This is a genomic window from Mesorhizobium sp. PL10 (assembly GCF_053714315.1).
In genome coordinates, this window is the sequence record NZ_JBSKBR010000002.1 from 1 (window position 1) to 456,804 (window position 456,804).

At 63.2% G+C, this 456,804-nt stretch carries 410 protein-coding genes, 2 tRNA genes, 2 pseudogenes and 1 riboswitch (1 of these 415 only partly in view); of the genes and pseudogenes, 197 read left to right on the forward strand and 217 right to left on the reverse strand.

Annotated features, from left to right (window positions below; translation table 11 throughout):
• Window positions 1–1,903: Ig-like domain-containing protein (locus tag ACWGTO_RS03695; protein WP_454573514.1), on the reverse strand; the 1,903-nt coding region annotated here is incomplete at its 3' end.
• A 322-nt stretch (window positions 1,904–2,225) separates the two neighbouring features.
• Here ACWGTO_RS03695 and ACWGTO_RS03700 point away from each other — a divergent pair.
• Window positions 2,226–3,170, forward strand: a complete 945-nt coding sequence (locus ACWGTO_RS03700; RefSeq protein ID WP_454573515.1) for a transglutaminase-like cysteine peptidase — start codon at window positions 2,226–2,228, stop codon at window positions 3,168–3,170.
• Window positions 3,171–3,299: 129 nt separating this feature from the next.
• Here the strand turns inward: ACWGTO_RS03700 and ACWGTO_RS03705 are convergent, their stop codons facing one another.
• The 5 genes from ACWGTO_RS03705 to ACWGTO_RS03725 form a co-directional block, all read right to left on the reverse strand.
• Window positions 3,300–3,941: a ribbon-helix-helix domain-containing protein gene (locus ACWGTO_RS03705; RefSeq protein ID WP_454573516.1), complete on the reverse strand. Its 642-nt coding sequence runs from the start codon at window positions 3,939–3,941 to the stop codon at window positions 3,300–3,302.
• The gene (locus ACWGTO_RS03710; RefSeq protein ID WP_454573517.1) at window positions 3,931–5,220 is read right to left on the reverse strand and encodes an HlyD family type I secretion periplasmic adaptor subunit; all 1,290 of its coding nucleotides are present in this window, start codon (window positions 5,218–5,220) and stop codon (window positions 3,931–3,933) included. Before ACWGTO_RS03710 ends, ACWGTO_RS03705 begins: the two co-directional genes overlap by 11 nt.
• Before the next feature lie 46 nt (window positions 5,221–5,266).
• A complete protein-coding gene (locus ACWGTO_RS03715) occupies window positions 5,267–7,399 on the reverse strand; it encodes a type I secretion system permease/ATPase (protein WP_454573518.1) in 2,133 nt (710 codons plus the stop codon).
• A gap of 37 nt (window positions 7,400–7,436) precedes the next feature.
• Window positions 7,437–8,885 (reverse strand): TolC family protein, encoded by a 1,449-nt coding sequence (locus tag ACWGTO_RS03720; RefSeq protein ID WP_454573519.1) that lies wholly within the window; start codon window positions 8,883–8,885, stop codon window positions 7,437–7,439.
• Window positions 8,886–9,148: 263 nt separating this feature from the next.
• The gene (locus ACWGTO_RS03725; RefSeq protein WP_454573520.1) at window positions 9,149–11,374 is read right to left on the reverse strand and encodes a mechanosensitive ion channel family protein; all 2,226 of its coding nucleotides are present in this window, start codon (window positions 11,372–11,374) and stop codon (window positions 9,149–9,151) included.
• 608 nt (window positions 11,375–11,982) lie between these two features.
• On the opposite strand from ACWGTO_RS03725, the gene ACWGTO_RS03730 reads away from it, so the two are divergent.
• A complete protein-coding gene (locus ACWGTO_RS03730) occupies window positions 11,983–13,110 on the forward strand; it encodes a serine hydrolase domain-containing protein (protein ID WP_454573521.1) in 1,128 nt (375 codons plus the stop codon).
• A 44-nt stretch (window positions 13,111–13,154) separates the two neighbouring features.
• On the opposite strand, the gene doeB is transcribed toward ACWGTO_RS03730, so the two are convergent.
• From doeB to ehuR, 10 genes are all read right to left on the reverse strand, one after another.
• Window positions 13,155–14,156 carry a N(2)-acetyl-L-2,4-diaminobutanoate deacetylase DoeB gene (gene doeB, locus ACWGTO_RS03735; protein ID WP_454573959.1) on the reverse strand — a complete coding sequence of 334 codons (1,002 nt, stop codon included), beginning with the start codon at window positions 14,154–14,156 and terminating at the stop codon, window positions 13,155–13,157.
• A 5-nt stretch (window positions 14,157–14,161) separates the two neighbouring features.
• On the reverse strand, window positions 14,162–15,340 hold the full coding sequence (gene doeA, locus ACWGTO_RS03740) for an ectoine hydrolase DoeA (protein WP_454573522.1): 1,179 nt from the start codon (window positions 15,338–15,340) through the stop codon (window positions 14,162–14,164).
• A gap of 38 nt (window positions 15,341–15,378) precedes the next feature.
• Window positions 15,379–16,371, reverse strand: coding sequence for a cyclodeaminase (locus ACWGTO_RS03745; protein ID WP_454573523.1), 993 nt, complete (start codon window positions 16,369–16,371; stop codon window positions 15,379–15,381).
• Complete coding sequence (gene eutB, locus ACWGTO_RS03750) at window positions 16,368–17,354, reverse strand: hydroxyectoine utilization dehydratase EutB (protein WP_454573524.1); 987 nt, start codon at window positions 17,352–17,354, stop codon at window positions 16,368–16,370. The genes ACWGTO_RS03745 and eutB overlap by 4 nt, the downstream gene beginning before the upstream one ends.
• 5 nt (window positions 17,355–17,359) lie before the next feature.
• Window positions 17,360–18,139: an ectoine utilization protein EutA gene (gene eutA, locus ACWGTO_RS03755; RefSeq protein ID WP_454573525.1), complete on the reverse strand. Its 780-nt coding sequence runs from the start codon at window positions 18,137–18,139 to the stop codon at window positions 17,360–17,362.
• Window positions 18,140–18,146: 7 nt separating this feature from the next.
• On the reverse strand, window positions 18,147–18,806 hold the full coding sequence (ehuD, locus tag ACWGTO_RS03760) for an ectoine/hydroxyectoine ABC transporter permease subunit EhuD (protein ID WP_454573526.1): 660 nt from the start codon (window positions 18,804–18,806) through the stop codon (window positions 18,147–18,149).
• A 34-nt stretch (window positions 18,807–18,840) separates the two neighbouring features.
• On the reverse strand, window positions 18,841–19,500 hold the full coding sequence (ehuC, locus tag ACWGTO_RS03765; protein WP_454573527.1) for an ectoine/hydroxyectoine ABC transporter permease subunit EhuC: 660 nt from the start codon (window positions 19,498–19,500) through the stop codon (window positions 18,841–18,843).
• Between the two features lie 204 nt (window positions 19,501–19,704).
• On the reverse strand, window positions 19,705–20,556 hold the full coding sequence (ehuB, locus tag ACWGTO_RS03770; protein ID WP_454573528.1) for an ectoine/hydroxyectoine ABC transporter substrate-binding protein EhuB: 852 nt from the start codon (window positions 20,554–20,556) through the stop codon (window positions 19,705–19,707).
• A 64-nt stretch (window positions 20,557–20,620) separates the two neighbouring features.
• Window positions 20,621–21,406, reverse strand: coding sequence for an ectoine/hydroxyectoine ABC transporter ATP-binding protein EhuA (ehuA, locus tag ACWGTO_RS03775; protein WP_454573529.1), 786 nt, complete (start codon window positions 21,404–21,406; stop codon window positions 20,621–20,623).
• Between the two features lie 123 nt (window positions 21,407–21,529).
• Window positions 21,530–22,915, reverse strand: a complete 1,386-nt coding sequence (ehuR, locus tag ACWGTO_RS03780) for a MocR-like ectoine utilization transcription factor EhuR (RefSeq protein ID WP_454573530.1) — start codon at window positions 22,913–22,915, stop codon at window positions 21,530–21,532.
• A gap of 81 nt (window positions 22,916–22,996) precedes the next feature.
• On the opposite strand from ehuR, the gene ACWGTO_RS03785 reads away from it, so the two are divergent.
• The 4 genes from ACWGTO_RS03785 (at window position 22,997) to ACWGTO_RS03800 (ending at window position 27,773) form a co-directional block, all read left to right on the forward strand.
• A complete protein-coding gene (locus tag ACWGTO_RS03785) occupies window positions 22,997–23,488 on the forward strand; it encodes an Lrp/AsnC family transcriptional regulator (RefSeq protein WP_454573531.1) in 492 nt (163 codons plus the stop codon).
• Window positions 23,489–23,617: 129 nt separating this feature from the next.
• Complete coding sequence (locus tag ACWGTO_RS03790; RefSeq protein WP_454573532.1) at window positions 23,618–25,111, forward strand: NAD-dependent succinate-semialdehyde dehydrogenase; 1,494 nt, start codon at window positions 23,618–23,620, stop codon at window positions 25,109–25,111.
• Between the two features lie 174 nt (window positions 25,112–25,285).
• Complete coding sequence (locus ACWGTO_RS03795; RefSeq protein ID WP_454573533.1) at window positions 25,286–26,665, forward strand: aminotransferase; 1,380 nt, start codon at window positions 25,286–25,288, stop codon at window positions 26,663–26,665.
• Window positions 26,666–26,672: 7 nt separating this feature from the next.
• Window positions 26,673–27,773: an alcohol dehydrogenase family protein gene (locus ACWGTO_RS03800; protein WP_454573534.1), complete on the forward strand. Its 1,101-nt coding sequence runs from the start codon at window positions 26,673–26,675 to the stop codon at window positions 27,771–27,773.
• A 259-nt stretch (window positions 27,774–28,032) separates the two neighbouring features.
• Here ACWGTO_RS03800 and ACWGTO_RS03805 read toward each other — a convergent pair whose 3' ends face one another.
• Window positions 28,033–32,604: a putative Ig domain-containing protein gene (locus ACWGTO_RS03805; protein WP_454573535.1), complete on the reverse strand. Its 4,572-nt coding sequence runs from the start codon at window positions 32,602–32,604 to the stop codon at window positions 28,033–28,035.
• A gap of 473 nt (window positions 32,605–33,077) precedes the next feature.
• Here ACWGTO_RS03805 and ACWGTO_RS03810 point away from each other — a divergent pair, with 473 nt between their 5' ends.
• The 4 genes from ACWGTO_RS03810 to ACWGTO_RS03825 all read left to right on the forward strand — a co-directional run bounded on the left by ACWGTO_RS03810 (window position 33,078) and on the right by ACWGTO_RS03825 (window position 35,323).
• Window positions 33,078–33,608 carry a phage tail protein gene (locus ACWGTO_RS03810; RefSeq protein ID WP_454573536.1) on the forward strand — a complete coding sequence of 177 codons (531 nt, stop codon included), beginning with the start codon at window positions 33,078–33,080 and terminating at the stop codon, window positions 33,606–33,608.
• A 75-nt stretch (window positions 33,609–33,683) separates the two neighbouring features.
• Window positions 33,684–34,214, forward strand: a complete 531-nt coding sequence (locus tag ACWGTO_RS03815) for a phage tail protein (RefSeq protein WP_454573537.1) — start codon at window positions 33,684–33,686, stop codon at window positions 34,212–34,214.
• A 36-nt stretch (window positions 34,215–34,250) separates the two neighbouring features.
• A complete protein-coding gene (locus ACWGTO_RS03820) occupies window positions 34,251–34,784 on the forward strand; it encodes a phage tail protein (RefSeq protein WP_454573538.1) in 534 nt (177 codons plus the stop codon).
• Complete coding sequence (locus tag ACWGTO_RS03825) at window positions 34,784–35,323, forward strand: GNAT family N-acetyltransferase (RefSeq protein ID WP_454573539.1); 540 nt, start codon at window positions 34,784–34,786, stop codon at window positions 35,321–35,323. Before ACWGTO_RS03820 ends, ACWGTO_RS03825 begins: the two co-directional genes overlap by 1 nt.
• 42 nt (window positions 35,324–35,365) lie before the next feature.
• Here ACWGTO_RS03825 and ACWGTO_RS03830 read toward each other — a convergent pair whose 3' ends face one another.
• Both ACWGTO_RS03830 and ACWGTO_RS03835 read right to left on the reverse strand, forming a co-directional pair.
• Entirely contained in the window at window positions 35,366–35,659 is a 294-nt protein-coding gene (locus ACWGTO_RS03830; protein ID WP_454573540.1) for a DUF6916 family protein, read from the reverse strand.
• A 290-nt stretch (window positions 35,660–35,949) separates the two neighbouring features.
• Entirely contained in the window at window positions 35,950–37,467 is a 1,518-nt protein-coding gene (locus tag ACWGTO_RS03835; RefSeq protein WP_454573541.1) for a winged helix-turn-helix domain-containing tetratricopeptide repeat protein, read from the reverse strand.
• Window positions 37,468–37,588: 121 nt separating this feature from the next.
• Between ACWGTO_RS03835 and ACWGTO_RS03840 the strand changes: the two genes are divergently transcribed.
• Together ACWGTO_RS03840 and ACWGTO_RS03845 are read left to right on the forward strand one after the other, a co-directional pair.
• A complete protein-coding gene (locus tag ACWGTO_RS03840; RefSeq protein WP_454573542.1) occupies window positions 37,589–37,819 on the forward strand; it encodes a DUF1127 domain-containing protein in 231 nt (76 codons plus the stop codon).
• Between the two features lie 97 nt (window positions 37,820–37,916).
• Entirely contained in the window at window positions 37,917–39,092 is a 1,176-nt protein-coding gene (locus tag ACWGTO_RS03845) for an MFS transporter (protein WP_454573543.1), read from the forward strand.
• A gap of 45 nt (window positions 39,093–39,137) precedes the next feature.
• On the opposite strand, the gene ACWGTO_RS03850 is transcribed toward ACWGTO_RS03845, so the two are convergent.
• From ACWGTO_RS03850 to ACWGTO_RS03895, 10 genes are all read right to left on the reverse strand, one after another.
• Window positions 39,138–40,352 (reverse strand): NAD(P)/FAD-dependent oxidoreductase, encoded by a 1,215-nt coding sequence (locus ACWGTO_RS03850; RefSeq protein WP_454573544.1) that lies wholly within the window; start codon window positions 40,350–40,352, stop codon window positions 39,138–39,140.
• Window positions 40,353–40,444: 92 nt separating this feature from the next.
• Complete coding sequence (locus ACWGTO_RS03855) at window positions 40,445–40,609, reverse strand: DUF3309 family protein (protein ID WP_023667887.1); 165 nt, start codon at window positions 40,607–40,609, stop codon at window positions 40,445–40,447.
• Window positions 40,610–40,870: 261 nt separating this feature from the next.
• Complete coding sequence (locus tag ACWGTO_RS03860; protein WP_454573545.1) at window positions 40,871–42,763, reverse strand: ABC transporter ATP-binding protein; 1,893 nt, start codon at window positions 42,761–42,763, stop codon at window positions 40,871–40,873.
• On the reverse strand, window positions 42,763–44,613 hold the full coding sequence (locus ACWGTO_RS03865; RefSeq protein ID WP_454573546.1) for an ABC transporter ATP-binding protein: 1,851 nt from the start codon (window positions 44,611–44,613) through the stop codon (window positions 42,763–42,765). Before ACWGTO_RS03865 ends, ACWGTO_RS03860 begins: the two co-directional genes overlap by 1 nt.
• Window positions 44,614–44,764: 151 nt before the next feature.
• Window positions 44,765–45,538 (reverse strand): SDR family NAD(P)-dependent oxidoreductase, encoded by a 774-nt coding sequence (locus ACWGTO_RS03870; protein ID WP_454573547.1) that lies wholly within the window; start codon window positions 45,536–45,538, stop codon window positions 44,765–44,767.
• A gap of 110 nt (window positions 45,539–45,648) precedes the next feature.
• Entirely contained in the window at window positions 45,649–46,983 is a 1,335-nt protein-coding gene (locus tag ACWGTO_RS03875) for a dihydroorotase (protein ID WP_454573548.1), read from the reverse strand.
• A gap of 14 nt (window positions 46,984–46,997) precedes the next feature.
• Window positions 46,998–47,921 (reverse strand): polysaccharide deacetylase family protein, encoded by a 924-nt coding sequence (locus ACWGTO_RS03880; protein ID WP_454573549.1) that lies wholly within the window; start codon window positions 47,919–47,921, stop codon window positions 46,998–47,000.
• An 11-nt stretch (window positions 47,922–47,932) separates the two neighbouring features.
• The gene (locus ACWGTO_RS03885; RefSeq protein WP_454573550.1) at window positions 47,933–48,949 is read right to left on the reverse strand and encodes an NAD-dependent epimerase/dehydratase family protein; all 1,017 of its coding nucleotides are present in this window, start codon (window positions 48,947–48,949) and stop codon (window positions 47,933–47,935) included.
• Between the two features lie 30 nt (window positions 48,950–48,979).
• Window positions 48,980–49,738, reverse strand: coding sequence for an SDR family NAD(P)-dependent oxidoreductase (locus ACWGTO_RS03890; RefSeq protein WP_454573551.1), 759 nt, complete (start codon window positions 49,736–49,738; stop codon window positions 48,980–48,982).
• Window positions 49,738–50,985, reverse strand: a complete 1,248-nt coding sequence (locus ACWGTO_RS03895; protein WP_454573552.1) for an MFS transporter — start codon at window positions 50,983–50,985, stop codon at window positions 49,738–49,740. Before ACWGTO_RS03895 ends, ACWGTO_RS03890 begins: the two co-directional genes overlap by 1 nt.
• 225 nt (window positions 50,986–51,210) lie before the next feature.
• Between ACWGTO_RS03895 and ACWGTO_RS03900 the strand changes: the two genes are divergently transcribed.
• The 7 genes from ACWGTO_RS03900 to ACWGTO_RS03930 are packed head-to-tail and all read left to right on the forward strand — an operon-like array spanning window position 51,211 to window position 58,328.
• Window positions 51,211–51,561: a RidA family protein gene (locus ACWGTO_RS03900; RefSeq protein WP_140678226.1), complete on the forward strand. Its 351-nt coding sequence runs from the start codon at window positions 51,211–51,213 to the stop codon at window positions 51,559–51,561.
• 24 nt (window positions 51,562–51,585) lie between these two features.
• A complete protein-coding gene (hydA, locus tag ACWGTO_RS03905) occupies window positions 51,586–53,016 on the forward strand; it encodes a dihydropyrimidinase (protein WP_454573553.1) in 1,431 nt (476 codons plus the stop codon).
• Window positions 53,001–53,927, forward strand: a complete 927-nt coding sequence (locus tag ACWGTO_RS03910; RefSeq protein WP_454573554.1) for a nitrilase-related carbon-nitrogen hydrolase — start codon at window positions 53,001–53,003, stop codon at window positions 53,925–53,927. Before hydA ends, ACWGTO_RS03910 begins: the two co-directional genes overlap by 16 nt.
• The gene (locus ACWGTO_RS03915; RefSeq protein ID WP_454573555.1) at window positions 53,920–55,248 is read left to right on the forward strand and encodes a Coenzyme F420 hydrogenase/dehydrogenase, beta subunit C-terminal domain; all 1,329 of its coding nucleotides are present in this window, start codon (window positions 53,920–53,922) and stop codon (window positions 55,246–55,248) included. Before ACWGTO_RS03910 ends, ACWGTO_RS03915 begins: the two co-directional genes overlap by 8 nt.
• The gene (locus ACWGTO_RS03920; RefSeq protein WP_454573556.1) at window positions 55,245–56,408 is read left to right on the forward strand and encodes an NAD(P)/FAD-dependent oxidoreductase; all 1,164 of its coding nucleotides are present in this window, start codon (window positions 55,245–55,247) and stop codon (window positions 56,406–56,408) included. The genes ACWGTO_RS03915 and ACWGTO_RS03920 overlap by 4 nt, the downstream gene beginning before the upstream one ends.
• Window positions 56,401–57,666, forward strand: coding sequence for a hydantoinase/carbamoylase family amidase (locus tag ACWGTO_RS03925; RefSeq protein ID WP_454573557.1), 1,266 nt, complete (start codon window positions 56,401–56,403; stop codon window positions 57,664–57,666). The genes ACWGTO_RS03920 and ACWGTO_RS03925 overlap by 8 nt, the downstream gene beginning before the upstream one ends.
• Complete coding sequence (locus tag ACWGTO_RS03930; protein WP_454573558.1) at window positions 57,663–58,328, forward strand: cysteine hydrolase family protein; 666 nt, start codon at window positions 57,663–57,665, stop codon at window positions 58,326–58,328. Before ACWGTO_RS03925 ends, ACWGTO_RS03930 begins: the two co-directional genes overlap by 4 nt.
• On the opposite strand, the gene ACWGTO_RS03935 is transcribed toward ACWGTO_RS03930, so the two are convergent.
• From ACWGTO_RS03935 to ACWGTO_RS03955, 5 genes are all read right to left on the reverse strand, one after another.
• Window positions 58,313–59,803 (reverse strand): N-acyl-D-amino-acid deacylase family protein, encoded by a 1,491-nt coding sequence (locus tag ACWGTO_RS03935; RefSeq protein ID WP_454573559.1) that lies wholly within the window; start codon window positions 59,801–59,803, stop codon window positions 58,313–58,315. The two genes, ACWGTO_RS03930 and ACWGTO_RS03935, sit on opposite strands and share 16 nt — an antisense overlap.
• Window positions 59,804–59,808: 5 nt before the next feature.
• A complete protein-coding gene (locus tag ACWGTO_RS03940) occupies window positions 59,809–61,350 on the reverse strand; it encodes a trimethylamine methyltransferase family protein (protein WP_454573560.1) in 1,542 nt (513 codons plus the stop codon).
• A 20-nt stretch (window positions 61,351–61,370) separates the two neighbouring features.
• Window positions 61,371–62,339 carry a D-2-hydroxyacid dehydrogenase gene (locus tag ACWGTO_RS03945; RefSeq protein ID WP_454573561.1) on the reverse strand — a complete coding sequence of 323 codons (969 nt, stop codon included), beginning with the start codon at window positions 62,337–62,339 and terminating at the stop codon, window positions 61,371–61,373.
• A gap of 9 nt (window positions 62,340–62,348) precedes the next feature.
• The gene (locus ACWGTO_RS03950) at window positions 62,349–63,257 is read right to left on the reverse strand and encodes a dihydrodipicolinate synthase family protein (RefSeq protein ID WP_454573562.1); all 909 of its coding nucleotides are present in this window, start codon (window positions 63,255–63,257) and stop codon (window positions 62,349–62,351) included.
• A gap of 86 nt (window positions 63,258–63,343) precedes the next feature.
• On the reverse strand, window positions 63,344–64,762 hold the full coding sequence (locus ACWGTO_RS03955) for an MmgE/PrpD family protein (protein ID WP_454573563.1): 1,419 nt from the start codon (window positions 64,760–64,762) through the stop codon (window positions 63,344–63,346).
• 167 nt (window positions 64,763–64,929) lie between these two features.
• Here ACWGTO_RS03955 and ACWGTO_RS03960 point away from each other — a divergent pair, with 167 nt between their 5' ends.
• The 3 genes from ACWGTO_RS03960 (at window position 64,930) to ACWGTO_RS03970 (ending at window position 70,215) form a co-directional block, all read left to right on the forward strand.
• Window positions 64,930–65,817: a LysR substrate-binding domain-containing protein gene (locus ACWGTO_RS03960; protein ID WP_454573564.1), complete on the forward strand. Its 888-nt coding sequence runs from the start codon at window positions 64,930–64,932 to the stop codon at window positions 65,815–65,817.
• A 195-nt stretch (window positions 65,818–66,012) separates the two neighbouring features.
• The gene (locus tag ACWGTO_RS03965; protein ID WP_454573565.1) at window positions 66,013–67,671 is read left to right on the forward strand and encodes an ABC transporter substrate-binding protein; all 1,659 of its coding nucleotides are present in this window, start codon (window positions 66,013–66,015) and stop codon (window positions 67,669–67,671) included.
• Window positions 67,672–67,794: 123 nt separating this feature from the next.
• Window positions 67,795–70,215, forward strand: a complete 2,421-nt coding sequence (locus ACWGTO_RS03970) for a GcvT family protein (protein WP_454573566.1) — start codon at window positions 67,795–67,797, stop codon at window positions 70,213–70,215.
• 26 nt (window positions 70,216–70,241) lie between these two features.
• Here ACWGTO_RS03970 and ACWGTO_RS03975 read toward each other — a convergent pair whose 3' ends face one another.
• Both ACWGTO_RS03975 and ACWGTO_RS03980 read right to left on the reverse strand, forming a co-directional pair.
• Window positions 70,242–71,147: an allantoinase PuuE gene (locus ACWGTO_RS03975; protein ID WP_454573567.1), complete on the reverse strand. Its 906-nt coding sequence runs from the start codon at window positions 71,145–71,147 to the stop codon at window positions 70,242–70,244.
• A 20-nt stretch (window positions 71,148–71,167) separates the two neighbouring features.
• On the reverse strand, window positions 71,168–72,244 hold the full coding sequence (locus ACWGTO_RS03980; RefSeq protein WP_454573568.1) for a pyridoxal phosphate-dependent aminotransferase: 1,077 nt from the start codon (window positions 72,242–72,244) through the stop codon (window positions 71,168–71,170).
• Window positions 72,245–72,259: 15 nt separating this feature from the next.
• Between ACWGTO_RS03980 and ACWGTO_RS03985 the strand changes: the two genes are divergently transcribed.
• Both ACWGTO_RS03985 and ACWGTO_RS03990 read left to right on the forward strand, forming a co-directional pair.
• Entirely contained in the window at window positions 72,260–72,421 is a 162-nt protein-coding gene (locus tag ACWGTO_RS03985) for a hypothetical protein (RefSeq protein WP_454573569.1), read from the forward strand.
• A gap of 48 nt (window positions 72,422–72,469) precedes the next feature.
• Window positions 72,470–73,417 (forward strand): LysR family transcriptional regulator, encoded by a 948-nt coding sequence (locus tag ACWGTO_RS03990; protein WP_454573570.1) that lies wholly within the window; start codon window positions 72,470–72,472, stop codon window positions 73,415–73,417.
• Here ACWGTO_RS03990 and ACWGTO_RS03995 read toward each other — a convergent pair.
• The 3 genes from ACWGTO_RS03995 to ACWGTO_RS04005 all read right to left on the reverse strand — a co-directional run bounded on the left by ACWGTO_RS03995 (window position 73,368) and on the right by ACWGTO_RS04005 (window position 75,542).
• The gene (locus ACWGTO_RS03995; protein WP_454573571.1) at window positions 73,368–74,105 is read right to left on the reverse strand and encodes an SDR family oxidoreductase; all 738 of its coding nucleotides are present in this window, start codon (window positions 74,103–74,105) and stop codon (window positions 73,368–73,370) included. The two genes, ACWGTO_RS03990 and ACWGTO_RS03995, sit on opposite strands and share 50 nt — an antisense overlap.
• A 153-nt stretch (window positions 74,106–74,258) precedes the next feature.
• A complete protein-coding gene (locus ACWGTO_RS04000; protein ID WP_454573572.1) occupies window positions 74,259–74,867 on the reverse strand; it encodes an NAD(P)-dependent oxidoreductase in 609 nt (202 codons plus the stop codon).
• 36 nt (window positions 74,868–74,903) lie between these two features.
• Window positions 74,904–75,542, reverse strand: coding sequence for a DsbA family protein (locus ACWGTO_RS04005; protein ID WP_454573573.1), 639 nt, complete (start codon window positions 75,540–75,542; stop codon window positions 74,904–74,906).
• A 102-nt stretch (window positions 75,543–75,644) separates the two neighbouring features.
• On the opposite strand from ACWGTO_RS04005, the gene ACWGTO_RS04010 reads away from it, so the two are divergent.
• From ACWGTO_RS04010 to ACWGTO_RS04020, 3 genes are all read left to right on the forward strand, one after another.
• On the forward strand, window positions 75,645–76,562 hold the full coding sequence (locus ACWGTO_RS04010) for a LysR family transcriptional regulator (protein WP_454573574.1): 918 nt from the start codon (window positions 75,645–75,647) through the stop codon (window positions 76,560–76,562).
• Between the two features lie 90 nt (window positions 76,563–76,652).
• On the forward strand, window positions 76,653–76,928 hold the full coding sequence (locus tag ACWGTO_RS04015; RefSeq protein ID WP_454573575.1) for a hypothetical protein: 276 nt from the start codon (window positions 76,653–76,655) through the stop codon (window positions 76,926–76,928).
• A gap of 65 nt (window positions 76,929–76,993) precedes the next feature.
• Window positions 76,994–77,332, forward strand: coding sequence for a hypothetical protein (locus ACWGTO_RS04020; protein WP_454573576.1), 339 nt, complete (start codon window positions 76,994–76,996; stop codon window positions 77,330–77,332).
• 63 nt (window positions 77,333–77,395) lie between these two features.
• Here the strand turns inward: ACWGTO_RS04020 and ACWGTO_RS04025 are convergent, their stop codons facing one another.
• The 9 genes from ACWGTO_RS04025 to ACWGTO_RS04065 all read right to left on the reverse strand — a co-directional run bounded on the left by ACWGTO_RS04025 (window position 77,396) and on the right by ACWGTO_RS04065 (window position 86,229).
• On the reverse strand, window positions 77,396–78,418 hold the full coding sequence (locus ACWGTO_RS04025; RefSeq protein WP_454573577.1) for an ROK family protein: 1,023 nt from the start codon (window positions 78,416–78,418) through the stop codon (window positions 77,396–77,398).
• On the reverse strand, window positions 78,418–79,143 hold the full coding sequence (locus ACWGTO_RS04030) for a ribulose-phosphate 3-epimerase (RefSeq protein ID WP_454573578.1): 726 nt from the start codon (window positions 79,141–79,143) through the stop codon (window positions 78,418–78,420). Before ACWGTO_RS04030 ends, ACWGTO_RS04025 begins: the two co-directional genes overlap by 1 nt.
• A gap of 4 nt (window positions 79,144–79,147) precedes the next feature.
• Complete coding sequence (locus ACWGTO_RS04035; protein ID WP_454573579.1) at window positions 79,148–79,969, reverse strand: sugar phosphate isomerase/epimerase family protein; 822 nt, start codon at window positions 79,967–79,969, stop codon at window positions 79,148–79,150.
• Between the two features lie 34 nt (window positions 79,970–80,003).
• Complete coding sequence (locus tag ACWGTO_RS04040) at window positions 80,004–80,846, reverse strand: carbohydrate ABC transporter permease (RefSeq protein WP_454573580.1); 843 nt, start codon at window positions 80,844–80,846, stop codon at window positions 80,004–80,006.
• Window positions 80,847–80,851: 5 nt separating this feature from the next.
• Complete coding sequence (locus ACWGTO_RS04045; protein ID WP_454573960.1) at window positions 80,852–81,748, reverse strand: carbohydrate ABC transporter permease; 897 nt, start codon at window positions 81,746–81,748, stop codon at window positions 80,852–80,854.
• A 138-nt stretch (window positions 81,749–81,886) separates the two neighbouring features.
• Window positions 81,887–83,134 (reverse strand): ABC transporter substrate-binding protein, encoded by a 1,248-nt coding sequence (locus ACWGTO_RS04050; RefSeq protein ID WP_454573581.1) that lies wholly within the window; start codon window positions 83,132–83,134, stop codon window positions 81,887–81,889.
• Window positions 83,135–83,242: 108 nt separating this feature from the next.
• On the reverse strand, window positions 83,243–84,388 hold the full coding sequence (locus tag ACWGTO_RS04055) for an ABC transporter ATP-binding protein (RefSeq protein ID WP_454573582.1): 1,146 nt from the start codon (window positions 84,386–84,388) through the stop codon (window positions 83,243–83,245).
• Window positions 84,389–84,474: 86 nt separating this feature from the next.
• Window positions 84,475–85,425, reverse strand: coding sequence for a PfkB family carbohydrate kinase (locus tag ACWGTO_RS04060; protein ID WP_454573583.1), 951 nt, complete (start codon window positions 85,423–85,425; stop codon window positions 84,475–84,477).
• 3 nt (window positions 85,426–85,428) lie between these two features.
• A complete protein-coding gene (locus ACWGTO_RS04065; RefSeq protein WP_454573584.1) occupies window positions 85,429–86,229 on the reverse strand; it encodes an aldolase in 801 nt (266 codons plus the stop codon).
• A 162-nt stretch (window positions 86,230–86,391) separates the two neighbouring features.
• Here ACWGTO_RS04065 and ACWGTO_RS04070 point away from each other — a divergent pair, with 162 nt between their 5' ends.
• A complete protein-coding gene (locus ACWGTO_RS04070; protein WP_454573961.1) occupies window positions 86,392–87,153 on the forward strand; it encodes a DeoR/GlpR family DNA-binding transcription regulator in 762 nt (253 codons plus the stop codon).
• Window positions 87,154–87,415: 262 nt separating this feature from the next.
• Window positions 87,416–88,564, forward strand: coding sequence for a Gfo/Idh/MocA family protein (locus tag ACWGTO_RS04075; protein WP_454573585.1), 1,149 nt, complete (start codon window positions 87,416–87,418; stop codon window positions 88,562–88,564).
• A gap of 9 nt (window positions 88,565–88,573) precedes the next feature.
• On the opposite strand, the gene ACWGTO_RS04080 is transcribed toward ACWGTO_RS04075, so the two are convergent.
• Window positions 88,574–89,614 carry a LacI family DNA-binding transcriptional regulator gene (locus ACWGTO_RS04080; RefSeq protein ID WP_454573586.1) on the reverse strand — a complete coding sequence of 347 codons (1,041 nt, stop codon included), beginning with the start codon at window positions 89,612–89,614 and terminating at the stop codon, window positions 88,574–88,576.
• Window positions 89,615–89,838: 224 nt separating this feature from the next.
• Between ACWGTO_RS04080 and ACWGTO_RS04085 the strand changes: the two genes are divergently transcribed.
• Window positions 89,839–91,224 (forward strand): FAD-binding oxidoreductase, encoded by a 1,386-nt coding sequence (locus ACWGTO_RS04085; RefSeq protein WP_454573587.1) that lies wholly within the window; start codon window positions 89,839–89,841, stop codon window positions 91,222–91,224.
• Window positions 91,225–91,291: 67 nt separating this feature from the next.
• On the opposite strand, the gene ACWGTO_RS04090 is transcribed toward ACWGTO_RS04085, so the two are convergent.
• On the reverse strand, window positions 91,292–91,951 hold the full coding sequence (locus tag ACWGTO_RS04090) for a YjbE family putative metal transport protein (protein ID WP_454573588.1): 660 nt from the start codon (window positions 91,949–91,951) through the stop codon (window positions 91,292–91,294).
• A 245-nt stretch (window positions 91,952–92,196) separates the two neighbouring features.
• On the opposite strand from ACWGTO_RS04090, the gene ACWGTO_RS04095 reads away from it, so the two are divergent.
• Window positions 92,197–92,844: a ThuA domain-containing protein gene (locus ACWGTO_RS04095; protein ID WP_454573589.1), complete on the forward strand. Its 648-nt coding sequence runs from the start codon at window positions 92,197–92,199 to the stop codon at window positions 92,842–92,844.
• 155 nt (window positions 92,845–92,999) lie between these two features.
• Here ACWGTO_RS04095 and ACWGTO_RS04100 read toward each other — a convergent pair whose 3' ends face one another.
• Window positions 93,000–94,331: an HlyD family type I secretion periplasmic adaptor subunit gene (locus ACWGTO_RS04100; RefSeq protein WP_454573590.1), complete on the reverse strand. Its 1,332-nt coding sequence runs from the start codon at window positions 94,329–94,331 to the stop codon at window positions 93,000–93,002.
• Between the two features lie 13 nt (window positions 94,332–94,344).
• A complete protein-coding gene (locus ACWGTO_RS04105; protein WP_454573591.1) occupies window positions 94,345–96,168 on the reverse strand; it encodes a type I secretion system permease/ATPase in 1,824 nt (607 codons plus the stop codon).
• Window positions 96,169–97,325: 1,157 nt separating this feature from the next.
• On the opposite strand from ACWGTO_RS04105, the gene ACWGTO_RS04110 reads away from it, so the two are divergent.
• On the forward strand, window positions 97,326–99,407 hold the full coding sequence (locus ACWGTO_RS04110) for a DUF5801 repeats-in-toxin domain-containing protein (RefSeq protein ID WP_454573592.1): 2,082 nt from the start codon (window positions 97,326–97,328) through the stop codon (window positions 99,405–99,407).
• Between the two features lie 353 nt (window positions 99,408–99,760).
• On the opposite strand, the gene ACWGTO_RS04115 is transcribed toward ACWGTO_RS04110, so the two are convergent.
• A complete protein-coding gene (locus ACWGTO_RS04115) occupies window positions 99,761–100,366 on the reverse strand; it encodes a LuxR C-terminal-related transcriptional regulator (protein ID WP_454573593.1) in 606 nt (201 codons plus the stop codon).
• A gap of 389 nt (window positions 100,367–100,755) precedes the next feature.
• Between ACWGTO_RS04115 and ACWGTO_RS04120 the strand changes: the two genes are divergently transcribed.
• Window positions 100,756–101,022 (forward strand): hypothetical protein, encoded by a 267-nt coding sequence (locus tag ACWGTO_RS04120; RefSeq protein WP_454573594.1) that lies wholly within the window; start codon window positions 100,756–100,758, stop codon window positions 101,020–101,022.
• 21 nt (window positions 101,023–101,043) lie between these two features.
• Here ACWGTO_RS04120 and ACWGTO_RS04125 read toward each other — a convergent pair whose 3' ends face one another.
• The gene (locus ACWGTO_RS04125; protein WP_454573595.1) at window positions 101,044–101,607 is read right to left on the reverse strand and encodes a DUF6931 family protein; all 564 of its coding nucleotides are present in this window, start codon (window positions 101,605–101,607) and stop codon (window positions 101,044–101,046) included.
• Window positions 101,608–101,875: 268 nt separating this feature from the next.
• Between ACWGTO_RS04125 and ACWGTO_RS04130 the strand changes: the two genes are divergently transcribed.
• The gene (locus tag ACWGTO_RS04130; protein WP_454573596.1) at window positions 101,876–102,412 is read left to right on the forward strand and encodes an OmpA family protein; all 537 of its coding nucleotides are present in this window, start codon (window positions 101,876–101,878) and stop codon (window positions 102,410–102,412) included.
• A 92-nt stretch (window positions 102,413–102,504) separates the two neighbouring features.
• Here the strand turns inward: ACWGTO_RS04130 and ACWGTO_RS04135 are convergent, their stop codons facing one another.
• From ACWGTO_RS04135 to tagH (ACWGTO_RS04170), 8 genes are all read right to left on the reverse strand, one after another.
• Entirely contained in the window at window positions 102,505–104,118 is a 1,614-nt protein-coding gene (locus ACWGTO_RS04135; protein ID WP_454573597.1) for a caspase family protein, read from the reverse strand.
• A gap of 274 nt (window positions 104,119–104,392) precedes the next feature.
• Entirely contained in the window at window positions 104,393–106,792 is a 2,400-nt protein-coding gene (locus ACWGTO_RS04140) for a M23 family metallopeptidase (RefSeq protein ID WP_454573598.1), read from the reverse strand.
• On the reverse strand, window positions 106,789–107,250 hold the full coding sequence (locus tag ACWGTO_RS04145; RefSeq protein WP_454573599.1) for a DUF1036 domain-containing protein: 462 nt from the start codon (window positions 107,248–107,250) through the stop codon (window positions 106,789–106,791). Before ACWGTO_RS04145 ends, ACWGTO_RS04140 begins: the two co-directional genes overlap by 4 nt.
• A gap of 11 nt (window positions 107,251–107,261) precedes the next feature.
• On the reverse strand, window positions 107,262–109,679 hold the full coding sequence (locus tag ACWGTO_RS04150; RefSeq protein WP_454573600.1) for a protein kinase domain-containing protein: 2,418 nt from the start codon (window positions 109,677–109,679) through the stop codon (window positions 107,262–107,264).
• Window positions 109,676–110,434: a PP2C family protein-serine/threonine phosphatase gene (locus tag ACWGTO_RS04155; protein ID WP_454573601.1), complete on the reverse strand. Its 759-nt coding sequence runs from the start codon at window positions 110,432–110,434 to the stop codon at window positions 109,676–109,678. Before ACWGTO_RS04155 ends, ACWGTO_RS04150 begins: the two co-directional genes overlap by 4 nt.
• Window positions 110,435–110,591: 157 nt before the next feature.
• Entirely contained in the window at window positions 110,592–114,113 is a 3,522-nt protein-coding gene (gene tssM, locus ACWGTO_RS04160) for a type VI secretion system membrane subunit TssM (RefSeq protein ID WP_454573602.1), read from the reverse strand.
• Window positions 114,110–115,636, reverse strand: coding sequence for a type VI secretion system protein TssL, long form (gene tssL / locus ACWGTO_RS04165; protein WP_454573603.1), 1,527 nt, complete (start codon window positions 115,634–115,636; stop codon window positions 114,110–114,112). Before tssL ends, tssM (ACWGTO_RS04160) begins: the two co-directional genes overlap by 4 nt.
• Window positions 115,637–115,874: 238 nt before the next feature.
• The gene (gene tagH / locus ACWGTO_RS04170) at window positions 115,875–116,900 is read right to left on the reverse strand and encodes a type VI secretion system-associated FHA domain protein TagH (RefSeq protein WP_454573604.1); all 1,026 of its coding nucleotides are present in this window, start codon (window positions 116,898–116,900) and stop codon (window positions 115,875–115,877) included.
• Window positions 116,901–117,273: 373 nt separating this feature from the next.
• Here tagH (ACWGTO_RS04170) and ACWGTO_RS04175 point away from each other — a divergent pair, with 373 nt between their 5' ends.
• From ACWGTO_RS04175 to ACWGTO_RS04185, 3 genes are read left to right on the forward strand one after another with little or no spacing between them, the layout of a single operon-like run.
• On the forward strand, window positions 117,274–119,607 hold the full coding sequence (locus ACWGTO_RS04175) for a type VI secretion system Vgr family protein (protein ID WP_454573605.1): 2,334 nt from the start codon (window positions 117,274–117,276) through the stop codon (window positions 119,605–119,607).
• 7 nt (window positions 119,608–119,614) lie between these two features.
• On the forward strand, window positions 119,615–120,040 hold the full coding sequence (locus ACWGTO_RS04180) for a DUF6484 domain-containing protein (RefSeq protein WP_454573962.1): 426 nt from the start codon (window positions 119,615–119,617) through the stop codon (window positions 120,038–120,040).
• A 9-nt stretch (window positions 120,041–120,049) separates the two neighbouring features.
• On the forward strand, window positions 120,050–121,213 hold the full coding sequence (locus ACWGTO_RS04185; RefSeq protein ID WP_454573606.1) for a hypothetical protein: 1,164 nt from the start codon (window positions 120,050–120,052) through the stop codon (window positions 121,211–121,213).
• 52 nt (window positions 121,214–121,265) lie between these two features.
• On the opposite strand, the gene ACWGTO_RS04190 is transcribed toward ACWGTO_RS04185, so the two are convergent.
• The 18 genes from ACWGTO_RS04190 to tssA all read right to left on the reverse strand — a co-directional run bounded on the left by ACWGTO_RS04190 (window position 121,266) and on the right by tssA (window position 141,258).
• Window positions 121,266–122,201 (reverse strand): hypothetical protein, encoded by a 936-nt coding sequence (locus ACWGTO_RS04190; RefSeq protein ID WP_454573607.1) that lies wholly within the window; start codon window positions 122,199–122,201, stop codon window positions 121,266–121,268.
• Window positions 122,202–122,305: 104 nt separating this feature from the next.
• A complete protein-coding gene (locus tag ACWGTO_RS04195; RefSeq protein WP_454573608.1) occupies window positions 122,306–123,394 on the reverse strand; it encodes a DUF2169 family type VI secretion system accessory protein in 1,089 nt (362 codons plus the stop codon).
• Window positions 123,395–123,397: 3 nt separating this feature from the next.
• Window positions 123,398–123,886: a hypothetical protein gene (locus ACWGTO_RS04200; RefSeq protein ID WP_454573609.1), complete on the reverse strand. Its 489-nt coding sequence runs from the start codon at window positions 123,884–123,886 to the stop codon at window positions 123,398–123,400.
• A 1-nt stretch (window position 123,887) separates the two neighbouring features.
• The gene (locus tag ACWGTO_RS04205) at window positions 123,888–124,301 is read right to left on the reverse strand and encodes a hypothetical protein (protein WP_454573610.1); all 414 of its coding nucleotides are present in this window, start codon (window positions 124,299–124,301) and stop codon (window positions 123,888–123,890) included.
• Window positions 124,302–124,312: 11 nt separating this feature from the next.
• Window positions 124,313–125,170 (reverse strand): DUF4150 domain-containing protein, encoded by an 858-nt coding sequence (locus ACWGTO_RS04210; RefSeq protein ID WP_454573611.1) that lies wholly within the window; start codon window positions 125,168–125,170, stop codon window positions 124,313–124,315.
• Between the two features lie 2 nt (window positions 125,171–125,172).
• Window positions 125,173–125,712 carry a type VI secretion system-associated protein TagF gene (tagF, locus tag ACWGTO_RS04215; protein WP_454573612.1) on the reverse strand — a complete coding sequence of 180 codons (540 nt, stop codon included), beginning with the start codon at window positions 125,710–125,712 and terminating at the stop codon, window positions 125,173–125,175.
• Window positions 125,694–129,233, reverse strand: a complete 3,540-nt coding sequence (gene tssM, locus ACWGTO_RS04220) for a type VI secretion system membrane subunit TssM (RefSeq protein WP_454573613.1) — start codon at window positions 129,231–129,233, stop codon at window positions 125,694–125,696. The genes tagF and tssM (ACWGTO_RS04220) overlap by 19 nt, the downstream gene beginning before the upstream one ends.
• A gap of 1 nt (window position 129,234) precedes the next feature.
• The gene (icmH, locus tag ACWGTO_RS04225) at window positions 129,235–130,566 is read right to left on the reverse strand and encodes a type IVB secretion system protein IcmH/DotU (protein ID WP_454573614.1); all 1,332 of its coding nucleotides are present in this window, start codon (window positions 130,564–130,566) and stop codon (window positions 129,235–129,237) included.
• 4 nt (window positions 130,567–130,570) lie between these two features.
• Window positions 130,571–131,905, reverse strand: coding sequence for a type VI secretion system baseplate subunit TssK (tssK, locus tag ACWGTO_RS04230; protein ID WP_454573615.1), 1,335 nt, complete (start codon window positions 131,903–131,905; stop codon window positions 130,571–130,573).
• 58 nt (window positions 131,906–131,963) lie between these two features.
• Window positions 131,964–132,416 (reverse strand): type VI secretion system lipoprotein TssJ, encoded by a 453-nt coding sequence (tssJ, locus tag ACWGTO_RS04235; RefSeq protein ID WP_454573616.1) that lies wholly within the window; start codon window positions 132,414–132,416, stop codon window positions 131,964–131,966.
• Between the two features lie 3 nt (window positions 132,417–132,419).
• On the reverse strand, window positions 132,420–133,904 hold the full coding sequence (tagH, locus tag ACWGTO_RS04240; protein WP_454573617.1) for a type VI secretion system-associated FHA domain protein TagH: 1,485 nt from the start codon (window positions 133,902–133,904) through the stop codon (window positions 132,420–132,422).
• Window positions 133,901–134,944 (reverse strand): type VI secretion system baseplate subunit TssG, encoded by a 1,044-nt coding sequence (gene tssG / locus ACWGTO_RS04245; protein ID WP_454573618.1) that lies wholly within the window; start codon window positions 134,942–134,944, stop codon window positions 133,901–133,903. Before tssG ends, tagH (ACWGTO_RS04240) begins: the two co-directional genes overlap by 4 nt.
• Window positions 134,908–136,782, reverse strand: a complete 1,875-nt coding sequence (gene tssF, locus ACWGTO_RS04250) for a type VI secretion system baseplate subunit TssF (RefSeq protein WP_454573619.1) — start codon at window positions 136,780–136,782, stop codon at window positions 134,908–134,910. Before tssF ends, tssG begins: the two co-directional genes overlap by 37 nt.
• A 1-nt stretch (window position 136,783) precedes the next feature.
• A complete protein-coding gene (gene tssE / locus ACWGTO_RS04255) occupies window positions 136,784–137,539 on the reverse strand; it encodes a type VI secretion system baseplate subunit TssE (protein WP_454573963.1) in 756 nt (251 codons plus the stop codon).
• On the reverse strand, window positions 137,526–137,975 hold the full coding sequence (locus ACWGTO_RS04260) for an Hcp family type VI secretion system effector (protein ID WP_023673716.1): 450 nt from the start codon (window positions 137,973–137,975) through the stop codon (window positions 137,526–137,528). The genes tssE and ACWGTO_RS04260 overlap by 14 nt, the downstream gene beginning before the upstream one ends.
• Before the next feature lie 49 nt (window positions 137,976–138,024).
• Window positions 138,025–139,533 carry a type VI secretion system contractile sheath large subunit gene (tssC, locus tag ACWGTO_RS04265; protein WP_454573620.1) on the reverse strand — a complete coding sequence of 503 codons (1,509 nt, stop codon included), beginning with the start codon at window positions 139,531–139,533 and terminating at the stop codon, window positions 138,025–138,027.
• Window positions 139,534–139,536: 3 nt separating this feature from the next.
• Window positions 139,537–140,076 (reverse strand): type VI secretion system contractile sheath small subunit, encoded by a 540-nt coding sequence (gene tssB / locus ACWGTO_RS04270; RefSeq protein ID WP_454573621.1) that lies wholly within the window; start codon window positions 140,074–140,076, stop codon window positions 139,537–139,539.
• Window positions 140,077–140,082: 6 nt separating this feature from the next.
• Window positions 140,083–141,258: a type VI secretion system protein TssA gene (gene tssA / locus ACWGTO_RS04275; RefSeq protein ID WP_454573622.1), complete on the reverse strand. Its 1,176-nt coding sequence runs from the start codon at window positions 141,256–141,258 to the stop codon at window positions 140,083–140,085.
• Window positions 141,259–141,583: 325 nt separating this feature from the next.
• Between tssA and tssH the strand changes: the two genes are divergently transcribed.
• Window positions 141,584–144,397, forward strand: coding sequence for a type VI secretion system ATPase TssH (tssH, locus tag ACWGTO_RS04280; RefSeq protein WP_454573964.1), 2,814 nt, complete (start codon window positions 141,584–141,586; stop codon window positions 144,395–144,397).
• Between the two features lie 16 nt (window positions 144,398–144,413).
• On the opposite strand, the gene ACWGTO_RS04285 is transcribed toward tssH, so the two are convergent.
• The 6 genes from ACWGTO_RS04285 to ACWGTO_RS04310 form a co-directional block, all read right to left on the reverse strand.
• Window positions 144,414–145,646 (reverse strand): VWA domain-containing protein, encoded by a 1,233-nt coding sequence (locus tag ACWGTO_RS04285; protein WP_454573623.1) that lies wholly within the window; start codon window positions 145,644–145,646, stop codon window positions 144,414–144,416.
• A gap of 2 nt (window positions 145,647–145,648) precedes the next feature.
• A complete protein-coding gene (locus ACWGTO_RS04290; protein WP_454573624.1) occupies window positions 145,649–147,898 on the reverse strand; it encodes a DUF5682 family protein in 2,250 nt (749 codons plus the stop codon).
• Window positions 147,899–147,902: 4 nt separating this feature from the next.
• Window positions 147,903–148,982, reverse strand: a complete 1,080-nt coding sequence (locus tag ACWGTO_RS04295; protein ID WP_454573625.1) for an ATP-binding protein — start codon at window positions 148,980–148,982, stop codon at window positions 147,903–147,905.
• A gap of 19 nt (window positions 148,983–149,001) precedes the next feature.
• On the reverse strand, window positions 149,002–150,429 hold the full coding sequence (locus tag ACWGTO_RS04300) for a DUF5691 domain-containing protein (protein ID WP_454573626.1): 1,428 nt from the start codon (window positions 150,427–150,429) through the stop codon (window positions 149,002–149,004).
• Window positions 150,426–151,838, reverse strand: coding sequence for an SWIM zinc finger family protein (locus ACWGTO_RS04305; RefSeq protein ID WP_454573627.1), 1,413 nt, complete (start codon window positions 151,836–151,838; stop codon window positions 150,426–150,428). Before ACWGTO_RS04305 ends, ACWGTO_RS04300 begins: the two co-directional genes overlap by 4 nt.
• A gap of 95 nt (window positions 151,839–151,933) precedes the next feature.
• On the reverse strand, window positions 151,934–152,473 hold the full coding sequence (locus tag ACWGTO_RS04310) for an Lrp/AsnC family transcriptional regulator (protein WP_454573628.1): 540 nt from the start codon (window positions 152,471–152,473) through the stop codon (window positions 151,934–151,936).
• A gap of 48 nt (window positions 152,474–152,521) precedes the next feature.
• On the opposite strand from ACWGTO_RS04310, the gene ACWGTO_RS04315 reads away from it, so the two are divergent.
• Together ACWGTO_RS04315 and ACWGTO_RS04320 are read left to right on the forward strand one after the other, a co-directional pair.
• Window positions 152,522–153,685 carry an MFS transporter gene (locus ACWGTO_RS04315; protein WP_454573629.1) on the forward strand — a complete coding sequence of 388 codons (1,164 nt, stop codon included), beginning with the start codon at window positions 152,522–152,524 and terminating at the stop codon, window positions 153,683–153,685.
• An 89-nt stretch (window positions 153,686–153,774) separates the two neighbouring features.
• On the forward strand, window positions 153,775–154,200 hold the full coding sequence (locus tag ACWGTO_RS04320; RefSeq protein WP_454573630.1) for a GNAT family N-acetyltransferase: 426 nt from the start codon (window positions 153,775–153,777) through the stop codon (window positions 154,198–154,200).
• On the opposite strand, the gene ACWGTO_RS04325 is transcribed toward ACWGTO_RS04320, so the two are convergent.
• Entirely contained in the window at window positions 154,201–155,316 is a 1,116-nt protein-coding gene (locus tag ACWGTO_RS04325; protein ID WP_454573631.1) for an anhydro-N-acetylmuramic acid kinase, read from the reverse strand. It abuts the gene before it with no gap.
• 241 nt (window positions 155,317–155,557) lie between these two features.
• On the opposite strand from ACWGTO_RS04325, the gene ACWGTO_RS04330 reads away from it, so the two are divergent.
• The 9 genes and pseudogenes from ACWGTO_RS04330 (at window position 155,558) to ACWGTO_RS04370 (ending at window position 164,663) form a co-directional block, all read left to right on the forward strand.
• The gene (locus ACWGTO_RS04330) at window positions 155,558–156,241 is read left to right on the forward strand and encodes an SDR family NAD(P)-dependent oxidoreductase (RefSeq protein WP_454573632.1); all 684 of its coding nucleotides are present in this window, start codon (window positions 155,558–155,560) and stop codon (window positions 156,239–156,241) included.
• Window positions 156,242–156,450: 209 nt separating this feature from the next.
• A pseudogene (locus ACWGTO_RS04335) lies at window positions 156,451–156,603 on the forward strand (ABC transporter permease); the annotation flags it as partial.
• A gap of 145 nt (window positions 156,604–156,748) precedes the next feature.
• The gene (locus ACWGTO_RS04340; protein WP_454573633.1) at window positions 156,749–157,765 is read left to right on the forward strand and encodes an isopenicillin N synthase family dioxygenase; all 1,017 of its coding nucleotides are present in this window, start codon (window positions 156,749–156,751) and stop codon (window positions 157,763–157,765) included.
• Between the two features lie 306 nt (window positions 157,766–158,071).
• Window positions 158,072–159,121: a substrate-binding domain-containing protein gene (locus ACWGTO_RS04345; protein WP_454573634.1), complete on the forward strand. Its 1,050-nt coding sequence runs from the start codon at window positions 158,072–158,074 to the stop codon at window positions 159,119–159,121.
• Between the two features lie 84 nt (window positions 159,122–159,205).
• Complete coding sequence (locus tag ACWGTO_RS04350) at window positions 159,206–160,477, forward strand: ABC transporter substrate-binding protein (RefSeq protein WP_454573635.1); 1,272 nt, start codon at window positions 159,206–159,208, stop codon at window positions 160,475–160,477.
• 73 nt (window positions 160,478–160,550) lie between these two features.
• Window positions 160,551–161,396 (forward strand): carbohydrate ABC transporter permease, encoded by an 846-nt coding sequence (locus ACWGTO_RS04355; RefSeq protein WP_454573636.1) that lies wholly within the window; start codon window positions 160,551–160,553, stop codon window positions 161,394–161,396.
• Window positions 161,393–162,238, forward strand: a complete 846-nt coding sequence (locus ACWGTO_RS04360; protein WP_454573637.1) for a carbohydrate ABC transporter permease — start codon at window positions 161,393–161,395, stop codon at window positions 162,236–162,238. The genes ACWGTO_RS04355 and ACWGTO_RS04360 overlap by 4 nt, the downstream gene beginning before the upstream one ends.
• A 21-nt stretch (window positions 162,239–162,259) precedes the next feature.
• Window positions 162,260–163,300 (forward strand): ABC transporter ATP-binding protein, encoded by a 1,041-nt coding sequence (locus tag ACWGTO_RS04365; protein ID WP_454573638.1) that lies wholly within the window; start codon window positions 162,260–162,262, stop codon window positions 163,298–163,300.
• A gap of 22 nt (window positions 163,301–163,322) precedes the next feature.
• Entirely contained in the window at window positions 163,323–164,663 is a 1,341-nt protein-coding gene (locus ACWGTO_RS04370) for an amylo-alpha-1,6-glucosidase (RefSeq protein WP_454573639.1), read from the forward strand.
• Window positions 164,664–164,788: 125 nt separating this feature from the next.
• Here ACWGTO_RS04370 and fba read toward each other — a convergent pair whose 3' ends face one another.
• The 4 genes from fba to mtnK all read right to left on the reverse strand — a co-directional run bounded on the left by fba (window position 164,789) and on the right by mtnK (window position 169,155).
• The gene (gene fba / locus ACWGTO_RS04375; RefSeq protein WP_023729260.1) at window positions 164,789–165,853 is read right to left on the reverse strand and encodes a class II fructose-bisphosphate aldolase; all 1,065 of its coding nucleotides are present in this window, start codon (window positions 165,851–165,853) and stop codon (window positions 164,789–164,791) included.
• A 158-nt stretch (window positions 165,854–166,011) separates the two neighbouring features.
• Window positions 166,012–166,485: a 6,7-dimethyl-8-ribityllumazine synthase gene (locus ACWGTO_RS04380; RefSeq protein WP_454573640.1), complete on the reverse strand. Its 474-nt coding sequence runs from the start codon at window positions 166,483–166,485 to the stop codon at window positions 166,012–166,014.
• A gap of 77 nt (window positions 166,486–166,562) precedes the next feature.
• Window positions 166,563–166,707, reverse strand: a riboswitch (FMN riboswitch).
• 82 nt (window positions 166,708–166,789) lie between these two features.
• Window positions 166,790–167,884 carry an S-methyl-5-thioribose-1-phosphate isomerase gene (gene mtnA / locus ACWGTO_RS04385; RefSeq protein ID WP_454573641.1) on the reverse strand — a complete coding sequence of 365 codons (1,095 nt, stop codon included), beginning with the start codon at window positions 167,882–167,884 and terminating at the stop codon, window positions 166,790–166,792.
• The gene (gene mtnK, locus ACWGTO_RS04390) at window positions 167,881–169,155 is read right to left on the reverse strand and encodes an S-methyl-5-thioribose kinase (protein WP_454573642.1); all 1,275 of its coding nucleotides are present in this window, start codon (window positions 169,153–169,155) and stop codon (window positions 167,881–167,883) included. The genes mtnA and mtnK overlap by 4 nt, the downstream gene beginning before the upstream one ends.
• Window positions 169,156–169,292: 137 nt before the next feature.
• Here mtnK and ACWGTO_RS04395 point away from each other — a divergent pair, with 137 nt between their 5' ends.
• The 3 genes from ACWGTO_RS04395 (at window position 169,293) to ACWGTO_RS04405 (ending at window position 172,976) form a co-directional block, all read left to right on the forward strand.
• Window positions 169,293–170,804: a sugar ABC transporter ATP-binding protein gene (locus ACWGTO_RS04395; RefSeq protein WP_454573643.1), complete on the forward strand. Its 1,512-nt coding sequence runs from the start codon at window positions 169,293–169,295 to the stop codon at window positions 170,802–170,804.
• A gap of 80 nt (window positions 170,805–170,884) precedes the next feature.
• Window positions 170,885–171,880 carry an ABC transporter permease gene (locus ACWGTO_RS04400; protein WP_454573644.1) on the forward strand — a complete coding sequence of 332 codons (996 nt, stop codon included), beginning with the start codon at window positions 170,885–170,887 and terminating at the stop codon, window positions 171,878–171,880.
• Between the two features lie 46 nt (window positions 171,881–171,926).
• Window positions 171,927–172,976, forward strand: coding sequence for a substrate-binding domain-containing protein (locus ACWGTO_RS04405; RefSeq protein ID WP_454573645.1), 1,050 nt, complete (start codon window positions 171,927–171,929; stop codon window positions 172,974–172,976).
• A 132-nt stretch (window positions 172,977–173,108) separates the two neighbouring features.
• Here the strand turns inward: ACWGTO_RS04405 and ACWGTO_RS04410 are convergent, their stop codons facing one another.
• From ACWGTO_RS04410 to ACWGTO_RS04430, 5 genes are all read right to left on the reverse strand, one after another.
• Window positions 173,109–173,336 (reverse strand): type II toxin-antitoxin system RelE/ParE family toxin, encoded by a 228-nt coding sequence (locus tag ACWGTO_RS04410; RefSeq protein WP_454573646.1) that lies wholly within the window; start codon window positions 173,334–173,336, stop codon window positions 173,109–173,111.
• Window positions 173,329–173,604: a ribbon-helix-helix domain-containing protein gene (locus ACWGTO_RS04415; protein WP_454573647.1), complete on the reverse strand. Its 276-nt coding sequence runs from the start codon at window positions 173,602–173,604 to the stop codon at window positions 173,329–173,331. The genes ACWGTO_RS04410 and ACWGTO_RS04415 overlap by 8 nt, the downstream gene beginning before the upstream one ends.
• 73 nt (window positions 173,605–173,677) lie before the next feature.
• A complete protein-coding gene (locus ACWGTO_RS04420) occupies window positions 173,678–174,748 on the reverse strand; it encodes a D-alanine--D-alanine ligase family protein (RefSeq protein WP_454573648.1) in 1,071 nt (356 codons plus the stop codon).
• Window positions 174,749–174,965: 217 nt separating this feature from the next.
• Window positions 174,966–177,020 carry a bifunctional aldolase/short-chain dehydrogenase gene (locus ACWGTO_RS04425; RefSeq protein ID WP_454573649.1) on the reverse strand — a complete coding sequence of 685 codons (2,055 nt, stop codon included), beginning with the start codon at window positions 177,018–177,020 and terminating at the stop codon, window positions 174,966–174,968.
• A 96-nt stretch (window positions 177,021–177,116) separates the two neighbouring features.
• Window positions 177,117–178,094: a sugar-binding transcriptional regulator gene (locus tag ACWGTO_RS04430; RefSeq protein ID WP_454573650.1), complete on the reverse strand. Its 978-nt coding sequence runs from the start codon at window positions 178,092–178,094 to the stop codon at window positions 177,117–177,119.
• A gap of 187 nt (window positions 178,095–178,281) precedes the next feature.
• Between ACWGTO_RS04430 and ACWGTO_RS04435 the strand changes: the two genes are divergently transcribed.
• From ACWGTO_RS04435 to ACWGTO_RS04460, 6 genes are all read left to right on the forward strand, one after another.
• Window positions 178,282–179,922, forward strand: coding sequence for an acyl-CoA synthetase (locus tag ACWGTO_RS04435; protein WP_454573651.1), 1,641 nt, complete (start codon window positions 178,282–178,284; stop codon window positions 179,920–179,922).
• A gap of 406 nt (window positions 179,923–180,328) precedes the next feature.
• Window positions 180,329–180,934 (forward strand): TetR family transcriptional regulator, encoded by a 606-nt coding sequence (locus ACWGTO_RS04440; RefSeq protein ID WP_454573652.1) that lies wholly within the window; start codon window positions 180,329–180,331, stop codon window positions 180,932–180,934.
• A gap of 48 nt (window positions 180,935–180,982) precedes the next feature.
• Entirely contained in the window at window positions 180,983–182,119 is a 1,137-nt protein-coding gene (locus ACWGTO_RS04445) for an efflux RND transporter periplasmic adaptor subunit (protein WP_454573653.1), read from the forward strand.
• 251 nt (window positions 182,120–182,370) lie between these two features.
• Window positions 182,371–185,511, forward strand: a complete 3,141-nt coding sequence (locus tag ACWGTO_RS04450; protein ID WP_454573654.1) for an efflux RND transporter permease subunit — start codon at window positions 182,371–182,373, stop codon at window positions 185,509–185,511.
• A 117-nt stretch (window positions 185,512–185,628) separates the two neighbouring features.
• Window positions 185,629–187,122, forward strand: coding sequence for an aldehyde dehydrogenase family protein (locus tag ACWGTO_RS04455; protein ID WP_454573655.1), 1,494 nt, complete (start codon window positions 185,629–185,631; stop codon window positions 187,120–187,122).
• Window positions 187,123–187,250: 128 nt separating this feature from the next.
• Window positions 187,251–188,606 (forward strand): LLM class flavin-dependent oxidoreductase, encoded by a 1,356-nt coding sequence (locus ACWGTO_RS04460; RefSeq protein WP_454573656.1) that lies wholly within the window; start codon window positions 187,251–187,253, stop codon window positions 188,604–188,606.
• Between the two features lie 66 nt (window positions 188,607–188,672).
• Here ACWGTO_RS04460 and ACWGTO_RS04465 read toward each other — a convergent pair whose 3' ends face one another.
• The 16 genes from ACWGTO_RS04465 to ACWGTO_RS04540 form a co-directional block, all read right to left on the reverse strand.
• A complete protein-coding gene (locus ACWGTO_RS04465) occupies window positions 188,673–190,382 on the reverse strand; it encodes an APC family permease (RefSeq protein WP_454573657.1) in 1,710 nt (569 codons plus the stop codon).
• A gap of 251 nt (window positions 190,383–190,633) precedes the next feature.
• Entirely contained in the window at window positions 190,634–193,003 is a 2,370-nt protein-coding gene (locus ACWGTO_RS04470; RefSeq protein WP_454573658.1) for a DUF1989 domain-containing protein, read from the reverse strand.
• A gap of 141 nt (window positions 193,004–193,144) precedes the next feature.
• A complete protein-coding gene (locus ACWGTO_RS04475) occupies window positions 193,145–193,768 on the reverse strand; it encodes a sarcosine oxidase subunit gamma (RefSeq protein WP_454573659.1) in 624 nt (207 codons plus the stop codon).
• The gene (locus tag ACWGTO_RS04480) at window positions 193,761–196,742 is read right to left on the reverse strand and encodes a sarcosine oxidase subunit alpha (RefSeq protein WP_454573660.1); all 2,982 of its coding nucleotides are present in this window, start codon (window positions 196,740–196,742) and stop codon (window positions 193,761–193,763) included. Before ACWGTO_RS04480 ends, ACWGTO_RS04475 begins: the two co-directional genes overlap by 8 nt.
• Window positions 196,742–197,017, reverse strand: coding sequence for a sarcosine oxidase subunit delta (locus ACWGTO_RS04485; RefSeq protein WP_454573661.1), 276 nt, complete (start codon window positions 197,015–197,017; stop codon window positions 196,742–196,744). Before ACWGTO_RS04485 ends, ACWGTO_RS04480 begins: the two co-directional genes overlap by 1 nt.
• A gap of 10 nt (window positions 197,018–197,027) precedes the next feature.
• Complete coding sequence (locus ACWGTO_RS04490; RefSeq protein WP_454573662.1) at window positions 197,028–198,281, reverse strand: sarcosine oxidase subunit beta family protein; 1,254 nt, start codon at window positions 198,279–198,281, stop codon at window positions 197,028–197,030.
• Window positions 198,282–198,317: 36 nt separating this feature from the next.
• Window positions 198,318–199,625 carry a type III glutamate--ammonia ligase gene (glnT, locus tag ACWGTO_RS04495; RefSeq protein ID WP_454573663.1) on the reverse strand — a complete coding sequence of 436 codons (1,308 nt, stop codon included), beginning with the start codon at window positions 199,623–199,625 and terminating at the stop codon, window positions 198,318–198,320.
• 36 nt (window positions 199,626–199,661) lie between these two features.
• A complete protein-coding gene (locus ACWGTO_RS04500) occupies window positions 199,662–200,990 on the reverse strand; it encodes an FMN-binding glutamate synthase family protein (protein ID WP_454573664.1) in 1,329 nt (442 codons plus the stop codon).
• A gap of 6 nt (window positions 200,991–200,996) precedes the next feature.
• Window positions 200,997–201,725 carry a GltB/FmdC/FwdC-like GXGXG domain-containing protein gene (locus ACWGTO_RS04505; RefSeq protein WP_454573665.1) on the reverse strand — a complete coding sequence of 243 codons (729 nt, stop codon included), beginning with the start codon at window positions 201,723–201,725 and terminating at the stop codon, window positions 200,997–200,999.
• Window positions 201,726–201,729: 4 nt separating this feature from the next.
• Entirely contained in the window at window positions 201,730–202,626 is an 897-nt protein-coding gene (locus tag ACWGTO_RS04510; protein ID WP_454573666.1) for a class II glutamine amidotransferase, read from the reverse strand.
• An 85-nt stretch (window positions 202,627–202,711) separates the two neighbouring features.
• A complete protein-coding gene (locus ACWGTO_RS04515; protein WP_454573965.1) occupies window positions 202,712–203,035 on the reverse strand; it encodes a hypothetical protein in 324 nt (107 codons plus the stop codon).
• Window positions 203,035–203,724, reverse strand: coding sequence for a hypothetical protein (locus tag ACWGTO_RS04520; RefSeq protein ID WP_454573667.1), 690 nt, complete (start codon window positions 203,722–203,724; stop codon window positions 203,035–203,037). The genes ACWGTO_RS04515 and ACWGTO_RS04520 overlap by 1 nt, the downstream gene beginning before the upstream one ends.
• A gap of 42 nt (window positions 203,725–203,766) precedes the next feature.
• The gene (locus tag ACWGTO_RS04525; protein ID WP_454573668.1) at window positions 203,767–205,173 is read right to left on the reverse strand and encodes an APC family permease; all 1,407 of its coding nucleotides are present in this window, start codon (window positions 205,171–205,173) and stop codon (window positions 203,767–203,769) included.
• A gap of 14 nt (window positions 205,174–205,187) precedes the next feature.
• On the reverse strand, window positions 205,188–205,349 hold the full coding sequence (locus tag ACWGTO_RS04530; RefSeq protein WP_454573669.1) for a hypothetical protein: 162 nt from the start codon (window positions 205,347–205,349) through the stop codon (window positions 205,188–205,190).
• A 28-nt stretch (window positions 205,350–205,377) separates the two neighbouring features.
• The gene (locus ACWGTO_RS04535; RefSeq protein ID WP_454573670.1) at window positions 205,378–205,755 is read right to left on the reverse strand and encodes a hypothetical protein; all 378 of its coding nucleotides are present in this window, start codon (window positions 205,753–205,755) and stop codon (window positions 205,378–205,380) included.
• Window positions 205,756–205,764: 9 nt separating this feature from the next.
• The gene (locus tag ACWGTO_RS04540; protein WP_454573671.1) at window positions 205,765–206,052 is read right to left on the reverse strand and encodes a hypothetical protein; all 288 of its coding nucleotides are present in this window, start codon (window positions 206,050–206,052) and stop codon (window positions 205,765–205,767) included.
• 287 nt (window positions 206,053–206,339) lie between these two features.
• On the opposite strand from ACWGTO_RS04540, the gene ACWGTO_RS04545 reads away from it, so the two are divergent.
• The 4 genes from ACWGTO_RS04545 (at window position 206,340) to ACWGTO_RS04560 (ending at window position 210,225) form a co-directional block, all read left to right on the forward strand.
• Complete coding sequence (locus ACWGTO_RS04545) at window positions 206,340–207,473, forward strand: aminomethyltransferase family protein (protein ID WP_454573672.1); 1,134 nt, start codon at window positions 206,340–206,342, stop codon at window positions 207,471–207,473.
• A 40-nt stretch (window positions 207,474–207,513) separates the two neighbouring features.
• Window positions 207,514–208,110 (forward strand): dimethylamine monooxygenase subunit DmmA family protein, encoded by a 597-nt coding sequence (locus tag ACWGTO_RS04550; protein ID WP_454573673.1) that lies wholly within the window; start codon window positions 207,514–207,516, stop codon window positions 208,108–208,110.
• Window positions 208,107–209,072, forward strand: a complete 966-nt coding sequence (locus ACWGTO_RS04555; protein WP_454573674.1) for a PDR/VanB family oxidoreductase — start codon at window positions 208,107–208,109, stop codon at window positions 209,070–209,072. The genes ACWGTO_RS04550 and ACWGTO_RS04555 overlap by 4 nt, the downstream gene beginning before the upstream one ends.
• A 112-nt stretch (window positions 209,073–209,184) precedes the next feature.
• Window positions 209,185–210,225 carry a heme-dependent oxidative N-demethylase family protein gene (locus tag ACWGTO_RS04560; protein WP_454573675.1) on the forward strand — a complete coding sequence of 347 codons (1,041 nt, stop codon included), beginning with the start codon at window positions 209,185–209,187 and terminating at the stop codon, window positions 210,223–210,225.
• Between the two features lie 151 nt (window positions 210,226–210,376).
• On the opposite strand, the gene ACWGTO_RS04565 is transcribed toward ACWGTO_RS04560, so the two are convergent.
• A complete protein-coding gene (locus ACWGTO_RS04565; protein WP_454573676.1) occupies window positions 210,377–211,093 on the reverse strand; it encodes a helix-turn-helix domain-containing protein in 717 nt (238 codons plus the stop codon).
• Between the two features lie 233 nt (window positions 211,094–211,326).
• On the opposite strand from ACWGTO_RS04565, the gene ACWGTO_RS04570 reads away from it, so the two are divergent.
• Window positions 211,327–212,685: an NAD(P)-binding domain-containing protein gene (locus tag ACWGTO_RS04570; RefSeq protein WP_454573677.1), complete on the forward strand. Its 1,359-nt coding sequence runs from the start codon at window positions 211,327–211,329 to the stop codon at window positions 212,683–212,685.
• Here the strand turns inward: ACWGTO_RS04570 and ACWGTO_RS04575 are convergent.
• The 9 genes from ACWGTO_RS04575 to ACWGTO_RS04615 form a co-directional block, all read right to left on the reverse strand.
• Window positions 212,652–212,915: a hypothetical protein gene (locus ACWGTO_RS04575; RefSeq protein ID WP_454573678.1), complete on the reverse strand. Its 264-nt coding sequence runs from the start codon at window positions 212,913–212,915 to the stop codon at window positions 212,652–212,654. The two genes, ACWGTO_RS04570 and ACWGTO_RS04575, sit on opposite strands and share 34 nt — an antisense overlap.
• Before the next feature lie 7 nt (window positions 212,916–212,922).
• On the reverse strand, window positions 212,923–214,902 hold the full coding sequence (locus tag ACWGTO_RS04580; protein ID WP_454573679.1) for an ABC transporter permease: 1,980 nt from the start codon (window positions 214,900–214,902) through the stop codon (window positions 212,923–212,925).
• The gene (locus ACWGTO_RS04585) at window positions 214,899–215,978 is read right to left on the reverse strand and encodes a quaternary amine ABC transporter ATP-binding protein (RefSeq protein ID WP_454573680.1); all 1,080 of its coding nucleotides are present in this window, start codon (window positions 215,976–215,978) and stop codon (window positions 214,899–214,901) included. Before ACWGTO_RS04585 ends, ACWGTO_RS04580 begins: the two co-directional genes overlap by 4 nt.
• Before the next feature lie 72 nt (window positions 215,979–216,050).
• On the reverse strand, window positions 216,051–217,025 hold the full coding sequence (locus ACWGTO_RS04590) for an ABC transporter substrate-binding protein (RefSeq protein WP_454573681.1): 975 nt from the start codon (window positions 217,023–217,025) through the stop codon (window positions 216,051–216,053).
• A gap of 419 nt (window positions 217,026–217,444) precedes the next feature.
• Window positions 217,445–218,230 carry an SDR family oxidoreductase gene (locus ACWGTO_RS04595; RefSeq protein ID WP_454573682.1) on the reverse strand — a complete coding sequence of 262 codons (786 nt, stop codon included), beginning with the start codon at window positions 218,228–218,230 and terminating at the stop codon, window positions 217,445–217,447.
• An 11-nt stretch (window positions 218,231–218,241) separates the two neighbouring features.
• Window positions 218,242–219,006 carry an SDR family oxidoreductase gene (locus tag ACWGTO_RS04600; protein ID WP_454573683.1) on the reverse strand — a complete coding sequence of 255 codons (765 nt, stop codon included), beginning with the start codon at window positions 219,004–219,006 and terminating at the stop codon, window positions 218,242–218,244.
• Window positions 219,007–219,115: 109 nt separating this feature from the next.
• Window positions 219,116–220,624 carry a sugar ABC transporter ATP-binding protein gene (locus tag ACWGTO_RS04605; RefSeq protein WP_454573684.1) on the reverse strand — a complete coding sequence of 503 codons (1,509 nt, stop codon included), beginning with the start codon at window positions 220,622–220,624 and terminating at the stop codon, window positions 219,116–219,118.
• A gap of 29 nt (window positions 220,625–220,653) precedes the next feature.
• Window positions 220,654–221,592 (reverse strand): substrate-binding domain-containing protein, encoded by a 939-nt coding sequence (locus ACWGTO_RS04610; RefSeq protein ID WP_454573685.1) that lies wholly within the window; start codon window positions 221,590–221,592, stop codon window positions 220,654–220,656.
• Between the two features lie 135 nt (window positions 221,593–221,727).
• Entirely contained in the window at window positions 221,728–222,711 is a 984-nt protein-coding gene (locus tag ACWGTO_RS04615; RefSeq protein ID WP_454573966.1) for an ABC transporter permease, read from the reverse strand.
• A 287-nt stretch (window positions 222,712–222,998) separates the two neighbouring features.
• On the opposite strand from ACWGTO_RS04615, the gene ACWGTO_RS04620 reads away from it, so the two are divergent.
• Window positions 222,999–223,961 (forward strand): sugar-binding transcriptional regulator, encoded by a 963-nt coding sequence (locus tag ACWGTO_RS04620; protein WP_454573686.1) that lies wholly within the window; start codon window positions 222,999–223,001, stop codon window positions 223,959–223,961.
• Window positions 223,962–223,975: 14 nt separating this feature from the next.
• On the opposite strand, the gene ACWGTO_RS04625 is transcribed toward ACWGTO_RS04620, so the two are convergent.
• The 5 genes from ACWGTO_RS04625 to ACWGTO_RS04645 form a co-directional block, all read right to left on the reverse strand.
• The gene (locus ACWGTO_RS04625) at window positions 223,976–224,581 is read right to left on the reverse strand and encodes a hypothetical protein (protein ID WP_454573687.1); all 606 of its coding nucleotides are present in this window, start codon (window positions 224,579–224,581) and stop codon (window positions 223,976–223,978) included.
• Between the two features lie 66 nt (window positions 224,582–224,647).
• Entirely contained in the window at window positions 224,648–226,135 is a 1,488-nt protein-coding gene (locus ACWGTO_RS04630) for a xylulokinase (protein WP_454573688.1), read from the reverse strand.
• Window positions 226,136–226,152: 17 nt separating this feature from the next.
• Window positions 226,153–227,475 (reverse strand): NAD(P)H-dependent oxidoreductase, encoded by a 1,323-nt coding sequence (locus ACWGTO_RS04635; protein WP_454573689.1) that lies wholly within the window; start codon window positions 227,473–227,475, stop codon window positions 226,153–226,155.
• A 157-nt stretch (window positions 227,476–227,632) separates the two neighbouring features.
• Window positions 227,633–228,517, reverse strand: a complete 885-nt coding sequence (locus ACWGTO_RS04640) for a DUF427 domain-containing protein (RefSeq protein ID WP_454573690.1) — start codon at window positions 228,515–228,517, stop codon at window positions 227,633–227,635.
• A gap of 79 nt (window positions 228,518–228,596) precedes the next feature.
• A complete protein-coding gene (locus ACWGTO_RS04645; RefSeq protein WP_454573691.1) occupies window positions 228,597–230,252 on the reverse strand; it encodes an ABC transporter substrate-binding protein in 1,656 nt (551 codons plus the stop codon).
• Window positions 230,253–230,367: 115 nt separating this feature from the next.
• On the opposite strand from ACWGTO_RS04645, the gene ACWGTO_RS04650 reads away from it, so the two are divergent.
• On the forward strand, window positions 230,368–231,276 hold the full coding sequence (locus ACWGTO_RS04650; RefSeq protein WP_454573692.1) for a LysR family transcriptional regulator: 909 nt from the start codon (window positions 230,368–230,370) through the stop codon (window positions 231,274–231,276).
• A gap of 7 nt (window positions 231,277–231,283) precedes the next feature.
• Here the strand turns inward: ACWGTO_RS04650 and ACWGTO_RS04655 are convergent, their stop codons facing one another.
• The 8 genes from ACWGTO_RS04655 to ACWGTO_RS04690 form a co-directional block, all read right to left on the reverse strand.
• Window positions 231,284–233,302 carry a dipeptide ABC transporter ATP-binding protein gene (locus ACWGTO_RS04655; protein WP_454573693.1) on the reverse strand — a complete coding sequence of 673 codons (2,019 nt, stop codon included), beginning with the start codon at window positions 233,300–233,302 and terminating at the stop codon, window positions 231,284–231,286.
• Window positions 233,295–234,170 carry an ABC transporter permease gene (locus ACWGTO_RS04660; RefSeq protein WP_454573694.1) on the reverse strand — a complete coding sequence of 292 codons (876 nt, stop codon included), beginning with the start codon at window positions 234,168–234,170 and terminating at the stop codon, window positions 233,295–233,297. Before ACWGTO_RS04660 ends, ACWGTO_RS04655 begins: the two co-directional genes overlap by 8 nt.
• Window positions 234,167–235,120 carry an ABC transporter permease gene (locus tag ACWGTO_RS04665; protein ID WP_454573967.1) on the reverse strand — a complete coding sequence of 318 codons (954 nt, stop codon included), beginning with the start codon at window positions 235,118–235,120 and terminating at the stop codon, window positions 234,167–234,169. The genes ACWGTO_RS04660 and ACWGTO_RS04665 overlap by 4 nt, the downstream gene beginning before the upstream one ends.
• Before the next feature lie 69 nt (window positions 235,121–235,189).
• Window positions 235,190–236,854 (reverse strand): ABC transporter substrate-binding protein, encoded by a 1,665-nt coding sequence (locus ACWGTO_RS04670; RefSeq protein ID WP_454573695.1) that lies wholly within the window; start codon window positions 236,852–236,854, stop codon window positions 235,190–235,192.
• A 311-nt stretch (window positions 236,855–237,165) separates the two neighbouring features.
• Window positions 237,166–238,350 carry a mandelate racemase/muconate lactonizing enzyme family protein gene (locus ACWGTO_RS04675; protein WP_454573696.1) on the reverse strand — a complete coding sequence of 395 codons (1,185 nt, stop codon included), beginning with the start codon at window positions 238,348–238,350 and terminating at the stop codon, window positions 237,166–237,168.
• Between the two features lies 1 nt (window position 238,351).
• Window positions 238,352–239,455 (reverse strand): mandelate racemase/muconate lactonizing enzyme family protein, encoded by a 1,104-nt coding sequence (locus tag ACWGTO_RS04680; protein WP_454573697.1) that lies wholly within the window; start codon window positions 239,453–239,455, stop codon window positions 238,352–238,354.
• Window positions 239,456–239,490: 35 nt separating this feature from the next.
• Entirely contained in the window at window positions 239,491–240,183 is a 693-nt protein-coding gene (locus tag ACWGTO_RS04685) for a GntR family transcriptional regulator (RefSeq protein WP_454573698.1), read from the reverse strand.
• Window positions 240,184–240,290: 107 nt separating this feature from the next.
• Window positions 240,291–241,079, reverse strand: a complete 789-nt coding sequence (locus tag ACWGTO_RS04690) for a HalD/BesD family halogenase (protein WP_454573699.1) — start codon at window positions 241,077–241,079, stop codon at window positions 240,291–240,293.
• Window positions 241,080–241,180: 101 nt separating this feature from the next.
• Here ACWGTO_RS04690 and ACWGTO_RS04695 point away from each other — a divergent pair, with 101 nt between their 5' ends.
• Window positions 241,181–242,083: a LysR substrate-binding domain-containing protein gene (locus ACWGTO_RS04695; protein WP_454573700.1), complete on the forward strand. Its 903-nt coding sequence runs from the start codon at window positions 241,181–241,183 to the stop codon at window positions 242,081–242,083.
• A 59-nt stretch (window positions 242,084–242,142) separates the two neighbouring features.
• Here ACWGTO_RS04695 and ACWGTO_RS04700 read toward each other — a convergent pair whose 3' ends face one another.
• From ACWGTO_RS04700 to ACWGTO_RS04710, 3 genes are read right to left on the reverse strand one after another with little or no spacing between them, the layout of a single operon-like run.
• Window positions 242,143–243,297, reverse strand: a complete 1,155-nt coding sequence (locus ACWGTO_RS04700) for an efflux RND transporter periplasmic adaptor subunit (protein ID WP_454573701.1) — start codon at window positions 243,295–243,297, stop codon at window positions 242,143–242,145.
• A 14-nt stretch (window positions 243,298–243,311) separates the two neighbouring features.
• Window positions 243,312–246,521, reverse strand: coding sequence for an efflux RND transporter permease subunit (locus ACWGTO_RS04705; protein ID WP_454573702.1), 3,210 nt, complete (start codon window positions 246,519–246,521; stop codon window positions 243,312–243,314).
• On the reverse strand, window positions 246,506–246,748 hold the full coding sequence (locus ACWGTO_RS04710; RefSeq protein ID WP_454573703.1) for a hypothetical protein: 243 nt from the start codon (window positions 246,746–246,748) through the stop codon (window positions 246,506–246,508). The genes ACWGTO_RS04705 and ACWGTO_RS04710 overlap by 16 nt, the downstream gene beginning before the upstream one ends.
• A 242-nt stretch (window positions 246,749–246,990) precedes the next feature.
• Between ACWGTO_RS04710 and ACWGTO_RS04715 the strand changes: the two genes are divergently transcribed.
• On the forward strand, window positions 246,991–247,572 hold the full coding sequence (locus ACWGTO_RS04715; RefSeq protein ID WP_454573704.1) for a TetR/AcrR family transcriptional regulator: 582 nt from the start codon (window positions 246,991–246,993) through the stop codon (window positions 247,570–247,572).
• Between the two features lie 362 nt (window positions 247,573–247,934).
• Here ACWGTO_RS04715 and ACWGTO_RS04720 read toward each other — a convergent pair whose 3' ends face one another.
• From ACWGTO_RS04720 to ACWGTO_RS04745, 6 genes are all read right to left on the reverse strand, one after another.
• A complete protein-coding gene (locus ACWGTO_RS04720; RefSeq protein ID WP_454573968.1) occupies window positions 247,935–248,957 on the reverse strand; it encodes a LacI family DNA-binding transcriptional regulator in 1,023 nt (340 codons plus the stop codon).
• A gap of 137 nt (window positions 248,958–249,094) precedes the next feature.
• Window positions 249,095–249,889, reverse strand: a complete 795-nt coding sequence (locus tag ACWGTO_RS04725) for an ATP-binding cassette domain-containing protein (protein ID WP_112565680.1) — start codon at window positions 249,887–249,889, stop codon at window positions 249,095–249,097.
• Window positions 249,890–249,894: 5 nt separating this feature from the next.
• On the reverse strand, window positions 249,895–250,881 hold the full coding sequence (locus tag ACWGTO_RS04730; protein WP_454573705.1) for an ABC transporter permease: 987 nt from the start codon (window positions 250,879–250,881) through the stop codon (window positions 249,895–249,897).
• A 117-nt stretch (window positions 250,882–250,998) separates the two neighbouring features.
• Window positions 250,999–251,931, reverse strand: a complete 933-nt coding sequence (locus tag ACWGTO_RS04735; protein WP_112565674.1) for a substrate-binding domain-containing protein — start codon at window positions 251,929–251,931, stop codon at window positions 250,999–251,001.
• A gap of 234 nt (window positions 251,932–252,165) precedes the next feature.
• Complete coding sequence (locus ACWGTO_RS04740) at window positions 252,166–252,306, reverse strand: hypothetical protein (RefSeq protein WP_454573706.1); 141 nt, start codon at window positions 252,304–252,306, stop codon at window positions 252,166–252,168.
• A 14-nt stretch (window positions 252,307–252,320) separates the two neighbouring features.
• Complete coding sequence (locus ACWGTO_RS04745; RefSeq protein WP_454573707.1) at window positions 252,321–253,478, reverse strand: fumarylacetoacetate hydrolase family protein; 1,158 nt, start codon at window positions 253,476–253,478, stop codon at window positions 252,321–252,323.
• A gap of 178 nt (window positions 253,479–253,656) precedes the next feature.
• Between ACWGTO_RS04745 and ACWGTO_RS04750 the strand changes: the two genes are divergently transcribed.
• From ACWGTO_RS04750 to ACWGTO_RS04775, 6 genes are all read left to right on the forward strand, one after another.
• On the forward strand, window positions 253,657–254,940 hold the full coding sequence (locus ACWGTO_RS04750) for an NAD(P)/FAD-dependent oxidoreductase (RefSeq protein WP_454573708.1): 1,284 nt from the start codon (window positions 253,657–253,659) through the stop codon (window positions 254,938–254,940).
• A gap of 96 nt (window positions 254,941–255,036) precedes the next feature.
• Window positions 255,037–255,924 (forward strand): ABC transporter permease, encoded by an 888-nt coding sequence (locus tag ACWGTO_RS04755; protein WP_454573709.1) that lies wholly within the window; start codon window positions 255,037–255,039, stop codon window positions 255,922–255,924.
• Window positions 255,921–256,745: an ABC transporter permease gene (locus tag ACWGTO_RS04760; protein ID WP_454573710.1), complete on the forward strand. Its 825-nt coding sequence runs from the start codon at window positions 255,921–255,923 to the stop codon at window positions 256,743–256,745. Before ACWGTO_RS04755 ends, ACWGTO_RS04760 begins: the two co-directional genes overlap by 4 nt.
• A 25-nt stretch (window positions 256,746–256,770) precedes the next feature.
• A complete protein-coding gene (locus tag ACWGTO_RS04765; RefSeq protein ID WP_454573711.1) occupies window positions 256,771–257,859 on the forward strand; it encodes an ABC transporter substrate-binding protein in 1,089 nt (362 codons plus the stop codon).
• Window positions 257,860–258,032: 173 nt separating this feature from the next.
• Window positions 258,033–258,641: a cupin domain-containing protein gene (locus ACWGTO_RS04770; protein ID WP_454573712.1), complete on the forward strand. Its 609-nt coding sequence runs from the start codon at window positions 258,033–258,035 to the stop codon at window positions 258,639–258,641.
• Window positions 258,631–259,710, forward strand: a complete 1,080-nt coding sequence (locus ACWGTO_RS04775) for an ABC transporter ATP-binding protein (RefSeq protein ID WP_454573713.1) — start codon at window positions 258,631–258,633, stop codon at window positions 259,708–259,710. Before ACWGTO_RS04770 ends, ACWGTO_RS04775 begins: the two co-directional genes overlap by 11 nt.
• A 458-nt stretch (window positions 259,711–260,168) precedes the next feature.
• Here ACWGTO_RS04775 and ACWGTO_RS04780 read toward each other — a convergent pair whose 3' ends face one another.
• On the reverse strand, window positions 260,169–260,873 hold the full coding sequence (locus ACWGTO_RS04780; protein ID WP_454573714.1) for an SOS response-associated peptidase: 705 nt from the start codon (window positions 260,871–260,873) through the stop codon (window positions 260,169–260,171).
• Window positions 260,874–261,060: 187 nt separating this feature from the next.
• On the opposite strand from ACWGTO_RS04780, the gene ACWGTO_RS04785 reads away from it, so the two are divergent.
• A complete protein-coding gene (locus ACWGTO_RS04785; RefSeq protein ID WP_454573715.1) occupies window positions 261,061–261,414 on the forward strand; it encodes a SnoaL-like domain-containing protein in 354 nt (117 codons plus the stop codon).
• 89 nt (window positions 261,415–261,503) lie between these two features.
• Here ACWGTO_RS04785 and ACWGTO_RS04790 read toward each other — a convergent pair whose 3' ends face one another.
• From ACWGTO_RS04790 to ACWGTO_RS04800, 3 genes are read right to left on the reverse strand one after another with little or no spacing between them, the layout of a single operon-like run.
• Entirely contained in the window at window positions 261,504–261,983 is a 480-nt protein-coding gene (locus tag ACWGTO_RS04790; protein WP_454573716.1) for an SRPBCC family protein, read from the reverse strand.
• On the reverse strand, window positions 261,980–262,336 hold the full coding sequence (locus tag ACWGTO_RS04795) for an ArsR/SmtB family transcription factor (RefSeq protein ID WP_454573969.1): 357 nt from the start codon (window positions 262,334–262,336) through the stop codon (window positions 261,980–261,982). The genes ACWGTO_RS04790 and ACWGTO_RS04795 overlap by 4 nt, the downstream gene beginning before the upstream one ends.
• Entirely contained in the window at window positions 262,336–262,905 is a 570-nt protein-coding gene (locus ACWGTO_RS04800; RefSeq protein WP_454573717.1) for a dihydrofolate reductase family protein, read from the reverse strand. The genes ACWGTO_RS04795 and ACWGTO_RS04800 overlap by 1 nt, the downstream gene beginning before the upstream one ends.
• A gap of 156 nt (window positions 262,906–263,061) precedes the next feature.
• On the opposite strand from ACWGTO_RS04800, the gene ACWGTO_RS04805 reads away from it, so the two are divergent.
• Complete coding sequence (locus ACWGTO_RS04805; protein WP_454573718.1) at window positions 263,062–263,409, forward strand: ArsC family reductase; 348 nt, start codon at window positions 263,062–263,064, stop codon at window positions 263,407–263,409.
• 235 nt (window positions 263,410–263,644) lie between these two features.
• Here the strand turns inward: ACWGTO_RS04805 and ACWGTO_RS04810 are convergent, their stop codons facing one another.
• The 3 genes from ACWGTO_RS04810 to ACWGTO_RS04820 all read right to left on the reverse strand — a co-directional run bounded on the left by ACWGTO_RS04810 (window position 263,645) and on the right by ACWGTO_RS04820 (window position 266,280).
• A complete protein-coding gene (locus ACWGTO_RS04810) occupies window positions 263,645–263,998 on the reverse strand; it encodes a DUF488 domain-containing protein (RefSeq protein WP_454573719.1) in 354 nt (117 codons plus the stop codon).
• A gap of 24 nt (window positions 263,999–264,022) precedes the next feature.
• On the reverse strand, window positions 264,023–265,279 hold the full coding sequence (locus tag ACWGTO_RS04815; protein WP_454573720.1) for an aminopeptidase: 1,257 nt from the start codon (window positions 265,277–265,279) through the stop codon (window positions 264,023–264,025).
• A gap of 86 nt (window positions 265,280–265,365) precedes the next feature.
• Window positions 265,366–266,280, reverse strand: a complete 915-nt coding sequence (locus ACWGTO_RS04820) for a LysR substrate-binding domain-containing protein (protein ID WP_454573721.1) — start codon at window positions 266,278–266,280, stop codon at window positions 265,366–265,368.
• A 94-nt stretch (window positions 266,281–266,374) separates the two neighbouring features.
• On the opposite strand from ACWGTO_RS04820, the gene ACWGTO_RS04825 reads away from it, so the two are divergent.
• The 3 genes from ACWGTO_RS04825 to sbmA all read left to right on the forward strand — a co-directional run bounded on the left by ACWGTO_RS04825 (window position 266,375) and on the right by sbmA (window position 269,220).
• On the forward strand, window positions 266,375–266,578 hold the full coding sequence (locus ACWGTO_RS04825; protein ID WP_454573722.1) for a hypothetical protein: 204 nt from the start codon (window positions 266,375–266,377) through the stop codon (window positions 266,576–266,578).
• 91 nt (window positions 266,579–266,669) lie between these two features.
• Complete coding sequence (locus ACWGTO_RS04830; RefSeq protein WP_454573723.1) at window positions 266,670–267,827, forward strand: YbfB/YjiJ family MFS transporter; 1,158 nt, start codon at window positions 266,670–266,672, stop codon at window positions 267,825–267,827.
• Between the two features lie 121 nt (window positions 267,828–267,948).
• Window positions 267,949–269,220 carry a peptide antibiotic transporter SbmA gene (gene sbmA, locus ACWGTO_RS04835; protein WP_454573724.1) on the forward strand — a complete coding sequence of 424 codons (1,272 nt, stop codon included), beginning with the start codon at window positions 267,949–267,951 and terminating at the stop codon, window positions 269,218–269,220.
• Between the two features lie 15 nt (window positions 269,221–269,235).
• Here the strand turns inward: sbmA and ACWGTO_RS04840 are convergent, their stop codons facing one another.
• Complete coding sequence (locus tag ACWGTO_RS04840; RefSeq protein ID WP_454573725.1) at window positions 269,236–270,240, reverse strand: polysaccharide deacetylase family protein; 1,005 nt, start codon at window positions 270,238–270,240, stop codon at window positions 269,236–269,238.
• 293 nt (window positions 270,241–270,533) lie between these two features.
• Between ACWGTO_RS04840 and ACWGTO_RS04845 the strand changes: the two genes are divergently transcribed.
• Window positions 270,534–271,196 (forward strand): tetratricopeptide repeat protein, encoded by a 663-nt coding sequence (locus ACWGTO_RS04845; protein ID WP_454573726.1) that lies wholly within the window; start codon window positions 270,534–270,536, stop codon window positions 271,194–271,196.
• 55 nt (window positions 271,197–271,251) lie between these two features.
• Entirely contained in the window at window positions 271,252–272,682 is a 1,431-nt protein-coding gene (gene der, locus ACWGTO_RS04850; protein ID WP_454573727.1) for a ribosome biogenesis GTPase Der, read from the forward strand.
• 256 nt (window positions 272,683–272,938) lie between these two features.
• Here der and ACWGTO_RS04855 read toward each other — a convergent pair whose 3' ends face one another.
• Window positions 272,939–273,853 carry a LysR substrate-binding domain-containing protein gene (locus ACWGTO_RS04855; protein WP_454573728.1) on the reverse strand — a complete coding sequence of 305 codons (915 nt, stop codon included), beginning with the start codon at window positions 273,851–273,853 and terminating at the stop codon, window positions 272,939–272,941.
• 116 nt (window positions 273,854–273,969) lie between these two features.
• Between ACWGTO_RS04855 and ACWGTO_RS04860 the strand changes: the two genes are divergently transcribed.
• The 7 genes from ACWGTO_RS04860 (at window position 273,970) to ACWGTO_RS04890 (ending at window position 279,574) form a co-directional block, all read left to right on the forward strand.
• Window positions 273,970–275,271: an MFS transporter gene (locus ACWGTO_RS04860; protein WP_454573729.1), complete on the forward strand. Its 1,302-nt coding sequence runs from the start codon at window positions 273,970–273,972 to the stop codon at window positions 275,269–275,271.
• Between the two features lie 136 nt (window positions 275,272–275,407).
• The gene (locus ACWGTO_RS04865; protein ID WP_454573730.1) at window positions 275,408–276,592 is read left to right on the forward strand and encodes a cell wall hydrolase; all 1,185 of its coding nucleotides are present in this window, start codon (window positions 275,408–275,410) and stop codon (window positions 276,590–276,592) included.
• Window positions 276,593–276,856: 264 nt separating this feature from the next.
• The gene (locus tag ACWGTO_RS04870) at window positions 276,857–277,249 is read left to right on the forward strand and encodes an AtpZ/AtpI family protein (RefSeq protein WP_454573731.1); all 393 of its coding nucleotides are present in this window, start codon (window positions 276,857–276,859) and stop codon (window positions 277,247–277,249) included.
• A gap of 63 nt (window positions 277,250–277,312) precedes the next feature.
• A complete protein-coding gene (locus tag ACWGTO_RS04875) occupies window positions 277,313–278,071 on the forward strand; it encodes a F0F1 ATP synthase subunit A (protein ID WP_454573732.1) in 759 nt (252 codons plus the stop codon).
• An 83-nt stretch (window positions 278,072–278,154) separates the two neighbouring features.
• On the forward strand, window positions 278,155–278,379 hold the full coding sequence (locus ACWGTO_RS04880) for a F0F1 ATP synthase subunit C (RefSeq protein ID WP_006206606.1): 225 nt from the start codon (window positions 278,155–278,157) through the stop codon (window positions 278,377–278,379).
• Between the two features lie 93 nt (window positions 278,380–278,472).
• Window positions 278,473–279,072 (forward strand): F0F1 ATP synthase subunit B, encoded by a 600-nt coding sequence (locus tag ACWGTO_RS04885; RefSeq protein ID WP_454573733.1) that lies wholly within the window; start codon window positions 278,473–278,475, stop codon window positions 279,070–279,072.
• A 10-nt stretch (window positions 279,073–279,082) separates the two neighbouring features.
• Complete coding sequence (locus ACWGTO_RS04890) at window positions 279,083–279,574, forward strand: F0F1 ATP synthase subunit B (protein WP_454573734.1); 492 nt, start codon at window positions 279,083–279,085, stop codon at window positions 279,572–279,574.
• A gap of 137 nt (window positions 279,575–279,711) precedes the next feature.
• Here the strand turns inward: ACWGTO_RS04890 and ACWGTO_RS04895 are convergent, their stop codons facing one another.
• Together ACWGTO_RS04895 and ACWGTO_RS04900 are read right to left on the reverse strand one after the other, a co-directional pair.
• Entirely contained in the window at window positions 279,712–280,407 is a 696-nt protein-coding gene (locus tag ACWGTO_RS04895; RefSeq protein WP_454573735.1) for a ribonuclease HII, read from the reverse strand.
• Between the two features lie 155 nt (window positions 280,408–280,562).
• Window positions 280,563–281,717: a PA0069 family radical SAM protein gene (locus ACWGTO_RS04900; RefSeq protein WP_454573736.1), complete on the reverse strand. Its 1,155-nt coding sequence runs from the start codon at window positions 281,715–281,717 to the stop codon at window positions 280,563–280,565.
• Window positions 281,718–281,866: 149 nt separating this feature from the next.
• Here ACWGTO_RS04900 and ACWGTO_RS04905 point away from each other — a divergent pair, with 149 nt between their 5' ends.
• Window positions 281,867–282,370, forward strand: coding sequence for a glycosyltransferase (locus tag ACWGTO_RS04905; RefSeq protein ID WP_454573970.1), 504 nt, complete (start codon window positions 281,867–281,869; stop codon window positions 282,368–282,370).
• Between the two features lie 192 nt (window positions 282,371–282,562).
• Window positions 282,563–283,537 (forward strand): hypothetical protein, encoded by a 975-nt coding sequence (locus ACWGTO_RS04910; protein ID WP_454573737.1) that lies wholly within the window; start codon window positions 282,563–282,565, stop codon window positions 283,535–283,537.
• Here the strand turns inward: ACWGTO_RS04910 and ACWGTO_RS04915 are convergent.
• From ACWGTO_RS04915 to ACWGTO_RS04945, 7 genes are all read right to left on the reverse strand, one after another.
• Window positions 283,527–283,955, reverse strand: a complete 429-nt coding sequence (locus ACWGTO_RS04915; protein ID WP_454573738.1) for a GFA family protein — start codon at window positions 283,953–283,955, stop codon at window positions 283,527–283,529. The genes ACWGTO_RS04910 and ACWGTO_RS04915 overlap by 11 nt on opposite strands.
• Window positions 283,956–284,080: 125 nt before the next feature.
• Entirely contained in the window at window positions 284,081–284,635 is a 555-nt protein-coding gene (gene moaB, locus ACWGTO_RS04920) for a molybdenum cofactor biosynthesis protein B (RefSeq protein WP_454573739.1), read from the reverse strand.
• A complete protein-coding gene (locus ACWGTO_RS04925) occupies window positions 284,622–285,512 on the reverse strand; it encodes a 4-(cytidine 5'-diphospho)-2-C-methyl-D-erythritol kinase (protein ID WP_454573740.1) in 891 nt (296 codons plus the stop codon). The genes moaB and ACWGTO_RS04925 overlap by 14 nt, the downstream gene beginning before the upstream one ends.
• A gap of 26 nt (window positions 285,513–285,538) precedes the next feature.
• Window positions 285,539–285,724 (reverse strand): hypothetical protein, encoded by a 186-nt coding sequence (locus ACWGTO_RS04930; RefSeq protein WP_454573741.1) that lies wholly within the window; start codon window positions 285,722–285,724, stop codon window positions 285,539–285,541.
• Between the two features lie 83 nt (window positions 285,725–285,807).
• The gene (locus ACWGTO_RS04935; RefSeq protein ID WP_454573742.1) at window positions 285,808–286,665 is read right to left on the reverse strand and encodes a S49 family peptidase; all 858 of its coding nucleotides are present in this window, start codon (window positions 286,663–286,665) and stop codon (window positions 285,808–285,810) included.
• A gap of 122 nt (window positions 286,666–286,787) precedes the next feature.
• Entirely contained in the window at window positions 286,788–287,585 is a 798-nt protein-coding gene (locus ACWGTO_RS04940) for a tRNA1(Val) (adenine(37)-N6)-methyltransferase (protein ID WP_454573743.1), read from the reverse strand.
• Window positions 287,585–287,809, reverse strand: a complete 225-nt coding sequence (locus ACWGTO_RS04945) for a putative signal transducing protein (RefSeq protein ID WP_454573744.1) — start codon at window positions 287,807–287,809, stop codon at window positions 287,585–287,587. Before ACWGTO_RS04945 ends, ACWGTO_RS04940 begins: the two co-directional genes overlap by 1 nt.
• Before the next feature lie 197 nt (window positions 287,810–288,006).
• Here ACWGTO_RS04945 and ACWGTO_RS04950 point away from each other — a divergent pair, with 197 nt between their 5' ends.
• The 5 genes from ACWGTO_RS04950 to ACWGTO_RS04970 all read left to right on the forward strand — a co-directional run bounded on the left by ACWGTO_RS04950 (window position 288,007) and on the right by ACWGTO_RS04970 (window position 293,125).
• Entirely contained in the window at window positions 288,007–289,023 is a 1,017-nt protein-coding gene (locus ACWGTO_RS04950) for a polyprenyl synthetase family protein (RefSeq protein WP_454573971.1), read from the forward strand.
• A 76-nt stretch (window positions 289,024–289,099) separates the two neighbouring features.
• Window positions 289,100–289,768, forward strand: a complete 669-nt coding sequence (locus ACWGTO_RS04955) for a GntR family transcriptional regulator (RefSeq protein ID WP_454573745.1) — start codon at window positions 289,100–289,102, stop codon at window positions 289,766–289,768.
• Window positions 289,769–290,137: 369 nt separating this feature from the next.
• A complete protein-coding gene (locus ACWGTO_RS04960) occupies window positions 290,138–290,737 on the forward strand; it encodes a biotin transporter BioY (protein WP_454573746.1) in 600 nt (199 codons plus the stop codon).
• Between the two features lie 6 nt (window positions 290,738–290,743).
• Window positions 290,744–291,160 (forward strand): DUF1284 domain-containing protein, encoded by a 417-nt coding sequence (locus ACWGTO_RS04965; protein ID WP_454573747.1) that lies wholly within the window; start codon window positions 290,744–290,746, stop codon window positions 291,158–291,160.
• 192 nt (window positions 291,161–291,352) lie between these two features.
• Window positions 291,353–293,125: a tetratricopeptide repeat protein gene (locus tag ACWGTO_RS04970; RefSeq protein WP_454573748.1), complete on the forward strand. Its 1,773-nt coding sequence runs from the start codon at window positions 291,353–291,355 to the stop codon at window positions 293,123–293,125.
• Between the two features lie 60 nt (window positions 293,126–293,185).
• Here the strand turns inward: ACWGTO_RS04970 and ACWGTO_RS04975 are convergent, their stop codons facing one another.
• On the reverse strand, window positions 293,186–293,647 hold the full coding sequence (locus tag ACWGTO_RS04975) for an N-acetyltransferase family protein (RefSeq protein ID WP_454573749.1): 462 nt from the start codon (window positions 293,645–293,647) through the stop codon (window positions 293,186–293,188).
• Between the two features lie 192 nt (window positions 293,648–293,839).
• Here ACWGTO_RS04975 and ACWGTO_RS04980 point away from each other — a divergent pair, with 192 nt between their 5' ends.
• Entirely contained in the window at window positions 293,840–294,760 is a 921-nt protein-coding gene (locus tag ACWGTO_RS04980) for a glycine--tRNA ligase subunit alpha (protein WP_454573972.1), read from the forward strand.
• A gap of 82 nt (window positions 294,761–294,842) precedes the next feature.
• The gene (locus ACWGTO_RS04985) at window positions 294,843–295,529 is read left to right on the forward strand and encodes a DUF4328 domain-containing protein (RefSeq protein ID WP_454573750.1); all 687 of its coding nucleotides are present in this window, start codon (window positions 294,843–294,845) and stop codon (window positions 295,527–295,529) included.
• On the opposite strand, the gene ACWGTO_RS04990 is transcribed toward ACWGTO_RS04985, so the two are convergent.
• Window positions 295,526–295,696 (reverse strand): hypothetical protein, encoded by a 171-nt coding sequence (locus ACWGTO_RS04990; protein ID WP_454573751.1) that lies wholly within the window; start codon window positions 295,694–295,696, stop codon window positions 295,526–295,528. The genes ACWGTO_RS04985 and ACWGTO_RS04990 overlap by 4 nt on opposite strands.
• A gap of 194 nt (window positions 295,697–295,890) precedes the next feature.
• On the opposite strand from ACWGTO_RS04990, the gene glyS reads away from it, so the two are divergent.
• On the forward strand, window positions 295,891–298,332 hold the full coding sequence (glyS, locus tag ACWGTO_RS04995) for a glycine--tRNA ligase subunit beta (protein ID WP_454573752.1): 2,442 nt from the start codon (window positions 295,891–295,893) through the stop codon (window positions 298,330–298,332).
• Between the two features lie 120 nt (window positions 298,333–298,452).
• On the forward strand, window positions 298,453–298,806 hold the full coding sequence (locus ACWGTO_RS05000) for an ATPase (protein ID WP_454573753.1): 354 nt from the start codon (window positions 298,453–298,455) through the stop codon (window positions 298,804–298,806).
• 120 nt (window positions 298,807–298,926) lie between these two features.
• Here ACWGTO_RS05000 and ACWGTO_RS05005 read toward each other — a convergent pair whose 3' ends face one another.
• On the reverse strand, window positions 298,927–299,319 hold the full coding sequence (locus ACWGTO_RS05005) for a hypothetical protein (protein WP_454573754.1): 393 nt from the start codon (window positions 299,317–299,319) through the stop codon (window positions 298,927–298,929).
• A gap of 120 nt (window positions 299,320–299,439) precedes the next feature.
• Entirely contained in the window at window positions 299,440–299,910 is a 471-nt protein-coding gene (locus ACWGTO_RS05010; RefSeq protein ID WP_454573755.1) for a hypothetical protein, read from the reverse strand.
• Window positions 299,911–300,084: 174 nt separating this feature from the next.
• Between ACWGTO_RS05010 and ACWGTO_RS05015 the strand changes: the two genes are divergently transcribed.
• From ACWGTO_RS05015 to ACWGTO_RS05025, 3 genes are all read left to right on the forward strand, one after another.
• A complete protein-coding gene (locus ACWGTO_RS05015; RefSeq protein ID WP_454573756.1) occupies window positions 300,085–301,050 on the forward strand; it encodes an L-threonylcarbamoyladenylate synthase in 966 nt (321 codons plus the stop codon).
• A gap of 18 nt (window positions 301,051–301,068) precedes the next feature.
• Window positions 301,069–302,499 (forward strand): FAD-binding oxidoreductase, encoded by a 1,431-nt coding sequence (locus tag ACWGTO_RS05020; RefSeq protein WP_454573757.1) that lies wholly within the window; start codon window positions 301,069–301,071, stop codon window positions 302,497–302,499.
• Window positions 302,500–302,685: 186 nt separating this feature from the next.
• The gene (locus ACWGTO_RS05025) at window positions 302,686–303,252 is read left to right on the forward strand and encodes a DUF6101 family protein (RefSeq protein ID WP_454573758.1); all 567 of its coding nucleotides are present in this window, start codon (window positions 302,686–302,688) and stop codon (window positions 303,250–303,252) included.
• Window positions 303,253–303,420: 168 nt separating this feature from the next.
• On the opposite strand, the gene ubiA is transcribed toward ACWGTO_RS05025, so the two are convergent.
• Both ubiA and ACWGTO_RS05035 read right to left on the reverse strand, forming a co-directional pair.
• A complete protein-coding gene (ubiA, locus tag ACWGTO_RS05030) occupies window positions 303,421–304,404 on the reverse strand; it encodes a 4-hydroxybenzoate octaprenyltransferase (protein WP_454573973.1) in 984 nt (327 codons plus the stop codon).
• A gap of 51 nt (window positions 304,405–304,455) precedes the next feature.
• Complete coding sequence (locus ACWGTO_RS05035; protein WP_454573759.1) at window positions 304,456–305,367, reverse strand: LysR family transcriptional regulator; 912 nt, start codon at window positions 305,365–305,367, stop codon at window positions 304,456–304,458.
• 104 nt (window positions 305,368–305,471) lie between these two features.
• Between ACWGTO_RS05035 and ACWGTO_RS05040 the strand changes: the two genes are divergently transcribed.
• Both ACWGTO_RS05040 and purD read left to right on the forward strand, forming a co-directional pair.
• A complete protein-coding gene (locus ACWGTO_RS05040; RefSeq protein ID WP_454573760.1) occupies window positions 305,472–306,266 on the forward strand; it encodes a phytanoyl-CoA dioxygenase family protein in 795 nt (264 codons plus the stop codon).
• A 151-nt stretch (window positions 306,267–306,417) separates the two neighbouring features.
• A complete protein-coding gene (gene purD, locus ACWGTO_RS05045; RefSeq protein ID WP_454573761.1) occupies window positions 306,418–307,704 on the forward strand; it encodes a phosphoribosylamine--glycine ligase in 1,287 nt (428 codons plus the stop codon).
• Between the two features lie 58 nt (window positions 307,705–307,762).
• Here the strand turns inward: purD and ACWGTO_RS05050 are convergent, their stop codons facing one another.
• Together ACWGTO_RS05050 and ACWGTO_RS05055 are read right to left on the reverse strand one after the other, a co-directional pair.
• Window positions 307,763–308,875, reverse strand: a complete 1,113-nt coding sequence (locus tag ACWGTO_RS05050) for a glycoside hydrolase family 25 protein (RefSeq protein WP_454573974.1) — start codon at window positions 308,873–308,875, stop codon at window positions 307,763–307,765.
• A gap of 110 nt (window positions 308,876–308,985) precedes the next feature.
• Window positions 308,986–309,219: a hypothetical protein gene (locus ACWGTO_RS05055; RefSeq protein ID WP_454573762.1), complete on the reverse strand. Its 234-nt coding sequence runs from the start codon at window positions 309,217–309,219 to the stop codon at window positions 308,986–308,988.
• Between the two features lie 193 nt (window positions 309,220–309,412).
• On the opposite strand from ACWGTO_RS05055, the gene ACWGTO_RS05060 reads away from it, so the two are divergent.
• The 6 genes from ACWGTO_RS05060 to ACWGTO_RS05085 all read left to right on the forward strand — a co-directional run bounded on the left by ACWGTO_RS05060 (window position 309,413) and on the right by ACWGTO_RS05085 (window position 315,234).
• A complete protein-coding gene (locus ACWGTO_RS05060; protein WP_454573763.1) occupies window positions 309,413–311,182 on the forward strand; it encodes an acyl-CoA dehydrogenase in 1,770 nt (589 codons plus the stop codon).
• A gap of 33 nt (window positions 311,183–311,215) precedes the next feature.
• Window positions 311,216–311,971 (forward strand): crotonase/enoyl-CoA hydratase family protein, encoded by a 756-nt coding sequence (locus tag ACWGTO_RS05065; protein ID WP_454573764.1) that lies wholly within the window; start codon window positions 311,216–311,218, stop codon window positions 311,969–311,971.
• Between the two features lie 207 nt (window positions 311,972–312,178).
• Window positions 312,179–313,504, forward strand: coding sequence for a hypothetical protein (locus ACWGTO_RS05070; protein ID WP_454573765.1), 1,326 nt, complete (start codon window positions 312,179–312,181; stop codon window positions 313,502–313,504).
• On the forward strand, window positions 313,497–314,081 hold the full coding sequence (locus tag ACWGTO_RS05075) for a hypothetical protein (protein ID WP_454573766.1): 585 nt from the start codon (window positions 313,497–313,499) through the stop codon (window positions 314,079–314,081). Before ACWGTO_RS05070 ends, ACWGTO_RS05075 begins: the two co-directional genes overlap by 8 nt.
• On the forward strand, window positions 314,081–314,674 hold the full coding sequence (locus ACWGTO_RS05080; RefSeq protein ID WP_454573975.1) for a hypothetical protein: 594 nt from the start codon (window positions 314,081–314,083) through the stop codon (window positions 314,672–314,674). The genes ACWGTO_RS05075 and ACWGTO_RS05080 overlap by 1 nt, the downstream gene beginning before the upstream one ends.
• Window positions 314,671–315,234 carry a hypothetical protein gene (locus ACWGTO_RS05085; RefSeq protein WP_454573767.1) on the forward strand — a complete coding sequence of 188 codons (564 nt, stop codon included), beginning with the start codon at window positions 314,671–314,673 and terminating at the stop codon, window positions 315,232–315,234. Before ACWGTO_RS05080 ends, ACWGTO_RS05085 begins: the two co-directional genes overlap by 4 nt.
• A gap of 23 nt (window positions 315,235–315,257) precedes the next feature.
• On the opposite strand, the gene pdxH is transcribed toward ACWGTO_RS05085, so the two are convergent.
• Window positions 315,258–315,875, reverse strand: coding sequence for a pyridoxamine 5'-phosphate oxidase (pdxH, locus tag ACWGTO_RS05090; RefSeq protein ID WP_454573768.1), 618 nt, complete (start codon window positions 315,873–315,875; stop codon window positions 315,258–315,260).
• 40 nt (window positions 315,876–315,915) lie between these two features.
• Here pdxH and ACWGTO_RS05095 point away from each other — a divergent pair, with 40 nt between their 5' ends.
• Window positions 315,916–316,377 (forward strand): RT0821/Lpp0805 family surface protein, encoded by a 462-nt coding sequence (locus tag ACWGTO_RS05095; RefSeq protein ID WP_454573769.1) that lies wholly within the window; start codon window positions 315,916–315,918, stop codon window positions 316,375–316,377.
• A gap of 76 nt (window positions 316,378–316,453) precedes the next feature.
• Here ACWGTO_RS05095 and ACWGTO_RS05100 read toward each other — a convergent pair whose 3' ends face one another.
• Window positions 316,454–317,866, reverse strand: coding sequence for a M20 family metallopeptidase (locus ACWGTO_RS05100; protein ID WP_454573770.1), 1,413 nt, complete (start codon window positions 317,864–317,866; stop codon window positions 316,454–316,456).
• A gap of 227 nt (window positions 317,867–318,093) precedes the next feature.
• Here ACWGTO_RS05100 and ACWGTO_RS05105 point away from each other — a divergent pair, with 227 nt between their 5' ends.
• Window positions 318,094–319,023, forward strand: coding sequence for a DnaJ C-terminal domain-containing protein (locus ACWGTO_RS05105; RefSeq protein ID WP_454573771.1), 930 nt, complete (start codon window positions 318,094–318,096; stop codon window positions 319,021–319,023).
• 117 nt (window positions 319,024–319,140) lie between these two features.
• Here the strand turns inward: ACWGTO_RS05105 and ACWGTO_RS05110 are convergent, their stop codons facing one another.
• Window positions 319,141–319,776 (reverse strand): TetR/AcrR family transcriptional regulator, encoded by a 636-nt coding sequence (locus tag ACWGTO_RS05110; RefSeq protein WP_454573772.1) that lies wholly within the window; start codon window positions 319,774–319,776, stop codon window positions 319,141–319,143.
• A gap of 187 nt (window positions 319,777–319,963) precedes the next feature.
• Here ACWGTO_RS05110 and mddA point away from each other — a divergent pair, with 187 nt between their 5' ends.
• The 3 genes from mddA (at window position 319,964) to ACWGTO_RS05125 (ending at window position 322,376) form a co-directional block, all read left to right on the forward strand.
• Complete coding sequence (mddA, locus tag ACWGTO_RS05115) at window positions 319,964–320,698, forward strand: methanethiol S-methyltransferase (protein ID WP_454573773.1); 735 nt, start codon at window positions 319,964–319,966, stop codon at window positions 320,696–320,698.
• A gap of 225 nt (window positions 320,699–320,923) precedes the next feature.
• Window positions 320,924–321,742: an enoyl-ACP reductase FabI gene (gene fabI / locus ACWGTO_RS05120; RefSeq protein ID WP_454573774.1), complete on the forward strand. Its 819-nt coding sequence runs from the start codon at window positions 320,924–320,926 to the stop codon at window positions 321,740–321,742.
• Window positions 321,743–321,788: 46 nt separating this feature from the next.
• On the forward strand, window positions 321,789–322,376 hold the full coding sequence (locus tag ACWGTO_RS05125; RefSeq protein ID WP_454573775.1) for a histidine phosphatase family protein: 588 nt from the start codon (window positions 321,789–321,791) through the stop codon (window positions 322,374–322,376).
• 112 nt (window positions 322,377–322,488) lie between these two features.
• On the opposite strand, the gene ACWGTO_RS05130 is transcribed toward ACWGTO_RS05125, so the two are convergent.
• Window positions 322,489–322,743, reverse strand: coding sequence for a DUF1344 domain-containing protein (locus ACWGTO_RS05130; RefSeq protein WP_023747552.1), 255 nt, complete (start codon window positions 322,741–322,743; stop codon window positions 322,489–322,491).
• A gap of 184 nt (window positions 322,744–322,927) precedes the next feature.
• Here ACWGTO_RS05130 and aroC point away from each other — a divergent pair, with 184 nt between their 5' ends.
• Together aroC and ribB are read left to right on the forward strand one after the other, a co-directional pair.
• Window positions 322,928–324,034: a chorismate synthase gene (gene aroC, locus ACWGTO_RS05135; protein WP_454573776.1), complete on the forward strand. Its 1,107-nt coding sequence runs from the start codon at window positions 322,928–322,930 to the stop codon at window positions 324,032–324,034.
• Window positions 324,035–324,152: 118 nt separating this feature from the next.
• Window positions 324,153–325,253: a 3,4-dihydroxy-2-butanone-4-phosphate synthase gene (gene ribB / locus ACWGTO_RS05140; RefSeq protein ID WP_454573777.1), complete on the forward strand. Its 1,101-nt coding sequence runs from the start codon at window positions 324,153–324,155 to the stop codon at window positions 325,251–325,253.
• A gap of 185 nt (window positions 325,254–325,438) precedes the next feature.
• Here ribB and ACWGTO_RS05145 read toward each other — a convergent pair whose 3' ends face one another.
• Window positions 325,439–326,662, reverse strand: a complete 1,224-nt coding sequence (locus ACWGTO_RS05145; RefSeq protein ID WP_454573778.1) for an MFS transporter — start codon at window positions 326,660–326,662, stop codon at window positions 325,439–325,441.
• Between the two features lie 120 nt (window positions 326,663–326,782).
• On the opposite strand from ACWGTO_RS05145, the gene ACWGTO_RS05150 reads away from it, so the two are divergent.
• The 8 genes from ACWGTO_RS05150 to ACWGTO_RS05185 all read left to right on the forward strand — a co-directional run bounded on the left by ACWGTO_RS05150 (window position 326,783) and on the right by ACWGTO_RS05185 (window position 333,426).
• Window positions 326,783–327,391, forward strand: a complete 609-nt coding sequence (locus ACWGTO_RS05150; protein WP_454573779.1) for a TetR/AcrR family transcriptional regulator — start codon at window positions 326,783–326,785, stop codon at window positions 327,389–327,391.
• Window positions 327,392–327,483: 92 nt separating this feature from the next.
• Window positions 327,484–328,461, forward strand: a complete 978-nt coding sequence (locus ACWGTO_RS05155; RefSeq protein WP_454573780.1) for a hypothetical protein — start codon at window positions 327,484–327,486, stop codon at window positions 328,459–328,461.
• Window positions 328,462–328,532: 71 nt separating this feature from the next.
• The gene (locus ACWGTO_RS05160) at window positions 328,533–329,459 is read left to right on the forward strand and encodes a histone deacetylase family protein (RefSeq protein ID WP_454573781.1); all 927 of its coding nucleotides are present in this window, start codon (window positions 328,533–328,535) and stop codon (window positions 329,457–329,459) included.
• A gap of 3 nt (window positions 329,460–329,462) precedes the next feature.
• Window positions 329,463–329,714: an exodeoxyribonuclease VII small subunit gene (locus ACWGTO_RS05165; protein ID WP_142866766.1), complete on the forward strand. Its 252-nt coding sequence runs from the start codon at window positions 329,463–329,465 to the stop codon at window positions 329,712–329,714.
• 44 nt (window positions 329,715–329,758) lie between these two features.
• Entirely contained in the window at window positions 329,759–330,025 is a 267-nt protein-coding gene (locus ACWGTO_RS05170; protein ID WP_112563862.1) for a DUF2277 domain-containing protein, read from the forward strand.
• 10 nt (window positions 330,026–330,035) lie between these two features.
• On the forward strand, window positions 330,036–330,956 hold the full coding sequence (locus tag ACWGTO_RS05175) for a pirin family protein (RefSeq protein WP_454573782.1): 921 nt from the start codon (window positions 330,036–330,038) through the stop codon (window positions 330,954–330,956).
• A gap of 109 nt (window positions 330,957–331,065) precedes the next feature.
• Window positions 331,066–332,979, forward strand: coding sequence for a 1-deoxy-D-xylulose-5-phosphate synthase (gene dxs, locus ACWGTO_RS05180; protein ID WP_454573783.1), 1,914 nt, complete (start codon window positions 331,066–331,068; stop codon window positions 332,977–332,979).
• Between the two features lie 162 nt (window positions 332,980–333,141).
• A complete protein-coding gene (locus ACWGTO_RS05185; protein WP_454573784.1) occupies window positions 333,142–333,426 on the forward strand; it encodes a hypothetical protein in 285 nt (94 codons plus the stop codon).
• Window positions 333,427–333,523: 97 nt separating this feature from the next.
• Here ACWGTO_RS05185 and ACWGTO_RS05190 read toward each other — a convergent pair whose 3' ends face one another.
• Window positions 333,524–333,925 (reverse strand): GFA family protein, encoded by a 402-nt coding sequence (locus ACWGTO_RS05190; protein WP_454573785.1) that lies wholly within the window; start codon window positions 333,923–333,925, stop codon window positions 333,524–333,526.
• Window positions 333,926–334,065: 140 nt separating this feature from the next.
• On the opposite strand from ACWGTO_RS05190, the gene ACWGTO_RS05195 reads away from it, so the two are divergent.
• Both ACWGTO_RS05195 and ACWGTO_RS05200 read left to right on the forward strand, forming a co-directional pair.
• Entirely contained in the window at window positions 334,066–334,830 is a 765-nt protein-coding gene (locus ACWGTO_RS05195; RefSeq protein WP_454573786.1) for a TlyA family RNA methyltransferase, read from the forward strand.
• Window positions 334,827–336,062, forward strand: coding sequence for a class I SAM-dependent RNA methyltransferase (locus ACWGTO_RS05200; RefSeq protein ID WP_454573787.1), 1,236 nt, complete (start codon window positions 334,827–334,829; stop codon window positions 336,060–336,062). The genes ACWGTO_RS05195 and ACWGTO_RS05200 overlap by 4 nt, the downstream gene beginning before the upstream one ends.
• An 8-nt stretch (window positions 336,063–336,070) precedes the next feature.
• On the opposite strand, the gene ACWGTO_RS05205 is transcribed toward ACWGTO_RS05200, so the two are convergent.
• From ACWGTO_RS05205 to ACWGTO_RS05225, 5 genes are all read right to left on the reverse strand, one after another.
• Window positions 336,071–336,460, reverse strand: a complete 390-nt coding sequence (locus tag ACWGTO_RS05205; protein WP_454573788.1) for a type II toxin-antitoxin system VapC family toxin — start codon at window positions 336,458–336,460, stop codon at window positions 336,071–336,073.
• The gene (locus ACWGTO_RS05210) at window positions 336,447–336,722 is read right to left on the reverse strand and encodes an AbrB/MazE/SpoVT family DNA-binding domain-containing protein (RefSeq protein ID WP_454573789.1); all 276 of its coding nucleotides are present in this window, start codon (window positions 336,720–336,722) and stop codon (window positions 336,447–336,449) included. Before ACWGTO_RS05210 ends, ACWGTO_RS05205 begins: the two co-directional genes overlap by 14 nt.
• Window positions 336,723–336,860: 138 nt before the next feature.
• On the reverse strand, window positions 336,861–338,273 hold the full coding sequence (gene tldD, locus ACWGTO_RS05215; RefSeq protein WP_454573790.1) for a metalloprotease TldD: 1,413 nt from the start codon (window positions 338,271–338,273) through the stop codon (window positions 336,861–336,863).
• A gap of 105 nt (window positions 338,274–338,378) precedes the next feature.
• Complete coding sequence (locus ACWGTO_RS05220; RefSeq protein WP_454573791.1) at window positions 338,379–338,846, reverse strand: YbjN domain-containing protein; 468 nt, start codon at window positions 338,844–338,846, stop codon at window positions 338,379–338,381.
• A gap of 74 nt (window positions 338,847–338,920) precedes the next feature.
• Window positions 338,921–339,487, reverse strand: coding sequence for an invasion associated locus B family protein (locus tag ACWGTO_RS05225; protein WP_454573792.1), 567 nt, complete (start codon window positions 339,485–339,487; stop codon window positions 338,921–338,923).
• 363 nt (window positions 339,488–339,850) lie between these two features.
• Between ACWGTO_RS05225 and coxB the strand changes: the two genes are divergently transcribed.
• The 14 genes and pseudogenes from coxB (at window position 339,851) to ACWGTO_RS05295 (ending at window position 350,485) form a co-directional block, all read left to right on the forward strand.
• Window positions 339,851–340,747, forward strand: a complete 897-nt coding sequence (gene coxB / locus ACWGTO_RS05230; protein ID WP_454573793.1) for a cytochrome c oxidase subunit II — start codon at window positions 339,851–339,853, stop codon at window positions 340,745–340,747.
• A gap of 38 nt (window positions 340,748–340,785) precedes the next feature.
• Window positions 340,786–342,438 carry a cytochrome c oxidase subunit I gene (gene ctaD / locus ACWGTO_RS05235; RefSeq protein WP_454573794.1) on the forward strand — a complete coding sequence of 551 codons (1,653 nt, stop codon included), beginning with the start codon at window positions 340,786–340,788 and terminating at the stop codon, window positions 342,436–342,438.
• A 70-nt stretch (window positions 342,439–342,508) separates the two neighbouring features.
• Window positions 342,509–343,453, forward strand: a complete 945-nt coding sequence (locus tag ACWGTO_RS05240; protein ID WP_454573795.1) for a heme o synthase — start codon at window positions 342,509–342,511, stop codon at window positions 343,451–343,453.
• A 2-nt stretch (window positions 343,454–343,455) separates the two neighbouring features.
• Window positions 343,456–343,611, forward strand: coding sequence for a hypothetical protein (locus ACWGTO_RS05245; RefSeq protein ID WP_454573983.1), 156 nt, complete (start codon window positions 343,456–343,458; stop codon window positions 343,609–343,611).
• A gap of 8 nt (window positions 343,612–343,619) precedes the next feature.
• On the forward strand, window positions 343,620–344,246 hold the full coding sequence (locus tag ACWGTO_RS05250; RefSeq protein WP_454573796.1) for a cytochrome c oxidase assembly protein: 627 nt from the start codon (window positions 343,620–343,622) through the stop codon (window positions 344,244–344,246).
• Between the two features lies 1 nt (window position 344,247).
• Window positions 344,248–345,129 carry a cytochrome c oxidase subunit 3 gene (locus tag ACWGTO_RS05255; protein ID WP_454573797.1) on the forward strand — a complete coding sequence of 294 codons (882 nt, stop codon included), beginning with the start codon at window positions 344,248–344,250 and terminating at the stop codon, window positions 345,127–345,129.
• Between the two features lie 81 nt (window positions 345,130–345,210).
• Window positions 345,211–345,360 (forward strand): annotated as a pseudogene (locus ACWGTO_RS05260) (L,D-transpeptidase family protein); the annotation flags it as partial.
• 22 nt (window positions 345,361–345,382) lie between these two features.
• On the forward strand, window positions 345,383–345,769 hold the full coding sequence (locus ACWGTO_RS05265) for a DUF983 domain-containing protein (protein WP_112563894.1): 387 nt from the start codon (window positions 345,383–345,385) through the stop codon (window positions 345,767–345,769).
• On the forward strand, window positions 345,766–346,521 hold the full coding sequence (locus ACWGTO_RS05270) for an SURF1 family protein (protein ID WP_454573798.1): 756 nt from the start codon (window positions 345,766–345,768) through the stop codon (window positions 346,519–346,521). The genes ACWGTO_RS05265 and ACWGTO_RS05270 overlap by 4 nt, the downstream gene beginning before the upstream one ends.
• 67 nt (window positions 346,522–346,588) lie before the next feature.
• Window positions 346,589–347,599, forward strand: coding sequence for a 4-hydroxy-3-methylbut-2-enyl diphosphate reductase (gene ispH, locus ACWGTO_RS05275; RefSeq protein ID WP_454573799.1), 1,011 nt, complete (start codon window positions 346,589–346,591; stop codon window positions 347,597–347,599).
• A gap of 7 nt (window positions 347,600–347,606) precedes the next feature.
• On the forward strand, window positions 347,607–348,569 hold the full coding sequence (locus ACWGTO_RS05280; protein WP_454573800.1) for a homoserine kinase: 963 nt from the start codon (window positions 347,607–347,609) through the stop codon (window positions 348,567–348,569).
• On the forward strand, window positions 348,566–349,111 hold the full coding sequence (gene rnhA / locus ACWGTO_RS05285) for a ribonuclease HI (protein ID WP_454573801.1): 546 nt from the start codon (window positions 348,566–348,568) through the stop codon (window positions 349,109–349,111). Before ACWGTO_RS05280 ends, rnhA begins: the two co-directional genes overlap by 4 nt.
• A gap of 31 nt (window positions 349,112–349,142) precedes the next feature.
• Window positions 349,143–349,730: a histidine phosphatase family protein gene (locus ACWGTO_RS05290; protein ID WP_454573802.1), complete on the forward strand. Its 588-nt coding sequence runs from the start codon at window positions 349,143–349,145 to the stop codon at window positions 349,728–349,730.
• 95 nt (window positions 349,731–349,825) lie between these two features.
• Window positions 349,826–350,485 carry a hypothetical protein gene (locus ACWGTO_RS05295; protein ID WP_454573803.1) on the forward strand — a complete coding sequence of 220 codons (660 nt, stop codon included), beginning with the start codon at window positions 349,826–349,828 and terminating at the stop codon, window positions 350,483–350,485.
• Between the two features lie 9 nt (window positions 350,486–350,494).
• Here the strand turns inward: ACWGTO_RS05295 and ACWGTO_RS05300 are convergent, their stop codons facing one another.
• From ACWGTO_RS05300 to ACWGTO_RS05310, 3 genes are all read right to left on the reverse strand, one after another.
• Window positions 350,495–350,974, reverse strand: coding sequence for a DUF2938 domain-containing protein (locus tag ACWGTO_RS05300; protein ID WP_454573804.1), 480 nt, complete (start codon window positions 350,972–350,974; stop codon window positions 350,495–350,497).
• A gap of 84 nt (window positions 350,975–351,058) precedes the next feature.
• Window positions 351,059–351,535: a peroxiredoxin gene (locus ACWGTO_RS05305; RefSeq protein ID WP_436258883.1), complete on the reverse strand. Its 477-nt coding sequence runs from the start codon at window positions 351,533–351,535 to the stop codon at window positions 351,059–351,061.
• Window positions 351,536–351,644: 109 nt separating this feature from the next.
• Window positions 351,645–352,451 carry a protein-disulfide reductase DsbD domain-containing protein gene (locus ACWGTO_RS05310; RefSeq protein WP_454573805.1) on the reverse strand — a complete coding sequence of 269 codons (807 nt, stop codon included), beginning with the start codon at window positions 352,449–352,451 and terminating at the stop codon, window positions 351,645–351,647.
• Window positions 352,452–352,665: 214 nt separating this feature from the next.
• Between ACWGTO_RS05310 and ACWGTO_RS05315 the strand changes: the two genes are divergently transcribed.
• Window positions 352,666–353,274, forward strand: coding sequence for a YqgE/AlgH family protein (locus tag ACWGTO_RS05315; protein WP_454573806.1), 609 nt, complete (start codon window positions 352,666–352,668; stop codon window positions 353,272–353,274).
• 31 nt (window positions 353,275–353,305) lie between these two features.
• On the opposite strand, the gene ACWGTO_RS05320 is transcribed toward ACWGTO_RS05315, so the two are convergent.
• The 4 genes from ACWGTO_RS05320 to thrC are packed head-to-tail and all read right to left on the reverse strand — an operon-like array spanning window position 353,306 to window position 359,522.
• Window positions 353,306–356,194: an EAL domain-containing protein gene (locus ACWGTO_RS05320; protein WP_454573807.1), complete on the reverse strand. Its 2,889-nt coding sequence runs from the start codon at window positions 356,192–356,194 to the stop codon at window positions 353,306–353,308.
• 3 nt (window positions 356,195–356,197) lie between these two features.
• Window positions 356,198–356,797, reverse strand: a complete 600-nt coding sequence (locus ACWGTO_RS05325) for a GNAT family N-acetyltransferase (RefSeq protein WP_454573808.1) — start codon at window positions 356,795–356,797, stop codon at window positions 356,198–356,200.
• A 20-nt stretch (window positions 356,798–356,817) separates the two neighbouring features.
• Window positions 356,818–358,110, reverse strand: a complete 1,293-nt coding sequence (locus ACWGTO_RS05330; RefSeq protein ID WP_454573809.1) for a M16 family metallopeptidase — start codon at window positions 358,108–358,110, stop codon at window positions 356,818–356,820.
• Window positions 358,111–358,124: 14 nt separating this feature from the next.
• Window positions 358,125–359,522, reverse strand: a complete 1,398-nt coding sequence (gene thrC / locus ACWGTO_RS05335) for a threonine synthase (protein ID WP_454573810.1) — start codon at window positions 359,520–359,522, stop codon at window positions 358,125–358,127.
• A gap of 122 nt (window positions 359,523–359,644) precedes the next feature.
• Here thrC and ACWGTO_RS05340 point away from each other — a divergent pair, with 122 nt between their 5' ends.
• The 7 genes from ACWGTO_RS05340 (at window position 359,645) to ACWGTO_RS05370 (ending at window position 362,936) form a co-directional block, all read left to right on the forward strand.
• On the forward strand, window positions 359,645–360,370 hold the full coding sequence (locus ACWGTO_RS05340; RefSeq protein WP_454573811.1) for a hypothetical protein: 726 nt from the start codon (window positions 359,645–359,647) through the stop codon (window positions 360,368–360,370).
• 193 nt (window positions 360,371–360,563) lie between these two features.
• The gene (locus tag ACWGTO_RS05345) at window positions 360,564–360,887 is read left to right on the forward strand and encodes an ArsR/SmtB family transcription factor (RefSeq protein WP_454573812.1); all 324 of its coding nucleotides are present in this window, start codon (window positions 360,564–360,566) and stop codon (window positions 360,885–360,887) included.
• A complete protein-coding gene (locus tag ACWGTO_RS05350; protein WP_454573813.1) occupies window positions 360,884–361,309 on the forward strand; it encodes an SRPBCC family protein in 426 nt (141 codons plus the stop codon). Before ACWGTO_RS05345 ends, ACWGTO_RS05350 begins: the two co-directional genes overlap by 4 nt.
• A 66-nt stretch (window positions 361,310–361,375) precedes the next feature.
• Complete coding sequence (locus tag ACWGTO_RS05355) at window positions 361,376–361,768, forward strand: VOC family protein (protein ID WP_454573814.1); 393 nt, start codon at window positions 361,376–361,378, stop codon at window positions 361,766–361,768.
• A 26-nt stretch (window positions 361,769–361,794) separates the two neighbouring features.
• Complete coding sequence (locus ACWGTO_RS05360; protein WP_454573815.1) at window positions 361,795–362,016, forward strand: hypothetical protein; 222 nt, start codon at window positions 361,795–361,797, stop codon at window positions 362,014–362,016.
• A gap of 14 nt (window positions 362,017–362,030) precedes the next feature.
• Complete coding sequence (locus ACWGTO_RS05365) at window positions 362,031–362,486, forward strand: DUF1801 domain-containing protein (protein WP_454573816.1); 456 nt, start codon at window positions 362,031–362,033, stop codon at window positions 362,484–362,486.
• 12 nt (window positions 362,487–362,498) lie between these two features.
• Window positions 362,499–362,936 carry a DUF1801 domain-containing protein gene (locus ACWGTO_RS05370; RefSeq protein ID WP_454573817.1) on the forward strand — a complete coding sequence of 146 codons (438 nt, stop codon included), beginning with the start codon at window positions 362,499–362,501 and terminating at the stop codon, window positions 362,934–362,936.
• A gap of 6 nt (window positions 362,937–362,942) precedes the next feature.
• Here the strand turns inward: ACWGTO_RS05370 and ACWGTO_RS05375 are convergent, their stop codons facing one another.
• A complete protein-coding gene (locus ACWGTO_RS05375; protein ID WP_454573818.1) occupies window positions 362,943–363,629 on the reverse strand; it encodes an HAD family hydrolase in 687 nt (228 codons plus the stop codon).
• A 189-nt stretch (window positions 363,630–363,818) separates the two neighbouring features.
• On the opposite strand from ACWGTO_RS05375, the gene ACWGTO_RS05380 reads away from it, so the two are divergent.
• On the forward strand, window positions 363,819–364,952 hold the full coding sequence (locus ACWGTO_RS05380) for a DNA methyltransferase (RefSeq protein ID WP_454573819.1): 1,134 nt from the start codon (window positions 363,819–363,821) through the stop codon (window positions 364,950–364,952).
• Window positions 364,953–364,972: 20 nt separating this feature from the next.
• Here the strand turns inward: ACWGTO_RS05380 and ACWGTO_RS05385 are convergent, their stop codons facing one another.
• Both ACWGTO_RS05385 and mutY read right to left on the reverse strand, forming a co-directional pair.
• Window positions 364,973–365,584 carry an HAD family hydrolase gene (locus ACWGTO_RS05385; RefSeq protein ID WP_454573820.1) on the reverse strand — a complete coding sequence of 204 codons (612 nt, stop codon included), beginning with the start codon at window positions 365,582–365,584 and terminating at the stop codon, window positions 364,973–364,975.
• 2 nt (window positions 365,585–365,586) lie between these two features.
• Window positions 365,587–366,720: an A/G-specific adenine glycosylase gene (gene mutY / locus ACWGTO_RS05390; protein ID WP_454573821.1), complete on the reverse strand. Its 1,134-nt coding sequence runs from the start codon at window positions 366,718–366,720 to the stop codon at window positions 365,587–365,589.
• Between the two features lie 65 nt (window positions 366,721–366,785).
• On the opposite strand from mutY, the gene ACWGTO_RS05395 reads away from it, so the two are divergent.
• The 6 genes from ACWGTO_RS05395 (at window position 366,786) to ACWGTO_RS05420 (ending at window position 374,625) form a co-directional block, all read left to right on the forward strand.
• A complete protein-coding gene (locus ACWGTO_RS05395; RefSeq protein WP_454573822.1) occupies window positions 366,786–367,292 on the forward strand; it encodes a DUF721 domain-containing protein in 507 nt (168 codons plus the stop codon).
• Between the two features lie 156 nt (window positions 367,293–367,448).
• Window positions 367,449–368,180, forward strand: coding sequence for a DsbA family protein (locus tag ACWGTO_RS05400; RefSeq protein ID WP_454573823.1), 732 nt, complete (start codon window positions 367,449–367,451; stop codon window positions 368,178–368,180).
• Window positions 368,181–368,246: 66 nt separating this feature from the next.
• Window positions 368,247–371,705 (forward strand): chromosome segregation protein SMC, encoded by a 3,459-nt coding sequence (gene smc / locus ACWGTO_RS05405; protein ID WP_454573824.1) that lies wholly within the window; start codon window positions 368,247–368,249, stop codon window positions 371,703–371,705.
• Window positions 371,706–371,813: 108 nt separating this feature from the next.
• A complete protein-coding gene (locus tag ACWGTO_RS05410; RefSeq protein WP_454573825.1) occupies window positions 371,814–372,785 on the forward strand; it encodes an NAD-dependent epimerase/dehydratase family protein in 972 nt (323 codons plus the stop codon).
• 991 nt (window positions 372,786–373,776) lie between these two features.
• Window positions 373,777–374,007, forward strand: a complete 231-nt coding sequence (locus ACWGTO_RS05415) for a hypothetical protein (protein WP_454573826.1) — start codon at window positions 373,777–373,779, stop codon at window positions 374,005–374,007.
• A gap of 327 nt (window positions 374,008–374,334) precedes the next feature.
• Entirely contained in the window at window positions 374,335–374,625 is a 291-nt protein-coding gene (locus tag ACWGTO_RS05420) for a hypothetical protein (protein WP_454573827.1), read from the forward strand.
• Between the two features lie 117 nt (window positions 374,626–374,742).
• Here ACWGTO_RS05420 and ACWGTO_RS05425 read toward each other — a convergent pair.
• Window positions 374,743–374,817, reverse strand: a tRNA-Gln gene (locus tag ACWGTO_RS05425).
• 104 nt (window positions 374,818–374,921) lie between these two features.
• Window positions 374,922–375,266 carry a VOC family protein gene (locus ACWGTO_RS05430; protein ID WP_454573828.1) on the reverse strand — a complete coding sequence of 115 codons (345 nt, stop codon included), beginning with the start codon at window positions 375,264–375,266 and terminating at the stop codon, window positions 374,922–374,924.
• 242 nt (window positions 375,267–375,508) lie between these two features.
• Here ACWGTO_RS05430 and ppdK point away from each other — a divergent pair, with 242 nt between their 5' ends.
• From ppdK to ACWGTO_RS05445, 3 genes are all read left to right on the forward strand, one after another.
• Window positions 375,509–378,214 (forward strand): pyruvate, phosphate dikinase, encoded by a 2,706-nt coding sequence (gene ppdK, locus ACWGTO_RS05435; RefSeq protein ID WP_454573829.1) that lies wholly within the window; start codon window positions 375,509–375,511, stop codon window positions 378,212–378,214.
• 175 nt (window positions 378,215–378,389) lie between these two features.
• Window positions 378,390–379,493 carry a glycosyltransferase family 9 protein gene (locus ACWGTO_RS05440; RefSeq protein WP_454573830.1) on the forward strand — a complete coding sequence of 368 codons (1,104 nt, stop codon included), beginning with the start codon at window positions 378,390–378,392 and terminating at the stop codon, window positions 379,491–379,493.
• Between the two features lie 90 nt (window positions 379,494–379,583).
• Window positions 379,584–380,354, forward strand: coding sequence for a polysaccharide deacetylase family protein (locus ACWGTO_RS05445; protein ID WP_454573831.1), 771 nt, complete (start codon window positions 379,584–379,586; stop codon window positions 380,352–380,354).
• 159 nt (window positions 380,355–380,513) lie between these two features.
• Here the strand turns inward: ACWGTO_RS05445 and ACWGTO_RS05450 are convergent, their stop codons facing one another.
• Both ACWGTO_RS05450 and ACWGTO_RS05455 read right to left on the reverse strand, forming a co-directional pair.
• On the reverse strand, window positions 380,514–380,903 hold the full coding sequence (locus tag ACWGTO_RS05450) for a DUF427 domain-containing protein (RefSeq protein ID WP_454573832.1): 390 nt from the start codon (window positions 380,901–380,903) through the stop codon (window positions 380,514–380,516).
• Window positions 380,904–381,046: 143 nt separating this feature from the next.
• Window positions 381,047–381,463 carry a hypothetical protein gene (locus ACWGTO_RS05455; protein WP_454573833.1) on the reverse strand — a complete coding sequence of 139 codons (417 nt, stop codon included), beginning with the start codon at window positions 381,461–381,463 and terminating at the stop codon, window positions 381,047–381,049.
• Between the two features lie 209 nt (window positions 381,464–381,672).
• On the opposite strand from ACWGTO_RS05455, the gene ACWGTO_RS05460 reads away from it, so the two are divergent.
• Both ACWGTO_RS05460 and ACWGTO_RS05465 read left to right on the forward strand, forming a co-directional pair.
• On the forward strand, window positions 381,673–383,301 hold the full coding sequence (locus ACWGTO_RS05460) for a fatty-acid--CoA ligase (protein WP_454573834.1): 1,629 nt from the start codon (window positions 381,673–381,675) through the stop codon (window positions 383,299–383,301).
• 106 nt (window positions 383,302–383,407) lie between these two features.
• Window positions 383,408–384,190 carry a DUF1499 domain-containing protein gene (locus ACWGTO_RS05465; protein ID WP_454573976.1) on the forward strand — a complete coding sequence of 261 codons (783 nt, stop codon included), beginning with the start codon at window positions 383,408–383,410 and terminating at the stop codon, window positions 384,188–384,190.
• A gap of 2 nt (window positions 384,191–384,192) precedes the next feature.
• On the opposite strand, the gene ACWGTO_RS05470 is transcribed toward ACWGTO_RS05465, so the two are convergent.
• Window positions 384,193–385,101: an MBL fold metallo-hydrolase gene (locus ACWGTO_RS05470; protein ID WP_454573835.1), complete on the reverse strand. Its 909-nt coding sequence runs from the start codon at window positions 385,099–385,101 to the stop codon at window positions 384,193–384,195.
• Between the two features lie 115 nt (window positions 385,102–385,216).
• Between ACWGTO_RS05470 and ACWGTO_RS05475 the strand changes: the two genes are divergently transcribed.
• From ACWGTO_RS05475 to ACWGTO_RS05510, 8 genes are all read left to right on the forward strand, one after another.
• Window positions 385,217–385,810 (forward strand): biotin transporter BioY, encoded by a 594-nt coding sequence (locus ACWGTO_RS05475; RefSeq protein ID WP_454573836.1) that lies wholly within the window; start codon window positions 385,217–385,219, stop codon window positions 385,808–385,810.
• 294 nt (window positions 385,811–386,104) lie between these two features.
• Window positions 386,105–386,986, forward strand: coding sequence for a glucose-1-phosphate thymidylyltransferase RfbA (rfbA, locus tag ACWGTO_RS05480; protein WP_454573837.1), 882 nt, complete (start codon window positions 386,105–386,107; stop codon window positions 386,984–386,986).
• 1 nt (window position 386,987) lies between these two features.
• Entirely contained in the window at window positions 386,988–387,539 is a 552-nt protein-coding gene (gene rfbC / locus ACWGTO_RS05485) for a dTDP-4-dehydrorhamnose 3,5-epimerase (protein WP_454573838.1), read from the forward strand.
• A gap of 25 nt (window positions 387,540–387,564) precedes the next feature.
• Window positions 387,565–388,659: a dTDP-glucose 4,6-dehydratase gene (gene rfbB / locus ACWGTO_RS05490; RefSeq protein ID WP_454573839.1), complete on the forward strand. Its 1,095-nt coding sequence runs from the start codon at window positions 387,565–387,567 to the stop codon at window positions 388,657–388,659.
• Entirely contained in the window at window positions 388,656–389,564 is a 909-nt protein-coding gene (gene rfbD, locus ACWGTO_RS05495; protein WP_454573840.1) for a dTDP-4-dehydrorhamnose reductase, read from the forward strand. Before rfbB ends, rfbD begins: the two co-directional genes overlap by 4 nt.
• Window positions 389,565–389,589: 25 nt before the next feature.
• On the forward strand, window positions 389,590–390,717 hold the full coding sequence (locus ACWGTO_RS05500) for a DegT/DnrJ/EryC1/StrS family aminotransferase (protein ID WP_454573841.1): 1,128 nt from the start codon (window positions 389,590–389,592) through the stop codon (window positions 390,715–390,717).
• A complete protein-coding gene (locus tag ACWGTO_RS05505; RefSeq protein ID WP_454573842.1) occupies window positions 390,714–391,217 on the forward strand; it encodes a GNAT family N-acetyltransferase in 504 nt (167 codons plus the stop codon). The genes ACWGTO_RS05500 and ACWGTO_RS05505 overlap by 4 nt, the downstream gene beginning before the upstream one ends.
• Window positions 391,218–391,271: 54 nt before the next feature.
• Window positions 391,272–392,432 carry a glycosyltransferase gene (locus tag ACWGTO_RS05510; RefSeq protein ID WP_454573843.1) on the forward strand — a complete coding sequence of 387 codons (1,161 nt, stop codon included), beginning with the start codon at window positions 391,272–391,274 and terminating at the stop codon, window positions 392,430–392,432.
• On the opposite strand, the gene ACWGTO_RS05515 is transcribed toward ACWGTO_RS05510, so the two are convergent.
• Window positions 392,429–392,593, reverse strand: a complete 165-nt coding sequence (locus ACWGTO_RS05515) for a hypothetical protein (RefSeq protein WP_454573844.1) — start codon at window positions 392,591–392,593, stop codon at window positions 392,429–392,431. The genes ACWGTO_RS05510 and ACWGTO_RS05515 overlap by 4 nt on opposite strands.
• A gap of 41 nt (window positions 392,594–392,634) precedes the next feature.
• On the opposite strand from ACWGTO_RS05515, the gene ACWGTO_RS05520 reads away from it, so the two are divergent.
• The 3 genes from ACWGTO_RS05520 (at window position 392,635) to ACWGTO_RS05530 (ending at window position 397,971) form a co-directional block, all read left to right on the forward strand.
• Window positions 392,635–393,450 carry an ABC transporter permease gene (locus tag ACWGTO_RS05520; RefSeq protein WP_454573845.1) on the forward strand — a complete coding sequence of 272 codons (816 nt, stop codon included), beginning with the start codon at window positions 392,635–392,637 and terminating at the stop codon, window positions 393,448–393,450.
• Window positions 393,447–394,187: an ABC transporter ATP-binding protein gene (locus ACWGTO_RS05525; protein ID WP_454573846.1), complete on the forward strand. Its 741-nt coding sequence runs from the start codon at window positions 393,447–393,449 to the stop codon at window positions 394,185–394,187. The genes ACWGTO_RS05520 and ACWGTO_RS05525 overlap by 4 nt, the downstream gene beginning before the upstream one ends.
• Before the next feature lie 67 nt (window positions 394,188–394,254).
• Window positions 394,255–397,971, forward strand: coding sequence for a glycosyltransferase (locus tag ACWGTO_RS05530; protein WP_454573847.1), 3,717 nt, complete (start codon window positions 394,255–394,257; stop codon window positions 397,969–397,971).
• 181 nt (window positions 397,972–398,152) lie between these two features.
• Here ACWGTO_RS05530 and ACWGTO_RS05535 read toward each other — a convergent pair whose 3' ends face one another.
• From ACWGTO_RS05535 to ACWGTO_RS05545, 3 genes are all read right to left on the reverse strand, one after another.
• Window positions 398,153–398,776, reverse strand: coding sequence for a class I SAM-dependent methyltransferase (locus ACWGTO_RS05535; RefSeq protein WP_454573848.1), 624 nt, complete (start codon window positions 398,774–398,776; stop codon window positions 398,153–398,155).
• A gap of 101 nt (window positions 398,777–398,877) precedes the next feature.
• Entirely contained in the window at window positions 398,878–399,585 is a 708-nt protein-coding gene (locus ACWGTO_RS05540; RefSeq protein WP_454573849.1) for an ABC transporter ATP-binding protein, read from the reverse strand.
• A 9-nt stretch (window positions 399,586–399,594) separates the two neighbouring features.
• On the reverse strand, window positions 399,595–400,386 hold the full coding sequence (locus ACWGTO_RS05545) for an ABC transporter permease (protein ID WP_454573850.1): 792 nt from the start codon (window positions 400,384–400,386) through the stop codon (window positions 399,595–399,597).
• A gap of 395 nt (window positions 400,387–400,781) precedes the next feature.
• On the opposite strand from ACWGTO_RS05545, the gene ACWGTO_RS05550 reads away from it, so the two are divergent.
• The 3 genes from ACWGTO_RS05550 to ACWGTO_RS05560 all read left to right on the forward strand — a co-directional run bounded on the left by ACWGTO_RS05550 (window position 400,782) and on the right by ACWGTO_RS05560 (window position 404,398).
• A complete protein-coding gene (locus tag ACWGTO_RS05550; RefSeq protein ID WP_454573851.1) occupies window positions 400,782–402,770 on the forward strand; it encodes an SDR family NAD(P)-dependent oxidoreductase in 1,989 nt (662 codons plus the stop codon).
• Window positions 402,771–402,908: 138 nt separating this feature from the next.
• Window positions 402,909–403,841 carry a glycosyltransferase family 2 protein gene (locus ACWGTO_RS05555; protein WP_454573852.1) on the forward strand — a complete coding sequence of 311 codons (933 nt, stop codon included), beginning with the start codon at window positions 402,909–402,911 and terminating at the stop codon, window positions 403,839–403,841.
• Between the two features lie 17 nt (window positions 403,842–403,858).
• Window positions 403,859–404,398 (forward strand): sugar transferase, encoded by a 540-nt coding sequence (locus tag ACWGTO_RS05560; protein WP_454573853.1) that lies wholly within the window; start codon window positions 403,859–403,861, stop codon window positions 404,396–404,398.
• On the opposite strand, the gene ACWGTO_RS05565 is transcribed toward ACWGTO_RS05560, so the two are convergent.
• Window positions 404,386–405,321: an NAD-dependent epimerase/dehydratase family protein gene (locus ACWGTO_RS05565; protein WP_454573854.1), complete on the reverse strand. Its 936-nt coding sequence runs from the start codon at window positions 405,319–405,321 to the stop codon at window positions 404,386–404,388. The genes ACWGTO_RS05560 and ACWGTO_RS05565 overlap by 13 nt on opposite strands.
• Window positions 405,318–406,598 carry an O-antigen ligase family protein gene (locus tag ACWGTO_RS05570; RefSeq protein ID WP_454573855.1) on the reverse strand — a complete coding sequence of 427 codons (1,281 nt, stop codon included), beginning with the start codon at window positions 406,596–406,598 and terminating at the stop codon, window positions 405,318–405,320. The genes ACWGTO_RS05565 and ACWGTO_RS05570 overlap by 4 nt, the downstream gene beginning before the upstream one ends.
• Before the next feature lie 473 nt (window positions 406,599–407,071).
• On the opposite strand from ACWGTO_RS05570, the gene cysD reads away from it, so the two are divergent.
• From cysD to cysQ, 3 genes are read left to right on the forward strand one after another with little or no spacing between them, the layout of a single operon-like run.
• The gene (gene cysD, locus ACWGTO_RS05575; protein WP_454573856.1) at window positions 407,072–407,977 is read left to right on the forward strand and encodes a sulfate adenylyltransferase subunit CysD; all 906 of its coding nucleotides are present in this window, start codon (window positions 407,072–407,074) and stop codon (window positions 407,975–407,977) included.
• Between the two features lie 2 nt (window positions 407,978–407,979).
• Complete coding sequence (gene cysN, locus ACWGTO_RS05580) at window positions 407,980–409,917, forward strand: sulfate adenylyltransferase subunit CysN (RefSeq protein WP_454573857.1); 1,938 nt, start codon at window positions 407,980–407,982, stop codon at window positions 409,915–409,917.
• A gap of 10 nt (window positions 409,918–409,927) precedes the next feature.
• A complete protein-coding gene (gene cysQ, locus ACWGTO_RS05585; protein WP_454573977.1) occupies window positions 409,928–410,716 on the forward strand; it encodes a 3'(2'),5'-bisphosphate nucleotidase CysQ in 789 nt (262 codons plus the stop codon).
• A 208-nt stretch (window positions 410,717–410,924) separates the two neighbouring features.
• On the opposite strand, the gene ACWGTO_RS05590 is transcribed toward cysQ, so the two are convergent.
• The 4 genes from ACWGTO_RS05590 to ACWGTO_RS05605 all read right to left on the reverse strand — a co-directional run bounded on the left by ACWGTO_RS05590 (window position 410,925) and on the right by ACWGTO_RS05605 (window position 414,956).
• Window positions 410,925–412,067: a DegT/DnrJ/EryC1/StrS family aminotransferase gene (locus ACWGTO_RS05590; protein WP_454573858.1), complete on the reverse strand. Its 1,143-nt coding sequence runs from the start codon at window positions 412,065–412,067 to the stop codon at window positions 410,925–410,927.
• Between the two features lie 295 nt (window positions 412,068–412,362).
• Window positions 412,363–413,286, reverse strand: a complete 924-nt coding sequence (locus tag ACWGTO_RS05595) for a carbohydrate kinase family protein (protein ID WP_454573859.1) — start codon at window positions 413,284–413,286, stop codon at window positions 412,363–412,365.
• On the reverse strand, window positions 413,283–413,729 hold the full coding sequence (locus ACWGTO_RS05600) for an RbsD/FucU family protein (protein WP_454573860.1): 447 nt from the start codon (window positions 413,727–413,729) through the stop codon (window positions 413,283–413,285). The genes ACWGTO_RS05595 and ACWGTO_RS05600 overlap by 4 nt, the downstream gene beginning before the upstream one ends.
• Entirely contained in the window at window positions 413,730–414,956 is a 1,227-nt protein-coding gene (locus ACWGTO_RS05605) for an ROK family transcriptional regulator (protein ID WP_454573861.1), read from the reverse strand.
• Window positions 414,957–415,164: 208 nt separating this feature from the next.
• Between ACWGTO_RS05605 and ACWGTO_RS05610 the strand changes: the two genes are divergently transcribed.
• From ACWGTO_RS05610 to ACWGTO_RS05675, 14 genes are all read left to right on the forward strand, one after another.
• Entirely contained in the window at window positions 415,165–416,181 is a 1,017-nt protein-coding gene (locus ACWGTO_RS05610) for a substrate-binding domain-containing protein (RefSeq protein ID WP_454573862.1), read from the forward strand.
• 94 nt (window positions 416,182–416,275) lie between these two features.
• On the forward strand, window positions 416,276–417,394 hold the full coding sequence (locus ACWGTO_RS05615) for an ABC transporter permease (RefSeq protein WP_454573863.1): 1,119 nt from the start codon (window positions 416,276–416,278) through the stop codon (window positions 417,392–417,394).
• Window positions 417,370–418,173 carry an ATP-binding cassette domain-containing protein gene (locus ACWGTO_RS05620; protein ID WP_454573864.1) on the forward strand — a complete coding sequence of 268 codons (804 nt, stop codon included), beginning with the start codon at window positions 417,370–417,372 and terminating at the stop codon, window positions 418,171–418,173. Before ACWGTO_RS05615 ends, ACWGTO_RS05620 begins: the two co-directional genes overlap by 25 nt.
• A 141-nt stretch (window positions 418,174–418,314) precedes the next feature.
• Window positions 418,315–420,777 (forward strand): glycogen/starch/alpha-glucan phosphorylase, encoded by a 2,463-nt coding sequence (locus tag ACWGTO_RS05625; protein ID WP_454573865.1) that lies wholly within the window; start codon window positions 418,315–418,317, stop codon window positions 420,775–420,777.
• A gap of 120 nt (window positions 420,778–420,897) precedes the next feature.
• Complete coding sequence (gene glgB, locus ACWGTO_RS05630) at window positions 420,898–423,111, forward strand: 1,4-alpha-glucan branching protein GlgB (protein ID WP_454573866.1); 2,214 nt, start codon at window positions 420,898–420,900, stop codon at window positions 423,109–423,111.
• An 84-nt stretch (window positions 423,112–423,195) separates the two neighbouring features.
• Window positions 423,196–424,461: a glucose-1-phosphate adenylyltransferase gene (gene glgC, locus ACWGTO_RS05635; RefSeq protein ID WP_112564064.1), complete on the forward strand. Its 1,266-nt coding sequence runs from the start codon at window positions 423,196–423,198 to the stop codon at window positions 424,459–424,461.
• Between the two features lie 78 nt (window positions 424,462–424,539).
• The gene (glgA, locus tag ACWGTO_RS05640; RefSeq protein WP_454573867.1) at window positions 424,540–425,985 is read left to right on the forward strand and encodes a glycogen synthase GlgA; all 1,446 of its coding nucleotides are present in this window, start codon (window positions 424,540–424,542) and stop codon (window positions 425,983–425,985) included.
• A 3-nt stretch (window positions 425,986–425,988) separates the two neighbouring features.
• Entirely contained in the window at window positions 425,989–427,617 is a 1,629-nt protein-coding gene (locus tag ACWGTO_RS05645; protein WP_454573868.1) for an alpha-D-glucose phosphate-specific phosphoglucomutase, read from the forward strand.
• Window positions 427,618–427,852: 235 nt separating this feature from the next.
• Window positions 427,853–429,853, forward strand: a complete 2,001-nt coding sequence (glgX, locus tag ACWGTO_RS05650; protein ID WP_454573869.1) for a glycogen debranching protein GlgX — start codon at window positions 427,853–427,855, stop codon at window positions 429,851–429,853.
• Window positions 429,853–431,487: a beta-galactosidase BglA gene (bglA, locus tag ACWGTO_RS05655; RefSeq protein ID WP_454573870.1), complete on the forward strand. Its 1,635-nt coding sequence runs from the start codon at window positions 429,853–429,855 to the stop codon at window positions 431,485–431,487. Before glgX ends, bglA begins: the two co-directional genes overlap by 1 nt.
• A 280-nt stretch (window positions 431,488–431,767) precedes the next feature.
• Window positions 431,768–433,360 carry a peptide ABC transporter substrate-binding protein gene (locus tag ACWGTO_RS05660; RefSeq protein WP_454573871.1) on the forward strand — a complete coding sequence of 531 codons (1,593 nt, stop codon included), beginning with the start codon at window positions 431,768–431,770 and terminating at the stop codon, window positions 433,358–433,360.
• Between the two features lie 174 nt (window positions 433,361–433,534).
• Window positions 433,535–434,458 carry an ABC transporter permease subunit gene (locus ACWGTO_RS05665; RefSeq protein WP_454573872.1) on the forward strand — a complete coding sequence of 308 codons (924 nt, stop codon included), beginning with the start codon at window positions 433,535–433,537 and terminating at the stop codon, window positions 434,456–434,458.
• A gap of 24 nt (window positions 434,459–434,482) precedes the next feature.
• Window positions 434,483–435,610, forward strand: a complete 1,128-nt coding sequence (locus tag ACWGTO_RS05670; protein WP_454573873.1) for an ABC transporter permease — start codon at window positions 434,483–434,485, stop codon at window positions 435,608–435,610.
• A gap of 17 nt (window positions 435,611–435,627) precedes the next feature.
• Entirely contained in the window at window positions 435,628–437,247 is a 1,620-nt protein-coding gene (locus tag ACWGTO_RS05675) for an ABC transporter ATP-binding protein (protein WP_454573874.1), read from the forward strand.
• Between the two features lie 42 nt (window positions 437,248–437,289).
• Here ACWGTO_RS05675 and ACWGTO_RS05680 read toward each other — a convergent pair whose 3' ends face one another.
• Both ACWGTO_RS05680 and ACWGTO_RS05685 read right to left on the reverse strand, forming a co-directional pair.
• Window positions 437,290–437,634 carry a hypothetical protein gene (locus ACWGTO_RS05680; RefSeq protein WP_454573875.1) on the reverse strand — a complete coding sequence of 115 codons (345 nt, stop codon included), beginning with the start codon at window positions 437,632–437,634 and terminating at the stop codon, window positions 437,290–437,292.
• A gap of 176 nt (window positions 437,635–437,810) precedes the next feature.
• A tRNA-Pro gene (locus tag ACWGTO_RS05685) sits at window positions 437,811–437,887 on the reverse strand.
• A 200-nt stretch (window positions 437,888–438,087) separates the two neighbouring features.
• On the opposite strand from ACWGTO_RS05685, the gene ACWGTO_RS05690 reads away from it, so the two are divergent.
• Window positions 438,088–439,608: a phosphomannomutase/phosphoglucomutase gene (locus ACWGTO_RS05690; protein WP_454573876.1), complete on the forward strand. Its 1,521-nt coding sequence runs from the start codon at window positions 438,088–438,090 to the stop codon at window positions 439,606–439,608.
• 11 nt (window positions 439,609–439,619) lie between these two features.
• Entirely contained in the window at window positions 439,620–441,854 is a 2,235-nt protein-coding gene (locus ACWGTO_RS05695) for a mannose-1-phosphate guanylyltransferase/mannose-6-phosphate isomerase (protein WP_454573877.1), read from the forward strand.
• Window positions 441,855–441,858: 4 nt separating this feature from the next.
• Here the strand turns inward: ACWGTO_RS05695 and betB are convergent, their stop codons facing one another.
• The 5 genes from betB to betI all read right to left on the reverse strand — a co-directional run bounded on the left by betB (window position 441,859) and on the right by betI (window position 448,139).
• Window positions 441,859–443,322 carry a betaine-aldehyde dehydrogenase gene (betB, locus tag ACWGTO_RS05700; protein ID WP_454573878.1) on the reverse strand — a complete coding sequence of 488 codons (1,464 nt, stop codon included), beginning with the start codon at window positions 443,320–443,322 and terminating at the stop codon, window positions 441,859–441,861.
• Between the two features lie 63 nt (window positions 443,323–443,385).
• Window positions 443,386–445,038 carry a choline dehydrogenase gene (gene betA / locus ACWGTO_RS05705; protein ID WP_454573879.1) on the reverse strand — a complete coding sequence of 551 codons (1,653 nt, stop codon included), beginning with the start codon at window positions 445,036–445,038 and terminating at the stop codon, window positions 443,386–443,388.
• Window positions 445,031–446,032 carry a threonine/serine dehydratase gene (locus ACWGTO_RS05710; RefSeq protein ID WP_454573880.1) on the reverse strand — a complete coding sequence of 334 codons (1,002 nt, stop codon included), beginning with the start codon at window positions 446,030–446,032 and terminating at the stop codon, window positions 445,031–445,033. Before ACWGTO_RS05710 ends, betA begins: the two co-directional genes overlap by 8 nt.
• Window positions 446,029–447,558: a choline-sulfatase gene (betC, locus tag ACWGTO_RS05715; protein ID WP_454573881.1), complete on the reverse strand. Its 1,530-nt coding sequence runs from the start codon at window positions 447,556–447,558 to the stop codon at window positions 446,029–446,031. The genes ACWGTO_RS05710 and betC overlap by 4 nt, the downstream gene beginning before the upstream one ends.
• Window positions 447,555–448,139: a choline-binding transcriptional repressor BetI gene (gene betI / locus ACWGTO_RS05720; RefSeq protein WP_454573882.1), complete on the reverse strand. Its 585-nt coding sequence runs from the start codon at window positions 448,137–448,139 to the stop codon at window positions 447,555–447,557. The genes betC and betI overlap by 4 nt, the downstream gene beginning before the upstream one ends.
• 201 nt (window positions 448,140–448,340) lie before the next feature.
• Here betI and ACWGTO_RS05725 point away from each other — a divergent pair, with 201 nt between their 5' ends.
• Together ACWGTO_RS05725 and ACWGTO_RS05730 are read left to right on the forward strand one after the other, a co-directional pair.
• Window positions 448,341–449,507, forward strand: coding sequence for an acetyl-CoA acetyltransferase (locus tag ACWGTO_RS05725; RefSeq protein ID WP_454573883.1), 1,167 nt, complete (start codon window positions 448,341–448,343; stop codon window positions 449,505–449,507).
• 26 nt (window positions 449,508–449,533) lie between these two features.
• On the forward strand, window positions 449,534–450,538 hold the full coding sequence (locus tag ACWGTO_RS05730) for an asparaginase (RefSeq protein ID WP_454573884.1): 1,005 nt from the start codon (window positions 449,534–449,536) through the stop codon (window positions 450,536–450,538).
• Here ACWGTO_RS05730 and ACWGTO_RS05735 read toward each other — a convergent pair.
• Window positions 450,531–451,886, reverse strand: coding sequence for a TIGR03808 family TAT-translocated repetitive protein (locus ACWGTO_RS05735; protein WP_454573885.1), 1,356 nt, complete (start codon window positions 451,884–451,886; stop codon window positions 450,531–450,533). The genes ACWGTO_RS05730 and ACWGTO_RS05735 overlap by 8 nt on opposite strands.
• Window positions 451,887–452,024: 138 nt before the next feature.
• Here ACWGTO_RS05735 and greA point away from each other — a divergent pair, with 138 nt between their 5' ends.
• Window positions 452,025–452,498, forward strand: coding sequence for a transcription elongation factor GreA (gene greA / locus ACWGTO_RS05740; protein ID WP_454573886.1), 474 nt, complete (start codon window positions 452,025–452,027; stop codon window positions 452,496–452,498).
• A 16-nt stretch (window positions 452,499–452,514) separates the two neighbouring features.
• Here greA and ACWGTO_RS05745 read toward each other — a convergent pair whose 3' ends face one another.
• Genes ACWGTO_RS05745 through ACWGTO_RS05755 form a run of 3 tightly spaced genes read right to left on the reverse strand, consistent with a single transcriptional unit; the run spans window position 452,515 to window position 456,363 of the window.
• Window positions 452,515–452,757, reverse strand: coding sequence for an AbrB/MazE/SpoVT family DNA-binding domain-containing protein (locus tag ACWGTO_RS05745; RefSeq protein ID WP_454573887.1), 243 nt, complete (start codon window positions 452,755–452,757; stop codon window positions 452,515–452,517).
• A 46-nt stretch (window positions 452,758–452,803) separates the two neighbouring features.
• Window positions 452,804–454,924 (reverse strand): methylmalonyl-CoA mutase, encoded by a 2,121-nt coding sequence (gene scpA / locus ACWGTO_RS05750; protein ID WP_454573888.1) that lies wholly within the window; start codon window positions 454,922–454,924, stop codon window positions 452,804–452,806.
• On the reverse strand, window positions 454,921–456,363 hold the full coding sequence (locus ACWGTO_RS05755; RefSeq protein ID WP_454573889.1) for a methylmalonyl-CoA mutase subunit beta: 1,443 nt from the start codon (window positions 456,361–456,363) through the stop codon (window positions 454,921–454,923). The genes scpA and ACWGTO_RS05755 overlap by 4 nt, the downstream gene beginning before the upstream one ends.
• 332 nt (window positions 456,364–456,695) lie before the next feature.
• On the opposite strand from ACWGTO_RS05755, the gene ACWGTO_RS05760 reads away from it, so the two are divergent.
• A protein-coding gene (locus ACWGTO_RS05760) for a helicase HerA-like C-terminal domain-containing protein (RefSeq protein ID WP_454573890.1) crosses the window boundary here: on the forward strand, window positions 456,696–456,804 show its 5' end (the start). Its footprint extends 1,436 nt past the window's final position; 109 of the gene's 1,545 nt are visible here — the first part of the coding sequence; its start codon is at window positions 456,696–456,698; the stop codon falls past the right edge of the window.

Below are 456,804 nucleotides of genomic sequence, written 5' to 3' on the forward strand. Positions count from 1 at the left end.
CGAACGAGCCCGAAGGCACCGCGTCGGTGTCGGCGATCGCCGTCGGCACGTCGTCGGTGATGTTGATGGTCAGCGTCTTGTCGTTGTGATCGCCGTCCTGGTCGGTGACGACGACTGCGAAGTCGTCATGGGTGGTGTTGCCGGCGGTGTTGGTGGTCAGCGTATAGGAGTAGCCGACCGAGCCGGCGGCGATGCTGGTGATGGTCAGCGTGCCGAAGGCGCCGGCAAAGACCTGGCCGACCGAGGCCACCGCGACGCCGCCGATGGTCACCGTCGCCGGACCGTCCGGCGCCGTATAGGTGATCGAACCCGCTGTCGTCTCGGAGGTGTTGGAGTTGTTGTTGGGCAGGCCGTCAGCGCTCTCGCCGGAGCCGGCCGGCAGGCCGGCATGCGGCGGCAGGCCGACTTCCGAGACCAGCGCGCCCGCAGCACCTGCCGCCGGAACCGTGGTCGTGACACCGCTGTCGCCGATCGAGATGGTCAGCGTGGTGTGCGAGGTGTCGCCGTCGCCGTCCTTTAGGGTGTAGGTGAAGACATCGTTGACGCCGCCGGGCGAGCCGGCATCGCGAACGTAGCTGTAGGTGCCGTCGGCGGCCAGCGTCAGCTTGCCGTAGAGGCCCTGGACCTGGACGCCGAGCGAGCCGGTGGCGTCGGTATTGGTGTCGCCGGCGGCAACACCAACCACGGCAGCGCCATCGGCGCCCTGGGTATCGGCGCCTGCGGCATTGCCGTCACTGCCCACACCGGTGATCACATTGCCGGCGACCGAGGCGAACGAGCCCGAAGGCACCGCGTCGGTGTCGGCGATCGCCGTCGGCACGTCGTCGGTGATCTGGACGGACAGCGTGCCCGGAAGGGACACGTCTCCGTCGGTGTCGGTAACCGTCACCGTCATGTCGTCGAAGATGGAATCTGTTCCCGCGTCGGGGTGAGTCGCACTATGGACGAGCGTATAGCTGTAGCTCACCTGGCCTGTGGTCGGGTTGTAGCCGTTGACGGTCAGCGTGTTGCCGAGCGGCGTGATGATGTCGATCGGCGTCGATACGCTGTTGGCAAGGGCAGCGCCCGAAATCACCTGGCCGGCGATGGTCAGCGAGCCGACACCGTCGGGGGAGGAAATGGTGAAGGTGCCGGTGTTGATCTCAGACTGGTCGGTGTTGGGCGAAGAATCCTGCGCCTCGCCCGAGCCTTCCGAGCCGGAGCTTGCCGGCAGGCCCTTTTCATTGACGATGGTATCGCCGCCACCGACGGAAGGCGTAAGGTCCATGATCGACGGTGTGGAATCCGGCCGCAGGCTCGGAAACAGCTCGCGATTATCCGGCTGGCCGAACGCCAAAGCCGTGGGCGGCAACAGCGCCGAAAGTCCAAACCCGTCGCCGATGCCGCCGGGGGGGACTGAAAAGTCTGCGCCCGCACTTGGGTTCGGACCGCCCGGACCGGCCGATATGGAACCATCGGCACCGAAGGCGACATCGACATGGCTTGCTTCAAGCGCTGCCAGCAAGGCAACACGCGGCACCTCGACGTCACCGATGATGAAGGTCGGCACGTTGAGCGCGCCATCCTTGATCACGATCACCGAGCCATCAGCCTGTTCGAGTACGAGGTTGTGGCCGTCGACCTTGATGTTGTCGATCGAGACGTTGGCCGGAAGCTTTACCACGTTGCTGGCGTCGGCCACGTATTCGTGGGGCGCAGCTGTCGCCGGTGCCTTCGCCTCCGCAGGTGCATCTTGTTTGACGGGCGCGCCGCTGCCGACATCGACCGGTACGGGCTCGGCGGGTGCTGCCTGAGCGGCCTGCGCTACCTGCGTTCCCGCCTGCGATGGCGAGCCGTCATGGTCAGCGGGAGAGTGCTGGTTCCAAGAATTCGAGACGGTGTCCAATTCGTTATTGTTCGTCATAACCAAACCCCTTCGGTATTTCCCGGAAAGAGACAGTGACGGCCTCTGCTTTGCAACTATCCCACAACCGATTTCATATATTCCGATATGCCTGTCTCGGCATTTTTTATACGTGGTAAATCCCAAACATATAACCTGATATACGTTGGTTGAACCATTGTCCGTTTGATATCCCTCCGTTGGGATGATCTGGTAGACAAAAGTATAAATTTGAATAAAATTTTACGCAAAATAGATGTTCCGGTTTTTCCGAAATTTATCTACCTTCCTTTCCAGTAATTTGAGACAAGATGGGTAGCGTCCACAGTCAAAGGTGGGCGTTATGAAAAAAGAAAAATCTACCCTGGCGATAACCGGGCTCAAGCTGCTCCTGCTGGCAATGGGCATCGCAAGCCTGCCGCATCCATCCTCCGCAAGCGCCGTTGCCGAGAACAACCGCGCTGTCGCTGGAATGCTGGCGAGGGTCGAAGCCCCGCCCAGTCTCGGCGGCGTTTCACTGGCTCGGCCGCAACCCTGGCAGCCCGTTTCAGCCTACAGGGTCGGCATGGTCCTCGGCAGCTATGGTCCTGTTACCGTTGATGAAAAGCGCGGTCCTTCGATCGTGCGGGACGACGCAGGGATCGACCCGATCCAGACGGCGGCGATCATTCCCGGCGTGTTCGGTTCGGTTGCCCTGTCGATGCGCAATTTCCCGGTCTCGGCGCGCTGGGCGCCTGTGTACAGGGCAATTGTCGAGTGCACCGCGGGCAGTGCATGCGAGCGCAAGAACAGCACCTTTGCCGGGATCGTCGAGGCAGCCCGGGACAAGCGCTTTATCGACAAGCTGTCCTTCGTCAACTCAAGTATAAATCGCGCCATCGCCTACAAGAAGGACAGCGTGGTTTACGGCAAGCTCGACTACTGGGCCAAGCCTTCGGAAATCCTCGAGCGGCGGGCAGGGGACTGCGAGGATTTTGCCATCCTCAAGATGGCCGCGCTGCTGCATGCGGGCATCCCGGCTCAGAGCATGTCGCTGGTTGTCTTGCAGGATCGCAAGCGCGGATTCTTTCATGCCGTGCTGTCGGTCAGCACCGGCAGCGGCGTCTTCATTCTCGACAGCCTGAGCAATGTCGTTTCGCGCGACAGCGATCTGCCGAGCTACGTGCCGCTGTATTCGTTCAGCACCGACCGCGCATGGATCCATGGTGCGAAGACCGGCTCTGCGCAAATAGCCGATATCAAGGGCGGCCTTTCAACGGTCGCGCCGGGCGAAGGTCTGCAGCAGTAAGTATGCCGTCACGGTGTCTTCGGCGCCCTAAAGCGCGTCGCGTGAAAACGGATTCACACGACGCTCTCTAGGTCATTGCTTGATGTATGTCGTTCTCGCAAAACCGAGGTCACTTTTGCTCGACATGCATTAGCCGCCGAAGACGAACGCCATCAGCAGTTCCGGCTCGAGCACCGGCGCGCGCGCCGCGTTCAGTTGACCCCGGTAGCGACGGTCACCGGCGCCGATGACGAAACCGGTGGCGACCGGCGTCTCGCCATTGGCCTCGAGCCTGGCGAATATGTCGGCGACATTGAGGTCCAGCGCCAGCTTGAGGTCGTGGCGCGCGTCCTCGTTCGGCGCCGCCGGCAATTGACGACGCACCAGTTGCTGGAACTGCGCATTGAACGTCAGGATCTTCTTCGACGAGGACAGGGCAAAGGCCGGCGAGGGGCAGGCGACCAGAATGGCGTTGATGGTCTTGATCGACGCCAGCCTCTGCAAGGTGAGGTTCTGGTCGGCTAGTCCACGCATGCAGGCCACTCGGATTGCCGATGTCAGGTTTCCGGTGTTGGCGTGGCTCTCGGCGATCTCTTCGATCAGCATGCCGATCGTGCATTTCCGACTTTCTGCCATTTGCTTCAGCGAGGTCCAGAACGCCCTCTCCAGACGAATGCCGCGGCGCGTTCCGCCACGCGCCACAACCCGAAACTCCAGCCCGAAATCCTCTGCCGCCAGCGGTGGCAGCAGCCGGTCGCGATCGGCAGGAGGAGAGATCGCGCTACCGCTCACTCATCGCCTCCTCGCGCGCCTTGTTGATCGGCTTCATCAGGTAGGTGAGGATCGTCTTGCGTCCGGTCTTGATGTCGACCGAACAGATCATGCCGGGGATGATCGAATAGGTCTTGCCGTCGCGTGTCAGCGTCGATTTGTCGGTGGCGACGCGAACCTGATAATAGGGTTCGCCGGTCTTCTGGTCGACCAGGCTGTCGGCGGTGATGTTCGAGACCTTGCCTTCGATGCCGCCGAAGATCGAGAAGTCATAGGCGGTCACCTTGATCAGTGCATCCTGCCCCGGCCGGATGAAGGCGACGTCTCGCGGTGAAACCCGCGCTTCGACCAGCAGGGTCTCTGAGGTCGGCACGATTCCCGCAACGACTGCGCCGGGCTGGACGAAGGCGCCGACCGTGTTGATGTCGAGCGTGTTGACGATACCGTCGACAGGCGAGCGGATGTCGGTGCGCGCCACCTTGTCGGTGGCACCGCGTATCGTCTCATCCACCACCGATAGGTCAGCCAGTGCCTGCGTGAGATCGCTGAGCGCTTCCTGTTGCAGCTGCAGGCCGAGTTCATCGACCTGAAGCTGGGCTTCCGTGATGGCCGACTTGGCTTTCTTGATGGTTTCTCCGGCGAGTGCCAGCTGGCCATTGAGCTCGGTCTGCTCGCGCTCGACGCGCAGCTGCTCGGTTCGCGCCATCAGGCCCTTCTTGACCATCGCTTCGACCAGCTTCGCCTCCTGGTCGCTGACGACCAGATTCTTGGTGAGGCGATCGGCATTGGCGTTGGCTTCGTCCAGTTCCTTTTCGCGCTGATCGAGTCGCGACTTGAGAACCGAGAGCTTGACTTCGAAGTTGTCGCGGCGCGCGATGAGCAGCTTCTGTTCGTTGTCGCAGATTTCCGGCGCCGCCTTCTGGATCTCCGACGGGCAGGGAAACGCGCCCTCGAGAGTGCCGGTCTGTTCGAACTTGAGCCGCGCAATGCGCGTCTGCAGCGCCCGCGCCTTGGCCTGCTGTTCGCCTAGGCTGGAGGTGTTGAAGGTGTTGTCGAGACGAATGATGAGGTCGTTCTTCTTGACGATCTGCCCGATCGTCACCGCGATTTCCTGAACGACGCCAGGCTCGCTGGCCTGGATGATCTGGGTCTTCGACGCCGGTATGATCTTGCCGTCGCCGCGTGCGATTTCATCGACCTCGGCAAAGGACGCCCAGGCGACCGAACTCGCAAAAAGCGCTCCGATGATGAATATCGACACCGACGCAAAAAACGGCGGGCGGTCTTCCCTGGCAAGCATTGTCCATGCCCTAACGTATTAAATGCACTCAACAAGTCTGTTTCTATCAGGCGCTCGTTCTCTGCAGCGCCTGTATCACTTGGTCTTTCGGTCCATCGGCAACGATCTTGCCCTGCTCGATGACAATCAGGCGGTCGGCCAACTCGAGCATGCTGAAGCGGTGCGTCGAAACGATCAGCGTCGTGCTGCGATCGAAGGCCACCTTGAGCTGCTTGATCAGCTGGCGCTCGGAAGCCAGATCCATCGAGCCGGACGGCTCGTCCAGGAAGACGATTTTCGGTTTGGTCAGCAACAGGCGGGCAATTGCCATAGTCTGCCTCTGGCCGCCCGAGAGATTGGTGCCGCGCTCGCCGACATTCATGTCGTAGCCGCGCGGATGGCGGGAGACGAAATCGTCGACGCCGGCAGCCTTGGCCGCTTCGACGATCTGTTCATCGGTCGCCTCCGGACACGCCATCAGGAGATTTTCCTTGATGGTGCCTGAAAACAGATCGTTGGCCTGCGCGACGATACCGACTGCGGCGCGAACCTCCGACGGGTGGTATTGGCGGATGTCGATCCCGTCCACCAGCAGCTCGCCGGTGGTCGGCAGGAAGAGCCTGCCGATCAGCCGCCCCATGGTCGTCTTTCCCGAGCCTATGCGGCCGATGATGCCGATCCGCTCACCGGGCTTCACCGAGAAATTCACGCCGGTCAGAACTTCGTTTTCGGAACCCGGATAGACAAAGCCGACATTCCTGAACGCCATCGCGCCGTTGCGAATGGGGCGGTTGACGAAACCAACCGTGTCCGGCCGATCCTCCGGCTGCGCCATGATCGAGTTGACGATCCGCAAGGAGAGCATTGCCTGACGAAGTCTGGACAAGGTGATGGCGATCTGCCCAAGCGGAGCCACCGCCCGGCCCGCCAGCATGACGGTGCCGATGATGGCGCCGGTGGAGACATGCCCTTCCGAAAAGGCATAGGCGCCGGCCACGATCAAGGCGACGGTCACCATCTGCTGGATGGCCTGCGTGATGTTGCCGGCGGCAGCCGAAAGCTGCTTTATCTTCTCGGACGTGTTGGATGCGTTCTTGGAATGCTCTGCCCATTTTCGCAGAAGGTATGCCTCTGCCCGCAGCGACTTGATCGTCTCCAGCGTGGAGATGGATTCGACCAGCAGAGCCTGGCGTTGCGAAGCCTCGTTCATGGAAGCGGCAACGCGCTTGCCGATACGCCGTTGCGTGATCAGCCCGACGATCACGGAGGCGACAAAGGCAATGGCCGGTATGATGACCAGCCAGCCGCCTATCGCATAGATGACAAGAAGAAAGACGAAGACGAATGCCGTGTCGATGAAGACGCTGATGGTGTTCGACGTGAAAAACTCGCGTACGAACTCGTACTGCGTCACCCGATTTGCATATTCGCCGGTTGAGCCGGGCCGTGCCGACAAGGACGAGTTCAGCACCTTCTCGAACAGCATATAGGAGATGCGAAGATCGGCCTTGCGCCCGGCATAGTCGATCAGCGACGCTCTGGCGGTCTTCAAGAGCAGGTCGAACAGAATGACCGCGCCGATCCCGATCGACAGCACCCAAAGCGTCGATATCGCCTTGTTTGGCAAGATCCTGTCGTAGACATTCATGGTGAAGATCGGTGAGGCAAGAGCCAGCAGATTGATGAATACCGCTGACAGGATGACCTTCGAATAGGTGCGCCAGAATGGCCCCATCGTTCCGGTCAACCAATGTCGCCGCTCAATCCTGGCCGCCGAACCGACGCTCATCCCCTCGACCGCGTTGGCATAGGTAATCGAGAAGGAAACCCCGCCGCTTATGTAGCTTCCGGCAAGTTCGGATTTGCTGATGGTTGTGCGACCGTCCTCCTGGGGAGCGGTCGTAAATCCATCGTCCTCTGTCTCGGCAAGCAGCGCAACCGGCAATTGGCTGACGCGAAACAGGATGGCGGGGAGGTCGATGCGTCCGCGAAGAAAATCGCGATGGCTGAACTCCGTGATTTCAAGACCGACGCGTTCGGCAAGATGCCGAATGGCGTCGATATCGATTCGGGTATCCGACAGCGGCACGCCGGCAAACAGCACGGTCTCGGCACTCGGCCTGCCCAGGTAGCCGGCAACAGCCGAAAAGCAGGCCTTGAAGGCCTCCTTCGGGGACAGGATTTTAGGTTGTGGGTTCACGATCCGCCCGCAGGACTGTCGTTAGACCTTGGCCTTACTACTTTTTCCTTACCGGCGCGAGGATGTCGAAAGGCAGATCGTTCTTCTGCTCCGACGGCGTGCGTGCATAGGTTTCGGTGTCGGCCGTTTCCGGCGCGTTGAACTCGGCCTTGGCGTAGGCGGTTGCCTGTTTGGCCGGTTGAAGGTCCATGGTCTTCAGCAATTGTCCGGTTGCCGCCAGCAGTCGGTACTGGGCGAAAAGCGACGCGTAGGACGCGGTGTCAGCAAGCGTTGCTGTGTTGAACCGCGTGTTCTGCGCGTCAAGCACGTCGAGCAGCGAGCGTTGTCCGACCTTGAACTGCTCGCGATAGGACGCCACCAATTTTTCGTTGGCGGCAGCCTGAAGCTTCAGCGTCTTGGCCAGGTCGGCCTGCCGGAAGCGTCGATCCCATGACGTGCGGACGGCTTCCTCGATCTCGCGCAGGACCTGGTGCAGGACAAGGCGCTGCTCGCTGGTGCGGCGAACCTGTTCTTGTTCGTTAGCCTTGTCGATGCCGCCGCGATAAAGGTTCCAGCGCAGCACGACCCTTGCCTGAAGGTCGCTCGTGTCGCCATCACTGCCATCGATGTCGGATCCTGCCCGGGCGACGCCTTCGGCGGTAATCGAGGGCCCGAATTTTGCCCGTGCGGCATCCACGAGGGAAGCCGCGGCGTCGATATCGCTGTTGGCCATATGCACGCGCGGATTGTTCTGTCGTGCCAGCCCGATTGCTTCATCAAGCGATCTCGGCAGCGCGGCGGACACATCGCCCGGCCTCGAGGCACTGGTCAGCGGCTTTCCGACAGTCTTGAAGAACCGGATCTTTGCTGCCTCGAGTTCCTCGGTGGCTTCCTGCATACGGGCCTTGGCGGCGAACAGCCGCTCCTCGGCCTGCTGCCGATCGGCCTCGTTCAGTGCGCCGCCGGCAATGCCTTGCCGGATGTCGCCGAGAATTCCCTGATGGAATCCGAGGTTTTTCTTTGCTTCGACAACGATCGAGGCCTGCAACATGGCTTCGAGGTAATCCTGGACAACCGAGAGCCCGATGAATTCGGACCGTTCCAGAACCCGGAACGACGCGCCGTCGACGCGCGAGGCCTGGCGGTTCAGTTCGGCGCGCCTTGCACCGCTGTCGTAGAGCGTCTGCGTAACCGTGAGGTCGGTTTCAGCTGGATAGAGCGTGTCGTTCTCGATGGAAAGCGAGCGCCTGTCCGGATTGTCGAGGCGGCGAGCCCCCGCTGACGCTTCCAGGTCAACGCTGGGAAGATAAAGCCCCTTCGCCTGGCGCAGTTCGAATTCGATTGCTTCACGATTCTCGATTGCTTGGCCAATCTCGGGATTGGACTCCACCGCGACCGCCATCGCCTCCTTGAGAGTGAGCGCGTGAGCGTTTCCGCAGCTCAATATGGCAACCGTTGTCAGCAGGCCAAGGCGCTTGCCTATGGCCGACATAGTTGTCGAATTCATTTTGACCACCCCAACATTCCCCCTGCACCTTATTCCAAGCGCTGCAACCCAAGCATGATTGTCTACAGATTTACAATTTAGCGGTCACTAAAACCGTGGGCTCAAGTCACAAAGTTTACGAAATGTAGCAAAAATAGCACAAAGACGCCTGGCTGCACTCTGATTGGGCGCCGACCACATATGTGTGTTTCCACGGCCTGCGACCCTCGAGTTGACGACGTCCAGGCGGAAAGCCGCGCCATTGGCGGGGTGTCATAGCTCTCCTACTCCGTTGTGCTCGCTTTTTTTCTGCGTCGATTAGTATGCGACTGCGCGACGGCCATTTGCAACTCGGGTGTGATCTCCAATGGTGCATTTTCTGCTCCATGTGGGTCCTGCAGCCCCTGGACGTGGACGGTCGGAAATGGCAGCTCGATGCCCTGTTCCTTGAAGACCTGGCGCAGGCGCACATAGAATTTGCGTTTCATGCCGAAAGCGCCTCCGGGTCTGGTCATGGCCTTGACCCTCAAGACGATGCCGTACTCGCCGAACTCCTGTACGCCCTGCATCTTGATCGGGTCGAGCACCCAGTTTTTGAACTCGGGATCTTCAGCCAGTTCGAGGCCGATTCGCTTGATCAGCTTGCGGGCGAAGTCGATATCGGTGTCATAGCCGACGGTGATGTTGAACTTGTCGATAACCCAGTCACGGCTCTGGTTCTGGACTGCCCCGAGTTCACCGAACGGTATCGTGAACAGCGGACCACGATGGTGGCGCAGCTTCACCGAGCGCAGCGAAAAGCTTTCCACTGTACCCTTGTAGCTGCCTGATGAAATGTATTCGCCGACACGAAAAGCATCGTCTAACAGATAAAACACGCCCGAGATGACGTCCTTGACGATGGTTTGTGCGCCAAAACCCACGGCGACGCCGACGACGCCGGCGCCGGCGATCAGCGGGCCGATCTGGATACCGATCGAGGCGAGCATCATCAGCACCGCCATCACGACGATCACCGCGAGCAGGATGTTCTGGATGATCGGCAAAAGCGTGCGCAACCGCGCCTGCTGCGGGTCGAGGGTCGGGACTTCCTCGTCGCCCATTGCCGCCTGCGGCATCTCGATGCCCAGCTTTCGTTCGATCAAGGCCTTGATGATCGACCAGCCGAAATCGGCGGCAAGCGCGATGACCACGACATTGATCAAGCCGCGCAATATCAGCGTGGTGATCGTATCGCCGTCCCGCATGGATTGCATGTCCAGGCCCAGGACACGCGCGAGAAAGTAAGCCGCCGCCAGAATAAAAATCATCCGGATTCCGCGGTCGATGGCTGCGATCGTCACCGCCGGGATCGTTGGCCGGCCAGCTTCTTCCGAACCCGGCCGCAGGATGAAGTTAACCCCGCGCTCGGTCAGAACGATTGCCATGGGCAGGAAGAATGCGGTGAAGGTGAACCAGAACAAGGTGTAAAGGCCGGCTATGCGCTGCAGGAACAGAGCGACGAAATAGGCAGTCAACAGCCATGTCGTTGCCGTGTGGCCACTTTGGCGGGCGCCGTCCCGTTGGATTCTTGGCCGACGCCAGACGGCAATCAGCACGAGCGACAGCAGCAGGAAATCGGCGACCACGGACAGGACCGTCATTCCGTCCTGATCGATGCCTAGACCCGGCAAGAGGATAAAGGCGGCGAAGACGAAGGCGAAAAACCCGACAATCCGGGGTAGCCAATAGGCCCAATGGTCAGCAGTCTCGTTGGTGATCGGCAGGGCACGAACCTCGGCGGCGTGCTCGACCTCCATAAAGGAGGGGACGAGCATGGCCATGACGTACAGGCGCACACCCCAGGTAAAGACCGCGGCAATCAGAAATGTCAGCACAATCTCGCGGATCAACCCCGGCCACTCGAACAGCATGAATGCGCCGGCGCTGCCCAGCGCGAACGAGACGATCATCATGCTGGAATATAGCGTGCGACCGCCAATCTTCTTGGCCCGCCCGACGGGCGTATCCTTCGGCTGTGCGATGATCCAAAGACGAAATGGACGGGTGAGCTTGTACGTTGCCCAGGTGAGCGCCAGGCCAGCGGCGATGAAGATCGCGACCAGCACCAATATGCTGGCAGGCCCCTTGTTGGACATATCGTCCATGGTATTGGCCCGGACGCGCGCAAACTGGCCCGGCAGCGAGGGCAAGGTTCGCACGATCTTTTCAATATGATGTTTGATCCGATCGAGCGTCGAGGAGGCCATCGTGTTCATCTGGCCTGGCACAGCCGCGGTGTCGCCCGACGTGTCGGCCGGCGGAGCGCCCGCCCCGGCAGGTGTCTTCGTTGACCCGCTATCCTGATTTCGTTGTTCGGCCACCCAGGCCTTCACCGACGGATCGTCGAGAAGCTCGAACAACTGATTGACCCTTTCAGGTGGGGCGGCCGCCGGCGTTTGTGCATATGCCTGAGCAGCCGACAAAAGGGCGATCCCAAAGACGAGCAGCCTGGCAATCAGGACAAACATCGCAGCCAGGTCTCCGAGACGTCGTGCCGGGCGCGCCAGAGTCTTGGCTCCCAATCGTCGATTCATGAGTGGCATCGTGCGGTAACCTTCCGGTCAAATCGGCGAGCAAAGACAGCTAGGTTCGTCGTTGCACCTACCTTGGACAAGCCGATGTTGTGGTGCAAGTCTCATCGCTCCTGGGTAGTCCGTTGGGCAGGGCATCGAGATTGCCTGCTATTTCGACAGAAGGCCTACGTCTGTCTCTTATGGCGGAAGAAATTTCCAGTTCGCCAATTAAGGATATCTTATATCTACAAGGATGCACAATATCCTTAATGCGAAATTGACGGTGTCGGAATGGAAGGGCGTCTACGACATCCTCACAAAGGATGGCTGCACCGTCAGCGTCGTCCAGAATCCGCCCGTATCTCTCAAGGAAGACGCGCTCGTCACCCGCCGTGCGATCGATGCCATGGGTGGCAAGGTCGTGTTGGTAGGCACGCCACTGCCCTCGGGACTGACTGCGGCACCATGTCTCTGTGCCGGTTGCCAGAGCTTGGTTGCCAATCCATGGGCAGCCACTGAAACTGCGTCGCGTCGACGATCTCCTACCGAATGAGAATTCGCGCATGAACATAGATGGTACCTGCGATCCGCGCTTTGCAGGCGTGCGCGAGGCGTTTGGCAGGTCTTTCGACCAAGGACTCGAGCTTGGCGGCGGCGTGTCGGTCGTGGTCCATGGCAGGACCGTCGTTGATCTATGGGGCGGCCACGCCGATGCCGCGCGCAACCGCGCGTGGCGGCAAGACACGCTGGTCAATGTCTGGTCCTGCACCAAGGGCGTTGTGGCCTTGGCCATCGCCATGTTGGTGGAGCGCGGCAAGCTCGATTATGCCACCCCAGTTGCGCATTATTGGCCGGAATTCGCGGCAGGCGGCAAGGAGCGCATCACGCTCGATCAGGTGATGTCGCATCAGGCCGGGCTGAACGGTCTCGCCGTGCCGATGGACGAGGCAGGGCTGTTGGCGTGGACGCCCTTTGTCGACGCGCTTGCCGCAATGTCGCCCCTGTGGGAGCCCGGCAGCCGCTGTGTCTATCATGCTCTCACTTATGGCCACCTCGCTGGCGAAGTGCTGCGACGTGTCGACGGGCGAAGCGTGGGCCGCTTCATCGCGGAAGAGATCGCCGGCCCGCTCGGCGCCGATTTTCATGTCGGTCTGCCGGCCAGTGAGGACCCCAGGGTCGCCGAGATGATTGAAGGTTCAAAAACTTCGGACTGGGTCGAGTTTGTCCGCGCCTCGCCCTTTCCCCACGCATCGAATAATCCGGCACCCCGGGCAACGGCGCCCAACGATCGCGCCTGGCGCGCCGCCGAGGTGCCGGGCGGCAATGGCCAGTCGACTGCCCACACACTGGCCCGTATCTACGGTATGATGGCGGCCGGCGGCGTGTGGGAGGGCAAGCCTCTGATCGGCCCTGCCGCAGTCGAAGAAGCAGCAAGACCTCGCATTCGCGGCATGGACGACAGCTTCGCGTTGCCGACAGCCTTCGCCGCCGGCTATCAGATGGAGGATCCCACCTACGCCGGGCGCGCGTCGCCGCAAACGTTCGGACACAGCGGCTGGGGCGGCGCCATCGGCTTTGCCGATCCCACCGCCGGTGTAGGGTTCGGCTATGTCACCAATCGTATGCTCGGTTTCGACGACCTCGATCCACGCCGCAAGGCCGTGATCGACGCCGTCTACGACGCGCTCTGATACAAGCACACACGCTGGTCATTTGATTTAGCTCACTCCGAACATCACGAGACCAGAGCGCCAATCACCGCGGCACAGTCACCGGCTTTGACCAGGCCGGGGAAATGACGCGCCGCCAGCATGCCGGACATTTTCGCTTTGATTTCCTGAGGAGCGATGCCGGTGCGGCCGGTGGAATGGATGCGCGCCAGCACCGCGCCTTCCGTGACTGGCTCGCCAAGATCGACCATGGTTTCGATCATGCCGTCATCCTCGGCGAAGGAGAAGCAATCGCCTGACGGCATGTCGAGCCACTGGGTTCGAGTCTTCTCGACCGCCCCAGCAACGATGCCGGCATGACGCAGGACATTGCTGATACCGCGCCGCGCAATCCGCACGGTTTGCGCGCGCGAGGTGCCGCCGCCGCCAAGCTCGGTGCTGACGAAGACCTTGCCCATTTCCTCAGCCGCCGTGTCGTACATGCCGACCGAGTCGATCTCGATCATGCGCATCGAGAACGGTGCGGAGAACGCCGCGACCGCGTCGAAGGCTTTCTGCTCCTGTGCCTTGTCGGGCAAAGTGTGCGCGGCGCAGAACGGCACGAAATCCAGCGTCCTGCCGCCGGAGTGGAAGTCGAAGACGAGGTCGGCACGCGGAAGCAATTCGCGCTGGAAATAGTCTGCGATCTTTTCCGTCACCGTGCCGTCCGGCCTGCCAGGGAAAGCGCGGTTCATGTTGCCCTTGTCGATCGGCGACGTCCGGGTACCGGCGCGGAAGGCCGGATAGTTCATCGCCGGCACGATGATCACCGTGCCGCTGACCCGTTTGGGATCGAGTGTGCGGGCGAGATCGTAAAGTGCCAGCGGCCCCTCATACTCGTCGCCATGGTTGCCGCCCGTGAGCAAGGCAGTCTGCCCACTGCCGTTGCGGATGACGCAGATCGGGATCATCACCGAACCCCAGGCCGAGTCGTCGCGGCTGTAGGGCAGGCGCAGGAAACCGTGCTGCACGCCGTCCTGGTCGAAATCGACAGTTGGCGCGATCGGCGATGGGCGGAGACTGGAAATCGTTTTCAATTCTTCACCACCAGCTTGCGCGGCACGTTGGCCAGGCACTCTACACCGGTTTCGGTGATCAGGATGGATTCTGTGATCTCCAGTCCCATCGTCTCCAGCCACAGGCCGGTCATGAAATGGAAGGTCATGCCGGGCTTGAGCTCTGTGCGGTCGCCGGGGCGCAGGCTCATGGTGCGCTCGCCCCAATCCGGCGGATAGGACAGGCCGATCGGATAGCCGGTGCGGTTATCCTTGACGATGCCGTATTTTTTCAAGACAGCGAAGAAGGCGTTGGCAATGTCCTCGCAGGTGTTGCCGGGTTTCGCCGCCGCAAGCCCCGCCTCCATGCCTTCCAGCGTCGCCTTCTCGGCATCGAGGAACTCCTGTGTCGGCTTGCCCAGAAAGACGGTGCGCGACAGCGGGCAATGGTAGCGGTTGTAGCAGCCGGCGATCTCGAAGAAGGTGCCTTCGCCCGACTTCATCGGCTGGTCGTCCCAGGTCAAATGCGGTGCCGAAGCGTCGGCGCCCGACGGCAGCAGCGGCACGATCGCCGGATAGTCGCCGCCGATCCCGTCGACGCCGCGCGTGCCGGCATCGTAGATCTCGGCGACCAGATCGCATTTGCGCATGCCGACTTCGATCTTGTCGACGATGCGCCGGTGCATGGCTTCGACGATGCGAGCTGCCTTGCGCATATAATCGATCTCGATCGGGCTCTTCACGGCGCGCTGCCAGTTGACCAGCGCGGTGGCGTCGACGAAGCGGGAATTGGGCAGATGCTTCTGCAGCCCGGCGAACGCCGCCGCTGAGAACCAGTAATTGTCCATCTCGACGCCGATGGTCAGCTTGCTCCAGCCGCGATCACTGAGCACGCTGGCCAGGAAATCCATGGGGTGGCGCTCGGTCGACTGCACGTAGTGGTCGGCATAGCCGACGATGTTGTCATGCGCGAGATAGGCGGTGCGCTTGGCGCCGTTGGCGTCCTGGCCACGGCCGTACCAGACCGGCTCGCCCGATGGCGGCACGATGACCGCCTGGTGCACATAGAACGACCAGCCATCATAGCCGGTCAGCCAGGCCATGTTGGACGGATCGCTGACGATCAGCAGATCGACGCCATTCACCTCCATGGATTGCCGTGTCTTGGCGAGGCGGTCCGCAAATTCGGCGCGCGAGAATTTCAGGTTTGGTTGCATTGTTCTTGGTCCTCGTTTGTTGGGCCTCGCGGCCGGTATCAGCTTTCGAAAGTGGTCCCGGACCCTGCCGCCCGCGCGCGGTCGCGGGCGAGCGTGGCGATCGCCGTGTCCTGCACGCCGGTGCCGGTGAGGTCGGCGATGGTGATGTCGCTTGCTGAGCGCCTTCCGTGCTTTTCACCGGCAATAATCTGGCCGAGCTCGGTGACCTCCATATCGGCGCCCATAACGCCCGAAGCGATGGCGTGATGCAGTTCGCCGAGACGCCGTGTCTGCTTCGCGCTGTCGGCGACGTAGAGATCTGCCATGCGCAGGATGGCGGGCGCGATCTCGTTCTTGTGCTCTGCGTCCGAACCCATCGCAGTAATGTGCTGGCCAGCCGAAACGAAGCCGGCCTTGATCAGTGGCTCGGTCGAAGGCGTGGTGGTGACGATGATGTCCGCGCCGCCAACGGCCGTTGCCGCGTCCGGTTCGGCACGCACGAGAATGCCAAGTTTCTCGCGCAGCGCGCCTGCTGTCGCCTCTGCCTTGACCGCATCGCGGGCCCAGATGCGCGCTTCGGCGATCGGCCGCACCAGCATGAGCGCTTCGAGCTGCAGCCCGGCTTGCACGCCGGCGCCGAATATTGCTGCAACAGACGAATCCGGCCGCGATAGATGCTTCGCGGCTACCGCCCCGGCGGCGGCCGTGCGGACATCGGTGAGGTAGCCATTGTCGAGCAGCAGCGCCTCGACCACACCGGTCTTTGCCGAAAGCAGCACCATCATGCCGCCGCCGCTCGGCAGGCCGAGCGTTGGATTGTCGAAGAAGCCAGAGCTTATCTTGACGGCGAAACCGTCTATCCCGGGCACATAAGCGGACTTCACGTCAACCTCGCCGCGATGCTCGGGAATGTCGAGCCGCAGGATCGGTGGCATCGCCACCGGCAAAGTGGCCAAAGCGCGGAAGGCGTTCTCGACGCAGGCGACGGCGTCGAGATCGAGGGGCACGATCTTGCGTAGCTCACTCTCCGTGAGGATCGTCATCCGGCTCATGCAGCACGCTCCGCGGCTACCGCACCGCAAACGATCTTGCGGTGCGTGTTCATGTCAATGTTTCGTCCGGACAGCAGTACGACCACCGGGCCGTTCGCCTTGACCTTGCCGGCAAGCAGTGCGCCGATGCCGACGGCGCCGGCGCCTTCGACGATCTCGCGCTCGTGCTCATAGGCATCGCGGATGCCGGCAGCGATCTCGTCCTCGCTAAGCAGGACCACATCGTCCAGCAGCTCGCGGCACATGGCGAAGGTCAGCCGGTTGTCGAGGCCGATGCCACCGCCGAGCGAATCCGCCAGCGTCGGTAACTCCTCGACCTCGACCGGCCTGCCTGCCTCAAGGCTTGCCTTCATCGCCGCGCCGCGCGCCATCGAAACACCGATGACTTTTGTCTGAGGGTTGATGCCCTTGACGGCGGCGGCGATGCCCGAGGCCAGCCCGCCGCCGGAGAGCTGCACCAGAACAAGAGCTGCATCCGGAACCTGCTCGACCATCTCCAACCCGAGCGTGCCTTGCCCGGCAATGATGGCGGGATGGTCGAAGGGCGGTAGCATGACCAACTCTTCTTGCGCCACCAGTCGCTCGACCTCCTGCTGCGCCTCATCCTGGCTGTTGCCGACGATGCGGATGTCCGCGCCAAGCCGGCGGATTTCGTCGAGCTTGTTGCCCGGCACCAGCCGCGACATGCAGATCACCGCGCGCATGCCTTCGAGCTTTGCGGCATAGGCCAGCGCGCGGCCATGATTGCCCGTCGACGCCGAGACGACGCCGTGCGCCTTCTCCTCAGCGCTCAGCGAAGCGACGGCGTTCGAGGCGCCGCGCAGCTTGAAGCTGCCGGTGATCTGGCGATGTTCGAGTTTGAGGTGGACGGGAGCGTCGAGTTGCTCCGAGAGCCTATGGGACAAGACTGTTGGCGTGCGCTCGATCTTGCCGGCAATGCGCTCATGCGCGGCACGAATATCGCTGAGGGTAACTGTCGTCATGATCGTCAATCGCGCGGCAATGGCAGCGTCATAAGGCGGCCGAATTCGGGGAGGGATGTCTCGTCGCCACACAGCCGCAAACAGTTCCAGGCGCTGGCCTGATTGCTGCTCACCACCGGGCGGCCGATCGCCTCCTCCATGCCGGTGATTGCGAGCGCACCGCGCAACGCCGTGCAGGACACGAAGAGCGCCTCGGCCTCAGCATGCATAGCCTCGCGTGCGAGTTCGACAATCGCTGTCGGCGCAATGCGCGCCATCTCGCGGTCGTCTTCGAAGCCGAGGCAAGTGAAGCTGACAATATCGAAGCCGCGCGCCGCAAAGTATGCCGCCATCGGTCTGGAGGTTTCAACGGTGTAAGGGGTTAGGATGCTGATCTTCTTCGCGCCCAGCGCCTTCAGCCCGCGCACGCCGGCCATCGGCGGCGTGACGACGGGAACGCCTGATTTGGCAGACTGGATCGCGGCCTCGATTTCGGCATCGCCGATCACCACCGAGGCCGAGGTGCAGGAATAGCAGATGGCGTCGAGCGTCTCGTCGGGCAGGATCAATGCCGCACCCGCCGCCAGCTCCGGCTGCATCTTGCGAAGGTTCTCGGGCGTCGTCGGGTTCTTGTAGGGAATGCGCGCGACATAGACGCCGAGCCGCTCGCTCGCCACCATGCGGCGGAAATCCGGTTCGCTGGTGTGGTCGGTGGCAAGGATGATCAGGCCGACGCGCTTTTCCAGCGGACGCTCGTCGAGTGCCGGCCTTGTCGGCATCTGCCTGATTTCGGGCAACGGTTTCATCTCAGGGTTACCTTTCGATCTTGCCGTAGCGATGTTCCAGCCAGCGCAGCAGCACGACGGAAAAGAGGCTGATGACGAGGAAGAAAGCGCCGACCAGCGTGATCGGCTCGATGTAGCGATAGTAGGTGTTGGCAACGCTCTTGGCCTGGTTCATCAGCTCCAGCACGGTGATCGCCGATAGCAACGGCGTCTCCTTGAACATGGCAATGAAATAATTGGCCAGCGCCGGGATCATCGGCGGGATGGCCTGCGGAATGATGATGTTGGTCCAGGTCTGCGTGGCGCTCAGATTGCACGCCTTGGCAGCTTCCCACTGACCGCGCGGCACGTTGTCGATGCCGGCGCGGTAGACTTCCGCCGTGTAGGTGCCGTAGTGCAGGCCGAGCCCGATGACGCCGGCGACCAGCGGCGGCAGCAGAATGCCGAAATCGGGCAGCACGTAGAAAATGAAATAGAGCTGCACCAGAAGCGGCGTGCCGCGGATGAATTCAGCAAGGAAGCCGACGGTGCGCGACAGCACCTTGTTGGGCGAGCGCCGCGCCAATGCAATGCCCAGCCCGACGATGGCGGCCAGCACGGAGCCAAGCAGCGTCGCCAGGATGGTGATCTTCACGCCCTGGATCAGCGTCGGCATGATTTCCCAGACGAAGTTCCAGTCCCATTCCATCAGAGGGCCCAATTCATTAGAAGGGCATTGGCCATCAGACACGCACCCCATCGAGGCCGCGCGCCATACGGCGTTCCAGCGAACGCACGCCCCAGGAAATGATCAGCGCCAGCGCGAAATAGATGATCAGGATGGCGGTGAAGGGCACCAGCGTGTTGCCGGTCTGCGAGCGCACGACCTGCGCCTGAAAGGTGAGATCGGCGAGCGAGATCAGCGACACCACGGACGTGGCCTTGAGCAGCTCGATGGCATTGTTGCCGAAGGTCGGCAGCATGATCAGCAGCGCCTGCGGCAGGATGACGTGACGCATGCCTTGCCAGCGGCCGAGGTTAAGCGCGATGCAGGCTTCGTATTGTTCGCGCCCGACCGACTGGATGGCGCCGCGAACCACTTCGGCCGCATAGGCGCCGACATTGAGGCCCAGCGCCAGTACGCCGGCCTGCAGCGGCGTCATCTCGAGGCCGATCAACGGCAACACGAAATAGGCGACGAACAACTGCACGAAGATCGAGGTGCCGCGGAAGAATTCGATATAGGCGGTGGCCAGCCAGCGCAGCGCAAAGAAGCGCGACACGCGCCCCATGCCGGCGAGAAAGGCCATGATGAGCGCGAGCACCGACCCCATCAGCGTCAGCTCGATGGTGACAAGCGCTCCCTGCAATATCAGGCCGAGATAGCCGGACCACTGGGTCATCTGGGTTCCAACATTGACTGTCTAGGTTCTTCTCCCGTTGCACGGAGAGAAGATGCCGGTTCACCCTCCGTAGCTGCAGCGTGGCTGCTGCGGAGGATGGGCAGGCAGATGAGGGGCAGTGCTAGCTTCTCCAAACTTGGCGCCGCCCCTCATCCGTCACTTCGTGACACCTTCTCCCCGTAAACGGGGAGAAGGAAGATGCTCTCACTTTGCCGAGCAGAGCTTGTCTCTGGTCGTCGACATCGCGGCCGCCGCCGAGAAACCGTAGGGTTCGATGATCTTGGCGAACTCGCCGGATTTCTTCATCTTGGCGAGTTCGACATCGAAGGCGTCGCGCAACGCTTCGTCGCCCTTCTTGAAGGCGGCGCCGTCGCAATAGACCGGCGCACCCTGCACTGGCGCAATGACTTCGAGGTTCGGATCGTTGGCCTTCTTGACAAGGTCGTTGATCGACAGGACGGGTAGCGAATAGGCGTCGATACGTCCGTCCTGCAGCATCTTCAGGCCGCTTTGGCCGTCGGGCACGACAATGACGCGCTCGCGCGGTACGCCGGCGTTGAGCGCCAGCTTCTCTTCGGTGCCGCCGCCGGGCGCGCCGATCGTGGCTGACGTGTCCTTGGCGACGTCCTCGTAGCTCTTGAAGCCCTTCGGATTGCCCTTCTTGACCAGCATCGCCTCGGCGTCGCACAGCACCGGTTCGGAATAGACGACCGCCGCGCAGCGCTCCGGTTTCATGAACAGACCGGCGGTGACGACGTCGAACCGGCCGGCCTGCAGGCCGGGGATCATCGCGCCATACTCCGAAATCGACGCAACGATGTCGCCAACGCCGAGACGCTTGAAGATCTCGCGGGCCACGTCCGGCGCCGCGCCCGAAACCTTGCCGTCGGCGGCGACCGCCGTATAGGGCGGCTCGTTGGCTATGGCGACGCGCGCAAAGCCCTGCGCCTTCAATTGCTCAAGCTTGCTGTCGTCAGCCGAACCGGTGCTTGAGGCGGCCAGCACCGCTGTCAGTGCGAGGCCGGCGACGCCAGCCAGAATGCCAAGTTTCTTCATTGTTCCCAACTCCTTGTTTCTTGTCTTGGTTTTGTCTGAGGCGGTCTTCCGCCCCGCAAAGCGGTCAGACACGATGTCCGGCCGCGATGATCTTCTTCAGGAAGCCTTGCGTGCGCTCCTGCTTGGGATGGCGGAAAATCTCATCGGGCTTGCCCTCCTCGACGATCCTGCCGCGGTCGAAAAACAGCACACGGTCGGCGAAGTCGTGAGCGAAGCCCATCTCGTGGGTGACGAGCAGCATGGTCATGTCGGTCTCGGCGGCGAGCTTGCGCATGACGTTGAGCACCTCTTCGACCAGCTCCGGATCGAGCGCCGAGGTCACCTCGTCGAACAGCATGATCTTTGGCGACAGCGCCAGCGCGCGCGCGATCGCCACGCGCTGCTTCTGGCCACCGGACAATTGCGCCGGCATCGACTTCGCCTTGTCGGCCATGCCGACCATGTCGAGCAGTTCCATCGCTCGCTTCTCGGCAGCGGCGCGCGGCGTGCCCTTGGTCAGCATCGGCGCCAGGGTGACATTGTCCATGACGCATTTGTGCGGAAACAGATTGAACAGCTGGAAGACCATGCCGATCTTCTGGCGCATCTTGGTCAGATGCCGCTCGTCGGCGGGCAGCAGCTGTCCGTTGCGCTCCATGTGGTAGAGCTGCTCGCCATCGATCTGGATATGACCGCCATCGATCTTTTCCAGCGTCATCAGAATGCGCAGGATCGTCGTCTTGCCGGAGCCGGACGGGCCGATCAGCGCCAGCTTCTCGCCGGGCATGACCTGCATCGACAGGCCGTCGAGCACTTTGAACGAGCCAAAGCTCTTCGAAATGGCGTCGACCTTGATGATGGGTGCGGACAAATGAATTTCCCCTGCTGGAGAAGCCTGTGCCCTTAACGATGCGGAACGCGTCAAATCATGTCAATCTGGAAAATAAAATCATGACAATATTTCCGCATTGCATGATTTCAGGGCAATTTCAGCTCAGATTGCGAGCAGCAGATGCTCCGGATCGCCAAGCAACAGCTTGGTGACAACGCCGAGGCCGGCGCGCAGTTCCCCCTCGGTGGTCGAGCCCAGCGAAATGCGTACTGCCGGATGCCAGGGTGCGTCGGAAATGCGGAAGGAGGTGCCGGGCGCGATTGCCACGCCTTGCAAGCGGGCCTGGGCGACAAAACTTTCCTCGGCGCGGTCGGCGGGCAGCTGCAGCCAGACATGCAGCCCGTCGCGCCGGCCGCGATAGTCGACGCCGGCCAACACTTCGGCAGCGATGTCCTGGCGGCGCCGCAACGCCGCGCGCTGCCAGCGCACGAGCTCCATCGCAGTGCCGTCGGCTACCCATTTGGTGGCGATCTCGGCCACCAGCGGCGTCGCCATCCAGTTCGACACCAGATGCCGGTTGGCAACGGCGGCAACGTAGCGGTCGGGCGCGGCGAGATAGCCGATGCGCAGGCCAGGCACGGTGATCTTGGTGAAGGAGGTGACGTAGAGCGTACGCTCCGGCGCGAAAGCCGCGACCGGCGGCGGCCGGTCCTCGACCAGGGGTCCCAGCACATCGTTCTCGATGATGGCGATGTCATGCTTGCGCGCGACCGCGGCGATCTCTTCGCGCCGACGTGCGTCCATCAGCGTCGCCGTCGGGTTGATCACCGAAGGTTGCACGAACACCGCGCGAATGTCGGTAAGCTGGCAGGCCTCGTCGAGCGCTTCCGGTATCAGGCCGTTGCCGTCGATCGGCAGGCCTTCGAGGTTGAAGCCGAGATAGCGCGCCAGTGGCACCAGCGTGTGGTGGCCAATTGCTTCGGTGGCGACGGTTGAGCCGGGCGGCGCGACGCTCATCAGTGCCACCGTCATCCCGGCGGTGGCGCCGTTGGTCAGACTGATATTCTGCGCCGAGACATCCAGCCCGCACAGTTTCAGCCAGTCCACCGCCACCGCACGGTGGCGCGGAAACACCATGTTGGGCCGGAACGAAAGCGCCGAACTTGACGGCAGGTTTTCGGCGAGCCAACCCAAGGCCTGCTTCAGCCGCTCCAGATGCATCGGCTCGCAGACCGGCTTCAGGATGGAGAGGTCGATGACTTCGCCGAGGCGCTCCGGCAGATAGGGCGGTTCCGGTTCGCGGCGCTGCGTCTGTACAAAGCTGCCGCGGCCGATCTCGCCGGAAATCAGGCCCCGCCGGATCAGTTCCTCATAGGCGCGGCTGACCGTCTGCACAGACAGTTTCAGGTCGTCGGCCAGCCTTCGATGCGTCGGCAGTCGGGCGCCATTGGCCAGCCGCCCGTCATGGATGGCGCGCGCGAACTGGTCGGCCAGCGACTGATAGGCTGGCCGGCGGAGGAGCGCGGGATCGGGTTGCCATAATGTCATGACTTATTAGGATCGAAATCAGTGCAATTGACAATCGAAATAATGCGCCATCATGGTGATGCCGACAAAAAGTGGACGCCGATGACATCAGCGAAACTCGACGCGATCGACCTGAAAATCCTCGACGCCATCCAGCGCGACGGGCGCATCACCAAGCTGGCGCTGGCCGAACAGGTGGGCCTGTCGCCGACGCCGTGCTGGATGCGGCTGCGCAAGCTGGAGAAGGCCGGCATCGTCTCGGGCTATCACGCCAGGATCGCCATGCGCGTCGTGGCGCCTGTCGCCACCGTGCTGATGGAGGTGACGCTGGCCAGCCACCGTCAGGCCGATTTTGACCGCTTCGAATGCGTCATCCGCGATATTCCCGAGATCGTCGCCTGCTGGTCGGTAGGCGGCGGCGTCGACTATGTGCTGAAGGTGATGGCGCGCGACATCGACGCCTATCAGCGGCTGGTCGATGGCTTGCTCGAGCGTGAGATCGGCATCGACCGCTACTTCACCTACATCGTCACCAAGACGGTGAAGGAGGAGATCGTTCTCCCCATCGCCGACCTCGTGCCGGCATCGTCGTGAGGTCGGAGAGATTGTCTGCCGGAACGGCACAATGGAGAGACTCTCTCTCCTTCAAGGCATGCAAACAGTCTCTCTGTCTGCTTCTGGCCGATAGTCTTCCCGCATCGTCCGAACCGGGAGGCTTCGACCATGTCCGCTCATTTTGCCCGCTCGCATCGCCACGAAGCGCTTGATCGCCTCGCCGACCGCCGACTGCTGCGCGAACTCGCCTATGTCGACGGCCATTGGACGGCGAGCGAAGCGGCGGAAAGCTTTGAAGTTACCGATCCGGCCACCGGCGCGACTGTCGCCTTTGTCGCGGCGCTCGACGCGCACCAGACGACAAAGGCGATCGATGCCGCCTCGCGCGCCTTTCCGGCATGGCGCTCGCTGCTGCCGCAGGAGCGGTCCAAAATCCTGCGAAAATGGTTCGAACTGATCACTGCGGCGAAGGATGACCTTGCTCTGTTGATGACACTGGAACAGGGCAAGCCGCTGCGGGAGTCGCTCGGCGAGATCGACTATGCCGCCTCCTTCGTCGAGTGGTATGCCGAGGAAGCAAAACGCCTCAATGCCGAGAGCGTCACCAGCCATCTGCCGAATGCGGAAATGATGGTGAGGCGCGAGCCGCTCGGCGTCGTCGGCGTCGTCACGCCGTGGAATTTCCCCTCGGCCATGCTGACCCGCAAGGCGGCCGCAGCCCTTGCCGCTGGCTGCACCATCGTCGCCCATCCGTCGTCGGAGACGCCGCTATCGGCGCTGGCGCTGGCGGAACTTGGCGAGCGCGCTGGCCTGCCCGCCGGTGTCTTCAATGTCATCACCGGCAAGGCTGCTGTGATCGTCGGGCGCATGTGCGAGGATGCACGGGTTCGTGCCATGAGCTTCACCGGCTCGACTGAGGTCGGCAGGCTGATCGCCGCGCAAAGTGCGCCGACGATGAAGCGGCTGGTGATGGAGCTTGGCGGCCACGCGCCGCTGATCGTCTTTGCCGATGCCGACCTTGACAAGGCCGTTGATATCGCCATCGACGCGAAGTTCGCCACCTCCGGCCAGGACTGCCTCGCCGCCAACCGCATCTATGTCCAGCGCCCGATCTACGACCGCTTCTGCGCCGCCTTTGCCAGGCACATTGAGGCGCTGCGAACCGGCAATGGGCTTGCCGACAAGATCGACATCGGACCGCTGATGCATGAGCGCGCCGTCACCAAGGTCGAGGAACAGGTCGCCAATGCCATCGCTCATGGCGCGCGCTGCCTCACCGGTGGCAAGCGGCATCAGGCCGGGCCGCTGTTCTACCAGCCGACGTTGCTGGCCGATGTCACTGACGAAGCGCTGATCATGTGCGAGGAAACCTTTGGGCCGGTCGCCGCCGTCACGCCTTTCGACAGCGAGGACGAGGTCATCGCCCGCGCCAACGCCACCGAATACGGCCTCGTCGCCTATGTCGTCACCGAGAACGGAGCCCGCCAACAGCGCCTTGGCCGCGCGCTCGACTACGGCATGGTTGCCGTCAACCGTGTCAGGATCACCGGCGCGCCGATCCCGTTCGGCGGCGTCAAGCAATCCGGCATCGGCCGCGAAGGTTCGCGCCACGGGCTCGAAGCATTCACCGATTTGAAGTACCTCTGCCTGCACGTCGCATAAGATGTGCCGATATTCAGGTGATGCAGGCCTGCAAATGCCAGGCTTCTGCGCTTCCGGTGCTCACGTACTTGAGTACGCTCCGCTCCGGTTCTCGAAACCTGACATTTTCGGCTCGGCCTGACCTGAATCTCAACACATCTTAAGTCGCGTTCGCTTTCCTCAAGGAGTCAAAAAATGCTCGACCAGTCCAACGAACTCAACGCCTGGGATCGCGACCACTTCTTCCATCCCTCGACCCATATGGGCACTCACGCACGCGGTGAATCGCCGACGCGCATCATGGCCGGTGGTGAGGGAGTCACCGTGTGGGACAACAATGGCAAGAAGAGCATCGATGCCTTTGCCGGGCTCTATTGCGTCAATGTCGGCTATGGCCGCCAGAAGATCGCCGACGCCATCGCCACCCAGGCGAGGAACCTTGCCTACTACCACGCCTATGTCGGCCACGGCACCGAGGCGTCGATCACGCTCGCCAAGATGATCATCGACCGCGCGCCGAAAGGCATGTCGAGGGTCTATTTCGGTCTCTCGGGTTCGGATGCCAACGAAACCAACATCAAGCTGATCTGGTACTACAACAACGTGCTGGGACGGCCGGAAAAGAAGAAGATCATCTCACGCTGGCGCGGCTATCATGGCTCAGGCGTGATGACAGGATCACTGACCGGGCTCGATCTCTTCCACAACGCCTTCGATCTGCCGCGCGCGCCCGTGCTGCACACCGAGGCGCCGTACTATTTCCGCCGTGCCGACCGCTCGATGAGCGAGGAGCAGTTCTCGCAGCACTGCGCCGACAAGCTCGAGGAAATGATCCTGGCCGAAGGTCCCGAAACCGTCGCCGCCTTCATCGGCGAACCGATCCTCGGCACGGGCGGCATCGTGCCGCCGCCCGCCGGCTATTGGGAAAAGATGCAAGGCGTGCTGAAGAGGTATGATGTGCTGCTGGTCGCCGACGAGGTGGTGACGGGTTTCGGCCGTCTCGGCACCATGTTCGGCTCCAACCACTACGGCATCAAGCCCGACCTGATCACCATCGCCAAGGGCCTGACCTCGGCCTATGCGCCGCTGTCAGGCGTCATCGTCGCCGACAAGGTCTGGCAGGTGCTGGTGCAGGGTTCCGACAGGCTGGGATCGCTCGGTCACGGCTGGACCTATGCCGCGCACCCGATCTGCGTTGCCGCCGGTGTCGCCAATCTCGAACTGATCGACGAGATGGATCTTGTGAGAAATGCCGGCGAAACCGGTGCCTATTTCCGCGCCGAACTCGCCAAGGCTGTCGGCGGCCACAAGCACGTCGGCGACGTGCGCGGCGACGGCATGCTGGCAGCAGTCGAGTTCGTTGCCGATAAGGACGACCGCGTCTTCTTCGATCCCGCACAGAAGATCGGGCCGCAGGCGGCGACAGCGCTCGCCGCGAGCGGTGTCATCGGCCGCGCCATGCCGCAGGGCGACATACTCGGCTTCGCGCCGCCGCTCTGCCTGACGCGCGAGGAAGCAGACATCGTCGTTTCGAAGACCGCCGATGCGGTCAACAGCGTGTTTGCCAATCTGTGAATCGACGATGAATGCCATGACCAAGACCCTTCCCGCGACCATGGCCGCTGTGCTGCTCACCGGGCATGGCGGACCGGAAAAACTTGTCTACCGCACCGATGTAAGAGTGCCTGTGCCTGCTTCGGGTGAAGTGCTGATACGGGTCAGCGCTTGCGGGATGAACAACACCGATGTCTGGGTGCGACAGGGCGCCTATGGCACGGAGGAAGATTCTGCCGCGGTGTCGACCTGGCGGCGGCAAGGCAACACGCTTGTTTTCCCGCGCATCCAGGGCACCGACACTGTGGGCGCCATCGCTGTCGTGGGCGAAGGCGTTTCGCCGGACCGTATCGGCGAGCGGGTGATGGTCGACTTCTCCATCTACAACCGCGACGACGATTCACTCGCCGACATCGACTATATGGGCCATGGCCGCGACGGCGGCTATGCGGAGTACCAGGCGGTTCCGGCCGAGAATGCGCATGTCGTCGACACCGATATGAGCGATGTCGAACTTGCCACCTTCTGCTGCGCCTACCTCACCGGCGAACAGATGCTGGAGCGCGCCGGGCTGAAAGCCGGCGAGCGCGTGCTTGTCACCGGCGCCTCGGGCGGCGTCGGCTCAGGCATCGTGCAACTTGCGAGGGCGCGCGGTGCCATTCCTTATGCGATCGTCGGCAAGGGCAAGGAGCAGGCGGTGCGCGACATCGGCGCCGAGGCCGTCATTACCCGTGGCGTCGCCGACCTTCCGGCCGCTGTGAATGAAGCGACCGGCGGCCAACCAATCGATGTGGTCGCCGATCTCGTCGGCGGCGCGATCTTCAACGACCTGTTGCGCATCCTTCGGCCGGAAGGCCGCTACACCACCGCCGGCGCCATCGCCGGCCCGGTCGTGCAACTCGATCTACGGACCATGTATCTCAAGCAGTTGCAGCTGCACGGCTCCAGCCAGGGCACGCGTGCCGATTTTCGCCGCATCGTTGGATATATCGAGGCGAAGAAAATCCGGCCGCTGGTCGGCGGTGTCTACAAACTGTCCGATTTCCACAAGGCGCAGGCCGATTTCGTGGCCAAGGATTTCGTCGGCAAGCTGGTGGTCGTGCCGGACCCGATGTGGACCAATAGCTGACCCGGCAGGACGAGCTTTCGTGCGGGTAGGAAAATCATCGTGAGCTGTCGGGTGTTGTCGATCCGGCCCCGTCCTTGGGTTGCACCTTGTCGTAGCCGCCGGTGGACGTGATCGCCGGGTGTTCTCGCCCGCATGCACCATCGGCCGTGGGATGCGCCGCCGTTTTTCACAACGCCGGTTCCAAAAAAAGCGAAACCCTCGCGGTTGTCAGGCAGCGAGGGGTGAAAAACAGGATGCGCGATACTGTGTCAGGCGAGGATCAGAACGTCTTGCCCAGGTTGACCAGGAAGCCGTTGTCGGTATCGCCATCGCTGCCGAACAGACCGCGATATTCCAGCCGCATGTTGAAGTCCTGCACCGTCTGCACATTCACCCCGAGGCCGAGCATGAAGCGGTCCTTGCCGAGCCCGTCGATCGAGGTGTGATAGATCGGCCCGCCGAACATGTCGGCGTAGTTCATGGTGATCGCGCTGTCGCCCTGGAAGTCGTGCTGGTATTCCAGCCTCACCTGCGGCGAAACCACGCCGAAGTCGGCGGCGAACTTGTAGGCGAGCGTCAGGCCGAGATTGCCCGTGGTAGTACTGATGTCCTGCTCGCCATAGTGCAGGGCCGAGGAGGGATCGCCACTTTCGGTGAAGGCATCCAGCGTCGCCTTCGCTACGTCGAGACGTGCGTAGGGCGAAATTTGCCATTCCTGGATCTCGAACTTCTTGCCGGCGGACACGGAGGCGAACCACTGGCCGCCGTCGCGCTCGCCGGTGACGAAGCCGCCGCCCGATGTCAGATAGCGCCTGGAGTCGAACGACAGCCACTGATAGCCCACCAGTCCGTCGATGAAGTAATCCTGGCCGGGATGATAGCTGGCATAGAGCCCTGCCGTGTAGGCCTTGCCTCTGCTGCGGCTGCCATTGTCACCGATGTCACTGACATCGTGGCCGTAACCCAAGCCAAGACCGATCGCGAAGGCGCGGTTGAAGCGATAGTCGACGCCGGCGCTGAGGCCCGTGGTCTCGAACTTGTAGCCGTCGTCGCCGTCACGTTCGCCGATGTTGATCGCGCCGCCGGTCCAGATCGTCACCTTGCTGTGGCCAAAGCTGCCGGTGCCGAAGCTTCCAGGCGTGCCCGACGTGGTGGTGTCGTCGAGGGACGATTTGAACGGCCAGTTCTTGTTGTCGGACGCCTTGCTGCGGCCGCAATCCGGTCCTTTTGCCATTTGTTCGGCTTCGTTGCAGGGGCTGTCGAAGGAAAGCACGATGCCCTGGACGAAGGCCAGGCCGTCCGTGGGTTCCTGGCCGTTGTCGCTGTCATGCAGGCCTTCCATGCGCTGCTGGAAGTTGCCGATCTGCGAGGCGGCAAAACGGCGCGTCGCGGCGGTCTCGGCGTTGAGGATGCCCATCACCTCGCTGTCCAGCGTCGGATCGGGACGCTCCACCACTTCGATAGTGATGGCTGTAACGGCGGATGTCGCATAGGCATTGCTCAAGGTGAAGGTCACCGTGGCCGTGCCCTGGTAGGTTGCCGTCGGCGTGAACGTCATCTGGAAACCGTTCAGCGTCGTCGTGCCGGACGAAGGCGGCGGCACGGAAACCAGGGTCGCAGTGGTAAACGGTCCGCCGACCGCATCCTTGGTCAGGTCGACGACCACAGCCTTGCCGGACGATGTCGTGACGTTTTGCGCGACAGCGACAGGCACAGGCCTGACGTTGATCGTGACGGTGGCAGGCGCCGAGGTTCCGCCCGGTCCTGTTGCCGTGTACTGCAGCGTGTCCGATCCGTTGAAGGACGCTCCGGGTGTGTAGATGATGTCGGTGCCGCTGACCGTCGCGGTGCCGTGCGCCGGCGCGGTGGCGATCGCCACCGAGGTGATGGTCCCGCTATCATTGTCCGTGACGTGGATGGTCACGGCCTGCCCTTCAAGCGTTTCAGCCGTCTCAGGGTTGGCAACCGGCGGGTTGTTTCCGATCACCAGCGTGTAATTTGCCGTGCCGGTGAAACCGAAACTGTCGGTCGCCGTGGCGGTGATGGCGAACGAGCCGAACTCTGCCGGCGTGCCCGAAAGCACGCCCGCTGAGGACAGCGTTATTCCAGCTGGCGGCGTGCCGGTCAGCGCGTAGGTGTAAGGGCCGGTGCCGCCGTTGGCCGTCAGCGTCTGGCTGTAGGCAACGCCGTATTGGCCTGCAGGCAGAGTGGCCGGCGCCAGCGTGATGGTCGGCGCTGTGATAATCAGTGTATAGGGCCGGGACCCGGTGGCCGCAGTACCTGTCGTGCTGTCGGTCGCCGTCACGGTGAAGGAGAAGGAGCCGGCAACGGTCGGCGTGCCTGCGAGCGTATCTCCCGTGAGCGTTATGCCTGCCGGAAGCGTACCCGAGGTTACTGCAAAGCTGTAAGGGCTGGTGCCGCCGCTCGCCGACAGCGTCTGGCTGTAGGCCGTTCCGGCCACACCGCCCGAAAGGCTGGCGGGTAACACCGTCAGGCCGGGCACCAGGACCTGCAGACTATAGCTCTGGATGCCCGTCTGGCCGTTCGCATCTTGCGCCTGCACCGTGATCGGAAATGTGCCGGACTGCGTAGGCGTCCCCGAAAGAACGCCCGCTGTGGTGAGCGCCATGCCATTTGGCAGCGGACCGGCGGACAGCGAGAAGCTGTAGGGGCCAACGCCGCCGGATGCGACAAGAGAAACGGGTGTGTAGGCAGCCCCCGCGGTCGCATCCGCCAGCGAAGCCGGCGTGATTGCGATGGTCGGTGCTCCGACCTGCAGAACATAGTTTTGCGTTCTGGCGAACGGCGCGCCGGTGCCGGTGCTGCTATCGGTTGCCTGGACCGAAAAGGTGAACAGGCCAGTTACGGTGGGTGTTCCCGAGAGCAGCCCGGTCGCAGGATCAAGCGCGAGGCCCGCTGGAAGCGCGCCGGCGCTGACGATGTAGGCGTAGGGGGCCGTGCCACCGGATGCCGAGAATTGCTGGCTGTAGGCCGCGCCATAGGCGGCGCTAAGCGTTCCCGCCGCCGGCGTCATGGAAAGCGTTGGCGCAGCGACAGTAAGCGTGAAGGGCTGCGCAATCGCGAAGGGGCCATTTCCGGTGCTGCTGTCATTACCCGTAACGTTGAGGGTGAAGCTGCCCGCTTCTGTCGGCGTTCCGGAAACGGTCACGCTGTTAGCCGTTGTCCCCGTCTGGGTTAGACCCGCCGGCAAGCCGCTCACCGACAGCGTGTAAGGCGCAGCACCGCCGGATGCGGTGAAGGTCTGCGTGTAGGCAGCGCCAATTGGCGTGGTCAAAGCCCCGGATGCCGCGACGACGATCGTCGGGTTGCCGACCGTGATGGTAACCGTCGCCGGTGCGGACGTACCGGCCGAATTCGTCGCTGTGTAGGTGAACGAGTCCGGGCCGGCGTAGCCGGGGAGAGGCTGGTAGGTCATCGATGTACCGCTGGCGATTGCGGTGCCCTGGGTCGGCCCGCTTGCGATGGCGACCGAAGTCGGCACGCCGCCGGTGACGTTGAGCGTGATCGGATTTGCGCCGCTGTTGTAGGCCACGGTGGCCGACACTGCGTTGGCAACCGGCGGAATGTTGACGACGTTGAGCGTGTAGGCGGTGGGCGCACTCGAATAGGGTCCCGTGCCCGTACTGCTGTCGGTTGCGGTTACCGAGAAGTTGAAACTACCGGCCGCGCTTGGCGTGCCGGAAAGGTTGCCAGAAGCCGACAGCGCCAGGCCCGGCGGCAGGGCTCCGCTTGTCACTGCATATGTGTAGGGCGACGTGCCTCCGGTCGCCGGATTGAGCGCCGCCGAATAGGCCGCGCCAAGCGTGCCATCTGCCAATGTGGTCGCCGGCAAGCTGATGGTCGGCACGGCAATCGTCAGCGTATAAGCCCGTGTGCCGCTGAATGGTCCGGGCGAGGTGCTGCTATCGGTTGCCTGGACGGTGAAATTGAACAGGCCGCCGGCGGTTGGCGTGCCCGAAAGCGCGCCTGTTGTCCCGTTCAACGTCAGCCCCGCTGGAAGCGATCCCGCGCTGATCGTGAATGTATAGGGGCCTGTGCCGCCGCTGCCGGTCATGGTCGCGCCGCTGTACGCGACCCCGACTGTACCGCCCGGCACGGTGGTGGGGTCGACGACGATGGTCGGAGCCGCATTGATGACGACAGTTATGTCCTGGGTGACGAACCAGACACCGCCGGTCGAGATCGTCGTGCTGTCCTGCGACTTGACCTTGAATGTGACCGTGCCCTGAGCGCTCGGCGTTCCGGAAATCAGGCCGCTGGAAGACAAACTCAATCCAGCCGGCAGGGGGCCAATCTCGACGCTGTAGGTATAGGGGGCGGTGCCGCCGCTGGTGCTGAGCTGCTGGCTGTATGCAAAGCCCACCGCACCTGCGGGCGGATTGGTCGGCGAAACGACCAGTGTGGGTCCGGGGACAATGAAGCTGTAGCTTTTGTCGGTCGTCAAAGGCGTGCCGGCGGTGGAATCCACCACATGCACAGTGTAATTATATGGGCCAGAGCCCGTCGGCGTGCCGGAAATCCTGCCGTTGGACGCAAGGCTAAGCCCTGGCGGCAAGGCGCCGCCGCCCGACGTATAGGTATAGGGCGCCACGCCACCGCTGGAGGAAAGTGTCTGGTCGTAGAAAACGCCGATTGCCGGCGTCGGCAGGTTTGCGGGGCTGACGGTGATTGGCGAGGTGGCAGGCTGGACTGTAATATTGACCGTGACGACACCGGCGGAGGCATCTTCAAAGGTGAAGCTGTCCGACAGGGCGCCGTCGCCATTGTTGACATAAGTCAGGAGCCCGGCGGACGGGTTGTCGATGGTGACATGGCCGTGTGCGGGCTGCACCACTCGGTCCTGCGGGTTTGTTCCGAAAGCATCGCATGACGATGCGTCGATCTGGTGAGAACCGCCGGATGCCACGGTAAACGTTATCGGGGCGGGGCAGCCTAAGGATGGCGCGGCCTGTGCCTCGGACGGCGCCAAGGCAGCCATGCCAGCAAACGCAAGCATGGCAACCCACAGGAGGAACCTGCTGGCAAGCGCGTCCGAGCGCCCGGCGCAATACTTTACAGTCCGATCCAATGCATGCCCCCGTGCCGCCAATCGATACGCTTTAGTGTCGAAGCGAAAAATATCGGTCGATCAAATCTTTAGCTGACGCAGAATCCGAGTGCGATCATCCCCATCGGATTCGAAGACAAAGTAAATCATACAGTCTTCACCATGTCTACCATGTAGAAAAACTCCCCTTGCAGAATCCATGGTTTATGAGCAATGATGAATTCAAAGAACTTTCCGAACTATATTAGGGGGAGCTAATGGCCGAATATTTCCTCGGGCAGATCATGATGACGGGGTTCGGATTCCCGCAAAAGGGCTTCGCCTTTTGCAATGGCTCGATAATCGCCATCGCTCAGAACCAGGCGCTGTTTTCGCTGCTCGGCACCACCTACGGCGGCAATGGCACAACGACTTTCGCGCTGCCCAACCTGCAAAGCCGCACCCCGGTCGGCTTTGGCCCATCCGCCGACCCGAACTGGAACCCGTCAGCCTATCAGTGGGGTGAAACGGGCGGCCTCGAAAACGTCACGCTGCTGTCTCAGCAGCTGCCGGCCCACAACCATGTGGGCAACGCAACCACCGCAGCGGGCGCGGCGCGCAATCCCAGCGGTGCGCTCTATGGCACCACCACAAATGCCATCTATGCCGCACCGAATGGCCGCGTGGTTCCGCTGGCGGCTCCGACCGTCACCTATGTCGGCGGCAACCAGCCACACCCGAACATACAGCCCTACGAGACCATCAACTACAACATCGCGATGACCGGGATATTCCCATCACGCAGTTGACGCCTGCGATCCATCGCCAGATCACTGCAGACCAAACGACTGCCCGCTAAGTTACCGCCCGGAGGAGATCCATCGATGACCACGCCCTTTGTCGGAGAGATCCGCATGTTCGGTTTTTCGCGCGTGCCGAACGGTTGGTTCGCCTGCGACGGGGGCCTGTACCCCATCTCGCAATATGAGGTGCTGTATACACTCATCGGCACCACCTATGGCGGCGATGGCCAGTCCACCTTCGCCGTGCCCAGTCTCGCCGGTCGTGTGCCCATCCATCAGGGCACCGGGTCTGGCCTTTCGAGCTATGTCCTGGGCCAGGTGGCCGGCAGCGAGAACGTTACCCTGCTCCCCCAGCAGATGCCACAGCACAATCATTCGATGACCGCGACCACGTCGAGCGCCGATGGCAAAGCGGTCAACACGACGGTCGAACTTGGTGCCATTTCGAACGACACCATGTATGTGACCGATATTGCCGGAGCCACGCCTTATATCACCGCCCCACAATCGACGCAGAGTATCGGCGGGACCTCGCCGCACGACAACACAATGCCGACGCTGACCGTGCAGTTCTGCATTGCCTGGGCGGGAATTTTCCCATCGCAGGGCTGAACCCGGTTCACCATCCAGATCGCAAGGACATTCCAAATGACTGAGCCCTTCCTCGGTGAGATACAGGTCTTCGGCTTCGGCTTCGCCCCGCGTGGGTGGGCGTCCTGCAACGGCGCCGTTGTTCCGATCCAGCAATATTCGGCGCTATTCTCGTTGCTTGGCACCAATTACGGCGGCAATGGCACAACCACCTTTCAGCTGCCCAATTTTACCAACCGCGCCGGCTGCAACCAGGGCACAGGCCCCGGGCTTTCAAGCCGGACTATCGGCGAGACGTTTGGCGCAAACGGCGAGACGCTGACGGTGGCCGAAATGCCAGCGCATATGCATCAATTCACAATATACAACCAGCCGGATCTGGCCAAGAAAACGGGGTCGCCCTCTGCCGGCTACTCATTGGGCCCGCCGGGAAGCACCAGTCCTTTTGTTGCCGACGCGCAGGCGAACACGCAATTTCTGCCCACCATGCTCGGCATTACCGGGGGCAGTCAGCAGCACGAGAATCGTCAGCCTTACCTCGCGCTGAATTACAGTATAGCGATGTCGGGGGTCTATCCGTCCTTCGGTTGATGGTCTCGGTCGAATCAGAAGCGTTGCCGGCATTTCCTGCCGCCGAGAGCTCCCGGCTGAGCTTTCCCCGTGGCGCGTCCCGCAACGCGACGCTCGCCGACATTCCATTTCTGCGCCAGCTCTACTGGTCATTCCGCATGGAGGAAATGGAACCCGTGCCGTGGCCGCATGAGATGAAGCGGGCCTTCATCGACGGGCAATTCAACCTCCAGCACCGCCACTATGTCAGCGTATTTTCAAACGCCGATTTCCTGATACTGCAGGACAAGCGCAAGCCGATCGGACGGCTCTATGTCGATACACGTGCCAAGCGCTGGCATATCATCGACATCGGTTTTCTGCCGGAGTGGCGCAATCGCGGCCGGGGACTTGCCATGCTGAAGGCGGTTCAACGCCAGGCACAAACCTCCGGGGCATCAGGCGTGTTCCTGCATGTCGAGCGGCGCAACATCCGTGCGCAAGCTCTCTACCGCCGCCTTGAGTTTCAAGAAGTCGAGGCCAGCGATACCCATATCGGGATGCAGTGGTCTGCGGCCTGACCGGCCTTGCTCGTCCGGTCGTTCCGCGACCGGGCTGCACTCTCAATTGAAGATCGCCTGATAGACGATGCCTTCCTTGTCCCTGGCGACAGGGACCAGGAATATTTCCAGATTGCCCAGTGTCACGTTTTTCAGCTTGTAAAGCTTTTGCGGCAGCACGACCTGTGAGCCGCTCCGGAACATCAGGGAAAAGGGCGATCGCCGCATTCCGGGAAATCCGCTTTCCGGCAGCGGCCGCGCCTCCGACAGCGTCATGGACAGGGAACTCTCGCCCATGTCGACGTCGAACGCACTGCCGACACATCCCGCGAAATGCTCCAGCGTCACAAATCCCATGAGGCCTCCACTTCCTACTCCTTGCGCCGCTCAGGCACCATCCCTGGTCCGGCCATGGACGGCGTGCCGATCGGGTCGATTGATACCGTGTTTTGGCACGGCATGAAAGTTCTTGCGAGCCTTTCCTCTTCAGCAAGACTTGGTCTTTCGCTCCAACCACTGTTGGCTGACTGCACGCGAAAGCAACATCGGTCGAGCGGCCTCGCGACTTGCAAACATTGGCCAGGATTGAGCCGACCGTGCTGGCATCGTACGGGCGCTGCGTCATCGATCGAGCGCGGACCGGTCCGTCACTCCGGAAGGCCGGCCTTGCGGAAGCCATCGACGAAATGTTCGAGCGTGGCAGTGTCGCGGAATGGCTCGGTTTCGACCCAGTGGCGGGTGGTGAAATGCGGGTTGGCGACAAGGAACAGGTCGACCTCGGCGCGCGCCGCGCCGAGGTCGCCGAGCTGGGCAAGGCTTGCCGCCAGGAAGCGGCGCGAGCTTGTCCGATACGTCTCCTCCCGGCGCAGCGTCTCGACGGCGCCTTCATAGTCGCGCGCCGCATATTGCGCCTGGCCGAGCGTCAGATAGTACCAGCTTGCCGGAAACGGATTCAGCCGGAACGCCTTGCGGATGTATTCGAGGCCTTCTTCGACGCGGCCGGCCAGCACCGCGATGTCGGACAATGTCGCCCAGGCATCGGCCTCGTTCGGGTCGAGTTCGAACGCCTTGGCAAATTCCGCGTCCGACTCTTCGAAACTGCGCTCATAGGCAAGCAGATTGCCCAGCACCCAGCGACAGCCGGCATCGTTGGGATCGATCGCCACGGCCTTGCGCGCCAGCTCCAGAGCAAGGCCCCGGGCAGGTTCAATGGGCTCGCCCCAATGCACCCATCCCATCCAGTGGTTCATGGCAAGCCAACGATAGGCCTCGGCATAGTCCGGATCGAGCGCAACCGCACGCGTCAGCAACAGATGCGCCTCGCGCGCCGACTGCGGCGAATCGTCGATCAGCTTTCGCGCCCGCACGACAAGATCGTAAGCCTCGAAATTCCTCGGCCGGTTGCGCGGCGGCGGCGCGCGCAGCCGGCCAAGCAGCGCCTCAACGATCTTGGCCGTCACCTCGTCCTGGACGGCAAAGATATCTTCCAGGCCGCGATCGAAGCGGTCCGCCCACAGATGCTCGCCGCTCAGCGCGTCGACCAGCTGGGCGTTGATGCGCACGCGCCCGGCGGCACGTCTGGCGCTGCCCTCCAGCAAATAGCGCACGCCAAGTTCCCTGGCCATCTCGCGCACATCCACCGCCTTGCCCTTGTAGGCAAAGGTCGAGTTGCGCGCGATGACGAACAGGCCGCCGATCCGCGACAGGTCGGTGATCAGGTCTTCGGTCAACCCGTCGGCGAAGGCTTCCTGCTCGGGGTCGTTGCTGAAATTGGCGAAGGGCAGCACGGCTATCGACGGCTTGGCGGGCAGCGGCAAAGCCTGTCGATTGGCATCGCCGAGTTGTTCGATCGCGCCGGTGAAGCGGTAGCCGACGCGCGGAATCGTCGATATCCACTCACCGCCGTTCGCAGCCGGACCCAGCAGCTTGCGCAATTGCGCGATCTGGACGGTGAGGTTGCCTTCCTCGACGGCCGTGCCTGGCCATGCCGCGTCCATCAACTCGGCCTTGGCGAGGATCTCGCCGGGCCGGGCGACGAGCGCCGCCAGCAGTTGCAGTCCGCGGTGGCCGGCGGCGACGGGGACATCGTCCCGAAGGAGCGTTCCCGCACCCGGATCAAGCACGAAGGGACCAAAGGCAAAGCGCGATCCTTGCATAGCGCGCATCTATAACCGGTTTGGAACTTTTGAGAACTATTTGGCTGCGCTTAATTACGGCGCCGTCCGCATGCTGCACAGTTCAGCCTCCTACCGAGGGCTCTTGCTCTCAAACCGAATGGAGGTTGCCATGAACGATACCCTTGCTTCTGCTTCGGCAGCCTGGCCGGAACAATCAGCGGCGTCATCGCGCCGGAGTCCGACGAGCCCGCGCGGCATGATTGCGGCCTGGCGTGAACGGATACACTTTCGCTGGGACCTGAAGCAGATGGCGGAGACCAATCCGCATCTGATCGACGATATCGGCCTGACCAGACGCCAGGTCGAGGCCGAGATCGTCAAGCGCTTTTGGGAAGTGTAAGGCCGCAGATGAAACCGGTTCGCCAATTTCAGCGTGCCATGGCGCTTCGCCGGTATTTGCACTTGCCGGAATGTACCGATCTTGCTTCGAAAGCTGCATGAGCGCCGAATACGCGACGTCAGCCCGCGAGAACCGCATCCCATGGGCCGCGATGGCCGGTATCATCGCGACCGTGACGGTTTTCGCCGTGGCGCAGGGGCTGACCTATCCGCTGCTCAGCTTCATCCTGGAACGGCAGGGGACAACACCGGGCCTGATCGGCCTCTCCGCCGCGATGACGCCACTGGGTTTCATCGTATCGTCGCTCTTCACGCCGGCGCTGGTCCGGCGCGTGGGGGCGGCGCGCTTTGCGGTCCTGTGTTCCATTCTGGCGGCAACCGCGCTGATCGCGATTGCCTGGACGCAGGACGTCTGGGCCTGGACGCCGCTGCGCTTCCTGCTCGGCTTCTTTGCCAATCCGCTTTACGTGATCAGCGAAACCTGGCTGGTTTCGATCACGCCCGCCGCACGCCGGGGCCGCATCATGGGCCTTTATTCCTCGATTGTTTCGGCCGGCTTCGGCCTCGGCCCGCTGTCGCTCGGCCTGGTCGGCACGCAGGGGTGGCCGCCCTTCATTATCGGCAGCGCGGCCTTCCTGGTCTGCGGCCTGATCGTGCTTGCCGTCTCGCAGCGGCTGCCCGACATGCCGCGTGACGGCGAGGCGGTTTCGGTCGGCGGCTTCTTCGCCCTGGCGCCGCTGCTTTTGTTCGCCGTCTTCACGGCTGCCGCCTTCGAGCAGGTTCTGCTGTCCCTGTTCGCGGTCTATGGCGCCGCACTCGGCAGCGCGGAACAGCGCATCGCTTCGCTCATCACCTGTTTCATCGCCGGCAATGCCGTTCTGCAGATTGTGCTCGGGCGCGCCGCAGAACGGTTCGGCTCGAAGCGGATGATGCTGTTTTGTGTCCTGCTTTGCCTTGCCGGTTGCCTGCTGTTGCCGTTGCTCTTCGACACGTGGCTGATCTGGCCGCTCTTCTTCATCTGGGGCGGAGTCTCGTTCGGGATCTACACGCTGTCTCTGATCCAGCTAGGCGAGCGTTTCACCGGTCAAACCTTGATCGCAGGGAATGCAGCCTTCGCCTTCGTGTGGGGCATAGGCGGCATCGTCGGCTCGCCGGTGGCGGGACTGGCAATGCAGCTGACCGGACATCAGGGGCTGCCATCCTCGCTTGGCCTGCTGTGCTGTGTGCTTGTGGTGTTTCTGATGGCGCAGAGACGCACAAATCTGCCGACCTGACGAGAGCGATTCCAGGGTGGCAGCTCGGCGAACGGAGGCCCTCGATCAGGATCGGCTGAATGAAAACAGCTTCGCATCGGAGTCTTCGATGCCGCCGATCGCCGAGGCAACGATCTCCGAAGCGACCTGCGAGAAGGTGATGCCGTTGCCGCCATAACCCATCACGGCATGGATGCGTGGATGCCGGGGCAGGGCGCCGATATAGGGCATGCCTGTGATGGTCGTTCCGAATGAACCGGTCCAGGCAAATTCGGGCCTCACGTCGAGTCGTGGCAGCAGGCGATGCAGTTTCTTCGCCAGACGTTTCGCCTTGTCGGCGATCAGCGCGTCGCGACGTGCCTCGTCGGTGAACTCCTCGTCCTCGCCGCCGCAGATGACGCGGCCGTCTTCTGTTGCGCGCAGATATAGATATGGCTCCGACGCCTCCCAGATCAGCGCTGCGTCCGGCCAGATGTTTTTCGGTTGCGGGGCCGTGGCGATCGCCCAGGTCGAGACGACGCTGTGCGCGGTCTTCGGGATGATATCAGTCAGTTCATAGCCGGTGGCCAGCACCAGATGCCGCGCGGTGATCGTCGGACCGAGGCTGGTGGCGACGACGACCTGGTCGCTTCTGTCCTCGATCGCCGTCGCCTGCACCGGCGCATAGAAGCGCGCCTTGCGCTGCAAGGTTTTCAGCAGCAGGCCAGCCGTCAGCTTGCGCGGGTCGAGCGCCAGATTGCCGTGGCTGAGGATGGCGCCGGCGCGATCGATACCAAACTCGTCGGCGAGCTCCTTGCGGGTCAGGTAACTTGCGCCGATGCCGACCTGCCGGCGTGCCTCTGCCTCATCGCGCAGTGCAGAGGGGTCGAGCGCATCGCCGGCCAGATAAAGCGAGGACGATGGTGTCAGGCGACAGTCGATGCCCAGTTCGGCGATCCGTCCGCCAAGGTTGGATACCGCCAGGCGCGACCGCCGCCATACCTGTCCGGCATCGGCCTTCCCGACCATGGCCGAAAGTTTCGTCAGTGGCTGGTCGAGCTCGAACTGCACCAGGGCGGTGGTTGCCGAGGTCGACCCGAGCAGCGGACCACGACGGTCGATGCAGATGACCGAATGACCGCAGGCGGTCAGTGTTTCGGCGGCCATGGCGCCGCTGATCCCCATGCCGACGATCAGCACGTCGGTCTTGACATCGCGCTTAAGTTTTTCCGTAGGCACCGATGGTGCCCGATAGGCAAACCAGACCGGCCGGCCGCTGCGCAGGTCGAGTTTGCGTGCCACCAATATCTCCAGACGCCGGCACTGTTCAGCTGCCAACCAATGTCTTCAAACGGAGAGCGGCCGCCGAGGTCCGGCGGCCGCTGGCAGCGGCACTATATGCGCCCAAGAACAACCAGAATGATGACGATGATCAGCACCAGCCCGAGGCCGCCGCCGCCATAGTAACCGGTGCCATAAAAGGGTCCGCCGCCGAGGCCGCTGAAGCCGCCGAGCAACGCGATGATCAGGATGATAATAAGAATGGTACCCAGGCCCATTTGCAGTCTCCTTGCGTTGCCGCGCCATTCACACCGCGCGGCTCGAAGACAGAAACTCGCGGCAGGCCATCCTGTTCCAATGACTTGCAACCCTTGCGCGCCAAGGGCAAGCGCAGCCGGCGTGATTACGGTCTCTGTTTGACGGCTAAGAAAAGCAGGAACCCTGCCTGCTGGCCCCGGAGGGACTCGGCGTTTGATAGAATCGCTGACCCGCTATGCGCCGCTTCCCGCGAGTTTCCGTTGGGCTCAACAGGCCACCCTTCACGTCGCCTTGCCGACGGGTGCGCCTGTCGTCATCTCATCCTCGGAGATGTCGTCGAACGAAGCGTAGTTCATGTTGTAGAGGCGGGCGTAGAGGCCTTGCCTCGCCATAAGCTGGTCATGGTTGCCGCTTTCGACGATCTCGCCATTCTGCAGCACGATGATGCGGTCGGCGCCGCGTATGGTCGCCAGCCGGTGGGCGATCACCAGCCCCGTGCGGCCTTCGAGCAGCGTCACCAGCGCCTTCTGGATCAGCATCTCGGTGTAGGAATCGATGCTGGCCGTAGCCTCGTCGAGCACCAGAATCTTGGCATCCGCCACCAGTGCACGGGCAAAACTGATCAGCTGGCGCTGGCCGAGCGACAAGTTGCCGCCGCGCTGTTCGAGTTCGGTGTCGTAGCCGTCGGGCAGGTATTCGACGAACTCATGCGCGCCGACGGCCTGCGCCGCGCGCACCACCTCGTCACGGCTTGCCGATGTCTTGTGGTAGCGGATGTTTTCCAGCACCGTTCCTGAAAACAGGAACGGTTCCTGCAGCACCATCGCGACCTGGTCGCCGAGCGAATCCTGCGTGACGTCGCGCACATCGTGGCCGCCCACCAGCACCTCGCCCGACCAGACATCGTAGAAGCGGTGCACCAGCGCCATGCAGCTCGACTTGCCGGACCCGGTCGGCCCGACCAGCGCGACGGTCTCGCCGGGATTGACGCGAAACGAGATGTCCTTCAGCACCGGCTGGCCCTTGCGGTAGCCGAAGGTGACGTTCCTGAATTCGACCGAACCGTCCATGTCGCGCGACAGAGCGACTGCGCCTGGTTTATCGCTGACATCGACCGGCACGTCGAGCACTTCGGAGATGCGCTGGCCCGAGGCCATGGCGCGCTGCATGACTGAATACTGCATGGTGAGCGAGCGGATCGGGTCGAAGAAGCGCTGGATGTAGAACAGGAACGCCACCATGACGCCGATGTCGAGGCCGTGCGACAGCACCATCGAACCCCCGACGACAATCACCGTCGCCATGGCGATGCCGGTCAGCGTGTCGACGATCGGCACCATCACCTGCGCATATCTGGCCGAGGTCAGGTGCGTCCTCAAATTGGCCAGCACCTTCTCGTCATAGAGCTCGAAATTGACGTGCTGGCGCTCCAGGCTCTGCACCGTGCGCACGCCATGGATGCCTTCGGCGAGCGCGCCGTTGGCGATCGAGTTGGTCTCGTGCGCGGCCATGAAGGCGACCTTGGCGCGCGGCAGCCAGAACAGGCGCACGATGAACAGCGCCGGCATGGTCGACAGCGTCAAAAGCCCGAGCCGGAAATCAAGCCAGAGCAGGACGGTGACGATACCGAACAACAGCACGATATCGCCCACCGACATCACCGACGTCTCGAGGAATTCCTGCATCGAATTGACGTCGCCCTGCAGGCGCGACATCAGCCGTCCGACTTCGGTCTTATCCATGAAGCTCAAGGAGACCCGCTGCAAATGGCTGAACATGGCGCGGCGCAGGTCGGACAGCACGTTTTCGGCGACCTTGCCGACGACGCTCTCCTGCACGTAGGAGGCGCCGTAGTTGATCAGGATGATCGCGGCGAAAGCGCCGATCGCCCAGTTCATCACGGAGCGGTCGGCCTTGCCTGCGGCCATGCCATGGTCGATGGCGTAGCGAATGACCAGCGGGATCGCCAGCTGCGTCAGCGTGAACACCAGCACCGCGGCAACCGAGATGAAGAGCCGACCCTGATACGGCTTCACGAAGCTCCAGATGCGACGCACGATACGCGGATCGTAGGCCTTGCCGAAAACCTCCTCGTCGTCGCGATGCGAGCCAACGACGGCCTTGGTCGGCCGGCCGCTTTTGTCGTCCTTTTCGTCGTCATCCTGCTTGGACATCAGGCGGCTCCTTCGAGCCGGTCTTCATCCGGCCGCAGCTGCAAATCGTAGAGCGCGCGGTAGCGCCCTTTGAGTGCCAGCAGCTCTTCATGCGTGCCACGTTCGACGATACGTCCGCCTTCCACGAACAGGATCTGGTCGGCATGCATCAGCGAGCTCAGCCGATGCGAGATGATCAGGGTCACGCGGTCCTTGGTGAAGCGTTTCATGGCGGTGCGGATACGCTGCTCCGTCCCGGCGTCGACGGCCGCGGTGGAATCGTCGAAGACCAGCACCGAAGGCCGCAGCATCAGGGTGCGGGCAATGGTCAGACGCTGCCGCTGGCCTCCCGAAAGCGAGGCGCCGCGCTCCCCGACCACCGTTTTGTAGTCGGCCGGAAGCCCGATAATGTAGTTGTGCAGCTGGGCATATTCGGCGGCCTGCCCGATGCGGGTCTCGCGCGCCCAGGGATTGCCATAGGCGATGTTGTTTTCGATCGAGGTTGTGAACAGGAATGCGTCCTGCTGCACGACGCCGACCGCCTTGCGCAGCGACTGCAGCGTGACCGCGCGGATGTCCTGGCCGTCAATAGTGATCGCGCCCGACGTCACGTCATAAAAGCGCGGGATGAGATGCGCGATAGTCGACTTGCCGCTTCCCGGCGGGCCGACAATGCCGACGGTCTCGCCGGATCTGGCCTCGAAGGAGATGCCCGACAGCGCCGGCCGGCCGCCCGTGCCTGCGTAGCGGAAGCCGACATTGTCGAAGCGCAGCACACCTTCGCTGACCACGAGATCCTTGGCGCCCGGTGCGTCCTCGATGTCGAGCTCGGCGTCGAGCAGTTCGAACAGCCTTGTGCCGCACGTCGAGGCGCGGGCGAACGAGTTGACCATCAGGCCAAGCTGGCGCACCGGCATCTGCAGGATGGTCATGAAGGTCAGGAACTGGGCCAGGGTACCGACGCTGATCTCGCCCGCCATCACTTTCTGGCCGCCGAACCACAGCACCAGCCCCATGGAGGCGAGGAACGAAAAGTTCATGGCGCTGGTGTTGGCGACGCGGATGTCGACGCGCTGATTGGCGAGCTGCAGCGCCGATAGCTTGGCGCGGTCGAATTTTTCCAGCTCATGCCGCTGCGCTGCGAAGGCGCGCACGACCCGGATGCCACCGAGATTTTCGTCCATCACCCGGCTCAGCACCGACAGCCGCTCCTGCAGCGTCAGCCAGGTGCTGCGCAGCCTGAGCTGCGTGACCGAGGACCGCCAGGCGACGAACGGTACGAAGCTCAGGCTGAGCAGTCCAAGTTCAAGATCGGTGCTGATCAGGAGATAGGATCCGACGCCGATCAGCACGCCGAGCAGCACCACGCGCAATATGCCGGTGGAAAAGAACATGCGCACGCCGTCGAGGTCGAGCAGGCCGAGAGTGATCAGGTCGCCGGTATGCACCCTGTCGTGGAAGGAGAAGCTCAGGCGCTGGATCTTCTCGTAGAAGGCGAGGCGCAGTTCATAGCCGGTGCGGTGGCCGACAGCCTCGCCGTAATAGTTCTGCGCCATGGTGAAGAGGCCGCGCAGGACGCTGACGACGAGCAGCGTGATCGCCGTCGTCCACAGCGCCTGCTCGGCAGCCGCGCCGCCACCTGCGGCCATCACGCCTTGCGCCTGATCGATGGCGCGTCCGAGCAGGCGCGGGATGAACAGCTGCAGCGTCGCGGCGATGAAGGTCGAGACGATGGTGATCGCCACCTGCCAGGGATGGCGCAGCGTCATGCGCACGATGCGCAGCAGCGTGCTGAGGCCCTTGCCCCAGGACGCCTCCGCCACATGGGCAAACGATTTGCCGCGCTTCGCCGCGCCGCTGGTTGCGTCCATTGCCAAGGAAAATACCCAATCCGGTCCGGACATTAGCCCAGACGAATGAAAGCAGACTCAGTTTCAGATGCCGAGATGGTACGCCTCCATTTGGGCCGTTCAAGGGCCAATGGTGCCATCGCACTGTACCTGAACGGCGGCGCAATTCCTGTCACCCCGCCATCCAGCCGCCATCTACCATCAGATTGATGCCGGTGACGTAGCTTGCCATGTCGCTGGCAAGGAACAGCGCGGCGCCTGCCACGTCGTTCGGCGTGCCGAGCCGCGGCCAGGGGGTGCGGCTGTGCGAATAGGCGAGCGCGTCGGGATCGTTGGCAACGCCCGGCTTGCCGGTGATGATCTTGCCGGGTGCAATCGCGTTGCAGACAATCAGGTCCTCGGCATGATCGACGGCGATCTGCCGCGTCATCTGTACGATGCCGCCCTTGCTCACCGAATAGGGAAAGTCGCCCGGGCAGGCGACCATGCCGTGCTGCGAGGAAATGTTGATGATACGGCCGCGAATCTCGCTCACTGGCGACTGGGTCAGCATCTGCATGACGGCGCGCTTCGAGCAGTGGAAGAAGCCGGTCAGATTGACGCCGATGACGCGGTTCCATTGCTCCGGCGTGGTCTCGATCAGATTGGTGCTGGTGTAGATGGCGGCATTGTTGACCATCACATCGAGCCGTCCAAAACGCGCGGCCGTCGCGCCGACCAGCGCGTCGACCGCAGCCCAGTCCGCAATGTCAGTCGTGACATGCATCGCCGTGCCGCCGGAAGATTCGATAAGGGCTGCCGTGCTGTCGCCACCCTCGATCGGCAATTCGCCCGTGTCGGCGACGATGACGGCGGCGCCTTCCGCCGCGAATTTGAGCGCGATCGCACGGCCAATGCCGGAACTTCCGCCGGTGACGATCGCAACCTTGTTCTCGAGCAGGGGCATTTCGTCTCCTTTGAGCAATTCCATGAAAAGTATGAGCGGTTTTCTGTCCGGAATTGCGTAAAAACAAAGAGATAGGGCGGTTCGCCGTTTCCCTGCAACGGTGAACCGGTCTAGTGTTCCCGGCGCGCGACCTTGCCTTGCCCCGCACCGATCAGCGCCTGATCGCGCACGATTTCTCGCCCGCGCAGGAACACATTGGTCAGCCGGGCCTTCACGCTCCAGCCGTCGAACGGCGTGTAAGCCGCGCGGGAAACCTGCTCGGCGTCGGAGATGGAGCTGGATACGTGCGGATCGACGATCAGCAGGTCGGCGTCGTAGCCGGTGGCGATGCGTCCCTTGCGCTTGCCGAGCCCGAAACGCTCGGCCGGATTGCGCGCGCACATCCGCACCACATCGGCATGAGTGATCAGTCCCTCGTCCACCAGTTTCAGCATTACCTGAAGCAGCGTCTGCAGCCCCGGCATGCCCCCGGGTATATCGGCGAAGGCGGCGTATGCGGCGGCCTTCTCGGCCGGCGCGTGTGGCGCGTGATCGGTCGCGACGATGTCGATCAGCCCACCCTTCAGCGCAGCGCGCAAGGCTTCGACATCCTGCCGCGACCGTAACGGTGGCGAACCCTTCAGTCGGGCGCCTTGGGTCTCGTAATCGTCGGCGGTGAAGAACAAATTCTGCGGAGTCGTCTCGACGCTGGCGTCCGCCCGGTCGCGCAACCGGCTCCACGCTTCGACGCCCGGCCCCGAATTGATCTGCCGGATATGGACGCGCGCGCCTGTCGCGGCGGCGGCAAGCACGGCGCGCGCAACGCCGCCGGCTTCGGCAAGCGGTGGCCGGCTGTCGAGAAAGGCTGCGATGGTCCCTGTCTTGTTGCGCTCATTGGCGCCGGTCAGCATCGATTGATCGCCCGGCGAAATGCCTACCAGCGTATCGGCATGGCCAAAATGTCTGAGCGCCTCGGCAACCGCGTCGAAATTGCGAAACAGGAAGGTCTCCGGCACGTCGGCGGTAAACAATTCGAACGACACCGGTGCGAGGTCGAGCAGCTCGTGGATCGGCGACAGATCGCGGTTGACCACGGCCTGGAAACCAACATCGACATGGAGCCGGCCTGCCGCCATCGCCATCTTGTCGGTCAGCTCCTCGGCGCTGGCTGTCCACGGCTCGTCGGTCGGCATGTCGAGCACCGTCGTCACGCCGCCAAGGGCGGCGGCATGCGTGCCTGAGGAAAAATCCTCCTTGTGCGTCAGCCCCGGCTCGCGCAGATGCGCGTGCGCGTCGACCAGGCCGGGCAGCAGCAGGCAGTCCGAAGCGTCGATGACGGTCGCTGCTTCCGCTGCACCGCCGGGCGTGATCAGCGCTGCGATGCGTCCGCCGGCAATGCCGACATCGCGCCGCTCCTGCCTGTCGGCATTGACGATTGTCGCGCCCCTGATCAGCGTCTCGAACATGCCGCCCCGCTCCGTCAGGCGCGCTGCTCGAAGCCAGCATGGTTCTCCAGCCAGAAGCGGGCGATATCCTCGCGCCGCATGAAGGCAGCAGCCGGTTGTCTCTTAACGTGCTCGATCACTTCGCGCAGCCCCGAGGCACGGTTGGGCTGGCCCATCCAGCGCGCATGGATGCCAATCGTCAGCATGCGGCCACCGGTCTCGTCGGCTTCGTCGAGCATGTAGTCGATGGCCGAGCGGCAATCCTCGGCGAAGTCGCGCGGATTGCTGTAGCCCGGCGCGACGAGGTAGCGGCTGTCGTTGAGCGCCTTGGAATAGGGCACGACCAGGATCTCGGTCCCCTGGTGGTCGAGGAAATACGGCAGGTCGTCATTGCAGGGGTCGGAGTGGTAGAGGAAGCCGCCTTCGCGCACCAAGAGGTCGCGCGTGTTGACGCTCGGCAGCGAACGGCAGTTCCAGCCCAGCGGACGCCTGCCCATCAGCCTCTCGTAGAGCGCAATCGCCTCGTGCAGCTTGCGCTCTTCCTCGCTGCGTTCCATCGTCGTGTAATCGACCCAGCGCAAGCCATGGCCGAGCAGATCGTGCCCGCGCGCGTTTATCCATTCAGCGACCGCCGGGTTGCGCTCCAGCGCGACGGCGCAGGCGGAGACGGTAATCGGGATGTCGTAGCGGTCGAACAGCCGCGCCAGCCGCCAGACACCGGCCCTGCTGCCATATTCGAAATGGGTCTCGGTGCCGAGGTCGCGCACTGGCGGGCTCGTGGCGAGATTGTACTCGCCCCAATTGTCGTTGCGGCCGTCCTCGAGCCAGGAATATTCCGAGCCTTCCTCGTAGTTCAGCACGAGGTTGATGGCGAGCTTGACGCCGCCCGGCCAGGTCATGAAGGGCGGGTTCGAGCCATAGCCGACGAAGTCGCGCGGTTGCTGGAATTCGGTCGGCATCGCTCTGCTCCTCAGCTTTCGTTGGCGGCAATCCAGTCGATGTAATCATGGAAGGCCTGCTTCGCCGGCGTCGGCCGCCAGTCCGTATCGCGCTCGATGCGGGCAAGGTCGTACTCGCCCCACATGCCCGTCTTCAGGGCTGCGTTCATGACTATGTTCGCCGTCTCTTGCGGGCGGACCTCGCTCATCAGGCCGGGGAAACGTTCGGCGGCCCAGCCGATGAAGTCGCCGACGGTCTGCGTGCCGCCGCTGCCGATATTGTAGTGGCGGTAGCGCAAGATCTTGGCATCGAGCAGCGCCATGATTGCCTTGGCGACATCGCTCGACAGCACATAGTCGCCGAGCGGCTCAAGACTGTTCGGCCGTATCGTCTCGTTGCTGAGCGCCATATGCGCGACTCGGTTCGGCAGATGGCGCACATTGCGGCTGCCGGTGACGCGGTCCATCGGCCCATAAACCGAGGACAGACGCACCGAGATGGCCGACAGGCCGAAGAGGTCAGCATAGCGGTTGGTGACCATTTCGGCGGCGAATTTCGAAATGCCGTAAAGCGTCAGCGGCGCGACATAGCCATCCTCGGGCAGCGGCTCGCCGCTCCAGTCCGGCCCGTTATGGCGATAGACCGAGCCGGAGCTGACATAGACGAAACGCTTGATGCCGGGGCGGCCCCGCGCCCATTCCAGCATGCGCACCGTGCCCATCAGATTGACATCAACGATGGCAGCCGGATCGTTGGCCTCGGGCGGTTGTGTCGGGTCGCTCGGGCGCGAATTCGGTGTCACCGTCGCGCCATGGACGATTGCCGTGATGCCATGCGCGTCGAGCGCTGCCGCCCATTGTTTGGGATCCAGTATGTCGGCGGTGAGCACGGTAAGGCGGTCGCGCACCGGCGCGAAGAATTTCTCCGCGATGGCGTCGAGGCCGGAGCGGTCGAGGATCACGGCGCGGGCTTGCGGGTCGCGGGTGAGCCATTCATGGGCCACCACGCTCATGACAAAGCCGGTGCCGCCGGTGACGAGAAGCGTCATGGGATCTCCTGTAGACTCGACCTGTAGAATTCAGCGCGTCGCATAGCCGCCATCCACAAGCAGGTCGGAGCCGGTGACGAAGGACGCATCCCGCGAAAGCAGGAAGACAGCCGCTGCGGCGATCTCCTCCGGTTCGGCGATCCGGCCGAGCAGATGCGCAGGCCCGAGTGTGGCATTGGCGGCCTCGAAATCCGCGAAGCGGCGCAGCAGCCGCGTCGTCGCCACCGCACCCGGCGACAGGCTGTTGACGCGGACCTTGTCGGCGGCGTGGTCGACAGCCATTGCCTTGGCGAGATGGATCAGCCCGGCCTTGGCGGCGCAGTAGGCGACCGCCTTTGTGGTGGCGACGCGACCGAACTGCGAGCCGATGAAGACAACCGAGCCGCCGCCGCTTGCCGCGATCAGCGGCACTGCGTACTTGCTCATCAGGAACGCGCCGGTCAGGCCGACATCGAGTTCGCGCCGCCACGCGCTCTCGTCGAGGTCGACCACAGTGGCGCTGGTCGAAGGGGCGGCGGCATTGTGCACCAGCCCGTCCAGCCGCCCGTATTTTTGTCGCGCGAATTCGACGGCGGCCCGGGCGGAACCACTATCCGTCACGTCGCATTGGCAGGCGGCAGCCGAAGGACCGAGCGTATCGGCAAGCTGCGCTGCCGGCTCGAGATCGTAGTCGGCGCACACAACTTTTGCGCCCTCGGCGCTGCATCGGCCGGCAATCGCCGCGCCGATGCCGCTGGCGGCGCCCGCGATCAGGATGACGCTGTCTTGCAGGCGGCTCATGGCGGTCATTAAACCCGCTCCTCGACGGTTTGCACGATCTTCGCCGCGACCGGCCGGCGCAGGAGATTGTAGCTGGCGGCAAGCGTCACCAGCACCGCGCCGCCGCCAAGCAGCAGGAACATCGCTGGTGCGCCCATATGCGCCATCAATCCGGCGGAAACGCCCGGAGTCGCGACATTGCCGATCGAATAGAGCAAAAGCAGCGTGCCGGAGGCGCCGACCATGTGCCGGCTGTGCAATTGCGATGCGCCGAACGCCATCGCCACCGGATAGATTGTCAGTGCCGTGGCGCCGTAGAGGAAGAACAGCACGAACAGCAGCGGCTCGGAAAAATTGCCAAGCCATGCGATTGCCGCGCAAAGCGCGACCGACAGCAGGCCTTGCGCCAGCAGGATGAGTCGCCTTTCAAAACGGTCCGACAGCCAGCCGACGGGCGTCTGCGCCAGCATGCCGGCAATGCTGATCGTGGTCACGAGCCCGACCGTCGCCCCCGCCGTCAGCCCGATCTGGGTGCCGTAGATCGGAGTCAGCACGAAGATGTTCATGTTGGTGATGCCCCCTTGGAAGATGGCGACCACCGTCACCGGCGCCAGGCGGAACAGCGCCAGCGGGCCGAGGCGTTTGACAGGTCCGCTCGCATGGTCCGGCTCGGCAGGAGAGGCAGGCAGGGCCGGCCAGCGACCGCCAATGAATTTGGAAACCAGTGCCAGCAGCACCATCGCCGTCGCCACCGGGAACAGATGCGGCGATTGCGGCCCAACCAGCGCGACGAGGATCTGGCCGAGCAGTACCGCGATCGCCGTGGTCAGCATGTAGAGCGAGAACAGCACGCCGCGATTGTGCTGCTCGGCATAGAGGTTGATCCAGCTCTCGCAGACCACGAAGAGCGAAGCCATCGACATGCCGCCAAGCAGGCGAAAGCAGATCCAGCTCGGCACGAAATCGGTGAACACGAAACCCATGGCCGCCAACAGCGCCAGCACCAGGACCGCCACGAAGGTGCGCTCGTGGCCGTAATGGGCGACGGCCGGGCGCGTGACCAGACAGCCGACAAAAAAGCCGACGGGATAGGCGGTAAGCACGATCTGGACGACATCGGGCGAAATGCCGGGCTTGCCGAGGTGAAGCGAAACGGCGGTGGTCAGCATGGCGCTGCCGACGCAGGCGAGGCAGATACCGGTCATGATCGGCAGCAGAGCGCGCGAGCGCTCCGCGTTTTGCCACAGCCGCATCGCGGATTGGGCGATCGACCTCATGGCTGCTCCCCTGGCGGCGCCGACGACGACGCCACCCTGAGCGAGAAGCTACACCGGGCAGCATTTGCTGCAAACGAAGATAGATACGGCTATGGCTTTGATTTTTTTGGCCATGCCGGAGACGGAAAGCAGCGTCCAGGCCGCCGGCGGGGCTTTACAGCGGTTTTGTGCCGTCCATACCATAGGCAAGTCGCCGACATCCGCCGACACCCCAGGAGGAGTTCCATGACGATCGAACGTCTTGAAAACGGCCAACGTTTCTGCCGGGTGCTGCGCTACAACGGCACCGTCTATGTCGCCGGCCTGACGGCGGACGACCTCTCCGGCGATACCACCTCGCAGACGAAGCAGATCCTCGCCAAGATCGATGCGCTTCTGGCCAAGGCCGGCAGCGACAAGTCGAAACTGCTCAGCGCCCAGATCTGGCTCCGGGACATCGCCGATTTCGAGATGATGAACACGGCCTGGGATGCCTGGATCGACCGCGGCGCCATGCCGGTGCGCGCAACGGTCGAGGCGCGGCTTGCCGGCGACCAGTATCGCGTCGAGATCATGGTGACGGCGGCTGTCGGCTGAGGCCGATTGGGGTGGGCGAACGAAATGCATGAGGTAGTCATCAAAGGCGGACGCGTCGCGCTCGACGACGGCTGGGCCGACTGCGACATCGGCATCGATGACGGCCGCATCTCAGCCATCGGCAATGGCCTGTCAGGCAAATCGCTGATCGACGCAGCCAAGCGCTGGGTCATGCCCGGCGGCATCGATGCCCATTGCCATCTCGACCAGCCGGTTTGGGGTGGCGCAGGCAATGCCGACGATTTCGAGTCCGGCACCATTTCGGCGGCCTTCGGCGGAACGACCTGCATCGTCCCATTCGGCATGCCGGGTCCTGATATGTCGACGGTCGGTGCCATCGACCGCGCGCTCGATCGCGCGGCGGGCCGCGCGGTGATCGACTACGGACTGCATGCCGTGGTGACCATGGGCACCGGCGCCGATGTCGAGCAGCAGCTCGCCGAGTTGGCCGGCCGCGGCATCGCCTCGGTCAAACTGTTCATGACCTATCAGGGCTTTGCCGTAGACGACGACCTCTTCTTCAAGGTGCTCGATGCCGCCCACACGCTCGGCTGGATTGTCATGGTCCATGCCGAGAACGACGCAGCGATAAGGCGCACGCGCCAGCGGTTGATCGACCTCGGCCGCACCGACATCCGCTACCACGTCGTCGCCCACAGCGAGACCATGGAACGCGAGGCGACGCACCGCGCGCTCGCCTTCGCCGAAATGACAGGCGCGCGCATGACCATCGTCCATGTCTCGTCCTGGCAGTCGGCAGAGGAGGTGGCGCGGGCGCGCGTGCGAGGCGTCGACGCGATTGCCGAGACCTGCCCGCAATATCTCTTCATCGGCGGCGCCGATCTCGATCGCCCCGTGCTCGATGCGGCGCGCTTCGTCTTTTCACCGCCGCCACGTTCGCCGCGCAGCCATGAGCACCTGTGGCGGGCGCTGATCGATGGCGGTATCGATCTCTGGTCTTCCGACCATTCGCCCTACTACTTCGCCGACAAGATCGGCAGATCGCGGACGCCCGATTTCACCACGACGCTGAGCGGCATTCCCGGCATCGAGACCCGTCTGCCGCTGCTGTTCTCGGAAGGTCTGTTGACCGGCCGGCTGACGCTCGACCGCTACCTCGATCTGACATCGCGCAATGCCGCGGCCATCTACGGCTTCGCCGATCGCAAAGGCAGCATAGCGGTCGGTCTCGATGCGGACCTGGCGCTGTGGGATCCCGAAGCCACCTGGACGCTCGGACACGCAGCCTTGCATTCCCGCGTCGACTTCACGCCGTACGAGGGCAGGAGCGTGACGGGCAAGCCGACCACCGTTCTGGTCCGCGGCGTGCCGGTGATCGCCGACGGCGTGCTCAAGGCACAGCCCGGCTTCGGACAATTCGTGGATCGCACCGCAGCCGATCCGGCCCGCTCGGGAAAACCAGTCGAGGAGACGACGCCATGGCTCGATGCCTGACCATAGCGGTCTGCCAGACCGGGCCGATCCAGCGCAGCGCCACGCGCGCCGAGACGGTCGATCGCCTAGTTCATCTTCTGGAGCAATCGGCCGCGGCCGGGGCGGAGATCGCCGTCTTCCCGGAAATGGCACTGACCACCTTCTTCCCGCGCTGGCGCATCGACGGTCAGGCGGAGATCGACGCCTTCTTTGAACAGTCGATGCCCGGCCCGGAAACGGAGCGCCTCTACGATGCCGCCGCGCGTCTGAAAATCGGCTTCGCACTCGGTTATTGCGAACTCGCGCGGGAAGACGGCCGCACGCGCCACTTCAACACCATGGACCTTGTCGGTCCGGATGGGCGCTTCATCGGCCGCTACCGCAAGATGCATGTGCCGGGCTCGGCCGAGCCGGAGGAAGGCACCACCACGCATCTCGAGCGGCGCTATTTCGAACCGGGCAATCTCGGTTTCCCGGTCTTCGACTATGACGGCATCCGCGTCGGCATGGCGATCTGCAACGATCGCCGCTGGCCGGAGACCTACCGCATGCTGTGCCTCAACGGCGCGGAGGTGGCGGTGCTCGGCTACAACACGCCGCTGCTGCTCGACGAGGCGCCGGCGCTGGCGCATCTGAGAATGTTCCACAACCATCTGCCGATGCAGGCCGGCGCCTACCAGAACACGCTGTGGGTGGCCGCGGCCGCCAAGGCCGGGCTCGAAGATGGCCAGGCGCTGATCGGCGGCTCCTGCATCATCGCGCCGACCGGCGAGATCGTGGCACAGGCGATTTCGCTCGGCGACGAAGTCATCGTCTATCGCGCCGACCTCGACCTCATCGCCACCTGCCGGAAGGTGAATTTCGACTTCGCGCTCTATCGGCGTCCCGATCAATATCGCCTGATCAGCGAGCCCGCCGGTTCGCATGTCTGACTTGGGCCCCGACCGATCCCCCGAATGCCTGGAGCCGCAACTGGCCGTCCCGTTGTCGCTCGGCGAGATCGTCGGGAACGGGCTATGCATCGGCTGCGGGCTCTGCCGGTCGCTGGCCGGTCCGGCTGAGATTGATATGATCATGACGCCGGAGGGGCGTCTCCGGCCAGTCGCCCGCGCGGCACTGAGCCATTCGACCCTGACTCGCATCAACGCCGTCTGCCCGGGAACCCGGATCGCCGGACCGCCACCGTCGCAGACGGACACCGCCGCGCTGACGGACACCGTGTGGGGGCCGGCCCATCGGTTGGCCCTTGGCTATGCCGGCGATCCGGCGGTGCGGTTTCAGGCATCGAGCGGCGGCGTGCTCACGGCGCTTGGCCAGTTCCTGCTGACGTCCGGCCGCGTCAACTTCGTCCTTCACGTCTCGGCCTCGCGGACCGCGCCGATGCGCAGTGAGCGGCGGCTGAGCTTCGATGCTGCCTCGGTTCTCGAAGGCGCCGGCTCGCGCTACGGCCCGGTGGCGCCTTTGGAGGATTTTAGCGACATCCTTGCGCGCGGCGAGCCTTTCGCCCTGATCGCCAAGCCTTGCGACATCACCGCCGTGCGCAATCTGGCGCGACATGATTCGCGCGTCGATGAGTTGATGGGCTATGCACTCAGCTTTGCTTGCGGCGGCGCTTCGGACCTGTCGAAATCGGAACAGGTGCTGCAGCGCTTCGGCCTCAGCGAGGATGAGCTCGCGCTGTTCCGCTACCGCGGCTACGGCAATCCCGGCCTCAATCGGATCGAGACCAAGGATGGCCGCGCCTTCCAGCTCACCTACCGCCAGCTTTGGGAAGACGAGAACAAATGGATGATCCAGCCGCGCTGCAAGATCTGTCCCGACGCCATCGGCCAGGTCGCCGATGTCGTCGCTACCGACGCCTGGCTGAATGGCGGGCCGGCGGTCGATGACGAAGCGCTCAACGGCATCATCGTGCGCACAAAGCGCGGCCTGGAACTGTTCGATGCAGCGGTTGCGGCCGGCGCTCTGGCGATAAAGCGCGAGACCAGTTTTGCCGAGCTTGGCGAATTGCAATCGCACCAGACGCGCAAGCGCCGCGCGGTGTGGGCCAGGCTGAAAGGCATCGAGATCGCGGGCAAGCCGGTGCCGGTCGTGACCGATCTTGCCCTGAAGGATTGCGCCCGGCAGAACACGCTGGCCGACAATCTCGCTGAGGGCCGCGGCGCCCGCGACCGCGCCAAACGCGGGCGGCTGGGTGAACCGCGTCCGGTGCCGCGCTGCGAAGCCGTGATGGCGGAGGATGGATTTCCATGAGTGTCGCTGAAGAAACCGATGTGATCGTCATAGGCGGCGGCATGGCCGGCGCCGGCGCAGCCTTCGAGATCAGCCGGTCAGCCAAAGTGGTGCTGCTCGAGCGCGAAAGCCATTGCGGCTACCACACCACCGGACGCTCGGCGGCAAGCTTCACCGAAAACTACGGCAATGGCGTCATCCGCCGCATCGTCCTGGCCAGCCGGTCTTTCCTGACCGACCCGCCGGCCGGCTTTTCCGACTATCCACTGCTCAGCAAGCGCGGCATGATCACGATCGCGCGGGAAGATCAACTCGACCTCTTGCGCCAGGATCTTGAGGCCGCGCAGGCGCTGGTTCCGTCCATCGTCGCCATGACCCCTGCCGAGGCGATCCAGCGCGTGCCGGTGCTGCGCGCCGACTATCTTGCCGGTGCCTATATCGAGCCGCACTCGATGGACATCGACGTCAACGGCCTGCACCAGGGTTTTTTGCGCGGCGCTCGTGCGCGCGGTGCCAGGATCGTCACCAATGCCGGCGTCAACGCCATCGGCCGCCGGAGCGGTCAATGGCGGGTCGAAACCCCGGCCGGAACATTCCTTGCGCCACGCCTCGTCAACGCAGCCGGCGCGTGGGGCGATGAGATCGCTACTATGGCCGGCGTCCACCCGGTCGGCCTGCAGCCGAAGCGCCGCACCGCCTTCAACATTCCCGCGCCCGCCGGCGTCGACATAACGGACTGGCCGCTGGTCCACGATGTCGGCGCCGAATTCTACTTCAAGCCGGATGCCGGGCAGCTGTTCGTCTCGCCGGCCGATGCGACGCTGTCGGTGCCGATGGATGCCTATGCCGAGGACATCGATGTCGCCATCGGCGCCGAACGTCTCGAAAGGGCCACCACGATCGAGGTGCAGCGCGTGTCACGCTCCTGGGCAGGTCTCAGGACCTTTGTCGTCGATGGTTCGCCTGTCGTTGGCCCCGATGACGAGGTGCCGGACTTCATCTGGCTGGTCGGGCAGGGCGGTTACGGCATCAAGACCTCGCCCGCTCTGTCCCGCGTCTGCGCCAGCCTGATCGCCGGCGGTGGCCTGCCGGACGATGTCGCCAGGCAAGGCGTGTCGCTGGCGAACCTCACCCCGCATCGGTTGCGGACCGCTGAGCAGGCTTCCGCGCGTCATGACTGATCTGACGGGCGGCGGCAGGCTGGCGGGGCGTCTGCTGGAGAAGCTGGCGCAAGCCACCACCGATGCGCCGGGCATCACGCGCATCGCCTACGGACCCGGCGAGCGGTTTGCCCACGGTCTGGTGCGCGAGGAAGCGGAAAGGCTCGGCGCGGTTGCGCGCGTCGATGCGGCTGGCAACCTCTATCTGACGCTGAAAGGCCGCGACCCGGCTCTGCCGGCAATCGTCATCGGCTCGCATCTCGACAGCGTGCCGCATGGCGGCAATTTTGATGGCGCCGCCGGTGTCGTGGCCGGGCTTGCAGTGATGGCCGAAATGGTCGGGCAAGGCATGCCGCGGGACCTGATCGTACTGGTAACGCGCGCTGAGGAAGCGGTGTGGTTTCCGCTGTCCTATCCCGGCAGCCAGGCCGCACTCGGCCTGCTGGAGCCGGCGGCGCTGGAAGCAAAACGGTCGGACAGCGGACGCACCCTTGCCGATCACATGCGCGAGGAAGGCTTCGGCCCCGATGCCGTCAGGCGCGGCGTGTCGGGCATCGATGCCGACCGCATCGCCGCTTTTGTCGAAGTCCATATCGAGCAAGGACCGCGCCTGGTCGCCGCCGGCGTGCCGGTAGGCATCGTCACCGGCATTGCCGGCGGCTTCCGCTATGTCGATGCCAAATGCTTCGGCGCCTATGCCCATTCCGGCGCCGAGCCACGCTTTGCCCGGCACGACAGCGTGCTCGGTTTCGCCGATCTGGTCGCCGGCCTCGAAGCCGAATGGGACGCGCTTGAGCGCGACGGCCACGAAGCGACCATCACCTTCGGTCGTGTGCAGTCTGATCCAAGCCAGCATGGCGGCAGCCGCGTGCTTGGCGAACTCGGTTTCACCCTCGATGTGCGCAGCGCCGACGCCGCTGTTCTGGAGCGGATCGAGGCGCGTCTGCACGCGCTCTTCGCGGAGGTTGGCGCGAAACGCGGGGTCACCTTCGAAGCCGGTCCGTACTTTACCTGGGAGCCCGCCACCATGTCGCCGGCGCTGATCGCAAGGCTGGATCGCGCTGCCGCCGATTTGCAAATGCCGGCACCGCATGTGCCAAGCGGGGCGGGGCACGATGCCGCCACCTTTGCCGGCGCCGATATTCCGACCGCCATGCTGTTCGTACGCAACGAGAATGGCAGCCACAATCCGCATGAGGCGATGGAGATCGCCGACCTCGACCAGGTGATCCGACTGCTCCTGCGTTTCGTCACCGACTTCGACAAGGACCAGCCATGAACCTCGCTGCAACGGCCTTACTTGTCATAGACTTGCAGAACGAATATCGGCCCGGCGCCGCCTGGCCGGTCGTCGGCTACGACACGGTGCTCGCCAACGCCGCCCGTCTGATCGAAGCCGCCCGCGCCGCAAGAGTCCCCGTCATCCACGCGCAGGCTTGGGTGAAGCCGGAGGAACGCGGCGGCTATGCCAGGCAGGAAGAAATCCTCACCGAGGAATTTCGCTCCGCTGTTGCGGGCAGCGAAGGCGCCGACATCTGCACCGAAGTCGCGGCGCTGTCTGGCGACATCGTCATCCCCAAGCACTGGCCGAGCGCCTTTCGCCGCACCGACCTTTCGCAGAGGCTTGCCGATCTCAAAATCGAAAACCTTGTTGTCACCGGCGTGCTCACCGACAGCTGCGTCACTGAAAGCGTGTTCGACGCGGTCTATCAGGGTTTTCGCGTCTGGCTGGTCAAGGAGGCCTGCGGCAGCATGAGCGAAGCCATGCACCGCACCGGCATGCTCGACATGGCCAACCGCCTCTATGGCGGCGGCATACTGCGCATGCCTGAGGCGTTGAAGGCGCTCGCCGGCCAGAGTTTTGACGGCTGGCGCTGCACACGACCGGTGGAATTCGCCTACACGCTGGAAACCGTCGACCGGCTCTACGAAGCGCTGTGATCGACGCCGCAGCCGCAGGCACTTTTAACGATCTTCTTTGAAGCGCTGGGTTTGAGCACCGCACCCGGCAGCGCTCCAGTCGCCTTGCCGCCACTCCACACACTGATGCCATTGACGAACACATGTTCGATGCCGACGGCGGCTTGGCGCGGCCTTTCGAAAGTCGCGGTGTCGATGATCGTCTGCGGGTCGAACACTGTCAGATCGGCGAAATTGCCGACCGTCAACATGCCGCGCTGCTCAATGCCGAATTCACGCGCCGGCAGACCCGTCATGCGATGCACCGCCTGTTCCAGGCTGAACAGGCCGACATCCCTGGCATAGTGGCCGAGCACGCGCGGAAACGTCCCCCACAGGCGCGGATGCGGGTGGGTGTCGTGCGGCAGCCCGTCCGAACCGATCATGGTGCGTGGATGCGCGATGATGGTGCGGACATCGTTCTCGTCGAGCTGGAAATAGACTGCGCCGGCCGGCAGCAGGCGCTCGCCGGCCTCACGTTCGCTGCACTTCCATTCGCGGGCGATATCGGCAATCTCGCGATTGGCCATTTCTGGATGCGGCGTCGACCAGGTGATGAGGACCTTCAGCCCGGTGTCGCAGCGCTCCAGCCGCAGCACGGTCGAGCTCGCCGCATAGGGATATACATCCATGCCGATGTCCATCGTCTCGCGCGCTTGGTCGATCCGTTGAAGGGAAGGGCCGCTCTTGCCGAAATTTGCGCGCCCCGTGCACTGGTGATGCGAGATGAACAGCTTGCCGCCGGCATGGCCGGCAATGTCGATGGCCTCCTCGATCGCCTCGTCCATCGTCTCGAAATAGTTGCGCGTATGGGTGACGTACGGCCCGCCGAGGCTTGCCGCCGTCGCCGCCAGCGCCTTCACTTCCTCGGTTGAGGATTTCACAGCCGGCGGATAGTCGAGCCCGGTGCTGAGACCGAACGCGCCCTCGGCCATTGCTTCGACGACTGCTTCTTGCATCGCCGCCGTTTCCGCCGCGTTGGCCGGACGGTCGGTCACCGGCATGCAGCGCTGGCGCAAGGTGGTGTGGCCGACGAGCAAAGCCGCGTTGGTGGCGATACCGCGCTGCTTCAGCTCCGCGACGTAATCGGCAAAGCGGTTGAAACGAAAATTCTCCTGGCCGCCGACCAGCGTGAACGGCGGCGGCGGTGCGCGGTCGAGCAGTAGCGGCGCCAGGCTGGTGCCGCAATTGCCGGCGATCACCGTGGTCACGCCCTGGCTGACCTTCGGTACCATGCCATCGGGCGCAAGCAGTGCGCCGTCATCATGGGTGTGCACGTCGATGAAGCCCGGCGCGACGATCTTGCCAGCAGCGTCGATCTCTTGTGCACCACGTGCGTCGCCGAGGTCGCCTATGGCGGCGATTCTGTCGCAGTCGATGGCGAGATCGGCCGCGAAGCGATCGGAACCGTCGCCTGAAATCAGCGTCGCGTTACGGATGACGAGATCGTATGGCATGGCTGTCAGCCGTCCGGATTGGCGGCGATCTCCTCGCGGCGGCGCGCGACATAGGCGTCGAGCTCCTCGCGGACCGCAGGATCCATCACCGGCTCCTCATAGTCATGCAGCGCCTGCTGCCAGAGCTCGGTGGCGCGCTCCAGCGCATCCTTGCCGCCGGCTTCCTCCCAGGCGCCGTGGTTCTGCCAGTTCGACAGCATCGGCTGGTAGAAGGCGGTGGTGTAGCGCGACATTGTGTGTTCGGCGCCGAAGAAATGGCCGCCGGCCGGCACCGACTTGATGGCTTCGAATCCGAGATCGTCTTCCTGGAACGGCAGCGGCCGCAGGAACTCCATCATGTTCTGCAGGATCTCGACGTCGAGCACGAGCTTTTCGTAGGACGCCGTCAGCCCGCCTTCGAGCCAGCCCGCCGCGTGATAGATCAGATTGGCGCCGCCGAGCACCGCGCCCCATGTCGCCATCTCCGTCTCGTAGGCCGCCTGCAGATCGACGACGTTCGAGGCGTTCGCGTTGGAGGTGCGGTAGGGCAGATTGTAGCGCCGCGCCAATTGTCCGGCGATGATGTTGGCCTTGGCATTCTCCGGTGTGCCGAAGGCCGGCGCGCCCGACTTCATATCGACATTGGAGGTGAACGCACCGTACATCACAGGCGTGCCTGGATTGACCAGCTGCGTCAGCACCACGCCGAACAACGCTTCGGCGTTTTGCTGGCAAAGGGCCGCTGCCAGCGTCACCGGCGTCATCGCGCCCATCAGGGTGAAGGGGGTGACCGTCACCGGCTGGCCGTGCTCGGCCATCGCAATCAGGCCTTCGGCCATGGCATCGTCGAACAGGCGTGGCGAGTTGATCGAGATGATCGTCGTCACACCGGGCGAAGCCCGCATCTCCTCGAGGCTGATGCCGCGCGCAATGGCCATCATGTTGATGCCGTCCATCGCCCGGGCGCGGCCGATCGCCGTGCAGTGGAAGGAGAGATCGCTCAGCGTCAGATTGGCATAATAGGTGTCGAGATGGCGCGCATTGGCCGGCAATTCCATCGGCGCCACCACCTGGTTGCCGATGATGTGGATGGCGTTGAAGTGGTGCGCCAGCCGGATGAAGTTCTGGTAGTCGGGCAAATTGCCCTGCCGGCGACCATTGATGCGGTCATGGACATTGGGCGGACCGGCGACCAGGCCGAACACCAACGATCTGCCGCCGAGATGCACCTGCTTTTCGGGATTACGGCTGGTCAGCGTGAAGGAGGACGGTACCGCGCGCAACGCTTCGGTGACCAGGCTTTCGTCGATCCTGATGGTCTTTTCCTCGCGGTCGACGATGGCGCCGGCGGCGGCAAACAGATCCATCACCTTTTCGCTCATCACGCGGATGCCGAGCTCCGACAGGATGCGCATCGAGGTGTCGTGCAGCTGCTGCATCCGATCCTCGTCCAGCAATTGCATCGGTGGATAGGGGTTTTCGACATGCTGCCATGGCAGTTGCGCGATGCCGCCGCCGCTTCGCCCGAGCTTCGATCGGCGGCCACCGCCGCGCCTGTCCTGGTTCATCTCTATCGTCCCCTCCCGGGTTAGTAGCCGCGTTCCGGATTGACTGTGTTTTCCAGTTGTTGGCCGCTGCGGTAACGCTTCAGATTGTCGGCGAACATGCGCACCGATTTGACGTCCCAGCCCTCGTAGACGGCTGCGCAATGCGGCGTGATGGCGACGTTGTCGTAACCCCACAAAGGATGGTCCGCAGGCAGCGGTTCGGCTGTGAAGACATCGAGCGCAGCGCCCTTGATCCGCTTGCCGTCGAGGGCTTCGAGCAGTGCTGCTTCCTCGGTCACTCCACCGCGCGAAATATCGATCAGCACGGCGGACGGTTTCATCGCGGCGAAGGCTGCCTTGCCGAGCAGGCCACTCGTGCTGGCCAGCAGCGGTACGCAGCAGACGATGAAGTCGGCGCGACCGAGCAGGGCAAGCAAGGCATCCGGGTCGTGCACCTCGTCGAGGCTGGGCATCGGCTTTGGCCGGGCGCGGATACCGAGTGTTTCCATGCCCATCGCCTTGGCGCGCCCGGCGACTGCCGTGCCTGTTTTGCCAAGGCCGATGACGAGGATCGTCTTGCCTTCGATCGGCTCGACGCGGCCACCGCCCCACTGGCGCGCCAGCTGGCGGCGCTCAAAACCGCGCAGGTCGAGCGAGAAGGACAGCATGGCGCCCAGCGCATATTCCGCCAGCATGCCGGCGGCGACGCCGGCCGAATTGGTCACCGTGACGCGCGCCGGATCCCAGCGTCCGAGATGATCGGTTCCCGAACCGCCGACCGATACCCACTTTACCGTGGCGCTCGCGACAAGAGCTTGGCGCGGAAAGCGTGGCGTGCCGTCGAAGCGGACGGTGTAGACCACCTCGGCTGAAGTCTGCTCGATCAGGGCCGGCAAGGCCGCATAGGTATCGCAGGCGTGGACGGGGAGATCCGGATGCGTCTCCCCAAGCACCGCCATCGCTGCGGCCGGCCGGTCGGTGTGCAGGATGACGGTAGGGCGAGCCGACATTCTTGCGCCTCAGTTGCGTCCAATATGATCGGCCAGAGGGCCGAGCGCCGTGAGCAGCGCCTTGCCGCTTTCCAGCGTTGCATTCTCGTGCGGTGCGCGCAGGTTCAGCCAGCGCTGGTCGCCGGAGCGCACCGCCAGCACCGCCTTCATCGCCGGGATCAGGCCGGCATCCTGAATGATTTTGCGGAATGCCTTGATCGCCGCATCCGCTTCGCTGACGTCCTTGCCTGCTATGGTTGCGTCGTAAAGCGCCCGGATGGCGGCGGCGTTGAGATTGACGGTCGCCGAGATGCAGCCCGCCGCGCCACTGGCCAGCCCCTTGGTGAGCTGTGCCTCCGAGCTTGGGAACACCGCGACATCTGGTGCGGCGGCAATCACCGCCGCCGTGTTGTTCCAGTCGCCGGCGCTGTCCTTGTAGGCGACCACCGTTTCCGGAAACGCCGCGCTCAGCCGCGCGGTCAGAGCCGGGCTGACCGGCACGCCGGAGTTCTGCGGGATGTGGTAGAGGATCATCTTCAGAGCCGGACTGGCCACCCGCTCTATCAGCTCGCTGTAGTAGCGCGCCTGGCCGTTGTCGCCGGCCGCGGTGTAGAAGAACGACGGCAGCACCATCACCCCGGCGCAGCCGAGGCCGACCGCATGCTTCGACAATTCGACCGTTTCGGGCAATGCGGTGACGCCAGTGCCGGGCATCATCCGGGCAGGCGAAATGCCTGATGCAACCAGCCATTCCAGCGCCTGCATGCGTTCGCCCAGCGAGAGCGACAGCGCCTCACCCGTGGTGCCGAAGGGCGACAGGAAATGCGCGCCTTGGTCCAGCACCCATTTGGCGTGTGAGATCCAGAGATCGCGGGCGATGCGGCCATCGTTCTCGAACGGCGTCAGGATCGGGGCGATGGTTCCTTGCGGGCGGGTCATGTAGGTCTTTCTATCGATGAGGGAAGTTCGTCATCGCAGGTATGGAGCATACCCACCCCGCGATCTGCCAGAGGCGGCATGTCAGTCTACCACGCCGGCCGCTGGAGGATCTTGCTGATCACCGGAGGATCGTAGAGCAGGGTGCAGAGATCGGAAAAGCGGCTGTCCGGGTCGGTCAGCGACAGGATGGCGTCGCGGATGGCCATAGCGCGGCCTCGTCCGAGCACGGGTGTCGCGAACTCCAGATATTTGGCTTCGATCTCATTTGGCGTCAGCGGCGCTTCGGGTCCGCCACGTGCGTGGACGTCGCCCGAAGTCAGCACCCGGCCGTCGGTGGTGGTGATGGCGACATCGGCCCAGCGGCCTGCCGGAAAGCGGGCGCTGTGGCGCTCCTGCTTCGACACGCTGATGCGGCCGAGCAACTCGGCAACGGCGGCGTCCTCAAGCCCGGCGCCGGAAATGTGCTCCAGCCCGATGCGGCCATGCAGGATGAAGGTCGCGACGGCAAAGCGCAGGCTGTACTGAGCCTTCGACGTCGTGTCCGGCATGCCGTCGAACAGCGTCGCGGCATGGTGGAAACTGTTGACCTGCACATGGCCGATATCGGCCGGCGTCAGGTGATGCGAAAGCACCAGTCCGCGCGTCGCGTCGATCGCTGCATGCGCCCAGCGGCAGATCGGGTACGGCTTCACATATTGGTGCAGCGCCTGCCAGAAGCTGCCGAGATCCTGCCAATGCATTGCGACTTCAGGTGCCTCGACGGTGATGGCCGGTGCGCCGGTGAAGCCGCGTTCGGCGAGCGCCGCCGCCGACAGGCCGGTCAGCGCGCCGATGCCCGACCCGTCATGCAGCATCGTCGGCGTGGCGATCTCGCGCATCATCTGACTGCGCGGGCCGTGATACTCGGCAATACCCAGCGCCTCGCGCAACTGCCCGTCGCTCAGCCGGCGCAGACGCGCCGCCACGGCGGCGACGCCCAGCGCATTCCATGCGCCTGACGTATGGTAGTCCGACACCGTCGCATGCAGTGCGATGCCGGCGCGTCCGGCGACCTCGTAGCCGACGACCAGGGCTGCCAGTGCGTCAGGGCCGCTAAGCTCCGGAAGCTGTTCGGCCAGCGCCGCCAGCGCCGGCACCACCACCACGCCGATATGGCCCTTGGTCGGGCTGTAGCCGTCGTGACCGTCGAGATTGTCGATCTGTGTTGCCGCCGCATAAGCCGCACCCGCCACTGAGGCGCGGCGGCCGTCGAAGAGCATGCGTGCGGAATGCTTCGGGTCGTTCGAATTGTAGAGCAGGGTGGCCGTATCACGGGCGATGCGTCCGGCCTCCATCGGCCCCGCGGCAATCGCAATTCCAATCGTGTCGAGCAAGAGGTAGCGGGCCTGTTCCAGCACCGCCTGAGGGAAGACCGATGCCGGCCGGCGTAAGACGAAGTCGGCCAGGCGAACGGCAGTTTCAGCGCTCGCATCCGGCCCTTCACGGCGATGGGGCGACACAGCCACTTCTTCACTCCCTCTGTCGTCACGACATCATTAATTTGGGTCCATCGTGCTTTCACGCAATTAGTTCAGCGGCTTTGGCCAAAAATATCTATGCCATGTCGCTTGCGTGCAATTGAACGCCGGCGCCTCCATGGTCTACCTATTCTGGCACAGCGCAGGAGCCGGAGATGAAGCCACCCCCGCCTTTGAACTATATCAGATCGTTCGAGAGCTCGGCCCGGCATCTGAGTTTCACCATGGCCGCCAAGGAGCTTGGCTACACGCAGGCCGCGGTCAGCACCCATGTCCGCTCGCTCGAACATTACATCGGCCGGCAATTGTTCATCCGCTATCCGCGCAGCCTCAAGCTGACCGAGATGGGCGAAGCGTTCCTGCCGACTCTGCGCCAGGCGCTCGACCAGATCGACCAGGCGACGGAGGCGATCGTGACCTCCTCGCGCAACCGCACCGTGGTCGTCTCCTGTCCGATGAGCCTGGCGGAGAACTGGTTGGCCGGCTGCATGGCCGCCTTCCGCAAGAAGCATCCCGAAATCGAGATCGTACTGCATGGCACGATCTGGGAGGACCTCAGCGAACAGATCGCCGACATCACCATTTCGACGCGGCGCTTCGACGATCGCCCGCCCGCAGGCATCCCGCTCTGGAATGACGAGCTGGTGCTTCTGTGCGCCCCGTCGCTGCTCGAAGGCGGGTACGCCGTCAAGGTACCGGAGGATATCCTCAAGGTGGACCGGATCTTCGTGCACGGCCGTCAGGAATACTGGCAGGTCGTTGCCACCGCACTTGGCGTCGACATGCAGGATTACGACAAGGGCCTGTCGACCAACGCTTCCAACATCGCGCTCGAACTCGCCGCCATGGGTGCCGGCCTCGTCGCCACCCAGCGCTCGCTCGCCCACGCCTATCTCAGGCGCGGACTGCTCGTAGAACCGTTTGCGGTCCGGCCGCCAAGCCCTTGGAATTACTACCTGACCGAGACCCATATCTCCAAGGGCAACATCGCTCGCACGGTGCGCGAATGGATCATGGCGAGGGCGCAGGAAGACAGCGCCTGACGAGTATTCGCCTGCGCTTCCCTGCCTCCGCACAAAAAATTTTGACACGCCAATGGCATTGTTTTTTTAGGTCTAGCAGGCCGAATTTCAGCGGTTTGTGAGGGCTCAAGCCCTTCCGGGATTTTTGCATCGCCTCTAACATTCCCCGCGTAATGGGGAATGAACGGGCGGAAAGCCCAAACCGGAGAAGCAACAATGGCACTTTTCAGGAGCAACGGTGACCGCGTCCCGGCGGTCATCGAAAGCTACGCAGATGAAGTCAGAAGCGGCAGGATGGACCGCCGCGAATTCCTTGCCATGGCGAGCGCGATGGGCGCCTCGACGGCGTTTGCCTATGCAATGGCCGGCCTCCCCGCGCCGGCCGAAGCTGCTGCAATGGAGCCCGGCAAGAAGGGCGGTATCCTCAAGATGCAGATGATCATCAAGGACATGAAGGATCCGCGCACATGGGATTGGTCGGAAATGGCCAATGTGCTGCGCCAGTGCAACGACTACATGATCCGCTATACCCAGGACTTCACCTTCGAGGGCCATCTCATCGAAAGCTGGGAGGTCAGCGACGACGCCACCGAATACACGCTGCATGTGCGCAAGGGCGTGAAGTGGTCGAACGGCGACGAGCTTAATGCCGACGACATCGTCTTCAACATCGAGCGCTGGTGCGACAAGGCGGCCGAGGGCAATTCGATGGCCGGCCGCATGGCCACGCTGATCGATCCTGCCACCAAAAAGGCAATCGCCGGCGCCATCACCAAGGTCGACGATCACACGGTGAAGCTGAAATGCGGCCAGTCCGACGTCACCATCATTCCCGGCTTCGCCGACTATCCCGCCATCATCGTCCACCGCGACTTCGACAAGAACGGCGCCGACATGACCAAGACGCCCGGCACCGGCCCGTATGAACTGATCTCCTACAAGGTCGGCGACTCGGCGTCGGTGCGGCGCCGCAAGGACTTCACCTGGTTTGGCGGCGAAACCTATCTCGATGGTGTCGACTGGACCGACTACGGCACCGACGCTTCAAACCCGGCCATCGCCAGCGCCTTCGAAGCCGGCGAGATCGACTGCAACTATCAGACCGTTGGCGGCACGGTGGACCTCTATCACGGCATGGGTCTGGTCAAGGAATCCGTCGTCACCGCCGGAACGATCGTGCTGCGCACCAACGTGACCAACAAACCCTATGACGACAAAAGGGTGCGCAACGCCATCCAGCTTGCGGTCGACAATGAGACGGTGCTGAAGCTTGGCTATAGTGGTCTCGGCCAGGTCGCCGAAAACCACCATGTCTGCTCGATTCATCCGGAATATTACGAACTGCCAAAAGTATCGCGCGACCTGGCGAAGGCCAAGGCGCTGATGACCGAGGCCGGCCAGATGGATCATGAATTCGAACTCATCTCCTACGATTCGGACTATGTGAAGGACCCGGCCGACGTCGTTGCCGCGCAAATGCGCGAGGCCGGCTTCAAGGTGAAGCGGACGATCATTCCGGGAACGTCGTTCTGGAACGACTGGACCAAATATCCGTGGTCGACCACCGAATGGGGCATGCGTCCGCTCGGCGTACAGGTGCTGGCGCTCGCCTATCGCAGCGGCGAAGCCTGGAATGAGTCGGCCTATGCCAATCCGGAGTTCGACAAGAAGCTCAATGCTGCACTCGCCATCGCCGATACGGCCAAGCGCAAGGAGTTGATGAAGGATGTCGAGCTCATCCTGCAGGACTCTGGCGTGCTGGTTCAGGCATTCTGGCGCTCGCTCTACCGTCATCACGCCACCTATGTGAAAAACCTCAAGATGCATCAGACGTTCGAGCTGCAACTCGAGAAGGTCTGGCTCGATAAGGCCTGAACCGTAAGCATCCAGGGGGCGGCCAGATCGCCCCTTGGAGTTTCGCCACGGCGACGAGACCGAATTCATCGACCAGAAGCACACAACAAGACACGTCGCCGAGCAAAGGGAAGAAACTTCGATATGCGCACCCATGCACAAGCCGTTGTCATCGGCGGCGGCCTGATCGGCTGCTCGATCCTTTATCACCTGGCCAAGCATGGCTGGTCCGATGTCGTCCTGCTCGAGCGCGACGAGCTGACCTCCGGCTCGACCTGGCACGCGGCCGCCAACATCCATGGCCTGCATGACTCGACCAACATCAGCCGCCTGCAGCACTACACCATGGCGCTCTACAAGGAACTGGAGACCGAGACCGGCCAGGGGTGCGGCATCTTCCAGCCGGGCTCGCTCTATCTGGCCCAGACGGATGCGCGCGAACACCAGCTGCGGCTGCAGGAAGCCAAGGCGCGGCGCTATAAGATGAACTTTTACGAAGTCGGCCGCGACGAGGCGGAGCGGCTGCATCCGCTGGTCGATTTCGACGGCATACGCTGCATCATGTACGAGCCTGAAGGCGGCAATGTCGATCCGTCCGGCGTCACCGCCGCCTATGCCGCCGGCGCGCGCCAGCGCGGCGCCGAGATCCATCGCTTCACCCCGGTTGTCGCCACCGAAGCGCAGCCTGACGGCAGCTGGATCGTGCGCACGCCCAAGGGCGAGATCCGCACGCAATGGGTGGTCAACGCCGCCGGCCTGTGGGGCCGCGAGGTCGCCGCCATGGCCGGCCTGCAATTGCCCCTGATCCCGACCGAGCATCAGTACTTCGTCACCGAGACCATCCCTGAAATCGCTGCCATGGGCCGCCGGCTGCCTTCGGTAGCCGACCGCGACGGCGAATATTATCTGCGCCAGGAAGGGCTCGGCCTGCTCATCGGCGCCTATGAGCGCAACATGAAATTCTGGGCCGAGGACGGCACGCCGCTCGACTTCGGCCACGAACTGTTTCCCGACGATCTCGACCGCATCGAGGACAATATGATGCGCGCCATTGCGCGTGTGCCGGCGGTCGGCAAAGCGGGCGTCAAGCGCGTCATCAACGGCCCGATGATCTGGTCGCCCGACAGCGCCGTGCTGTTTGGCCCGGCGCCGGAATTGCGGAACTATTTCTGCTGCAACGGCATCATCCCCGGCTTCTCGCAATCCGGCGGCATGGGCAAGCTGGCGGCCGAGTGGATGATCGAAGGCGAACCGTCGCTCGACATGTTCGCCTGGGACATGGCGCGCTTCGGCCATTGGGCCGGCAAAGCCTTCACCAAGGCCCGCGTGCAGGACCAGTACAGCCACCGATTCAAGATCCATTTCCCCAATGAGGAGCGCGCTGCCGGGCGCCCGGTCCGCACCCGCCCTGCCTACGAGATGCAGAAGCAGATGGGCGCGGTCTTCGGTCTCAACTTCGGCTGGGAGCATCCGCTGTGGTTCGCCGCCGAGGGCGAGCCGCGCGAGGAGACGAACGGCTTCACCAGGCAGAACTGGTGGGGCCCGGTCGGCCGTGAGGCTCGCATGCTGCGCGAGCATGCGGGCATCATCGACGTCTCGAACTTCGCCAAATACGAGGTCAAAGGGCCGGGCGCCGAGGCCTGGCTGAATTCGCTGTTCGCCAACCGCATACCGGCCGAAATCGGCCGCTCCTGTCTGACGCCACTGATCGGCAAGCGCGGCGGCATCGCCGGCGACTTTACCGTGACGAAACTTGGCCAAGACGAGTTCATGGTGTTCGGCTCCGGCATGGCCGAGCGTTTCCATCAACGGTTCTTCAAGGCCGTTCCTTTGCCCGAAGGCACGACATTCCGCTCGCGTACGGAGGAAATGGCAGGCTTTAACGTCGCCGGTCCGAAGTCGCGCGAGTTGCTGCAGCGGCTGACCAATGCCGACCTGTCGACTGAGACATTTCCGTTCATGCGCTCGCGCCGGATCACGGTTGGCGGCGTCGATGTGGTGGCATTGCGCGTCTCCTTTACCGGCGATCTCGGCTGGGAGCTCTATTGCCCCGCCGCCAACCAGATCGAACTCTACAGCGCGCTGCTCAAGGCTGGCTCAGAGGTCGGCGCCGGCCCGGTCGGCTCGCGCGCGCTGATGTCGCTGCGCGTCGAAAAAGGCTATGGCAGCTGGAGTCGCGAATACTCGCCCGAATACTGGCCGCAGGAGGTCAAGTTCGATCGCCTGGTCAAGATGGACAAGGGCGACTTCCTCAACCGCGACGCCTATGCGGCAATCGCCGACAAGCCGGCGCGCGATCAACTGATCATGCTGTCGATATCAGCCAACGATGCCGACGCCACCGGCGGCGAGCCGATCTTCCTGCCCGACGGCACGCCGATCGGCCAGGTCTCGTCAGGCGCCTACGGTTACTTCGTCGAGCAGTCGCTGGCGCTCGGCTATGTCAAGGCGGGCTCCGCCAAGGCAGGCGACAAGGTGTCGGTGGCGATCCTCGGCAGGCCGCACGACGCAGTGTTGCTGAGCGAACCGCCCTTCGACCCCGAAGGCAAGCGGCTGCGGGCGTAAGCAGGCGATTAGACCGGAGCGACGGCTCAGCCGCCGAAGCGGTCGAGCCAGTGTTGCGCGAGGTCCGATCGGCGGCAGATCCAGATGTCGGGATTGGCTTTGATCTTGTCGAGGAAGCGGGCGAGCCCGATCATGCGGCCGGGCCGTGCGGCCAGCCGGCAGTGCAGCGACACCGTCATCATGCGCGGTGTCGTCCGGCCCTCGGCCAATAGCCAGTCCACCCCGTCGCTGACATAGTCGAAGAACTGGCTGCCGGTCTCCAGGCCCGAGCCGCGCGAAAAACGGCTGTCATTGTTGTCGAACGAATGCGGCACCACCAGATGCCGCTTGCCATCGACGTCGACGAAATAGGGCAGGTCGTCATTGTAGTCGTCGCAGTCGAACAGGAAGCCGCCATGCTCCACCACCAGCCGCCTTGTGTTGAGGCTGGGCCTGCCGGTGTACCAGCCGAGCGGGTGGATACCGGTGATCTGCTTCACCGTGTCGACGGTCATGGCGATGTGCTTGCGTTCCTCCTCCTCGCTCAGCGGCGCATAGTCGATCCAGCGCCAGCCATGGCAGACGATGTCGCTGCCGAGCTCCGCAATCGCCTTGCCGGCGGCCGGGTTGAGTTCCAGCGCCCTTCCGACGACGTAGAAAGTCGGAACGATGCCCTTGTCCTTGAACAGCGAGGCGAGCCGCCAGACGCCGACGCGCGAGCCATATTCGTAGAGCGATTCCATGTTGCGGTTGCGCAAGCCGGGTACCGCTGGAGATACGGCAAGATCCGACAGGATCGTCTCGGAAACACGGTCGCCCTCGTCGATGCTGTATTCAGCGCCTTCCTCGTAGTTGACGACGATGTTGAGCGCCAGCTTGGCGCCACCGGGCCACGCTGCGGCAGGCGGGTTTTCGCCATAGCCGATGAAGTCACGGGCCGGCAGATATGCCATCGTTTAGATCTCCTCGAATCTCATCGCAAAGTGCCGCCGCGCAGGTCGGTCAGAATGCGCAGCACCCGGTCCATCATGTCCTGCGGGCCGACCGTTGCGCGCAGGCAATCGGTCAGGCCGTAGCCGCCGAGGCTGCGCACGATGATGCCGGCGCCGCGCAAGGCGGCGTCTGCAGCCGCCGCTGTGGCCGTGTCGGCGAAGCGGATCAGCACAAAATTCGTCCGGCTTTCGGGAACGCCGTAGCCGGCTGCTCTCAGATCCTGCGCAAAGCGGTCGCGGATCGCGGCCGTGCGCCCCACTGTCTCGCGCATATAGGCCTGGTCGTCGATTGCCGCGACAGCCATTGCGAGGCTTGGCGTGGTGACCTGGTTGGAGTTCTGCAGCTTGCGGATTTCGGCCGCGACATCAGGCGGAAACAATCCCCAGCCGACCCGCGCGCCGGCCAGCCCATAGGCTTTGGAAAGGCTGCGCAACACGACGGTATCGCCGCGCGCGACCAGCGCAAAGACGGGCTGCGGATCCTGGTCGTCGAACTCGCCATAGGCCTGGTCGATCACCAACAGCACGTCGCCGCGCAAGGCGGCGCGCAGGCGCAGCAGTTCGGAATTGCGGATGCAGGTGCCGGTCGGATTGCCGGGATTGCAGACGAAGACGATCCGCGTCGCCGGCGTGACGGCGGCGAGAATGCTGTCGACGGACACGACGAAGTCGCGCTCCGCCGCCTTCACGTAGGCAGCACCAACACGCGAGGCGGCGGAGGCCGCGAAATTATAGGAATAGGCGGTGGCGAGCACTTCGTCGCCTGGGCCGGCAAATGCCGCGATGGTGCAGCTGATCAGGTCCATCGAACCGGCGCCGCACAGGATCAGCCCGCGTTCGACGCCATAAGCTTGCGCGATCGTTTCGCGCAGCCTGGTCCAATCCGGATCGGGATAGAGATGGCTGCGCGCGATCGCGTCCTGGCCAGCGGCGATCGCGTTGGGGCTTGGCGGGAAGGCGCTCTCGTTCTGGGCAAGCGTCGGCCGGTCATTGCCGCCGAAGTTCGCCAGCGCGAAGGCCGACATCGCCTCGATATGGGCGGCGGCCTTCAGCGGCATATCAGAACAATCCTGATGACGCTCATTTCCCCCGAACTGCCTCCGTCGGACCGGCTTTCGAGCAAGCTACAAGCCGCCGGCCTGTTCACAAGCAAAAACTCGCCGCGCAATGGCCGCGAAATTCTGGCCCTTCGCTTCCATGGCATCGAATGGAATCGGCTTCGCGGTTGCAAATGAATCAACCAGGACCGAAATATCGGGACTGAGACCAGATCTGGAAACGGTATGCATCCAAGATTGCTCAAGACGTTCCTCGCCGTGGCGCGGCACCGCAACATCACCCGCGCAGCGCGGGAGGCTCATCTGGCGCAGTCGAGCGTCAGCGACCAGATCCAGTCGCTGGAAAGCGAACTCGGCGTTGCCGTCTTCATCCGCTCGCGCAACGGCCTCGATCTGACGGCGGCCGGCGACGCGCTGAAACCCTATGCCGACGAGATTCTGCAACTGGCGGACGAGGCGCGAATTGCTGTCGAGGCAATGACGGGAACGACCGCCGCGACGGTGACGGTCGGCGCGCTGGAGACGATCGCCGCGGTGAAACTTCCGCAATGGCTGGCGGCCTTTCAGGGCGATCATCCGGAGATCCGTCTGCGGCTGAAAATCGCCGGCAGCGATGCTCTGCTGCGGCAGCTCGAAGAGGGCGAGATCGACGTGGCCTTCTGTTTCGACAAAGGTGGGATGGAAAGCGGCGGGCTTGACGAACGTCTGGTCAGGCGAACGATATCGGCCGAGCCGCTGGTCCTTGTCGCGTCCGCCGAGAATGCGGCCGCAGCGACGCAAGGCGACTTGGCCGCGCTCGCCGCGATGCGTTTCGTTGTGACGGAAACCGGATGCGTCTACCGGCATCTGTTCGACACCGCGTTTGCCGAGACAGCAGCGCCAAAACTTGCCGCCGAAGTCGGCAGCATCGGCGCCATTGCAGGCCTCGTGGCGAGCGGTGCCGGCATGGGCCTGGTGCCGCGGCTTGCGGTCGCCGATGCGCTCGATCGCGGCGAGATCGTTGAACTGCCGTGGCCGGGTTCGGTCCGTACAGCGTCGCTGGCCATGATCTGGCGCCGCCGCCGGGTGCAGCAGCCGGCGCTGAAACTGCTGCTGGCGGCCGCCGCCGAGACTTTCGCGCCGGTCAGATCAGCCGGTGACCGCCCTCGACATGCAGAACCGTTCCTGTCGTAAAGCCGTTGCCCATCAGAAAGGTGATGGCGTCGGCAATGTCGTCCGGTTGTCCGACACGTCCGACCGGCAGCCGCCTGGCCATTGCATCAAGCGTCTCGTCCTTCTTGTCGCCGGCAACGAAGTGCCAGATCGGCGTGTCGACCCAGCCTGGCGAGACGGCGTTGACGCGGATCGGCGCCAGTTCCACCGCCAGCGCCCGCACCAGCCCTTCCAGCGCTGCATTGACAGCGGCGACGACCGAGCCGCGCGCCGCCGGCCGATAGGCGGCAATGCCGGAGGTGAAGGTGATGGAACCGTTGGTCGAAAGCTGCGGCGCGCCATGCTTGGCCAGCAGCAGCGGCCCGTAGAATTTGCTTCCGACAACCCGCTGCGCCGCCTTCAGGTCGACCGAAGGCAGCAATTCATAGACGCCTTCGATGTCGGCCGCGGTGCTGACGATGTGATCGATGCGGCCCACCTGCCTGAACAAATGCGCGACCTGATCCTCATGCGCAATATCGACCGCTGCCACCGTCACTGCCTCCGGTTGCAGCAACGCCTCGCGGGCGCGCTCCAGCCGGTCGGCGTTGCGCCCGACGATGATGATTTCCGCACCGGCTGTGAGGCAGCGTCGTGCCAGCGCCAGGCCCATCCCGGATCCGCCACCGACGATGACGATTTTTGATTTCGCGATTTCCATGTCTGCCATGTTTTCCGTTCCTGAACTCACTGGCTGTGACCTCGCAGACCGACGCGAAAAGCGGAAACGGAAGAAAACGATAGCGCCATCGGAAGCTCCGATGGCGCTATCGTCGATGGGACGCGAGCCACTCCGTCGAGTGGCTCCTATGCACCAGTGCGATCAGTAGCCGACCGTGAAGCGCTGGCGGATATGCGCCGGCGTTTCGATCTCGTCGGCCATCACGATGGCATAGTCCTCGAAGGAAATGCTGCTGCCCTTGTCTGACGTAAGCAGCGCGTCCTTGCCGATGCGGTATTTGCCGGTGCGCTCGCCGGCAACGAACAGCGCCGACGGCGACAGCAAGGTCCAGTCGAGATCGTTGACCGTACGCAGCGTGTCGAGGAAGTCGGCACCCTTCTGCGCCTCGGCCTTGTAGATATCAGGGAATGTCGGTGTATCGACCAGGCGCTTGCCCGGCGCGACTTCCAGGCTGCCGGCGCCGCCGACGACGAGGTAGCGCTTTACGCCGGAAGCACGCACCGCCGCGATCAGCGTGTCGGGGTCGCTGTCGAGGAAATGCACCGAGGAGATCACCGCGTCATGGCCCTTGATCAAGGCGGCAAGGCCGTCTTTGTCGAAGACGTCACCCTTCTTGGCGATTACGCCCGGAAGAGCCGCGATCTTCTCCGGGTTGCGGGCAATGGCGGTAATGGCGTAGCCGCGGTTGGAGAGTTCCTTCAGCAGGCGTGAGCCGACCTGGCCGGACGCGCCGATGAGTGCGATTTTCATGGGGATTTTCCTTTCGTTGGGGAGGATGTTTTCAGGTCACGCCGCCTGGATATGGGCGACGAGATTGTCGTAGCTGCCGAACAGCGCATTGGCGTCGATCAGGCGGGGCGCCGAAGGGCCGACCACCGCGAGCGCCGGCACGCCATTGGCGTTGAGCCGCTGGAACAGCGACCGGCCGCGCCCTAAAAGATCGCGATACGCCGTCATCAATGCGTCGGTCGGCGCCTTCAGCAGCGCGGCTGCATCGCTCATCCCGGCATCGGTCAGCACCGTGGCGACGCCTTCGACCGTGACGATATCGCGGCCATCGACGTAGCGGGCGCGCTGGATCGCCTTGAGCGCGGCCAGCCGCCGGCGCGGCTCATCGAGACCTGCCGCAACAATGCCGAGCGTGGCGGCGCTGGAATCGAGCAAGGTGCCGCTGACATTGAGCACTTTGTCGAGATAGGCCTGGGTGAAACGCTGTCCGCTCAGCCTCTCGATGCGTTGATCGTTCGACCAGGCGTGGGCGGCAAGGCCTGCATCCAGCGGCCGTGCGCCCGTGCCGGAAAACAGCCCGGTCGGCACAAGCTCGAGTGCAATACCGCTGTCGGACAGCCTGTCCAGCATCGGCGTGGCGCCATAGCACCAGCCGCAGAGCGGATCGAAAAGATAGGTCACGGTTGCGTCGGTCATGGCAAGCCTCATTGGTTGCCGGATAAATGGCAGTCCGGTAGCTTGCGAAAAATACCGATCAATCATACAAACTGTATGATCTGATCAGACAATGAGATGCTTGTGACCGAGCTTCTGAACCTCAACCGGCTCGTCTACTTCACCACCGTGGTCGAGACAGGCTCGTTCACGGCGGCCGCCGACCGGCTCGATGTCGCCAAGGCTGTGGTCAGTCATCAGGTCGGCAAGCTTGAGCAGGAGCTTGGCGCGACGCTGCTGCGGCGCACGACAAGGCGTGTTGCGCCGACGGAGGAGGGGCGCCTGTTCTACGACCGGGCGGCCATCATCCTGCGCGAGGCCGAAGCCGCCTATGGCGACATCTCGCAGAGCGCCTTGAAGCCAACCGGGATGCTGCGGCTGACGGCGCCGCTGGACTATGGCGAGAAGGTCGTGGCGCCGACCATCGCCGCCTATCTCAAAAAATACCCGAAAATGCGGGTCGAGACGATTTTCGACGACGCCGTCAGCAATCTGGTCGACGAGCAGATCGACCTCGGCATCCGCGTCGGCTGGCTGGCCGATTCCAGCAATCTGGCGCGGCGGCTGGGAAACCTGCAGCAATTCGTCGTCGCCAGCCCGGAGCTCGCCGCCAGACTGCCGAAGGACGCCAGCCCCAGGCTGGCAAAGTCGTTGCCCTGGGTAGGGAATGCACAATTGCGCGGCGTCGGCCAGTGGCTGTTTTCGAAGGGCCAAGAAACGGTGCTGGCCGAACTCAATCCAGTGGTCAGCTGCGACAAGACACCGGGCGTGCTGTCCTGCGTGCTGGCCGGCATCGGGCTCGGCATCTTCCCCGACTACAGCGTTGCCGACGACATAGCGCGGGGCCGGCTTGTGCGGGTGTTCGCGGGTTGGAGCCTGCCGTCCGGCGGCATTCATGCCGTCTTTCCGCCGGCGCGCTTCAGACCGGCCAAGGTGCGCGCCTTTGTCGACCTGCTGGTGGCGGCTGAAAGGCGGCGCGCGCAAAGCGTCGTTGCGGACTGATTTCGATGCTGGTCTGGGCGATCAGGGAACCTTTGTTCGGCCGGTGCTTTTGGATATGCTGCGATTTTGAACCGTCAGAAGGGTATGCCGATGACCACCAAGATGTTCGCGACCTGCGCGCTCGTTCTCGCTGTGGGCTGCAGCCTGGCCACAACGGCCATCGCCAAGGAAAAGCATCGTCATCGTCAGCCGGAGCCAGAACGCTACGTTCCCGCCCATCGCGACCTCCTCTACGCCCTGTTCGGCGGCCCGCGCTACTATGACAAAATGCTGATCACCACGGCGGCCGGCGCCTGCTCCTATGACCGGATCGGCCCGGACGCGAATGCGTTGAACAAGATCAACGACCACCATTGCGGGAAGTAGGCGCGACGACGGCGGTGTCTTCGGTCTTTGGCCTGCAACGCTAGTTGGCCTGGTGGGTTATTTCGATGACGTTCGCCGATCAACACTGGTCTTCGTCCGAAAAGAAGGTCGCCCGCAGCGCCTATGATGCGGCACTGAAGGTGGCGCTCGACAAGACGATGGCCGATCTGAAAAGCAAGGTCGGCACAGCGACGACGCCGTCCGAGATGTGGGAAGTCGAAGACTTTTTGCGGCAACAGCGACGCAAGCTCGACCAGCTCTTCGACTATCGCTACTCCCAGCTTATAGAGGTCTTCGCCAGTCTCATCAGGCAAGGTTATCTCGAAGAGAATCTCCTTGTGGGCTTGTCGGAAGACAAGCGGCAGATGATCCGAAAGTACTCTGCCTGGAGCGCAGAAGAGTAGGCATCCAGCCCACCGGAGCGCAAAGCGCCACCATAGGATTTGCGCGCGCCGCGCAGTTTGAGCTCAGCTATGGCTTGCCTCCCTGGCATCGGCGGTCGCGCCGCTGTCGTCCTGCGCCATCGCCAGTGGCAAACCGGGTTCGCCTTCCCACAGGATCAGGCTGGCGGCGCCGATCAGCCCTGCGCGGTCGCCAAGCTCGGCCTGCACGATCGGCACGTCGCGGTAGGCCGGCATCGCCCGCTGCTGGACGACCGCCGCGATCGATGGCGCCAGCAGATCGAAACCGTTGGACAAACCGCCGCCCATCACGATCAGATCGGGCGAATAGAGGTGCAAAAGATTGGTGAAACCTATGCCCAGCCATTTGGCTTCCGCCTCGATCAGGTCGAGAGCGTCGGCGTCGGCGGCCCGCGAGGCGTCGACGACATGCCTGGCAGAGACGTCGCCGTCATTCGACAGGCGCCGCAGCAGCGAGCCGTCGCCCGGCGCGGTCAGCCGCGTGGCGCGGCGTCCGAGCGCGGTTCCCGAAGCCACGGCCTCGAAGCAGCCGATGGCGCCGCAAAAGCAGCGGTCGCCTTCACCGGTGATGGTCATGTGGCCGATCTCGGCCGCCAGTCCGCGCCTGCCGTGATAGATGTGGCCGTCTGCGACGACGCCGCCGCCAATACCGGTCGACACGGTGACGAACACCAGCGATCCGCTGCCGCGTCCGGCACCGAAGCGCCATTCGCCGAGCGCTGCCGCATTGGCGTCGTTCTCCAGCCGCACCGGCAGGCCGAAATGCTGCCCCAATATCTCGATCAGCGGCACGTCGTGCCAGCCGGCCAGCGTCGGCGGCGCAATCACGATCCCCGCCTTTGGGTCGAGCGGGCCGGGCGCGCCGACGCCGATGCCGGCAATTTCGGCCTGCGGCTGCTGCGCCATGAGATCGCCGGCGAGCGCGATGATCTGGCCGATCACCGCCTCGGATCCCGCGCCGGCAAGCGTCGGCGCCGAGGCATGAGCTACAATACGGCCATCGCTTTCGACCAGCGCGCCGCGCAGCGCCGTGCCGCCGAGATCAAAGGCGAGCGCAAGCTTGCTCATCAGGCGGCAACCTCCAGCCCGCCCAACCAGGCCATGCGCTGGGCAAGGTCGGGGTCGCCGAAGGCGAGCGATCCCAGCACCACGGTTTCCGCACCGGCGGCGCGCAGCAGCGGCACGGTCTCGTGGCGGATGCCACCATCGGCGGCAAGCACGATGTCGGCTTCACGGCCGGCTTTGCGCATCAGCGCGCGCGCCTCGATCAGGCGTGGGCACGCCTGCTCCGACAGGCTCTGGCCCTTGACGCCGATCGAGGTGCCGAGCAGCGTCACGAACGCCACCTTCGGCAGAAAGGGCGCGACAGCCGCGACCGGCGTTTCCAGCCGCAGGACCACGCCGGCTTCGGCGCCGAGTTCATGCGCCAGCCGCACGGCGCGCAGACCGGCTTCGCCATTTTCGGCATGGACGCTGATCAGATCGGCGCCGGCCTCGATGAACTGCCGCGTCTGTGCCTCGACGATCTCGGCCTCGACCATCAGATGCACATGAATGGGCTTCGCGGTCAGCTTTGCGATGCGCACCACCAGATCCGGAAAGAACAGGAAGCCAGGAGTGAAGCGGGCGTCGGCGACATCGATATGGTGCATGTCGGCATGGGCTTCGATGCGTTTGAGGTCGCGCTCCATATTGGCGAGGTCAGCCGACCACAGCGAGAACTCGCCGATCAGCCGGTTGCGCGGCAAGGCGGCGATTGCGGCAGGGCCGGACAGGGATTTGCTCGTTGTCATCGTCTCAGGCTCCGTAGCCGCGCATGGTCTGGCGGTTGGTCTTGACTCCTTTGGCCGGATCGGCGGCCGCGGTCTCGGATTCCTCCTCCAGCACCAGCCAGCCGTTGAAGTTGGGTGCGGCGCTGGCGATCTCGATTACCTTCGCCGTATCGCAGACGCCCTTGCCGAGCATCGCCCATGTGCCGCTGGCATCGACATCCTTCAGGTGCACATAGCGGATGCGGTCACGATAGGTGGTGAGCGTGTCGGCCATGTCCTGACCGCCGCGCAAGATGTGGCCGGTATCAGGCACCCAGCCGGCCAGCGACGCGTCGATCAGGCCAAAGATGCGGTCATAGTCGGCGCGATCGAACAGCAGCGTGTTGTGATGCGAGCTCGGATGCACGGCGACCTGGACACCTGCCTTGCGGCCGATCTCGCCGGCTCTGTTGTAGACCTCGGCGGAGATGGCGAACTTGTCGTCGCGCGGGCCGTCCGAGACGACGGTGGCCGAGCCCATCGACACCAGCGCCCCGGGAAAGGCGGCGGCGAAATCGATCCAGCGTTTCGCTGTCTCGAGGTCGGCGCCGATCTGATCCTGCAGCGTAAACCCGCTCTTCGAGCCGAAGGCGAAGGACACCAGCGTCAGCCCGGATGATTTCAGCGCGACGGCGAACTCGGCCGGCTTGCCGGCATAGCGGCCGATCATCGTGTCGGTGATCTCGATGCCGGCGTAGCCGCCATCGGCGATCGCCTTCAACAGATCGTCGGGACCGCCGGCAAAACGGTCTCCGAGCATTTCCCAGGTAAAGGTCTGGCAACCGACTTTCAGGTCTTTCACGATCATCCTTTCATTCCTTGATACTGCTCCGTGGAACATCCTACTTGACCGAGCCCGCGGTCATGCCGGCGAGGAAGAACCTCTGGGCAACGAGGTAGATAACCAAGAGCGGTAGCGAGCCGAGCACGCTCATCGCCATCATCTGGTTCCATTCGAAGGCGTGCTGCCCCATCAACAGCTGGATGCCGATTGGGACGGTTCGCATGGACGTCGACTTCGTCAGCGTCAGCGCAAAAAGAAACTCGTTCCAGCACAACAGGAATGTGTAGACCGACGTCGCCACGATGCCAGGCAGTGAAATCGGGACGATCACCCGCCAAAGCGCTGTCCAACTGGTGCCGCCGTCGACCGCCACCGCTTCATCGAGATCGCGGGGCAAGGTGTTCAGATATCCCGTCATCAGCAGGATCGCGTAGGGCAGCGTAAACACCAGGTAAGTCAGGATCAGTGCGACATAGGTGTCGAAGATGCCATAGGAGACGACAAGGCCGAAGAAGGGGATCAGAAGCGTGATCGGCGGTATCGTCTGCGTGCTGATGATGAGCGTGTTCAGGCTGCCCTTGCCGCGGAAATTGAAGCGGCTGAAGCCATAGGCCGCCAGCAAGGCGATCAGCACCGTCAGCACGGTCACCACTCCCGCCACGAAGTAGCTGTTGAAGAAGAAGCGCAGCTTTACCGGATCGCCGAAGATGGCGGCATAAGCCTCCAGCGTGAAGGCCTTCGGCAGGATGGTTGGCGGCAGGGCAAAGATTTCGGTGTTCGATTTGAACGAGCTGCTCAGCATCCAGTAGATCGGGAAGGCCGCGAAGAACAGCCCTGCCGCAAGAGCGACATGCAGCGCGACGGTGATCAGCTTGTCCTTGCCAGAGTTTCGTTTCCTCATGGTGACTACCGAGCCTTCTGATGACGAATGTAGAAAAGTGTCAGGGCGAGAGTGAGCAGCAGGATGACCACAGCGCTCGCCGACGCCTGCGACAGGTTGTAGCTCGAAAATGCCAGCTTGTAGGTGTAGGTGCTCAGGACCTCGGTCGAGTAGATCGGGCCGCCGCCGGTCGTTATCCAGATCAATGGAAAGACCTGCATCGTCCAGATGAAGTCGAGCAGCGAGATGCTGATAATGATCGGCATCAACTGCGGGATGGTGATGAAGATCAGCTTCTGGTAGGCCTTCGCCCCGTCGATGTCGGCGGCCTCGTAGAAATCCTTGGGAATGCCCTGCAGGCCTGCGAGCAGGCTGACCATGAAAAGCGGGTAGCCCGCCCAGATATTGGCGAAGGTGACGGCGTGCAGCGCGGTCTCGGGCGAGGAAAACCACTCGACCTTGGAGCCAATAATGCCCACCTGCATGAGAATGCTATTGACGACACCGTTCGGCTCAAGCAGGAGGCGCCAGATCACGGCGATGATCACCGCCGTGAACAGCCAGGGCAGTATGTAGAGCACGCGCAAAATGTTGCGCAGCGTCGGATTGATGCGGTCGCTGTTCAGCATGAGTGCGAAGACCATGCCAATGGTCATATGGAAAACGACACTCATGCATGTGAAGTAGAGCGTGTGCCACAGCGAGGCCCAGAACACCGGATCGTCGAAGATGGCCTGGTAGTGTTTCAGCCCGGCAAAGGATGGGTCACGACGCAGAACCGCGCTGTTCTGGAACGAGTAGCCAATCACCGTCACCATGGGCAGCAACATCAGAAGGCCGATGATGACGAGCGAGGGCGACAAATAGAGATAGGGTGCGATCGCTCGTTTCAGTCTATGGTGGGAGCGCTTCTGCCGGGTCATGTTGCCAACCATGGATACGCCTTCAAGAGAAGGTGAGCTTCAAAAACAGGGCCATCTCAAATTGCCATCCGTTGTTGCCGGGTGGCCTGCCCGAAGTCAGGCCACCCGGCCGAAGATAGCAAACGGTAAACAGGCCGATCAGAATTTCGCCATCCAGCCCTTTTGCGCGACAGCGGCCGCCTCCTCCGGCGTTTGCTCACCCGCAAGCATCTTTTGAGCCTGCACGTCGAACTGGGTCATCAGGTCTTCAGCCACCGGCAGGCCCGTGAACTCGTTGGCGAGATAGCCGGTCTTGAAGATTTCGAAAGCCTTGCCGAAAGCCTTGTCCGACGTCACGAAGTCGGGCTTGGCGTTGACGTTGCCCGGGAAGGCGTTTGCGAGTGATACGAGCTTGGCGTTCACCTTTTCACTCATCAGATACTGGACGAGCTTCCAGGCCTCTTCCTGATGTTTCGAGGCGGCAGAGATGCCGATGCCCCAGGAAGCATAGGGAAGACCCCGCTTGCCGGTATAGTTTTCCACGACCGGGACCGGGATGAGGTCAAAGTTCAGCTTGGGATTGCGTTTGCGGATGAGGTTCACATGCGCGAGCGAGTCGATCATCATCCCGACGCGATCGTTGACGAATTCCTCGACCTTTTCCTGTTCGGTCTTGGTGGCGATGCCGGGCGAGATGGTGCCGGCGTCGTTGAGCGATTTGACGAAGGTCAACATATCCACCACCGGCTTGCCCTCGAGGTCGGGCTTGCCGTTCGCCATCATCGACTGACCCGAAGCCCAGACCCACGACATCATGTCGTTCTGGACACCGGATGGCGTCTGCAGCGACAGGGGCAGCACCCAGCCATACTGGTTCTTGTCGGCGTGCGTCATCTTCTTGGCGGCTTCGAGGAACTCCGCGCGGGTCGACGGCAGCTTGGTCACGCCGGCCTGGGCAGCGAGGTCCAAATTCACGAAGACCGGATAGACGAACGAAGCCACGGGAAACATCACCGCCTTGCCGTCCACCTTGATGATATCGGCGACTTGGGCTTTATCGAACTTGCCCGCATCCATCATCGGGTTCATGTCGGCGAGCGCACCCTGCGCATTCAGATTGTTCACCCACGCGCCGTCGAGACCGACGACATCGCTGAGCGTCCCCGTTGCAGCGCCAACCGAGATCTGGTCTCGCGTGGTCGCGTAAGGGCCGCTGACCAGCGTCACCTTGATTCCGGGGTTTGCGGCCTCGAAGTCATCCATGATTGCCCTGAGCGAGCCGGCCGGCAATTCTGGCTCCCACCATTGCGTGAATTCCAGCGTCGTGTCCGCCATGGCGCCGGTTGCGCCAAGCAACCATGCGGCCGCTGCAATTTTCAGCATCGTGGGCTTTATACGAAACGTCATGTTCTCCTCCTTCTTTAGGACCGGCCGCACAATGCGGACGATCGTCTGGTTTATTCAGTTTTCTTACGCAGGCGCCTCACCCTCGCCTGAGGGTCTTGCCGCGGGTCTTCAGATCGCCAGATGCGTCTCGGGATCGAAGAAATGGAGCTTGGTATCATCCAGGGCCAACCGGATTTCCGAGCCGGAGTGGACGGTGCTGATGGGTTCGAATCTCGCCACCGCGTTAGACGCCAGGCCGAAATCCTGCGCCGCGTCCGGGTCGCCGGAGTCCACCCGGACCGCGTCGATGTTCAGATGGACGATGTGTTCGGACCCGAGTTCTTCGATCGAGGTTACCTTTGCCGGTATCGTCTGATACTTGCGGCCGGACTCGAGGCTGCTGTCATAGAGATGCTCCGGTCTGATCCCGTATGCGACCTTGCGCCCTGCATATGACCTCAAGCCCGGCCTGCGCACGAAGGCGGCATCCTGAAGCCGGATGGCGAAGGCGTCGGAGATCAGTTCGTCGCCCGTCAGTGTCGCCTCAAAAAGGTTCATCGAAGGAGACCCGATGAACCCGGCAACGAAAGCGTTCACCGGCGACGCGTAGAGCTTCTTGGGCGTGTCGACCTGCTGCAGCACGCCGCCTTTCAACACCGCGACCCTGTCCCCCATCGTCATCGCTTCGATTTGGTCGTGGGTCACATATATGGTCGTGACACCGAGCTGCTTTTGCAGGCTGGTGATTTCGGCGCGCATTTGAACGCGTAGTTTCGCATCCAGGTTGGAAAGGGGTTCGTCCATGAGAAAGGCGGCCGGCTCGCGCACCATGGCGCGGCCCATGGCAACCCGTTGACGCTGTCCGCCTGAAAGGTTTGCGGGTTTGCTGTCCAGCAAAGACGTCAGCTGAAGGGTTTTGGCGATCTCGTCCACGCGCTTCTTGCGCTCGGCTTTCGGCTTGCCTGCCAGCCGCATCGAAAAGGCGATATTTTCGAAGACCGTCATATGCGGGTAGAGCGCGTAGCTTTGGAAGACCATCGCGATGTCGCGGTCCTTGGGCGGCATGTCGACGACGTCGATTCCGCCGATCCGAAGGCTGCCGCTGGAAATGTCCTCCAATCCCGCGATCATTCGCAACGCGGTGGATTTACCGCAGCCGGACGGCCCGACGAGAATCAAGAACTCACCGTCCTCGACCGATAGGTTCAATTGGTCGATTGCGCGAAAATTGTTCCCGTAGGTCTTGCATATATTCTCAAGAATGACTTCTGCCATCTTCCTCCCTCCACAAGTCTAAGCCACTGTTTGTTCTGATTATTCTCGGCTGCGTTCACTTGCGATATTTCCTCGGATAGTTCAGGCTATGTTCCGGTATCGAGTTGCGCATATTTCAGCTCGACAGCCGACGGAGCGTTCGCCGATGCCAGGAGTTCGGTGACCTGGTCGTCGGTCGGAAGCGCCTCGCGCCCGCCCCGTCCCGTTATCGAAAGAGCCGCGGCCCCGGCCGCGAATGCCACCCGGCCTGCGGTGTCGGCTCCGCGCGTCAACGCATGGGCATAGGCGCCATGAAAGCAGTCACCGGCGCCGGTCGAGTCGACGACGGCTACCCGGTGCGGAGGCAGGTGCCAGAGCCCTGTCTCGTCGCGTCCGCGATAATAGACACCCCTGCCGCCGTCCGTCAGAACCACGGCGGACCGCGACGGCAACCACAATGCATCGAGTATCTCGGCCGGCGATCGGCGGCCCGTGGCGGTCCGCGCAAAGCCGAGGGGAAGAATGAGATGGTCGCAGAGCGAGATCAGTCTTTCGGTGGCTGGGCCGCTGCTCCATTCGACGTCGCCGAGGATCGCGAGCCCGAGATCGCGAGCCCGAGCCACGACATCCAGCGACCGGATCGCGTAGCTATCGACGATCAGGACTGTCGCGCGACTGAGGATATCGTCCGGAAAGTCCGGAGCGGTGCCCAGCATCGCATCGTCGTCATACGCGATGAACCGTTCCCCGTCCGAGCCGACGGTGATCCGCGAGCGCACCGGGCGCGCATCGGCGTGGCGCGGCGCGAACGCGGTTTCAACGCCGCTCGCAACGAGATCGCACAGCACGGCGTCGTCGGCGGCGCTGCCCAGCCATCCGACGAAGCCGGCGCTTCCGCCGAGCCGCACGACGGCGGCCAGCGCCGTCGCCACATTTCCCCCGAAAGCACGGGCACTTTGCAGAACCTTCCCCTTGCCCGCCGACAACGGCTGATCGACATAGACGATGTCGTCGATCGCGATAGCTCCGAAGCCGAGGATTGAAGGGACGGTGGGCATCGTTCAGGCACCCGCCTTCGCCAGCGCGTCCTGCGCCGAAAGGCCGTCATGGATGACGCCTCGAAAGGCAAGCGCCGCCTTCTCCGGATCGCCATGCCCCCAGAGATTGCGGCCCACCACGGCGCCGCGCGCGCCGGCACGGATGGCGTCCGCCGTTTGCTGAAGCGCGCCGAGCAGCGTGTCGGTCTTCGGACCACCGGCGATCACGACCGGCACCGGGCAGGTTCGAACGGTCTCACGGAACGACTCGAAATCGCCCGTGTAGCCGATCTTGATCACGTCGACGCCGGACTCGTAGCCGACGCGCGCCGCATAGGCGATCTCGTCGGGGGTGAAGACGATTTTTGCTCCGTCGGTGAAATCGCGAGGGTAGATATGCGCCACCACCGGCATGCCGTAGCGGGCCGCCGCATTCACGGAATCGGTCAGCCAGCGTATGTACTTACCCTCGGTCGCGCCGCGCACCGGAATGGCCACCGCCAGCGCATCGGCCCCCGCGCGTACCGCATCCTCGGGCGTTGCAATCAACTCACTGATGCGATCGTCCGGGGTGAAGCAGCCCGCCTGGATCACCAGGGAAGCCTTGCCTGCATATTGCGGCCACAGATGGCGCGCGGTGCCGGGCTGGATGCTGACATAGTCGGGTTTGCCAACCATGACGCGCGCAAGCGCGCCCGGCAGGTCGGCAAGGCCGCCTTTTCGCACGTCGCCATAGCCGACGAAGTGGTCGACCGCACCGCCAAAAAGGTTCCCCGATGGATGTGAGAAGAGGCGCGCAAGGCGCACCTTGGTTCCGAGGCTCATGACTGCAAAATTCTCCAATCGATTGGTTTCGAAATCTAAAACCCAGTGTTTGCGAAAGAAACCACAAAAGCAATCTTTCGAAAGCTTTCGAATTTGCGTATTTTTGGTAGAGTGAGCCGAGGCCAGGGCGATCGCCTGGCGCATGGAGGCAAGGACAGGGCAATGTTGTCAGAGCAGAGACGCCAATCGATCCTGGGCGAGGTGCAACGCAGCGGACAGGTTCGCATCAAGGACCTGTCGGACGATTTTGGCGTGTCGGAAGTCACGGTGCGCTCCGACCTCGAGATACTGGATCGCAAGGGACTGCTGACCAAGACCCGCGGAGGCGCGGTGACCCGGACCACGGATTCGACCACGGCCGCATTCGCCCGGCGGATGCAAACCAACCTCGATGCAAAGAAACGCATCGCCCGGGCAGCGGTAGAGCTGTTCGAGGACAACCAATCGGTCATCTTCGACGGCGGCTCGACCTTGATGCAGCTTGCCATGCAGTTACCGCCGCTCAGCAATGTCGTGGTCGCGGCCACGGCGATGAATATCGTCCAGCACCTGATGCATCGGCCCGGGCTCGACGTTCACATGATCGGTGGCCGGGTCTATCCAGACACGGTGAGCACGCTGATCACCGATGCCGACACGGCTCTCGGCGGCTTGGTCGCGCATCAGGTCTTTGTCGGCGCGCATGCGATAGACTTCTCGCTCGATGTGGTCGACGTGAACGAAGACATGGCGCGAACGAAGCGAAACCTCGTTCGCATGGCCCGGCGCGTTGTCCTTCTTGCGGATTCGAGCAAATGGGGCATCAGCGGGACCTCCAAGGCATTTTCGCTGTCGGGGGTCGATGTGGTGGTCACCGACGATGGCCTGCCCGGTCCAATACGCACCCAGCTTGATACGATCGGGGCCAAGGTGATCTATGCCTGAACCTGTCGCGGCCCCTGACCGCGACGGCAAAATCCAATGCACGCATGACCCACGAGCCCGGAACCGGCGGTCGGCCGTTTTTTCATGTCAGACATTGCTCCTCCCAGGTTAGCAGCCTCCCGACACGCCAGCGTTACCACATGCTCTATAAAAATTTTACGCGCGTCAATATTTAAAATGCTCTATACGGATTTCAGGGGTGGACCGCTGCGGTGGGTATGATCTCCGCAACATGCTATTGGCTTTGGAGGAAGAGCTGGAAATGCACGCAAAATCAAAGACAAGGCTCGGTATCGGCGTCATCGGCTGCGGCAACATCTCGATGACCTATCTGCGCAATGCAGCGCTCTTCGGGGGCGTCGAGTTGCGCGCCTGCGCCGACATTTCGGCCGATATGGCTGAACTCCGCGCCAGCGAATATGGCATCCGCGCGCTCGGCGTCGACGCGCTTCTCGCCGACCCCGACATCGAACTCGTGCTGAACCTGACCATTCCGGCGGCGCATTTCGACATTTCGTTTGCAGCGCTTTCGGCGGGCAAGCACGTCTTCACCGAAAAGCCGCTGGCGACATCAGCCGCGGATGGCAGGCGTCTTGTCGCCGAGGCGGCGCAGCGCGGGCTGCTGATCGGCTCGGCGCCGGACACGTTCTTGGGTGCTGCCGGCCGGCGGGCGCGGCGGCTGATGGATGACGGCGCCATTGGTAAACCAGTTACCGGCACCGCCTTCATGATGGGACGCGGCATGGAACACTGGCATCCCAATCCGCAATTCTATTATCAGCCGGGCGGCGGTCCGGTGTTCGACATGGGTCCCTATTACCTGACCATGCTGGTCAATCTGCTCGGGCCGGTCGATCGCGTCATGGCGATGGCGGCGCGCGGCCAGGAGGAGAGGCTGATCACTGCCGACGGTCCGTTCAAGAACACCACGTTCAAGGTCGGTACGCCCACCAACATATTGTCGCTGCTCGAATTCCGGTCCGGCGCCACCGTCACCTTCGGCGCCTCGTGGGATGTCTTCAGACACTCCAACCATCCGATCGAACTGCACGGTACCGAAGGTTCGCTCAGGCTGCCCGATCCCGACACGTTCGGCGGCACCGTCTCGCTGTCGGCCGGAGGCGCCGACTGGGCCGATTTCGCCAGCGAGGGCGAACTCTACGGCGCCCGCAATTGGCCCTATGCCGCGCCCGACCGCGCCAACTACCGCATGCTCGGCGTCGCCGAAATGTCGCGCGGGCTGAGCACCGGACGAAAGCCACGCGCCTCGGGCGAACTGGCATTGCACGTGCTGGAGATCATGGAGGCGATCCTGGCTTCGGGCGAAAGCCGCGGCTCGGTAGCCGTCAACGGCACGGTCGACCAGCCGCCGCTGCTTGGCGAGGAGGAAGCGGCAAGCCTGCTTGCCTGAAGGACATGTTCAAGCTGACTGGCGCATCACCAGGGCGGCGTCGAGGCTGACCTTCGGCGCGACGCTCGCTGTGTCCTCATTGAGCAAAGCGAGCAGCGTCTCGACGCTGCGCCCCGCCATGGCGGCAAAATCCTGCGCGATGGTGGTCAGAGCGGGGCAGGTGTAGCGGCTCAGCGGATGGTCGTCATGGGCGGCGACGCGCAGGTCGCAGTCCGCCTTGCGGCCGACCTTCTTGCCCTGCGCGAAGGCTGCCGCCATCACGCCGAAGGCCAGGCGGTCGTTGGCGCACAATATGGTCTTGCCGGGCAGACCCACGGTCTTGCCCGGCAGGCCGCCAGCCCCAAGCATCTGTTCCATCTGCTCGTAGCCGATGCGCTCGAAATCCCATGTGTAGTCGCTTGTGTTGCCGATCACCACCGGCTCCTGGCCCAGCCGCTGCATGGCGCCGACATAGCTGTTCAGCCGCTCTTGCGAATTGTGGTTGACGTGCGGGATATCGAAATAGACCGGCGCGTCGCCGGAGCGGCAGAGATAGTCGACGATGGTCGAGACACTCTGGGCGTTGTTGTTGCCGACGAAGGGTGCGCCGCCTTCGAGATAGGTGTCGAAATAGACGATCGGCATTGTCTGCGTCAGCTTCTCCAGCGCGCGGCGGTCCGAGCGCAAGCCAAGCGGCGCGATCAGCGCGCCTGAGACTTTCAGCGACAGGATGGTGCGCGTCGCCTCGACTTCGAGCTCGCACGAACCGTGTGAGGAAATGACGATCGGCCAGTAGCCCTCGTCGCGCAGCCTGAGCTCGATGCGGCTAACCATTTCGGAATAAAAGGGATCGGCCACCGTCGGCACGAGGATGCCGATGCTGCGGGTGCGCTTGCGATTGAGGTTGCGGGCAAACAGATTGGGCTGGTAATCGGACGAGCGTAGCGCCTCCTCGATGCGCTTGCGCGTTGCCGGCTTGACGCTGGTCGGGTCGTCGAAATATTTCGACAGCGTCGGCCTGGAGACGCCGCAGGAGCGGGCGAAGTCCTCCATCGTCTTGTGCTTCGTCATTCGATCCCTCGTCTGGCATGCGCCAGAACCTTGGTCACTCCCGCTGCCCCCGGTCCCGTAGCCGGTGCGGCGCCACGCAACCTTCAAGACGAAATTTACAGGAAACGTCTGTGGTTTCAACGCGCAATGACAAATTATACCGTGCGTAAATTTATTCAATTGACGCGAAAATTGTCCCGCATCAAAGTCTCGACCGCAGCGAGCAAGCCAAACTTCCAGGAACCATGACACAACAGATCAATAAGCTTCTTTCCCAGCTTTATCAGCGGCTCGACGCCGCCGCTGTTGTCACCGGCGATGCGGTCGATCCGCGCTATGGCGACGATCTCTCCGGCAAGGGCGGAGGCCGGCCCGAATTGGTCTTGCGTCCGCGCAGTGCCGCCGAGGTGGCCGAAATCCTCCGCGTTTGCAGCGGCCTTGGCCAGAAGCTGGTCGTCCATGGCGGCCGCACCGGGCTGGCCGGCGCCGCGCGCGTGCAGCCGGGCGAAGCGGTTCTGTCGCTGGAGCGCATGACCGCAGTCGAAGCGCCTGACCGCGCGGCGGCAACCATCATCGCAGAGGCTGGCGTGCCGCTGCAGATGGTGCAGGAAGCAGCCGATGCGGCCGGCCTGATGTTCGGCGTCGACATCGGCGCGCGCGGCACGGCAACGGTCGGGGGCAACATCGCCACCAATGCCGGTGGCATCCGCGTGCTGCGCTACGGCATGTACCGCGCCCAGGTTCTGGGACTGGAGGCGGTGCTTGCCGACGGCTCGATCCTGACCTCGCTGCGCGGCTTGGCCAAGAACAATTCGGGATACGATCTCAACCAGCTGTTCATTGGCAGCGAAGGCACGCTGGGCGTCGTCACGCGCGCCTGCCTGCGCCTGCATCCGAAGCCCGCCACCGAGGTCGTCGCTTTCTGCGCGCTTGGTTCGCTGGACGCGGCTATCGCGCTGCTCGGGCTGCTCAAGCAGCGGCTCGGCCCCTTGCTCTCGGCCTATGAGGTGAACTTTTCGCCGCTCTACGGCGCCATGATAGCCGGCATGGCCGCGCCGGCGCCGCTGCCTGCCGGCGCGCCGGTTTATGTTCTGACCGAGATCCAGGGCAACCAAGCCGAGCTGGACGGCGAGCGTTTCGCTTCGGTGCTAATGCAGGCCGTCGAGGACGGCATCGTCGATGACGTGGTCGTCTCGCAGTCGCCGCGCGAATTCCGTGCGCTCTGGGACGTGCGCGAAGAGGCCAACCGCTTCCTGTTTGCGATCGAGGGCCTGATCGGCGTCGACATCTCCATTCCGTTGGCGACGATGGCGGCTTTCCTGCGCGACGCCGAAGCGGCGATCCGCGCCAAGGATGGCAGCGCCGAGATCTACGTCTTCGGCCATCTCGGCGACGGCAATCTGCACTATCAGGTCGACACCAGGGAACCGGCCGCCGCCTATGAGATCATCTATCGCGGCGTGGCCGCATGCGGCGGCTCTGTCTCGGCCGAACACGGCATCGGCCTCGACAAGAAGAAATGGCTGGGCCTGGTGCGCAGCGACGCCGAAATATCGGCCATGCGCCGCCTCAAGGCGGCGTTCGATCCGCACAACATCCTCAACCCCGGGCGGATTTTCGACATCGCTTGAATGCTACGGGGCATGTTTTGCCGCAATTCCGGACGGAAAACCGCTGCACACTTTTCCTGGAATTGCTTTAGCTCGCGGCTGGCGAAAGCAGCGCGTGGTAGTCGACGGTTCTCAGCTGCTCGACGCCGTCCAGCGTCATGTTGCCGGCGACATAGACGATGATCGCCAGGCCGAGCCAGCCGATCCAGCGGTATCTGGCAAGCAGCGCCGCCACCAGCGTCGAGGCGACAGCCATCAGCACCACCGACAGGATGAGGCCGAACACCAGCGCATTCATGTCATGGGCGGCAGCGCCCGCAACCGCCAGCACATTGTCCAGCGACATCGAGACGTCGGCGACGACGATCTGCAGGATCGCCGTGCGCAATGCCTTGGCCGGCCGCACCGCCGCAAGCGCTGACCCGGCAAGGTCGGCGTCGGCCTGGTCGGTGTCCTCACTGTCACCGGCCGAGCGCAATTCCCAAAACATGTTCCAGCACACCCAGAACAAGAGCAGGCCGCCGAACAGCATGATCCCGGGGATTTCCAGGAGCTGAACGGCGATCACGGCAAAGACGACGCGGATCACCGCCGCGGCGGCAATGCCGGCGATGATCGCCTTCTGGCGCAAAGCCTTTGCCAGGCCCGCGGCCGCCATGCCGATCACCACCACATTGTCGCCCGACAGGACGAGGTTGATGGTGATGACTTCCAGATAGGCGGCGACAGTTGTCTGATCGAAGCTCATGGGGCAGGCTCTCCGGAGAGGTGTTCCGGTCGGTCGTGGCGGATCGGGCGGACATCTACCCGGCCGCAAAGACAGATTTGAGTGCAGTCCTGCATCGAAACAAGACGCCAGGCGCGGCCAATCGTTCCTCGTCCACCGGATTCATCCCCAATCGTTCGGCTTGCCGGCAACAAATGGCCCCTGGAAAGGGAAGACAAAAGCGTTCCGCTTGCCTATCAATGGCGCCGACCGAAGGAGAGACTGATATGGGCAAGACGGCACTGATTTTCTGGGGCGGCTGGGAAGGCCACACGCCGGCGCGCAGCGCCTCAGTCGTCAGCGATATATTGACCGGGCATGGCTTTGACGTGCGGATAGAGCAGGGCACCTCCGCGCTCGCCGATCCGCAGCTGTCGACCGTCGATCTGATCGTCCCAATGATCACCATGGCGACGATCGAAAAGCCGGAGCTGCAGAACCTCGTCGCCGCCGTCAGCGGTGGATCCGGCCTTGCTGGGTTTCACGGCACCATGGGCGACAGCTTCCGCAACGAGCCGAACTATCAGTTCATGACCGGCGGCCAATGGGTCGCCCATCCCGGCGACATCATCGACTACCGTGTCGACATCACCAGCGATGATCCGATCGTGCGGGGCATCGACGGTTTCGCCTACCGTTCCGAGCAGTATTACATGCATGTCGACCCGAGCAACGAGGTGCTGGCGACGACGACGTTCTCCGGCGATCATCTCGACTTCATCGACGGCGTCGTCATGCCCGTGGTCTGGAAGCGCCGATACGGCAAGGGCCGCGTCTTCTTCAGCTCGCTCGGCCACACGGCGGATGAGTTTTCCGTGCCGCAAATGCGAACCATCTTCGAGCGCGGCGCGTTGTGGGCCAGCCGAGCGGCCTGATCCTGGGCTTGTCGTCAAGCTGAGCGCAGTGGGACGGATTGCTTCGGGTCCGCGCATGGCGGCGGACTTGTGGCCTGGGTGGCGACGCAGATCGGGGAACTGGTCGGGCGGCGGTCCTTGTCCGGTCAGACAAAGAAGTCTTGGACGGCCTGCGGCTATTTTTCCCGCATCGCTCGACGGAAGTTCTGCGTGATCGGCTCGGCGAGGTAAGAAAGTACGGTGCGAGCACCCGTCCGGATCATCGCCTCGCTCGACATGCCGGGCAGCAGCTTGCGGCCCTCCAGCTTTGCGAGTTCGCCCTTGTTGATCAACACGGTCGCGGCGAAATACGGTGCCCCGCTGCGTTCCTCCACCATGCGGTCTGCCGACACGTTCTCCACGACGCCGTCGAGTGGCGGTAGATTGTAGCGGCCGAAGACCGGGAAGCTGACGCGCACGGGCTGTCCGGCGGCGATCGTCTCGACATCCTCCGGTTTGACCATGGCCTCGACCACGAGTTGCTGTTCGAGCGGCACGACTGTCATCAATGTCTCGCCGGGTTTCACGACACCGCCCGCCGTGTGGACCTTCAGATCCATGACGATGCCGTCAACGGGTGCGACGACATCGGTACGGGTAAGCACGTCCTTGGCGGCCCGCTCCTCCTGCCTGAGGTCGAACAACTCCGCCTCGACCTTGCTGACCTGCTCGACGGCCTCGTTCAGCCGCACAGTGCTGAGGTTCAGGATCTGCATGTCAATCTCGGCCATGGCGCTTCTGGCACGGGCGATCGCCGCGACGTTGGTGGCGCGCTCCCCTTCGATCTCCTGCTGTTGTCGTCTGAGCAACAGGTTACGCTCGCGGGTTGTCAGCCCCTTCTTGAGCAGACTCTCAAGGTCCTTGGTCTCACGCTCGATCGCCTCGATCTGCGTGTCCTCGGTGACGATCAGCTGCTCCAGTCCCGTCGTCTCCTCCTCGGTCTGGTGACGGCGCTGGCCGAGAATTTCCCGCTCGTCCTTCAGATTGTGGTGCTTCGCCGCGAACACGTCGCGCTGTGCGGCTACCGCGTCCCTCACGGCAGTGGCGGGGTTTGCCAGCAACGCCGGATCAAACGCGATCTCGGCCTTGCCATCACGCTCGGCCCTCAGACGCGCAGCCAGCGCCTCACGCGTTGCTATCCGGTTCTGGATCAGGTCGAGCTGCGCCCTTGCCTGTGTGTTGTCGAGTCGGACGAGGACCTTGCCCGCCTTGACGATATCGCCGTTGCCGGCGTTCAACTCCGCGATGATGCCGCCCTCGAGGTGCTGGATGAGCTTGCGGTCGCCGGCGACCTTGACAACGCCCGGTGCCACCGCGGCGCTGTCCAACGGCGCCAGCGCCGCCCAGCCCCCGGCCACGCCGAAGAACAGGAACATGATCGCGAACCCGGTGGACGTCACGCCCGCAAGGCGCAGAGGTACCGGTTCCAGCCGGGAGGGTGGCGGGAGGGGTAATGGCACGACGTTCATATCGGTTCCCGTTTCATGCCTGGTTCGCCACTATGGCCGTGCCCAACGGACGCGACGTACGTTTTGAAGAGGGAGCTGGATCGTTGCTGACGCCGATTACGGCGGTGGAGATCTCTGGCGTCGGACTTGCCGGTATCTGATTTACCTGGCGGACGCGCGCGGCGAGTTCGTTGAAGACATAGTCACGCGAACCGTAGAGGTCTTGCTGGCCCCGGTTGAGAACCAATATCTTGTCGACCTTCTCGATCATGTTCGCCCGGTGCGCGATCAGGATAATGGTCGTGCCCGCCGCCTTGACTGTGCCGAGGGCTGCGATCAATGCCTCCTCACCATCGCGGTCGAGGTTGGAATTCGGCTCGTCCAGGATCATGAGTGCCGGGTCGCCGTAGAGCGCTCGCGCCAACCCGATGCGTTGGCGTTGCCCGCCTGACAGCACCGCGCCGGATTCGCCGATCTCGGTGGCGTAACCCTTCGGCAGCCCTTTGATGAGTTCGTGAACGCCCGCCAGCTGCGCGGCCTTGACCACGTTGTTGAAGACCGCCGGGTTGAGTGTCGCGAAGCGGCAGATGTTTTCGGAGACGGTACCGGCGAAGAGTTCGATGTCCTGCGGCAAATAGCCGACATGGTGGCCACGGTCCTCCGCCGCCCATTGGGCAACGTCCATGCCGTCCAGCAGCGCACGCCCCGCGGATGGACGCCAGGCACCGGCCAGTATTCGCGCCAGGCTCGTCTTGCCGGCCCCGCTGGGGCCGATCAACGCCATTGCTTCACCGGGCCTGAGCTGGAAGCTGATCCCTTTCAGGATAGGCTCGCCACCCTGGCGGCCAAGCACAAGGTTCTCGGCCTCGAACCTGCCTTTCGGTCGTGGCAGTGGCAGAACCGGTGCGGCCTCCAAATGTTGTCCGGCGACTGCGGTGAGACGGCGGTAGGCGGCACGCGCTCCCACCGTCACCTTCCATGTGCCGATCGCTTGCTCGACCGGGGCCAATGCGCGACCCATCAGGATCGAGGCGGCGATCATGATGCCGGGGGAAGCCTCGTTCCGAAGAACCAGATAGGCGCCAAGACCCAGTATAGCCATCTGCAGGGCCAGCCGGTGACAACGCGCGATGGCCGCGATGACGCCGCCACGGTTGGCGGCAAGAACTTGTCCTTTGTTTGCCTCGTCCTGCTGCGCCTTCCAGCCCTCCATCAGTGGCTTCAACATGCCCATCGCCTGTACGACCTCGGCGTTGCGGATTGCCGCCTCGGCCTGCACATATGCCTGCGACTGTGCGCTTGCGGCCTCGGTCAACGGCTTGCGTGTGATGTATTCGTTGAGCAACGCCAACGCGAACAGGACGATTCCGCCGCACAGCGCCAGCCAGCCAAGCCAGGGATGCATTAAAAATATGGCGGCGAAAAACAGCGGTGCCCAAGGCGCGTCGAGGATTGGAAAGATGCTCGGGCTGGTGAAGAAATTGCGTACCTGATCCAGGTCGCGCAGCGGCCGGGCGTTGGCATGACCGGGCGCCGAGGCGGCGTATTCTACCGATGCAGTCAGGAGAACTGGTCCCAACCGCGCGTTCATCCACGATCCGACCTTGGCCAGAAGACGCCCGCGGACCACTTCCAGCCCCGCCATTGCCGCGAGTGCCCCAGCCGCCATCAGCGACAGCATAACCAGCGTCTCCAGACTGTGGCTGGACAACACGCGGTGGTAGACCTGGAGCATATAAAACGCCCCGGTCAGCATCAGCACGTTGATGCCGCCGCTGAACCAGATAAGCGGCTGGATGGCGCGTCTGGCCTCTTTCATCACCACCTGCAGGGCAGGGAGCTGTTGTTTGGCTTTCATCACTATTTCTCTGTACGGGATGACATCTCGCGCAACGGATTGTCGATGATGATGTTTTGAGCTGCTATGGTGAGTGCCATCGAGTCCCTCCCCTTTTTTTGGAACGCATCAAAAGGGGTTGCCCTCCCCAGATGCCCTATGCCCTACCCGAGTGCATCCGCTGGCGCGCTGACGCGCTGAACTGCGGCCTTTGATCCTCGATTGTGTCGCCGCCGAAGAGGACGCGTCCATTCCCGGTTTGATAGTATTGAGGTCAATGTCCGCACCTGATCGAACGATATATATCTTTCGATAGATCAGGCCGCGCAGGTGCTGCGGCGGGTATCACGGCCGATGCCATCACGCGGCTCTCCGGCCCGTTGCCGGGCTCATGTCGATCCCGGTTGAAAGTGCTGGTGTCAGAGGAGGCCCGTTCCTGGAGGTCGAGGCCTTTGCCATGCGCCACCCAGGCCAGGTCCGCCCGGCTGCCGAGATGCAGCTTCTCGTAGACGTGATGCAGGTGCAACGTCGTCGATCTGGTCAACCGGCTCAAGACCGAGCGTCGCGCCGGCAAGGAGGTCCGCATCGCCGACCCGCCTGGGCTTCGTCGTCCTCGATGAATTCGGATCGTCTCACGCATCAGTGTGCGACATCATCGAGACTGGCAACGAGTCCGGGCGCTTCAAGAACCGCGCCTGATCAACCCAACATGGCCAAGCTCATCCGCGCTCGCCGGGCTGCGCAACCCGATCACCTCCACCCGGCGAGTCAAAAATTGGACGCCGATCGGGGGTCAGTTTTGCAAGGCGTTTGACACGTATGGTTTGCTCCGATGCGAGCATGCACTACGGCGTTTCTCCGCCAAGTCAGTATTCCCAGTTATATTGACGACAGCGGCCCTATCGAAACGATATATATCGTTCGATATAGGTCATAATACTATCAGACGGAAAGTTGACTTGCCATCCTCAGGCTGCGTCAAATGGCTCCCTCGGCAGTTTGGGGTTTGTTAGCATTTCAAGTCATGGCGGATGGGCAATCGTGGTTTTCTACGCTTCCGGAACTTGCGTACGTTAAGGCGTGCTTTGTTCCGGCCCTCGAAATCCACCATTTCCGGCGCGGCCTGACCTAATTCCAACTCACCCTGGAACAGCTCAATCACAATTGGGAGGCAGGTTATGGCTACTATTAAAGCAAGTCTCGTTCTCGACGAAGAGATCGGGGTACAGACCGTCACCGACGATAATGATATCCTCCTCGCCGGCGCGCTGATCACCAAACTCGAAGGTCTCGGCGTGGCTGATATCAGTGGCGGTACCGACGCCACGACAGGCTTCCCGCAGGTGGCCGTCAACAGCGCCCTCCTTGACACAACCGGAGCGACCGATCTGGGGCTGTCGATCCCCGATGACGGCACGCCGAGCGGCCTCTCTACCGTCGACGGTGTGGCAATCTTCCTCTACAACGAGGGCGGCATCATTTATGGGCGCGAGGCCGACGCGAATGGTGACCCTGACCCCGCGGGCGACCTGGCGTTCGCGGTCGCGCTCGACGACAGCGACCTGTCCTCGGCGCAAATTTACCTCGTTCAATACGAACCGCTGGGGCACGGCAATGCTGACGCGACAGACGACGGGGACATCCTGTCTTTTGCCGAAGGCAAGATCACACTGGATGTAACGACCACCGAACTCGTTACGACGTTTCAGCCACTCGACTTCGCGTCGATCCCGTCAGGTAGCCCGCAGGAGACACTCACGGTTGCGACAGCCGATCCCACTGATAACCACAGCGCCAAGTTTGATGGACTTATCTTCCCGGCAGGTGCAGTCACTGATCCGACGCTCATCCCCAAGAACCCCGGAACCAATGATGATCTGAATCCTGACGCCGTCGGCTTCGGTGTGAAGGGCGGCCAAGCCTCTCAGATGAATCAAAATGAGGGCTTCTTCGTTCAAGACGCGGCCTGGACCTCAGGGGATGCGAACGAGATCGGCGGCATCAAGTTCGACATCCAGGGCATAGGCGGCGTGAAGAGCGTTAACATTGAGTGGTGGACTGTCGATGATGGAGTAGTGGTTGCAACCGGCACCGACAAAGTAAACTTACCTTCTGGCGGCGCCGTCTTCGAGAATTACACCATCGAGTCGGCGGACAGCGTCGATCAAATCTACGTTCGATTCACCTACGACACGAAGGTAAGCACCTCCGGCGTGCGCGTTGAGAACCTCGAAGTCGCGTTCCCGTCAACGAGCGAGGTGACGGTGGTCAACCACGAGGACCTCGGGACGCACCTCGTGTTCGAGGACGCCGGGCCGACGTTCACAGGCTTCGTCGCTGGTGACACCACGCCGTTCCAGGTCGGATTGGCCGACGGCCAACAGGACACAGGGACGTTCACCCTTACTCCCGGAGCCGACGGCTCACACATCACCATCACCGACTGGACCGATCTCGGTGGCGCTGACATCACGGAGCTTCTCACCAACAACGGAACCACGCTGACGTACCACGACGTGGCCACCGATACGGACCTCTACCAACTGAACGTGACGGATACGGGGTACACCTTCGACGTGCTGTTCACACCCCATGGTGAGCAGTCTGACCTCAACTTCAATGCGGTCAAGTCGGGCGGTCCCCAAGAGACCTTGACGGTACCCACGGTGGACAACACCGGCAGCATCGTCTTTGACGGTCTGATCTTCAACGCTACGCCCGCAGCGGACGCGACCGAGGCAGCCTTTGCGTCGTTCAACACTGCTCCACTCGGAGGCCCGACTGTAGCGGCTGACGACCTTAACCCCGATGCAGTTGGATTCGGAGTGAAAGGCGGTCAGGCGTCGCAGATCAATAACAACGAGGGCTTCACCTTCCATACTGCGGACGATTCTGACATCAACAATCTAACCTTTGCGGTTGCAGGAATTGGAAACATCAACACCATCTCGGTAGAATCGTGGCTTTACGACGATGCAGGCAATCTGATCGTTCACAATGTCGACAATGTTACCGGCTTGCGGTCGGGCAACCAGACCGTGACCATCAACGACGATGGTGGTCAAGCCTTCGACACGGCCTACGTTCAGTTCCACGTCGCAGGTGCCAACTCGGGTGTTCGCATCCTCGACTTCTCGACGAGCATCGAGGGTCCGGTTGACGATCAGGCGTTCGCCTTCGAGCTGACAAACACCGACCTCGACGGGGATGCTGCTACGCAAATACTGAACATCGCCGCAAGCCAGGACTACATCGTTTAATGGCGTCCTCGTAGCCCCTTCAAAAGCTACAACGCCTGGCGATCCGGTCCCCCTCGTGGGGACCGGTCATTCAAGACAGCAGGGCCTGGACTAAAACCAGGCGACGCGCAAAGTGGCGGCTTGCAATGTCCACTTATGATGCTGTGGACGGCTCTCCTACAACCGTCCAGCCTGTTTGGCTGAATCGTCGTCTGTACTGCCGGCGAGGTTTCCCTCCCAGAAGAGGCGCGTCCATTCCCGGTTCGATAGTATTGAGGTCAATGCGCTGGGGCGGGCATCACGGCCGATGCCATCACGCGGCTTTCCGGCCCCCGTTGCCGGCTTCATGTCGATGCCGGTTGAAAGTGCTGGTGTCAGAGGAGGCCCGTTCCCGCATGGTCGAGGCCATTGCCATGCGCCGCCCAGGCCAGTTCCGCCCGGCTGCCGAGGTGCAGCTTCTCATAGACGTGATGCAGATGCATCTTCACCGTGCCTTCGGATACGTGCAGCCGCTGCGCGATGGTCTTGTTGCGCAGCCCGCGCGAGACGAGATCGGCGATCTCGGTCTCACGCCCGGTCAGCCTGGACATCGGCTGGGGCTGCGATTGGGGCATCAGCAGTTGTTCGACGATCTTGTTGTCGATCCACTTCTTGCCTGCCGCCACCGCGCTCACGCATTCGACGAGATTGCGGTTACTGATGCCGTCCAGCAGCAGACCGTCGCTGTCGAGCGCCTGTATTTCCTTGATGTCGAGCCGGCCGCTTGGCTGCACGATGAAGATGACGCCGGGAGCGTTGTTGCAGGCCTTCAGGCGAGAGGAAAGACCGGTCGTCTGCGGATCGGCGATATCCAGGCCGACGATGACAATATCGGGCCGATGGCGCTCTATATGAGGGAGAACATCGAGAGGGCGGCGGCACTGGGCGACAACATCGTGTCCAGCCTTCCGCAGAACCCACTCCAGACCGGCGAGATACACCCCCGCGGGTCCGCGACCACCAAGACCGACATGTGAACCCCACCCGTAAAAAACGCAACGCACTTTGTTTTAATATGTCAAGAAATCAGAGCCTTGGGCAATTGTCAAGAAGTTGCTAATATACTAATATAACCAAGGCTATAAAAGAAACTCGCGGGCGTTCTTTTCGCGTCAAAGGGGCACCACCGAGACGCTTGCGAGTGCGCAAGGTGATCTGATTTTTTCGCCTGTCCGTCCGCCAGCGATCACAGGTTTTTGAGGGATCCTCTCCTCCGGGCAGACGGGCGGAGCTCTCGCAAAGCCAAATCATATGTTCTATGCTCGCTGGCATCACTGCATTCGACCGCCGTGATTGGAACTGAGGTCTGTTGTCCTGAGGCGGGGCATCCATGTTCGAAGTCGGCGGATTTTTTCGGCTACAAATGTCGATCTCAAGCGGCCGGCGCATCGTCGGCGTCCTTGCTCTGGCCGCCGCGTTGTTCGGGCTGTTGCTGCTCGCACCGGAACGGGCGAATGCGCAGGCGAACTGGACGCTTGACCCGGCAAACTCGACCCTCACCTATCAATCGGTGAAGAAGAACACCATTGTCGAAACCAAAAAGATCAGGAACCTCTCGGGCACGCTCGGCAAATGGGCGCAAAACGGCTGCAAGTGAAACCGCTGCAAATGAGAGCAATCAGGCTTTGCGCAGCGCTTCGGTTTCGGCAAGATGGATGCCCATTTCGACAAAGGCGGTGAGCACCGAGAACCGATCCGCCACCGCAACCCGCGCCAGTCCGGCCAGAATGCCGGCGTTGACGGCGTGGGCCGCGGGCAGCGGCCGCAGCCTCGACCCGTTGGTCTGATCGGCCGCGCCATTGACATGCCGTTGCACCGCCAGCGCGATCCAGCCGGCCGGTGTGTGCTGCTGCGCCATCGCTGCACCGGCGACAGCGGCCCGGCGGCTTGCATTGCTGGGTTCGCCGACCCAGTCCTGTACCAGCGCCAGAGTTTCGAGATCCTGCTCTTCGAGCAGTTCGGTCAGATGCCCCAGGCACTCATGGCCCCACCAGATCGCTGCCCGGTCGGGCAGGAGATAGGCACAAAAGGTGATCGCTTCCTCGGGGATGCGCCCGGCCATCAGCCGGCGGCAGAACTCGAGCGAGGGCTGGTCGGTGGGAACAGCCGTCATGTCCCGGGCAACGGCGCTGTTTGCGGCGAAGAGATCGCGTGCGGTCTGGAATCGAAGCCCATTGACCATCGCTGCTGTTGTCCTCCCCCAAGAGCAGCTATCACTCAACTCGCCTGCGAGCCGCGGGTCAAGCCTGTCGACCGCCACATGTCCATGACGTTGTTCACAGACAAGCGCGCTGCGCTTTGGTATATTCCACAGTCAGACCCACGACTCCGAAAAAAGGCGAAGCCGGCTTTCTGAGAGAGGGATGCAGGGTCAAACGGAAACTGGAGCCTGGCCGTCTTGGCGGATCGGGCTTTGGTGACATCGGACGCTCAGAGCAGGAGTAACCGTTATGCAGCGGGGCATTTCAGTCTTGGCGTTGGCGGCCGTGCTTTTTTCGACGCACGCTTATGCCGACCCACTTCAGAAATCGGAAGACATTGTGAAGTTTTTTGCCGGCGCGATCGATCACGGCGCGGCGCGCGGGATTTGCGTCGGCACCGAGGATGAGTGCAAGAGCAAGACCGGCCAGAAAGATAAGCCACCGGAGAAGACCGGCCTCGATATGCTGATCAATTTCAGCCTGGATTCCTCCGAGCTCGATGCCAAGGCGCGCAGCGAACTCGACGAGTTCGCCAAGGCGCTGAAGGATGACCGGCTGAGCAAGCTGTCCTTTGTCGTCGAAGGCTATACCGATGCGTCCGGCTCGGCGAACTACAATGAGGGCCTGTCGCAGCGCAGAGCGCAATCGGTGACAGCTTTCCTGGAATCCAACGGCATCGAATCCACCCGCATCACGGCGGTCGGGCTGGGCGAGGCCAATCCGCGCAATTCTGACCCCTACGACCCCGTCAATCGCCGGGTCGAGATGCGGATCAAGGCGCAGTAGCTTCGCTGTCTGCGTCCTTCGACAGCACACCTCCCTCTAACGGCAACACCGCGCGCCCAACGGACACGCGGCGTTGTTGCTGTTTGATGTGATCAGTTCTTGAGGACGCCGCCGACCGCTACGCCGGTGCCGAAAATCAGCGCCTTGGTCAGGAAATCATTGTTGTCCTGCGGCGGCGGGCCTTCCTCGCGCACGACCTCGCGGTTGCGCCTTTTCTGCACGAACTGCTGTTGCCGGCGTGGTTTCTGGGCGTACTGCTTCTTGCGCGGCTTCTCCGCCACCGGCTTCAGCGTGCGTGCCTTCTGCACCACCTGTTTTTTGTTCAAGCCGGCCTGGTCGGCCTCATGTTTGGCGCGCACGGCCTCCATCATCGGATCGGTCTGGACCTCCAGGAACGCCAGCTGCTCTCGCGTCAGGAAAGTGGTCGGCGGCAGCCCATTCTCCTCTTGCCAGTCGCCGATCGCTTGCCGGGTCTTGGCGCCGATGTTGCCGTCGACGCGGCCTAGCTCATTGCCCAGCGCTTCGACGCGCAATTGCAGGTCGATGCGGCCCTGGCGATCGAGACCGATCGCGTTCTCCGTCGCCTCGGTGCCGAGCACCTTCTTCATGTCGTCCGAAATGCCGACCGAGGTGCGCACGGCAGAGCCGGGGTTCGCTTCGGCAGCATCAAGCGCTGCGACTTCCCGTTCCTGGGCCTTCGGATCCTTCAATGCGTCAATGTTGAGCCGCGCCACCGTGGCGAAGCGGCCACTCGGGAACTGTTCGAGATAGGCTTCGTAGAATGGCGCGGTGTTGCGCTTGGAAGCCTCGTCCCACAGGCGCTGCTCTACCTCCCACGCAGGCGGTTCGCTGGCGACGGGGGCAGGGGCGGGCGCCGCCGTGGCGTTCGCGGCGTCGGCGGCAGGCTTTGCCTCCGGCGCGGCTTGCACTGCGGCTTTGCCGAGGAAGACCTCGCGGCCCAGCGATGCGTTGTGCCATGGCCGCTGGCGGCCTTGGGTGGTCTCGGCCACTTCGCCGCGCACCCGGGTCAGCGCGCTCTGGATCTCGACGCCGGGTTCGGTCAGGTGCCTGGCGAGCGCCGTCGAGTAGGGGCTGTCGACGCCGTTGCCGTCAAAGGCGATGGCGCCCGGATCGGTGGCATAGGCAATCAGGATGCCGCCGGTTCCGACGCCTTCCGATTTCGGATCGATCGGCGCCAGACCGGTGCCCAGCGCGGTGGAGCGGCTCTTGGGCATCGCGGCGGCTAGCGTCCTTGCCAGCGGATTGTCGCGGCAGGCATCGAGGATGATGACGCCGACCGCCGGGTCGGGTGGCAACGCGGCCATGAAGTCGTCGATCTGGACGGTACGGGTCTTGAGATAGGCCGGCGATGTCAACTCGGCGTCGACCGGGATCAAGAAGTTCTTGCCGTCCACCTGCATGCCGTGGCCGGCATAGAAAATCACGGCGAGGTCAGCGTCATAGGACTGCTCGGTGAATTTGCTGATCAGGCCGTGCATGCCGGCATTGTCTTGGTCGACGCCCTCGATCACCTCGAAGCCGGCATTGCGCAGCGTCGATGCGATGAGGCGCGCATCATTGGCCGGGTTGGGCAACTCGACGGCATGGACGTATTTGCTGTTGCCGATGACCAGCGCGACGCGTTTGGCGCCAGGCGCCCCGGCATCCGGCGCTGCAGCCTGGACGGCGCCAAGCGCGGTCAGCATTAACAGAAAAAATCCGCTCAAAAGGACGGCAAACGCTTTCATAGGATCAGCCCTCCGCCCCAATGGGGCGCGTTATTGATGTCTGTGCATGCTTAATTCCAACAGCGACTGTGTCGCTTCTGCCAAAATGGCTCCTGGGCGTATGTGATCCCAGCCACAGTTTTGGTTCACAACAGACCCAAAAAACCTTTCCAAATATCCGCCAATATACCATTTGCCGGCCTCAAAACCAATCGGCCTGGCGAAAACCAGGCGGCCACCCGCTGAACTACGGCTAGCCAGGCTCAAGGCTGTTCTGGAGCGAGCCGACCAGTGCCGTGATGGCCTGCTTGTATTTTTCGAACTCCGGCGATGTCTGGCGAACTTCCGTCGTCGTCTGCTGGCCTGCGTCGGTCGTCGCCGGCGTGGGCAACTTGCGGCCCATTTTCCGTTCAGCCCAGTCGACGACGTAGCTGGCGGTCTTGCCGGTGAGGAAAGGGTTGGCCTGGATGACGGCCGAGCCGAGCACCGCGCTCAATTGCGCCGATCCCGGCGCCGCCAGCACCTGATGGGCGCCTTCCATGCCGAGGAAATGGCAGAGATAGAGCCGTCCGGCGGTGATCTGGTGGCCGCGCGCCTTGAGATAGGCCTCGCCCTCGCGCGCCAGATTGCGCACCATCTCGCGCGAGATGGTGGCGTCGTAGCGCAGCGCCAAAAGGTCGGCGGTCGACAGCGAGCGCGCCAGTTCGGGACGATACGTGTTCATCATCCGGATCCAGGTCTTGGATATGAACTGGCCGGCGCCGGTTGCCGACGACAGGGGGTTCTTCGCCCGCGCGCTGCCGCCCGATTCGACATGAACGATACGGTCGGTCAGCGTTTCGACGGCGGGATCGCTGGACGTGGCGGCGATGGTTGCGGTCACGGTGCCCAGAGGATCGATTGCCTCGCCGCTCTGATAGAGTTCGAAATGCAGGTGCGGCCCGGTCGATAGACCGGTGGTGCCGATATAGCCGATGATGTCGCCGGCCTTCACCTTGGTGCCGACGCCGCTGGCAATGGCGAATTTCGACATATGCGCATACCGCGTCTCGCGGCCGCCGGCATGCGCTATCTTCACCACATTGCCATAGCCGCCGCCGTCGCCCTGAAAGATGATCTCGCCATCGAATGCGGCGGCGATCGGCGTGCCGACAGGTGCTGCCCAGTCGACGCCCTTGTGGATGCGGACCACGCCCAGGATCGGATGCTTGCGCGGCCCGAAGGTCGACGTCATGACGCCGCTGACCGGCGTCACCATGCCGTTGGCCACTGTCAGCGAGCGCACCTGGTCGTCGCCCGAGACGCAGGAAAACTGGCCGTCGCTCTGCTGGAAAACGAAACAGTCGAGGCTCTTTTGCGCGCCTTGCACGCCGACATAGAGCACCCGCCCGTCGGTCTCGTTCTTGCCGCGCGGCGTTTGCGAATAGATCAGCACAAGGCGCTGGTCCTCGCTGGCAAAGGCGTCCAGGTCCTGTCCGCGCGACAGATACATGATGGCTTCGCCGATGATGCCGCTCGGCACATTGTTGCGCGCCGCGGTCGAATAGATCGCGTCGAGCAGGCGGTATTGCCGTTTCTGCGTGCCTTCGGTCTCGGCGCCCGAATAATTGAACAGGTCCTCGCGCACCCAGGGGTCCACACCCGACACGAAGGCACCGGCCGCATTGCGTGTCAGCGTGCCGACAAAGACAGTCTTGGCGTAGATCGAGACCTGCATCAGCGACATCGTCGTGGTCTCGCGCGTCGGCCTGAAGCCACGCATCGCCACGACGTAACCGGGCTGCAGGCTGTCCTTGTCGAACAGCGCCTTCAGCGCTTCGCCGGCAAGTTTTGCGTCCTCGGCGGAAAAATGCGCATCGAGCGCAACGCTGTCCAGGCTGCGATCGTTCAGGATTTTCACGAACGTGTCCTCGGTCGCCTCGAAGCGCTGGTATTCCGAGGTGACGACGGCAACGCTGGTGTTGTTCTCGACCGCTGTCTTCTGAAAGGTGGGAAGTGCCGCTTCGCCCTCATCGATGGTCTCGCCCCAGCCGGCCTCCGGGTCATCAGCTGCCGCCGAGGCACCGGGAGCGGCCTGCGAATCAGGAGCCGGGCCGGGAGCCGCCGGAGCTTCGTCCGCGCCGGGCGAGGGTTGAAGATCGTTCTGCAGATCATTCTGCGGATCGTTGGGTTCGGCGGGTGGCGCCGCCGCGGTCTTCCGCTGTGCCTGGAAGAAGGCGAAATCCTCCTGCGTCGACGGGATCGTCGTCATGAATTTTTCGCTGGCGCTGAGCATCACGTCGGACAGGACTTCGATCTCAGGCGAGATGCCTGCCTGGTCGAGCTCCGCCGGGCGCGGCATCGCGCGGCCCTTGGTTGCAGCGCCGGCTTCGGGCGCCAGCGTGATCCACATCGGGTCGCCGGCAAGATCGATGATGGCGGGCACATAGACCGATGCGTCGGCCGGCACGTCGTCTGAGCCTTCGACGGCGTGCAGCTCCTCGTCTTCGTCGCCAAACGACCAATAGTCGGCGGTGAGATAGAAACCGGTGGCGATCGCGGCAAGGACGATTGTCGCCAGGCCAGCAGCCAGCCCGAGCCAAAGCCTGCGCCTGCGCAGCGCGGCCCGCGCCTGCTTCTTTGCCTTGAAGCTGGTGTCGATGCTGTGCGTCACGGCGCGCTTCCGGTCAGGAAGAAGGTCCAGCGCACCTGTTCCTGCGTGTCGACTTCGAGAAACTTCGCGGCGATATGGCCGCGTTGCCAGCATTCGGTGATGCCGCGGATCGAGAACCGCCGCCGTTCGATGCACATCTCGGTGGAGCCTGCCAGGATGGCGTGGCCAAAGACATCCGTGGCGTAGATATAGATGTAGCGGTTGGTCAGCTCCTCTCGGATGACGTTGACGCATTGATTGGCGCCGATGGTCCACCAGCCATCGGTCTGGTCGGCATCGTCGACCTTCTGGCCGACGGCGAGATTGACGACGTCGAGCGTCTGGTTGCAGACGGTGAATTCGGCGCGCGCTTGCCCGGTGGAAAGAAGCGCCAGCAAGAGCGTCATAAGCGCAATAGCGGCAAGCTTCGCGCGCGCATTCAGGGCAAGCAGGACGGGATCACGGCGACGGCGTTGCATCGGCGTCCGTGCTACCCGCCGAGGCGGAAATATTTGGCGGTCGCCGAAAATGCCGAGGTTCTGGCGCCGATCTCGTCGAGGATCCTGGGCAACAGCACCGAGGCCGGCGTCGGCGTCGAAAAATCCGCCGCCTTGATGTTGTCGGGACCGGTGATCACCATGATAATCTGCGGCAGCGCCTTGCCTGCCGCCTTGTCGGCGGCGCCGAGCGCGATCGGGATGCTGAAAGTCGCCTTGTCGGCTTGTGCGACAACCCGGTCGTCGAGGTTGAAGGCGATGCCCCTGTGGTCGATCAGGATCACACTCGACACCAGCCCGCCATGCGTCACCAGCGTGCCGTCGATCGGCGAACCGTCCGGCACCGATGTCTGGTCGAGCACCAGCTGCGGTCTGTCGGCCGTGCTTGCCCCCATGAAACGCAGGAAGTCGGTGATCCCGCATTGAGGCGGCTGGATGAGGCGGACGCTGATGTCGGGCTCGACATGGAACTTGGCCTGGAATTTCCCAAGCAACTGTTCGAACGGCGGAACCGACGTGCTGAAGCCCTCGATCGCGACGCCCTTGTCGGTGGCCGATGTCACCGTCGCATAAAAACAGTCACCACCATTGAAGCCTCGTACCCAGGTGACCCGCTCCGCGGCCGCATCCGTGGTCGGCGGCACCTCCGGTTTGGGCACATTCATGGCAATGTCGGGCTCTGCCGGCTTGTCGGCCTGCTCACCGCTGGCAATATCGGGCTGGCTTGGCTTGTTGGGCTCCACGATTGGTTCCGGCGCCTGTGCGGTCGGCTCAGGCTCAGGCGCTTGCGCCTTGGGCTCGGGCGCCGTGGGCTCGGGCGCTTGAGCGGTGGGTTCCGGCGTCGGTGCTAGGGGTTTGGGTGCCTCAGCCGTTGCTTCAGGTATTTGCGTGGTCGGCTCCGGCGCTGTCGCCTTGGGCTCTACCGGCGGGCTGACAGGCTCGGCGTTCTTCGCGGCATCGGGCTGTGACGGGCCGGATGGCGGTTGCAGCGCAACGGTCTTGTCGGTTGGTTCGGCTGGCTGCGGGGCTGCAGTGCTGGACGCGACTGGTGGCGTCGGCTGCGGCTGGACCGGCGCTTTGGCTTGATCTTCAGCAGGAGTCTCTGCTGGTTGCGGCTTTGGCTCTTCAGCCGGCGCAGTGTCCGGAGCGGGCTTGTCGGCGACGATCGGCTTTGTCAGTTCGGGTTGGAGCGGCGGTGTCTTGCCGGTATCGGTGACGGGAGGCTGGTCTCCGAATCCCACGATACCGGATGCATAGAGTCCTCCCAGCGATGCCACGACAACCGCCGCTAGCGCCGCGATCGGCAGGCTTCGGCCTGCAGCAGCCTTCGGCGGGGCGGTTGCTCGCCTGGGCGTTTCAGCAGCCGGTTTCGGTTGCGACAGATGCGCCGGGCGCACGTGCGGCACGAAGGCTGGCTCTGCCCTGCCGCTTGCGGGGGCCGCGCTGGGTCCTTGAGTCTGCGAACCCTCGATCTTCGAGACCGGCGCGGCGGTCTGCCCGGTTCGCGGCAGGCCCGGCCGGGGCGCAAGCGAGGCCGGTGGCAAGGTCGCGTCGCTGTCGTCGCGCGTCAACCGGGCGATTTCGGCCATGCTGGCCGGTCGATCATTCGGGTCGGGTTGCAGCATCGCTTCGACGATGTCCCTGAAATCGGCATCGATGCCGGAGAGATCAGGCACGGTCCGCCGTTTTTCGACGATCTCGTATTGCGAGCCGCCCATGTCGATCGGCTTGCCGAGCAGCGCCGCCGCCAGAACCAGCCCCAGGCTGTAGATGTCGGACTGCTCGCTGACCTCGCCGCCATAGAGCCCGAGCTGTTCTGGGGAGACATAGTTGTATTTTCCGGCGAACTTGCCGCCGATCAGCGTCTCGCCGCCCACTGCCGCCGATCGCGCAATGCCGAAATCGATGATCTTGGCGCGCTCGACCCGGCCGCCCGGCAGGATGATGTTGTCTGGCGAGAGGTCGCGGTGGATGGCGCCGGCCTGGTGCACCGCGCTCAGGCCCGACGCCAGCCGGTGGCACAGTTTGCGCACATCCTGCGTCGCCATCGCGCCGCCGCGCATGACGTCGTACAGCGATTGGCCGTCGACGAATTCCATCGCCAGATAGGGCCGCCCTATGCCGGGGTCGATGGTGAAGACGTGATAGCGCACGACAGCGTCATGCGACAGATGGTTGAGGATCGAGGCTTCCTTGCGAAACAGCGACAGGATCGTCTGGTCCCGGGCGAATTCCGGCAGCACGATCTTGATCGCGACGTGATCTCCGGTCTGGATGTTGTGGCCGCGATAGACTTCGCCCATGCCGCCCGACGCGATGCGTTCGTCGAGCTCGTAGATGCCGCTGAGCTGCGTGCCGACGCTGGTATCCGCCATATTGGGCAAGATGCGGGTCTTGTCGTCGGAGCTCATTGGTCGTGGCCTCCTGCACGCGACAGGCCATTGCCCTTGTCTCCGATCTTGACCAGCACGATGGTGACGTTGTCGGTACCGCCGCGCTCAAGCACCATGGACAGCAGCTTTTCGCAGGCAGCCTGTGGTGCTGCCGAGAGCGCCGCGGCCGCAATCTCGGCATCGCTGACATGCGCCGTCAGCCCGTCCGTGCTGAGGATGAAAATGTCGCCGGCAAGGGTCTCTCCCTGCTGGAAGTCGATGGCGATCTCGTCGTTGACGCCGATGGCGCGTGTGATGACGTTGCGCCGCGGCCAGTTCTCGGCTTCGGCGGCGCTGATCGCGCCGCTGTCGAGGAGTTCCTGGACCTCCGTGTGGTCGCGCGAAATCTGCGAAATCGCGGCGTCGCGCACGAGATAGACGCGGCTGTCGCCCGACCACAGGCAGGCGAACCTGCCGTCCATGGCCAGCAGTGCCGCAACGGTGGAACCGATTGTCACGCCGCGCGAGCGCGAAATCCGGCGGATCTCGGCGTGGGCCCGGTTCAGCCGGTCCTCGAAACGCGCGCGCAGATCCGGTGCCGAACTGGCGATGCCGATCGTTGCCAGATGCTCGACGATGCTTGCCGAGGCCACCTCTCCGGCCTCATGCCCACCCATGCCGTCGGCAACCACCCAGAGGCCGATCTGCGGCTCGACCAGATAGCTGTCTTCGTTGTGGTCGCGTACGCAGCCCTTGTGGCTCACGCCGTAGCTCTCAAAGGCGGCACCGCTCACTTGCCTACCCTCCGCAACGCCTTGGCTGACGTGCCTCGCCAGTCTGCCACAGGCCCATCCATTAGAGTATCGAAATCTAAGCCGCTGATGGCGGACGGTGGGGTGCCGCGGCTGTCTCTACGCCCCGCAATCGCCGATCCCGCCATGCAATTCCCCATCAGAAAGCCTTCGGACAGCTGAAGGCGGAAAGTGCCGGCAGCGTGAATGGGTTGCCGTCCTCCCCGGTCTTGATCGTGTAGGCGACATCGCGCCCGCCGATGACGAAACGCGCTTCGAGACTGTCGCCATTGGCGGTGACCTGTCCCTTGTCCAGCAATCGTTTCAACGCCCAGGGGCCGTCGAATTTGATTGCGGACTCGCGCCCCGGCAGCTCCGGCGTCAGGCTGAGACTGGCCGAGCCGGTCTTGCCCGGCCACGGGATCAGGCCCGGCGTGTTGCCGGCCTGGGTTGCCTGCAGCACCTGGCCATCGATGTTGAGCAGCGCCATGTCGGCATCGCCATGCAACGACAGCGGCGTGAAGGTAATGTTGATCGACGGTACTGGGCCACCAAGCGGAAAGAAGGCGGCGCGGATTTGCGCCGCAAGCTGGAAGTTCCTGAGCGTCGATTTCGCCAGATTGCGGCCGAACTTGGTATCCTGCTTCCAGTCCCAGTCCTGGCCGCTCATGTCGACCAGCGACGCCAGGTTCTGCGCGAAGAACCGGTCCAGGACACCGCCCGGAGAAAACAATCTGGCAAAATCCGCCATGGCGACATCGTCGGTGCCGGCGGGGGCGAATGGAAAGCGTCCGGCAATCACCTCTTCACACGGACGTCCGACTGTCTCTTCCAGCATTTCGTTGAGATGCGTGGTCGATGTTTCGGCGACGGTGCCCTCGAAATCATCCGCCGCCGCACTCACCATCCTGGCCAGCGCCTTCGGCAGCCGCGAGGCATTGGCGCGCAGCGTCGAGATCTGCAGCTGCAGATTGGCGTTGGCCTGGTCCGTCTGCGCGGGGACATCGGCCGCCAGCCGCACGCTTTGATAGATTTCGCGGAAATTCTGGGTCAGGGCATCGAGCGGCCGTTGGCCGGGCGCACCGGTCACCAAAGCTTGGAAAGACCGGAACTGGGCTTCGATATTGGCGCCGGGATCCTGGCTCTGCGTGCTCACAAATGCGGTCCCGGCCCGGCTCTGCGACTTGCGCGCCGCGAGCTCGATGCCGATGCGGGCGAGGCCCTTGGCCCGCGCGGCGGCTTCCTGGTCGCTGTCCTGGGAAGGCGCGGCCGGATTGCGCTCTTGCGTCAAAGCTGTTTCGCGCGCGATCGCCTCGAACAGCTGCATCAGCGGCGAGGTCGGCGAACCGGCTGCGGACAGCGCCAGATATTGCGGCTTGTCGGCGGCCATTGCCTTGAACTTCAACCTGTCGAGCACCTCGTTCCACGCCCCGGCAAAACCCTTGCCATAGCGATCGAGAAGCTCGGGGCCGAGCTTGAGCAAGTCCTGGTCGAAACCGCCTTGCTCGCCGCCGCTGCCGATCACCCACTGGTCATCGACCAGCGCCTGCGCCACCTTGGCCAGCTGCGCCAGATAGAAGTCGAAGCCGGCATGTGTGTAGAGACCGGGGACGCGAAGGCCGGCGAGATCGTTTCCGTCATTACGTTCGAACAGCACCGGCGCCTCCGGGCCGGCTTGTGAGGTCACCGAAAAGTCGCTCAGTTCCGCCGCATAGGTGGCCGACTGGATGAGCGCGGTGGCACGGTCGGCCAGCGTCATGCGGCCGAGCGAGCGCTGGGCGGATTCGACCAGCGAACGGTTGAGCTCGAACGAGGGGTCCTGGTCGTCGTCGAGCGCCAGCATGGCGCGCAGATGCTTCTCCAGTTGCGCCCGCCCGTCACGATTGTGCGCGCCGGGGTAGCGGTTCTGTTCCCAGTCCCGCTTCAGCCAGGTTACGACCAGCTCGTCATCCACTTTCGGCGCCTTGCCGCCCAGCATCAGGTAGATCTTCAACGGCTCATACAGCGCCATCGGATCGGCCATCCTGGCCTCGATCGTGCGTTCGAGCTGGAACAGCAGGCGCGAGCGGAACATCCGCTCCAGCCCCTGCCGGTAGGCAGTCTCCGAGGCGGACAGGATACGCTCACGCTGGCTGAGGCCGAACGTCGCCTTGGCCGGCGTCGGCTGGTCTTTCGCGTCATAGCCGGCCGGCAGGCTGCGCAGCGCATCGAGCGCGCCGATGACGGTTTCGAGGTCCGCATCGGAGATCGTCGTGTTTGCGAGCAGCGGCGCGGCTGTCTGGCGATATTGGCCGGCTGCCTGGCTGGTGGCCGCAATCAGCGATCTGTTGGCAGCGAAGCTCATGCCGAGGACGCCAAGTCCGGCCGCCGCTATGGCTACGATCGTCGCCAGGCCGGCATAGCGGACGATCGTAGCCCGCCTGTCGGCCGCCTTGTCATAGGACACCCAACCGGACTCCGCGAAGATGACGCGGCTCAACAGATCGTGCAGGAAGAAGCTTTTGCCGGTGCCGGAAAGATGCGCCTGGGCTTGTCTGCCGAAACTGCGGCCGATGCTGCCGAGCAGCTGGTCGATCGGCGTGCCTTCTTGCGTGCCTGAGGAAAAATACAGGCCGCGCAAGGGTGCGTTCAGCTGCTTGCGCGCCGGCTCGAAGACGCCATCGAGGAAATGCACGATCCGGCTCTTCAGCGCGCCGAGCTGCGCGGCGAAGCCGAAAATGGCGATACGGGCGACGGGGTCGGTCTCAGCCTGCAGGCGTTCGCTCATCTCCTCGCTCAGGCGCTTCACCAGCGCGTCGAACTCGGCCGGGGCCTCGCCGACCATGTTCAGGCCGCGCTCGGCGGTCTGAAAGGTTGCGCCCCAGACCTGGCGCCGGCGTGCTTCATCGAAACCGCCGAAAGTCTCCATAAATCCCGAGACCAGGTCGGCTTTGGTGAACAGCACATAGACCGGAAAGCGGACCTTCAGGACCGCATGGATTTCCTGCAGGCGACTGCGAATCTCGGCAACATGGGCGGCCTGCTCGCCGTCCGCCATCAGGTCGGCAAGGCTGATCGCCAGGATGACTCCATTGATCGGCTGCCGCGTCCGATGCCGCTTGAGCAGCGACAGGAAGGCGAGCCAGCTTTTGCTGTCGGTCCCAGCATGCGAGTCCTGCGTGGTGTAGCGCCCGGCCGTATCGATCAGCACCGCCTCGTCAGTGAACCACCAGTCGCAGTTGCGCGTGCCGCCAACGCCTGCCACCGGCTGCGCCTGGCCCGACCCGGCAAGCGGAAAGTTCAACCCGGAATTGACCAGTGCGGTGGTCTTGCCGGCACCCGGCGGGCCGATGACGATGTACCAGGGCACTTCGTAGAGGAAGTTGCGCCTGCCGCTCGACTGCCTGAGCGTGGCAACCGCTTCGGTCATGCGGGCTTCCAGCAGCTTTGCGTCGCTGCCGTCATCCTCTGCGCTGGCCATGGCGGCTTCCAGCGCTTTCTGCGCCTTGCGCCTTCGCCAGAGCCTGACTGCATAAATGACCACTGCCGTTCCAACGACAAAGCCGACGATCACTGCGCGCAGCCAGACGGGGTCGAGAGGCCGGCCGCCGTCGAAGCGGATCAAGGGGCCGGCGAACCAGACCGCGGCGGCAAAGCCGGCGAGCGCGAGCGTGCTGAAGATGCGCAGCAGCCAGCCGGTCACAGCGTCTCCTCCCGCGGGATCATTACATCGACACGGCGGTTTTTGGCGCGGCCCTCCGGTGTTGCATTGTCGGCGATCGGCTCGTCCTCGCCCTTGCCCTCGACCTTTGTCCGCGACGGATCGCTGAAATGCGCCGCGATCATCTTTTCGACCGATTGCGCCCGGGCAACGGAGAGGTCGAAATTCGACTTGAAGGCACTGGTCTTCTTCGGCTTGACGTTGTCGGTGTGGCCGACGATCCGGATCGGCCCGCGCTCGGCATTGAGAGCGGCCGCGATGCTGATGGCAACCGGTTCGAATTCGACTTTGACGTCGGCCTGACCGGACTGGAACAGCAAGGCATTGCTGATTTCCACGACAATGAAATCGCCCTTGGTGCCGACGCTGACGCCGCCAGCTTCGATCTCCTTGCCCAGGGCGGCGCGGATGCGATCGACCTGCGCAATCGTCGTCGGTGCTGCGACGACTTTCACCTCGTCGGTCAGCGGCACGAAGGCGGCACGCTCGATGGTGACCGGCGTCGCCGGATTGAGCGCCAGCAATTCGCCGGCAACGGCCTCGCCGTCATTGGTGATGAGAACGCGCAGCGTGAAAAAGGCTGCTGTCAAAACCGCCGCCGTCGCTGCGGCGATGGCCCAGAGTGGAATTCGCCTGGAGCCTTGCGCTGACGTCAGCGACAGGCCTCGCCAGCGCGGCGAGATGTCGTCGTCACCGGGGACGCGGAAATAGGCCAGCGTCTCGTAGACGTCGCGGCGGACACGCTCCAGGCCCTCGCGCGCCTGGCCGCGATACTGGCCTTCGAAGCCGAGCGACATGCAGACATGCATCAGTTCGATGAGGTTGCGGTGCGGCTCGGGCGTCGCCAGCACCGTGTTCAGCGCCTGGAAGAAGCCGGCGCCGGTGGGTTTGACCTGGAAGAAGCGCGACAGCATGGCGTGTTGCGCCCATCCATCCCGGCTGGAGCCGGGCAGGTTGGCGATGATGTCGTCGGCGGCTTCGCAAAGCACATAGCTGGCGATGCGCGCATCCTCTTCCGAGGTATCGGTCCGGGCGATCTTGCGGTCGAAATCCTCGATCAGTCCGGCGACATGCCCCGCCAGCGGCTCCGTCTGTCTTTCGACGGCCACCAGCCGCAGGTGCCCAAGCAGCATCAGCAGGGGCGCCGCGGCGGCGACGATCGGGTTAGCCGTTCCATAGTCGATGCCGTCGCTGGCGCCGAGCAGCGCATCCCACGGCGTTTTCCCCACCGCTGCGGCCGGAAACGACGGATCGGCAGATGCCTCAGTGAAAGGCGCGCCTTGATAGATCACGGTCCCCGTGACGTCGGCCTGCGCTGGCGGCTGGCGGCCGGCGTTGGGATCGAAAACCGTCGGCTCCGGAATGCCGGCAGGGGCAATCACGGTGCTGTCGGGCGCCGGCGCATCGCGGGCGAGAACCGTCTTTTGCTTGCGGCCGGGATTGGGGCGGCTTGGGCGGATGACGGTCTTGCCGGCCGGATCGAAAGGATCGTCCTTCGAGCTCATCGCCGGTCCCTGCCTCTACGCGCGCGTCACGCGACGCACGGCGCCATGTCCGCGCGAACGCGGACCACAGGACGCTGTCTCGCCGTGACATGACATCTGCCGCAGACCCCCGAGGTCGACCAACCGTACCCGCGTGCTCAATTGTCGTATGTGATCGTAGTCTCAGAAGGTTCCGATTGAAACCCGGCGCAATTTTGGTCGCCAGCCGGTGCCCGCATCGGCCTCGTGGCAGGCGAGGTCAGCTCTTGCCTACCGGTTTCTGTTTGGCGGCCTTGGCATAGGCTTCGCTGAAATAGGTGAGGAATATGTCGAGGAGGCCGTTCTCGTGCGCCTCCTCCTTGGCCCGCCACGTTGCGACCAGCGCGTCCCAGGCGCGCGTCTTCTTCGAGGCAAAGGAGGACGGCGGCAGTTTCTTGGCGATCGCCTCGGGTGACAGATCATCGAGCAACCGCGCCAGAGCCGCCTGCATGGCGGCGAAGGTGGCGAATTCATGCGTCTTGAGGTCGTGGAAGGCGTCTTCGATGCTGTGTCTGGCATCGAGATAGCCGGCCCTGCGGCGGGCAAACATGATGTCGAGGATTTCGTCTGTCCCGGGCACGAATTTCAGCGGATTGTTGTCGGCGGCGTTGATCATCGTTCGATCGCTGGTCTTGGCCAGGACCTTCGCGGCGGCGCGCGCCTTCAACAGCAGCACCAGTTCGTCAACGACGATCCGCAATACGGCGCCGATTTCGCCGGCCACCTCATGCGGCTGGCGCAGCAGGAGCACTTCCGGCGGAATGCCGGCGCCAGCGGCAATCGCGCGCAGGATCTCGTCGGCCTGCTGTGGCCGGCTGGAGCCCGATGCGGGTGGCGCGGTCGGAGACCGTGGCGATGCGACATGGTCCGGAAAGGATCCGGCAACGGGCATCTGCCGTTGCGTCGAACCATGGCCACCGAAGGCCGCGTTCCCGTCATCGATCGAAACCGCCACGGTATAGCGACCGATCCGGAGCCGGTCACCTTGCGCGAGCCGGTGCGGGCCGCTCAACCGCTGGCTCGACCCATTGACGAAAGTGCCGTTGCGCGAGACGTCGTAGAGAAAAAACGCGCCGCCTTGGTAGCGGATCTCGCAGTGCCGGCCGGAGATGAATTTGTCCGGGTCGGGCAAGGTCCAGGCGCAGTTCTCGCGCCCGATTTCGAATCCGCGGTCGCGCGATGCGTAGCCGGGCGGCAGCCCTGCGGGCAGGACATCGACATTGCTGATCTGCAGACTGATGAACATGCGATATGCCTGTCGACCGCTGGCGTTCCCATTGATCCGATGCGCCACAGTCTAGCAGCTTGCGGGCACAGCGGGAGAGCGGCGTTTCACACTGGCGACAGCGGCGCAAACAGGACCTGACAGTCGCTCGTCCTCTTTGGTCTGCCACAGAACATGTGGTAGGCTCAACACGGCCTGGGGTGGCAAGTTGCGAAATGTCCCTGAACGTGAGGTCGTTAACACAAGAAGGGCTTCGAACCTGCCACACTAGAGCCTGTTCCATCCCGACAGGTCGGGATGGGGCTCTACTTCCTTGTTTGAGCATGATCGTTTCCGAAAACCGGACCCACTTTTCGGGATCATGCTCCGGCCGCGTCCAGGAGGGGCACGACCCATGCCGAGTGAACAACGCGCCGCACTTGTGCAGACGCCGGTCGGCGCCGAGCTGTTGACCTTCACGCATCTCGTCGGCCGCGACGAGATCAGCCGCTGTCTTGCCTACACGGTGGGGTTTGTCAGCACCAATGCGGATATCGATCCGCTGAAGATGCTGGGCGGCGTCGTTTCGATCGAAGGCGAGTCCGATCCCAAGCGCTGGTTCAGCGGCCTTGTCGCCGAGTTTCGTCTCACCCGCATCGAGGATCGGTTGGCCTATTACGAGGCGGTCGTCAGGCCGTGGCTGTGGTTCCTCGGCAATACCACCGACTGCCGCATCTTCCAGGACAAGACCGCCGTCGAGATCGTCGAGGAGATATTCTCCAAATATGGCGGCATCGCCAAGTTCGAGAAGCGCCTGCAGGGCTCCTATCCGCCGCGCGAATATTGCGTGCAGTACGATGAGAGCGACCTCGATTTCGTGCAGCGGCTGCTCGAGCACGAAGGCATAATGTACTTCTTCGAGCACGCCGAGGGCGAGCACAAACTGATCCTGGCCGACGCCATGAGCAAGCTGAAGCCGGCGCCGGGCTATGAGACCGTGCTCTATCAGTTCGAAGGACAGGGCTCACGCCGCGACGTCGAATACATCACCGAATGGATTCCAGGCAGTGCGGTGCGCCCCGGCGCCTATGCCCACACCGACTACGATTTCGAGAAGCCCGCCGCTGACCTGATGGCGAAGTCGGCGCAGCCCTTCGGCCACAAGCAGGCCGCAGGCGAGAACTACCGCCACCCCGGCGCCCATCTGGAAGTCGGCCGCGGCGACAGCCTGGCGGCGATCAGGCGCGAGGAGATCCAGGCGCCACACATGCGCATCGCCGCCGTCGGCACGGTGCGCGGTCTTTTCTCCGGCTGTACGTTCAAGCTCGACGGCTTTCCCCGCAAGGATCAGAACAAGGAATATATGGTGGTCAGCGCCGAATACCGGCTGTTCGATCCGGGCTATCGCGCCGGCGTCAACACCGACGGGGAGAATTTCAAGGTGGTGCTTGGCCTCGCGCCGACCTCGGTGCCTTATCGGCCGCCGAGGATTACGCACCGCCCGATCATGCGCGGGCCGCAGACGGCGACCGTGGTCGGCCCCTCCGGCGAGGAAATCTTCACCGACAAATATGCCCGGGTGAAAGTGCAGTTCCACTGGGACCGCCTCGGCAAGAAGGACCAGAAGAGCTCCTGCTTCGTGCGCGTGTCGCAGACCTGGGCCGGCAGCGGCTGGGGCTTCATCCAGATCCCGCGCATCGGCCAGGAAGTGATCGTCGATTTCATCGAAGGCAATCCGGATCTGCCGATCATCACCGGCCGGGTCTACAACGCCTCGCAGATGCCGCCCTACGGGCTGCCCGGCAACGCCACGCAGTCGGGCTGGAAATCCAATTCGTCGAAGGGCGGCGGCGGCTACAACGAGCTGATGTTCGAGGACAAGACCGGCTCGGAGCTCGTCAATTTCCAGGCGCAGAAGGATCACCACCTTCTGATCAAGCACGACCGGAACAAGACGGTACAGCACGACCAGTCCGACCGCATCGACCACGACGCCAAGCACTCCGTCGGCCACAACCTCGATGAGGACGTCGGCAACAACAAGACGGTCAAGGTCGGCGTCGACCAGACCACAAATATCGGCAACAACGACACCGAGACGGTGGGGACGAACCGCTCACTGACGGTCGGGTCGAACGAGACGATCGGCATCGGCTCGAACTCCACGGAGACGATCGGTGCCAATCACACGCAGACCGTGGCGATCGTCCAGACGATCACGGTGGGCGCGGCTCGGATCGATTCGGTCGGGGCCGCTGAGACCAGGACTGTGGGCGCGATACAGACCAACACCATCGGTGCTTCGCGCTCGGTCACGGTCGGCGCGGCGCAGAGCCACGACATAGGGGCGGCCGACAGCTGGAACATTGCGGCAGCCCAGACTGTTAATGTCGGCGCGGATCAGAGCTTCACTGTCGGCGGCGCTCAGGCATCGCAGATCGGCAAAGCCAGATCGGCGAAAATTGGCGCCGATGACGCGACCGAGATTGATGGCGGGCACATGCTCAAGGTCGGCAAGGGCAGCGGCATCGACATCACGGAAGACAGCTCGATCAAGGTCGGCAAGAACCTGGTGATAGAGGCGGGTGACTCGATCACGCTCAAATGCGGGTCAGCCTCGATCATCCTGAAAAAGGATGGCACCATCGTTGCCGACGGCAAGGATATTTCGCTCCTGGGCAGCGGCAAGATCACCGTCAAGGCCGATGGCGACGTGGTCGTCAAGGGAAGCACGATCAACAACAACTGAGGACGTCATCATGGAAGTGCTGGAGCGTATCGACGGCGTCGTGATCGGCCTGCTGATCGGTTTCGAAGGTGGGGCGCCACTGGTTGTTTTCGTCGGCAACCCGCGCCAGACCGCGATTGCGGCGCGCAGCCTGACGGAGCTGGACGTTTCGGCGATCGGGTCCGAGCTCGCCTTGCTCTTCGAGGGCGGCGACCCGACGCGACCGCTGGTGGTCGGGCGTATCGTCGATCCGGCGCCCCGCAGCAGGAGCCTTGAAGTCATTCGTGACGGCGAGCGTGTCGTCATCACCGGCGATGAGCGCATAGAACTGCGCTGCGGCCTGGCATCGATCATTCTGGAGAAGAATGGCCGCGTCACCATTCGTGGTACCCAGTTGACCAGCCAGGCCAGCGGCACCAACCGCATACGCGGCGGGGCCGTGCATCTCAACTGAGGCGTACCGATGCACCGCATCGCGACCATCGCGGCCATCGTGGACCAGCATGCCGAGGACGCGGCGTTCCTTTGGCTGCGCCGTCGTCAGGAGATCGACGGTCCAATCCTCGACGAGACCGATATCGGCCGCATCGACCAGCGGCTCGAAGCCAACCTCGAAGGGCTCATGGCAGCCGGCAACGCCGGCTGGGCGGCTGCCCAGGCGCTCTTCACCGACTACGCCAAACCGGGTGAACTCTTCGTGCTCGGCACCCTGGCGATGCGTTGGAGCGATGCCAAGCTGGTGACCTCCGCGATCGACGCCAGCGCAAGCTTGGGTGAAGCCGGCATATCGAGCCTGTCTGGTGCGATCGCGCGCACGCCGCGCGAAAATCTTCGGCCGTTCGTGGCGCAGTGGCTGGACACGCGCGACGCGCGGCTTCGCTGCCTAGGGCTGTCTGCGCTGTGGCATCATCGTGTCGATCCGGGACCGCGCCTGCTTGATCTTGCCAGCCATTCCGACGCGAGCGTCCGCTGGCGCGCCGTCCGGCTCGCCGGCGCGCTAAGGCGGCGCGACCTCCTTCCAGCGGTCTTGGCTGGCCTTGATGGCGAGACCGCGAAAGAACGTCTTGCGGCGGCCTTCGCTGCTTGCCTGCTTGGCGAGGCCCGGTCCGCGCATCCGGTAATCGACAAGATCGTGTTGACGCAGCCAGACCAGGCGAAGGCTGCCATCGAACTGCGCCTGCTGACGACGCCGCCGAAGCCCAGCAAGACCTGGCTGCAATCGCACCTTGAACAACCCGTATCGCGCGTGGCCGCCACCGCATCAATCGGCCTCTTCGGCGATCGCGCGGTCATGCCGTGGCTGATCGAGAAGATGCGCGATCCTGAACTGGCATCGGCAGCGGGTGCCGCGCTTCGCGATCTCTTCGAAGTGGATTTTGGCGACACCGATCTTTTTGTTGCCGATCCTGCTGTTCTTGGCAAGGATTTTGCCCATCTCGAAGACAGCTCGCTGCCGGCGGCCGATCGCGTCGAACCATGGTGGGATCAAGGGCGTGGCGGACGCGATCACCGTCCTTTCAGGTCCATGCGCCGGTTACGGCTCGACGCTCTGCGCGCGGCAATCGCTACACCCGACGCGCCGCTGACAGATTGGCGCGGCACGCGCCGATTTCCCGCCTGGATGTGACTTCGAAAGCATCGACCCAAGTGGTAACCGGTCGAGTTGAGTGTTCGCAACTCTATCGCTGGGTCATGCGGGCCACTATCGCTGCCGCCCGCAGGCCGTTCTCGGAGGCGAGTTCGCAGGCAACCGTCGGGCCTGGCGCGTAGTCTTTGAGAAAACTGTCGGCGGCCAGCATAAGGGCGAGTGCTCCACCGGCGGCTCCGACATCGCCGATCGTCATGGCCGGATAGGCGGTAGGCAGCCTTTCGCGACGTGTGCGATAGAAGCGCGGCCGTGCAATCAGTTGCTCCAGGCCGCTGTAACGCTCGCCATTGCTGTTGCTGATGACGAAATCGATTTCGGGCTCGGAGGGCCCAGATCCGGCTACCGCATCGCGCAGGGCGCCGAGCAGGGCGCGGCCTTGGCTGTAGCGATCCGACAGGACACTGTCCTTTTCTTGGGCCACGCCGACGCCATGGATGGCGGCATGGACATGCGATTTGCCTTCCGGGCTGCGGGTCAGCCGGACGAAGGCTGCCGCTTCGCCCGGAACAAGGCCTTGTGCGTTGTCCTCCCCCTTGAGGCGCCCAGCCTGTCCCAGTCGAGCCAGATCCGTGTCGTTGACGAGGCTGTCGACACCGCCGAGCAGAACTTGCTTGACGCCTTGCTGTTCCATGATTTCCAACGCGCGTTCAAGCAAGCCAATGCTTGCGGCCGCGCCGCCGTCGGTTGCTCGCGAAGCTGCATGAAACTCCTTGCCGGTGGCCTTGATAACCGCGGCGAGGAACTCTGGTGGCGCAATATCCTGATAGGCTGGGTGTTTGCGAAAGCTTTCGGGTGGGGTGAGCAGGATAGCGGTCGCTTCCGAGGTGCATGTACCGGTGCGAAGCGCTTCGTTTGCGGCGCGTGCGGCCATGTTGACCAGCCACTCGCCGTCTGTACGTCGTAACTGATGATGCGTGGGAATCCGCGCGACGATCTGAACAGCGCCGAACGGTTCGGCCAGGGTCATTTCCTCGAAAGCCGAAAGACTTGCCCGGATTGCGGCAAGTGTCTGCCGGGCATTGAGCCCGGCAGCGGTAACCGCGCCACCACCCGCGACATAAAGCGGCCGTTTCATGGCTGCCAAACCGGCTGGCCGCGCAGCGTGCCGTCGCCGCCAAGCGGGTTCACGTAGGCTTTGCGTTTGCGCAACGCGCTCAGCAGCACCGGTGAGACGTGACCGAAAACAATCTCGCGCAGGGCAGGGGCATTGCGCTTGGTGACAAGGGAAAGGCGCGCCTTCAGCGATACGCGCCAGAGATCCGGTTCGATGATCACGGTATCGGCGTGAAAAACGTGTTCCTCGACGCGGTCGTCATAGACCAATCGTATCGGCGCCACGATGCGCGGCAGCCGGAAGTCCCACCGTCCGGTCGGAGTGAGGCCAACCAGCGAAACGTCTTCACGGCCACTGGAGTGCGGCAAGTGCTGATCGGGTGGGGCACAAAGATTGTACCGCGGGTCGAAATCCGCCGGCGGCAAAGGCCATTGCGTGTCAATCCATGCTTGGTCGTAGGTTCCGGCGTAGCCGATGCGTGGCTGCCAACCGCGACCGAGCGCGCCAAATCCGGCTGGCTTCGGTCGGTCGGAAGGACTGAGGAAAGGTTCTCCCGGATAGGTGACATTGGGCGCCTGCGTGTTGACCGCCGGATCGGCCGACCGGGCATGGTGGAACCCCACACCGACCGGATTGCGCAGCTCCATCTTCCCGTCCGGCGTGGTGCCGCCATAGGCTCGTTCGTAAACGATCGGCATGGCTCTGAACGGATGCGGGGCGCTGTAGCTGCCGGCGTCGTAGATGCGGTCGCCGACAACATTCAGCACTTTGCGAACGCTGCCGATGCTCAGGCCGATTTGCATTTCGCGGACCGGCTTGCCGTTCGGCGCATGCGCCGTGCCGTTGACGATAACTTCGGCCGCAGGCTTCTTCGGCACTATATCGGCCTCGTAGCGATTGGAGGACAGAGCGGGATCGCCAAAAGGTACATCGCCAAGCGCCACAGGCAGCTGCTCATCGGCGGGCTTCAGTTCGGCATTTTGACCAGGTGCTTCGAAGCTCGCTGAAAACATCGCCACCAACACCTCCTGGCCCTCGGCATTCACCTGCACGTGGGTGGCGGCGGCGAAAGGTGTACGGTTCTCGAGCCAGACGTTAAAGGCCATGGTTCAGCACCACTCACCCATCTCATCGATCCCGATCGGCCAGTAGGGCATGCACGCGATCAGCCTGACGAGATCGGTCTCGCCCGCCTCGATCAGCCATTTGAGGAGCAGTTTTTCGGGTGGAACCGCCTTGTTGCTGCCGACCGATTTGTTGATGCGGTCGCATTCCATCCAATAGCCGCGAACGGCCCAGACCACATGGGGGTTGGATGCGGGACCTGCGAGGCGCTCGTCGAAAGCTTCGGCAATCGCCTTCTTCTGACTGAGGCCAAGGTCTTTCTGGGTCTCGATCGTATCTTCCCACCAGGCTTCCGCGATATCGTAGGCCAGCTTCAGATCGTTGACGTAGTTTGCAAACACTTGCCCGTGCTCCGGCGAAGCCTGTTCCAGAGAGATGTCGGCGAAAGACACGGCCTGACTGCGCACATCACCCGGCTGTGCAAGCAACCTGTCTATACCGTCCTCGGTGCTGAAAAGGGTGATCAGTGCCATGTCACACAGGGTCCTCATCCGGGGTCAGGCCGACCGGCACGTAACAGATGCCGTCGACAAGCTCGTAGATATCGGGCGCCAGATCTTCGATGTCGTAGATCAGCAGTTCGGCATGGTCGCCAATGTCGACCCCCTCCTCGTCGTCGTCCTCGCCCCACATCTCCTCGGTAATGTCGTCGTCTTCATCGTCCTCTTCCTCGAGGATCGCCTCATCGTTCAGCGCCTCGATTTCGAAGTAGTATTTGCGGAAGATGGCAAGCGTGCGCGGGTGCCCGGAAATACCGGTTGGCCACCGGGTGAGCATGGTTTGCTCGCCTCTCAGGGCACACATACGTTTCCACCACGCGCGGAGTTCGGGTGCGATAGCGCGCAACTCTGCCACGTAGCGGGTCTGAACATCGTCGAGTGCAGCCATTTCTAGTCCCTCTATGCGAAGTGCGAAGCATTCATGCGCTTGGAAAACGCCCTGGCTTTTGAGCCCTGGCTTCGCTGGTGGCTGGTGCAGTGCGGCTTGACCGTTGACGGTTTGGAGAAATGCTTCTTGAACTCCGCCGCACCCATGTGGCATCCGCCCATTCTCCAGGCAACCACCAGCGGCGGCTGGTGGTCATGGATCATGTAGTGCCCCTTGGTTTTCTGCCTGTTGATCTTGGCCTTGAGCTTGTCGATCCTGGTCTGGAGCTTCGCGCCGTTTTTAAGCCGCTTGCGCATGTTTGCCAGGTCGCGCTGGCATTCCCAGCAGGCCTTGCCGTTTACCTTCTTGGCCTGTTTCGACTTCCGGCTCGGGCGATGCTTGCGGCCATTGTATTTGCGCGCGCATTTCCTCAAGCGGTCCCCCTTTGGGAGGCTCTTGAAGAAATTCACCAACGCCGAACTGTCGATGCAGTTGGGCGGGTCGCTCATCTCGTTCTGGCCCATGGGGTCGCCGTGGCGATCGACGCCCTTGCCCTCCACCTTCACGGTGAACGACCACAGCTTGAACGCACCCTTGCCCTTGATCTTGTGGGTTACAACTCCCGCGCCGAGGCCCTGGGTAGCCGGCTCGTCGCCAGTGCTGGTGGCGACTTCCGAAGAACTCTCCAGCGCGGTGGGATTGCCCTGGATCTTGACGCTCTTGCTGCCCTTGGTGAGATCGCTCGCCGAAAGCATGTTGACATACGGAACCGGCACCGGGACGCCGGGTGGAGTAGGCGGTGACAGGCACACGTCGCCTGGCGCGATGCCCTTCCCATTGCTACCCTGGTGAAAGAAGCCCATGCCATCGGCATAAACGCTGTTGCCCATGGTCAGCGCGCCCCGACTTCAGTCCGCGCCGCGCGCATGGCCGGCAGGGCGTTGGCCGCAAGATCGTGGATGTCGGTGAATCTGAACTCCCTTACCTCCCAATCGTCACTCCAGAACGCGATCCTCTGCGTGTCGTCACCTGCGACAGGTGCCTCCAGTTCCTCAAGATAATCGGCCAGCCGCGTTTGCGAGGAATGTTCCTCCACACAGCGCTGGAGCAGTTCAGCCACCGCATCGAACCACTTGTTGACAGGCTCTGGCGGCGGGCCGAGCCGCACGATGGCGAAGGGGTAACGACGGCCGACGCGATCCTCGCTCATGCGCCAGACGCCGGCGCAGGGCTGGTCGCCGAAAATGCCGGCCTGGACGATGAAGCGCCACACGCGCGGATCGAGCTCCCCCTCGTCTGGCCTCTCGCGCAATTCCATCGACATCCACCGGTCCCAGCGGTCGATGAAAGTCCGCGGCAGGTTTACGGCGACGAAATCTCCGGTCGCCGGAATCTTGCCGAAGAAGCCGGTGTTCATATCTGCGGCGGACATGAGAATTTCTTGAACATCTGGAGGTTGTAGGGATTTTCGACGCTCGCCGCCTTGAGCTTGAAGTCGGCGTACACGCCTTTCGTCCCCAGCCGCAGGCTGTAGACGTCGGACAGCGAGGTGCCGGTGAAGCGGCCGCCGCGCAGCATCCTCAGCCATGCCCAGCTGCCGGTTTCGTTGAGCATGATTTCGGGCGAACCGTCGATCGGCTGGAAGGCGAGCGAGATGACGCCGGTACCGTCCTTGCCGGGCCAGGTCATCGGCTGCGGCCGCGTCGCATTGTTGAAATAGACCAGGCTCTGGCCATCGAGATTGAGCGTGACACGGGTGACGTTCGGCGACAAATCCGTCGGCTCCAGCGTAAAGGCCATCACCGGGCCTTGGCCGCCGGGAAAGAGATCGTCGCGAATGCGCCGCGCCTGCTCGAAGGCGGCAAGTGCGGACGGGTCGAGGCCGAAATCGGCGCGCCATTTCCACGGCTGCGCCGAGGTGTCGACATAGCCGATCAGGTGATCGTTTATGAACGCGTCGATCATTCCGGCCGGTCCGAACAGGCGGGCAAAATCTTTGACATTAACATCGACCGCGCTGTCGGGGCTGAACGGATAGCGGTCGTTGAGTGCGGCCTGGCAGAAGGGCAAGATGTCGGCGCGCCAGATGGCGTTGAGCTCCGACGCCACCGCCTTCTGCGTGAGCCCGCTGGTGTCGCCGGCAATGCCGCTGAGCCACGTGTTGACCGGGTCGGGCAGGATCTGCGCCTGCCGGGCGACGGCGCCGGTCAGCTCGGCCAGCCCGCCCTGTTTTTTGATCGCGTCCTGCGGATCGGGATTGGCGGTGACCGTCTGCAGCACATTCGACAGCGCCGTCAGCGCCACCACCGCGGCATCGAGCGCCGGCGGCTGGCCGTCGACCTCGGCAATCGTGCTCTTGAGCGGTTTGAAGTGCTCGGCCACCAGCGAGCCGGTCAGGTCGACTTCGCTGGCCGAGCCGGCGCGCGGCAGCAGCTTGGCGCCGGTCTTGACGATCTTGCCGAGCTTGCCGAGTTTGCCCAGCAGTTTCGAGCCGCCCTTCGCCGCCGCCTTGTCGTCGGTCGCCGGCGCCTCGTCGGAGCGGGTGAGGTCGACCTCCTGGACCACCGCCGTCAGCAGCCGCTTCAAGGCGGAATCGGCGCTGGAAAGATCCTTCAGATTCTCGCTGGCGATGTTGAGATCGCTGAGCGGCGCCAGCCGCATGTCGCGCAGGAAGCTGTCCCACTGCGCGATATAGTCGTCGTAGTAGAGCTTGAGGATGTCCTCCGACAGCGCCGACACCGACGTTTCGGAATTCTCCGAGCAGCCGCCGGCAAACACGGCGCGGTCGAGTGCCGCCTGGGCGGCGACGTCCTCGACCCGGTCGAGGATCGCATCGTGGAAACCGTCATAGGTGAAGGCGCCTGATATGCCGACGCGCAGCGTCTTGTCGGAGCGTCGCGAGAACACCTTGGCGCCGTTCGGGCCGGCGAAATTGGCGGGGATCCATTCCTTCAATCCGGCCACCGCCGGGTCGGCCAGCAGCTGCTTGTAGGCGCGCGCCGGCAGCGAGATGGTGCAGACCGTTTTCAGCGCTTCGGCAACCAGCGCCTGGTCGGGCGCTATGTAGCTGTCGTCGACCGCCATGCGGCGGATCGCGGCCAGCTGATGCTCTTCGGCATCGGCGGTCGGGAAGGGAGCGGCCGGCGCGAATTCGGGCAGGTCGTTCACCCACCAATTCTGCACGAAATCCGAATCCATCTGCGACAGGCCGGTCATCATGCGATAGGTCTTCAGCGCGCCCAGCATGAAGTCCGGATCGCGGATCTGCCGCCACATGGTCGCTTCAAGCAGCGCCACCATGCGCGGCTCCAGCACATTGCGCAAAGCGTGATCGTAGGTGTCGGTCTGCGCCCGCATCATCTCGGCGGAAGCCGATGGCCCGAGCAGATCCTGCGCCTTGTCGGGAGGCCCGGTCCTGGCATTGGCGACCTCATCCATGGCGTTGAGGGCAACGTCCATCGCCGGCTGCTGCACCGAGGCGGGCGTCGCGGCGGTCGAGGTGAGCGGCGCCTGCAGTGCCTCGAACTGGCCGGCCTGCGCGGCAATCGCATTGCGGTTGTCATAGTAGGACCAGGTGAACAGCGAGCCGGCCAGGATGGCAGCGGCCGCGCAGGCGGCTGCGGCGCCGCGCCAGATCCAGCTGCGGCGGCGCTGTGCCAGCGGATCGAACGTGCCGAGCCCGGCCTCCTTGAAGATCACCTCGGTCAGAAGGTTCTTGAGGAAGAAGCTGCGCTTTTCAAAGCGCTGCGCCGGCATCGAACGCCGCGCCGGCAGGCCGAAGGACGAAGCGAGCGCTGCGGTCAGCCGGTCGATCGGCGCGCCTTCCTGTGTCGCCGACGTCAGATAGAGGCCGCGCAGCCAAGCGGCTTCCTCGTAGCGGCTCTCGCCGAACATCGCCTCTACCAGCACTTGGATCGGCTCGGACAGGCTTTGCAGCTGCGCCGGGAAGCGGAAGATCTCGGCCCGTTCGGCGAGTTTGTCCTCATCTTCCAGCCGTGGCACCAGCCGCTTCTCGAGCTCCCTCGAAAGCGTCGAGATTTCGCCCGCGATCGTCCTGGCATCGACGCGCGCGTCGAGCGGGAAGGTCGTCCCCCACACCTGTTCGCGCGCCTGTGTCGACAGGCCGCCGAAGAAAGCCTCGAATCCCCTGATGAGATCGGCCTTGGTCAGCATGAGATAGACCGGCAGGCGGATTTCCAGCCGCTCCTCGAGTTCGGCCAGTCGCCTGCGGATCTTGCGGCCATGCGCCTTGACGGCTTCGTCGCCTTCGGAAAGCGCATCGATTCCAAGCGCGACGATGACGCCGTTGAGCGCACGGCGGCCGCGATGCTTCTTCAACAGGTCGAGGAAGCCCAGCCATTCGGCGGCGTCGACGTCGGGCTGGCTCTCCTGCTGGACATAGCGGCCGGCGGTGTCGATCATCACCGCGTTTTCGGAGAAGAACCAGTCGCAATTGCGCGTGCCGCCGATGCCTTGCAGATCGTCGGTGAGATCGATCGGAAAGTTGAGGCCGGACTGGCGCAAGGCCGTCGTCTTGCCGGTCGCCGGCGGGCCGACGATGACATACCACGGCATTTCGCGCAGGAATTTGCGGTTGCCGAGCTTGCGGCGCTTCAGCTCGACCATGACGTCCTGAAATTTGGCGCCGACCGCGGCGACGTTCTCCTCGCCGGGGCTGAGCCGCTTTTCCTCGACGGGTGCTGCGATCTCGGCGACGAACATGCGGTTGGCACGGATCGCACGGCGTTGCGCGATGATCAGCCAGATCAGCCAGAAGATCACCAGCAGCGCAATGATGACGATGCGCACCGTCTCCGAGGCCATCGGCACATAGTCGCCGACCCGCACGATCGGGCCGAACACCCAGATGATCAGCGACAGCAGCGCCAGGCCGATCAGCGTCCACAGGAAACGCGAGGTCAGGACAGCCCAGAGGAAGCGCAGGATGAACATTTCACAGCCTCTTCTCGACCAGCACTTCAACGCGGCGGTTGAGCGCACGGCCTTCCCGCGTGGAGTTGTCGGCCACCGGATCGCTTTCGGCGCGGCCTTCGGAAGATATGCTCTCCTTCGGCACGCCGGCTTGTATCAGAAGCTCGGCTATGGTTTCGGCGCGCGCTTCCGACAGGCGCTGGTTGCTGGCAAGCGGGTTGGACTTTTGCAGACGCACATTGTCGGTATGACCAACGACGGTGATCTTTCCGATCAGGTCCTTGTTGTCGAGGATCACCTTGGCGATGGACGCGATCAAAGGCTCGTAGCCCTGGGTGAGGGTTGGACGCGACGATTGGAAGAGTTCGGGACTGGAAGCCTGGATAACGAGCTTGGCCAGCGAGACGCTCTCCGTGCCGCTCAGCGCCCTGCTCGTTTCCGCCGGCGCTGCCTTCTGGAATTCCGGCAGCAGCGCGTAGTCGACGGCAACCGGCAGGGGTGGCGGCGCGTCGGCCTTGGGGGCAGCGCGCGTGACATCAGCGCGCGTCGGCGGCGGCAGCGCGCGCACCAGCGCCGAAAGCTCGACCGCCTGGCTGCTCAGCCCCATCGACAGGCCAATATGGATGGCGGTCGCGATGACCGCGGCGGCCACCGCCATCACCCAGATCGGCACGATGAAGCGCTGCGGTTCGTCGGACGCGATCACGCCCTTCCAGTTCGGCGACAGCGGCGCGCCTTCGGCATCGCTGTCACGCAGAAAGCGCGCCGCCGCCACGCGCACGGCATTGAGCGAACGGTCGCCGGAGCGGCCGGGCACGCGATATTTGCCGCGGAAGCCGAGCGCCATGCAGTGATACTGCAGCTCCAGCATTTCGCGGTCGCGGTTGGGATGGCGCTCGAGATCCTCGAGGCGGGCGAAGAACTGCGCGCCGGCATCGACGTCGCCGCGCAGCATAACCACCAGCGGCTGGCGCGGCCATGCGCTGGCCCCGCCCCACGGCGTGTTCAGCGCCAGATCGTCGAGCAGTGCTGCCACAAGCCAGGCCGCCTGGTCGGCCCGCTCCAGCGACGAGCCTTGCGCCATGGTGGCGTCGCGGCAGCGCACGAGTTCGTCGAGCAGCCTTGTGCGCAGCGCTTCCGGGTTCTCCGGCGGCTGAGCGTTTTCCAGTTCGGGCGCAAATTCGAGCAGCGGCGAGAACGCGTTGACGAGCACGTTCGGGTGCGCGCGCGCGGAGCGCTTCGCAGTCACGCCTGACGCCGGCAGCGGCATGGCGCGCGGCGTCGGCGCTCCGCTCAGGCGGATGCGCGTGCGCTCCCGATCCTCGGACAGTCCGAATGGATCGTCCCTGCTCATCATCTCACCTGTTGACCGAGTAGCAGTCGACCTGCGGTTCGCTGGGCAGCACACCTGAAACGCCGATCACAAAGCCGGGCGCTTCGAGCAGCGAGGCCCAGTGCTCGCTTTTCTGGTCGAGTTCGAGACACAGCCGGTCGCCGTCATAGGGAATTTCGCGCGGCTGCGAATGCAGTGGCTTCAGCGGAATGCCGGGCAGGCGCGACTTCCAGAGCCCTTCGAATTCGCTGGCGGAGCCGACGGTCGCCTGGTTGACGAAAATCTTGCGCAAGGCATCCTCCGACAATTCGGAGCCGATCCGCACCACGATCCTGCTCGCCACCAGAAGTTTCGGGTTGTCGATGCGGATCTTCCAGACATTGGTGGCATGCCGCATGACCGGCAGGGCGCGGGATTTCGGCTCGATATAGCGCAGGCTGAGGATCAGCGAACGCAGCGCGTCGGCCAGCGCCGAATAGGCGGGGCCCGGCGCCATGTGGTCATAGACCGGCAGTTCGCCCAGCCGCCTTGCACTTGATCCGTAGGTCGCCATCGAACCGGCAAGGCCCGCCAATTCCATATAGACCTCGGCTGGATGGAAGACGTCCTGCGCCAGCATGTGCGCCAGCCGCGGTCGGGCGGCGTTGACCAGGTTGAGGATCAGAAGATCCTCGACGCTGCGCCCCGGACCGCCGAGCACCATCTTGCCATGCGCCTCGGCGATCTGATCGAGGCCGGTGACCACTTCCTGCAGCAGGCGGCTGTACCAGGAGGCAGCACCTATGACCAAGGTCGGCGGCAGGAAGGTGTCGTCCAAGGCCACGCCACCATCGGCGCGAACGCCCTTGAGTTCGCCGACCGGCAGCGCGGTGTAGCCGCCGACGGCCGTGCCCGGCGCCAGCAACAGCGCCTGCGGTCGTGCGATCTCGATTTCCTCGGGGTCGGAACCACCATGCACGGCATCGCGCACCGACACGATCCGGCCACGATAGCGCGCGCCCGATGGTTCGGCGTGCGCCGGGTCGAACCCGACGCCGCCGGGCGGTTCGAGCGGCAGCGCGATCAGCACCGGTCCGGCACCCATCTCCGGCGTCACCGCCAGCGGCCGTGGCGCATCCATTGTCTCGGGGATCGAAAACGGCGTCCCGTCGGGAAAGATGCCGCGCGCCGAAAGCACCGAGATCTGGCCGGCATCGAGCTGTGCCTGATCGAGCGTCAGCGTCCGAAAGCCGAACGTATGCAGATGCCCGGCCTGCAAGGCGCCGCGCACCGTCGCCTCGAAGAAGCGGTCCTGTTGCTGGAAATGCTGGGTGCGAAGGAAAAGCCCCTCCGACCACAGCACCCTGTTTGCATCGCTCATGCCGGCACTCTCTGCTTCCTGCTCATCACCCTGGCGCGGCTTTGCGGATCTGCCGCCGCTAGGCGGAAATGCCGCCGCTGCCGAGCGTCACATTGACGGTGAATTTCGATCCCGGTGACACCGACTTGGTCGTGCGCCAGTTGCGTCCGCCGGGTTCCCGGATCAACGCGACGAAGCCGAGTGCGGCCACTTCCGGTTCGACCGTGATCGTCTTCGACGCGGTCTTGCCCGGCCCAACCGAAATCGTGTCGGAGCCGACGAGATCGCCGCCAAGGGCGGAGCCCGCACCGCCTTGCAGGGCGAAGTAATCGGCTGAATTGAAGGCGCCGGTGCTCTTCAGGCGCAGGATCATTACGGTCACCGGCCTGTCGCCGCCGCCAGGTCCCGGGTTCATGCCGGCGCCGCCGGCGAGGTTGACCGTTATGACGGAAGGTTTCGGCGGGCCGCTCTGGCAAGCCGTCAGCAGTCCCGTAGCCCCGATGGCCAGAATGAATTCGCGTCTGTCGATCATGTCTCAGTCCTCCTCATATGCGTCCCTAAAATCAGCGCCGATTTCGCCCAGAAAACGCGTCTCGGCGCTGTGAGCGATTTCACGGTGGCGTTTCTGGTACAGTTCCCAGAGCTTGGCGCCGCGCCCGCCGGTCAGCAGATTGCCGATCGGCGAACTCGACTTGAGTTCCTGCTCGATCGCCGCTGGATCGAAGCGGTCGATCATGCGCTTGAGCGCGCCCTGCACGCCGCGCCAGGCGCGGACGTGATGTTGCGCCAGATCGCGCACCGCATCCTTGATCGCCGCTTCGGCGCCGAGGAAACCGGGGCTGCGCTCGGCGAGAATGGTCACCAGCGCATCGTCGACCGAGGGCAGGAATTTGAGCGGGTTGACCTCGGATGCGCCAACGACGGTCTGCGCGACGCGGGCGTTGCCCTTCTCTTCGGCGCGCTTGCGCAAAAGCTGCATCAGCCCTTCCATCATCAGCCGGTATTCGCGGCCGAACTTCTCCATATCGGCCACCGGATCGCTGCCGCGAAAATCGGCCTCGTCCATGCCCATCCCGCGCAGGAAAGCAGCGCGCAATTCTGCGTCCGGATGTCCGGCCGACGGCCGCGCTGCAGCTTGCCGGACAGGAGCGCGTTGTGGCGGTGGAGACGGCGCTGGGGGCGGCTGCGGCGGCGATGGCTCTGCCGCACGGACCGGCAGATCCCAGGGCGCCGGAGAGGGGGCAGGCGAGGGCGCATCGATCGCGCCTTTATCCGTCACGCCCGCGTCAAGGCCGGTGGACTCGGCAGGGCCAAAACCAAAGCCGTCATCAAAGGCCGGCGGCTTCTCGGAACTGGATCTGTTCGGCTCTTTCGACAGCGGCGCGGCGTCGAGGCCGAAGGGGTCGTCGAACGATGGCTTGGCGCCGTTTCTGTCAGTGGGCTCTGGCGCCGGCGTCGCCACCGGGTCGAGGCTGAATGGATCGTCGAAAGCCTGCGAGCCGCGTTCATCGGACCGCGCACGCGCGAATGCGCCGGGCACCGGCTTTTCGAACGGATCGGGCAGGCCGGCAGGTCGTGGCCGTCCCGGCTCTTCTTCCGTCGTGGACGAAAAGAAATCGTCGCCGCCGAGGCTGACCGGTGCCCGCGAGGCCGCCGGTCTGGCATCCGGCATCGAAGGCCTGGAGGCAGGCGCCTCGGTCTTCGCCGTCTGCAAATCGACCCACACGACATAGTCGCCCAGCCGCAGCCGCATGCCGCTCTGCAGGCGCGCGGTATTTCCCGCGCCGAGCGGGCTGGCGGCATCGTCGATGAACAACCCGCTGCTGGAGGTATCGGTGACGAAATAGCCACCTTGCTTGCTGGTGATCTTGCAGTGGGCGCGCGATACGAACATGTCGGGATCGTTGATCTGCCAGTCGGCGTCGGCGCTGCGGCCGATCACCAGCTCACCCTCGTCCAGCCGCGCCTGCCGCGTGACTTGCGCGCGTGGTCCCTGTTCGAGTGTCAGCAGCAGGCTCATGCCGCCACCTCTTCCCGCCAGCCGACGATGGTCCGCAGCCGCATGTCATCGGCATCCCCCTTTTCGACCGGCCGCGCCAGCCAGGTGGTGCGGGCAAGCTGGATGGTTCCGAGCTTCGCCGGCGGCACTGCCTTCGCCGCAAGCACGATCCTGAGATCGACATCGATGGTCTCGCCGATCAGGTCGCGCACCGCCTGCTTCAACAGCTTCAGCCGCTCGCCGCCCGGCAGGAAGGCCTTGTAGTCGACATAGCTGAGCGCGCCGATGCGCAGTTCGATGCGGCTTTGCCGACTGAAGCTGCGCGGGCCGATGGTGGCGCTGCGACCGAGCGTGGCATAGCTGCCGGCAAGCCGCGTCTGCAGCGCCTTGGGGATGGTCATCCAGGCGGCGACGAATTCCTTCAGCACCACCGGCACCTTGAAGGCTTCGGCCAGGAACAAGGTCAGCCGCTCGGGGCCGTCGACTTGGGCAGAAAGCGAAGCGGCCTGGCGAAGCTTGACCGCGTCGAGTTCGGCGTCCTGCGTGCCCGGCAGCCCGATGCCGGCCATCGCTTCCAGCATCGAGCGGACGCGGCCGCCGACGCCACGTTCGACCTGCACTGCCGGATGCGCATCCGCCCAGGCGCGGTAGTAGAGCGCGATCATCCTGTGCTGCAGGATGTTGACGAAGTCGACGAAGGTCGTGTCGCTCGTCTGCCGCGCCTCCGCACCCGCATACCAGCGTTGCGACAGGCGATCGAGCACCCAGCGTGTCAGATGCAGCGGCATCGGTCCTTCGGGCCCGAGCAGGCCGAGATTGTTGACCGTGACCCGTGCCGGCGACTTGTCCGTCGGCTCGCGGAAATCCACCACGTCCTGCACCGCGAAGGACAGCCGCACATTCTGGCCGAGCCTTGCCGGCTCGCGGTCCGGCCGGCCGGAATGGCCGAACAGTCCGCCTTGCCGTTCCAGCCGGCGCAGCAGTTCGAAGAAGTCGAAACTCTCGGACAGGGTTGCGGCGCGCTCTAGATCAGGTAGCGATTGCCGGGCGTCATCGGCCATGGCACATCCTCCTGTTTCTGGAGCAACCGCGTGCGGGTCCGCACGAACCCGTTAATCCCGGCATGGCGGGCAAACAGCCGCGACAGCAGGCCCGACAGCAGCAACGTGCTCTGGCCAGCCAGCACCGACTGGTCGACATGCAGCGTCACCTCGGTGCCGCGCCCAAAACACATCGGCCCTTCGATCGCCAGCCTTTCGATCACCGCGCGCGAGTCGATGCGCACGATCGAGCGCACATTGCGGGCGAGCCCGGGATCGCCGCGTTCGGCATAGAGATCGAGCAGCGCATGCAGCGGATCGACGCCACGGCCTTCCTTGGCCAGGCTGAGGAAGTTGAGCGCCAGCTGTGACACCAGTCGCCAGGCCAGGTCGTCAGCGCGCGACTCGCCGTCGGCGCCGGCCGGCAGCGCTGCCGGGATCGCCGGCTGCGGCGAACGCAGCGCGCCGAGCAGCCTGACCGCTTCCACGGGGTCACCGGCTTCCAGCGTCAGCGTCGGCGTGTCGTCGAGGATGGCCAGGTCGCGATTGGTGCAAAGCGCCATGATGTCGACGCGCTTGAGCGGCCGGTTGGCCTGGCTGTGGACCGGGCGTGAGATCGCCAGGAAGACGTCGTCGCCGGCATAGGAGGTACGCGTCACGCCCTGGCGTCGTTCGTCCTCGGTCGGCCGGCGTGGACGCCGCTCCGTCGAGTACACCCAGCCGCTGCCGCGGTTTTGCCCGAGACTGAAGAGCTCCGGTATCTCGGCATCCGGCCCTTCCGCATCGGCGTCCTCGACGCGGATGACGCGGTAGATTTCAAAGTCGCGCGCCCGCGTGCGGTCGGCATGCAGCACCTGCCGCGTCTTGCGCTGATCGAGCTCGATGACGTTGCACTCGCGCTCGAAGAGATTGATGATCGGCGTTGCGAAAAGATCGAAATCCGCCGGCGTCAAATCGGCAAGCTCGGGCACGGGACGGCGGAACAGGAAGACGATTTCGAGCCCGGCCTGGCATTTGCGCACCACCGGAAGCAGGCCAGTGACGCGCGCATAATGGAAGCGCTCGGGCATCATGAAATATTCGCGCAGCAGGCGGTAGCCTTCGAAGGTCGGCCGCGTGCGCGGCATCAGCGCTTCGGCGTCGGCGATGCCCACCATCTCCGGCGCCGGTAGCGGGGACAATGGATTGGACTTGCCCTCGGCGCGCGCGCCGAGACCGGAGCAGACGCCGAAGACGGCGTCGAAGATCAACGGCGCCTTGGTGCGGTTGGCGAAATAGAAGTCGAGCCGGTCGAGCGCCAGTTCGTCGAGCTTGCCCTTTCCGGTCCGTGCCAGCGTAATGCGCAGCGCGGCTTCGCCGCCCTTGCCGCCGATCGGGCCAATACCTGCGGCCGCCAAAGCGCTGCGATCCTGGAAATAGCCAACCGAACTGATCGCGATCGGAAACAGCGTCATGTCCTGCGCGGTGGTGAAGGTGCAACGTGTCGACAGGCCGGCCTGCAGGCTGGAGACCAGCCGCGTGCCGCGCTTGACGACATGGCCGGCAAGCATCGTCTGCACCTGCTGGCCGGGCTTCAGCACCACCATGGCGGTCGCCGGCGCCGGCGTGACGAGATCGGGATAAAGCACGTCGAGGATGCTGCGCGAGAACCGCGAGCGCTCGGCATCCACCTTCAGCCGCGTGCGCGCGGCGAGGAAGGCGACGCCGTCGAGCAAGCGCTCGACATAGGGGTCCGGACACGGCACCGTATCCAGCGACAGATTGCGGGCGACCGCCGGATGCATGTCGGCGAACTCCGCCGCCAGCCCGCGTATGTGCGACAGCTCCTCCTCGTAATATTCTACGAAGACCCGGTCCATCTCAGGCTTCCCTGAACTCGGTGCGCGCCAGGCCGTTGTCGAGATTGATCGTCGTGCGCAGGCGCATGCGCTCAGGCGTCGGCGTCATGATCAGCACGGCGTCGATCTCGATCTTCAAGCCGGTCTTGTCGCCAAGGTTGACCGTGACTTTCGTCGCGCTCTCCTTTAGCCGCGGCTCGAAGGTGGCGAGCACGGCGCGGATCTCGCGTGCCAGAACATCGCGATCGAAATCGCGCGACGAACGGCCGGAGAAGGACGGCACGCCATAATTGACGACACTGCGGCGCACCTCGGGAAAGTCGGCCAGCGATGTCGGGCTGTCGGTCATCTGCTCGGCCTCGAGATCGGACAGGAGCGGCGCGGACTCGAAGCGCTCGGTGTTGAACAGCGCTTCGATGTCGCGCCGCACGGCCTCGCGCAGCACATCGGGTGATACGACGATGCCGCGGCTTTCCAGTTCGCCGCGATGCCGGTTCTGAAACGCCAGCCGATGCAGCCGGCGCTTCTGGTCCGGGTTCAGCGTCTCGTCGGCGTCGATGCGCCTTGCACCGTCCGCCAAGAACTCGTCCAGACGCTCCCCGCCGAGCTCGTCGTTGAGAGCCTGCCTGAGCCCGTCTATTTCCGAGCTCAGGCCCGGCAGGTCGTTGACCAGGCGGTCCCATAGCGAAGGCTGGACCGCCTCGCGCTTGGCCCGTGAACCGCCCGCCTGTGCCTTGTCCGCGGCAGGGCGCTTTGCCCGCCCCTCACTTGCCGACATAGACATCCATTTCGGCTTCGTCATTGTCGTCATAGACAAACTTGATCTTCTTGTAGGCGAAGGAGACCTCCTCCTGGATCAGGTCGGCCTCATCGTCTGCCTGCGACATGTCGTATTCCATGATCGAGGCATCGGTGAGCGTCACCACCAGATAGTCCTTGCTCTCGCCGTCGATGGTCCGCCTGGCCGAGAACTTCACTTCATCCAACGCCTTGTTCTCGAACAGGGCCTTCGCCAGGTAGGGCGAAGCCTTGTCATAGTGCTTGGTGAACTTGATCATGCCCATCGACACCCGGCCGCGGCGCGAGAGCGAATTCGGGTCATACGGCGCGACCATCTTGTAGTCGACGCCATGGATTTCGATCTCGTCGTCGTGGCCGTCGCGTGTGCTGGGGCCTTTGATGTCCGGAACTTTCAGAAAACCGTCGATTTTCATTGTGGGCATTGTCGTTCTCCACCGCTTTCAAAAGGTTTGGTTGCTGTAATCAGGTCTTCACGGACGGCAATTCCGACACCAGCCTGAGAGAAGCATTGATGCCTTCCAGCTGGTAGTGCGGGCGCAGATAGAAGCGGGCGTTGTAGTAGCCCGGCCGGCCCTCCACGCTGTCGACCTGCACCTCGGCGGCGGCAAGCGGACGCTTGGCGCGCGCCTTGTCGTCGGCGAAGGCCGGATTGGCCAGCACGTACCGGTTGATCCATTCGGTCAACCAGATCTGCATGTCGGAACGTTCCTTGAACGAGCCGATCTTGTCGCGCGCAATGGCTTTGAGGTAGTGCGCGAAACGGGAAACCGGGAACAGATAGGGCAGGTTGGCAGAGAGCCGCTCGTTGGACTGGGCGTCGGGATCGACCAGGCGTCCGGCCCGCGTCTCGTCATCCTGCAGCGAATGGGCGCCGATGAAGGCCGCGAGATCGGTGTTCTTGCGGTGCAGGATCGGCATCAGGCCAAGCTTGGCCAGTTCCGCCTCGCGCCGGTCGTCGATGGCGACCTCCGTCGGGCATTTCATCGCGATCGACCCGTCGTCGGTCGGGAAAGCATGCACCGGCAGGTTGAGCACCGTGCCGCCATTCTCGACGCCGCGGATCTGGGTGCCCCAGCCATAGAGCTTGTGGCTGCGGTTGATGTTGACGCCCATCGGGAAGGCGGCGTTCATCCAGACATACTTGTTGTGGTCGCCCTGCACTTCCTCCTCGAAGGAGAAGCCCTTGACCGGAACGGTCTCGGATCCATAGGGCAGCCGCGCCAACACGCGCGGCATGGTGAGGCCAATGTAGCGGGCGTCCTCGCTCTCGCGCAGCGACTGCCACGAGGCATAGGCCGGATTGTTGACGATCATCTGCAGGTCCTGCGGGTTGGGCAGTTCCTGCCAGCTGTCCATGCGGAACAGCCGCGGCGAGGCGGCGGCGATGAACGGCGTGTGCGCCGAAGCGCAGACGCCGGAGATGTTGCGCAACAGGCCGACGTCGCGCGGATGGTTCGAAAACTCGTAGGCGCCAACGATGCAGCCGATCGGCTCGCCGCCGAGCATCGAATACTCGTCCGTGTAGACTTTCTTGAAGATCGGGCTCTGGTCCCACATCTGGCCTTCATAGTCTTCAAGCGTGTCGGCCAGTTGCTCCTTGGAGATGTTCATCACCCGGATCTTGAGATGCTTCGCATCCGTCTCGGTGTTGTTGATGAGGTACCAAAGGCCGCGCCACGTGCCTTCCATCTCCCGCACTTCCGGCGCGTGAAGGATTTCGTTGACCTGCGTCGTCAGCATCTTGTCGATGCCGGCGATCAGCGACTTGATCGACTTGATCGAGTTCGACGAAATCGTCGTCGTCTCGGAGCGCGACTGCGCCGCCAGCGCCAGGTTGCGCACCAGCTGCTGCAGCTTCTCGCTGTCGTCCTTCTTGACCTTGAAGTCCTTTTCCAGCAGTTGGCTGAATTCGCCGAGATCGACGGCCTCGGCCTCGGCGACGGATGCTGCGGTCTTTTGCTGTTCGGCCATGATCTATTCCTCGCCCTTGTCGTCGTCAGACATCGCCTGGCTGGCGATCTGTTGAAGCAGCGGCTGATTGTTCAGCAGCTGGGCGATGCGCTTTTCGGCATCGACGCGACCGTCCATGAAGCCGAGCAACTCCTCGAGTTGGCGCCGCATCTTGAGGATCTCGGCCAGCTGCGGAACCTGTTCGGCGATCTTGTCAGGGGCGAAATCGCCCATCTTGGTGAAGGTCAGGTCGAGCGCGAGCTCTTCGTCGCGCTCTTGGCCTTCGGCCTGCGGCAGGGTGTTCTTCACCCTCGCCTTGACCCTGGGACCCAGCGCTTCCATGAATTTGGGGAAGCGGTTGGCATCGGTCTCGACAAAGGAACGGTCGAGCACCGACTTTGCAGCTTCCCTGGTCTGCGATGCGCCCGACAGGTCGGCCATCACGCCCATGACGAACGGCAGTTCGATCGTCGTTGGGCTGCCGTAGGTTTCGACATCGTAGGCGATCTGCACGCGCGGGGCGCGATTTCGCTCGATGACCTTCGCTTTGCTTTCGGCTGGCATGTGTTGCTACCTTTCATCCTTCTGGGCAGTCTTCTTGGCGTCGGGAACGCCGGCGAGCAGCCGGAATTCCTTCAGGCCCGACGGGGCGAGATCTTCCATCAGTTCAACAAAATCCATGTGCACCATCCGGCGCACCCGGCGGGCGAGATGCGGGATCGGGCTCGACGGCTCGGTGCGATCGTAGAACGCCACCACGAGATCGAGGCACTTCACCACATCGTCGCGCGAGGAAATCCTGTCGGGGAGGCCCGCACCTGGCTCTGCGTAGCTTGCCATCGTCTCGGCTCCATGACCGTTTCTGGCCGGCGTTGTCGGGCTTGCCGTGGCAGGCGCCGGGCTGGCCCCGGGCGTCGCCGCCTCTTCTGTCGTCTCGACCGCCGTATTGCGTTCCAGCGTCGTCTGCACGCGCTGCAAAAACCGCTTCAGCTCCGGGACGGCGGTGCCGCTGCCCTCAAGACGGGCGTTCAGCGCCGTGTCGACCGCATCGAGCGCCTCGATCGCGGCGTGCGCACCGGCGATGAGCGCCGTCATCTGTTCACCGGCCTGGTCCTGTTGGGCGGCACAACCGTTGCTCACCCGGTTCAGGAGCTGCCCATGCGCGCTCACCAGCGCTGCCTTCTCGGCGGCATTCAATCCCGACGCCGCTTCCTGAAGCATGACACGATCGTCGAGCGCGCCCTGTTCGAGATCGCGTCCGCTGATCGGCCCGAAGGGGCGCGGGGCGAAGAAAACCATCTGCCTGAGGTTTGCCAGCAGGCCGTCCTGGCTGTTCTGCAAATCGGCCAGTGCGTTGAGACGGCGCAAGGCGGCCTCACGCGGTTGACCGCCGGGCCGCAGCGCCGGGTGCATCGTCTCCCAATGCGTCTCCAAGGTCCGCGCTATCAGCGTCAGGCCCTGCGCCAGCCCGGCGAGCCCTTCTTCATTGGCGAGTGCGCGCGTGACGGTGACAAGCAGGCGCAGGTCGCGGCCATGCGCACGCAGCTCCTCCGCCTTGCCAAGCACGGCTGCCCAATCGACGGGAATGGTCGATTGCGCGGCTGGCTTGTTGCGTCCGTCATGGACAACCTTGACCTGCGGCTCGGTAAGCCGCTCGAGCTCGTGAAAAGCAGGGTCGTTGCGCAAGTCTTCGCCCGACGGATTTTCACCGTCCAACGGAGCAAGCCAGAGTGCGAGATCGATCACAGCTACCCCCAGCGACCGGCTCTAAAACCGTACGTGACCCAACGTTAGCACACGGTTGCACCCTACCACAATTCGGCAAACCGCTCAAAAGTTAACGGGCGCTAACGCGAGCCAGTGCAACTGCATCTCGAATGCCGCAATTTATGGCTTGCTTGCCCAACCCCGTATGTGAAACGCATCGCATAGAATTGGAAAAGTTCGTGGTTATCTGCATTTGGTGGCGCGGGACTTTCCACAAAGGGAAGCGGCCGGCTGAATGTCGCGCTTTGTCAAGCGGCTGCTTATGTGGCAGGCTGTCGACGGGCAGATTGCAGGAGCAGGTTCGATGGAACAGCGCCGGTCGTCGCAGAACTTCAAACGCAAGGAACTGGTCGGCAAGCTCAATCATGTCTGCCTGCGCGCCTTCAAGGCCGCGGCCGACGCCGCAAAATTGCGCGGCAATCCTTACGTCGAACTCGTCCACTTCATCGAACAGTTGGTGCTTTCCGACCGCTCGGATGTGCGGATGATCGTCGCCGACGCCGGGATCGATGTCAGCCGGCTAACGGCGGATATGACCCGCGCCGTCGACAAGTTGCCTTACGGTGCCACCTCTGTGGAGGAAATGTCCGAGCATATCTTTCAAGCCATTCACGATGCTTGGAGTCTGGCCACGCTGGAGTTCGGCGTGGAAGAGGTACGCAGCGCCCACATCCTGCTTGCCTGCCGGAAGACGCCGGTTCTGGAAGGCCTGGTGTCGAAGATCAGCGCCGAGTTCGACAAGATCGACGCCGACGCAGTCATCGCCCGCTTTGCCGAAGTGGTGGACGGTTCGCTGGAAGCCGGCGCTGCGGCTGCGGCAACTCCCGCCGCCGAGGCGCCACGGCGGGCTCCGGGCGGGGACTCCGCACTGGCCAAATACGCCACCGACCTGACCCAGCGCGCCCATGACGGCAAGATCGATCCGGTCGTCGGCCGCGACCCGGAAATCCGGCAGATCATCGATATCCTGATGCGGCGTCGGCAGAACAACCCGATCCTGACCGGCGAGGCCGGTGTCGGCAAGACCGCCGTGGTCGAGGGGTTTGCCCTGCGCATCGCCCAGGGCGATGTGCCGCCACCACTGCAAGGCATCAGCGTGCGCATGCTCGATGTCGGCCTGATGCAGGCCGGCGCCAGCGTCAAGGGCGAGTTCGAAAAGCGCTTGAAGGCGGTCATCGACGAGGTTCAATCCTCCGAAACGCCGGTGATCCTGTTCATTGACGAGGCGCACACCTTGATCGGCGCCGGCGGTGCGGCCGGAACCGGTGACGCGGCCAATCTCCTGAAGCCGGCTCTGGCGCGCGGCGAACTGCGCACCATCGCCGCAACCACCTGGGCCGAATACAAGCAGCACATCGAAAAGGATCCGGCGCTTACCCGTCGTTTCCAGGTGGTCAAGATCGACGAGCCGTCGGAAGCGGTGGCCGTGCTTATGCTGCGCGGCGTCGCCGGCGTGCTCGAACAGCACCATGAGGTGCAGATACTCGACGAGGCGATCGAAGCCGCGGTCGGCCTCTCGCATCGCTACATCCCGGCGCGCCAATTGCCCGACAAGGCTGTGAGCCTGCTCGACACCGCTTGCGCCAGGGTCGCGGTCTCGCAGCATGCGACGCCGGCCGAGGTCGAGGATATATTGCGCCGCCGCCAGGCGCTGGAGGTTGAAAGCGGCATCATCGGCCGCGAGGCCGCGATCGGCATCGAAGTGGCCGAGCGCCAGGCGCGGGTCGAAGCCGGACTAGCGGAGACTGGGACGACGCTCGCCGCCGCCGAGGAGCGCTGGGAGCGCGAAAAGGCGCTGGTCGCGCAAATCCTCGAATTGCGCGCCAGGTTGCGCGGCGAAGGCGTGCCGCTCGATGAGGTGGCGACCGCTGAGGCCGCCGCCGAAACGGCAGCGCCGGACGCGGAAAAGACCAAGGTGCCGAAGACCGAGCCGCCCAAGGCTGAAACGGCGAAGACGGAAAAGCCCAAAGCCAAGGCGGTCAAAGCCAAGGCCGGGGCGACCGCGGGCGCTGAAGCGGCAGCCACGGATCCAGCCGCCGATCTCGCAAGGCTGCGCGAGCTCATGGCCGAGCTTGCCACCGCACAAGGCGAGACGCCGCTGATCCTGCCGTCCGTCGACCGCAATGCGGTCGCAGCCGTGGTCCAGGACTGGACCGGCATTCCGACGGGACGGATGCTGTCCAGCCAGACCGAGAAGGCGCTCAAGCTCGCCGAAACGTTGTCCGAACGCGTTGTCGGCCAGGACCACGCGATGGAGATGATCGCCAAACGCGTGCAGACCAGCCGCGCCGGGCTCGGCGCGCCCGAAAAGCCGGTGGGCGTGTTCCTGCTCTGCGGTCCCTCCGGCGTCGGCAAGACCGAGACGGCGCTGGCGCTGGCCGAGACGCTCTATGGCGGCGAGCAGAACCTGATCTCGATCAACATGTCCGAATTCCAGGAGGCGCACACGGTCTCGACGCTCAAGGGCGCACCGCCCGGCTATGTCGGCTACGGCAAGGGTGGCATCCTGACCGAGGCCGTGCGCAGAAAACCCTATTCGGTGATCCTGCTCGACGAGGTCGAGAAGGCGCATCCCGACGTGCACGAAATCTTCTTTCAGGTCTTCGACAAGGGCATGATGGACGACAGCGAAGGCCGGCGCATCGACTTCAAGAACACGCTGATTCTGCTGACCTCCAATGTCGGTTCCGAGGTGATCATGGAGCGGACCGGCAACGGCACGGTCAGGGCAGGGCTCGACGGCCTCGACGCAGCCCTGCGCGCCCCGCTGCTGAAGGTCTTTCCGGCAGCCTTCCTCGGCCGCGTGGTGACCATCCCTTACTATCCGCTGTCGGATTCGATGATCGAGGCCATCACCCGCCATCAGTTCGGCAAAATCGCCCGGCGGCTGCGCGCCAGCCACGATGCCGAACTGGTGATCGGCGACGGCGTCATGGATCTGGTCAAGGCGCGCTGCACCGAAATCGAGTCCGGCGGTCGCATGATCGACGCCATCCTCACCAACACGCTGCTGCCCGAACTCAGCCGCGGCGTGCTGAACCGATCGCTCGACGGCGAAAAGATGACCAAGGTAACGGTCAGCGCTTCCGCCGACGGGTTTGCCTATTCGTTCGAATAGCGGGCCGCTGCCGGCCCTATTGCTGCGGCGTCTCCGTCTCGGCTCGGATCAGCTTGATGTCGGCGCCCGCCGCCCATGCGCCGATATCCTCGCGCCGCAACGCCGCCGCCATCATGTCCGGGAACAGATCCGGCGTGCAGGCGAAGACCGGAATGCCAAGCGCCGCGACCGAGGCCGACATCGCCGGATCGTAGCCCGGCCGGCCCTGATCGGTCAGCGCCAGCAACACAACGACATTGACGCCGGATCGCACCAGCGCCGCCAGCCGCCGCAGCAATTCCTGGCCGTTGCCGCCCTCATAGAGGTCGGTGATCAGCACGAAGTGGGATTTGGTCGGCCGCTCGATGCGGTCTGCGCAATAGGCGACCGCCTGGTTGATGTCGGTGCCGCCGCCAAGCTGCACGCCGAACAGCACCTCGACCGGGTCGCTGAGCTCCTCGGTCAGGTCGACGATGGCGGTGTCGAAACAGACGAGCTTGGTGCGCACCACCGGCAGCGATGCCATCACGGCGGCGAAGATCGAGGCATAGATCACCGAGCTGGCCATCGAGCCGGACTGGTCGACGCACAGCACCACCTCGTCGAGATCGACCAGCCGGCGCTGCTTGCGCATGAAGCCGACGAGTTTTTCCGGCACGATGGTTTTGTGCTCGGGCTGGTAATGGCGAAGATTGGCCGAGATGGTGCGCGGCCAGTCTATGTCACGCTGACGCGGGCGGTTGGTGCGCCGCGAGCGGTCGAGCGCGCCGCGGATCGCTTCGGCGGTCTTCTGCTCCAGCCGCTGCATGAGCTTGGCGACGATATCGGCGATGATGGTGCGGGCAATGTCCTTGGTCTTGGCCGGCATCACCGAGCGCAGCGAAATCAGGTCGGCGACGAGATTGACGTCCGCCTCGATCGCCTTGAGGAATTCCGGCTCCATCAGCATCTGCTTCAGGTTCAGCCGTTCGAAGGCATCCTTCTGGACGATCTGGACGACCTGCGCCGGAAAGAACGAGCGGATATCGCCCATCCATTGCGCCACGCGCGGCGCCGAGCGGCCGAGCCCACCACGCCGCTTGCGCGGGTCGACATCGGCACTCGCGCCGTCGCCGTAAAGCGCATCGAGCGCCGACGACAGTTTTTTGTCGTCGCTGGAAAGGGCTGACGAGGCCTCGTCATCGGCGCCGATCGCCAGCCGCCAGCGGCGCTCGCGTCCGCCATCGGCCGATACGGTGGCCGAGCCTTCCGCGTTTTCATCCTCGTCCATCGTCATACTCCGCCCGCCAGCAAGGGCCCAAGCTTCTCCATGTGCCGGCGCCAGGCCTCGCCACCATCCGGCGCCGGCATCAGCCCGGCCGGCAGCCTGGCGGTGCGGCCGAGCACGGCTTCGATCAGCCGCCGGCGCTCCATGCTGTCCAGATTGGAGAAGACGCGGCGCAGCAGCGGCAGATGCGCGATGAAGGCATCCTCGTCGAGGGATTTCAGCCACGCATCGACAGCGCCGCGCAGGCCCTCATCATAGATCAGCCGCTGGCCGGCGGTGCTGAAGAAACCTTCGAAGAAACCCGCCGCCTGTGTCACCGGAGTCCCCGGCGACAGCCGGCGCCCAAGCAGTCCGGCGGCGTCCTCGGCCGACAGCAGGCCGGCTTCGTAGAGCAGATGCGCGGCGCACCCTGCGAGCAGCGCCGTCGAGCGCTGCCCTTCCAGCACGCCGGTCAGCCCGTTGCGCCAGGCGTCGAGCACACCTTCGCCAGGCTCGACCAGGCGGATCGCCGCGTCGGCCTTGCGCACCGCGCCAACCAGCGTCGTGGCGGCCTGCTCGTCCAGGTCGCGCACCGCATAGGGCAGCGCGATCGCGCCTTCGACGATCAGCCGTTCCAACAAACCGGACAGCCGGTTGGTTTCGGTCTTGCGCGCTTCGCCATAGCGGATGATGTCGGCAAGCGGCGGCACCGAGGCCAGCATCTCCAGGCATTCGCTGCTGTGCGCCGCGCGCGCCTCGAGCGCCGCAAGCCCGGCTCTCGCGGCTTCCGACAAATCCGCCGTGATGGCACTCTGGACAAGTGCCGCGAGCGTGTCGAGGCTGGCGGCTGCGCCGAGCATCTGGATCAGGCGGCCATTGGCAGCCTTTTCGATGGTCGGGCCATAGATCAGGTTTTCGACCAGGCGCACGGCATATTCCGGCTCCCAGGCGAGCGTCCATTTTTCGCGAAACGTGCCGCGGCTGCGGCCGACATCGGCCAGCCTACCCCACTGCACACCGAGCACATTCAGCCGGTGCAGCAAGGTCGAGCGAAACAGCCCGCTTTCGCTGCGCAAATCGACGGACAGTTCGCGCTCCAGCGCCTCCGGCTTCAGCCGCGCCGCCTTCTGGTTGCGTTGCAAATCCTCGATCAGCGGCGCCAGCGGCGTGTCGGGCGGAATCTCGCCGACATCGGCACCCAGCAGCAGCTCGGCCTCGACCAGCGCCCACAGCACCGCTTCGCCGTTGAACAGCGCCGCGATTGCCGCGTCGCGCAATTCCTCGAAACCGGGCTTCGGCCGCTCGCGAATGGCGGCGAGCGTGCGGGCCAGCCGCTCGGCCTCGATCAGCGACGCGGTCGAGACCAGATGACCCTTCGCCCGCAGCACCGCCGCGATCATCGCCAGCCACAGCGTCGCGGCATCGCGCCGACCGCGCGTGCGCCACAGATGCTTGCACCAGCCGGGCGCGACGACGCCGGCGCCATAGCCGTAGCCCAGCGCCAGGCGCGGTCCCGTCCACGGCGCCCATGTCATGATGCTTTTGCGCCGGGCAATTCCCTTGGTCAGCGCCTGGTCGTTCTTCTGCGTGTGCGCAGCCTGCAAAGCCGGCACGTGCCATGCGCCGCAGACGACGGCGATCGGTCCGTCGAACTCCTTGCGAGCGGCAGCGATTTCAAGGCGCATATGCGCTTCACGTTTGGCCTCGAACGGCCCGATCGTGCCTTCGCCATCGCGCAGTGTCGTCATCGCATCGGCGATGGCCGCGAAGATAGGCCCCGGCTGTGGGTTCTGCTCGATGATGTCGGCCCACCAGCTTTCACCGTCCTCATAGCCGGCGGCCGCAGCCAGCGTGCCGATCGGATCGCGGTGCGATGCCGTCTCGCCATCCTCACCGGTTTCATCCTTTTGCTCGGTATTGTCGGCCTCATCGGTCCTGTCGGCGCTATCCGTCGCCGTCGCGAACCGCGCCGACGATGGCAGGTCGATGAACCTGAGCGCCGCCTTGTTCTCCACCGCCCACACCGCCGCCTGGTATTCCGGCGAGAATTCGGCGAACGGCCAGAAGCTTGTCGCGGCCGGATCGTCATCGGGGTAGCAAAGCAGCGCCACCGGCGGCTGCATCTCCGGACGCGCCAGCAACGGCAGCAGCGCCGAAGCGTCGCTCGGCCCTTCGATCAGCACCGCGACCGGCTGCAGATCCCGCAGCGCCTGCACCAGGCTGTCGGCGGAGCCAGGCCCGTGATGGCGGATGCCGAAATAGGCGACGTCGCTCATGACCTCAGATCGCAGCGTTCAGCGCCGCGTAGTAACCGGCATAGTCCGGCCGCTTCTTGAGCACCGTTTCGAGATATTCCTCCAGCACCACCTTGTCCTGCACCGGGTCCTTGACGATGGCGCCGACAAGGCTGGCGGCGAGGCCTTCGGCGCCAAGCTTGCCATTGTCGAACCAGGCCGCCTGGCTGAGGCCGCCGACCATGGTGGCGATCGCCTCGGCGGTCGACAGCGAGCCCGAAGGCGTCTTCAGCGTCACCTTGCCGTCGGCGGTTGCGCCGGAGCGCAGCTCGCGGAAAATGGTCAGCACGCGGGCGATCTCCTCGCCGACATTCTTCGGCACCGGCAGGTCAAGCCCGCCAGCCATCTCGTCGACCCGCTTGGCGACGATCGCCACCTCTTCGGCCATGTCCTCGGGCAGCGGCAGCACCACCACGTTGAAGCGACGCTTCAGCGCCGAGGAGAGTTCGTTGACGCCCTTGTCACGGTTGTTGGCGGTGGCGATGATGTTGAAGCCGCGCTGGGCATAGATCGACGTGTTGAGCTCCGGGATCGGCATCATCTTTTCCGACAGCACGGTGATCAGCGTGTCCTGCACATCGGAGCCCATGCGCGTCAGTTCCTCAAGTCGGCAGAGCTTGCCGCTCTCCATGGCGCGGTAGAGCGGCGTCGGCACCAGCGCTTCCTGGCTCGGTCCCTTGGCCAGAAGCTGCGCATAGTTCCACCCATAGCGGATCTGGTTTTCGTCGGTGCCGGCCGTGCACTGCACGATCAGCGTCGAATTGCCCATGATGGCGGCGGCGAGATGTTCCGACACCCAGGATTTCGCGGTGCCGGGAACGCCGAGTAAAAGCAGTGCGCGATCGGTGGCGAGTGTTGCCACTGCCGTTTCCATCAGCCGGCGGCGGCCGACATATTTCGGCGATATCACGGTGCCGTCGCTTGCCTTGCCACCCAAGAGATAGGTCAGCACGGCCTTTGGCGATAGGCTCCAGCCTGCAGGTTTTTGCCGATCATCATTGCGCGCCAGCGCTTGCAGTTCGGACGCATAAGCCTGCTCGACGGGGAGGCGGATGACTGCGTTCATTGTGCTGTACTCCGGATTGTCATGTGTTGGTGAGGGCCGCGTTGAGGCGCAGCAAAGCGAGCGAAGCCGCCGCCGGCGGCATGCCGGCCGCGACAGTGTCGCCGATCAATCGTTCCGCCGTCGCCGCTGTGGCAAGGAAGCCTATCGTTTCCAGGACGTGATCCGCGCTTCGCTTCGCGGGTTCGTCATTCCCCGCGACCTTGGCACGCAGGACCGACAGCGCCTTGCCGTTCGTCAGGTCGCCCCACTCCACCCAGCCTGCTTCGGCGCCTTCGACCAGGTTGAGCGCTTCAAGGTTTTGCGCGTCGTTCAAGATCTGCCTGATCAGGGTACGCTTCCTGCCGCTGTCCAAACGCAACATGAGGTGGAAGACGAAAAGCGCCGGCTTGCCGCCCTCGGCGGCCAGCGCATCTGCCATCTGCGCCACCGTGGCATCGCTGCCGGACACCGCGACCATCCGGACGAGAGACAAATCCGCTTTGTCGTCGACACCGAATTGCCATGCGTCGATGAAATCGGACTCCGTCTTGCCGAAGCGCGCGGCAAGGTCGACCAGGTAACAGCTGGCAAACAATTCGATGCGACGATTTTCCTGCGCCGGCGACTTCAGCTTTGCCGGCGTATAGGTTGTGCGGCGGCGGATGAAACCGGATTTGCCTTCTGCGATGAAGGCGGCGAGTTCGGCAACAGGATCGTCGGTTCCGCCATCGCCGGCGCGGCCGTGCTCGCCCAGCCTTGCCAGCAGCCGCCCCGCCAGCTCCTGCACCTTGCCGGAGCGGTCGCTGGCCAGGCTTTTCAGGAACGGCGCGTCCGCGGACGAAAGGCCGAAATGCATGAGTTCGATCAGCGCAAGCCGAACTTCCGCCGGTTCGCCCGGCGCCTTGGCTTCGATCAGGTCCCGGGCCGCAGCCGAATCGCGGCGCCGCATCTCAGCCAGAGCGCTGCGACGCGCGGCGGGGTAGAAGTCATCCCAGTTCCGCACCGCCAGCTGCTCCTGCGGCGCAATCTTCAGCCCCTCCAAGCTAGCCTGCCAATCGATCCAGGGCGCATAGATGTCGGCGCTGTTCTGGTCTGATGCCGAAGGCATCCAGTCCATCGGGTGGAGCACGTAGCCTCGGCTGGCGACAAGTGTCGCGACGCGCGACTTGCGCCGCGCATCGGCGGCATTCTTCAGGGCAGCCCGCAACAGCGGCCGCAACCGCTCCGGCAGCAGCGGCAAGCCAAGCCTCGGCAGCGGCGGACGGCGCTTGAGCGCCTTCGGCGCAGCCGGCCGCAGGCCGACATCGAGCGCCTGCGCGGCGATCGCCAACAGCCGCCGCTCCCGCTCGTCCGGGCTTGCGCCGCCGGCGATTTCCTTCCACGCGGCTGGCGCCAGATCGAATGTCGTTCCGCCGGTGATCCAGCAGTCGCGCATCGTCGCCAGGCCGGTCTGTTCGAGCTCGTTCATGACAGATCGAGCCTCCCGAAGCCGCTTTGCGCGGCGAGCAGATCGAGCCGCGCGCCGTTCCATAGTGCTGCCGTGGCCGCAAGATCGAGCCCTAGCACAGTCTGATCGACGGTTCCGGCGACAGGCAGGGCGATCCCTTGCGGGTCGTGCGCCGCTTGCCACCAGGCCGCGCCGCGCTCATCGAGCAGGATCGCGCCTGCCGGCAGCATCAGCGGGCTATCCGTGGACCATGGCGCAGCGTCCTGTTGCGACGCATGGACCGCGAGTGGATCCTTGATTGCGCCCGGCCCGAAATCGGGCCAGGCGCCGGACGCGACATCGCCCTTGCGCTCCGCCACCAGCGCGCGCAGCGGCTGGCGCGCGGGATAGAACACCAGCCTTGCATCGAACCGGTCGCCGGGCGTGAACGCCGCCGAGCGGCGGCCGGCCGAGGCGGGAAAGAAATCGAGCAGCAGGGCAAATTGCGGTGTCGGGCTTTTGAGATCGAGCAACCAGGTCGAATGGCTGACAAGGCCGTCGCGGCGGGTCTCGATCTTCTCGCCGATGACTTCCCACTGGCTGTCGACCTGTTTTGCATCGGGATTGGCCAGCAGCTGGTCGCGGGTCTCGGATGCCGACACCAGTCGCTTCAGTTCGGGATCGTCGGGCGCCGAGCGCCAGGCCTTGGCCAGCAGCACCAGTTTGCCGAGTTCGCGGATCGCTGCATCCGGTCGTTCCTCGCTGCGTAATGCCAACAACCGCGCCGGGATTTCGTCGATGCGTCCGGCAAGCGCTGTTGCCTTCATGTCGACCAGCCGCGCGGCGATCCGGCGGCAGCGCTCGCTGCTGGCATCGGCAAAGGCGGAGAGGCCGAGCCGCAACTGATCGGCGATCCACTGGTCGAGTTCGTCCAGCCCTCCCGCCACCGCTGTCCGCGTGTCTTCCGCCCGCTTGCGCTGCGCCGCCTCGCGGCGCTCTGCTGCGGCAGCGTCCTCGATTACAGTGTCTTCGTCGGGCTGCGAGGCCTCGCCGATGCTCTTGCCGGACGCGCCGGCCCCGGCGCCCGGCTTTGCAGCGGCCGGCTGGGCTGTCGTCTTCCGACGCCGGCCAAGCCAGTCATTCACCCAATCCGGCGTCGATTCGGCTGATGTGAAGCTGGCCGGCGCGGTGGCGGCAATCCACATCAGCGCCAGCGTGTGCTTGCACGGAAATTTTCGCGACGGGCAGGTGCATTTGTAGCCGTGGTCGCCAGTGTCGACCACGGTCCGATAGGGGTTGGAGCCGGAGCCCTGGCATTCCCCCCAGATCAGCGCCTGCTGCTCGTTCTTTTCCAGCCGCGGCCAGTTCGAGCGCTTGGTCAGCTTCGAGGCGGCGCTCAGCGACGCCTGATCGGGGGCCAGCGCCTCGATGGTTTTCAGGTCGAATTCCAAGCCGCGCCTCTCGTACCCCAATCATGCCTGGCATCAGTATAGGATGCCGTTTGTGAAGGATTGTTGCGGCCCCGGCAAGAGTTCAAAAGCGTCGCTCAGTACAGCGGTCTGGCCATATGCCGGGGCGTTGGCCATTGCGTGGTGATGTTGGGTTGCACCGGCCGTTCGAGATAGGTCGACAGCACGACATAGCTCCGCGTCGAGGTGACGCCGGGCGTCTCGTAGAGCCGTGCCAGCAGCCCTTCGAGCGCCCGTGTATCCTCGGTGCGAACCTTGAGCAACATGCAGGTGTCGCCGGCGACCGAATGGATCTCCTCGACTTCCGGGTATTGGGAAACTGCCATCAGCTCCGGCGTCTTGCCCCAGCCCGTGGTGTCGACATGCACGAAGGCGAGCAGCGGTTTCTTGACTGCGTTGGGGTCGATGATGACAGCCGTGCCGCGAATAGCGCCGCTGCGCCGTAGCCGCTTCACCCGTTCATGCGCTGCCGGCGGCGACAGGCAGACCCGCTCGCCGAGCTCGGCGTAGCTGATCGTGGCGTCGTCGACCAGAACGCCTAATATTTTTCGGTCGGTGGCATCCAGCTCCCGGGGCGCAGGCTTGTTCAGCGGAATGCCATCTGTTTCTTCATCCATACTGGAATTCCTTGTTGTTGCGGAATTTAGTTCGGTCATTATGCCTCGATGACGAACACGCATCAAGCAGCATCCCTTCACCAGCCGATCCCGGCGCTGGCCTATCTCCTGACCGGCTGCATTGCCGTCATCGGCTCGAACTCGCTGGTCCTGGGTCCGATCGCCCCGGCGGTCGCCGCTTCCTTCGGCACCAGCGTGCCGGCGGTGATGGCCGCGTCGGCTGCCTTCGGTCTCGGCACCTCGGCGAGCGCGCTGTTTCTTGCCCGCTACATCGACGGCATCGGCGCCCGCCGCATGCTGCAGGGCGCGCTGCTGTTGCTGGCGGCGGCACTTCTCGCCAGTGCTTTGGCGCCGACGGTGATCATGCTGGTCGCGGCCCAGGCGATCGCCGGCATCGCCGCCGGCGTCGCCATGCCGGCCATCTATGCCAGTGCGGCGGCGATCGCGCCGCCCGGCCGCGAAAGCGGCACGATCGGCGTCGTGCTGACCGGCTGGACGGTGTCCATGGTGGCCGGCGTCTCGCTGTCGGCCGTGCTTGCCGACCTCGTGCACTGGCGCGCCGTCTTCGCTGCGGTGGCGGTGCTTTCGGCCATTGCGCTCGCCGCCTTGTCGATGACCGCACTCAGTGACGTCAGGAAGAGTGGCCCGGCGCCGACGCCGTTCGGTGCGCTGGCCATTCCCGGCATCGTGCCGCTGCTCATCGCCTGCACCGCCTTCATGACCGCTTTTTACGGCGTCTACGGCTATCTCGGCGATCATCTGCACCAGGATCTCGGTCAGCCCGTCAGCGCCAACGCGCTGGCTGCACTCGCCTATGGCGCCGGCTTCGGCACCGCGGCCTTTCTAGATGGCATCATCGACCGCATCGGCGCGCGGCGCGTCATGCCTTTCGCCTATCTGCTGGTCGCTGTCGTCTATGTCGCGATCGCGCTCACAAGCAGCAATTTCGCGCTGATCCTGGCCATGATCGCCATATGGGGCCTTGCAAATCATTTCGGCCTGAACGTGCTGGTGATGCGCCTCACTGCGCTCGATCCGTCGCGTCGCGGCACCATCATGGGCCTGAACAGCTCGGTCACCTATCTCGCCGTCTTTATCGGCACCACCAGCTTCGGGCCGCTTTATTCGACATTCGGCTTTGCCGCCTGCGCCATCGTCGCCGCCTTGCTGATGCTGATCGCTGCAGCAGCGGGGAGCTGGCGTTCGCCATAGGCCATCCAATCGTAAGCGTCTGCGGCAAGGCTTGCGTCCCTGTCACGTCCTTCGCTAGAGATTCGGCTCACCATGCGAGCCGTATCGGGATGAAAACGACGCTTGAGACCACCGCCGAGCCCTTGGCCGAGGACCTCGCCTTCCTGGCCGAACGGCTGGCGGCGTTCAATGACAGCGATGTCGGCGCGTCCGGCCGCAAGCAGCTCGCCGTCTTCGTGCGCGACGAGGGGGGCGCCGTCGTCGCCGGCATTTCGGGCTACACCGCCTGGGGCTGGCTCTATGTGCAGTGGCTGTGGGTCGATGAACGCCTGCGCGGCCGGCATATAGCCAACGACATGCTGGACGCCGCTGAGCGCGAGGCAGTGGCGCGCGGGTGCCGGAACGCCTGGATAGATACGTTCAATCCTGTTGCGGCAAAAGTCTATGAGCATCAGGGTTACCGGCGTTTCGGCGAACTGCCGGATTTTCCCGTCGGCCGCAGCCGCATCTTCCTGCAGAAGAAGCTGCCGTCCTGATCAGCCCGCCAACCGCCCGCCTTGCAGCGGCCGCGGCGCACCTGTGGTGCTCGGGAACGAAATCGGCAGGCCGCGCAAAACGCGCACCGCGAGGAAGGCAAAGCATTCGGCTTCGACCGCATCGCCCTTCCAGCCCAGCGTTTCGGCTTGCACCACCTCGACGCCGGCGCGGTGGCCAAGCATCGCCATCATCGTCGGATTGTGCCGGCCGCCGCCGCTGACCGCCAGCCGCTTCGGCCGGCGCGGCAACAGGTCGAGCGCCTTGCCGACGGCCGAGACGGTGAAGGCCGTCAGCGTCGCCGCGCCATCCTCGACGCCAAGCCCGTCAGCCATATCAGCGGTGAAGTCGAAACGGTCGAGCGATTTCGGGTAGGGCTTGATCAGATAAGGGTGCTCAAGCAATCTGGCCAATCTCGCCTCATCGACCGTCCCGGCCGCACCCAGTGCGCCGTCACGGTCCATCTCACCGAGACCCTTCGCCTTGATGAAATCATTGAGCGGCGCGTTGGCCGGGCCGGTATCGAAGGCGACGATGTTATCCTTGCCGTCCCACCAGGTGATGTTGCCGACACCGCCGAGATTGAGCACGGCGGTATCGCCACTGGCATCGGCCTCCTTCAACAGCGCGGCGTGATAGGCGGCAGCCAGCGGCGCACCCTGGCCGCCGGCGCGCACATCGGCCGAGCGGAAGTCGTAGGCGACCTTGGCGCCGAGTATCGAATGCATCAGCTCGCCGTCGCCCAGCTGGCGCGTATCGCCGCGCCGTCCTGGCTGCGGGGCGCGATGCAGCACGGTCTGGCCGTGGAAGCCGATGACGCCGATATCGGCCATGGTCAGGCCGTAGCTTTCGACGAGATCTTTCACCGCAGCCGACTGCGCTCGCGTCAGCGCCGCCTCGGCTTCGGCAAAGATCGCCGGCTCCGGCCCGTCGAAATTCCACACCCGGGCCTGGCGCAGCGTCTCCTCCAGCAAGGCGCGGATCGCTGCGGGGTAGGGGGCCAGCGTATAGGTGCCGAAATCGGCTATGCGCTCGCCATCGGTCTTGATCAGCGCGACGTCGATATTGCCGTCAAGCACGGTGCCGGTCATCAGGCCGACGGCCCAGATTGGTTCCATGGTCGATTCCCTTGCGACACCGTTTGCGATTCCAACGGGAATCACGTGTCGGACGGATTGGCCCGCCAGGCAAGACCTTGGCCGACGCCGATGCTTCGAACTTGCCGGCAGCGTTTTTCACCGAACGGCGAAAATCGAGCAACCCTGTTCTTGTCTCTTGCCGCTCAAGACGCCAGCTATGTGACAAGCGACACCGGCATCGGGCCGAACGTCTATACGCAGAATCGTCAGGGAGAATGAGATGGCATCCGAAGTTGCAGTGATCGCCGGCGCGGGCGCAGGCCTGAGCGCCTCGTTGGCGCGTCTTCTTACCAAAGAGGGCTATCGCGTCGTGCTGGCCGCCCGCAACACGGCCAAGCTGGCGGCGCTGGTCGAGGAGACCGGTGCGCTGGCCGTCGAAACCGACGTCGCCGATCCCGCTTCGGTCGCCGGCCTCTTCGAGGCGGCTGATAAGGTCGGCCCTCTGGCGCTTGCCGTCTTCAACGCCAGCGGCCGCACGCGCGGCCCGATCGCCGAGGTCGATCCCGATGCCGTCAAGCAGGCGCTGCTGGTCGGCGCCTATGGCGGCTTCCTGGTCGGCCAGCAGGCGACGCGGCGGCTGCTTGCGCGCGGCTCCGGCTCGATCCTGTTCACCGGCGCGTCCGCCAGCATCAAGGGTTTTCCCGGCTCCGCCGGCTTTGCCATGCCGAAATTCGGCCTGCGCGGCCTGGCGCAGTCGATGGCGCGCGAACTTGGCCCGAAGAACATCCATGTCGCGCATTTCATCATCGACGGCCAGATCGAGCCGGTCGGGAAGAAGCCGGAACGGCCCGATAGCCAGCTGTCGCCCGATGCGATCGCGCAGACCTATCTGGCAACCCACCGCCAGCATCGCAGCGCCTGGAGCTTCGAGGTCGAGCTACGGCCCTTTGTCGAGACGTTCTGAGAGACCGTTTGGAAATTCTACTCCGGCGGCCATCTGATGGCGTTTTCTGCGCTACTACAGCGCCGCGAGTCCTTTTGGACGCGCAAAGGACGCTGTAGCACTTTGATTTTGCGCATGATCCTTTCCGAAAATCGATTTCGATTTTCGGGGTCATGCGGTGCTCATGGACTTATGTCCACTCCGCTCCGGTTCTCGAAACACCACCATATGCCGGCGGACTTGGCGACCTCGCCATCCGCTACGGCTACCAGCGCTTCGAGACCAGCGTCATGGTCGCCGTGGTCATCGTGCTGATCATCCTCGTCTGCGGCATCCAGTGGGTCGGCGACCGTCTGGTTGCCAGGCTGGACCGCCGCGGATGAGCACGTTGGAACGTTATTTGCCTGCAGGCTGCAAAAATCAGCGCCGGCGTTCTTCATTCGCCTCGAGATTGGATTGCGCATTGCTTTGATTGGACCAGTCTGCGTGCCACCGTGACAGCGGGGCCGGCAAACAAGGAGCTTGACCATGCCCAGGATCGTACCCGTGCTCGATCTCAGCCGTCTCGAACAGGGCGCTTCCGAGCGACGAACGTTTCTGTTCGACCTGCGCACGGCCGCGCGCGACGTCGGCTTCTTCTATTTGACCGGCCACGGCATATCGGCCGCCGATACGACGGACGTGCTCGACGCCTCGCGCCGGTTCTTTGCCCTGCCGGAAGCCGACAAGCTGGCCATCGAAATGGTCAAGTCCTCGCAGTTCCGTGGCTATACGCGCGCCGGCGGCGAACTGACCAAGGGCAAGGCCGACTGGCGCGAACAGCTCGACATCGGCGTCGAACGCCCCGCCATCGCGCAAGGCCCCGGCGTGCCCGCCTGGACGCGGCTGCAAGGGCCGAACCAGTGGCCGGCAGCACTGCCCGAGCTGAAGCCGGCGCTGCTGGCCTGGCAGACCAAGGCAACCGCCGTGGCGATCCGGCTGCTCAGGGCTTTCGCCTTGTCGTTGGACCAGGCCGAGGACGCCTTCGATCCGATCTACCGGGGCGAGCCCAACCATCGCATGAAGATCGTGCGTTACCCCGGCCGTGACGCGACCGGCGACGACCAGGGCGTCGGCGCGCACAAGGATGGCGGCTTCCTGACCTTGTTGCTGCAGGACGAAAACAAGGGGCTGCAGGTCGAATATGACGGCAGCTGGGTCAATGTCGATCCGTTGCCAGACACGCTGGTGGTCAACATCGGCGAACTGCTCGAACTGGCCTCGAACGGCTATCTCAGGGCAACAGTCCACCGCGTGCTGACCCCGCCGGCCGGTGTCGAGCGGATTTCGGTTCCGTTCTTTTTCAGCGCCCGTCTCGATGCCACGATCCCGCTGCTCGACCTGCCCGAGGAGCTGGCGGCCGAGGCGCGCGGGCCAGCCAGCGATCCCGACAATCCGCTGTTTCGCAATGTCGGCACCAATGTGCTGAAAAGCCGCCTGCGCTCCCATCCCGACGTGGCGCGCCGGCACTATGCCGATCTGTTGGAGACCGGCGCGTCGGCTTAAGTCTGTCGAAGGGAGGAACGGAATTTCTGGATTCAGGGTTCTTTTTAGAACGCCGTTCGTCGCAAACCGCTATTGAGACGCCCATATAACAAACATCGTTCGGCGGTTTCCTCCCATTCCGCTGGACGGTGTTCCCCTCTGAAGGTTCTTGACCTTCTATTTTGGCCGGGCCGCTTTCGCGCCCGGCCTTTCTTTATCCAAGGGTCTGCCGATTCACGAGGCAGCACCCTCAACGGCGATTTAAAACGTTTGCAATTTTCTCAGAGGGCATTACAAACGTTTCAACTGCTCGTCCGGGAGGAACGATTGTCAACGCGCGTCACCACGCTGAAGGAGCTTGCGGCGAGCCTCGACCTGTCGATCACGACGGTGTCGCGGGCGCTTGCGGGGCATGAGCAGATCGCGCTGAAGACACGCGAGCGTGTCGCGCACGCCGCGCGCCAGGCCGGCTACGTCCCCAACACCGCGGCGCGAACGCTTGTCTCCGGCCGCAGCGGCTTTGTCGGTCTGGTGCTGCCGGTCAGAGGCCCGAACCTGGTCGATTCCTTCCTCGGCGAGTTCGTCACCGGGCTTGGCGAAGGGCTGGTGTCGCATGGCGCCGACCTCATCCTTGCCACCGCCGCCCTTGGCCATTCCGAACTGTCGGTGCTGCGCCATGTCGTCGAGTCCGGACGCGCCGACGGCGTCGTCGTCACCCGCATCGCCGAGGTCGACGAGCGGCTTGCCTATCTGCGCCAGCGCGGCTTTCCCTTCGTCGCCCATGGCCGGCTGCTCGATGGCGACTTTGCCTACAACTGGCTCGACACCGATGGCGCGCATGCCTTCGGTGAGGCCTTTGACATGCTCTACGATCTCGGTCACCGCCATTTCGGCCTGGTGACGATTTCCGAGCCGATGACCTTCCGGCATCTGCGGCAGGACGGCCTCGCTGCCGCCATCGGCCGCCGCGGCGATCCATCCGTGCGCCTCGACGTGGCGACGGCGCCGCGCTTCGACCGCGGCGCCCGCATCCAGGCGGTCAATCGCATGCTGCAGCAGCCCGAGCGGCCGACCGCTATCATCGCCTTGTTCGACGAACTGGCGCTGACAGTGATGGAGGAGGCGGCGCGCGCCGGCCTCAGCGTGCCGCGCGATCTCTCGGTCATCGGCTTCGACAATGTCGTCGCCTCGGCCTATGCGCCGCCAGGCCTCACCACTTTCGACGCCTCGATCCGCCAGTGCGCACGCGAGATCGCCGACATGCTGCTCACCGTTATCGCCGAAAAGCCTGCCGCACCGCTGACGCGGCTGATCCGGCCGACGCTGGTGCCGCGGGCGAGCCACGGACCTGCACCAGTGCATGTCGCCCAAAAGTGACCTCGATTTTGGGACGACGACATGCACGAAACAAAGACAAGAAGCTGACGCCGCAACGACGGCGCATATCCAGGGAGGAAGACAATGATGAAAATGTTGAGGACATTGGCGGGCGCCGCACTGGCGCTGTCGCTCGCCGCGGGCGGCGCGCAGGCGCAGCAGGTACTGTTCTGGTCGACGCAGGCGCGTCCGGTCGAAGAAACCCAGAAGATGCGCGACGAGGTGCTGAAAGGCTTTGATGGCGCCGTCGACTACCAGGTCGCCGAGGACGGTCCCTGGCTCACCCGCCTGCAGGCCGAACTGCAGGCCGGCACCGGCACCATCGGCCTGCTTGGCGGCTTGCATGGCGACTTCTCCACCGTCGGCGCCAACCTTGTCGATCTCTCAGCTGTCGATGTCGGCGGCGTCAAGGTCAACGAGGCCTACAGGAAGCTCGGCATGCTCGGCACCGGCGAGCAGAAATACATGCCGTGGATGCAGGCGACCTATCTGATGGCCGCCAACAAGCAGGCGCTGCAATATCTGCCCGCCGGCACCGACCTCAACACCATCACCTATGACCAGCTGATCGAATGGTCGAAGAACATCGCCGAGAAAACCGGTTCGCCGAAATTCGGTTTTCCCGCTGGTCCGAAGGGGCTGAAGCACCGCTTCTTCGAAGGGTTTCTCTACCCGTCCTACACCGGTTCGATGGTGACCAAGTTCCGCTCGCCGGAGGCCGAGACCGCCTGGAACAAGTTCAAGGAGCTATGGCAGTACACCAACCCGAATTCGACCAACTATGCCTTCATGCAGGAGCCGCTGCTGTCGGGTGAAGTCTGGGTGGCGTTCGACCATGTCGCGCGGCTCGCCGATGCCTTCAACCAGAAGCCGGACGAGTTCGTCGCCTTCCCGGCGCCTGCGGGTCCGGCCGGCCGCGGCTTCATGCCGGTGGTGGCCGGTGTCGCCATTCCAAAAACCTCGCCGGACGTCGACAAGGCCAAGGCTCTGGTAGCCTATATGCTGAAGCCGGAGACGCAGATCGCGACGCTGAAAGCGACCAATTTCTTTCCGGTCGTCGACGTCAAGCTGCCCGATGACATGCCGGCCTCGGTCAAGGCTTTCGGCCCGGCGATCGCCACTATGACCGGCGCGCCCGACGCGCTGCCGGCGCTGCTGCCGATGGGGCTTGGCGATCTCGGCGGCAAGTTCAATCAGGTCTACACCGACTCCTTCGAGCGCATCGTGCTCGGCGGCGAGGACGTGCATGGCGTGCTCGAAGAGCAGGCGGCGGCACTCAAGGCGATCATCGACCAGGCCAAGGCGCCCTGCTGGGCGCCGGACAAGCCATCCACGGGCGCCTGCCCGGTCGAATAGAATCCTCCCAAGGGGGCGTCCGGAGTTTGTTGCACTCCGGGCGCCCTGACCGCAGCATCGTAAGGACAACACCATGCATGGGAAGGCTCTGCCCTATCTGCTGCTGATGCCGGCGACCCTGTTCCTGTGCGTCTTCTTCCTCTACCCGTTCGTGCTGGTCGCCTTCGAGGCGGTGACCCGCGACGGCACCTTCACCCTAGACAATTTTCGCACCATGGCCGGCAGCTGGAAGTTCCCGGTCACTGTACGCAACACGCTGCTGCTGGCAGCCATCGTCGTGCCGATCCAGCTCGTCATGGCGCTGCTGATGGCGTCGGTGGTGTCGCGGCTGGAGACCGGGCGCAGTGCAGCGCTCTATATCTTCGCCATTCCGCTCGGCATTTCCGATCTCGCCGCCGGCCTGATCTGGCTCGCCATCTTCGACCAGTCCGGCTTCCTCAACACGCTGCTCTCGCATCTCGGCGTCGTCGACCGTCCCATCATGTTCCTCGGCTACCAGAGCAAGCTCACCATCTTCATTGCCGTGGCTCTGGCCGAGATCTGGCGCGCCACCGCCATCATGATGGTCATCCTCGTCGCCGGCATGGGGCTGATCCCCAAGGAATATTACGAGGCGGCCGAAGTGTTCGGCGCCGGGCCGTGGAAGCGCTTCGTGCGCATCACGCTGCCACTGCTGCGCCCCAGCCTGCAGACGGCGATCATCCTGCGCGTCATCCTCGCCTTCGAGGTCTTCGCCGTTGTCGCAGCCCTTGGCGGCACCAACCTGCCGGTGCTGATGGGCGAGACCTACAACTGGCAATTCACCTTGCAGGATCGCAATGTCGCCGCCGCCTCGGCGCTGCTCATCCTCGCCATCTCGATCGGCTTCACGCTGTTCTTCCTCAGGGTGCTGCGTGTGCCCAAAGAGGCGCGCATATGAGTGCGGTCACGCAAACCCCAACAGCCGCGAACACCGATGCCCGCAAGGCCGGCGACTGGCTGCTTGTCGCCACGGCCATTCTGCTCAGCGTCTGGGTACTGCTGCCGATCTATCTCCTGATCGTCAACGCGCTGTCGTCGCCGGATCAGGTGACCGCTTTCCCCAAGCGTTTTTTCCCCGCCTTCGATCTCGGCAGTCTGTCTTTCTTCGTCAATTTCGCCGGTGTCGCCAAAGCGTTGTGGAACTCGGTTCTCGTCGCCACGCTGACGATGATCCTGTCGATCGGCTTCGGCGCGCCGGCCGGCTACGCGCTGTCGCGTTTCGATTTTCCGGGCAAGGGCACGTTCCGTTTCCTGGTGCTGATGACGCGGGCTTTCCCGCTGCCGCTGTTGGCATTGCCGCTGGCGGTGATGTTCATCCGCACCGGCCTCGACGACACCGCGATCGGCCTGGCGCTGGTCCACACCACGCTGGCGCTGCCTTTCGCCGTGCTGATCACCTTCTCGCTGTTTTCCGGCATTCCGGTCGAACTGGAGGAGGCCGCCTGGACGCTTGGCTGCACCAGGCTGCAGGCGTTTCGCAAGGTGATCCTGCCGCTGGCATTGCCCGGCATCGCCGCGTCGGCCGTATTCGCCTTCACCATCTCCTGGAACGAGGTGTTCGCCGCCGCCGTGCTCACCATCGAGAACCGCACGCTGACTGCATTCCTTTTGCAGAGCCTCGGCGAGTCGCCGCTCTATCTCAAATTCGCCGGTGGCGCGGCTCTGGTCGTGCCGGCGCTGATCTTCATCTTCGCCGTCCGCAAATATCTGTTCGCCATGTGGGGGATCGCCAACCGATGACACGCGACACGGAGAAGGCTCATGGCTGAAATCGCGATCAAGGGCGTCGCCAAGCGCTTCGGTGGCTTCACCGCTTTGCATCAGGTCGATCTCAGCATCGCCGACCAGGAATTCATGGTGCTGCTCGGCGCCTCCGGCTGCGGCAAGACCACGCTGCTGCGCATCGTCGCCGGGCTGGAGACACCGAGCCAGGGCGAGGTATGGATCGGCGGCCGCCGCGTCGACCATCTGCCGCCTCGGGAGCGCGGCATCGCCATGGTGTTCCAGAATTACGCCGTCTTCCCGCATCTGACCGTGTTCGAAAACATCGCCTTCGGCCTGCGCATGAAGAAGCTGCCTCAGGCCGATGTCGAGCGCCGCGTCAACCGCACCGCCGAGCTCATGCATATCGAGCAACTGTTGAAGCGCTACTCAGGCCAACTGTCCGGCGGCCAGCGCCAGCGAGTCGCGGTCGCCCGCGCGCTCGCCATGGAGCCCGACGTCATCGTGATGGATGAGCCGCTGTCGAACCTCGACGCGCTGCTCAGGCTCGAAATGCGCGCCGAGCTCAAGGGTGTGCTGGCGGCGTCGAAGACCACCACCATCTATGTCACCCACGACCAGGTCGAGGCGATGAGCCTCGCCGACCGCATCGCCGTCATGCATCAGGGCCGCATCGTGCAGGCAGCGTCACCGGTCGAGGTTTACCGCAACCCGGCCGCCCGCTTCGTCGGCTCCTTCATAGGCAACCCGCCGATGAATTTTATTCCGGCGACCAAGGCCGCAAACGGCAGCTGGAGCGTCGCCGGGCTGACGCTGCCCGGTCCGAAATCGGACAGGCAGAAAATCGAATTCGCCATCCGCCCCGAAGACGTCGATGCCGGCAGCGAGGGCCTGCACGCCACCGTGCGCGTCATCGAGCCTCTTGGGCCGCACACGCTGGTCACTTGCGATGTCGAGGGCGGCCTGTTCCGCGCCATCCTGGAATCGAATGCCAGCGTCAAGGTCGGCGAGCAGCTGCGCCTGGCGCCCAAACCCGACCGCATCCGCTGGTTCGATCCCGAAACCACCAACGCCCTTTGAACCAGAAAGACGAATGCCTTTCATGACTTCACTTGCTGGCATGACTTCTCTAGCCGTCGACGAAACCATCGCCCGCGCCGTCGAGGTGCTCAGGGAAAACGACCAGGGCGCCTACACCATCCCGACCAAGGGCCTCTATCCCTTCCAGTGGAACTGGGATTCCTGCCTGACCGCGCTTGGTCTCGCTCACTACGATGAGGCGCGCGCCTGGACCGAGATCGACACGCTGTTCGCGCATCAATGGCCGGACGGCATGGTGCCGCACATCGTCTTCCATGTCTGGAACGACGGCTATTTTCCCGGGCCCGATGTCTGGCAAACCAATCGTCCGACCGCGACCTCCGGCATTACCCAGCCTGCCGTCGCCGGCTTTGCCGTACGCCGCCTGTTCGACCGCGCCAGGGACAAGGAACTGGCGGCGCAGGGGGCGCGAGCACTGCTGCCGAAGATCGATGCCTGGCACCGCTGGTTCTACGAGAACCGCGACCCCAAGGGCGAAGGACTGGTCGCCATCATCCACCCTTGGGAGTCCGGCCGCGACAATTCGATCGACTGGGACGATGCCTTCGAGCGCGTGCCGACCGAAGGCGTCGAGCCCTATACACGCCGTGACACGCTGCACGCCGATCCGGAGCATCGCCCGACGAAAGATCAGTACGACCGCTATCTTTGGCTGCTACAGCATTTTCGCGCACTCGGCTGGGACAATGTCAGGCTGCATGACGCCTCGCCGTTCCAGGTCGTCGACCCTGGCTTCAACGCCATCCTGATCCGTGCCTGCGCCGATCTTGCCGATCTCGCCGAGGCGCTCGGCGAACCGAAGATAGCGGAAGCCAACCGCGCGCGCGCCAAAAAGGGTCTGGCCGCAATGGAGCGGCTGTGGAGCGAGGCGCACGGCCAATATCTCTGTCTTGACCGCGTCACCGGAAAACTGATCGACAGCGCCTCGGTTGGCGGCATTTTGGCCGCCTTTGCGGCAATTCCAGAACCTCGCGCGGCGGCGCTCGCGGCACGCGTCGAGCGTCTTGCCGGCAGAGCGCGCTACGTCGTGCCGTCACATGATCCCGACGATCCGCGCCTCGACGCCAAGCGCTACTGGCGCGGCCCGGTCTGGCTGGTGGTCAACTACATGATCGCCGACGGCCTCACTGCTGCCGGCCATGGCGACGTCGCCCGGCGCATCACGCAGTCCAGTCTCGACCTGATCGGCGAGAGCGGCTTTGCCGAGTATTACGATCCGCTCACCGGCGCCCCCCTCGGCGGCGGCCGCTTCACCTGGACGGCGGCGATGGTGATCGAGTTTTTGCGAGCGCCACCACTCTTGCCTTCTCCCCTCGTGGGAGAAGGTGGATCGGCGCGATAGCGCCGAGACGGATGAGGGGTGTTCCAGGGAACACCAACGTCTCACTCCGCTGGAACACCCCTCATCCGACCTCGCTTCGCGAGGCCACCTTCCCCCCACAAGGGGGAAGGGAAGGACGCGTCACCTCACCCGAACTTCGGATCAAGACTCCCCGACTTATACCGCTTGGCCATCTCGGCGACCGGCAGCGGCTTGATCTTCTGCGCGTTGCCGGCGGTGCCGAACTGCTCGAAGCGCTCCTTGCACAGCTTCCTCATCGCGGCCATGGCCGGGGTCAGATATTTGCGCGGATCGAACTCGCTCGGGTTCTCGGTCAGCACCTTGCGGATGGCGCCGGTCAGCGCCATGCGGTTGTCCGTGTCGATGTTGATCTTGCGCACGCCGTGCTTGATGCCGCGCTGGATTTCTTCCACCGGCACGCCCCAGGTCGGCTTCATCTGGCCGCCATATTTGTTGATGATCTCCTGCAGGTCTTCCGGCACCGAGGACGAGCCGTGCATCACCAGATGCATGTTGGGCAGGCGGCGGTGGATCTCCTCGATGACGTTCATCGCCAGCACGGCACCGTCCGGCTTGCGCGAGAATTTATAGGCGCCGTGGCTGGTGCCCATGGCCACGGCAAGCGCATCGACATGGGTGTCTTTGACGAACTCGACCGCCTGCACCGGATCGGTCAAAAGCTGGTCATGGCTGATCGCGCCTTCGACGCCATGGCCGTCTTCCTGCTCGCCGCCGCCGCTCTCCAGCGAGCCGAGCACGCCGATCTCGCCTTCCACCGAGACACCGCCCCAATGCGCCATGTCGACGACGCGCCGGGTGATGCCGGAATTATAGGCATAGTCGGCCGGCGTCTTGCCGTCTTCCTTCAGCGAGCCGTCCATCATCACCGAGGTGAAGCCGTACTGGATCGCGGTGACGCAGGTGGCTTCGTTGTTGCCGTGGTCGAGATGCATGCAGACCGGGATGTCGGGGTGGATTTCGACTAGCGCGTCGATCAGCTTGGCCAGCACCACATCATTGGCGTAGGCGCGGGCGCCGCGGCTTGCCTGCAGGATGACCGGCGACTTGGTCTCCTCGGCCGCCTCCATGATGGCGAGGCCCTGTTCCATATTGTTCATGTTGAAAGCGGGTACGCCGTAGCCGTATTCGGCGGCGTGGTCGAGCAATTGTCTCAGTGTTATGCGAGCCACCCAATGGTCTCCCGTATCTGGTTTCAAGCGCAACGTCGCGGGCCGGCCGGTTGCCGGCCCGATGCTTCTGGCCGGATTTCGCCGGAACCGCAACCGTCAGCGGCCATCGAGGCCGCAATTCTTGTTGCAGGGCTGAAATCCGGCCATTTTTCATTGGATCACGCCGCGATCAGCTCCCGCGCCGCCAGGATCTGCACGCAGGCATTGGCCGCTTCCTTGCCCTTGACGGTGAAGTGCTCGAAGAAGAAGCGGTGATGCTCGGCGCTGTCATGATAATTGTGCGGCGTCAGCACCGCCGACAGCACCGGCACGCCGGTCGACAGCTGCACATTCATCATGCCGTCGAGCACGGCGCCGGCCACGAAGTCATGGCGATAGATGCCGCCATTGACGACGAAGGCGGTGCCGAGGATCGCGGCGTAGCGGCCGGTCGCAGCCAGTGTCTTGGCGTGCAGCGGGATTTCGTAGGCGCCCGGTACGTCGAACACATCGATGGCGAAGCGCCCGCCGCCGAGCGTGCTGAGTTCCGCCTCGAAGGCCTGCACGCACTGGTCGACGATATCGGCATGCCAGCGCGCGCGAATGACGGCGATGCGGTCAGTTTCATAGTCTTTTGGGGAATGCTGATTCATGGGTCCATCCTTCCGTTTCGAACCAGAATCAGGACGCACGATACGAAATCCGGCCCGCGCGAGCGGTCCGTCTTCCGTTTCGTTCTCTTCCATCCGGACTGTGACCGTCGGCTCCGGAATCACACCGGATCTGCTGACCCTCCTGTTGCCAGGAGGCGCTCGCGGGCTTGGGACGAAACCCTTACCGCCGGTGGGGACTTTCACCCCGCCCTGAGAACATTAACGGAGGGAGATATGGAGGGGCGGGAAGGTGCTGTCAATTGGCGACTGGCCAATCTCCCCCACGAGGGGGGAGATCAGCCAATTATCCGCGCTCCGGGAACATCGCCTTCAGCCCTTCACGCGACGCCTTGGCCACGCCGCGCTCTGTGATCAGCCCCGTCACTAGCCGCGCCGGCGTCACGTCAAACGCCGGGTTCGCTGCAGGCGTCGCATCCGGCGACACGCGCACCTGCGCAATCTTGCCGTCCGCCATCTTGCCCCAGACAAGCGAGACCTCGTCACCCGACCGTTCCTCGATCGGAATCTCGGCCAGCCCATCACCCACCGTCCAGTCGATGGTCGGCGAGGGCAGGGCGACATAGAAGGGAACATTATTGTCGGCGGCGGCGAGCGCCTTGAGATAGGTGCCGATCTTGTTGCAGACATCGCCATTGGCTGTGGTGCGGTCGGTGCCGACGATCACCATGTCGATTTCGCCATGCTGCATCAGATGGCCGCCGGCGTTGTCGACGATCAGCGTGTGCGGCACGCCGTGGCCGGCCATCTCCCACGCGGTCAGTTGGGCACCCTGGTTGCGCGGCCGCGTCTCGTCGACATAGACGTGGACCGGGATGCCGGCCTCGACAGCCAGATAGATCGGCGAGGTCGCGGTGCCGTAGTCGACGGTCGCCAGCCAGCCGGCATTGCAATGGGTGAGGATGTTCACCGGCTCGCCCGGCTTCTTGCGCGCAGCGATCTCCTTGATGACTTTCAGGCCGTTCTCGCCGATGGCGCGGTTCAGCCCGACATCCTCGTCGGCGATCTCCGCGGCGCGCTTGTAGGCGGCCTCGGCGCGTTGCGCCGGTGCGAGCGGCTTGAGGAAGCGGCGCATCTCGTCCAGTGCCCAGCGCAGATTGATCGCCGTCGGCCGCGTCTTGTGCAGCGTCTCCCACACCGCGTCGAGCGCTGCGTCCGACGGGTCGTCCGCCATCTGGATGGCGACGCCATAGGCGGCGGTGACGCCGATCAGCGGCGCGCCGCGCACCCACATGTCGCGGATGGCGGTGGCGATGCCGTCGACCGTGCCTATCCTTTCGACGCGGAACTCATGCGGAAGCCAGCGCTGGTCGATGATCTCGACCGCGCGCTTGTCGTCGCTCAGCCAGATGGTGCGGTAATGGCGCTCGCCGACGTTCAAATCCTGCTCTCCCGTTCGATCAGCGTGGCCAGATTGTTGACCTCGTCGATGCTGTGGATCTGGCGCCGGTTGACGGCGATGTGGCGGCCGAATTTCAACGCCTTGGCCTCGCAAGAGGCGCGCAGATCCTCGTCCTCGATGGTCTCGAAATCGGCATTGTGGGCGAGGCCGAGGATGCGCCGATGGACCTCGATGCCGGCAAAGCCCAGGAGGTCGGTCCAGATCTGGTGCAGCACATGGTCGAGCGCCTGCTCCGAGGCAAGCAGGTCGCCCTGATCCTCGAACAGGCTCTTCTGGTAGAGCATGCCGGTGCGCTCGGTCCGCCACAGATGGGAGAACTCGGCGCGGAACACCGACCATGTCTCGTTCGTCACCCCGAGCAGATAGGCGCGCATGGAGTCGCGCTTGCCCTGCTGCTCATGGCCGCGCTGCGAAAAGAAGGACATCCAGAAATTGGCGAGCAGCATGCCGACGTCGAAGGCCATCGGACCGTAGAAGGCGAATTCCGGATCGATCATCCTTGTCTCGGTGTCGGTGACCATTATCGAGCCGGAATGCAGATCGCCATGCAGCAGCGTCTCGGCATTGGCGGCGAACAGATGCTTCAGCCGCTGCGCTTCGACCTTGAGGTCGCGGTCGGCGCGCAGTTCGGCGACCAGGCCGTCAAGCTGCGGCGAGGTATGCCGGTTCAGCTTGGCGTCGAAATAGGGGTCGGAAAACACCAGGTCCTCGGTGATGCCGCAGAGCTCGACATTGTCGGCAAACAGCGCCAGATCGGCCTTGCGGTCCTTGGTCGGCATTGAGAGATCGGAGCCGCGAAACAAAGTGCGGGCCATGAACAGGCCGATGTCGCGCGCAATGTTGGGCAGCTGGCGGCCGTCGATCAGGGCGCGGCGCAGGATGATGTGCGGCGGCGCCAGATACTCCATGATGATCAGCGCCTGATCCTCATCGAAATGGTAGATCGCCGGCACCGAGCCCGGTGCGCGTGCCTCTTGCCTTGTCAGCGCGTGATATTCGAAGAAGGAGCGCTTCAGCGGTAGCGGCCAGCTGTCGCCGACCAGGCGGACATAGGGCAGGGCCTGTTTGACGATTGCCCCGCCCGAGGCACCCTCAACAATGAACACCAGATTCAGATTGCCGTCGCCGACCTCGCGCACCTTCCAGGCTCTCGTGTCCTTGCCGATTTTGGCGCACAGCACCTCGTTGGCGCCGAGGCGCTTTGCAAGCGTCTCGACCGACAGTGCTTCGAACGGCAATTTCCCAGTCATTCCTGATCCTCCCGCATGCTCGCTCCGATCATAGGGGAGCGATGGCGGCGGGGCCAAGCTAGGAAGCGATCTGGCAATTGTCAATCGTGTTGACAATTGATGACATAGCCCATAGCGTCATCGTCAGGGAGGAACGAATGGGCAATGATGCCGTGTTCCGCGTGGACGGCCTGAGGAAGTCCTTTGGCCATATCGAGGTGCTTGGCGGCGTCTCGCTCGAATTGCATGCCGGTGAGGTCACCGTGCTGATGGGCGCCAACGGCGCCGGCAAATCCACCCTCGTGAAAATCATCAGCGGCGTCTACGACCATGCCGGCGGCACGATGCACCTTGCTGGTCGTGATTTCGCGCCCAACACACCAGCCGAGGCGATCCGCGCCGGCGTCGTCACCGTGCACCAGAACATCAATGACGGCGTCGTCGCCGACCTCGATGTCGCCACCAATCTGACGCTTGACCGGCTGAGCGGCAAAGGCGCGCCGCTGCTGTTCAATCCTGGCCGCGTGCGCCGCGAGGCAAGGGCGGTCGCCGACCGCATGGGCCTCGCCATCGATCTCAAGGCACGCATCAGCGACCTGTCGCTGGCCGACCGCCAGATGGTGGCGATCGCGCGCGCCATGGCGCACCAGCCGAAAGTGCTGATCCTCGACGAGCCTACCTCGTCGCTGTCAAGCGCCGAGGCCGACAGGCTGTTTTCGCTGCTCGACCGGTTGCGCGAGCAAGGCGTTGCCATCCTCTACATCTCGCACCGCATGTCCGACATCAGGCGGCTTGCCGACCGCATCGTCTCGATGCGCGATGGCGTCATCTCGGGCGTGTTCGAGCAGAAGCCGCTCGACTATGAGCGCGCGGTCAACGCCATGCTCGGCCGCAAAATCCATCTCGACCGCATCGAAGCCAAAAGCGCCGCCAAGCCGATCCTGACCATCACAGGCCTGCGCATCGCGCCGGGCGCCCGGCCGATCTCGCTGACGCTTGGCGACGGCGAGGTGGTTGCCGTCACCGGTCTCGTCGGCGTCGGTAAGACCGCGCTGGCCGAAACGCTGTTCGGCGTGCGCAAGCCACTTGCCGGCACGATGGCTTTGAAAGGCAAGCCCTATGCGCCTGCATCGACGGGCGAAGCTATTGCCGCGGGCGTGTTCCTGGTTGCCAAGGACCGTGGCGAAAACGGCATCGTCGGCGGTTTCAATATCCAGGAAAACATCAGCCTTCCCTTCCACAAGCGGATGTCGCGTTTTGCCGTGCTCAAGCGCGGCCTCGAACGCGCCACCGCCCGCCGCCAGATCGAAGATCTCGGCATCGTCTGCCGCTCCGAGAAGGACGAAATGACCACGCTGTCAGGCGGCAACCAGCAGAAGGTGATGGTCGCGCGCTGGATGGCGCAAGGGGCAGCGCTGTTCATCCTCGACGAACCGTTCCAGGGCGTCGACATCTCGGCCAGGCGCGACATCGCCGCCAAGCTGAGGGCCAGCGCCAATCGCCGCGCCACGCTGCTCTTCGTCACCGAGCTCGACGAAGCGCTGGAGACGGCCGACCGCATCCTGGTGATGTCGGAGCAGACCATCGTCGGCGAACACCGCAATGCCGATGTCGATCTCGACCGCCTGCTGGCAGAAGTCGCCGGCGGTCCGCTGCACAGCGCGGCCTGAGCCAAGATGATTGAAGAACTGACGACGGGAATTGGAATGGAGTGCATGGGTTTGAGTTGGGTATTGACGGCGGGCGCCGAATGACGTTGCGCGACTACGCCATCCGCTATGGGTTCATCGTACTGCTATTCGGGTTGATCGCGTATTTCGCCGTCGCCGCCGATGGGTTCGTCTCGCCGCAAAGTGCCGTGTTCATCTTTCAATCGGTCGCCATCACCGGCGTGCTGGCGCTCGGCGTCACTGCCACGCTTGTCGTCGGCGGCTTCGACCTGTCGATCGGCTCGGTCGCGACTTCTGCGATGATGGCGGCGTCCTATGCCATGGTGGTGCTGGAGCAGAACGCGTTCGTCGCCGTTCTCGCCTGCATCCTCATCGGCGTGCTCGTCGGCCTCATCAACGGTTGGCTGATCGTCTATATGCGCGTGCCCGATCTGCTGGCGACACTCGGCATGATGTTCCTGCTCGTCGGCCTGCAGCGCATCCCGACGGAAGGCCGCTCGATCGCCACCGGCATGACCATGCCGGATGGTTCGGTCGCCAACGGCAAATTCTCCGACGCCTTCCTGGCGCTCGGCCGTCACCGCTTCGACTTCTTCATCCCGAACCTCATTCCGGTCTCGGTCGTGGTGCTCATCGTGCTCGCCGTGCTGATCTGGTTCTTCCTCGAATACACCCGCTTTGGCCGCATGATGTATGCCGTCGGCTCCAACGAACGCGCCGCTGAACTCGCCGGTGCGCCTGTCAAGGCATACAAAATCTGGGCCTACGTCATTTCAGGAGTTTTTGCCTCGATCGGCGGCATTTTGCTCGCGGCACGGCTTGGACGCGGCGACATCGCCTCGGGTAATAATCTGCTGCTCGATGCGGTCGCCGCGGCGCTGATCGGCTACGCGGTGCTCGGCGCCGCCAAGCCGAACGCCTTCGGCACTGCCGTCGGCGCGCTGTTCGTCGGCATCCTGCTGCAAGGCCTGACGATGATGAACGCGCCTTACTACACGCAGGATTTCGTCAAGGGCGTGGTTCTGGTCGTCGCCCTTGTCTTCACCTTCGCCCTTTCCGGCCGGGGCAGGAGATAGAACAGCGGCCGGAACGGTTTTGGGTTCAACAAGTGGAGGAAACAAAGTGAACATCACAAGACGACTTCTGGGGAAGGTCGCGCTCGGACTGGCCGGCGCAACAATGCTGATGCCGGGGGCATTTGCCGCCGACAAGCCGGCGCCGTTCGACAAGCCCGGCGTCAAGATCGCGCTGGTGCGCTATCTCTCGACCGGCGATTTCTTCCAGGCCTATCTCTCGGGCGTCGAGGCCCAGTCGAAGGCGCTCGGCATCGATCTGCGCGTGCTCGACAGCCGCCAGGATGCGGCGCTGCAGTCCGACATGGTCGACCAGGCCATCGCGCTCGGCGTGCAGGGCATCATCATTCAGCACGGCCTGACGGAATCGATGAAGGACGCAGCCCAGCGCGCGGTCGACGCTGGCATCAAGGTGGTGGCCTTCGACGTCAATGTCGAAAACCCCAAGATCCCGCAGGTCGAACAGTCCGACAAAGACCTGGCGCGCCTGGCGCTCGAACAGGCGGTCAAGGACAATGGCGAAAGCTGGAATGCCGGCTATGTCTATGTCGCCGGCATCGCGCCGCTCGACCGCCGCAACGAGACCTGGGTCGATGTGAAGAAGAAATATGCCGGCATCAAGGAAGTGGCGATGTTCGGCACGCTCGACAACCCGATCGCCAACTCGGTCGCCAACCAGGCGCGATCGGTGCTGCAGGCGCATCCCGATATCAATGTGATGTTCGCGCCCTATGACGAATTCGCCAAGGGTGTGAAGATCGCCGTCGACGAGGCGGGCCTGAACAAGAAGATCAAGATTTACTCCGCGGACATCTCGACCTCGGACATTGCCGCCATGCGCGAGACCGACAGCGCCTGGGCCGCGACCGCCGCCACCAACCCGGCCGTCGTTGGCCAGGTCTCGGTGCGGGCGCTGGCGCAGCTGCTCGCCGGTGAAGATCCCGGCCACAACGTCATCGTACCGCCGACGCTGATCACCCAGAAGGACCTGATCGACAAGGACATCAAGAACATGGAAGACCTGTCGGCCAAGCTGCCGCAATTCGCCCATGCCGATGTCGCCATGCCAGCCTGGATGCCGAACCCGAACGCAAAATAGGGTCAGGCAAGCTTAAATGGAAAGAGCGGCTCTTGGGCCGCTCTTTCTACGTCGATATTCAACCCCTCTGGTCTATAGCCAGTGTTCGGGATCGCGCATTCCGTGGACGACAGCCACGACAAGAACACCGTCTTACTGCGGTTCGTAAATGACGAGGTAGCGGCCTTCTACAAGCACGCGGGCCGTCACGCTCAACTCGGGTCGGGCCGTGCCCATTTTGGGGTGCTGTGCCGCCAGTTCCAGCTTTTCAAAAATGCGCGCGAGCAGCTTGTCTGCTGCCTTTTCATTGTCTCCAGCTATAGTGTGCCAGATGTCCCGCAAATCCTGCGAGGCGCGCGGTGTGAGCCGATATCTAGCCACGGGCGCGGCGTTCTGCCTTCAGACTGCGTATGAATTCAGCGGGTTCGACATCAATCGGTTTGCCGCTGGCCATGCCGTCGGCATAAGCCCTTTTTAGGTGCTCAAGCTCCAGAGACCGCAATTCCTCGCGCTGCTCCCACAAACGCAAGGCATCGCGTACAATCTCGCTGTTTGAAGCATAACCGCCGCCTTCGATGGCGCTCTGCAGGCGAGCGATCTGCTGCGTGGTGAGGGAAATGGTGAGGGTGCGCATTGGTTCGGTTTTCATGCCGACTATGTATCACGCCTCACAAGAACTAACAATATTTATTAGGATGGCGGCAGGAGGCTACGTCCCACCCTCAGCCCGATCGCCCGGCGCGTGCCAGCCCGTGCGCCACCAGCCGGTCGATGACCTCCGGATAGCTGACGCCGCTTGCCGCCATCGCCTTGGCGTACATGCTGATGTCGGTGAAGCCGGGGATGGTGTTGAGTTCGTTGATCACGAATGTCATGTCCGGCATCAGGAAAAAGTCGACACGCGCCATGGCATCGCAAGCGACGGCTCTGAACGCCCTTGCGGCCATGGCGCGCATGGCGGCTTCGACCTCCGGCGGCAGCTGCGCCGGCACCACCAATGCCGCGCCATTCTCGTCTATGTATTTGGCATTGTAGTTGTAGAAGCCGTGGCTTTCCGCCGGCACGATCTCGCCCGGCCGTGAGACGAAGAGCTCGCCATCGGTGCTCTCCAGCACGCTGTATTCGATCTCGCGGCCGCGAATGAATTCCTCCGCAAGCAGCTTGAGATCATGCTGGAAAGCTTCCGCGAGCGCCCGCTCGAATTCCTGGCTGCCATTGACCTTTGCCACGCCGACCGACGAGCCCTGCCGCGCCGGCTTGATGAACATCGGCAGGCCAAGCTGGCCTTCCAGCACCGCCAGAGAGGGTGCCGCACCGTCCTCGATCGTCACCGAGCGCGCGACGGGCACCCCTGCCGCCTTGAGAAGCCGCTTGGCGACATCCTTGTCGAGCGCGGCCGCCGAACCGAGGATTCCGCAACCGGCAAACGGCACGCGCGCCACCTCGGCCAGCCCTTGCACAGCCCCGTCCTCGCCATGCAGGCCGTGCAGCACGGGAAACAATATATCGATGGCGGGCAGGTCGTGAGGCGCACCCCTGGCGGGGATCGCCAGCATCCGCCCATGTCCGCCCGGCACCAGGCAAAGCTGCGTTCCTTCTGACGGCGTCGCCAGCGCACCATCCTCAAAGCGGCTCAGCAGCCATTGCCCCTCACGGGTGACGAAGACCGGAACGGCATCGTATTTCGCCGGATCCAGCGCACGCATGACATTGGTTGCCGAAAGCAGCGAAACCTCATGTTCGGCGGAACGCCCGCCGAAGAGCACGCCGATACGAAGTCTTTTCGCTGCCATCGAGAACTCCACCAAGGATCAGGGTTGGAGCTCGCATGCGAAACACATAGCGTCCCCCTAAACTGGTCGAGCAATAGACGGAGGATTGGAGTGGGATTTTGACCGGTTCGAGCAGTTTTTCAGCACGAAGTGCGAAAGCGGCTTTCCGCCCGGAGTCCGTCAAGACCGGGAGCGGTTCGCCGTTTTGATGAAACGATGAACCGCTCCAGGTCTATGTTCAGCGCAGTGCCGCCGCGATGTTGCCGCCGTCCACCGTCGTGACATCGGCGGTGGTGCGCTCGGCCAGCGCATGGTGCAGGAAGGCTTGCGCGACGTCATCGGCCGTCACTTCCTGCCCGAGCAGATTGCCGGACATGTATTCCTTCTCCGACACGCCGCGCGCGCCGGAGCGGCTGGCGATCATGGCGTCGGTCAACAGGCCGGAGCGAATACGGTCGGCATTGACCGCATTGGAGCGGATGCCATGCGCGCCGTAATCGAGCGCATATTGCCGGGACAGGAACAGCGTTGCCGCCTTGGGCACGCCATAGGCGCCGAATTTCGGGCCGGGGTTGACCGCCTGCTTGGAGGTGTTGAAGAGCAGCGCGCCGCCAGTGCCTTGTTCCAGCATGATGCGCACCGCGTTCTGCGCCGCCGACTGATGCGCGAAGAAGTTGAGCTCGAAACTCTTGCGCAGCAGAGCATCGTCGAGTTCGCCGATGCGGCCTTCCCAGGCGGCCCCTGCGTTGGAGACCAGGATGTCGACGCCGCCATAGACGGCGACAGCCTTGTCGAAGGCGGCGCGCATTTCGGCAGGGTTGGTGATGTCGGCGCCGACGCCGATCGAATTGTTGCCGGCAGCCTTCGCGGCCTCGGCCGCCTTTGTCGCGTCGAGATCGACGACGACCGCATGCGCGCCATTGGCGGCGAACAGCTTGGCCGTAGCGGCGCCGATGGCGCCGGCGCCGCCGGTGATCAGCACCACCTGGCCGGTCAGCGGCTTCGGCTTGTTGGAGGCAAGCTTGGCCTGTTCCAGCGACCAGTATTCGAGCGGAAACAGGTCGGCCTTGGACAGCGGTTGGAAGCTGCCCACGGCCTCCGCGCCGCGCACCGCCTCGATCCACATCTCACCGACATCCGAGGCGATCTTCGCATCCTTCAGCGTGCGGCCATGGCCGAACATGCCGAGGCCCGGCACCAGCGTCAGCCGCGGCATTGGATCGAGCATGGTGCGCTTGACGTCGTCCAGCGCATCATTGGTGTCGAAATAGGCGCGATAATCCTTGGCGAAGGCGTCGACATGGCTCTTGATAATTGCCTTGTAGTCCCCCGGCTTGTCGGCGTCCGGCGCCGGCACCGCCATCGGCCCGGTCTTGATGCGGATCGACAGGTCAGGTGTCGAGACGCCGCGCGCGGCGTAGTCGGCAATGCCCGCCGAGTTGATGAAGTCGACGATGGCGTCCGAGGTGCGGAAGTCGCTGATCATGCGGTCGAAGCGGCCTTCGCCGCGCGACACCGCCACCGCGCCACGCAGTGTCGGTGCGATGGAGGCTGGTGTCGCAAGCTTGGCCGGCAGCGCGGCCTTGGCCGGCTGCGGCTTGCCGTGCTTGGCGACATAGTCTTCCGCGACATTCACATAGTGGATCATTCGGTCATAAGCCTGCCTGGCGTCGTCGCCGAAGGTGAAGATGCCATGCTTGTCGAGGATCAGGCCTTCGACGCTTGGATCGGCGTCGTAGACATCGGCCGCCACCTTGGCGAGGTCGAAGCCTGGCTTGATATAGGGGACATAACCCATTCTGTCGCCGAACACGGTCTTGATCAGCGCCTTGCTGTCCGCCTGGTCGACGATGGCGAGGATCGCCGTCGAATGGGTGTGATCGACGAATTTGTGCGGCAGGAAGGCATGCAGCAGCGTCTCGACCGACGGGTTGGGCGAGGCGGGGTCGATCAGGTTCGCCCGCTGCAGCGCCACCATGTCCTCATCGGCGAGGCTGTCCAGCGCGCGTGCCTTGAGCAGCGCGGCCATCTTCACCGCCGGCAGGCCTTGCGGCTCGATGACGCCCATGTCCCAGCCGCTGCCCTTGACGCACAGCACGTCCCACTCGTCGCCGACGAGATCGGTCGCCTTGGTCTTGCAGGAGGTGTTGCCGCCACCATGCAGCACCAGCCGCGGCTCGCCGCCGAGCAACCGGGTCGTGTAGACCCGCAGCGCGAGGTCGCGGGCAACGCCCTTTTTCGCATAGTCGGCAATCAGTCTTTCCGCGTCGCCATCATTCCAAAGGTTCTTCATGTCGCTATGTCCGCTTTGCTGTCTTTGTTGTGTTGGTGTGAACAGGAATGCCGCGACGCTTTGATGACAATGCGCCGGCTGCAAGGATTTCGTTTCTCAGGAAGCCTTTTTCGCTCCCGCTGCGGCCCCCGCACCGGCATGGTCGAGCAGCCACCGGGCCATGCTGGCGCCCACGACCAGATGCGTGCACAGACCGCCTGCGAGTGCCGCCAGCAGCGGCTCGAACTTGCTGTCCTCCTGCACCACCATCAGGCGCTTTTCGATCTGGCGTAGCGACGCGAGCGAGGCCGAGATGACGCGGCGGTTGTAGCTGCAGTCGAGCGCTTTGCCGGTGGCATCGATGATCTGGCCGGCGATGACGCCGGCGGCGCCCGCCTCGCGCAACACTCCCATCTCGCCGGCGCTCAGCGCGCCGCATTTGACGACATGGCTGTCGGCGTCGACGGTGCCGACTGAATAGAGCGCGAGATCGCAGTTGCTGATGTCCGACAATTGCTCGCGGATCACCGGTTCGGCGCGCAGCCCATGCGCCAGCAATTCCGTCGTCAGCACCAGCGGCGCGTAGAAATTCAGCCCCTTGGCGTTGAGCCGCCGCGCGATCTCCATCGTGCACTGGTCTGGCCGGTAGGAATAGGGCGCGCCGAGATTGCCGCAGAGCTGCACCACGGTGACGTCCTGCAGGTCGGCATAGGACATGATGTCGGCGATTGTGTAGACGGTGCGGCCCCAGGCGACGCCGATCCGGTCGCCTTTCTTCACCAGTTCCAGAAAGACGCTCGCCGCCAGCACCGCAATGTCGGTCGACGGATCGAGAACATAGTCGTTCTCCGGCGCGATCCACACCGCATCGAGCTTCAGCGCATCCTCGAGCTGGCGCGCCAGCACATCGTCGGTGAACAGCTGCGTCGAGGTTGAAATATTGACGATGCCGGTCTCGCGCGCCTTGCGCAGATACATAGCCACCGAGGCGCGGGAAATGTTAAGCTGGCTTGCGACCTGGTCCTGGCGCAGGCCATGGGCATAATAGAGCCACGCGGCCTTGTGGATAAGCTGTTCTGCCGGTCGGATCGCCATGCCGTCTCCTCGGCTGACATTATTCACGGCTCTCGACAAAAGTCAAACTGGCGAGAGCATGCAATGCTCTCTGCCCTGTAAATCCAGATAGTCATTGCCCCAAATGCACATGATCGTGGGATGGTTGATGGTGACGTAGCCCATGCCTGTGGCTAAAAGTCTGGAAAGAACATTCGGGGAGGACGGGATGGGCAATGCCTACGATCAGGATCTCGGCAAGAACGCCGCCAACCACCAGCCGCTGACGCCGCTGACCTATTTGGAGCGCGCGGCCGCAACCTATCCCGATCAGGTTGCCATCATCCATGGCAGCCAACGCATCACCTATCGCACCTTCTGGCAGCGTTCACTCAAGCTCGCTTCGGCGCTCTTCAGGCATGGCATAGGCAAGGGCGATACTGTCACCGTCATGCTGTCGAACACGCCGCCGATGCTGGAAGCGCATTTCGGCGTGCCCATGACCAAGGCGGTGCTGCATTCGCTCAACACCCGCCTCGACGCCGCCGTCATCGCCTTCCAGCTCGACCATGCCGAGACCAAGGTGCTGATCGTCGACCGCGAATTCTCCGGCGTCGTCAAACAGGCGCTGGCGCTGACGAAAGTGAAGCCCCTGGTCATCGACTATGACGATCCCGACTATGCCGCCGATGCGCCTTACCCCAAAGGCGAACGCATCGGTTCGATCGACTATGAGGAGTTCGTCGCCGGTGGCGGCGCTGATTTTTCCTGGTCGATGCCCGACGACGAATGGGACGCGATCTCGCTCAACTACACATCCGGCACCACCGGCAACCCGAAGGGTGTCGTCTACCACCATCGCGGCGCTGCCCTGATGGCCTATACCAACACCATCCATGCCGGCATGGCCAAGCACGCCGTCTACCTCTGGACGCTGCCGATGTTCCACTGCAATGGCTGGTGTTTTCCGTGGACGCTGGCCGTCCAGGCCGGAACCCATGTGTGCCTGCGCTGGGTGCGGCCGAAGCCGATCTACGATGCTATAGCCGACCATGGCGTTACGCATCTGTGCGGGGCACCCGTCGTCATGTCGGTGCTGATCAACGCCCGGGACGAGGACAAGCGCCACTTCCCGCAGACAGTCACCTTCAACACCGCAGCCGCGCCGCCGCCGGAAGCCGTTCTGTCGGGCATGGCCGATGCCGGCTTTGCCGTCACCCATCTCTATGGCCTGACCGAGACCTACGGTCCGGCGGTGGTCAACGAATGGCATGGCGCGTGGAACGATCTCGACAAGGGATCGAAGGCGCAGAAGAAGGCCAGGCAAGGCGTGCGCTATGCCGCACTCGAGGGCCTGACGGTGATGGACCCCGAAACGATGCAAGAGACGCCGGCCGATGGCGAGACCATCGGCGAGGTCATGTTCCGCGGCAACATCGTCATGAAGGGCTATCTGAAAAACAGGAAGGCAACCGACGAAGCCTTTGCCGGCGGCTGGTTCCATTCCGGCGACCTCGGCGTCATGCACCCCGACGGCTACATCCAGCTCAAGGACCGCTCCAAGGACATCATCATCTCCGGCGGAGAGAATATTTCGTCGATCGAGGTCGAGGACGCGCTCTACAAGCACCCGGCCGTCGCCTCCTGCGGCGTGGTGGCCAGGGCGGACGATAAATGGGGCGAGGTGCCGGTCGCCTATGTCGAGCTGAAGCCGGGCAAGGCGGCGAGCGAAGCCGAGATCATCGATCACTGCCGAGGGCTGCTCGCGCGGTTCAAGGTGCCCAAGGCGGTGATTTTTGCCGAGGTTCCCAAGACGTCGACGGGGAAGATCCAGAAATTTCGGCTAAGGGAGATGGCGAAGGGAGCGTAGGCCTTCGACAATTTGCCGCGGCCTTCCGCGACTTCGTCATCCTGGGGTGGAGCAGTCGCGAAGCGACGTTGCGGAAACCCTGGGATCCTGTGTGTTGGTTCGGGTGTGCAGAACAGTTTGTCGTCAAGGGTAGGCGCCTGCAGGTCTAACCTATTGATCCGCTTTCATTCTCTGGCCTGCGTCACGGCATGGATTCTAGGGTCTGCGCCGCGTCGCTGCGCTCCTGCTTCGCCCTAGGATGACGAATTCCCATGGCTGCCGCTAGTCGCGCTAGTCAGTCGTCCCAGCCCTCCTGTCACCATCTGTCACCAATTATACGCGTACGTCGAATCTGCATTGACACCCCCTCTCTTTCGATTTACGAATGACGAAAGTTGAAATTCGTCATTAGTCAAACGAAAGAGCCATGTCCGAAGCCGCCAGCATCGTGGTCGACTCCGCCCGCCAGGAGAATGTCACCCGCATTCTCGACTGCGCCGAGCGCCTGTTCCGCCACTATGGTTACGGCAAGACCAATGTTGCCGATATCGCCCGCGAACTCGGCATGTCGCCGGCCAACATCTACCGTTTCTTCGCCTCCAAGGTTGAAATCCACCAAGCCGTCTGCGGCCGCATGCTCGGCGCCAGCTACAGGATGGCCTACGAGATCATGCATCTGCCGATCGGCGCCGAGGAGCGACTGCGCCGCTATATCCATGCGCAGTACAAAATGACCATGGAAGTCATGCTCGACGACCAGAAGGTGCACGAGATGGTCATCGTCGCGCTTGAGCGTGACTGGGGCGTCATCGACAAGCATGTCGATTCTATCCACGACCTGTTTGCCGAGGTGATCCGCGAAGGCATCGAGGCCGGCGAGTTCCGGGAACAGGATCCGGTCATCGCATCGCGCTGCTTCGGCGCCGCCACCGTCATTCTGTGCCACCCCCAAATGGTGGCGCAGTGCCTTGCCAAGACCAATCGGGCGATGCCCGACGACCTCATCGATTACGCAATCAAGGCCCTGAAATAACCGCCGGGCGCCGGTGTCGACCATTCATCTCCAGTCAGGAGTGCTAAAGTGTCTTTGTCCCGTTCCATCCTCCGCAAGCTGCCGGCTGCCGGCCTGATCGTCGCCACGCTCGGGCTCGCCGCCTGCAGCCAGGAAAAGGCTGAAGTCCAGGACATCATCCGTCCGGTCAAGGTGGTCGAGATCGGCCAGGCCGAAAGCAGCCGTGAGCTCGCCTATTCCGGTTCGGTGCGCGCCCGCACCGAAATGAATCTCGGCTTTCGCATCTCGGGCAAGGTGACCCAGCGCCTGGTCGATATCGGCCAGCATGTGATATCGGGCGATGTGCTCGCCCGCATCGATTCCACCGACTATGAGCTTTCGGTCAGGAGCGCCAAGGCCAGCCTCGATGCCGCAGAGCGGCAGGTCGAGACGGTCGATCTGTCCCGCAAGCGCGCCGAGCAGCTTTTTGCCAAGAACTTCACCTCGAAGTCGCAGCTCGAGCAGGCGACGTTGAGCTACAACCAGGCGGTGGCGACGCGCGATGCCGCCCGTTCGACCCTTTCACAGGCGCAGAACCAGGTCGTCTATACCGATCTCAAGGCGAGCGAGAACGGCATCGTGACTGCGGTCTCCGCCGATGTCGGTCAGGTGGTCGGTGCCGGAACGCCAGTGATGACGGTTGCCGTCGACGGCGAAAAGGAAGTCTTGATCGCGGTTCCCGAAATGGACATCGCCGCCTTCAAGCCAGGCAAGGATGTCACCGCCAGCTTCTGGTCCGACGATGCGCTGAAGCTTTCCGGCAAGGTCCGCGAAGTGGCCGGCAGCGCCGACCAGCAGTCGCGCACTTTTGCCGTGCGTGTCTCGCTGCCCGACGATCCGCGCGTGCTGCTCGGCATGACCGCCAACATCGAGGCTTCGGTGGCCAAGAAGCAGGAGATGGTATCGATCCCGCTCAGCGCGCTGGCGGAAAAGGATGGCCAAAAGATCGTCTGGACCGTCGACCGCGCCGGCGAGACCGTGCACGAGCGCCCGGTCAAGGTTGCGGAGTTCACCGCCGACGGCGTCAGTGTCGCCAACGGGCTCAAGCCGGGTGATGTCGTCGTTGCCGCCGGCACTCAGTTCATGACCGAGAATCTCAAGGTCAAGCTGAACGATGCGGTGCAGGCCGCCTCCGCGGAAGGCGACGCCGCAAAGGCCCTGCGCTGACGGCAGGCGCATGAAGCCGGCTTGATCGTCGCTTCGGCGAAGAGGGCTGGCGAGCCATTCAAGGTTTCCGGGCGGCGAGTGCCCGATGGTCGAGACGCCAAGGTCGAGTTCCCCCGCATCGATCCACGCGTCCCACCGCGATGAGAGTCTCTCCCGCTCGGAAAGCCTCGCCGCCCGGAAGCCAGCATCGGAATTCCCCGGGCCGCATGCCGAGGGCGTGCGCTCACGATCAACGAATTGGACTGACGCCGATGACCACCACCAACGACAGCAGTGAAAAGCGGCCTTTCAATCTTTCGCGCTGGGCCATCGGCCATCCCTCGATCGCCCGCTTCCTCTTCGGTCTGATCATCATTGCCGGTGGCCTCGGCCTGATGCGCATGGGCCAGAAGGAAGACCCCGATTTCACCTTCCGCGTCATGGTCGTCCAGGCGATCTGGCCGGGCTCCTCGATCCAGGAGATGGAGGATCAGGTCGTCAACAAGATCGAGCGCAAGCTGCAGGAAACGCCGCATCTCGATTTCGTCCGTTCCTACACCCGCGCCGGCAGCGCCATCATCACCGTTCAGGTCAAGGGCGACACCGATGCAGCTGAGGTGAAGGACGCCTTCTACCAGGTGCGCAAGAAGGTCGGCGACATCTCGGGCGACCTGCCGCAAGGCCTGCTCGGGCCCTATTTCAACGACGAGTTCGGCGACACTTTCATTACGCTGCACTCGATCAGCGGCGACGGCTATTCCTATCCCGAGCTGAAGAAGTTCGCCATCCAGGCGCGCGACATGCTGCTGACGACGCCGGGCGTCGAGAAGGCCGTCATCATCGGCGATCAGCCGGAGAAGATCTATATCGACATCTCGTCCAAGGCGCTGGCCGAACGCGGCCTGACGCTCACCGACCTGCAGAACGCCATCAAGGGCCAGAACAATGTCGATCCGGCAGGCTCGGTCGACACCGGCCTGCGCTCGGTGCGCATCTCGGTCGAGGGCGATGTCACCAAGGCAGCCGACATCAGGGAATTGCGCCTGCGCGCCGGCGGCCAGGTGACGCGTCTCGGCGACATCGCCACCGTGTCCTCCGGCCTCGAGGATCCCTATCAGCGCAAATACCGCTTCAACGGCCACGAAAGCGTCCAGGTCGGCGTCGTCATGGCCAAGGGCTTCAACGTCACCGATGTCGGCAAGGATGTCGAGGCGACCTACAAGCGCTTCGAAGAGGCGCTGCCCTATGGCGTTTCCGTCGACCAGATCTCCGACCAACCGGAAGTCGTGCGCGATGCGGTGAAGGAATTCATGGAGGCGCTGGGCGAGGCGCTGCTGATCGTGCTGGCCGTCTCGCTGCTGTCGATCGGCTGGCGCTCCGGCCTGGTCATCGCCATCGCCATTCCGCTGGTGCTGGCCGCCACCTTCGCCATCATGTACGAACTCGGCATCGACCTGCAGCGCATTTCGCTTGGCGCCTTGATCATTGCGCTCGGCCTGCTCGTCGACGACGCCATGATCGTCGTCGAGATGATGGAGCGCAAGCTGGAGGAGGGGCTGGTCAAGATCGAGGCGGCGAGCTTCGCCTATTCCTCGACCGCCTTCCCGATGCTGACCGGCACGCTGATCACCACCGCCGGCTTCATCCCGGTCGGCTTCGCCGCCTCCACGGCCGGCGAGTATGTGCGCACGCTGTTCTACGTCGTCGGCATCGCGCTGGTCGTGTCCTGGTTCGTCGCCGTCTATTTCACGCCGTGGCTGGGCTACATGATCCTCAAGCAGCGCAAACATGCCGGCAATCATCACGATGCCTTCGACACCGGCTTCTACCGCCGGCTGCGCGCCACGGTCGGCTGGGCGGTGCGCCATCGCATCATCGTGCTGGTGATGACACTGGTGACATTCGCCACCAGCCTGTGGGCGTTCCAGTTCATCCCGCAGAACTTCTTCCCGCAATCCTCGCGTCCCGAAATCCTGGTCGATCTCTGGCTGCCTGAGGGAACCTCGATCAAGGAGGTCGAGACGCAGGCCAAGGCGCTGGAAGCCAGGATGATGGACGACAAGGACAAGCGTTTCATTGCCACCTATATCGGCGAGGGCGCGCCGCGCTTCTTCCTGCCGCTCGACCAGCAATTGCGCAACCCGAACTATGCCCAGCTTCTGGTGATGGCCAATGACGAGCCGGCGCGCGAGCGGTTGATCCTTAAGCTGCGCTCCATCCTGGCGCAGGATTTCCCCTCGATCCGTTCCAAAGTCGATCGCCTGTTCCTCGGTCCGCCGACCGGCTGGCCGGTGCAGATGCGCGTCATGGGTCCGGACCGCCAGGAAGTGCGCCGCATCGCCGATCAGGTGAAGGCGAAATTCGCTGAAAATCCGCTGCTCGGCGCCGTTCACGACGACTGGCTGGAGCCGGTGCCGGCGATGAAGCTGGTCATCGACCAGGACCGCGCCCGGGCGCTCGGCGTTACCTCGCAGCGCATCCGCCAGATGCTGCAGGCATCGATGTCCGGCGCGCCGCTGGACGACTTCCGCGACGGCGAAGAGACCGTGTCCATCGTCGCCCGCGAACCGGACGCCAGCCGCAACCTGCTGTCCTCGGTCGACTCGGTCTATATCCCGACCGATTTCGGCGGCTTCGTGCCGCTCTCGCAGGTCGCCAAGGTGGTGCCGGTGCTCGAGCAGGGTGTCGAATGGCGGCGCGACCGTCTGCCGACCATCTCGGTTCGCGCCACGCTGCCCGACGGCGTGCAGTCGAACGATGTCGTGACCAAGCTCTACAACGACATGCAGGGCATGCGCGCCGGTCTCGCGCCCGGCTACAAGATCGAGATCCAGGGCGGTGCCGAGGATTCGGCCGAAAGCCAAGCCTCGATAGCCGCCAAGGCGCCGGTCATGCTGGCCGTCATCGTCGTGTTGCTGATGATCCAGCTGCAGCATTTCGGCAAGGCGATGCTGGTGCTGGCCACCGGTCCGCTCGGCATCATCGGCGCTGCAGCTGCTCTGTTGATCAGCGGCGCGCCGTTCGGCTTCGTCGCCATCCTCGGCGTCATCGCGCTGCTCGGCATCATCATGCGCAACTCGATCATCCTGGTCGACCAGATCGACCAGGACATCGCCAGGGGCATGAATCGATCGGAGGCCATCATCGGCTCGGCCGTGCGCCGTTTCCGGCCGATCGTGCTGACGGCGATGACGGCGGTGCTGGCGCTGATCCCGATCTCGCGCGCCGTGTTCTGGGGGCCGCTCGCCTACGCCATGATGGGCGGCATCCTGGTTGCCACCGTGCTCACCATCCTGGTTCTGCCGGCAGGCTATGCGCTTTTCTTCGGCCGCGAGCCGAAGAAGGCCAAGGAGCCGGCAGGCGAGGCGGTTCAGGACAATGACAGGCCGCAACTGGCCCTGGCCGCCGAGTAACAGCCGCTGGCGCATAGGATGCGCCCTGGGAAAAATGCTACAACGCCGTACGTTTGACGTGCGGCGTTGTGGCGTTCCGGCAGCCATGATGCCCCATTTGTCGCGTGGAGGATGATCATGACCCTGGCCCAGACCCCGATCGCCCTGCGCCTACCGATCGACGGGCGCCATCGGCAGATGTTCATCGACGGCGCCTGGGTCGATGCCCGCTCCGGCCAGACCATGGAAAGCCGCAATCCGGCAACCGGCGCGGTCATCGCCACCGTGCCGCGCGGCGATCGGCAGGACATCGAGCTCGCCGTCGCTGCCGCCCGAAAAGCCTTCGACGGGCCGTGGAGCCGGTTGAAACCCTATGAGCGGCAGGTGCTGCTGCTGAAAATTGCCGACCTCTTCGAAAAGCACTGGGAAGAGATCAGTCGCTCCGACACGACGGACATGGGCATGCCGATCGTGCGCACCCGCGCCAATCGCAACCGCGTCATCGGCATGCTGCGCTACTACGCCGGCATGGCCACCGCACTGCACGGGGAGACCATCGACAATTCGCTGCCCGGCGAAATCGTCTCCTTCACCCGCAAGGAGCCGGTCGGCGTCGTCGGCGCCATCATTCCGTGGAACGCGCCGACCGCGGCGTCGGTCTGGAAGATCGGCCCGGCGCTCGCCACCGGCTGCACCATCGTCTTGAAACCGTCGGAAGAGGCGCCGCTGACGCCGCTCTTGATCGCCGACATCATGAACGAGGCCGGCGTGCCGGCCGGTGTCGTCAACATCGTCACCGGTACCGGCGCCGAGGCGGGTGCCCCACTTGCCGAACATATGGGCGTCGACAAAATCGTCTTCACCGGCTCGACCGCGACCGGCCAGTCGATCGTCCGCGCCTCGGCCGGCAATCTGAAGCGCGTCTCTCTGGAGCTCGGCGGCAAGTCGCCGGTCATCGTCTGCGCCGATGCCGATCTCGACAAGGCCGTCCCGGTGGCGGCGATGTCGGTGTTCGCCAATTCCGGCCAGATCTGCATTGCCGGCTCGCGCCTGTTCGTCGAGCGCTCCATCCATGACGAGTTCGTCGCGCGGCTCGCCGCTTACGCCGAGGGGCTGAGGATTGGTGACGGCATCGACCCGGCGACCGAGATCGGCCCACTGGTTTCGCTGCGGCAGCTCGAACGCGTGACCGGTTATCTCGAAGCCGGCGCGGCCGAGGGCGCAAGGCTGGTTACCGGCGGCGGGCGTTTGATGGAAGGCGCGCTTGCCGCCGGCAACTTCGTCGCACCGACCGTGTTTGCCGGCGTCTCCGACGACATGAAGATCGCGCGCGAGGAAATCTTCGGTCCGGTCATCTCGGCGCTGCCCTTCGACACGCTGGACGAAGCGGTCGAGCGCGCCAACAACACGCCCTACGGTCTTGCCGCCGGGGTCTTCACCCAGAACGTCGCCACCGCACACCAGCTGTCGCGAAAGATCCGCGCCGGCTCGGTCTGGGTCAACACCTACCACGCCATCGATCCGGCGGTGCCCTTCGGCGGCTACAAGATGAGCGGCTACGGCCGCGAGGGCGGCGCCGAGCATCTCGGCGAATATCTCAACACCAAGGGCGTGTTCATCAAGATAGATTGAACGGCCGCCCGTAGGAAATGCTCCACGGCAAGGGTTTTGCAAAACAGGATTCCTTTCCAGGACGGCAAAGCCGTCCGATCCTGCTGATATCGGAGCGATAGAGCTCATCCACCTCCAGGTGACCATCCATGGCAGACAAAAAACAATTGCGGCTCGGCGCCTTCATGCGCCCGGTCAGTCTTCACACCGGTGCCTGGCGCTATCCCGGCGCCTATCCCGACGCCAATTTCAACTTCGCGCATCTGAAGCGTTTCGCGCAGACATTGGAGGCGGCGAAGTTCGACGCCTTCTTCATGGCCGACCACCTGGCCGTGCTCAACATGCCGATCGAGGCGCTGCGGCGCAGCCACACGGTGACCTCCTTCGAGCCGTTCACGCTGCTGTCGGCGCTGGCCGCCGTCACCGACCATATCGGCCTGGTCGCCACCGCCTCGACGACGTTCGATGCGCCCTATCACATTGCCCGCCGCTTCGCCTCGCTCGACCATATCAGCGGCGGGCGCACGGGCTGGAACATCGTCACAACGTCCAACCCCGACGCCGCGCTGAACTTCGGCCTCGACGATCATGTCGAGCACGACGAGCGCTATCACCGGGCGCGGGAATTCTACGATGTGGTGACCGGCCTGTGGGACAGCTTTGCCGACGATGCCTTCATCCGCAACGCCGAGAGCGGGCTCTATTTCGATCCCGCCAAGATGCATGTGCTGGACCACCAGGGCGAACACCTCTCGGTCCGCGGCCCGCTCAACATCGCCCGGCCGGTGCAAGGCTGGCCGGTCATTGTCCAGGCCGGCGCATCGGAGGCGGGACGGCAACTGGCGGCCGAAACCGCGGAGGTTATTTTCGCCGCCCATAGCGATCTTGCCGCGGGGCAGCGCTTCTTTGCTGATGTCAAAGGTCGTGCGCAAAAACTCGGCCGTTCGCGCGACGACATCAAGATCTTGCCCGGCGCCTTCGTCATCGTCGGCGACAGCGTAGAGGAAGCGCGAGCCAAGCGGGCGAAGCTAGACAGGCTGGTCTATTACGAGAGCGGCATCGCCTCGCTGTCGATCGCGCTCGGCCATGACGCATCCGGCTTCGATCCCGATGCGCCCTTGCCCGATATCCCCGAGACCAACGCTTCGAAGAGCGGCCGCGAGCGCGTCATCGAACTGGCGCGCCGGGAGAATCTGACGGTGCGCCAGCTGGCGCAGCGTCTGGGCGGCTATTCCGGCCTTGCCTTTGTCGGCACGCCGAAAACCATCGCCGACGAGATGGAGGAATGGCTGCTCGCCGAGGGTTCCGACGGCTTCAACGTCATGTTCCCCTATTTGCCGGCCGGTCTCGACGACTTCGCCGAGAAGGTGGTGCCCGAATTGCAGCGGCGAGGCCTTTTCCGGCGCGAATATGAGGGCACGACCTTGCGTGCGAATCTTGGCCTGAAGCGGCCGCCGAACCGGTTCTTCGAAGGCGAGGAAGCCACTATCCGCAAGGCCGGCTGACGTCTCAGCGCAAAAAAGAAAAGGGCGCGCCGAAGCGCGCCCATTTCTTTCGTGCCATCGGCATTTTCAGATGACGAAGTACCAGTTGGCAAGCAGCATGACCGCCACGCCGGCGACCAGCGTCAGATAGGGCAGCATGCCGGCCTTTTTGACCGAGAGGTCGGCGCCCGCCATGCCGAGGTCGGCCAGCATGTGGTCGGGGAACTTGCCCTTGTCCTGGACGTAATGCCGGTAGCAGAACACCGGGATGATCAGCGCTGCGGTGATCAGGCCGGCCCATAGCGCCATCGGGTTCCACACCTTGGCACCGGCGCCCATGAAGATGGCGTTGACATAGGCGAAAATGGCGCCGAGGCCGAGCAGCCAGCTCGGGGCCTTCCAAGGCCGGTTGATGTGGCCGTTGTCGATGCGGTGGATCCAGCCGGCGTTGAGGTTGAGGAAGTTGAAGATGATGTAGCCGCAATTCGACACGGCGAGGATGAAGAAGAAGCTCGTCGCGTCGGCCGAAGCGATGGCCAGCACGATCAGGTTGAAGACGAGGTCCGTCCACATCGCCCGCGTCGGCGCGCCATGTTCGTTGACGTGGCTGAGATAACGCGGCAGCCAGCCGTCGACCGAACCCTGGTAGAGCGTGCGCGACGAACCGGCCATTGCCGTCATGATGCACAGCACCAGCGCCAGGATCATCAGCATCACCAGCAGGCTGTGGATGAGCGCGCCACCGCCGACCATGCCGGCCAGTGCATCGGCAACGCCGGAACCGTCGACGATCGGTGTCGCCAGCATGCCGTTGAGGCCAAGCACGCCCTGGAAGGTGAAGGGCACCAGGATGAACAAAAGCATGCAGAGCAGGCCGGAGTAGAAGATCGCCTTGAAGGTGTCGGTGCCCGGGTTCTTGAACTCCGACGTGTAGCAGACGGCAGTCTCGAAGCCGTAGGTCGACCATGCCGCGATGAACATGCCGCCGAGCACAAGCGTCCAGCCGGGAATGTTCCACGAGCCGGGCTCGGGCGCGTAGGCTGCGGCCAGCGGCACCAGTGGCGAAAAGTTCGCCCAGTTGATCTGGCCGGTGACGATCGGCACGACGCCGACGATCAGCATCGGGATGATGACCAGCAGGCCGATGTACTTCTGCACATTGGCGGTGCCCAGAATGCCGCGATGCTGGATCGAGAAGATGATCAGCATCAGCACAGCGCCGATGAAGAAGGTTGCGTTGAGGGTGAAGGAGACAGGACCCAGTGTGTGGCTGAACAGCGTCCAGTTGCGGATTGCCGGCGTGGCCGCCGCGGTCACCGCGGCGATGGCGTCGGCAGGCGCCGTTCCGGCATGCGCCGCGATATAGGCAACGACATCCGGCGACGCCTCAGTGAACAGCGGCACCGGCGCCAGCGCGTTGAGGATATAGGCGGCGGCGATCGAGCAGCCGAGCGACAGCACCGGCGACCAGGCGAACCAGTTGCACCACACCGACAGCGGCGCGATGAATTTCGAATAGCGCAGCCAGGCGGTGGCGCCATAGATCGAGGCGCCGCCCGACTTGTTCGGGAACAGGCCGGCGATCTCGGCATAAGTGAAGGATTGCAGGAAGCCCATGATCATGGACACAGTCCAGATCAGGAAAGCCAGCGTTCCCGTCGTGCCGGCAATGCCGCCGATTGAAAACAGGACCAGGGCCGGAACGCCGCTCGCCACCCAGAAGGCGCCGCGCCAGTCGATGTGTCTCAGCAGCTTGCTGTCGGCAGGCTGCTCGAGGGCCGTGCTTATCGTGCTCATATCAATGAATTCCCCTTTTTTCTGTTCCCTGCCGGCGGTGCCTCGACTGTCGCGAAGCTTCTCCCCGGTACACTGCCGCGACATCGGTGTTTCCACTCAGTCGTATTTTTTTCTTAACAGTGAAGATTGATCCGGCGCGCTTTCACGTCAAGCGATTTGTGATGTCATGCACATCACGCTTGCGAAACATGGATCGGAGGGGCCGCCGGCAACAGCCGGCGAAGCAGTTTTGTTCGATCCTGAAGGGGCTATCAGGAGCGTGGCTTGGTCTTTTGCGGATCGTAGTGGGCGAAGGCCACCACCCGCGCCGGCAGCCGCTTGGCATGGCCGTCGAGCTTGCCGATCTCGACCTCGGTGCCGATGGCCGCATGGGTGACGTCGAGCCTGGCCAGCGCAATGTTCTTGTTCAGCACCGGCGAGCGCATGCCCGAGGTGACGACACCGATCTGGGCGCGGCCGACATGGACGCAATCGCCGTGACCGACAGCAACATTGCTGTCGATGTCGAGCCCAACCAGTTTGTGCTGCGGGTGTTCCTTGCGCCGGATCAGCGCCTCGCGGCCGATGAAGTCGTCGGTCTTGGTCTTCAAGGGCACGGTGAAGCCGATGCCGGCCTCGAACGGATCGGTCTGGTCGGAAAACTCGTAGCCGGCGAAGATCAGCCCGGCCTCGATGCGCACCATGTCGAGCGCCTGCAATCCCATCGGCTTCAGCCCGTGCGGCTGGCCGGCTTCCCAGATGGCGTCGAAGACTTTCTCGGCGTCGCGCGGATGGCACCAGATCTCGTAGCCAAGCTCGCCGGTATAGCCGGTGCGTGACACGACGACCGGAATGCCATTGCCGCCGCCGATGCGCGCGACGGCAAAGCGGAACCATTCGAGCTCGTCGATCGAGGGTTGCAACGGCGAGGTCCAGATCACTTCCCGCAAAATGTCGCGGCTCTTCGGTCCCTGCACGGCGACATTGTGCATCTGGTCCGTCGACGAGCGCACCAGCACGTTGAGGCCAAGTTTCTTCGCCGTCTCGCGCAGCCATTCGCCGGACAGATCGTCGCCGCCGACCCAGCGGAAATTGTCCTTGCCGAGCCGCAGCAGCGTGCCGTCGTCGATCATGCCGCCATGCTCGTAGCACATGGCGGAATAGACGACCTGGCCGACGCCGAGTTTCTTGACGTCGCGGGTCAGCGTGTATTGCAGCAGCGCTTCGGAATCCGGCCCGGTGACCTCGAACTTGCGCAGCGGCGACAGGTCCATGATGACGGCGTCCTGCCGGCAGGCCCAGTATTCGGCGATCGGCCCCTCCTTGGCGAAGGAATTGGCGAGCCAATAGCCTCTGTATTCACCGAAATTGCGGGTGTGCTTGGCGAAGCTCGAATGAAAGGCTGTCTCGCGGGTCATTTTGGGTTCCGAATCGGGCGTCATGCGTCTGGCGATCGCTCGCGAGAATGTGTGCTGGCCTGAATAGGTCCGCACATGGATGTCGGTGAGGTCCCAGCCATTGGCCGGCGTGGTGTCGTCGGGGCAGGCGGAGGAGACGCAGACGATGTCGGTTAGCGCCCGTAGCAGCACATAGTCGCCAGCCCGCGACCATGGCTCGTCCGACACCATGACGCCATGGGCGTCGATGGCCGTGTTGAAGAAAAAGTTGATCGCCATCCAGCCCGCGCGGGCGTTGACGCCCTTGTCTGAGAGCGCGCGATTAAAGTTCTCCGAGCAGTTGGTGTGGCCGGGATAGCCGATGTCGTCGTAATATTTGGCCGCGCACGCCAGCGCGAAGGCGTCATGCCGGCCGCACGTGTCCTGCACCACCTCGACCAACGGCTCCATGTCCTGGTCGTAATATTTCGAATGCAGGCCCGGCATCGGATAGCTCGATCCCATCAGCGTGCGCGTCGTCGTCACGTCGAGCGGATGGTCGAGCCCCTTGTCCAGCTTGCGCGCCGAAAAGCACTGGAAGTCTGTGCATTGGCGGCCATCGACATCAATGATCTGCAGATAGTCGCCGGCCTTGACGAAATAGGATTCGGCGGTGGCCGAATGGACGCGCAGATCGAGCACCGGATCGGCAAGCGGATCGGCAAGCTGCGACTTCGATTTCAGGCGGATCGTGGAGCGGCGCACGATGACGGTGAGCGGCGTCGCTGTGTCATGGCCATCGACAAGCATCGGTCCGCCGGGCGTTGCAATCAGCAAGCCGCCGTCGCGCGCGACGGTGAACGCTTGCTCGGCGCCGGCAGGCGTCGCGCCGCCGAACACGCGCATCGCCTTGGGCTGATCAAGTTGCACCCGCCGGCGTTTGAGGCCGCGGCGCACGGAAGCCAGGCTGTCGTCGCCCTCGGCCAACAGCGCCTTGATGCCGGCGGCATTGCTGTTGGATTTTTCGCCGAGGATGCCGGGATCGGTCGCGCCGCTGCTGTCCCAGGCCAGCAATTCGCAAGCCTGGCCGCCCTCGACATTGCGCACGGTGATCATATCGCCGGCCTCGACCTCGATCAGCACCGCGCCATTGCCCTGGATCGTGTAGCGCTCCATGCCCAGTGGCAGCGCGATCTGGCCGGGCCTCAGGATGAGGCTTGGCCTGGGCGGTCCGGCTGTCACGGCAGGGTAGGGTGACTGGCTCATTTCAGCCTTGCGGTTCGAGAAACAAGTTTGCCTGTGTGTAAAATTATTTTAGCAGGGAGAATAGCAGGGGGATCGCGTTTGGCAAGGCGGAGATGGTGCAAGCTCCCTTCTCCCACAGGGGGACAAGCGAAGGGCGCGCCTTTACGCCAACGCTTCGGAATGCACGATCGCCACGCCATACTCCGCTGCCGAGTCGAGTATCGTATGCCACAAGCTCTCCGCGAAAGTCGCGAACACAAGCAGATTGAACACCGCCTGCCCGTCGCGATCTCCGCCGCGCCAGAGCGTGACGCTGGTGTGGTCCATCGACGTTGCCGCCGTGGTGCCAACCGGAAACGCGTCGGGATGCAGATCGATCGACGACAGCTTGGCCAGCATCGTTCGCGCCTTTGCGCCCGAGATGCTGATCAGCACGCGCGCATGCGATTGGTTCGACAGCGACGCAGAAGATGCAAACGCCTGGGCGAGTACTTCAGTCGTGTGCTTGCCGCCCTTCGACAGCACGAAGAACTGATCGGGTCCCGACCAGATCAGCGTCGCATCCGGAGTCTGCACAGCCTCGGGTGTCTCTGGAGCCGCAACGCCGAAGCGGGCCTTCGCTGCCTTGGCCAAATCACCGGCCTTGCCGCGCTGTGCCATCACCTGCACCAGGTCGAAATTGCGGATTTCGGTCAGCGACATGCCGGCATCGCCTTGCGCACCGTAAGGCCCTGCAACAAGAGCCCGCTCGATTGGGCTACGAACATCCCAGGAAAACTCAGCCACGCTGGCGCCCTCCATCCGGGTCGTAGAAGACGGGATTGCAAAGCTCGACATCATAGTCCTCGCCGCGCAGGGGGTCGTGCGCGTGGACGATCTCGCCGATGCGCTCGCGGCCGCGTTCAACGAGGCCCAGCCCGATCCACTGGTCGAGCGTCGGCGAGAAGCAGACCGAGGTGACGTAGCCCTGGTCATTGTCAGGCCCAGGGGTCTGCCCCTTCGGAATGATATGCGCGCCGGAGCGCAAGCGACGCGCCTTGTCGACCGGCTTGATGCCCATGACGACCTGCCGGTCCGGCGCCACCAGCGCCTCGCGGCCGGCCATGACGCGGCCGATGAAATCCTTCTTGGTCGACATCATCTTGCCGAGACCGAGATCGGCCGCCGTCGTCGTGCCGCTCAGTTCCGGTCCCGCGACATGGCCCTTTTCGATGCGCATAACGCCTAAAGCTTCAGTGCCATACGGCGTCACGCCGAATGGTTTGCCCGCCAGCATCAGATTGCGCGCCATCGCCTCGCCATAGCGGGCCGGAACCGAAATCTCGAACGCCATCTCGCCGGAGAACGAGATGCGGAACAGCCGCGCCTTGATGCCGCCGCGCAGCGCGACTTCGCGCGCGCCCATGAAGGGGAAACCTTCGTTGGAGAGGTCTTCGGCCGAGTCGACGATTTCCTTCAGCAGGTCACGTGTCTTCGGTCCGGCGATCGAGAATTGCGCCCACTGGTCGGAGACCGAGGTCAACTGCACGTCGAGTTCGGGAAACAGGACCTGCCGGCAGAATTCGAGGTGCTGCATCACCAGCCCGGCCTTGGCCGTGGTCGTGGTGAGGAAATAATGGTCTTCGGCCAGCCGCGAGGTGGTGCCGTCATCATAGACCAGGCCGTCCTCGCGCAGCATCAGCCCGTAGCGCGCCTTGCCGACGGCAAGGTTGGAGAAGGTGTTGATGTAGACGCGATCGAGGAAGGCGCCGGCATCCGGGCCATGCACGTCGATCTTGCCGAGCGTCGAGACATCGCAGAAGCCGACGCCCGAGCGCACCGCCTTGACCTCGCGGGTGACGGATTCCAGCCAGCCCTTTTCGCCGGCGCGCGGATACCATTGCGCGCGCTTCCACAGGCCGGTGTCGACGAAGATCGCGCCCTGCTCTGCGGCCCAGTGATGCGAGGGCGTCAACCGCGTCGCGTGGAAATTCTCGTTGCGATGGTGGCCGGCAAAGGCGCCAATGGCGACGGGCACGTAAGGCGGGCGATAGATGGTCGTGCCGGTCTCAGGAATGGATTTTCCAGTCACCGCCGCCATGATGGCAAGGCCCGCGACGTTCGAGGTCTTGCCCTGATCGGTCGCCATGCCGAGCGTCGTGTAGCGCTTCAGATGCTCGACCGATTCAAAGCCCTCGCGCTGCGCCAGCTCGATGTCGGACGCCGTGACGTCATGCTGCTGGTCGACAAAGGCTTTTCCCTTGCCGGCGACATGCCAGAGCGGCGTCAGCGAGAACGCCTCGTCATCGGCGACAGGTGCGGAGCCCGCGTTGGCGGTGCGTCCCGCGTCCCGCGCGGCCGCGGCGCCGGCGGCAAAACCTTGGTTCAGGCAGGCGCCGAGCCCGAAGGCGCCGTTCGCCGCACCTGCAGCGACCATGCCGGGAGGCGCGCCGTCCGGCACAAACGCCGCGATATCGTCACGCCATCTCGGCCTGCCGCGATGGTAGGAGGTCAGCCCGACCGCCGGGTTCCAACCGCCGGAAACGGCGAGGCCATCGGCCTCGACCTCGGCCCGCGCGCCTCCGGTCAGCGACACCGAGATCTTGCGCACCCCGTCCTTGCCGCCGTCGACGCTGCTGACAGCGCCATGCAGCACGGTGAAGCCGTTTTTGGAGGCGAGCGAGCGATGGGCGGGCGAGACGTCACTGCGCGCGTCGATCACCGCGGCGATCTGCAGGCCGGCAGCGAGTGCGGTCTCGACCGTGCGCCAGCCATCCTCATTGTTGGTGAACAGCGCGATGCGCTTTGCCGGCGTGGCGGCATAGCGTGAGACATAGGTCCGCATGGCGGATGCCATCATCACGCCGGGCGTGTCGTTGCCGGCGAAGACGATGGGACGCTCGATCGCGCCAGCCGCGACGACGCAGCGCTTGGCCACGATCCGCCACAGCCGCTGCCGCACCTGATGCTCGGGCGGCGTCGGCAGATGGTCGTTGACCCGTTCGATCGCGCCATAGGTGCCGCCGTCATAGACGCCGAACAACGTCGTGCGGGTCATGATGCGCACATCCGGCATCGAGCCAAGCTCGGCCAGCGTGCGCGCCAGCCACTCCGCTGCCGGCAGCTCGTCGATTGTGCCGCCATCCGACAGCAGGCGGCCGCCGGGGACAAAATCCTCTTCGCACAGGATGACGCGCGCGCCACTGCGGCCTGCGGCCAGAGCTGCCGCGAGACCGGCCGGGCCGGAACCGGCGATCACCACGTCGCAATGCGCCCAGGCCTTGTCGTAGTGGTCGGGATCTGCGGTGACCGCCGCGCGGCCGAGACCGGCGGCGCGACGGATCGCCGGCTCGTAGATCATTTCCCAGAATTTCGCCGGCCACATGAAGGTCTTGTAGTAGAAGCCGGCGACGAAGATCGGCGCGAACAGCTGGTTCACCGACATCACATCGTGGCGCAGCGACGGCCAGCGGTTCTGGCTGGCGGCTTCGAGCCCTTCATAGAGCTCCGCCGTCGTCGCCTTGGTGTTGGCCTCGCGCCGTGCTCCGGTGCGCAGTTCGACCAGCGCGTTGGGCTCTTCCGAACCGGCGGTGAGAATGCCGCGCGGGCGGTGGTACTTGAACGAGCGCCCGACCAGCTTGACGCCGTTGGCGATCAGCGCCGATGCAAGCGTGTCGCCTTGGAAGCCGGAAAAATTTCTGCCGTCGAAGCGGAAGTTCAAGGACGCCGATCGGTCGATTAGACCGCCATTGTCCAGCCGGTTTGTCTGCGCGCCGGCCATCACGCGCCAACCTTTGCAGCACCAGCGCCTGCAGCCGGTTCCACCTTCGTAATCTCATGTGTCAGCGTGTTGCGCGTCACCTTCAGCCAGGAGCGGCAGCCGCCGCCATGGTACCAATTCTCGCTCATCACGCCGGCGACATTGTCGCGCAGGTAGACATAGTCGTAGACGGCGTCCTCGCCGGCTTCCGCCGCCGGCCGTTGTGGCTTGGCGTCGCCGAGATAGGTGAACTCGCCGAGTTCACGTTCGCCGCAGAAGGGACAGACAATCCGCATCTCGCCGCCCTCAGTGCAGGTTCGGTTGGGCGCCCACGCCCTTTTCGTCGATCATGGCGCCGCGCTGGAAGCGGTCGAGGCGGAACCGTGCGGCTTCCTTGTGCGACTCATCGCGCGCCAGCAGATGGGCAAAGACAAAGCCCGAGCCTGGCGTCGCCTTGAAGCCGCCATAGCACCAGCCGGCATTAAGGTAGAGCCCGTCGACCGGTGTCTTGTCGATGATCGGCGAGCCGTCCATCGACATGTCCATAATGCCGCCCCATTGGCGCAAAAGCCGCACGCGTCCGATCATCGGGATCAGCGCCATGCCGCCTTCGCAGACATCTTCCATCACCGGCATGTTGCCGCGCTGGGCGTAGGAATTGTAGCCGTCAATGTCGCCGCCGAAGACGAGCCCCCCCTTGTCCGACTGGCTGACATAGAAATGGCCGGCGCCGAAAGTCATGACACCGGGGATGAGCGGTTTGATCGCCTCGGAGACGAAAGCCTGCAGGACATGGCTTTCGATCGGCAAGCGCAGGCCCGCCATCGAAGCGACGCGCGAGGAAGAACCGGCAACCGCCATGCCGACCTTGCCGGCGCCGATCTTGCCGCGGGAGGTCTCGACCCCGGTCACCTTGCCGTTGCCGTCTCTGACAAAACCGGTGACTTCGCAATTCTGGATGATGTCGACGCCAAGTTCGCTCGCGGCATGGGCATAGCCCCAGACCACCGCGTCGTGGCGCGCCGTGCCGGCACGGCGCTGCAACAGGCCGCCCTGCACGGGAAAGCGTGCGTTCTCGAAATTCAGGAACGGCATCATTTTGCGAAGCCCCGCCTGATCGAGCAGCTCGGCATCGATGCCGTTGATGCGCATGGTGTTGCCGCGCCGTGCATAGGCGTCGCGCTGCGCGTCGGAATGGTAGAGATTGACGATGCCGCGCTGGCTGACCATCGAATTGTAGTTGAGGTCCTGCTCCATCCGCTCCCACAGCTTCATCGACAGTTCGTAGAAGCCGGTATTGCCGGGCAGGCCGTAGTTGGAGCGGATGATGGTGGTGTTGCGGCCGGCATTGCCGGAGCCGATCCAGCCCTTTTCCAGCACGGCGACATTCTTGATGCCGAACTCGCTGGCGAGGAACCAGGCGGTGGCGAGCCCGTGGCCGCCGCCGCCGATGACCACTACATCATAGTGATCTTTCGGGCTGGCGTCGCGCCAGGTGCGCTGCCAGTCCTTGTGGCCGGAAAGGGCGGCGCGGGCGAGCGAGAAGATCGAATATTTCATCAGGTCATTCCGAGGCCGCTCGCCCCACGCCGGACATCAGATGTCCAGCGTGTGGTCGCGCTCCCATTGCGTGAAGTGCGAAGCATAGGAATTCCATTCCTGGTGCTTCAGCTTTAGGTAAGCCGACGAGAATTCCTCACCCAGCGCCGCCTTGAGCGATTTGTCCTTGTCGTATTCGCGCAGCGCGTCGAGCAGGTTGAGCGGAAGCTTCGGCGCGCCCTTCACCGTATGGCCATGCTGGTACATGTCGATGTCGTAGCGCTTGCCGGGATCGGCCTTGGAGCGGATGCCATCGAGGCCGGCCGCGATGATGACCGCCTGCAAGAGATAGGGATTGGCGGCGCCATCCGGCAGGCGCAGTTCGAAGCGGCCGGGGCCGGGTACGCGCACCATGTGGGTGCGGTTGTTGCCGGTCCAGGTCACCGTGTTCGGCGCCCAGGTCGCGCCAGAAATGGTGCGCGGCGCGTTGATGCGCTTGTAGGAATTGACCGTAGGGTTGGTGATCGCGGCCAGCGCCGAGGCATGCTTCATGATGCCGCCGAGGAAGTTCCTGCCCTTGGCCGAAAGGCCGAGTTCCATGGAATTGTCGGCAAAGACGTTGGTCTTGCCTGCCTTGTCCCACACCGAAATATGGGCATGGCAGCCATTGCCGGTCAGGCCCTGGAAGGGTTTTGGCATGAAGGTGGCGCGCAGGCCGTGCTTTTCGGCGACGGACTTGACCATGAACTTGAAGAAAGAATGCTTGTCGGCGGTCGCCAGCACATCGTCGAAGGCCCAGTTCATCTCGAACTGGCCGTTGGCGTCCTCGTGGTCGTTCTGGTAGGGGCCCCATCCCAGCGCCAGCATGTGGTCGCAGATCTCGGCGATGACATCGTAGCGGCGCATCACCGCCTGCTGGTCGTAGCAGGGTTTCGAGGCCGTATCGTATTTGTCGGAGATGACGCTGCCGTCCGGCGAGATCAGGAAGAACTCGGCCTCGACGCCGGTCTTGACGTGCATGCCGTCGGTGGCCGCTTCGGCAATCAGCCGCCTCAACGTGTTGCGCGGCGCCTGCTCGACTTCCTTGTCGTCCATGATGCAATTGGCGGCGACCCAGGCGACATCGCGCTTCCACGGCAGCTGGATGGCCGAGTCCGGGTCCGGCACCGCGAGCATATCGGGATGCGCCGGCGTCAGGTCCAGCCAGGTGGCGAAACCGGCAAAGCCGGCGCCGTCCTTCTGCATGTCGGCGATCGCCTGTGCCGGCACCAGCTTGGCGCGCTGGCCACCGAACAGGTCGGTGTAGGAAATCATGAAATATTTGACGCCGTTCTCTTTGGCGAATGCGGCGAGATCGTTCCCCATTATAGTTCCTCGCTTATGTGATCTGGGTAGTCTTTGTCAGAAGCCGTTCTTCCCCGGTATCCAGTTGGTGCCGGCAAGCGGCACGCCGGCCATGGCGGCGGCTTCGATGGTGAGCGCGACGAGATCCTCGGGCTCGAGATTGTGCAGGCTGTTTTTGCCGCACGCGCGGGCAATCGTTTGGGCCTCGAGCGTCATCACCTTCAGGTAGTTCGCCAGCCGCCGTCCGGCGGCGATCGGATCGACCCGCTTCATCAACTCGGGGTCCTGCGTGGTGATGCCCGCGGGGTCGCGGCCCTCATGCCAGTCGTCATAGGCGCCGGCGGTGGTGCCGAGCGCATTGTACTCCGCCTCCCAGCGCGGATCGTTGTCGCCGAGCGCAACCAGCGCCGCCGTGCCGATCGACACCGCGTCGACGCCGAGCGCCAGCGCCTTGGCGACATCGGCGCCGTTGCGGATGCCGCCCGACACGATCAGCTGCACCTTGCGGTGCATGCCGAGATCCTGCAGCGCCTGCACCGCCGGCCTGATGCAGGCAAGCGTCGGCTGGCCGACATTTTCGATGAACACTTCCTGCGTCGCCGCGGTGCCGCCCTGCATGCCGTCGACGACGACGACATCGGCGCCGGCCTTCACCGCAAGCGCGGTGTCATAGTAGGGGCGGGCGCCGCCGACCTTGACGTAGATCGGCTTTTCCCAGTCTGTGATTTCGCGCAGTTCGAGGATCTTGATCTCGAGATCGTCCGGCCCGGTCCAGTCGGGATGACGCGAGGCCGAGCGCTGGTCGATGCCTTTCGGCAGCGTGCGCATTTCGGCGACGCGGTCGGAAATCTTCTGGCCGAGCAGCATGCCGCCGCCGCCGGGCTTGGCGCCCTGGCCGACCACCACTTCGATGGCATCGGCGCGGCGCAGGTCACGCGGGTTCATGCCATAGCGCGACGGCAGGTACTGATAGACCAGCGTCTGGGAATGTCCGCGCTCCTCCTCGGTCATGCCGCCGTCGCCGGTGGTGGTCGAGGTGCCGGAGAGCGTCGCGCCACGGCCGAGCGCTTCCTTGGCGGGGCCGGAGAGCGAGCCGAAGCTCATGCCGGCGACCGTGATCGGGATTTTCAGTTCGATCGGCTTCTTGGCATGGCGAGAGCCCAGCACGACTGACGTGTCGCAGCGCTCGCGGTAGCCTTCGAGCGGATAGCGCGAGATCGAGGCGCCAAGGAACAGAAGATCGTCGAAATGCGGCAGCTTGCGCTTGGCGCCGGCGCCTCTGATGTCATAGATGCCGGTCGCTGCGGCGCGGCGTATCTCGGAAAGCGTGTAGTCGTCGAAGGTCGCGGATTTGCGCGGCGTCGTCGGCGGGTTCTTGTAGGTCATGCTGCCTCAATACGCGTCGGCGTTGTCGATATTGAAATTGTAGAGCGTGCGCGCAGAGCCGTAGCGCTTGAACTCCGACGGCTTGACCCCGGTCACGCCGGCGCGGTCGAGCAGGCCCTGCAGGAGTTCGATATGCTCGGGCCGCATCTCCTTGGCGATGCAGTCGGCACCGAGGCTCTCGACCTTGCCGCGCACGAACAGCCGCGCCTCGTAGATGGAATCGCCCAGTGCGTCGCCGGCATCGCCCAGCACCACCAGATTGCCCGATTGCGCCATGAAGGCCGACATGTGGCCGATATTGCCGTGCACGACGATATCGATGCCTTTCATCGAAATGCCGCAGCGCGACGAGGCATTGCCTTCGATGACCAGCAGCCCACCCTTGCCGGTGGCGCCGGCATACTGGCTGGCGTCGCCCTTGATCACGATCGAGCCCGACATCATGTTCTCGCCGACCCCAGGGCCGGCCGAGCCGTGCACGGTGATCGCGGCGCCGTCATTCATGCCGGCGCAGTAATAGCCGACGCTGCCGCGCACATCGATGCTGACCGGCTGGTCGACGCCGACGGCGACCGAATGGCTGCCCTTCGGGTGCAGCACTTCCCACGCCGTTTCGTTGGAACCGGGCGTCAGATTGTGCAGCGCCTGGTTCAGCTCTCGCAGCGATGACACATCGAGATCGAAGACCCTGGAAGCGTGGTCTTGCACCACCTTCGAAAGTTTGGTTGCCGGCATGGGCTCAATGCTCCCAGAAATAGACGGTTGCGGGTTCCGGTTCCCAGACCCTCGCATTGTCTATGCCGGGCAGCTTGGTCAGCGCGCGATATTCCGAGCCGAAGGCGACATACTGGTCGGTCTCGGCCATGACGGCGGGCTTGCAGGCGATCGGATCGCGCACCACGCCGAAACCGTTCTTGGTGCCGACGACGAAGGTGAAGAAGCCGTCGAGGTCCGACAGCGTGCCTTCCAGCGCCTCGCCGAGATTCTTGCCATGCGCCATCTGCGAGGAGAGATAGGCGGCGGCGACCTCGGTGTCGTTCTCGGTCTCGAAGGTCATGCCTTCGCGCCGCAATTCGCGCCGCACATTGTTGTGATTGGACAGCGAACCATTGTGCACCAGGCACTGGTCGGCGCCGGTCGAGAACGGATGCGCGCCCATGGTGGTGACAGCCGATTCCGTCGCCATGCGGGTATGGCCGATGCCATGCGTGCCGGTCATCGAGCGGACGTCGAAACGGTCGACGACAGCTTCCGGCAGGCCGACCTCCTTGTAGATCTCCACCGCTTCACCGGCGCCCATGATGCGCACATCCGGCCGGATCGACTGCAGCGCTTCGCGGGCAGTGTCGACCTTGTCGGGTGCAGTCCTGAGCACGGCATGCGTCGACTTCACCGCAATGCTCACCGGCGCGCCGATGGCCTTGGCAAGCTCGGCGTCGAGGCCGCGGAAATCGCGATCGGGCTTGGCCGACTGGATGGTGATCTTGGCTTCGTTCCTGGACGAGGCGCCATAGATGGCGATGCCGGCGCTGTCAGGCCCGCGATCGCTGAGCGAGATCAGCATCTGCGACAGCATCGAGCCGAGCTGCGGCTCAAGCGACTTGTCCTTTAGAAAAAGTCCGACGATTCCACACATGTCAGCCTCCCGGCGTTTGCAGCTAAGAGATGATGTACCGAATGCGCTGCCCGAATTCAATCATATGAAAAAAATATTCCTGTAGTTACCTATGCGGCTCAATGCCGCTTTGCGCGGTGTCAGCGCCGGCACGGGCGCTGTGAGCCCATATGGCGGTGCGGATGCGGGCCATTCTGTAGGCGTCGAGGATCGACAGCGCATAGATCAGGAAGCCTCCGGCATGACGGCCGACGAAGCTGGCGTCGGCCGGCGCGATCTTGGCCGTCACCCAGGCGAGGATCACCATGAAGAACAGGAACTGTAGGCCGCGCACCGGCACGCCGAGAATGACATGGCCGCTTGCCGGCAAAACGATCGCGGCGCCGAGGACGAGATAGGGATTTGTCGGCGCGGGCGGGGGTACGTTCATCATGCCACCTGCCTTTCCTGTCTGTTGATGGCATCGCGCAGCACCGATGCTGAGGTAAGGAGTCTCTCGACCAGCGCCGGATCGAGCCTTGTGGTGCCGAATGCTGCCTGGCGGAACACGCCGTAGCGCGCGCGTTCGGCCTCGGCCAGCAGCCAGACGATGCGCACGCCGTTCGGTGTGATCAAGAGTTCCTTGGCGCGGCCTTCGGCAAAAATCTCCAGATGGCTGGCGATCAGATTCTGCGGAAAGCGCGCCGCTCGGAGGTCGGTTCGCAGCACGGCTTCAGCCGGAAATCCCGGTGCCTTCGGCAGCGTATGCTGGAGGTGGTCGAAATTGGAGAAGGTCGTCGGCGAGCCAGGCCGCATCATCATGTCGAAGGTCGCCGGCACCGCGACCGGTTCGGTGACCGTGACGCTGAGCCAGCGTGCCGGCAGTTTTCGCGTCGCCAGCGTGTCGACGATGGTGCGCACCTGCACGCGCCGATCGTTCCATGTGCCTGACCAGGTGATGACGCCTGCCGTGCCGTCCGAAACGTCTGAAGCGCCGGGAATGACGGTGCGGATGCAGGCCACCTCGGCCTCACGAGCGGCGGTTGCCCTGTTGCGGCTGGCGCGCGCCAGCCAGGCGAGGTGCAGGACGATAGCCAGGGCGATCGCCCCGGCCAGCAATGCTGTCGTCACCTCGGACACCTCGTCACGCCATGCCTGCCCGAAACGGCAGGTCCTCTCCTATCAATAGCCCTGCGGCTTCGGCCACGGCATGGTGAACTGGTCGCCGCGGCGCACATAGCGATAGCGGTAGAAGTGGAACCACACAGAGATCAGGAAATAGAAGATCGTCATCGCGATCAGCTGCGAGCCGAAGCCGAGGAAGATGGCGAAGAAGGTCACCACGCACAGGCAAAACAGCACAATCGCCGGCAGCGGATGGAAGGGATGCGTGTAGCCGCGGCGGATGGTGCCGAGCGGCCACTTCTTCCGGAACATCATGATGTTGATGCTCATGAAGGTGTATTGCAACACGCCTGACAGGATCGAGAAGGTGATCGCCTGGTTGAGGTCGGCGATGAAGGCGAAGGCCAGCGCGATCGGCAGCAGGAACAGGATCGAGCGGTAGGGCGTGCGGTATTTCGGATGCACGGCCGAGAACCATGTCGGCAGGTAGCGGTCGCGTCCGAGCGAGAACCAGGCGCGGGCCGCATCGTTGATGCAGCCATTGGCCGAGGCGAGCGCCGCGAGCAGTGTTGCGATGAACAGCAGGTTTTCGAGCAGTGCGCTGCCGGTCAGCTTGCCGGCGTCCCACAACGGATAATAGGTGATGCCGAGATACTCCCAGGGCATCAGCGAGGCGCAGACATACCAGGTCATGGCTGCGGCGATCAGAAGCGTGATCATGCCAGCCATCGTGCCGTAGGGCAGCGAACGGGCCGGCGAGCGTACTTCCTCGGCCGCCTGCGTGGTGCCTTCGATGCCGAGATAGTACCAGATGCCGAACTGGAAGGCGGCGATGACGCCGATCCAGCCATAGGGCAGCGCATTGCCGGGCGTGACCAGCTCATTGAGCTTGAGCACTGCGCCTTGCGTCCACGGGCTGACCGAGAAGAACAGGATGACGATCGAGACATAGGCGATCGCGGTGATGACGAAATTGACGTTGAGCGTCATCAGCACGCCGCGGTAGTTGAGCCACGCCAGCACGACGATGGTGGCGGCGATGAAGGAATTGTGGGTGAGCCCTTCGACGCCGGCCTTGGCGACGATGGTGTCGCCGAGCAGGATGGCGTCCGACACCTCCAGCATTGTGTAGGCAAAGACCAGGAACAGCGCGACGTTGAACGCCATCAGCGGTCCGACAATGTGCTTGGCCTGGGCATACTGGCCGCCGGCGGCGGCGACCGTCGATGTCACCTCGGAATCGATCATGGCGACCGAGGTGTAGAGCAACCCGACCACCCAGCAGACGATCAGCGCCGCAAGCGCACCGCCCTTGTCGGCCGAGAAATTCCAGCCGGTGAATTCGCCGACCAACACGATGCCGACGCCGAGCGCCCAGACATGGGCAGGGCCGAGCACCCTGAGCAGCGAAACCCTGTCGCCGTGAATGGTGGTGGTGATGGTATTCTCAACCGCGGCGGTCATTGATCGATCCCCACTCAGATCCGGTGTTTTTCGGCAGCGGCTTCAAGCTCGCCTTCGCGCGAGGAGGTCAGCACATCCTCGGAGTAAGTCGTGTCGATCTTGAACCAGTCGTAGAGCATCCACAGCGCAAGCACGACCGAGATACCCCAGCATGCATAAGACAGAGCTATCCACATGAGCGTGCTTCCCCCAGGATTTCTTGCGTTATTTGTCGTCGAACTTTTCGTTGATGACGTCGCGATATTCGCGGTCGGAGGCGCGGAACAGGAAGACGAAATAGCCGATCAGCACGGCTGCCATGATAATCAGCGTCGGCCAGTCGATGATGTAGTGGAAGCGGTTCTGGATGATGTCGTGCGCTGTCTCGGGCGTATAGCCGAGCTTTTCCCAGATCGCGGCCATGGTCGCGTTCTGCCCCAGCGCCTCCCAGGTCTTGGCGTCAAGCGCATCGATGGATTTTGCGGCGCCGGCGAAACCGAGTTTGAGCGGCAGCCACAGCGCCACGAAGATGGCGACGACGACGACGACAATGTCGAAAATCTGCCCGGCCCGGCTTTGCTCCGGCGGTGTGTAGCGTGGCATCTCTCTACCTCAGATTTTGCGGTTGCGGGCGGCGTCGGCATTCTTGATGTCGAGCCCGTAGATGAAGTCCTTGTCTTCCTTGTAGTGATTGACCATCGCCAGGATGGCGGCCGTGTTGAAGATCAGCACGGCGGCGGCGGCGATCGCGACGACGATCTTGATCCCGGTGTCCGGGATGTAGGGCCATGTCATGATGAGCACGAAGAGGATCGTCGCCCACAGGCAGATGATCAGGAGCGCGGATCCGCGCACGTCGGAACGGTACAGCGCTTCGATGCGCTGCTGCAGGTCTGACATCGGTTTTCCCCTTTATTCCAACGCCGGCTTCCGAATTGGCCGGTCATTGCCCTCTTTCAAGAGAGTGAAATTTTTTTCATAAATTCAGTCCGATTTGCGAAATTGTCAAGACGAATTTACGTTTGGCTAACCGGTCATTTGGCCTGGCAGATTTTGCCTGACAATGAAATTATTTGCTTATGGGTATTGCGACATCAGGACGTTTGCGGTCAATATTCGCTCAAAGACCCCCGCAGCAGTGCGAGGGGCAGGGAACAGCACAGAATTTTCGAACGGAGGATTAGCGGATGACGGCATCCTGGAGATTTTCGACCCTGGCGGATCGCCATCGCGCGCTCGGCTCGAAGCTCGAAGACTGGAGCGGCATGGGCACCGCCTGGACCTACGACAAGGATGCCGACGAGGAATACACCGCCATCCGCACCAAGGCCGGGCTGATGGATGTCTCTGGCCTGAAGAAGGTCCACATCACCGGGCCGCATGCCTCACATCTCATCGATCTCGCCACCACGCGCGACGTCGAAAAAATCTATCCCGGCAAGTCGGCCTATGCTTGCATGCTGAACGAGGCCGGCAAATTCACCGACGACTGCATCCTCTACCGCACCGGGCCGAACGCCTGGATGGTGGTGCACGGTTCGGGCACCGGCCATGAGGAACTGCAGCGCGCTTCCGTCGGCCGCGACGTCTCGCTGCGCTTCGACGACAATCTGCACGACCTGTCGCTGCAGGGGCCGACGGCGGTCGACTATCTCTCAAAGCACGTGCCGGGCATCCGCGACCTCAACTATTTCCATCACATGCAGACGCAGCTGTTCGGCTTTCCGGTGATGATCTCGCGCACCGGCTACACCGGCGAGCGCGGCTACGAGATATTCTGCCGCGGCCAGGATGCCGGCACGATCTGGGACAGGATCCTCGACGAGGGCAAGAGCGCCGGCATCATTCCGTGCCGCTTCACCACGCTCGATATGCTGCGCGTCGAAAGCTATTTGCTCTTCTATCCCTACGACAATTCGCAGAAATATCCGTTCGAGACTGAAGGCCCCGGCGACACGCTGTGGGAGCTGGGCCTCGACTTCACCGTCAGCCCCGGCAAAACGGGCTTCCGCGGCGCGGAGGAGCATTATCGGCTGAAGGGCAAGGAACGCTTCAAGATCTATGGCGTTCTGCTCGACTGCAAGGAGCCGGCCGACGAGGGCGCGCCGGTCTATCGCGACGGCAAAAAAGTCGGCGTGGTGACCTGCGCCATGTATTCGCCGCTGGTCAAGAAATCGATGGGCATTGCGCGCCTCGATGTCGACTGCGCCGTCAAGGACAACAAGCTCGAGATCCGCAACAAGAGCGGCTCGATCAAGGCGACGGCGCAGCCGCTGCCCTTCGACGATCCCAAGAAGACCAAGCGCACGGCGAAAGGCTGAGGCATAGTCAACAGCGAGGACTTTAGGGCACAAAGAGAGAATGGCAGCCAAGACGATCATCAGCCGGCCTATTTACGGAACCCTGTCTCCGCAGCCCGGCAAGCATCATCTTTTCGTGGCGGATGCGGAAGGCGCGCTGGCGATCGTTGATATGGCAAAGACGGCTCCGCCCGGTTTCTTCGACTTCGCCGAGATCGTCTTCATTCCTGGCACTGACGACAAGCATGTCGCCGCTCTCGAAGCGCTGAAGCCGGCGCAGCTTCACATCGCGCCGTCCTTCGCCAGCCTGTTGCCGCGACTGAAGCAGACGCTGGCCAACGCCCATATGGGCCTGCGCCTCTACCTCGCCGGCACTGAAGGGCTGATCGGCCAAGCCATGCAGGTGGCGCTCGAAGCCGGCATCGACCACACCTCCATGCAGACCGAACACCGCGGCTCGCTGGCGCGGCGCATGCAGTGTGTGCACTGCAAGGGCATCACCGAGAATGTGACGACGCAGCCTGCCACCTGTGCGCATTGCGGCCTGCTGCTTCTGGTGCGCGATCATTATTCCCGGCGCCTCGCCGCCTTCCAGGGCGTGTGCATCAATGCCGAGGACCGCTCGGAAATTCCTCCCATGGAGGAGGCCTTCCCATGAGCACCGGCACCACCAAGCTCGATGTCGTGGTCAGCGATGTCGTCCCGGTCAACGACCTCGTCACCCGCTTTCATTTCCGCCGCCGCGACGGCGAACTGTTGCCGACTTTTTCCGGCGGTGCCCATGTCGTGGTCGAGATGCGCGATGGCGACCTCACCAGGCTCAATCCCTATTCGCTGATGGGCTCTCCGCTCGACACGCGCGAATACACCATTTCTGTGCGCCGCGACGATGTCGGCCGCGGCGGCTCGCTGTTCATGCACCGGTCGGTCAAGCCGGGGCTGGAGATGGTGGTCAGCTATCCCGTCAATCTGTTCTCGCTCGATCTCAGGGCAAAGAAGCATCTGATGCTGGCCGGCGGCATCGGCATCACGCCATTCATGGCGCAGACCGCGCAGCTCGCCGGGTCCGGCGGCAATTTCGAACTGCACTACACCTGCCGCACCGCTTCGCTCGGCACCTATGCCGACGTGCTGCAGGAGCGCTATGGCCGCCGCATCCGGCTCTATCACGACGACCTCGACCAGCGCATCGAACTCGACAGGCTTTTGTCGTCGCAGCCGCTCGGCACGCATCTCTATGTCTGCGGCCCGGCCGGCATGATCAACTGGGTGCGCGACCGTGCGGCAAGCCTCGGCTGGCCGCCGGAGACTGTGCATTACGAGCATTTCGCGGCGCCGCAACCCGGCCTGCCTTTCGACGTCACACTTGCCGTCAGCGGCAAGACCATCCGCGTCGGCGAGCAGCAGAGCCTGCTCGAAGCGATCGAGGCCGCCGGCGTCGATCCGCCCTATCTTTGCCGCGGCGGTGTCTGCGGCCAGTGCGAGACCAACGTCATCTCGTATGACGGCAAGTTCATCCACAACGACCACTGGCTGAGCGAGGAAGACCATCGCTCCGGCTGCAAGATCATGCCGTGCGTGTCGCGCTTCGAGGGCAAGTCGCTGGTGCTGGAGCGGTAAAGCATTTTGCAGCCAAGTGGAAACACTTGGCGTCGCAGAAATGCGGCTAAAACAAAGAGATAGAGCGGGATGTCGCGTTCAAGCCGAACGCATCCCGCTCTAGGAGGAAATCATGGGCATCACCTTTCGCAAGGAAACGTTCCGCGACGATTTCACCTTCAAGAACAGTCCGGAACACATCAGGCGGTTTCCGTTTCCGTTCCACGAAGACAGCTACATGTATGCGGTCAACATCGAGCCGCATGTCGTGGGTCCCAAGGGCAGCGTGCTGGAAAACCTGATCGACGTCGACGAGCACTATGTCGCCGAGATGCAGGACCGCGCGCTGGTGCTGGCCGAGGACCCGCTGCGCTGCCAGTCGCTGCCGCACATGACGCTGGCCGGCTGGGACCTGCTCGAACTTTTGATGGAGCAGCAGGCGCTGGGTTATCCCGAACATTTCACGCTGACCCGTGATGGCGATCGCTGGCGCTGGATCAACCGGCCGCTCGGCATCGACGACACCTTTACCTTCGGCGACACCTCGACGCTGCCCTACGGGCCGATGGAGTACATCACCCGCCAGAGCCAGGGCGATTTCTGCATCCTCGACCAGCGCGACGGCAATCTGTGGATGGATGCCGGCATGGTCACCACCCAGGCCGACTGGTCGCTCGATTTCGACATCGGCATGAACTTCTTCGAGTGGCACGCGCCGGTGCCATTGGCGCATGAGAAGGGGATTTTCGTCCGGGCGCTGAAATTCCTCACCAACATCCAGCAGGGCAAGCCGGCGCGGCGTCTCAACTGGACGATGACCATCAATCCGCGTCTCGACACCAGCCCGGAAAATTATCACAAATGGGGTCCGGACCGGACCACGGTGACGCCGGAGAATATCGGCGACAAGGTGCATCTGCGCGTCGAGCTGCAAAGCTTCTGGCGCCTGCCGCGCTCCAACGGCATCGTCTTCCCGATCCGCTGCTACCTGATCAAGATGGACGAACTGGTGACGCAGCCGAAATGGGCACGGCGCCTGCACCGCGTCATCCGCGATCTGCCTGAGGAGTTGGCGACTTACAAGGGCCTGACCCGGTATCGGCCGACGCTGGTCGAATGGCTGTCGAAGCTCGATGATGGGAGTGCGACCAGCCCTGGGTTCGGGCCAGATTGACCTCCAAAGACTTGGGTTCCTCGCCCCTGCCAGAGGCGGGGGAGAGGTGTCCGCGAAGCGGACGGAGAGGGGGCCTTCGTAGGGCGCTCCCCTCTCCGTCTCGGCTTCGCCGAGCCACCTCTCCACTACGTGGGGCGAGGAACCAAGTGCCTCAGCCCGCGCTCTGCGGATAGCAGATAATCGACAGATACCGCATCGGCAGTTTTGTCAGCTGCTCCGGTCCGTGCGGTGCATCCGCGTCGAAGAACAGGCTGTCGCCCGGCTTCATCGGGTAAAGATTGCTGCCGTGCCGGTAAACCACTTCGCCTTCCAGCATATAGAGGAACTCCATGCCCTCATGCTGGAAGGTCGGAAACACATCCGAATCCTCGGTCAGTGTGATCAGATAGGGCTCGACCACGACACCGCTGGTGTTGGAACCGATATGTCCGAGCAGATTGTACTGGTGGCCGGCGCGCGTGCCGCGGCGCTCGACATCGAGGCCTTCGCCGGCCTTGACGAAGACGGCGCTGCGCTCCTCTTCGAAGCGGCGGAAGAAGGCGGTAACGGGAACGCCGAGCGCCCGCGACAGCGCCTGCAGCGTGGTCAGCGACGGCGAGGTGATGCCGTTCTCGATCTTGGACAGCATGCCCAGCGAAATGTCGGTGGCGACAGCCAGATCGGCGACGGTGATTCCGAGCTTCTTGCGGAAGGCGCGCACCTCGCGGCCGATCGCCACCTCGAGCACCTTTTCGCGCGTGTCGCGAATGGCATGCGGGTTCTGCGTCAGCGGCGTGCGGATGGTCTTCCCATCCCCTGAAACTTTTGCCACTGGCTTTGCCTTTGCCGAAGCGGGGCCAGCCTTGGAGTCGGAAATTGTCTTCGCCATCTCGTCCCCCGAATCCTGAAGATTTATTTCACTGTAGGTGAACACATTCGGTGCCGGCAAGCCCTTTAAGTCGAATGGTGTCCGGTCCGGATTTGCGCTGTTATCGGTTTTTGCTGGAAATCCGCTGGAGCGAAACGCGGTTTCGTCACAAGGCCTGTTGACAGCATCGAAGGGGCAATTACTGTCACTGTGAGTGAAATTTGTTTCGTAAGAGAAATTCTGGGAGGCCTGCCATGAACACTCGCGTTGCCGTCATTGGGGCCGGACCATCCGGCCTGGCCCAGCTCAGGGCCTTCAAATCGGCCGAAGACAAGGGTGCCGCGATTCCCGAAATCGTCTGCTTCGAAAAGCAGTCGGACTGGGGCGGCCTGTGGAACTACACCTGGCGCACTGGCCTCGACGAGCACGGCGACCCCGTTCACGGCTCGATGTACCGATACCTCTGGTCGAACGGGCCGAAGGAATGCCTGGAATTCGCCGACTACACATTCGAGGAGCATTTCGGCCGTCCGATCGGTTCCTATCCGCCGCGCGCCGTGCTGTGGGACTACATCAAGGGCCGCGTCGAAAAATCAGGCCTGCGCAAATGGGTGCGCTTCAACAGCCCGGTGCGCATGGTGACCTTCTCGGACGTGACGAAGAAATTCACCGTCACCGCGCATGACCGCACCAACGACGTCACCTACTCCGAAGAGTTCGACAATGTCGTTGTCGCGTCCGGGCATTTCTCGGTGCCCAACGTCCCTTATTTCGAAGGCTTTTCGACCTTCAACGGCCGCATCCTGCACAGCCATGATTTCCGCGACGCGATGGAATTCAAGGGCAAGGACATCCTGATCATCGGCCGCTCCTATTCGGCCGAGGACATCGGCTCGCAATGCTACAAATACGGCGCCAAATCGATCACCTCCAGCTACCGTTCCAAGCCGATGGGCTTCAAATGGCCGGAGAACTGGAAGGAAGTGCCGCTGCTGCAGAAGGTTGTCGGCAAGACCGCGCATTTCAAGGATGGCACCACAAAGGACGTCGACGCCATCATCCTGTGCACCGGCTATCTGCATTCCTTCCCCTTCCTCACCGACGATCTCAAGCTCAAGACCGCCAACCGCATGTGGCCGCTCGACCTCTATGAGGGCGTCGTCTGGGAGAAGAACCCGAAGCTCTCCTATATCGGCATGCAGGACCAGTTCTACACCTTCAACATGTTCGACGCGCAGGCCTGGTTCGCCCGCGACGTCATCATGGGCCGCATCAAGCTGCCCTCCGTGCAGGCGATGGCCGAGCACGGCGCCAAATGGCGTGCCCGCGAGGAAACGCTCGAAGACGCCGAGCAGATGATCTGGTTCCAGGGCGACTACACCAAGGAGCTGATGGACCAGACCGATTATCCCGGCTTCGACGTCGAGGCGGTCAACCAGACTTTCATGGAGTGGGAGCACCACAAGGCCGAAGACATTATGAGCTTCCGCGACCATGCCTATCGCTCGCTGATGACCGGCACCATGGCGCCGCTGCACCACACGCCGTGGCTACAGGCTCTGGACGATTCGATGGAAAGCTATCTCGAGGTGAAGGGCGTCGCGGCGGAGTAGGTCGGTTCAATCCGTTGGATAGTCCGGCGCAGCATCGGTCTCCGAAGCTCCGCGGCTGCGATGCCCGGCTTGCGCAGTTCCTCCACCGAGGCGCGCACCCGAGCGATAGCGTAGGATGTTGCCGCATCCACCGTAGCGAAACCGGAAATCAACTGTTCACCGTCCGGTTCGCCGGTCTTGGCCATGTCGAAAACGAGAACGGCAAAAGGCGGTTCGCCCGGATCGGACATTCGACCACTATCCCAGTCTTGCCCGCGCTTTAGCCGTCCAGGCGTTGAAAAGCCGGTCAGCGACGATGCCGATGAAGGCTATCGCCAGGCCTGCAACGATGCCGCGGCCGGAATCGGCTTTCGACAGAGCGATGAACACCTCCTGGCCGAGATCGCGTGTGCCGACCATGGCGCAGATGATGATCATCGCCAGCGCCATCAGGATGGTCTGGTTGACGCCGAGCATGATCTCGGGAAGCGCCAGCGGCAGCTGCACGCGGAAGAAGGTCTGGCGCGGTGTGCAGCCGGACACTTTCGCCGCTTCGATCAGCGCCGGCGGCACCTGCCGGATGCCGTGATTGGTGTAGCGGATCGCCGGCACCACGGCGAAGGCGATCGTTGCGATCATGGCGGTGACGTCGCCCACCCGGAACAACATCACCACCGGAATGATGAAGCAGAAGGACGGCAGCACTTGCAGCGTGTCGATGATGGGCGTGACGATCTTTTCAAAGCGGTCGCTGCGCGCGGCCGCGAGCCCGATCGGAATGCCGATCAGGCAAGCGATAAAGGCTGAGATGCCGCAGAGATAGACCGTCGCCATGGTCTTTTCCCAGAGACCGGTGATGGCGCAGAAAGCGGTAAGTGCCGCGACGAGAGCCGCGAGGCGCAAGCCGCCGAGCTGGTAGCCGGCAAGGCCGAGCAGGAACACGGCGCCCAGCCACGGAAAGCCTTCGCAGAACGCGCGCAGCGGGTTCAGCACATTGAGGATAAGCGCCACGCGAAAGGCTTCGATCACGTCGAAGAAGTTGATGGTCACCCAGTTCACCGCCGCCTTCCATAACGGTGCAGTGGTGAAGGTGATCGCCTTCGGTACCGCCGCGAAGGCCGGCACATAAAGGCTGAGCAGCGTGGTGGCGGCAAGGATGGCGATGGCCAGCGACAGATGGGGATAGCGCCGCCAGACTACGGGGTTTATCGCCTGATGCGTCTGGCCTTTCGCCTGCTTGTGGGCGATGGCCTGGCTCAGCGTATCGAGCGCGATGGCCAGTGCGACGATGGCGAGGCCGGCTTCCATCGCCTCGCCGACCTTCAGCGCGCGCAACGCGAGCAGCACGTCGTAGCCAAGGCCGCCGGCGCCGATCATCGAGGCGATGATCACCATGTTCAGCGCCAGCATGATCACCTGGTTGACGCCGACCATCAGCGTCGGCCGCGCCGAGGGAAGAAGCACGCGCCACAATTTCTGCCGCGCCGTGCAGCCGGCCATCTCACTGAAATCGTCGATCTCGGACGGCACGCGCGACAGGCCGAGCATCGTCGCCCGTACCATTGGCGGCGTGGCGAAAATGGCGGTGGCGATCATCGCCGACACCGGACTGTTGCCGAACAGGAGCAGCATCGGAATCAGGTAGGCAAAGGTCGGGATGGTCTGCATCAGATCGAGGGCAGGGGAGACGATGAGCCGTTCGGCCCAAGGCTTGCGCCAAGCCCAGATGCCGGCGAACAGGCCCGTCACAATGCAGAACGGCACGGCGATGGAGATCAGCGCCAGCGTCAGCATGGCGCTGGTCCACTGACCGAACAGCGCGATGTAGAGAAAACAGCCGCCGACCAGCAGGCCAAGCTTGCGGCCGCCCGCTGAATACCCGGCGATGAAGGCGGCAGCGCAGACGCCGACCCAAGACAGGCGCGGCAGTACATAGGCATCGGCGCCATGGCCGATCTTGAAATTCTTGGCCAGAAGATTGAGCGCGAAGTCGAGGGGAACGCCGAGCACCGCTGTGACCGAGCGCGTCAGCCATGAAAAGTTCGACTTGATCCAGCGCATCAGCGCGCTGACCCAGTCGGCGACGGGGACGACCGCCTCGGCCGGATAGTTGACGGCCCAGGGCAGCCTGTCCTGCAGCAGGAACACCACCAGCACGGCGGCCAGCGCCAGGGCCCAGACCAGCAGCCAACGCTGAGCCGGTGGCCTCGCTTCGCTGGCGCTTGCCGTCACCGTCATGCGCCGGCTCTTGGCTTGTCGATACCCGCCAACAATTCGATGACCGCTTGCGGCGTTATCTCGCCGATCGGCTTGCCGGTGCCGTTGACGACGGCGAACGGTTTGCCCGCCGCGACGATCCTGGCCGAGAAGCTGGCGATCTTGGTCTCCGGCGAAACCGTGCCGCCATGCTCGGTACCATCGCAGGCGCGCATCAGGCTGCGCGCCGAAATCACCTTGGCGCGGTCGACGTCGCGGGTGAATTCGGCGACATAGTCGGTCGCCGGATTGACCACCAATTGCTCTGGTGTGCCGATCTGGATGACCTCGCCGTCCTTCATGATGGCGATGCGGTCGGCCAGCCTGATGGCCTCGTCGAAATCATGGGTGATGAAGACGATGGTCTTGTGCAGCATGGTCTGCAGCCGCATCAGCTCGTCCTGCATCTCGCGGCGGATTAGCGGGTCGAGCGCCGAGAATGGCTCATCGAGGAACCAGATCTCGGGCTTGGTCGCGAGACTGCGGGCAATGCCGACGCGCTGCTGCTGGCCCCCGGACAATTCGCGCGGATAGAAATGCTCGCGGCCGCGCAGGCCGACCAGCTCGATCACCTCGCGCGCACGCGTTTCGCGTGTCGGCCGGTCCTGTCCCTGAATACTCAAGGGGAAAGCAATGTTGTCCAGCACGTTGAGATGCGGCAGCAGGGCAAAGTTCTGGAACACCATGCCCATGCGATGGCGCCGGAGCTCGATCAGAGCCGCATCGGAAATTTTCAGCAGGTCCTTGCCTTCGAACTCGACCTTGCCGTGCGTCGGTTCGACCAGCCGCGACATGCAGCGCACCAGCGTCGATTTGCCGGAGCCCGACAGGCCCATGATGATAAAAATCTCGCCCTGGCGGATTTCAAGGTCGACGGCGCGCACCGCGGCGACCAGCCCGGCGGCGGCGATTTCGGCCATGCCGGCCTTGCCGTCGCGCTCGCGGATGAAACTGGCCGCGTTCGATCCGAACAGCTTCCAGACATTGCGGCAGGCAAGCTTTATCGGCCGCGCATCCTTTGGCACGCCAACTGCCTGCGGTTCAGTCGCTTCCGTCATCCAATGGTCCTTCTGGAAAATAGGAATATAGACCCGGCTGTTACGGCCGGGTCTGGCTTCCAGTCGGAACGATCACTGCGCCCAGGCTTTCCAGTCGGCTTCGTGCGCGGCGATCCAGGCGGCGGCGACGTCTTCCGGCGTCTTGCCCCCGAGGTCGATCTCGCCGCTCATCTTGTTGAGTTCGTCGGTGTCGACCGTGTAGGCCTTGGCCACCTTGTAAGCGACCGGCCATTTGTCCTTCATGCCGGACCAGGAGTATTTCCAGATCTCGCCATGCGGCTTGCCGCAATCATATTTGGCATCGGGATTGGTGCCCCATTTCGGATCGGTGTAGCACTCGGGCGTGTATTCCGGGAATTGCACCCACTCGCCCTTGTACTTGGCCGGCGCCCAGTGCGGCGAATAGATCCACAGCATGATCGGCGCCTTGCGCTGATAGGCCGAGTCCAGCTCGGCGAACATCGCCGCATCGGTGCCGGCATGGATGACGGTGAAGGGCAGCTTCAGCGCTTCGACGCGCTCGTCGTCAAAGCCTTCCCAGGTCACCGGGCCGCCGAGATAACGGCCCTTCGGCGCCGTCTCCGCCGTCGAGAAGGCCTCGGCGCATTTCGGGTCTTTCAACGCTTCCCAGTTGGGCAGGCCCGGGCATTTCTCCTTCATATATTCGGGGAACCACCATTCCTCCTTGGCCTTCGGTCCGAGCTTGCCGAGCCGTTCGGTCTGGCCGGTGGCATCAGAAGCCTTCATGGCTTCGCCGGCCGTCGTGTCCCAGAATTCGAGGCCGACATCGAGATCGCCATTGGTCAGGCCCGTGGTCAGGCTGGAGAGATAGTCGGCGGTCGGATATTCGACGGTGTAACCGAGCTTTTCGAGGATGCCGCCAAGAATCTTGGCGTTGAGGTTGACGCTGGTCCAGTCGAACAGCGCGATCTTGATCGGGTCGTTGGATTCAGGTGCTGCTGCGTGGGCCGGTGATGCAAGCGCGCTTGCCGCGGCAAGTGCGAAGGCTCCCATTGATAGGTTCGAAATCACACTGCGAAATGACATGCTTGTTCTCCTGTCAAACCATGTGGAAATTCTTAGTCGTTCCCTTCTTGCGTCTTTTCTTGATTGTGTTGGAAAGGCGGGTCGTTGCGCAAGCTCGTTCGCATCATTGCCTTGCAGCCGCGACCGGCGCAGGCGAAATGGTGCTCAATCTGGTGGTGGTTCGGTGCTGGATGCGCCCGAGTCATGGCGCCGCATGGATTGCTGCGCGAGCAATCGTGAACGGATCGATCGCCACTCCGGCGGCGCTCTGAGACATGCGAGCCATCAAGGTCCCATGATCTCGGCCGGCGAGCCCCATCTCCACCAAGGCCGTTTCATAGGATGAAATTATATATACCAACGTTCATGCGGCGCAACGGCTGATGCCATGTGCACCGCGGAATTTCAGACTTGTCGATTGCCAACCGCCAGAGCTGACTTCACGACATGATAAGGCCGCCATCGACATTGATGGTCTGGCCGGTGATGTAGGTGGCGTCGTTGCTGGCGAGGAAGCTGACCAGGCCGGAGACGTCCTCGCCGCTGCCGGCGCGGCCCATCGGGATGTTCTTCACCCATTCGGCCATCAGTTCGCCGGGCTTGTAGTCGCCCATCAGCTTGCCCCAGGCTGCGTCGTTGTATGCCCACATGTCGGTGTCGATGATGCCGGGGCAGATGGCGTTGACGGTGATCTTCTCCTTGGCCACTTCCTTGGCCAGACTCTGTGTAATGCCGACGACGCCGAACTTCGACGCCGCATAATGCGGCGTGTAGATAAAACCCTGCCGCGCCTGGCCCGACGCCGTATTGATCAGCCGGCCGCCATCGCCATGCTTGCGGATGCGCGCGATCGCCTCCTGGCAGCACAGGAACACGCCCTTGGTGTTGACCGCCATCACCTTGTCCCACTCGGCCTCGGTCATTGCCTCGATCCTGGCGATGGTGATGACGCCGGCATTCTGCACCGAAATGTCGACGCGGCCGAATTCCTTCTCGGCAAGATCGTAGAGCGCGGCGACCTCGTCCTTTTTGGTCACGTCCATACGCATCGACGCGACCTTGGCGCCGGCTGCTTTCAAGCCGGCCGCGACGTCGTCGACACGCGAGTCGATGGCGCTGACCACGACCGCCGCACCTTCCTCGGCGAAGCGCTTCGCCATCGCCGCGCCGATGCCGCCGCTCGCGCCGGTTATGACCGCCGTCTTGCCTTCAAAACGCTGCTGCACTTCTTGTTCTCCTACCAGCAGACAAAGCCGCCATCGACAATCAGGTCGATGCCGGTAACGAAACTCGCGGCGCGGCTGGCCAGGAACACGGTGGGGCCGACCATCTCCTCCGGCGTCGCCATGCGCCCCATCGGCGTGTCGCGCTTGAAGATTTTTATCTGTTCGGCGACTTCCGGCCGTTTGTTCATCGGCGTCAGCGTGTAGCCGGGGCTCACCACATTGACGCGCAGGCCGCGATCGGCCCATTCCATCGCGAGGCTCTTCGACATGTGGATGACGGCGGCTTTTGACGAATTGTAGTGCGCCTGGGTCAGTCCGCGATTGACGATCGAGCCGGACATCGAAGCGATGTTGACGATCGAGCCCTTGCGGCGGGCAAGCATGGCGCGCGCCTCGGCCTGGCAGGACAGGAACACGCCGCTGACATTCACGTCGTAGATCTTCTGCCATTTTTCCAGCGGCAGCGTCTCGGCAGGTTCGGCGCCGGCGATGCCGGCATTGTTGACGGCGATGGTCAGCGCGCCGAGTTCCTTCTCCGTGCGCGCCACCGCGGCTGCGAGGTCGTCCTCCGACGTCACCGTGCCGGTCAGCACCAGCGTCTTGCGGCCGAGTGCCGTGATCTTGTGCGCGGTCTCTTCCAGCCCGCCTTTCGAGGCATGGCCGAAACAGGCAATGTCGGCGCCGGCTTCGGCGAGCCCGACGGCGATCGCCTGGCCGATGCCGCTGCCGGCGCCTGTCACCAGCGCAACGTCACCGCTGAGATCGAATAGTGTCATGTCTCTCCCTCTCCCTGAAATGAAGAGGCGCCAACTCTGAGCTGGCGCCCCGCGCGGTCCGGTGCCTGGGAGGGTATCACCTGTTGCGCTTTGTTCCCATCTGCCGCGCTCAGCTCGTAGCGAGTTCCATCACCGCGACATTGTTTGCTTCATTGCGCTCGAGAATGCCGCGCTGCCGGCCACGGCTCAGCACCAGCACGCGGTGGGACAGCCCCAGCACTTCCTCAAGGTCGGAGCTGACCACCACCACGGCCATGCCGGAGCGGGCGAGGTCGGCGATGACGTCGTAGATCGCCGCGCGCGCCCCGACATCGATGCCGCGAGTCGGCTCGTCGAGGATGAACACCTTCGGCGGCCGCGACACCCATTTGGCGATGATCACCTTCTGCTGGTTGCCGCCGGAAAGCTTGCTCACCGCCTGGTTCGGCTTGCCCTTGACGCCGAGCCTTGCGATGCCGGCCTCGGCAAATTTCTGCACCGCTTTCGGGAACACCCAGCCCTTCGGGGCGACATGGTCGAAATTGCCGAACGCCAGATTCTCGCCGATGGTCTGTTCCAGCACGACGCCCTGCGCCTTGCGGTCTTCAGGCACCAGCACGATGCCGGCCTTTATCGCTGCCGCCGGGCCACTGAGGTGCACGGCTTGGCCGGCGACCCGCACCGAGCCCGACGAGATCGGATCGGCGCCGGCGATCGCCCGCACAAGTTCGGTGCGGCCGGCGCCGATCAGCCCGGCAATGCCGAGGATCTCGCCTGCTTTGACCGAGAAGGAGACATTGTTGAAGCTCTTCTCCGGCGAGGACAGGTTCTCGACCTCGAGCAGCGTTTCCTCGCGCGGCGGCGACAGATGCGGAAACATCCGCTCGACCGAGCGGCCGACCATCTGCTCCACCACGGTGCGCACGGGAATGTCGGCGCGCTCGTGGCGGGCGACGATGCGTCCGTCGCGCATCACCACCACGCGGTCGGCAATCTGCGCGATTTCGTCGAGGCGGTGGCTAATGTAGATGAAGGACATGCCTTCGGCTTTGAGCTTGCGGATCTGCTGGAACAAAAGCTCCGTTTCCTCGCCGCCAAGCGCTGCGGTCGGCTCGTCGAAGATCAGCAACTCGGCGTTCAGCGTCAGCGCCTTGGCGATCTCGACCTGTTGCTGCGCGGCGATGCGCAGCGTGCGCACCTTGCGTTCCGGCGCGACGTCGAGGCCGAGCCGCTTCAATTGCGCCGAGGCCTTGGCGTTCATCTCGGCGCGGTCGATGCGGCCGCCGCGCATCGGCAGGCGCCCGACATAGACATTTTCCGCCACCGACAGGTCTGGCAGCAGCTTCAGTTCCTGGTGGATCATGCCGACGCCGGCATCGATTGCCGCGGCTGGGGAGGCGGGGGAATAAGGCTTCCCCCGCCAGGTGATTGAGCCGGCATCGGATTTCGTCGCGCCGGCGATGATGTTCGAGACAGTCGACTTGCCGGCGCCGTTCTCGCCGAGCAGCGCCACGACCTCGCCCGGTCGCACCTCGAAGCTCGCATCGGCCAGGACCTGGACCGGTCCGTAGCTCTTGCACAGGCCGTTGACGAACAGCCCGCTATGCGGGCTTTCGCTGCGGCGAGGTTCTGGGGACATCGTGGCGCTCTCTTACGCGGTGCCGCAGGTTACGGATGCTTGGCGATGAACTGCTCGACATTGTCCTTGGTCGTCAGCGTCGCGTCCTGCAGCTGTTCGGCTGGAATGCTCTCGCCGGCCACCAGCTTGATCGCCGCATCGACGGCGAGCCTGCCCATGCCTTGCGTCTGCTGCGTCGCGGTGACGTCGAACACGCCGTCCTTCAGCGCCTTCAGCGCCGCAACGTCGCCGTCGAAGCCGGCGACCCAGACCTTGTGGCCGGGATTGGCGACCTTGACCGCCTGTGCTGCGCCCAGCGCCAGCGCGTCGGCCTGGCCAATGACGATCGACACGTCGGGATGCGACTGCAAAAGGTCCTGCGTCAGCTTGAAGCCTTCGTCCTGGTGCCAGCCTTCGCTCCACAATTCGCCGACCACCTTGATATCGGGGTAGCCCTTGAGCGCTTCGCCGCAGCCCTTGGAGCGGTCGACTTCCGGTGTCGTGCCCTTCTGGCCGTGGATGATGATCAGCTCGCCCTTGCCGCCGGCCTGCTTGGCGATGTAGTCGCACACCGCCTGGGCCGAGGCGACGCTGTTGGTGGCGATGAAGGTGTCGCCCGGCGCGCCGTCGGCGTTGCGGTCGACATTAACCACCGGAATGCTGGCAGCCTTGGCGGTCTTGGTCGGCACGGTGGCGGCGGTAGCGCCGGCCGGGATGTAGATCAGCGCATCGATGTTCTGCGTGATCAGATCCTGCACCTGGCTTACCTGCGTCGCCGAATCGCCCTTGGCGTCGACGGTGACGATCTCGATGCCCTTCTCCTTGCCGTAGGCTTCGACGGATTGCTTGATCTGGTTGAAGAAGTCGGCCTGCAGATTGGCGACAGCCAGTCCGAGCTTCTTGGCCTCCTTGGCCGAGGCCATCTCGGTCAGGCCAAGCAGCGGTATGACGGCGGCAGCGGCAAGCAGCAATGAACGTTTGGTCAGCATGTATTCCTCCGTTGATGTTCAAATCCGTTCAGCCGACGCACCCCATGGCGCCCTTGGCCGAACACTCCCAGTCTCGGATCGACCGATCCGTCTATCGCCCGGACATCCGGGCGAATTCCTGTTGCGGCTCGCTCCTCACTGCCGTCGCCGACGCCAGGTGTCGGTGGCGACCGCCAGCGCGATCACCACGCCGATCACCACCTGCTGGATGAAGGGCGAGACGCCGAGCAGATTGAGCCCGTTGCGCAGCACGCCGATGATGAGCACGCCGATGGCCGTGCCGCCGATCGAGCCGACGCCGCCCGACAGGCTGGCGCCGCCGATCACCACGGCGGCGATGGTGTCGAGCTCATAGCCGAGGCCGGAGCTCGGCTGCACCGAATCCAGCCGCGCCGCCAGCACGATGCCGGCAAGCCCGGCGAGCACGCCGCAAATGGCATAGACCCAGTTGGTCAGCGACTTGACCGGAATGCCGGAGAGCCGCGCCACCTCGGCGCTGCCGCCGATGGCGTAAAGGCTGCGGCCGGTGGCGCGGTAGTTGAGGAAGATGGCGAAGATGATCGCCAGCACCATCATCAGCCCGACGGTGACCGACAGGAAGCCGAAATGGCGGATGATCGACAGGTTGGTGAACCAGTCGGGGAAGCCGACGATCTGCGAGCCGTCGGTGATCATGTTGGCAAGACCGCGCGCCACCGACATCATCGCCAGCGTGGCAATGAAGGGCGGCAGCCGGGTGACGGTCACCAGCAAGCCCGAGACCAGTCCGCAAAGGCCGGCGACGACCAGTGCTGCGACGACGCCGGCTGCAAGGCCGAGATTGAGATAATCGGGGTGGGCGACGAAGCCCATCACCATGGCGGCCAGCGCCAGCACCGAGCCGACCGAGAGATCGATGCCGCCGATCAGGATGACTAGCGTCATGCCGATCGCCATGATGCCGAGCACGGTGATCTGGTCGAGCACATTGAGGATGTTGCGCATCGTCAGGAAGGTGTCGGTGGTCAGAGTCAGCGCCAGGCACAAAAGCAGCAGACCGATCAGCGGCCCCATCGTTCCGGCGAACAGCGCCGAAAGCTTCGCGCTCGTCGCGCCTTGCGCGCCGGTCGCGGCTTTCAACTCGCCAGCTTTCGAGTCGCTTGCATCATTGCTCACGGCCACTTCGTCTCCTCCGTCAGCGAAACGGCGATGGCCTGCCGTCCGCTCTTGTTCACCAGGCACCTCCCTGTGAACAATTTATCTTTGATATGCAATTTTGTTCAGCTAAACTGTTCATCAGAAAATTGTCAAGAGCCGTTGCGCCACTCGGCGACGGTTTGCGCCACAGGGCGGTTTGTCCTAGGGAAGGCCAGGGGGCGGCGCTTTGCGGAAAAGATTTCCGAAATCTGCCGCGGGAGGGCACGAGCATGGCGACCGTCGAAAACGAGAAGGCCTCGCGCTTCCCCGATGCCGAGCTGAAGGCCCGCGCCGCCTGGCACTATTATGTCGAGGGCCTGACGCAGGAGCGCATTTCGGAAATCCTCGGCGTCGGCCGGATCAAGGTCCACCGCATCCTCTCGGCCGCCCGCGAGGAGGGCATCGTCCAGTTCCGCATCCGCGACAGTGTCGTCGAATGCGTGCAGCTTGAGGAAAGCCTGAAGCAGCGCTTTGGGCTCAGCCAGGCCGTCGTGGTGCCGTCGGCCGCCGACCGCAGCAACGCGCCGCTGATGATCGGCCATGCCGCCGCCGCCTATCTCGCCGACAACGTCAATGCCGGCGATGTCATTGCGCTGGGCTGGGGGCGTACGCTGAAATTCGCCATCAACGAATTGCCGAGACGGCCGATCGCCAGAACCACTGTCGTGTCGATGCTCGGCGGTCTCACCCATGCACAGCCGCTCAACCCGACCGAAAGCGCCTGGGAGTTCGCCGAAAAGATCGGCGCCGAATGTTTTCTCCTGCCGGTGCCGGTCTATGCCGACAGGCCGGAGCAGCGCGACGCCTTTATGAGCCAGCGCAGCGTCCAGGATGTCGTCTTCCGCGCGCGCCGGGCCAACATCGCCGTGCTCAGCGTCGGCTCGTTCTCCAATGACAGCCCGATCGCCAATTATGGCTTCATCAAGCCGAGCGAACTGGAGGAGCTGCAGGCGGCCGGCGCGGTCGGCGACCTGTTGTGCCACTTCATCGACGCCGAGGGCCGCTCGGTCGACCACGAGGTCAACCGCCGCGTCTGCGCCTATCCGCTGCAGGATCTGTCCGACATTCCGAGCATCATCCTGGTTTCAGGCGGCCAGGAGAAGGTGCCTGTCATGCGCGCGGCGCTGGCGGGCACCAAGGTTTCGGTGCTGATCACGGACGAGGATGCGGCCAAGGGCCTGCTCAACCGCTGAAGAGAGTGTGGTGGTCAGAATTTGCAGGGCTCCGGCCGGCTGTCGTCCGACCAGTCGGCGAGGGCGATCGGTGTGAACTTTCCCGCGACCGGCTTGCCTTCCTCCAGATCTTTCGAGACGACCCCCTTGCCGGTTAGGAAATTGATGTCGCAGCCGCCGAGCGTGGTCTCGACGGTGCTGTCGGCTTTCTGCACGTTCCAGTCCCAGTCGAAGCTGTAGCCGGCGACCAGGAATTTGCCTTGGCGCCAGACGATCGTCAGCGTCGTTTCCGTTGATCTGTTGGCGCCGGAGCCAAGACAGGAGATGATGGCAAGCGATCCCTTGCCCCTGCTTTCGAGCCCAAGGATACGATCCTCCGTAAGCGCCTTCTTGACGAAACTTGGCTTGCGGGAGGGGTCGAGCTTGCCTTCGCCCGCTGCCAGATAGATGGAAAGGTCCGCTTGCCCGTTGTCGGGGTCCTGCGCAATCACGGCCCGATCCGTCCGGCCGTCATTGTCCATGTCGAGCGTCACCTCGAAAGGCAGCTCGTCCAAAGGCTCGTCTTGCGCATGCGTTGCCATTGGAATTGCCGCGAGCGCGACAATCCAGGGCAGGACCGCAAGGTGGAATGCTGCCTTCATGAGCGTGCTCAATCTAACACTGGCCGGACAAAACCGGAAGCTTCCGCCGTGGGGCGGCAGGCAAACTCAGGCCGAGGCGAGCCGCGCATGGATGTCGCGCGTCGCGTAATAGAGGTCGCGGTAGATCGCCTTGCGGGCGCGGTAGGCCGGGACCAACTCTGCGACGGGATCGACACGTCTGGCGGGCGGGGCGGTCATTGCACGCGCCGCCGCCTCTGGTGAGGCAAACCAGCCGATCGCCGAAGCCGCCAGCATGGCGGCGCCCAGTGCAGCGGCTTCGTTGACCGGTGAAACCGAAAGCGGCCGCTCGAGCACGCTGGCCATGATCCGCATCAGCAGCGCCGAACGGGTACCGCCGCCGGCGGCGATCATATCCGCCGGCTTGCCGCCGGTCCGGCCTTCCATGGCTTCGGTCGCGATCGCCTGCTCGAAGGCGATGCCTTCCAGCACCGCGCGGAAGAGATGCTCCGGCCGGTGGTCGAGCGACAGGCCGACAATGGCGCCGCGTGCCGCGCCGTCCCAATACGGGCTCATCACGCCGGCCCAGTAGGGCATGACGAGCAGGCCGTCGCTGCCGGCGGCGACGTCGACCGCAAGCTTCTCCAGTTCCGCCGCGGACGCTGCGCCGGTGGTGCGCACGATCCAGTCGACCAGTTGCATGCCCGAGCGCAGCACGGTCTCCAGCATGAAACCGGAACCGGTCGGCGAGACCAACGTGCGAAACGCGTCCGATGTGGTGACCGTGCCGGAATAGCAGCCGCTGACGACGCCGGAGCCGAGCGACAGATAGCTTTTGCCGGCGCCATAGACGCCCATGCCGAGGCCCATGGCCTGGCCGTCGCCGGCACCGGCGACGATTGGCGTGCCGGGCTTCAGGCCGGTCGACTGCGCAATGCCTTCGGCAAGCCCGCCGCAGATCTCGCCTGGACGGACCAGCGCCGGCAACTGCTCGGGCCTGAGTCCTGCGGCCGCGATGAGTTCGGGGCGCCATTCGCCTGTTGCGACATCGAGCAGCCCGAGCGGATCGGCGCTTGCCGTGCTGGTGACCAGGCGTCCGGTCAGCCGGTGGACGAAGAAGCCGTGGACGTCAACCAAAGCCGCGGCCTTGGCCAGAACCTGCGGCTGGTGCTCGGCCAGCCACGCGATGGCGTAGAGCGCCGGCGTTGGATCCGGCGGCTTGCCGCTCCAGTCGCGGATCGCCTCGCGGCCGAGCTCGGCCGACAGCCTCGCTACTTGCGGCCGGGCGCGCTCGTCGAGCCAGAGGATCGCCGGAATGAGCGGCTTGCCGGCCTCATCGATCAGCGTGAAGCTCTCGCGCTGATGGGCGATGGCAATCGCCGCCACACGCCCGGCGCCGACCTTGGTCGTGACCTGCTTCAGCGCACCGACAAGGGCTGCCCACCAATGTTCGGCATCCTGCTCGAAATGGCCGGGCTTCGGGTTTGAAAGCGGATAGGTTTCACGCGCCTGGAAGATCTCAGCGCCATCGCGCGCGAAAGCGATCGCCTTCACCGCCGTCGTCGAGGCATCGATCCCGATAACGACATCGTCCATCAAGAGGCCCCGAAGGTTCAGGCGGCGTTGGTCACGAACCGTCCGTCCGACTGGTCGAGACGACGGCGGATCTGCGTTATCACCATCGAATCGTCGGGTACACAATTTTCATAGGTGAGGAAGTCGCCGGTCTTCACCGGCTTGACCACCTGGGCCCGCTCGGCAAGCCCCAGCGGCAGCGCACCCTTGGCGCGCGCGTCCTCCCAGGTCATGGCGAAACCGCGATAGTCGGTCTCGCCGATCATGCCGAGCGATTGGCCGGCGCCGAGGTCGCTCTTGGCCACCGCCACCGCCTCGGCCACCGGATGGTCGAGCGGCTCCATGTCGGCGCGCTTGTAGACAACGGCGCGCGCCGCCGACAGCGGCACTTCCAGACTGGTCAGGTGGTAGGGCCGGAAGATCGTGAAATAGGGGCCCTTGCCGACCTTCAGGTCGATCATGCGCTCCATCACGCGCGGGTGCCTGGTTTCGATGACGCAGAACACGCCGGGCGCCACGCCCTTGCCGATCGAATAGTCGACGACGCCCTTGCGGTGCAGCACGCCGCCATCCTCGCGCGGGCAAAGCACATTGGCGAGTTCCTCAAGCGTTGCCGTCGGGCCGTGCATGCCCGGCACGTCCGGCACCAGCCCGGTGGCATTGGCGATCGCCACCATCTCGATCGCGGTCTTGGAGCCGTCGACGAACTCGACCAGCATGCGCGCATTCATGTTGCGCTCGGCCGCCTCCTTGGCGTAGTCGGCCGGCATGGCGTCGAACTTCAGCGGGTTGTTCTTGCCCTTGCCGGCGGCGATGATGTTGAAGCCGAGGCTGCGGGCGAAGCCGATGATCTCAAGCGTGCATGCAGGCTCGTCGCCGGCGGCACCCGTGTAGACGACGCCGGCCTTACGGGCTTCCTCCTTCAGGAAACGCCCGATGGTGATGTCGGCCTCGACATTGAGCATGACGATGTGCTTGCCGTTCTTCATCACTTCGAGCGCAAACAGCGTACCGATGTTGGGATTGCCGGTAGCGTCGATGATGACGTCGATGCGGCCGGCAGCGGCCAGCGCGTGTAGGTCCTCGGTGACAGCAATCTTGCCGGCCTCGATTGCGCGGTCGATCGCGGACGCATTGGCGGCCTGGACGATGTCGGAGCGGTCATGGCCGGCCAGCAGTGCGGCATCGATCGCCGCTTGTGGCCGTACCTCTGAAATGGCACCGATCCGCATGCCCGGCATCAACGCGACCTGGACGACGATGTCGGTGCCCATCTGCCCGGCGCCGGCCAGGCCGATGGTGATGGGCCCCTGGGCTTCGGCGCGCTGCAGAAGTTCCGCTGCAAATTGCGGATGGGCCATATCGCTTCCTCCAGTCGTGACGCACTGCTGCGTCAAATCATCATTTTGAACATTCCTATTTCCATTTGAAAAATATTTCAACCGGGAAAAGAGGGAGGGGGCGCTAAGGATCGCTGCGGCTACCCTTCGGCATCCGCTACTTAGACGGGGCGTACCCTCAGAAATACCCGCTCGAAGCCGCCGTGGCTTCTTTCGAAATCTCCACCCCGTCGACCAGAATCTTGTCGACAAGCTCATGGTGGAAGCACACCAGGCCCTTGATGCGCTCGGCTTCATGCACCGGTTCGGGATAGTACCAGACCAGGTTTTCGTGCCGCTTGGTGGCGGTCGTCACGTGATAGTAGTTGGAGATGCCCTTGTAGGGGCAGCGCGAGATGTAGCGGCTGGACGCGAACATATCGAGCCTGGTGTCGGCGATCGGCAGATAGTGGCGCACCGGATGGCCGGTCTCGAACAGGAACACGCCACGGCGTGTATCCGCCACCTGCTCGCCGTCGAGAATGACCTGCACGCGCCGCGACGAGGGCAGGCAGTCGACCCGGCGGAACGGATCGCGGGCGTGGACGAAGATCTCTTCGTCCTCCTCGAACCAGTGGCCCATCTTGCTCCACACGAACGACATATAGCCTGCAATCGGCGGGCAGCCCTTGGCCGGATCGAGATAGCGCCAGGCTCCATCCTCGACCAGGGTGATGCCAGTGTTGAGCGAGTAGAAGGTGGCGGTACCCTTGTATGGGTCCTCCGTCGTCGTCTTCGAGGGCAGCAGGAACTCCTCGCGCACATCCTCAATCGGGAAATAATAGACCGGAAGATGATCGCTCTCGTAGAACACCAGCGCCCTGGTGGTGTCGGCGACGGTCATCGATCCGACTTGTACCCGCAGCCGTTTCAGCGACGGCATGGTGAAGGCGACATAGCCGGGCTCGGACTCGTACTGGACGATCTGGTCGAGCACCGGAAAATGCGGTCCGCGACCGCGCAAATGAGGCTTGCGAATGGTAGTCTCCCGTTTCTTGTCTTTCGTGGCCTGACGTTGGCGCATGACACGTCTGACCGGACCGAAGGTCTCGCGGCAAAAGACGTCTCCGCCTTTTGCCGGCGCAGCCTTCGGCCCGGATCCTCTACCCCAGGGATACGCGATCGAGCAGCAGGCCGGCGGCAATCGGCGGCAGGCCGCTGACATTCTTGCGCACCGGCACCAGAAGGTCGGGGAAATAGCTGAAGATGACCGGCGTCTCGTCGAGCAGCAGCTTCTGGATGTCGGAGGCCGCACTGCGCTGCGCGCCGATGTCGAGCGCCTTCAGGTAGGAGGTGACCATGCCGTCATAGGCCGGGTTCCTGAAATGCGCCGCATTCCAAGGCCCGTCGCTGACCAGCGGGCTCTTCAAGAAGACATTCGGCACGCTGCGATGCGCGTAGTCGGTGATGCCGAGCGGGCTGTCCAGCCAGTCCGACTGGCCGAACACCGCCTTGCCGTAATATTTGTCCTGGTCCTCGATGTTGAGGGCGATGCGCGCGCCGATCTCCTTGGCAAAATTCTGGAACAGTTGCGCATAGCCAGGAATGTCGGAATAGCGCAGCGTCGTCAGCGTGATGTCGAAGCCGCCGCCGAGCCCCGCAGCTTCCATCAACTGCTTGGCCTTGGCGGTGTCCTGCGCACGCTGCGGGATCGACTTGTCGGTGGCCGGGAAGGCCGGCGCGAACGGGCTGTCATTGCCGGTCGCCGCCATGCCGCGGCACAGCCCGTCGACCAGCTTGGAGCGGTCGATGCAGAGCGCCAGCGCCTGGCGCACGCGCTTGTCGGTGAACGGCGCCATATCGCAGCGCATATGCAGCTGGCGATGCGCGGTGGAGGCAACGCGCAGCACCGTGATATCGGGGCTGTTCAGCACCACCTGGCTGACGTCGAGCGGGACGGCGTCGAGCAGGTCGACCTCGCCGGCCTGCAGCGCCAGGATGCGCGGCTGCACGTCGCCGTAGAATTTGAATTCGAGACGGTCGGGCAGCGCCTTCTCGCCCCAATAGTCGGGATTGCGCACGAAGGTCGCGCCGACCTTCGGCGTGTAGCTCTCCAGCCGGAACGGGCCGGTGCCTTCGAAGGTCTTTTCGTAGTCGCCCTTGTAGCTCGCCGGCAGGATGACGGCGTTGTAATTGTCGATCGACACCGAATAGGGAAAGCTGCCGTTGGGCGCATCGAGATGGAAGGCGACGGTGTGTTCGTCCACCTTCTGCGTGCCGCCCTTCGACAGCAGACCCTTGAACACCGACAACGCATTGGAGGCGCCGGCGGGATCAGCCAGCCGGTCGAAGGTGGCAACGACGTCGTCCGCCTTGAAGTCCTCGCCATTGTGGAATTTCACGCCCTTGCGCAGCTTGAAGGTCCACACACTGCCGTCCTCGTTGGGCGACCAGCTCTCGGCCAGCACCGGCTTCAGCGTCAGGTCCGGCTGGGTCACGCAGAGAAACTCGGCGGTCTGGAACACCAACTGGTAGCTGCCGCTGTCATAGTAGGTGACGGGATCGATGGCACCGCCGGGCGTGGCGATGCCCGCGCGCACGGTGCCGCCGGGCTTGCCTTCGGCGCGCGCCGGTTCCGTCCCGAACGCGGCCGCCGCAACGATGCCGCCGAGGAATGGCAGCGACAGGCCGAGCAAACTGCCGTGCCTGAGGAAATCGCGCCGGCCGATACGGCCGGCCAGCAACTCGTCGACAGCGGAATTTTCGATGGCGCTTAAATGCTTGCGGGCTGTATCGATGGTGCGGAAAAGCCTGGGCATGGCGGACTTCCCTAGGGTTTGTGGGGGCTTTGCCAAATAGGTCACTGTTGACCTCGGCCGGAAAGCGATATTTTTTGATGGGGGCCATCGAAATTTTCGATGGCGGAGCCAAATCATGGACACCGAAAATCTGCGCAGTTTTCTTGAGGTTGCCACCCATGGCAGCTTCACCGTCGCCGCCAGCCGGCTGAACCTCGCCCAGTCCACGGTGAGCGCGCGGATCAGGGGTCTGGAGGAGCAGTTGGGGCGCCGGCTTTTCGTGCGCGACCGCGACGGCGTCACGCTGACGCCGGCCGGCCGCCAGTTCCTGCCGCATGCCTCGACGATCACCCGCACCTGGGAGCAATCGCGGCAGGACATCGCCGTTCCCGATGGCTATGAGACGCTGCTACGGCTCACCGCACCCGCCTATCTCTGGGACCGCATCACCTCGTCCTGGATCGCCTGGATGCGCGAAAGGCGGCCAAATGTGGCGCTGAGGCTGGAAGGCTCCTTCCCCGACCAGACGATCGACCAGTTGGCTGAAGGGCTGCTCGACATCTGCATCCTTTATCTGCCCAGGCCGCATCCCGGCGTCGTCTATGAAACGCTTGCGGTCGACCAGGTGGTTCTCGTCCAGCATGCCGCGCAGACCAAGCCCTGGACCGAGAATTACATCTTCATGGACTGGGGGCTGGAATACCGTATCGAGCACGACCGCGCCTTTGCCGGCATTGTCAAGCCGGCCATCTCGGCCGGACTGGTGTTCATCGGGCTGCAACATGTGCTGTCGCAGCAGGCGGCGGCCTATCTGCCGCTCAGCGCCGTCAGCGGTCATATCGAGCGCGGCGAGATGCGGCGCATCGAGGACGCGCCGGTTTTCCAACGGCCGATCTATCTCGCCTATCCCGCCAACCCGCTTTCGTCGGACACCCTCAACGTCGCGCTCGATGGATTGCGCGCGCTGGCCAATGACTGGACGCCGGGCGAGGGCTTTGCCGAAGGTGATCGCGTCTTCAGCATGGCGGAGGGCTATCGGGGTTAACCAGCCCTCAGGCTGGCACTGGCTGCTTAGGCGCCTGCAGCCTTGCCAGCTCCGCATAGGGAATATGGCAGCGGATCGAATGGCCGGGCTGGGCTTCGCTGAGCGGCGGCTCCCGTTCCTCGCAGATCGCGCCGATCTTGCGCGGACAGCGTGTGTGGAAGACGCAGCCCGGCGGCGGATTGGTGGCGCTGGGGATTTCGCCGTCGAGCCGGATGCGCGACGTCTCCTTCTGGTCGAGTTTGGGCACCGCCGACAGCAGCGCTTCCGTATAGGGGTGATGCGGCCCGGCAAAGACGTTCTCGGACGGCCCGAGCTCCATGATGCGGCCGAGATAGAGCACCGCGATCTTGTCCGAGAGATAACGCACCACGCCAAGGTCGTGCGAGATGAAGATGTAGCTGACATCTTCCTTCGACTGCAGATCGGCGAGCAGATTGAGGATCGCCGCCTGCACCGAAACGTCGAGCGCCGAGGTCGGCTCGTCACAGACGACGATGCGCGGCTCGCCGGCGAAGGCGCGCGCAATGGCGACGCGCTGCTTCAGCCCGCCCGACAGCTGGCGCGGCTTGACGGCGAGATGCCGGTCGGTGAGCCGCACCGAACGCACGAGTTCTTCGAGGCGGGCCTGCAGTGCGGCGCCCTTCAGGCCAGCCAGCCGCTTCAGCGCGCGGCTGATCAGATGGCGGATCGAATGCGAGCGGTTGAGGGCGGAATCCGGGTTTTGGAAGACGATCTGCATCGCCTTGATCTGGTCGTCGCTGCGGCTGCCCAGGCTGGGCGCCAGCCGCTTGCCTTCGAGTTCGATCATGCCGCCTTCGTCGGGCGGCACGAGGCCGAGCAGCAGCCGCGCGAAGGTCGTCTTGCCGCTGCCGGATTCGCCGACAAGGCCGAGCGTCTCGCCGGGCTGCAGGGTGACCGACACATCCTTCACCGCCCGCAGCGCATGGCCATGGCTGACATAGGTCTTGTTCAATCCGTCGACGCGCAGGACAGCCGGAGCCTCCTTGCGGGCAGGGGCAGCGACATCGCTCGGCGTCGCGCGTGGCAGCGCCTGCGCCTGTTCGTGATAGTGGCATCGCGACAGTCTTCCACCGAGATCGTAGAGCGGCGGCAATTCGGTGCGGCAACGCTCGGTGGCGAGCGCGCAGCGATCGGCGAAGGCGCAGCCCTTGATGGTGGCGCCGATGCCGGGCAGGAAGCCCGGTATGGTGTCGAGCCGGCCATGGTCCTTGCGCTGGCCGCCGCGCGGCAGGCAGCGCAGCAAGGCCACGGTGTAGGGATGGCGCGGATCGCTGAACACGCTCTCCGTCGGCCCTTCCTCGACCAGCATGCCGGCATAGAGCACGCCGACCCGGTCGCACATGTTGGAGACGACGGCGAGGTTGTGGCTGATGAACAGGATCGAGGCCGACAGTTCGCGCCTGAGCTGCGCAATCAGATCGAGCACCTCGGCTTCCACCGTCGCGTCGAGGCCGGTCGTCGGCTCGTCGAGGATCAGCATGGTCGGATCGTTGGCCAGCGCCATGGCGATCGCCACGCGCTGCTGCATGCCGCCTGAAAGCTGATGGGGGTAGCGCTGCATGACGCTCTTCGGGTCGGAAATGCGCACCCGGTTCAGCATGGCGATGGCGCGGTCTTCCGCCGCCTGTCCGGTGACGCCGCCAAGCTCGAAAATCTCGGTCAGCTGCCGGCCGATGCGCAGCGACGGGTTCAGCGCCTTGCCCGGATCCTGGTAGACCATCGACACGCTGTCGGCGCGGGCGCGCCTGAGCGCCTCAGCGTCGAGCTTCATCACATCCTGGCCGTCGAGCGATATCGCGCCACCGGTGATCGAGCCGTTGCGCGGGAGATAACGCACCACGGTGAGCGCCACCGTGGATTTGCCGCAGCCGGATTCGCCGACCAGCCCATAGGCCTCGCCCTGTTTGATGTTGAGGCTGAGATTGCGCAGCACCGCGCGGTTGCGGCCGTTGACGCGGTAGGCGACGGAGAGGTCGTGCAGTTCGAGCGCGTTGGTCTCAGTCATTGAGCGCCCCCTGGACACCGTCGGCCGCAAGGTTGACGCCGATCACCAGCGAGGCGATGGCCAGCGCATCGAACAGCACCGTCCACCAGAAGCCGCCGCCGATCATGCCGTAATTGCTGGAAATCGACAGACCCCAGTCGGGCGAGGGCGGCTGGATGCCGAAGCCCATGAAGGAGAGCGTGGCGACGGCAAAGATCGCATAGCCGAGCCGCACGGTGGTCTCGACCAGGATCGGCGGAATGACATTGGGCAGGATCTCGACGAACATCGTATGGAATGCGCTCTCATGCCTGAGCTGCGCTGCGGCCACATAGTCGAGCTCACGTTCGGCAAGCACGGCCGAGCGCACGGTCCGCGCAATGATCGGCGCGAAGCTCAGGCCGATGACGACGATCACCGTTGCCTTGGAGGTGCCGAGCGCGACGATTGCCAACAGTGCGACGATGACCACGGGAATAGCCATGAAGGCTTCGAGGATACGGCTGACGATGTCGTCGACAATACCCCGGAAATAGCCGGTGAAGAGGCCGAGCGCGGTGCCGGCCACGGTCGCCAGCAGCGTCGCCAGCGGCGCAACCGTCAGGATGTCGCGCGAGCCGACGATGACACGCGAGAAGACGTCGCGGCCTATCTGGTCGGTGCCGAACCAGTGCTCGCCCGAAGGCGGCGCCAGCGCGTTGATGATGTCGTCGGCAAGCGGGTCATAGGGCGCGAAGTGCTCGCCGAACAAGGCGCAGGCGACCCAGAACAGCACGATGCCGAGGCCGACGAGGAAAGTCGGCGACCGCAACAGCGAGAAGAACACTTCCGCCCAAGGGCCGCGCCGGGGGGCAGTGTCGGGCGATGGAATGGTCACGGTGGTGCTCATTGGTCTGTCCCCAGCCGTATCCGCGGATTGAGCACGGAATAGAGGAAGTCGGCGGCAAGGGTCGCCACCGCATAGACGATGCCGATGGTCAGGATGCCGGCCTCTAGGATGGGGAAATCCTTGCCGCGCGCCGCGGTGAAGATCAGCGAGCCGATGCCCTGGTAGCGAAACAGCGTCTCGATGACGACGAGGCCGCCGATCAGATAGCCGGTCTGGGTAGCGATGACGGTGATGGTCGGCAACAGAGCGTTGCGCAGCACATGCCGCCAGATCACCGTTCGCCACGGCAGGCCCTTTAGCACCGCCGTACGCGTATAGTCGGAATCGAGTGCCTCGATCATGCCGGAGCGCGCCATGCGGGCGATGTAGCCGAACAGCACCAGAAACAGTGGCAGCGACGGCAGGATCAGGTAGTAGAGCTGCGTGAAGAAGCCGGCGTCCTTCGGCCAAGCCGCCGAGATCGGCAGCCAGCGCAGCCAGACGCCGAAGATCAGGATCAGGATGATGCCGGTGACGAATTCCGGCAGCACCGTCACCGAAAGGCCGCCGAGGCTGATGATGCGGTCGAGCGGCCGGTTGAGGTTGAGCGCGGCAATCACGCCGCCGAGGATCCCGATCGGCACCACCAGCACGAAGGCAACGGCTGCCAGCTTCATCGAATTGACGAGCGCATCCAGCACGAAAGGCGCCACCGGCGAGCGGAAGATGTAGGACGTGCCCATGTCGCCCTGGACGAAATTCCAGATCCAGCTGCCATATTGGGTGAGCAACGGGCGGTCGACGCCGAGCGTGTGGTTGAGCGCATCGACGGCGCGCTGGTCGGCGAACGGCCCCAATATGGCGCGCCCGACATTTCCGGGCAGCACCTGGCCGCCAAGGAACACCATGATCGAGAGCAGGAACAGCGTGACGAGCGACAGCGACACACGCCGGGCGAGGAAGGAGAGAATGGCTGAGACTCCTTGGCTAGCCAGCTCCCGTGCGGGAGCTGGCCGTTAGAGGATAGGCTTTCCCTTCCCTTATGCCTTCGACGCCTTGTCGAGGAACAGCTGCGACATCGCGGTCGGCTGCACCCCGGTCACGCCTTTCGCCGTCGCCGTCAGATAGTCGTAGAAATAGCCGAAGATAACAGGCGTTTCCTCGAGCAGCAGCTTCTGGATCTTGCCGGCGTCGGCCTTCTGCGCCTCGAGGTCGAGGGCGGCGATGTAGCTGGTCGCCAGCGCGTCATAGTCCTTGTTCTTGAAGTGCGCCGCGTTCCAGGTGCCTTCGCTCTTCAGCGGTGCCGCCAGATAGACATTCGGCACGCCGCGGTGGCCGTAATCGGTGATGCCCATCGCCGAATCCAGCCAGTTCGATTTGCCGAACACCGCATCGCCATAATAGGCGCCCTGGTCGAGAATGTTGAGTTCGAGCTCGATGCCGATTTCCTTGACCCAGTTCTGGACGAGCTGGGCGTATTCCGGGATCTCCAGATAGCGCTCGGTGGTGAGCGTCATCTTGAAGCCCTGGCCGACGCCCGCAGCTTCCATCAGCTGCTTGGCCTGGGCAATGTCCTGCTTGCGCTGCGGCACGCTGGTGTCGGTCGAGGGGTAGACGGCGGCGAACGGGCTGTCATTGCCGAGCGCCGAGCGTCCCTTCATCAGGCCGGCGGCGAGCTTCTCGCGGTCGAGGCAGAGCGCGATGGCGCGGCGCACGCGGGCGTCCTTCGTCGGGCCCTCATCGCAGTGCATATGCAGCTGCTGATGCGCCGACGATTTCAGGCTGATGATGTCGACGTTCGGGTCGTTGAGCAGCGCCACACCCGACAGCACCGGCATCTGGTTGATGATGTCCACCTGGCCGCCCTGCAAGGCCAGGATCATCGGCTGCATGTCGGCAAAGAAGGTGAACTCGGTGCGCTCCGGCAGTGCCTTCGGCCCCCAATAATTCTCGTTGCGCACGAACGAAGCGCCGACCTTCGGCGTGTACTTTTCGATCTTGAACGGGCCGGTGCCGTCAAAACTCTTTTCGTAGTCGCCCTTATAGCTGGCCGGCACGATGACGGCGTTGTAATTGTCCGACGATAGCATGTAGGGGAAGTTGCCGTTCGGCGCGTCGAGATGGAATTCGACGGTGTAATCGTCGACCTTCTTGCTCGCGCCCTTCTTCAGGATGCCATTGAACACCGACAGCGCGTTCGACGAATTGGCCGGATCGGCAAGGCGGTCGATGCTGGCTACCACGTCCTCGGCCTTCATCTCGCCACCTGAGTGGAATTTCACACCCTTGCGCAGCGTGAACGTCCACACCGTGCCGTCGGCGTTCGGCTTCCAGCTTTCGGCAAGTGCGGGCTGCAGCACCAGATCGGGACCGTCGACGCAGAGGAATTCGGCCACTTGCTGCATCACCAGCAGGCCGCCGGCGTCGGCAATGGTCACCGGATCGATGGCCGCGGCCGGCACGCTGCTGGCGACCCGGATGGTGGCCCCGGGCGCGCCTTGAGCGCGCGCGAGCGAGGGCATGCCACTGAGCCCGGCTGCTGTGGTGATGCCGCCGAGCAGCGGCAGCGACAGGCCGAGCAGGCTGCCGTGGCGGATGAACTCGCGGCGGCTGACGCGGCCATCAACCAGCCCGTCGATCAGGTGGTTTTCGAGCGGCGTGCGCTGGCGCCGGATGAGGTCGAGAAGGCGGTAATTCTTGATCATGGATTCTACCCTTTCCCCTGTGTTTTTGTAGTTGGTTGGTGTGTTTGTGGCTGACGAAATTCCGTGGAGTTCTCCTTGTCCCGGGCGTCAACAATGTCTCTCGGCCGGGACTGTAGCATGCGATTTTCCGCGGTTCATCCGGTCCATAATGGGGAAGGGCCGGACTTTGCGAGGCATCTGCTTTTTACCCGTTCGTCCCGCGCGCTTGTGATCGTTGCAACGAGCGCAGGCTTCTGTTGTTGTATCCGTCTCTTGTCGGCTTGTGTGATCACTCCTCGTTGTTTTGACGCAAAATCCGAACCGAAACCCGCTTAGCTCAACGGCAGCCGGCGATAGGTGCCGGGCTTTTCCGGATCGTGATATTTGTTGCACGGCCCCTTCAGGACGAAGTCGCGATGGCAGGCGGCAAGCTTGTCCTGCGACAGCGTCACGCCGAGGCCGTGGCCTTCCGGCACCGGCACGACATTGTTCTTCGGGGCGAACGGCCCTTCCTCGATAATATCCATGGGCTGCATGCGAAACAGCGACTGGTTGGGCTCGCGGATCCAGCCAAGTGCTGCGCACAGATGCAGGTAGCAGGCGCTGCCGACGCCGGTGTCGCCGCTGTAGCACCAGTAGTCGATGCCGGCATGCTCGCAGGCGCCGACGAAGCGTTGCATGCGGCCGATGCCGCCATGCGCGGTCGGGTTGCCGACGAAGGCGTCAGGAACCTTCAGCTCCATGGCGCGGGCAATGTCGATGTTGTGGGTCGAGAACGGGATAGAGCAATGCCGGCGCAGTTCGCGCATCTCTTCGATGCTCGCCACCGGATCCTCCCAGTTGCGCACGTCAAGCTCCTCCAGCGGTCGTGCCAATTGTCTGGCGGTGGCCAGCGAATAGGCCTGGTTGGAATCGATGCGGATCATCACATCGTCGCCGAGTTTTTGGCGGATCAGCTCGACCATCTTCAGCGAGATTTTCGGATCCTGCGTCGAGAACTTGCCTTCGAAAAAGGTGGTGCCGAAGCGCTCGTTGAGTTCGACGCAATAGTCGGCGACTTCTTCCGGCGTCTTCTCACCCTTCACGTCCGCACCATCGCCGCGCAGCGAAAAATAGTCGGTGAAGGGAATGTCCTTGCGCACAGCGCCGCCGAGCAGCTGGTAGAGCGGCTGCTTCCACGCCTTGCCGCGCAGGTCCCACAGCGCCACCTCTATGGCGCCGAAGGCCATGATGCGGATGCGGTCATTGATCGACTGCACGCCGCTCCAGAAGGGCAGGCAGACCTCCTCGGCGCCGGCAATGTCGAAGGCGTCGCGGCCTACCAGCCGTGGCGCCAGCACATCGTTGATGATCGCTGCGGCGCCTGGCGTCGGGGCTTCGCCGATGCCGACCAGCCCGTCCTCGGTCTCAACCTCGACGATGGTCGGCGAGAACCCGTCGAGTTCGCCGAACACCCAGACGTAAGGGGCCTCGAGCCGGTAATTGATCGGTGTTGCCTTGATGCGACGGATTTTCATCTCAGCCGATCTCGAAGAAGGGCTCGCCGAGCAGGCTAGGGTCAACGTCGATGCCGAGGCCGGGTCCGTCGGGAATGCCCATATGGCTGCCGGTGACCGGCGGAGCGTTCCTAGCCGTGCGAACCGTGACCCATTCATGGAAGGCGATGGCATGCAGCCGGCGCTCGGCCGGCGTCGACAGCGATAGGTGCGCCATGGCCGCCGTATCGATCTCGGCGCCGCCTGTATCCTCGACGGTGATCATGAAGCCGAGGTCGACGGCGATGTCGCGGATCTGCCTTGTCCTGGTCACGCCGCCCAGTCGCGAGATCTTCAGCGTCAGTCCGTCGGCCGCGCCCAGGCGATGGATCTCCAGCATCGCTTCCAGCGAGATGACGCTTTCGTCCAGCACCATCGGCTTGTCCAGCATGCGGCGCACCGCCATGTTCTCCTCGATCGTCGTGCAGGGCTGCTCGAACGTGTAGTCGATGCCGCGCGTGGCGTCGGCGAACTGACGCGCCTGATAGGATGTCCAGCCGGCATTGGCGTCGCAGAAAATGACAGTGCCTTTGGGCACGGCTGCGGCGACTGTCGTTACCCGCTCGATGTCGTCATGCACATTGCCGCCGACCTTGACCTGCAGGCGGCGGCAGCCCTCGGCGATGATCCGTTTGGCCAGCGCCGCCATCTGGTCGAGCGTGCCATGGGTGACGACGCGGTAGGTCTCGGCCATCTCGCCCTCGCGGCCGCCGAGCATGGTCACCAGCGGCACGTCGGCGGCGCGCGCCGCCAGATCCCAGCAGGCCATGTCGAGCGCCGACTTGATGTAGGGATGGCCTTTGAACACCGTGTCCATCAGCCTGCCGATGCCGGCCAGCCCGCGCGGATCCTGGCCGATCAGGTGCGGAGCGATTTCCGGCACACCCGCGCGCGTTCCCGCCGGAAACGCGGCCGAATAGAAATTGCCGAGCGGCGCCATCTCGCCCCAGCCGGTCACACCGCTGTCGGAGGTGATGGCGACGACCACCGCGTCGAAACAGTCGGCAACCCGCCCCTTGGACATGCGGTAAGGCCCGTCCACGAAGGGCTGCACAACATGATAGGCCTTGATGTTCTTGATCTGCACTGTGTTTGTCCGTTGTCTCTTGCTGTAGGAACTCTTCAATCGCCCTTCGATGTCCGCTGTTCGAGGCCGCGCGCATAGGCAAGCAGTTCCTCGAAATCGAGGTCGATGTGTTCGCGGGCGTGGCGCTGGGCGGCGCGCATGTCGGCGCCCTTCAGCAGCCGCACATAGGTCTCGTGGACGTCTTCGGCGGGCACTGCTTCCTTGCGCGCCTGCTGGTGCAGGGCGAAATACATTTGCAGCCGGCTGGTCAGCCGCTGCCATGTCTCCAGAAGCACCGAATTGTCGGCCCATTCATAAATCAGCCCGTGCAGTTGCAGCGCGGTCTCGATCTGGCGCGTGGTGTCGCGCGCGCGCGTCGCCTGCTTCACCGCTTCGTGGCGGCGGTCGAGCTCGTCGAAGAAGCGTTGGTCGCGCAGCTTCCATGTCCGCTCGATGGCGAACTCGTCGAGCACCTTGTTCAGCGAATAGGCGTCGTCAATGTCCTTGGCAGTAACGTCGATGACGAACGTGCCGGCATAGGGGATGCTGGTGAGGATGCCTTCCTGCACCAGCTCGCGCATCGCCTCGCGCAACGGCGCGCGGCTGACCCGCATCTGCTCGGCGATCCTGAGTTCGTTGAGTTTCTGGCCCGGCTCCAATTGCCCGGTCAGGATCGCGCGCCTGAGCAGCGCGACGATCTCGGCCCGCCGTGTCGTATCCGCGATCGGACTGAAATCCAGCTTGGCCATGTCGCCACTCCAGTGAAAGCCGGGAATAAGACAAGCAGATTGTCGACAATCCTACAAGTGCCATTTCGGGATTCTTGTAGCCGGGGTGGCGCCTCAGCCTTTCGGCCTCAAGCTGCGCGGCCGTAGAAGCCGACTCGCTCCTCGTCGCTGAACACCACACCGGGCTTCTCATAGTAAGAAAACACCGCGATCATCCGCTCGCGCTCGCCCTGCACTGTGGTGACGCGATGCGCGGTGTTCTTGCCGCGAAAGACATTCAGCGTACCTGGCTTCAGGCGCAGGATCTTCGCCTCGGGATCGCGCCCCTCGAGCAGCTTTGCAACGCCGTCATAGTTCGGATTGTCGTCCGACCGCAGATCGGTGCGGTATTCAAACTCGCCACCCTGTTCCGGCGCCTGCAGCAACAGCGTGGTGGTGAATTCCGAACGGTCGAAATGCCAGTTCAGCGCTTCGCCGGCGCGATAGGCCATGACATTGGTGCGCGCCAGCGGATCCTGCATGACATGCAGCCGGCTCTTGCCCATCGCCGCCGCCAGGAAACGCAGCAACGGCTCGTATTCATAGATGGCAAGCACAGTGCTGCCGGGGATCTGGTCGGCACAGACCGTGTGGCTGATGGTCTCGACCTTGCGCAGGGCAGGGTGATCCGGAGCGAGTTCGGGAAGGTCCGGCTTGAAATAGATGTTGTGCATGCGCTTGTGCACATGCGAGCGCGCCGCCATCACCGGCTGGATTTGCTGAACCGCCTTCTCGGCGACGCCGGACCGCAAAAACCCTTCGAGGTTGAACATGCCGTCGGCTTCCAGCGCGGCGACGGAGGTGTCCACCAGGCGCTGCCATTCGGGGCTGCCTTCGCGGTCGAGCGGATAGCGGTCGAGATCGAGAATGTCTTTCATGGCTTATGTGCTCCGGTTTCGAAGCCAGAAGACGACAAAAAAATCTTTCTCTCAACGCGCAAAATTATTAGAGTCGCACAAGAAAAAATTGAGGAAGCGGCATGGAGAAGCTCCCGCCTTTGAACGCCGTGCGGGCCTTCGAGGTCGCCGCGCGCGCCGGCTCCTTCACGCTCGCCGCCACCGAACTCGGCGTCTCGTCCGCCGCCGTCAGCCAGCAGATCCGCAATCTTGAAAGCTGGTTCGGCAAGCAGCTTTTCGTGCGCAACGGCAACCGCATCACGCTCACCGATGCCGGCCATGCCATCTACCCGCAGACGGCGAAGGCATTGGGCGACATAGCGGCGGTTGGCCGGCGCATGCTGGAAGGTGGTGTGCGGCCCCGTCTCGTCGTCAGCGTACCGTTCTCGCTGGCCGAATTGTGGCTGGCGCCCCGGCTGGCAGAACTGCTCGACGGCTTCCCGCAAATGGCGATCGACATCCGCGTTGAGGACGATCCGGTCGATGTCGTCCGCCAGAACATCGACCTGCGCATCTCCTATGGCGACTATCACTATCCGGCGCTGCGGATGGTGCGTCTGGTACATGACGAGGTGCTGCCGGTCGCGTCGCCCGATTTCCTCAAGCACCACGGCAACGTCCTGGCGGATATGCATGAAAGCCAGTTCATCCACACCAACTGGGGTCCGAACTACGCCTCGCATCCAAGCTGGGCGGACTGGTTCGCTGCCGTCGGCGGCAACCGCGCGCCCGACCCCTCGCATGGCCGCCGTGTCGGCCTGTCCAGCCTGGCGATATCGGCGGCAAGGCTGGGGCTGGGGGTAGCGCTCGGCCAGCGGACGATGGCTAGCGCCGATCTAGAGGCGGGCCGCCTGATCGCCCTCTCGCCTGTGTCCGTCCGGCTCGGCCAGCCCTATTGCGCCTTCATCTTGCCGGCAAAGGCCGAGCGCGCCGACATTGCCGGGCTTGTCGCACTGCTGGCGGCAAGTCGGGGAAACGTTCCATAAAAACGACGCCCTCGGCGTGGGTGCCGAGGGCGTCACAGAACCGGGGCCGATGGGGGTTATCAGCTGGCCGGTTTTTCCTGGGGCAAGGGCGAGATCGGCATTCCTGGTCCGATCTTCTGCAGATTGCCCGTTATCACCTGGTCGCCTTCGGCAACGCCGCTGAGGACGGCTACGAGGTCGCCACTGGTCGCGCCAAGCGACACGATCCGCTGGTCGACGGTGTTGCCCTTGCCGACGACATAGACATATTTGCCGAGCTGGCTCGAACCCAGCGCCACCTGCGGCACCATCAGCGCGTCGGGCAGCTGCTTGATGTGCAGCCGAACGCGCACATACTGGCCCGGCAGCAGCGAGAATTTCGCATTGCCGATGGTGGCGCGCGCCGTGATCGTGCCGGTCGAGTGGTCGACCGTGTTGTCGATGAAGGTGAGTTCGCCCTTCTGGCTGGCTTCGGTCTGGCCAGGCAGCAGCACCTCGACCTCGATCGGGCCGGCCGCGCGGGCCTGCTCGATCTCGGCCAGGTCGGTCTCGCTCGGATTGAAGGTGACGTAGATCGGGTCGAGCTGCACCAGCGTGTTCAGCACCGTGCCGGCGACGCTGACCAGCGTGCCGACCGAGGCCTGGTTGCGTCCGACGCGGCCGGCGAACGGCGCGTGGATTTCGGCATAGCTCAAATTGAGCTCGGCCGTCCGCACCGCGGCCTGGTTGACGGCAAGCGAGGCCTCGGCCTGGCGCAAGGTGCTGGTGCGCTGGTCGAACCCATCCTTGGCCAGGTAGCCGCTCTTGGCGAGTTCGGAGCCGCGGCCGAGGTTGGAACGTGCATAGTCGAGGCTCGCCTGGTCGCGCTGGACCTCGGCCTTGGCCTGGTCGAGAGCCGCCCGGAAGTCATCAGGCGAGATCTTGTAGAGCAGGTCGCCTTTGCGCACGTCCGCGCCGTCCTCAGCCGTCTGTTCCTCGAGGTAACCGGGCACGCGGGCCTGCAAGGTGACGCTGCGGATCGGTTCGATGCGGGCGGCGTAGTCGAGATAGATCGGGATCGTCTTCTTGACCACGCTTGCCACCGGCACCGGCATGACGAATGCCGCTTGCGCCGGCTTCGCTGCCGCCGTTCCGGCATTGAGGCTCAGATTGGCCATGTCGAGGAAATGAACGCTTGCCACCGAGATCGCCCCCAGGGCGACGGCCGTTCCCAAAGCTATTTTCCATTTACGCATTTTGGTCTCCAATTCTATTCGGCTGCTTCGGCCAGTCGCACGGGCGCTGGTTCGGCAGTCGGTTCATTATTGTCCTGGTCACTATGGTCCCGGTCATGTGCGGCAGGTTCGCTGCGCTCGCGGCGTTCGCGCAGCTGTTCGATCACCGCGTAGAAGACCGGCACGAACACCAGCGACAGGATTGTCGCTGCGACCATGCCGCCGAAGACGGTGGTGCCGATCGACTGCCGGCTTGCAGCACCCGCACCCGTCGCAAACATCAGCGGCAGCACGCCGAGGATGAAGGCGAAGGCGGTCATCAGGATCGGCCGCAGCCGGAGCCGCGCGGCTTCCATCGCCGCGTCGACAATGCTCAAGCCTTCCTCGCGCCGTCGCCTTGCGAACTCGACGATCAGGATCGCGTTCTTGGCCGCCAGACCAATCAGCATGACGAAGCCGATCTGCGAGTAGACGTCGATCTGCATGCCACGCAGGAACAGGGCTGCGAAGGCACCGAACAGGGCCAGTGGCACCGCCAGCAGCACCATGAACGGCATCGCCCAGCTTTCATACTGCATCGCCAGGATCAGGAAGACGAACACGATGGCGAGGCCGAAGACGACCGACGCGATCGATCCTGCCTTGAGCTCCTGGAAGGTGATGCCGGTCCATTCGAAACCGAAATCCCTGGGCAGAGCGGTGGCAGCGGCCCGTTCCATTGCGGCCACTGCCTGGCCTGACGAGAAGCCGGGGGCAGCGCCGCCATTGATCGTGGCCGAGGCGTTGTTGTTGTAGTGCGGCACGGTTTCCGGGCCGACAAACGGCACCAGCTTGCCCAGCGTCGAGAGCGGCACCATGCCGCCGGACGCATTGCGCACATAGAGCCGCGAAATATCGGCGGCACCCGCGCGTGCATCCTTGTCAGCCTGGATGGTCACCCGGAAGGTCCGGCCGAACAGGTTGAAGTCGTTGACGTAGAGCGAGCCGAGATAGATCTGCAGCGTGTTGAAGACATCGGGCAGGTTGAGGCCGAGCAGTTTGGCCTTGCTGCGGTCGAGGTCGTAGTTGAACTGCGGCGTCGAGGTCGAGAAGGGCGAGAACAGCTGCTGTGGATTGATTTCCGGCTGCTTGCGCGCCTCGGCGATCACGGCTTGCGTCGCATCGTTGAGAGCCACGCTGCCGCGTCCGGTGAGATCCTCGACGACGAATTCGAAGCCGCCCGTGGTGCCGATACCCGGGATCGAAGGCGGATCGAAGGACAGCGCGAAGGCTTCCGGAATCTGCATCAGCTTGCCGCGCACGTCGGCGACGAGTTTTGAGGCGCTCTGGTCGGGGCCGCGTTCTTCCCAGGGCTTCAGGATGGCGAACTCGACGGCCGAGTTCGACTGCGCCGCACTGGTGAGGAAGTTCAGGCCGCTGATCGAGCCGACAATGTCGACGCCGGGCGTCGCTTGCAATATGTCGCGTGCCTTCTGCGCCACGGCGTCGGTGCGCTCCAGCGAGGCGCCGTCAGGCAGCTGGATGACAACGAAGAAGTAGCCTTGGTCCTCGACCGGAAGGAATGTCGAGGGCAGTTTTTGCCAGACGAAGTACGTCGCCACCAGTCCGGCCGCGAACAGGCCGAGCATGATCCAGCGCAGCCGGATGAGGATGCGCACACCGTGGGCATAGGCATGCGACAGCTTGTCGAAGCCCGTGTTGAACCACCGGAAAGGCGCGAACTGCGTCTCGCCGCGATGGCGCAGGAAGGCGGCACTCAGCGCCGGGCTGAGCGTCAGCGAATTGAAGGCGGAGATGCCGACCGAAATTGCCACCGTCAGCGCGAACTGGTTGTAGAGTTTGCCGGAGACGCCGGGAATGAAGGCGACCGGCACGAAGACGGCCATCAGCACCGCGGTGGTGGCGATGATTGGTCCGGTGACTTCGGCCATGGCGGCCTTGGTCGCCGCCAGAGGTTTCAGCCCGGCCTCCAATTGTCGTTCGACATTTTCCACCACCACGATGGCGTCATCGACGACGAGGCCGATGGCCAGCACCATGCCGAGCAGAGAGAGCATGTTGAGCGAGAAGCCAAGCATCTCCATGACGACCATCGTCGCCACCAGCGACACCGGAATGGCGATGGTCGGGATGATCGTCGTGCGCCAGCTTTGCAGGAAGATGAACACCACGGCCACGACCAGCACCAGCGCTTCGCCGAGCGTGATCAAAACGTCATGCATCGAGGCCGAGACGAAGCGCGTCGTGTCATAGTGCATGGCGTAGGAAACGCCCTTCGGGAAACGGGCCGACAACTCCTGCATCTTGTCCTTGACGCGCTGCTGCAGATCGAGCGCGTTGGAACCGGGCATCTGGTAGACGGCGAGCACCACGGTCGGGTCCTTGCCGAAGAAGGCCGACGATGAATATTGCAGCGCGCCGAGTTCGATGCGCGCGACGTCGCGCAGCCGCACCAGCGAACCGGTGTCCGTATTGGCGCGCACGACGATGTCGCCGAACTCCTTTGGGTCGCTCAGGCGACCGACGGCATTGACCTGCATCTCGAAGGCGGTGCCGGCGGGCGCCGGCGACTGACCGATCTTGCCGGCCGCCACCTGGACGTTCTGTTCCGAGATGGCGTTCTGGACGTCGACGGCGGTGATGCCGAGATTGGCGAGCTTGTCCGGGTCGAGCCAGACGCGCATCGAATAGCGCCGCTCGCCGAATATCTGCACGTCGCCGACGCCTTGCAGCCGCTTCAGCGGATCGACGATCTGCAGATAGGCAAGGTTCGACAGCGCCACCGGATCGACCGAATTGTCCGGCGAGGTCAGGTTGACGATGAGAACGAAGTTCGGGTTCTGCTTCTTGATCGTCACACCGCCCTGGTTGACGATCGCCGGCAGCGACGAGGCGGCTTGCGAGACGCGATTCTGGACGTCGACGGCCGCCGTGCTCAGGGGATAGCCGACATCGAAAGTGATGGTGATGGTCGAGGAGCCGTCATTGGAGCTCGACGACGACATGTAGGTCATGCCTTCGACGCCGTTGATCTGCTGCTCCAGCGGCGTCGTCACCGTATCGGCAACCACTTGCGCACTGGCGCCCGGATAATGCGCGCTGACCACAACCTGCGGCGGCGTGATGTCGGGAAACTGCGAGACCGGCAAAAGAAAATAACAAATCGTCCCGGCGAGCACCATGATGATGGCGATCGCCGAGGCGAAGATCGGACGGTTGATGAAAAAATTTACCACGACACGCATGCCTCTTTAAATGAATGGGCAGACCGGGCCAGCCGCCTGCTGCGCACTGAGCCCGGGTCCTGCAAAAAGTACGACGACGGCGCCGGGCCGCTGAGACCCTGCTCATCAGCCACGGTCCTCAGCATCGCTTCGAAGGCGCGCGGGTTGACGCGGTCCGCCTTCATCACCAGCCGGATCATCGGATCCCGGATGGCTTCATCGATGGTCAAATCCTTGCGCTGCGACATTGGAGCGTCTCCATTCCAGCGATTCGCATCGGATGATCGCGAACCGTTTTCATCACTTCACCGGCCGGAGCCGCATGATTTTCAGTTTTTCACCCATCCTGGTCTGGCAGGACCAGTTCACGGCCTTGTTATTGACGGAAGCCGACATAGCTGTTACCAGTAAGTAACATCTGGATAGTTACAGACCGGTAACACCCTAGTCAAGAGGTGAACCGAATTTTTAGGGAGACAAGGAGACTGCGATGGCAGACGGCATTACGGATCGTGTGCGCCCTCGGGATCGAATCCTGGAAACGGCGCAGGACATGTTTCACAAGCATGGCATCAAGGGCGTCGGCGTCGACGCCATCACGGAAGCCGCCGGCACCAACAAGATGACGCTCTACCGTCATTTCGAGTCCAAGGACGAACTCATCATCCAGTGCCTGCGCGCTTCGGCTGCCAAGGGCGCCGCGATATGGGATCAGTTCGAGGCGGAGCACCCCGGCGACAAGCTGGCGCAATTGCACGCCTGGGTCCGCAAGGTCGCCGACATGCTCGCCGCCGACGGTCGCGGCTGCGACATGGCCAACGCCGCCGTCGAACTGACCGAGCCGAACCATCCGGCGAGGAGCGTGATCAAGGAGCTCAAGAGCGCTCAGCGTGATCGCCTCGTTACGCTGTGCCGCGATGCCGGCATCGGTCAGGCCGAGCTTCTCGCCGACACGCTGTCGTTGCTGTTCGAAGGCGCGCGCGTCAGCGTGCAGACGATGGGCGCCGAAGGCCCCAGCGCGCAGTTCGTGCGTATGGCGGAAAGCCTGATCAGCTCTTTCCGGGCGCACTGACGGCCAGAATTTTCGAACTCTGCTCCCATATGCGCAGCAGCGGATCCGCATCGCCGCTGGCCATCCGGGTGAGCAGTCCGGCCGTTTGTCGAGACCTTGCTCGTCGGCTTCAAATTCATTTGGGAAAGAAAAAGCCCGCTGCCGGGAGGAGGTGGCAGCGGGCTTGATTTCGAATACGGCGCGGGAGGAGGTGCACCGCACTCAACGCCGGCATCGCATCTGGGAGGAGTAGATGGCCGACAACCAATACGTACGAGTTGCTTAATGATTCGGCAACCATAAAAGATGCATAGCTGCTGTGCAGATTTGCGGCAGCTACCCCGACTTGTCGGACAAATAGGAAAGCCGCCACAGCGCAAGATTCACTGCACCGGCACGTTTTCCTTGAATATCAGCCGCGGCTCGATGAACTTCTTCGTCAGATAGGGCGCGGAAGACGCGATCGAGCCGAGCAGGCGGATCACCGATTGCTCGGCAATCAGCCGCGCATTCTGGTCGATGACGACATCGGCGAGGTCGTCGACGAGATAGCCGCGCGTTTCCCTGGTCAGGTCGTGGCAGATGAACACCGGCTTCTTCTTCGGCCTGGTTTCGAGCAGCGCTCTGGCGACGCCCGAGCGTCCGGCGCCGACGCAGTAGATGCCGAGCAGGTCCGGCTCGTTGTGCAGCGCCTGCATCGTCGCCGCATAGCTGCCCTCCGGTTCATCATTGATCTCGACGGCGCTGGTGACGGTCAAATTGGGAAACTCTTCTGCCAGCACCGAGCGGAAGCCCATTTCGCGTTCCTCGTGCCCGCGATACGAGCGTGATCCCACGACCATCGCCAGATGACCCTGGCGGCCGCCGAGGAAGCGCCCCATCAACAACGCCGCCGTGCGCCCGGCGACGCGGTTGTCGATGCCGACATAGGCCGAACGCGGCGCTGCCGGAACGTCGGAGACCAGCGTGACGAGGCGGATGCCGGCCTCGACCACATCGCGCAATATGTTGCGCGTTCGCGGATGGTCGACGGCGATGACGCCGACGCCGTTCGCCTTCAGCGAGATGTCTTCGATCGCTGCCTGGAGCGCGTTGGGCGAGATGCCGGCAAGGTTATGGATGCGGCAGGAGGCGACCAGCGGCAGCCGCGCCGCATAGTCCTCGATGTGGCCGGCAAGGTCGATCATGAAGCCGTTGGCGCCGAGCGGCAGGAAGAATTCGAGATGCGCCGGCCGCGACGGCAGCGTCACCTGGTCGACCACGGGCAGATAGCCGAGCTGCTTGGCCGCCTCCATCACCCGCTGCCGGTTGGCCGCACTTGCGCCGGCGCGGTTGTTCAGCACCCGGTCGACGGTCGCAGTCGACAGGCCGCAACTCCTGGCTATGTCCGAAACGGTGGCTTTCATGGTCACAGTCATAAAGCATGATCCCGAAAAGTGGGAACCGGTTTTGTTGGACAAACGGGAACCGTTTTGTCCGAAAGATCATGCTCCACAACGAGTTAGAGCGGATGCGTTTCCGTGCCAGACGGCGCGAAGACGGTTCAGCCGTGCGATGGCTTGCCTTCAACGATGGCGTCGCGGATTTCCTTGTCCGACATGCCGGTGATGATGCGCTCCACCTCGGCAACCGTGGTCTTCTTCGGGTCGATGTCGTCGGCCACCACCTTGCCCCGGCGCATGACGACGATGCGGTCGACCACCTGGAAGACGTGATGGATGTTGTGCGCGATGAAGATGCAGGAATGCCCGGAATCGCGCGCGTTGCGCACGAAGCTCAGCACGCCTTGCGTCTCGGCGACGCCGAGATTGTTGGTCGGCTCGTCGAGTATGATCAGGTCGCTGTCGAAATGCATGGCGCGGGCGATGGCGACCGCCTGCCGCTCGCCGCCCGACAGCGAGCCGATCGGCGTCGTCGGCGGGATGTTCTTGGAGATGCCGACCTGCTTCAGCAGATCACGTGCGACCACATTCATCGCCTCCTGGTCCATGCGGTTCAAGAAGCGCGGTGGCTTGATGGGCTCGCGGCCGAGGAACAAGTTTCGGGCGATTGACAGTTGCGTCACCAGCGCCGAGTCCTGGTAGATCGTCTCGATGCCCTGCGCGATGGCGTCGCTGGTCGAGCGCAGATTGACCTTCTTGCCGCGAATGAAGATGTCGCCGCTGGTCAGTGGCACCGCGCCCGACAGCACCTTGATCAGTGTGGATTTGCCGGCGCCATTGTCGCCGAGCAGGCCGACAATCTCCCTTTCGTTGACATGGAAATTGGCGTCCTCGAGCGCCTGCACGCGCCCGTAGGACTTTTTGATATTGGTCATACGGATGAGCGGTTCAGCCATGGTTCTCAAGTCCCTGCCTGATGCCGGCGTTCGAGCCATGAGTGGAGCGCCATCATGCCGAGGATGATGGCGCCGATGAAGATGTTATAGGCGAGACCGGGCACGCCGATCAGCACGATGCCGTTGCGCATGACGCGCAGGATCAGGATGCCCAACACCGTGCCGACGATGGTACCGCGGCCGCCGGTCAGTGCGGTGCCGCCGATCACCACCATGGCGATCACTTCGAGTTCATAGCCGGTGCCGCTGTTGGGGTTGGCGGCCGATGTGCGCAGCGAAGAGATGACACCGGCCAGCGACGCCATCAGCGACGACAGGATGAACAGGCCGATCTTGACACCGTTGACATTGACGCCGCGCGCGCGCGCCGCGTTCGGGTTGCCGCCCGCCGCCTGGATCCAGTTGCCGGTGCGGCTTTGCGTCAGCACATAGCCGAGGATCGCTGTCGCCGCGATGAACCAGAACAGCGACATGTAGATGCGGAACGGCCCGATGAAGAAATCGCCGACCAGCGCTTCGGCGAGCCAGCTGCCTTCCGCGCTCCAGGTGCGTTGCGGAAAGCCATCGGTGACGAACAAGGCCGTGCCACGCACCACCAGCAGCATGCCGAGCGTCACCAGGAAGGACGGGATCTTGAGCTGCGTGACGAACCAGCCATTGACCAGGCCGATGAGAGCGGCGACCAGCAGGGCTGCGAGGAAGCCGACTTCCAGCGAGGTCAGCCCGCTGTTGAACAGCGTCCACATCAGCACCGGCGAGAAGCCGAACAGCGAGCCGACCGAAAGGTCGAATTCGCCAGATGTCATCAACAGCGTCATGGCCAGCGCGATCAGCCCGAGCTCGACGGTGAAGGCCAGCGTGTTGGAGATGTTCTGCGGCGACAGGAAATCGTGGTTGATGCTCCAGAACACCGCGATTTCGACGATGAGCAGCACGAACGGCCCGAATTCCGGCCTCGCGATCAGGCGTTGGATGAGCGAACGGTTTTCCACTGATAACCCACGACAGGAAGGGAAGGGCTGAGACCCTTCGCATTGTCTGCGAAGGCTCGGCGGAACGGAAGGATAGTCGCGACCGCCGATGCGGTCGCGACTTTTTCCAGGTCTGGATTACTTGCCGGACAGGATGTCGTCGTAGACCTGCGCGGTGTCCTTTTCATAGAGCGCGCCGGTGATGACATTGAAGCCCGGAGGAATGCCTGAGGCAGCCATGTTGGCGAGCGACAGTGCGACGTAGCTGGTCGCCTGCGGGTCCTGCCACTGGCCAGCATTAACGTAGCCGGTCAGCACTTCCTGCGTGGTGTCGAGCGAGTTGCCCCAGCCGACGACCGGGATTTCGCCCGGCTTGATACCGGCCTGGTCGAACACCCGCTTGATCGAGCCGGTGACCAGATCGCCAAGGCCGATGATCGCCTTGACCTTGGCCTTGTTGGCGGTGAGGTAGTCGACCATGCGGTTGATGGCTTCGGCCTGGTCGAGCGTCGCTTCGGTGATCTCATAGGTGATGCCGAGCGGCTCGAAGACGCTCTTGATGCCCTCCTCTTCCTGGACGCCATAGGTGGCGCCGGGGATCTCGACCGGCATCCAGACGAAGTCGCCCTTCTTCACCAGGCCCTTGTCGACCAGATACTGTGCCCAATGCTTGCCGAAGGTGACGTTGTCGCCGCCGACATAGGCGTTGAAGCTGGCCTTCGGATCGGGTGTGTTGAAATTGATGATCGGGATCTTGGCGGTGTTGGCTTCCTTGGCGATCTCGATCAGGCTGCCCGGATCGGGGCTGGTGGTGACGATGCCGTCGGCCTTGGCCGAGATCGCGGCGCGCACCGCCTCCTGCTGCGAGGCGACATCGCCATTGTGGAACGAGGTGTTGACAGTGTTGCCGGTATCCTTCGCCCATTGCTTGGCGCCAGCCAGGAAGTAGGTCCAGACCGGGTCGGCCGGGCCGCCATGCGAAATCCAGTAGAATGTCTTGGCTTGCGCCGCCGCCGGAATGGCCAGCGCCACAATCAAGCCAAGCACGAGTAGTCGTAGCCTCGTCAGCATTTGCTTTCCTCCCATGTTGAAAAACGACCTCCACGTCCGGCGATGATCCGGGCCATGGCCCGATCATATCCTCCTGCCAGCGCCGACCCGGATGCTCAGAGCATCTTCTTTTCTGGCCGATGGCAAGCCTCCATCCGCCCAATGGATGGTGGCGCGATGCAACACGCCATCAGCGATCCCATCAGATCGCATCAGTTCGTGGAGATATTTCCCGGCAGGCGGGGGTGCTGAAGCTCAGGCGTGCAGATTTTCGTGAAGGCGCGCGGCCCGGCGGTTCCGCAGCAGCTTGACCAACCGGTCGAGCGCCAGGGCAAGTAGCATCACGGCACCGATCATGAAGGGGGTCCATGTGGCGTCGATGCCGAACAGGGTCACACCGCTCAAAAAAATCAGAGAAGGTCGGCCTTGGCGAGATCGCGCATGAGATGGCTGGCGCCGTAGGTCCAGTGCGGGCAATCGGGCGACAGAAGCACGCGATTGACCAGCGCGCCGAATTTTTCCGACGAGATGGTGACGATGTCGCCGACCTTGTGGGTGAACCCCTTGCCCTTTTCGCCGCGGTCCTTCGACGGCACGAACATGGTGCCGAGATAAAGCGCCAGCCCATCCGGATACTGGTGGTGCGGCCCCATGGCGGCCGCGACCAGCTCTTCGGGCGAGCGGCTGATCTCGGCCATCGAACTCGCGCCCTCCAGCGAAAACCCGTCCTCGCCCTCGACCTTCAGCCGCACCGTGGCCCGCTTCACGTCGTCGATCGAGAACGTTGCGTCGAACAGCCGGATGAACGGACCGAGTGACGCCGATGCGTTGTTGTCCTTGGCTTTGCCGAGCAGCAGCGCCGAGCGCCCTTCGACATCCCTGAGATTGACGTCGTTGCCGATGGTGGCGCCGACGATGCTGCCGGTGCTGGCGGCGATCATGGCTATCTCCGGCTCCGGATTGTTCCAGGTAGACACCGGATGCAATCCGACATCGGCCCCGAAGCCCACGGACGCCATCGGCTGGCATTTGGTGAAGATCTCGGCATCGGGGCCGATGCCGACTTCCAGATATTGCGACCAGGCGCCACGCTGGATCAGCTTGGCCTTGATCTCCATCGCTTCCGGCGAACCTGGCTTGAGTTTCGACAGATCGTGGCCGATCAGCCCGGCGATGTCGGCGCGGATGGCATCGGCCTTTTCGGCCGAGCCGCGCGCCTGCTCCTCGATGACCCTTTCGAGCAGGCTGACGACGAAAGTCACGCCCGACGCCTTCACCGCCTGTAGGTCGACGGGCGAGACCAGATAGGGCTTGCCCGGATCGCGGGTGGCCTGAAAACTGTTGGCGGCAATCGCCTCGAGCGAGCCGATCGCTTTGCCGTTGGCTGAGCTGACATAGCCGGCCGGATCGGCCATCTCGCAGACGTCACGCACGGTGGGAGCGGTGCTGGACGTGATGTCGAAGATCGTACCGTCTCGCGCCGTGACCACCAGCGGATGCGAAGCATCGTTCGATCTGGCGCGGCCGATGAAGAGCCCGTCGGCGGGAAGCTGCGTTGGGTTCGTCATGACTTACGGTCCTTTGAATTATCGAACTGGCCGGAACGGCGCGGCACTTTCACCGGATTCCGGGCAAAGGTCTATCCCGTGGCGCAGCCAATTGTCGGTGTTGACATGAAGCGTGCTCTTTCAAAAAAATGAAATGACCACTAGAATTTTCATTTCCCACCCTACGCCAGGTGAATCATTGCCCGCGCCATTCTCCGTTCCGATCTGGCAAAAGCCAAAGACCGCATCCGCATTCCAGTCGCTTATTCCCAACGGCAAGCCAGTCGATGTCGTCATCGTCGGTGGCGGTTTCATGGGCTTGTCGACGGCCTTGCATGCCGCGCGGCTTGGCCTCGGCGTCCAGGTGCTGGAGGCCGGCGAGATCGGTCAGGGTGCCTCGGGTCTCAATGGCGGCCAGGTCATTCTCGGCCTGAAATACGATCCCGAATGGCTGCTCGAGCATTTCGGCCCCGAGCGTGGCCAGGCATTGGTCGATTTCGCCGCCTCGACGGCGGATACGGTGTTCGACCTGATCCGTGACGAAAAGCTGGCGGTGCCGTTCACGCGCAATGGCTGGATCCAGGCCGCGCACACCGAGACCGCTTTGAAAGCAGCGGCGAACCGGGATCGGCAATGGCGCGCGCGCGGCGCCGATGTCCATCTCCTGGGCCAAAGCGAGATCGCGGCGATGACCGGCGCGCAAGGTTATCTCGGCGGCTGGCTCGACCGCCGCGCCGGCATAATCGATCCGCTTGCCTATACGGCTGAACTGGCGCGCATCGCCGCTGCTGCCGGCGTCAGCATTGCCGAGCGACATAAGGTGCTGAAACTCGCTAAGGACGCCGGCCTTTGGCGTGTTTCGACCGAAAACGGCGTCGAAGTGCGGGCCAAGGCGGTTGTCCTGGCAACCAACGCTTATTCCGATCGGCTGCTGCCGGGCCTCGCCGAGACGATCGTGCCGCTGCATTCTTTTCAGATCGCAACGGCGCCGCTGTCGTCCAACCTTGCAGCAACGATCCTGCCGGAAGGGCAGGCGGTATCGGATTCGCGCCGCATCCTCGTCTATTACCGCAGGAGTGCTGACGGCCGGCTGGTGCTTGGCGGCCGCGGTCGCATGGCGCTGCCTTCAAGCGAAGCGGACTGGGGCCACCTGCAGCGCGCACTGGTGCGGCTCTATCCGGCGCTCGCCGATATCCCCATCGAGAAGCGCTGGTTTGGCCGCGTGGCGATGACGCCGGATCATCTCCCGCACATCCACGAGCCCGAAAAGGGTTTGCTCGCCGTGGTCGGCTGCCAGGGCAGGGGTGTCGGTCTGATGAGCGCGTTGGGAAAACGCATGGCGGGCTATCTGGCGAACGGCGATGCCAACCAATTGCCGTTCCCGCTGTCGCCGATCCGGCCGATTCCGTTCCACGCCTTCCGGCAGGTCGGCGTCGCCGCGACCATCGCCTGGTACCGGATGCTGGATGCCTTTGAGCGCTGATCCTTGTCCGGCCGTTGAACGCCGGTGGATTCAGCTTGACAGTTTCAGGAATATGAAAAAATCTAAGTCGATTTCATATCTCCGTTGAGCAGCTTGATGTCGACCATCGTTGCAACAGAAGCTCCAGCAGAGTCCGGGTCGTCCCGAGGCTTCCGCTTCGCCATGTTGCTGCCGGGTGGGCTGGTCACCTTCTTCCTGATCCTGTTTGCCCTTGGCCTGGTGCTCTTCCTCGCCCTTCGCGGCAATGACGGTTCGCTGCTCGGCGCCGGTTTCACGGCGGACAATTTCATCACCGTGGTCGCCGATCCGCTCTACTGGACGGTGACGCTGCGCTCGCTGGTGATTGCCGGACTGGTGACGCTGGCAACCGTCGTCACCGCCTATCCCGTCGCCTACTATCTCGCCTTCCATGCCGGCCGCCGCCGCAGCCTGCTTTTGTTTCTGGTGACGCTGCCGTTCTGGACCAGCTATCTCCTGCGCGTCTTCGCCTGGAAGATCGTGCTCGCCTATAATGGCGTCTTGAACTCGGCGCTGATCGAAAGCGGCATCTGGTCGGAGCCGACCTTGGCCTTCCTCAACACGCCGGCCGCGGTCGTTGTCACTTTGGCGCATGCCTATGCGCCCTTCGCCATCCTGCCGATCTATGTGGCGCTGGACACCATTCCGAAATCGCTGCTCGAAGCCGCTTCCGACCTCGGCGCCAGGCCCTTCACCGCGTTTCGCCGTGTCGTGCTGCCGAACTCGATGCCAGGAGTGCTGGCGGCAGCCCTCGTCGTCTTCGTGCCGACCGTTGGCGACTATGTCACCCCGGCCATGGTCGGCGGCCCGGCCAGCACCATGATCGGCTCGCTGATCCAGTCTCAATTCGGCAAGGCCAATGACTGGCCCTTCGGCGCCGCACTCTCCGTCGCCGTGATGCTGGTCATCCTCTGCGTAGTGCTGGTCGTGCGCTTCGCCGACCGCAGATTCGGCAGCCGCACATGAGCGCGGCGCGCACCGAAGGCGGTCGCTGGCTTGGCGTCTACGTCATCGCCTATCTCGTCTTTCTCTATCTGCCGGTTCTGTTGATCCCGCTGTTTTCGTTCAATAACTCCATCCAGGCGGCGTTTCCGCTACAGGGCTTTACGCTCGAATGGTATGCCACGCTCTATGGCAATCCGGCGCTGTCCGGCGCGCTTTTGAACAGCCTCGTCATCGGCGTTGTGGCCGCTACCGGCGCGACGCTCTGCGGCATCACCGTGTCCTATATGGACCTCTACGGCCGCTCGCCGCTGGCCGCCACGATCAGCGCTATCTCTAGGCTGCCGATCCTGATCCCGGGCGTTATCGTCGGCATATCGCTGCTTATCCTCGTCAACCTCATCGGCCTCGGCCCGTCGCGCATCGCCATCGTTCTCAGCCACATACTGGTGGCGCTGCCGACGACGGTGGTGATCATGCGCAGCCGCTTCGCCGCCATCCCGAAAACCATCCGCGAGGCCGCACTCGATCTCGGCGCTTCCGACTGGACCACGTTCAGGCGGGTGATGCTGCCGCTCGCGCTGCCGGCCATCATCTCGGCCTTCATGCTGGCGTTCCTGATCTCCTTCGACGAGTTCATCGTCGTCTTCTTCCTCGCCGGCACCGAGCCGACGCTGCCGCTCTACATCTGGAGCCAGCTGCGCTTCCCTCGCTCGCTGCCGACCGTGATGGCGCTGGGGACAGCGATCCTCACCGTGTCTTTCATCATCGCCGGCCTGGCCGAAATGCTGCGCCATCGCGGCCTCAATGCGGCCCGCAGGCCGGCGCCCGCCAATCCAGCCTGAACCATAACAAGAGAGGAGAACCGAAATGGCATACAATGTGAAATCAATTACTGGGCTGAAATCGATCACTGGAAAGACAGCCCGTAGCGGGCTTGCCGCACTTGCAATCGTCCTGTCGTCGACCGTCGCCTTCGCCGCCGACAAGCTGCAATATTTCACCTGGTCGGGCTACGAACTACCCGACTTCAACAAGAGCTTCCTGACAGCCCATCCCGATGGCGTCGAGGCCTCTATCTTCGGCGATGACGACGATGCCTTCACCAAGGTCAAGGCCGGCTTCCGCCCCGATATCGCGCATCCCTGCTACGACAAGGTGGCACGCTGGAACAAGGAAGGCCTGCTGCAGCCGATCGACACCAAACGTATCAAGAACTGGGATTCGATCTTCCCGGTGTTCAAGAACCTGCCTGACATCCAGGCCGGCGACGGCAAGGTCTGGATGGTGCCGTGGGATTGGGGCAACACCTCGATCCTCTACCGCACCGATCTGGTGAAGAACCCGGAAGCGAGCTGGAATCTTCTGTGGGACAAGCAATATGCCGGCCGCATGGCAACGATCGATGCCGTGCACGACACCCCAATCGTTGCCGCGCTGCTCGCCGGCGTCAATCCATTCGACATGACGCCGGAGCAAATGGACAAGGTGGCGGAAAAACTGCGCGAGCAGCGTCCGTTGCTCTCCAACTACACCACCGACATGACCTCGGTCGAACAGGCGCTGGCCAGCGGCCAGCTGGTCGCCGCCATGACCTGGAATGCGTCGGCCACCTCACTGAAGAAGCAAGGCGTGCCGGTCGAGTTCATGAAGCCGAAGGAGGGCATGCTGACCTGGGCCTGCGGCTTCGTCATGCTCAAGGACGCCAAGAATGTCGACCTCGCCTACGACTTCATAAACAGCCGGTTGGATGCCGACTCGGGCAAGTACCTGATCCAGTCCTACGGCTACGGCAGCTCGCTGAGCACCGCCTTCGCCGGCGTGGGCAAGGACGAGCTCGACAAACTGCAGCTACCGGCGGATCCGGAAGTGATGCTGAAGTCGACGATCTTCACCGGCCCGATGAAACAGAATGACGATGTGGCCAAGATGTTCGAGAAGGTGAAGGCTGGGGGATAAAGCTCCACCTTCTCCCCTTGTGGGAGAAGGTGTCGCCGAAGGCGACGGATGAGAGGTGTTCCAGCGGAGTGAGACGCTGGTTTTCCCTGGAACACCCCTCATCCGTCTCGGCGCTATCGCGCCGATCCACCTTCTCCCACAGGGGGAGAAGGGAGGGAAACAAGGACCAACTGATGGACATGCTCGACGAAGCCGCCGCAAAACCCAAGGACGATGCCGACATCCGCGTCGGCCGGCGCGTGCGGGCACTCAGGCTCGAGCGCAATCTGTCGCTGGCCGAGCTTGCGGCAAAGGCCGGCGTGTCGATCGGGGCGCTGAGCCAGATCGAGCGCGGCTTGTCTTCGCTGCGCGTCAAGGTGATCTGGCCGCTCGCCGCCGCGCTCGACATCGAGCCTTCGGCACTGATTACCGACGGCAACGATGCCGGCAACGACCTCTATTGCGTGCGCGCCGACAAGAGGCGGCAGATCCCGGTCAAGTCCGAAGGCATTGCCAAGGCGCTGCTGTCGCCGCCGGGCGCGACGCTGACGGGTCTGCTTGTAACTGTGGAAGCCGATGGCGGCACCGCCGAGGCCTATGCGCATATCGGTCATGAATTCGGCTATGTGCTGTCGGGCGAGGTCGAACTGGTGGTGGATTCGACGAAGTATGTGCTGAAGGCCGGCGACTCCTTTGCCTTCAAGAGCACGCTTCTGCATGCCTTCCGCAATCCGGGCACCGAGCCTTGCCAGATCCTCTGGGTCAACACCACGAAACCGTCCGAGGTACGCGATGGCGTCTGATCCTCTCGTCCGGCTGCAGGCGGTCTCGAAGGTTTTTCCTGGCGGCATTGTCGGGCTCGACGCGGTCGATCTCGACATCATCAGCGGCGAGTTCATCACGCTGCTTGGGCCGTCGGGCTGCGGCAAGACCACCAGCCTGCGCGTCATTGCCGGTTTCGAAAGCCCGTCCAGCGGCAAGGTGCTGGTCGACGGCCGCGACATCACCGGCTTGAGGCCCTTCGACAGGCCGGTCAACACCGTGTTTCAGGACTATGCTCTGTTCCCGCATATGAACGTCACTGAGAATGTCGGCTTCGGCCTGTCGCTGCGCAAGCTTTCAGGCACCGAACAAGCCAAGCGCGTCGGAGAGGCGCTCGATATGGTAGGCCTCGCCGACAAGATCGGCGCCCGCGTTTCCGAACTGTCGGGCGGCCAGCGCCAGCGTGTCGCCCTTGCCCGTGCCATCGTCTGCGAGCCGCGCGTCCTGTTGCTCGACGAACCGCTATCGGCGCTCGACGCACATCTGCGCGAACAGATGCAGGTCGAGCTGAAGCGGCTGCAGTCGCGGCTAGGCACAACCTTTGTCATGGTCACTCACGACCAGACCGAGGCGCTGTCGATCTCCGACCGTATCGTCGTCATGAACAAAGGCCGCATCGAGCAGATCGCGCCGCCGGCCACCCTCTACGACCGCCCGGCGACGAAATTCGTGGCAAGCTTCATCGGCACCATGAACCTCTTGCAGTCGCACTTTGTCGGCCGCGACGGCGCGCGGCTGCGGTTCACCGCCAGCGGCCTGCCGCTGGAAGCGACGTCCGAAACCGGCGAGCTGCCGGGCGAAGGCGCCATGCGTACCATCGGCGTCCGTCCCGAAGATTTGCTGGTGGCGACCGAGGCCGCCGCCGGCACAGCGCCCGTGCGTGTCAACTCGGTCGTCTTTCACGGCCGCACCTTGCGCCTGCACGCCGAGCTCGAAAAAGGCGCACCGATCGTGATCGACGCACCACGCCAGGGTTTTCAGTTCAGCGTCGGCGACATGGCGCATATCAGTCTGCGCCGTGGCGCCAACTGTCCTATGCTCGCCAGCTGATCTCCTCGTCTCAGCCCTGAAGGCGCCACCCTGGTCACCGGTCGACCTTAGCCGCCGAACAAAAAGACCATGGAACTAAGTAGGAATTGACTCGGCAAGGAATACATTCCTAGTTTGGCCGATGCCGGAACTCAGCAGCCGACCGCGCCGAAATGTGCAGACCTTGCGCCTCGCGCACGAAGTCGGGCAGCTCGTCCGAGTCCGGTGCCGGAACTGCAACATCACGCGGCACTATCTCCCTGGCGATCTCGCAAAGCTGGTCGGAGATATACCTTTTTGGGACGTGGAACGGCACATGCGGTGCGAGCGCTGCAAAGGTCGGGAGCTTGACGCCGGCATCATCCTTCCTAGCGCAGCCGAACGTCTGAAAATTCGTGTTAGACGCCTTGTCGAAATCCGCATGGTTCGTCGGGTGATCTGGCGTGACGAAGATTGAGCATAGCGGCTGACATGCCGACCTAGAACAAAGACCCCTGAGTCGGCGCCTGCTGCGGAAATTTGATCTGTGTTGCCGGCTTGTCGACGATCATCAGAGCGTCGTCGGGCGCTGTCCGCTGCAAATGCCGTGCTTCTGACCATGGAGCTGTCAACCAGGCCTCAGTGTCTTCCGGCGTCGTCAGGATCACCGGCATGGCCTTCTCATGAATTGGCGCGATGAGGGCATTAGGCTTGGTTGTCATGAATGCGTATAGCTCGAAATCGCCGGGACCATCCTTGACCCTTCGCACGCCTTGCCAAGGCGTCCAGAAACCAGCGAAGAAAAACAGCGGTCGGCTTTCGTCACGGGCAAACCAGTAATTGCGCTGGATCCCTGTTTCCGGGTCTTTGTCGTTCGGTGTCGGGCTAGGTTCAGCAAAGCTGGTCACTGGAACCACACATCTGTGCCCGACGCCGACATATTGCTGCCAGTGCGAATATTGCGGATTGCGAACGTTGGTCGTGCCGTAGTCGGCCTTGCCTTTCATGCGCTCGGGCGGAGTTGGCAAACCCCAAAGCAGTTTCGCCAGCTCACGCTCCCCGTCCGTCGTGTTGCGAACGACCGGACCGAGCTGATTGGGATAGATGTCGACCGAAGGCTCGAGGTTGCCGCTGACATCGCGCAGTGCGCGCGTCCATTGGCGGATTGCCTCTTGCGACGTGGTGATGTTGTAGAGGTTGCACATGCATCTAGAATTGCGGAATCGGCTTGTGTCTGCAACTGACGTCGCTGTCGGCGCCGCACAAATCGTCGTCACATAGCCGCGCTATACCTATTGTCCTGACACGGACTGTCAGCTACCGAGCTGCCGACGGTGGCAGGCTGGCAAATGCTTCCCTACTTCGGGTGTGTCTGAACAGGAGGAATGCAAAATGACCACAGCGGAAATTGCCAAGGATTTCACCGAACTCCTCAAGCAGGGCGACAACGAAGGCGCCGCCGAGAAATACAATGCCGACGACGTCGTCAGCTACGAAGCCATGGACGGGCCGATGGCCGTCAGCCGTGGCAAGGAGGCTCTCAGGCAAAAGGGCGAGTGGTGGCAAGCGAACAATGAGGTGCATGGCGGCTCGGTCGAGGGCCCCTATGTCAACGGCGACCAGTTCGCCGTGCGCTTCAAGTTCGACATAACGCCCAAGGCGACAGGCGAGCGTGTCACCATGGACGAGGTTGGCCTGTACACGGTCAAGAACGGCAAGATCACCGAAGAGCGCTTCTATTACTGAGGCCGGAATACTGCCGGCATCCGGCTCACTTCGTGGATGACCGAAAATCAGGCGGCCGGGACAACGTCCTGGCCGCCGTGTGAAAAAGCTCAGATCGTCTTCACATACCGCGCCAGCTGATCGGCCACCGTGCCCCAGCCGTCGAAGAAACCCATCTCTTCATGGTTGTTGCGGGTGGCCTCATCGCGGTGGATGGCGGTGGCCGTGTAGCGCGTGCCTTTGCCGTCCGACTGGAGCGAAATGACCGCCGTGATAAAGGGCTCGCCTGATGGCCGATAGCCTGGCAGCAGCGCATCCGTCCACACCAGCCGCTCGTTCTCAACGATGTCGAGATAGCAGCAACGGCGGTCGTTGATCTCTGTGCCGTCGGGCGATTGCATGCGCGTCCGAAACAGCCCGCCGGGCCTGAGATCGATCTCGCAATCGGTGATCAGCCAGGGCTTTGGCGTGAACCACTGCTTGACATGCTCCGGCACCGTCATGGCTCGCCACAAGAGTTCGCGCGGCGCGTCGAGCTTGCGCTCCAGGGTCAGATCCAGTCTGGGGTCGGGCTTGAAGGGATAGCTCACTTTTCCTGCTCCTTGAGGCTCATCACATAGGCGTCCAATTGATCGAGACGGCGCTCCCACAGCGTGCGCTGTTCAGCCAGCCAGTTTTCGGCGAGCTGCAGCGGCTCGGGCGCCAGCTGATAGGTCCTGGTGCGGCCGATCTTTTCCGATCGTACCAGGCCGCAGCCTTCCAGCACCTTGAGATGCTCGATGAAGGAGGGCAGCGCCATGTCGAAAGGCTGCGCCAGTTCGCTGACCGAGGCTGGGCTGCGGTTCAGCCGCTCGACCACGCGCCGCCGTGTCGGGTCGGCCAGCGCGCGAAAGATGCCGTCGATCGGCAGAAGGGTTGGCGTGGTAGGTTGCAGACCGGTCATCACGATGCCCGCTCCACGTGATAGGTGAGCACCACGGCCCCATTGCCGAAGGTGCGCGTGTCGACCAGCTTGAGGTCGGTCGCGTCCTCCATCCTGTCGAAAAGCTGCGCGCCGCTGCCGAGGATGACGGGGAACACCATCAACCGATATTCGTCGACGAGATCGTGCTGCTTGAGCGCGTTGACCAGCATGCGTCTGCCACCAACCACGATGTCGCCCTTCGTCTCCCATTTGAGTTTGCGGATCGCGTCCATCGGCTCGCCTTGCAGCACGGTCGTGTTGTTCCAAGCCGGGTTCTTCAGCGTCGAGGAGACGACATATTTCGCCATGCCGTTCATCCGGTCGGCGAATGGCCCCTTGTAGGTCGGCCAACTGCCGGCGAAGCTTTCATAGGTCACCCGGCCGATGAGCAGGGCTTCGTGGTCCAGCACCTCCTGGAACTTGTATTCGATCATGCCGGCCTCGTGGCGCTTGCCGACCCAGTTGGTGTGCCGGTAGCCCGGCTCACCACCCGGCGCTTCCGTCACGCCATCGATGGACATCAATTCCGACACAACGATCCTCGCCATGACTTTTCCCTTTCCGATTTTTGCAACACTTAGGAAAATTCCTTAGTATTGGCAAGCCCTAAAAATGCGCTGATGGCGGTCGCGATGCTGGCAAAGCGAGGAGGGCGGTTTTAGGCTGTCTGGCGGATTCGACCGTAAGCCCAGGGGAAGCGCGTTTTGACCATCACAATGTACGGCATCACCACCTGCGACACGATCAGGAAGGCACGCACCTGGCTGGAGGGCCACGATGTGCCTTACCGGTTCCATGATTACCGGGCCGAAGGGATCGATGCGGGTAGACTGGATGGCTGGGTCGGCAAGGTCGGATGGGAGCCGCTGCTCAACAAGGGCAGCACGACGTTTCGCGGGCTGGCCGACAAGGACAAGCAAGGTCTCGACGAGAAGAAGGCCAAGAAGCTGATGCTGGCCAACCCGACCATGATAAAGCGGCCGGTGCTGGAGGTGGGGGACCGGGTGCTGGTGGGGTTCAAGGCTGATGTTTATGAGGCGGCGGTGAAGTAGGGCGCGAGGCGTTGAAACAGCCAATCTCCCCCCTTGCGGGGGAGATGGCCGGCAGGCCAGAGGGGGGTGACGGATCGCCAACCTCGACAGATTGTTCCGGCGCATGTGGCTGCTGTTTGTCAGGCCGGAGGGACAGCACCCCCTCTGCCTTGCCAGGCATCTCCCCCGCAAAGGGGGAGATTGGACGTCGCCGCGGCTTTCGCCAATTGCCAGCATTTGCACGCGGCTGTTTGCTTCAGTCCTTCAAGAGATACTCCGCCAACGCCACCGCGTTGTTGTGCGCTTCGTCATGTGCACCATAGAGCAGCGTCACCCGGCCATTGCCCAGCAGGCCACGCAGCTGCGCCACCACCTCTTCATTCCCATCCAGCTCGATCGCATACCGCTTCCGAAACTCAGCCCAGCGCGCCGGCTCATGCCCGAACCATTTTCGCAACGCGTCGCTCGGCGCGATGTGCTTCAGCCACAGCGTCAGCGCGGCATCTTCCTTGCGGACGCCGCGCGGCCAGATGCGGTCGACCAGCACGCGTCGGCCGTCGGCTTCCGCCGGCGGCTCGTAGATGCGTTTAACCGCTATGTCGAAGGCCATTGCGGCTCCTTTGACCGCTAACGGTCAGGCCCACTCGCCCTTGCGCATCACCGGTACCTTGCGGCCGTCCTTGTGGACGCCATCAATGTCGATCTTGTCCGAGCCGATCATCCAGTCGATGTGGATGAAACTCTTGTTGCCGCCACGCTGGGCGATCTCGTCCTGGCTGAGCGAGGCGCCGTCGACGAAGCATTTCGAATAACACTGCCCGAGCGCGATGTGGCAGGCGGCGTTCTCGTCGAACAGCGTGTTGAAGAACAACAGGCCGCTGGCCGAGATCGGTGAGGAATGCGGCACCAGCGCCACTTCGCCGAGACGGCGTGAACCCTCGTCGGTGTCGAGCACCTTCTTCAGCACATCCTCGCCCTTCGAGGCCTTGGCCTCGACGATCCTGCCTTCCTCGAAACGCACCGAAATCTCGTCGATCAGCGTGCCCTGGTAGGAAAGCGGCTTGGTCGAGGAGACATGGCCGGAAACCCGCCGTGCATGCGGCGTGGTGAAGACTTCCTCGGTCGGGATGTTCGGGTTGCAGGTGATGCCGTTCTTGGCGGTGGAGGCGCCGCCCATCCATTCATGGCCGTCGGCCAGCCCGACGGTGAGGTCCGTGCCCGGCCCGGTGAAATGCAGCGCATGGAAATTATGGCCGTTGAGCCACTCGGTCCGGCCACGCAGCGCTGCATTATGCGCCGTCCAGTTCGCGATCGGGTCTTCCACATCGACCCGTGACGCCGCGAAAATGGCGTCGGCGAGCTTTGCCACGGCAACATCGTCGGCATCCTCCGGAAACACCTGCTTGGCCCAGGCGAGATCGGGATAGGCGACGATGTTCCAGTTGATGTCGAAGCCGGTGATCTTTTCCAGCGCCGGCTGATAGGCCATCGAGTTCGCCTTGTTGGCGCGCGCCACCTTGGCCGGGTCCTGCGCAGACAGCAGCGACGGGTCCTCGCCGCGTACCGCAAGCCGCGCCGCATTGCCGGCAAAGGCTTTCGCCATTCCCTCATACATCCAGCCGGCGGCGCGGTCGAAGCCGGCATCCGCGCCGTAGCGGAAGCGCGCCAGCGTGATTTCGTCATCGTTGAAGATCGGCGTCACCAGCCCGGCGCCGGCCTTGTACGCATGCTCGACGATGCGCCTGGTCAGCGGCAGCGCCGCGATCGACGAAGTCAGCACCAGATCCTGCCCCGGCTGCAATTGCAGCCCGACCTTGATGGCGACTTCCGCCAGCCTGTCGAGCTTCACCGGGTCGATCGTTGCGGAAACGCCGCGCGAATGTGTGGTCATGATCCTGCCTGCCTTGGTCTTGGGGTGAAGTTTTCAACATAGAGCGGCGCGGCTGTGCTTTCCAGCATCGTCGCGACAGCCAGCGTTTACGCAGCGCTATCGAGCGACCCGAACTGCGCCACAGTCGCCGCGATCTCCTCGCGGATCCAGGTCTTGAAATCGCGGACCTTGCGGCTCTCGGTCTTTGTGGTCGAGGTCACCAGCCAGTAGCCCAGCCCGCTCTGCGCCCGCACACCGAAAGGCGCGACCAGGCGGCCGTCGGCCAGCGCATCGGCGGCCAGCAATTGCCAGCCGAGCATGACGCCGTGGCCGGCGATCGCCGATTCCAGGCACAGCATCGGGTCGGTGAAGCGCGCGCCCTTGCGGAAGGTGACCGGCTCGACCCCGGCAGCCGCAAACCAGCTGTCCCAGGTGATCATCGCCCGCTCGTCGGTGATGGCGCAGGTCTGCGCGAGGTCGCCGATCGATTTCAGCTTCTTGGCGATATCAGGCGCGCAGACCGGGAACACTTCCTGCGCCAGAAGCAGCTCTGCCCGTCCGCCCGGCCATTTGCCGTCGCCAAGCCGGATGGCGATGTCGATATCAGAATGCTCGAGATCGGCCAGCCGCACCGAGGCGTCGATGCGCAGCAGCACATTGGGATGCCGGTCGAAGTGACGTGACAGCCGCGGCAGCAGCCATTTCGAGGCGAAGGCCGGCGCCACCGAAACCACCAGCGTGCACTGGTTCGCCTCGTCGGCAAGCGCCACCGCTTGCGCCAACTCTCGGAACCCGGCGCCGAGCCGGGCGGAAAAAACCGCGCCGAATTCTGTCAGCACCAGCCCGCTTGCCGTTCGATCGAACAGTGCCTGTCCGAGCTGCTTTTCGGTGCGGTTGATCTGCTGGCTGACCGCGCTGACCGAAACGTTGAGCTCGCCGGCCGCAGCCGCGAGCGAACCGAGGCGGGCGACGGTTTCGACGGCGCGCAAGCCGTTGAGATGGACGCGGTTCAGCATAGCCATTTCAGTTTTTCTAAACCGGTCCGGCTGAAATCTCAATTGAAAGGCCGCGCGATCGAGCAGATTTTAGCCGGGAAGTCAGACCGAGGAGGCGAGGATGGTGACCATCATATCATTGCTGAAAGTCTTTGCCGCCGGCTACACGCGGCGACGTCCTGACGGCGATGCCTCTGACTGGGTGGCAGATCCGTTGTCGCATCCGGTGCTCGACACCATGTCGGAGCGCGAGCTCGGCGACATACCGTTCCGGCTGACGGCGCGCCGCACCGCCTACGAAACCGGCGCGGTCAACTGCGGGTGAAGTGTTAGCCGCAGGCCTTGGCCGTGCGTAGCCGGCTGGCCCAACACAAATCAGATTGTTTCGACGCCGGCCAAATCTATGGTGCGCTGCAATGAACGCCGCGCCATCACCCCTTCGCCTGGCTGTTGCCGGCATGATCGCCATGGCCGTCGCCATGGGCATCGGCCGCTTCGTCTACACGCCGATCCTGCCCGGCATGATGGAAGAGCTTCATCTGTCGCCCGCCGATGCCGGCTGGATCGCGTCGGCCAACTATCTCGGCTACCTCGTCGGCGCGCTTGCGGCAGCCGGTGGCTGGGCGCATGGGCGCGAGCGCCTGCTGATGTATTGCGGCCTTGCCGCAAGTGCCGCGCTCGCCGCCCTGATGGGGCTGACCGAAACGATGACCGCCTTTGTTATCATCCGCTTGCTTGCCGGCCTGGCCAGCGCCTTCGTCATGGTGTTCATGGCCAGCATCGTCTTTGGCCACTTGGCTGCCGCCAACAGAAGCGAGCTGCAGGCGCTGCATTTCGGCGGCGTCGGCCTCGGCATTGCGGCGTCCTCGGCGCTGATGGCGGTTCTGGTCACCGAACATGCCGGCTGGGCTTCGGGCTGGCTGTGGTCGGCGGCGATTTCCGCCGGCGGCCTTGCGCTCGTCGCCTGGCTCGCCGGCGGCACAGCGCCAGCCGACGGCGTGGCCGGTCGCGAACCGGCGTTGCCCAAGGACCTGTCGTTGATGAAGGTCATCGTCGCCTATGGCCTGTTCGGTTTCGGCTATGTGGTGACGGCAACATTCCTGGTCGCCATCGTGCGCCAGGGCGGCGGCGGCCGCGTCTTCGAGGCGACCGTCTGGATGGTCACCGGCCTTGCCGGCTTCCCCTCGGTCTGGCTGTGGCAGAAAATATCAGCACGGATCGGGCTCTACGCAGCCTATGCGCTTGGCTGCCTGGTCGAGGTGGTCGGCGTCACCGCCAGCGTCGCCATTGGCGGCGCAATCGGGCCGTTGCTGGCGGGCGTCCTGCTCGGCGGCACCTTCATCGCCATCACCGCGCTCGGCCTGCAGACGGCGAGGCTGCTCGTGCCGCGGGCGCCGCGCCGCATCTTTGCCGTGATGACCGCGTCCTTCGGCATCGGCCAGATCGTCGGCCCGATCGTCGCCGGCCTGCTGGCGCAGGCGTCCGGCAACTTCTTCCTCGCCTCGATCGTCGCTGCCGCTGTTTTGTTGGTTTCGGCCGGGATCACTTGGTCGGCCGCACCAAAATCGCCATGATTGTGGTCTTGCTCGATGCCGGGCATCGGGCACGGGCATTTGCTTTCCACCTAATGTGTGACTTTATGCCCGCTGAACGGCAACCCCGCTGATTTGCGCATCGACCGAGGATTTCACCACAGTGTTCGTATCCTTCTTCCCAAAGCCGAAGCTGTTTTTCACTTCGGCCGCCCTCTGGAGCCTTGCCGGTATCCTGTTTTGGTTCTTCGGCGGCCAGCAATTGGGCGCACATCTTGGCCTGCCGCCGGCGGCTGCCGACGCGCCGCCTATCCTCGGCATTCCGATTTTTTGGTCGCCGCCCTTCATCTGGTTCTATGTCTACTTTGCGGTGATGCTGGCTGCTTTCTACCTGTTTTGGCGGTTCTACGCGCCGCATCCCTGGCAGAACTGGTCCATCCTGGTTTCCGCCTTCATTCTGTTCTCGACTTACATCAGCGTTCAGCTCAACGTCGCGCTGAACACTTGGCGCGGACCGTTCTTCGACCTCTTTCAGAAAGCGCTAACCACACCGGCCTCGGTGCCGGCCTCCGAGCTCTACAGCCTGTTCTGGATCTACGCCCTCATCGGCTTGATGTTCATATCGCTTTATGTCGTGACACGTTTCATCGTCAGCCACTATATCTTCCGCTGGCGTACTGCGATGAACGAATTTTATGTTCAGAACTGGTCCAGGCTGCGTCACATCGAAGGCGCCTCGCAGCGTGTCCAGGAAGACACGATGCGCTTCTCTACCACCATGGAGTTGCTGGGCGTCGCCTTTGCCGATTCTGTGCTGACGCTGATTGCCTTCCTGCCGGTGCTCGACGCCTTGTCGGCCCACATTACCGAGCTACCTCTGATCGGCCCGATCCCGCATTCACTGGTGATCGCGGCGTTGTTATGGTCACTATTCGGTACGGTTCTGCTGGCGGTTACAGGCATCAAGTTGCCCGGCATGGAGTTCCGCAACCAGCGGGTGGAGGCTGCCTACCGCAAGGAACTGGTTTACGGTGAGGACGATCCGAATCGGGCGACGCCACCCACTTTGGCCGAGCTGTTCCAGAACGTCCGACGCACCTATTTCCGGTACTATTTCCACTATGCTTATTTCAACGTCTTCCGGGCCGGCTTTGGCCAGGCAGATGCGATCTTTTCCAGCGTTATTCTTATTCCGACTATTGCCGCAGGCAAGATTACCCTAGGCATATGGCAGCAGATCAGCACCGCCTTTGGTCAGGTTTCGGACTCGTTCCAATATCTGGTTAACGCCTGGCCAACGATCGTGGAATTGATTTCGATCTACAAGCGCCTGCGCGCCTTCGAGGCGACGCTTTATGGTGAGCCGCTGCCCGACCTTGATCAGCGTTACTTCGCCCGGCAGGCCGCCGCCGAGGATTCCACACAAACAGGATGAAGGTCGGTGGGCGGCTCAGCCGCCCACTGACGCCTGCCTGTCGCCACCACGCTGCCGCGCAACATAGTCGCGAAAACTGATGCATTCGACATCGGCCTTGACGCAGACTTCGCCGGCAAAGCGCTCCAGCGCGTTCCAGTAGGCGCCGTCATTCATCAGCGTGAAATGGAAGCCGAGCTCCAGCGGGATCCGCTTGCCCTGATATTGCTTGTCGAAGGCGGCGCGGAACGCCTGATAGCTCCGCTCGGTGAAGTCGGCCGCCTGGCTTGGCCGTTCGAAGCCGCCGGAATGCCTGACATAGAGATTATAGTCCATCGCGATCACCGGTCTGCCGCTTGGGCCTTCCGGGATCTGCGGCAGCGAAAAGCGGGTGAGGCCGCCACTGGTCGGCGGCTCGACCGGACCGCTTGAGACGCCGCTGGCATCATAGCGATAGCCGGCTTGAGGCAGGGCCTGATAGAGCCCTTTGCTGGTCGACAGATAGGGCGCGCGAAAACCGGTCACGGCGTGGGCAATGTCGCGCCAGCCGGCGGGCTCGGGCTCAATGCCGTTGATCGCATAGGCGTCCTCCAGAATGCGCGCGAACGAGGCGAATTCCTTCAGCCAGTCGGCCTTGCCCCAGTTCTTGCCGTCGAAATGGCCGCAGCCATGGCTGGCGATGTCATGACCCTCCGCGGCCGCGAGGCCAATCTGTTCGAGGCGGTCCGCGACCTCCTGTTTCGAGGTGGCAAAGCCGATGTTGGATTTGCCCGCGGACTTGGCCGGCGCGGTGTATTCAGCGCGCGTCTGCTGCGACAAAAGGAAGACGCAGGACAGAAAATAGGTGAAATGCGCGCCGGTGCGCTTCGCCAGCGCCCGGCTGCGCTGCCACTGCGAAATCTCGCGGGCGCTGTCGAAGGAGATGATGACGATTTGCTTCGGCTTGGCCGTGGCAGGTGCAGCCGGCGGGTCGGCGAAAGCAGCGCCCGCCGTGGCAAGCAGGGCTGTGGAAAACGCAACAACGCGGGACAGAAGAGGCATCGGCAATCTGGGCTTGATCGGAGGCAGTTAAAGCCGGCTATCGGCAAAATGTGGCGTGGATGGGGTCGGCGTACAGAGCATGATCCCGAAAAGTGGAGACCGGTTTTCGGAAAAGATCATGCTGAAAAACAAAGATGGAGTCCCATCCCGACTCCGTCGGGAAGGAACAGGCCCCAGGCCGGCTTCCCCGCGATTAGCCGATTTTCCTGGTCAGCCCCTTCCATGCCGACAAAATTTCGCTAAAACGCGGGGCTCAAGAAGCGCCCCTGCCGGGGCAGCAATGGTTTTGATTGATGTCCGACGACAGTTTTATCCGCGAAGTCAATGACGAGATGCGCCGCGACCAGGCACAGGCGCTGTGGGACCGTTTCGGCCCGGCGATCCTTGGCCTCGCCATCCTGGTGGTGCTCGGCACCGCCGCCTTCGTCGGCTATCGCTATTGGGACGAGACCCGCGCCAACCGCTCGGGCGATGCCTTTTCGCAGGCGCTGAAGCTTGCCAATGACGGCAAGGCCGACGATGCGCTGACCGCGCTTGAGCAGTTGGAAAAGGACGGCTACGGCGCCTATCCGCTGCTCGCCCGCATGCGCGCGGCAACCGTCAAGGCCGACAAGGGCGACTTTACTGCTGCCGTCGCGGATTTCGATGGCGTCGCCGCCGACACCGCCATTCCGCAAGGCATTCGCGACATGGCGCGCCTGCGGGCCGCGCTGCTGCTCGTCGACCACGGCTCTTTCGCCGACGTCTCCAGCCGCGTCGAGGCGCTGACCGCCGACAACAACACGCTGCGCCACACGGCGCGCGAAGCGCTCGGCCTTGCCGCCTGGAAGGAAGGCAAGACCCAGGATGCGCTGAAACTGTTCGACCAGATTGCCGCCGATGACGGCGCCCCGCGCAATGCGCGCCAGCGGGCGACCCTGATGTCGGAACTGATCCGCGGCTCTGGCGCGTCATGATACGCGCCGCCCAAAATGCGCTGCGGTTTTGGGCGACATGGATGACGAGGGCCGGATGAGCTTCAAAGTCGCCATTATCGGCCGTCCCAACGTCGGCAAATCGACGCTTTTCAACCGGCTGGTGGGAAGGAAGCTGGCGCTTGTCGACGACACGCCGGGCGTCACCCGCGACCGTCGCGTCCACCCGGCAAAACTTTACGATCTGCATTTCGACGTCATCGACACCGCCGGTTTCGAGGACGCGGCCGCCTCGACGCTGCCCGGCCGCATGCGCGCACAGACCGAGATCGCCATCCGCGAAGCCGACCTGATCTTCTTTACCATCGACGCCAAGTCGGGCCTGCTGCCCGACGACCGCACCTTTGCCGAAATCGTGCGCAAGTCCGGCAAGCCGGTCGTGCTGGTCGCCAACAAGGCCGAGGCCAAGGGCGCCCAGGGTGGCATGCTGGAGGCCTGGGAGCTTGGCCTCGGCGAACCGATCCCGGTCTCGGCCGAGCACGGCCAGGGCTTGCCCGACCTGCGCGACGCAGTGATCGCCGCTCTTGGCGAGGAGCGCGCCTTCGGCGAGGAAGAAGACGAGGCCGACGACATCGCCGCCAGCGAAGTGCTGATCGGCGAGGACATCACCGATCCGGATGCTGAAGCAACCTATGACGACACCAAGCCGATGCGCATCGCCGTGGTCGGCCGCCCCAATGCCGGCAAGTCGACGCTGATCAACGCACTGATCGGCGAGGAGCGGCTGTTGACCGGCCCGGAAGCCGGCATCACCCGCGATTCCATCTCCGTCGACTGGGACTGGCATGGCCGGCGGCTGAAGCTGTTCGACACTGCCGGCATGCGCCGCAAGGCCAGGATCCACGAGAAGCTGGAAGTGATGTCGGTGCAGGACGGCCTGCGCGCCATTCGCTTTGCCGAGATCGTCATCATCGTGCTCGACGCCACCATTCCCTTCGAGAAGCAGGATCTGCAGATCGCCGACCTCATCATCCGCGAGGGCAGGGCACCGGTCATCGCGTTCAACAAATGGGACTTGATCGAAAATCCGCAGGAACTGCTGGCCGAGTTGCGCGAAAAGACCGGACGGCTGCTGCCTCAGGTGCGCGGCATCCAGGCGGTGACGGTCTCGGCTGAGACCGGCCGCGGCCTCGACAAGCTGATGGATGCCGTCATCAAGACGCACAAGGTCTGGAACAGCCGTGTTTCCACCGGCAAGCTCAATCGCTGGCTGGAAAGCATATTGGCGCATCACCCGCCGCCCGCCGTCGCCGGCCGCCGGCTCAAGGTCAAATATGTCACCCAGGCCAAGACCCGGCCACCGGGTTTTGTCGTCCAGTGCTCGCGGCCTGATGCGATGCCGCAATCCTATGTCCGCTATCTCTCCAACAGCCTGCGCGAGGCCTTCGACATGCCCGGCGTGCCGATCAGGATTGCGCTGCGCACTTCGGACAATCCGTTCGCGGGGCGGGCGAAGAAGCGCAGCTGAGGAGGCAGGCCCGGTGCGCCTTGCCCGAAGGTTCCTTTGCAAAGTCGGCGGGACAGCACCCCCCTCTGGCCTGCCGGCCATCTCCCCCGCAAGGAGGGAGATCAGCAGTTCGTTCTAACGGCACCTTCTTGCAACGTTGAAAATTCGCGAAAGCATCCGCGAAATCCAATCTCCCCCCTTGCGGGGGAGATGTCCGGCAGGACAGAGGGGGGTGTGACGGAACGCGACGCCTGATACGCGTTCCCGATCACCGAACCTAAGCCACCGCTCTCAGCCCCTCGTTCCCTCGCGCCGGCAGCGCTCCCACCGCCGCCTGAAGCAATATATCCGCCAACCGCGCCGGCACCGGCTCCAGTTCTGCGTCCTTCTGGTGCAGCACCAACGCCAGTTTCGGCAGCGCGGGTAAACCCAGCACCTGCGGCGTCATTGCCCTGACCGTGGCCGGCAGGCCGATATCGGTGCGGATCGTCAGGCCGAGCCCGGCCGCCACAGCCGCCCAGATACCGCCAAGGCTTGGGCTGGAAAATGCCATCCGCCACGGCAGGCCGGCGCGGTCGAGCGTTTCCGTCGTCACCGTGCGCAACAGGCAGGGCGCTTCCAGCGCTACCAGCGGCAGCGCCTCGCCCTCGCGCAGGCTGGTTTCGATCGCCTTTGCCGGGCCGATCCAGCGCAACTGCGCATCGCCGACATGCCGGCTGTAAGGCAGCGCCTGGCCGCTGTCCCAGGCCAGTGCAATGTCCAGATTGCCTGATGTGATCCGCTCGGCAAGTTCATAGCTGCGCCCGATCCTGGCCTCGATCTTGACCTTGGGGTGCGCCCGGGCGAAGCGCCCGAGCACCTCCGGCAACACCGCCTCGCCGAAATCCTCCTGCAGGCCGAGCCTGACCCAGCCTTCCAGTTCGACGTCGTGGATGGCGGAGGCCGCCTCGTCATTCAACTCAAGCAGCCGCCGCGCATAGCCGAGCATGGTCTCGCCGGCTTCGGTCAGCGCCAGGCCGCGTCCCGACTTGCGGAAGATCGGCGTCGCCGCCTGTTCCTCCAGCTTCTTCAATTGCGCGCTGACCGCCGAGGTCGAACGCCCGAGCCGGTCGGCGGCCTTGGCGAAGCTGCCCAACTCCATGCCGGTGACGAAGCTTCTGAGGACATCGAGGTCGAAGGTTATGCGTCGCATCGCAACAATCCTGATTTTCGGGAATAATTGTCAAAAACTTCCCGATATTAAGGATGAAGTTATGGCGGTAGATGCGGGGCGTCAAGGTCCGGAAGGGCCATCACAGGAGTTCCGCCATGTCGATTGCCGATGCAAATTGTGAGCCAGGCCGGGTCGGTCGAGCCGCCGCCGTCACCGCCACGTCGAAGGCTGAACGATTTCGCGCCAATCATCGCTGGAAGGTGCTTGGCATCGGCGTTGCCGCCAATGCCAGTTTCTCCGCCACCTTCGCCGGCATACCGGCGGCGGCGGTTTTTCTGCGTTCGGGCTATCAGCTCTCCAACGGCAATCTCGGCCTGGCCCTTGGCCTCCTCGGGTTAGGCGTCGCCTTGAGCGAACTGCCCTGGGGTCTGCTCACCGACCGCTGGGGCGATCGCGGCGTGCTATTGACCGGCCTCGGCGCGACGGCGGCGTGGCTCGTGCTGATGGCGTTGTTCATCGTACCGTCGGCGACTTACGCGCCCGGCGTTGCAATGCTGGCCGCGTGCCTTCTGGTCACCGGCCTGCTCGGCGGCAGCGTCAACGGCTCCAGCGGCCGCGCCATCATGGCCTGGTTCCGCGAGGGCGAGCGCGGCTTTGCCATGAGCATCAGGCAGACGGCGGTGCCGCTCGGCGGTGGTGTCGGCGCGCTCGTCCTGCCGTCGCTGGCGTCGGCGTATGGCTTTGCAGCGGTCTTCGGGCTGCTGGCAATTGTGAATGCCGTCTCGGCGCTGTTTGCCTGGCGCTGGCTGCATCAGCCGCCGGACCTGGATGATGCCGGCAGCGCGGCCGTGGCAAAGCCGGCCGGCCTGGCGCCGTTGCGCAATGTCGAGGTCTGGCGCATCGCCACCGCCATCGGCCTGCTCTGCTTTCCGCAGGTCGCCGTGCTCACCTTCGCTTCCGTCTTCCTGCACGATTTCGCCGGCATGGGCACGCTCACGATCAGCGCCAGCCTTGCCGCTGTCCAGACCGGCGCCATGGTGATGCGCGTCTGGAGCGGCCGCTTCACCGACCGCCATGGCAACCGCCGCTGGTTCCTGCGTCTCTGCAGCATGACGAGCGCATTTGGCTTCGCGGCTCTCGGCCTGGTGGTCCTGGCGGCGGCCGCCATGCCGGGCGCGCACACCGCGCTGACGCCGGCAATCGCCGTGCTGATGGTCGTTGCCGGCATTTCGGTCTCGGCCTGGCATGGCGTCGCCTACACCGAGCTTGCCACGCTTGCCGGCGCCAGCCGCGCCGGAACCGCGCTCGGCCTCGCCAACAGCTTCGTCTTCATCGCCTTCTTCGTGGTGCCGACTGCCATACCGGCACTGCTGCTCATCTGCTCGTGGCCGGGTGTGTGGCTGATGGGGGCGCTCTGCGCGCTCATCGCCTGGCCGATCCTGCTACGGCCGAACTGACGGTTCGGCCGGCCCGCAAAAGGCGTCCCGTTTCGGGCCGGTTCGAAAAAACACCATCGATGCCGTTAACCGCGCATCAAGGTTAATGCTTCACTTTGGCTCTCCAGTGGCTCAGTGGCGTTCTGGAGAGTTCCCCGTGCATCGACGTGTCTTGAAGCGGCTGGCCGCCGCCGCCGGTGAGAAAAAACGTTCCTTCGTATCGCCATTGGTCATCGGGCTCGGCATCTGGATCGGCTTTCCGACCGTCACTGCCTACCAGGACATGGGCAGCCTGATTTCCGGCCTCGAAGCGTCGGGCGACCGCTGGAACGCTTATGTCGAGCGCTCCGTCGCCGGATCGGTCCATGCAGCCGAAATGCCTTTCATCGATTCCGTCACCACCGGTTCGCTTTCGGGCTCGGGCGTGCGCCTGCCCGGCGTCGGCAAGGTCTCGTTTCGCGGCAAGGGCAATGTCGCCGGCGTCACGCCCGACGAGGACCGCATCATGCGCGCCGACAAGAAGGGCCGCATCATCCAGGTCTCGCCGGTGGCGCCGCCGAAGAACTTCAATGCCGGCTCTATCTTCCAGCGCACCTCCTCGCTGCTGCGGCCGAGCATGGATAGCGGCCTGAAACTGGCCTTCGCCAAGCCCGGCATCAAGGGCAAGGAAATCCAGATCGCCCAGGCCTTCCATATCAGTGTGGACAAGAAGCCCGAGCCCGGCGTACCGGCAGCGCTGATCGCCCTCGTCAACAATGACAAGGCGGACATTCTTGCCACCGCCTATGCCCAGGCCGAACCCGACTACGCCAAGGCCTCGCCCTTCGAGGCGCTGCTGCAGGACGAAGAGCCGAACGATGGGCGCTTCATTCCGCCGATGGCCAAGGGCGACCACTCGTGGATCCAGAACCCGCTGCCGGCCAGCGTCTTCTCCAAGAAGGAGCAGGCCTGCCTTGCCAACGGCATCTATTTCGAGGCGCGCGGCGAATCCGTGCGCGGCCAGGCCGCCGTCGCCCAGGTCATCCTCAACCGCGTCCGCAATCCCGCCTATCCGAACTCGATCTGCGGCGTCGTCTACCAGAACGACGATTGGCTGAACCGCTGCCAGTTCTCGTTCGCCTGCGACGGCCGCAAGAAGCGCATCGAGAGCCCCGACCACTACAAGACCGCGCAGGATGTCGCGATGGCAGTCACCGCCGGCAAGATCTTCATTCCGGAAGTCGGCTCATCGACCCATTACTACGCCAACTATGTCCATCCGGGTTGGGCCCGCACGATGCAGAAGATGACCAAGATCGGCCTGCACATCTTCTACCGCACCTATGGCGGCGGCTGGAGCTAAGCCCTTCGGGCTGCCGTCTGTACTGGCCGCAAAAGGCCCCGGGCGCCGAAATCGGACACCGATCGCCGGATGGATTCGGGGCATGTGCCGACCCCATAGTGCCGGGCACGATGTCGCACCTCTCCAAGTGGTTGATTTCAATAGAAAAAATACATGGCTTTGAAGGTCCGCCCGTGGCTTGACGGGCGCAAACCCTCTAACTATGTTGCCGGCGACTTTAGAAGCGGACGGACGGTGACGGTCTGACCGGGCAGGGGGGTTACGATGGCCGACAAGAACGGGCCAGACGAAACCGGAGAAACCGGCCGCGGCAGCAAGCACGAACCCGACATCCGCGATGACGACCTCGAGCGCCGTCGGCGCGAGCTTGGAGCATCGCTTGCGACAAGACGGCCGGATCGGCTAGAGGGGAATGACGGCGCGAAAGCGACGGCCGGATATGGCCAGGCGCTCAAGCTGTCCAGCGAGTTCATCGCCGGGATAGTTGTGGGTGTGGGCCTTGGCTGGTTTCTGGATCGTGTGGCGGGAACCTCGCCATGGGGTCTGATCGTCGGCTTGTTGCTGGGCTTTGGCGCCGGCGTGCTCAATGTCCTGCGTTCGGCGGGGGTTGTGGCGGAATTCGGAAAAAGCGAGAAGTCGCGCGATCCGAAAGAATGAACTGGCGCCGCCAATGGCGCACAAGAACACTTAAAGCCGTTCGTGGCTTTGACGGGGATGTAAATGGCTGCTGACAAGGTCGATCCGATCCACCAGTTCCATATCGTCAAGCTGATTCCGATCAACATCGGTGGCTATGACCTGTCCTTCACCAATTCGGCTCTGTTCATGGTCGCGACCGTGCTCGTCGCATCGGCGTTTCTTTACCTCTCGACCTCGAGCCGCAGCCTTATTCCCGGGCGCCTGCAGTCGGTTTCGGAAATGGGCTACGAGTTCGTTTCCAACATGCTGCGCGACGCCGCCGGAACGCAAGGCATGAAGTTCTTCCCCTTCGTGTTCTCGCTGTTCATGTTCGTTCTTGTCGCCAACCTGCTTGGCCTTTTCCCCTACTTCTTCACTGTCACCAGCCACATCATCGTCACCTTCGGCCTCGCAGCCCTGGTGATCGGAACCGTGGTTGTCTACGGTTTCATGAAGCACGGCCTGGGCTTCCTGAAGCTGTTCGTGCCGCATGGCGTTCCGGTTTTCCTGCTGCCGCTGGTGGTGCTGATCGAAGTGATTTCCTTCGTGTCGCGCCCGGTCAGCCTCTCGGTTCGTCTGTTCGCCAACATGCTGGCCGGCCACATCACACTGAAGGTGTTTTCGGGCTTCGTCGTCAGCCTGAGCGCGCTGGGCGCCGTCGGCGTCGCCGGTTCGGTGCTGCCGCTGGCCATGGCTGTCGCACTGACCGCCCTGGAATTGCTGGTCGCCTTCCTGCAGGCCTACGTCTTTGCCGTGCTGACCTGCATGTACTTGAACGACGCCCTGCACCCCGGGCACTGATCGAGAGTTTCCGGCCCCAGCGTTTCCGACACTGGTCGCCGGATTGAATTGCAACGGAATTACAGATCTAAAGGAGTTTTAAAATGGACGCAGAAGCAGCAAAGTACATCGGCGCCGGTATCGCTTGCCTGGGCATGGGCGGCGCGGGCATTGGCCTCGGCAACATCTTCGGCAGCTACCTGGCCGGCGCCCTGCGCAATCCGTCGGCAGCCGATGGCCAGTTCGGCCGCCTGATTTTCGGCTTCGCCGTGACCGAAGCTCTGGGCATCTTCTCGCTTCTCATCGCCCTTCTCGCCCTGTTCGGCTGAGCCCTGTTTCGGCCAGCTATTGGTCGGACAAGCATCGGGAAGAATTGGCATGGCCGCATTCCTGCGGCCATGCCTGATATCAGGGGATAGTCCATGTTCGTGACATCTGCCTTTGCGCAAGAGTCCGCACCCGCCGCTGAAGGCGCCCACACCGGCACGGAAGGCGACACGCATTCCGGCACCGGCGTGCCCGCCGAGGCGCACGGCGCGTTCCCGCCATTCGATCCGGCGACGTTCCCGTCGCAGCTTCTGTGGCTGGCGATCACGTTCGGGCTGTTCTATCTGTTCCTGAAGAAGGTGGTGATGCCGCGCCTTGGTGGCATTATCGACGTGCGTAGCGATCGCATCACGCAGGATCTCGACCAGGCCGCAAAGCTGAAGGGCGAGGCTGACGCTGCCGTTGCTGCTTACGAGCAGGAGCTGGCGCAAGCCAAGGCGAGCGCCAACGCGATCGGCCAGCAGGCCAACGACGCGGCCAAGGCCGAAGCCGAGGCCGCTCGGAAGAAGGTCGAAGCCGCGCTCGACAAGAAGCTAGGCGAGGCCGAGGCCAGCATCGCTTCCATCAAGGCCAACGCCATGAAGGAAGTCGGCACGATCGCCGAGGACACCGCTTCGGCAATCGTCGACGCGCTTGTCGGCGGCAAGGCCAGCAAGGCCGAGATCGCGGCTGCCGTCAAATCCGTGGCCCGCTGAGGAGCACATCATGGACGCCACATCGCTTGCTACACTCTGGGCCACCGTCGCCCTTGTCATTTTCCTCGGCGTGGCCGTCTACATCAAGGTACCGGGGGTGATCGCCAAGGCGCTTGACGCCCGTGCCGCCAAAATCAGCAATGAGCTCGATGAGGCCCGCAAGCTGCGCGACGAGGCCCAGCAGTTGCTCGGCCAATATCAGAAGAAGCGCAAGGAAGCCGAGCAGGAGGCCGCGGCAATCGTCGCCGCTGCCAAGCGCGAGGCAGAGATGCTTGCCGCCGAAGCGCACAAGAAAACCGAGGACTATGTCACCCGCCGCACGGCGCTTGCCGAGCAGAAGATCGGCCAGGCCGAGCGCGAGGCAGTCGCCGAGGTGCGCGCCAGCGCCGTCGACATCGCCGTGGAGGCCGCCCGCACGCTGCTTGCGGCCAAGGTCGACGCCAAGGCCGGCGCGGATTTTTTCAAGTCCGCGTTGCAGGATGTGAAGGCCAAGCTCAACTGAGCGATTGTTTCAGTCGCAGACATCAAGCCGCCCGGGCAACCTGGCAGCTTTTTTGTTGGGTGCTGACGAAGGGAGGCGCGGCGCAGGAACTGCCAATCTCCCCCTCGTGGGGGCCCCACAAGGGTGGAGATTAGCTCTCACTCCAGCCCGGCGAAACTCTCTTCCTCGGCCACCTCAACGCCGCCCAGCCGGAACGGCGCGAACGACGCCCGATGCAGTCTTGCCACCGGTCCATGCGCCTCAATTGCGGTACGATGGCGGACCGTGGCGTAGCCCATATGGACCTCGAACCCGTAACGCTCGTGGTGGCTGCCGCAGCCGCACATCATCCGGTCGCGCATCACCTTGGCGACGATCGACGCGGCGGCGATCGACTGGGAGCGCTGGTCGCCCTTGACCAAGGCGCGGCCCTCGCAGAGGAGACCCGGCGGCACGTCGCGGCCGTCGGCCAGCGCCAGCTTCGCCTGGATGGGCAGGCCGGCCAGGGCGCGGCGCATCGCCTCCAGGCTGGCCTTGAGGATATTGCTGCCGTCAATGCCTTCGGCGCTCACCGAGGCCATCGACACGCCGAGCGCGGAGCCGAGGATTTTCAGGAACAGCGCCTCGCGCTGCAAATGGTTGAGCCGTTTGGAATCGTCGAGCCCGTCGGGAATGTTGGCGGGGTCGAGGATCACCGCTGCCGCAACCACAGGCCCGGCTAGCGGACCGCGGCCGGCCTCGTCCATGCCCGCCACCGGCCACAGGCCCTCAGCCATCGCCTTCGTCTCGAAGGAGAAGTCGGGCTTCTCGACGATTTCGAAAAGAAGCGGAGAATCGGAACGCGCGCGAGCCATGTTGCGGCGAGGTTCGCATCGGCTCCGATTCTCCGCAAGTCCCTCCAGGGTCGAATGGGGCAAGACCGGGAGGGCACCGTCTGCAGGCCGGGGGACAGGCCGGACGGGATTCTTGTTTCCTGCCCGGCCGAAGACGGCAGGCAGGAGAAGTATCTTCAGAGCAGCATCAGCTGCTCTGTCGCATTGGCGGCGGCGACGAACTGGTCGGTCCTCAGCGTCCGCCGTTCGGCGTTAAGGCCGAGCCGCTTGGCGGTGATCTCGAAGCGTCGGCCGATCTGCCAGGCATAGGGTCCGGCGCCTTTCATGCGCTTGCCCCATTCCGAATCGTAATCCTTGCCGTCGCGCATCGACCGGATCAGCGACATCACATGCCGGTAGCGGTCAGGATAGTGGCGCAGCAGCCAGTCCTTGAAGATCGGCGCCACCTCGAGCGGCAGGCGCAGGATGACATAACCGGCTTCGCGGGCGCCGGCGGCGCGGGCCGAATCGAGGATGCGCTCCATTTCTTGGTCGGTCAGGCCGGGGATGATCGGCGCCACCATCACCGAGGCCGGAATGCCTGCATCCGAAAGTTGCCTTATTGCCTCAAGCCGCTTGGTCGGTGTCGATGCGCGCGGCTCCATGGTACGCGCCAGCATGCGGTCCATCGTCGTCACCGACAGCGCCACCTTGGCCAGGCCCCGTTCGGCCATGCGCGACAAGATGTCGATGTCGCGCGTCACCAGATGGGATTTGGTGACGATGCCGACCGGATGGCCGCGCGCCTCAAGCACTTCGAGAATCTCACGCATGATCCGATACTGCTTTTCGATCGGCTGGTAGGGATCGGTATTGGTGCCGATGGCAATGGTGCGCGGCTGGTAGCCGTCCTTCGACAGTTCCTTGTCGAGCAGCCGCGCCGCATCCGGCTTGGCAAACAGCTTCGATTCGAAATCCAGTCCCGGCGACAGGCCCATGAAGGAATGCGTAGGCCGGGCGAAACAATAGACGCAGCCGTGCTCGCAGCCGCGATAGGGGTTGATCGACCGGTCGAAGGAGATGTCGGGCGATTCGTTGCGGGTGATGATGATGCGCGGCTTCTCGACCTGCACCTCGGTCTTGAACGGCGGCAGCTCCTCCAGCGAATTCCAGCCATCGTCGAACACATGCCGGCTGACGGGTTCGAACCGGCCGGACGGGTTGATCCCGGCAGAACGGCCGCGGTTGCGGTCCGGACGGACGCGCATGCCGCTCTGTTCGATCATCGCATTGGCCATCTCGGCTCGTCCTGCTCCGAAGGCTGCAATGTCCGCACGCACGATATGTTCCATTTTCGCCCTCTCCCAGGGACTGTCGGCCGGCTGTCGAATCGTTCTGTTCATGAAAATAATCCTATTTTGCCGACGAGAACAAAGCAAGAACTTTTTTGCCGCGCGATGCCAAACTGGCGCTCCGCGAGGCTTTCCGCTATTGCGCTGAAATGCTCAGCGTTCTCATCGAAACCCATGATGACGAAGAGGGCCTTGCCCGCACGCTCGCCTCGCTGATCGGCGGCGCGGTCGAGGGCGTGGTGCGCGACGTCATCGTCTGCGACACCGGCTCGACCGACCAGACGCAACGGGTCGCCGATCATGCCGGTTGCCACTTCGTCGCCGGCGGCATCGCTGCCGGGATCAGGCAGGCGAAAGGCGACTGGCTGCTGTTGCTGGAACCCGGCGCACGGCTTGTCGAGGGCTGGATCGACGACGTTGTCGCTCACACGGCGCGGCAAACCATGCCGGCGCGCTTTTCCCGCGCCCGGGGCAGCCGCAGGCCGTTCCTGGCACGGATGCTCCAGGGAAACCGGGCGCTGGCCGAAGGACTGGTCATCAGCAAGCGGCAGGCGACGTCCCTGTCGAAGAACGCGCGCAGCGCCGAAGCCCTCGCGCACGGCCTTGCCACCAGGCGGCTCGACGCCGAGATCTGGGTGGCTCCGGCCAAGTGATGTCTTGTCCTCCCGCGTCGGCAGGCGAGAGCGATGTCAAAACTTGTTACTTTAGCTCGTCGTTATTGTGCATTGCACAAAAGTTGACGCGGGGATAACATTCCCCTGATGCGGGACATTTGGGTTTGGGTAATGCTTGGGCGGTGAGCAGCCGACATTTCGTCGGTGCCGCGCTCATAACCGAGGACCCCAATGAACCTTTCGACGCCTGACAAATCCGGCACCGCCAGCCTCGAGGCCATTGCCCGCAATGGCAGCCTGTTCCGCCGCATCGCCGCGCGCATCCCGACCTATCTGTCCGATCTGCGCGAGAACCCGGCCTGGCTGCCGATGTTCATGCTGGCCCGCACCATGCCGGGGCGGCGCCTGCACTGGCTGGGCGCCAAAGCCACCCGCCCGGCGCAAAATACCGGGGCTACGATGTTCAGGGGCGTCGACCTCAATTCGGTCGTCGAGGCGCTCCGGTCCGACGGGCTGTTTTCCGGTCTGGTCCTGCCGCAGGCTGTCCACGAAGAGATCACCAGTTTCGCGCAAAGCACGCCGTGCTTCGGCAATTTCGACCGCCGGCTCGAATTCATGCCCGGGGATCATGCCGAGGCCGAGAAGCGTTTCGGCCGCTCCCTGCTCAGTGGCCATTATTTCGAGCGCATCCTCGGCTGCAACGCGGCACTCGCCATCCAGAACGATCCGCTGCTGCTCGACATCGCCCAGCACTATCTGGGCGGGCAGGCAAAGCTGATCACGACGCGCGTCTGGTGGAGTTTTCCGACCGGCGAGGCCTCCGATGCCGACAAGAACCTCGCCTCGCTCGGCAAATACCATTTCGATCTCGACGATTGGCGAATGCTGAAATTTTTCTTCTATCTGAAACCCTGCGATGCCGGCACCGGCCCGCATGTCTATGTCAAAGGCAGCCACAGGCGACGCAGCCTCAAGCACCAGCTGACGCTGCTCGTCGGCCATTCGGCGCAAGAGGTGCTCAAGGTCTATGGCGACGACAGCCCGGTCACGTTGACCGGCGAGGCAGGTCTCGGCTTTGTCGAAGATCCGTTCGGCTTCCATATGGGCACCGTGCCGTCACGCACGCCGCGGCTGATGATGGAAGTCGGCTTCGGCGTGTCGCCGCCCTCGCGCCGCCGCTTCCACGGCGAACCGGTCATCCGCTGATCAGGATCTCGACCGGCATCCAACGCGCCTGCCGCCGGGCCATGCGGCCCTCGCGGCTCTCGGCATCGTAATCCATGGCGACCGGCTCGCCGCTGAACCGCGGCCGGTCGTCCAATGCGTTGACGATGACGATCGCCCTCGGGTCGCCGCCATCGGTGGTCACCGCCGCGACATAGACGCCGCAGTCCCGGCAGATGAGATAGTCGGCGGTGCGCAATCCGAACCGGTATCGGTGCAACCGCGCCTCGTCCTCGACCGTGACGATCAACCGACCCTGCGGATCGGCGGCAGCGCGCGAGCCATGCCGGACGCAGAACGCGCATTGGCAGGCGCGGATCTCCATCTGCGATGGCTCGATCCCGGTTTCAAACGTCAGGTGGATGTTGCCACAATGGCAGCCGCCCGTGTACGCGCTCATCGTATTCCGCCTTGAAGACCCGGCGACAGATTACCCTCCTGGCAGCCTGCAGGAAATGACCCTTCGAAGGTCCAGGCGTCATTCGGCTTGAGATAGGCGGCGTGCGACCGGCACTTTGCCTTGGTTTACGAGCCGGCCTTGCCGCGCTTGAGATGCTCGTCCAGGCGGGGCATGATCTCGACGAAGTTGCAGGGCATGTGGCGATAGTCGAGCTGCGGCTTCAAAATGCCGTCCCAGGCATCCTTGCAGGCGCCGGGCGAACCCGGCAGCACGAAGACGAAGGTGGCGTTGACGACGCCGCCGGTCGCCCGGCTCTGCACCGTCGACGTGCCGATCTTGTCGTAGGAAATGCGATGAAACACTTCGGAAAAGCCATCCATGCGCTTTTCGAAGATCGGCTCCAGCGCCTCCGGCGTCACGTCGCGGCCGGTGAAGCCTGTGCCACCGGTGGTGATGACGACATCGATATCCTTGTCGCGCGACCAGCCCAGCACCTTGTCGCGGATTTTCTTGCGATCGTCGGTGACGATGTCGCGGGCGGCGAGAATATGGCCGGCCTCGGTGATGCGGTCGGCCAGGGTCTGGCCGGATTTGTCGTCTGCGAGGCTGCGCGTATCGGACACCGTCAGCACCGCGATGCGCACCGGAATGAACGGGCGGCCCTCGTCAATTTTGGCCATCGGTTCCCTCCGAAGCGATGCTTCGTGTCGCCGCGACAAACCAGTCCGGTTCGCGGCTGCGGATCTCGGCCGCCGCGCGCTTGGCGACATTGCCGGTCTCGAACAGCCCGAAACATGTCGCGCCGGACCCCGACATGCGCGAAAAGCCCGACCCGGCTCTATTCAGCAGCGAAAGCGCCCTGCCGATGGGTGGCTGTATCGCCTGCGCCGGTGCCTCAAGATCGTTGCGGGTGATCTCCAGCCAGTTGCGGACGCTATGGAAGTCGAAGCTGCGAGGCAGCGGCGGCAGTGGTTCGTTGTCGCGCTTCTCGAGTGCGTTGAACACGTCCTGCGTTGAGACGGCTACGCCGGGATTGACCAGCACCAAAGCGAGCGCGGGAAAATCCGGCAGGAGCGACAGCTCGTCACCAACGCCGCGCGCGACCAGCGGTTTTGCCGCAAGGCACATCGGCACATCGGCACCGAGCGTGAGGCCAATCCGCGCCAGTTCGGCTTCGCCGATGTCGAGACCCCAGGTCTGGACAAGGCCGCGCAGCACCGCCGCCGCATCGCTCGAACCGCCGCCGACGCCGGAGGCGACCGGAAGGTTCTTTTCCAGCCGGATGGCAACCGGTGTGCTCTGCTTGCCGGCCTGCCGGCGCAGCGCCTCGCGCGCCTTCACCACCAGATTGCTGTCGTCGATAGGCACAGAAGTCGCGTAACGGCCCGACACGGAGAATTGGTCGGCCTCGGCTGGCTCGATCTCCACCCTGTCGCCGAAGCGGGTGAAAACGGCGAGGCTTTCAAGCAGATGATAGCCGTCGGCACGCCTGCCGGTGACATGCAGCGCCAGATTTATCTTGGCAGGCGCAAGCCATGTCCGGGCTGCGGCATCCACAGTGTCGGCTGCTGGCGGGATGATGCTCAGTCCTTGGCCAGGCGGTATTCGCCGGTCTTCGGATCCTGGACCAGCGTGCCGTTGGTGCCGTTGGCCGCCTGCTTTTCGGTGCGCCGCACCTTGGCGGTCACGCGCTCGGCTTCGCGGATGAAGGTGCGGTAGCCGAAATAAGCGACGGCGCCGACGACTGCGAAGAAAATGATCTGCGGCATCTCAAAACTCCTCCCTCGCAAGGCGGCAAAGGCGGCCGGGTAGGGTCAGACAGATTGTTATGCTAGACGCTTTCCCTGGTTTTTCAAAGCCCGAAGCGCGCCCACAATGCGCGCTCTTCCGCCGCATCGATCACGCCGCTTGCGGCGGCGGCAGCAATATCGGGCGCCGAAAAGTTCGAGCCGAACAGGCCGATGCGGCCGAAAAGGCCACGCGGCGCGGTGACCAGCCTGAGCTGGGTTTTCGCGCCGAACCGGGTCTTCAGCACCGTGCGCATGTCGCTCAACGCATCGACGAGGCCAAGCTCCAGCCCTTTCTTGCCGGTCCAGAACAGGCCGGTGAACAGGTCCGGATCGTCCTTCAGCTTCGAGCCGCGACGCTCCTTGACCAGGTCGATGAAGGTCTCGTGCACCTCGAGCTGCAGCGCCTTCAGGCGCTCGATATCTTCCTTCTTCTCCGGCTTGAACGGGTCGAGCACCGCCTTGTTCTGGCCGGCGGTGTGGACGCGGCGCTCAACGCCGATCTTCTTCATCAGCTCGGGAAAACCGAACGAGGCCGAGACCACGCCGATCGAACCGACGATAGAGGATGGATCGGCAAAGATCTCGTCGCCGGCAACAGCGATCATGTAGCCGCCCGAGGCCGCTACATCCTCGACGAAGACCAGCACCTTCTTGTTCTTCTCGACCGCGAGATCGCGGATGCGCTTGAAGATCAGCCGCGACTGCACCGGCGAACCGCCCGGCGAATTGATGGAGATGGCGACGGCCGGCGCGTCGAACAGGAATGCCTTTTCGATGAGAGCGGCCGTGGAGGCGAGCGACAGGGTCGGCCGGAACTGGCCGCCGCCGGCCATGATGGCGCCGTGCAGCCTGATGACCGGAATGGTGGCGACATTGGAGCGCCAGGATTTCGGCAGCAGGCGGTTGAAAAGGCGTTTCACGATGTGGCTGTCTCCAGTGGCTTCAACGCATGTAGGGATTTGCTGGCCAACGGCAATGCCGCGGTTTTGGGGCGAATGCATGTCGCGCTGCCGCTTTGCGGCAACGGCATGCTCACCCAAAATCAATCGCCGAACAGCGACGCCAGTCCGTTGTTGATCATCTCGGTCCGCTCCGACGGGCCATCGCCCGTCTCGGCATGCAGCATCAGCGGCGGGCGGATCGACAATTTTCCACGCGCGCCGAGCGCCGCCCGCACGACAATGCGGATTGCCGCTGCTTGCGGGCGTGGATGGACGGCCAGCATCTCGGCGTCGCCGAAGCGGCCCGACAAGGCATCGAGGAGATCGCGGAGCTGTTCAGGCCGCGCGATGACGATCAGGCCGCCGCGCGGCTTGGCGACGGCGGCCGCACTTCGGGTCCAGCTTTCGAACAACCCGTCTTCCATGACATGCGCTTGCCGGCGCAGCGGGTCAGGTGTGGCGCGGTCCTCGGTGGCGTTGAAGGGCGGGTTCATGATGACGAAGTCGAAGGAATTATCGGCAAGGCCGGCTTGCGTGCGCGCCCGGCCCGACAATGTGACGTCGGCTGTCAGTACGGAAGCGCGGTTGCCGAGATGCGCATTGCCGGGATGGGCGAGTGTGGTTGCCGCGAAACCCGCCATCTCGGTCGAGCGTTCGACAAGCACGACCTGCGCCTCTGGGCAGCGCGACAGCACCGCCAGGCCCGCAGCACCCGCGCCAGCGCCGAAATCGGCAAGCCGCCCGGCAAAGGTTGACGGTACAGCTGCTGCCAGCATCATGGCGTCCATGCCGGCGCGGTGGCCGGTCGTGGGCTGCACCAGCCAGAAATGGCCGCGATGGAACGCATCGACCGTGTGGGCCGGCGTATCGGTGACAGAGGCGGCGCCGGGCACGGCCATTATTTTCGGCGGATTTCGTTGGCAATCCCGGCGTCGGTCAGGATGCGCCGCGCCTGATCGGCCTGGTCGGCATCGACCATGACGCGCTTTTGCAAAAGACCGATCGACCCTTCGAGAATACTCATATTCTGGTCGGCGACGAAAAAGACGATGCCGGCATCGCGCATCAGCGATTCGACAAAAGAGATGATCACGGCATCGTTGGTGCGGATGAGTTCTATCATCGGACGAAGTTCGCAGGTTGTATCGTTGATGTAAACGCTGGAGCATTGTGCCGAAAAGCGTGGAGCGGCTCTAAGGGCTGACATGCCGTCACCAGCCGCGCCAATTCGCCTCTTGCCGTGCCCGTATGTGCCGCCCTAGAGTCTGTGGCGGGACCAGGGTGCCGTCGCACGCGTGATCAAGACGGGAGTGTTTGTTGGTGGGTGTCGTTCTCAACATCGAAAACGGGAAGCGGGAACCCGCTTCCATCAAGGATCTCATCGACCTGACATCTGCCGATATGGGCCGCGTCAACGAATTGATCCTGTCCAAGGCCGGCTCCGACGTCGAGATGATCCCGGAGGTCGCCAACCATCTGATCTCGTCGGGCGGCAAGAGGCTCAGGCCAATGCTGACGCTCGCCGCCGCCCAGATGTTCGGCTATTCCGGCGAGGGCCACGTCAAGCTCGCCACCTCGGTTGAATTCATGCACACCGCCACGCTGCTCCACGACGATGTCGTCGACGAGAGCGGCATGCGCCGCGGCAAGAAGACGGCGCGCATGATCTGGGGCAACCAGGCGAGCGTGCTGGTCGGCGATTTCCTGCTCGGCCAGGCTTTTCGCATGATGGTCGATGTCGGCTCGCTAGAAGCGCTCGACATCCTGTCCAGCGCCGCCTCGATCATCGCGGAGGGCGAGGTGATGCAGCTTGCCGCCGCCAAGAACCTGGACACCACCGAGGACGAGCATTTCGCCGTCATCAAGGCCAAGACCGCGGCACTGTTTTCCGCCGCCGCCGAGGTTGGTCCGGTCATCGCGCTGGCGACGCGCAACGATCGCGCCGCATTGCGCTCCTACGGCATGAATCTCGGCCTTGCCTTCCAGCTTATCGACGATGCGCTGGATTATGGCGGCTCCAGCCAGGAGCTGGGAAAAAATGTCGGCGACGATTTCCGCGAGGGCAAGGTGACGCTGCCGGTCATCCTCGCCTACCGACGCGGCACCAAGGCCGAACGCACTTTCTGGAAACGCGCCATCGAGGACAATGTCACCGACGATGCCGGGCTGGAAAAGGCGATCGGCCTGATGACCCGCCATGGCGCCATTGCCGACACCATCGGCCGCGCCCGCCATTTCGGCGAAATCGCCCGCGATGCGCTGGCGCCGCTGGAAGCGACGCCGCAGAAATCGGCGCTGATCGACGTCATCGACTTCTGCATCAGCCGGGTGAACTGACCGTCGAGCGCGCTTGCCGCGAAATCACACAGCGGCCGTCTCGACAAAGCGGCGCGCGTCAAATTATCTATAAAACATGGCAAAGACTGCAGACGACACCATCGCCGTGCGCATCAGCAAGGTGCTGGCCGACCGCATCATATCGGGCGCGATCGAACCGGGGGCCCGGCTGCGGCAGGATCATATCGCCGAGGAGTTCCAGACCAGCCATGTCCCGGTGCGCGAGGCTTTCCGGCGTCTCGAGGCGCAAGGGCTGGCGATCGGCGAGCCCAGGCGAGGGGTGCGCGTTGCCGCTTTAAATCTCGGTGAGGTCAGGGAAGTCGCCGAAATGCGGGCCGCGCTTGAAGTTCTGGCGCTGCGCCATGCCGCGCCGCATCTGACGGCGGCCATTCTCAACCTTGCCGAGGAAGCCACAAAGGCCGGCGACAAATCCCGCGATGTCCGCTCCTGGGAGGAGGCCAACCGCAGCTTCCACCGGCTGATCCTGGCGCCCTGCGGCATGCCGCGGCTCATCGCCACAATCGACGATTTGCATGCGGCAAGCGCCCGCTTCCTGTTCGCCGCCTGGCGCTCGGAATGGGAAATCCGCACCGACCAGGACCACCGCGCGATCCTGAGCGCGCTTAGGCAAGGCAACATCGAATCGGCCGCCGCCACTCTTGGCCGGCATGTGCAGTGGATCGGCCAGAAACCGGTCAGGACCGCCTCCGGCAAGATGCGCGAGGCGTTTGCTATTGTCGGATAGGGGGCGGCAGCGAGAAACCTGGAAGCCTTTGGTATCTCGGACCACTCCCGGTCGATAGCGATCCTTCACACCCCCCCTCTGTCCTACCGGACATCTCCCCCGCAAGGGGGGAGATCGAGTGTCGCGGATGCTTTCGCCAATCGCCAAAGTCGCAGGAAAAGCGCCGTCGGATGAACTGCTGATCTCCCTCCTTGCGGGGGAGATGGCCGGCAGGCCAGAGGGGGGTGCTGTCCCTCCGGCATCTCCGAGAGGGCTACATTCTCCAAAGCTTTTTGACTCGAGGGGTTGCCATCTCTGCGCAAATATGGATTCGATAATAGATCGAACAACAAAATTATCTATAATTTACAATCAACCAGGGAAGCCGCCATGACCGACATCGCCTTTTCGCCCTCCAAGCCATCCTTCAGCCCGTTGCGCCTGCAGACCCGCTCGCTTGGCTGGCAGGTCGGAGCCGTCGTCCTGGGCACGCTGTTTCTGGCGCTGTCGTCCTACATCGAAGTGCCGATGGTGCCGGTGCCGGTGACCATGCAGACCTTCGCCGTGACGCTGATCGGCGCGCTCTATGGCTGGCGGCTTGGCGCCATCACCATCGCCGCATGGCTCGTCGAGGGCGCCGTGGGCTTCCCGGTGCTATCGGGCGGCGCCGCCGGCATCCAGCACTTTGCCGGCCCGACCGCCGGCTACCTCTTCGCCTTCCCGCTTGTCGGCGCGCTTGTCGGCTGGCTGGCCGAGCGCGGCTGGAACGGCAACCGGGTAATGCTGGCCTTCGCCGCCATGATCCTCGGCAACCTTGCCTGCCTGGTTCTCGGCACCGCCTGGCTCGCCATCATGATCGGCCTCGAACAGGCCGTCACCTTCGGTTTCCTGCCCTTCCTTGTCGGCGGCTTGCTGAAATCGGCGCTCGGCGCCGCGACGCTGAAGCTGTTTTCCGGCAACAAGGCTGAGTCGGCCGGGAAAGCATCGTAAGGACCGATGACCGTCAGGCTGCGCTCCCATCATCTGCTTTGCCTGCTGACCTATGTCGGCAAAGGGTACAGCGCAGCCTTCGTCGCCAATTATGACGCGATCGCGAGACGTCTTGGCCGGGGCGAGGACGTTCTGATCGTCTCCGGCCCGGACGACATCTGCCAGCCGATGCTCGGCGCGGCAGAATCCCATTGTTTGGGCGAAAGCGCCGCCGGCCGGGACGAGCTGGCGGCACGCGACGTCGGCAAACTGCTGGCCCGGCCGATCCGGGCCGGTTCCCGCTTCGGCCTCGACGCAGCAACGTTGGCCAGCCTGCGCGCGGCCTTTTCAGCCGGTGTGCCGCGTGAGGCCTGCCAGGGTTGCGAGTGGGCAGGCCTGTGCACCACTGTCGCGGCAGGCGGATATCGCGATGTCAGGCTGTAGCTCCCAACCCTGATCTGCTATTATCCCGAACCGACAGTGTGTGCGTTGCCATGGTTTGTTAATCGGGTGACCCGATTGTGAATTCGGCCTGGATTGAAGCCTGACCCCAAAAAGGCCATGCTTTGTCCGGAAACATCGAGTCTATGGCGGTCCCGCCTTATGTGCGGGTCGTGTCTGGCTGAAAGGGATACGATGCGGCAAGGACGTGCGCGCTGGCTCGCGGGGCTGGCAATTGTGGCAGGGATGGCGATTTCTCCGCTGCCCGCCTACGCCAAGGAATCGACCGATCCGGTCAAGATCACCTCCTTCTCGGGCGCCTATCTCGCCGCCCGCATCGCCGAAGGCGACAACGACCTCGACAATGCCATTGCCTATTACAAGCAGGCGCTGGCGTTCAATCCCGGCGACACCTCGCTGCAGCAAAGCCTGATGCTGTCGCTGATCGCGCAGGGGCGCTTCGAGGAATCGCTTGTCTATGCCGACAAGCTCAAGGAAGTTCCCGATGTCGAGCGCTTCTCGCGACTGGCGCTGGCGGTTGATTCCTTCCACAAGAAGGATTTCACCAAGGCGCAGTACTGGCTCAAGCTGTCGCTCGAATCCGATCTCGATCGCCTGATTTCCGGCGTCATGTCCGGCTGGGCACAAGAGGGCGCCGGCGACCCAACCGGGGCGATGGCCTCCATCGACAAGCTGCAGGGGCCGGACTGGTTCGGCCTGTTCAAGTCCTTCCACCGCGCGCTGATCGCCGATGCCGCAGGCATGTCGGACAAGGCCGATGCGCTCTACGACGCGACGCTGACCGACACCACGGCCGGCGGCGCCGCGCCCGAGACATGGATGCGCAGCGCCCAGGCCTATGCCTCTTTCCTGGCGCGCAAGGGCGACAAGAACAAGGCGCTCTACGTGCTCGACAAGGCCGAGGCCTTCGCGCCGGGCAAGCTCGACATCCAGGCGCTTCGCGACAAGATCAGCAAGGGCGACAAGATCGAGCCCTTTGTCTCCAGCCCGTCGGAAGGCGCGTCCGAAATCCTGCTTGACCTCGCCATCGCGCTCAATCGCGGTGGCGGCGAGCCGTTCGTGCGCCTCTATCTGCAATATGCGCTGGCGCTGAAGCCCGACAGCGACGCCGCTTTGGTGCAGCTTGCCGCCGTTGCGGAGCAGCTGAAGGACGGCGAAGGCGCCATTGCGCTCTATCGCCGCATTCCAGCCTCCTCGCCGCTGAAGGAGCTTTCCGACCTGCAACTCGGCCTCAACCTTGCCGATCTCAACCGTCACGATGAGGCGATCACCCATCTGAAGGCCTTCGTCGACGCCCACCCCGACGACATGCGCGCCTATCTGGCGCTGGGCGGGGTCTATGCCTCGAAGGAGGATTTCCGCTCCGCCGCCAACCTCTACGACAAGGCGGTCGCGGCGCTGAAGACGCCGACCAATGCCAACTGGAACATCTTCTACCAGCGCGGCATCGCCTATGAGCGGCTGAAGGAATGGCCGAAGGCCGAGCCGAACTTCCGCAAGGCGCTGGAACTGTTCCCCGACCAGCCGCAGGTGCTGAACTATCTCGGCTATTCCTGGGTCGACATGAACATGAACCTCAAGGAAGGCCTGGCGATGATCCAGAAGGCCGTCGACCTGCGGCCGAGCGATGGCTACATCGTCGATTCGCTGGGCTGGGCCTATTTCCGCATGGGCCGGTTCGACGACGCCGTGCGCGAAATGGAGCGCGCCGTGTCGCTGAAGCCGGAAGATCCGGTGCTCAACGACCATCTCGGCGATGCCTACTGGCGCGTCGGCCGCAAGCTCGAAGCCACCTTCCAGTGGAACCAGGCGCGCGACCTGAAGCCCGATCCGGATGTGCTTGCCACCTTGCAGCAGAAGCTGATGAAGGGCCTGCCACCGATCGAATCCAACACCGCGCAGGAAACTCCGAAGGTCAAGCCTGTGGTGCCCGCGCCGAAAGGGTGAAACGGCCATACGTCCAATGAAACGGGGCTCGCTGAGCCCCGTTTTCGTTTCAGAACAGCATCAAAAGAGCTTTCGATAGACGACAAACCCCGAGCGCTCGCCGATCTTGTCGTAAAGCTTCATCGCCGTGTGGTTGGTCTCATGCGTCAGCCAGTAGACGCGGCCCGCCCCGGCAGCTTGCGCACGCTCATAGACGCCTTCGATCAGCGCCCGGCCGACACCTTTGCCGCGCGACGCCTCATTGGTGAAAAGGTCCTGCAGATAGCAGTTCGGCGAAATCGCCGTCGTGGAGCGGTGGTAGAGAAAATGGACAAGGCCGAGAAGCTTGCCTTCGCTCTCGGCCACCAGCGCATGCATCGGCTCATAGGCATCGAAGAAGCGCGACCAGGTCATTGCGGTGATCTCGCCTGCAAGGGCCGTCGGGCCGGAGCGCTCGTAAAACGCATTGTAGCCGTCCCACAGCGGCAGCCACTGCTCATAATCCTGCCGGCTGAGGGGGCGCACGATGGACTGGGCGGGCATGGCGGAATCTTTGTCGTTGGAACTTGCCCGAGCAAATGGCGCTCAGCGCCTTCCGGCAATGGGCCAGCCGGAAGCAAAGCGTTCAACCTCTGAAGGCACAGTGCGGCAGGCGCTGCCTTGACGCTTGCAGGCTCGGCAACTAGGGAATGGCTTCATTTTTGCGCTTCCGAGGCCGCCGTGTCGACAGACCATATGCATCCCAGCCGTTCGTTCCAGGGGCTGATCCTGACCCTGCACAATTACTGGGCCGCCTATGGCTGCGTGATTTTGCAGCCCTACGACATGGAAGTCGGCGCCGGCACCTTTCATCCGGCAACCACGCTGCGCGCGCTTGGCCCCAGGGGTTGGAACGCCGCCTATGTGCAGCCCTCGCGCCGGCCGAAAGACGGCCGCTATGGCGAAAACCCCAACCGGCTGCAGCATTATTACCAGTACCAGGTGATCCTGAAGCCCAATCCGCCGAACCTGCAGGAGCTCTATCTCGGCTCGCTCAAGGCGATCGGCGTCGATCCGCTGCTGCATGATATCCGCTTCGTCGAGGACGACTGGGCAAGCCCGACGCTGGGCGCCTGGGGGCTCGGCTGGGAGTGCTGGTGCGACGGCATGGAAGTCTCGCAGTTCACCTATTTCCAGCAGGTCTGCGGCATCGAATGCGCGCCGGTGGCGGGAGAACTGACCTACGGCCTGGAGCGGCTGGCCATGTATGTGCAGGGCGTCGACAATGTCTACGACTTGAACTTCAACGGCCGCGATGGCGCCGAAAAGGTTACCTATGGCGAGGTCTTCCTGCAGGCCGAGCAGGAATATTCCAGGCACAATTTCGAATATGCCAACACCGCCATGCTGCTGAGGCATTTCGAGGATGCCGAAGCCGAATGCAAGGCGCTGCTCGCGGCCGGCGCCCCAGCCTCGAACGACAATCTGCCGATGCACCGCATGGTCTTCCCGGCCTATGACCAGTGCATCAAGGCAAGCCACGTCTTCAACCTGCTCGATGCGCGCGGCGTGATTTCCGTCACCGAGCGGCAGAGCTACATCCTGCGCGTGCGCAATCTGGCGAAAGCCTGCGGCGAGGCGTTCCTGATGACCCAGGCCGGCGGACTGGCGGCCTGACCTACCGATAAGGTGCTGTCCGCTTGAGCGTCGGCCTTTGCGCGTCTAGCTTGTGCAGGGCGCGGATGAGGAGCGGGCTGACGTGAGCATCTTCAAGGACTTCTCGGCAAGCACCGCTTGGGTGATCCGTATCTTGTGGGTCCTCATAGCGGTCGATGTCATCGCTGTCGTGTCCGGCTATTTCGAGTTCCAGCTTCTGGTCGACATCGGCAGCGGAACTGGAAGCCTGGGTTACGACGTTTCGGCGGCCGCCGATTCGAGCGACAACAGGCAGAGGATTGTCGGCATCATCCAGGTCATTCTTTGGCTGGTGGCGGGAATAAGCATCCTTGCCTGGATAAGGCTGGCCAACAAGAACGCCAGGGCGCTTGGCGCCACGGATATGGAGTTCACGCCCAATTGGGCGATCGGCTGGTATTTCATCCCCGTCGCCAATCTCTGGAAGCCGTATCAGGCGATGGCTGAGATCTGGCGGGCGAGCGGCGGATCGAAAAGCTGGAAGACAGAGTCGGCGCCGGGCATATTGACGATCTGGTGGTTCGTCTGGCTCGCCTCAAACATTTTCGACCGGATCGCATTTCGGCTCACCGTGAAAGCAGAGCAAATCCCGGAACTGCAGAATGCAAGTCTGGCGATGATAGCCTCCGATGTCGTCAGCGTGTTCTTGAGCCTGGCCTTTCTGGAGGTTGTCAAGGATATTTCGCAACGGCAGACGGCCCAGCCGGTGGCAGCAATGGAGGAGATCTCGGAGCAGCCGGATCCCGCCTAGGCGGAAAGGGAAACGGTGTAGGTTACGTCAGGCGTGTTCTGGCCGCTCGCCCCAGCCATCGTGCGCATTGCCTGACGCACACCCGGCATCGAGAAGGCGCCATGCACCTGCGCGGCGAAACAGGCGCTGAGTGCGAGTATCTGGAGAAGTCTCGATGCCGTTTTCATGGTCGTTCAGCCAATAGGTCCCTGCCTGAGCGTTGGTCGCTTCAGCGCTGCGTTTGGTTCATGGAAATCTTTGATCCAAGGACGGGTGGGGTCCGCTCGTCCCGACAGGGCGGTCAAAATTTCTGGAAAGGGTGACAGCGGCCAGCCGAGTTGCTATGCCCCGCGCGGACCATTCTCCCGCACGAGCCGAACCTATGCCTGACCTGCTACTAGAACTTCGCTCCGAGGAAATCCCCGCGCGCATGCAGCGCAGGGCGGCGGGCGATCTCAGGAAGATGCTGACCGACGGTCTGGTCGAGGCGGGTCTGACCTATGAGGCCGCGCGCGAATACTGGACGCCGCGGCGCCTGGCGCTCGACGTCAGGGGCCTGACCGCGCGCTCGAAGGACATCCACGAGGAGATCAAGGGGCCGTCGACGACGGCGCCGGAACAGGCTGTGCAGGGTTTTCTGCGCAAGGCAGGCCTTGCCTCGGTTACCGAGGCGCATGTCCATTCCGACTCGAAGAAGGGCGATTTCTACGTCGCCCATATTTCGAAGCCGGGCAGGGCGGCGGAAGCGATCATCGCTGAGCTGGTGCCGGCCATCATCCGCAGCTTCCCCTGGCCGACATCGATGCGCTGGGGGCCGGCTTCGGCCAAGCCCGGCTCGCTGCGCTGGGTGCGGCCGCTGCAGACGATCCTGTGCACCTTCGGCCCCGAGACCGAGGAGCCGGTGGTGGTCGATTTCGAGATCGACGGCATTCGCTCCGGCAACGTCACCTACGGCCATCGCTTCATGGCGCCCGACGAAATCACCGTGCGCCGCTTCGACGATTACGTGACCAAGCTGGAAGCTGCCAAGGTCGTGCTCGATGGCGACCGGCGCAAGGAGATCATCCTGGCCGATGCCCGCAACCTTGCCTTCGCCAACGGGCTCGATCTGGTCGAGGATGAAGGGCTGCTGGAAGAAGTGTCGGGCCTTGTCGAATGGCCAGTGGTGCTGATGGGCGAATTCGAGCAGGCCTTTCTTGCCATTCCGGCCGAAGTGGTCCGGCTGACCATCCGCGCCAACCAGAAATGCTTCGTCACCCGGCCGCAGGGCGACGGCGAAAACCTATCCAGCCGCTTCATCCTCACCGCCAACATCGAGGCCAGGGACGGCGGCAAGGAGATTGCGCATGGCAACGGCAAGGTGGTGCGCGCGCGCCTGTCGGATGCTCTGTACTTCTGGAGGACCGACCAGGGCGATCTGCCCGATCTGGAGCAGCTCGAGGCATCGGCGAGAAAGTTCGGGCTCGATCTGAAAAAGCCGCTCGACCAGCGCATGGCCCGTCTCGACCATCTCAACGTCACCTTTCACGCCAAGCTCGGCACGCAGGGCGAGCGGGTAGAACGGATCAAGCGGCTGGCGCAAGAGATCGCCGACAGCTTGTCGAAGCAGCCGAAATTCTTCGACGGCAAGCTTCTGTCGGCCGACGACCTCAACGCCGAGCAGAAATACCTGCGCGAGCGTGCCGGGCGTGCCTCGGTGCTGGCGAAGGCTGATCTGACCACCGAAGCAGTGGGTGAGTTTCCCGAGCTGCAAGGCGCCATGGGCCGCAAGTATGCGCTGCTGCAGGGCGAGCATCCGTCCGTCGCCGCAGCAATCGAGGAACACTACAAACCGCAGGGCCCATCCGACCGCGTGCCGACCGATCCCGTGTCGATTGCCGTAGCGCTGGCCGACAAACTTGATACGCTGGTTGGCTTCTGGGCAATAGATGAAAAGCCGACCGGGTCGAAGGATCCCTATGCGCTGCGCCGCGCTGCACTGGGCGTGGTGAGAATCATTCTGGAAAACAAGCTCAAGCTTTCGCTTGGCACCGCCATTGCGGCGGCAGTCTCCTCCGCACTCGCCGCATATGAACAGCAGGGCGAAGGGGCGGAAAGTCGCGGTGTTGTCGCGATGCTCGACTCCCGTATCCGCGACTACAAGGGAACAAGTCAGCTGTTGTCGGAAGCAAGCTTGATTTCCGACTTGCTGAAGGGTGGGCTGGCCGACGCACGTTCACGGACCTTTGGCTCTGCCGACCAGGAACGAGAGTTCTTCGACGGTCAGCGCATGATGGAATTGGAGGCGTCGCTGTCGCCATTTATTGCTGACCTCCTAGCCTTCTTCCACGACCGCCTGAAAGTCTATCTGCGCGATCAGGGCGCCCGCCACGATCTCATCGACGCTGTGATAACGCCGCAGGCGGACGACCTCCTTCAGATCGTGCGCCGCGTCGAAGCGCTCGGCTCCTTCCTCGACACCGAGGACGGCAAGAATTTGCTGGCCGGCACCAAGCGCGCGGCCAACATTCTGGCTGCCGAGGAGAAGAAGAAAACGGCCATCGCCGCGACTGTTGAGCCGGCGCTGTTTCGCGAGGAGGCCGAGAAGTCGCTGTTTGCCGCGGTGAATCAGGCTGAGAAGCAAGCCGGCGAAGCGATTCAAAAGGAAGACTTTTCCGCCGCCATGCTGGCGCTTAGCGTGTTGCGTGAACCCGTTGATTCATTCTTTGAGCGCGTTCTCGTGAATGATGAGGACCAGGCCGTACGCGCCAACCGTCTGGCGCTGCTCGCCCGCATCCGCGCAGCCACCGATCAGGTCGCGGATTTTTCCAAGATAGCTGGCTAAGGGACGGGGAAAAGCCAGAAAATTTTCTCCGCCGCCAGCCGTTCGAGCCGGCTTACAGTCATATGGCGATGATCTCTCCGTGGCAAAAAGGACAGGTTCCCAACCCCCACGGAGGCTTCCATGAATTCCGCTCACGACATCGAAGTGACAGAAGAAACCTCGGGCACTCCCGAGGCGCTTGAATCCGCTTCCGAAAACGTTCTTGACCACGCCGCTGCCACGGCGGTCGAGGCCGCCGACCTGTCGGATGACGACGAGGAAGGCGACGAAACGGACGAGGAAGAAAGCGAAGAAACCACCGCCTCATCCGATGACGACGAGGAAGACGAAGACGACGAGGATGAAGACGGCGAAGACGACGACAGCGTGAAAGCCGAAGCCGGCGACGCTGGCGAAGAAGAGTCCGACGACGATGACGACGACAAAGAAGAGTCTGAAGACGAGTCGGACGACGACAAGGAAGAAGCCGCCTGAGCTTTCAGTCGATCGACATCAACGAGAAGGCGGCGTTCACAAGCCGCCCTTTCTTGTTCGGAACTGACTCCGTCAGTCCTCCCGAGGCTGACTTTGTCAGTCCTCCCGAGGTTGACGAAGTCAATCCTCCAAAATGCTCACATGCACGCTGTCTGAATAGACGTCGACCTGGATCAGCGGCTCGCCATTGACGATGGCGTTCCGTGTCGAGGAACTCATGACGCCGCTGTGCTTCAGCATGCGCTCCAGATACGCGCGGTCGTCGTTGCCGCGGAACCAGTCGTCGCCCTGGTCGTCGGCGTCGCGGCGGTGGAACTTGTGCCAGTTGGCGCGGTCCTGCCGCACCATCTGTGCCGCGCTGCTCAGCTCATAGCCGTCGCTGGCATGGTGGTCGCGATCGGAAATGCGCGCAACGTAGGATCCCAGCATGTCGTCACCGGCCTGCGCGCTGCCAATGCCCAGAAATGACGCCAGCAATAGGCCGGCAACATTCAATGATTTCGTCATGTTCATGATAACCCCTCGCTCTCCTAGAACCCGGCGCGCTCATGCCAAACCCGATGGGCGAAATTGGGGCCGTCGCCGACAAGACGATCGTGCGCCGAGGCGCCGATCGACGTCAAGCGGAATGGCCTACTCGGCTTTGCCGACGCCCTGGCTCGGCTGCTGCGGCGTTGCCGCTGCCTGCGGCGCAGCAGCCGGCTGCGACTCGGGCTTGCCATTCGACGCCGTAGCAGTTCCGGCCGGTGCGGTCTCTGCTCCAGGCTTCGTCTCCGCTGCCGGTGCTGCTGCAGCGTTCGCCTTGGCGGGAGTCGGCGCGGCGAAGGCGCCGCCGACGATGCCGCCGCGAATGATCATCGGGCCCTGGCCATGCCTGGGCTTCTCGGGGATCGCTGCGACCTTTTCATAAGTCACATCGGGCTGGGCATCGCCGAGCGCCACGATCGATGGCGACGACGCGACCTTCATCGGTTCGGGTGTGCCGACTTTGATGACCGATGGCGTCGAGGTCGAGACGCCGAGAAAGACGATCGACGAGGCCTGTGCCCCACCGGTCACCGCCGCCAGGGTAAAACCAAGCGCTCCAAGCATACGCATCGACATTGAAACCATCCCCTTGCCCAACAAGCCGCCAGCCTTGACCCAGAAAGCCTTAACCCCAGTGGATTGATGCCGGCTTGCGGAGAAACATAGCATTTTAGGCATTGATAATTCACCAACGCCGGCTTGCCCGAAAATCGCTGCCGTACTAGGTCCGGCGCCTGTGAGGTGATGCGAGTGGCTGAGATACTACCCGTCAGCGAAGCGATGGAGCGGGCGCTGGCGCTGCTTGAGGGCGGCGACGTCGTCGCCATCCCGACGGAGACCGTCTACGGACTGGCCGGCGACGCCACCAATGGCGTCGGCGTCGCCCGCATCTTCGAAGCCAAGGGCCGGCCGCGCTTCAACCCGCTGATCGCCCATGTCGCCGATCTGGCGATGGCCGAGCGCATTGCGACCTTCGACCCGCTGTCGGAACGATTGGCCCAGGCGTTCTGGCCGGGGCCGCTGACGCTGGTGTTGCCGCAGCGAGCCGGCAACGGCATCCATCCGCTGGTCACGGCGGGGCTAAATACGATCGCACTGCGCATGCCCAGGGGGTTCGGCGGTGAGCTGATCGCCAGGCTCGGCCGGCCACTGGCCGCGCCCAGCGCGAACTCTTCGGGCAGGATCAGCGCCACGACGGCGCAAGCCGTGGCGGCCGATCTCGGCGCCAAAATCCGGCTCGTGGTCGATGGTGGCGCGACCCCGGTCGGGCTGGAATCGACTATTCTCAAGGTTGAAGGCGACACTGTGCGGCTGCTGAGGCCGGGCGGCATTGCCGCGGCCGACATCGAGGCCGCCGTCGGCACCAAGTTGCTGCGCGGCGCGACGACCGGGATCGAGGCGCCAGGCATGCTGGCGTCGCACTATGCGCCGGGCGCATCGGTGCGCCTCAATGCGCAAAGCGTGGCTAAAGGAGAGGCCTTGCTCGCCTTTGGCGGTGACCGCGCGGAAGGCTGGCAAGCGGCCGTCGCATTGCGCAACCTGTCCGCGTCAGGCGACCTGCGCGAAGCCGCAAGCAATCTGTTCGCCTATTTGCAGGAACTCGACCGCAGTGGCGCGGCGACGATCGCCGTCGAACCGATCCCGTTCGAGGGCCTGGGCGAGGCGATCAACGATCGGCTCTTTCGCGCCGCCGCCCCCCGTGACAAGCTCGACTGAGCGCCATAGTTTCTGCCCATGAACGACCAGCCCTTCGATCTCGATCCCGCCCTCATCGACCGCTTCGCCGCAATCGTCGGCGACAAATATGCGCTGCGCGGCCAGGCCGATATCGCGCCTTACCTCATCGAGCGGCGCGGGCTGTGGCACGGCAGGACAGGGCTGGTGTTGCGTCCCGGCAGTGTCGACGAGGTCAGCCGGATCATGCGGCTGGCGAGCGAGACTGGAACGCCTGTCGTGCCGCAGAGCGGCAACACCGGGCTGGTCGGCGCGCAGGTGCCCGACGCGTCGGGTCACGAGATCGTGCTGTCGCTGTCGCGGCTGAACCGTATCCGCGAGATCGACGTCTTCTCCAACACGGTGACCGTCGAGGCCGGCGTCATCCTGCAGACGCTGCAGGAAGCGGCCGATGCCTCCGACCGGCTCTTTCCGCTGTCGCTTGCCGCGCAAGGATCCTGCCAGATCGGCGGCAATCTGTCCTCCAATGCGGGCGGCACGGGCGTGCTTGCCTATGGCAATGCGCGCGAACTTTGCCTCGGTGTCGAAGTGGTGCTGCCGACCGGCGAGGTGTTCGACGACCTGCGCAAACTGAAGAAGGACAACACCGGCTACGATCTGAAGAACCTGTTTGTCGGCGCCGAAGGTACGCTCGGCATCATCACCGCCGCGGTGCTGAAACTGTTTCCCAAGCCCAAGGGGCGCGAAGTCGCCTTTGCCGGCCTGTCGTCGCCGGAAGCAGCCCTTTCGCTGTTCAGCCTGGCGATGGACCGGGCAGGGGCGGCACTCACTGCCTTCGAACTGATCGGCCAGCGTCCTTATGATTTCACGTTGCGCCACGCGCAGGGCGTCACCCGGCCGCTGGCCGAGGTCTGGCCCTGGTATGTGCTGATGCAGGTGTCATCCGGCCGTTCGGCCGAGGACGCCAGAGGGCTGATCGAGGAAGTGCTGTCGGAAGGCCTCGAGCAAGGCATTGTCGGCGATGCGGTGATCGCGGCAAGTCTGGCGCAGGGCGACGCGTTCTGGAATTTCCGCGAGGTGCTGCCGGATTCGCAAAAGCCCGAAGGCGCCTCGATCAAGCATGATATTTCGGTGCCGGTGGCATCCATCCCCGCGTTCATCGCCAAGGCTGCGGGAGCCGTTGCCTCGGTCAGTCCGCAAGCACGCGTCGTCTGCTTCGGCCACATGGGCGACGGCAATCTCCACTACAACATCTCCCGGCCGCAGGGGGGTGACGACGAAGCGTTTCTCGGCCTCTACCACGCCATGAACCATGCCGTGCACGATGTCGTGCGCTCCTTCCATGGCTCGATCTCGGCCGAACACGGCATCGGCCAGTTGAAGCGTGATGAACTGATCGCCACCGCGCCGCCAATGGCGATCGAACTGATGCGCCGGGTGAAGGCGGCCTTCGATCCGGCCGGCATCATGAATCCCGGTAAGGTTATCTAATCCTTTCAACATCTTGTGGCTGGTCTCATTCCGATAACCATCCACCGAGATCAGCAAAATTTAACCGACTTTCTTAAGCGCGCAGGTAAGAAGCCCGCGCTACTGTTTCGCCATAACGAGGCTGGGAAAACTGGCCCGGTGGGATCCGTGAAAGCGGCTCTCAGGAGAGACACAGGAAGGCAGTAGATGAACAGTGTACTGAAGCCCGTCTGGGCTGGGCGCAACATGCGTCTTGACCCATTCCGCCTGCCGCAAGTGGTGAGCTATGCCACGCGCGACGACTATGGCGACGTTACCTTCACCATCGACCAGCGTGGCGCCGTCATCCGGCGCACGCTCGAGATGAGCGGCCTGCCGGCGATCATCGCGCTGCCCGCCAATGCGTTTCGCGGCGTCGCCGCCCGCGCGATGGAGGATCCGGAAGGCAATGTCACGGTAACCCTGGAACTCCTGCACAATGACCCGATGCTGTCGGTGCCGTTGCTGGTGGCCGACGATCTCGACGATGTCGCCGCCGACTGGCGCGCCTGGGCCGATGCCTACCGGCTGCAGATGCTTTTGATCGAATCCGACGGTATTGCCCGCACACTGGAAGAATCGCTGGGCGCCGCCATCAAGGCGCTGCCGGCCAAGGATCGCCGCAAGGGCCGGGTTTCGACCACGCGCCGTCCGCGTTTCCTCGCCCGCCGCCGGGCCGGCGATCTCGGCTTGAGGCTGGTCGTCGACGGCGAAGAGATTATTTCGCGGGAGTGAGAAGCAGTCCTTTCCTTCCCCCCTTGTGGGGGAAGGTGGATCGGCGCGCAGCGCCGAGACGGATGAGGGGTGTTCCAGCGAAGTGAGGCTCTAGCGTTCCCTGGAACACCCCTCATCCGTCGCCTTCGGCGACACCTTCTCCCACAAGGGAAGAAGGGAAAAGCTGAGCTACACCAGCGGCTTCAGCGCCACCCAGAGCGCGCCACCGATCAGGCCGAGGAAGATCAGCCAGCCGACTTGGTTGTTCGATTTGAACAGCCGCAGACATTGATCGGGATCGTCGATATCCAGAACTGCTATCTGCCGCGCCATATGCGCACCGGCGGCGATCAGCCCGGCCAGCGCCACCACCGGCGCCTGCGCCGAGGCGAAGGCGATGGCAAAGCACACCAGCGTGCCGCCATAGAGCCCGACCAGCCAGGTCTTGGTGTTGTCGCCGAACAGCCGCGCCGTCGAGCGCACGCCGACAATGGCGTCGTCTTCCTTGTCCTGGTGCGCATAGATCGTGTCGTAGCCGATCACCCACAGGATCGAGCCGATATAGAGCATGATGGCCGGGCCATCGAGATCGCCGAACTCGACCGCCCAGCCCATCAGCGCGCCCCAGGAGAAGGCGAGCCCAAGCACGAATTGCGGCCAGTTGGTGAAGCGCTTCATGAAGGGGTAGACGGCAACGATCACCAGAGAGACGATGCCGAGCGGAATGGCGAAGTCGTTGAACTGCAACAGCACGACGAGGCCCAGCAAGGCCTGGATGACCAGGAACGCCCAGGCCTGGCGGCGGGTCACCTTGCCGGCCGGCAGCGGCCGCGAGCGCGTGCGCTCGACCTTGTTGTCGATGTCCTGGTCGACAATGTCGTTGTAGGTGCAGCCGGCGCCACGCATCGCGACGGCGCCGACAAAGAACAGGAACAGATACCAGGGCGCCGGCAGCAGCGTCAGCAGTGGGTCGGTGGGGCGGGGATAGGCGCTGACGGCAAGTGCTGCCGACCACCAGCAGGGCCACAGCAGCAATTGCCAGCCGATCGGCCGGTCCCAGCGCGCAAGCTGCGCATAGGGCCACAGCCAGCGCGGCAATATCTTGTAGACCCAATGGCCGCTCGGCGCGTCGGCGACACGGCCCTGGGCCGCTTTCGACTGGATGGTTTCCATCGTGCTGGAGTGGCAGCAGCAGCGAGCGCCGTCAAGCGGCCGCATCGTTGCTCAGGCAGTGAAGACATCGTGGCTGGCAAACCATTCCTTCGCCACCTCGATGAAGGCCAGCGCGGCTTTCGACAGCCTTTGCGTTGTGTCATGGGTGAGGATGATGCGCTGCATCGGCAGTGGATCCGACAGCGGTTTGCAGACCAGCGGCAGGCCGTCATAACTCCTGTCGCCATAGGGCCTTGTGTAACTCACTGCGACTCCGAAGCCGTTGGCGACCATGCTGCGCTGCAGTTCGAATGAACTCGTCGTCGATTGCGAGATCGGCGACAGGCCGCGGCTCAGAAACAGGTCCAGCATATGCTGCCAGCTATGCGGCTGGTCGGTGGTGACAAGCGGATGGTCCGCCAGCTCCGCCAGGCTGACGCTGGCCTGGCTGGCCAACGCGTGGCCTTGCGGCAGAAGCGCGTGCGGCCGCAGCTCATGCAGCAGGATGCGGGCGAAGTGCGAGGGCAGGCCGAGATCATAGGTCAGGCCGAGATCTATTGCCGAATCGCCGAGCCGCCGCCCCAGCGTCTCAAAGGTCTCGTCGCGCACGACCACAGTGACCGCCGGGCAGCGTTGCGAAAAAGTCCGGATCAGCGCCGGCGCGAAATAGGGCGCCAGATCCTCGAAACAGCCGAGCACCAGCTCGCCGCCGACATCGGCATCGCGCATCCCGAGCCCAACCAGTTCGTCCGCTTCGGCCAGCACCTGCTTCGCCTTCGCCACCGCGCTGCGGCCGAACGATGTCAGCGCGATGCCGCTGCCGCGCTGGCGCACGAACAGTTTCTGGCCGAGCGTCGCTTCGACATTGTCGATCGCCACCGAAATCGATGGCTGTGAGACGTTCAGCATCCGGGCGGCCGCGGTGACGCTGCCATGCCGGGCAACGGCGACGAGGTAGCGCAATTGGGTGAGTGTCAGGTTCATAGGCTGGAGCTATAAGCAGGATGAGAAGTTATTATTTTACGTGATGTTGTGCGGCTGCGATAGTCGGTTATCCAACTTCGGGCATCCAACAGGGGAGACATGACATGGCCGCCAGACATATCGACGCCGCAGCGATTGCCGACTATCAGCGCGACGGCGCCGTCTGCATACGCGGCGCCTTCAAGGACTGGGTCGGCACCATCGCCGCCGGCATCGAGCGCAACATGCAAAACCGCAGCGCCACGGCATCTGACATCGCCAATGGCAAGGGCAGCTTCTTCGACGATTACTGCAACTGGGAGCGCATCCCCGAATTCGTCGATGTCGTGCGCAATTCCCCGGCCGCCGAACTGGCGGCGGCGGCAATGCAGTCGCGCAGCGCCCAGTTCTTCCACGACCATGTGCTGGTCAAGGAACCGGGTACGCAGAAGCCGACGCCCTGGCATCAGGACATCCCTTATTACTTCGTCGATGGCACGCAGACCGTCAGCTTCTGGATCCCGATCGACCCGGTCAAGGAAGCGACGCTGCGGCTGATCGCCGGCTCGCACAAATGGGACAAGATGATCCTGCCGGTGCGCTGGCTCGACGACAGCAATTTCTATGCCGGCGACGGTGACTATCTGCCGGTGCCCGACCCCGACAACGACCCGACGCTGAAGGTGCTCGAATGGGAGATGGAGCCGGGCGACGCCATATTGTTCGACTTCAGGACCGCGCATGGCGCGCGCGGCAATCCGACCGCGGCGCGGCGCCGGGCGCTGTCGCTGCGCTGGGTCGGCGACGATGCGCGCTATGTCGAGCGCCCTGGCCGCACCTCGCCGCCCTATCCCGGCCATGACATGAAGCCCGGCCAGAAACTGCGCGAGGACTGGTTCCCGGTCGTCTTCAGCAGCTAAGCCGCCTTCCAGAGCTGAGCCTGGCCGGGAACGTTGTGCCCTCGGCGCGACGTTCCCGTGCGCAACCGGCGTCGCGCAAGGTAAAACTCTTGACCCGCGCCGCCCGGCGCAATAGCGCAGTCCCTGTCGTGAAATGACAAGGGACATCGGCATGCGCGTTTTGTTGATCGGCTCCGGCGGCCGCGAACATGCCCTGGCCTGGAAGATCGCTGCCTCGCCGCTGTTGACCAGGCTCTATGCCGCGCCCGGCAATCCGGGCGTCGCCCGCGAGGCCGAACTGGTCAAGCTCGATATCGCCGACCATGCCGCTGTGGCGGCTTTCTGCAAGGACAACGCGATCGACCTCGTCGTCGTCGGGCCGGAAGGGCCGCTGGTGGCCGGCATTGCCGATGATCTGCGCGATCAGGGCATCCGCGTCTTCGGCCCGTCGAAGCGGGCAGCACGGCTCGAAGGCTCGAAAGGTTTCACCAAGGACCTCTGCGCCAAATACGATATCCCGACCGCCGCCTATGGCCGCTTCACCGATCTGACCGCGGCAAAAGCCTATGTCGAAAAGGTCGGTGCGCCGATCGTCATCAAGGCCGACGGCCTCGCCGCCGGCAAGGGCGTCACCATCGCCATGACGCCGGATGAGGCGCGGGCCGCGCTCGATGCCTGCTTCGACGGCGCCTTTGGCGAGGCCGGTGCTGAAGTGGTGGTGGAGGAATTCATGACCGGCGAGGAGGCGAGTTTCTTCTGCCTGTGCGACGGCACGACGGCACTTCCCTTCGGTACCGCGCAAGACCACAAACGCGTCGGCGACGGCGACACCGGCCCCAACACCGGCGGCATGGGCGCCTATTCGCCGGCGCCGGTGATGACGCCTGAAATGATCGAGCGCACCATGCGCGAAATCGTCGAGCCGACCATGCGCGGCATGGCCGAGCTTGGCGCGCCGTTCGCCGGCATTCTCTTCGCCGGGCTGATGATCACCGACAAAGGGCCGAAGCTGATCGAATACAACACCCGTTTCGGCGATCCCGAATGCCAGGTGCTGATGATGCGGCTGAAGGACGATCTCCTGGTGCTGCTCAACGCCGCCGTCGACGGGCAGCTTGCGCACAGCTCGGTGCGCTGGCGCGACGAGGCGGCGCTGACCGTGGTGATGGCGGCGCGGGGTTATCCAGGTACGCCGGAAAAAGGTTCGGTCATCCGCGGCCTGGACGAAGCGGCGGGTGAAGGCGTTGAGATTTTCCATGCCGGCACCGCCATCAATGGCGGCGCGCTGGTCGCCAATGGCGGCCGCGTGCTCAACGTCACTGCGTCAGGCAAGACGGTCGGTGAAGCGCAGGGCCGCGCTTACGCCGCGCTCGACCGCATCGATTGGCCGCAAGGCTTTTGTCGCCGCGACATAGGCTGGCAGGCGGTGGCGCGGGAAAACGCAAGTGCGGCCGGGTAAGCAATTCCAGGAAAAGTGTGAAGCGCTTTCCCTGAGGAATTGCGCAGAAACAAAGATTTCAGCGCTCGCGAACGAGTTCCGTCGAAGCGGTGCTGACCGGGTCGGAGACCTGGGAGAAGGCGGCCTCGAGCAGTGCCTCCGAGCGATACGCAGTCCGCTTCCAGGCGACATACTCGGCAATGCCGAAGCGCGCGCGGCGCGGCACCGTCTTGACCACCGGCATGCGGAAGGCGGCGCGGAATGTCTGCCAGCGCGCACCGAGCACCGCCACCATCTCCTCGACTGTCGGCGGTGTCGCCACATCGGCATAGGTGATGGTGACTTTACCGGCCAGCCCCGCCTCGCGCGAAACCGGCACCGGGATCGAGGCGAGATAGTCGGGCGGCACATTGACCAGGCCGCCGAACGGCCATTGCTGGCGCAGCGTGGCTGCGTCCATCGGCGCGACGTTGACATCGATGTCGTTGGGCGTGCCGGCGACCCGGTACGGGCAGCGCAGGCGACCGCAATTGGCCTGCGCCGAAAACTGCCACAGTGCATAGCCCTGCCAGTTGCCCATCGGAAAATGCACGTCGATGTCGGGCTTGTAGCGCGCATACCAGAGCGGCAGTCGCGACAGCAGCCGATATTGATAGCGGTTGTCGGCGATGAACTGGGCGGTCTTGCCGTTGCTGTAGAGTATCGGAAAACGGCCGAGCCGCCGGTGCACCTGGCGCACGAATTCCTCGGCATCTTCCAGCGACATCCACTGCGTGGGATCGTTGCCTTCGAGGTCGAGGGCCACCAGATCGTCCGGCGCCGGTTCGGCGAAATCGATGAAATTGTTCGCCTGCTCGACCGGATTGCCGGGCCGGGCAAGATGATAGGCGCCCCATTTCAGGCCGAGCGCCTTGGCCACCACCTTGCGCGTCTGGAACAACTCACGCGTCACCGCAAAGCGTTTCCACAGCGTCTTGCAGAGTTTTACCGCGGTCTCGTCGCCGTAACAGAAATAGGGCGGCGGCAGCCCGTCGGAGGCCTTGTTGATGAAGCCGACGATCCGCTTGTCGGTGGCAAGCTCACCCCAGTCGATGGAATTGTATTCATAGGCGTCGACGACGAGCGCGCGGTCGCCATCCCGCCAGGGCTCGGAGAAGTCAGAGGCTTTTGCCGCCGATACCAGCGCCATCATCGCCGCGAGAGCGATCGCTGAGCGGCGAAGAAGATGCGCCGGCGTTTTCAAACAGGGAGTCCCCGCTGACCAAACACCGATGGTGGACCGGTATGGTTAAGGAAATGCTTTTACCGGCGGATCGGCTGCACCTCGAGCGGATCAGGCGCCGGCTCCGTCGGCAACGTGCCTTCAACCTTGCGCTTTCGATAGTGGGCAAGCGAGCATTGCGGCGAGCATAATATGCCGCGATCGGTCCAGTAGGCCGGACCCCTTTCGATCTCGCCGTGATAATACCAGAAGCCGCTTGCCTGATACGGCAGGCTGCATTCGATGCAACGGTATGTCTCGGGTCTGGCAAGCATGGCAGGTTCCGGTTCGCTCTTGCGTTGGCGGTCGGCAGCGCCGGAGTCTAGCGCGACCGGCAAAGATTGCAAAATCCGCGTGACAAAGTTTGACGTTTACGTAAAAAGAAGGTCGGAGGCCGCCCAAAGGCGGATGGTTTTGCGTCGTCCCGGGTCCTAGGATCGAGGGGCGAGCAGCGGAGGAGAAAGCGGAATGTACAAGGCGCCGGTCGAGGACATTTCGTTCACGCTCAAGCATGTCGCCGGCCTCAAGCCGGCGCTGGACAGCGGCGCGTTCGGCGATCTCGGCGAAGACCTTGTCGATGCCATCCTGGCCGAGGCCGGCCGCTTCGCCAGCGAGGAGGTGGCGCCGCTTTACAAGATCGGCGACGAGCACGGCGCGGTGCTGAAGGATGCCGCCGTCACCACGCCACCTGGCTGGAAAGATCTTTATCGCCGCTGGACCGACGGCGGCTGGAACGCGCTGTCGGGGCCTGAGGAGTTCGGCGGCCAGGGCCTGCCGACCATGCTTGGCGTCGCGGCGCTCGAAATGTGGAACTCCGCCGCCATGGCCTTCGGCATCGGCCCGACGCTGACCATGGGCGCGGTCGAGGCGCTCGACAAGCACGCCTCCGAAGCGCTCAAGGCAAAATATCTGGCCAAGCTCGTATCCGGCGAATGGATGGGGACGATGAACCTCACCGAGCCGCAGGCCGGTTCCGATCTCGCGGCGCTACGCAGCCGCGCGGAACCTGCCGGAGACGGCACCTATCGCATCTTCGGCCAGAAGATCTTCATCACCTATGGCGAGCACGATTTCACCGACAACATCGTCCATCTTGTGCTGGCGCGGTTGCCGGATGCGCCCGCCGGCACGCGCGGCATTTCGCTGTTTCTGGTGCCGAAATTCCTGGTCAATGATGACGGTTCGCTCGGTGTCCGCAACGACGTCTTCTGTTCGGGCCTCGAACACAAGCTCGGCATCCATGCCTCGCCGACCTGCACCATGATCTATGGCGACGGTTTTGGAGGTGCCACGCCCGGCGCCATCGGCTGGCTGATCGGCGAGGAGAACAAGGGGCTCGCCTGCATGTTCACCATGATGAACAACGCCAGGCTTTGCGTCGGCATGCAGGGCGTGGCGGTGGCTGAAGCCGCGACGCAAAAGGCGATCGCCTATGCCAATGAGCGCCGCCAGGGCAAGGCGTCGGATTTTGCAGGCACCGGCATGGCGCCGATCGTCCATCACCCCGACGTGCAGCGCAATCTTCTCACCATGAAGGCGCTGACCCAGATCGCCCGCGCCATCTCCTATTCCTGCGCCTACGCCATCGATTTGGCACGGGTCTCGGCGGGCGATGAGGCCACGCATTGGCGCAACCGCGCCAATCTGCTGACGCCGTTGGCCAAGGCCTTCTCCACCGATGTCGGCGTCGATGTCGCTTCGCTCGGCGTCCAGGTGCATGGCGGCATGGGTTTTATCGAGGAGACCGGCGCCGCAGCCCTTTATCGCGACGCCCGCATCGCGCCGATCTATGAAGGCACCAACGGCATCCAGGCGATCGACCTGGTGGCGCGCAAATTGCCGCTCGGCGGCGGCGAGCATGTGCATGGCTACATCGCCGAACTGAAGGCGGTCGCAAATGAAGTGCGGACCTCGAACCTGCAGGGGTTCGGCCGCACCGCCTCGGCCCTCGACCGGGCCTTCGACGATCTCACCGAAGCAACACGTTTCCTGCAGAAGCTGCTGGCCGACGGCCGCCTCGACGAAGCGCAGGCGGGTGCCACGCCCTATCTCCGGCTGATCTCGCTTGCCGCCGGCGGCGCCTATCTGGCGCGTGGCGGGCTTGCCGAACGGAACCGTATCGCCCTCTGCCGCTTCTTCGCCGAAAACCTGCTTGGCGAGGCCAGCGCCTTGAAGGACCGCGTCATCGACGGCGCCGAGAGCCTCGCCGCTGCCGGCAAGACACTGATTTCAGCATGAATACTCAGCTTGGCGTTCATCAGGGAAGAAACCGTGACAGACCATATCCTCGTCGAGCGCCAGGGCGCCATTCAGATCATCCGCATGAACCGTCCGGACAAGAAGAACGCGCTGACGCGTGCCATGTACGCGACAATGTCTAAGGCGTTGGCCGAAGGCGATGCCGATCCGGCGGTCCGCGTCCATGTCTTCCTCGGCGTGCCGGGCGCCTTCTCGGCCGGTAACGACCTCGCCGACTTCCTGGTCATCGCCACCGGCGGCGAGGGCGGCACCGAAGTCTGGGACTTCCTGCTGGCGCTGGCCAGGACGGAAAAGCCGATGGTGTCGGGCGTCGACGGCATCGCCGTCGGCATCGGCACCACGCTCAATTTGCATTGCGACCTGACCTTTGCCACGCCGCGCACGATGTTCCGCACGCCCTTCGTCGATCTCGGCCTTGTGCCGGAGGCCGGCTCCAGCCTGCTGGCGCCGCTCATCCTCGGCCGCCAGGGCGCCTTCGCGCTGCTCGGGCTCGGCGAAGGCTTTTCCGCCGAGCGCGCCAAGGCCGCCGGCCTGATCTACGAAGTGGTCGAGGAAGGCGCTCTCGAAGCCGCAGTGCTGGCGGCAGCCGGCGAGATCGCCGCCAAGCCGCCGCAGGCGCTGAAGATCGCCCGCGACCTGATGCGCGCCCCGCGCGACGAGCTTCTCGCCCGCATCAAGGTGGAGAGCGAGCATTTCTTTGAGCGGCTGAAGTCGGACGAGGCCCGCGCGGCGCTCACCGCCTTCATGACGCGCAAGAAGCCGAGCTAATCCCACGACACTGTCAGCTTGTGGCAGGTGCGAGGGCGACTCGCGTCAAACGCGTTTTTCTGGTCTGTACACTGTCGTTTTCACACCCTATCTGACAAAGCCGGCGGGGGCGGGGGCCTGGTCAGGGGAGAGGACATGTCCCGCAAAGCAGCTGCCAACGCAAAACCTTCCGAAGTCGGCGTCCAGTGACGGGTTGAACGCCGCGACATGCTTGCCGATTTTGTAAGGCCGCTCGGCCTGACCTTCAGGCTCTGGTGGCGCTTCTGGCCGCAACTTGTGGCAACAGTGCTGCTGGGCATTGTGGGTCACAGTCTGTTCATGCAGATCGCCGCGCATGCCGCCTTCCTCAACCATATGGCGGGCTTGGCTCTGCTGACGCTCGTCGCCCTGACGCAGCTCATCGTCACCGTCGCCATGTTCCAGACGCTGCTCCCCGGCCTGCCGGCGATCCGTGCCGCTCAAAAGGCGGCGGGGGCACAAGCCCCCGGCGAGGCCGGTGACGAAGAAGCGGGCGGTGCCACCCGGCTGGCGCGCATGGTCACTGTCGCGCTCTTACCCTTCTTCGCCTACTACGCCGCCTGGGGCTTTCTGGGCGACACGGTGCGGCAATATTCGCGCGTCACGCTTGACATGGCGCCCTTCGGCGAAGGTGCGGGCAACGTGCTGGATGTGCTCGATTCCCGCTGGCTGGTGTTTTCCGTCGTCATCTCCTGGCTGGTCAGGCGTTTGGCGCAGGCGATGCAGAAGCGCGGCGGGGCAAAATCCTTCTGGCAGATCGTGGTGGTGATCTGCGAAACCAACTGGATCTTCGTCGGTCTCTACGTCATCTCGCGCTGGAAGGACGACATCGTCGGCTGGATCATGAGCCGCAACATTTTTTCCGTCCTGCAGGCTGCTGCCGACGGCGTGGCCAACCCTGTTGCAAAAGCCTTTGCCGATCCGATGGTTCCGGTCGAGGTTACCTCCATCGACACCACGACGAAGTTGATCGCACTGTTCTTCTTCATGCTCTTGCCGGTGATCTGGCTGGTCATGACGGCGCTGATCTATGGCTACGACGTGCACGACGACAAGGAACTCATGCGCGTGCACGAACGCGTCGAGCGCCTTGGCGCCCGCTATCGCACCATTCCAAAATTCATGCGCGACTTCGTCGAGCACTTCATCTCGGGCTATCGCTCGCGCTATCTGCCGATCGCCAATGGCGTGCGCATCACGTTGAGTTCGGGCGTCGTGCTCATGCTCACGCTCGTTGTCGGCTACCGTCTCATCGACTGGCTGGCGGCCTGGGCGTGGCTGGGCGCGACCCGCATCATCGGCCCGCACGATCTCGACACCTGGCAGGTGCTGTCGGAGGGCGTCTCGCTGCTGTTCGGCAGTGCCTTCCAGGATAGCTCCACCGGCATTCTGGTCGAGCCGCTGCGCATCTGCTTCCTCGCCGCGATCCTCGAAACGGCTTTCGCGCTGCCCAAGCGCCCGGTCGCCGAGGCGGCGGAGCCGAATGGTCCAGCCGGAGCGGTGCAAGATGCTTGAGACAGCCCGCTCGCGGCTAAGAGCCTGGATCGTAACCGGCATCGGCACGGCGGCGGCGATTGCCGTTGCCGGTGTGCTAGGCGCCTTCGGGGCAAGGCATGCGCAAGTGCCGGTTCTCGCTCCAGCCGGCCCGATCGAAACCGGGCAATGGCTGCTGCAGCCTGTAAAGGCCTATGTCAGCGTCGAGCAATATGTCTATGGCACGTTGCGCAAGCCCGGGACGAAGGCGCTGGTCTTCGAGGTCGACATGACCAACCGCACGGCCCAATCGACGAAGGATTATTTCGAGCTCCTCCAGGCAACCCGGCCGCTGCTCGACCCGGCGGCAGAACCGTACATCGTGCTGGCGCGCGATTCGACATTGTCGCCGGAACTGCATCCCGGCATGACGGAGCGCATGGCCTATATCTGGGAGCTGCCGGATGGCACTGCCGCACCGGCGAGCCTCGACCTGACGGTCATCCGCAAAACCTACAAACAGCGCGACAATCTCTACGGCCTTCCCGGCTGGTTCAATCCGAGCCCGGTCGGCACACTGACCATTCCTGTCGCACTCGATACCGGAGGCCAGCCGTGATGCGCAGACTGGCCAATCTGGTCCTGCTGCTTGTCGCCGTGGCGCTCTGCTATGGCCTGCAGATTTCAAAGCCGCATTATGCCGACCTGATCGGACCGATCCCGGTACGAGGCAAGGTGGGAGATACCATCGTCGGTCGCAGCTTCGAGGTCCGCGCCGAGAAGCTGGAGTTCGCGCGCAAGCTCAAGACGGACCGGTTCGGCGAGACGAAGGAGCTGACCACCGGCGGCGTATGGGCGGTGGTGACGGTCGAGGTCGCGGCCAGGGCTGCGTCGACAACCGTCGCGGTCGCGTCCTGGCGCGGACCAACGGGGCTGACTTACGACCACACCGAGCGGCTGTCCTTCATCAACAACGGTTCTCTCCCGGTAACTGTCGACCCTGGACTGCCGCGGAAGGCGAGGCTGGTTTTCGAGGTGAGACCGGAGGAGGCTGGCAACGCGACGATGCTGATCTCGGGCAAGCTGATGGCTGCGCTCGATTCGCAGGCCGAGATTTCGATTGGGCCGGTCGCTGCCTTGTCCGACGGCATGCCTGCCGGCACCGTCGACACGCTCGATCTGACCCAGCCGATTGACGGGCAACCCAAATGACGGCGCTGATTGAGGATAGTGGGCTGACGGAGAAAAAATGGCGGCGCCGCGGCCTGTGGGCGCTGCTTGTGCTCATCCCCCTGACCTTGGCCGTCGAAGCCTATGACAGCGTCAAGGCTCTACTGGCCGACAATGATCTCTATCCGCGCCGTGTCGCCTGGGGCCAGAGCGCGCATTTCGGTGGCAGCGACTGGAAATTGACCGACCTGCGTGGCGCCTTCGGCATGAAGAACCTGCCGCCCGATTCCGTACCGGTGCTGGCCGACTTTGCTGTGACCGTGGGCGATCCCAACCTGCAGAACCTATGGCTTGGCTGCAAAGTGATGCTGATCGATGCCGAGGGACGGCGTTGGTCGCCGACGTCCATTGTCTCGCTGAGAACGCCGGACAATGTGCAGACCTGCATTTCGGCGATCTTCTCTGGCGCCAAGACCGGCGACACGCTCAATCTGCGCGAGACGTTCCTGGTGCCGAAGGAAGCGACCAGGTCGATACGGCCGGCGGTCGGCGTCGCCAGCGAGCGGCCGCATTTCCTGCTTTTCCAAATGGAGAAGGATTGATCGCCGGCGACCCCCGGCGTTTCTCAGGGATAGAGCCGCGTCTTGTCCCAGCCGCCTTCGGCGTTGCGCGAAAAGACCAGGCGGTCATGCAGCCTGAATGGCCGGTCATGCCAGAACTCGATTTGCTGCGGCACGATGCGGAAGCCCGACCAGTGCTTTGGCCGCGGGATCTCACCGATCGGGTAGCGCGCCGTGTATTCGGCCACCGCCTTCTCCAGCGCAAAGCGGCTTTCCAGCGGCCGCGACTGTTTCGAGGCCCAGGCGCCGATGCGGCTGCCGCGCGGCCGCGTCGCGTAATAGGCGTCGGCCTCGGCGTCGCTGACGATCTCCACCGGCCCGCGTATGCGCACCTGGCGGCGCAGCGATTTCCAATGGAAACACATAGCCGCCTTCATGCTGCCAAGAATCTCGCGGCCCTTGGCGCTCTCGAAATTCGTGTAGAAGACAAAGCCGCCTTCATCGAACCCCTTGAGCAGCACCATACGCACATCCGGCATGCCGTCGGCATCGACGGTTGCCAGCGCGACGCCGTTGGCGTCGTTGATTTCGCTCTTTGTGGCGTCCTCCAGCCACGCGGCAAAGAGCCGGAACGGCTCGGCAGCGTCGGTAAAGTCACCACTTGTTAACTCAGTGTCACTCATAGTTTTTCTCAAATTGTCTCGAATCTCAGGGGGTTGCCGATTGTTGCGTATCGCGCAAGCTTTTGACAGCGGGCAATGGAGCGCTATCGCTTCGGCCAGATCGAAAGCCGTGATCGTGATCGTCGCCTTGCCGCTTGCCGCCTGCGGCGCCGGCGGCTTCAGCCTGGAAAAAGCCGAGGTCGACCGTTCGCTCCTCACCTCGAGCGCACCCGACCCTACCGCGCCGCTCGATCAGGATCGCGCCTCCGACCAGACGACGATCCGCAACGCCGTGTCTTCGGCCGACATCGAGCAACTTGCCGGGCAGGCCGTTCCCTGGGCGAACTCCGGCACCGGCTCGCGCGGTTCGATCACCGACCTGGTGGAACTCAAGGACAACGGCCAGACGTGCCGTCGCTTCACCGCCTCGCGCGAAAGCTTCGACGGCGTCGCGATGTTCAAGGGCGAAGTCTGCCTGGCCGGCGCCGGCGCGTGGCGCGTGCAGGACTTCAAGGCGCTTTAAGTGTTCCAAAGCGCATGTTTGGCCCTACGTCGGTAGGGGAAGATGCGCCAAGAGCCGACCTCACATAGCCTCGACATCAATATCTGCTTTCCCAAGGCCTGAGCGCGTCATCGGCTGACCGTTCGGCTTCGCCCAAATCCCAGTAAAGTCCCGCCATCAGCCCCAACCCTTCTCGGGCAATGGCAACCGGCAGATGCTCATTGGGCGCGTGCTGCGAACACCCGGGATAAGAATGCGGGACCCAAATGGTAGGCATTTCAAGAATTTCGGAGAAGATGTCGTTCGGGAGTGACCCGCCGAGGCTCGGCAGAATAGCGGGTTTCTTTCCCGTCGTGCGGGCGATCGAATCGACCACCCAACTGACCCATGGGTGCCTCGTATCCAGTCGCGTCGCGTGAAAAACTTCGTCGCGCACTTTTGCAATCTGCACGGTCGAAAAACCGTTGCTGTCCAGATGACGGCGCAAGGCAGCGAGGACGTCCTGCACGTCCACCCCGATGACGAAGCGAAGCTGGCAACGCGCCCAGGCTCGGGGCGGGATGGCACCAACAGGCATCCTCGGATTCCCCGCCTCCAAGGCCAGCACCGAAAATGAGCTCCACGCAAAAACCTTCTCCGCGGAGGTCAGGCCAGGCTCGCCCCAGTCGGGATCGATCCTGGGCTCTTCCGTGCCGCTCTCCACCTCACAGTCAGCAAGAACGTGTCGCACATCCTCGGGAATGCTTGTCGGAAGCCACTCCGGAATCCGAATTTTTCCGGTCGGTTCGGTGATGCTCGCAATAGCATGGGCAAGTTGAATGGCTGGATCCGAGAGCAGACCGCCCCAGTTTCCCGAATGATGGCCGCCCTTGCGCGCATCAATCCAGATGTCGAAGGAGATAGAGCCGCGCGAACCCAAAAACACGGTCGGCCTTTCGACGGAGAGGCGGGGGCCGTCCGAGGCGATCAGCACATCCGAGCGGAATAGTTCCTTGTGGGTCTTGGCCAGTTCCCGCAGGCCGGGCGAGACCCGTTCTTCCCCCATTTCGATGAGATACTTGGCATTGAAGCCGAGCCTTCCGCGTGTCTCGATCACGGCTCGAAGAGCGCCGACATTTATCGAATGCTGGCCCTTGTTGTCGGCGACGCCGCGACCGTACCATCTGTCGTCACGTTCGGTCAGACGCCACGGTGAAAGACCCTCATCCCACTCGTCATCCAACCCGCGGATCACGTCGCCGTGGCCATAGCCAAGTACCGTCGGACGTGCCGCGTCCTCTGTGCGTTCGGCGAAAAAGAATGGCCAGCCGTCCTGGTTAAGCGTTCGGCAGGCAAAGCCAAGCACTTCAAATGCCGGCCTTATCTCAGCCTCGATGTACTCGACCAGCACATGTCCGCGATCAGGGTTCTGGCTCTCTGTCGGCATGCTGATCCGACGGGCCAAATCCTCCCGAAAAGCGCCGGAATCGAAGTATGCCTCCGACCGGGCTATCGCAGCCTCACGCGTCATGCCTTGAGCCTAGCATCGATGGTTTTGGACGGCCAGTGTCCATCCGCCGTGCCATACGTCCGTCGCCAAATCCCGTTTGTCTCAAACCATCGCCCGCTCAATGACCGGACCTGATCTCATCGGGCTCTAATTCCGCCGTCAATATGGCTGTGCAGCACTGGAATTTCTTCCTATGCGAGCGCATATAGAAGGCAACTACAGACTCACTCCTTCTGCAGGCAGGACGCATGCGCGACCCCTATGAGGTGCTGGGCGTTGCCAAGAACGCATCGGCCAAGGACATAAAATCGGCCTACCGCAAGCTCGCCAAGAAGCATCATCCGGACCAGAACCCGAATGATCCCAAGGCGAAGGACCGGTTTGCCGCAGCAAACCAGGCCTATGAGGTCGTCGGCGACGAGAAGACCCGCGCCGCGTACGACCGTGGCGAGATCGACGCCGACGGCAAGCCGAAATTCCAGGGTTTCGAGGGCGCAGCCGGTGGCGGCGATCCGTTCGCCGGCTTCCGCCGTCAGCAGGGCGGCGGGGGCTCGCGCTTCGAATTCCGTTCAGGCCGTCCCGGCGGCGATCCGTTCGACGGCAACAGCGACATCTTCAGCCAGATCTTCGGCGACGCCTTTTCGGGTGCCCGCGGCGCGGGAACAGGCGATCGCCGCCAGCCCGTCCAGGCTGCCGACCTCAACGTGACGCTCGACGTCACCATCGAGGAGATGGCGACCGCCGAAAAGGTGACCGCCATGTTCCCCGACGGGCGCAAGATCGCGGTCAAGCTGCCGGCCTATGTCGAGGACGGCCAGACCATCCGGCTGAAGGGCCAGGGCGAGCAGGGTCCGGGACAGCCGGGCGATGCCCTGGTCAAGATCCACATCCGCAGGCATCCGCGCTACCGCATCGAGGGTCGCGACCTGCATGCCGATCTGGAGGTCGCGTTGGCCGATGCAGTGCTGGGCGCCAAGGTTCCGGTCGACACGCCGACCGGCAGGCTGGCGGTCAATGTCCCGGCATGGTCGAGTTCGGACAAGGTTCTGCGACTGAAGGGCAGGGGCTTGCCGGAAAAGGCCGGCGGCCATGGCGATCTCTACGCCCATGTCCGCATCATGCTGCCGGAAGGTGGCGACAGCGACCTCGAAGCGCTGATGCGCGGCGGCAAAGGCTGACGCAGCCTTCGCCGGCTAGAGCAATTCCAGGAAAAATGTGTAACGGTTTTCCGTCCGGAATTGCGTAAAAACAGATGGTTAGAGCATTTCGGCGTTTCCGTGAAACCCCGAAATGCTCTAGGTTGCGGGCTCTGCTTCCTCCATCCGCCGGATAGTTTCGCCGAAGCGGCGCAGCGCCTGCCGCACCGGAACGTGCGGACTCTCGATCTCGAGCAGGATCATCGTCTCGCTGCCAAGGAAGGCGGCGCTGACCAGGCTGGTCACCTCGGCGGCGGAAAATGGTCCAAGGCCACCGAACCGCCGCTCCGCCTCTTGCGCCAGTCCGTCCAGCAGTTCGAACCAGCCGCGCAGGTCGCGGCGCACCGCCTTGGCGATTTCGGGGCTCGACAGGCTTGCCGCGATCATCTCGTGCAGGATCCGGACATAGCCGGACGCCAGATCATCATCGAGGAAATCGCAGGCGCGCTCCCAGCGCTGCCACAGCGGCATCGGTGCTGCAAACGTCTCCGCCTGGCGCTTTAACAGCCCCTCGTTCAGATGGTCGAGCAGGGCCAGGAATAGCCGTTCCTTGGACCCGAAATGATAGTGGATCTGGCTGAGCGGAACGCCGGCGATCTCGGCAACCCGCCGCGTCGACAGGTCGGCATAGCCGCCTCGATAGAGGCACAGCTCGGCTGCCGAAATCAGTTCGGCACGCGTGTCGCGCTTTGTCTTGTTCTGGGGCGGGGCGGGGGCTTTAACAGCGTCCGTCATGCGGTATGCCTGCCGCTGGAATCGGCACAATCTGGGCGGATCATAGGTTCTCCTGTCCGGGGCTGGGCGTCTCGCCACCATATCTCGGTCGAACGACCGATCAAGTTGACTCGCCATCAAATTTATGGTTTTTGACCCTGAATTCGGTCGACCGACCGAATCCTGATGCTTGCATGGAGGGGCAGTCATGGCGGGCGTAATCACCCTTATCTACGGCGTTGCCGCATACCTGATATTTCTCGGTTCGTTTCTCTACGCAGTTGGTTTCGTCGGCAACATTGCGGTGCCGAAATCGATCGATTCAGGGATCGTGGGGAGTCCGGTCGAAGCCGTCATCGTCAACGCACTGCTGCTCGGCCTTTTCGCCGCCCAGCACAGCATCATGGCGCGGCCGGGGTTCAAGCGCTGGTGGACGCGGATTGTCCCGCACGCGGCCGAGCGCAGCACCTATGTGCTTTTGGCCAGCCTCATCCTGCTTTTGCTCTGCTGGCAATGGCGGCCGATCCCCGGCCCCGTCTGGACGGTCGAGAACCCGTTCTGGGTCGCCTTCCTCCATGGCGTGTTCTGGCTCGGCTGGGCTGTCTTGCTGATCAGCACCTACCTGATCAACCATTTCGAACTGTTCGGGTTGCGCCAGGTTTTCGCGGCTTTGCGCAAGAGCGAATTGCCCGAGCCTGTGTTCAGGACGCCGCTTTTCTACAAATGGGTCCGGCATCCGATCTATGTCGGCTTTCTCCTCGCCTTCTGGGCGACGCCGTCCATGACATGGGGCCATCTCCTCTTCGCAGCCGGCAGCACCGGCTACATCCTGCTCGGCATCTTCCTCGAGGAACGCGATCTCATCGCGATGTTCGGCGATCAGTACCGCCTCTACCGCAAGCAGGTGGGAATGCTCATTCCCTGGCGCAAAGTCGCCGAATAAGGCGATATCCGGTGCCGACCAGCCGATTCGGCTGGTCGCCCGGGCCTCGCCGGTCCAGGCGCGCTGGCCGAAGTGAGGCATTGAATCTCACAACATCGTTATTATTCCCCATTCGTTGTTTATGCCGAGTGTCTGAATTGAACGCGTGGCCCGTCTGCGCTTGAAGCGCCTTTCTGCCTGTGCGATAGGCACTCCAAAGCAGAAAATCTTTCGGAGAGCGCTGACATGGCGGGTGGACAGGGCCTTATGGCCGGCAAGCGCGGGCTTATACTGGGCGTAGCCAACAACAGATCGATCGCCTACGGCATCGCCAAGGCTTGCGTAGACCATGGCGCCGAGATCGCGCTGACCTATCAGGGCGAGGCGTTCAAGAAGCGCGTCGAGCCGCTGGCTGCGGAACTGGGCGCCTTTGTCGCCGGCCATTGCGATGTCACCGATCCGGCAAGCCTGGATGAAGTTTTTGCCAATGTCGCCAAGCATTGGGGCAAGCTCGACTTCCTCGTCCATGCCATCGCCTTTTCCGACAAGGACGAGCTGACCGGCCGCTATGTCGAGACGACGCGCGACAATTTCCTGCGCACCATGGACATCTCGGTGTTTTCCTTCACCACCATCGCCAAGCGCGCCGAGGCGCTGATGACCGATGGCGGCTCGCTGCTGACGCTGACCTATTATGGCGCCGAAAAAGTGATGCCGCACTACAACGTCATGGGTGTCGCCAAGGCCGCGCTCGAAGCAAGCGTGCGCTATCTCGCCGTCGATCTCGGCGGCAAGAAGATCCGCGTCAACGCCATCTCGGCCGGCCCGATCAAGACGCTGGCGGCCTCTGGCATCGGCGACTTTCGCTACATCCTGAAGTGGAACGAATACAATTCACCGCTGAAGCAGACGGTCACCCAGGAAGAAGTCGGCGATTCCGGCGTCTATTTCCTGTCCGACCTGTCGCGTGGCGTCACCGGCGAGGTGCACCATGTCGATTCCGGCTACCATGTCGTCGGCATGAAGGCGGTCGACGCGCCGGATATTTCGACCGTCAAGGAATAGTCCTGCCGCGATTTCCGCCTGCCTGTCCTGACACCCGGAAGACTTGATGGTTCCGCTCGTCTACATCGTGCGCCACGGCCAGACGCAGTGGAATGCAGAGGCCCGGCTGCAAGGCCAGGCCGACACCGATATCAATGAACTCGGCCGCCAGCAGGCGACCCGCAACGGACGGCGGTTGGCCGGACTGATCGACAATCCCGGCGATTTCGACTTTGTCGCCAGCCCGATGAAGCGGACGCGTGAGACGATGCAGCGGCTGCGCTCGGCAATGGGGCTCGATCCCGACGCCTACCGCACCGACCCGCGCCTGGTCGAGGTGCACTTTGGCGACTGGCAGGGCTTTACCTTTGCCGAACTCGAGGCACACAGCCCCGGCTCGCCGAAGGCGCGCCGCCGCGACAAGTGGAATTTCCATCCGCCGGGCGAGGGCGCCGAAAGTTACCAGATGCTGCTCGAACGGGTGAAGCCGTGGTTCGATGCGCTGGACTGCCAGACCGTCTGCGTCACGCATGGCGGCGTCATACGGACCCTGTTCAGGATGGTGGAAGGTGTTTCCGAGCACGAAGCGGCAAACCTGGCAGTGCCGCAGGACCGGGTGCTTAGGCTGCAGGACGGGCGTCTGGAGTGGCTTTAGGCTGGAAGCCGGAGCTTCGCATGACCAGAAGCTCCACAAACAGGACGTCCCTCCTGTTTTGTACGCAGGGTGAAAGATCCCGTTCGATGCCCGGTCCTATACGGTGTCGGCCTTACTCGGTATCAGGCAGTTCCATGTCGGTGACGACGTTCTCGCCATTCGTCACGTCATAAGCAATGACGATATCCATGCCCGGCTTCAGCGAGTCGAGATCGGTCTCGGCGTTGAGCTTGTAGGACTTGCCGTCCTCCAGCGTCAGCGTCAGCGCGTCCTTGTCGACCTTCTTGATCAGGCCTTCGGTCTGGCCGGCATAGGCGGCGGTGGAAATCAGCAACATGGCGGCAGCAGCGCCAATCAGGGTACGCATCGTCGTCCTCTTTGTCATTGCGCCTGCACAGGTGGCGGCGAGCTTTCAACGGGCGGATGGAAGAGAGCAGAAACCAACCGAATGTGTCAAAACTAAAACCGCAAGATCACAGTTTGACCCCTGTGGAAAACGCCAATAGAAGGCAGGCTTAAGCCGGCTCTCATGCCGGGCAGGGCTAAAATCCATGTCTCACAACACGTTCGGCCATCTGTTCCGCGTCACCACCTGGGGTGAAAGCCATGGTGCCGCACTCGGCTGTGTCGTCGACGGCTGCCCGCCCGGCATCCGCTTCACGCGGCAAGATATCCAGGCCGAACTCGACAAGCGCCGTCCCGGCCAGTCACGTTTTGTGACGCAGCGCCGCGAACCGGACGAGGTGAAGATCCTGTCCGGCTTCATCCTCGACGAGGACGGCGAGACGATGATCACTACCGGCACGCCGGTCTCGATGCTGATCGAGAATGTCGACCAGCGATCCAAGGACTATGGCGAGATCGCCCGCCAGTACCGTCCCGGCCATGCCGACTACACCTATGACGTCAAATACGGCGTCCGCGACCATCGGGGCGGCGGCCGCTCCTCGGCGCGCGAGACGGCCGCGCGCGTGGCTGCCGGCGCGCTTGCCCGCAAGGTGGTGCCCGGCATGGTGGTGCGCGGCGCGCTGGTCTCGATGGGCGAGAAATCGATCGACCGCGCCAACTGGAACTGGAATTTTATTGGCGACGCCGAAAACCCGTTCTTCACCCCGGATCCAGCGTCGGTTGCGGTCTTCACCCTCTATCTCGACGGCATCCGCAAATCCGGATCCTCCGTCGGCGCGGTGATCGAGATCGTCGCCGACGGCGTGCCGGCCGGCCTCGGCGCGCCGATCTACGCCAAGCTCGACCAGGACATTGCGTCCGGCCTGATGTCGATCAACGCCGTCAAGGGCGTCGAGATCGGCAACGGTTTCGAAGCCGCCCGCATCACCGGCGAACAGAATGCCGACGAGATGCGCATGGGCAATGACGGCAAGCCGGTATTCCTGTCCAACAATGCAGGCGGCATTCTCGGCGGCATCTCGACCGGCCAGGCCATCGTCGCCCGTTTCGCGGTCAAGCCGACCTCGTCGATCCTGACGCCGCGCAAGTCGATCGACAAGGACGGCCACGACGTCGACGTCATGACCAAAGGCCGTCACGACCCCTGCGTCGGCATCCGCGCCGTGCCGATCGGCGAGGCCATGGTTGCCTGCGCGATCGCCGATCACTATCTGCGGCATAGAGGACAGACCGGGAAGGGAGGGGAATAGGGCAGTAAGGCAATAGGGCAGTATGTTAAGAAGCCCGCCTAAGCAGCCAGAAATTTCCTTTTCCCTACTGCCTTACTGCCCTATTCCCCTCCTGCCCTGCGAGCGAAGCGAGCCTTCCATGCCATACGATCAGAAGAAAATCGTCGAAGCCCTCCGCGCCTTCGAGCGCGGCGAGATCGTCGTCGTCATGGACGATGACGGGCGCGAGAACGAGGGCGACCTGATCGTTGCCGCCGTGCATTGCACGCCCGAAAAGATGGCCTTCATCATCCGCCACACCTCCGGCATCGTCTGCACGCCGATGCCGCGCGACGAGGCCAAGCGGCTGAACCTGTCGCCGATGGTCGCCGACAATGATTCCGCCCACACCACCGCCTTCACCGTCAGCGTCGATTTCAAGCACGGCACCACGACCGGCATTTCGGCAGAAGACCGCACGCTGACCGTGCGCAACCTTGCCAATGGCAATGTCGGCGGCTCGGATTTCGTCCGGCCCGGCCACATCTTCCCGCTGATCGCGCGCGAAGGCGGCGTGCTGATGCGCTCTGGGCACACCGAAGCCGCGGTTGACCTCTGCAAGCTCGCCGGCCTGCCGCCGGTCGGCGTCATTTCCGAGCTGGTCAATGACGACGGCACCGTCAAGCGCGGACCGCAGGTAGCAAGCTTTGCCGAGGAACACGGCCTCAAGCAGGTTTCGGTCGCCGACCTTATCGCCTACCGGCAGCGCAAGGAAACGCTGGTCGAGCGCGTCGCCTGCTCTGAGATCGACACGCTTGGCGGCAAGGCGCAGGTCTTCACCTACACGCTGCCCTGGGATTCCATGCATCACGTCGCGGTCGTCTTCGGCGACATCCGCGACGGCGAGGACGTACCGGTGCGGCTGCATTCGGAGGATGTGGTGACCGACGTCTTCGGCACCAGCCATCGGCTCGACGGCATCATGAAGGCGATGGGCGAGCGCAAGCGCGGCGTCATCGTCTATCTCCGAGAGGGCTCCGTCGGCGTCGCCCATCAGGAGCGCAAGCGGCCATTGAGCGGCGATCGCGAGGACCATGAAGAGGCACGCCGCCGCGAGAACGAGTGGCGCGAAATCGGCCTCGGCGCTCAGATCCTCAAGGACCTCGGCATTTCCTCGATCAACCTGATCGCCTCGCGCGAGCGCCACTATGTCGGTCTGGAAGGTTTTGGCATTCATATCGCCAAAACCGAGATACTGTAGGCCGAGGGCGAACGCTCCTGCCAAGGGTCACGTCGTTGGAGATTGGCTGAAGCCTCCATCCCTTCGTCATCCTCGGGACTGCGCTCCGCTTCGCGTCGCTCCGCCCGTGGATGACGACGTCGCGGAGGCTTCGGCTAACTCCCGACGTCTGCGATGATGGACGGCCGGCTGAATACTCCTAACCATTATTCCGCAGGAACGGCGGCTGCGTCGCATCCGTCCAAGTCGCATGTGTGGGTGGCCAGGCTGCGCTGGCCCGCGAGCACCGTGACCAGTGCGATGGTGCCCGCCGCCACCGAAACCCAGAACCCGTTCCGGGCGCCGAATTCATCCACCACCGCGCCGGCGGCAAACGAGCCGAGCGCCATGCCGATGCCGATGCCGGTCATCACCCAGGTGATGCCTTCGGTCAGCATCGCTTCCGGCACGTGCCGCTCGATCAGGCCGAAGGCGGTGATGAAGGTCGGAGAGATCGCCACGCCGCTAAGGAACACGGTCAGCGCCAGCAGCGGTGTCGTGCCGGCGGTGAGCGGCAGCAAAGTGCCGAGCGCGACGAGGGCCACCGCTATCGCCAGTTGGCGCTGCAGCGGCGCCTTCAAATTAAGCGCGCCGACGACGAGGCCAAGCACGAACGATCCCAACGCATAGACGCCGATGACGAGGCTGGCGGCGCCGGGCTGGCCGAGCTCCTTGGTGATCGCGACGGTGCTCACTTCCGTCGTCGCGAAGGTCGCACCGATGAAGATCAGGGCGAGGGTGATGATCTGCACCGCCCGCAGGCGAATTGCCGAGCCGCTCGTGACATGATCCACCGGCCGCACTTGCGGCTCGGTCGCGCGCTGCAGGATGAAAGCCGTCGAACCGATGGCGAGGAACAGCGTGCTGACCAGAACACCAGCTTCCGGGAACAGGGCGGCGCTCAAGCCCACGGACAGCGATGCCCCGGCGATGTAGACGAGTTCGTCCGCCGCCGACTCGAAGGCGAAAGCGGTGTTCATTTGCGGCCGGCCGCGGAAGATCTCGGTCCAGCGCGCGCGCACCATTGCCGGCATGCTGGGCATGGCGGCGGCCGCCAGCGCCGAAACGAACAGTGTCCATACCGGCCAGTCCTGATTGGCTGCCGCAATCAGCACCGCGAAAGCAATCACGGTGACGATGGTGGTTGGCACCACGACCCGTGTCTGGCCAAGGCGGTCGACCAGCCTTGAGATTTGCGGCGCCACAAAAGCATTGCTCAGCGCGAATGTCGCCGAGACCGCACCCGCCAGCCAATATTCACCACGTGTTTGTGAGAGCATGGCCACGATACCAATCGGCGCCATGGCGATCGGCAGGCGCGCCAGGAAGCCCGCGGCGGCAAAGCCCTTGGCTCCAGGAGCGCGAAAGATTTCCGAATAGGGGTTTTGCATGGCTTGGTTCCTCGACAAAGGCCAATTCGACAATTACATACGATGCGTATGATTGTTAAATAGATCATACGTTGCGTATGTCAATTGGCATACGAGACGTATGTGAATAGGTCCAAAGCCATGCACAGACCACGTAAGGAGATGATTGCTGAAACGCGCGCCAAGCTGATCACGGCGGCCCGCCGTGCTTTCGGCACGATCGGCTATGCCGAAGCGTCGATGGATGATTTCACAGCGTCCGCCGGGCTGACGCGGGGCGCGCTCTATCATCACTTCGGCGACAAAAAGGGGCTATTGCAGGCCGTCATCGCCGAAATCGACGGCGAGATGGCGGTTCGCATAAATGAGATAGCATCGAAAGCACCGAGCCGCTGGCAGCGTTTCGTTGACGAATGCACGACCTATATCGAGATGGCGCTGGAGCCGGAAATCCAGCGCATCATGTTCCGCGATGGCCCGGCCGTACTGGGAGATCCTGCACTTTGGCCGAATGCCAATGCCTGCGTCGGTTCAATGACCGATCATCTGACCAGTCTGCAGCAGGAAGGGGTGGTCGTGCCGGGCGTCGACCCCGAAACCGCGGCGCGGTTGATCAACGGCGCCAGCAGCCAGGCGGCGCAGCGGATCGCCAATTCGAACGACCCCGAAGCGACGTCGAAGACCGTGGTCGCGGCCTTCAAGCAGTTGCTCGAAGGGCTGCTCAAGAAGCAGGGTTCGTTGCCGGTCTGAACTCTCACCAGCCGAGACCCGGCCTTAGCCGAGATTGACAATTCCGGACCCGGGTTCATCCTCTGCCACCATCTCTGAGGGGAGATTCGGGCATGTGGGATTTCGAGATCGGCAGGTCGGTGTCCATCATGATCAGGACATGGCCGTTCATCGTCTTTCGCATGATCGTCTATTTCGGCATCACGCTGGCCTATATCGTGGCGACCGGCAGCGGCGCCTCTGTCGGTTATGGCGTCGGCCATATCTCCACCGATCCCGACGGGCCGCTTTCCTTTGCGCTCTGGGGCGGCATCGTCGGCATTGGCGTCGTTTCGATCGCGCTTTACTGGATCCGCGAATACATCCTTTACGTCGTCAAGGCCGGCCATATCGCCGTCATGGTGCATCTGATCGACGGCCGCGACGTCCCCAATGGCCAGGATCAGATCGCCTACGCCAGGGATGTCGTGAAGGAGCGTTTCGCCGAGGCCAACATCCTTTTCGTGCTCGACCAGCTGGTCAAGGGCGCCATCCGCGCCATCACCGGCCTGATCGGTGGCATCGCCGCCTTCCTGCCCATTCCGGCCCTCGGCGGCCTGGTCTCGTTCATCAACACGGTCATCCGCCTGTCGCTGACCAATGTCGACGAGATCATCCTCGGCTACAACATCCGCATCAACTCGTCGTCGCCCTTCGAAACAGCCAGGCAAGGCGTCGTGCTCTATGCCCAGAACGGCAAGACCATGGTCAAGAACGCTGTCTGGCTCGCAGTCATCATGTGGGGCGTGTCCTTCGTCATCTTCCTGCTGATGCTGGCGCCGGCCGCCGCCATCATGTGGTTCATTCCGGGGCAGCTCGGGGGCTGGGCCTTCGTGCTCGCCATCCTCCTTGCCTGGGCCTTCAAGGCGGCCTTCATCGAGCCCTTCGCCATTGCTTGCCTGATGCAGGTCTATTTCAAGACCATCGAAGGCCAGGCGCCGAACGCCGAATGGGACCGGCGGCTGGCCGAGGCGTCGTCCAAGTTCAGGGAACTCAAGGACAAGGCTCTGGCCTCCTTTGGTGGTTCGCGCTGGACGCAGCCGAGCACCTAATCCCTGTTGAACACCGGCCTTTCCTGCCGCGAAAACATGGTCAAAGCGGCGGGACGCGCCTATATCGGGGCATGGTCACCCGTCTCTACACCCATCCGATCTTCCTCGAACATCTGACACCGCCCGGCCATCCGGAGCGGCCAGATCGCTTGCGCGCCATCGAGCGCGTGCTCGATGACGAGGCGTTTGCCGGGCTCGACCGGGTCACGGCGCCTCAAGGCGACGAGGCCACCATTCTCTACGCCCACCCTGAGGATTTCGTCGCCCGCGTCCGCGCCGCGATCCCCGAAAACGGCATCGTTTCGATCGACGCCGACACCAGCGCCAGCCCGAAAAGCTGGCAGGCGGTGGTCACCGCGATCGGTGCGGCCAACGCTGCCGTCGACGACGTCTTCGAGGGCCGCGTCGCCAATGCCTTCGTCGCTTCACGTCCGCCCGGCCACCACGCCGAAAAGACCACGGCGATGGGCTTTTGCCTGTTCAACACCGCGGCGGTCGCGGCGCGTCATGCACAGAAGAAACACGGCGCCGAGCGTGTCGCCATCGTCGACTGGGACGTGCATCACGGCAACGGCACGCAGGACATTTTCTGGGACGACCCCTCGGTGCTCTATTGTTCGACGCACCAGATGCCGCTCTATCCCGGCACCGGCGCCAAGACCGAAACCGGCGTCGGCAACATCGTCAACGCGCCGCTGGCGCCGCAGACCGGCTCGGACATGTTTCGCGATGCCTTACTGTCGCGCGTCCTGCCGGCGCTCGACAATTTCGCGCCGGATCTGATCATCATTTCCGCCGGTTTCGACGCCCACCATCGCGACCCGCTGGCCGAGATCAACCTCAGCGAGGACGATTTCGACTGGGCGACCGGCCAGTTGCTGGAACGCGCCGGGCGCCACAGCGGCAACCGGCTCGTCAGCCTGCTCGAGGGCGGCTACGATCTGCAGGGATTGGCATTTTCGGTCGCCGCCCATGTCGGGCGGCTGATGAAGGGATAAGGCATGGCTGGCGAAGCAAATGAAGACGTCAAGGCGATGAGCTTCGAGCAGGCACTCGACGCGCTGGAGAAGATCGTCGATGATCTCGAACGCGGCGACGTGCCGCTCGACCAGTCGATCAGGATCTATGAGCGCGGCGAGGCGCTGAAGGCCCATTGCGACCGGCTGCTGAAGTCGGCCGAAGACAAGGTCGAGAAGATCCGGCTATCGCGCGACGGCAAGCCGGTGGGGACGGAACCACTCGACGCGGAATAATTTGTCAACGGGGCGGGCAGAGAAAGCAGGTAAGGAGTTCAAGCATGTGCAGAAACATCAAGACCCTGTTCAATTTCGATCCGCCGGCAACACATGACGAGATCCGCGATGCCGCCCTCCAGTTCGTGCGCAAATTGAGCGGTACGACGCGGCCCTCGCAGCGCAACCAGGCTGCCTTCGACCGCGCCGTCGAGGCGATCGCCGAATCGGCGCATGAATTGCTCCATTCGCTCGAAACCAACCATCATCCGCGCAATCGCGAAGAGGTGGCAGCCAAGGCAAAAGCCAAGTCGGCGCTGCGCTTCGCCTGAGGAAATCCAGATGAGTTTCTTCCCCGGCAAGGACCCTGAGCCTGGCGATGCCTTCGCCAGCGACCAGATCGAGTTGATGGTCATTCCGAACGCCAAGGACATCGACGGCTTCCAGGTTCGCCGCGCTTTGCCGACGGCAAGGCGGCGGCTGGTCGGCCCCTTCATTTTCTTCGACCGCATGGGTCCAGCCATTTTGCGCGCCGGTCAGGCGCTCGATGTCCGTCCGCACCCGCATATCGGGCTTTCCACAGTCACCTTTCTGTTCGACGGCAAGATCAGGCATCGCGATTCGCTCGGCACCGAAATGGTGATCCAGCCCGGCGACGTGAACTTGATGACCGCCGGCCGCGGCATCGTCCATTCCGAGCGGACGCCGGAAGAATTGCGCGGCGCGCCGATGTCGGTCTCCGGCCCGCAGACCTGGCTGGCGCTACCCGACAACAAGGAGGAGGTGGCGCCGGTGTTCGAGAACACCGCAGCAATCCGTCTGCCCGAAATCGACGCCGAGGGCGTCAGCGGCCGCGTGGTGATCGGCGATTTCTCTGGCTTGCGCTCGCCGGTAAGAGCCGACACCGAAACGCTTTACGCCGATCTGCGCCTGGCACCCGGCGCCAGCGTGAAAATTCCAGCCGACGCCGAGGAGCGCGCCATCTACACGCTGGACGGCGATGTCTCGATATCGGGTGACCGCTTTCCGGCCGAGCGGCTGCTGGTGTTCCGGCCCGGCGACGAGATCGTCGTGTCGTCCGAGCGTGGCGCTCATTTCATGCTGTTCGGCGGGGCTTCGCTCGGGTCGCCACGCCACATCTGGTGGAATTTCGTCTCGTCGTCGAAGGAGCGCATCGAACAGGCCAAGCAGGAATGGAAGACAGGCCGCTTCGATATCGTTCCTGGAGATGAGGACGAGTTCATTCCGTTACCGGACAATTAACGTCAGCAACACCCGCGTCACTGACACGCATTTACATTCCGGCGGCGCAGGCATATTTCGCCCATGATCAACGCGCATGAACGAAAATAGCTGGGCAGGCTCCTAAACAGTGAACGCAACGCTGCATACGCCGCTTCTCGACAAGGTCCGCATTCCCGCCGACCTGAAGAAGCTTGACGAAAGCGAGCTGCCGCAGCTGGCCTCGGAGTTGCGCGCCGAACTGATCGATGCCGTTTCGCATACGGGCGGGCATCTCGGCGCCGGCCTCGGTGTCGTCGAACTGACGGTAGCGTTGCACTATGTCTTCAACACGCCGGAAGACCGCGTGATCTGGGATGTTGGCCACCAGGCCTACCCGCACAAGATCCTGACCGGCCGCCGCGACCGCATTCGCACGCTGCGCCAGGAGGGTGGCCTGTCCGGCTTCACCCGCCGTGCCGAAAGCGAATACGACCCCTTCGGCGCCGCCCATTCCTCGACTTCGATTTCCGCTGGCCTCGGCATGGCCATGGCGCGTGACCTCTCAGGCGGCCACAACAATGTCATTGCCGTCATCGGCGACGGCGCCATGTCGGCAGGCATGGCATTTGAAGCATTGAACAATGCCGGCGCGCTCGATGCCCGCCTTATCGTCATCCTCAACGACAACGACATGTCGATTGCGCAGCCGACCGGCGCCATGAGCGCCTATTTGGCGCGGCTCGCTTCAGGGAAGACCTATCTTGGCCTGCGCGATTTCGGCAAGAAGCTGACCTCCTATCTCGGCAAGCGCGCTGATCGCGCCATTACGCGGGCGGTCGAGCATGCGCGCGGCTATGTCACCGGCGGTACGCTGTTCGAGGAGCTCGGCTTCTACCACATTGGCCCGATCGACGGCCACAATCTCGAGCATTTGATCCCGGTCTTGAAGAACGTCCGCGACCATGCCGACGGCCCGGTGCTGATCCATGTCGTGACCCAGAAGGGCAAGGGCTACGCGCCGGCCGAGGCTGCGGCCGACAAATATCACGGCGTCAACAAGTTCGACGTCATCACCGGCGCGCAAACCAAGGCGCCGGCCAACGCGCCGGCCTACACCAAGGTGTTCGCCGAAAGCCTGATCCAGGAAGCCCGCGCCGACGACCGCATCGTCGCCGTGACCGCCGCCATGCCGAACGGCACTGGCCTCGACCTGTTCGGCGAGGCGTTTCCGAGCCGGACCTTCGATGTCGGCATCGCCGAACAACATGCGGTGACGTTTGCCGCCGGCCTCGCCACCGAAGGCTACAAGCCTTTCGCCGCCATCTATTCGACCTTCCTGCAGCGCGCTTATGACCAGGTCGTCCACGATGTGGCGATCCAGAAATTGCCGGTGCGTTTCCCGGTCGACCGGGCCGGCTTTGTCGGCGCGGACGGCGCCACCCATTGCGGCGCCTTCGACACCACCTTCCTGGCGACACTGCCGGGCTTCGTCGTGATGGCGGCCGCCGACGAGGCGGAGCTTCGCCACATGGTGCGCACCGCCGCCTATTATGACGAAGGTCCGATCGCCTTCCGCTATCCGCGCGGCAACGGCGTCGGCGTCGAAATGCCCGAGCGCGGCTCGGTGCTCGAAATCGGCAAGGGCCGAATCGTCAGGGAAGGCACCAAGGTGGCGCTGCTCTCCTTCGGCACGCGGCTGCAGGATTGCCTTCTGGCGGCCGAGGAACTCGGCGCGGCCGGGCTTTCGACGACGGTTGCCGACGCCCGTTTCGCCAAGCCGCTCGACGAGGATCTGATCCGCCGGCTTGCCCGCTCGCACGAAGTGCTGGTGACGGTGGAAGAGGGCGCTGTCGGCGGCTTCGCCAGCCATGTGCTGCAGTTCCTCGCCCATGAAGGCCTGCTGGAAAGCGGCCTGAAAGTGCGCCCGCTGGTGCTGCCCGACGAATTCACCGACCACGCCAAGCCGGAAAAAATGTATGCCGATGCCGGGCTCGATGCCGCCGGCATCGTGCGCACCGTATTCGTTGCGCTTGGCCATTCCGCTCGCGCCCAGCGGGCTTGAAATCGCGCCTGAATCAAAATCTCACGCCTTTGAAGCGGTTTGCCGGCTTCCTTCCGTAACGTTCTGTTAACGCTTCTGTTTGGCGTTTCGCTTACCGTGTCTTTTGGCCGTTTTTCAACGCCGCCCTGCTAGAACCCGACCAAGGCAGGGAGTTAAAAAGCAATGCGAACGCTTCTGTGCGGCGTGGCCCTTTTGGCCGCCATCGCCGCGCCGGCCGTGGCCGAAACACGCTATGACCGCAAGCTCGAACAGGAGGTGGCAAGCATCGTCGCCGGCAAGATGGGCGAGATCAGGGGCGGCTTTTCCTACAAGCAGGTGCCGCAGCTCGTTGTCGTGCCGGACGTACCGGCTGCGCCCGTCGAGAGCCCGCCCAAGCAGGCTTCCGGCGACGCCAGTGACGGGCTGGCGCCCGCCGTCGAACGCCAGGTTTTTCGCACGATTTTCTAAAGCCTGTTCCATCCCGATGGGATCGGGATGGGGCGCTATCTCTTTTGCTTGAGCATGATCTTGTCCGAAAACCGGTTCCCACTTTTCGGGATCATGCTTAAAACCACATATCACGCACGCAGCGCCCGTCGCGTGGCAGGTCATCGTAGGTATCGAGACCGTCGAAATGGTCGATCGGCAGGTCGGCGACCGCCTCCGGCGGCGCCAGCCTGACATTGACGGCGATCCGCGTGCGGCCGCTGTCACTGCGGCGCAAGCCGCGCCAGGCGAGCACGCAGGCACAGGTCGGACAAAACAGGATTTCCAGCGACGGCTTGTATTTCCCAGCTTGCGTATAGGAATGCACGGGTCCTGCAACGCGTATGCGCTCATCGACAAAATCATAGGCCCAGAGCGTGCCGTAGCGGCGGCAAAGCGTGCAGTTGCAAGCGGTGATCGGGCCGGGGTCTCCCTCCAGGGTCCAGTGGGCGGCGCCGCAATGGCAGGTTCCCGTCAGCATTCGTCCTCCTCCGCATTGCCGAGCCCTCCCGCCCCGGGCATTTTGCCGGACCGGGTGCGATTATCAACTGGCGGCGGGTCGGCCAGCTTCTCTCGCCCCAATGTCCTTGCCTTCGCGACCGGCTTTCGCCATGAAGGCCAATGAACTCCCCTCTGCCAGCCAGCACACGCCAGCGGCTCGACGAATTGCTCGTCCAGCGCGGCCTGTTTGCGAGCCGCTCTCGCGCCCGCGACGCGGTCGAGCGTGGAACTGTCTCGGTGGATGGCGTGGTCGCTCGCAAGCCCGGCCAGACCGTCCTGCCGCAATGCCTCATCGTCATCGACGATCCCGCGCAGGGCTATGTCTCACGCGCGGCGCTGAAGCTGATTGCCGGGCTCGACCACTTCAGTCTTGATCCCTCGGGCTCCGAAGCCCTTGATATCGGCGCCTCGACCGGCGGCTTCACCCAGGTGTTGCTCGAACGCGGCGCGGCCCACGTCACGGCCATCGATGTCGGCCACGGCCAGATGCATCCCGATGTCTCGTCCGATCCGCGCGTCACCGTGATCGAGGGGTTGAACGCCCGCGAGCTCACCGTCGCCGATCTCGGCGGCCGTATCCCGGATTTCATCGTTTCCGACGTCAGCTTCATTTCGCTGAAACTGGCGATGCCACCGGCGCTCGCCATCGCCAGGCCGGGAACTCGTGCCGTGTTTCTGGTCAAGCCGCAATTCGAGGCCGGCCGCGAGGCGATCGGCAAGGGCGGCTTGCTGAAAGATCCTTATGACGCCGCCCGCGTTGCCGGCCTGCTGCAGGAATGGCTCGAAGGCGTTCCTGGCTGGCGTGCGCTGGGTCTGCACATGTCGCCGATCGAAGGCGGCGACGGCAACCGCGAGTTCCTGCTCGGTGGGATCAAGGACCGATGAGCACGCGCTTCACCATCAAGAGATTGGGTTCGCAAGGCGACGGCGTCGCCGAGACGGAAACCGGCGAGCTGTTCATTCCCTTCACTTTGCCCGGCGAGACTGTCACCGCGGCGCGCGAAAGGGATCGCGCCACGCTGATGGCGGTGCTGGAGGCCTCGCCGCTGCGCATCGATCCGGCCTGCCGGCATTTCACCGAATGCGGTGGCTGCGCCGTCCAGCATCTGCAAGCCGACGCCTACCAGCAATGGAAGCGCGACAAGGTCGTGCATGCCTTGAAAGGCATTGTCGGCGACATCGGCGCCTTGGTGCCGTGCGCGCCCCATACGCGCCGCCGCGTCGTGCTCGCCGCGCGGCGCACCGACACCGGCATCCGGCTTGGCTTCCATCGCCATCTGTCGCCGGAAATCATCCCGATCGAGGAATGTCCGATCTCGCTGCCGGAGATCGTTGCCGTGCTCGATCGCTTGCGATCGGTCGCAGACCTGGTTTGCGCCACCACCAAATCGTTCCGCATGGCGGTCACGGTGACGGGCTCGGGCCTCGACGTCGCGGTCTATGAGTCAGGCAAACTGGGCGAGCACCAACGCCGGATCGCCTCCAACTTCGTCATGGCCAATGGATTTGCCCGGCTTTCGATCGACGACGAGATCGTCATCGAGCCGAAAAAACCTGTGGTCATGTTCGGCACCGTCGCTGTCGCCGTACCGCCCGGCGCCTTCCTGCAGGCAACCGAAGCCGCCGAACAGACGATGGCCAACCTCGTTGGCGGACATCTGAAACGCGCCAAGAAAGTCGCGGATCTTTTCGCCGGTTGCGGCAGCTTTGCGCTTCGGCTGGCGGCGAAATCCGAGGTGCATGCGGTCGAAGGCGATGCGGCCGCCCTTTCGGCGCTCGACCGCGGATCACGCTTCGCCACCGGCCTGAAGCGGGTAACCGGCGAACGTCGCGACCTGTTCCGGCGCCCACTGACATTCAAGGAGCTGAACGCTTTCGACGGCGTCGTCTTCGACCCGCCGCGCGCCGGTGCTGAGGACCAGTCGAAGCAGATCGCCCGCTCCGACGTGCCGTTCGTCGCCGCCGTCTCCTGCAATCCAGCGACGCTGGCCAGGGACCTGCGCATTCTGATCGACGGCGGTTATGCCCTGAAAAGCGTGACGCCCATCGATCAGTTCCTGTGGTCGCCGCATGTCGAGGCGGTGGCGCTGCTAGAAAAGCCGAGGAGAAGGCGGTAGGCGGCGTCCTATGCTTCCTGTACGCTGTCGTGTCCGGCAGCTTTTGCCGCTTTGATAAACCTAAGATCGAACGTCGCGAAGCCTTCACAGTGGGCCGATTTGCTGAGATGCAATGCATCAGCAAAATCCATTCCCTTCTCTGCTAGGTCTAGTGCGGACGACACGGCTGCTCCGTCCTCGATTTCAACAGTGGGGAGCCCGCCAAATTTCCGCAGCACTTGCACGATATCGGCCTGCGCGTAGCCATAGCCGCTGCGCAACACCCATTCGACCTCAAGCATTACGGTAACGGGGACGAAAACGGGTCGGCCATCGATCAGTCCTCGGGCTCGAGGAGCCTGCTCCGCATGATCGCCAGTCAGGTAGCGGACGATCAGATTGGTATCAATCGCGAGCATGGCGCCGGCGTGCCTCCGCCAGCACAGAGGCGTCCATTTCTTCCAGCGTCAGAGGTTTGCCTCTACTGGGCAGGGACGCGAATACGTTCTCCGGCTGTGTAGCGGCGAAGGCCGGCGTCTGCCTAAGCAGTACGCCTTCCGGTGTGTCCTCCACCACAAGGCGGGTCCCCGCGACCCAATCCCTCCGTTTCCGGATCGAACTTGGCAGAATGACCTGCCCCTTTGTGGAGACGGTGGTGACAAGCTTGCCTGAGGCAGCCATAGCGGCTCTTCCCTTGAAGTAAGACAAAGGTAAGATAAACTTAGGCGGCGACGAATTCAAGGCTGAATCGTCAGGCTCCGAGGAGCAGACATACTGCCAGCTTTTAAGGTATCGAATGCGGGGCGAGCCAGGCCCCCATCAAACCCTGGTGCCGCCCACCGTCATCTGGTTCATCCTCAGATGCGGCTGGCCGACGCCGACCGGCACGCCCTGTCCGGCCTTGCCGCACATGCCGATGCCGTTGTCCAGCTTCATGTCGTTGCCGATCATCGACACACGGTGCATGGCGTCCGGTCCGTTGCCGATCAGCATGGCGCCCTTGATCGGTTGCGTCACCTTGCCGTTCTCGATCATGTAGGCTTCGGTGCAGCCGAACACGAACTTGCCTGAAGTGATGTCGACCTGGCCGCCGCCGAAGGAGACGGCATAGATGCCGTTCCTGACCGAAGCGATGATCTCGTCCGGCTCCATGTCGCCCGATGTCATGTAGGTGTTGGTCATGCGCGGCATCGGCTGGTGCGCGTAGCCTTCGCGCCGCCCATTGCCGGTCGCCTTCATGCCCATCAGCCGGGCGTTCTGGCGATCCTGCATGTAGCCGACGAGCTTGCCGTCCTCGATCAGCACGTTGCGGGCCGAGGGCGTGCCTTCGTCATCGACGGTCAGCGAGCCGCGCCGCTCGGGCATGGTGCCGTCGTCGACGACGGTGACGCCCTTGGCAGCCACCTGCTGGCCGAGCAGGCCGGCAAAGGCCGATGTCTTCTTGCGGTTGAAATCGCCTTCCAGGCCGTGACCGACGGCCTCATGCAGCATGACGCCCGGCCAGCCGCTGGACAAAACGATGTCGAAGGTTCCGGCCGGCGCCGGGATGGCTTCGAGATTGACGAGCGCCTGCCTGAGCGCCTCTCGTGCCGCATGCTTCCAGCTGTCTTCGACCAGGAACTCGCCGAATGCCTTGCGCCCGCCCATGCCGTAGGAACCGCTCTCCTGGCGGTCGCCATCGCCGACCACGACGGACACGTTGATCCTGACCAGCGGCCGGATGTCGCGCACCATCTGGCCGTCGGCGCGCACGATCTCGACATGCTGCCATGACGCCGCGAGCGAGGCCGTCACCTGGCGCACGCGCGGATCCTCGGCCCGCAGCCAGGCGTCTATTTCCTGCAACAGCTTGGCCTTGACCTCGAAGGAGGGCGAGGGGATCGGGTTCTCGTCGCCATAGAGATGGCGGTTGGTGCGGGCAGGGGCCGCGGCAAGCGTGCCGGAATAGCCGCCCTTGACGGTCGAGACCGCGTCCGCCGCGCGCAGCAGCGAGGCTTCGGACAGATCGCTGGAATGGGCGTAGCCGCTGGCCTCGCCGGCCACCGCGCGCAGGCCAAAGCCCTGGTCGGTGTTGAAATTGGCGGTCTTCAGCTTGCCATTGTCGAACATCAGCGCTTCGCTCTCGCTGTATTCGAGGAACAGCTCGCCGTCATCGGCGCCGTTGAGAGTGTCGGCGACGATCCGCTTGATGCGATCGTCTGAAATGTCGAATTGGCCGATCAGGCTGTTCATGGCAGGTCCGTTCACAGGAGGAGTGGTTGTGCCACGATGTAGGCGCGAAGACGCGCCTGCACAATCCGCAATGACGATCCGCAGCCGGACGTGGAGCGCGGAGCCCTACTTCTCGTTCACGAACTCTTTGATGTCGCTGGTCATGGAATCCCAGTTCGAGAACTGCTCCTCGAGGTAGGAGCGGGTAATCCCGCCTCTGAACATGACATCCATCTTGAAGTTCGACCCGTCACCGGAAAAGGCCTTCACCCAGCGGAACTTCTTGTTCCATTCATTGGCCTGGTCGACCGTGAAGACATCCGTATAGCCCGACGAAAACTGGATCGACTTGCACTTCTCATGGTTTTCGCAGCCATAGAAGTAGATCACATATTTCATGCCCTGAAGCCGGCCGGAGACCATCGGATCGCCGCCGTCATCCTTGTCCATCTTGGCCGAGCCATAGCCTTTCGCAATCTCGAGAATGACGGCCGGATCGGGCGTCGTGATGATTTCGGCATCCTCGGCAAGGGCGACGGAAATTGCGCCGGACCAAATCAGGCCGGTCGACAGAAGAAGAGAAAAAGAGCGCATGATGACCCCCACAGCCAAAAATCGAACCCGCGGGAAATCCTGGTTCGGGACCGGGCTCTTCGCAAGCATCAAGCTCAGGGGAGCGCGGCAAAACCGTCGGCGAAGCCCTTGAGGTCGACAGGGATGCCGATGCCTTCTTCCGGCGTCTGGAAGACGATGAAGGTGGCCGACGTCCCGGTCTTCAGCGTGTCGAGCAGCGGCTTTTCGAGAATGACCTCGGCATAGCAGCCGTCCTGGAAGCAGCGCACGAAATAGGCGCGGCCGATATCCTTGCCGTCGACATTGAGACCAAGCCCGTTGGGCAGGAGTACGCCGAGCGGCGCCAGCACGCGCAGGATCTCGGCCTTGTTGTCGGCAGTGCGCAGCACCACGACAGACAGCCCCATTTCCGGGCGATCCTCGGCGACGACGTTCTGCATCATCACGCACTGTTCGGAGGTGGCGCCGGCCGGCGTGTCGCAGATGATCGACCACGCACCATGCGTCGACTTGACCGTGCCGCTCGGCTGCGCTGCATTGGCGATGCCGGCCGCGGACGAGCCGATACCGATCATGGCGGCGAGAAAGATGACCTTCGCCCCGCTGCTCGAAAGCCAAGCGCTTTTCGAATGCCAAGCGTTTCTCGAAAGCCAAGAGGTCATGACGGCTCCATTGCGAATCACGGCACTTTAAGCCGCGCCAAGGCCAAGTAAAGGATAAGGGCGACCGCCGGTCAGCCCCGGCAAGCGCAATAATGCGCTTTTCCCTAGCAAATTCGCCCGAATTGCGACCGTCGGGCGTATTCCGGCCACAAGCCCGCATAGCTCATCTGCCGACGATCGGCGCGGGGCAAAAAGCCGCTGAAACGGCGCGGCAGCAGTTGCGCGCAAAAATGCCGCACGGTTTCGCCCGCTCCTTTCTTGCGGAGGGAAATAGAGTATGGTTTGAACCACCCTTGGAACTGTCCGGGATTCCCATTCCGGCATTGTTCGATATTCTTGCGCGCGATCGCGAGGAACCGGGAGATGAAGAGGGCGATGAGAAAATTCCCAGCAAGCGCCAAATTGATGGCAACAGCAGGCGCTGCCGCCGCATTTTTCGCCGGTGCCTCCGCCCATGCGGCCCAGCCGCAGCCGTGGGAGATGACCTTTCAGCCGGCGGCGACCGACATGATGCGGCAGATCGAGTGGTTCGGAAACTACACGATGTTGTTCGTCGTCCCGATCACCGCGCTGGTTCTGGCTCTTCTCGCCTGGTGCATCTTCAGGTTTCGCGCCAGCGCAAACCCGGTTCCGTCCAAGACCAGCCACAACACGCTGATCGAGATCATCTGGACCGTCGGGCCGGTCGTCGTCCTGCTCTTCATCGCCATCCCCTCGTTCCAGCTTCTGACCGCGCAGTACACGCCGCCGGAAGAAGCCAAGCTCACCGTCAAGGCCACGGGCAATCAGTGGAACTGGGACTATGAGTACCAGACCGAGAACACGCTCTCCTTCAACTCGGCCATCCTTCAGGACGCCGACCGCGCGGCGATTGGCAAGGAAGACCGCAAGGTCTATCCGCGCCTGCTGGCGGTCGACAATGAGATGGTGGTGCCGGTCAACACCATGACCCGCGTCCTGGTCACCGCGACCGACGTCATCCACTCCTTCGCCATGCCGGCCTTCGGCATCAAGATGGACGCGGTTCCCGGCCGCACCAACGAGACCTGGTTCAAGGCAGAGAAGGAAGGCCTCTATTACGGCCAATGCTCGCAGCTCTGCGGCAAGGACCACGCCTTCATGCCGATCGCCATCCGCGTCGTCTCCGACGCGCAGTACAAGACCTGGCTGGCAGCAGCCAAGACCGACCTTCCGGGTGCCAACAAGGCGCTGATGGCCGAGGTCGACGGTACCAACAAGGTAGCGGCCGCCGGCAATTGATGCCGCGGGTTAGCAAGATTTAGGGAACGGAGCCGACCATGGCAGAAGCTGCAGCTCACGACGACCACGACCACAAGCCCTATCATGGCTGGGTCCGGTGGGTGTACTCCACCAACCACAAGGACATCGGCACGCTCTATCTGATCTTCGCGATCTTCGCGGGCATCGTCGGGGGCGCGCTTTCGGTCGTCATTCGCATGGAGTTGCAGGAGCCGGGCATCCAGATCTTCACCGGTCTGGCGCAGATGGTCTACGGCATGAACGGCGATGCCGCCATCGACGGCGGCAAGAGCATGTACAACGCTTTCGGCACCGCGCACGCTCTGATCATGATCTTCTTCATGGTCATGCCGGCGCTGATCGGCGGCTTCGCCAACTGGATGGTGCCGATCATGATCGGCGCGCCTGACATGGCCTTTCCGCGCATGAACAACATCTCGTTCTGGCTGCTGCCGCCGGCTTTCATACTGCTGATCGCCTCGGCCTTCATGCCGAGCGCGCCGGGCGCCTTCGGCGTCGGCGGCGGCTGGACGCTCTATCCGCCGCTTTCGACCTCCGGCCAGCCCGGGCCGGCCATGGATCTGGCGATCCTGTCGATCCACATTGCCGGCGCCTCGTCGATCCTCGGCGCCATCAACTTCATCACCACCATCTTCAACATGCGCGCGCCGGGCATGACGCTGCACAAGATGCCGCTGTTTGCCTGGTCGGTGCTGATCACCGCGTTCCTGCTGCTCTTGTCGCTGCCGGTCCTGGCTGGTGGCATCACCATGCTGCTCACCGACCGCAATTTCGGCACCACCTTCTTCACACCGGACGGCGGTGGCGACCCGCTGCTGTTCCAGCACCTGTTCTGGTTCTTCGGTCACCCCGAGGTGTACATCCTGATCCTGCCGGGCTTCGGCATCATCAGCCATATCGTCTCGACCTTCTCGAAGAAGCCGGTGTTCGGCTATCTCGGCATGGCCTACGCCATGGTCGCGATCGGCGCCGTCGGCTTCATCGTCTGGGCGCACCACATGTATACGACCGGCCTGTCGCTCGACACGCAGCGCTACTTCGTCTTCGCCACCATGGTCATCGCCGTGCCGACAGGTGTGAAGATCTTCTCCTGGATCGCGACGATGTGGGGCGGCTCGATCTCGTTCAAGACGCCGATGCTGTGGGCGCTCGGCTTCATCTTCCTGTTCACGGTCGGCGGCGTCACCGGCGTCCAACTCGCCAATGCCGGCCTCGACCGCTCGCTGCATGACACCTATTTCGTCATCGCCCACTTCCACTATGTGCTGTCGCTGGGCGCGGTCTTCGCCATCTTCGCTGGCTGGTACTACTGGTTCCCGAAGATGACCGGCTACATGTACTCGCCGGTGATCGCCAACACCCACTTCTGGGTCACCTTCGTCGGCGTCAATTTGATCTTCTTCCCGCAGCATTTCCTCGGCCTCGCCGGCATGCCGCGCCGCACCATCGACTATCCGGACGCGTTTGCCGGCTGGAACATGGTGTCGTCCTACGGTTCGTATATCTCGGCCGTCGGCGTGGTGATCTTCCTCTACGGCGTGTTCGAAGCCTTCCAGAAGAAGCGGGTGGCCGGCGCCAATCCATGGGGCGAGGGTGCAACGACGCTCGAATGGCAGCTGCCTTCGCCGCCGCCCTTCCACCAGTGGGAACATCTGCCGAAGATCAAGTAAGGCAGCCTGATTACGAAACCGCCGGCCCGCCGGCGGTTTTGGCCAACGGAATGATTGGACTTATGTACGCATGGCCCTGGTCGACGACCCATTGATTGACGAAGCGGGCTTTCGAATTTCGGAAGCCACGGCGGGCGATTTCTTCGCCCTCCTGAAGCCGCGCGTCATGTCGCTGGTGGTGTTCACGGCCTTTGTCGGCATGGTGGCGGCGCCCGTGACCGTTCACCCGCTGATCGCAATGGTCGCAATCCTGGCGATCGCCATTGGCGCCGGCGCCTCGGGCGCGCTGAACATGTGGTACGACGCCGACATCGATGCCGTTATGAGCCGAACCGCCGGCCGCCCGGTTCCTTCCGGCCGCATCCTGCCCGGCGAGGCGCTGAGTTTCGGCCTTGTGCTGTCGGTGCTGTCGGTTATGACGCTGGGCGTGCTGATCAACTGGCTGTCGGCGGCGCTGCTCGCCTTCACCATCTTCTTCTACGCCGTCGTCTACACGATGTGGCTGAAGCGCTCGACGCCGCAGAACATCGTCATTGGCGGTGCCGCCGGCGCCATCCCGCCTGTGATCGGCTGGGCGGCGGTGACCGGAACGGTCAGCCTCGAAAGCCTCGTTCTCTTCCTGATCATCTTCCTGTGGACGCCGCCGCATTTCTGGGCGCTGGCGCTGTTCAAGTCCGACGACTACGCCAAGGCCGGCATTCCAATGATGCCGAATGTTGCCGGCCAGGCCTCGACCCGGCGCCAGATCTTCGCCTACGCGCTGATCCTGGCGCCAATCGGCGTGCTTCCCTGGGTGCTCGGCTTCACCACTGCGGGCTACGGCATCGCTTCGCTGGCGCTCGGCGCCGGCTTTGTCTGGTACGCCTGGAAAGTGCTTCGTATGACTGACGCAGACCGCGTCATGAAGCCGGCCAAGGCGCTGTTTGCCTATTCCTTGCTCTACCTCTTCGCCATCTTCGCTATCTACCTCGCCGACTGTGTCATCGGTCGCGCTTTGGCCATCGGCGGAGCATGACCATGGTCGACAAGAAGCTTGAACTGGTCACGCTGACCGAGCGCCAGCAGGAAGCCCGCCGCAACCGTTCGGCCGCCATCGGCCTGGCGCTGGCGGCGCTGGTTGTCGTCTTCTACGTCATCACGATCGTCAAATTCGGCCATAGCGGATCGATGTGAGGCCGATGATGACCCGTCAGACCATGACCGACCCGAAAAAGAACAACACCAACCGCGTCGTCGCCGCCGTCTGCGTCGCCTTCTTCGGCGGCATGATCGGCATGGCCTACGCCGCGGTGCCGCTTTACAAGATGTTCTGCCAGGCTACCGGTTATGGCGGCACCACGCAGCGCGCCGAGAAGCAATATGCCGGCCGCATCCTCGACCGCGACATCACCGTACGCTTCGACGCCAACACCAATGGCATTCCTTGGCAGTTCCAGCCGGTCGCCCGCTCGGTCACTATCAAGATCGGCGAGACGACGCAGGCGCATTACAGCGCCACCAACAAATTCGACCGCGCCGTCACCGGCCGCGCAACCTTCAACGTCCAGCCGGAACTGGCAGGCCCGTACTTCAACAAGGTCGAGTGTTTCTGCTTCACCGACACGACACTGAAGCCCGGCGAGACGCTCGATATGCCGGTCGTGTTCTATGTGGATCCAGACATCGTCAACGTGCCGGAACTGAAGGACTTGAAGACGATCACCCTGTCCTACACCATGTTCCCGGTCGAAAAGAACAAACCGGTTGCCTCGTCGGCACCGGCCAACAGCAGCAAAATTTCAGATACCGAAGCAAATCTCGGGGGTTGATATGGCAGACGCGCACGCAAAACCACAACACGACTACCATCTCGTCAACCCGAGCCCGTGGCCCTTCCTGGGCTCCATCGGCGCGCTGGTCACCGCCGTCGGCGGCGTCGCCCTGATGCAGTATCTCAAGAACGGCGACTTCCCGATCTTCGGCCACAACATCGCCAATCCGTGGCTGTTCTTCATCGGGCTGGTCATTGTCCTCTACACCATGTTCGCCTGGTGGTCGGACACGATCAAGGAAGCGCATGAGGGCCACCACACGCGCGTCGTGTCGCTGCATCTGCGCTACGGCATGATCATGTTCATCGCTTCGGAAGTGATGTTCTTCGTCGCCTGGTTCTGGGCCTATTTCGATGCCAGCCTGTTTCCGGGCGAGGCGCAGCAATATGCCCGCACCGCCTTCACCGGCGGCGTCTGGCCGCCGAAGGGTCTCGAAGTCCTCGATCCCTTCCATCTGCCGCTTTACAACACCATCATCCTGCTTTTGTCGGGCACCACGGTGACCTGGGCGCACCACTCGCTCATCCACGGCGACCGCAAGGGGCTGATCAACGGCCTGGTGCTGACCGTCGGCCTCGGCATGCTGTTCACCATGGTGCAGGCCTATGAGTACATACACGCGCCGTTCGGCTTCAAGGATTCCATCTATGGCGCCACCTTCTTCATGGCGACCGGCTTCCACGGCTTCCATGTGATCATCGGCACCATCTTCCTGCTGGTCTGCCTGATCCGCGCTATGAAGGGCGACTTCACACCGAAGCAGCATTTCGGCTTCGAGGCCGCTGCCTGGTACTGGCACTTCGTCGACGTGGTCTGGCTGTTCCTGTTCAGCGCGATCTATGTCTGGGGATCGACCGGCGCGCTGATCGAAGGCCACTGACGGCTTTCATCGGGGAATCAACCCCCAAACGAATAGGAGAGGCGGCCGTGGCAATGCGGCCGCCTTTCTTTTTTGGCGCCCATCCATGGCCAGCCCAACGGCTTCGGCTGGTGGGGCTGGCTGCTTCAATTGGTCGACTGGACCGATGGCTGCATTGGGGTTACGAACTCCGACACGGATGAAATCTGGACTATGGTGCCGGATGCAACGCCGATCGAAATCGAGCCGTAGAACATGACCGAAGACGCTATCCATGAGTGAAGATAGGGCGATCTGGCCACCCATCGAGCCGATCTCGGCCGGCCTGCACGGCCGGTGTCCGCGTTGCGGCGAAGGGCGGCTGTTCTCCGGCTTCCTGACCGTCGGCAAGCGCTGCATGAATTGCGGTCTCGACTATTCCTACGCCGATGCCGGCGACGGTCCGGCGGTGTTCGTCATCCTGATCATCGGCTTCATCATCGTGGGGCTGGCGCTGTGGGTGGAAGTGACGCTGAGCCCGCCGCTCTGGCTGCATTTCATCATCTGGATACCGCTGGCGGTGGCGCTGTGCCTGACGGCGCTGAGGTTGATCAAAGGCGTGCTGCTGACGCTGCAATACACCAACAAGGCGGCTGAAGGCCGGCTGGACCACGAGCAATGAGCGATGCGTTGGCGAAAGCCACCGGCCGTTCGCGGCCGAAGACGGCGTTGCTTCTCGGCCTCGGCCTGGTGCTGTTCGTCATCCTGCTTGGGCTTGGCACCTGGCAGGTGCAGCGCCTGTACTGGAAGGAAGGCCTGCTGGCGACCATCGACCAGCGCACCCACTCAGCACCACGGCCGCTGGCGGACGTCGAGAAGGAATTCGCCGCCACCGGTGATGTCGACTACACGCCGGTCACCGTCAGCGGCACCTTCCTGCATTCCGGTGAGCGGCATTTCTACGCGACTTGGGACGGTGACGCCGGCTTCAATGTCTACACACCGCTGGCGCTCGACGATGGCCGTTTCGTGCTGATCAACCGCGGCTTCGTTCCCTATGACCTCGAGGATGCCGCCAAGCGCCCGCGAGGGCAGGTGACGGGCAAGGTGACGGTCACGGGGCTGGCGCGCAACCCGCTGCTGGCCAAGCCGTCGACGATGCTGCCCGACAATGACGTGGCCAAGAACATCTTCTACTGGAAGGACCGCGATGCGATGGCGGCGAGCGCCGGCCTGCCGGCTGGCGCCGTGCTGGTGCCGATCTTCATCGACGCCGACAAGTCGCCGAACCCCGGTGGGCTGCCGGTCGGCGGCGTCACCATCATCGATCTGCCGAACTCTCATTTGCAATATGCCTTCACCTGGTATGGCCTGGCCGCCGCCCTTGCCGCGGTTCTGATCATCAGGCTGCGCCGCCCAGTGAAGCCTGAATGATGTCAGCTGCCCTTGACAGGGCGGGGGTGCACACCTCATTTCGCCTCTGAACAACCGGCCCAATGTAATGCTTCACACTAAGACCAAGCCTCCTCTGACGATCCGGCTCTGCCAGCCGCGCGGCTTTTGCGCCGGCGTCGACCGCGCCATCCAGATCGTCGTGCTGGCGTTGAAGAAATACGGAAAGCCGGTCTATGTCCGCCACGAGATCGTGCACAACCGCTATGTCGTCGAAGGCCTGCAAAGCCTTGGCGCGGTGTTCATCGAGGAACTCTCGGAGATCCCGGCCGAGCATCGCAAGTCGCCGGTGGTGTTTTCGGCCCACGGCGTGCCGAAATCGGTGCCGGCCGACGCCCAGGCGCGCGAACTCTTCTATCTCGACGCCACCTGTCCGCTGGTCTCGAAGGTGCACAAGCAGGCGATGCGCCACCAGCGGCTCGGCCGCCATGTGCTCTTGATCGGCCATGCCGGGCACCCCGAAGTGATCGGCACCATGGGCCAGTTGCCGGAAGGCGCCGTCACGCTGATCGAGACCGAGGCAGACGCCGCGACCTTTGCCCCAGCCGACCCCGAAGCGCTCGGCTTTGTCAGCCAGACGACGCTGTCGGTCGAGGACACCGCCGGCATTCTGCGCGTGCTGCAGGAGCGCTTCCCGCAATTGTATGCGCCGGCCGCCGAATCGATCTGCTACGCCACCACCAACCGCCAGGAAGCGGTCAAGGAAACCGCCGCCGGCGCCGATCTCTATCTGATCGTTGGTGCGCCCAATTCCTCCAATTCGCGCCGTCTTGTCGAAGTGGCGGAGCGCGCAGGCGCCACCATGTCGCTTCTCGTACAGCGCGCCTCCGAAATTCCGTGGAATGACATCACAGACATTTCGACGCTCGGCCTGTCGGCCGGCGCGTCGGCGCCGGAGATCATCGTCGACGAGATCATCGATGCTTTCCGACAGCGCTTCGAGGTGACCATCGATCTCGCGATCACGGCGACCGAAACGGAGGATTTTCCAGTCATGCGGGTTCTGCGCGATGTCGAACTGACGCGGGCCGACATGGCCTTCGTCAACGGAGCCGCGTGAACAGAACATGGCGGTCTACACCGATGTCAACGAGGGCGAACTCGGCGCGTTCCTGGAGGCTTATCCGGTCGGCGAACTCTTGTCCTACAAGGGCATTGCCGAAGGCACCGAGAATTCGAACTTTTTGCTGCACACCTCCAGCGGCGCCTACATCCTCACGCTCTACGAAAAGCGCGTCGACAAGGCCGACCTGCCGTTCTTCCTCGGCCTGATGGGCCATCTCGCCCGCAAAGGCATTTCCTGTCCGCTGCCGGTGACCGCGCATGACGGCACTGTCATCGGCACGCTGGCCGGCCGTCCCGCGGTCATCATCACTTTCCTCGAAGGCCTGTCGCTGCGGCGGCCGACAGCGGCGCATTGTGCAGAGGTCGGCAAGGCGCTGGCCGCCCTGCATCTCGCCGGCCGGGACTTTGCGATGACCCGCGACAACGCGCTCGCGATCGATGGCTGGCGCAAGCTCTGGAACGCCTCGCGCGACCGCGCCGATGAGATCGAGCCGGGACTGGCTGCCGAGGTCGACGCCGATTTCGCCGATTTCGAACGTCATTGGCCGCAGGGCCTGCCTGCCGGCATCATCCATGCCGATCTGTTCCCCGACAATGTCTTCTTCCTCGGCGAGAAACTGTCTGGACTCATCGACTTCTATTTCGCCTGCAACGACCTCTACGCCTATGACGTCGCCACCTGCCTCAACGCCTGGTGTTTCGAGAAGGATTTCTCCTTCAATCTGACCAAGGGCACGGCGCTGCTGGCCGGCTATCAGAGCGTGCGGCCCTTGGGCACTGCCGAGAAGGCGGCGCTGCCGATGCTGGCGCGAGGCTCGGCTCTGCGCTTCATGCTGACCCGGCTCTATGACTGGCTGACCGTTCCCGATGGCGGGCTGGTCATGAAGCGCGATCCGACCGAATATATCCGCCGCATGCGCTTCCATCGCGCGATCAGGTCTCCTTCGGAATACGGACTGACATGACCAAGCAGGTTGAAATCTTCACCGACGGCGCCTGCTCGGGCAATCCAGGTCCCGGCGGCTGGGGCGCCATCCTGCGCTTCAACGGCAAGACCAAGGAATTGTCGGGCGGCGAGGCCGAGACGACCAACAATCGCATGGAGCTGCTCGCCGCCATCTCTGCGCTGAACGCGCTTAAGGAGCCATGCGCCGTCGAGCTTCACACCGACAGCAAATACGTCATGGACGGCATTTCCAAATGGATCCATGGCTGGAAGAAAAATGGCTGGAAGACCGCCGACAAGAAGCCGGTCAAGAACGGTGAGCTGTGGCAAGCGCTGGACGAGGCCAACAGGCGCCACAAGGTGACCTGGAACTGGGTCAAGGGCCATGCCGGCCACACCGAGAACGAACGCGCCGACGAACTCGCAAGGGAAGGCATGGCGCCGTTCAAGAAGGGCTCGGCCGCATCTGCAACGCCGAAGCCCGCGGCGGCGCTGAAGCCGGCCGCGCCGGCGACGCAGCCGGCGGCCCCAAGAGCACGGCGCTCGACCCAGAGCTATTGAGTTCAGGCTTCCCGGCAGGAAGATCTCACCCGTGCCGATTGCGTACTACATCACCCATCCCCAGGTTCAGATCGATGCCAACGTTCCGGTGCCGGAATGGGGGCTGTCCGAGATCGGACGGGCGCGGGCATCAGCCATGCTCGACCAACCATGGGTCGGCCCAATCCGGCGCGTCGTCTCGTCGACCGAGCGCAAGGCGATCGAAACCGCTGAGATACTGGCCAGGCATCTCGGCCTCACGGTCGAGCTGCGCGAACGCATGCATGAGAACGACCGGTCGGCAACTGGCTTCCTGCCGCCGCCGGAGTTCGAAGCGGTCGCCGACCAGTTCTTCGCCAGTCCGCACAAAAGCATTCGCGGCTGGGAACGGGCCATCGATGCCCAGCAGCGCATTGTCAGCGAGGTCGAAACGGTGCTCGGCACCGCCGGCAGTGGCGATATTGCCTTCGTCGGCCATGGCGGCGTCGGAACCCTGCTGCTGCTTTCGCTCAGTGGTCGCGAAATCAGCCGCGAGGCGGACCAGCCGGCCGGCGGCGGCAACTACTTCGCCTACGATGTCGGCATACGTCGCGTCGTCCACGGATGGTGGCCGATAGACAAGCCGCGCCACGGTAATTGATGGCCGGAAGCCAGCAATTCTAGGCATTGGCTTAAAGTCGATTTCATCCCTGGGTGATAGAACGGCGCAATCGATCCTGGCGATGAGGCGCGGCGATGTTCGGGCACAGGACTTTCGGCAAGCAGCAGCACAGCTTTGCCGATCTCAAGAAAATGATGCGTCCGACGCCGGATGCCGACGGCGTGACGCGCGTTTTCTCAAAAGAGCTCTGGGACGATCCGAAGATCGGTTCCTTCCTGCGTGAGGCCGGCTTCGCACCGGACGACCAGCGCAATATCATGCGCACGGCGGATGATTACATCGCCCTTTTCGCCGCGGCGAGATCCCGGCTTCAGCAGCGCACCGAGGCCTTCAACGCCGAGATGGCGGCACGCAACGGCTATTGCCGTGCCGCGCCCTTTTTGGTCATCGACCAGTCGATCTGGGACGGCGAACATGGCGCCTTCCTCTATGCCCAGATGGATCTCGTCGGTTTCGACGACTGGAATGTCGTGATGCTGGCGGCGGATGCGCGGACCACGCAATCATGCGGCCTGCCGGCACATCCGGGTTCGGTACCGGCGCTAACCCAGGCAATGACCGGGCATGTGGGGCGATGGAAGGCGCGCTATGAATCCGCACTGGAGGAATTCGGCGTCACCGCCACCGGCGGTCGCGGCATCACGCGGGAGCAGTTCGAGGCGGAGAAAGACGCGCTGCGTCAGGAGATCATCGACACCGTAGCCGCGATGAAGCCGCGCGCGATCAGCGAATAGCACCTGTCCTCAGCGGATCACCAGGGCAGTCCCATAGAGGCCGAGTGCGAACACCGTGTGCGAGACCACGTTGAACGCGCGGATCTGCATCGGGTTGGGGCGCTTTGAAGCCGCCCAGCCGGCGCCCATTCCGGGCGCCAGCAGGAACCAGCCGGCGCCGATGGTGACCATGCCGAGGATGAAGGCCGGCAGGAAGGTCGGTGCGTCCAGCCACGCCTTGCCCACCAGCGCCACCAGGATGACGCCGTAGACGATGCCGGTGAAGTAATGGAAGACCCAGCCCAGCGCATGCTCGTGCGCATAGGGCGCGGCCTTGGCGATATCATCGTGGAAGACCTTGCCATCCTTGAGGTGCCAGACCCAGCGGCCGGGCGGCCCCCAGTTCGGCCGCGGCTGGCCGAACGCCAGATGCAGGAACATCGCCCAGAGGTCCATCAGCACCGTGGCGCCGATGCCGATCGCAACACTGCGCCAGATGATGTCAAACATTGTCGATATCCCCCAAAAGCAGGCAATCCGGCAGCGCGCTGTGGTCAGGTCATGGCCTCCATGATCCGACGCGGCCACCGCCATTTAGAGCTGGCTCAGAATGTGAGCGGCACCGGATGTGTCTACACCGGGCTTGGTCTCGACATTGAGCGCGGTGACCTTGCCGTTGTCGACGATCATCGAAAAGCGTCTCGCGCGTAGCCCCATATCGTTGCTTACGAAATCGAGGCCGACCGACTTGGCGAAGTCGCCAGTCCCGTCCGCCAGATAGAGGATCTTGCCTTGACCGCCGGTGAAATTCGCCCAGGCTCCCATGACGTGGACGTCGTTGACCGAGACGACGGCGATGGTGTCGACGCCGCGCGCCAGGATGGCGTCGTGGTTCTCGAGATAGCCCGGCAGATGGTTGTTGCTGCAGGTCGGGGTGAAGGCGCCGGGAACGCCGAACAGCACCACCTTCTTGCCCGCAAAAATCTCGGCCGAGGTGATCACCTTGGCGCCGTCGGCGGTCATTTCCTTGAAGGTCGCATCGGGTAGTTTGTCGCCAACGGCAATCGTCATGATGGTCCTCGTGTGAAAGCAGGGAAGGTTTCTTGCGATAGCGAAATCAGGCATCTCCCGCAACCGCCGACAAGGTCTGGATCAAGGGAAAGCCTGGATCGGGTCCGTATCAGGGGAAAGGCAAAACGCCCTCGACCGCGCCTTCCGCACTTGTCAGCGTGTAATACAACCCGCCATCGGTCGGTGTCGTCGACGGCCGGTCGAGGATCGGTATGGTGAACACCAGACGGCCGTCCTTTTCGCTGCGCGCAGGCGCCCCGAACATGTAATCGCGTTCGCCGGCGACGAAGAAATCCGCCGCCTCCGGATCGCCGGGAAAGGTCGCCTCGACGATCAGCGTCTCGTGGTTGCCGGGCAGGACCTTGATGCCGAAATCGGCCTTGGCTGGGGCGGGCAAGGTGGCAAGGGCCGCCTTCACCAGGGCCGCATCCTCGGCATTGTCGGGATCGGCGGCGGGATCGACGCTCAGCCGCGTCTGCACCGGAATGCAGATCGTCTCGCAGATGCCGAGAAAGATGTCGGCATCGATGACGGCCGCATCCCCAGGCGAGGACAGGGTGAACGTCACCGGCAGCGAAACCGAATGGTTGTAGCCGGCCCACTTGCCATAGCCGTCGTCATGACGCTGCGGCGGCGGGAAGGAAAACGCCGCAGCGGTGATGTTGGTGCTGGCCGACACGTCGATCTGCGGTGGCACGCCGGCGTCGCCCGGATCGCGCCAGTAAGTTTTCCAGCCGGGCTTGAGCGCAATGTCGAGCACGCCATGGATGCGCCCGGCGTCGTCGGCCTTGCCTGATGTCACCAGCCGTACCTTGCCGCCTTCGCTGTTGTACCAGTCCGAAGAGGAAGCCGCGGCGGGAAGAGCTGCTCCGCATCCGATGGCGGCGCCGAGCAGCAGGATTTTCAAGCTTTGCATGGCGGTGATTTGATCGTCAGTTCATGGCCGCGCAATGTTTTCATGGCGCTCTGCGTATCATATTTGCGTGACTTTCGGGCGAGGAACAGTCGAGTTCAAGCGATCAGCCGGATTAAGTTGGCAATCGGGAATCCGTTGCTCCAGCTATTGGGCTTTGGGCGAATCGCGCACGGCGCATCTTTTCGGCGTCCCGGAAACGCGTTACGCTCCCTCCATGGACTTGTTGCGCCACAAGAAGACGGCCGGCGGACGCGGCTTTCTTGATGACCAGTTCCTGATTGCCATGCCCGGCATGAAGGACGACCGCTTCACGCGCTCGGTCATCTACATCTGCGCGCACAGCGACGAAGGCGCGATGGGCCTGATCATCAACCAGACGCAGCAGATGCTGTTTCCCGATCTTCTGGTGCAGCTCGGCATCATGAACGAGCAGGAGGCGATCAGGCTGCCGGCGCAGGCCCGCGACTTCGTCGTGCGCAATGGCGGCCCGGTCGATCGCAGCCGCGGTTTCGTCCTGCACTCCGGCGACTACCGGGTGGAATCCTCGCTCACCGTCTCCGATGATATCTGCCTCACCGCGACCGTCGACATCTTGCGCGCCATCTCGTCCGGTCGCGGCCCGCGGCGCGCGCTGATGGCGCTCGGCTATTCCGGCTGGGGCGCCGGCCAGCTGGAAACAGAGATTGCCGAGAATGGCTGGCTGACCTGCCCGGCGACGCCAGAACTTCTGTTCGACACCGACATCGAACGCAAATACGACCGTATCCTGGCCACTATCGGCATCGACCTCGCGCATTTGAGCCTGGCGGCGGGGCACGCCTGACCTATCAGCTGACCCAGAGGCCAAACGGCCTCTAAGCCTGGGTCATCGGGTATTGCTCTTTCAGCGCTTTCAGCACCTGGTCACCCGGCATCGGGGCGCCGAACATGAAGCTCTGCACGTATTCGCAGCCCATCTGGCGCAGTTCCAGCGCATCGCTTTCGTCGGAAATACCCTCGGCCACCACCGACAGGCCGAGCTCATGCGCCATGTTGACCATGGATTTGAGCAGCACCGCACGCTTCGGCGTCGCGTCGTCGACGAAGCTCTTGTCGATCTTGATGGTGTCGAAGGGGAAGCGCGTCAGATAGGCGAGCGACGAGTAGCCGGTGCCGAAATCGTCGAGCGACAGGCCGATGCCGAGCTGCTTCAGCTTGGTCAGCACATGCGAGGTCTGCTCGGGATTGTCCATCACCAGCGATTCGGTGAGTTCGAGCCTGAAGCAGCGCGGCTTCAGATTGGCCCGCGCGATGACCGAGCGGACATCGCTGACCAGGTCGCGGCGGATCAGCTGGCGGCTGGACAGGTTGACCGACACCGATAGCGGCGTGTCGCCGATCTGCTTTTGCCAGCCGGCGAGGTCCTCGGCCGCCTGCTGCATGGCAAACAGGCCGAGCTGTACGATCAGACCGCAGCTTTCGGCGACCGGAATGAAATCGCCCGGCGGGATCATGCCGCGGCGCGGATGGTCCCAGCGCAGCAGCGCCTCGAAGCCGGCAATGCTGCCATCCTCCAGCCGCACGATCGGCTGGTAGGCAAGGGTGAACTCGCGCCGCTCGATGGCGCGGCGCAGATCGGATTCGAATTGCAGACGGTCGGTGCCGACGGTGCGGAACGCCGGCCGGAAAGGCTCGATCCTGTCGCCGCCGAAGCGCTTGGCCTGGTGCATGGCAAGCTCGGCATCCTTGACCATGTCCTCGGCCGAAGTCTGCGCCGAAGTCCAGGTGATCAGGCCGATCGAGGCAGTCAGCACGATCTCGCGCTTGGCGAAGGTGATCGGGTTGTTGATGGCGTGCTTGATGGCGTCCGCCACCGCAGCGATGCGGGCAGGGTCCTGTTCGGACAGCAGCATCAGCGCAAACTGGTCGCCGGCAAAGCGCGACAGCGAATCCTTCGGCTTCAGCAGCCGGTGCAGGCGGCGCGCAATCGTGAGCAGGATGGTGTCGCCGGCCGAGATGCCGAGCCCGTCATTGACCTGCTTGAACCGGTCGATGTCGATGACGAAGACGGTCGGGCGCACCTTTTCTTCGGTGCGCGCGATCGAGATGATGGCTTCCAGCCGGTTCATCAGAAGTTCGCGGTTGGGCAGCCCGGTCAGATTATCGTGAACTGCGTCGTGCAGCAGCCTTTCCTCGGACTTTTTCTGCTCGGTGACGTCAACCATGGTGCCGACGCAGCGAATCACTTCGCCGTCCGAGCCGATCACCGGCCGCGCCCTCAGCAAGAACCAGTGGTAGTGCCCGTCGGCGCCGCGCAGGCGGAAATTCTGCGACACCCGGCCGCGCCGGTGTTCGAGCACCACGTCGAGCGTGGTGCGGAAGGTATCGCGGTCGTCGGCATGCAGCACCGGCAGCCAGTTGCGGGCAGCACCCCCCAGGCTGTTGGGCGCGAGACCAAGCTGAATGCTGACATCGGGCTTGGTGACGACGCGGTCGCGCAGAACGTCCCAGTCCCACACCGTGTCGCCGGAGCCGGCCACCGCCAGCGCCTGGCGCTCGAGATCGGAGAACAGGCCTTGATGCAGAGCGCCGCCGGCAAAGGCATGCTGCATGACGGTGAAGCCGATCAGAAGGATGATCAGGATCAGCCCGCCGCCCAGAGCCGGCTGGGCGATGTCGTTGTCGAGCATGCCGGTGATCGCCATCCACGATCCGCATAGCCAGAGCAGCACCATCACCCAACTGGGCACCAGCATGATAGCTCGATCATAGCCACGGATACCGAGCAGGATGATCAGGCCGAGCCCGGTTAGCGCGGTGGCGGCGAAGGACAGCCGGGCGATGCCGGCAGCGACGGCCGGATCGACGATGGCGACACCCGCGATCAGCACCAGGCCGAGGATCCAGACCACCGCGCCATAGCTGAAATGGCCGTGCCATCGGTTGAGGTTGAGATAGGCGAACAGGAACACCACGAAGGTCGCCGCAAGCGCCACCTCCGTTCCCGCTCGCCACATCTGCTCATTGCCGGGCGATATCTCTATGATCTTGTTCAGAAAGCCGAAATCGACGCAGATATAGGCAAGCACTGCCCAGGCGAGGGCCGCGGTCGCTGGGAACATCGAGGTTCCCTTGACCACGAACAGAATGGTCAGGAACAGCGCCAGCAGGCCGGCAATGCCGATGACGATGCCGCGAAACAGAGTGTAGGAATTGACCGAGTCCTTGTAGGCCTCCGGCTCCCAGAGATAGACCTGGGGCAGCTTGGGCGAGGCGAGTTCGGCGATGAAGGTGATCACCGTTCCCGGGTTCAGCGTCACCCGGAACACATCGGCGTCGGGGCTCGACTGGCGGTCGAGCGCAAAGCCTTCGCTGGGCGTGATCGCGGCGATGCGGGTAGCGCCGAGATCGGGCCAGAAGATGCCAGAATTCACCAGCCGGAAATGCGGCGCCACGATCAGGCGGTCGAGCTGCTGGTCGGTGGTGTTGGCGAGCGCAAACACCGCCCAGTCACCGCTCGAGCGCGCGTTATTGGCCTCGACCTCGATGCGCCGCACGATGCCGTCGGGGCCGGGCGCGGTCGACACCTGGAAGTTTTCGCCCTGGTTGGGGTAGATCGTGACGGCGCGCGACAGGTCGAGCGCGACGTCGTCGCGGGCAATCTTGATCGGTTCGACGGCGAAGGCCGGGAGCGCCGCGCATAGCGTGACGACAGCCGCCAGAACGAAGGCCAACAGCGACCCGTTTCGCAGGAAATTCGTCAAAAATCAGTCCTTCGTTCCAGCGCCGCCCGGCGGATCGTCCGCGATCCGGGCGTAGAGGTAGTGGTCCTGCCAGATGCCATTGATCCTGAGGTAGGATCGCAAAAGTCCTTCGCGCCGGAATCCGGCTTTTTCAAGCACTCGGATCGACCGGGCGTTGTCGGGAATACAGGCAGCTTCGATCCGGTGCAACCTCAGCGTATCGAAGGCGAAGCGGCAGACCACCTTGACCGCGTCGGTCATCAGGCCGCGGCCGCCAAACCTCTCGCCGATCCAGTAGCCGACATGGCCGCTTTGCGAGACGCCGTGGCGGATGTTGCCCAGCGTAATGCCGCCGGCAAGCTTGCCGCTCGCCTTCTCGAAGATGAAGAAGGCGATGGCGGTTCCCTGTGCATAGTCTTCGCGGTAGCGGCCGATGCGCAGCCGCCAGGCGGTGCGGTCGAGTTCGTCGGGCGTCCAGCGCGGCTCCCATGGTTCGAGGAAGCCGCGGCTTTCGCCGCGCAGCGCCGACCATTCGCGATAGTCGTTGGTGTAGGGCACGCGCAGCGTGACCCGGTCGCCCTTCAGTGCCGGCAGGTCACGGCGAAAGAAAGGGAGCGCGAACACGGGGCGCGCCTTGAGGGGACTTAGACGGCGAGCTTGCGGGCCGTGGTGTGCGTGCCCGCAAGCGAATCGAGGATCGCCTCATAGGGCGCGAGCGTACCCACGGGGCCGACGGCGGTCAGCGTCGGCTTGGTCGAAAACAGCCGTGACGACAGGTCGGTCAGCCGCTCGATAGTCAGCGCCGACAGCCGTTCCATCAACTCCTCCTTGGCGATCGGCCGGCCGAACAGAAGCAGCTGCCTGGCGATCTGCGAGGCGCGGCTGGCCGGGCTTTCCGCCGACATGATCAGTCCGGCGCGGTATTGCGCGCGCGCCCGGTCGAGTTCTTCCTGTAGGATGTTTTCGCCGGCCTTCTGCAATTCGTCGATGATGACCGGCACCAGTTCGGCTATGTCGCTCTGCCCGGTCGCGGCATGGACGCCGAAAATGCCGGTGTCGGAAAAGCCCCAATGGAAGGCATAGACGGAGTAGCACAGGCCGCGCTTTTCGCGCACCTCCTGGAACAGGCGCGAAGACATGCCGCCGCCGAGGATCATCGACAGCACCTGCGAGGCGTAGAAATCGCGCACATGATAGGCGCGGCCTTCGAAGCCGAGCACGATCTGCGCATCCATCAGGTCGCGATCCTCACGGAAATCGCCGCCGACATACTGCGCATATTGCGGCATCGTGCTGTCGGCCTTGCTGCGGAAGCCGCCGAGCTGCTTTTCCACCTCGCGCACGAAATTGTCGTGCTTGATGTCGCCCGCGGCCACGATCACCATGCGCTCGGCGCCATATTGGCGTTCGATGAAATCGTGCAGCTGTTTGGAGGTGAAGGATTTGACGGTTTCCGGCGTGCCGAGGATCGAGCGGCCGATCGTCTGGTGGCGGAACGCCGTCTCGGTGAAACGGTCGAAGACGATGTCGTCGGGCGTGTCGTGCGCGGCACCGATCTCCTGCAGGATCACATGCTGCTCGCGCTCCAGCTCCTGCGGGTCGAATTCGGACTCCTGCAGGATGTCGGCAAGGATATCGACGGCCAGCGGCACGTCGTCGGACAGCACCCTGGCATAGTAGGATGTCGTCTCGACGCTGGTGGCGGCGTTGATCTCGCCGCCGACATCCTCGATTTCCGAGGCGATTTCGAAGGCGGTACGCCTTTTCGTGCCCTTGAAGGCCATGTGCTCGAGCAAATGGGCCATTCCGTGCTCTTCGTCACGCTCATTGCGAGCGCCCGACTTGACCCAAGCACCAAGGGCAACGGATTCGAGGCTTGGAAGGGTTTCGGTGGCGACTGTCAGGCCGTTCGACAGACGGCTTACCTCAACACCCATATGGCAATTACTCCCTAACGCGCTGCCCTTGAGTGGCGGCTCACGTAATCTTCCACCATTTTCAGGTCGGATGGAAGTACCGTGTATTTTTCGTCGGCTGACATCAAGGACCCCAGCCATGCAGGCAGGGCCGGCGACACGCCGCAGGCGGCTTCGACAGCCGCCGGGAACTTGGCCGGGTGGGCCGTGCCCAGCACCACCATCGGCACTGCGCCGTCAGCCTTGCCGGCGGCGACATGCACGGCCGCGGCTGTATGCGGGTCGAGCAGGTAATTGCTTGATACCAGCGTCGAGCGGATGGTGGCCGCGACCTCATCCATATCGGCCCGGCCGGCGTCGAATTCGGCGCGCATCCTGGCCATTTCAGCCGTTTCGATGGTGAAGGCGCCGGACTGTTTCAGCCCGGCCATATAGCGCCGCACCGTCTCGGCATTGCGGTCGGAGGCCTCGAACAACAGCCGCTCGAAATTCGACGACACCTGGATGTCCATCGAAGGCGACGTCGTCGCAAACACACCTTTGGTGCGGTATTCGCCGGTCGCGAAAGTGCGCGCCAATATGTCGTTGTCGTTGGTGGCGACGATAAGTCGCTCTATCGGCAGGCCCATCTTCTTTGCGGCATAACCGGCGAAAATGTCGCCGAAATTGCCTGTCGGCACGGTGAAGGAAATGGGCCGGTCGGGTGCGCCCAGCGAAAGCGCCGAGGAGAAATAGTAGACGATCTGGGCCATGATGCGGGCCCAGTTGATCGAATTGACGCCCGACAGCGACACTCCATCGCGGAAGGCATGGTCGTTGAACATATCCTTCAGCAACCCCTGGCAATCGTCGAAATTGCCTTCGATGGCCAGCGCCTGGACGTTGGCGGCGGTCGATGTCGTCATCTGCCGCTGCTGCACCGGCGAGACGCGGCCATGCGGGAACAGCACGAAGATATCGGTGCGGTCGCGGCCGGCAAAGGCGTCGATGGCCGCACCGCCGGTGTCGCCCGAGGTGGCGCCGACGATCGTGGCGCGCTGGCCGCGCTCGGCCAGCACATGGTCCATCAGCCGGGCAAGCAGCTGCATGGCGACGTCCTTGAAAGCCAGCGTCGGACCGTGGAAGAGTTCGAGGATGAAGGTGTTAGGGCCGGTCTGCACCAGCGGGCAGACGGTCTGGTGGCGGAAGGTGGCATAGGCTTCGCGCACCAGGCGTTCGAAAACGGGTGCGGCGATCTCGCCGCCGAGAAACGGCGTCAGCACGCGGATGGCGAGGTCGGCATAGGGCAGGCCGCGCATGGCGCGGATCTCGGCTGCCGAAAACTGCGGCCACTCGCGCGGCACATAGAGCCCGCCGTCACGTGCCAGTCCGGCCAGAACCGCGTCGGAAAATCCAAGCGCGGGCGCTTCCCCGCGAGTACTCACATATTGCATGTCACAGACCCGTTGCCGCTTGGCGTTTCCCACAGAGTGGTTAATTTCTGCGCTGGCTCAGTCGCATTTTTGCCGCGCCATTGCTATAGGTCACCAGCTTTGCGAGAGGGAAGTGCAGTTTCATGGCGTTCTATTCGTTCAACCGTCGCTTTGTCGCGGGTCTGGCGCTCACCGGCTTTATGCTTGCCGCCGCCGGCTGCCAATCGAGCGACAATGGCATCCTCAACCTCGGATTGGGCAAGAAGACCGACCCGAATGCGCCAATACCGCCGCAGGACCCCAAGGTGCTCGCCAGCCAGTTGCAGGCCTACTGCCCGAAAGTGATGGTGCGCGACGGCACCGCCTATTTCAACACCTACGCCAAGGGTGCGCCGCAGTCGAAAAAGAAAAAGGCTGACACCCCGCAGGATGCCGAGGCCGCTGCCGCCGCGCAGACAGCGCCGGATGGCACCATCGTCGACCCGAACAAGGATCCGACCAAGATCATCTACCAGGCCTCGATTAGCGATGTGAGCCGCGATTGCAGCCGTGCCAACGGACAGTTGACGATGAAGGTTGGCGTTGCCGGCAAGATCGTGCCGGGACCGATGTTCACCCCCGGCACAATCACCATGCCGATCCGCATCGCCGTCATGCATGGCACCGACGTGCTTTATTCGCAGATCCACCCCTATCAGATCCAGGTCAGCGATCCCTCGACCGCCGCCCAGTTCGTTTTCACCGATTCCAATGTCGTCGTGCCTGAGCCTTCCGCCAAGGACTACCAGGTCTACGCCGGCTATGACGAGATCGCGCCAGCGGCGGACAAGAAGTCCGGCAAGAAGAAGCGAGCTCCCGCCACGAACTAGGCAGTGCCTGGGCGGCGTCGCTGTTGCGACGGTGGCTGTCAACTCTTTGAAAGATCGACACGATCTGGTCGTGCCCCTGCAGGAATAAGCCTGCAGGCAGGTGGCGTTTGCGCCTTGGATTCCTCTTGGCACTTGACTCATTCATATCTCGGCGGTTATACGTCGATCAATAGCTCGCAGGTTATTGATCCCGATGCCGGACGCCCACGACACTCTGTTCAGAACGCTTGCCGATCCGACCCGGCGGGCCATCTTTGAGCGCCTGTGCCGCCAGGGTGAGCAGACGGTGGGGGCGCTGACGGCGCAGTCCGGGGTCTCGCAGCCGGCGGTGTCGAAGCATCTCGGCGTCCTGAAGCAGGCCGGCCTGGTGCTCGACCGCCACGCCGGACGGCAGACCCATTACAGCGCGCAGCCCGGCGCGCTCGCTCCCCTCAACGACTGGACCAGCGAGATGGCCGGGTTTTGGGAGAGCCGCTTCGATGATCTCGAGCACCTGCTGAAAAGGATGGACCAGTGAGCAAGCCGGAACTGCGCACCGTAGTCGTAGAGCGGGACATATCCTGGCCGGCGGAGAAGATCTGGCGCGCGTTGACGCAGCCGCATCTGATGGAGGAATGGCTCATGAAGAACGATTTCAAGCCCGTCATCGGCCACAGCTTCAATCTTCGCGGCGACTGGGGCGGCGTGCTGGACTGCGAGGTGCTGGCCATCGAGCAAAACAGGACGTTGTCCTACAGCTGGGATTTTGCGCATGAGGATGCGGCCTACAATCTGAAGAGCGTGGTGACGTTCACGCTCACGCCCACCAGCACGGGAACTCATCTGCGCGTCGAGCAGTCGGGCTTCCGTCCCGATCAGAAGCAGGCCTATGGCGGCGCCCGGGCCGGGTGGCAGCAATTCCTCACCAAGCTGGAGCAGGTTCTGGCGAAGCCAGATTGAAGCCTGCCGGCACAATTCAACGCCATGCCCCGATCGCCGGGTCACCGAGCACAAAGGAGAAAATCGATGAAGATCAAGCTGGCCAGCGTCTATGTGGACAACCAGGACAACGCACTGCGCTTCTATACCGACGTGCTGGGCTTTTCCGTGAAGGCCGACTTCAGCAATGGGCCTTTTCGTTGGCTGACGGTAACCTCACCCGATGAGCCCGAGGGAACCGAACTGCAACTCGCGCTCAACGACAATCCGGCCGCCAAAACCTACCAGCAGGCCATCTTCAAACAGGGGCAGCCCGCGATCATGCTGTTCACCGACGACATCAAGGGCGACTACGAGCGCATCAAGGGGCGCGGCGGCGCGTTTGCCATGGCGCCGACCGAAGTGACCGGCTCGACCATTGCCCAGCTCAACGACAACTGCGGCAATCTCATCCAGATCACCCAGCTGGCGCGCTGGTAAGCGCTCGTTTTCAGGTGGAGGTGGCAATGAACTGGAGCAAGTGGATAAGGCAAACCCACCGTTGGCTGTCGATCATCTTTACGGCGACCGTGGCAGCCAATTTCATCACAATGGCATTCGGGCAGCCTCCGGCATGGGTGGTTTATTCGCCGTTGCCGCCGCTCTTCCTGCTGCTGTTCAGCGGGCTCTATATGTTCGTGCTGCCCTATGTCGCCCGACCGCGTGGCGAGCAGCGCGCGCAGGGGTAGGGACGGTGGCCAGGGTGACCAGACAATCGAAGGCGGCAAAGCCGGCTCCAGCCAAGCCAGCGCCAGCCAAGCCGGCGCTGCTTTCAGGCGGCAACCCGCAGATCCCGAAGGCCTCTGGGGATGCGCCCGTGCAGGCCTATATCGCGGCCATGCCGGGCTGGAAAAGCGACGTTGGGCGCCGCCTCGACGCGCTCATCGAGCGTGCCTTCCCCGGCGTCTACAAGGCCGTCAAATGGAACTCGCCGCTCTACGGCATCGAGGGCGGCGGCTGGTTCCTCAGCCTGCATTGCTTCACCAACTACGTCAAAGTCGCCTTCTTCCGCGGCATGTCGCTGGATCCCATTCCTCCCGGCGGGTCGAAACAGAAGGAAGTGCGCTATCTCGACATTCATGAAGGCGAAGAGATCGACGAAGCCAGGTTTGTCAGCTGGGTGAAGCAGGCCAGTAAATTGCCCGGCGAGAAGATGTGAGCGGAGGACACCATGAAGACCAGCGGTGCCAACAAATCGGAGGCAGGACCTTCACCCTCCGAGCGGATAGACGCCAGAATCCGCGAACTGGACGATTGGCGGGGCAAAACGCTCGCCAGCCTGCGCAAGACTATCCTCGACGCGGATCCTGAAATCATCGAGGAGTGGAAGTGGATGGGAAGCCCGGTATGGTCGTGCGACGGCATGATCGCCGTCGGCAACGCCCATAAGGAGAAGGTGAAGCTGACCTTTTCCCACGGCGCCAGCCTGCCGGATCCAGACGGGCTGTTCAACAACGGGCTGAACGGCAAGGTGTGGCGCGCCATCGATGTGTCCGAGGGCGAGGAGATCGATGCGCATGCCCTGAAAGCGCTCGTCCGCGCCGCGATTGCCTATAACAGAGCAAGGAAAAAACCGGCGCGAGCCAGGTCGGCCAAAGCCAAGGACTGAGTTGACTCAGGCGTCCGACCACTCCGACAGAGCGGCAATCACGCTTTTCAGTTCGGCCCAGCGACGGATGACCGTTTCGGCGCCGGCCTCCGTCAGCGCATCGGCATGGCCGGGATAGCTGTGCGCGGCTCCGGTGAAGCCGATCACGCGCATGCCGGCAGCCCTGGCGCCGGCGACGCCATGCACGGAATCTTCGATGACGAAGGTGTTTGCCGGATCGGCATTGAGTTTCTCCGCCGCGACCAGGAACACGTCAGGGGCGGGCTTGGTCTTCTTGCTCGGTATCTCCAGCGCTGAAAAGATCCGGCCGGCGAAGAACGGCAGCAGGCCCACTTTCTCCAGCATGAACTCGATCCGCTCGGAGCGCGAGTTGGAGCAGACGCAGCGCGGCGCCGTCACCGAGGCCACCGCTTCGCGCACGCCGTCGATGGCGCGCACGTCGCTGCGCAATTTGCGGTCGACCAGCTCTTCGGCGCGGTCGATCATCGAGGCCTGGAACGGGATCGCGGATTTCTCCTCGACCCGCATCATGATGTCCTTGAAGGTCAGCCCGGCATAGGTTTCGGCCATCTCCTCGGCCGATATTTCGAAGCCGGCGAGTGTCAGCAATTCGGCCTCGACGCGGGCGGCGATGATTTCGGAATCGACGAGCACGCCGTCGCAATCGAAGATGACAAGATCTGGCTGGGGCATGGCAATCCGGAACAGGGGAAGGAGGGGCAAGCCCGGCAGGGCTTGAGCCGCGCGGCATACACCAACAGGCCGGCTCGCGCAAATGAACGAGGCCGATACCATCGGTCCGGTCCTTCCCTTCACGGAATATTTACGCTGATCGGTAACCATAACGGGGAGTAAACAGTAACGCGTGCCTTGGGTGTAAACATGTCTGCCGTGCGTCTTCTCGACGACCTCTCCCACGCCCCCCAGCAATCCGAATGGCTGGACACGATTCTCAAGGGCGACTGCGTTGCCGCACTTGACCGGCTGCCGGAAAAGTCCATCGACGTCATCTTCGCCGATCCGCCCTACAATCTGCAGCTCGATGGCGACCTGCACCGGCCCGACCAGTCCAAGGTCGATGCCGTCGACGACGACTGGGACCAGTTCGAGAGCTTCGAGGCCTACGACGCCTTTACCCGCGCCTGGCTTTTGGCGGCGCGCCGCGTTCTGAAGCCCAATGGCACCATCTGGGTTATCGGCTCCTACCACAACATCTTCCGGGTCGGCGCCAAGATGCAGGATCTCGGCTTCTGGATCCTCAACGATGTCGTCTGGCGCAAGACCAATCCGATGCCGAACTTCCGTGGCCGCCGCTTCCAGAACGCGCATGAGACCATGATCTGGGCCTCGCGCGACCAGAAGGGCAAGGGCTATACCTTCAACTACGAAGCGATGAAGGCGTCGAACGACGACATCCAGATGCGTTCCGACTGGCTGTTTCCGATCTGCACCGGCGGCGAGCGGCTGAAGAACGACAATGGCGACAAGCTGCATCCGACGCAGAAGCCGGAAGCGCTGCTTGCCCGCATCATGATGGCCTCGACCAAGCCGGGCGACATCGTGCTCGACCCGTTCTTCGGTTCCGGCACCACCGGTGCCGTCGCCAAGCGGCTCGGCCGCCATTTTGTCGGCATCGAGCGCGAGCAGGCCTATATCGACGCCGCCAATGAGCGCATCGACGCCGTGCGGCCGCTGGAAGGCGCTGATTTGACCGTGCTCACCGGCAAGCGCGCGGAGCCGCGCGTCGCCTTTGTCAGCCTCATCGACACCGGGCTGATGACCCCAGGCGCCACGCTTTACGACTCAAAGAAGCGCTGGGCGGCCAAGGTGCGCGCCGACGGCACGGTGGCGATCGGCGACAGCGCGGGTTCCATCCACAAGATCGGCGCCGAGGTGCAGGGGCTGGACGCCTGCAATGGCTGGACCTTCTGGCACTATGAGCGCAGCGGCGGCCTGACCCCGATCGACGAACTGCGCCGCATCGCCCGCCTCGGCATGGAGCGGGCAGGGGCCTGATCGGCCGCTTCCCGATTGTCTCAGACTGCGATCCCAAAACGCTCAAGGTCCGCCTTGAGCGTTTTTGCATCCGTGAACAGCACTGCCTGCCAGCCGGCTGCCTTGGCGCCATCGACATTCCTGGGGCTGTCGTCGATGAACAGCGTCGCGGATGGATCGAGGCCGAACGCGGCGACGTGATGGTCGTAGATGGCACGGTCGGGCTTGATCTCATGGATATCGGCCGAGACGGTGACGCCGCGCGGGCGACTGAGAAAGTCGAAACGCTGCCGGGCCTCGGCTAGCGTGTCGCCGGCGAAATTGGTCAGCATGGTCACGTCGTGGCCGCTTTCGATCAGGCCGAGCATGATGGCAACGCTGTCCTCATAGGCATGCGGCACCATCTCGTGCCAGTAGCGGCGGAAATTGCGAATGTTTTCAGCGTGATCGGGGTGCTCGGCGATCAGCAGCGCTTCCGCCTCTTCCCACGTCCGGCCACGGTCCTGCTCGATGTTCCAGTCATGCGTGCAGACATTGTCGAAGAACCACTTGCGCTCCTCGGCATCCGGGATCAGGCGGCTGAACGGAATGTTCGGATCGTAGTGGATCAGCACGCGGCCGATGTCGAACACGATGTGGCGGATTTCAGTCATTTCTATCCTTTCGAGGCGAGCTTCTTTTTGGTCGCTCCCGGTATCGCCGCTTCGATGACCTTTTTCATGACAGTCGGCAACGCTTCCCCGGAAATGTCATGGGCCAGCGACCAGAAATACCCATCAGGAGCATCACTTCCGATGTGAGCGTGAAAGACTTCGAGTTCGAGCGCGAAATGGGTGAAGACATGCGCGATCTCACCGGCACGCCGCCAGTCGGCGGGGAAGGGCGCCGCGTCCGCAGTCGTCGCGCCGTCGATCCGTGCGGTCCAGCCGGTGGTCGGCACTTCGGTCATGCCGCCGAGCAGGCCTTTGTCCGGCCGTTTGCGCAACATGATGGCGCCGTCGCTGCGCTCGGCAACGAAGGCAGCGCCGCGCCTCAGCGGCTTGTCGGCCTTCGGCAAGCGCACCGGAAAGCGCTCGGGATCGCCGGACAGGATGGCGCTGCAATCTTCGCGCAACGGACACAGCATGCACCGCGGCCGCTTTGGCGTGCAGATCGTGGCGCCGAGGTCCATCATCGCCTGGGCGAAGTCGCCCGGCCTTGTCCGCGGCACGAGCCTTTCGACCAGCGCGCGGATTTCGGGTTTTGCCTCGCTGAGCGGCGCAGCGATCGAATAGAGTCGCGATATGACGCGTTCGACATTGCCGTCGACGACCGCCGCCGGGCGGTCGAAGGCGATTGCCGCGATCGCCGCCGCCGTATAGGCGCCGATCCCCGGCAATTCCCTCAATCCCGTTTCGTTATCCGGAAATCGCCCACCTTGCCCCGCGACGAGATCGGCGCAGGCCTTGAGGTTGCGCGCCCGCGAGTAATAGCCGAGCCCGGCCCAGGCCTTCATGACATCCTCGGTCGGTGCCGCGGCAAGCGCTTCCACATTGGGCCAGCTCTCGACGAAAGCGCGAAAATACGATTTTACCGCTTCGACCGTGGTCTGCTGCAGCATCACTTCCGACAGCCAGATGCGGTAGGGATCCGGCAGCGCGCCGCCCACAGCCGCGCGCGGCGTGATCCGCCATGGCAGTTCGCGGTGGTGCGCGTCGTACCAGCCGAGCAGGCGGAGAGCGATGTCTCCGGACGCGGCTTTGCTGCTGTCCTGGGATGCGGCCTTGCGGGTCTGTTCGTGCAGTGCCATTGATCGCGGGCTGGCTCTTGGTTGGTAAGGTCTGGGCTGGTGAGGAGCGTGGCTGGAGAACGTACATGGCAGGGAGAACGCCCTACGGCAATCCCGTTCCGGTGAGCGATCTCGCGACCCAGATTCTCGATCCCGTGCTGCGCAAGCGGGCGGGCATTTCGATCGGCCTGGTGCAGTCGTGGGAAGAGATCGCCGGCCCCAGGCTCGCCGGCCATTCGCGCCCGGAAAAAATCCAGTGGCCGCGCCGCATGCATGAGGACGACCCGTTCGAGCCGGCGACGCTGGTCATCGCCTGCGAAGGCATGGCCGCGCTTCATCTGCAGCACGAGACCGGCGAAATCATCAACCGGGTCAACGCCTTCCTGGGCTTCAACGCAATCGGCCGCATCAGGATCGTGCAGAAGCCGGTGCTGTCAGAGAAGGCTCGGCCCAAACCGGCTCCCAGGCCGTTGACGCCTGTCGAGAAGGCCAAATTGTCCGATACGGTCGGCAAGATCGAGGATGACGGCTTGCGCGCTTCGCTGGAGCGGCTGGGCGCCACTATTCTTGGCGAGCGCAAGCGGCCACGATAATCGGCCGGTCATGAACCCGTCACCAATCTCGCGCATTCGTGATGATGCATGTAGAGTTAGCCGATTGGAATGGGGACGGCGATGCCTTAATTCCCGCCAACTCTCGCCTTTTCTAGCCTTTGCATTGCAAAATCCAACCATAGTCAGGTGATTCGCATGAACCGTAGCTTGTCCCGCAGAAACCTCCTGTCGTCGCTGGCAGCCATTCCGGCAGTGGCACTGCTCGCCGCATGCAGCGATTCCGACGAGGACGCCAAGGCTGCGGACGTAAAGCCCGCGGCGCCGGCCGCCCCTGCATCGACGCCTGCCACGCCTGCCGCGGCAAAGGTGCCGGAATCGAGTGGCGACGTCGACATGGCTCAGCTGCTGAAGCCCGGCGCTCTGCCCGACAAGCAGCTCGGCAAGGACGACGCCAAGGTCACCATCGTCGAATATGCCTCGATGACTTGCCCGCATTGCGCGCATTTCGCCGCAACCACCTTCCCTGAGTTGAAGACCAAATACATCGACACCGGCAAGGCCCGCTACATCCTGCGCGAATTCCCGTTCGATCCGAGCGCCGAGGCCGGTTTCATGCTGGCGCGCTGCTCAAAGGACAATTATTTCCCGATGGTCGACGTGCTGTTCAAGCAGCAGCCCAACTGGGTCGGCGTCAACAACACCAAGGACGCCCTGCTGCAGATCTCCAAACTCGCCGGTTTTACACAGGAGTCCTTCGAGGCCTGCTTGACGGACCAGAAACTTCTGGACGATGTGAGATCGGTCCAGAAGCGCGGCGCCGATGAATTCAAGGTCGACTCGACGCCGACCTTCTTCATCAACGGAAAGACCTACAAAGGTGCGATGTCGATTGAGGAAATATCGGCCATCATCGACCCTCTGCTCTGACGTCCAGACGGCGGAGCGACTGCGCTTCGGCGTCTGCGCATCTCTGTGTCTTCCAGGCAGGCGCGAATGAAGTTTTCGCGCCTTCGCCTCCTCGGCTTCAAGTCCTTCGTCGAACCCGGCGAGTTCGTCATCGAACGCGGCCTGACCGGTATTGTCGGGCCGAATGGCTGCGGCAAGTCGAACCTTGTCGAGGCGATGCGCTGGGTGATGGGCGAAAGCTCGTACAAGAACATGCGCGCGTCCGGCATGGACGACGTGATCTTTTCCGGCTCGGGAACGCGCCCGGCCCGCAACACCGCCGAAGTCACGCTGTTCCTCGACAATAGCGACCGCACCGCGCCCGCCGCTTTCAACGACGCCGATGAACTGCAGGTATCGCGCCGCATCGAGCGCGAGGCAGGTTCGCTTTACCGCATCAACGGCAAGGAAGCCCGCGCCAAGGACGTGCAGCTTCTGTTCGCCGACCAGTCGACCGGCGCCCGCTCGCCCTCGATGGTCGGCCAGGGCCGCATCGGCGAATTGATCCAGGCCAAGCCGCAGGCGCGCCGCGCGCTGCTCGAAGAAGCGGCCGGCATTTCTGGCCTGCACACGCGCCGGCATGAGGCCGAGCTTCGGCTGAAGGCGGCCGAACAGAACCTTGAACGGCTGGACGACGTCGTCGGCGAGCTGGAGAGCCAGATCGAAAGCCTGAAGCGCCAGGCGCGCCAGGCCTCCCGCTTCAAGAACCTGTCGGCCGATATCCGCAAGGCGGAAGCCACGCTTTTGCATTTGCGCTGGACACTGGCCAAGACCCAGGAGGGCGAGGCGCGCTCGGCACTCGCCATTGCCACTGCTCTGGTCGGCGACCGCGCCGCTGCGCAGATGGCTGCCGCCCGCGAGCAAGGCATCGCCGCCCACCGGCTGCCCGACCTGCGCGACGCTGAAGCCGCTGCCGCCGCCGCCTTCCAGCGCCTGTCGATCGCCAAGGCGCAGATCGAGGAGGAGGCCGGCCGCATCCGCGCCCGCCAGGCCGAGCTCGAGCGCCGGCTGCAGCAACTGGATGGCGACATCGCCCGCGAGGAGCGCATGGTGCGCGATAATGCGGACATTCTCGAGCGCCTGCGCGAGGAAGAAGCCACGCTCAATTCCGAAAATGCCGGCGCCGCCGAACGTGAGGCCACCACGCGGGCCGCTTTCGAGCAGGCCGGCGCGACGCTCGCCCAAAGTGAAGCAAAACTCGCTGCGCTGACCGCCGAACGGGCCGAAGCCGCCGCCTCGCGAAACCAGATCGAGCGTACGCTGCGCGAAACCGCCGAACGCCGCGACCGTTTTGGCCGCCAGCTGGCCGACGTCGACCGCGAACTGTCCGAGATCATCTCCAAAGTCGCCGGCTTGCCCGATCCCGCCGAGAAGCGTGCGCTGGTCGAGGACGCGCTTGCCCGGCTGGAGGAAACCGAGGCCGGCGCCGTTGCTGCCGAACAGGCGGTCGCCGAGGCGCGCGAGACTGAGAGTGCCGCCCGTCCGCCGCTGCAGGACGCCAAGGCGGAACTCGCCGGTATCGAGACCGAAGCCCGCACGCTTGCCAAGATCCTGAACGCCGCCAGTGGCGATCTTTTCCCATCCGTGCTCGAACAGCTCAGCGTCGAGCGCGGCTATGAAACGGCCCTGGGTGCTGCCCTTGGCGAAGACCTCGACTTCCCGCTCGACCGCAGCGCGCCGGTGCATTGGGGCGAAAGCCAGGTCCAGCCGGGCGATGCGGCTCTGCCGGAGGGCATCAAGAGCCTTGCCAGCGTGGTCAGCGCGCCATCGCAGCTTGCCCGCCGGCTGGCGCAGATCGGCATCGTCGATGCTGCTGACGGCCGCCGGCTGCAGGCACTGCTTGCGCCCGGCCAGCGGCTGGTCAGTCGCGACGGCGCGCTATGGCGCTGGGACGGGCTCACCGCCAGCGCCGATGCGCCGACCGCTGCCGCGCAGCGGCTGGCGCAGAAGAACCGGTTGGCCGAGCTCGACGCCGAAGCGGTGCAGGCGACGCAGGTCGTGCGCGAGGCCGAAGCCGCCCTTGCCCAGGCCGAACAGGCGCTGCGCCAGGCAAGCGAAGCTGAACGCAATGCTCGCCAGGCCGGGCGCGATGCCCAGCACGGGCTGGACGCCGCCCGCAACGCTTTGGCCGAGGCCGAAAAGGCCGGCGGCGAGCTGGCGAGCCGCCGTGCCGCTTTGGACGAGGCGCGGGCGCGCATCGTCGACAGCCATGAAGAGACGGCCGCTGCCTTTGCCGAAGCCGAAATGCTGCTGCAGGACGCGCCCGATCTCGGCGACTTGCAGTTGCAGCTCGAACAATCCGCCGCCAATGTCGGCAGGGACCGCGCGACCCTTGCCGACGCGCGCGCCGTCCATGAGGGTTTGAGGCGCGAGGCCGAGGCGCGCACGCGCCGGCTCGACGCCATCGGCGCCGAGCGCAGCAGCTGGCTGCAGCGGGCCGAAAACGCCTCCACCCAGATCGCCTCGCTCGGCGAGCGCAGGGCCGAAGCCGAGGCCGAGCGCGAAACGCTGGCCGACGCGCCCGACGAGATCGACGCCAGGCGCCGCGCGCTGCTGTCGCAGCTGACCGAGGCCGAAACCTTGCGCAAGGCGGCGGCCGACCGTTTGCAGGAGGCCGAAAACAAGCAGGCCGAGCTGGACAAGGCCGCCACCGCGGCGATCCAGTCGCTGGCCGATGCCCGCGAAACCCGCGTCCGCGCCGAGGAGCGGCTGACCGCGGCCGACGAACGCCGGCTCGAGGTCGAGGCCCGCATCCAGGAAACGCTGAACACGCCGCCGCATCTGGTCATTCGCCATACCGGGCTGGAGGTCGACAGTCCGATGCCGGAAATGGCCGACATCGAGCGCCAGCTCGACCGACTGAAGGTCGAGCGTGAGCGGCTCGGCGCCGTCAATTTGCGCGCCGAGGAAGAGCAGAAGGAATTGTCCGACCGGCTGGAGACCATCGTTTCCGAGCGCGAGGACATTATCGAGGCGATCCGCAAGCTCAGGCAAGCCATCCAGAGCCTGAACCGCGAGGGCCGCGAGCGTCTGCTCGCCGCCTTCGACGTCGTCAACGGCCATTTCCAGCGGCTGTTCTCGCATCTGTTCGGCGGCGGCACGGCTGAACTGCAGCTGATCGAATCCGACGACCCGCTCGAAGCCGGCCTCGAAATCCTGGCGCGCCCGCCCGGCAAGAAGCCGCAGACGATGACGCTTCTCTCGGGCGGCGAGCAGGCGCTGACGGCGATGTCGCTGATCTTTGCCGTGTTCCTGACCAACCCGGCGCCGATCTGCGTGCTCGACGAAGTCGACGCGCCGCTCGACGATCACAATGTCGAGCGTTTCTGCAACCTGATGGATGAGATGGCCGCCACCACCGAGACGCGCTTCGTCATCATCACCCACAACCCGATCACCATGGCGCGCATGAACCGGCTGTTCGGCGTAACCATGGCCGAGCAGGGCGTCAGCCAGCTGGTATCGGTCGATCTGCAGGCCGCCGAGGCGATGCGCGAGGCGAGCTGACGCGTCAGCTTGGCCAATGGCCTCAATCTCGGCTTTCGACTATAGCACCAATGGAATGCAGCCAATCGCCTCTGATGGCTGGCTTGGTCATGTGCCTGGAGAACGTTGTTGCCTGTACTCGTCACCGGAGCCGCGGGGTTCATCGGAAGCCATGTCTGCCATCATTTGCTGAACCGCGGCGAAGCCGTCGTCGGCGTCGACAACATGAACGACTATTACGACCTGGCGCTCAAAGAGGGCCGGCTCGCGCGTCTCAAGCCACACAAGGGTTTTTCCTTTCACCAGCTCGACATCGCTGAGCAGGGCGCGCTCGCCGATGCGCTCGCCGGGCAAGGCATCGTCAAGGTCGTGCATCTGGCAGCGCAGGCGGGCGTACGCCATTCGCTGGACAATCCTAGGCTCTATGTCCGCTCCAACGTCGTCGGCCACCTCGAAGTGCTCGAATTCTGCCGCGCGGCAGTCGGCTTCGAGCATCTGGTCTATGCCTCGTCGAGCTCGGTCTATGGCGGCAACCGCAAGGTACCATTTGCGGAAACCGACCAGGTCGACAGGCCGGTGTCGCTCTACGCCGCCACCAAGAAGGCCGACGAGCTGATGAGCCATACCTACGCTCATCTCTTCGGCCTGCCGCAGACCGGGCTGCGTTTCTTCACCGTCTACGGTCCCTGGGGCCGGCCCGACATGGCCTACTGGCTGTTCACCCAGGCGATGCTGGAGGGCAGACCGATCCGCGTCTTCAACGATGGCGAGATGTGGCGCGATTTCACCTATATAGACGACGTCGTACGCGCCATTGTCGCCGTGCTCGACAAGCCGCCGGTCGAGGCGCCGCCGTGCCGGATCTACAATGTCGGCAACAACCGCCCGGAGCGCCTCGACGATTTCATCGCCACGCTGGAGCGCCTGCTCGGCGTCAAAGCCATCCGCAACAACGAGCCGATGCAGACCAGCGATGTCGAGCAGACCTATGCCGACATGACGGCGCTGGAGCGCGATTTCGGCTTTCGCCCCAGCATTTCGATCGAGGACGGCCTGAAGAAATTCGTCGATTGGTACCGCTCGGAATGGCTGGCGAAATAGGTCATGAGATGATCGCCAGCGCCTCAGCATTCCAGAACCAGGCGATGCCAAACCGCACTGGACACATTGGAACAAACCGCGACGCGACCTGGAAAACGCAATAACAGGAAGAACCCGTTGAGCGGTCATCGGCGATGCGGAAAGCGCGCCGACAAGTTGCTCCGGCAATCTCAAAAAAATCTTGCGGCCCGCTCTTGCCGAAGCGAGGCAATGGCGGCGCAACTACCATCCCCGAGCCTGCCTTGGCGTAGGGAAGGGGAACTCACGCTATGGGACTACCTGGCGGTGGCCTCATAGCGTGCTGCATCACTTCAGGCCCAGTGATGCGATGTCGGAGCGCCCCAAGAAATTCGCCAACCGATGCCCGTCGCAATGGACGATGCCCGTCGCAATGGATGGCGAAATCAGTCAAGCTTGGCCGCACCGCTCGCGCCTTTGGCCGCAAGACGAACTGACGGCCGGATTATCATGTCGGGTCAACGCGCAACTCCGGTTGCTGAAATAGGACGCACGGCGCCCTCAACTCATTCTCCCAAAAAAAGTTGAGCAAGCGAGTTTGTGTCTGTCCCAATTCGGCAGACACGACGTCTATCGGAGGCCAAAGAAGCTCAGTATCGCAATCACGATGACGACTGCTCCGACGAGCCAGATTATGTTGTTCACGATATCTCTCCCGAAATTGTGTTGCTGAGAGTGAACTCATCAGAGCCTACTAATGTTCCCGCGTTCTTCTGCGTTAAAACAAAATGCCGCCACCCCTTCGTCGAACTGCGGACCAAGGTCGGAACAGGATATGACTGAAGTCCTGGGGTCACAGCCATAGGTCTGGAGGCGGCAACCTATGCCCTCCCAATACATTGCAAGCAGGCTGCCGAGTATGAGTCCCTTCATCGGCGGTCAATCGGGTGCCCGCCATTCTGCAAAGACTAGCGGGCGCCCGATTGTTGTGGCACCGCCAAGCGGCGGGGCGTATTCGATAACGAGGCCAACAGTGACCTTTGTCCAGAGATCAGTGCGTGAAGGGGCGACCCGACCCGCGAACGACAACGACAGCCCTCCTGAAGTTTCTTCGGTACTTGACCTCATACAGTCGGCTGACGATGACAAGGTCGCTGACCTTGTCAGGCGAACAGAGGGCCTGGCGATCGCCGTGCTTATCGTGATGGGGATTTTTCTGATCTTGGCACCGGTGGCCTATTTTGCACTTGCTTACGGCATCTGAGACGGCCTGATTGGTCGTCTTCCGGAAGACGTGTGCCGACTCTTCCTCACAAGGCAGATGCTTCACAGCACAGCTCAGGTGATCGAACGCGACGATATGGAGGTCGTGGGCAGCGCTGCTTTGCCGAGTTGCGCAACGCCTCGGTCGGCTCTGAAAGAGCGTCCTGCCAACAAGGCCTGGTGGCGAAATTCCCTCTTTCGACATGCCGCAATGCTCGGCAGCAGCGGTCACTGATCGCGCCGCGTGACCCGACGCCGCCACTCGGAACCAAAGGGACGGGACGCGGTTATCTCCGCGAAGGGATAATTAGCAGATGGAGATATTGCAATGAAAACAATGATCGTGAGCGCATTGGCGCTGTTCATTGCGATGCCGACGATAGCGTCGGCAGCCGAAGCCGACGTAATCATCACCACCCATCATCGACATCATCACAAGACCGTCAAGGTCATCAATGACCAGGGTCAACGCCTTCATCACCGTAAACACGGCACGGTTGCCTTCTACGACCACGGCCGCAGACATCATCGCCCGGATACTGTTATCGTGACCGGCTCGATCGAGCGTCGCCATCATCGGCATCATCACGTTATCATCCAGGACGACAACGACTATTGATCCTCTTCGCACGGCCCGGCTCTGTGGATAGAGTCGGGTTGTGTGGGGACTCGGATAGTCCCTGACGGCAGCCATTCACGGCGTCTGTAAATCATTGATTCCGAGAGGCATGTGAATTGGCTGGGGCGCCAGGATTCGAACCTGGGAATGTCGGTACCAAAAACCGATGCCTTACCACTTGGCGACGCCCCAGCAGGCGACCCGCTGCGCGCGGCCTTATAGGACGAGCCGGTGGAAAGCTCAATGCCGAGTTGGCCCCCTGTGCAAAACTGATCCACCGCTTGGCACGGTGATCTCTATTCGCCCCACACCGCCAGTTCATTGCCGGCCGGATCGGTGAAGTGGAACCGCCTGCCGCCCGGAAACGAGAAGATCGGCCTGACGATCGTGCCGTCGGCATTTTCGACAGCGTCGAAGGTTGCTTCCAGATCCTGCGAATAAAGCACCGGCAACGGTTTGGCCGGCGCCTCCGTGCCATCGGCCTGGAAGCCGCCGTCGAGCCCTTCGCCAAATGCCGAATAGGTCGGCCCGTAATCGGTGAACGACCACGAGAAGGCCGCGCTGTAGAAAGCCTTGACGCTGTCCAGCGTCCCGCCGGTCGCAGGCAATTCGAGATAGTCGAGTTTTCCGTTGAGTTTCATCACGCTACTCCCAACTCTGTTCGTGTTATGTTCTATATCGCGGATGGGCTGGTCGGCAAGTCTTTTTGACGCAGCTTTTGCTTAATCGATTGTAGTGGCCGAGGCCTGGCTGACCACGCCTTGCCTTTCGCACTGCAGCATAATAACGCTCGGGTCGGAATAGGGGGAACCGGGCCTTGGCCCCGGTGTTGTCTATCTTCCGGGGAAGTGTTGTCTATCTTCCGAGGACTTGGAGGGCGAGCATGACCAAATGGGTCTACACCTTCGGCGATGGTGCCGCGGAAGGCCGTGCCGGCGACCGCAATCATCTCGGCGGCAAGGGTGCCAACCTGGCCGAGATGTGCAGTCTTGGCCTGCCGGTGCCGCCGGGCTTCACCCTGACCACCGACGTCTGCAACGCCTATTACGCCAACGGCAAATCGTATCCGGCCACGTTGAAGGCCGACGTCGTCAAGGCGCTGGACCATATCGGCGCACTGACCGGGCGTCGTTTCGGCGATCCGTCGAAACTGCTGCTGGTCTCGGTACGCTCCGGGGCCCGCGCCTCGATGCCGGGCATGATGGACACCGTGCTCAATCTTGGCCTCAACGACGAGACAGTCGAAGCGCTGGCCACCGATTCCGGCGATGCCCGCTTTGCCTATGACAGCTATCGCCGCTTCATCCAGATGTATTCCGATGTCGTCATGGGGCTCGACCACGAAGTGTTCGAGGAGATCCTCGAGGACCAGAAGGCGAGCCTCGGCCACGAGCTCGACACCGAACTGACGGCTGAGGAATGGCAGGACGTCATTGCGCTCTACAAGGCCAAGGTCGAGGAGGAACTCGACAAGCCGTTTCCGCAGGATCCGCACGAGCAGCTCTGGGGCGCGATCGGCGCCGTGTTTTCGAGCTGGATGAACAACCGCGCCATCACCTACCGGCGCCTGCATGACATCCCGGAAAGCTGGGGCACGGCGGTCAACGTCCAGGCCATGGTGTTCGGCAATATGGGCGAAACCTCGGCCACCGGCGTTGCCTTCACCCGCAATCCCTCGACCGGCGAAAAGATGCTCTATGGCGAGTTCCTGGTGAACGCGCAGGGTGAGGATGTCGTGGCCGGTATCCGCACGCCGCAGAACATCACCGAGGCGGCGCGCATCGCCGCCGGTTCCGACAAGCCGTCGCTGCAGAAGCTGATGCCGGACGCGTTCCGCTCCTTCGTCGACATCTCCGACCGCCTGGAACAGCACTACCGCGACATGCAGGATCTCGAATTTACCATCGAGCGCGGCAAATTGTGGATGCTGCAGACGCGCTCCGGCAAGCGCACCGCCAAGGCGGCGCTAAAGATTGCCGTCGAGATGGCCAGGGACGGGCTGATCACGAAGGAGGAGGCGGTAGCCCGCATCGACCCAGCCTCCCTCGACCAGCTCTTGCATCCGACCATCGACCCCAAGGCCGCGCGCGACGTCATCGGCATGGGCCTGCCTGCTTCGCCGGGGGCCGCCACCGGCGAGATCGTCTTCTCGTCCGCCGATGCCGAGGAGCTGAAGACGCAAGGTCGCAAGGCGATCCTGGTGCGCATCGAAACCAGCCCCGAAGACATTCACGGCATGCATGCTTCGGAGGGCATCCTGACCACGCGCGGCGGCATGACCAGCCATGCCGCCGTGGTGGCGCGCGGCATGGGCAAGCCTTGCGTGTCGGGCGCCGGCTCGCTGCGCGTCGACTACAAGGCCGGCACCCTGATGTCGATGGGCCAGACCTTCCGCAAGGGCGACATCATCACCATCGACGGCAGCAACGGCCAGGTGCTGAAGGGCGCCGTGTCGATGCTGCAGCCCGAACTGTCGGGCGATTTCGCCGCCATCATGGAATGGGCCGATGCGGCGCGCCGCATGAAAGTGCGCACGAACGCCGAGACGCCGCTCGATGCGCGCATGGCGCGCTCCTTCGGCGCCGAAGGCATTGGTCTCTGCCGCACCGAGCACATGTTCTTCGACGGCGAGCGCATCGTCGCCATGCGCGAGATGATCCTGGCCGATACCGAGAAGGACCGCCGCACCGCTTTGGCCAAACTTCTTCCCATGCAACGTTCGGATTTCCTCGAACTGTTCGAGATCATGGCCGGCCTGCCGGTGACGATCCGGCTGCTCGATCCGCCGCTGCATGAATTCCTGCCAAAGACCGAAGCGGAAGTGGCGGAAGTCGCCGCTGCCATGAATGTCTCGCCCGACAAGCTCAGGCAGCGCACCGAGGCCTTGCACGAGTTCAACCCGATGCTCGGCCATCGCGGCTGCCGGCTCGCCGTCTCCTATCCCGAGATCGCCGAGATGCAGGCGCGCGCCATTTTCGAGGCCGCGGTCGAGGCCGGCAAGAAGGCCGGCGCGCTAGTGGTTCCCGAGATCATGGTGCCGCTGGTCGGCCTGGTGAAGGAACTCGATTACGTCAAGGCACGCATTGATGCCGTGGCAAAAAGCGTGATGGAAGAGACCGGCGTCAAGATCGACTATCTCACCGGCACGATGATCGAGCTCCCTCGCGCGGCGATCCGCGCCCACGTCATCGCCGAGTCAGCCGAGTTCTTTTCCTTCGGCACCAACGACCTCACCCAGACCACCTTCGGCATTTCGCGCGACGATGCGGCGTCCTTCCTCGAGACCTACCGGCAGAAGGGTATCATCGAGCAGGATCCGTTCGTCTCGCTCGACATCGAGGGTGTCGGCGAACTGGTGCGTATGGCGGCTGAAAAGGGCAGGGCAACGCGGCCAGATATCAAGCTCGGCATTTGCGGCGAGCATGGCGGCGATCCGGCCTCGATCCGCTTTTGCGAAGAGGTCGGCCTCGACTATGTCTCGTGCTCGCCCTACCGCGTTCCGATCGCAAGATTAGCCGCCGCGCAAGCCGCGGTGCAGATTGCCAAGACAGCAGTGCCGCGCCTCAAAAAGAGCGCCGCGGCATCCTGATTTCGACATAGTTCTTTCCGCGTCGACCAAACGGCCGTCCCAAGGGCGGCCGTTTGGCGCCAAGCTTACGATTTTGTAAGCAAATTCACGCTGATGTGCGCGCCCACGCACGCAATCCCGACATCGTTTCTGCCCAATTTCACGGCCCCCCAACCCGCCCGGTGCCGAGAAACAGATGTTGCAGATTTCGCCCAAACCCTTCCGCTCGATCCTGATCATCCAGACCAAGTTCATCGGCGATATTGTTTTATCCTCCACGCTCGCCAGGAACCTGCAGCTCGAATATCCCGGCGTCCGGATCGTCTTTCTCTGCGAGGCTCGCCTCGCCAGTTTCGTGACCGCGCACGGCATCGCCTCGGAGGTCGTGACCTTCCGCCGCACGGCCATGCGCGGCACCCCGCTGGAGCGTGGGCGCGAACTCTATTCGATGATCAGCAAGCTGCGCCGGTTCCGCTTCGACCTGACCATCGACCTCACCGATTCAAAGACCTCGCGCATCATCGTCAGGCTCCTCAATGCCAGGACCCGCATCGGCTACAACCCTCCGGAAAGGCCGCTGCGCTGGCATGAGCGTCAGCCGGCGAATCTGTTTGCCAGGCCGTTCGGCTTTGGCGAGCAGCACTACCTCTACCGCTATCTTTCGCCGCTCGAGCCGCTTGGCGTCGGCTTGCGCGTGCGCGCGCCGTCGATCCGGCCCTTGCCGCTGGAGACCGCGCGAGCCCATGCATTGCTGGACAAACACCGCCTGCGGCCAAACGGTTTCATCGCCGTGCATGCCGGCGCGAGTTTTCACGGCCGACGCTGGCAGCCGGAACGCTTTGCCGCCGTGATCGACGCGTTTGCGCGCGAGACCGGACTGGATTTTGTGCTCGTCGGCGGACCGGACGAGCGCAGGCCGGCCGAGCAGATCCTGGCCAGGGCCACGTCGCCGATCGTCAACCTCGTCGGTGCGCTGTCGCTGGAAACACTGCTGGCGATGTTGCAGCAGGCGCGCATGTTTGTCGGCAATGAGAGCGGCCCAATGCACATGGCCGCAGCCGCGGGAACGCCGGTGGTCGGCCTGTACGGCCTCACCAGCCCGGCCATATGGGGGCCGGTCGGCGTGCCCAGCGTCGCTTTGCAGCCGTCCATGCCGTGCAATTGTATGGCGGGCAGCCTGTGCAATCCGCTCGATCCCAGCAAGGCCTGCTGCGTCTGGCGCCTCGAGGTCGAGCCGGTCGTCGCAGCGGTGCGGGAGATCCTGTCGCGCACGCAAGTGGAGCTGGAACACGCCGTCTGACGGTGCGCGGCGGTCACATTGTCGGGATATCAGCTTTTCTCATGGCTGATATCCCGATTTCCGCCTTGTTGCCGGTCTTGGGATGCGGCTATGACGACGCCGATTCCGAAACGAGACAGGCATCCCTTGCAAAAGCTGCTTTGCGCCTTGGCGCTATCTATCTTGGCCGTGTCTTCGGCCCATGCCGCGCCGCTTGTCGAGCCGACGCTGCGCCTCAAGGCTGAGGACAGCGTTGGTGCAGGCCGCGTCGCGCTGACGCTCGACGCCTGCGGCGGGCAGACCGACACCCGGATCCTCTCGGCGCTGGTGGAGAACCGGATTCCGGCGACGATCTTCGTCACCGGCATCTGGCTGAAGCGCAACGCCGCCGCCGTCGAGATCATGCGCGCGCATCCCGATCTGTTCGAACTGGAAAACCATGGCGGCCATCACATCCCGGCCGTCGACACGCCGCAGAAAATCTACGGCATCCGCAGCGCCGGCAGCCCTGAAGCGGTGCAGGCCGAAGTCGAGTCGGGCGCGGCCGCTCTTGCCGGCACCGGCGAGCCGGCGCCGAAATGGTTCCGCGGCGCGACCGCCGAATACAGCCCGTCGGCCATCGCCATGATCCGCAAGCTCGGCTTCAAGATCGCCGGCTTTTCGATAAACGGCGATGGCGGCTCGTTGCTCGGCGCAAAACAAACCGCCCGCCGCATCGCCGCCGCCAAGGATGGCGATGTCATCATCGCCCACATCAACCAGCCGACGCACGCGGCCGGCGAGGGCGTCGTGCAAGGTCTGCTGGCGCTCAAGGCCAAGGGCCTCACCTTCGTCCGCCTCGACGACGCCGATGGGGTCGGCAATGACGGCACGACGGATTAGGTTGCGGCGGCGGTAGTCGTATCCGCCGTTCGACAGCGCTACCTCTGGCATCTGAAGCTAGCCGGGCCTTACAGCTCCGCCCGTGGATGACGACGCGAAGTGCATTCCGGCCGATCTCCAAGGCATGTGGCGCAACCAACGCTGTCGACGTTGCGCCCCTCAGGCCGGTGTGGCTTCGATCGTGACCCTGTTGGGATAGAACGCGCCGTGATCGCGAATAGCAGCCATTTCGTCGAAAGGCTGCTCGTAGCCCCACATCGAGTCCTTGCCGGTCTCGCCGGCCGGCAGCACGCTCCAGTAGCTGGCGTCGCCCTTGTAGGGGCAATGCGTCGAATGGGCGGTTTTGGCGAGTTGGCCGAAATCGATGTCCGCGAAAGGGATGTAGAGCACCTGGGGGTAGGGCGGTTCGGACAGAAGCGTTGCCTGCGTCGATGAGGCGATCACCGTATCGCCGGCGCGCACGACGACCGTGCCGCGATAAGGCTCGACTGTGATGACCTTGGCCGGATTGCTCTGAAAGCCGGGGGCCGGGTTGGCGATCTGGTCCATGCGGGGGTTCTCCTTGTCCAGTTGGGAGCGCGACGGGGGATTTGCTCTCGCCTTTAAAGTGTGTTCGGAGAAACTGTTGCGCAAGGCCATCGTAGCAGGCCAGCGTGCCTGGTCAGTCGTTGAAACGATCGCGTAGCGAACGCTCAGGCTGCGGTCTTGAAGACGTCCATGAGGCCGGCATAGGCAGCGGCAATGCCGGCCACCGGGTTGGTGCTTCTTGACGTGGTCTCGACCTTCAGCGCGCCACCGCCGGTCGGCAAGGTGAGCAGCAGGAACTGGCGATTGCCGCCGTCACCGATGGACGCGGCCGCGACATGCTGGCCTTCGCCCTCGTTCTGGACGCACATTTTGAACAGCAGCGTCCCGCCGACCGCCTCGAGGGCGCCGCCGACCACCTCGGCAAACTCGTCTTCGGAAACCTTTTTGGCCTCCGGCACCAGATCGGCCAGACTTGCGGCCAGCGTATCTTCAAGCTCGTTGTCGTCGAGTTGAATATCATCCAACTGCACGTCTTCGGCCTGGCTCTCGTCCAACGGCCTGTCGTCGAGCTGCGCGTCCATGCGAACCTCTTTCAGTCGCCAATCGCACCCCTTGCCCCGTTAACGAACGTTAACACCGACGATGGCCGGATTGTGGCGGTTTTCTCTAGCGTTCGATCACTGCTTGCTTCAGCCGTTAACGGTTGGAGACTTGATGGCTGGACAATCGGCCCATTCGTCTCACAATGGAACAAAAAACGGTAGAACGAGGAACCAATGGGAGGAACCAGATGCTCGGATTGATGCAGGAATGGCCGCTGCTCTGCCACAAGCTGATCGACAATGCCGAGCGACAGCACGGAACACGAGAGATCGTGTCGCGCTCGATCGAAGGTCCGGTCGTGCGCACCACCTATGCCGAGATCCACCGCCGCGCGCTGAAGGTTGCCCAACGGCTCGAACGCGATGGCTTTGTTCTCGGCGACCGCATCGCGACCCTGGCCTGGAACACCGCGCGCCACATCGAGGCCTGGTATGGCATCATGGGCATCGGCGCCATCTACCACACGCTGAACCCGCGGCTGTTTCCCGAGCAGATCGTCTGGATCATGAACAATGCGCAGGACAGGGCGATCTTCGTCGACCTGACATTCATGCCGCTGCTGGAAAAGATCGCCGGCGCGGTCAAATCGCTGCGCAAGGTGATCGTGCTGACCGACAAAGCGCATCTGCCCGAGACGACGCTGCCGAATGTGGTCGCCTATGAGGACTGGCTGAACGAGGCCGATGGCGACTTCGCCTGGAAGGCGTTCCCTGAAAACACCGCCGCCGGCATGTGCTACACCTCGGGCACGACAGGCGATCCCAAAGGTGTGCTCTACAGCCACCGTTCGAATGTGCTGCACGCCATGATCGCCGCCATGCCTGACGCCATGGGCATCTCGGCGCGGGACACCATCTTGCCCGTCGTGCCGATGTTCCATGCCAATGCCTGGGGCCTTGGCCAAAGCGCGCCAATGATCGGCGCCAAGCTGGTCATGCCCGGCTGCAAGATGGACGGCGCCTCGATCTACGAACTGCTCGACACCGAGAAGGTGACCTTCAGCGCCGCCGTGCCGACCGTGTGGATGATGCTGCTGCAGCATCTGGAGGAGACCGGCAAGAAACTCCCCCATCTGAGCAAAGTCGTCATCGGCGGCTCGTCCTGCCCGCGCGCCATCACCAGGAAATTCCAGGACAATTACGGCGTCGAGGTTATCCATGCCTGGGGCATGACCGAGATGTCACCGCTCGGCACGCTGTGCACCATGAAGCCGCAATATCAAGAGCTCGAGGGCGAAGCCCGGCTCGATGTCCAGGGCAAGCAGGGCTATCCGCCCTTCGGCGTCGAAATGAAGGTGACGGACGACGAGGACAAGGAACTGCCCTGGGACGGCAAGACCTTCGGCCGGCTGAAGGTGCGCGGTCCGGCCATCGCCAGGGCCTACTATGGCGGCGTCGGCTCCGAGCAGTTCGACAAGGACGGCTGGTTCGACACCGGTGACGTCGCCCATATCGATCCGGGCGGTTATATGCAGATCACCGATCGCGCCAAGGATGTCATCAAGTCGGGCGGCGAGTGGATCTCGACCATCGACCTGGAAAACCTCGCCGTTGGCCATCCCGATGTCGCCGAGGCCGCGGCAATCGGAGTCCATCATTCGAAATGGGGTGAGAGGCCCTTGCTGGTCGTGGTCGCCAAGCCGGGCAAGGAGCCTAGCAAGGCCGACATACTGGCCTTCATGGACGGCAAGGTGGCCAAGTGGTGGATGCCGGACGATATAGCGTTTGTCGGCGAAATCCCGCACACCGCCACCGGCAAGATCCAGAAGATCACCTTGCGCAAGCAGTTCAGCGACTACCGCCTGCCGACGGATTGATTGAGGTCGTGCGTTTTTGGGCTGTCGAAAACGTTAGGCAAGGGATGTTCAATTTGAGCAGCCTTTGCTCTAAGCCTCTGTGCGGGGTGAGGCGGTGCTGAAGACAATGGACGTTGACGAGCGGCAGACATCGACGGCGGCCGGCTGGTCGCGGCGCACGGGCGCTTTTGCCCTGGTGCTGCTGCTGACCGCGCTGGCCGGCCATCATTTCGAACTGGTCGAAACGCCGGCCTTCCTGTGGGTGCTGGCGGTTGTCGCCCTGCTTGCCGCGTTCGCCTTGCTGTTTGCCGGCCTCGCTCTGTCCAGGTTGTGGCATTTCGGCGACCGCGGCGGCCGCGACCTCTCGGTCGGTGCCTTGCTGGCGCTGCTGGTGCTGGCGCCCTACGGCATCGCCGCCTATTGGGCGGCGACCACACCGCCGCTCAGGGACATCTCGACGGATCTCGACAATCCGCCTGTGCTCGACACCAGCGACCGCACCAAGGATATGAACGTGCTCGCGCCGCCAACCCCGGGCGAGGCTCGCCTGCAAACCGATGCCTATCCGCTGGTCACCGGCCACAGCTATAATCTGCCGTTCGAAACCGTCGTCGACGCCGTCGAAACCGTGCTCGACCGCCGCGATTGGCAGCTTACCGCGCCATACCCGGCGACAGACGGTCAGGATGAGGTGACGATATCGGCAGTGGCCCGGAGCTTCGTGGTCGGCCTGCCCGCCGACATCGCCATCCGGGTGAGCAATGACGGCGACTCGGTCGTCGTCGACATGCGCTCGGCCTCCCGCTACGGCCGCTACGACCTCGGCGACAATGCCGCGCGAATCGTTGGCTTCCTCGCTGAGCTCGATCAGGAAGTTGCGGGCCAGGTGGGTGCTGCGCCGGCTGAATAGTCTTAGACTACCGGCACAAAGACCCCGTCGATGGCCGGCTCGCCCTCCGTGCTGACCAGGCCGCGCGCCGCCAGATCCTCGAGATGGGCAAGCACCGACAGGGCGGCGGCGCCGTGCAGGCGCTGGTCAGTGTCCCTGTAGATCGCCCTGACCATGTCCCGGATCGTCCGGTCGCCGCCGCGGATCCGCTCGAGGATCGCCCGTTCGCGCATCTTGCGGTGGGTTTTGAGACCGCGCATGAAGTTGCGCGGCGCGGTCACCGGGCCGCCATGGCCGGGCAGCAGCAGGCGGTCGCCGCGCGCGATCAGCCTGTCGAGCGAGGCCATGTAGTCGGCCATCGCGCCGTCCGGCGGCGCCACGATCGAGGTCGCCCACGCCATCACATGGTCGGCCGAAAACAGGATACCGGTGCCTTCCAGCGCAAATGCCGCGTGATTGGCGGTGTGGCCCGGGGTCAGCACGGTTCGGATCGCCCAGCCGTCGCCCTCGATCAGCCCGTCGTCGGGCAGCGCCATGTCCGGGACGAAAGCCGTGTCGGCGCTGGCGTCGAGCGGATTGATCTCGCCGATCCGGAGCGCCCGCGCCGGGCGATGCGGGCCTTCGGCCAGCACTTCAGCACCGGTGTGCTCCTTCAGCCGGGCGGCCAGCGGAGAATGGTCGCGATGCGTGTGGCTGACGAAAATGTGGCTGACCGGCCGGTTTGCGATCACCGCGAGCAGCGTCTGGAAATGCGCATCGTCGTCGGGGCCCGGGTCGATCACTGCCAGTGTCTCGCGGCCAACAACGTAGCTGTTGGTGCCGTGAAAGGTGAAGGGGCTGGGATTTTTGGCGGTGACGCGCTGCACGTCCGGCGCAACGGTGACCCCCTGGCCATAGGCCGGATCGAAGCTGGTGTCGAATTTGAGCGCCATGGCGGTGTCGTTGAGCTCCGGTCAAGGGACGGCAAAAGCGATTGCCGCATAGCACGGAAGCCAATATAGGAAAAAGCGAGGCCGCCATCTGCGGCAATCCGGATTGGGGAAGACCATGGCACTTGCAACGACGATGCGCCCACTTGTTTCTCTCGCCTTGCCTCAGGAGGGTGCGCAGCGCCTGGCAACGCAGCTTTTGCTGGCGATCGCCGGAACGCTGCTTTTGACCCTGTCGGCCAAGACGAAAGTCGTGCTCGGGCCGGTCGACATCTCGATGCAGACGCTGGCCGTTCTGCTGATCGCCACCGCATTTGGCCTGCGGCTTGGCGTTGCTACCCTGCTTCTCTACATGGCCGAAGGCGCCATGGGCTTCCCGGTCTTCCAGAGCACGCCTGAAAAGGGCATCGGCATCGCCTACATGATCGGCGGCACCGGTGGTTATCTCGCCGGCTTCGTCGTCATGGCGGCAATTGTCGGCTGGGTCGCCGATCGCGGCTGGGACCGCCACCCGATCAAGCTGTTCAACGCCATGCTGGTCGCCGAGATCGTCATGATGGCCATGGGCTTTGCCTGGTTGGCCACAATCATCGGCGTGGAAAAGTCGTGGCAGTTCGGTGTCCTGCCGTTCATCCTCGGCGATCTGATCAAGGTGGCGCTCGCCGCCAGCCTGGTGCCGGCCGTCTGGTCGCTGCTGCCGAAGCAGCCCTGAAACTGGACAACGGAACGAGCCGGCGGGTCCAAGACCCGCCGGCTTTTTGTTGTCACGCGTCCACCAGGATGGCGTGAAGCCGGTTTGCCAAATCGCCGCGCCCATTGCATCGCCATCCTGTGGCCGGTCAGTCAATAGCTTGTGGCCAGTCGGTCAAAATTGCCGCGAGGCGGCAGATGCAGGTCAACTCTGGTGCTGATCCACGGCCGAGTTTGAATTGACAAGCCTCCGCACGAAACCTAAGCACGGTCAACTTGATTTCGGGCGGGGGCCTGGCAATTCAAGGAGAGCTTGTTGAAAGGTATCATCCTTGCAGGAGGAAGCGGGACGCGCCTTTATCCCCTAACATTAGCGATCTCTAAGCAAATTCTGCCGATATACGACAAGCCGATGATTTTTTATCCGTTGAGCGTCTTGATGCTCGCCGGGATCAGAGAGATTCTGATCATTTCGACACCACGCGACTTGCCGATCTTTCGGGAGTTGCTGGGTGACGGTTCGGAATTCGGGCTCGAATTGTCCTACGCCGAACAGCCGCAGCCCAACGGGCTTGCGGAAGCCTTCATCATCGGCCGTGACTTCATCGGCAAGGACAATGTGTCGATGATCCTCGGCGACAACATCTATTTCGGCGAGGGCCTGTCACAGCTCTGCCGCGCAGCCGCGCAGCGTGAAAGCGGCGCGTCGGTGTTCGCCTACCATGTCGAGGATCCGGAGCGCTATGGCGTGGTGTCGTTCGACAAGCTCAGCGGCACCGCTTTGACGATCGAGGAAAAGCCTGAGAAGCCGAAGTCCAACTGGGCGGTCACTGGCCTCTATTTCTACGACAACGAGGTCGTCGACATCGCTTCGACGATCAAGCCCTCGGCGCGCGGCGAGCTCGAGATCACGGCGGTCAACAACGTCTACCTCGAGCGCGGGCAGTTGCATGTGCATCAGCTCGGCCGTGGCTATGCCTGGCTCGACACCGGCACGCATGACAGCCTGCATGAAGCCTCGTCCTTCGTGCGCACCATCGAGCACCGCCAGGGCATCAAGGTCGCCTGTCCCGAAGAAATCGCCTTCGAGCAGGGCTGGCTGACCGCCGACAAGGTGCTTGAGCGCGCCACGCGCCTGGGCAAGAACGAATACGCCGCCTATCTGCGCCGGCGTGTCACCGAGCTGACGGAGATTTAGAGTGGACGTCAGGCAGCTCGGACTCGACGGCGTGCTGGAGATCGTGCCGAAGCGGCACGGCGATGCGCGCGGCTATTTCATCGAAACCTGGAATGCCGAGCGCTTTTCGGAAGCTGGCATCGATCTGCGTTTCGTCCAGGACAATCACTCCTATTCGGCGGCCGCGGGCGTCGTGCGGGGGCTTCACTATCAGCTGCCCCCACGCGCGCAGGACAAGTTGCTGCGTGTGATCAGAGGCAAGATTCTTGACGTCGCGGTCGACATTCGCCGCAGCTCGAAAACCTTCGGCAAATGGGTCGCGCTCGAAATATCGGCCGAGAAAGGCAATCAGATCCTGGTGCCGAAGGGTTTCGCGCACGGCTTCGTCACGCTCGTGCCGGACACCGAGGTTCTGTATAAGGTCACCGACACCTATTCGCCGGCGCACGACCGATCGATCCGTTTCGACGATCCCGATATCGGCATCGATTGGCCGTCGCCAGCCGGCGCCTTCGAGCTCTCGGCCAAGGACCTCAAGGCGCCGACGCTTGCCACGGCGGAGGTGTTCGCATGACGCGCGACGATGTGAGGAGAGCGCCATGAATTTTCTGGTGACAGGCGGTGCCGGCTTCATCGGCTCGGCGGTGTGCCGGCATTTGTGCGCCAATCCGGCCTACCATGTGACCAATCTCGACAAGCTCACCTATGCCGGCAATCTCGCCTCGCTGCGCACGATCGAGAATGCGCACAACTACAAATTTGCGCAGGCCGACATCTGTGACGAGCGGGCGGTCCTCGACATCCTCCACCGCGACGAGATCGACGTCGTCATGAATCTCGCCGCCGAAAGCCATGTCGACCGCTCGATCGACGGACCCGGCGCCTTCATCGAGACCAACATCGTCGGCACCTACAAGGTGCTGAATTCGACGCTCGAATATTGGCGCGGGCTTGCCGACGACAGGAAAGCCCGCTTCCGCTTCCACCATGTCTCGACCGATGAGGTGTTCGGCGATCTGCCGTTCGACGGCGGCATGTTCGTCGAGGAAACGCCTTACGCGCCGTCCTCGCCCTATTCCGCCTCGAAGGCGGCTTCCGACCATTTGGTGCGGGCCTGGCACGAGACGTACGGCCTTCCGGTCGTGCTCTCCAACTGCTCGAACAATTATGGGCCCTATCACTTTCCCGAAAAGCTGATCCCGCTGGTGATCCTCAACGCACTCGATGAAAAGCCGCTGCCGGTCTACGGCGCCGGCGCCAATGTGCGCGACTGGCTGTTCGTCGAGGATCATGCCCGCGCCCTGGAACTGGTCGCCACCAAGGGTCAGCCGGGGGAGAGCTACAATGTCGGCGGCAATTCCGAACGCACCAACCTTGGCGTCGTCGAGACGATCTGCGACCTGCTCGACATCAGGCGTCCGCGCAGGGGCGGCAGGAGCTACCGCGATTTGATCAGCTTCGTCACCGATCGCCCCGGCCACGACCGCCGCTATGCCATCGATGCCTCCAAGATCGGCAGGGACCTTGGCTGGGCGCCGGCTGAGAGTTTCGATAGCGGTCTTGCAAGGACGGTCGACTGGTTCCTCGACAACAAATGGTGGTGGGGGCCGATCCGCGAGCAGCGCTACGCCGGCGAGCGGCTTGGCCAAGTCCAGTCCCGGGGCGAGGTTGAAGGCAGGAAGGGCGCGGCGTGAGGCTGGTTGTCACCGGACGCGACGGTCAGGTCGCCGCCAGCCTGCTGGAGGCCGGGAAGGCGCGCGACGGGATCGAGGTTGTCGCCGTCGGCCGGCCGACACTCGATCTGGCGCGGCCCGACACCGTGTTCGACGCGCTTGCGGCAGCGCGGCCGGATATCGTGGTGTCGGCCGCTGCCTACACCGCCGTCGACCAGGCCGAGGACGAGCCCGATCTGGCCTTTGCGATCAACGCCGTCGGCGCCGGCAAGGTCGCCGAAGCGGCGGCACGGCTTGGCGTCCCCGTCATCCATCTTTCGACCGACTATGTCTTCGACGGTTCGAAGGACGGCCCCTATGTCGAGACCGACGCCACCGCGCCGCTTAGCGTCTACGGCGCTTCCAAGCTTGCCGGAGAACTAGCGGTGTCGGCCGCCAATCCACGTCATTTGATCCTGCGTACCGCCTGGGCCTACAGCCCGTTCGGCGAGAATTTCGTCAAGACCATGCTGCGGCTGGCCGGCGACCGCGACGAGATCCCTGTCGTCGCCGACCAGTGGGGCAATCCGACGTCGGCGCTTGATATCGCCGACGCCATCTTGCATGCCGCGGCGATGCTGCGTCCCGACATGGGCTTTTCTTCCTTTGGCACGTACCATCTGGTAGGAACTGGCGCGACCAATTGGAGCGGGTTTGCACGCCACGCCCTGGACGCCAGCCAGGTGTTTGGCGGCCCCCACGCCCGGGTGCGTGACATCGCGACCGTTGACTATCCGACCAAGGCAAAGCGTCCGACCAATTCACAGCTGTCTACCGCGAAGTTCACCGAGACTTTTAGTTGGGCGGCGCCGGAGTGGCAGCAATCAACAAACAAAACCGTATCTCGTCTCCTGAACGGTGAGACGGGATATGCCAGCGACCTATGAACCGCCAGCGTCACGGAGAGACTTTATGAGCGTTCAGCTTTTCGTACCGAGTTTCCGCATCGAGGAATGCCTTGCAGGAATCCGTGAGTGCCTGGAAAAAGGGTGGACCGGACTAGGTTTCAAGACTGCCGAATTTGAAACGGCATGGAAGAACTATACGGGCCTCCCGCACGCTCATTTTCTGAATTCCAACACCGTCGGGCTTCATCTGGCTTTCCAGCTGTTCAAGTCCAAATACGGATGGGATGACGAGAGCGAGGTCATAACAACGCCGCTGACATTCGTTTCGACAAACCATGCCATCTTGTATGCTGGCCTCAAGCCGGTTTTCGCCGATGTTGATGAGTATCTTTGCCTCGACCCGCAAAGCGTGCTCGAGCGGATCACCGACAAGACCAAGGCGCTGATATTCGTCGGGATGGGAGGCAATGTCGGCCAGTATCAGAAGATATTGGAGATTTGTCGCGCGCGTGACATCAAACTGGTGCTCGACGCGGCCCACATGTCAGGTACTCGGGTCGACGGTAGGCACATTGGCGACGACGCCGATGTGTCGGTATTTAGTTTCCAGGCGGTCAAAAATCTTCCAACCGCCGATTCCGGAATGATCTGTTTCAAGGAAGCCCAGGACGATGAGCGCGTCCGCAAACTCACCTGGCTGGGCATCAACAAGGATACGTATGCCCGCACCGCTTCCCAGGGTGCCTACAAATGGATGTATGACGTCGAGGAGATCGGCCATAAATATCACGGCAACTCGATTATGGCCGCGATTGCCATTGTCCAGTTGAAGTATCTCGACATAGACAATTCGTTCCGGCGCCAGCTAGCCGTCTGGTACCGCCAGCATCTGGAGGGGCACAACCATGTCAGGGTCGTGCCGACCGTGCGAGGGTGCGAAACCGCCCAGCACCTTCTCCAGATACGGGTTCAGAATCGCGACAATCTGATGCTTGCCCTCAACGAGCATGGAATCTATCCGGGAGTTCACTATCGCGACAACACGGATTACCGGATGTATGCCTTTGCGGCCGGCACGTGTCCGAATGCCGCCGCGGCAAGCCACGAAATCATTTCGCTGCCACTGCATCTTCGTATGACCAAGGCCGATGTCGATCAGATTTGCGACTTGGTTCTCAAATACGCCCAATGAAACCGCAAATCGCCCCTTTCGGAGACGGCACAGTTGTCTTGAGGCTCGTGGAAGAGCGGGATCTCGAGACAATCCTTGACTGGCGCAATCGTGACGACGCACGTGTCTGGTTCAAGACATCCGACAAGATCGACCTCGCCGCGCATATCGCCTGGTACAAAAGCTACCTCAAAAAGCCAAATGATTTGTTCTTCCTGGTGGAAGCGAATGGCCAACCGGCCGGCCAGTGCGCCATTTACGATATCGATGAGAACACCCGGAGCGCTGAAGTCGGCCGATTTCTGGTTGCGCCGGAAATGGCCGGCAAAGGATATATCGGCCGTTCGTGCGCAGAGATCGTTCGCTTCGGTACGCAATTCCTGAACCTCTCCTATCTCTTCCTTGAGGTTATGGAGCAAAATACAAAAGCTATTCGCCTTTACACGCGCGAGGGGTTTATTGAGGAAGGCCGTTCCGATGGCTTGATCCGCATGAGCTTGGGTCGAGGTAGCACTCCATGACCGCGACGCACTACTTCATGCTGACGTCTCCGGGCCGGGCTATGTGATCTCGACATGGCCAGGGTCTTGATGATCATAGAGGCAAAAATAGCCACTACATATTTGCTTGAGCAAATCATGGAGGCTTGTCGGGCTCGTGGAGTCGATCACGAAGTAAAACTTCTAACTGAGCTGCAAATAGGTGACCTTACCCAAAATACGATCCCAATGTTTGTAAGGTGTGCTGACCCGCAGGCCTCGGCATGGGCAGAACTACTTTCCGATGCAGGCCGGCCATATGCATACTATATCGATGATAACTTCTGGAGAATTGTTGGAGACAATCCTCTCGCATTGTACTATCGGCACCCAATTGTCAGGAAATCGTTGGAGTTTATGGTTTCTCATGCTGAGACCGTTATCGTAAACTCCCCCGAGCTGGCCAGGTTCGTATCAAGTTTTAATCCCCGCGTGACAGTGCTGCCGTCGTTTTTCGATTTTTCACTCATTGACGGCTCATCTCCGATTTCTGCTGACGAAATCCGAATCGGCTTTGCGGGAAGCCCTTCGCGGGTCGCTGATCTGAGTTTGATATCGCCGCTTATTCAGCCGATCCTGGAGAGATTTCCAAAAGCGGTATTCGAATTCGCCGGCGTCCTTCCAAAGGGAGTCGTGGCCGGCGCCCGAGTTCGGTTTTTTCCGCACACTGGCGACTACGGCGCCTACATAAAATTCCAGACTTCGAGAAATTGGGCGATTGGCTTGGCGCCTCTGATCGACCATGAGGCAAACCGCAGCAAGACGGATAACAAGTACCGAGAGTACGGCGCACTCAGTATAGCTGGAATATATTCAAATATTATTCCGTATAAAAACGTCGTAAAGGATATGGAGACAGGATTGCTTGTCGAGAATACAGAGCAAGAGTGGCTTAACGCGGTATCAATGCTAATAAGTTTTCCAGAAAGACGAAGTAAATTGGTTGGTGTTGCGTTTGACGATGTGCATAAGCGCTATGATTTGAATACGGTTTCTCAAGAGTGGTCCGACTTATTCTTGAAAATTGACAAAGAACGCCCAAAAAATGCCAAGAAGCTTAGATTGATAAAAATTAGATGGAGAAAATTATGGGGATTGGTCGAGAGGTATAGGGTTCATTTGCTGGTAAATTATCGGGATGGAGGATGTTATCTTGTCGCTAAGAAGATGATCCGAAAAATACTAGTTAGTCTTTAATGTTTTATTTCCATCATATGGGGTGCGCTCTTGACAGGTTGTCCGGCCGCATGATCTTTTGCCAACTGGCAACGCGCCCATGGTCTTGCCGCCTCCACCTGCAACATCTCGCCGGCCACGGTCGAGAAGCGCTGCAACGCAGTGCTGGAATCGCCCTCCATGGTGGCGCGACTCAAGCGAAACGGCAAAATCGGTACGGCTTATGAAACACAGCTATTCGAGTGCGGATAAGAACAGGCTGCTCCGTGACGTCTTGCGCTCGCTGCTGCTTCATCGCGTCTGGTTTTTTATCGGCATGCAAGACATCAAGCGGCGCTATCACCGTTCGTTCGTTGGCCCGCTGTGGATTCTTCTCAACCTTGGACTCTATGTGGGGGCGATAGGTTTCGTTTACGGCGTCATGTTCGGGCAAGACCTGAGGGCCTTCCTTCCCTACCTGATGCTGGGTTTCGTTATCTGGGGGTTGATTTCCGCCTCGGTGGTCGACGCCGGCATGGTTTTCATAAATGCAGAGGGTTACATCAAGCAGTTCTCATATCCAAAGCAGATATATATTATGAGATCACTGGTAAGCAGCAGCATGAATTTTGCGATTGGCTTGTTTGCAATCGGTATTGTTCAGATTGTGCTTGGTATAGGTTGGCTAACTGGATGGGCATCGGCAATTCCTGGCTTGTTTTTACTGTATCTTGCTCTGATTGGCCACATAGCGATATTTTCATACCTTGGCGTTGCGTTCCGCGATCTTCCGCATGCGTTATCGGGAGTGTTGCAGGTCGTGTTCTATCTGACGCCGATTGTCGTTCCGGCCAGCGTCCTGAAGAATCACGGTCTAGAACTCGTGTATATGGTTAACCCATTCTACCACTTGATCGATATCGTTCGTCATCCAATTCTGTCTGGAGGCTTCGCTCCACTTTTTTCATACGAATTTGTGGTTGCATATATTCTCGTCTTGTATGGAATTGCTTGGTACGTGGCCTCGCGGTTGGATAAGAAAGTGGTGTTCCTCCTTTGACCCAGAACTTCATACGACTACGCAACGCCGGCGTGCTTTTCACCGGCGATACGAACAGCGATGGGCTAATAGGCCGGTTGACCAGAAGGCGCAGCGGGGGAGTGGCCTCTGGCGCCTATGCGGTTGAAGCTCTGAAGAATGTCACTGTTGCGATCGAGCAGGGCGAGAGGGTGGGGCTTATCGGTCTCAATGGCGCGGGAAAGAGCACGCTGCTGAAGGTCATGGCCGGTATCTACGCGCCGACCAGCGGAGTTGTGGAAACCGAAGGGCATGTTTGCCCGATGTTCGAGTTCGCAACCGGTTTCGAGATGAATCAAACCGGTCGAGACAACATCCGCATCCGCGGCTTGCTGCTTGGCATGACGCCCGGTGAGATCGAGGCGAAGCTGCCGGAGATCGAGGAGTTTACGGAGCTTGGCGAGTTCCTGGGGTACCCTGTCCGGACATATTCCGCGGGTATGTTCATTCGCCTCGCGTTCGCAGTGTCAACAAGCATAAATCCAGAAATACTTCTTATAGATGAGGTTATGGGTGCTGGAGATATTCGTTTTGCGAAGAAAGCCAAGCGTCGTATGTTTGAATTCATGGAGCAGGGAAAGATTCTTGTTTTCTCTTCTCACAATTTTGATTTGCTAAAGAGTTTTTGCGCCAGAACTATATGGATAGAGAAGGGAAGTATCGTTATGGATGGCGATACGCCAGAAGTGGTAGCTGGATACGAGTCATCGCAGCGATAGACATTCCGCTTTGTGGCAAGGTGTGGCGGCGCGCGATGCTTGTCCGATAGCAGAATTCGGAGGAAATATGAGATTCGGTGATTGTGGCCATGATCTTTCCATCAGCCACATCGACAGAGGGCAGGCGGCACCCGAAGTGACGGTGATCCTCCCTACTTTTGCGCGTGCCAACGGGTCTTTACGGCTTTCAATCGAGAGTGTGCTTTCGCAAAGCTATGGCGATTTCGAGCTGATCATTGTGGATGACGGCTCGCGCGATGGAACTGCCGACGTGCTAAGCGAGTACCAGCTTGCCGATCCTCGGGTCATCATACATTCATATGGGTACAACAGTGGTCTGCCAGCCTTGCGCGTTAATCAGGCCGCGCTTCACCGGCGCGGCAAGTACATTGCCTACCAGTTTGACGATGATCTTTGGACGGAAGACAGCCTGAAGGTGCGCATGGCTTGGCTTGAGCGACAAGCTGTTCCAAGCGTCGCCTATGGCAGTTGCGACGCCTATCGTGCGACGAGCGAAGGCGACGTCTTTCTGCGCGTGCTTGGGCAGGAGTTCAACTATGGACTCCTCCAGCATGGCAACTATATCGCAAATAACTCAGTAATTCACCATGCTGCTCTTTTTGAAAGGCATGGCATGTACGACCCTCATGTGGCGGCCAGGCGATACTCGGACTACGACCTCTGGCTGCGTTTCGGAAGAAGTGCGCCATTTCAATGGGTGGATGCGACATGTTCGATCGTTCACGCCGACATGGAGAACTCGCTCGGCCGGGATGTGCGGTCAGATTTTACCCAGACCTTGAAATACTTGCGGCTTGCGCGAGACAATCAGCTGAAGCCTGGCAATATTGCCTGCTATGACCTGATTGGTGCCGAACATTGGAAGAACCGATTCTCGACGGCCGAGATACGGAGATATTATAGAGAAGAAGCTCTGCCATTTATTTCCAAGTTCAATGGCTATTTGACCCCGTCAGAGCTGGCAGTCGCCGCGTCTGGGGCCATGGAACACAAGCGCATACTGGTATCGAAGCCAGACTATAGCACGTCTGTGGATGTGGCCGTTCGCAATTTTGAGAACCTTGAAAGTCAAAGAGGCTTCAGCAGTACCTTCGTCAGAGAGCGAGATGTGCCGCGTTTCGACACGTCGGACACGGACATAGCAATCCTCTACCGTACTGTGGGCCCGGCAGAACAATTATTGGCCGGCAAGGGGCGCGAGGGCATCCCGTGTGCCTATCTGATGGATGATAACATGCTCCGCTTCCATGAAGTGGGGCCGGAACATTCCGCCATCGCGCCTGGTACGCCGGGATACCGAAGCATAGTGGCCCAGATATCTGCGGCCGATGCCGTGATTGGATACAGCGATGAGATCATTGAAGATTTCTCGATTTATAACTCCCATATTATTAAGCTAAGCACAAACATACAAGGCAGGTACGTCGCCAGGAGAGACTACAAAAGGTCTGGGAAGTTTCGAATTGCGATTTTTAGTAATAAATTTCGTAGAAATATTCTAACCAAGATTTGGCCCGGCCTTCAGCGCGTGGCGTCCGCTTATAAGGATGAGGTAGAATTTCATTTTTGGGGGATCGATCCGCGTGATTGTCCTGCCCTGGATTGCGATGTTCACTTCAAGCCGTTCACCCATTCATATGATCATTATCTTTCTGAACTGACCGGCACCTATTTCGATCTTTCACTGACGCCTCTTGAGGGTGAAACACGTGCGGAACGGAGTAAGAGCCCTGTCAAATTGTTAGAATCGGTCGTCGCTGGCGCGATTAGCGTGATGAGCAATGTCGCGCCCTATAGCCGCTTGCCTGACTCGGTTTGCGTCAAGGTGAGCAATAGGCCTGACGACTGGGCAGACGCCATTGAAGGTCTGATCAAGTTGAAGGCCGAACAGCGGGACCAGATTTTGGAAATGGCTCGTACATATGTAGAAGGTCGGTATACCACGGAGATTCAATACTACGATTTTTTCGGTGCGCTCGCCGCAACTGCACTTCATTCGCGCCTGAAGGATAAGGCAATCCTCTTTGGGTTTCATGAGGCCGCGCTGGGGGGCGCAACTCTTCATTTGCTACGGCATGCTGCGCTAGCTTCCTCCTTCGGTTTCAGCGTTGTGGGTCTGGTTCCGCAGAGCGAGAGGTTTGGACCGGAATTTGCTCGTCTCTGGCGTGAGGCAACGAAGGATGCCCCACTGTTGGAGGAAAGCTGGCAGAACGGGATGGACCGTGTCGACGCGTCCAAAATCCGGTCGCCTCAAGAGAGAGATCGGCAGGATGCACGTCGCATTGGCGAAAGATTGGTTGGACACAATGTAGGCCTTGTTCATTTCGCCACCTGGCAGCCAGCTATGACGGCACTTGGATTGGAGCTTGGGGTTCCAATCGCCGCTAGCGTTCATCAATACTACGACGGCGCCGATACAAACGCTTTCGCCCATGCAGTTCATTGCTCCTCGACAGCACATGGGGAGCGATGGAAGAAAGAATCCGGGGTCGCCGTGCGTCGTATCGTGTGCCCCGTGGACGATATCTATTTTTCGCTATTCGCGGCACGAGAGGATCGGAACTTTTCAATAAAGGATCCGCTGCAGATCGTCGTTTCCGGAACATTGCAGCCTCGCAAGAATCAACTCGCCGCCATCAAGGCGGCGCTACTTCTGCAAAAGGCCGGGCACAACGTTACGGTCCACGTAATAGGTTACGATGACCTTCGCGTCGACTACGCCAACGAGTGCCGCGATTATGTGGCGGAACATGGTCTGGAAAACCACGTCATCTTTCATGGGTTCGTTTCTGACCCGGAGCGGTTCTACGCAAGTTGCGACGTGTTGCTCATTTCCGCTCTGGACGAATCCATGCCGCAGACGATGCTTCAGGCCATGGCGTCTGGTGTCGCCGTCGTATCGCCTAGCGTTGGCGGCGTATCAGAATTGCTTAGGCATCGCTACAGCGGGTTGATTGCCAGGGATGCGTCCCCGGAGGAGCTGGCGAAGGCCGTTCAGGAGTTTCTTGGATATTCAGTTGTGCGGCGGGCTGAGATGTTGAGAAGTGCTTATCGGACGATAAGCATATTGGGACGTTCAGGCTACGTCCGTGCTGAATTGATGGACCTTTACGGGACTGCATTCAGTAGGGCGGCGTCCGCGAAGCCGATCGAGGCGGTCGCTGAGGTCTCGATGGCTCAACGGGACGTGCCCTCAGCGAGATTTGAGCCCGCTGTGGCTTCCACGATTGCCAGGCTTCATTCGGAGGTAGAGGCCCAACATTTTTCGCGTCCACTCAGGCTTGCGAGAGCCGTCACTCGGCGGTCGAGCGAAATGTGGGACATGGTTTCCTCTGTTTTCGATCCGCTTGATCGTTTCAGCCATCAGCACTTCGGCCGGATGCGACGTGATGAACTGCGCCTGAGCGAGGATCTCTCAAGTATATCCTATAGAGAATATACCGTTCATTTCGCGCTCACCTCCCTATCGGCCGTCCATCTTGGCATAGCGCCACTTGTTCGGGCGCAGGCAGGGCTCGTAGGCGTAGAGATTGTGTCCAGGAACGATGAGATTCTGGGCACCGTGGCCCGACCACTCGCCGATATTGAAGAGGGCCTCCCCGCAAGATTTTCGTTTGACACGCCTTTTCATGACCTTGAGGCCGGATGGCGCCTCAGGGTTTTCGTACACGAGGCGGATGTACCGGTCACCATCTATGAGGTGGTTCGGCCAACGGTGATCTACGGCGCGCTAAAGCGGTTCCCTTTCGCGAAATTCGAGTAGCCGCGGTCACTGCGGCTACTGCAATTCCAGGAAAGTGTGAGTGGTTTTCCCGGGAAAAGCGCGAAGCGCTTTCCGTTGGAAATTGCGCAATGGCGAAGGCCGCAAGATCTCGATAGGCGCAGCGTGAACGTGAAATCCGTGACGAACGCGCACACTTCCGCCAGATTGCACTCGGCAGCGGTCAGGAATGACGCGTAACAATGTAGGCTTGCCCGCCGGAGCGAAGGCTGACCGACCTGATGTCATCCAAGTCCTTCGCCCCTACGGTGCGGATGACCTTCCGGATAAGGGCATCTGGGTATTGCCGGTGTAGAAACTGAACACCACCAATCGTTTCGTGGTTTTCAACGATTTCCTGTCCGCTGCTTGGCCAAGTCGTGAAAATGCAGGTTCTCCGCGCGACACGAAGCAATTCAGCTACGAATTTCTCTATCTCGGGAATGTGGCCGAGCACTTCGAAGCACAGGACAACATCGAATTCCTGATCTCCAAAACTGAGATCGTAACCATCTCCCGAAAGAAATTCGGCTTCTGGGAAATTTCTTCTCGCTATCTCCAGCATTTTTGAAGATGAGTCGACTCCCGTATAGCTGGAATCGCTAGAGATATTACCGATCAGTTTTTCGTAGATGAGGCCGGTACCGCAACCAACTTCAAGAATCGATAGTGCGTGGCTATCTATATGGACCGATACTACTTGAACGAGCTCTTCGCGATGCGCATGTTCGATCGGCGAATTCTGCCAAATCGACTGAATTTCCTCTGCAATTTCATCAACATCCCAATTGTCCCAGGTTCGAGTCACGGATCGCTTCCTCTGATCAAGTGTCTACTGGCCATGCCAGCAGCATCCGTCTAGCCGGCAATGTAGGAATTATCAGGGCATGGCATCGGCCGGGCGCGCGTTCAGGTCGTTTCCATGGTGTCGACCCGCCCGCCTTTGAGAGTTAGCTTTTTTGTGCAAACGCTTTGGATCAAGTACTCACTGTGGCTGGCCAGCACAATGATACCTGCCTTTTCCGCCAGTTCGTCCATGCGCCGTTTGGCTTTGTCCTGGAACGAAGCATCGCCGGCGCCGATCCACTCGTCCATCAGCAAGATCTCTGGCTCAAGCGCGGTCGCCGCTGAAAATGCCAACCTGGCTGCCATGCCTTGGCTGTAAGCCTTGAACGGGAGGTCGATGAAGTCGGCGAGCTCGCTGAAGGCAATAATACCCTCCATTTTTTCTTCGATCTCGGCCTCTGTCCACCCGTTGATCAATCCGCGCAGGACGATGTTCCTGCGGCCTGTGGCTTCGCGTCGAAAGCCTATGTTGATGTTGAAAAGCGCGTCGACCTTGCCTTCTATAGCGATGCTTCCCCCCGATGGCTCATAGATTCCGTAGAGCACCTTGAGAAGCGTAGTCTTACCGGCTCCGTTCGGGCCGACCAAACCCAGTCGCTCGCCCGCCTTGAGCTCGAAACTGACGCCGTCAAGGGCTTGCACAAACTGCTTTCTGCCTGAGCTCTCGATTCTGCCGCCTGGCCCACCCATGCGTCGGTCAGGCGCGGAAAGTGTCAGCTTTTCGTGCAGTTTGTAGACCAGACTGACGTTATCCAGCTTGATAGAGACCATCGAAAAAACTCAAATCAGGAAAACAACTTGCCTGCGATATCGGCCAAGCAGCAACAATGCCATCGCCCACATGAATAAGGAAATATAGACCGTTACGGCGAATGCCTGCATCGGAAACGCGCCGTTCGTGATCGGCTCGCGCACGATTTCCAGGAAATAGCTGAATGGATTCCAGTTATAGGCGTATTTTTGTATGCCGCCCTGTCCGCTGTAGATCCAGAAGACAGGCGTAAAAAACATCCCGACTCGCATGATGTTGCCGACGATGAACTGGCTGTCGGGAAAGAATGCGCCGAGGAAGGCGAAGACCGTGATGACGGCTGGAGTGGCGAACAGGATCAGGAGTAGCCCTGCAAGCGACCATAGCCATGCGGGGGTAAGTCCCGAGCCGCTCAGGAGCAGAATCACGATGCAACCTGCGATCGCATAGCCAACGCGAATGACGGACTGAACCGTCATCCGCATCACGTACACAAACAGGGGCAGGGTCGTGCCCTCTATGAAGCTCTCCTCACGCTGGAAGAGGGAAACACTCAAGGAGATGATTTCCATCAGGTAGAACCAGACCATCAGGCCGATTGCGACATAGGCGGAATAGCCCGCAGCATCCTTGCCGGCAGGCTGGAACACGAAAACGAACGTGCCGACGAACGCTACGTAGTTGACCAGCAGCCAAAGTGGGCCAAGCGTCGTGCGCCTATGCTGGTCGCCGATGTCTTCGTGAGCAAGCGCAACCCAGACCCGGTGCAGCTTCATAGCCTTGCTGATATCGTCGACAGCGCCGTTTAGTGCCGCAATCATCGTTCGGGGGTCGCAATCCATTCTCTGTCGCTTCATATGGCCAAAAGCGGCCTGAGGCGAGCGGACACTTCATAGCCATTGCGGAGGCCATATGGCAACGCACCGCGGCTTATTGAAGCCGGTCTCAATATCCAGGGCGACCCATTAGCAACGTCTGTTGCATCTGTCCAATTGTCCAGAAAGGCCAACAGTTAAGCCGGGTGGGACTTGTGTGAAGCAAACTACACCTTTGATCACGTGTTCGTCAAAAACAACTGGCGATACATCCGACTCCACGCTAATGCGATAGGCGGGTCATGGGCTTGGGGATTTGGTGCTTTGGAGTGGTGACGGACTGGTCGGTCCGCCGCCAATCTGACGGCAGAGCTTTCGCGCCTGGAGTTCAGTACTACCCAATGACATCCTATGTAGAAGTCGTATCCGGACTTCGGCCGAAGATGCGGCGCGCCATTATAATGATCCAGGACCTGGTCATGGTCCTGGTTGCGGTGGCGCTGAGTCTCGGGCTTTCGCAGTCGAGACTTTCATTCGATGCGCTCTCCTGGCCGGGCCTGGCGTGCTGGGTGAGCATTGTTCTTCTCAGCCATATCCTGTTTCGCTATTGCGGCCTCTACAACACCGTGTGGCGTTTCGCCTCCACGCCGGACTTCTTCAACATTCTGAAGAGCTGCGCGATCCTGACCGCCACGCTCTATGTCGTCTCGCTGGCGGTTCGATCGTTTCAGCCGGTGACCGGCCTCAACGAGCGCCAGTTCATCGTCTTTTTCCTCGTCTCCTTCACCATCATATCGGCGCCCCGGCTTTACTACCGGTTCCTGCGCGACGGGGCGAGCTGGCGAATCCTGAGCCGCAATGCGAGCAATGTGGCGATCAAGCAGGCGCTGTTCGTGGGCAGGCTCGGCGAAGCAGACGTCATCATCCGGTTCACGCGCACGGCAGAGCCGGCCGAATATTCCATCGCCGGCATCATGGCCATCGAGAACGGCGCGCCGCTGGGCAGGCAGATCCAGGGCGTCCCGGTGGTGGGTGTGCGGCCCCGCCTGGTCGAGGTCCTGGAAGAATATGCAAGAGGCACCAAAAGCCTCGACATGCTGATTTTCGGCAATGGCACCGAACGCGAGATCGAGGAGTATTCGGAGCTGGTCCGTGTCGCCCGCCACAGCGGCATCGCCGTCGTCCAGTTCTCCGGCGTCTCGGAACTCGGGCAGGGCGGGAAGCTGGTTCTCGACGCTGTCGAGATGGAAACCATCCTGCGCCGTTCCACGGTTCCGTCTGACGTCGAGCGCATTGGCGGCTTCGTCAGCGGCAAGCGCGTGCTGGTGACCGGCGGCGCCGGCTCCATCGGCCGCATCCTGGTCAAGCGGTCGCTGGAACTTGGCGCCGAGGCGGTTCTGGTCGCCGACATCTCGGAGTTCGGGATTTTCCAGCTCGACCAGCAGGTCGACGAAAAGGATCATGTCCGGCTCAAGAGCCGTATCGTCGATGTCACCGACCGGCGCCAGATCACCCGCGTCGTCAGCGATTTCAAGCCCGACATCATCTTCCACGCCGCAGCGCTCAAACATGTGCCGCTGCTCGAGGAAAACTGGGAATCGGCGATCCAGACCAACATTTTGGGTACCCTTGTCTGCGCCGAGGTTGCCGCCAAATGCGGGGTGCCGCAGTTCCTGCTGATTTCCAGCGACAAGGCGGTCGATCCGACCTCGGTGCTCGGCATGACAAAACGCGCCGCCGAGCAGATCGTCTCTTCGCTGCACGAGACGCACGCCACCGAACCCAATGGCCGTCGCTCCGGCACCAAGTTCATCGCCGTGCGGTTCGGCAATGTCTTCGGCTCCAACGGCTCGGTCGCCACCATCTTCCAGGCGCAGATCGAGGCCGGCGGTCCGGTCACCATCACCGATCGCCGCATGACCCGTTATTTCATGACGGTGGCCGAAGCCGTCGACCTCGTCATCATGGCGGCGGCCGACGCCGAGCGGCGCCAGGGCAAGGACGATTACGCCATCTACATGCTCGACATGGGCAAGCCGGTGCCGATCCTCGAAGTCGCTGAAACCATGATCCGCATGGCCGGCAAAAGCCCCTACACCGACATTCCGATCCGCTTCACCGGGATCAGGCCGGGCGAGAAGCTTCACGAGGTGCTGCATGGCGGCAGTGAAGAGATCGTCGCACTCGACATCCCCAAGATCTTCGGCCTGCGAACCGATGTCGTGGGATGGTCCAAGGTGCAGGTTGCGCTGACATCGCTGCAGGCGGCAATGCGCGACCAGGACAAGGCAGCAGCGCTCGCCGTCATGGCCGGGCTTCATCAGGCCGAACAGCCTCCAGCCGACACGCACCGGGAAACCATTGCGAAAACGGTCGGACAAGCGGGTTAGAGCAATTCCAGGAAAAGTGTGAAGCGGTTTTTCCGTCGGGAATTGCTGACAACAAACAAGCTGTCCTGATCGACCGGGATTGGCTATTGAAACCAATCCGATGGCCGGTCCCAGGCGTTTGCAGATGATTCTGAACCAGTGAGCAGACAAGATCAGCGTGTGGCCGTGCTGCTGGGCACGAAAGATGGCGCGGCCTTCCTTGACGAGCAGCTCGCATCGCTGCTTGCGCAATCGCATCCCCATATTGACCTCTGGATCTCCGACGACGGTTCGACGGACGGCACCGCTGCCATCATCGGCCCCTGGCAGAGCCGCTGGTCCAAGGGGCAGCTAACCCTCGTGAACGGTCCTCGCCAGGGCTTTGCCGCCAACTTCCGCTCGATGATCATCGATCCGCGCATCGATGCCGACTACTACGCCTTCTGCGACCAGGACGACATCTGGGAGCCGGAGAGGCTGGAGAGCGCTATCGCCTGGATGCAGGGCCACGATGCCGGAACGCCGCTGCTGTTTTGCTCGAGGACCGCGACCATATCCGAAACCGGAGCAGCGCAAGGGCATTCGCCGCTGTTCCTGAAGCCGCCCTCGTTTCGCAACGCGCTCGTGCAAAGCATTGCCGGCGGCAACACGATGATGATCAACCGCACGGCGCGAAAGTTGCTGGCAAAGGCATCGGCAAGGACCGAGTTCGTCAGCCATGACTGGTGGACCTATCTGATCGTCACCGCCGCCGGCGGCATAGTTCGCTATGACCCTCGGCCGCTGGTGCGCTACCGCCAGCATGAGGCGAACCTGGTCGGCGCCAACGTGTCGTGGAAGGCGCGGCTGTCGCGGCTGGGGCGCCTGTTCAAGGGCGAGTTCGCCATCTGGACCGACCACAATCTGAGCGGTCTGGCGGTCAATCGCGACATCCTCAGCAGGGATGCCGCCGCTTGCCTCGGCCTGTTCATCAGGGCGCGCAAGGGCGGTGTCTTGCGACGCCTGCGTCTTCTCAGAAAAAGCGGCGTCTACCGGCAGACGCTGGCTGGTACGCTTGGGCTCTATTTGGCCTTCATCTGGCGGCGGATCTAGAGCATGCAGGGACGGCCATGAGGGGACCCAAGCGAGTTTTCGACCTCGTCGTGGCGGCGGTCCTCTTGCCGCTGACCTCGCCCGTCATCCTGCTTGCCATGCTGGCGATCAGGCTGTCGTCGCCTGGACCCGCATTATTTTCGCAAACCCGGATCGGACAGAATGGCGTGCTGTTTCGCTGCCGCAAGCTGCGGACGATGGTTGTGGGAACGCCGTCTCTGCCCTCGCATCAGGCGCCGGCAAACGCCGTCACTGCCGCCGGCGCGGTGTTGCGAAAATTCAAGATCGACGAGCTGCCGCAGCTGTGGAATGTGCTGAAGGGCGAGATGAGCCTGGTCGGGCCGCGTCCATGCCTGCCCACGCAAACGGAATTGATCGAACGCCGCAGGCAATTGGGCGTGCTTGCGGCGGTTCCGGGCATTACCGGGCTTGCGCAGATGAAAGGCATCGATATGTCCGACCCAAAACTCTGTGCCGAAACCGATGCCGAATATCTCAGGATGGCGTCGGTGGGCCTCGACGTCAAAATCCTGTTCGGCACAATCTACCGGGCCTGATGGGCCTTTCGCGCGAGTTCCTCAAGTCGGCCGAGCGTGTCGGTTTCCGGCATCCAGCCTTCCGAGACCAGCGGTGACGGGTCGCAGATCTGTGTCGCCATTAACGCTTCGTACGACGCTCGTCTGCCAAGCAGCGTGGCCAACAACCGGAACGGTCGAGGCGACATGAGGCGAGAGCGGGCCGGAATGTCGAACCCGTGGCGGAATGCGGTGATGACTTCGGACATCGCGACCGGAGAAGCATCGCCCAGGACATAGGTCGGGCGCGGCTGCTTGGGACGGGTCAAAAGATGCACCACGGCGCCGGCTAATGCGTCACGGGACATCAGCGAACGAACTGCCGTTAGAAGGCCAGCGGGCACTGGCAGTGTAGTGCCTGCGAGCCGCATCATCCCACGCAGGTTTCCCCTCATGCCTTCGCCATAGACCGGCGGCAGCCGCAGCGCCGTCGCATCGGCGGGCCTCGATGCATAGGCTTCCAGGATCCTGATCTCGCCTTCGCGCTTGGAGCGCCCGTAGGCGCATTGCGGGGCAGGGGGTGTCGCCTCGTCGATGGTGCCGCTGAAAGCAGGACCGGCCACCGCCCGGATCGATGAGAGATAGATGAAGCGCCCGCTTGCCCGCCGGGCCGCGGCGTGCGCCAGCTGGGCGGTCAGTGTCGCGTTGGCGGCCATAAAATCGGCCTCGCTTGCCTTGCGGTCATTGTTGAGCGCCGCACAGTGGACGACATGGGTGATGTCTAGCATCAGCGCCTGGAATGCCTGGGCCGGCGCCTCGACGTCCGGCAACAGGACCGCATCGCTCGCGGGATCGAGCTGTTCCAGGTGACGCGAGGCCATGCGCACCTCGAACCCGGCTTCGCCAAGCTGGTTGACGACCTGCCTGCCGATGAAACCCGTCGCGCCTGTGACCAGCACTTTCATGGCTGGCTTGCCTGTGGCGTCCGCTGTTCCGGCAGCGCCTGTTGCCGGCCCGAAGCAAGGTAGGTCCCGGACACCAGGAACACCATCAATGTCGAATCAAGGATATCATGGCCGACCAGGATGCCGGTCAAGCCCCCGATGAGATAGGTGATCACGGTAACGACAATCATCGTGGCGCCGAACCGCTCGATCGCGTCGGTGCTGTTGCGCAGCACAATGGCGGCGTTTCTCGCAGCAACGACGAACACAGCCACCAGCGTAATGGCGCCAAGCAACCCGGCCTCCACCAATGCGGTCAGGAAGCCATTGTGGAAATGGCTGAAGCCCGTAGACGGCATGTTGAACTGGTCGTGGAAGCCTTGCTTTATCAGGTCACGGCTCGCAGCAATGCCGTGACCGAAAATCGGCATGTCGTGGAAGGCGCTAAGGCCGATCTGCCAAAGTGCTGCGCGCAAGCCGAGCGCCGTGGTGTGGTCGCCTTTCGTGGCCAGCGCATCCCAGTCGCTGAACAGGAAAGCCGCGCGCTCGGAAATGATGGGGAAACCAACGACAGCGATGAGGATGCCGGTCGTGCCCGCAATCAGCAAGAGGCGAATGGCGTTTCTGTTGTTGAGCTTGCGACGGTTGATCAGCAGGACGGCGATGCCGGCCACCAGCATCGCCAGCCAGATGATCCGCGACCCCGAAAGGAGGATGGCGACCGCACCGGCCAGTGTCGCGCAGGCCAGCAGGACCCTGTTCTTTTCGATGCCCGACAAGACGCCCGCCAGGCACATCATCATGCCGAGACAGGCGACGGTCGCGAACACGATCGCATTGCCGGCGCCGCCTTCGGCCCGCATGCCCAGCCAGTAATATTGCACGGTTCCCAGCAGCAGGGCGCCAAAACAGGCGGCAGCACTCGCCAGCACGACGATGCGCGCCAGCGTGGTTTTCTCGGTAATGCTCCAGGTCGCGTATGAGACGGGGAAAAACAGGAAGGTGATCAGCCCCGCCAGATGCGGCGCATCCCTGGCGATCGAACTGTTGACGATGGAGGCGAGCACGGAGGCTGCGCAATAGGCATAGATCGCCACCGTCATCGCGATCATCGGCCGGTCGATGTTGAAACGCCGTCTTTTCAGCGCAAGCAGAAACACCGACCACAGGCCGCCGCCATTGAACACAAAGCTGACCGCCGACCCCAGCACAGGCGGGCAAAGGAAGCAGAGAATGGAGAAGGTGATGTTGATCCGAGACGGCGAGAGGTGCTGCTTGATAGTGGAAATCGGGGTCAATGCTCTGGTTCACAATGGGCTGGGGTCGCTTGGCGACGGACGGTGTTTTGGCGGCGGCTTTTGCGGCATCCCGCCCCGCGCGGGTTCAGGAGCCGGTATAGCGGCTGGGTCCGGTTTTCGATAGTGCGGAGAGGATCTTGCAGCGATCGAAATCGGTGGCGTGGCCGCATCGCATAGCGGAAGCATCCACCGGCCCGACCGTTTTCCCAGGGTTCCGGCAATATTTTTCCCGACCTTTGAAGGCAATCAATTTGCCGGGCAGGAATTTCCGGATTCTGGGCTTTTCCTGGAAAATTCGTTCCCAAACGGCTTGGCCGCCGGCCTTTCCAGCGTTGTTATATCATGTAGCGATCTGCTAGAACGCCGGCACGAACCGATAGTGTCCAGCGGTGAAGCTTGAACCGGGCGGCTGAAAAAGACGCCCGATGCATCTGATGCAAGGTCTGGATGGCACGAGAGAACGCTCACAGTCCATGAACATCGCGCTTACGCATTTGCAGCGGCTCGAGGCCGAATCCATCCACATCTTCCGTGAGGTTGCCGCCTCCTTTTCCAAGCCGGTGATGCTCTATTCCGTCGGCAAGGATTCCTCCGTGCTGATGCATCTGGCGATGAAGGCCTTTTATCCGGCCAAGCCGCCTTTTCCGTTCCTGCATGTCGACACCACCTGGAAGTTCCGCGAGATGATCGCCTTTCGCGATCAGATGGCGCAGAAGCTCGGCTTTGACCTTCTGGTCCATGTCAATGAAGACGGTGTGCGCGACGGCATCAACCCCTTCGACCACGGCTCGAACACCCACACCCATGTGATGAAGACCGTGGCGCTGCGCCAGGCGCTCGACAAATACGGTTTCGACGCCGCCTTCGGCGGAGCGCGGCGCGATGAGGAGAAGTCGCGCGCCAAGGAGCGCATCTTTTCCTTCCGCAACGCCCAGCATGTCTGGGACCCGAAGAACCAGCGGCCTGAAATGTGGAAGATCTTCAACACCCGCATCGCGCCGGGTGAATCGATCCGCGTCTTTCCGCTGTCGAACTGGACCGAGCTCGACATCTGGCAGTACATTCTGCAGGAGAACATCCCGATCGTGCCGCTCTATTTCGCCAAGGAGCGCGCGGTGGTCGAACGCGACGGCATGCTGATCATGAAGGATGACGATCGCATGCAATTGCGTCCCGGCGAGACGGTGGAGAACCGCCTGGTGCGCTTCCGCACCCTCGGCTGTTATCCGCTGACCGGCGCGATTGAATCCGACGCCGACACGCTGGAAGCCATTGTCGGCGAGATGCTGACGGCGCGCACCTCCGAGCGCCAGGGCCGCCTCATCGACCGCGATGAAGCCGGCTCGATGGAAAAGAAGAAGCGCGAGGGGTATTTCTGAGCATGCGCCACATCCTGGCCAAGAGCCTCGCCCCGACCGATTCCATCCGCGAATACATGGCGGCGCAGGAGAAGAAGTCGCTGCTGCGCTTCCTCACCTGCGGCTCGGTCGACGACGGCAAATCGACGCTGATCGGCCGCCTTCTGTCCGACACCAAGCAGATCTTCGAGGACCAGCTCGCAGCACTCGAGCGCGATTCCCGCAAGCACGGCACCACTGGCGACGACATCGACTTTGCGCTGCTGGTCGACGGCCTCGAGGCCGAGCGCGAGCAAGGCATCACCATCGACGTCGCTTATCGCTTCTTCGCCACGCCCAAGCGCAAGTTCATCGTCGCAGACACGCCTGGCCATGAACAGTACACCCGCAACATGGCGACCGGCGCCTCGACCGCCGATCTGGCCATTGTGCTCATCGATGCGCGCCAGGGCGTGCTGCGCCAGACCCGGCGCCACTCGATCATCGCCTCGCTGCTCGGCATCCGCCACATCGTGCTTGCCGTCAACAAGATCGACCTCGTCGGCTTTGACCAGGCGGTGTTCGACCGCATCGTCGAGGATTATCGGCAGTTCTCGCATGAGCTCGGCTTCCAGACGATCGTGCCGATCCCCATGTCGGCCCGCTACGGCGACAATGTCACCAGCCGCTCCGACAAGACGGCGTGGTATTCCGGCCCCTCGCTGATCGAGCATCTTGAGACCGTGTCGGTCGACGAGGCGGCGGTCGAATTGCCGTTCCGGTTTCCGGTGCAGTATGTCAACCGGCCCAATCTCGACTTCCGCGGCTTTGCCGGCACCATCGCGTCCGGCCAGGTCACCCAGGGCGACGAGGTGGTCGTCGCCAAATCCGGCAAGGCCTCGCGGGTCAAGCGCATCGTCGCCCATGGTGGCGATCTCGCCCAGGCGGTCGCCGGCCAGGCCATCACCCTTGTGCTCGACGACGAGGTGGAAGTCTCGCGCGGCAACATGCTGGTGTCGCCAGCGGCGCGGCCGCAGGTTGCCGACCAGTTCGCCGCCAACATCGTCTGGTTCGACGAGGCAGCACTGCTGCCCGGCCGCTCCTACATACTGCGCACCGAGACCGATCAGACCAGCGCAACCGTCACCGACCTGAAATACCGCGTCAACGTCAACGACTTCGCCCGTGAGGCGGCAAAGTCGCTCGACATGAATGAAGTCGGCATCTGCAACATCTCGACCCGCACGCCGATCGCCTTCGACACCTTCGCCGACAACCGCACCACCGGCGCCTTCATCCTGATCGACCGCATCACCAACGCCACGGTCGGCGCCGGCATGATCCTGCATACGCTGCGCCGCGCCGAAAACATCCATTGGCAATCGCTCGATGTCGGCAAGCGCGGTCGCTCCGACCTGAAGGGCCAGCGCCCCGCCGTGTTCTGGTTCACCGGGCTTTCCGGTTCAGGCAAGTCGACCATCGCCAACCTGCTCGAGAAGAAGCTGTTCGCCTCCGGGCGCCACACCTACATTCTCGACGGCGACAATGTCCGCCACGGCCTCAACCGCGATCTCGGCTTCACCGATGCCGACCGGGTCGAAAACATCCGCCGCGTCGCCGAAGTGGCCAAGCTGATGGCCGACGCCGGGCTGATCGTCATCGTCTCCTTCATCTCGCCCTTCGCCGCCGAACGGCGTGTGGCGCGCGAATTGATGGCCGAGGGCGAATTCGTGGAGGTGTTTGTCGACACGCCGTTCGAGGAATGCGCAAGGCGCGATCCGAAAGGCCTCTACGCGCGGGCGCTGAACGGCGAGATCAAGAACTTCACCGGCGTCGATTCACCCTATGAAGCCCCGGAAAAACCGGAAATCCATCTTAAGACACTCGGCAAGACGGCCGAGGAGATGGTAGAGGCTCTGGAACACTGGCTGAACGAGCGCGACATTGCTGAAGACCAATACGAAGCCGGCGGCGGCATCTGACGACGAGGTGATGCTCGCCGTGTTCGAGCGCCTGGCGCTCGAAGCCGGGCGCGAGGTGATGCGGGTCTTCAAGGCCGGCTGCGCGGTCGACAGCAAGTCCGACTCCTCGCCGGTGACGGAAGCCGACCGCGAGAGCGAAACGATCATCCTTGCCGGCCTGCGTGCGGCTTATCCCGATATTCCCTGCGTGGCCGAGGAAGAGGTCGCCGCCGGCATCGTGCCGCCCGATCTGGATGGCGCCTTCTTCCTGATCGATCCGCTCGACGGCACCAAGGAGTTCGTCAACCGCAGGACCGATTTCACCGTCAACATCGCGCTTGTCCGGCACGGTGTGCCGGAGATCGGCGTCGTCTTCGCGCCCTGCGGCGGGCGATTCTTTTCGGGACGGCCGGGCAGCGCGGAATCCGTCGAGGTCGATGGCGACTACCGGATCGTCGGCCGGCGGCGGATTTCGGTCAGGACGGCGGTGACGCCGCTCGCCGTCGTTGCCAGCCGCTCCCACAACACGCCGGAGACCGAAGCCTTTATCAGGGACCTCGGCGCCGCCGAGATCGTCTCGGTCGGCTCATCGCTGAAATTCTGCCTGCTCGCTGCAGCCGAGGCCGACATCTATCCGCGCTTCGGCCGCACCATGGAATGGGACACGGCGGCCGGCGACGCCGTGCTGCGCGCCGCCGGCGGCATGACGCGCACACTCGACGGCGAGCCGCTGGCTTATGGCAAGCGCAGGCAGAGTGACGACGAGGATTTCGCCAACCCGCACTTTATTGCGAGCGGGAAGAGCGCGCAGATCGGCTGAGGTCGTCTCCCTAAGCGATCCTTCACACCCCCCTCTGGCCTGCCGGCCATCTCCCCCTCAAAAGGGGGGAGATTGGATGTCATATCGGCTTTCGCAAATCGCTAACGTTGCTGGGATGAGCGCGGGGCGCAAAAGCTGCCAATCTCCCCCTTTGAGGGGGAGATGCCCGGCAGGGCAGAGGGGGGTGTCTCGCGCCGACGTCTCGACCTTACGCCGCTGCTACATGCGCGGAGTTCGAGCCGATATAATTCCTGATCGTCTCGATGATGCGGTCCTGGTCGGTTTCGCTGAGATAAGGGTGCATCGGCAGGCACAGGATCCGCTTCGGCAGTTCCTCCGAAACCGCAAGGCCGGACGGCGTGCGCGGATAATCCTTGTAGGCCACCTGCTCGTGCAGCGGCTTCACATAGTAGATCACCGACGGGATCTTCTTTTCGGTCAGATGCGCCCGCAGGCCGTCGCGCTTCGGCGTCTCGATGGCATATTGCGCCCAGGCCGAGCGGCCACCACCCAGATTGCGCGATGCCTTGACGATATCGCCGAGGCCCGCTGCGTAACGGTCTGCGACCACCTGGCGTGCGACCATCTCGTCTTCGAGGATGGCGAGCTTCTCGATCAGGATCGCTGCCTGCAGCGTGTCGAGGCGCGAATTGATGCCGACGCGGACATTGTCGTATTGCGTTTCGCCCTTGCCGTGGAAGGCAAACGAACGCAGTTGGTCGGCAAGCGCGTCGTCATTGGTGAACATCGCGCCGCCATCGCCGTAGCAGCCGAGCGGCTTTGCCGGATAGAAGCTGGTCGAGCCGACATGGCCGAATGCGCCGCACATCTTGCCGTCGGCCAAACCGCCGATCGACTGCGCGGCATCCTCGATCACCAGCAGGCCTTCGCGCTTGGCGATTGCCATGATCGCCTCGTAGTCGGCGGCAAGTCCGAATAGGTCGACCGGAATGATCGCCTTCGGCTTCAGCCTTCCTTCCTTCTTGATCATCGCGATCGCCGCCTCGAGGCTGGCAATGTCGATATTGTAGGTCTCGGCGTCGACATCGACGAACACCGGTTCGGCCTTGGCCAACGCCACCACTTCCGCCGTTGCCGCGAACGTGAAGCTCGGCACGAACACCGCGTCGCCCGGGCCGATTCCGGCTGCAAACAGCGGCAAAAGCAGCGCGTCGGTGCCGTTGGCGCAGGCGACGACATGCTTGGTGCCGATATAGGCGGCGAGCTTGTTTTCGAATTCGGTGACCTGCGGCCCGAGGATGTAGCGGCCCTCTTCGACGACATTGTCGATCGCGGCCTTTAGCCGGTCGCGGATACGTTCGCGCTGTGCGCCAAGATCGATGAACTGCATGTCGGCCTCAAAACGGTAATGCGCGCGGGTTTCAGGGACAATGACACGCGCAGAAACAACAACTTAACCGGCCCGCTGGTACCAGAGTTGGGTCGGTCGAGAAAGCCGGACCGGTCGGGCGGCGGGTGGCCGAGGTGTCGCAGCCTGTTACCCCAAGTTTTTGCCGCGTTGCAGCAAGATGCCGGAAATCCGGGCTTTCCAGGACGTGACGCGGCTGATTTATCGCGTCTTTCCGGCCCGCGGAAACATAAAGTGATCGTGCCGTCGCAGCAGCGTGGGCCCGATGGTTGGTGGATCAGGCGATTTCATGCCGCCAAGGCGGATTGGCGCCGGCCCGCGATACGGTCACGGCCGCCGCCTTGGCGCCGAGTGCCAGCGCCTCGCGGATGGCGTCCTCGGAAAGGCCGCCGATGTCAGCCTTGGTGAGCAGACCCTGCTCGTGCAGCGAGGCCAGAATGCCGGCATTGAAAGTGTCGCCGGCACCGACCGTGTCGACCACCTCGACCCTCTGTGGCATCACGGTGACCTTATGCTCGCGGCTGTAGCCGACAGCACCTTCGCTGCCATGGGTGACGACGATCAGCCTCGGGCCGCGGTCCAGCCAGTTGCGAATGACGTCCTCATGCGAGCCGGCCTCGCCGAACCAGAGCAAATCTTCGTCCGACAGCTTCACAATGTCGGCCATCGCCATCATCGAGCGGATGCGACGCAGATGCTTGGCCTTTTCGGGGATGAAGTTCGGCCGGATGTTGGGGTCGAGCATCATGACGCGGCGCCGGTGCTCGCGCTTCATGAATTCCTCATAGGCAGCACCCGCCGGGTCCGAGATCAGGCTGATGGCGCCAAACAGCATGGCTTCGATCTCTGCGCCGAGTTCCGGCAGGTCCTCGATGGTCAACATCCGCCCGGCGGTGTTCTCGTCATAGAAGGTGTAGGTCGCCTGGCCGTTGGTAAGCCGCACGAAGGCCAGCGTGGTAGGGCGAGGGGAGGTGTGCGCATAGGTGGAGCTGACTTTGCTTGCCCCCAGCGCCTCGCGGAATTGGCCGCCGAACAGATCGGACGACAGGCCGGAAAAGAAGCCCGCCGGCGCGCCGAGGCGGCCAAGCGCGATCGCCGTGTTGAAGACCGCGCCGCCGACATAGGGCGCAAAGGCCGGCTCGCCCTGCGTCGTGGTGCGCGGCAGCATGTCGATCAGGGCTTCGCCGCAGCAGAGGATCATGGTTTCTTGTTCTCCGGCGGATGGATCACGCCTTTGCGGATGATGATGTTGGCATAGAGCCTGGGTTCACTGGTCGCGACGATGGCGTGCGCCGACCGGACGCGTGCATAGAAGTCGGCGCCGGCCAGCGCAACCACCTTGCGTCCTGGTGCGCGCCGGGCGCAGAGTGCCTCGATCTCATGGTGGATCGGATCGGCAACCGAGGGATCGCCTCGGACCGACGCGCGAAACAGCGCTTCCGGCACGAAGTCGTCCACCGGCAGCACGCTCAATATGGCGTCGAGCACCGGTATCAGATGATGACCGTCGGCTCGCACCAGCCGGTTTGCCTGTTCTTCCGCCGGGTAGTTGCCGTCGACAAGCGCGATCTCGTCGCCATGGCCCATCGCCCGCAAGGTCGCCAGAAGCTCCGGACCGAGCAGCGACGGAATACCGATCAGCATTCAGGTGCTCCTGGAAATCGTGGTCGAACCGATGAGGAAGCGTTCGGACAGCGGCAGGCTGGCGCCGCCCAGCGCGCGGGCGTGGATGCCGACGGTGCCTTCGCGCACAACCGGCAGCTTCAGGCCTTCGCCGTCGATCGTGCCAATGGCCGCTTTGATCGCATCGACCAGGCGCCGCCGGACAGCGAGCGGCATCCAGCCATCGATCACTGCCGCCTCGAAATCGATCACCGAGGACGCCGATACGATTGCATAGGCCAGCGCCCGTGAGGCGCTGGCAATCCAGTCGTCCAACTCGGCGCCGATATCGCCCCATTCCTGCGGTGACGTCCAGAGGTAGGAGCCGTCTATACCGCGGTCGCTGAGCGCCTTTTCCAGCATGGCGATCGAGGCAACGTCGATGAGCTGTGTCGGCTTGCCGTCCGGCCCGGGCACGGGCATCGAGCCCAGCGCCCCGGCATTGCCTGTTGGCCCACCAAAAAGCCGGCCGTTGAGCACGATGCCGCCGCCGGCAAAGGCGCCGATGTAGAAATAGACGAAGTCGCGCGCGCCGCCGGTCTGGCCGAACACCAGTTCGGCGCCGCAGGCCGACGTCGCGTCGTTCTGCAGATAGACCGGGAATTCGCATTGCGACTGGATGTCGGTGCGGATGTCGCGATGGCGCCACTCGTCCATGATGTCGCGCGGCGCACCGGCGGTGTCGACCCAGTTCCAAAGTTCGAACGGCATGGCTATGCCGAGCCCGGCAATGCGCCTGTCCTGCGCCGGCGTCAGTTCGGCGCGCATCGTCTTCATGCCCGATGTGACGAACTCCACCGTCTCGCGCGGCGCCGGATAGCGGTAGGAGTGCTGCAGCATGGAACGCACATGCCCAAGGAAATCGATCAGCACCAGCTCGGCGCTGCGGCGGCCGATTTTCAGGCCGATGAAGAATGCGCCTTCAGGGTTCAGCGCCATCGGAATGGAAGGCTGGCCGATCTTGCCGCGCAACGGCGCCTGGCGCACCAGCAGGCTGTCTTCCTCCAGTTCGCGCATGATCACCGAGACGGTCTGCGCCGAAAGCCCGGTCATGCGCGCAATGTCCGATTTGGCCAGGCTGCCATGCTGGCGCACCAGCGACAGCACCAGCCGCTCATTGTGGTCGCGCATGCCGCTCTGGTTGGTGCCACGGTGGAGACGGCTGGCGGCCGCCTCGGGCGAACCGTGCCTCGCAATGCCGGTCTCCACCCTTGTTCCTTCCCTTGGTTTATTCTTACGGCTTTTGCGGCAGAATGAGTGAACCGTGCAATGCTGTCAATAATAAATAAGAGTGATTTAATTATTGACAAGCGCCTCCCGCTGGTGTCATTTGACGTTGCGTCCACACTGGGAGAACTTCAGTGGGCGCCAAGCGCTGGTTGGCCGGCGCTGAAGGTGGTTCTACTGGGAGGAAGTCATGGGTAAATGGACTATCATGAAGGCGGCTTTTGCCGGCCTTGCCTTTTATGGCGCGATGGCAGGCGCCTCTTATGCGGCCGATACCGTCGGCCTGATCACCAAGACGGAAACCAATCCGTTCTTCGTCAAGATGCGCGAGGGCGCTCAGGCCAAGGCCAAGGAACTGGGCGTTACCCTGATCACCGCCGCCGGCAAGTTCGACGGCGACAATGACGGCCAAGTGGCGGCGATCGAGAACCTGATCTCGGCGGGCGCCAAGGGCTTTGCCATCGTGCCGAGCGACTCGAAGGCGATCGTGCCGACCATCAAGAAGGCGCGCGATGCAGGTCTCAAGGTGATCGTGCTCGATACCCCGCTCGATCCGATGGACGCAGCCGACGCGACCTTTGCAACCGACAACCGCAAGGCCGGCATGCTGATCGGTCAATGGGCCGCCAAGACCCTGGGCGACAAGGCGGCGGACGCCAAGATCGTCTTCCTCGATCTCGCGACCAACCAGCCGACCGTCGACTTTCTGCGTGACCAGGGCTTCATGCAGGGCTTCGGTATCGACGTGAAGGATCCGAACAAATACGGCGACGAAGACGACAAGCGCATCTGCGATCACGAAATCAGCCAGGGCGACCAGGAGAAGGGCCGCACCGCGATGGAGAACGCGCTGCAGAAGTGCCCGGATGTGAATGTGGTGTACACAATCAATGAACCGGCGGCGGCCGGCGCCTGGGAAGCGCTGAAGGCAGTCGGCAAGGATGATGGTAGCGTGATGATCGTTTCGATCGATGGCGGCTGCCCCGGGGTGAAGAATGTTCAGGCAGGCGTAATCGGCGCAACCAGCCAGCAATATCCGCTGAAGATGGCGGCCATGGCGCTGGACGCGATCGTCTCCGGCAAGATTCCCGATATCGACCCGAAGATGGGTTTCCTCGACACCGGCGCGCAGCTCATCACAGCCAAGCCGGCTGAAGGTGTGACGTCGATCTCGGTCGAGGAAGGCCTGAAGCTCTGCTGGGGCTGAGTGCCTTCCAACATCGTTCCACCAAGTCTATTGTCCAGAACTCGAAGGGGGCGCTTTTGGCGCCCCCTGACGGGAGGCGCGGGAGGATTGCCTGATGAGTGATGATACCGCGGGTTCGGCCACAGCCGAACGGGGGCTGCAAGGCGCCACGGAAGCCTTGGCCAGCTTTGATGAATCGGATGCAGGCATGATCCGCCGTGTCCAGGCTTTCCTTCACCAATTTCCCACGTCCATTCCGTTTATCGTTCTGCTGCTGGGTGTGGTCATCTTCTCGATCGCCGCCCCGGACAAGTTTTTTGCCCCGTTCAATTTTTCGCTGGTGCTGCAGCAGGTGACGATCATTGCCGTGCTCGGTGTGGCCCAGACACTGATCATCCTTACGGCCGGTATCGACCTGTCCGTCGGAGCCATCATGATCCTGTGCTCGGTGGTGATGGGGCGGACCGCGGTGGTCTATGGCGTTCCGGTGTTGATCGCCTTTCCGCTCGGGCTGCTCTGCGGCACGGCATGCGGCGTCGTCAACGGCCTGATCGTGACGATGCTGCGTCTGCCTCCCTTCATTGTCACACTTGGCACCTGGAGCATCTTTGGCGCGCTGAACGTCTGGTATTCGCAAAGCGAAACTATCCGCCAGCAGGACATGGAGGCGTCGGCACCCTTCCTGCAATGGACGGGTACGATCTTCAAACCGTATGATTTCTTCTCGAAAACGCTCGGGCTCGACTGGATCTTTCTGAAAGGCTGGGTGCTGACCTACGGGTCGCTGGTCATGCTGATCCTGGCGTTCATCATTTGGTACGTGCTGAACAGAACGGCGTTGGGGCGGCACATCTATGCCACTGGTGACGATCCGGATGCAGCACGGTTGGCCGGCATCAACACCAATCGGACCCTGATAGCCGTCTACGGGCTCGCCGGTTTCATCTGCGCGATCGCCGCCTGGGTCCTGATCGGACGCATCGGCGGCGTAAGCCCGCAGGCGGGCCAGACCGCCAATCTCGACTCCATCACCGCAGTCGTGATCGGTGGCACCTCTCTGTTCGGCGGCCGCGGCTCGATCGTCGGAACGCTGATCGGGGCCTTGATCGTCGGCGTCTTCCGCAACGGGCTCGCGCTTTCCGGCCTCGAACTGCTGTGGCAGGATTTCGCCGTGGGTGTGCTGATCATTGTTGCCGTCACCATCGACCAATGGATCAGGAGGATTTCGGCATGAGCGGCACTCCGGTCCTGCAGGCCAGGGGCCTCAACAAGCGCTACGGCAGGGTGGTGGCGCTCGACAATGCCGATTTCGACCTGATGCCGGGCGAGATTCTCGCCATCATCGGCGACAACGGCGCCGGCAAGTCGACGCTGGTCAAGGCGTTGTGCGGCGCCGTTATCCCAGATTCCGGCACCATCGAGCTCAACGGCAAAGTGGTCCATTTCCGCTCGCCGATCGAGGCGCGCCTGGCCGGCATCGAGACGGTCTACCAGAACCTCGCACTGTCGCCGGCACTGTCGATTGCCGACAACATGTTTCTTGGTCGCGAGTTGCGCAAACCGGGCTTTGTCGGGCAGTGGCTGCGCAGACTCGACCGTTCGGCGATGCAGAAGATCGCCCGCGAAAAGCTGTCCGAACTCGGGCTGATGACCATCCAGAACATCAACCAGCCGGTCGAGACGCTGTCGGGCGGCCAACGTCAGGGCGTGGCGGTGGCACGCGCCGCCGCCTTCGGCAGCCGCGTGGTGATTATGGACGAGCCGACCGCCGCACTCGGCGTCAAGGAAAGCCGCCGCGTGCTGGAATTGATGCTTGACGTCAAGAAGCGCGGCCTGCCGATTGTGCTGATCTCGCACAACATGCCGCATGTCTTCGAAGTCGCTGACCGCATCCATATCCATCGGCTGGGGCGTCGCCTCGCCGTCATCGATCCCAAGCAATATACGATGTCGGATGCCGTGGCTTTCATGACTGGAGCCAAGGTTCCGCCGGAGGCGCAACTGGCGGCCTGATCCGCTTGGCGGATAAATTGCCGCAGGGAGAACCGGTGGCATACCGATCTAAATCGATTGAATGTATGTTGCAATGCACTAGGATGGGCTGGGACTGGGAGCGAAAGCCGGTATGATCGCAGCACGATCACGAGAGGCAGTATGACGCGCACGATGACAACCAAAGCCCCTGATCTCGAAATTCCCGATCCCAAGACGCTCGCCGACGAAGTGCTGTCGGCCCTCAAATACAGGGTCGGCAAGGGCACCAGCGTCGCCACGCAATATGATTGGCTGACGGCCTCGATCAAGGTCGTGCGCGACCGCATCGTCGACCACTGGATGCAGGCGACGCAGGAGGCCTACGCCCAGCAGGAAAAGCGCGTCTATTACCTGTCGCTCGAATTCCTCATCGGCCGGCTGATGCGCGATGCCTTCTCCAATCTCGGCCTGATGGACAACATGCGCGAAGCGCTGAAGTCGCTGGGCGTCGACCTCGACCTCATCGCCGGGCTCGAGCCGGATGCAGCACTCGGCAATGGCGGTCTCGGCCGGCTTGCCGCCTGCTTCATGGAAAGCATGGCAACCGTCGACATTCCCGCCCATGGCTACGGCATCCGCTACGCCAACGGCATGTTCCGCCAGGAGATCCATGACGGCTGGCAGGTCGAACTGCCCGAGACCTGGCTCGACCACGGCAACCCCTGGGAGTTCGAACGCCGCGAGCGTGCCTTCGAGGTCGGCTTCGGCGGTTCGGTGGAATCGATCACCTCCAAGGACGGCCGGCTCGAACGCCACGTCTGGAAGCCGACAGAGCATGTCCAGGCCGTCGCCTACGACACGCCGGTGGTCGGCTGGCGCGCCAACCGCGTCAACACGCTGCGGCTGTGGTCCGGCATGCCGATCGATCCGATCCTGCTCGACAAGTTCAACGCCGGCGACCACATCGGCGCGCTGGCCGAAAGCAACAAGGCCGATGCGCTGTCGCGCGTGCTTTACCCTGCCGATTCCCACAAGGCAGGGCAGGAACTGCGGCTTCGCCAGGAATACTTCTTCTCCACCGCCTCGCTGCAGGACATCGTTCAGCGCCATCTCAGCCAGTATGGCGATCTCGTGTCGCTGCCCGACAAGGCCGCGATCCATCTGAACGACACCCATCCGGCGATTGCCGTGGCGGAACTTATGCGCTTGCTGATGGATGTCCACGGCATGGATTTCGACCAGGCCTGGGACGTCACCAAGCGCACCTTCGGCTACACCAACCACACGCTGCTGCCCGAGGCGCTGGAAAGCTGGCCGGTGCCGCTGTTCGAGCGGCTTTTGCCGCGCCACATGCAGATCGTCTACGCAATCAATGCCCAGGTGCTGCTGGAGGCCCGTGCCACCAACCAGTTCTCCAATGAGCAGATCAGCCGCATCTCGCTGATCCAGGAAGCCGGCGACCGCCGTGTGCGCATGGGCAACCTGGCCTTTGTCGGCTCGCACTCGATCAACGGCGTGTCGGCACTGCATACAGAGCTGATGAAGGAGACGGTATTTGCCGATCTCCACAAGCTCTATCCCGACCGCATCAACAACAAGACCAACGGCATTACGCCGCGGCGCTGGCTGATCCAGTGCAATCCAGGCCTCACCGCGCTCACCCGTGAAGCGATCGGTGACCGCTTCCTCGACGATATCGACGCCATCAAGGGGCTCGATGCCTTTGCCGGCGACGCCGCCTTCCGCGACAAGTTTGCTGCGGTCAAGCGCTCCAACAAGGTCAAGCTTGCCAATCTCGTCGCCGACCGGCTTGGCATCAAGGTCGATCCGTCTGCGCTGTTCGACATCCAGGTCAAGCGCATCCACGAATACAAGCGCCAGCTGCTCAACATCCTGGAAGCCATCGCCCTTTACGACCAGATCCGCTCGCATCCCGAGCTGGACTGGATGCCACGCGTCAAATTCTTCGGCGGCAAGGCGGCGCCCAGCTACCACAACGCCAAGCTGATCATCAAACTCGCCAACGACGTCGCCAAGGTCATCAACAGCGACCCTTCGGTGCGCGGCCTGCTGAAGGTGGTATTCGTACCGAACTACAATGTCAGCCTGGCCGAGGTGATGATGCCGGCCGCCGACCTGTCGGAGCAGATATCGACTGCCGGCATGGAAGCCTCGGGCACCGGCAACATGAAGTTCGCGCTGAATGGCGCCTTGACCATCGGCACGCTCGACGGCGCCAATGTCGAGATCAAGGAGTGTGTCGGCGACGACAACATCTTCATCTTCGGCCTGACCACGGCCGAAGTCGCCGAGCGACGCGGCAATGGCTACAACCCGCGCGCCGTCATCGAAGGATCGCCGGAACTGGCGCAGGCTGTCGCTGCCGTCTCGTCGGGCGTTTTCTCGCCCGATCAGCCGGATCGCTACCGCGAACTGGTCGACGGTCTCTACAACACCGATTGGTTCATGGTGGCGGCGGATTTCGACGCCTACGCCGCCGCCCAGCGCGATGTCGACGCCGTCTGGCGTAACAGTCCCGACTGGTACGCACGTGCGATCCGCAACGTTGCCCGCGTCGGGTGGTTCTCGTCCGATCGCACAATCCGCCAATATGCGAAAGAAATCTGGAACGTGCCCGCCTGATATGATTGCATGAGGCCACGAACAATGTGGCCTCATGTGAATGTCGCCTAAAAGTGCGTAGCGGTTTTGGGATAGCGACATGAACAAAACAAAATAGATCCCTGGGAGGGACGCTACCTGATGAGGAAACCGCGCGTGACCGCTGCGACAAGCGGGCCGGACGGGCTGGCGCCAGCCGGCGATGTCGCGGCGATTGTTGCCGGCACGCACGGCGATCCGTTCGCGGTTCTGGGTGTGCATGAAGCCGGCAAGGGCTTCGTTGCCCGCTGCTTCGTGCCCAATGCCGAGTTTGTCACCGCCTGTACGCTGACCGGCAAGGAAGTCGGCGAACTCTCACGCCGCGACGATGCCGGTTTCTTCGAGGGCAAGGTTTCGATCCGCAAACGCCAGCCGCTGCGCTTTCACGCCAAAAATGCCGGCGGCGACTGGTGGCTGACCGATCCCTATTCCTTCGGCCCGGTGCTCGGCCCGATGGACGACTATTACATCGCCCAGGGGTCGCATCTCAGGCTGTTCGACAAGCTCGGCGCCCATCTCATCGACCATGAGGGCGCGTCGGGCGTGCATTTTGCCGTCTGGGCGCCCAATGCGCGGCGTGTCTCGGTGGTCGGCGACTTCAACGAATGGGACGGCCGCCGGCACACGATGCGCGACCGCCGCGACACCGGCATCTGGGAACTGTTCATTCCTGATATCGGCGCGGGCCGGCCCTACAAATACGAGATCATTGCCCCCGATGGCGTGCGCCTGCCGCTCAAGGCCGATCCGTTCGCCTTCAAGTCCGAGCTGCGCCCGGCCACCGCTTCGGTGACGGCCGTGCCGCCGGCGCATGAATGGGGCGACGATGCGCACCGCAGCTACTGGCGCAAGGCCGATCCGCGGCGCGAAGCCATATCGATCTACGAGGTCCATGCCGGCTCGTGGCAGCAGCACGACGACGGCAGCTTCCTGTCATGGGACGAACTCGCCGACCAGCTAATCCCCTATGCCGTCGAAACCGGCTTCACCCACATCGAATTCCTGCCGATCTCCGAACATCCCTATGACCCGTCATGGGGTTATCAGACAACCGGACTTTATGCCCCGTCGGCGCGCTTCGGCGACCCTGATGGTTTTGCCCGTTTCGTCGACGGTGCGCACCGCGCCGGCGTCGGCGTCATCCTCGACTGGGTGCCGGCGCATTTCCCGGTCGACGCGCATGGCCTGGCCAATTTCGACGGCACCGCACTTTATGAGCATGCCGATCCGCGCAAGGGTTTTCATCCCGACTGGAACACCGCAATCTACAATTTCGGCCGCCGCGAGGTGGTGTCGTTCCTCGTCAACAATGCACTGTTCTGGGCCGAGAAATACCATGTCGACGGTTTGCGCGTCGATGCGGTCGCCTCGATGCTCTACCTCGACTATTCGCGCAAGGTGGGCGAATGGATCCCCAACGAGAAGGGTGGTCGCGAAAACCTCGAAGCGGTGTCCTTCCTGCAGAAGATGAACAAGGAGGTCTACGGCCACCACCCCGGCGTGATGACCATCGCCGAGGAATCGACTTCATGGCCGAAGGTCTCCGCCCCGGTGCATGAAGGCGGACTGGGCTTCGGCTTCAAGTGGAACATGGGCTTCATGCACGACACGCTGGAGTATTTTGCCAAGGAACCGATCTTCCGCAAACACCACCACAACGACCTTACCTTCGGCCTGACCTACGCCTTTTCAGAGAATTTCGTCCTGCCGCTTTCCCATGACGAGGTCGTGCACGGCAAAGGCACGCTGCTGGGCAAGATGGCCGGCGACGACTGGCAGAAATTCGCGACTTTGCGCGCCTTTTACGCCTTCATGTGGGGCTATCCCGGCAAGAAGCTGCTGTTCATGGGCCAGGAATTCGCCCAGCGCCGCGAGTGGAGCGAAGCGCGCGCGCTCGACTGGAACCTGCTCGATTTCCGCCCGCATCGCGGCGTCTGGCAGACGGTGCGCGACCTCAACTATCTCTATCGCTCGCGCCCGGCGCTGCATGCGCGCGACTGCGAACCGGAAGGCTTCTCCTGGCTGATCGTCGACGACAAGGAGAACTCGGTCTTCGCCTGGCTGCGCAGCGCGCCCGACGGCAACCCGATCGCCGTCATTTCCAACTTCACGCCGGTGCCGCGCGAAAATTATCGCGTGCCGTTGCCCGCGGTCGGCAAATGGCGCGAAATCATCAACACCGACGCTTCGGACTATGGTGGTTCGGGCAAGGGCAATGGCGGCGTGATAGAAGCCAGGGCGGAGGGAGGAGGCATTTCGGCGACGATGCTTCTGCCGCCGCTGTCGACGATCATGCTGGAATTCATTGCGGACTAGGTTCGTCAATGCGCTGCGGACGAAGTCCGTCAGCTTGTTGGCGACTGAGCGATGCACCAGACTGGTAATTTGGGAGGGTAAAAAATGGCAGACTTGAAAAGAACCCAGCCGCTGGCGCGCGATGCCATGGCCTATGTGCTGGCTGGCGGCCGCGGCAGCCGGCTCAAGGAATTGACCGACCGCCGCGCCAAGCCGGCTGTTTATTTCGGCGGCAAGACGCGCATCATCGATTTCGCGCTGTCCAATGCGCTCAACTCCGGCATTCGCCGCCTCGGTGTCGCCACCCAATACAAGGCGCATTCGCTGATCCGCCACCTGCAGCGCGGCTGGAACTTCCTGCGCCCCGAGCGAAACGAAAGCTTCGACATCCTGCCGGCCAGCCAGCGTGTCTCGGAAACCCAGTGGTATGAAGGCACCGCCGACGCCGTCTACCAGAACATCGATATCATCGAGGCCTATGGCCCCGAATACATGGTGATCCTGGCTGGCGATCACATTTACAAGATGGACTACGAGTTGATGCTGCGTCAGCACGTCGACGCCAATGCCGACGTCACCGTCGGTTGCCTCGAAGTGCCGCGCATGGAAGCGACCGGTTTCGGCGTCATGCATGTCGATGGCAAGGACAACATCATCGCCTTCGTCGAAAAGCCCGCCGATCCGCCTGGTATCCCCGACAAGCCGGAATTCGCGCTGGCCTCGATGGGCATCTATGTCTTCAAGACCAAGTTCCTGATGGAACAGCTGCGCCGCGATGCCGCCGAGCCGGGTTCGAGTCGCGACTTCGGCAAGGACATCATCCCCTACATCGTCCAGCATGGTAAGGCGATTGCACATCGCTTCGCCAAATCCTGCGTGCGCTCGACGGCCGAGAACGAGGCCTATTGGCGCGATGTCGGCACCGTCGATGCCTATTGGGAAGCCAATATCGACCTGACCGACATTACCCCCGAACTCGACCTCTACGACCGCGACTGGCCGATCTGGACCTATGCCGAATTGAAGCCGCCGGCAAAGTTCGTGCATGACGAGGATGGCCGGCGCGGTTCGGCCGTCTCCTCGCTGGTGTCGGGCGACTGCATCGTTTCAGGTGCTTCGCTGAAGCGCAGCCTGATCTTCACCGGTGCGCGCATCAACTCCTATTCGACGCTGGAAGAAGTCGTCATGCTGCCCGACGTTCATGTCGGGCGGAACGCAAAGTTGAAGCGCGTCGTCATCGACCACGGTGTAAGGATACCGGAAGGCTTGGTGGTTGGCGAAGACCCAGCGCTCGACGCCAAGCGTTTCCGCGTTTCGGAGAAGGGCATCTGCCTGGTCACGCAGGACATGATCGACAAGCTGAAGCTTTAGGAGCTTCCAGGAAAAGTGTGAAACGGTTTTCCGTCCGGAATTGCGCAAAAACAAAGAGTTAGACAGGATCAGAAACGCATGCAGGTTCTGTCGGTCACGCCCGAAATCTTCCCGCTGATCAAGACCGGCGGACTGGCCGACGTGACCGGCGCACTGCCGATTGCACTTGCCGCCAAGGGCGTGACGATGCGCACGCTCATCCCCGGCCTTCCCCAGGTGATGGGCGCCTTCAAGAAAAAGAAGGCCGTCTACCAGTACCCGCTGCTGCAGGGCGGCAAGGCTTCAGTTCATGCCGTGAAGATTGCCGGGCTCGATTTGTTCGTGCTCGACGCGCCGCATCTCTACGACCGTCCCGGCGGCCCCTACGGCAATGCGGCCGGCGCCGACTGGCCCGACAATTGGCGGCGCTTCGCCGCGTTGAGCCAGGTCGGCGGCGACATCGCCGGCGGCGCCATCTCCGGCTACCAGCCGGATCTCGTCCACGCCCATGACTGGCAGTCGGCGATGACGCTCGCCTATATGCGATACGGCAAGGCGGTCGGCGTGCCGTCGCTGATCACTGTGCACAACCTTGCCTTCCAGGGCCAGTTCGGCGCCGGCATCTTCGGGGAGCTCGGCCTGCCGGCGGTGGCGATGGCGCTCGACGGCGTCGAATATTATGGCGGCGTCGGCTTCCTCAAGGCCGGGCTGCAGGCTGCCTGGGCGATCACCACGGTCAGCCCCACCTATGCCCAGGAGATCCGCTCGCCCGAATTCGGCATGGGTCTCGACGGTCTGATCAACATGCGATCCTCGGATCTCTACGGCATCGTCAACGGCATCGATGTCGACATCTGGAACCCCGAGACCGACAAGCATCTGGTGTCGGCCTATTCCGCGCAGGCGCTGAAGGCTCGCCTGCCCAACCGGGCTGTTGTCGAGGACCGTTTCAATCTGGAGCAGGACGACAGCCCGATCGTCTGCGTCATCAGCCGGCTGACCTGGCAAAAGGGTATGGACATATTGGCGGCGGTCGTCGACGGCGTCGTCGCCACCGGCGCAAGACTGGCGATCCTTGGCTCGGGTGACGCCGGCCTCGAAGGAGCGCTGCTTGCCGCCGCCGCTCGCCATCGCGGCCGCATCGGCGTCGTGGTCGGCTACGACGAGGGGCTTTCCCACACAATGCAAGGCGGCTGCGACGCTATCGTCATCCCGTCGCGCTTCGAGCCTTGCGGGCTGACCCAGCTCTACGGCCTGCGCTATGGCTGCGTGCCGGTCGTGGCCCGCACCGGCGGCCTTGCCGACACCATCATCGATGCCAACGAGGCCGCGATCTCGGCAGGTGTTGCCACCGGCTTCCAGTTCGCGCCCAACAATGGCGGCGCGATGCTGCACGCCATTCGCCGGCTGGTCGACGCGCATTCGAGCCCGGCAGTCTGGGAACAGATCCAGCGCCAGGGCATGAAGGCTGATGTCTCCTGGGACAAGAGCGCCGACAAATACGTTGAACTCTACCGCCTGTTGCTTTCGAAAAGGGTTGCCTGAAGCATGATCCGGACCGTCCCCACCAAACCCTATCTTGACCAGAAACCCGGCACGTCCGGCCTGCGCAAGAAGGTGCCTGTCTTTCAGCAGGAGCACTATGCCGAGAACTTCATTCAGTCGATCTTCGATGCGCTCGACGGCTTCAAGGGCAAGACGCTGGTGATCGGCGGCGACGGCCGCTTCTACAACCGCGAGGTCATCCAGAAGGCCATTGCCATGGCTGCTGCCAACGGTTTCGGCAAGGTGATGGTCGGGCAGGGTGGTATCTTGTCGACGCCGGCCGCCTCGCATGTCATCCGCAAATACAAGACCTTCGGCGGCATCATCCTGTCGGCCAGCCACAATCCGGGCGGCCCGCATGAGGATTTCGGCATCAAGTACAATGCCGGCAATGGCGGCCCGGCGCCGGAAAAACTGACCGACGCGATCTTCGAAAAGACCAAGACGATTTCGAGCTTCAAGACCGCCGATATCGCCCAGATCGACATCGACAAGATCGGCACGATCGAGGCCGGCGGCATGAAGGTCGAGATCATCGACCCGGTCGCCGACTATGCCGAGCTGATGGAAAGCCTGTTCGACTTCGACGCCATCCGCGCCAACTTCAAATACGGCTTCCGCATGCGCTTCGACGCCATGCATGCGGTCACCGGACCCTATGCCAAGGAAATCCTCGAGCGCCGGCTTGGCGCGGAAAACGGCACCTGCCGCAACTACAAGCCGCTGCCGGATTTCGGTGGCCATCATCCCGATCCCAACCTGGTCCACGCCAAGCATCTCTATGACGAGATGATGGGACCGGACGCGCCGGATTTCGGTGCCGCTTCGGACGGCGACGGTGACCGCAACCTGATCATCGGCAAGGGTATCTTCGTCACCCCGTCGGACTCGGTGGCCATGCTTGCCGCCAATGCGCAACTGGCGCCGGGCTACAAGGACGGCCTGAAAGGCATCGCCCGCTCTATGCCGACCAGCGGGGCCGCCGACCGCGTTGCCGAAAAGCTCGGCATCGGCATCTATGAGACGCCAACCGGCTGGAAGTTCTTCGGCAATCTGCTCGATGCCGGCATGGCGACGATCTGCGGCGAGGAAAGTGCTGGCACCGGCTCCAACCATGTCCGCGAAAAGGACGGGCTGTGGGCGGTACTGTTGTGGCTCAACATCCTGGCCGTGCGCGGCGAAAGCGCCAAGCAGGTGGTCACCGAGCACTGGGCGACCTATGGCCGCAACTACTATTCGCGCCATGACTATGAGGAGGTCGAGACCGAACGCGCCAACGCGCTGGTCGACGAACTTCGCGCCAAGCTGACCTCGCTGCCTGGCACCAGCGTGCGCGGCCTGAAGATCGCCAATGCCGACGATTTTGCCTATCACGACCCGGTCGACGGCTCGGTGAGCAAGAACCAGGGCATCCGCATCCTGTTCGAGGGCGGCTCTCGCGTCGTCTTCCGCCTCTCCGGCACCGGCACGTCGGGCGCGACGCTGCGCGTCTACATCGAGCGCTACGAGCCGGATAGGGCGAGGCACAATCTCGACACGCAGGAGGCGCTCGCCGACCTGATTGCCGCGGCGGATGATATTGCAGGCATCAAGAGCCACACCGGCCGCAACAAGCCGAGCGTGATTACTTGAGGGTGGCGAAGATGGCTCCCCCTTCTCCCCTTGTGGGGTCCGAAGGACGGGGCGAGACCCGTGGCTCGCCCCCGGGCGGTGGCCGAGCGAAGCTCGGACGGATGAGGGGTGCTCCAGCTTGGCGCAACCCGGCGTCCAGATCATGGACGCCGCATTGCTTCCAACACCCCTCATCCGTCTCGGCGCTGCGCGCCGATCCACCTTCTCCCACAAGGGGAGAAGGGGAAGTGCGCCCATGAACCAGCTCGGCGCCACCATCAGCCACCAAGGCATACGCTTCGCCGTCTGGTCGTCATCCGCGCGGCGGCTCTGGGTGTCGATCTTCGACGAAACCGGCTCGCGCGAACACGATCGGCTCGAACTCCAGTCCGAAGGCGAGGGCGTCTACGCAATCTTTATCGCGGGCCTCGCTACCGGCACCCGCTACGGCTTTCGCGCCGATGGCGACTATGCGCCGGAGCGCGGGCTGTGGTTCGATCCGGACAAGCTTCTCACCGATCCCTATGCCGTCGAGATCGACAGGCCCTACGCCTATGACTGGCGCCTGACCCGGCCCCGCAGCATGGGTATGGACACGGCCTCGCTGATGCCCAAGGCGGTGGCTGTGGCTTTGCCCAAAGCCGTCCCGGCCGCGCCGCCGCTGTTCCAGCCCGGCGGCCTGATCTACGAACTCAACGTACGCTCCTTCACCAAACTGCACCCGGACGTGCCGGAAGCCCAGCGTGGCACCATTGCGGCACTTGCCCATCCCGCCATCATCGAACATCTCAAAAAGATCGGCGTGTCAGCAGTCGAGCTGATGCCTGTCACCGCCTCGATCGATGAGCGGCATCTGCCGCCGCTGGGCTTGAGCAACGCCTGGGGCTACAACCCTGTCACCTTCATGGCGCTCGATCCGCGGCTGGCGCCAGGTGGTCTCGCCGAATTGCGCGACACGGTCGAGGCGCTCCGCAAGGCCGGCATCGGCACCATCCTTGATCTCGTTTTCAACCACACCGGCGAGAGCGACCGGCTCGGACCGACGCTGTCGCTGCGCGGGCTCGATAACAGAGCCTACTACAGGCATGAGGCCGACGATCGGCTGGTCAATGACACCGGCACCGGCAATACGATTGCCTGCGATCATCTGGTGGTTCAGCAAATGATCCTCGACACGCTGCGCCACTTTGTCGGCGATGCCGGCGTCGACGGTTTCCGCTTCGACCTGGCGCCGGTCCTCGGCCGTGTCGAGGGCGCTTTCGACCGGGAAGCGCCGCTGCTTCAAGCCATCGCCGAAGATCCCGTTCTGGCCGACCGTGTGCTGATCGCCGAGCCTTGGGACATCGGCCCGAACGGCTACCAGCTCGGCAATTTCCGCCCGCCTTACCTCGAATGGAACGACCGCTACCGCGACGATGTCAGGCGTTTCTGGCGAGGCGATGCCGGTGTGGTCGGCGCGCTGGCGACAAGGCTTGCCGGCTCGTCCGATGTCTTCGCCAAAGAAGGCCGCAGCATCAGCCGCACGGTCAATTTCATCGCCGCGCATGACGGCATGACGTTGGCCGACATCGTCGCCTATGAAGCGAAACACAACCACGCCAATGGCGAGAAGAATCGCGACGGCCACAACGAGAACCTGTCCTGGAACAATGGCGTCGAGGGCGAGACCTCCGACCAGGCGATTGCCGAGGCCCGGCTCCATGATCGCTCCGCGCTGCTTGCCACCTTGTTTGCCTCGCGCGGCACGATCATGCTGACCGCGGGCGACGAATTCGGGCGTACGCAAAAAGGTAACAACAACGCCTATGCGCAAGATAACGCCATCACCTGGCTCGACTGGGCTGGGCGCGACCTTGCGCTGGAAGCCCATGCGTCGGCGCTCGCCGCACTGCGCCGCGCAATGCCGGCGCTTGCCGCCCCGCGCTTCCTGACTGGAGAACCGCAAGGCGGTTCGGACGTGCCCGACGTCGCCTGGCTGACCGAGACCGGCGCGCCACTGAGCGAGGCCGACTGGAACGATGCCGCGCGCCATCGCCTCGTCATGCTGGTCGCCGATAGCGGGGACGAGCGCCTCGCCGTCATCGTCAATGGTGACCGTCGCCAATGCGTCTTCACGCTGCCCGTGCGGGAAGGGTTCCAGTGGCGACCGGCGATTGAAACGCAGGCGATCGACCTCGCGCGCCCGCTGCCCGGCCGCAGCGTCAGTTTCATGATCGAGCGCCGGACCGCAAAGGGCCGCGCCAGGAAGGGTTCGTGATGGCCGATGGCAATACAGAGCAGGGGGCCGAATGGTGGCGCGGCTGCGTCATCTACCAGATCTATCCGCGCTCATTCCAGGACACGACCGGCGACGGCAGCGGCGACCTCTCAGGCATCACGTCGCGGCTGGCGCACGTCGCCTCGCTCGGCGTCGACGCCGTCTGGCTGTCGCCCTTCTTCAAATCGCCGATGGCCGACATGGGCTACGACGTATCGGACTATCAGGCGGTCGATCCGATGTTCGGCTCCTTGGAGGATTTCGATGCGCTGGTGGCCGAGGCGCACCGGCTCGGCCTGAAGGTGATCATCGACCAGGTTCTGTCACACTCCTCTGACAAGCACGAATGGTTCGTCGAAAGTCGTGCCAGCCGCGACAACCCCAAGGCCGACTGGTACGTCTGGGCTGAGACCAAATCCGACGGCAACGCGCCCAACAACTGGCTGTCGGTTTTCGGCGGCCCAGCCTGGGAGTGGGACGCGACCCGCCGGCAATACTACATGCACAATTTCCTGGCCTCGCAGCCAGACCTCAACTTCCACAATCCGGACGTTCAGGACGCGTTGCTGGAGACGGTGCGGTTCTGGCTCGACCGCGGCGTTGATGGATTTCGTCTCGACACAGTCAACTACTATGTCCATGACCGCTGGCTGCGCAGCAACCCGCCGCTGGCGTCGAGCGTCGCCGGCACCAATGGCGAAACCAACACCTACCTCTTCCAGGAACATCTGTTCGACAAGTCGCGGCCAGAGAACCTCGATTTCCTCCGGCGCTTTCGCGCTATGCTCGACGAGTATGGCGACCGCGCCAGCGTCGGTGAGGTCGGCGACGAAGGCCGCTCGCTGCAGACGCTCGCCGCCTACACCTCCGGCGGCGACAAGCTCAACATGTGCTACACTTTCGATCTGCTCGGGTCACAATTCTCGCCCGCCCATGTGCGCGGCTGCGTCGAGGCCTTCGAGGCAGCGGTTGTCGACGGCTGGGTCTGCTGGGCGTTCTCCAACCACGATGTCGTGCGCCATGTCAGCCGCTGGACGCGGCCGGGCGGCGATCCAAATGCGGTGGCCACATTCGCAATCGCGCTGCTCTCATGCTTGCGCGGCTCGATCTGCCTCTACCAGGGCGAAGAGCTTGGGCTGGAAGAGGCGGAACTGACCTTCGAGGATCTGCGTGATCCCTTCGGCATCCGTTTCTGGCCGGGGCTCAAGGGCAGGGACGGTTGCCGCACGCCGATGGTCTGGGAGGCGGGCGCCGACAATGCCGGCTTCTCAACGGCCAAGCCCTGGCTGCCGGTACCGGCAAGTCACCGCGCCCAGGCGGTCGACATCCAGAATGGCGACGAAAATTCCGTGCTCGCCGGCTATCGGACGATGCTGTCCCTGCGCAAGGAGCATCCGGCGCTGGTCAAGGGGTCGATCCGCTTTCTCGATACCGAGGGCGAAGTCCTTGCCTTCGTCAGGCAGGGTGAGGGCGAGACATTGCTCTGCGTCTTCAACTTCGCCGACGAGCCGGCCGACTGGCCACTGCCGCCGGATCTCGGGCCCGTCGTGGCGATCGGTCAGGGTGGTGCTGCCCTCCAGGAGGATGGTTTGTCGCTGCCGGCGCTGGGCTGCTTTGTCGGCAAGATAGCCTGATCCGTTCAGGGACAGGCTGGCGTCAAAATCGCCTCTGGCAGATACGATGTCCTGAAATTCAGCCGGGCTTATATTTTAGCGATCACTGTTTTAGCATTGAGGCAGCTCACTCAACGTCAAGCAAGCAACGGTTGAAATAATATTTCCGTCTGTCTAGTCTCCTGCCACCAAGCTGCCGGACGGGAACCGGCGGTGCGCTCAAAAGGGGCCAGAAATCGGTTCCGGGGCGTCAACACTCGAAAGGCGCGAGCCGCTGGGCAGCGCTACAGGGAGAGACTTCATGCTGAAAAATATGCTGAAGGCGACGCTGGTCGCCACGACCATGACCTTTGCCGCAGGCACGTTCCTGACGCCGGCCCTTGCCGAGACTGTCTATAACAGAGGCAGCGCTGCCGAAGCGGAGACGGTCGATCCGCACAAGACCTCGACCGTCTACGAAGCCGATATCATACGCGACCTGTTCCAGGGGCTGGTCATGCACGACCAGAAGACGAACCTTATTCCGGGCGCCGCCGAAAGCTGGACGGTATCGGATGACGGCACCGTCTACACCTTCAAGCTGCGCAAGGACGGCTTGTGGTCGGATGGCAGCCCGGTGACGGCGGACGACTTCGTCTACTCCTTCCGTCGGCTGGAGGATCCGGCGACCGCCGCCGAATACGCTTCCATGCTCTATCCGGTGAAGAACGCCGAGGAAGTCAACACCAAGAAGGGCAAGCCCGAGGATCTGGGCGTCAAGGCGATCGACGCCAACACCCTGGAAGTGACGCTGAAGGCGCCGACGCCATACTTCCTGGAGATGCTGACTCACCAGGCCACCTATCCGGTCAACAAGGCCTCAATCGACAAGCTCGGCGCTGACTGGATCAAGGCGGGTAATCTCGTTTCGAACGGCGCCTATACACTGGCCGAGTGGATTCCCAACGACCACATGAAGCTGGTCAAGAATCCGAAATTCTGGGACGCCGCGACCGTCAAGATGGACGTCGTCAACTACATCCCGACCGAAGACCGCTCATCGGCGATGAAGCGTTTCGAGGCTGGCGAACTCGACAGCTACGGCGACCTGCCAACCGAACAGTTGGCTGACCTCAAGACCAAGTTCGGCGATCAGGTCCGCGTCGGACCATATCTCGGCACCTACTATTACGCGATCAAGACCGACAAGGCGCCGTGGGACAATGTCGAGCTGCGCAACGCCATCTCGATGGCGATCGACCGCGACTTCCTCGCGGAGAAGGTCTGGCAGAACTCGATGCTGCCCGGCTATTCGATGGTGCCTCCGGGCATCGCGGGCTACACGCCGGCAATGGCCAAATACGCCGACATGTCGCAGATCGACCGCGAGGACGCCGCCAAGAAGATCCTCGAGAAACTCGGCTATACGCCCGAGCATCCGCTGAAGATGGAGATTCGCTACAACACCTCGGAAAATCACAAGAACACCGCGGTTGCCATCCAGGAACAGCTGAAGCCGCTTGGCGTCGAGATCACGCTGCTCAACACCGATACCAAGACCCACTATTCCTTCCTCGAGCAGAAGGGCAACTACGACGTGGCGCGTGCCGCCTGGATCGCCGACTACAAGGATCCGGAAACCTTCCTCGGCATCACACGCAAGGCGAGCGGCAACAACTATTCGGACTACAGCAGCCCGGCATACGAGGCGGCCATGGACAAGGCCGCCGCCGCCGGCGGCAAGCCGGAAGAGCGCATGAAGGACCTCACTGAGGCCGAGCGCATCCTCGTCGATGATGTCGGTAACATTCCGCTTCTCTACTACAGCTTCCACGATATCGTTTCCTCGAAGCTGCATGGCTTCGACGACAATGTGATGGACATCCATCCGTCCCGCTTCGTCTCCAAGGACTGATAGTCATCCTTGACTGGACCGCCGCGCCTTATCCGGGCGCGGCGGGCTGGTCGGTCATCGCACCGGTCCGAAAGTCGTGGTCGATTTTCGGCAAGCCCGGTGCGAAGATTTGGCGCCGGAGCGTGGTTATGCGTCCGCATGGACGTGTGTCGCTCTGGCCGAAACGGGGCGCTGATGCTGCGATATATCTTACGGCGGCTTCTGACCGCCATACCGACGCTATTCGTCATCGTGACCTTGGCGTTTTTCCTGATACGCGTCGCACCGGGCGGCCCGTTTAATCAGGAGCGGGGCCTCAGTCCCGAGATCAGGGCCAATCTGGAAGCACAGTTCGGCCTCGACGATCCGCTTTGGTTGCAATATGCCCACTATCTCGGCAACCTGCTGCGAGGCAATTTCGGGCCGAGCTACAATTTGCCTGACTTCACCGTCACCGAACTCTTTGCCAAGGGCTTGCCGATTTCAGTCCAACTCGGCACCTCCGCGCTGATCCTGGCGCTTCTGCTGGGGTCGGTGCTCGGCACCATTGCCGCGCTCAACCAGAACAAGCTTGGCGACTATACGGTGATCGCGCTGGCGACCGCCGGCAGCACCATCCCCACCTTCGTCATCGCCCCGATCATCCAGCTTGCCTTCGGATTGACCTGGAAGCTGTTGCCGATCGGCGGCTGGGGTGATGGCGCACTGATCAACAAGGTCGGCCCGGTGCTGACGCTCGCTTTGCCGCAGATTGCCATCGTCGCCCGCCTGATGCGCGGCTCGATGATCGAGAGCTTGCGTTCGCATCATATCCGAACGGCACGTGCGCTCGGGCTCTCCGACTGGTCGGTGGTCGTCAAACACGCATTGCGCGGCGCCATTCTGCCGATCGTTTCCTTCACCGGTCCGGCGGCCGCGGCGCTGCTTACCGGCTCGGTCATCGTCGAGACGATCTTCTCTATTCCCGGCGTCGGCCGCTATTTCGTAGATGCAGCGCTCAACCGCGACTACACGCTGGTGATGGGGACCGTGGTGGTGATCGCGCTCTTCACCATCGTCTTCAACCTGATCGTCGACGTCATGTACGCGGTCGTCGACCCCAGAGTTCGCTATGACTGAGTTCGCTATGACTAAGGGTGCGGTATGACTGACATCACAGCCGCCGCTGCTCCGCCGGTCGTCGTCGGCCGCTCGCTCTGGGGCGATGCATGGGCGCGGCTCAAAGCCAACCGCGCCGCCATGTTCAGCCTCTATTATCTGGCCTTCATCGGCGTCATCAGCATATTCGGGCCCTGGTTTGTGCCGCATCAATACACCACCATCTATGCCGACTATGTGCGCACGCCGCCAAGCTTCTCAGCCTATCCAAAGGCCGACATGATCGAGACAGCGCTGACGGATGCGATCAAGCGTATGCGCGTCGACATCAAGGAGTGGAAACAGCACGGCAGTCGCATCACCGTCACCGTTACCTCGACCAAGCCGATCGACGAGCGCAACATCCGCTACCTCGACCGCTCCGATGCCTTCGACGACACCAGGATAGAGAGCAAGTCGCCCGACGGTCTCGAAGTGACGATGAGCGCGTCGGTCAAGCAGCAATATTTCCTGTTCGGCACCGACAACACCGGCCGCGATCTGTTGTCCCGCACGCTGATGGCAGGTCGCATTTCACTGGCCATCGGCCTGCTTGCCGGCATTGTTGCCGTGGTCATCGGCGTCCTCTACGGGGCGGCAGCCGGCTTTTCCGGCGGCAAGATCGACGAGGTGATGATGCGCATCGTCGACGTGCTTTATTCGCTGCCCTTCATCTTCTTCGTCATCATGCTGGTGGTGTTCTTCGGCCGCAACTTCGTGCTGATGTTCTTAGCCGTCGGGGCGGTGCTATGGCTCGACATGGCGCGCATCGTGCGCGGCCAGGCGTTGTCGATACGCCGCCAGGAATATGTCCAGGCGGCCGAAGCCATGGGCGTCGGCCAGCGCGGCATCCTGATCCGCCATGTCATCCCCAATCTGCTCGGACCGGTGGTGATCTACATGACGCTGCTGGTGCCGCAGGTCATCATCCTGGAAAGCTTCCTGTCCTTCCTCGGCCTTGGCGTGCAGGAGCCGATGACCAGTTGGGGCGTGCTGATATCTGTCGGCGCCAAGAACATCGGCACCGCCAACTGGCTGCTCCTGTTTCCGGCCTTCTTCCTCGTCTCGACGCTGTTTGCGCTGAATTTCGTCGGCGACGGCCTGCGCGACGCGCTCGACCCGAGAGATCGATAAAGATGGGAACCGTTGAGATGGGAACTCCCGAAACGATCCTCAGCGTCAAGGACCTTCGCGTCCGCTTCCGCACGCTCGACGGCGCGGTTGAAGCCGTCAAGGGCATCAATATTCACGTCAAGGCGGGCGAAACCGTTGCCGTGGTCGGGGAATCCGGTTCCGGCAAGAGCCAGACGATGATGGCGGCGATGAGCCTGCTGGCGTCCAACGGCGAGGCGACAGGTCACGTCGATTATCGCGGCCGCAACCTGTTGACGCTGAGCAAGTCCGACCTCAACAAGGTCCGCGGCGCCAAGATCAGCATGATCTTCCAGGAGCCCATGACCTCGCTGGATCCGCTCTATTCGATCGGCAACCAGCTGATGGAACCGATCCGGAAGCATCGCGGGCTGAACGCGGCCGAGGCGCGCGAAGAGGCGCTCAAGCTCTTGCGGCTGGTGCATATTCCCGATCCCGAGCGGCGGATGAAATCCTATCCGCACGAAATGTCGGGCGGCCAGCGCCAGCGCGTCATGATCGCCATGGCGCTGGCCAACGACCCCGACATTCTGATCGCCGACGAGCCGACGACGGCGCTCGACGTCACCATTCAGGCACAGATCCTGATGCTGCTCGCCGAATTGCAGCGCAAGCTCGGCATGGCCATCGTCTTCATCACCCACGATCTCGGCATCGTCCGGCGCTTCGCCGACCGCGTCTATGTCATGCGCTATGGCGAAGTGGTCGAGGAGGGCCAGGCCGAGGCCCTGTTCGCCAATCCGCAGCATGCCTATACGAAAATGCTTCTGGCCGCCGAGCCGACCGGCACCAAGGCGCCGCCGCCAGCCAATGCGCCGGTGCTGCTCGAAGGCAGGAATGTCGAAGTGACTTTCAAGATCGGCGGCGGCTTCCTCGCCGGCGAGCCGCTACTGTTACGCGCTGTCGACCACATTTCGATCCGGCTGAAGCGCAACCAGACCATCGGCATCGTCGGTGAATCCGGTTCGGGAAAATCGACGCTCGGTCGCGCACTGCTCCGGCTTTTGCCCAGCGATGGCGTCATCCGCTTCGGGGATCGCGACATTTCCACCGCCGACCGCCAGGCCATGCGGCCGCTGCGGCGCGAGATGCAACTCGTCTTCCAGGATCCGTTCGGCTCGCTGTCGCCGCGCATGACCGTCGGCCAGGTCATCACCGAAGGGCTTCTGGTGCATGAGCCGAATCTGTCCGGCAAGCAACGCGATCAACGCGCGGTCGAGGCCTTGCTCGAGGTTGGCCTCGATCCCAACGCACGCAACCGCTATCCGCACGAATTCTCCGGCGGCCAGCGCCAGCGCATCGCCATCGCGCGGGCCATGATTCTGAAGCCCAAACTGGTGGTGCTGGACGAGCCGACCTCGGCGCTCGACCGGTCGGTGCAGAAACAGATCGTCGAATTGCTGCGCAAGCTGCAGGCCGACCACGAACTGTCCTACCTCTTCATCAGCCACGACCTTGCGGTCGTGCGTGCCATGGCCGACTACATCATCGTCATGAAGCAAGGCAAGATCGTCGAGGAAGGCCCGACCGAAGAGATCTTCAGCAACCCGCAGGCCGCCTATACGCAGACGCTGATGAACGCTGCGATCGATGTCACGCGGTTCCGGTTGAGTGCTTGAGACGTGACGGGAAGCAGATCGTCGGGGCCGGGCCCAGTTCGCTTAGCCCGCTGACCTGGGGCATCTGTTGGCTCTTGCCACGACGAGCGCATCTTCTTGCTGCTTCAGCTTTTCGATCCTGGCCGTCTCTCGGTTGGCGACGGCGGTCTTCACACGTGCGCCGCCGAGCAGCCAGTTCGGCACGCTGGTGTTGGCGACCTTGCCGCGGGTGATGGCGGTCTGCGAGATGTCGCGCGCGATGTCGCCCACAGCATTGTTGAGCTCGGCGCAGGACATGCTGTCGTATTTCGCCGGGTTGACCGTGCCGCCCAGCGACGAGCAGCCTCCCGCCAGCGACAGGGCAAGCAGCGCTGACAGCCGGCCCGCGCTTGAAATCAACAATTTCATCTTCCGCAAACCTCGTTCCGGGCCGCTGTCTCGGCGGTTGTCCTATTATCGAGGTAGCGCAGATGGTTGTCTCGTCAAAATACAATGCCGACACCGGCCGCCGATGCGACCCGGTTCGCCTTTAATGTATCTTGTGGGGTGTCGGGAGAAACGGACACCTAAGTGTCTGTTTTTTCTGGTCGGAGTGGCAGGATTTGAACCTGCGACCCCCTCGTCCCGAACGAGGTGCGCTACCAGGCTGCGCTACACTCCGTGACCAGACCGCGGGCTTATAGCTGCCGCGTCCCGTTCCTGCAAGCGGCAATGGCAGCGCTTCTGTCGCATTTCCTTCGCTTTCGTCGGGCATCGCCGCAAAGCTTGGATTTCCTCCCCGGGATAAACCCCGCTTAAAGCCTTGTGTGCTAGGTCGCAGCCTCGATAAATTGTATTTCCACCGCCTGGAGCTCTGCTGTCTTGCCCCTGAAAATCGTAGGCGAAGCCCGGCCCAACAGCTTCGAGTTTGAAACCGAGGCGCTCATCAAGGCGTCCGGATTTCGCGAGTACGATGCGCGCTGGTGGTTCGGCCATGCCGGCTCGGCGCAGCCGCCGGAACTGAACCTGATCGGCGTCCAGGCGCTCGGCATGGGGCTGGGAACGTTGATTCGCCGTCTTGATGCGGGACCAGACATCGTTACCGGCCACGATTTCCGCGCCTATTCGCTCGGCATCAAGCTGGCGCTGGTCTCCGGCCTGATGGCTGCTGGGGCACGGGTGAAAGATATCGGCCTGGCGCTCTCGCCGATGGCCTATTTCGCCCAGTTCGCCCTCGACGCACCGTCCGTCGCCATGGTCACGGCGTCTCACAATGAAAATGGCTGGACCGGGGTCAAGATGGGCGCGGCGCGGCCGCTGACCTTCGGGCCGGAGGAGATGAGCGCACTGAAACAGATCGTGCTGTCGGGCGATTTCGATCTTGTCGGAGGCGGCTCCTACGATTTCGTCTCCGGGTTTCGCGAGACCTATATCGACGATCTCGTCGGCGGCAAGCACATCGCGCGCAAGCTCAGGGTTGTGGCCGCATGCGGCAATGGCACTGCCGGCGCCTTTGCGCCGCAGGCGCTTGAGCGCATCGGCTGCGAGGTGATCCCGCTCGACGTCGAGCTCGACCACACGTTTCCGCGCTACAATCCGAACCCGGAGGACATGCAGATGCTGCATGCCATCAGGGACAAGGTTCTGGAGACCGGCGCCGATGTCGGGCTGGGCTTCGACGGTGACGGCGACCGTTGCGGCGTGGTCGACAATGAAGGCAACGAGATTTTTGCGGACAAGGTCGGCGTCATGCTGGCGCGCGACATTTCCAGCCAGTATCCCGGCTCGACCTTCGTCGTCGACGTCAAGTCGACCGGGCTGTTCAACACCGATGCGGTGCTGCGCACCAATGGCGCCGTCACCGATTACTGGAAGACCGGCCATTCCTACATCAAGCGCCGCGTTGCCGAGCTCGGTGCTGTCGCCGGCTTCGAGAAATCAGGCCATTTCTTCTTCAACCCGCCGATCGGCCGCGGCTACGATGATGGCCTTATCACCGCGATCGCCATTTGTGAGATGCTCAACCGCAACCCAAAGCGTTCGATGGCCGATCTCTATCGCGCACTGCCTCTGACCTATGGCACGCCGACCATGTCGCCACATTGCGCCGACGAGGTGAAATACGGCGTGGTCGAACGTGTGGTGGCGGACTTCCAGGCCATGCAGCGGGAAGGCGCCAGCCTTGCCGGCCAGAAGATATCAGACTTGATCACCGTCAACGGCGTGCGTGTCGTGGCCGAGGACGGCACGTGGGGCCTGGTGCGGGCGTCGTCGAACAAGCCGGAGCTTGTCGTGGTTGTCGAAAGCCCGGTATCGTCGGCCCGCCGCCGCCAGATGTTCGAGGCCGTCGACGCCGTGCTGCGCCGCAATCCTGAAGTCGGCGCCTATAACCAGACCTTTTGATTGGGCCCTTCATGTCCGAGTGCATTGTCAGTTTTGTCATGAGTGGCGGTGTCGGCTCGCGGCTCTGGCCGCTGTCGCGCGAGGACAATCCAAAGCAGTTCCACGATCTTTCCGGCGACGGCTCGATGCTGGCCAAGACCTTGCGTCGGCTGACGGCGCGGCCGGAAGGTGAGACGCCGATCTTCCTGATCGCCGCCGAGCGCCATGCCGAGCGCGTCCATGCCGACCTTGCCGGTCTTGACCTCTCAGGCGGCGGTCCGTTGTTCGAGCCGACCGGCCGCAACACCGCCGCCGCTGTTGCCTTGGCTGCGCTGCGTACATTGTCGGAGTTCGGCGACAGCCTGGTTCTGGTGGTGCCGTCAGACCATGAGATCGCCACGCCGAAACAGTTCTGGCAAAGCATCGAGGCGGGCTCTCAGGCAGCGCTTGCCGGTCGTCTCGTCGTGTTCGGCATCAAGCCGACACAGCCCGAAACCGGCTATGGCTATATCGAGGTTGCAGCCGAAAGCGGCGGCGTCTTCGACGTCTCGCGCTTCGTCGAAAAGCCCGACTTGGCGACCGCCGAAAGCTACCTCAAGGCGGGCACCTTCTACTGGAACACCGGCATCTTCCTGTTTCGCGCCGGCGCCATGCGCGACGCCTTTGCGGCCTTCCAGCCCGATATCTGGCAGGCCACGGAAGCGGCCTACAAAGCGGCGACGTCGGATCTGTCCGGCCTCTATATGCCGCTCGACCTCTACGCCGCCATCCCGTCGAACTCGATCGACTACGCCATCATGGAGCGGGCAAAAGACATCGCCATGGTGCCGGCCGGCTTCCGCTGGAACGATCTCGGCTCGTGGCAGTCGCTGCTCGATGTCGGCCCTGCCGACGCCAAGGGCAATGTCGTCGTCGGCGATGTCGTCGCTATCGACTGCGAGAACTCCTACATCAGAAGCGACGGACGGCTGTTGTCGGCAATCGGCATGAAGGACGTTGCCATCGTCTCGACGGCTGACGCCACGTTTGTCGCTCCGGTGAGCCACAGCCAGCACGTGAAGAAGATCGTCGAGCAGCTGGAGAAATCGGGCCGGCTGGAAACCAGGTTCACGCCTGCGCATGACCGCGTGATCGAAAGCGGCGCCTGGCGGCGGCGTGTGCATCACTGGCTGTTCGAGGAGACCTTGCCGCTGTGGTCTACGGCTGGCGTCGACGAACGCCATGGCGGTTTTCATGAGGCGCTGGGTTTCGACGGCAATCCGCTGTTGAAGCCCAAGCGCATGCGCACCACCGCCAGACAGGTCTATGCCTTCGCCGTAGCCAAGGCGCGTGGTTGGGATGGTCCGGCCGACCGCATGATTAGCCATGGCATTGCCTTCATGGCCGGCAAGGGCCGCACCGATCGCGGTGGCTGGGTGCGCACGCTCAATGTCGACGGCTCCGTCGCCGACGCCACCGAGGATGCCTACGACCATTCCTGCGTGCTCCTGGCACTCGCGCATGCGCATATCTGCGGCCACCCGGATGCGCTTCGGCTGGGTGAGGAAACCTTCTCGTTCCTCGATACACATCTCGAGGACAGCCGCATGACCGGGTTTCTCGAAACGCCCGACGGCGAGGGCGAACGGCACTCCAACCCGCATATGCATCTGCTCGAAGCCTTCCTTGCCTGGTACGAGGCGACCGGCGACCGCACCTATCTGCGCCGCGCCGCCCGCATCATCGACCTCTTCCGCAGCCATTTCTTCGATGCCGAGAGCTGGACGCTGGGCGAATTTTTCGACGCAGGATGGAAGCCGGCCGCCGGCGAGAGGGGCACATGGACCGAGCCCGGCCATCATTTCGAATGGGCCTCGCTGCTTACGGATTTTGCCGCCCGCAGCGGCCAGAGCGAGTTGAGCAATTTTGCCCGAAAACTCTATGCCTCGGCCATCGCCAACGGCCTCAACCGCGCCACCGGCCTTGCCTATGGCGCGGTCTCCCGGCAAGGCATGCCGCTCGACCTCGTGTCGCGCAGCTGGCCACAGGCCGAAGCCATCAAGGCGGCGATTGCGCTGGATGGTTCTGGCGGCCCCGACCTCAAGCCAGAGATCGAGGCGCGCGTTGGCCGGCTGTTCCGCTGGCACATCGACCCGGCCCCGCTCGGCCTGTGGATCGACCGCATCGACGAACGCGGTCGCTCACTGGCATCGGACGTGCCGGCCAGCATTTTCTACCATCTGGTCTGCGCACTGACGCAGTATCTGGACGGGACGGTGGAGGGGTGAAGCCCTAATACGGGCTCGCCACATCCCCGGTCTCCACATACACCGCCTTCAACTGCGAATAGAGCGCCAGCGCCGCCAGCGAATTCTCCCGGCCGATGCCGGATTGCTTCACTCCGCCGAACGGGATTTCCACCGGCGTCAGATTGTAGGCGTTGATCCAGCACGTGCCGGCCTGCAGCTCGGCAATCACCCGATGCGCGCGCCGAATGTCGCGGGTGAAGACGCCGGCGGCAAGGCCGAACTCGGTGTCGTTGGCACGGTCGATCACCTCGTCCTCGCCGTCGAATTTCAGCACGCTCATCACCGGCCCGAAAATCTCTTCACGCGCGATGCGCATGGTGTCGGTCACGCCGGTGAACACGGTCGGCTCGACGAAGAAGCCACCATCGAAACCTTGCAGCGCCGGCACGTTGCCACCGCAGGCGAGCGTCGCGCCGTCCTGTTTGCCGGCCGCGATGTAGGAAACGACCTTCTCCTGCTGCCCCTTGTTCACCAACGGTCCCATCTGCGTCTCCGGATCGAGCGGATCGCCGATGCGGATCTTTTTCGTCCGCTCGACCAGCCGGTCGACGAAGCGGTCATGGATGCCGCTCTGCACGAAGACGCGCGTGCCGTTGGAACATATCTGGCCCGTGGAATAGAAATTGCCGAGCATGGCGCCGCCAATGGCGTTTTCGAGATCCGCATCATCGAAGACGATCAGCGGCGACTTGCCGCCCAGTTCCATCGTCGCGTGCTTCATCTTCGAGCCGGCAAGCGACAGCACCTTGCGGCCGGTCGGTACCGAGCCGGTGACCGAGACCTTGGCGACGACGTCATGCCCAACCAGCCCGGCGCCGACATCGCCATAGCCTTGCACGACATTGAACAGCCCGTCGGGCAGGCCGGCCTCTGAGTAGATCTCGGCCAGCGCCAGCGCCGACAGCGGGGTATTCTCCGACGGCTTGAACACCATGGCATTGCCCATGGCGAGCGCGGGCGCGGATTTCCAGCCGGCGATCTGGATCGGATAGTTCCAGGCGCCGATGCCGACGCACACACCGAGCGCCTCGCGCCGCGTATAGGCAAAGGGTCCGCCGAGGTCGATGGCCTCGCCGTTGAAGGCAGCGACCGCGCCGCCGAAATATTCAAGGCAATCGGCGGCCGAGGGCGCATCTGCCACCAGCGTTTCCTGGATCGCCTTGCCGGTATCGAGTGTCTCGATGCGGGCGAGGTCGGCGTTGCGGGCGCGCAGAATGTCGGCGGCGCGGCGCAGGATGCGGCCGCGCTCCACCGGCTTCATCCGTGCCCAGGCGGGTTGCGCAGCACGCGCGGCCTCGATCGCCAGCTCCAGCACGTTCGGTGTCGCCGAATGCAGCGTGGCGATGATCTCGCCGGTCGCCGGATAGATCACCAGCAGAGGCGCGCCGCCTTCATCCTCGATGTAGCGGCCATTGACATAGTGCGAAGCCGTCGGCTGGGCGCGCATGGGAAGTCTCCAAAAATCGTCTTCGCCCAATAGGCAGGCTCAAATTGTCCGGCGGATCATGCTCTATCTGTCCGACAGCTGCCAGCGCGGATTGATCCAGGGTTCCCGGTTGGACGGCGCCAGCGGCGTGCGGCCGAGAATGTGGTCGGATGCCTTCTCGCCGGTCATGATCGAGGGCGCGTTCAGGTTGCCGTTGGTGACGCGCGGGAAGATCGAGGAGTCCGCGACCCGCAGGCTCTCGACGCCGATGACCCGGCACTCCGGATCGACCACGCTCATGATGTCATCGGCGCGGCCCATCTTGCAGGTGCCGCACGGGTGGTAGGCACTCTCGGCATGATCCCGGATGAAGGCGTCGAGATCCTCGTCCGATTGGACATGCGAACCCGGCGAGATTTCCTTGCCACGGAAGCTGTCAAAAGCCTTCTGGCCGAAGATCTCGCGGGTCAGCCTGATGCAGTGGCGGAACTCCGTCCAGTCGTCTGGATGCGACATGTAGTTGAAGCGGATGACCGGCGTCGCTTTCGGGTCTGGCGAGCGCAGCGTCACCGAGCCGCGCGACTTCGAACGCATCGGTCCGACATGCGCCTGAAAGCCGTGCGCCTTCGCCGCCGCCTTGCCGTCATAGCGCACCGCCGCCGGGATGAAGTGATACTGGATGTCGGGGTAGTCGACGCCGGCTTGAGAGCGTACGAAGGCCGCCGCCTCGAAATGGTTGGTGGCGCCGAGACCGGTCTTGAAGAATAGCCACTGCGCTCCGATCAGCGCCTTGGAGAACGGGTTGAGTACCGAGTTCAGCGTGATCGGCTGCGTGGATTCCTGCTGGATGTAGAGCTCCATATGATCCTGCAGATTGCGGCCGACGCCGGGGCGGTCGGCAATCGCCTCGATGCCGTTTTCGGCGAGATGAGCGGCAGGGCCGATGCCGGACAGCATCAGGATCTTGGGCGAATTGATCGACGACGCGGCAACGATCACCTCACGTCGTGCCTTAACGACCTGAATCTGTTTGTGAGCTTCGATCTCGACGCCGACGGCGCGTTGATTCTCGATGATCACGCGGCGGGCGAAGCCTTTGACCACGCTGACATTTTGCCGTTTGAGAGCCGGCTTCAGATAGGCACTCGCTGCCGACCAGCGGCGGCCGCCGCGTATTGTCTGCTCCATCGGCCCGAAGCCTTCCTGCTTCGAACCATTATAGTCGTCGGTCAGCTCGAACCCGGCCTGGCGGCCGGCCTCGACAAAGGCCCCATAGAGCGGATTCTTGCGCGGGCCGCGCTGGACATGCAGCGGGCCACCGTGACCGCGCCAGCCGTCCTCGCCGCCATCATTGTCTTCCATTCGCTTGAAATAGGGCAGCACGTCGGCGAAGCTCCAGCCGGTCGCACCCTCTTCGGCCCAGTGGTCGAAGTCGCGCGCGTGGCCGCGCACATAGACCATGCCATTGATCGAGGATGAGCCGCCGATCACCTTGCCGCGCGGCGTCGCCAGCACGCGGCCGCCGAGATGTGGCTCGGGCTCGCTGGCAAAGCCCCAGTCGTAGAGGCTCATGTTGAGCGGGATGGACAGCGCCGACGGCATCTGGATCAGCGGGCCTATATCGGTGCCGCCGAACTCGATGACGATGACCGAATGCCTACCGTCTTCCGACAGACGGTAGGCCATGGCCGAGCCGGCGGAGCCGGAGCCGATGATAACGAAATCTGCTTCAAGCATGGTTCATATGCGCCATGAAATCGGCGAGCGAGACATTGCCGCCGGTAGCCACAACCAGGACGGTTTTACCCGCCACATCCACCTTGCCGTCGAGCAGCGCCGCCAATGATGCGGCGCCCGATGGTTCGAGCACCAGCTTCATCCGCTCGAAGGCGATCTTCATGGCGCGCCGGACCGAGGCGTCGTCGACAGTGATGCCGCGCACGCCGGCGGCCTTGACCGCCGCGAAGGGCGCATCGCCCGGCCGCCGCGACATCAGCCCGTCGCAGATCGACTTCGGCGCGATCGGCATGGTCTCGATGGCGCCATGCGCCAGCGATGAACCCATGCCGTTGAACCCTTCCGGCTCGACACCGATGATCCGGGTTGCCGGTGACAGATAGTGGAAGGCGAGCGACACGCCGCCGATCAGCCCACCGCCGCCGACCGAGCAGAACAGCAGGTCAGCGCTGGCACCCTTCGCCTCGAGTTGCTCGAGCGCTTCGAGCCCGGCGCCGGCCTGGCCGGCAACGATCTCCGGATCGTCGAATGGATGCAGCAAAGCCAGCCCTTCTGTCTCGGCGATCTCGCGCGCCTTGGCGGCAGCGACCTCTTCACGGGCGCGATCGCCATGATCGGTCAGCACAACGCGCGCGCCATAGCCAGCAGTGGCATCGCGCTTGGCGGCTGGCGCGTCGATCGGCATGACGATGGTGACGGGAATGCCCAGCGCCTGGCCGGCGGCCGCCAGCCCTTGCGCAAAATTGCCCGAGGAATAGGCGACGACGCCTTTCTTCGCTTCATCAGGCGACAGACGCTTCAGCCGCCAATAGGCGCCGCGCACTTTGAACGAGCCAGCCCATTGCAGCGATTCCGGTTTGATGAAAACGCGCGCCGCACCCGTCTCTTTGGCGAGTGCCGCAGATTCCAGCAAAGGCGTGATCTGCGTTGCCTGCGAGGTGACCGCATAGGCCTGCTTGAGGTGGTCGAGGGATGGTACAAGAATGGTCATCATTCGCCTCGCGGATACCGCTTGCTCTCTTCGAGATTGTCCAGGTTCATGTGGTTGCGCATGTAGCGCTCAGAGGCCTTTTGCAGGGGCTGGAAGTCCCAGGGGTAGTAGGCGCCGTTGCGCAGCGCGGGGTAGACAACCCAGCGGCGCGCCTGGCTCTCACGCACGGCCGCGTCGAAAACCGCCATGTCCCAGCGCGCCCGGACCGTTCTCGTGAAAGCAGCCACAAGCTCGGCATGCGCCGGATCGGCGGCAAGATTGACGCGCTCGAGCGGATCGGCTTCGAGGTCGAACAGTTGCGGCGGGTCGAGTTCGCAATGGATGAATTTGTAGCGGCCGTCGCGGATCGCCACCAGCGGCGCGTAGGAGCCTTCCGCCGCGTATTCGAGCAGCACCGGGGCGGTGCGCCGCTCGCCCTTGGTAAGCGGCAGCAGCGACTGGCCGTCGGTCCATGGCGCGATCGCGCTCATGTCGATGCCGGCGAGATCGCATAGCGTCGGCGTGACGTCGAGATTGGAGACCGGCGCCTCGATCACCCCGGCCGGAACGCCCTTGCCGGCGATCATCAGCGGCACGCGGGCCGAACCCTCGAAGAAGCTCATCTTGAACCAGAGGCCGCGCTCGCCCAGCATGTCGCCGTGATCCGAGCAGAACAGGATGGTTGTGTCGTCGGACATGCGTGTCCGCTTCAGTACGTCCAGAAGCTCGCCGAGCTTGTCGTCGACATAGGAGATGTTGGCGAAATAGCCGCGTCGCGAGCGACGGACCTGCTCCGGGGTGATCTCGAAGGACGGATAGTCGCTGGCATGGTAGAGCCGCTGCGAATGCGCGTCCTGGTCGTCATGCGCGATGAACCCGGTTTCCGGATCCAGCGCCTGGCAGTGCTCGTAGAGGTCCCAGTACTGCTTGCGTGCCACATAGGGATCGTGCGGATGCGACAGCGAGACGGTCAGGCACCAGGGCCGGCGTTCCGCGTCGTCCTGATCGCGCGAAAGCTGGTACAGCTTTTGCGTCGCCAGGAACACGACCTCGTCGTCATATTCCATCTGGTTGGTCGTCTCGGCGATGCCTGCTCCTGTCACCGAACCCAGATTGTGGTACCACCATTCGATGCGCTCGCCGGGCTTGCGATAATCCGGCGTCCAGCCGAAATCGGCGGGATAGATATCGGTCGTCAGCCGCTCCTCGAAACCATGCATCTGGTCCGGCCCGACGAAATGCATCTTGCCCGACAGGCAGGTGTAGTAGCCGGCGGCGCGCAGATGGTGGGCGAAGGTCGGGATCGAGGAGATGAATTCGGCGGCATTGTCATAGACCCCGGTGCGCGACGGCAACTGACCGCTCATGAACGAAGCGCGGCCCGGCGCGCAGAGCGGCGATGCGGTGTAGTTGTTGGCAAAGCGTGCCGAACGCGCTGCCAGTGCCTTCAGATGCGGCGCGTGCAAAAAGTCCGCCGGCCCATCGGGAAACAAGGTGCCGTTGAGTTGATCGACCATGACGATCAGTATGTTGGGTCGCTTGCCGGTCACTGTCGCCCGCCGAGTTTGGTTTCCAGATAATCCTCGACCAGCGCGATCGCGGTGGCTGCGTCTGGCACGCCGTCCTTCAGCGCGCGCCTGATGTAGAGGCCGTCGATCAACGCTGCGGTTGCTTCCGCCGCGCGGTCGGCTTCGTGCCTGGCCAGGATGCCGGTCAGCCCGCTCATCAGGTTCGAATGCAGCCGCCGCGCATAGACCCTGAGCAGCCGGCGCAAGGCCGATGATTTCTGCGCCTCGACATAGAAGGCGAGCCAGGCAGCGATGGTTTCCGGCCGGAACTGGATGTCGGAGAAATTGACGGCCACAACGGCCGAAACGCGTTCACGCGGCGAACCGGCCGATTGCAGCGCGCGCCGCATGTCGATCGTCAGTTCGGCCAGTATGTGCCGCATCGTCGCCAACAGCAGTTCGTCCTTGGCGCCGAAATAGTGGTGCGCCAATGCCGACGACACGCCGGCGCGGCCGGCGATTTCCGACATGGTCACGTCAAGCGAGCCGCGCTCACCGATCGCCGAGATCGTCGCGTCGATGAGCGCCTTGCGGCGCAACGGCTCCATTCCGACTTTCGGCATTGTTGTTCCCGGCTCTTTGCCCGCAGATTATTTTTTATTGATCCGCCAATCAACAAAAAATCGACTCGATTGCAGCCTGCACCAAGCGATTGTCAGCTTGCGGCCCTTTTCGACGTGGGAGGGATTGTTTATATTTGAACAATAAAGGCGAAGTGCGCCATATGAGCCCATGTTAGGCTGGCGCCAAGGATGGAGACCGCCATGACCGCATGCATCGTTGGCTGGGCGCATTCGCGCTTCGGCAAGCTCGAAGGCGAGACGCTGGAAGGGCTGATCACCAAGGTCGCGGTCGACGCGCTGGACCATGCCGGCATCGGCCCGGATGAGGTCGACGAGATCGTGCTCGGCCACTTCAACGCCGGCTTTTCCCCGCAGGATTTCACCGCTAGCCTGGTGCTGCAGGCCGACGACCGGCTGCGCTTCAAGCCGGCGACCAGGGTCGAGAATGCCTGCGCCACCGGCTCCGCCGCGGTCCGCCAAGGCATCCGCGCCATCGATGCCAATGCAGCGCGCATCGTGCTGGTGGTCGGCGCCGAGCAGATGACGACGACGCCCGGCCCCGAGATCGGCAAGAACCTGCTCAAGGCGTCCTACCTGCCGGAGGAGGGCGACACCCCGGCTGGCTTTGCCGGCGTCTTCGGCAAGATCGCGCAGGCCTATTTCCAGCGCTATGGCGACCAGTCGGATGCGTTGGCCATGATTGCCGCCAAGAACCACAAGAACGGCGTCGACAATCCCTATGCGCAGATGCGCAAGGATTTCGGCTATGAGTTCTGCCGCCAGGAAAGCGAGAAGAACCCCTTCGTCGCCGGTCCGCTCAAGCGCACCGACTGCTCGCTGGTCTCCGATGGTGCCGCTGCCCTCGTGCTGGCCGACACGTCGACGGCGCTGAAGATGCGCCGCGCCGTCGCCTTCCGCGCCAACGAGCATGTTCAGGATTTCCTGCCGATGTCGAAGCGCGACATTCTGTCGTTCGAAGGCTGCGAGCAGGCCTGGAACCAGGCGCTGAAAAAGGCCGGCGTGACGCTCGACGATCTCTCTTTCATCGAGACGCATGACTGTTTCACCATCGCCGAACTGATCGAATATGAGGCGATGGGCCTGGCCAAGCCCGGCGAAGGCGCAAAACTGGCGCTGGACGGCACGACCGCCAAGGACGGCCGGCTGCCGGTCAATCCATCTGGTGGGCTGAAGGCCAAGGGCCACCCGATCGGCGCCACCGGCGTGTCGATGCATGTGCTGTCCGCCATGCAATTGACCGGCGAGGCCGGCGGCATCCAGGTGCCCGGCGCCAAGCTCGGCGGCATCTTCAACATGGGCGGCGCTGCCGTCGCCAACTACGTTTCCATTCTCGATCGGATCAGATAAACCGCCCTGCATTTGCGGGAGGTGACATGTCGAATCCGGTTCTGGTCGAAGTCTTGCGCGGCGCGATCGTCGAGAGCGCCCATCGCGGCGCTGTGGCTGTCTTCGATGGCGACGGCAAGCCTGTCCTGGAGATCGGCGATACGGCGCGCCCGGTGTTTCCGCGCTCCGCGGTCAAGGCGATCCAGGCACTGCCTTTGGTCGAAACGGGTGCTGCCGATGCGTACGGCTTCGGCGACCGCGAACTGGCGCTGGCCTGTGCCTCGCATTCGGGCGAGCCCTCGCATGTCGAACTGGCGCAGGCGATGCTGGCCAAGGCCGGCCTCGACAAATCTGCACTGGAATGCGGCGCGCACTGGCCTTCCAGCCATGGTGCGGAGATTGCACTGGCGCGCGCAGGCGGCTCGCCAAATGCGCTGCACAACAATTGTTCCGGCAAGCATTCCGGCTTTCTCTGCACCTGTGTGCACTCGGGGATTGCCCATCAGGGCTACGTCAAGGCCGGCCACCCCTTTCAGGAGATGGTACGAGACGCCATGCAGGCGGTGACCGGCGCTGCCCACGATGCCAATGACCGGGCCATCGATGGCTGCTCGATCCCGACCTACGCCGTTCCGTTGAAAAGCTTCGCGCTGGGCTTTGCCCGCATGGCGACGGGCAGCGGTTTTGCGCCTCGGCGCGCCAAGGCAGCCAAGCGCCTGCTCACGGCCTGCATGGCCGAACCTTTCCTGGTTGCCGGCACCGGCAAGGCGGACGTCGCGCTGATGCAGGCCGCGCCCGGCCGCATCTTCGTCAAGACCGGCGCCGAGGGCGTCTATTGCGCCGCCGTTCCGGAGCTTGGCCTCGGCATTGCGTTGAAATGCGATGATGGCGCCGGCCGCGCCGCCGAGGTCATGATCGCAGCGGTGCTGGCAAAACTTCTCAGCACCGACGAGGCGCTGGCGGCAAATCTGCTGGAGCAGACCAATCCAGCAATCGAAAGCCGCATCGGCGCCAAAGTCGGCTCGCTACGCCCGACTGCGGCGCTTAGCTGACGCGGTTTCGCTCGACCGTCAGATGCACATTGCCGGTATCGCTTGTCCGGGCGAGGTCGCCGGTCGCCGGTTCGGCCCAGCGCTGACCGATGATGGCGCCGTTCCTGGCACCGTCGATAACATTATCGGAAATGATGGCATTTCCCGCGCCCTCAACGACCGTCACGGCAATACCGGTCCCAGCCTTGCGGATGATGTTTCCCGTCGCAACCACATTGCGCAGGTAGGCGCCCCAGCCGATCTGCATGCCGTAGAGCGGCGCGTTCTCGATGACGTTGCCCGAGACGGTGGTGTCGGCCTCGACGCTGATACCGACGCCGAAGCCCGGCGCATCGGCGGGGTAGGGGCCCGTGGTCGAGAGATTGCGCACGATGTTGTTCGAGCACACGCCCATGCGGCCGCCCTCGTTGAAATTGACGATCGAAATGCCGTTGGCCGCACCATCGACGATGTTGTTGCCGATGATGGCGCCTTCGAAGGAGAATTCGGAATAGAGCGCGGTTTCGCCTGAGCGCGAGCAGGTGTTGCCGGTCACCTGCAGATTGCTGGAGCTGTTGGCGCGGATCGCCGAAAAGGCGCAGTCGGAGACGATGTTGCCGGTAATGGAGACATTGCCGGCGCGGAAGGCGTTGATGCCGTTGCCGTTCTGGCCCGTGCCGCCGCTGCGCGCACCGATCCGCTGGACACGGTTGCCGCTGACGACGGTGCCGTCTTCGGCCTGCTGCCAGCGATGCACGAGGATTCCGCCATTGCCGCAGTCGGACACGGTATTGTCCGATATCGCCAGACCGGCCGCCTCGACGGAATAAATGCCGGCGTCAGCTGCCCCCCTTACTTCGGAACGCTCGACGCGGCCCGCCGCATGCTCGAGCGCCACGCCGTGCTTGCTGCTGCCTGTAATCTGGCAATTGTCGATGACGAGATGAGCGACGCGACGCAGATCGACCAGACCCTGCGCGTCATCGGCCAGCCAGTTGTTGGCACCGTCGAAGACCAGCCCGGTGAGTTCGATATGCTCTGCCTGTTCGGCCGTCAGCATATGGCCGTTGCCGCCATAAAGAATGCGCGAGGCGCCAGGCACGCCGGAGAGCCTGACACGGGCGGGCAAGGTCAGGTTGGATACCACATAGTTTCCGGGCGGCAGGAACACTGGCATGTTGCGCTCGCTGGCCTCGGCAAGCATCCTGGTAAAGGGCTTGCTCTGGTCGTCCGCTGCGTCCGGCTGCACGCCAAGCTCCGTGGCGTCGATCGAGCCACGCGTTGCCGTCTTTGCCGAGGCCTTGCCCAGCGAAAGACCGAGCACGGCAAAGCCAGCCGTTCCCTTCAGCAGCGCTCGTCTGTTCAACATCGGCACATCCCTTGCGATCGCCCGGCTAACCGCAGGAATCATGCCAGCCGCAGAGGTGTTCGCCCGGCCATAGTCCGGCCAATGACCGGGCTCGGCAAGTGGCTTGTACAGTCGCCGAAGCGGGCCTAAGCTTATCCGATGAGCCGAGCTTTTACCCGCGAGGAAGACAGCGAAAACGCCATTGCCGGCATTGGCGAGCGGCCGATCAGCCCGCACCGCAATCTGGTCACGGAGCGCGGGCTGGCGCAGATTGAGGAAAATCTTGCCGATCTGCGCGACATACTGGCCAAAGCCGAGCGAAAAGCCGATCGCGAGCGTATTGCCGTCGTCTCGCGCGACCTGCGCTACTGGACCGCGCGCCGCGAAAGTGCCGAGCTTTCCGTGCCCGAACCGGGCAGCGACCAGGTGCGTTTCGGCATGGGCGTCACGCTGGAAAGCGATGACGGCAAGAAGGTGCACTGGAAGATCGTCGGCGAGGATGAAGCCGATCCGTCAAAGGGCAGCATTTCCCACGTCTCGCCAATGGCGGTGGCGCTGTTCGGCAAGAAGGTCGGCGACGTGGCAAGCGTCAACGGCAAGGAATGGGAAATCGTCAAGCTGTCGGACAACTGATGCCGGCCGTCAGGAGCTACACTGCCAGCTTTTGCAGTTCAGCCTCGTATTCATCTATGGTGGCGCTGGCGGTACGCATCTGCCGTTCCACATCGGTACTTTCCACCGGCGTCAGAACAATGCCGCTACCGGTTTCGATGATCTCGAGTTGATCGCCCAATTGCAGTTTCAGGCCGTCGAGAATTTCTCGCCGCAAGATCAACGCGCCTGATCCGTCATGGAGCCTGTGGATAGCAGTTTTCACGGCTTTTGATTGCATTCGCCACTGTACCACAACTTTGCGTGGCAGAAAAGCGGTCTTTGGTTCAACCCGCCAGCAAACGATCCAGCAACCGCTCCGCCGCATCCGGGATAACCGTGCCCGGCGGAAATATCTCTGCAGCACCCGCTTCCAGCACCGCGTCGTAATCCTGCGGCGGGATGACGCCGCCGGCGACGATCAGTATGTCGGCGTGGCCGAGTTTCTTCAGCGTATCGCGCAGTTCAGGGATCAGCGTCAAGTGGCCCGCCGCCAGCGACGAAGCGCCGATGATATGGACGTCCTGCGCGACCGCCAGCTTGGCGATCTCTTCCGGCGTCTGGAACATTGCGCCGACGGTGACGTCGAAACCGAGATCGGCGAAGGCTGTGGCGATGACCTTCTGGCCGCGGTCGTGGCCGTCCTGTCCCATCTTGGCGACCAAGATGCGCGGCTTGCCGCCGGACTTCTTCTCGAAGGCTTCGAGCTTCTCCAGCAGCCTGTCGACCGTCAGATTGTCGCCAAGCGCGTTACGATAGACGCCGGAGATCGTCTGCACCGAGGCGACGTGACGGCCAAAGACCTTTTCCAGCGCCAGCGAGATCTCGCCAACCGTGGCGTTGGCGCGCGCGGCGCGGATGGCGAATTCCAGCAGGTTTTCGTTACCCTGCGCGGCGCGGGTCAGCGCATCGAGCGCGCTCTCGGCCGCGCCGACATTGCGCGTGCCTTTGAGGTTTTGCAGCTTCGACAATTGCCGGGCCTTGACCTCGGCATTGTCGATCTTAAGCACGTCGACCTTGATGTCGTTGTCGGGGCGGTGCGCGTTGACGCCGACCAGCATCTGTTCGCCGGAATCGATGCGCGCCTGCGTGCGCGCCGCCGCCTCTTCGATGCGCAGTTTCGGGATGCCCTGCTCGGTCGCCGCCGCCATGCCGCCGAGGGCCTCGACCTCTTCGATGTGAGCAAGCGCGCGCGCCGCAAGATCATGCGTCAGCCGCTCCAGATAGGCCGAGCCGCCCCATGGATCGATGATGCGGGTGGTGCCTGATTCCTTTTGCAGGATCAGCTGCGTGTTTCGGGCGACGCGGGCGGAATGGTCGGTCGGCAGCGCCATCGCCTCGTCGAAGGAATTGGTATGCAGCGACTGCGTATGTCCCTGCGTCGCCGCCATCGCCTCGATCATTGTGCGGGTGATGTTGTTGTAGGGGTCCTGCGCCGTCAGCGACCAGCCGGAGGTCTGGCAATGGGTGCGCAGCGACAGCGAGCGTTCGTCCTTCGGCGCAAAATTCTTCTGCATCAGGGTCGCCCACAACAGGCGCGCGGCGCGGAGCTTGGCGACCTCCATGAAGAAGTTCATGCCGATCGCCCAGAAGAAGGAAAGCCGCGGTGCAAACCGGTCGATATCGAGCCCGGCGGCGACGCCGGCGCGGGCATATTCGATGCCGTCGGCTATGGTGTAGGCGAGTTCCAGGTCCGCCGTCGCACCTGCCTCCTGCATGTGATAGCCGGAGATCGAGATCGAATTGAACTTCGGCATGTGCTGGGAGGTGTAGGAGAAGATGTCCGACACGATCCGCATCGAAGGTTTCGGCGGATAGATGTAGGTGTTGCGGACCATGAACTCCTTCAGGATATCGTTCTGGATGGTGCCGGCGAGATCCTTCTGCGCAACGCCCTGTTCTTCCGCCGCCACGATGTAGAGCGCCATGATCGGCAGCACGGCGCCGTTCATGGTCATCGACACCGTCATTTCGCCGAGCGGGATGCCGTCGAACAATTGCCGCATGTCGAGGATGGAATCGATGGCCACGCCCGCCATGCCGACATCGCCTGATACGCGCGGGTGGTCGCTGTCATAGCCGCGATGGGTGGGCAGATCGAAGGCGACCGACAGGCCCTTCTGGCCGGCGGCGAGATTGCGGCGGTAGAAGGCGTTGGATTCCTCCGCCGTCGAGAAGCCGGCATATTGCCGGATGGTCCAGGGCTGCTGGACATACATTGTGGGGTAAGGCCCGCGCACGAAGGGCGGCATGCCGGGATAGGTGTCGAGATGGGTGAGCCCCTTGAGGTCGCCCTGCGTGTAGAGATGCTTGACGGCAATGCCTTCCGGTGTCAGCCGCTGGCCCTTGACCTCGACGGGCGCGCGCCGTGGCGCCGACCAGCCGATCTCTGAGAAATCCGGGATCACGGTGCGGCTCCGATTGACTGGTCGATGCGAACCGGAAACAGGGCTTCGCAAACCGCCACGCCCTCGGTGAAGGGAGGCCGCCGCTCGGCCGCCAGCGTCTCGACCGGGACCTCGCTTTTCGCAGGGTAAAGCGTGGTGCCGATGATTGCCCGCTCACCCGACCGGTAGGCCTCGGCGCGGCGCTCGGATGCCGCCTTGACGCGCTTCTGGATATGGCCTTGCTGCAGGCTCACCAGGACGCCGCCTTCCGCCTCGATCCTCTGGAATTCTTCCCACGCCGCTTCGCAAAGGCCCAGCGTCAGCGCCTCGACCGCGCCCGAGCCATAGGCGGGGTCGGCGACGTGGTCGATATGGCTTTCATTGGCCATGATCAGCTGTGCGTTGCGGGCGACACGGCGGGCAAACGGTGCCGGCAGGCCATGAGCGATCGTATGCGGCAGGATGGAGATCGAATCGGCGCCGCCGGCGGCCGCGGCAAAGCCTGCGATCGCAGTGCGTAGAATATTAGTCTCGGGGTCGGCTGCCGTCATCATGCGGAACGACGTCTCGGCATGGATGTTGGCGGTGGAGGCAGGGATCGAGCACGTCTCCTGGATTCGCGCCCACAGCCTGCGCAAGGCCCTGAGCTTGGCCGTCGACAGAAACTGGTCCTGGTCGACGCTCAGCGCAAAGCCGATATGCGGCGCGGCATAGACAAGCGGCTGGCGCGCGTCCTCGAACATCCTGAGATAGGAGACCGCGGAGGCAAGCATGGTGCCGAGTTCCTGCGCCTCGGTGGCGCCGGCATTGTGGAACACTCGCCCGTCGGCCTCGAGCAGCACGCCTGGCACGCCCAGCGAAAAGAAATGCGCCAGCGATTGCGGCATCGATGCCTGCAACGCCTCGATCGACATCCGCAGCCGGCCGGTTCCCGCAAAGATCGCCGCCGGATCGATGCCGAAGGAGAGATTGAGCTTCGTGGGGTCGGAGCGGCGCTTGCTCAGGAACGCCACCAGCCAGTCGGCGACGGCGCGGCTCCAGGGATGGGCGTCGATGCGGATCTGCGTGCGGTTGAGCGGTATGCCGTCCAGCACCGTCTCCAGCGCCTGCGCGGTCCTCGGCAGGCCATAGCCGAACGCATTCGGGGCGCCTTCGAAGACCAGCGACAATCCCGTTGCGCCTTGCGCAACATCGTCGAGAGCCTGCGCCTTGGCACGGCCGATATCGGGATCATCGACGCGCTGGCTTACGATCCAGGGCGATCTGGGATTGGCGCGAACAAGCGGTTCGGCGCCAGCGGCGCGGTCGTAGAGCGGCTCTATGCGAATGGGGTCGTCGGTATGCGAGACCAGTTTGTCCTCGAAGGAGGCGCCGGCGAGCGCTTTTTCGGCCAAGACCAGCCAACGCTGGCGCTCTGCATCAGCGGGTTCGACACTCCTGGTCAAGGCTCCGGCGCCCATCCATGTTCCTCGCTTTTATGCGGCCGCACCAGCCTCAGCACTCCAGTCTACGGTTCCCCGCCCGATATCGCAATGCAATGCGCCAGCACGAACCCAATTCGGTCCGGCTGACATATGTGTGCCTGCGTGGACGAACCATGAACGATTGCCAAACACCGGCAAAATCCGCAAGCTCCAAAAACCGATTTGGAGGATTGGTCCAATTTGGACAATTGGCCCAATCTTGATGAATGGCCAATCTGGATGAATAGCATTGTCGCTTCGCAACGGCCTCACTATACCGGCGGCAAGGCCATTGGCTTTAACAGCTCAGTTTGCGGAGACACGGACATATGGCTGACGAGACCGGCATTTTCCTCGGCGCCAGCCGCAGGCCCGACGATGGCTATCAGCGCGCCGAGCAGCTCTTGCTGCAATATGGCAACCGCCATGGGCTGATCA

Bases quoted from the DNA above. Each gene is read 5' to 3' on its own strand.
- ACWGTO_RS03700 (WP_454573515.1), top strand. From the start codon at position 2,226: ATGAAAAAAGAAAAATCTACCCTGGCGATAACCGGGCTCAAGCTGCTC.
- ACWGTO_RS03710 (WP_454573517.1), bottom strand. From the start codon at position 5,220: ATGCTTGCCAGGGAAGACCGCCCGCCGTTTTTTGCGTCGGTGTCGATA.
- ACWGTO_RS03720 (WP_454573519.1), bottom strand. From the start codon at position 8,885: ATGAATTCGACAACTATGTCGGCCATAGGCAAGCGCCTTGGCCTGCTG.
- ACWGTO_RS03725 (WP_454573520.1), bottom strand. From the start codon at position 11,374: ATGTTTGTCCTGATTGCCAGGCTGCTCGTCTTTGGGATCGCCCTTTTG.
- ACWGTO_RS03730 (WP_454573521.1), top strand. From the start codon at position 11,983: ATGAACATAGATGGTACCTGCGATCCGCGCTTTGCAGGCGTGCGCGAG.
- doeA (WP_454573522.1), bottom strand. From the start codon at position 15,340: ATGCAACCAAACCTGAAATTCTCGCGCGCCGAATTTGCGGACCGCCTC.
- ACWGTO_RS03745 (WP_454573523.1), bottom strand. From the start codon at position 16,371: ATGAGCCGGATGACGATCCTCACGGAGAGTGAGCTACGCAAGATCGTG.
- eutB (WP_454573524.1), bottom strand. From the start codon at position 17,354: ATGACGACAGTTACCCTCAGCGATATTCGTGCCGCGCATGAGCGCATT.
- eutA (WP_454573525.1), bottom strand. From the start codon at position 18,139: ATGAAACCGTTGCCCGAAATCAGGCAGATGCCGACAAGGCCGGCACTC.
- ehuD (WP_454573526.1), bottom strand. From the start codon at position 18,806: ATGGAATGGGACTGGAACTTCGTCTGGGAAATCATGCCGACGCTGATC.
- ehuC (WP_454573527.1), bottom strand. From the start codon at position 19,500: ATGACCCAGTGGTCCGGCTATCTCGGCCTGATATTGCAGGGAGCGCTT.
- ehuB (WP_454573528.1), bottom strand. From the start codon at position 20,556: ATGAAGAAACTTGGCATTCTGGCTGGCGTCGCCGGCCTCGCACTGACA.
- ehuR (WP_454573530.1), bottom strand. From the start codon at position 22,915: ATGACATTATGGCAACCCGATCCCGCGCTCCTCCGCCGGCCAGCCTAT.
- ACWGTO_RS03785 (WP_454573531.1), top strand. From the start codon at position 22,997: ATGACATCAGCGAAACTCGACGCGATCGACCTGAAAATCCTCGACGCC.
- ACWGTO_RS03790 (WP_454573532.1), top strand. From the start codon at position 23,618: ATGTCCGCTCATTTTGCCCGCTCGCATCGCCACGAAGCGCTTGATCGC.
- ACWGTO_RS03795 (WP_454573533.1), top strand. From the start codon at position 25,286: ATGCTCGACCAGTCCAACGAACTCAACGCCTGGGATCGCGACCACTTC.
- ACWGTO_RS03800 (WP_454573534.1), top strand. From the start codon at position 26,673: ATGAATGCCATGACCAAGACCCTTCCCGCGACCATGGCCGCTGTGCTG.
- ACWGTO_RS03810 (WP_454573536.1), top strand. From the start codon at position 33,078: ATGGCCGAATATTTCCTCGGGCAGATCATGATGACGGGGTTCGGATTC.
- ACWGTO_RS03815 (WP_454573537.1), top strand. From the start codon at position 33,684: ATGACCACGCCCTTTGTCGGAGAGATCCGCATGTTCGGTTTTTCGCGC.
- ACWGTO_RS03820 (WP_454573538.1), top strand. From the start codon at position 34,251: ATGACTGAGCCCTTCCTCGGTGAGATACAGGTCTTCGGCTTCGGCTTC.
- ACWGTO_RS03825 (WP_454573539.1), top strand. From the start codon at position 34,784: ATGGTCTCGGTCGAATCAGAAGCGTTGCCGGCATTTCCTGCCGCCGAG.
- ACWGTO_RS03830 (WP_454573540.1), bottom strand. From the start codon at position 35,659: ATGGGATTTGTGACGCTGGAGCATTTCGCGGGATGTGTCGGCAGTGCG.
- ACWGTO_RS03835 (WP_454573541.1), bottom strand. From the start codon at position 37,467: ATGCGCGCTATGCAAGGATCGCGCTTTGCCTTTGGTCCCTTCGTGCTT.
- ACWGTO_RS03840 (WP_454573542.1), top strand. From the start codon at position 37,589: ATGAACGATACCCTTGCTTCTGCTTCGGCAGCCTGGCCGGAACAATCA.
- ACWGTO_RS03845 (WP_454573543.1), top strand. From the start codon at position 37,917: ATGAGCGCCGAATACGCGACGTCAGCCCGCGAGAACCGCATCCCATGG.
- ACWGTO_RS03855 (WP_023667887.1), bottom strand. From the start codon at position 40,609: ATGGGCCTGGGTACCATTCTTATTATCATCCTGATCATCGCGTTGCTC.
- ACWGTO_RS03860 (WP_454573545.1), bottom strand. From the start codon at position 42,763: ATGTCCAAGCAGGATGACGACGAAAAGGACGACAAAAGCGGCCGGCCG.
- ACWGTO_RS03865 (WP_454573546.1), bottom strand. From the start codon at position 44,613: ATGGACGCAACCAGCGGCGCGGCGAAGCGCGGCAAATCGTTTGCCCAT.
- ACWGTO_RS03870 (WP_454573547.1), bottom strand. From the start codon at position 45,538: ATGCCCCTGCTCGAGAACAAGGTTGCGATCGTCACCGGCGGAAGTTCC.
- ACWGTO_RS03875 (WP_454573548.1), bottom strand. From the start codon at position 46,983: ATGTTCGAGACGCTGATCAGGGGCGCGACAATCGTCAATGCCGACAGG.
- ACWGTO_RS03880 (WP_454573549.1), bottom strand. From the start codon at position 47,921: ATGCCGACCGAATTCCAGCAACCGCGCGACTTCGTCGGCTATGGCTCG.
- ACWGTO_RS03885 (WP_454573550.1), bottom strand. From the start codon at position 48,949: ATGACGCTTCTCGTCACCGGCGGCACCGGCTTTGTCATGAGCGTGGTG.
- ACWGTO_RS03890 (WP_454573551.1), bottom strand. From the start codon at position 49,738: ATGACCGCCATGAGCCGCCTGCAAGACAGCGTCATCCTGATCGCGGGC.
- ACWGTO_RS03895 (WP_454573552.1), bottom strand. From the start codon at position 50,985: ATGAGGTCGATCGCCCAATCCGCGATGCGGCTGTGGCAAAACGCGGAG.
- ACWGTO_RS03900 (WP_140678226.1), top strand. From the start codon at position 51,211: ATGACGATCGAACGTCTTGAAAACGGCCAACGTTTCTGCCGGGTGCTG.
- hydA (WP_454573553.1), top strand. From the start codon at position 51,586: ATGCATGAGGTAGTCATCAAAGGCGGACGCGTCGCGCTCGACGACGGC.
- ACWGTO_RS03910 (WP_454573554.1), top strand. From the start codon at position 53,001: ATGGCTCGATGCCTGACCATAGCGGTCTGCCAGACCGGGCCGATCCAG.
- ACWGTO_RS03915 (WP_454573555.1), top strand. From the start codon at position 53,920: ATGTCTGACTTGGGCCCCGACCGATCCCCCGAATGCCTGGAGCCGCAA.
- ACWGTO_RS03920 (WP_454573556.1), top strand. From the start codon at position 55,245: ATGAGTGTCGCTGAAGAAACCGATGTGATCGTCATAGGCGGCGGCATG.
- ACWGTO_RS03925 (WP_454573557.1), top strand. From the start codon at position 56,401: ATGACTGATCTGACGGGCGGCGGCAGGCTGGCGGGGCGTCTGCTGGAG.
- ACWGTO_RS03930 (WP_454573558.1), top strand. From the start codon at position 57,663: ATGAACCTCGCTGCAACGGCCTTACTTGTCATAGACTTGCAGAACGAA.
- ACWGTO_RS03935 (WP_454573559.1), bottom strand. From the start codon at position 59,803: ATGCCATACGATCTCGTCATCCGTAACGCGACGCTGATTTCAGGCGAC.
- ACWGTO_RS03940 (WP_454573560.1), bottom strand. From the start codon at position 61,350: ATGAACCAGGACAGGCGCGGCGGTGGCCGCCGATCGAAGCTCGGGCGA.
- ACWGTO_RS03945 (WP_454573561.1), bottom strand. From the start codon at position 62,339: ATGTCGGCTCGCCCTACCGTCATCCTGCACACCGACCGGCCGGCCGCA.
- ACWGTO_RS03950 (WP_454573562.1), bottom strand. From the start codon at position 63,257: ATGACCCGCCCGCAAGGAACCATCGCCCCGATCCTGACGCCGTTCGAG.
- ACWGTO_RS03960 (WP_454573564.1), top strand. From the start codon at position 64,930: ATGAAGCCACCCCCGCCTTTGAACTATATCAGATCGTTCGAGAGCTCG.
- ACWGTO_RS03965 (WP_454573565.1), top strand. From the start codon at position 66,013: ATGGCACTTTTCAGGAGCAACGGTGACCGCGTCCCGGCGGTCATCGAA.
- ACWGTO_RS03970 (WP_454573566.1), top strand. From the start codon at position 67,795: ATGCGCACCCATGCACAAGCCGTTGTCATCGGCGGCGGCCTGATCGGC.
- ACWGTO_RS03975 (WP_454573567.1), bottom strand. From the start codon at position 71,147: ATGGCATATCTGCCGGCCCGTGACTTCATCGGCTATGGCGAAAACCCG.
- ACWGTO_RS03980 (WP_454573568.1), bottom strand. From the start codon at position 72,244: ATGCCGCTGAAGGCCGCCGCCCATATCGAGGCGATGTCGGCCTTCGCG.
- ACWGTO_RS03985 (WP_454573569.1), top strand. From the start codon at position 72,260: ATGACGCTCATTTCCCCCGAACTGCCTCCGTCGGACCGGCTTTCGAGC.
- ACWGTO_RS03990 (WP_454573570.1), top strand. From the start codon at position 72,470: ATGCATCCAAGATTGCTCAAGACGTTCCTCGCCGTGGCGCGGCACCGC.
- ACWGTO_RS03995 (WP_454573571.1), bottom strand. From the start codon at position 74,105: ATGGCAGACATGGAAATCGCGAAATCAAAAATCGTCATCGTCGGTGGC.
- ACWGTO_RS04000 (WP_454573572.1), bottom strand. From the start codon at position 74,867: ATGAAAATCGCACTCATCGGCGCGTCCGGCCAGGTCGGCTCACGCCTG.
- ACWGTO_RS04005 (WP_454573573.1), bottom strand. From the start codon at position 75,542: ATGACCGACGCAACCGTGACCTATCTTTTCGATCCGCTCTGCGGCTGG.
- ACWGTO_RS04015 (WP_454573575.1), top strand. From the start codon at position 76,653: ATGACCACCAAGATGTTCGCGACCTGCGCGCTCGTTCTCGCTGTGGGC.
- ACWGTO_RS04020 (WP_454573576.1), top strand. From the start codon at position 76,994: ATGACGTTCGCCGATCAACACTGGTCTTCGTCCGAAAAGAAGGTCGCC.
- ACWGTO_RS04025 (WP_454573577.1), bottom strand. From the start codon at position 78,418: ATGAGCAAGCTTGCGCTCGCCTTTGATCTCGGCGGCACGGCGCTGCGC.
- ACWGTO_RS04030 (WP_454573578.1), bottom strand. From the start codon at position 79,143: ATGACAACGAGCAAATCCCTGTCCGGCCCTGCCGCAATCGCCGCCTTG.
- ACWGTO_RS04035 (WP_454573579.1), bottom strand. From the start codon at position 79,969: ATGATCGTGAAAGACCTGAAAGTCGGTTGCCAGACCTTTACCTGGGAA.
- ACWGTO_RS04040 (WP_454573580.1), bottom strand. From the start codon at position 80,846: ATGAGGAAACGAAACTCTGGCAAGGACAAGCTGATCACCGTCGCGCTG.
- ACWGTO_RS04045 (WP_454573960.1), bottom strand. From the start codon at position 81,748: ATGACCCGGCAGAAGCGCTCCCACCATAGACTGAAACGAGCGATCGCA.
- ACWGTO_RS04050 (WP_454573581.1), bottom strand. From the start codon at position 83,134: ATGACGTTTCGTATAAAGCCCACGATGCTGAAAATTGCAGCGGCCGCA.
- ACWGTO_RS04055 (WP_454573582.1), bottom strand. From the start codon at position 84,388: ATGGCAGAAGTCATTCTTGAGAATATATGCAAGACCTACGGGAACAAT.
- ACWGTO_RS04060 (WP_454573583.1), bottom strand. From the start codon at position 85,425: ATGCCCACCGTCCCTTCAATCCTCGGCTTCGGAGCTATCGCGATCGAC.
- ACWGTO_RS04065 (WP_454573584.1), bottom strand. From the start codon at position 86,229: ATGAGCCTCGGAACCAAGGTGCGCCTTGCGCGCCTCTTCTCACATCCA.
- ACWGTO_RS04070 (WP_454573961.1), top strand. From the start codon at position 86,392: ATGTTGTCAGAGCAGAGACGCCAATCGATCCTGGGCGAGGTGCAACGC.
- ACWGTO_RS04075 (WP_454573585.1), top strand. From the start codon at position 87,416: ATGCACGCAAAATCAAAGACAAGGCTCGGTATCGGCGTCATCGGCTGC.
- ACWGTO_RS04080 (WP_454573586.1), bottom strand. From the start codon at position 89,614: ATGACGAAGCACAAGACGATGGAGGACTTCGCCCGCTCCTGCGGCGTC.
- ACWGTO_RS04085 (WP_454573587.1), top strand. From the start codon at position 89,839: ATGACACAACAGATCAATAAGCTTCTTTCCCAGCTTTATCAGCGGCTC.
- ACWGTO_RS04090 (WP_454573588.1), bottom strand. From the start codon at position 91,951: ATGAGCTTCGATCAGACAACTGTCGCCGCCTATCTGGAAGTCATCACC.
- ACWGTO_RS04095 (WP_454573589.1), top strand. From the start codon at position 92,197: ATGGGCAAGACGGCACTGATTTTCTGGGGCGGCTGGGAAGGCCACACG.
- ACWGTO_RS04100 (WP_454573590.1), bottom strand. From the start codon at position 94,331: ATGAACGTCGTGCCATTACCCCTCCCGCCACCCTCCCGGCTGGAACCG.
- ACWGTO_RS04105 (WP_454573591.1), bottom strand. From the start codon at position 96,168: ATGAAAGCCAAACAACAGCTCCCTGCCCTGCAGGTGGTGATGAAAGAG.
- ACWGTO_RS04110 (WP_454573592.1), top strand. From the start codon at position 97,326: ATGGCTACTATTAAAGCAAGTCTCGTTCTCGACGAAGAGATCGGGGTA.
- ACWGTO_RS04120 (WP_454573594.1), top strand. From the start codon at position 100,756: ATGTTCGAAGTCGGCGGATTTTTTCGGCTACAAATGTCGATCTCAAGC.
- ACWGTO_RS04125 (WP_454573595.1), bottom strand. From the start codon at position 101,607: ATGGTCAATGGGCTTCGATTCCAGACCGCACGCGATCTCTTCGCCGCA.
- ACWGTO_RS04130 (WP_454573596.1), top strand. From the start codon at position 101,876: ATGCAGCGGGGCATTTCAGTCTTGGCGTTGGCGGCCGTGCTTTTTTCG.
- ACWGTO_RS04135 (WP_454573597.1), bottom strand. From the start codon at position 104,118: ATGCTGACCGCGCTTGGCGCCGTCCAGGCTGCAGCGCCGGATGCCGGG.
- ACWGTO_RS04145 (WP_454573599.1), bottom strand. From the start codon at position 107,250: ATGCAACGCCGTCGCCGTGATCCCGTCCTGCTTGCCCTGAATGCGCGC.
- ACWGTO_RS04150 (WP_454573600.1), bottom strand. From the start codon at position 109,679: ATGAGCTCCGACGACAAGACCCGCATCTTGCCCAATATGGCGGATACC.
- tssL (WP_454573603.1), bottom strand. From the start codon at position 115,636: ATGAGCTCGAAGGACGATCCTTTCGATCCGGCCGGCAAGACCGTCATC.
- tagH (WP_454573604.1), bottom strand. From the start codon at position 116,900: ATGTTCATCAGTCTGCAGATCAGCAATGTCGATGTCCTGCCCGCAGGG.
- ACWGTO_RS04175 (WP_454573605.1), top strand. From the start codon at position 117,274: ATGCCGAGTGAACAACGCGCCGCACTTGTGCAGACGCCGGTCGGCGCC.
- ACWGTO_RS04185 (WP_454573606.1), top strand. From the start codon at position 120,050: ATGCACCGCATCGCGACCATCGCGGCCATCGTGGACCAGCATGCCGAG.
- ACWGTO_RS04190 (WP_454573607.1), bottom strand. From the start codon at position 122,201: ATGACCCTGGCCGAACCGTTCGGCGCTGTTCAGATCGTCGCGCGGATT.
- ACWGTO_RS04195 (WP_454573608.1), bottom strand. From the start codon at position 123,394: ATGGCCTTTAACGTCTGGCTCGAGAACCGTACACCTTTCGCCGCCGCC.
- ACWGTO_RS04200 (WP_454573609.1), bottom strand. From the start codon at position 123,886: ATGGCACTGATCACCCTTTTCAGCACCGAGGACGGTATAGACAGGTTG.
- ACWGTO_RS04205 (WP_454573610.1), bottom strand. From the start codon at position 124,301: ATGGCTGCACTCGACGATGTTCAGACCCGCTACGTGGCAGAGTTGCGC.
- ACWGTO_RS04210 (WP_454573611.1), bottom strand. From the start codon at position 125,170: ATGGGCAACAGCGTTTATGCCGATGGCATGGGCTTCTTTCACCAGGGT.
- tagF (WP_454573612.1), bottom strand. From the start codon at position 125,712: ATGTCCGCCGCAGATATGAACACCGGCTTCTTCGGCAAGATTCCGGCG.
- tssM (WP_454573613.1), bottom strand. From the start codon at position 129,233: ATGTTCATCCTGCGCTTCCTCTGGGCTGTCCTGACCTCGCGTTTCCTG.
- icmH (WP_454573614.1), bottom strand. From the start codon at position 130,566: ATGAGCAGGGACGATCCATTCGGACTGTCCGAGGATCGGGAGCGCACG.
- tssK (WP_454573615.1), bottom strand. From the start codon at position 131,905: ATGAGCGATGCAAACAGGGTGCTGTGGTCGGAGGGGCTTTTCCTTCGC.
- tssJ (WP_454573616.1), bottom strand. From the start codon at position 132,416: ATGATCGACAGACGCGAATTCATTCTGGCCATCGGGGCTACGGGACTG.
- tagH (WP_454573617.1), bottom strand. From the start codon at position 133,904: ATGAGCCTGCTGCTGACACTCGAACAGGGACCACGCGCGCAAGTCACG.
- tssG (WP_454573618.1), bottom strand. From the start codon at position 134,944: ATGGCCGATGACGCCCGGCAATCGCTACCTGATCTAGAGCGCGCCGCA.
- tssF (WP_454573619.1), bottom strand. From the start codon at position 136,782: ATGGACCGGGTCTTCGTAGAATATTACGAGGAGGAGCTGTCGCACATA.
- tssE (WP_454573963.1), bottom strand. From the start codon at position 137,539: ATGTCGGCAAGTGAGGGGCGGGCAAAGCGCCCTGCCGCGGACAAGGCA.
- ACWGTO_RS04260 (WP_023673716.1), bottom strand. From the start codon at position 137,975: ATGAAAATCGACGGTTTTCTGAAAGTTCCGGACATCAAAGGCCCCAGC.
- tssC (WP_454573620.1), bottom strand. From the start codon at position 139,533: ATGGCCGAACAGCAAAAGACCGCAGCATCCGTCGCCGAGGCCGAGGCC.
- tssB (WP_454573621.1), bottom strand. From the start codon at position 140,076: ATGCCAGCCGAAAGCAAAGCGAAGGTCATCGAGCGAAATCGCGCCCCG.
- tssH (WP_454573964.1), top strand. From the start codon at position 141,584: ATGGAACAGCGCCGGTCGTCGCAGAACTTCAAACGCAAGGAACTGGTC.
- ACWGTO_RS04285 (WP_454573623.1), bottom strand. From the start codon at position 145,646: ATGGACGAGGATGAAAACGCGGAAGGCTCGGCCACCGTATCGGCCGAT.
- ACWGTO_RS04290 (WP_454573624.1), bottom strand. From the start codon at position 147,898: ATGAGCGACGTCGCCTATTTCGGCATCCGCCATCACGGGCCTGGCTCC.
- ACWGTO_RS04295 (WP_454573625.1), bottom strand. From the start codon at position 148,982: ATGAACGCAGTCATCCGCCTCCCCGTCGAGCAGGCTTATGCGTCCGAA.
- ACWGTO_RS04300 (WP_454573626.1), bottom strand. From the start codon at position 150,429: ATGAACGAGCTCGAACAGACCGGCCTGGCGACGATGCGCGACTGCTGG.
- ACWGTO_RS04310 (WP_454573628.1), bottom strand. From the start codon at position 152,473: ATGGATGAAGAAACAGATGGCATTCCGCTGAACAAGCCTGCGCCCCGG.
- ACWGTO_RS04315 (WP_454573629.1), top strand. From the start codon at position 152,522: ATGACGAACACGCATCAAGCAGCATCCCTTCACCAGCCGATCCCGGCG.
- ACWGTO_RS04320 (WP_454573630.1), top strand. From the start codon at position 153,775: ATGAAAACGACGCTTGAGACCACCGCCGAGCCCTTGGCCGAGGACCTC.
- ACWGTO_RS04325 (WP_454573631.1), bottom strand. From the start codon at position 155,316: ATGGAACCAATCTGGGCCGTCGGCCTGATGACCGGCACCGTGCTTGAC.
- ACWGTO_RS04330 (WP_454573632.1), top strand. From the start codon at position 155,558: ATGGCATCCGAAGTTGCAGTGATCGCCGGCGCGGGCGCAGGCCTGAGC.
- ACWGTO_RS04340 (WP_454573633.1), top strand. From the start codon at position 156,749: ATGCCCAGGATCGTACCCGTGCTCGATCTCAGCCGTCTCGAACAGGGC.
- ACWGTO_RS04350 (WP_454573635.1), top strand. From the start codon at position 159,206: ATGATGAAAATGTTGAGGACATTGGCGGGCGCCGCACTGGCGCTGTCG.
- ACWGTO_RS04355 (WP_454573636.1), top strand. From the start codon at position 160,551: ATGCATGGGAAGGCTCTGCCCTATCTGCTGCTGATGCCGGCGACCCTG.
- ACWGTO_RS04360 (WP_454573637.1), top strand. From the start codon at position 161,393: ATGAGTGCGGTCACGCAAACCCCAACAGCCGCGAACACCGATGCCCGC.
- ACWGTO_RS04365 (WP_454573638.1), top strand. From the start codon at position 162,260: ATGGCTGAAATCGCGATCAAGGGCGTCGCCAAGCGCTTCGGTGGCTTC.
- ACWGTO_RS04370 (WP_454573639.1), top strand. From the start codon at position 163,323: ATGACTTCACTTGCTGGCATGACTTCTCTAGCCGTCGACGAAACCATC.
- ACWGTO_RS04380 (WP_454573640.1), bottom strand. From the start codon at position 166,485: ATGAATCAGCATTCCCCAAAAGACTATGAAACTGACCGCATCGCCGTC.
- mtnK (WP_454573642.1), bottom strand. From the start codon at position 169,155: ATGACTGGGAAATTGCCGTTCGAAGCACTGTCGGTCGAGACGCTTGCA.
- ACWGTO_RS04395 (WP_454573643.1), top strand. From the start codon at position 169,293: ATGGGCAATGATGCCGTGTTCCGCGTGGACGGCCTGAGGAAGTCCTTT.
- ACWGTO_RS04400 (WP_454573644.1), top strand. From the start codon at position 170,885: ATGACGTTGCGCGACTACGCCATCCGCTATGGGTTCATCGTACTGCTA.
- ACWGTO_RS04415 (WP_454573647.1), bottom strand. From the start codon at position 173,604: ATGAAAACCGAACCAATGCGCACCCTCACCATTTCCCTCACCACGCAG.
- ACWGTO_RS04420 (WP_454573648.1), bottom strand. From the start codon at position 174,748: ATGGCAGCGAAAAGACTTCGTATCGGCGTGCTCTTCGGCGGGCGTTCC.
- ACWGTO_RS04425 (WP_454573649.1), bottom strand. From the start codon at position 177,020: ATGAAGAACCTTTGGAATGATGGCGACGCGGAAAGACTGATTGCCGAC.
- ACWGTO_RS04430 (WP_454573650.1), bottom strand. From the start codon at position 178,094: ATGGCGATCCGACCGGCAGAACAGCTTATCCACAAGGCCGCGTGGCTC.
- ACWGTO_RS04435 (WP_454573651.1), top strand. From the start codon at position 178,282: ATGGGCAATGCCTACGATCAGGATCTCGGCAAGAACGCCGCCAACCAC.
- ACWGTO_RS04440 (WP_454573652.1), top strand. From the start codon at position 180,329: ATGTCCGAAGCCGCCAGCATCGTGGTCGACTCCGCCCGCCAGGAGAAT.
- ACWGTO_RS04450 (WP_454573654.1), top strand. From the start codon at position 182,371: ATGACCACCACCAACGACAGCAGTGAAAAGCGGCCTTTCAATCTTTCG.
- ACWGTO_RS04455 (WP_454573655.1), top strand. From the start codon at position 185,629: ATGACCCTGGCCCAGACCCCGATCGCCCTGCGCCTACCGATCGACGGG.
- ACWGTO_RS04460 (WP_454573656.1), top strand. From the start codon at position 187,251: ATGGCAGACAAAAAACAATTGCGGCTCGGCGCCTTCATGCGCCCGGTC.
- ACWGTO_RS04465 (WP_454573657.1), bottom strand. From the start codon at position 190,382: ATGAGCACGATAAGCACGGCCCTCGAGCAGCCTGCCGACAGCAAGCTG.
- ACWGTO_RS04470 (WP_454573658.1), bottom strand. From the start codon at position 193,003: ATGAGCCAGTCACCCTACCCTGCCGTGACAGCCGGACCGCCCAGGCCA.
- ACWGTO_RS04480 (WP_454573660.1), bottom strand. From the start codon at position 196,742: ATGGCCGGCGCGCAGACAAACCGGCTGGACAATGGCGGTCTAATCGAC.
- ACWGTO_RS04485 (WP_454573661.1), bottom strand. From the start codon at position 197,017: ATGCGGATTGTCTGTCCCTTCTGCGGCGAACGTGAACTCGGCGAGTTC.
- ACWGTO_RS04490 (WP_454573662.1), bottom strand. From the start codon at position 198,281: ATGAAATATTCGATCTTCTCGCTCGCCCGCGCCGCCCTTTCCGGCCAC.
- glnT (WP_454573663.1), bottom strand. From the start codon at position 199,625: ATGGGGAACGATCTCGCCGCATTCGCCAAAGAGAACGGCGTCAAATAT.
- ACWGTO_RS04500 (WP_454573664.1), bottom strand. From the start codon at position 200,990: ATGACCTACAAGAACCCGCCGACGACGCCGCGCAAATCCGCGACCTTC.
- ACWGTO_RS04505 (WP_454573665.1), bottom strand. From the start codon at position 201,725: ATGCCGGCAACCAAACTTTCGAAGGTGGTGCAAGACCACGCTTCCAGG.
- ACWGTO_RS04510 (WP_454573666.1), bottom strand. From the start codon at position 202,626: ATGTGTGGAATCGTCGGACTTTTTCTAAAGGACAAGTCGCTTGAGCCG.
- ACWGTO_RS04515 (WP_454573965.1), bottom strand. From the start codon at position 203,035: ATGAACGTACCCCCGCCCGCGCCGACAAATCCCTATCTCGTCCTCGGC.
- ACWGTO_RS04525 (WP_454573668.1), bottom strand. From the start codon at position 205,173: ATGACCGCCGCGGTTGAGAATACCATCACCACCACCATTCACGGCGAC.
- ACWGTO_RS04530 (WP_454573669.1), bottom strand. From the start codon at position 205,349: ATGTGGATAGCTCTGTCTTATGCATGCTGGGGTATCTCGGTCGTGCTT.
- ACWGTO_RS04535 (WP_454573670.1), bottom strand. From the start codon at position 205,755: ATGCCACGCTACACACCGCCGGAGCAAAGCCGGGCCGGGCAGATTTTC.
- ACWGTO_RS04540 (WP_454573671.1), bottom strand. From the start codon at position 206,052: ATGTCAGACCTGCAGCAGCGCATCGAAGCGCTGTACCGTTCCGACGTG.
- ACWGTO_RS04545 (WP_454573672.1), top strand. From the start codon at position 206,340: ATGACGGCATCCTGGAGATTTTCGACCCTGGCGGATCGCCATCGCGCG.
- ACWGTO_RS04550 (WP_454573673.1), top strand. From the start codon at position 207,514: ATGGCAGCCAAGACGATCATCAGCCGGCCTATTTACGGAACCCTGTCT.
- ACWGTO_RS04555 (WP_454573674.1), top strand. From the start codon at position 208,107: ATGAGCACCGGCACCACCAAGCTCGATGTCGTGGTCAGCGATGTCGTC.
- ACWGTO_RS04560 (WP_454573675.1), top strand. From the start codon at position 209,185: ATGGGCATCACCTTTCGCAAGGAAACGTTCCGCGACGATTTCACCTTC.
- ACWGTO_RS04565 (WP_454573676.1), bottom strand. From the start codon at position 211,093: ATGGCGAAGACAATTTCCGACTCCAAGGCTGGCCCCGCTTCGGCAAAG.
- ACWGTO_RS04570 (WP_454573677.1), top strand. From the start codon at position 211,327: ATGAACACTCGCGTTGCCGTCATTGGGGCCGGACCATCCGGCCTGGCC.
- ACWGTO_RS04575 (WP_454573678.1), bottom strand. From the start codon at position 212,915: ATGTCCGATCCGGGCGAACCGCCTTTTGCCGTTCTCGTTTTCGACATG.
- ACWGTO_RS04580 (WP_454573679.1), bottom strand. From the start codon at position 214,902: ATGACGGTGACGGCAAGCGCCAGCGAAGCGAGGCCACCGGCTCAGCGT.
- ACWGTO_RS04585 (WP_454573680.1), bottom strand. From the start codon at position 215,978: ATGACGGAAGCGACTGAACCGCAGGCAGTTGGCGTGCCAAAGGATGCG.
- ACWGTO_RS04590 (WP_454573681.1), bottom strand. From the start codon at position 217,025: ATGTCATTTCGCAGTGTGATTTCGAACCTATCAATGGGAGCCTTCGCA.
- ACWGTO_RS04600 (WP_454573683.1), bottom strand. From the start codon at position 219,006: ATGACACTATTCGATCTCAGCGGTGACGTTGCGCTGGTGACAGGCGCC.
- ACWGTO_RS04605 (WP_454573684.1), bottom strand. From the start codon at position 220,624: ATGTCCCCAGAACCTCGCCGCAGCGAAAGCCCGCATAGCGGGCTGTTC.
- ACWGTO_RS04610 (WP_454573685.1), bottom strand. From the start codon at position 221,592: ATGCTGACCAAACGTTCATTGCTGCTTGCCGCTGCCGCCGTCATACCG.
- ACWGTO_RS04620 (WP_454573686.1), top strand. From the start codon at position 222,999: ATGGCGACCGTCGAAAACGAGAAGGCCTCGCGCTTCCCCGATGCCGAG.
- ACWGTO_RS04625 (WP_454573687.1), bottom strand. From the start codon at position 224,581: ATGAAGGCAGCATTCCACCTTGCGGTCCTGCCCTGGATTGTCGCGCTC.
- ACWGTO_RS04630 (WP_454573688.1), bottom strand. From the start codon at position 226,135: ATGGACGATGTCGTTATCGGGATCGATGCCTCGACGACGGCGGTGAAG.
- ACWGTO_RS04635 (WP_454573689.1), bottom strand. From the start codon at position 227,475: ATGGCCCATCCGCAATTTGCAGCGGAACTTCTGCAGCGCGCCGAAGCC.
- ACWGTO_RS04640 (WP_454573690.1), bottom strand. From the start codon at position 228,517: ATGCGCCAACGTCAGGCCACGAAAGACAAGAAACGGGAGACTACCATT.
- ACWGTO_RS04645 (WP_454573691.1), bottom strand. From the start codon at position 230,252: ATGCCCAGGCTTTTCCGCACCATCGATACAGCCCGCAAGCATTTAAGC.
- ACWGTO_RS04650 (WP_454573692.1), top strand. From the start codon at position 230,368: ATGGACACCGAAAATCTGCGCAGTTTTCTTGAGGTTGCCACCCATGGC.
- ACWGTO_RS04655 (WP_454573693.1), bottom strand. From the start codon at position 233,302: ATGACTGAGACCAACGCGCTCGAACTGCACGACCTCTCCGTCGCCTAC.
- ACWGTO_RS04660 (WP_454573694.1), bottom strand. From the start codon at position 234,170: ATGAGCACCACCGTGACCATTCCATCGCCCGACACTGCCCCCCGGCGC.
- ACWGTO_RS04670 (WP_454573695.1), bottom strand. From the start codon at position 236,854: ATGATCAAGAATTACCGCCTTCTCGACCTCATCCGGCGCCAGCGCACG.
- ACWGTO_RS04675 (WP_454573696.1), bottom strand. From the start codon at position 238,350: ATGAAAATCCGTCGCATCAAGGCAACACCGATCAATTACCGGCTCGAG.
- ACWGTO_RS04685 (WP_454573698.1), bottom strand. From the start codon at position 240,183: ATGGCCAAGCTGGATTTCAGTCCGATCGCGGATACGACACGGCGGGCC.
- ACWGTO_RS04690 (WP_454573699.1), bottom strand. From the start codon at position 241,079: ATGAAAGACATTCTCGATCTCGACCGCTATCCGCTCGACCGCGAAGGC.
- ACWGTO_RS04695 (WP_454573700.1), top strand. From the start codon at position 241,181: ATGGAGAAGCTCCCGCCTTTGAACGCCGTGCGGGCCTTCGAGGTCGCC.
- ACWGTO_RS04700 (WP_454573701.1), bottom strand. From the start codon at position 243,297: ATGCGTAAATGGAAAATAGCTTTGGGAACGGCCGTCGCCCTGGGGGCG.
- ACWGTO_RS04705 (WP_454573702.1), bottom strand. From the start codon at position 246,521: ATGCGTGTCGTGGTAAATTTTTTCATCAACCGTCCGATCTTCGCCTCG.
- ACWGTO_RS04710 (WP_454573703.1), bottom strand. From the start codon at position 246,748: ATGTCGCAGCGCAAGGATTTGACCATCGATGAAGCCATCCGGGATCCG.
- ACWGTO_RS04715 (WP_454573704.1), top strand. From the start codon at position 246,991: ATGGCAGACGGCATTACGGATCGTGTGCGCCCTCGGGATCGAATCCTG.
- ACWGTO_RS04720 (WP_454573968.1), bottom strand. From the start codon at position 248,957: ATGAAAGCCACCGTTTCGGACATAGCCAGGAGTTGCGGCCTGTCGACT.
- ACWGTO_RS04725 (WP_112565680.1), bottom strand. From the start codon at position 249,889: ATGGCTGAACCGCTCATCCGTATGACCAATATCAAAAAGTCCTACGGG.
- ACWGTO_RS04735 (WP_112565674.1), bottom strand. From the start codon at position 251,931: ATGCTGACGAGGCTACGACTACTCGTGCTTGGCTTGATTGTGGCGCTG.
- ACWGTO_RS04745 (WP_454573707.1), bottom strand. From the start codon at position 253,478: ATGACGAACCCAACGCAGCTTCCCGCCGACGGGCTCTTCATCGGCCGC.
- ACWGTO_RS04755 (WP_454573709.1), top strand. From the start codon at position 255,037: ATGTCGACCATCGTTGCAACAGAAGCTCCAGCAGAGTCCGGGTCGTCC.
- ACWGTO_RS04760 (WP_454573710.1), top strand. From the start codon at position 255,921: ATGAGCGCGGCGCGCACCGAAGGCGGTCGCTGGCTTGGCGTCTACGTC.
- ACWGTO_RS04765 (WP_454573711.1), top strand. From the start codon at position 256,771: ATGGCATACAATGTGAAATCAATTACTGGGCTGAAATCGATCACTGGA.
- ACWGTO_RS04770 (WP_454573712.1), top strand. From the start codon at position 258,033: ATGGACATGCTCGACGAAGCCGCCGCAAAACCCAAGGACGATGCCGAC.
- ACWGTO_RS04775 (WP_454573713.1), top strand. From the start codon at position 258,631: ATGGCGTCTGATCCTCTCGTCCGGCTGCAGGCGGTCTCGAAGGTTTTT.
- ACWGTO_RS04780 (WP_454573714.1), bottom strand. From the start codon at position 260,873: ATGTGCAACCTCTACAACATCACCACGTCGCAAGAGGCAATCCGCCAA.
- ACWGTO_RS04785 (WP_454573715.1), top strand. From the start codon at position 261,061: ATGACCACAGCGGAAATTGCCAAGGATTTCACCGAACTCCTCAAGCAG.
- ACWGTO_RS04795 (WP_454573969.1), bottom strand. From the start codon at position 262,336: ATGACCGGTCTGCAACCTACCACGCCAACCCTTCTGCCGATCGACGGC.
- ACWGTO_RS04800 (WP_454573717.1), bottom strand. From the start codon at position 262,905: ATGGCGAGGATCGTTGTGTCGGAATTGATGTCCATCGATGGCGTGACG.
- ACWGTO_RS04810 (WP_454573719.1), bottom strand. From the start codon at position 263,998: ATGGCCTTCGACATAGCGGTTAAACGCATCTACGAGCCGCCGGCGGAA.
- ACWGTO_RS04815 (WP_454573720.1), bottom strand. From the start codon at position 265,279: ATGACCACACATTCGCGCGGCGTTTCCGCAACGATCGACCCGGTGAAG.
- ACWGTO_RS04820 (WP_454573721.1), bottom strand. From the start codon at position 266,280: ATGGCTATGCTGAACCGCGTCCATCTCAACGGCTTGCGCGCCGTCGAA.
- ACWGTO_RS04825 (WP_454573722.1), top strand. From the start codon at position 266,375: ATGGTGACCATCATATCATTGCTGAAAGTCTTTGCCGCCGGCTACACG.
- ACWGTO_RS04830 (WP_454573723.1), top strand. From the start codon at position 266,670: ATGAACGCCGCGCCATCACCCCTTCGCCTGGCTGTTGCCGGCATGATC.
- ACWGTO_RS04840 (WP_454573725.1), bottom strand. From the start codon at position 270,240: ATGCCTCTTCTGTCCCGCGTTGTTGCGTTTTCCACAGCCCTGCTTGCC.
- ACWGTO_RS04845 (WP_454573726.1), top strand. From the start codon at position 270,534: ATGTCCGACGACAGTTTTATCCGCGAAGTCAATGACGAGATGCGCCGC.
- der (WP_454573727.1), top strand. From the start codon at position 271,252: ATGAGCTTCAAAGTCGCCATTATCGGCCGTCCCAACGTCGGCAAATCG.
- ACWGTO_RS04855 (WP_454573728.1), bottom strand. From the start codon at position 273,853: ATGCGACGCATAACCTTCGACCTCGATGTCCTCAGAAGCTTCGTCACC.
- ACWGTO_RS04860 (WP_454573729.1), top strand. From the start codon at position 273,970: ATGTCGATTGCCGATGCAAATTGTGAGCCAGGCCGGGTCGGTCGAGCC.
- ACWGTO_RS04870 (WP_454573731.1), top strand. From the start codon at position 276,857: ATGGCCGACAAGAACGGGCCAGACGAAACCGGAGAAACCGGCCGCGGC.
- ACWGTO_RS04875 (WP_454573732.1), top strand. From the start codon at position 277,313: ATGGCTGCTGACAAGGTCGATCCGATCCACCAGTTCCATATCGTCAAG.
- ACWGTO_RS04880 (WP_006206606.1), top strand. From the start codon at position 278,155: ATGGACGCAGAAGCAGCAAAGTACATCGGCGCCGGTATCGCTTGCCTG.
- ACWGTO_RS04885 (WP_454573733.1), top strand. From the start codon at position 278,473: ATGTTCGTGACATCTGCCTTTGCGCAAGAGTCCGCACCCGCCGCTGAA.
- ACWGTO_RS04890 (WP_454573734.1), top strand. From the start codon at position 279,083: ATGGACGCCACATCGCTTGCTACACTCTGGGCCACCGTCGCCCTTGTC.
- ACWGTO_RS04895 (WP_454573735.1), bottom strand. From the start codon at position 280,407: ATGGCTCGCGCGCGTTCCGATTCTCCGCTTCTTTTCGAAATCGTCGAG.
- ACWGTO_RS04900 (WP_454573736.1), bottom strand. From the start codon at position 281,717: ATGGAACATATCGTGCGTGCGGACATTGCAGCCTTCGGAGCAGGACGA.
- ACWGTO_RS04905 (WP_454573970.1), top strand. From the start codon at position 281,867: ATGCTCAGCGTTCTCATCGAAACCCATGATGACGAAGAGGGCCTTGCC.
- ACWGTO_RS04910 (WP_454573737.1), top strand. From the start codon at position 282,563: ATGAACCTTTCGACGCCTGACAAATCCGGCACCGCCAGCCTCGAGGCC.
- ACWGTO_RS04915 (WP_454573738.1), bottom strand. From the start codon at position 283,955: ATGAGCGCGTACACGGGCGGCTGCCATTGTGGCAACATCCACCTGACG.
- moaB (WP_454573739.1), bottom strand. From the start codon at position 284,635: ATGGCCAAAATTGACGAGGGCCGCCCGTTCATTCCGGTGCGCATCGCG.
- ACWGTO_RS04930 (WP_454573741.1), bottom strand. From the start codon at position 285,724: ATGCCGCAGATCATTTTCTTCGCAGTCGTCGGCGCCGTCGCTTATTTC.
- ACWGTO_RS04940 (WP_454573743.1), bottom strand. From the start codon at position 287,585: ATGGCCGTGCCCGGCGCCGCCTCTGTCACCGATACGCCGGCCCACACG.
- ACWGTO_RS04945 (WP_454573744.1), bottom strand. From the start codon at position 287,809: ATGATAGAACTCATCCGCACCAACGATGCCGTGATCATCTCTTTTGTC.
- ACWGTO_RS04955 (WP_454573745.1), top strand. From the start codon at position 289,100: ATGGCAAAGACTGCAGACGACACCATCGCCGTGCGCATCAGCAAGGTG.
- ACWGTO_RS04960 (WP_454573746.1), top strand. From the start codon at position 290,138: ATGACCGACATCGCCTTTTCGCCCTCCAAGCCATCCTTCAGCCCGTTG.
- ACWGTO_RS04965 (WP_454573747.1), top strand. From the start codon at position 290,744: ATGACCGTCAGGCTGCGCTCCCATCATCTGCTTTGCCTGCTGACCTAT.
- ACWGTO_RS04970 (WP_454573748.1), top strand. From the start codon at position 291,353: ATGCGGCAAGGACGTGCGCGCTGGCTCGCGGGGCTGGCAATTGTGGCA.
- ACWGTO_RS04975 (WP_454573749.1), bottom strand. From the start codon at position 293,647: ATGCCCGCCCAGTCCATCGTGCGCCCCCTCAGCCGGCAGGATTATGAG.
- ACWGTO_RS04980 (WP_454573972.1), top strand. From the start codon at position 293,840: ATGCATCCCAGCCGTTCGTTCCAGGGGCTGATCCTGACCCTGCACAAT.
- ACWGTO_RS04990 (WP_454573751.1), bottom strand. From the start codon at position 295,696: ATGAAAACGGCATCGAGACTTCTCCAGATACTCGCACTCAGCGCCTGT.
- glyS (WP_454573752.1), top strand. From the start codon at position 295,891: ATGCCTGACCTGCTACTAGAACTTCGCTCCGAGGAAATCCCCGCGCGC.
- ACWGTO_RS05000 (WP_454573753.1), top strand. From the start codon at position 298,453: ATGAATTCCGCTCACGACATCGAAGTGACAGAAGAAACCTCGGGCACT.
- ACWGTO_RS05005 (WP_454573754.1), bottom strand. From the start codon at position 299,319: ATGAACATGACGAAATCATTGAATGTTGCCGGCCTATTGCTGGCGTCA.
- ACWGTO_RS05010 (WP_454573755.1), bottom strand. From the start codon at position 299,910: ATGTCGATGCGTATGCTTGGAGCGCTTGGTTTTACCCTGGCGGCGGTG.
- ACWGTO_RS05020 (WP_454573757.1), top strand. From the start codon at position 301,069: ATGAACGACCAGCCCTTCGATCTCGATCCCGCCCTCATCGACCGCTTC.
- ACWGTO_RS05025 (WP_454573758.1), top strand. From the start codon at position 302,686: ATGAACAGTGTACTGAAGCCCGTCTGGGCTGGGCGCAACATGCGTCTT.
- ubiA (WP_454573973.1), bottom strand. From the start codon at position 304,404: ATGGAAACCATCCAGTCGAAAGCGGCCCAGGGCCGTGTCGCCGACGCG.
- ACWGTO_RS05035 (WP_454573759.1), bottom strand. From the start codon at position 305,367: ATGAACCTGACACTCACCCAATTGCGCTACCTCGTCGCCGTTGCCCGG.
- ACWGTO_RS05040 (WP_454573760.1), top strand. From the start codon at position 305,472: ATGGCCGCCAGACATATCGACGCCGCAGCGATTGCCGACTATCAGCGC.
- purD (WP_454573761.1), top strand. From the start codon at position 306,418: ATGCGCGTTTTGTTGATCGGCTCCGGCGGCCGCGAACATGCCCTGGCC.
- ACWGTO_RS05050 (WP_454573974.1), bottom strand. From the start codon at position 308,875: ATGATGGCGCTGGTATCGGCGGCAAAAGCCTCTGACTTCTCCGAGCCC.
- ACWGTO_RS05055 (WP_454573762.1), bottom strand. From the start codon at position 309,219: ATGCTTGCCAGACCCGAGACATACCGTTGCATCGAATGCAGCCTGCCG.
- ACWGTO_RS05060 (WP_454573763.1), top strand. From the start codon at position 309,413: ATGTACAAGGCGCCGGTCGAGGACATTTCGTTCACGCTCAAGCATGTC.
- ACWGTO_RS05070 (WP_454573765.1), top strand. From the start codon at position 312,179: ATGCTTGCCGATTTTGTAAGGCCGCTCGGCCTGACCTTCAGGCTCTGG.
- ACWGTO_RS05075 (WP_454573766.1), top strand. From the start codon at position 313,497: ATGCTTGAGACAGCCCGCTCGCGGCTAAGAGCCTGGATCGTAACCGGC.
- ACWGTO_RS05080 (WP_454573975.1), top strand. From the start codon at position 314,081: ATGCGCAGACTGGCCAATCTGGTCCTGCTGCTTGTCGCCGTGGCGCTC.
- ACWGTO_RS05085 (WP_454573767.1), top strand. From the start codon at position 314,671: ATGACGGCGCTGATTGAGGATAGTGGGCTGACGGAGAAAAAATGGCGG.
- pdxH (WP_454573768.1), bottom strand. From the start codon at position 315,875: ATGAGTGACACTGAGTTAACAAGTGGTGACTTTACCGACGCTGCCGAG.
- ACWGTO_RS05100 (WP_454573770.1), bottom strand. From the start codon at position 317,866: ATGACGCGTGAGGCTGCGATAGCCCGGTCGGAGGCATACTTCGATTCC.
- ACWGTO_RS05105 (WP_454573771.1), top strand. From the start codon at position 318,094: ATGCGCGACCCCTATGAGGTGCTGGGCGTTGCCAAGAACGCATCGGCC.
- ACWGTO_RS05110 (WP_454573772.1), bottom strand. From the start codon at position 319,776: ATGACGGACGCTGTTAAAGCCCCCGCCCCGCCCCAGAACAAGACAAAG.
- mddA (WP_454573773.1), top strand. From the start codon at position 319,964: ATGGCGGGCGTAATCACCCTTATCTACGGCGTTGCCGCATACCTGATA.
- fabI (WP_454573774.1), top strand. From the start codon at position 320,924: ATGGCGGGTGGACAGGGCCTTATGGCCGGCAAGCGCGGGCTTATACTG.
- ACWGTO_RS05125 (WP_454573775.1), top strand. From the start codon at position 321,789: ATGGTTCCGCTCGTCTACATCGTGCGCCACGGCCAGACGCAGTGGAAT.
- ACWGTO_RS05130 (WP_023747552.1), bottom strand. From the start codon at position 322,743: ATGCGTACCCTGATTGGCGCTGCTGCCGCCATGTTGCTGATTTCCACC.
- aroC (WP_454573776.1), top strand. From the start codon at position 322,928: ATGTCTCACAACACGTTCGGCCATCTGTTCCGCGTCACCACCTGGGGT.
- ribB (WP_454573777.1), top strand. From the start codon at position 324,153: ATGCCATACGATCAGAAGAAAATCGTCGAAGCCCTCCGCGCCTTCGAG.
- ACWGTO_RS05145 (WP_454573778.1), bottom strand. From the start codon at position 326,662: ATGCAAAACCCCTATTCGGAAATCTTTCGCGCTCCTGGAGCCAAGGGC.
- ACWGTO_RS05150 (WP_454573779.1), top strand. From the start codon at position 326,783: ATGCACAGACCACGTAAGGAGATGATTGCTGAAACGCGCGCCAAGCTG.
- ACWGTO_RS05155 (WP_454573780.1), top strand. From the start codon at position 327,484: ATGTGGGATTTCGAGATCGGCAGGTCGGTGTCCATCATGATCAGGACA.
- ACWGTO_RS05160 (WP_454573781.1), top strand. From the start codon at position 328,533: ATGGTCACCCGTCTCTACACCCATCCGATCTTCCTCGAACATCTGACA.
- ACWGTO_RS05165 (WP_142866766.1), top strand. From the start codon at position 329,463: ATGGCTGGCGAAGCAAATGAAGACGTCAAGGCGATGAGCTTCGAGCAG.
- ACWGTO_RS05170 (WP_112563862.1), top strand. From the start codon at position 329,759: ATGTGCAGAAACATCAAGACCCTGTTCAATTTCGATCCGCCGGCAACA.
- ACWGTO_RS05175 (WP_454573782.1), top strand. From the start codon at position 330,036: ATGAGTTTCTTCCCCGGCAAGGACCCTGAGCCTGGCGATGCCTTCGCC.
- ACWGTO_RS05185 (WP_454573784.1), top strand. From the start codon at position 333,142: ATGCGAACGCTTCTGTGCGGCGTGGCCCTTTTGGCCGCCATCGCCGCG.
- ACWGTO_RS05190 (WP_454573785.1), bottom strand. From the start codon at position 333,925: ATGCTGACGGGAACCTGCCATTGCGGCGCCGCCCACTGGACCCTGGAG.
- ACWGTO_RS05195 (WP_454573786.1), top strand. From the start codon at position 334,066: ATGAACTCCCCTCTGCCAGCCAGCACACGCCAGCGGCTCGACGAATTG.
- ACWGTO_RS05200 (WP_454573787.1), top strand. From the start codon at position 334,827: ATGAGCACGCGCTTCACCATCAAGAGATTGGGTTCGCAAGGCGACGGC.
- ACWGTO_RS05205 (WP_454573788.1), bottom strand. From the start codon at position 336,460: ATGCTCGCGATTGATACCAATCTGATCGTCCGCTACCTGACTGGCGAT.
- ACWGTO_RS05210 (WP_454573789.1), bottom strand. From the start codon at position 336,722: ATGGCTGCCTCAGGCAAGCTTGTCACCACCGTCTCCACAAAGGGGCAG.
- tldD (WP_454573790.1), bottom strand. From the start codon at position 338,273: ATGAACAGCCTGATCGGCCAATTCGACATTTCAGACGATCGCATCAAG.
- ACWGTO_RS05220 (WP_454573791.1), bottom strand. From the start codon at position 338,846: ATGCGCTCTTTTTCTCTTCTTCTGTCGACCGGCCTGATTTGGTCCGGC.
- ACWGTO_RS05225 (WP_454573792.1), bottom strand. From the start codon at position 339,487: ATGACCTCTTGGCTTTCGAGAAACGCTTGGCATTCGAAAAGCGCTTGG.
- coxB (WP_454573793.1), top strand. From the start codon at position 339,851: ATGAAGAGGGCGATGAGAAAATTCCCAGCAAGCGCCAAATTGATGGCA.
- ctaD (WP_454573794.1), top strand. From the start codon at position 340,786: ATGGCAGAAGCTGCAGCTCACGACGACCACGACCACAAGCCCTATCAT.
- ACWGTO_RS05240 (WP_454573795.1), top strand. From the start codon at position 342,509: ATGGCCCTGGTCGACGACCCATTGATTGACGAAGCGGGCTTTCGAATT.
- ACWGTO_RS05245 (WP_454573983.1), top strand. From the start codon at position 343,456: ATGGTCGACAAGAAGCTTGAACTGGTCACGCTGACCGAGCGCCAGCAG.
- ACWGTO_RS05250 (WP_454573796.1), top strand. From the start codon at position 343,620: ATGACCCGTCAGACCATGACCGACCCGAAAAAGAACAACACCAACCGC.
- ACWGTO_RS05255 (WP_454573797.1), top strand. From the start codon at position 344,248: ATGGCAGACGCGCACGCAAAACCACAACACGACTACCATCTCGTCAAC.
- ACWGTO_RS05265 (WP_112563894.1), top strand. From the start codon at position 345,383: ATGAGTGAAGATAGGGCGATCTGGCCACCCATCGAGCCGATCTCGGCC.
- ACWGTO_RS05270 (WP_454573798.1), top strand. From the start codon at position 345,766: ATGAGCGATGCGTTGGCGAAAGCCACCGGCCGTTCGCGGCCGAAGACG.
- ispH (WP_454573799.1), top strand. From the start codon at position 346,589: ATGCTTCACACTAAGACCAAGCCTCCTCTGACGATCCGGCTCTGCCAG.
- ACWGTO_RS05280 (WP_454573800.1), top strand. From the start codon at position 347,607: ATGGCGGTCTACACCGATGTCAACGAGGGCGAACTCGGCGCGTTCCTG.
- rnhA (WP_454573801.1), top strand. From the start codon at position 348,566: ATGACCAAGCAGGTTGAAATCTTCACCGACGGCGCCTGCTCGGGCAAT.
- ACWGTO_RS05295 (WP_454573803.1), top strand. From the start codon at position 349,826: ATGTTCGGGCACAGGACTTTCGGCAAGCAGCAGCACAGCTTTGCCGAT.
- ACWGTO_RS05300 (WP_454573804.1), bottom strand. From the start codon at position 350,974: ATGTTTGACATCATCTGGCGCAGTGTTGCGATCGGCATCGGCGCCACG.
- ACWGTO_RS05305 (WP_436258883.1), bottom strand. From the start codon at position 351,535: ATGACGATTGCCGTTGGCGACAAACTACCCGATGCGACCTTCAAGGAA.
- ACWGTO_RS05310 (WP_454573805.1), bottom strand. From the start codon at position 352,451: ATGCAAAGCTTGAAAATCCTGCTGCTCGGCGCCGCCATCGGATGCGGA.
- ACWGTO_RS05315 (WP_454573806.1), top strand. From the start codon at position 352,666: ATGGACTTGTTGCGCCACAAGAAGACGGCCGGCGGACGCGGCTTTCTT.
- ACWGTO_RS05330 (WP_454573809.1), bottom strand. From the start codon at position 358,110: ATGGGTGTTGAGGTAAGCCGTCTGTCGAACGGCCTGACAGTCGCCACC.
- thrC (WP_454573810.1), bottom strand. From the start codon at position 359,522: ATGCAATATGTGAGTACTCGCGGGGAAGCGCCCGCGCTTGGATTTTCC.
- ACWGTO_RS05340 (WP_454573811.1), top strand. From the start codon at position 359,645: ATGGCGTTCTATTCGTTCAACCGTCGCTTTGTCGCGGGTCTGGCGCTC.
- ACWGTO_RS05345 (WP_454573812.1), top strand. From the start codon at position 360,564: ATGCCGGACGCCCACGACACTCTGTTCAGAACGCTTGCCGATCCGACC.
- ACWGTO_RS05355 (WP_454573814.1), top strand. From the start codon at position 361,376: ATGAAGATCAAGCTGGCCAGCGTCTATGTGGACAACCAGGACAACGCA.
- ACWGTO_RS05360 (WP_454573815.1), top strand. From the start codon at position 361,795: ATGAACTGGAGCAAGTGGATAAGGCAAACCCACCGTTGGCTGTCGATC.
- ACWGTO_RS05370 (WP_454573817.1), top strand. From the start codon at position 362,499: ATGAAGACCAGCGGTGCCAACAAATCGGAGGCAGGACCTTCACCCTCC.
- ACWGTO_RS05375 (WP_454573818.1), bottom strand. From the start codon at position 363,629: ATGCCCCAGCCAGATCTTGTCATCTTCGATTGCGACGGCGTGCTCGTC.
- ACWGTO_RS05380 (WP_454573819.1), top strand. From the start codon at position 363,819: ATGTCTGCCGTGCGTCTTCTCGACGACCTCTCCCACGCCCCCCAGCAA.
- ACWGTO_RS05385 (WP_454573820.1), bottom strand. From the start codon at position 365,584: ATGACTGAAATCCGCCACATCGTGTTCGACATCGGCCGCGTGCTGATC.
- mutY (WP_454573821.1), bottom strand. From the start codon at position 366,720: ATGGCACTGCACGAACAGACCCGCAAGGCCGCATCCCAGGACAGCAGC.
- ACWGTO_RS05395 (WP_454573822.1), top strand. From the start codon at position 366,786: ATGGCAGGGAGAACGCCCTACGGCAATCCCGTTCCGGTGAGCGATCTC.
- ACWGTO_RS05400 (WP_454573823.1), top strand. From the start codon at position 367,449: ATGAACCGTAGCTTGTCCCGCAGAAACCTCCTGTCGTCGCTGGCAGCC.
- smc (WP_454573824.1), top strand. From the start codon at position 368,247: ATGAAGTTTTCGCGCCTTCGCCTCCTCGGCTTCAAGTCCTTCGTCGAA.
- ACWGTO_RS05420 (WP_454573827.1), top strand. From the start codon at position 374,335: ATGAAAACAATGATCGTGAGCGCATTGGCGCTGTTCATTGCGATGCCG.
- ACWGTO_RS05430 (WP_454573828.1), bottom strand. From the start codon at position 375,266: ATGAAACTCAACGGAAAACTCGACTATCTCGAATTGCCTGCGACCGGC.
- ppdK (WP_454573829.1), top strand. From the start codon at position 375,509: ATGACCAAATGGGTCTACACCTTCGGCGATGGTGCCGCGGAAGGCCGT.
- ACWGTO_RS05440 (WP_454573830.1), top strand. From the start codon at position 378,390: ATGTTGCAGATTTCGCCCAAACCCTTCCGCTCGATCCTGATCATCCAG.
- ACWGTO_RS05445 (WP_454573831.1), top strand. From the start codon at position 379,584: ATGACGACGCCGATTCCGAAACGAGACAGGCATCCCTTGCAAAAGCTG.
- ACWGTO_RS05450 (WP_454573832.1), bottom strand. From the start codon at position 380,903: ATGGACCAGATCGCCAACCCGGCCCCCGGCTTTCAGAGCAATCCGGCC.
- ACWGTO_RS05455 (WP_454573833.1), bottom strand. From the start codon at position 381,463: ATGGACGCGCAGCTCGACGACAGGCCGTTGGACGAGAGCCAGGCCGAA.
- ACWGTO_RS05460 (WP_454573834.1), top strand. From the start codon at position 381,673: ATGCTCGGATTGATGCAGGAATGGCCGCTGCTCTGCCACAAGCTGATC.
- ACWGTO_RS05465 (WP_454573976.1), top strand. From the start codon at position 383,408: ATGGACGTTGACGAGCGGCAGACATCGACGGCGGCCGGCTGGTCGCGG.
- ACWGTO_RS05470 (WP_454573835.1), bottom strand. From the start codon at position 385,101: ATGGCGCTCAAATTCGACACCAGCTTCGATCCGGCCTATGGCCAGGGG.
- ACWGTO_RS05475 (WP_454573836.1), top strand. From the start codon at position 385,217: ATGGCACTTGCAACGACGATGCGCCCACTTGTTTCTCTCGCCTTGCCT.
- rfbB (WP_454573839.1), top strand. From the start codon at position 387,565: ATGAATTTTCTGGTGACAGGCGGTGCCGGCTTCATCGGCTCGGCGGTG.
- ACWGTO_RS05500 (WP_454573841.1), top strand. From the start codon at position 389,590: ATGAGCGTTCAGCTTTTCGTACCGAGTTTCCGCATCGAGGAATGCCTT.
- ACWGTO_RS05505 (WP_454573842.1), top strand. From the start codon at position 390,714: ATGAAACCGCAAATCGCCCCTTTCGGAGACGGCACAGTTGTCTTGAGG.
- ACWGTO_RS05510 (WP_454573843.1), top strand. From the start codon at position 391,272: ATGGCCAGGGTCTTGATGATCATAGAGGCAAAAATAGCCACTACATAT.
- ACWGTO_RS05515 (WP_454573844.1), bottom strand. From the start codon at position 392,593: ATGGAGGGCGATTCCAGCACTGCGTTGCAGCGCTTCTCGACCGTGGCC.
- ACWGTO_RS05520 (WP_454573845.1), top strand. From the start codon at position 392,635: ATGAAACACAGCTATTCGAGTGCGGATAAGAACAGGCTGCTCCGTGAC.
- ACWGTO_RS05530 (WP_454573847.1), top strand. From the start codon at position 394,255: ATGAGATTCGGTGATTGTGGCCATGATCTTTCCATCAGCCACATCGAC.
- ACWGTO_RS05540 (WP_454573849.1), bottom strand. From the start codon at position 399,585: ATGGTCTCTATCAAGCTGGATAACGTCAGTCTGGTCTACAAACTGCAC.
- ACWGTO_RS05545 (WP_454573850.1), bottom strand. From the start codon at position 400,386: ATGATTGCGGCACTAAACGGCGCTGTCGACGATATCAGCAAGGCTATG.
- ACWGTO_RS05550 (WP_454573851.1), top strand. From the start codon at position 400,782: ATGACATCCTATGTAGAAGTCGTATCCGGACTTCGGCCGAAGATGCGG.
- ACWGTO_RS05560 (WP_454573853.1), top strand. From the start codon at position 403,859: ATGAGGGGACCCAAGCGAGTTTTCGACCTCGTCGTGGCGGCGGTCCTC.
- ACWGTO_RS05565 (WP_454573854.1), bottom strand. From the start codon at position 405,321: ATGAAAGTGCTGGTCACAGGCGCGACGGGTTTCATCGGCAGGCAGGTC.
- cysD (WP_454573856.1), top strand. From the start codon at position 407,072: ATGAACATCGCGCTTACGCATTTGCAGCGGCTCGAGGCCGAATCCATC.
- cysN (WP_454573857.1), top strand. From the start codon at position 407,980: ATGCGCCACATCCTGGCCAAGAGCCTCGCCCCGACCGATTCCATCCGC.
- cysQ (WP_454573977.1), top strand. From the start codon at position 409,928: ATGCTCGCCGTGTTCGAGCGCCTGGCGCTCGAAGCCGGGCGCGAGGTG.
- ACWGTO_RS05590 (WP_454573858.1), bottom strand. From the start codon at position 412,067: ATGCAGTTCATCGATCTTGGCGCACAGCGCGAACGTATCCGCGACCGG.
- ACWGTO_RS05595 (WP_454573859.1), bottom strand. From the start codon at position 413,286: ATGATCCTCTGCTGCGGCGAAGCCCTGATCGACATGCTGCCGCGCACC.
- ACWGTO_RS05600 (WP_454573860.1), bottom strand. From the start codon at position 413,729: ATGCTGATCGGTATTCCGTCGCTGCTCGGTCCGGAGCTTCTGGCGACC.
- ACWGTO_RS05610 (WP_454573862.1), top strand. From the start codon at position 415,165: ATGGGTAAATGGACTATCATGAAGGCGGCTTTTGCCGGCCTTGCCTTT.
- ACWGTO_RS05615 (WP_454573863.1), top strand. From the start codon at position 416,276: ATGAGTGATGATACCGCGGGTTCGGCCACAGCCGAACGGGGGCTGCAA.
- ACWGTO_RS05620 (WP_454573864.1), top strand. From the start codon at position 417,370: ATGGATCAGGAGGATTTCGGCATGAGCGGCACTCCGGTCCTGCAGGCC.
- ACWGTO_RS05625 (WP_454573865.1), top strand. From the start codon at position 418,315: ATGACGCGCACGATGACAACCAAAGCCCCTGATCTCGAAATTCCCGAT.
- glgB (WP_454573866.1), top strand. From the start codon at position 420,898: ATGAGGAAACCGCGCGTGACCGCTGCGACAAGCGGGCCGGACGGGCTG.
- glgC (WP_112564064.1), top strand. From the start codon at position 423,196: ATGGCAGACTTGAAAAGAACCCAGCCGCTGGCGCGCGATGCCATGGCC.
- glgA (WP_454573867.1), top strand. From the start codon at position 424,540: ATGCAGGTTCTGTCGGTCACGCCCGAAATCTTCCCGCTGATCAAGACC.
- ACWGTO_RS05645 (WP_454573868.1), top strand. From the start codon at position 425,989: ATGATCCGGACCGTCCCCACCAAACCCTATCTTGACCAGAAACCCGGC.
- glgX (WP_454573869.1), top strand. From the start codon at position 427,853: ATGAACCAGCTCGGCGCCACCATCAGCCACCAAGGCATACGCTTCGCC.
- bglA (WP_454573870.1), top strand. From the start codon at position 429,853: ATGGCCGATGGCAATACAGAGCAGGGGGCCGAATGGTGGCGCGGCTGC.
- ACWGTO_RS05660 (WP_454573871.1), top strand. From the start codon at position 431,768: ATGCTGAAAAATATGCTGAAGGCGACGCTGGTCGCCACGACCATGACC.
- ACWGTO_RS05665 (WP_454573872.1), top strand. From the start codon at position 433,535: ATGCTGCGATATATCTTACGGCGGCTTCTGACCGCCATACCGACGCTA.
- ACWGTO_RS05670 (WP_454573873.1), top strand. From the start codon at position 434,483: ATGACTGACATCACAGCCGCCGCTGCTCCGCCGGTCGTCGTCGGCCGC.
- ACWGTO_RS05675 (WP_454573874.1), top strand. From the start codon at position 435,628: ATGGGAACTCCCGAAACGATCCTCAGCGTCAAGGACCTTCGCGTCCGC.
- ACWGTO_RS05680 (WP_454573875.1), bottom strand. From the start codon at position 437,634: ATGAAATTGTTGATTTCAAGCGCGGGCCGGCTGTCAGCGCTGCTTGCC.
- ACWGTO_RS05695 (WP_454573877.1), top strand. From the start codon at position 439,620: ATGTCCGAGTGCATTGTCAGTTTTGTCATGAGTGGCGGTGTCGGCTCG.
- betB (WP_454573878.1), bottom strand. From the start codon at position 443,322: ATGCGCGCCCAGCCGACGGCTTCGCACTATGTCAATGGCCGCTACATC.
- betA (WP_454573879.1), bottom strand. From the start codon at position 445,038: ATGCTTGAAGCAGATTTCGTTATCATCGGCTCCGGCTCCGCCGGCTCG.
- ACWGTO_RS05710 (WP_454573880.1), bottom strand. From the start codon at position 446,032: ATGATGACCATTCTTGTACCATCCCTCGACCACCTCAAGCAGGCCTAT.
- betI (WP_454573882.1), bottom strand. From the start codon at position 448,139: ATGCCGAAAGTCGGAATGGAGCCGTTGCGCCGCAAGGCGCTCATCGAC.
- ACWGTO_RS05725 (WP_454573883.1), top strand. From the start codon at position 448,341: ATGACCGCATGCATCGTTGGCTGGGCGCATTCGCGCTTCGGCAAGCTC.
- ACWGTO_RS05730 (WP_454573884.1), top strand. From the start codon at position 449,534: ATGTCGAATCCGGTTCTGGTCGAAGTCTTGCGCGGCGCGATCGTCGAG.
- ACWGTO_RS05735 (WP_454573885.1), bottom strand. From the start codon at position 451,886: ATGTTGAACAGACGAGCGCTGCTGAAGGGAACGGCTGGCTTTGCCGTG.
- greA (WP_454573886.1), top strand. From the start codon at position 452,025: ATGAGCCGAGCTTTTACCCGCGAGGAAGACAGCGAAAACGCCATTGCC.
- ACWGTO_RS05745 (WP_454573887.1), bottom strand. From the start codon at position 452,757: ATGCAATCAAAAGCCGTGAAAACTGCTATCCACAGGCTCCATGACGGA.
- ACWGTO_RS05755 (WP_454573889.1), bottom strand. From the start codon at position 456,363: ATGGGCGCCGGAGCCTTGACCAGGAGTGTCGAACCCGCTGATGCAGAG.